Annotated in this window: 418 protein-coding genes, 13 tRNA genes, 5 pseudogenes and 1 riboswitch (1 of these 437 running past the window's edge); of the genes and pseudogenes, 175 read left to right on the forward strand and 261 right to left on the reverse strand. The window is 59.3% G+C overall.

What is annotated here, in order from left to right; translation table 11 throughout:
- Positions 1–7 precede the first annotated feature (7 nt).
- Positions 8–550, forward strand: coding sequence for an exonuclease domain-containing protein (locus ACM1ZW_RS00320; RefSeq protein ID WP_017339982.1), 543 nt, complete (start codon positions 8–10; stop codon positions 548–550).
- A gap of 69 nt (positions 551–619) precedes the next feature.
- The gene (locus ACM1ZW_RS00325; RefSeq protein ID WP_017339983.1) at positions 620–904 is read left to right on the forward strand and encodes a pyrimidine/purine nucleoside phosphorylase; all 285 of its coding nucleotides are present in this window, start codon (positions 620–622) and stop codon (positions 902–904) included.
- A 70-nt stretch (positions 905–974) separates the two neighbouring features.
- On the opposite strand, the gene ACM1ZW_RS00330 is transcribed toward ACM1ZW_RS00325, so the two are convergent.
- Together ACM1ZW_RS00330 and ACM1ZW_RS00335 are read right to left on the reverse strand one after the other, a co-directional pair.
- A complete protein-coding gene (locus ACM1ZW_RS00330) occupies positions 975–1,781 on the reverse strand; it encodes an MOSC domain-containing protein (protein WP_416739993.1) in 807 nt (268 codons plus the stop codon).
- 112 nt (positions 1,782–1,893) lie between these two features.
- Positions 1,894–2,829, reverse strand: a complete 936-nt coding sequence (locus tag ACM1ZW_RS00335; RefSeq protein ID WP_017339985.1) for a chemotaxis protein CheV — start codon at positions 2,827–2,829, stop codon at positions 1,894–1,896.
- Between the two features lie 462 nt (positions 2,830–3,291).
- Here ACM1ZW_RS00335 and ACM1ZW_RS00340 point away from each other — a divergent pair, with 462 nt between their 5' ends.
- From ACM1ZW_RS00340 to ACM1ZW_RS00350, 3 genes are all read left to right on the forward strand, one after another.
- Positions 3,292–3,759, forward strand: coding sequence for a hypothetical protein (locus ACM1ZW_RS00340; protein ID WP_017339986.1), 468 nt, complete (start codon positions 3,292–3,294; stop codon positions 3,757–3,759).
- Between the two features lie 339 nt (positions 3,760–4,098).
- A complete protein-coding gene (locus ACM1ZW_RS00345) occupies positions 4,099–4,992 on the forward strand; it encodes a sensor histidine kinase (RefSeq protein WP_017339987.1) in 894 nt (297 codons plus the stop codon).
- Positions 4,989–5,648 (forward strand): response regulator transcription factor, encoded by a 660-nt coding sequence (locus tag ACM1ZW_RS00350; protein ID WP_017339988.1) that lies wholly within the window; start codon positions 4,989–4,991, stop codon positions 5,646–5,648. The genes ACM1ZW_RS00345 and ACM1ZW_RS00350 overlap by 4 nt, the downstream gene beginning before the upstream one ends.
- On the opposite strand, the gene yegS is transcribed toward ACM1ZW_RS00350, so the two are convergent.
- Positions 5,632–6,549 (reverse strand): lipid kinase YegS, encoded by a 918-nt coding sequence (gene yegS / locus ACM1ZW_RS00355; RefSeq protein ID WP_017339989.1) that lies wholly within the window; start codon positions 6,547–6,549, stop codon positions 5,632–5,634. The genes ACM1ZW_RS00350 and yegS overlap by 17 nt on opposite strands.
- A 226-nt stretch (positions 6,550–6,775) precedes the next feature.
- Between yegS and ACM1ZW_RS00360 the strand changes: the two genes are divergently transcribed.
- Positions 6,776–7,084, forward strand: coding sequence for a hypothetical protein (locus ACM1ZW_RS00360; protein WP_414878106.1), 309 nt, complete (start codon positions 6,776–6,778; stop codon positions 7,082–7,084).
- A gap of 64 nt (positions 7,085–7,148) precedes the next feature.
- Here the strand turns inward: ACM1ZW_RS00360 and glp are convergent, their stop codons facing one another.
- Positions 7,149–8,336, reverse strand: a complete 1,188-nt coding sequence (gene glp / locus ACM1ZW_RS00365) for a gephyrin-like molybdotransferase Glp (protein WP_416739994.1) — start codon at positions 8,334–8,336, stop codon at positions 7,149–7,151.
- Positions 8,337–8,358: 22 nt separating this feature from the next.
- On the reverse strand, positions 8,359–8,898 hold the full coding sequence (gene moaB / locus ACM1ZW_RS00370; protein WP_017339992.1) for a molybdenum cofactor biosynthesis protein B: 540 nt from the start codon (positions 8,896–8,898) through the stop codon (positions 8,359–8,361).
- A gap of 81 nt (positions 8,899–8,979) precedes the next feature.
- On the opposite strand from moaB, the gene mobA reads away from it, so the two are divergent.
- Together mobA and ACM1ZW_RS00380 are read left to right on the forward strand one after the other, a co-directional pair.
- The gene (gene mobA / locus ACM1ZW_RS00375) at positions 8,980–9,582 is read left to right on the forward strand and encodes a molybdenum cofactor guanylyltransferase MobA (protein WP_416739995.1); all 603 of its coding nucleotides are present in this window, start codon (positions 8,980–8,982) and stop codon (positions 9,580–9,582) included.
- Between the two features lie 78 nt (positions 9,583–9,660).
- A complete protein-coding gene (locus ACM1ZW_RS00380; protein ID WP_017339994.1) occupies positions 9,661–9,882 on the forward strand; it encodes a YgdI/YgdR family lipoprotein in 222 nt (73 codons plus the stop codon).
- A 69-nt stretch (positions 9,883–9,951) separates the two neighbouring features.
- On the opposite strand, the gene ACM1ZW_RS00385 is transcribed toward ACM1ZW_RS00380, so the two are convergent.
- The 3 genes from ACM1ZW_RS00385 to ACM1ZW_RS00395 form a co-directional block, all read right to left on the reverse strand.
- On the reverse strand, positions 9,952–10,842 hold the full coding sequence (locus tag ACM1ZW_RS00385) for a pseudouridine synthase (RefSeq protein ID WP_416739996.1): 891 nt from the start codon (positions 10,840–10,842) through the stop codon (positions 9,952–9,954).
- Positions 10,843–10,913: 71 nt separating this feature from the next.
- Positions 10,914–11,234 (reverse strand): transcriptional regulator, encoded by a 321-nt coding sequence (locus tag ACM1ZW_RS00390; RefSeq protein ID WP_017339996.1) that lies wholly within the window; start codon positions 11,232–11,234, stop codon positions 10,914–10,916.
- Between the two features lie 164 nt (positions 11,235–11,398).
- A complete protein-coding gene (locus tag ACM1ZW_RS00395) occupies positions 11,399–11,635 on the reverse strand; it encodes a glutaredoxin family protein (protein ID WP_017339997.1) in 237 nt (78 codons plus the stop codon).
- A gap of 208 nt (positions 11,636–11,843) precedes the next feature.
- Between ACM1ZW_RS00395 and ACM1ZW_RS00400 the strand changes: the two genes are divergently transcribed.
- Positions 11,844–13,556: a cation:proton antiporter gene (locus ACM1ZW_RS00400; protein ID WP_414878089.1), complete on the forward strand. Its 1,713-nt coding sequence runs from the start codon at positions 11,844–11,846 to the stop codon at positions 13,554–13,556.
- 1 nt (position 13,557) lies between these two features.
- Here the strand turns inward: ACM1ZW_RS00400 and ACM1ZW_RS00405 are convergent, their stop codons facing one another.
- A complete protein-coding gene (locus ACM1ZW_RS00405; protein ID WP_017339999.1) occupies positions 13,558–14,766 on the reverse strand; it encodes an ammonium transporter in 1,209 nt (402 codons plus the stop codon).
- A 305-nt stretch (positions 14,767–15,071) separates the two neighbouring features.
- Between ACM1ZW_RS00405 and ACM1ZW_RS00410 the strand changes: the two genes are divergently transcribed.
- From ACM1ZW_RS00410 to ACM1ZW_RS00450, 9 genes are all read left to right on the forward strand, one after another.
- Positions 15,072–15,386, forward strand: a complete 315-nt coding sequence (locus tag ACM1ZW_RS00410) for a DUF883 family protein (protein ID WP_017340000.1) — start codon at positions 15,072–15,074, stop codon at positions 15,384–15,386.
- 2 nt (positions 15,387–15,388) lie between these two features.
- Positions 15,389–15,778, forward strand: a complete 390-nt coding sequence (locus ACM1ZW_RS00415; RefSeq protein ID WP_017340001.1) for a phage holin family protein — start codon at positions 15,389–15,391, stop codon at positions 15,776–15,778.
- Positions 15,775–16,116: a hypothetical protein gene (locus ACM1ZW_RS00420; protein ID WP_414878088.1), complete on the forward strand. Its 342-nt coding sequence runs from the start codon at positions 15,775–15,777 to the stop codon at positions 16,114–16,116. Before ACM1ZW_RS00415 ends, ACM1ZW_RS00420 begins: the two co-directional genes overlap by 4 nt.
- A gap of 123 nt (positions 16,117–16,239) precedes the next feature.
- Positions 16,240–17,403, forward strand: a complete 1,164-nt coding sequence (locus ACM1ZW_RS00425) for an EAL domain-containing protein (RefSeq protein WP_017340003.1) — start codon at positions 16,240–16,242, stop codon at positions 17,401–17,403.
- Between the two features lie 68 nt (positions 17,404–17,471).
- Positions 17,472–18,800: a deoxyguanosinetriphosphate triphosphohydrolase gene (locus ACM1ZW_RS00430; protein ID WP_017340004.1), complete on the forward strand. Its 1,329-nt coding sequence runs from the start codon at positions 17,472–17,474 to the stop codon at positions 18,798–18,800.
- Positions 18,801–18,971: 171 nt separating this feature from the next.
- Positions 18,972–19,376 carry a response regulator gene (locus tag ACM1ZW_RS00435; RefSeq protein WP_414878087.1) on the forward strand — a complete coding sequence of 135 codons (405 nt, stop codon included), beginning with the start codon at positions 18,972–18,974 and terminating at the stop codon, positions 19,374–19,376.
- Between the two features lie 239 nt (positions 19,377–19,615).
- Positions 19,616–20,242, forward strand: a complete 627-nt coding sequence (locus ACM1ZW_RS00440; RefSeq protein WP_414878086.1) for a response regulator — start codon at positions 19,616–19,618, stop codon at positions 20,240–20,242.
- Positions 20,243–20,250: 8 nt separating this feature from the next.
- The gene (locus ACM1ZW_RS00445) at positions 20,251–23,556 is read left to right on the forward strand and encodes a transporter substrate-binding domain-containing protein (protein ID WP_414878085.1); all 3,306 of its coding nucleotides are present in this window, start codon (positions 20,251–20,253) and stop codon (positions 23,554–23,556) included.
- Between the two features lie 49 nt (positions 23,557–23,605).
- Positions 23,606–26,548 (forward strand): HD domain-containing phosphohydrolase, encoded by a 2,943-nt coding sequence (locus ACM1ZW_RS00450; RefSeq protein WP_416739997.1) that lies wholly within the window; start codon positions 23,606–23,608, stop codon positions 26,546–26,548.
- On the opposite strand, the gene ACM1ZW_RS00455 is transcribed toward ACM1ZW_RS00450, so the two are convergent.
- Both ACM1ZW_RS00455 and ACM1ZW_RS00460 read right to left on the reverse strand, forming a co-directional pair.
- Positions 26,549–27,031, reverse strand: a complete 483-nt coding sequence (locus ACM1ZW_RS00455) for a GAF domain-containing protein (RefSeq protein WP_017337388.1) — start codon at positions 27,029–27,031, stop codon at positions 26,549–26,551.
- Positions 27,028–27,918: an ATP-binding protein gene (locus ACM1ZW_RS00460; RefSeq protein WP_017337387.1), complete on the reverse strand. Its 891-nt coding sequence runs from the start codon at positions 27,916–27,918 to the stop codon at positions 27,028–27,030. Before ACM1ZW_RS00460 ends, ACM1ZW_RS00455 begins: the two co-directional genes overlap by 4 nt.
- A 168-nt stretch (positions 27,919–28,086) precedes the next feature.
- Between ACM1ZW_RS00460 and ACM1ZW_RS00465 the strand changes: the two genes are divergently transcribed.
- Positions 28,087–30,414: a response regulator gene (locus ACM1ZW_RS00465; protein WP_416739998.1), complete on the forward strand. Its 2,328-nt coding sequence runs from the start codon at positions 28,087–28,089 to the stop codon at positions 30,412–30,414.
- Here the strand turns inward: ACM1ZW_RS00465 and ACM1ZW_RS00470 are convergent.
- The 3 genes from ACM1ZW_RS00470 to msrB form a co-directional block, all read right to left on the reverse strand.
- Positions 30,398–30,859 (reverse strand): MarR family winged helix-turn-helix transcriptional regulator, encoded by a 462-nt coding sequence (locus tag ACM1ZW_RS00470; RefSeq protein ID WP_017337385.1) that lies wholly within the window; start codon positions 30,857–30,859, stop codon positions 30,398–30,400. The two genes, ACM1ZW_RS00465 and ACM1ZW_RS00470, sit on opposite strands and share 17 nt — an antisense overlap.
- On the reverse strand, positions 30,856–31,341 hold the full coding sequence (locus tag ACM1ZW_RS00475) for a glutathione peroxidase (protein WP_017337384.1): 486 nt from the start codon (positions 31,339–31,341) through the stop codon (positions 30,856–30,858). Before ACM1ZW_RS00475 ends, ACM1ZW_RS00470 begins: the two co-directional genes overlap by 4 nt.
- 208 nt (positions 31,342–31,549) lie before the next feature.
- On the reverse strand, positions 31,550–31,945 hold the full coding sequence (gene msrB, locus ACM1ZW_RS00480; protein WP_031318585.1) for a peptide-methionine (R)-S-oxide reductase MsrB: 396 nt from the start codon (positions 31,943–31,945) through the stop codon (positions 31,550–31,552).
- A 225-nt stretch (positions 31,946–32,170) separates the two neighbouring features.
- On the opposite strand from msrB, the gene ACM1ZW_RS00485 reads away from it, so the two are divergent.
- The gene (locus tag ACM1ZW_RS00485) at positions 32,171–33,382 is read left to right on the forward strand and encodes a pyridoxal phosphate-dependent aminotransferase (protein ID WP_008030363.1); all 1,212 of its coding nucleotides are present in this window, start codon (positions 32,171–32,173) and stop codon (positions 33,380–33,382) included.
- A 318-nt stretch (positions 33,383–33,700) separates the two neighbouring features.
- Positions 33,701–34,588: a protease HtpX gene (htpX, locus tag ACM1ZW_RS00490; protein ID WP_017337381.1), complete on the forward strand. Its 888-nt coding sequence runs from the start codon at positions 33,701–33,703 to the stop codon at positions 34,586–34,588.
- 106 nt (positions 34,589–34,694) lie between these two features.
- Here the strand turns inward: htpX and ACM1ZW_RS00495 are convergent, their stop codons facing one another.
- Entirely contained in the window at positions 34,695–35,351 is a 657-nt protein-coding gene (locus tag ACM1ZW_RS00495) for a thiopurine S-methyltransferase (RefSeq protein WP_017337380.1), read from the reverse strand.
- Positions 35,352–35,455: 104 nt separating this feature from the next.
- Between ACM1ZW_RS00495 and ACM1ZW_RS00500 the strand changes: the two genes are divergently transcribed.
- Complete coding sequence (locus tag ACM1ZW_RS00500) at positions 35,456–36,223, forward strand: DODA-type extradiol aromatic ring-opening family dioxygenase (RefSeq protein ID WP_416739999.1); 768 nt, start codon at positions 35,456–35,458, stop codon at positions 36,221–36,223.
- Positions 36,224–36,247: 24 nt separating this feature from the next.
- Here the strand turns inward: ACM1ZW_RS00500 and ACM1ZW_RS00505 are convergent, their stop codons facing one another.
- Positions 36,248–36,961 carry a UTRA domain-containing protein gene (locus ACM1ZW_RS00505; protein WP_017337378.1) on the reverse strand — a complete coding sequence of 238 codons (714 nt, stop codon included), beginning with the start codon at positions 36,959–36,961 and terminating at the stop codon, positions 36,248–36,250.
- A 350-nt stretch (positions 36,962–37,311) separates the two neighbouring features.
- Between ACM1ZW_RS00505 and ACM1ZW_RS00510 the strand changes: the two genes are divergently transcribed.
- From ACM1ZW_RS00510 to ACM1ZW_RS00535, 6 genes are all read left to right on the forward strand, one after another.
- Positions 37,312–38,379, forward strand: coding sequence for an ABC transporter substrate-binding protein (locus ACM1ZW_RS00510; protein WP_414878081.1), 1,068 nt, complete (start codon positions 37,312–37,314; stop codon positions 38,377–38,379).
- Between the two features lie 127 nt (positions 38,380–38,506).
- Positions 38,507–39,313 carry an alkaline phosphatase family protein gene (locus ACM1ZW_RS00515; protein ID WP_017337376.1) on the forward strand — a complete coding sequence of 269 codons (807 nt, stop codon included), beginning with the start codon at positions 38,507–38,509 and terminating at the stop codon, positions 39,311–39,313.
- Between the two features lie 5 nt (positions 39,314–39,318).
- On the forward strand, positions 39,319–40,155 hold the full coding sequence (locus ACM1ZW_RS00520) for an ABC transporter permease (protein ID WP_162491084.1): 837 nt from the start codon (positions 39,319–39,321) through the stop codon (positions 40,153–40,155).
- A complete protein-coding gene (locus ACM1ZW_RS00525; RefSeq protein WP_017337374.1) occupies positions 40,142–40,942 on the forward strand; it encodes an ABC transporter permease in 801 nt (266 codons plus the stop codon). The genes ACM1ZW_RS00520 and ACM1ZW_RS00525 overlap by 14 nt, the downstream gene beginning before the upstream one ends.
- Positions 40,939–41,928 carry an ABC transporter ATP-binding protein gene (locus ACM1ZW_RS00530; RefSeq protein ID WP_416740000.1) on the forward strand — a complete coding sequence of 330 codons (990 nt, stop codon included), beginning with the start codon at positions 40,939–40,941 and terminating at the stop codon, positions 41,926–41,928. The genes ACM1ZW_RS00525 and ACM1ZW_RS00530 overlap by 4 nt, the downstream gene beginning before the upstream one ends.
- 34 nt (positions 41,929–41,962) lie before the next feature.
- Positions 41,963–42,616: an HAD family hydrolase gene (locus tag ACM1ZW_RS00535; RefSeq protein WP_017337372.1), complete on the forward strand. Its 654-nt coding sequence runs from the start codon at positions 41,963–41,965 to the stop codon at positions 42,614–42,616.
- A 98-nt stretch (positions 42,617–42,714) separates the two neighbouring features.
- On the opposite strand, the gene ACM1ZW_RS00540 is transcribed toward ACM1ZW_RS00535, so the two are convergent.
- Positions 42,715–43,677, reverse strand: coding sequence for a zinc-binding dehydrogenase (locus ACM1ZW_RS00540; protein WP_017337371.1), 963 nt, complete (start codon positions 43,675–43,677; stop codon positions 42,715–42,717).
- Between the two features lie 138 nt (positions 43,678–43,815).
- Between ACM1ZW_RS00540 and ACM1ZW_RS00545 the strand changes: the two genes are divergently transcribed.
- The 3 genes from ACM1ZW_RS00545 (at position 43,816) to ACM1ZW_RS00555 (ending at position 49,027) form a co-directional block, all read left to right on the forward strand.
- Complete coding sequence (locus tag ACM1ZW_RS00545; protein WP_162491070.1) at positions 43,816–45,897, forward strand: carboxy terminal-processing peptidase; 2,082 nt, start codon at positions 43,816–43,818, stop codon at positions 45,895–45,897.
- Positions 45,898–46,043: 146 nt separating this feature from the next.
- A complete protein-coding gene (locus tag ACM1ZW_RS00550) occupies positions 46,044–47,834 on the forward strand; it encodes a bifunctional diguanylate cyclase/phosphodiesterase (RefSeq protein ID WP_017337369.1) in 1,791 nt (596 codons plus the stop codon).
- 230 nt (positions 47,835–48,064) lie between these two features.
- On the forward strand, positions 48,065–49,027 hold the full coding sequence (locus ACM1ZW_RS00555; protein WP_017341458.1) for an IS110 family transposase: 963 nt from the start codon (positions 48,065–48,067) through the stop codon (positions 49,025–49,027).
- 116 nt (positions 49,028–49,143) lie between these two features.
- On the opposite strand, the gene ACM1ZW_RS00560 is transcribed toward ACM1ZW_RS00555, so the two are convergent.
- The 5 genes from ACM1ZW_RS00560 to ACM1ZW_RS00580 form a co-directional block, all read right to left on the reverse strand.
- Entirely contained in the window at positions 49,144–49,542 is a 399-nt protein-coding gene (locus tag ACM1ZW_RS00560; RefSeq protein WP_017337368.1) for a hypothetical protein, read from the reverse strand.
- Positions 49,543–49,914: a hypothetical protein gene (locus ACM1ZW_RS00565; RefSeq protein ID WP_003223109.1), complete on the reverse strand. Its 372-nt coding sequence runs from the start codon at positions 49,912–49,914 to the stop codon at positions 49,543–49,545. It lies immediately after the preceding gene.
- Positions 49,911–50,252, reverse strand: coding sequence for a helix-turn-helix domain-containing protein (locus tag ACM1ZW_RS00570; protein ID WP_017337367.1), 342 nt, complete (start codon positions 50,250–50,252; stop codon positions 49,911–49,913). The genes ACM1ZW_RS00565 and ACM1ZW_RS00570 overlap by 4 nt, the downstream gene beginning before the upstream one ends.
- A gap of 114 nt (positions 50,253–50,366) precedes the next feature.
- Positions 50,367–50,822, reverse strand: coding sequence for a YkvA family protein (locus ACM1ZW_RS00575; RefSeq protein ID WP_017337366.1), 456 nt, complete (start codon positions 50,820–50,822; stop codon positions 50,367–50,369).
- A 293-nt stretch (positions 50,823–51,115) separates the two neighbouring features.
- Positions 51,116–51,832: an FKBP-type peptidyl-prolyl cis-trans isomerase gene (locus ACM1ZW_RS00580; protein ID WP_017337365.1), complete on the reverse strand. Its 717-nt coding sequence runs from the start codon at positions 51,830–51,832 to the stop codon at positions 51,116–51,118.
- A 260-nt stretch (positions 51,833–52,092) separates the two neighbouring features.
- Here ACM1ZW_RS00580 and ACM1ZW_RS00585 point away from each other — a divergent pair, with 260 nt between their 5' ends.
- Together ACM1ZW_RS00585 and ACM1ZW_RS00590 are read left to right on the forward strand one after the other, a co-directional pair.
- A complete protein-coding gene (locus ACM1ZW_RS00585) occupies positions 52,093–53,910 on the forward strand; it encodes a di-heme-cytochrome C peroxidase (protein ID WP_416740001.1) in 1,818 nt (605 codons plus the stop codon).
- A gap of 29 nt (positions 53,911–53,939) precedes the next feature.
- A complete protein-coding gene (locus ACM1ZW_RS00590) occupies positions 53,940–55,076 on the forward strand; it encodes a catalase family protein (protein WP_031318580.1) in 1,137 nt (378 codons plus the stop codon).
- Between the two features lie 135 nt (positions 55,077–55,211).
- Here ACM1ZW_RS00590 and ACM1ZW_RS00595 read toward each other — a convergent pair.
- From ACM1ZW_RS00595 to ACM1ZW_RS00610, 4 genes are all read right to left on the reverse strand, one after another.
- A tRNA-Asp gene (locus ACM1ZW_RS00595) sits at positions 55,212–55,288 on the reverse strand.
- A gap of 19 nt (positions 55,289–55,307) precedes the next feature.
- Positions 55,308–55,383, reverse strand: a tRNA-Val gene (locus ACM1ZW_RS00600).
- Positions 55,384–55,571: 188 nt separating this feature from the next.
- Positions 55,572–55,648, reverse strand: a tRNA-Asp gene (locus ACM1ZW_RS00605).
- A gap of 19 nt (positions 55,649–55,667) precedes the next feature.
- Positions 55,668–55,743, reverse strand: a tRNA-Val gene (locus tag ACM1ZW_RS00610).
- Between the two features lie 160 nt (positions 55,744–55,903).
- Here ACM1ZW_RS00610 and rdgC point away from each other — a divergent pair.
- The 3 genes from rdgC to sugE all read left to right on the forward strand — a co-directional run bounded on the left by rdgC (position 55,904) and on the right by sugE (position 58,379).
- Complete coding sequence (gene rdgC / locus ACM1ZW_RS00615; RefSeq protein ID WP_017340046.1) at positions 55,904–56,824, forward strand: recombination-associated protein RdgC; 921 nt, start codon at positions 55,904–55,906, stop codon at positions 56,822–56,824.
- Between the two features lie 155 nt (positions 56,825–56,979).
- On the forward strand, positions 56,980–57,945 hold the full coding sequence (locus tag ACM1ZW_RS00620) for a bile acid:sodium symporter family protein (protein ID WP_017340047.1): 966 nt from the start codon (positions 56,980–56,982) through the stop codon (positions 57,943–57,945).
- Positions 57,946–58,064: 119 nt separating this feature from the next.
- Entirely contained in the window at positions 58,065–58,379 is a 315-nt protein-coding gene (gene sugE / locus ACM1ZW_RS00625; RefSeq protein WP_017340048.1) for a quaternary ammonium compound efflux SMR transporter SugE, read from the forward strand.
- Between the two features lie 77 nt (positions 58,380–58,456).
- Here sugE and ACM1ZW_RS00630 read toward each other — a convergent pair whose 3' ends face one another.
- Both ACM1ZW_RS00630 and ACM1ZW_RS00635 read right to left on the reverse strand, forming a co-directional pair.
- Complete coding sequence (locus ACM1ZW_RS00630; RefSeq protein ID WP_416740002.1) at positions 58,457–59,221, reverse strand: TenA family transcriptional regulator; 765 nt, start codon at positions 59,219–59,221, stop codon at positions 58,457–58,459.
- A 78-nt stretch (positions 59,222–59,299) separates the two neighbouring features.
- On the reverse strand, positions 59,300–61,759 hold the full coding sequence (locus ACM1ZW_RS00635) for an EAL domain-containing protein (RefSeq protein WP_416740003.1): 2,460 nt from the start codon (positions 61,757–61,759) through the stop codon (positions 59,300–59,302).
- Positions 61,760–62,105: 346 nt separating this feature from the next.
- Between ACM1ZW_RS00635 and ACM1ZW_RS00640 the strand changes: the two genes are divergently transcribed.
- On the forward strand, positions 62,106–66,695 hold the full coding sequence (locus ACM1ZW_RS00640) for a hypothetical protein (protein ID WP_416740004.1): 4,590 nt from the start codon (positions 62,106–62,108) through the stop codon (positions 66,693–66,695).
- A 1-nt stretch (position 66,696) separates the two neighbouring features.
- Here the strand turns inward: ACM1ZW_RS00640 and ACM1ZW_RS00645 are convergent, their stop codons facing one another.
- The 5 genes from ACM1ZW_RS00645 to ACM1ZW_RS00665 form a co-directional block, all read right to left on the reverse strand.
- On the reverse strand, positions 66,697–68,514 hold the full coding sequence (locus ACM1ZW_RS00645) for an ABC transporter ATP-binding protein (RefSeq protein WP_017340052.1): 1,818 nt from the start codon (positions 68,512–68,514) through the stop codon (positions 66,697–66,699).
- Positions 68,507–69,145, reverse strand: coding sequence for a DsbA family protein (locus tag ACM1ZW_RS00650; protein ID WP_214377598.1), 639 nt, complete (start codon positions 69,143–69,145; stop codon positions 68,507–68,509). The genes ACM1ZW_RS00645 and ACM1ZW_RS00650 overlap by 8 nt, the downstream gene beginning before the upstream one ends.
- A 3-nt stretch (positions 69,146–69,148) precedes the next feature.
- Positions 69,149–70,090 (reverse strand): rhodanese-related sulfurtransferase, encoded by a 942-nt coding sequence (locus ACM1ZW_RS00655; RefSeq protein ID WP_017340054.1) that lies wholly within the window; start codon positions 70,088–70,090, stop codon positions 69,149–69,151.
- A gap of 342 nt (positions 70,091–70,432) precedes the next feature.
- Positions 70,433–70,732 carry a BolA family protein gene (locus ACM1ZW_RS00660; RefSeq protein WP_017340055.1) on the reverse strand — a complete coding sequence of 100 codons (300 nt, stop codon included), beginning with the start codon at positions 70,730–70,732 and terminating at the stop codon, positions 70,433–70,435.
- A gap of 12 nt (positions 70,733–70,744) precedes the next feature.
- Positions 70,745–71,275 carry a DUF2059 domain-containing protein gene (locus ACM1ZW_RS00665; protein ID WP_017340056.1) on the reverse strand — a complete coding sequence of 177 codons (531 nt, stop codon included), beginning with the start codon at positions 71,273–71,275 and terminating at the stop codon, positions 70,745–70,747.
- Positions 71,276–71,467: 192 nt separating this feature from the next.
- Here ACM1ZW_RS00665 and ACM1ZW_RS00670 point away from each other — a divergent pair, with 192 nt between their 5' ends.
- Entirely contained in the window at positions 71,468–72,862 is a 1,395-nt protein-coding gene (locus ACM1ZW_RS00670; protein ID WP_031319059.1) for a class II fumarate hydratase, read from the forward strand.
- 104 nt (positions 72,863–72,966) lie between these two features.
- On the opposite strand, the gene ACM1ZW_RS00675 is transcribed toward ACM1ZW_RS00670, so the two are convergent.
- Entirely contained in the window at positions 72,967–73,926 is a 960-nt protein-coding gene (locus ACM1ZW_RS00675) for a DMT family transporter (RefSeq protein ID WP_416740005.1), read from the reverse strand.
- A gap of 201 nt (positions 73,927–74,127) precedes the next feature.
- Between ACM1ZW_RS00675 and ACM1ZW_RS00680 the strand changes: the two genes are divergently transcribed.
- Positions 74,128–74,322: a DUF6316 family protein gene (locus ACM1ZW_RS00680; RefSeq protein ID WP_017340059.1), complete on the forward strand. Its 195-nt coding sequence runs from the start codon at positions 74,128–74,130 to the stop codon at positions 74,320–74,322.
- Between the two features lie 97 nt (positions 74,323–74,419).
- Here ACM1ZW_RS00680 and ACM1ZW_RS00685 read toward each other — a convergent pair whose 3' ends face one another.
- Positions 74,420–75,604, reverse strand: coding sequence for a thiolase family protein (locus tag ACM1ZW_RS00685; RefSeq protein ID WP_416740006.1), 1,185 nt, complete (start codon positions 75,602–75,604; stop codon positions 74,420–74,422).
- A 104-nt stretch (positions 75,605–75,708) separates the two neighbouring features.
- A complete protein-coding gene (gene pap / locus ACM1ZW_RS00690) occupies positions 75,709–77,232 on the reverse strand; it encodes a polyphosphate:AMP phosphotransferase (protein WP_416740007.1) in 1,524 nt (507 codons plus the stop codon).
- Positions 77,233–77,553: 321 nt separating this feature from the next.
- Here pap and mnmC point away from each other — a divergent pair, with 321 nt between their 5' ends.
- Positions 77,554–79,536, forward strand: coding sequence for a bifunctional tRNA (5-methylaminomethyl-2-thiouridine)(34)-methyltransferase MnmD/FAD-dependent 5-carboxymethylaminomethyl-2-thiouridine(34) oxidoreductase MnmC (gene mnmC, locus ACM1ZW_RS00695; protein ID WP_017340062.1), 1,983 nt, complete (start codon positions 77,554–77,556; stop codon positions 79,534–79,536).
- A gap of 5 nt (positions 79,537–79,541) precedes the next feature.
- Here mnmC and ACM1ZW_RS00700 read toward each other — a convergent pair whose 3' ends face one another.
- On the reverse strand, positions 79,542–84,242 hold the full coding sequence (locus ACM1ZW_RS00700) for an NEL-type E3 ubiquitin ligase domain-containing protein (RefSeq protein ID WP_416740008.1): 4,701 nt from the start codon (positions 84,240–84,242) through the stop codon (positions 79,542–79,544).
- Between the two features lie 399 nt (positions 84,243–84,641).
- Between ACM1ZW_RS00700 and ACM1ZW_RS00705 the strand changes: the two genes are divergently transcribed.
- The 4 genes from ACM1ZW_RS00705 to ACM1ZW_RS00720 all read left to right on the forward strand — a co-directional run bounded on the left by ACM1ZW_RS00705 (position 84,642) and on the right by ACM1ZW_RS00720 (position 89,851).
- Entirely contained in the window at positions 84,642–86,414 is a 1,773-nt protein-coding gene (locus tag ACM1ZW_RS00705) for an N-acetylglutaminylglutamine amidotransferase (RefSeq protein ID WP_017340064.1), read from the forward strand.
- 3 nt (positions 86,415–86,417) lie between these two features.
- The gene (gene ngg / locus ACM1ZW_RS00710; protein WP_414885130.1) at positions 86,418–88,166 is read left to right on the forward strand and encodes an N-acetylglutaminylglutamine synthetase; all 1,749 of its coding nucleotides are present in this window, start codon (positions 86,418–86,420) and stop codon (positions 88,164–88,166) included.
- Between the two features lie 158 nt (positions 88,167–88,324).
- Complete coding sequence (locus ACM1ZW_RS00715; RefSeq protein WP_017340066.1) at positions 88,325–89,515, forward strand: osmoprotectant NAGGN system M42 family peptidase; 1,191 nt, start codon at positions 88,325–88,327, stop codon at positions 89,513–89,515.
- 108 nt (positions 89,516–89,623) lie between these two features.
- Entirely contained in the window at positions 89,624–89,851 is a 228-nt protein-coding gene (locus ACM1ZW_RS00720) for a YheU family protein (protein ID WP_003199186.1), read from the forward strand.
- Between the two features lie 4 nt (positions 89,852–89,855).
- Here the strand turns inward: ACM1ZW_RS00720 and csrA (ACM1ZW_RS00725) are convergent, their stop codons facing one another.
- The 3 genes from csrA (ACM1ZW_RS00725) to ACM1ZW_RS00735 form a co-directional block, all read right to left on the reverse strand.
- Positions 89,856–90,041 carry a carbon storage regulator CsrA gene (gene csrA, locus ACM1ZW_RS00725; RefSeq protein WP_017340067.1) on the reverse strand — a complete coding sequence of 62 codons (186 nt, stop codon included), beginning with the start codon at positions 90,039–90,041 and terminating at the stop codon, positions 89,856–89,858.
- A 141-nt stretch (positions 90,042–90,182) separates the two neighbouring features.
- On the reverse strand, positions 90,183–90,515 hold the full coding sequence (locus ACM1ZW_RS00730) for a YnfA family protein (protein ID WP_017340068.1): 333 nt from the start codon (positions 90,513–90,515) through the stop codon (positions 90,183–90,185).
- Positions 90,516–90,580: 65 nt separating this feature from the next.
- On the reverse strand, positions 90,581–91,396 hold the full coding sequence (locus tag ACM1ZW_RS00735) for an SDR family oxidoreductase (RefSeq protein ID WP_017340069.1): 816 nt from the start codon (positions 91,394–91,396) through the stop codon (positions 90,581–90,583).
- Positions 91,397–91,676: 280 nt separating this feature from the next.
- On the opposite strand from ACM1ZW_RS00735, the gene ACM1ZW_RS00740 reads away from it, so the two are divergent.
- Positions 91,677–91,835 (forward strand): DUF3309 family protein, encoded by a 159-nt coding sequence (locus ACM1ZW_RS00740; protein ID WP_174602692.1) that lies wholly within the window; start codon positions 91,677–91,679, stop codon positions 91,833–91,835.
- A 60-nt stretch (positions 91,836–91,895) separates the two neighbouring features.
- Here ACM1ZW_RS00740 and ACM1ZW_RS00745 read toward each other — a convergent pair whose 3' ends face one another.
- From ACM1ZW_RS00745 to ACM1ZW_RS00795, 11 genes are all read right to left on the reverse strand, one after another.
- Entirely contained in the window at positions 91,896–93,989 is a 2,094-nt protein-coding gene (locus ACM1ZW_RS00745) for an LTA synthase family protein (RefSeq protein ID WP_017340070.1), read from the reverse strand.
- Positions 93,990–94,098: 109 nt separating this feature from the next.
- Positions 94,099–94,311, reverse strand: coding sequence for a hypothetical protein (locus ACM1ZW_RS00750; RefSeq protein WP_414878071.1), 213 nt, complete (start codon positions 94,309–94,311; stop codon positions 94,099–94,101).
- A 16-nt stretch (positions 94,312–94,327) separates the two neighbouring features.
- Complete coding sequence (locus ACM1ZW_RS00755; RefSeq protein WP_416740009.1) at positions 94,328–94,933, reverse strand: START domain-containing protein; 606 nt, start codon at positions 94,931–94,933, stop codon at positions 94,328–94,330.
- Positions 94,934–94,974: 41 nt separating this feature from the next.
- Entirely contained in the window at positions 94,975–95,229 is a 255-nt protein-coding gene (locus ACM1ZW_RS00760; RefSeq protein ID WP_017340073.1) for a YkgJ family cysteine cluster protein, read from the reverse strand.
- 164 nt (positions 95,230–95,393) lie between these two features.
- Positions 95,394–95,867, reverse strand: a complete 474-nt coding sequence (locus ACM1ZW_RS00765; protein WP_017340074.1) for a hypothetical protein — start codon at positions 95,865–95,867, stop codon at positions 95,394–95,396.
- An 88-nt stretch (positions 95,868–95,955) separates the two neighbouring features.
- Positions 95,956–97,395: a PLP-dependent aminotransferase family protein gene (locus tag ACM1ZW_RS00770; RefSeq protein WP_017340075.1), complete on the reverse strand. Its 1,440-nt coding sequence runs from the start codon at positions 97,393–97,395 to the stop codon at positions 95,956–95,958.
- Positions 97,396–97,680: 285 nt separating this feature from the next.
- A complete protein-coding gene (locus tag ACM1ZW_RS00775; RefSeq protein WP_052909718.1) occupies positions 97,681–98,493 on the reverse strand; it encodes an OmpA family protein in 813 nt (270 codons plus the stop codon).
- The gene (locus ACM1ZW_RS00780) at positions 98,490–98,846 is read right to left on the reverse strand and encodes a DUF4398 domain-containing protein (RefSeq protein WP_017340077.1); all 357 of its coding nucleotides are present in this window, start codon (positions 98,844–98,846) and stop codon (positions 98,490–98,492) included. Before ACM1ZW_RS00780 ends, ACM1ZW_RS00775 begins: the two co-directional genes overlap by 4 nt.
- A gap of 9 nt (positions 98,847–98,855) precedes the next feature.
- Positions 98,856–99,680 carry a substrate-binding periplasmic protein gene (locus tag ACM1ZW_RS00785; RefSeq protein WP_416740010.1) on the reverse strand — a complete coding sequence of 275 codons (825 nt, stop codon included), beginning with the start codon at positions 99,678–99,680 and terminating at the stop codon, positions 98,856–98,858.
- Between the two features lie 80 nt (positions 99,681–99,760).
- A complete protein-coding gene (locus ACM1ZW_RS00790; RefSeq protein WP_416740011.1) occupies positions 99,761–100,690 on the reverse strand; it encodes an electron transfer flavoprotein subunit alpha/FixB family protein in 930 nt (309 codons plus the stop codon).
- A 2-nt stretch (positions 100,691–100,692) separates the two neighbouring features.
- Positions 100,693–101,442: an electron transfer flavoprotein subunit beta/FixA family protein gene (locus ACM1ZW_RS00795; RefSeq protein ID WP_017340080.1), complete on the reverse strand. Its 750-nt coding sequence runs from the start codon at positions 101,440–101,442 to the stop codon at positions 100,693–100,695.
- A 547-nt stretch (positions 101,443–101,989) separates the two neighbouring features.
- Here ACM1ZW_RS00795 and ACM1ZW_RS00800 point away from each other — a divergent pair.
- Entirely contained in the window at positions 101,990–103,654 is a 1,665-nt protein-coding gene (locus ACM1ZW_RS00800; protein ID WP_414878068.1) for an electron transfer flavoprotein-ubiquinone oxidoreductase, read from the forward strand.
- Positions 103,655–103,714: 60 nt separating this feature from the next.
- Here ACM1ZW_RS00800 and ACM1ZW_RS00805 read toward each other — a convergent pair whose 3' ends face one another.
- Positions 103,715–104,605, reverse strand: a complete 891-nt coding sequence (locus tag ACM1ZW_RS00805) for an AraC family transcriptional regulator (protein WP_017340082.1) — start codon at positions 104,603–104,605, stop codon at positions 103,715–103,717.
- Positions 104,606–104,795: 190 nt separating this feature from the next.
- Here ACM1ZW_RS00805 and ACM1ZW_RS00810 point away from each other — a divergent pair, with 190 nt between their 5' ends.
- On the forward strand, positions 104,796–105,848 hold the full coding sequence (locus ACM1ZW_RS00810) for an NAD(P)-dependent alcohol dehydrogenase (protein ID WP_416740012.1): 1,053 nt from the start codon (positions 104,796–104,798) through the stop codon (positions 105,846–105,848).
- On the opposite strand, the gene ACM1ZW_RS00815 is transcribed toward ACM1ZW_RS00810, so the two are convergent.
- The 6 genes from ACM1ZW_RS00815 to ACM1ZW_RS00840 form a co-directional block, all read right to left on the reverse strand.
- Positions 105,845–106,648: an IclR family transcriptional regulator gene (locus ACM1ZW_RS00815; RefSeq protein ID WP_008152270.1), complete on the reverse strand. Its 804-nt coding sequence runs from the start codon at positions 106,646–106,648 to the stop codon at positions 105,845–105,847. The genes ACM1ZW_RS00810 and ACM1ZW_RS00815 overlap by 4 nt on opposite strands.
- A gap of 60 nt (positions 106,649–106,708) precedes the next feature.
- Positions 106,709–108,019, reverse strand: coding sequence for an MFS transporter (locus ACM1ZW_RS00820; protein ID WP_416740013.1), 1,311 nt, complete (start codon positions 108,017–108,019; stop codon positions 106,709–106,711).
- Between the two features lie 191 nt (positions 108,020–108,210).
- Positions 108,211–109,359, reverse strand: coding sequence for a galactonate dehydratase (gene dgoD / locus ACM1ZW_RS00825; RefSeq protein ID WP_008152275.1), 1,149 nt, complete (start codon positions 109,357–109,359; stop codon positions 108,211–108,213).
- 47 nt (positions 109,360–109,406) lie between these two features.
- The gene (locus ACM1ZW_RS00830; protein WP_017340085.1) at positions 109,407–110,027 is read right to left on the reverse strand and encodes a 2-dehydro-3-deoxy-6-phosphogalactonate aldolase; all 621 of its coding nucleotides are present in this window, start codon (positions 110,025–110,027) and stop codon (positions 109,407–109,409) included.
- A gap of 19 nt (positions 110,028–110,046) precedes the next feature.
- Positions 110,047–111,039 carry a 2-dehydro-3-deoxygalactonokinase gene (locus ACM1ZW_RS00835; RefSeq protein WP_017340086.1) on the reverse strand — a complete coding sequence of 331 codons (993 nt, stop codon included), beginning with the start codon at positions 111,037–111,039 and terminating at the stop codon, positions 110,047–110,049.
- Positions 111,040–111,213: 174 nt separating this feature from the next.
- Positions 111,214–111,696 carry a GNAT family N-acetyltransferase gene (locus ACM1ZW_RS00840; protein ID WP_031319060.1) on the reverse strand — a complete coding sequence of 161 codons (483 nt, stop codon included), beginning with the start codon at positions 111,694–111,696 and terminating at the stop codon, positions 111,214–111,216.
- 320 nt (positions 111,697–112,016) lie between these two features.
- Between ACM1ZW_RS00840 and ACM1ZW_RS00845 the strand changes: the two genes are divergently transcribed.
- The 4 genes from ACM1ZW_RS00845 (at position 112,017) to ACM1ZW_RS00860 (ending at position 114,437) form a co-directional block, all read left to right on the forward strand.
- The gene (locus tag ACM1ZW_RS00845; RefSeq protein ID WP_017340088.1) at positions 112,017–113,219 is read left to right on the forward strand and encodes an MFS transporter; all 1,203 of its coding nucleotides are present in this window, start codon (positions 112,017–112,019) and stop codon (positions 113,217–113,219) included.
- An 84-nt stretch (positions 113,220–113,303) separates the two neighbouring features.
- Positions 113,304–113,642: a hypothetical protein gene (locus tag ACM1ZW_RS00850; protein WP_017340089.1), complete on the forward strand. Its 339-nt coding sequence runs from the start codon at positions 113,304–113,306 to the stop codon at positions 113,640–113,642.
- A gap of 46 nt (positions 113,643–113,688) precedes the next feature.
- Entirely contained in the window at positions 113,689–113,943 is a 255-nt protein-coding gene (locus ACM1ZW_RS00855) for a hypothetical protein (protein ID WP_017340090.1), read from the forward strand.
- Positions 113,944–114,044: 101 nt separating this feature from the next.
- Positions 114,045–114,437: a Rho termination factor N-terminal domain-containing protein gene (locus ACM1ZW_RS00860; RefSeq protein WP_416740014.1), complete on the forward strand. Its 393-nt coding sequence runs from the start codon at positions 114,045–114,047 to the stop codon at positions 114,435–114,437.
- Between the two features lie 128 nt (positions 114,438–114,565).
- On the opposite strand, the gene ACM1ZW_RS00865 is transcribed toward ACM1ZW_RS00860, so the two are convergent.
- From ACM1ZW_RS00865 to ACM1ZW_RS00995, 27 genes are all read right to left on the reverse strand, one after another.
- The gene (locus ACM1ZW_RS00865) at positions 114,566–115,495 is read right to left on the reverse strand and encodes a PfkB family carbohydrate kinase (RefSeq protein ID WP_416740015.1); all 930 of its coding nucleotides are present in this window, start codon (positions 115,493–115,495) and stop codon (positions 114,566–114,568) included.
- The gene (locus ACM1ZW_RS00870) at positions 115,488–116,954 is read right to left on the reverse strand and encodes a purine-cytosine permease family protein (protein ID WP_017340093.1); all 1,467 of its coding nucleotides are present in this window, start codon (positions 116,952–116,954) and stop codon (positions 115,488–115,490) included. The genes ACM1ZW_RS00865 and ACM1ZW_RS00870 overlap by 8 nt, the downstream gene beginning before the upstream one ends.
- A gap of 160 nt (positions 116,955–117,114) precedes the next feature.
- Positions 117,115–118,113 carry an ADP-ribosylglycohydrolase family protein gene (locus ACM1ZW_RS00875; protein ID WP_416740016.1) on the reverse strand — a complete coding sequence of 333 codons (999 nt, stop codon included), beginning with the start codon at positions 118,111–118,113 and terminating at the stop codon, positions 117,115–117,117.
- Complete coding sequence (locus ACM1ZW_RS00880) at positions 118,110–118,823, reverse strand: GntR family transcriptional regulator (protein WP_416740017.1); 714 nt, start codon at positions 118,821–118,823, stop codon at positions 118,110–118,112. The genes ACM1ZW_RS00875 and ACM1ZW_RS00880 overlap by 4 nt, the downstream gene beginning before the upstream one ends.
- Before the next feature lie 115 nt (positions 118,824–118,938).
- A complete protein-coding gene (gene araH, locus ACM1ZW_RS00885; RefSeq protein WP_031319061.1) occupies positions 118,939–119,907 on the reverse strand; it encodes an L-arabinose ABC transporter permease AraH in 969 nt (322 codons plus the stop codon).
- 12 nt (positions 119,908–119,919) lie between these two features.
- Positions 119,920–121,464: an L-arabinose ABC transporter ATP-binding protein AraG gene (gene araG / locus ACM1ZW_RS00890; RefSeq protein WP_017340097.1), complete on the reverse strand. Its 1,545-nt coding sequence runs from the start codon at positions 121,462–121,464 to the stop codon at positions 119,920–119,922.
- A gap of 64 nt (positions 121,465–121,528) precedes the next feature.
- Positions 121,529–122,533: a substrate-binding domain-containing protein gene (locus ACM1ZW_RS00895; RefSeq protein WP_017340098.1), complete on the reverse strand. Its 1,005-nt coding sequence runs from the start codon at positions 122,531–122,533 to the stop codon at positions 121,529–121,531.
- A 115-nt stretch (positions 122,534–122,648) separates the two neighbouring features.
- Positions 122,649–123,467, reverse strand: a complete 819-nt coding sequence (locus ACM1ZW_RS00900; RefSeq protein WP_416740018.1) for an SDR family oxidoreductase — start codon at positions 123,465–123,467, stop codon at positions 122,649–122,651.
- A 198-nt stretch (positions 123,468–123,665) separates the two neighbouring features.
- The gene (locus ACM1ZW_RS00905; protein ID WP_416740019.1) at positions 123,666–124,541 is read right to left on the reverse strand and encodes an SMP-30/gluconolactonase/LRE family protein; all 876 of its coding nucleotides are present in this window, start codon (positions 124,539–124,541) and stop codon (positions 123,666–123,668) included.
- Positions 124,542–124,666: 125 nt separating this feature from the next.
- Positions 124,667–125,383 (reverse strand): FadR/GntR family transcriptional regulator, encoded by a 717-nt coding sequence (locus ACM1ZW_RS00910; protein ID WP_017340101.1) that lies wholly within the window; start codon positions 125,381–125,383, stop codon positions 124,667–124,669.
- 96 nt (positions 125,384–125,479) lie between these two features.
- Positions 125,480–126,040 (reverse strand): DUF1285 domain-containing protein, encoded by a 561-nt coding sequence (locus ACM1ZW_RS00915; protein ID WP_017340102.1) that lies wholly within the window; start codon positions 126,038–126,040, stop codon positions 125,480–125,482.
- A gap of 15 nt (positions 126,041–126,055) precedes the next feature.
- Positions 126,056–126,664 (reverse strand): DUF4823 domain-containing protein, encoded by a 609-nt coding sequence (locus tag ACM1ZW_RS00920; RefSeq protein WP_017340103.1) that lies wholly within the window; start codon positions 126,662–126,664, stop codon positions 126,056–126,058.
- Between the two features lie 183 nt (positions 126,665–126,847).
- Positions 126,848–127,816 (reverse strand): GTP 3',8-cyclase MoaA, encoded by a 969-nt coding sequence (locus ACM1ZW_RS00925; RefSeq protein ID WP_017340104.1) that lies wholly within the window; start codon positions 127,814–127,816, stop codon positions 126,848–126,850.
- A 138-nt stretch (positions 127,817–127,954) separates the two neighbouring features.
- Complete coding sequence (locus ACM1ZW_RS00930; RefSeq protein ID WP_008031613.1) at positions 127,955–128,593, reverse strand: TetR/AcrR family transcriptional regulator; 639 nt, start codon at positions 128,591–128,593, stop codon at positions 127,955–127,957.
- A 395-nt stretch (positions 128,594–128,988) separates the two neighbouring features.
- Positions 128,989–129,780, reverse strand: coding sequence for a TatD family hydrolase (locus tag ACM1ZW_RS00935; RefSeq protein WP_416740020.1), 792 nt, complete (start codon positions 129,778–129,780; stop codon positions 128,989–128,991).
- A 15-nt stretch (positions 129,781–129,795) separates the two neighbouring features.
- Complete coding sequence (locus tag ACM1ZW_RS00940) at positions 129,796–130,152, reverse strand: PilZ domain-containing protein (protein ID WP_017340106.1); 357 nt, start codon at positions 130,150–130,152, stop codon at positions 129,796–129,798.
- A 42-nt stretch (positions 130,153–130,194) separates the two neighbouring features.
- Positions 130,195–131,181, reverse strand: coding sequence for a DNA polymerase III subunit delta' (locus ACM1ZW_RS00945; RefSeq protein ID WP_416740021.1), 987 nt, complete (start codon positions 131,179–131,181; stop codon positions 130,195–130,197).
- Positions 131,174–131,806, reverse strand: a complete 633-nt coding sequence (gene tmk, locus ACM1ZW_RS00950) for a dTMP kinase (RefSeq protein ID WP_416740022.1) — start codon at positions 131,804–131,806, stop codon at positions 131,174–131,176. Before tmk ends, ACM1ZW_RS00945 begins: the two co-directional genes overlap by 8 nt.
- A gap of 19 nt (positions 131,807–131,825) precedes the next feature.
- Entirely contained in the window at positions 131,826–133,058 is a 1,233-nt protein-coding gene (gene mltG, locus ACM1ZW_RS00955; protein ID WP_416740023.1) for an endolytic transglycosylase MltG, read from the reverse strand.
- 3 nt (positions 133,059–133,061) lie between these two features.
- On the reverse strand, positions 133,062–133,877 hold the full coding sequence (pabC, locus tag ACM1ZW_RS00960; protein WP_416740024.1) for an aminodeoxychorismate lyase: 816 nt from the start codon (positions 133,875–133,877) through the stop codon (positions 133,062–133,064).
- Complete coding sequence (gene fabF / locus ACM1ZW_RS00965) at positions 133,877–135,121, reverse strand: beta-ketoacyl-ACP synthase II (RefSeq protein WP_017340111.1); 1,245 nt, start codon at positions 135,119–135,121, stop codon at positions 133,877–133,879. The genes pabC and fabF overlap by 1 nt, the downstream gene beginning before the upstream one ends.
- A gap of 108 nt (positions 135,122–135,229) precedes the next feature.
- Entirely contained in the window at positions 135,230–135,466 is a 237-nt protein-coding gene (gene acpP / locus ACM1ZW_RS00970) for an acyl carrier protein (protein WP_003175607.1), read from the reverse strand.
- A 191-nt stretch (positions 135,467–135,657) separates the two neighbouring features.
- On the reverse strand, positions 135,658–136,401 hold the full coding sequence (fabG, locus tag ACM1ZW_RS00975) for a 3-oxoacyl-ACP reductase FabG (protein ID WP_007942004.1): 744 nt from the start codon (positions 136,399–136,401) through the stop codon (positions 135,658–135,660).
- A gap of 16 nt (positions 136,402–136,417) precedes the next feature.
- Positions 136,418–137,356, reverse strand: coding sequence for an ACP S-malonyltransferase (gene fabD, locus ACM1ZW_RS00980; protein ID WP_414878055.1), 939 nt, complete (start codon positions 137,354–137,356; stop codon positions 136,418–136,420).
- 126 nt (positions 137,357–137,482) lie between these two features.
- Positions 137,483–138,493 carry a phosphate acyltransferase PlsX gene (plsX, locus tag ACM1ZW_RS00985; protein WP_080995167.1) on the reverse strand — a complete coding sequence of 337 codons (1,011 nt, stop codon included), beginning with the start codon at positions 138,491–138,493 and terminating at the stop codon, positions 137,483–137,485.
- Positions 138,494–138,497: 4 nt separating this feature from the next.
- Complete coding sequence (gene rpmF, locus ACM1ZW_RS00990) at positions 138,498–138,680, reverse strand: 50S ribosomal protein L32 (RefSeq protein WP_003179396.1); 183 nt, start codon at positions 138,678–138,680, stop codon at positions 138,498–138,500.
- A 13-nt stretch (positions 138,681–138,693) separates the two neighbouring features.
- Complete coding sequence (locus ACM1ZW_RS00995) at positions 138,694–139,221, reverse strand: YceD family protein (RefSeq protein ID WP_017340114.1); 528 nt, start codon at positions 139,219–139,221, stop codon at positions 138,694–138,696.
- A 105-nt stretch (positions 139,222–139,326) separates the two neighbouring features.
- Here ACM1ZW_RS00995 and ACM1ZW_RS01000 point away from each other — a divergent pair, with 105 nt between their 5' ends.
- Positions 139,327–139,905, forward strand: a complete 579-nt coding sequence (locus ACM1ZW_RS01000) for a Maf family protein (protein ID WP_017340115.1) — start codon at positions 139,327–139,329, stop codon at positions 139,903–139,905.
- Positions 139,906–140,000: 95 nt separating this feature from the next.
- Here the strand turns inward: ACM1ZW_RS01000 and sppA are convergent, their stop codons facing one another.
- Genes sppA through rluC form a run of 3 tightly spaced genes read right to left on the reverse strand, consistent with a single transcriptional unit; the run spans position 140,001 to position 142,626 of the window.
- Positions 140,001–140,990, reverse strand: a complete 990-nt coding sequence (sppA, locus tag ACM1ZW_RS01005) for a signal peptide peptidase SppA (protein ID WP_017340116.1) — start codon at positions 140,988–140,990, stop codon at positions 140,001–140,003.
- 24 nt (positions 140,991–141,014) lie between these two features.
- Positions 141,015–141,677: an HAD-IA family hydrolase gene (locus tag ACM1ZW_RS01010; RefSeq protein ID WP_414885140.1), complete on the reverse strand. Its 663-nt coding sequence runs from the start codon at positions 141,675–141,677 to the stop codon at positions 141,015–141,017.
- Positions 141,664–142,626 (reverse strand): 23S rRNA pseudouridine(955/2504/2580) synthase RluC, encoded by a 963-nt coding sequence (rluC, locus tag ACM1ZW_RS01015; RefSeq protein ID WP_017340118.1) that lies wholly within the window; start codon positions 142,624–142,626, stop codon positions 141,664–141,666. Before rluC ends, ACM1ZW_RS01010 begins: the two co-directional genes overlap by 14 nt.
- A gap of 701 nt (positions 142,627–143,327) precedes the next feature.
- On the opposite strand from rluC, the gene rne reads away from it, so the two are divergent.
- On the forward strand, positions 143,328–146,558 hold the full coding sequence (gene rne, locus ACM1ZW_RS01020) for a ribonuclease E (protein WP_416740025.1): 3,231 nt from the start codon (positions 143,328–143,330) through the stop codon (positions 146,556–146,558).
- Between the two features lie 170 nt (positions 146,559–146,728).
- Here rne and ACM1ZW_RS01025 read toward each other — a convergent pair whose 3' ends face one another.
- From ACM1ZW_RS01025 to ACM1ZW_RS01080, 12 genes are all read right to left on the reverse strand, one after another.
- Positions 146,729–147,325 (reverse strand): nucleotidyltransferase family protein, encoded by a 597-nt coding sequence (locus ACM1ZW_RS01025; protein ID WP_416740026.1) that lies wholly within the window; start codon positions 147,323–147,325, stop codon positions 146,729–146,731.
- Positions 147,322–148,305, reverse strand: coding sequence for an XdhC family protein (locus ACM1ZW_RS01030; protein ID WP_017340121.1), 984 nt, complete (start codon positions 148,303–148,305; stop codon positions 147,322–147,324). The genes ACM1ZW_RS01025 and ACM1ZW_RS01030 overlap by 4 nt, the downstream gene beginning before the upstream one ends.
- Entirely contained in the window at positions 148,305–150,626 is a 2,322-nt protein-coding gene (locus ACM1ZW_RS01035) for a molybdopterin cofactor-binding domain-containing protein (protein WP_416740027.1), read from the reverse strand. The genes ACM1ZW_RS01030 and ACM1ZW_RS01035 overlap by 1 nt, the downstream gene beginning before the upstream one ends.
- The gene (locus ACM1ZW_RS01040; protein WP_017340123.1) at positions 150,623–151,093 is read right to left on the reverse strand and encodes a (2Fe-2S)-binding protein; all 471 of its coding nucleotides are present in this window, start codon (positions 151,091–151,093) and stop codon (positions 150,623–150,625) included. The genes ACM1ZW_RS01035 and ACM1ZW_RS01040 overlap by 4 nt, the downstream gene beginning before the upstream one ends.
- Positions 151,094–151,338: 245 nt before the next feature.
- On the reverse strand, positions 151,339–152,358 hold the full coding sequence (murB, locus tag ACM1ZW_RS01045) for a UDP-N-acetylmuramate dehydrogenase (protein WP_416740028.1): 1,020 nt from the start codon (positions 152,356–152,358) through the stop codon (positions 151,339–151,341).
- Positions 152,355–152,819 (reverse strand): low molecular weight protein-tyrosine-phosphatase, encoded by a 465-nt coding sequence (locus ACM1ZW_RS01050; protein ID WP_017340125.1) that lies wholly within the window; start codon positions 152,817–152,819, stop codon positions 152,355–152,357. The genes murB and ACM1ZW_RS01050 overlap by 4 nt, the downstream gene beginning before the upstream one ends.
- Positions 152,819–153,583 carry a 3-deoxy-manno-octulosonate cytidylyltransferase gene (gene kdsB, locus ACM1ZW_RS01055; RefSeq protein WP_416740029.1) on the reverse strand — a complete coding sequence of 255 codons (765 nt, stop codon included), beginning with the start codon at positions 153,581–153,583 and terminating at the stop codon, positions 152,819–152,821. Before kdsB ends, ACM1ZW_RS01050 begins: the two co-directional genes overlap by 1 nt.
- On the reverse strand, positions 153,580–153,765 hold the full coding sequence (locus ACM1ZW_RS01060; RefSeq protein ID WP_007945752.1) for a Trm112 family protein: 186 nt from the start codon (positions 153,763–153,765) through the stop codon (positions 153,580–153,582). The genes kdsB and ACM1ZW_RS01060 overlap by 4 nt, the downstream gene beginning before the upstream one ends.
- Before the next feature lie 24 nt (positions 153,766–153,789).
- Positions 153,790–154,800 carry a tetraacyldisaccharide 4'-kinase gene (lpxK, locus tag ACM1ZW_RS01065; RefSeq protein WP_416740030.1) on the reverse strand — a complete coding sequence of 337 codons (1,011 nt, stop codon included), beginning with the start codon at positions 154,798–154,800 and terminating at the stop codon, positions 153,790–153,792.
- On the reverse strand, positions 154,800–155,231 hold the full coding sequence (locus ACM1ZW_RS01070) for an ExbD/TolR family protein (protein ID WP_414878048.1): 432 nt from the start codon (positions 155,229–155,231) through the stop codon (positions 154,800–154,802). The genes lpxK and ACM1ZW_RS01070 overlap by 1 nt, the downstream gene beginning before the upstream one ends.
- A complete protein-coding gene (locus tag ACM1ZW_RS01075; RefSeq protein WP_017340129.1) occupies positions 155,228–155,866 on the reverse strand; it encodes a MotA/TolQ/ExbB proton channel family protein in 639 nt (212 codons plus the stop codon). Before ACM1ZW_RS01075 ends, ACM1ZW_RS01070 begins: the two co-directional genes overlap by 4 nt.
- A gap of 98 nt (positions 155,867–155,964) precedes the next feature.
- Positions 155,965–158,187 (reverse strand): DNA internalization-related competence protein ComEC/Rec2, encoded by a 2,223-nt coding sequence (locus ACM1ZW_RS01080; RefSeq protein WP_416740031.1) that lies wholly within the window; start codon positions 158,185–158,187, stop codon positions 155,965–155,967.
- Between the two features lie 136 nt (positions 158,188–158,323).
- Here ACM1ZW_RS01080 and ACM1ZW_RS01085 point away from each other — a divergent pair, with 136 nt between their 5' ends.
- Complete coding sequence (locus tag ACM1ZW_RS01085; RefSeq protein ID WP_017340131.1) at positions 158,324–158,842, forward strand: DUF2062 domain-containing protein; 519 nt, start codon at positions 158,324–158,326, stop codon at positions 158,840–158,842.
- A 184-nt stretch (positions 158,843–159,026) separates the two neighbouring features.
- On the opposite strand, the gene ACM1ZW_RS01090 is transcribed toward ACM1ZW_RS01085, so the two are convergent.
- The 4 genes from ACM1ZW_RS01090 to ACM1ZW_RS01105 form a co-directional block, all read right to left on the reverse strand.
- Positions 159,027–159,806 carry an ABC transporter permease gene (locus tag ACM1ZW_RS01090; protein WP_008152390.1) on the reverse strand — a complete coding sequence of 260 codons (780 nt, stop codon included), beginning with the start codon at positions 159,804–159,806 and terminating at the stop codon, positions 159,027–159,029.
- Positions 159,803–160,735: an ABC transporter ATP-binding protein gene (locus ACM1ZW_RS01095; protein WP_017340132.1), complete on the reverse strand. Its 933-nt coding sequence runs from the start codon at positions 160,733–160,735 to the stop codon at positions 159,803–159,805. Before ACM1ZW_RS01095 ends, ACM1ZW_RS01090 begins: the two co-directional genes overlap by 4 nt.
- Positions 160,736–160,868: 133 nt before the next feature.
- The gene (locus tag ACM1ZW_RS01100; protein ID WP_414878046.1) at positions 160,869–161,492 is read right to left on the reverse strand and encodes a glutathione S-transferase family protein; all 624 of its coding nucleotides are present in this window, start codon (positions 161,490–161,492) and stop codon (positions 160,869–160,871) included.
- 43 nt (positions 161,493–161,535) lie between these two features.
- Positions 161,536–162,195 carry a transglutaminase-like domain-containing protein gene (locus ACM1ZW_RS01105; RefSeq protein ID WP_017340134.1) on the reverse strand — a complete coding sequence of 220 codons (660 nt, stop codon included), beginning with the start codon at positions 162,193–162,195 and terminating at the stop codon, positions 161,536–161,538.
- A 244-nt stretch (positions 162,196–162,439) separates the two neighbouring features.
- Here ACM1ZW_RS01105 and ACM1ZW_RS01110 point away from each other — a divergent pair, with 244 nt between their 5' ends.
- Together ACM1ZW_RS01110 and ACM1ZW_RS01115 are read left to right on the forward strand one after the other, a co-directional pair.
- Positions 162,440–164,887, forward strand: coding sequence for an acyl-CoA dehydrogenase (locus ACM1ZW_RS01110; RefSeq protein WP_414885148.1), 2,448 nt, complete (start codon positions 162,440–162,442; stop codon positions 164,885–164,887).
- Positions 164,888–164,961: 74 nt separating this feature from the next.
- On the forward strand, positions 164,962–165,369 hold the full coding sequence (locus ACM1ZW_RS01115; protein WP_017340136.1) for a PA2817 family protein: 408 nt from the start codon (positions 164,962–164,964) through the stop codon (positions 165,367–165,369).
- An 81-nt stretch (positions 165,370–165,450) separates the two neighbouring features.
- Here ACM1ZW_RS01115 and ACM1ZW_RS01120 read toward each other — a convergent pair whose 3' ends face one another.
- The gene (locus ACM1ZW_RS01120) at positions 165,451–166,449 is read right to left on the reverse strand and encodes a LysR family transcriptional regulator (RefSeq protein ID WP_017340137.1); all 999 of its coding nucleotides are present in this window, start codon (positions 166,447–166,449) and stop codon (positions 165,451–165,453) included.
- A 91-nt stretch (positions 166,450–166,540) separates the two neighbouring features.
- Between ACM1ZW_RS01120 and ACM1ZW_RS01125 the strand changes: the two genes are divergently transcribed.
- From ACM1ZW_RS01125 to ACM1ZW_RS01135, 3 genes are all read left to right on the forward strand, one after another.
- The gene (locus ACM1ZW_RS01125) at positions 166,541–167,167 is read left to right on the forward strand and encodes an alanyl-tRNA editing protein (protein WP_416740032.1); all 627 of its coding nucleotides are present in this window, start codon (positions 166,541–166,543) and stop codon (positions 167,165–167,167) included.
- Between the two features lie 91 nt (positions 167,168–167,258).
- Complete coding sequence (locus ACM1ZW_RS01130; RefSeq protein WP_017340139.1) at positions 167,259–168,029, forward strand: 2OG-Fe(II) oxygenase; 771 nt, start codon at positions 167,259–167,261, stop codon at positions 168,027–168,029.
- Position 168,030: 1 nt separating this feature from the next.
- The gene (locus ACM1ZW_RS01135; protein WP_017340140.1) at positions 168,031–168,672 is read left to right on the forward strand and encodes a LysE family translocator; all 642 of its coding nucleotides are present in this window, start codon (positions 168,031–168,033) and stop codon (positions 168,670–168,672) included.
- A gap of 114 nt (positions 168,673–168,786) precedes the next feature.
- Here the strand turns inward: ACM1ZW_RS01135 and ACM1ZW_RS01140 are convergent.
- From ACM1ZW_RS01140 to ACM1ZW_RS01155, 4 genes are all read right to left on the reverse strand, one after another.
- Positions 168,787–168,862: transfer RNA gene (locus ACM1ZW_RS01140), tRNA-Gly, on the reverse strand.
- Between the two features lie 3 nt (positions 168,863–168,865).
- A tRNA-Glu gene (locus ACM1ZW_RS01145) sits at positions 168,866–168,941 on the reverse strand.
- A 104-nt stretch (positions 168,942–169,045) separates the two neighbouring features.
- A tRNA-Gly gene (locus ACM1ZW_RS01150) sits at positions 169,046–169,121 on the reverse strand.
- Between the two features lie 4 nt (positions 169,122–169,125).
- Positions 169,126–169,201 (reverse strand) — tRNA-Glu (locus ACM1ZW_RS01155).
- Between the two features lie 393 nt (positions 169,202–169,594).
- Between ACM1ZW_RS01155 and ACM1ZW_RS01160 the strand changes: the two genes are divergently transcribed.
- Positions 169,595–170,353 carry a hypothetical protein gene (locus ACM1ZW_RS01160; protein WP_416740033.1) on the forward strand — a complete coding sequence of 253 codons (759 nt, stop codon included), beginning with the start codon at positions 169,595–169,597 and terminating at the stop codon, positions 170,351–170,353.
- 909 nt (positions 170,354–171,262) lie between these two features.
- Here ACM1ZW_RS01160 and ACM1ZW_RS01165 read toward each other — a convergent pair.
- From ACM1ZW_RS01165 to ACM1ZW_RS01180, 4 genes and pseudogenes are all read right to left on the reverse strand, one after another.
- On the reverse strand, positions 171,263–172,144 hold the full coding sequence (locus tag ACM1ZW_RS01165) for a methyl-accepting chemotaxis protein (RefSeq protein ID WP_414885171.1): 882 nt from the start codon (positions 172,142–172,144) through the stop codon (positions 171,263–171,265).
- A 27-nt stretch (positions 172,145–172,171) separates the two neighbouring features.
- Positions 172,172–173,227, reverse strand: a pseudogene (locus ACM1ZW_RS01170) (HAMP domain-containing protein); the annotation flags it as partial.
- 108 nt (positions 173,228–173,335) lie between these two features.
- Positions 173,336–174,718 carry a PLP-dependent aminotransferase family protein gene (locus ACM1ZW_RS01175; protein ID WP_416740034.1) on the reverse strand — a complete coding sequence of 461 codons (1,383 nt, stop codon included), beginning with the start codon at positions 174,716–174,718 and terminating at the stop codon, positions 173,336–173,338.
- A 725-nt stretch (positions 174,719–175,443) separates the two neighbouring features.
- On the reverse strand, positions 175,444–176,205 hold the full coding sequence (locus ACM1ZW_RS01180; RefSeq protein ID WP_017340145.1) for an SDR family oxidoreductase: 762 nt from the start codon (positions 176,203–176,205) through the stop codon (positions 175,444–175,446).
- Positions 176,206–176,441: 236 nt separating this feature from the next.
- On the opposite strand from ACM1ZW_RS01180, the gene ACM1ZW_RS01185 reads away from it, so the two are divergent.
- Positions 176,442–177,446: an NADP-dependent oxidoreductase gene (locus tag ACM1ZW_RS01185; RefSeq protein ID WP_416740035.1), complete on the forward strand. Its 1,005-nt coding sequence runs from the start codon at positions 176,442–176,444 to the stop codon at positions 177,444–177,446.
- A gap of 139 nt (positions 177,447–177,585) precedes the next feature.
- On the opposite strand, the gene pyrF is transcribed toward ACM1ZW_RS01185, so the two are convergent.
- Complete coding sequence (gene pyrF, locus ACM1ZW_RS01190) at positions 177,586–178,284, reverse strand: orotidine-5'-phosphate decarboxylase (protein WP_416740036.1); 699 nt, start codon at positions 178,282–178,284, stop codon at positions 177,586–177,588.
- A gap of 293 nt (positions 178,285–178,577) precedes the next feature.
- Here pyrF and ACM1ZW_RS01195 point away from each other — a divergent pair, with 293 nt between their 5' ends.
- From ACM1ZW_RS01195 to xopAW, 3 genes are all read left to right on the forward strand, one after another.
- A complete protein-coding gene (locus tag ACM1ZW_RS01195) occupies positions 178,578–179,336 on the forward strand; it encodes a response regulator (RefSeq protein WP_017340148.1) in 759 nt (252 codons plus the stop codon).
- Complete coding sequence (locus tag ACM1ZW_RS01200) at positions 179,336–180,385, forward strand: sensor histidine kinase (RefSeq protein ID WP_414879095.1); 1,050 nt, start codon at positions 179,336–179,338, stop codon at positions 180,383–180,385. Before ACM1ZW_RS01195 ends, ACM1ZW_RS01200 begins: the two co-directional genes overlap by 1 nt.
- A 138-nt stretch (positions 180,386–180,523) precedes the next feature.
- The gene (gene xopAW / locus ACM1ZW_RS01205; RefSeq protein ID WP_017340150.1) at positions 180,524–181,168 is read left to right on the forward strand and encodes a XopAW family type III secretion system calcium-binding effector; all 645 of its coding nucleotides are present in this window, start codon (positions 180,524–180,526) and stop codon (positions 181,166–181,168) included.
- 120 nt (positions 181,169–181,288) lie between these two features.
- Here the strand turns inward: xopAW and ACM1ZW_RS01210 are convergent, their stop codons facing one another.
- From ACM1ZW_RS01210 to ACM1ZW_RS01230, 5 genes are all read right to left on the reverse strand, one after another.
- Positions 181,289–182,344 (reverse strand): AI-2E family transporter, encoded by a 1,056-nt coding sequence (locus tag ACM1ZW_RS01210; RefSeq protein ID WP_017340151.1) that lies wholly within the window; start codon positions 182,342–182,344, stop codon positions 181,289–181,291.
- Between the two features lie 69 nt (positions 182,345–182,413).
- Positions 182,414–183,220, reverse strand: coding sequence for a DUF4892 domain-containing protein (locus tag ACM1ZW_RS01215; protein ID WP_414879094.1), 807 nt, complete (start codon positions 183,218–183,220; stop codon positions 182,414–182,416).
- 8 nt (positions 183,221–183,228) lie between these two features.
- Positions 183,229–183,888 carry a glutathione S-transferase family protein gene (locus tag ACM1ZW_RS01220; RefSeq protein WP_416740037.1) on the reverse strand — a complete coding sequence of 220 codons (660 nt, stop codon included), beginning with the start codon at positions 183,886–183,888 and terminating at the stop codon, positions 183,229–183,231.
- A 50-nt stretch (positions 183,889–183,938) separates the two neighbouring features.
- Positions 183,939–184,793: an alpha/beta hydrolase gene (locus ACM1ZW_RS01225; RefSeq protein ID WP_414879092.1), complete on the reverse strand. Its 855-nt coding sequence runs from the start codon at positions 184,791–184,793 to the stop codon at positions 183,939–183,941.
- Complete coding sequence (locus ACM1ZW_RS01230; protein ID WP_017340155.1) at positions 184,790–185,596, reverse strand: alpha/beta fold hydrolase; 807 nt, start codon at positions 185,594–185,596, stop codon at positions 184,790–184,792. The genes ACM1ZW_RS01225 and ACM1ZW_RS01230 overlap by 4 nt, the downstream gene beginning before the upstream one ends.
- Positions 185,597–185,801: 205 nt before the next feature.
- Here ACM1ZW_RS01230 and ACM1ZW_RS01235 point away from each other — a divergent pair, with 205 nt between their 5' ends.
- Positions 185,802–188,783 (forward strand): RHS repeat-associated core domain-containing protein, encoded by a 2,982-nt coding sequence (locus ACM1ZW_RS01235; RefSeq protein WP_416740038.1) that lies wholly within the window; start codon positions 185,802–185,804, stop codon positions 188,781–188,783.
- A gap of 30 nt (positions 188,784–188,813) precedes the next feature.
- On the opposite strand, the gene ACM1ZW_RS01240 is transcribed toward ACM1ZW_RS01235, so the two are convergent.
- The 5 genes from ACM1ZW_RS01240 to ACM1ZW_RS01260 form a co-directional block, all read right to left on the reverse strand.
- Positions 188,814–189,257 carry a hotdog fold thioesterase gene (locus ACM1ZW_RS01240; protein WP_017340157.1) on the reverse strand — a complete coding sequence of 148 codons (444 nt, stop codon included), beginning with the start codon at positions 189,255–189,257 and terminating at the stop codon, positions 188,814–188,816.
- A gap of 32 nt (positions 189,258–189,289) precedes the next feature.
- Positions 189,290–190,957: an AMP-binding protein gene (locus ACM1ZW_RS01245; protein WP_017340158.1), complete on the reverse strand. Its 1,668-nt coding sequence runs from the start codon at positions 190,955–190,957 to the stop codon at positions 189,290–189,292.
- A gap of 146 nt (positions 190,958–191,103) precedes the next feature.
- Positions 191,104–191,556: a phosphohistidine phosphatase SixA gene (gene sixA, locus ACM1ZW_RS01250; protein ID WP_017340159.1), complete on the reverse strand. Its 453-nt coding sequence runs from the start codon at positions 191,554–191,556 to the stop codon at positions 191,104–191,106.
- A complete protein-coding gene (locus ACM1ZW_RS01255) occupies positions 191,553–191,900 on the reverse strand; it encodes a DUF4389 domain-containing protein (RefSeq protein WP_017340160.1) in 348 nt (115 codons plus the stop codon). The genes sixA and ACM1ZW_RS01255 overlap by 4 nt, the downstream gene beginning before the upstream one ends.
- A gap of 20 nt (positions 191,901–191,920) precedes the next feature.
- A complete protein-coding gene (locus ACM1ZW_RS01260) occupies positions 191,921–192,946 on the reverse strand; it encodes an NAD(P)H-dependent glycerol-3-phosphate dehydrogenase (RefSeq protein ID WP_414885155.1) in 1,026 nt (341 codons plus the stop codon).
- Positions 192,947–193,143: 197 nt separating this feature from the next.
- On the opposite strand from ACM1ZW_RS01260, the gene ACM1ZW_RS01265 reads away from it, so the two are divergent.
- The 6 genes from ACM1ZW_RS01265 to ACM1ZW_RS01290 all read left to right on the forward strand — a co-directional run bounded on the left by ACM1ZW_RS01265 (position 193,144) and on the right by ACM1ZW_RS01290 (position 200,682).
- A complete protein-coding gene (locus tag ACM1ZW_RS01265; RefSeq protein WP_416740039.1) occupies positions 193,144–195,267 on the forward strand; it encodes a TonB-dependent receptor plug domain-containing protein in 2,124 nt (707 codons plus the stop codon).
- On the forward strand, positions 195,268–196,200 hold the full coding sequence (locus tag ACM1ZW_RS01270; RefSeq protein WP_416740040.1) for an ABC transporter substrate-binding protein: 933 nt from the start codon (positions 195,268–195,270) through the stop codon (positions 196,198–196,200).
- Positions 196,197–198,098 carry an ATP-binding protein gene (locus ACM1ZW_RS01275; RefSeq protein WP_017340164.1) on the forward strand — a complete coding sequence of 634 codons (1,902 nt, stop codon included), beginning with the start codon at positions 196,197–196,199 and terminating at the stop codon, positions 198,096–198,098. Before ACM1ZW_RS01270 ends, ACM1ZW_RS01275 begins: the two co-directional genes overlap by 4 nt.
- Before the next feature lie 247 nt (positions 198,099–198,345).
- Entirely contained in the window at positions 198,346–198,861 is a 516-nt protein-coding gene (fabA, locus tag ACM1ZW_RS01280; protein WP_003179264.1) for a 3-hydroxyacyl-[acyl-carrier-protein] dehydratase FabA, read from the forward strand.
- 11 nt (positions 198,862–198,872) lie between these two features.
- Positions 198,873–200,093 carry a beta-ketoacyl-ACP synthase I gene (gene fabB, locus ACM1ZW_RS01285; RefSeq protein ID WP_017340165.1) on the forward strand — a complete coding sequence of 407 codons (1,221 nt, stop codon included), beginning with the start codon at positions 198,873–198,875 and terminating at the stop codon, positions 200,091–200,093.
- 400 nt (positions 200,094–200,493) lie between these two features.
- Entirely contained in the window at positions 200,494–200,682 is a 189-nt protein-coding gene (locus ACM1ZW_RS01290) for a hypothetical protein (RefSeq protein ID WP_017340166.1), read from the forward strand.
- A gap of 70 nt (positions 200,683–200,752) precedes the next feature.
- Here ACM1ZW_RS01290 and ACM1ZW_RS01295 read toward each other — a convergent pair whose 3' ends face one another.
- The 8 genes and pseudogenes from ACM1ZW_RS01295 to ACM1ZW_RS01330 all read right to left on the reverse strand — a co-directional run bounded on the left by ACM1ZW_RS01295 (position 200,753) and on the right by ACM1ZW_RS01330 (position 209,562).
- Positions 200,753–201,295 carry a DUF2058 domain-containing protein gene (locus tag ACM1ZW_RS01295; RefSeq protein WP_017340167.1) on the reverse strand — a complete coding sequence of 181 codons (543 nt, stop codon included), beginning with the start codon at positions 201,293–201,295 and terminating at the stop codon, positions 200,753–200,755.
- A gap of 28 nt (positions 201,296–201,323) precedes the next feature.
- Positions 201,324–202,157, reverse strand: coding sequence for a nucleoside triphosphate pyrophosphohydrolase (mazG, locus tag ACM1ZW_RS01300; RefSeq protein WP_414879098.1), 834 nt, complete (start codon positions 202,155–202,157; stop codon positions 201,324–201,326).
- A 121-nt stretch (positions 202,158–202,278) separates the two neighbouring features.
- Entirely contained in the window at positions 202,279–204,522 is a 2,244-nt protein-coding gene (relA, locus tag ACM1ZW_RS01305) for a GTP diphosphokinase (protein ID WP_017340169.1), read from the reverse strand.
- A 124-nt stretch (positions 204,523–204,646) separates the two neighbouring features.
- The gene (gene rlmD / locus ACM1ZW_RS01310) at positions 204,647–205,999 is read right to left on the reverse strand and encodes a 23S rRNA (uracil(1939)-C(5))-methyltransferase RlmD (RefSeq protein WP_416740041.1); all 1,353 of its coding nucleotides are present in this window, start codon (positions 205,997–205,999) and stop codon (positions 204,647–204,649) included.
- Positions 205,999–206,901 (reverse strand): cysteine synthase CysM, encoded by a 903-nt coding sequence (gene cysM, locus ACM1ZW_RS01315; RefSeq protein ID WP_017340171.1) that lies wholly within the window; start codon positions 206,899–206,901, stop codon positions 205,999–206,001. The genes rlmD and cysM overlap by 1 nt, the downstream gene beginning before the upstream one ends.
- Positions 206,902–207,028: 127 nt before the next feature.
- Positions 207,029–207,363 (reverse strand): annotated as a pseudogene (locus tag ACM1ZW_RS01320) (DUF1016 N-terminal domain-containing protein); the annotation flags it as partial.
- Between the two features lie 65 nt (positions 207,364–207,428).
- A complete protein-coding gene (locus ACM1ZW_RS01325) occupies positions 207,429–208,853 on the reverse strand; it encodes a histidine kinase sensor domain-containing protein (RefSeq protein ID WP_416740042.1) in 1,425 nt (474 codons plus the stop codon).
- Positions 208,840–209,562, reverse strand: coding sequence for a response regulator transcription factor (locus ACM1ZW_RS01330; RefSeq protein ID WP_017340173.1), 723 nt, complete (start codon positions 209,560–209,562; stop codon positions 208,840–208,842). Before ACM1ZW_RS01330 ends, ACM1ZW_RS01325 begins: the two co-directional genes overlap by 14 nt.
- Positions 209,563–209,775: 213 nt before the next feature.
- On the opposite strand from ACM1ZW_RS01330, the gene ACM1ZW_RS01335 reads away from it, so the two are divergent.
- From ACM1ZW_RS01335 to ACM1ZW_RS01350, 4 genes are all read left to right on the forward strand, one after another.
- Complete coding sequence (locus ACM1ZW_RS01335) at positions 209,776–212,529, forward strand: response regulator (RefSeq protein WP_414879084.1); 2,754 nt, start codon at positions 209,776–209,778, stop codon at positions 212,527–212,529.
- A 65-nt stretch (positions 212,530–212,594) separates the two neighbouring features.
- Positions 212,595–213,587 (forward strand): 2-hydroxyacid dehydrogenase, encoded by a 993-nt coding sequence (locus tag ACM1ZW_RS01340; protein WP_017340175.1) that lies wholly within the window; start codon positions 212,595–212,597, stop codon positions 213,585–213,587.
- 77 nt (positions 213,588–213,664) lie between these two features.
- The gene (locus ACM1ZW_RS01345; RefSeq protein ID WP_017340176.1) at positions 213,665–214,099 is read left to right on the forward strand and encodes a hypothetical protein; all 435 of its coding nucleotides are present in this window, start codon (positions 213,665–213,667) and stop codon (positions 214,097–214,099) included.
- Entirely contained in the window at positions 214,099–214,503 is a 405-nt protein-coding gene (locus ACM1ZW_RS01350; RefSeq protein ID WP_017340177.1) for an META domain-containing protein, read from the forward strand. Before ACM1ZW_RS01345 ends, ACM1ZW_RS01350 begins: the two co-directional genes overlap by 1 nt.
- A 167-nt stretch (positions 214,504–214,670) precedes the next feature.
- Here the strand turns inward: ACM1ZW_RS01350 and ACM1ZW_RS01355 are convergent, their stop codons facing one another.
- Positions 214,671–215,138, reverse strand: coding sequence for a TlpA disulfide reductase family protein (locus ACM1ZW_RS01355; RefSeq protein ID WP_017340178.1), 468 nt, complete (start codon positions 215,136–215,138; stop codon positions 214,671–214,673).
- A 114-nt stretch (positions 215,139–215,252) separates the two neighbouring features.
- On the opposite strand from ACM1ZW_RS01355, the gene arsC reads away from it, so the two are divergent.
- The 3 genes from arsC to ACM1ZW_RS01370 are packed head-to-tail and all read left to right on the forward strand — an operon-like array spanning position 215,253 to position 216,626.
- Positions 215,253–215,606 carry an arsenate reductase (glutaredoxin) gene (arsC, locus tag ACM1ZW_RS01360; RefSeq protein ID WP_414879082.1) on the forward strand — a complete coding sequence of 118 codons (354 nt, stop codon included), beginning with the start codon at positions 215,253–215,255 and terminating at the stop codon, positions 215,604–215,606.
- Positions 215,603–216,199, forward strand: coding sequence for an NAD(P)H:quinone oxidoreductase (gene wrbA / locus ACM1ZW_RS01365; RefSeq protein WP_017340180.1), 597 nt, complete (start codon positions 215,603–215,605; stop codon positions 216,197–216,199). Before arsC ends, wrbA begins: the two co-directional genes overlap by 4 nt.
- Before the next feature lies 1 nt (position 216,200).
- Entirely contained in the window at positions 216,201–216,626 is a 426-nt protein-coding gene (locus tag ACM1ZW_RS01370) for a DUF2069 domain-containing protein (RefSeq protein ID WP_416740043.1), read from the forward strand.
- Positions 216,627–216,725: 99 nt separating this feature from the next.
- Here the strand turns inward: ACM1ZW_RS01370 and ACM1ZW_RS01375 are convergent, their stop codons facing one another.
- Positions 216,726–217,400: a DNA-3-methyladenine glycosylase I gene (locus ACM1ZW_RS01375; RefSeq protein ID WP_416740044.1), complete on the reverse strand. Its 675-nt coding sequence runs from the start codon at positions 217,398–217,400 to the stop codon at positions 216,726–216,728.
- Positions 217,401–217,479: 79 nt separating this feature from the next.
- Positions 217,480–218,304 (reverse strand): tRNA 2-thiocytidine(32) synthetase TtcA, encoded by an 825-nt coding sequence (gene ttcA / locus ACM1ZW_RS01380; protein ID WP_017340183.1) that lies wholly within the window; start codon positions 218,302–218,304, stop codon positions 217,480–217,482.
- Between the two features lie 422 nt (positions 218,305–218,726).
- Here ttcA and ACM1ZW_RS01385 point away from each other — a divergent pair, with 422 nt between their 5' ends.
- Entirely contained in the window at positions 218,727–219,329 is a 603-nt protein-coding gene (locus ACM1ZW_RS01385; RefSeq protein WP_017340184.1) for a Yip1 family protein, read from the forward strand.
- Positions 219,330–219,477: 148 nt separating this feature from the next.
- The gene (locus tag ACM1ZW_RS01390; protein ID WP_017340185.1) at positions 219,478–219,972 is read left to right on the forward strand and encodes a SprT family zinc-dependent metalloprotease; all 495 of its coding nucleotides are present in this window, start codon (positions 219,478–219,480) and stop codon (positions 219,970–219,972) included.
- 120 nt (positions 219,973–220,092) lie between these two features.
- On the opposite strand, the gene ACM1ZW_RS01395 is transcribed toward ACM1ZW_RS01390, so the two are convergent.
- Positions 220,093–221,274 carry a CaiB/BaiF CoA transferase family protein gene (locus ACM1ZW_RS01395; protein WP_416740045.1) on the reverse strand — a complete coding sequence of 394 codons (1,182 nt, stop codon included), beginning with the start codon at positions 221,272–221,274 and terminating at the stop codon, positions 220,093–220,095.
- 145 nt (positions 221,275–221,419) lie between these two features.
- A complete protein-coding gene (locus ACM1ZW_RS01400; RefSeq protein WP_017340187.1) occupies positions 221,420–222,754 on the reverse strand; it encodes a dicarboxylate/amino acid:cation symporter in 1,335 nt (444 codons plus the stop codon).
- Positions 222,755–223,091: 337 nt separating this feature from the next.
- On the opposite strand from ACM1ZW_RS01400, the gene ACM1ZW_RS01405 reads away from it, so the two are divergent.
- Positions 223,092–224,090: an AraC family transcriptional regulator gene (locus ACM1ZW_RS01405; RefSeq protein WP_017340188.1), complete on the forward strand. Its 999-nt coding sequence runs from the start codon at positions 223,092–223,094 to the stop codon at positions 224,088–224,090.
- A gap of 75 nt (positions 224,091–224,165) precedes the next feature.
- Here the strand turns inward: ACM1ZW_RS01405 and ACM1ZW_RS01410 are convergent, their stop codons facing one another.
- From ACM1ZW_RS01410 to ACM1ZW_RS01420, 3 genes are all read right to left on the reverse strand, one after another.
- Positions 224,166–225,512: an ATP-binding protein gene (locus ACM1ZW_RS01410; protein ID WP_017340189.1), complete on the reverse strand. Its 1,347-nt coding sequence runs from the start codon at positions 225,510–225,512 to the stop codon at positions 224,166–224,168.
- The gene (locus tag ACM1ZW_RS01415) at positions 225,509–226,186 is read right to left on the reverse strand and encodes a response regulator (RefSeq protein ID WP_017340190.1); all 678 of its coding nucleotides are present in this window, start codon (positions 226,184–226,186) and stop codon (positions 225,509–225,511) included. Before ACM1ZW_RS01415 ends, ACM1ZW_RS01410 begins: the two co-directional genes overlap by 4 nt.
- A gap of 125 nt (positions 226,187–226,311) precedes the next feature.
- Positions 226,312–226,914 (reverse strand): hypothetical protein, encoded by a 603-nt coding sequence (locus ACM1ZW_RS01420; protein WP_414885168.1) that lies wholly within the window; start codon positions 226,912–226,914, stop codon positions 226,312–226,314.
- A gap of 145 nt (positions 226,915–227,059) precedes the next feature.
- Between ACM1ZW_RS01420 and ACM1ZW_RS01425 the strand changes: the two genes are divergently transcribed.
- Both ACM1ZW_RS01425 and ACM1ZW_RS01430 read left to right on the forward strand, forming a co-directional pair.
- Positions 227,060–227,851 carry a dienelactone hydrolase family protein gene (locus tag ACM1ZW_RS01425; RefSeq protein WP_416740046.1) on the forward strand — a complete coding sequence of 264 codons (792 nt, stop codon included), beginning with the start codon at positions 227,060–227,062 and terminating at the stop codon, positions 227,849–227,851.
- A 191-nt stretch (positions 227,852–228,042) separates the two neighbouring features.
- Positions 228,043–228,768, forward strand: coding sequence for a 4'-phosphopantetheinyl transferase family protein (locus ACM1ZW_RS01430; protein ID WP_416740047.1), 726 nt, complete (start codon positions 228,043–228,045; stop codon positions 228,766–228,768).
- Positions 228,769–228,789: 21 nt separating this feature from the next.
- Here the strand turns inward: ACM1ZW_RS01430 and ACM1ZW_RS01435 are convergent, their stop codons facing one another.
- The gene (locus tag ACM1ZW_RS01435) at positions 228,790–230,400 is read right to left on the reverse strand and encodes an ATP-binding protein (protein WP_017340194.1); all 1,611 of its coding nucleotides are present in this window, start codon (positions 230,398–230,400) and stop codon (positions 228,790–228,792) included.
- On the reverse strand, positions 230,397–231,119 hold the full coding sequence (locus ACM1ZW_RS01440) for a response regulator (protein WP_017340195.1): 723 nt from the start codon (positions 231,117–231,119) through the stop codon (positions 230,397–230,399). Before ACM1ZW_RS01440 ends, ACM1ZW_RS01435 begins: the two co-directional genes overlap by 4 nt.
- A 737-nt stretch (positions 231,120–231,856) precedes the next feature.
- Here ACM1ZW_RS01440 and ACM1ZW_RS01445 point away from each other — a divergent pair.
- On the forward strand, positions 231,857–234,751 hold the full coding sequence (locus tag ACM1ZW_RS01445; protein ID WP_017340196.1) for a ribonucleoside-diphosphate reductase subunit alpha: 2,895 nt from the start codon (positions 231,857–231,859) through the stop codon (positions 234,749–234,751).
- Between the two features lie 234 nt (positions 234,752–234,985).
- Here ACM1ZW_RS01445 and flgE read toward each other — a convergent pair whose 3' ends face one another.
- The 6 genes from flgE to ACM1ZW_RS01475 all read right to left on the reverse strand — a co-directional run bounded on the left by flgE (position 234,986) and on the right by ACM1ZW_RS01475 (position 240,111).
- Positions 234,986–236,311, reverse strand: coding sequence for a flagellar hook protein FlgE (gene flgE / locus ACM1ZW_RS01450; RefSeq protein ID WP_416740048.1), 1,326 nt, complete (start codon positions 236,309–236,311; stop codon positions 234,986–234,988).
- Positions 236,312–236,342: 31 nt separating this feature from the next.
- Positions 236,343–237,077, reverse strand: a complete 735-nt coding sequence (gene flgD, locus ACM1ZW_RS01455; RefSeq protein WP_017340198.1) for a flagellar hook assembly protein FlgD — start codon at positions 237,075–237,077, stop codon at positions 236,343–236,345.
- Between the two features lie 15 nt (positions 237,078–237,092).
- Positions 237,093–237,536, reverse strand: coding sequence for a flagellar basal body rod protein FlgC (flgC, locus tag ACM1ZW_RS01460; RefSeq protein ID WP_007937507.1), 444 nt, complete (start codon positions 237,534–237,536; stop codon positions 237,093–237,095).
- Between the two features lie 3 nt (positions 237,537–237,539).
- The gene (gene flgB / locus ACM1ZW_RS01465; protein WP_017340199.1) at positions 237,540–237,947 is read right to left on the reverse strand and encodes a flagellar basal body rod protein FlgB; all 408 of its coding nucleotides are present in this window, start codon (positions 237,945–237,947) and stop codon (positions 237,540–237,542) included.
- 357 nt (positions 237,948–238,304) lie between these two features.
- A complete protein-coding gene (cheR, locus tag ACM1ZW_RS01470; RefSeq protein ID WP_017340200.1) occupies positions 238,305–239,132 on the reverse strand; it encodes a protein-glutamate O-methyltransferase CheR in 828 nt (275 codons plus the stop codon).
- Between the two features lie 46 nt (positions 239,133–239,178).
- A complete protein-coding gene (locus ACM1ZW_RS01475) occupies positions 239,179–240,111 on the reverse strand; it encodes a chemotaxis protein CheV (RefSeq protein ID WP_010457160.1) in 933 nt (310 codons plus the stop codon).
- A gap of 81 nt (positions 240,112–240,192) precedes the next feature.
- Here ACM1ZW_RS01475 and flgA point away from each other — a divergent pair, with 81 nt between their 5' ends.
- The 4 genes from flgA (at position 240,193) to ACM1ZW_RS01495 (ending at position 242,801) form a co-directional block, all read left to right on the forward strand.
- Positions 240,193–240,954 carry a flagellar basal body P-ring formation chaperone FlgA gene (flgA, locus tag ACM1ZW_RS01480; RefSeq protein ID WP_416740049.1) on the forward strand — a complete coding sequence of 254 codons (762 nt, stop codon included), beginning with the start codon at positions 240,193–240,195 and terminating at the stop codon, positions 240,952–240,954.
- A 165-nt stretch (positions 240,955–241,119) separates the two neighbouring features.
- Entirely contained in the window at positions 241,120–241,446 is a 327-nt protein-coding gene (gene flgM, locus ACM1ZW_RS01485) for a flagellar biosynthesis anti-sigma factor FlgM (RefSeq protein WP_017340202.1), read from the forward strand.
- A 48-nt stretch (positions 241,447–241,494) separates the two neighbouring features.
- The gene (locus tag ACM1ZW_RS01490) at positions 241,495–241,962 is read left to right on the forward strand and encodes a flagella synthesis protein FlgN (RefSeq protein WP_017340203.1); all 468 of its coding nucleotides are present in this window, start codon (positions 241,495–241,497) and stop codon (positions 241,960–241,962) included.
- Between the two features lie 92 nt (positions 241,963–242,054).
- Positions 242,055–242,801: a flagellar brake protein gene (locus ACM1ZW_RS01495; protein WP_017340204.1), complete on the forward strand. Its 747-nt coding sequence runs from the start codon at positions 242,055–242,057 to the stop codon at positions 242,799–242,801.
- A 65-nt stretch (positions 242,802–242,866) separates the two neighbouring features.
- Here the strand turns inward: ACM1ZW_RS01495 and ACM1ZW_RS01500 are convergent, their stop codons facing one another.
- The 4 genes from ACM1ZW_RS01500 to ACM1ZW_RS01515 form a co-directional block, all read right to left on the reverse strand.
- Positions 242,867–244,237: an MFS transporter gene (locus ACM1ZW_RS01500; protein ID WP_416740050.1), complete on the reverse strand. Its 1,371-nt coding sequence runs from the start codon at positions 244,235–244,237 to the stop codon at positions 242,867–242,869.
- Between the two features lie 70 nt (positions 244,238–244,307).
- A complete protein-coding gene (locus ACM1ZW_RS01505; RefSeq protein WP_416740787.1) occupies positions 244,308–245,549 on the reverse strand; it encodes a glutamine synthetase family protein in 1,242 nt (413 codons plus the stop codon).
- A 211-nt stretch (positions 245,550–245,760) separates the two neighbouring features.
- The gene (locus tag ACM1ZW_RS01510) at positions 245,761–246,453 is read right to left on the reverse strand and encodes a sensor histidine kinase (protein ID WP_017340207.1); all 693 of its coding nucleotides are present in this window, start codon (positions 246,451–246,453) and stop codon (positions 245,761–245,763) included.
- On the reverse strand, positions 246,450–248,054 hold the full coding sequence (locus tag ACM1ZW_RS01515; protein WP_416740051.1) for a response regulator: 1,605 nt from the start codon (positions 248,052–248,054) through the stop codon (positions 246,450–246,452). The genes ACM1ZW_RS01510 and ACM1ZW_RS01515 overlap by 4 nt, the downstream gene beginning before the upstream one ends.
- A gap of 241 nt (positions 248,055–248,295) precedes the next feature.
- Here ACM1ZW_RS01515 and ACM1ZW_RS01520 point away from each other — a divergent pair, with 241 nt between their 5' ends.
- Entirely contained in the window at positions 248,296–252,429 is a 4,134-nt protein-coding gene (locus ACM1ZW_RS01520) for a CheR family methyltransferase (protein WP_416740052.1), read from the forward strand.
- Positions 252,430–252,436: 7 nt separating this feature from the next.
- Here the strand turns inward: ACM1ZW_RS01520 and ACM1ZW_RS01525 are convergent, their stop codons facing one another.
- Both ACM1ZW_RS01525 and ACM1ZW_RS01530 read right to left on the reverse strand, forming a co-directional pair.
- Positions 252,437–252,976 (reverse strand): hypothetical protein, encoded by a 540-nt coding sequence (locus ACM1ZW_RS01525; protein WP_414879074.1) that lies wholly within the window; start codon positions 252,974–252,976, stop codon positions 252,437–252,439.
- Positions 252,977–253,124: 148 nt separating this feature from the next.
- A tRNA-Arg gene (locus tag ACM1ZW_RS01530) sits at positions 253,125–253,201 on the reverse strand.
- A gap of 293 nt (positions 253,202–253,494) precedes the next feature.
- On the opposite strand from ACM1ZW_RS01530, the gene ACM1ZW_RS01535 reads away from it, so the two are divergent.
- The 3 genes from ACM1ZW_RS01535 to ACM1ZW_RS01545 all read left to right on the forward strand — a co-directional run bounded on the left by ACM1ZW_RS01535 (position 253,495) and on the right by ACM1ZW_RS01545 (position 254,806).
- Positions 253,495–253,728 (forward strand): hypothetical protein, encoded by a 234-nt coding sequence (locus tag ACM1ZW_RS01535; protein ID WP_017340211.1) that lies wholly within the window; start codon positions 253,495–253,497, stop codon positions 253,726–253,728.
- Positions 253,729–253,751: 23 nt separating this feature from the next.
- Positions 253,752–253,931 carry a PA3371 family protein gene (locus ACM1ZW_RS01540; protein WP_017340212.1) on the forward strand — a complete coding sequence of 60 codons (180 nt, stop codon included), beginning with the start codon at positions 253,752–253,754 and terminating at the stop codon, positions 253,929–253,931.
- Between the two features lie 548 nt (positions 253,932–254,479).
- Entirely contained in the window at positions 254,480–254,806 is a 327-nt protein-coding gene (locus ACM1ZW_RS01545; protein ID WP_003178899.1) for an Arc family DNA-binding protein, read from the forward strand.
- 99 nt (positions 254,807–254,905) lie between these two features.
- On the opposite strand, the gene mgtE is transcribed toward ACM1ZW_RS01545, so the two are convergent.
- Positions 254,906–256,348, reverse strand: coding sequence for a magnesium transporter (gene mgtE / locus ACM1ZW_RS01550; protein WP_017340213.1), 1,443 nt, complete (start codon positions 256,346–256,348; stop codon positions 254,906–254,908).
- A 320-nt stretch (positions 256,349–256,668) separates the two neighbouring features.
- Between mgtE and ACM1ZW_RS01555 the strand changes: the two genes are divergently transcribed.
- Entirely contained in the window at positions 256,669–257,187 is a 519-nt protein-coding gene (locus tag ACM1ZW_RS01555) for a cell envelope protein SmpA (RefSeq protein ID WP_416740053.1), read from the forward strand.
- Positions 257,188–257,206: 19 nt separating this feature from the next.
- On the opposite strand, the gene ACM1ZW_RS01560 is transcribed toward ACM1ZW_RS01555, so the two are convergent.
- The 7 genes from ACM1ZW_RS01560 to ltaE form a co-directional block, all read right to left on the reverse strand.
- Positions 257,207–257,283, reverse strand: a tRNA-Arg gene (locus tag ACM1ZW_RS01560).
- A 72-nt stretch (positions 257,284–257,355) separates the two neighbouring features.
- A tRNA-Arg gene (locus tag ACM1ZW_RS01565) sits at positions 257,356–257,432 on the reverse strand.
- A 107-nt stretch (positions 257,433–257,539) separates the two neighbouring features.
- Positions 257,540–257,630, reverse strand: a tRNA-Ser gene (locus ACM1ZW_RS01570).
- A 62-nt stretch (positions 257,631–257,692) separates the two neighbouring features.
- Positions 257,693–257,881: a carbon storage regulator CsrA gene (gene csrA / locus ACM1ZW_RS01575; protein ID WP_002554426.1), complete on the reverse strand. Its 189-nt coding sequence runs from the start codon at positions 257,879–257,881 to the stop codon at positions 257,693–257,695.
- Positions 257,882–258,067: 186 nt separating this feature from the next.
- Positions 258,068–259,309 carry an aspartate kinase gene (locus ACM1ZW_RS01580; RefSeq protein ID WP_031319071.1) on the reverse strand — a complete coding sequence of 414 codons (1,242 nt, stop codon included), beginning with the start codon at positions 259,307–259,309 and terminating at the stop codon, positions 258,068–258,070.
- A 91-nt stretch (positions 259,310–259,400) separates the two neighbouring features.
- A complete protein-coding gene (alaS, locus tag ACM1ZW_RS01585; RefSeq protein WP_017340216.1) occupies positions 259,401–262,025 on the reverse strand; it encodes an alanine--tRNA ligase in 2,625 nt (874 codons plus the stop codon).
- 146 nt (positions 262,026–262,171) lie between these two features.
- On the reverse strand, positions 262,172–263,176 hold the full coding sequence (ltaE, locus tag ACM1ZW_RS01590; RefSeq protein WP_416740054.1) for a low-specificity L-threonine aldolase: 1,005 nt from the start codon (positions 263,174–263,176) through the stop codon (positions 262,172–262,174).
- 197 nt (positions 263,177–263,373) lie between these two features.
- Positions 263,374–263,544, forward strand: a riboswitch (FMN riboswitch).
- 102 nt (positions 263,545–263,646) lie between these two features.
- On the opposite strand from ltaE, the gene ACM1ZW_RS01595 reads away from it, so the two are divergent.
- Positions 263,647–264,156 carry a 6,7-dimethyl-8-ribityllumazine synthase gene (locus tag ACM1ZW_RS01595; protein WP_017340218.1) on the forward strand — a complete coding sequence of 170 codons (510 nt, stop codon included), beginning with the start codon at positions 263,647–263,649 and terminating at the stop codon, positions 264,154–264,156.
- Between the two features lie 121 nt (positions 264,157–264,277).
- Here the strand turns inward: ACM1ZW_RS01595 and astE are convergent, their stop codons facing one another.
- From astE to ACM1ZW_RS01630, 7 genes are all read right to left on the reverse strand, one after another.
- Entirely contained in the window at positions 264,278–265,288 is a 1,011-nt protein-coding gene (astE, locus tag ACM1ZW_RS01600; protein WP_414879070.1) for a succinylglutamate desuccinylase, read from the reverse strand.
- A 12-nt stretch (positions 265,289–265,300) separates the two neighbouring features.
- Positions 265,301–265,588 (reverse strand): hypothetical protein, encoded by a 288-nt coding sequence (locus ACM1ZW_RS01605; RefSeq protein WP_010457234.1) that lies wholly within the window; start codon positions 265,586–265,588, stop codon positions 265,301–265,303.
- Between the two features lie 20 nt (positions 265,589–265,608).
- Positions 265,609–266,955 (reverse strand): N-succinylarginine dihydrolase, encoded by a 1,347-nt coding sequence (gene astB, locus ACM1ZW_RS01610; RefSeq protein WP_017340220.1) that lies wholly within the window; start codon positions 266,953–266,955, stop codon positions 265,609–265,611.
- Between the two features lie 161 nt (positions 266,956–267,116).
- Positions 267,117–268,586, reverse strand: a complete 1,470-nt coding sequence (gene astD / locus ACM1ZW_RS01615; protein WP_416740788.1) for a succinylglutamate-semialdehyde dehydrogenase — start codon at positions 268,584–268,586, stop codon at positions 267,117–267,119.
- On the reverse strand, positions 268,583–269,608 hold the full coding sequence (gene astA / locus ACM1ZW_RS01620) for an arginine N-succinyltransferase (RefSeq protein WP_017340222.1): 1,026 nt from the start codon (positions 269,606–269,608) through the stop codon (positions 268,583–268,585). Before astA ends, astD begins: the two co-directional genes overlap by 4 nt.
- A gap of 59 nt (positions 269,609–269,667) precedes the next feature.
- Positions 269,668–270,687, reverse strand: coding sequence for an arginine/ornithine succinyltransferase subunit alpha (gene aruF, locus ACM1ZW_RS01625; protein WP_017340223.1), 1,020 nt, complete (start codon positions 270,685–270,687; stop codon positions 269,668–269,670).
- A gap of 229 nt (positions 270,688–270,916) precedes the next feature.
- Positions 270,917–272,137 carry an aspartate aminotransferase family protein gene (locus tag ACM1ZW_RS01630; protein ID WP_416740055.1) on the reverse strand — a complete coding sequence of 407 codons (1,221 nt, stop codon included), beginning with the start codon at positions 272,135–272,137 and terminating at the stop codon, positions 270,917–270,919.
- A gap of 287 nt (positions 272,138–272,424) precedes the next feature.
- On the opposite strand from ACM1ZW_RS01630, the gene ACM1ZW_RS01635 reads away from it, so the two are divergent.
- Positions 272,425–277,140 (forward strand): dermonecrotic toxin domain-containing protein, encoded by a 4,716-nt coding sequence (locus ACM1ZW_RS01635; RefSeq protein ID WP_416740056.1) that lies wholly within the window; start codon positions 272,425–272,427, stop codon positions 277,138–277,140.
- Positions 277,141–277,148: 8 nt separating this feature from the next.
- On the opposite strand, the gene argR is transcribed toward ACM1ZW_RS01635, so the two are convergent.
- The 6 genes from argR to ACM1ZW_RS01665 form a co-directional block, all read right to left on the reverse strand.
- Positions 277,149–278,129 carry a transcriptional regulator ArgR gene (gene argR / locus ACM1ZW_RS01640; RefSeq protein ID WP_017340226.1) on the reverse strand — a complete coding sequence of 327 codons (981 nt, stop codon included), beginning with the start codon at positions 278,127–278,129 and terminating at the stop codon, positions 277,149–277,151.
- 245 nt (positions 278,130–278,374) lie between these two features.
- Positions 278,375–279,139 (reverse strand): ABC transporter ATP-binding protein, encoded by a 765-nt coding sequence (locus tag ACM1ZW_RS01645; RefSeq protein ID WP_008154324.1) that lies wholly within the window; start codon positions 279,137–279,139, stop codon positions 278,375–278,377.
- A 27-nt stretch (positions 279,140–279,166) separates the two neighbouring features.
- Positions 279,167–280,279, reverse strand: a complete 1,113-nt coding sequence (locus ACM1ZW_RS01650) for a M14 family metallopeptidase (protein WP_416740057.1) — start codon at positions 280,277–280,279, stop codon at positions 279,167–279,169.
- Between the two features lies 1 nt (position 280,280).
- A complete protein-coding gene (locus ACM1ZW_RS01655) occupies positions 280,281–280,979 on the reverse strand; it encodes an ABC transporter permease (protein WP_017340228.1) in 699 nt (232 codons plus the stop codon).
- A complete protein-coding gene (locus ACM1ZW_RS01660; protein ID WP_017340229.1) occupies positions 280,976–281,665 on the reverse strand; it encodes an ABC transporter permease in 690 nt (229 codons plus the stop codon). The genes ACM1ZW_RS01655 and ACM1ZW_RS01660 overlap by 4 nt, the downstream gene beginning before the upstream one ends.
- 91 nt (positions 281,666–281,756) lie before the next feature.
- Complete coding sequence (locus ACM1ZW_RS01665; RefSeq protein ID WP_010457256.1) at positions 281,757–282,530, reverse strand: ABC transporter substrate-binding protein; 774 nt, start codon at positions 282,528–282,530, stop codon at positions 281,757–281,759.
- 616 nt (positions 282,531–283,146) lie between these two features.
- On the opposite strand from ACM1ZW_RS01665, the gene ACM1ZW_RS01670 reads away from it, so the two are divergent.
- Entirely contained in the window at positions 283,147–284,097 is a 951-nt protein-coding gene (locus tag ACM1ZW_RS01670; protein WP_080995117.1) for an IS481 family transposase, read from the forward strand.
- A 167-nt stretch (positions 284,098–284,264) separates the two neighbouring features.
- On the opposite strand, the gene acs is transcribed toward ACM1ZW_RS01670, so the two are convergent.
- Positions 284,265–286,220 (reverse strand): acetate--CoA ligase, encoded by a 1,956-nt coding sequence (gene acs / locus ACM1ZW_RS01675; RefSeq protein WP_017340230.1) that lies wholly within the window; start codon positions 286,218–286,220, stop codon positions 284,265–284,267.
- A 455-nt stretch (positions 286,221–286,675) separates the two neighbouring features.
- Between acs and ACM1ZW_RS01680 the strand changes: the two genes are divergently transcribed.
- From ACM1ZW_RS01680 to ACM1ZW_RS01695, 4 genes are all read left to right on the forward strand, one after another.
- Positions 286,676–286,939, forward strand: coding sequence for a DUF2790 domain-containing protein (locus tag ACM1ZW_RS01680; protein ID WP_017340231.1), 264 nt, complete (start codon positions 286,676–286,678; stop codon positions 286,937–286,939).
- 187 nt (positions 286,940–287,126) lie between these two features.
- Positions 287,127–287,480, forward strand: coding sequence for a hypothetical protein (locus ACM1ZW_RS01685; protein WP_416740058.1), 354 nt, complete (start codon positions 287,127–287,129; stop codon positions 287,478–287,480).
- 515 nt (positions 287,481–287,995) lie between these two features.
- Entirely contained in the window at positions 287,996–289,246 is a 1,251-nt protein-coding gene (locus ACM1ZW_RS01690; RefSeq protein WP_416740059.1) for a ribonucleotide-diphosphate reductase subunit beta, read from the forward strand.
- A gap of 286 nt (positions 289,247–289,532) precedes the next feature.
- On the forward strand, positions 289,533–291,164 hold the full coding sequence (locus tag ACM1ZW_RS01695) for a DNA cytosine methyltransferase (RefSeq protein WP_416740060.1): 1,632 nt from the start codon (positions 289,533–289,535) through the stop codon (positions 291,162–291,164).
- A 129-nt stretch (positions 291,165–291,293) separates the two neighbouring features.
- Here ACM1ZW_RS01695 and ACM1ZW_RS01700 read toward each other — a convergent pair whose 3' ends face one another.
- From ACM1ZW_RS01700 to ACM1ZW_RS01720, 5 genes are read right to left on the reverse strand one after another with little or no spacing between them, the layout of a single operon-like run.
- Entirely contained in the window at positions 291,294–293,066 is a 1,773-nt protein-coding gene (locus ACM1ZW_RS01700; RefSeq protein ID WP_416740061.1) for an AIPR family protein, read from the reverse strand.
- Positions 293,063–294,073, reverse strand: coding sequence for a PD-(D/E)XK motif protein (locus ACM1ZW_RS01705; protein WP_416740062.1), 1,011 nt, complete (start codon positions 294,071–294,073; stop codon positions 293,063–293,065). Before ACM1ZW_RS01705 ends, ACM1ZW_RS01700 begins: the two co-directional genes overlap by 4 nt.
- On the reverse strand, positions 294,057–296,933 hold the full coding sequence (locus ACM1ZW_RS01710; protein ID WP_416740063.1) for a Z1 domain-containing protein: 2,877 nt from the start codon (positions 296,931–296,933) through the stop codon (positions 294,057–294,059). The genes ACM1ZW_RS01705 and ACM1ZW_RS01710 overlap by 17 nt, the downstream gene beginning before the upstream one ends.
- Positions 296,933–298,465, reverse strand: a complete 1,533-nt coding sequence (locus ACM1ZW_RS01715) for an ATP-binding protein (RefSeq protein WP_416740064.1) — start codon at positions 298,463–298,465, stop codon at positions 296,933–296,935. Before ACM1ZW_RS01715 ends, ACM1ZW_RS01710 begins: the two co-directional genes overlap by 1 nt.
- Positions 298,462–301,128, reverse strand: a complete 2,667-nt coding sequence (locus ACM1ZW_RS01720; RefSeq protein ID WP_416740065.1) for a sigma-70 family RNA polymerase sigma factor — start codon at positions 301,126–301,128, stop codon at positions 298,462–298,464. The genes ACM1ZW_RS01715 and ACM1ZW_RS01720 overlap by 4 nt, the downstream gene beginning before the upstream one ends.
- Before the next feature lie 516 nt (positions 301,129–301,644).
- Here ACM1ZW_RS01720 and ACM1ZW_RS01725 point away from each other — a divergent pair.
- The 3 genes from ACM1ZW_RS01725 (at position 301,645) to ACM1ZW_RS01735 (ending at position 304,196) form a co-directional block, all read left to right on the forward strand.
- The gene (locus ACM1ZW_RS01725) at positions 301,645–302,016 is read left to right on the forward strand and encodes a very short patch repair endonuclease (RefSeq protein WP_416740789.1); all 372 of its coding nucleotides are present in this window, start codon (positions 301,645–301,647) and stop codon (positions 302,014–302,016) included.
- A 389-nt stretch (positions 302,017–302,405) separates the two neighbouring features.
- Complete coding sequence (locus ACM1ZW_RS01730; RefSeq protein ID WP_416740066.1) at positions 302,406–302,915, forward strand: Bro-N domain-containing protein; 510 nt, start codon at positions 302,406–302,408, stop codon at positions 302,913–302,915.
- 291 nt (positions 302,916–303,206) lie between these two features.
- Positions 303,207–304,196: a hypothetical protein gene (locus tag ACM1ZW_RS01735; RefSeq protein ID WP_416740067.1), complete on the forward strand. Its 990-nt coding sequence runs from the start codon at positions 303,207–303,209 to the stop codon at positions 304,194–304,196.
- Positions 304,197–304,202: 6 nt separating this feature from the next.
- Here ACM1ZW_RS01735 and ACM1ZW_RS01740 read toward each other — a convergent pair whose 3' ends face one another.
- Complete coding sequence (locus ACM1ZW_RS01740) at positions 304,203–305,018, reverse strand: sulfite exporter TauE/SafE family protein (protein WP_416740068.1); 816 nt, start codon at positions 305,016–305,018, stop codon at positions 304,203–304,205.
- A gap of 112 nt (positions 305,019–305,130) precedes the next feature.
- Between ACM1ZW_RS01740 and ACM1ZW_RS01745 the strand changes: the two genes are divergently transcribed.
- The 4 genes from ACM1ZW_RS01745 (at position 305,131) to ACM1ZW_RS01760 (ending at position 307,017) form a co-directional block, all read left to right on the forward strand.
- Positions 305,131–305,898 (forward strand): AraC family transcriptional regulator, encoded by a 768-nt coding sequence (locus ACM1ZW_RS01745; RefSeq protein WP_416740069.1) that lies wholly within the window; start codon positions 305,131–305,133, stop codon positions 305,896–305,898.
- A gap of 82 nt (positions 305,899–305,980) precedes the next feature.
- Positions 305,981–306,295 (forward strand): helix-turn-helix domain-containing protein, encoded by a 315-nt coding sequence (locus tag ACM1ZW_RS01750; RefSeq protein WP_416740070.1) that lies wholly within the window; start codon positions 305,981–305,983, stop codon positions 306,293–306,295.
- Between the two features lie 103 nt (positions 306,296–306,398).
- Positions 306,399–306,704: a type II toxin-antitoxin system RelE/ParE family toxin gene (locus tag ACM1ZW_RS01755; RefSeq protein WP_416740071.1), complete on the forward strand. Its 306-nt coding sequence runs from the start codon at positions 306,399–306,401 to the stop codon at positions 306,702–306,704.
- A complete protein-coding gene (locus ACM1ZW_RS01760) occupies positions 306,697–307,017 on the forward strand; it encodes a helix-turn-helix domain-containing protein (RefSeq protein WP_416740072.1) in 321 nt (106 codons plus the stop codon). Before ACM1ZW_RS01755 ends, ACM1ZW_RS01760 begins: the two co-directional genes overlap by 8 nt.
- A 32-nt stretch (positions 307,018–307,049) precedes the next feature.
- On the opposite strand, the gene ACM1ZW_RS01765 is transcribed toward ACM1ZW_RS01760, so the two are convergent.
- Entirely contained in the window at positions 307,050–308,528 is a 1,479-nt protein-coding gene (locus tag ACM1ZW_RS01765; RefSeq protein ID WP_416740073.1) for an amidase family protein, read from the reverse strand.
- A gap of 137 nt (positions 308,529–308,665) precedes the next feature.
- Positions 308,666–309,706, reverse strand: a complete 1,041-nt coding sequence (locus ACM1ZW_RS01770; protein ID WP_416740074.1) for an MBL fold metallo-hydrolase — start codon at positions 309,704–309,706, stop codon at positions 308,666–308,668.
- A gap of 213 nt (positions 309,707–309,919) precedes the next feature.
- Between ACM1ZW_RS01770 and ACM1ZW_RS01775 the strand changes: the two genes are divergently transcribed.
- From ACM1ZW_RS01775 to ACM1ZW_RS01785, 3 genes are all read left to right on the forward strand, one after another.
- Positions 309,920–310,528, forward strand: a complete 609-nt coding sequence (locus ACM1ZW_RS01775) for a TetR/AcrR family transcriptional regulator (RefSeq protein WP_414879280.1) — start codon at positions 309,920–309,922, stop codon at positions 310,526–310,528.
- A 157-nt stretch (positions 310,529–310,685) separates the two neighbouring features.
- Positions 310,686–311,762: a diguanylate cyclase gene (locus tag ACM1ZW_RS01780; RefSeq protein ID WP_031319072.1), complete on the forward strand. Its 1,077-nt coding sequence runs from the start codon at positions 310,686–310,688 to the stop codon at positions 311,760–311,762.
- A gap of 68 nt (positions 311,763–311,830) precedes the next feature.
- A complete protein-coding gene (locus ACM1ZW_RS01785) occupies positions 311,831–312,349 on the forward strand; it encodes a DUF1003 domain-containing protein (protein WP_017340244.1) in 519 nt (172 codons plus the stop codon).
- Between the two features lie 6 nt (positions 312,350–312,355).
- On the opposite strand, the gene ACM1ZW_RS01790 is transcribed toward ACM1ZW_RS01785, so the two are convergent.
- Positions 312,356–313,297, reverse strand: a complete 942-nt coding sequence (locus tag ACM1ZW_RS01790) for a LysR family transcriptional regulator (protein ID WP_414879281.1) — start codon at positions 313,295–313,297, stop codon at positions 312,356–312,358.
- Between the two features lie 15 nt (positions 313,298–313,312).
- Here ACM1ZW_RS01790 and ACM1ZW_RS01795 point away from each other — a divergent pair, with 15 nt between their 5' ends.
- Both ACM1ZW_RS01795 and ACM1ZW_RS01800 read left to right on the forward strand, forming a co-directional pair.
- Positions 313,313–314,020, forward strand: coding sequence for a CTP synthase (locus ACM1ZW_RS01795; protein ID WP_416740075.1), 708 nt, complete (start codon positions 313,313–313,315; stop codon positions 314,018–314,020).
- The gene (locus ACM1ZW_RS01800) at positions 314,017–314,340 is read left to right on the forward strand and encodes an antibiotic biosynthesis monooxygenase family protein (protein WP_414884049.1); all 324 of its coding nucleotides are present in this window, start codon (positions 314,017–314,019) and stop codon (positions 314,338–314,340) included. The genes ACM1ZW_RS01795 and ACM1ZW_RS01800 overlap by 4 nt, the downstream gene beginning before the upstream one ends.
- A gap of 60 nt (positions 314,341–314,400) precedes the next feature.
- On the opposite strand, the gene ACM1ZW_RS01805 is transcribed toward ACM1ZW_RS01800, so the two are convergent.
- Positions 314,401–314,727, reverse strand: a complete 327-nt coding sequence (locus ACM1ZW_RS01805; RefSeq protein WP_150633922.1) for a DUF2025 family protein — start codon at positions 314,725–314,727, stop codon at positions 314,401–314,403.
- A 222-nt stretch (positions 314,728–314,949) separates the two neighbouring features.
- On the opposite strand from ACM1ZW_RS01805, the gene ACM1ZW_RS01810 reads away from it, so the two are divergent.
- Positions 314,950–316,077 carry a glycerophosphodiester phosphodiesterase gene (locus ACM1ZW_RS01810; RefSeq protein ID WP_017340249.1) on the forward strand — a complete coding sequence of 376 codons (1,128 nt, stop codon included), beginning with the start codon at positions 314,950–314,952 and terminating at the stop codon, positions 316,075–316,077.
- 195 nt (positions 316,078–316,272) lie between these two features.
- Positions 316,273–316,581, forward strand: coding sequence for a PepSY domain-containing protein (locus ACM1ZW_RS01815; protein WP_416740076.1), 309 nt, complete (start codon positions 316,273–316,275; stop codon positions 316,579–316,581).
- A 62-nt stretch (positions 316,582–316,643) separates the two neighbouring features.
- Here the strand turns inward: ACM1ZW_RS01815 and ACM1ZW_RS01820 are convergent, their stop codons facing one another.
- The gene (locus ACM1ZW_RS01820; RefSeq protein ID WP_017340384.1) at positions 316,644–318,269 is read right to left on the reverse strand and encodes a methyl-accepting chemotaxis protein; all 1,626 of its coding nucleotides are present in this window, start codon (positions 318,267–318,269) and stop codon (positions 316,644–316,646) included.
- A gap of 275 nt (positions 318,270–318,544) precedes the next feature.
- Between ACM1ZW_RS01820 and ACM1ZW_RS01825 the strand changes: the two genes are divergently transcribed.
- The 4 genes from ACM1ZW_RS01825 to ACM1ZW_RS01840 all read left to right on the forward strand — a co-directional run bounded on the left by ACM1ZW_RS01825 (position 318,545) and on the right by ACM1ZW_RS01840 (position 323,240).
- Positions 318,545–319,567 (forward strand): transporter, encoded by a 1,023-nt coding sequence (locus tag ACM1ZW_RS01825; protein WP_017340385.1) that lies wholly within the window; start codon positions 318,545–318,547, stop codon positions 319,565–319,567.
- A 298-nt stretch (positions 319,568–319,865) separates the two neighbouring features.
- Entirely contained in the window at positions 319,866–321,479 is a 1,614-nt protein-coding gene (locus tag ACM1ZW_RS01830; protein ID WP_017340386.1) for an inorganic phosphate transporter, read from the forward strand.
- Between the two features lie 175 nt (positions 321,480–321,654).
- A complete protein-coding gene (locus ACM1ZW_RS01835) occupies positions 321,655–322,521 on the forward strand; it encodes a hypothetical protein (protein ID WP_416740077.1) in 867 nt (288 codons plus the stop codon).
- Positions 322,518–323,240 (forward strand): TylF/MycF/NovP-related O-methyltransferase, encoded by a 723-nt coding sequence (locus ACM1ZW_RS01840; RefSeq protein WP_046031989.1) that lies wholly within the window; start codon positions 322,518–322,520, stop codon positions 323,238–323,240. Before ACM1ZW_RS01835 ends, ACM1ZW_RS01840 begins: the two co-directional genes overlap by 4 nt.
- A 31-nt stretch (positions 323,241–323,271) precedes the next feature.
- On the opposite strand, the gene ACM1ZW_RS01845 is transcribed toward ACM1ZW_RS01840, so the two are convergent.
- Positions 323,272–324,168, reverse strand: a complete 897-nt coding sequence (locus ACM1ZW_RS01845; protein WP_414877905.1) for a LysR family transcriptional regulator — start codon at positions 324,166–324,168, stop codon at positions 323,272–323,274.
- A gap of 121 nt (positions 324,169–324,289) precedes the next feature.
- On the opposite strand from ACM1ZW_RS01845, the gene ACM1ZW_RS01850 reads away from it, so the two are divergent.
- Positions 324,290–325,048, forward strand: coding sequence for an SDR family NAD(P)-dependent oxidoreductase (locus tag ACM1ZW_RS01850; protein WP_416740078.1), 759 nt, complete (start codon positions 324,290–324,292; stop codon positions 325,046–325,048).
- Between the two features lie 42 nt (positions 325,049–325,090).
- On the opposite strand, the gene ACM1ZW_RS01855 is transcribed toward ACM1ZW_RS01850, so the two are convergent.
- Positions 325,091–325,528: a multidrug/biocide efflux PACE transporter gene (locus tag ACM1ZW_RS01855; protein WP_416740079.1), complete on the reverse strand. Its 438-nt coding sequence runs from the start codon at positions 325,526–325,528 to the stop codon at positions 325,091–325,093.
- An 89-nt stretch (positions 325,529–325,617) separates the two neighbouring features.
- Here ACM1ZW_RS01855 and ACM1ZW_RS01860 point away from each other — a divergent pair, with 89 nt between their 5' ends.
- Entirely contained in the window at positions 325,618–326,472 is an 855-nt protein-coding gene (locus ACM1ZW_RS01860) for a LysR family transcriptional regulator (RefSeq protein WP_017340390.1), read from the forward strand.
- Between the two features lie 12 nt (positions 326,473–326,484).
- Here the strand turns inward: ACM1ZW_RS01860 and ACM1ZW_RS01865 are convergent, their stop codons facing one another.
- The 3 genes from ACM1ZW_RS01865 to ACM1ZW_RS01875 form a co-directional block, all read right to left on the reverse strand.
- Positions 326,485–327,720 carry an RNA polymerase sigma factor gene (locus tag ACM1ZW_RS01865; protein ID WP_416740080.1) on the reverse strand — a complete coding sequence of 412 codons (1,236 nt, stop codon included), beginning with the start codon at positions 327,718–327,720 and terminating at the stop codon, positions 326,485–326,487.
- Between the two features lie 48 nt (positions 327,721–327,768).
- The gene (locus tag ACM1ZW_RS01870; protein WP_017340392.1) at positions 327,769–328,113 is read right to left on the reverse strand and encodes a YciI family protein; all 345 of its coding nucleotides are present in this window, start codon (positions 328,111–328,113) and stop codon (positions 327,769–327,771) included.
- A 66-nt stretch (positions 328,114–328,179) separates the two neighbouring features.
- The gene (locus ACM1ZW_RS01875; protein ID WP_017340393.1) at positions 328,180–328,605 is read right to left on the reverse strand and encodes a YybH family protein; all 426 of its coding nucleotides are present in this window, start codon (positions 328,603–328,605) and stop codon (positions 328,180–328,182) included.
- Positions 328,606–328,746: 141 nt separating this feature from the next.
- Between ACM1ZW_RS01875 and ACM1ZW_RS01880 the strand changes: the two genes are divergently transcribed.
- Both ACM1ZW_RS01880 and ACM1ZW_RS01885 read left to right on the forward strand, forming a co-directional pair.
- Complete coding sequence (locus ACM1ZW_RS01880; protein WP_017340394.1) at positions 328,747–329,232, forward strand: GNAT family N-acetyltransferase; 486 nt, start codon at positions 328,747–328,749, stop codon at positions 329,230–329,232.
- A 7-nt stretch (positions 329,233–329,239) separates the two neighbouring features.
- Complete coding sequence (locus ACM1ZW_RS01885) at positions 329,240–329,845, forward strand: pyridoxamine 5'-phosphate oxidase family protein (protein WP_416740081.1); 606 nt, start codon at positions 329,240–329,242, stop codon at positions 329,843–329,845.
- A gap of 42 nt (positions 329,846–329,887) precedes the next feature.
- Here the strand turns inward: ACM1ZW_RS01885 and ACM1ZW_RS01890 are convergent, their stop codons facing one another.
- The 3 genes from ACM1ZW_RS01890 to ACM1ZW_RS01900 form a co-directional block, all read right to left on the reverse strand.
- Complete coding sequence (locus ACM1ZW_RS01890; protein ID WP_207285435.1) at positions 329,888–330,376, reverse strand: GNAT family N-acetyltransferase; 489 nt, start codon at positions 330,374–330,376, stop codon at positions 329,888–329,890.
- Between the two features lie 97 nt (positions 330,377–330,473).
- A complete protein-coding gene (locus ACM1ZW_RS01895; protein ID WP_414877899.1) occupies positions 330,474–330,959 on the reverse strand; it encodes a GyrI-like domain-containing protein in 486 nt (161 codons plus the stop codon).
- Positions 330,960–331,026: 67 nt separating this feature from the next.
- On the reverse strand, positions 331,027–331,689 hold the full coding sequence (locus ACM1ZW_RS01900) for a LysE family translocator (protein WP_414877898.1): 663 nt from the start codon (positions 331,687–331,689) through the stop codon (positions 331,027–331,029).
- A gap of 139 nt (positions 331,690–331,828) precedes the next feature.
- Between ACM1ZW_RS01900 and alaC the strand changes: the two genes are divergently transcribed.
- The gene (gene alaC / locus ACM1ZW_RS01905; RefSeq protein WP_017340399.1) at positions 331,829–333,040 is read left to right on the forward strand and encodes an alanine transaminase; all 1,212 of its coding nucleotides are present in this window, start codon (positions 331,829–331,831) and stop codon (positions 333,038–333,040) included.
- A gap of 126 nt (positions 333,041–333,166) precedes the next feature.
- Here alaC and ACM1ZW_RS01910 read toward each other — a convergent pair whose 3' ends face one another.
- Entirely contained in the window at positions 333,167–334,519 is a 1,353-nt protein-coding gene (locus ACM1ZW_RS01910) for a GntP family permease (RefSeq protein WP_017340400.1), read from the reverse strand.
- An 81-nt stretch (positions 334,520–334,600) separates the two neighbouring features.
- A complete protein-coding gene (locus tag ACM1ZW_RS01915; protein ID WP_017340401.1) occupies positions 334,601–335,134 on the reverse strand; it encodes a gluconokinase in 534 nt (177 codons plus the stop codon).
- Between ACM1ZW_RS01915 and ACM1ZW_RS01920 the strand changes: the two genes are divergently transcribed.
- From ACM1ZW_RS01920 to ACM1ZW_RS01940, 5 genes are all read left to right on the forward strand, one after another.
- Entirely contained in the window at positions 335,126–335,353 is a 228-nt protein-coding gene (locus ACM1ZW_RS01920; RefSeq protein WP_139273093.1) for a hypothetical protein, read from the forward strand. The genes ACM1ZW_RS01915 and ACM1ZW_RS01920 overlap by 9 nt on opposite strands.
- Positions 335,350–336,381 (forward strand): LacI family DNA-binding transcriptional regulator, encoded by a 1,032-nt coding sequence (locus ACM1ZW_RS01925; protein ID WP_414877897.1) that lies wholly within the window; start codon positions 335,350–335,352, stop codon positions 336,379–336,381. Before ACM1ZW_RS01920 ends, ACM1ZW_RS01925 begins: the two co-directional genes overlap by 4 nt.
- Before the next feature lie 120 nt (positions 336,382–336,501).
- Positions 336,502–336,990, forward strand: coding sequence for a hypothetical protein (locus tag ACM1ZW_RS01930; protein ID WP_017340403.1), 489 nt, complete (start codon positions 336,502–336,504; stop codon positions 336,988–336,990).
- Positions 336,991–337,159: 169 nt separating this feature from the next.
- Positions 337,160–337,792 carry a glutathione S-transferase family protein gene (locus tag ACM1ZW_RS01935; RefSeq protein WP_414877896.1) on the forward strand — a complete coding sequence of 211 codons (633 nt, stop codon included), beginning with the start codon at positions 337,160–337,162 and terminating at the stop codon, positions 337,790–337,792.
- Positions 337,793–337,970: 178 nt separating this feature from the next.
- Entirely contained in the window at positions 337,971–338,519 is a 549-nt protein-coding gene (locus ACM1ZW_RS01940; RefSeq protein ID WP_414884272.1) for a hypothetical protein, read from the forward strand.
- A 231-nt stretch (positions 338,520–338,750) separates the two neighbouring features.
- Here ACM1ZW_RS01940 and ACM1ZW_RS01945 read toward each other — a convergent pair whose 3' ends face one another.
- The 4 genes and pseudogenes from ACM1ZW_RS01945 to ACM1ZW_RS01960 all read right to left on the reverse strand — a co-directional run bounded on the left by ACM1ZW_RS01945 (position 338,751) and on the right by ACM1ZW_RS01960 (position 342,117).
- Complete coding sequence (locus ACM1ZW_RS01945; protein WP_416740790.1) at positions 338,751–339,290, reverse strand: methyl-accepting chemotaxis protein; 540 nt, start codon at positions 339,288–339,290, stop codon at positions 338,751–338,753.
- Positions 339,291–339,293: 3 nt separating this feature from the next.
- Positions 339,294–340,070: pseudogene (locus ACM1ZW_RS01950) on the reverse strand (PAS domain-containing protein); the annotation flags it as partial.
- A 405-nt stretch (positions 340,071–340,475) separates the two neighbouring features.
- Positions 340,476–341,126 carry a peptidase inhibitor family I36 protein gene (locus tag ACM1ZW_RS01955; protein ID WP_416740082.1) on the reverse strand — a complete coding sequence of 217 codons (651 nt, stop codon included), beginning with the start codon at positions 341,124–341,126 and terminating at the stop codon, positions 340,476–340,478.
- 118 nt (positions 341,127–341,244) lie between these two features.
- Entirely contained in the window at positions 341,245–342,117 is an 873-nt protein-coding gene (locus ACM1ZW_RS01960) for a LysR family transcriptional regulator (RefSeq protein ID WP_416740083.1), read from the reverse strand.
- Between the two features lie 99 nt (positions 342,118–342,216).
- Here ACM1ZW_RS01960 and gstA point away from each other — a divergent pair, with 99 nt between their 5' ends.
- Together gstA and ACM1ZW_RS01970 are read left to right on the forward strand one after the other, a co-directional pair.
- A complete protein-coding gene (gene gstA / locus ACM1ZW_RS01965; protein ID WP_416740084.1) occupies positions 342,217–342,819 on the forward strand; it encodes a glutathione transferase GstA in 603 nt (200 codons plus the stop codon).
- Positions 342,820–343,178: 359 nt separating this feature from the next.
- Positions 343,179–343,595, forward strand: coding sequence for a GNAT family N-acetyltransferase (locus ACM1ZW_RS01970; protein WP_414877894.1), 417 nt, complete (start codon positions 343,179–343,181; stop codon positions 343,593–343,595).
- 35 nt (positions 343,596–343,630) lie between these two features.
- On the opposite strand, the gene def is transcribed toward ACM1ZW_RS01970, so the two are convergent.
- The 3 genes from def to ACM1ZW_RS01985 form a co-directional block, all read right to left on the reverse strand.
- Positions 343,631–344,170: a peptide deformylase gene (def, locus tag ACM1ZW_RS01975; protein ID WP_017340411.1), complete on the reverse strand. Its 540-nt coding sequence runs from the start codon at positions 344,168–344,170 to the stop codon at positions 343,631–343,633.
- Positions 344,167–345,123 carry a YihY/virulence factor BrkB family protein gene (locus tag ACM1ZW_RS01980; protein ID WP_414877893.1) on the reverse strand — a complete coding sequence of 319 codons (957 nt, stop codon included), beginning with the start codon at positions 345,121–345,123 and terminating at the stop codon, positions 344,167–344,169. Before ACM1ZW_RS01980 ends, def begins: the two co-directional genes overlap by 4 nt.
- Positions 345,124–345,294: 171 nt before the next feature.
- On the reverse strand, positions 345,295–345,486 hold the full coding sequence (locus ACM1ZW_RS01985; protein ID WP_017340413.1) for a CsbD family protein: 192 nt from the start codon (positions 345,484–345,486) through the stop codon (positions 345,295–345,297).
- A gap of 200 nt (positions 345,487–345,686) precedes the next feature.
- Between ACM1ZW_RS01985 and ACM1ZW_RS01990 the strand changes: the two genes are divergently transcribed.
- Positions 345,687–346,064 carry a hypothetical protein gene (locus tag ACM1ZW_RS01990; protein WP_017340414.1) on the forward strand — a complete coding sequence of 126 codons (378 nt, stop codon included), beginning with the start codon at positions 345,687–345,689 and terminating at the stop codon, positions 346,062–346,064.
- 209 nt (positions 346,065–346,273) lie between these two features.
- Here the strand turns inward: ACM1ZW_RS01990 and fadD1 are convergent, their stop codons facing one another.
- Both fadD1 and fadD2 read right to left on the reverse strand, forming a co-directional pair.
- A complete protein-coding gene (gene fadD1 / locus ACM1ZW_RS01995) occupies positions 346,274–347,974 on the reverse strand; it encodes a long-chain-fatty-acid--CoA ligase FadD1 (RefSeq protein ID WP_017340415.1) in 1,701 nt (566 codons plus the stop codon).
- A gap of 359 nt (positions 347,975–348,333) precedes the next feature.
- Positions 348,334–350,022: a long-chain-fatty-acid--CoA ligase FadD2 gene (gene fadD2 / locus ACM1ZW_RS02000; protein WP_017340416.1), complete on the reverse strand. Its 1,689-nt coding sequence runs from the start codon at positions 350,020–350,022 to the stop codon at positions 348,334–348,336.
- A gap of 227 nt (positions 350,023–350,249) precedes the next feature.
- On the opposite strand from fadD2, the gene ACM1ZW_RS02005 reads away from it, so the two are divergent.
- Together ACM1ZW_RS02005 and ACM1ZW_RS02010 are read left to right on the forward strand one after the other, a co-directional pair.
- Positions 350,250–351,194 (forward strand): lysophospholipase, encoded by a 945-nt coding sequence (locus tag ACM1ZW_RS02005; RefSeq protein WP_416740085.1) that lies wholly within the window; start codon positions 350,250–350,252, stop codon positions 351,192–351,194.
- Between the two features lie 40 nt (positions 351,195–351,234).
- Positions 351,235–351,705: a MaoC family dehydratase gene (locus tag ACM1ZW_RS02010; RefSeq protein WP_008151121.1), complete on the forward strand. Its 471-nt coding sequence runs from the start codon at positions 351,235–351,237 to the stop codon at positions 351,703–351,705.
- Between the two features lie 153 nt (positions 351,706–351,858).
- On the opposite strand, the gene ACM1ZW_RS02015 is transcribed toward ACM1ZW_RS02010, so the two are convergent.
- The 4 genes from ACM1ZW_RS02015 to ACM1ZW_RS02030 form a co-directional block, all read right to left on the reverse strand.
- The gene (locus ACM1ZW_RS02015; protein ID WP_416740086.1) at positions 351,859–352,722 is read right to left on the reverse strand and encodes an efflux RND transporter periplasmic adaptor subunit; all 864 of its coding nucleotides are present in this window, start codon (positions 352,720–352,722) and stop codon (positions 351,859–351,861) included.
- A 10-nt stretch (positions 352,723–352,732) separates the two neighbouring features.
- Complete coding sequence (locus tag ACM1ZW_RS02020) at positions 352,733–352,939, reverse strand: DUF1656 domain-containing protein (protein ID WP_416740087.1); 207 nt, start codon at positions 352,937–352,939, stop codon at positions 352,733–352,735.
- Positions 352,926–354,914 carry an FUSC family protein gene (locus ACM1ZW_RS02025; protein WP_017340420.1) on the reverse strand — a complete coding sequence of 663 codons (1,989 nt, stop codon included), beginning with the start codon at positions 354,912–354,914 and terminating at the stop codon, positions 352,926–352,928. Before ACM1ZW_RS02025 ends, ACM1ZW_RS02020 begins: the two co-directional genes overlap by 14 nt.
- Before the next feature lie 156 nt (positions 354,915–355,070).
- Positions 355,071–355,538, reverse strand: coding sequence for a ferritin-like domain-containing protein (locus ACM1ZW_RS02030; protein WP_017340421.1), 468 nt, complete (start codon positions 355,536–355,538; stop codon positions 355,071–355,073).
- A gap of 203 nt (positions 355,539–355,741) precedes the next feature.
- Here ACM1ZW_RS02030 and ACM1ZW_RS02035 point away from each other — a divergent pair, with 203 nt between their 5' ends.
- Together ACM1ZW_RS02035 and ACM1ZW_RS02040 are read left to right on the forward strand one after the other, a co-directional pair.
- Entirely contained in the window at positions 355,742–355,978 is a 237-nt protein-coding gene (locus tag ACM1ZW_RS02035) for a DUF3820 family protein (RefSeq protein ID WP_017340422.1), read from the forward strand.
- 9 nt (positions 355,979–355,987) lie between these two features.
- The gene (locus tag ACM1ZW_RS02040; protein WP_416740088.1) at positions 355,988–357,169 is read left to right on the forward strand and encodes an aminotransferase class V-fold PLP-dependent enzyme; all 1,182 of its coding nucleotides are present in this window, start codon (positions 355,988–355,990) and stop codon (positions 357,167–357,169) included.
- A gap of 2 nt (positions 357,170–357,171) precedes the next feature.
- On the opposite strand, the gene ACM1ZW_RS02045 is transcribed toward ACM1ZW_RS02040, so the two are convergent.
- The 4 genes from ACM1ZW_RS02045 to zwf form a co-directional block, all read right to left on the reverse strand.
- On the reverse strand, positions 357,172–357,897 hold the full coding sequence (locus tag ACM1ZW_RS02045) for an intradiol ring-cleavage dioxygenase (protein WP_416740089.1): 726 nt from the start codon (positions 357,895–357,897) through the stop codon (positions 357,172–357,174).
- Positions 357,898–358,095: 198 nt separating this feature from the next.
- Complete coding sequence (locus ACM1ZW_RS02050) at positions 358,096–358,761, reverse strand: bifunctional 4-hydroxy-2-oxoglutarate aldolase/2-dehydro-3-deoxy-phosphogluconate aldolase (protein WP_017340425.1); 666 nt, start codon at positions 358,759–358,761, stop codon at positions 358,096–358,098.
- A 17-nt stretch (positions 358,762–358,778) separates the two neighbouring features.
- The gene (gene pgl, locus ACM1ZW_RS02055; protein WP_017340426.1) at positions 358,779–359,492 is read right to left on the reverse strand and encodes a 6-phosphogluconolactonase; all 714 of its coding nucleotides are present in this window, start codon (positions 359,490–359,492) and stop codon (positions 358,779–358,781) included.
- Positions 359,479–360,948: a glucose-6-phosphate dehydrogenase gene (zwf, locus tag ACM1ZW_RS02060; protein ID WP_017340427.1), complete on the reverse strand. Its 1,470-nt coding sequence runs from the start codon at positions 360,946–360,948 to the stop codon at positions 359,479–359,481. The genes pgl and zwf overlap by 14 nt, the downstream gene beginning before the upstream one ends.
- A gap of 226 nt (positions 360,949–361,174) precedes the next feature.
- On the opposite strand from zwf, the gene ACM1ZW_RS02065 reads away from it, so the two are divergent.
- Positions 361,175–362,035 carry a MurR/RpiR family transcriptional regulator gene (locus ACM1ZW_RS02065; protein WP_172825977.1) on the forward strand — a complete coding sequence of 287 codons (861 nt, stop codon included), beginning with the start codon at positions 361,175–361,177 and terminating at the stop codon, positions 362,033–362,035.
- 153 nt (positions 362,036–362,188) lie between these two features.
- Here ACM1ZW_RS02065 and ACM1ZW_RS02070 read toward each other — a convergent pair whose 3' ends face one another.
- From ACM1ZW_RS02070 to edd, 11 genes are all read right to left on the reverse strand, one after another.
- On the reverse strand, positions 362,189–363,043 hold the full coding sequence (locus tag ACM1ZW_RS02070) for a D-hexose-6-phosphate mutarotase (protein WP_017340429.1): 855 nt from the start codon (positions 363,041–363,043) through the stop codon (positions 362,189–362,191).
- Between the two features lie 114 nt (positions 363,044–363,157).
- Complete coding sequence (locus ACM1ZW_RS02075) at positions 363,158–364,504, reverse strand: carbohydrate porin (protein ID WP_017340430.1); 1,347 nt, start codon at positions 364,502–364,504, stop codon at positions 363,158–363,160.
- A gap of 219 nt (positions 364,505–364,723) precedes the next feature.
- The gene (locus tag ACM1ZW_RS02080; protein ID WP_017340431.1) at positions 364,724–365,884 is read right to left on the reverse strand and encodes an ABC transporter ATP-binding protein; all 1,161 of its coding nucleotides are present in this window, start codon (positions 365,882–365,884) and stop codon (positions 364,724–364,726) included.
- 2 nt (positions 365,885–365,886) lie between these two features.
- Positions 365,887–366,732: a carbohydrate ABC transporter permease gene (locus ACM1ZW_RS02085; RefSeq protein WP_017340432.1), complete on the reverse strand. Its 846-nt coding sequence runs from the start codon at positions 366,730–366,732 to the stop codon at positions 365,887–365,889.
- Positions 366,725–367,633 carry a carbohydrate ABC transporter permease gene (locus ACM1ZW_RS02090; RefSeq protein WP_017340433.1) on the reverse strand — a complete coding sequence of 303 codons (909 nt, stop codon included), beginning with the start codon at positions 367,631–367,633 and terminating at the stop codon, positions 366,725–366,727. The genes ACM1ZW_RS02085 and ACM1ZW_RS02090 overlap by 8 nt, the downstream gene beginning before the upstream one ends.
- Before the next feature lie 141 nt (positions 367,634–367,774).
- Complete coding sequence (locus ACM1ZW_RS02095) at positions 367,775–369,076, reverse strand: ABC transporter substrate-binding protein (protein WP_017340434.1); 1,302 nt, start codon at positions 369,074–369,076, stop codon at positions 367,775–367,777.
- A gap of 117 nt (positions 369,077–369,193) precedes the next feature.
- Positions 369,194–370,453, reverse strand: coding sequence for an AGE family epimerase/isomerase (locus ACM1ZW_RS02100; RefSeq protein WP_416740090.1), 1,260 nt, complete (start codon positions 370,451–370,453; stop codon positions 369,194–369,196).
- A 224-nt stretch (positions 370,454–370,677) separates the two neighbouring features.
- The gene (locus ACM1ZW_RS02105) at positions 370,678–372,147 is read right to left on the reverse strand and encodes an ATP-binding protein (RefSeq protein WP_017340436.1); all 1,470 of its coding nucleotides are present in this window, start codon (positions 372,145–372,147) and stop codon (positions 370,678–370,680) included.
- Positions 372,137–372,868 (reverse strand): response regulator, encoded by a 732-nt coding sequence (locus tag ACM1ZW_RS02110; RefSeq protein WP_007903365.1) that lies wholly within the window; start codon positions 372,866–372,868, stop codon positions 372,137–372,139. The genes ACM1ZW_RS02105 and ACM1ZW_RS02110 overlap by 11 nt, the downstream gene beginning before the upstream one ends.
- Positions 372,869–373,081: 213 nt before the next feature.
- The gene (locus tag ACM1ZW_RS02115; protein ID WP_416740091.1) at positions 373,082–374,041 is read right to left on the reverse strand and encodes a glucokinase; all 960 of its coding nucleotides are present in this window, start codon (positions 374,039–374,041) and stop codon (positions 373,082–373,084) included.
- Positions 374,038–375,864, reverse strand: a complete 1,827-nt coding sequence (gene edd, locus ACM1ZW_RS02120; protein ID WP_017340438.1) for a phosphogluconate dehydratase — start codon at positions 375,862–375,864, stop codon at positions 374,038–374,040. The genes ACM1ZW_RS02115 and edd overlap by 4 nt, the downstream gene beginning before the upstream one ends.
- Positions 375,865–376,084: 220 nt before the next feature.
- Here edd and gap point away from each other — a divergent pair, with 220 nt between their 5' ends.
- The 10 genes and pseudogenes from gap to ACM1ZW_RS02170 all read left to right on the forward strand — a co-directional run bounded on the left by gap (position 376,085) and on the right by ACM1ZW_RS02170 (position 387,137).
- Entirely contained in the window at positions 376,085–377,086 is a 1,002-nt protein-coding gene (gene gap, locus ACM1ZW_RS02125; RefSeq protein ID WP_017340439.1) for a type I glyceraldehyde-3-phosphate dehydrogenase, read from the forward strand.
- A 147-nt stretch (positions 377,087–377,233) separates the two neighbouring features.
- Positions 377,234–377,698 (forward strand): methylglyoxal synthase, encoded by a 465-nt coding sequence (locus ACM1ZW_RS02130; protein WP_017340440.1) that lies wholly within the window; start codon positions 377,234–377,236, stop codon positions 377,696–377,698.
- Between the two features lie 77 nt (positions 377,699–377,775).
- Positions 377,776–378,294, forward strand: a complete 519-nt coding sequence (locus tag ACM1ZW_RS02135) for an RNA polymerase sigma factor (RefSeq protein WP_414877885.1) — start codon at positions 377,776–377,778, stop codon at positions 378,292–378,294.
- Between the two features lie 81 nt (positions 378,295–378,375).
- Positions 378,376–379,341, forward strand: a complete 966-nt coding sequence (locus ACM1ZW_RS02140; protein WP_416740092.1) for a FecR family protein — start codon at positions 378,376–378,378, stop codon at positions 379,339–379,341.
- 122 nt (positions 379,342–379,463) lie between these two features.
- Positions 379,464–382,055 carry a TonB-dependent receptor gene (locus tag ACM1ZW_RS02145; RefSeq protein WP_416740093.1) on the forward strand — a complete coding sequence of 864 codons (2,592 nt, stop codon included), beginning with the start codon at positions 379,464–379,466 and terminating at the stop codon, positions 382,053–382,055.
- A gap of 114 nt (positions 382,056–382,169) precedes the next feature.
- Complete coding sequence (locus tag ACM1ZW_RS02150; protein ID WP_416740094.1) at positions 382,170–382,778, forward strand: biliverdin-producing heme oxygenase; 609 nt, start codon at positions 382,170–382,172, stop codon at positions 382,776–382,778.
- A gap of 158 nt (positions 382,779–382,936) precedes the next feature.
- Positions 382,937–383,332: a YbaN family protein gene (locus tag ACM1ZW_RS02155; protein ID WP_416740095.1), complete on the forward strand. Its 396-nt coding sequence runs from the start codon at positions 382,937–382,939 to the stop codon at positions 383,330–383,332.
- Positions 383,333–383,804: 472 nt separating this feature from the next.
- A pseudogene (locus tag ACM1ZW_RS02160) lies at positions 383,805–384,764 on the forward strand (chemotaxis protein); the annotation flags it as partial.
- Positions 384,765–385,142: 378 nt separating this feature from the next.
- Positions 385,143–385,670 (forward strand): annotated as a pseudogene (locus ACM1ZW_RS02165) (methyl-accepting chemotaxis protein); the annotation flags it as partial.
- A 135-nt stretch (positions 385,671–385,805) separates the two neighbouring features.
- Positions 385,806–387,137: a CoA transferase gene (locus ACM1ZW_RS02170; RefSeq protein ID WP_416740096.1), complete on the forward strand. Its 1,332-nt coding sequence runs from the start codon at positions 385,806–385,808 to the stop codon at positions 387,135–387,137.
- 168 nt (positions 387,138–387,305) lie between these two features.
- On the opposite strand, the gene ACM1ZW_RS02175 is transcribed toward ACM1ZW_RS02170, so the two are convergent.
- Together ACM1ZW_RS02175 and arcD (ACM1ZW_RS02180) are read right to left on the reverse strand one after the other, a co-directional pair.
- Complete coding sequence (locus tag ACM1ZW_RS02175; protein WP_416740097.1) at positions 387,306–388,169, reverse strand: DNA-3-methyladenine glycosylase family protein; 864 nt, start codon at positions 388,167–388,169, stop codon at positions 387,306–387,308.
- On the reverse strand, positions 388,166–389,593 hold the full coding sequence (gene arcD, locus ACM1ZW_RS02180) for an arginine-ornithine antiporter (RefSeq protein ID WP_017340449.1): 1,428 nt from the start codon (positions 389,591–389,593) through the stop codon (positions 388,166–388,168). Before arcD (ACM1ZW_RS02180) ends, ACM1ZW_RS02175 begins: the two co-directional genes overlap by 4 nt.
- 537 nt (positions 389,594–390,130) lie before the next feature.
- Here arcD (ACM1ZW_RS02180) and arcD (ACM1ZW_RS02185) point away from each other — a divergent pair.
- The 12 genes from arcD (ACM1ZW_RS02185) (at position 390,131) to ACM1ZW_RS02240 (ending at position 404,789) form a co-directional block, all read left to right on the forward strand.
- On the forward strand, positions 390,131–391,558 hold the full coding sequence (gene arcD / locus ACM1ZW_RS02185; RefSeq protein ID WP_414877877.1) for an arginine-ornithine antiporter: 1,428 nt from the start codon (positions 390,131–390,133) through the stop codon (positions 391,556–391,558).
- Positions 391,559–391,582: 24 nt separating this feature from the next.
- On the forward strand, positions 391,583–392,839 hold the full coding sequence (gene arcA / locus ACM1ZW_RS02190) for an arginine deiminase (RefSeq protein ID WP_017340451.1): 1,257 nt from the start codon (positions 391,583–391,585) through the stop codon (positions 392,837–392,839).
- 68 nt (positions 392,840–392,907) lie between these two features.
- The gene (locus tag ACM1ZW_RS02195) at positions 392,908–393,918 is read left to right on the forward strand and encodes an ornithine carbamoyltransferase (protein ID WP_017340452.1); all 1,011 of its coding nucleotides are present in this window, start codon (positions 392,908–392,910) and stop codon (positions 393,916–393,918) included.
- Between the two features lie 179 nt (positions 393,919–394,097).
- Complete coding sequence (gene arcC, locus ACM1ZW_RS02200) at positions 394,098–395,027, forward strand: carbamate kinase (RefSeq protein WP_017340453.1); 930 nt, start codon at positions 394,098–394,100, stop codon at positions 395,025–395,027.
- Between the two features lie 12 nt (positions 395,028–395,039).
- The gene (locus ACM1ZW_RS02205) at positions 395,040–395,402 is read left to right on the forward strand and encodes a DUF5064 family protein (protein ID WP_017340454.1); all 363 of its coding nucleotides are present in this window, start codon (positions 395,040–395,042) and stop codon (positions 395,400–395,402) included.
- Between the two features lie 242 nt (positions 395,403–395,644).
- Complete coding sequence (locus tag ACM1ZW_RS02210; RefSeq protein WP_416740098.1) at positions 395,645–397,153, forward strand: sigma-54-dependent transcriptional regulator; 1,509 nt, start codon at positions 395,645–395,647, stop codon at positions 397,151–397,153.
- 440 nt (positions 397,154–397,593) lie between these two features.
- Positions 397,594–397,977 (forward strand): glycine cleavage system protein GcvH, encoded by a 384-nt coding sequence (gcvH, locus tag ACM1ZW_RS02215; protein ID WP_007949423.1) that lies wholly within the window; start codon positions 397,594–397,596, stop codon positions 397,975–397,977.
- A gap of 11 nt (positions 397,978–397,988) precedes the next feature.
- Complete coding sequence (gene gcvP, locus ACM1ZW_RS02220; protein ID WP_416740099.1) at positions 397,989–400,841, forward strand: aminomethyl-transferring glycine dehydrogenase; 2,853 nt, start codon at positions 397,989–397,991, stop codon at positions 400,839–400,841.
- Between the two features lie 202 nt (positions 400,842–401,043).
- Positions 401,044–402,420, forward strand: a complete 1,377-nt coding sequence (locus ACM1ZW_RS02225; RefSeq protein ID WP_017340457.1) for an L-serine ammonia-lyase — start codon at positions 401,044–401,046, stop codon at positions 402,418–402,420.
- Positions 402,421–402,462: 42 nt separating this feature from the next.
- Positions 402,463–403,587 carry a glycine cleavage system aminomethyltransferase GcvT gene (gene gcvT, locus ACM1ZW_RS02230; RefSeq protein ID WP_414877874.1) on the forward strand — a complete coding sequence of 375 codons (1,125 nt, stop codon included), beginning with the start codon at positions 402,463–402,465 and terminating at the stop codon, positions 403,585–403,587.
- Positions 403,588–403,991: 404 nt separating this feature from the next.
- Positions 403,992–404,204: a cold-shock protein gene (locus ACM1ZW_RS02235; RefSeq protein WP_007977299.1), complete on the forward strand. Its 213-nt coding sequence runs from the start codon at positions 403,992–403,994 to the stop codon at positions 404,202–404,204.
- Positions 404,205–404,300: 96 nt separating this feature from the next.
- Positions 404,301–404,789, forward strand: coding sequence for an RDD family protein (locus ACM1ZW_RS02240; RefSeq protein ID WP_416740100.1), 489 nt, complete (start codon positions 404,301–404,303; stop codon positions 404,787–404,789).
- Between the two features lie 95 nt (positions 404,790–404,884).
- On the opposite strand, the gene nadA is transcribed toward ACM1ZW_RS02240, so the two are convergent.
- The 19 genes from nadA to ACM1ZW_RS02335 all read right to left on the reverse strand — a co-directional run bounded on the left by nadA (position 404,885) and on the right by ACM1ZW_RS02335 (position 420,037).
- Positions 404,885–405,943, reverse strand: coding sequence for a quinolinate synthase NadA (gene nadA, locus ACM1ZW_RS02245; protein WP_416740101.1), 1,059 nt, complete (start codon positions 405,941–405,943; stop codon positions 404,885–404,887).
- Positions 405,944–406,217: 274 nt separating this feature from the next.
- Positions 406,218–406,293: transfer RNA gene (locus ACM1ZW_RS02250), tRNA-Lys, on the reverse strand.
- Positions 406,294–406,356: 63 nt separating this feature from the next.
- On the reverse strand, positions 406,357–407,049 hold the full coding sequence (gene queC, locus ACM1ZW_RS02255) for a 7-cyano-7-deazaguanine synthase QueC (RefSeq protein WP_017340461.1): 693 nt from the start codon (positions 407,047–407,049) through the stop codon (positions 406,357–406,359).
- A 1-nt stretch (position 407,050) separates the two neighbouring features.
- Positions 407,051–407,698: a 7-carboxy-7-deazaguanine synthase QueE gene (gene queE / locus ACM1ZW_RS02260; protein WP_414877872.1), complete on the reverse strand. Its 648-nt coding sequence runs from the start codon at positions 407,696–407,698 to the stop codon at positions 407,051–407,053.
- A gap of 166 nt (positions 407,699–407,864) precedes the next feature.
- Positions 407,865–408,704: a tol-pal system protein YbgF gene (gene ybgF, locus ACM1ZW_RS02265; protein ID WP_017340463.1), complete on the reverse strand. Its 840-nt coding sequence runs from the start codon at positions 408,702–408,704 to the stop codon at positions 407,865–407,867.
- A gap of 6 nt (positions 408,705–408,710) precedes the next feature.
- Entirely contained in the window at positions 408,711–409,208 is a 498-nt protein-coding gene (gene pal / locus ACM1ZW_RS02270) for a peptidoglycan-associated lipoprotein Pal (protein ID WP_003178634.1), read from the reverse strand.
- A gap of 52 nt (positions 409,209–409,260) precedes the next feature.
- Positions 409,261–410,541 carry a Tol-Pal system beta propeller repeat protein TolB gene (gene tolB / locus ACM1ZW_RS02275; protein WP_191623732.1) on the reverse strand — a complete coding sequence of 427 codons (1,281 nt, stop codon included), beginning with the start codon at positions 410,539–410,541 and terminating at the stop codon, positions 409,261–409,263.
- A 17-nt stretch (positions 410,542–410,558) separates the two neighbouring features.
- Positions 410,559–411,638 carry a cell envelope integrity protein TolA gene (tolA, locus tag ACM1ZW_RS02280; protein ID WP_017340465.1) on the reverse strand — a complete coding sequence of 360 codons (1,080 nt, stop codon included), beginning with the start codon at positions 411,636–411,638 and terminating at the stop codon, positions 410,559–410,561.
- On the reverse strand, positions 411,638–412,090 hold the full coding sequence (gene tolR / locus ACM1ZW_RS02285) for a protein TolR (RefSeq protein ID WP_162491085.1): 453 nt from the start codon (positions 412,088–412,090) through the stop codon (positions 411,638–411,640). Before tolR ends, tolA begins: the two co-directional genes overlap by 1 nt.
- 23 nt (positions 412,091–412,113) lie before the next feature.
- Entirely contained in the window at positions 412,114–412,809 is a 696-nt protein-coding gene (tolQ, locus tag ACM1ZW_RS02290) for a protein TolQ (RefSeq protein WP_017340467.1), read from the reverse strand.
- Positions 412,799–413,266, reverse strand: coding sequence for a tol-pal system-associated acyl-CoA thioesterase (ybgC, locus tag ACM1ZW_RS02295; protein WP_017340468.1), 468 nt, complete (start codon positions 413,264–413,266; stop codon positions 412,799–412,801). Before ybgC ends, tolQ begins: the two co-directional genes overlap by 11 nt.
- A gap of 127 nt (positions 413,267–413,393) precedes the next feature.
- The gene (ruvB, locus tag ACM1ZW_RS02300; protein ID WP_416740102.1) at positions 413,394–414,455 is read right to left on the reverse strand and encodes a Holliday junction branch migration DNA helicase RuvB; all 1,062 of its coding nucleotides are present in this window, start codon (positions 414,453–414,455) and stop codon (positions 413,394–413,396) included.
- Positions 414,456–415,073 carry a Holliday junction branch migration protein RuvA gene (gene ruvA, locus ACM1ZW_RS02305; RefSeq protein WP_017340470.1) on the reverse strand — a complete coding sequence of 206 codons (618 nt, stop codon included), beginning with the start codon at positions 415,071–415,073 and terminating at the stop codon, positions 414,456–414,458. It lies immediately after the preceding gene.
- 114 nt (positions 415,074–415,187) lie between these two features.
- Positions 415,188–415,712, reverse strand: coding sequence for a crossover junction endodeoxyribonuclease RuvC (gene ruvC / locus ACM1ZW_RS02310; protein WP_017340471.1), 525 nt, complete (start codon positions 415,710–415,712; stop codon positions 415,188–415,190).
- A 157-nt stretch (positions 415,713–415,869) separates the two neighbouring features.
- Positions 415,870–416,616: a YebC/PmpR family DNA-binding transcriptional regulator gene (locus ACM1ZW_RS02315; protein ID WP_017340472.1), complete on the reverse strand. Its 747-nt coding sequence runs from the start codon at positions 416,614–416,616 to the stop codon at positions 415,870–415,872.
- Between the two features lie 120 nt (positions 416,617–416,736).
- Complete coding sequence (aspS, locus tag ACM1ZW_RS02320) at positions 416,737–418,512, reverse strand: aspartate--tRNA ligase (RefSeq protein ID WP_017340473.1); 1,776 nt, start codon at positions 418,510–418,512, stop codon at positions 416,737–416,739.
- Positions 418,513–418,612: 100 nt separating this feature from the next.
- Positions 418,613–418,834 carry an FmdB family zinc ribbon protein gene (locus tag ACM1ZW_RS02325; RefSeq protein WP_010457489.1) on the reverse strand — a complete coding sequence of 74 codons (222 nt, stop codon included), beginning with the start codon at positions 418,832–418,834 and terminating at the stop codon, positions 418,613–418,615.
- Positions 418,835–418,971: 137 nt separating this feature from the next.
- Positions 418,972–419,310: a ribbon-helix-helix domain-containing protein gene (locus ACM1ZW_RS02330; RefSeq protein ID WP_017340474.1), complete on the reverse strand. Its 339-nt coding sequence runs from the start codon at positions 419,308–419,310 to the stop codon at positions 418,972–418,974.
- A 256-nt stretch (positions 419,311–419,566) separates the two neighbouring features.
- Positions 419,567–420,037, reverse strand: coding sequence for a Dps family protein (locus ACM1ZW_RS02335; RefSeq protein WP_017340475.1), 471 nt, complete (start codon positions 420,035–420,037; stop codon positions 419,567–419,569).
- Between the two features lie 308 nt (positions 420,038–420,345).
- Here ACM1ZW_RS02335 and ACM1ZW_RS02340 point away from each other — a divergent pair, with 308 nt between their 5' ends.
- A complete protein-coding gene (locus ACM1ZW_RS02340; RefSeq protein ID WP_017340476.1) occupies positions 420,346–420,948 on the forward strand; it encodes a cold-shock protein in 603 nt (200 codons plus the stop codon).
- An 87-nt stretch (positions 420,949–421,035) separates the two neighbouring features.
- Here ACM1ZW_RS02340 and ACM1ZW_RS02345 read toward each other — a convergent pair whose 3' ends face one another.
- A complete protein-coding gene (locus ACM1ZW_RS02345; RefSeq protein ID WP_008029236.1) occupies positions 421,036–421,242 on the reverse strand; it encodes a SlyX family protein in 207 nt (68 codons plus the stop codon).
- A 3-nt stretch (positions 421,243–421,245) separates the two neighbouring features.
- A complete protein-coding gene (locus ACM1ZW_RS02350; RefSeq protein WP_017340477.1) occupies positions 421,246–421,671 on the reverse strand; it encodes an HIT domain-containing protein in 426 nt (141 codons plus the stop codon).
- 902 nt (positions 421,672–422,573) lie between these two features.
- Between ACM1ZW_RS02350 and ACM1ZW_RS02355 the strand changes: the two genes are divergently transcribed.
- Positions 422,574–423,920 (forward strand): OprD family porin, encoded by a 1,347-nt coding sequence (locus ACM1ZW_RS02355; RefSeq protein ID WP_416740103.1) that lies wholly within the window; start codon positions 422,574–422,576, stop codon positions 423,918–423,920.
- A gap of 77 nt (positions 423,921–423,997) precedes the next feature.
- Here the strand turns inward: ACM1ZW_RS02355 and ACM1ZW_RS02360 are convergent, their stop codons facing one another.
- Both ACM1ZW_RS02360 and ACM1ZW_RS02365 read right to left on the reverse strand, forming a co-directional pair.
- The gene (locus ACM1ZW_RS02360) at positions 423,998–424,840 is read right to left on the reverse strand and encodes a mechanosensitive ion channel family protein (protein WP_416740104.1); all 843 of its coding nucleotides are present in this window, start codon (positions 424,838–424,840) and stop codon (positions 423,998–424,000) included.
- Positions 424,841–424,977: 137 nt separating this feature from the next.
- Positions 424,978–425,463, reverse strand: coding sequence for a YajQ family cyclic di-GMP-binding protein (locus tag ACM1ZW_RS02365; RefSeq protein ID WP_007906601.1), 486 nt, complete (start codon positions 425,461–425,463; stop codon positions 424,978–424,980).
- Positions 425,464–425,603: 140 nt separating this feature from the next.
- Here ACM1ZW_RS02365 and ACM1ZW_RS02370 point away from each other — a divergent pair, with 140 nt between their 5' ends.
- Genes ACM1ZW_RS02370 through ACM1ZW_RS02380 form a run of 3 tightly spaced genes read left to right on the forward strand, consistent with a single transcriptional unit; the run spans position 425,604 to position 429,187 of the window.
- Positions 425,604–426,521, forward strand: coding sequence for a putative 2-dehydropantoate 2-reductase (locus ACM1ZW_RS02370; protein ID WP_017340480.1), 918 nt, complete (start codon positions 425,604–425,606; stop codon positions 426,519–426,521).
- Between the two features lie 45 nt (positions 426,522–426,566).
- A complete protein-coding gene (locus ACM1ZW_RS02375; RefSeq protein WP_414877868.1) occupies positions 426,567–428,603 on the forward strand; it encodes an ATP-binding protein in 2,037 nt (678 codons plus the stop codon).
- A gap of 2 nt (positions 428,604–428,605) precedes the next feature.
- A complete protein-coding gene (locus ACM1ZW_RS02380; protein WP_017340482.1) occupies positions 428,606–429,187 on the forward strand; it encodes a cob(I)yrinic acid a,c-diamide adenosyltransferase in 582 nt (193 codons plus the stop codon).
- Positions 429,188–429,295: 108 nt separating this feature from the next.
- Here the strand turns inward: ACM1ZW_RS02380 and ACM1ZW_RS02385 are convergent, their stop codons facing one another.
- The 4 genes from ACM1ZW_RS02385 to secA all read right to left on the reverse strand — a co-directional run bounded on the left by ACM1ZW_RS02385 (position 429,296) and on the right by secA (position 435,082).
- Complete coding sequence (locus tag ACM1ZW_RS02385) at positions 429,296–430,240, reverse strand: Nudix family hydrolase (RefSeq protein ID WP_416740105.1); 945 nt, start codon at positions 430,238–430,240, stop codon at positions 429,296–429,298.
- Positions 430,237–430,869, reverse strand: coding sequence for a glutathione S-transferase family protein (locus ACM1ZW_RS02390; protein ID WP_416740106.1), 633 nt, complete (start codon positions 430,867–430,869; stop codon positions 430,237–430,239). The genes ACM1ZW_RS02385 and ACM1ZW_RS02390 overlap by 4 nt, the downstream gene beginning before the upstream one ends.
- Positions 430,870–431,006: 137 nt before the next feature.
- A complete protein-coding gene (gene argJ / locus ACM1ZW_RS02395; RefSeq protein ID WP_017340485.1) occupies positions 431,007–432,224 on the reverse strand; it encodes a bifunctional glutamate N-acetyltransferase/amino-acid acetyltransferase ArgJ in 1,218 nt (405 codons plus the stop codon).
- A gap of 122 nt (positions 432,225–432,346) precedes the next feature.
- Positions 432,347–435,082 (reverse strand): preprotein translocase subunit SecA, encoded by a 2,736-nt coding sequence (gene secA, locus ACM1ZW_RS02400; RefSeq protein WP_031319088.1) that lies wholly within the window; start codon positions 435,080–435,082, stop codon positions 432,347–432,349.
- Between the two features lie 307 nt (positions 435,083–435,389).
- Here secA and ACM1ZW_RS02405 point away from each other — a divergent pair, with 307 nt between their 5' ends.
- The gene (locus ACM1ZW_RS02405; protein WP_017340487.1) at positions 435,390–435,845 is read left to right on the forward strand and encodes a DUF721 domain-containing protein; all 456 of its coding nucleotides are present in this window, start codon (positions 435,390–435,392) and stop codon (positions 435,843–435,845) included.
- A gap of 19 nt (positions 435,846–435,864) precedes the next feature.
- Here ACM1ZW_RS02405 and ACM1ZW_RS02410 read toward each other — a convergent pair whose 3' ends face one another.
- The gene (locus tag ACM1ZW_RS02410) at positions 435,865–437,352 is read right to left on the reverse strand and encodes a helicase HerA-like domain-containing protein (RefSeq protein WP_416740107.1); all 1,488 of its coding nucleotides are present in this window, start codon (positions 437,350–437,352) and stop codon (positions 435,865–435,867) included.
- Positions 437,353–437,526: 174 nt separating this feature from the next.
- Between ACM1ZW_RS02410 and ACM1ZW_RS02415 the strand changes: the two genes are divergently transcribed.
- The 4 genes from ACM1ZW_RS02415 to ACM1ZW_RS02430 all read left to right on the forward strand — a co-directional run bounded on the left by ACM1ZW_RS02415 (position 437,527) and on the right by ACM1ZW_RS02430 (position 442,533).
- A complete protein-coding gene (locus ACM1ZW_RS02415) occupies positions 437,527–439,416 on the forward strand; it encodes a methyl-accepting chemotaxis protein (protein WP_017340489.1) in 1,890 nt (629 codons plus the stop codon).
- Between the two features lie 234 nt (positions 439,417–439,650).
- Positions 439,651–440,772, forward strand: a complete 1,122-nt coding sequence (locus tag ACM1ZW_RS02420; RefSeq protein ID WP_017340490.1) for a glycosyltransferase family 4 protein — start codon at positions 439,651–439,653, stop codon at positions 440,770–440,772.
- The gene (locus ACM1ZW_RS02425) at positions 440,765–441,541 is read left to right on the forward strand and encodes a DUF2334 domain-containing protein (RefSeq protein WP_416740108.1); all 777 of its coding nucleotides are present in this window, start codon (positions 440,765–440,767) and stop codon (positions 441,539–441,541) included. Before ACM1ZW_RS02420 ends, ACM1ZW_RS02425 begins: the two co-directional genes overlap by 8 nt.
- A complete protein-coding gene (locus ACM1ZW_RS02430) occupies positions 441,538–442,533 on the forward strand; it encodes a lysylphosphatidylglycerol synthase transmembrane domain-containing protein (RefSeq protein ID WP_017340492.1) in 996 nt (331 codons plus the stop codon). The genes ACM1ZW_RS02425 and ACM1ZW_RS02430 overlap by 4 nt, the downstream gene beginning before the upstream one ends.
- A gap of 75 nt (positions 442,534–442,608) precedes the next feature.
- Here the strand turns inward: ACM1ZW_RS02430 and ACM1ZW_RS02435 are convergent, their stop codons facing one another.
- Complete coding sequence (locus tag ACM1ZW_RS02435) at positions 442,609–442,800, reverse strand: hypothetical protein (RefSeq protein ID WP_017340493.1); 192 nt, start codon at positions 442,798–442,800, stop codon at positions 442,609–442,611.
- Positions 442,801–442,885: 85 nt separating this feature from the next.
- Complete coding sequence (gene purU / locus ACM1ZW_RS02440) at positions 442,886–443,734, reverse strand: formyltetrahydrofolate deformylase (RefSeq protein WP_017340494.1); 849 nt, start codon at positions 443,732–443,734, stop codon at positions 442,886–442,888.
- Positions 443,735–444,073: 339 nt separating this feature from the next.
- Here purU and mvaT point away from each other — a divergent pair, with 339 nt between their 5' ends.
- Positions 444,074–444,451, forward strand: coding sequence for a histone-like nucleoid-structuring protein MvaT (gene mvaT, locus ACM1ZW_RS02445; protein WP_007933316.1), 378 nt, complete (start codon positions 444,074–444,076; stop codon positions 444,449–444,451).
- 87 nt (positions 444,452–444,538) lie between these two features.
- Here the strand turns inward: mvaT and sbcB are convergent, their stop codons facing one another.
- Positions 444,539–445,969: an exodeoxyribonuclease I gene (gene sbcB / locus ACM1ZW_RS02450; protein WP_416740109.1), complete on the reverse strand. Its 1,431-nt coding sequence runs from the start codon at positions 445,967–445,969 to the stop codon at positions 444,539–444,541.
- Positions 445,970–446,153: 184 nt separating this feature from the next.
- Between sbcB and ACM1ZW_RS02455 the strand changes: the two genes are divergently transcribed.
- The 6 genes from ACM1ZW_RS02455 to ACM1ZW_RS02480 all read left to right on the forward strand — a co-directional run bounded on the left by ACM1ZW_RS02455 (position 446,154) and on the right by ACM1ZW_RS02480 (position 453,064).
- On the forward strand, positions 446,154–446,879 hold the full coding sequence (locus ACM1ZW_RS02455; protein WP_017340496.1) for an RDD family protein: 726 nt from the start codon (positions 446,154–446,156) through the stop codon (positions 446,877–446,879).
- Positions 446,876–447,853: a stage II sporulation protein M gene (locus ACM1ZW_RS02460; RefSeq protein WP_017340497.1), complete on the forward strand. Its 978-nt coding sequence runs from the start codon at positions 446,876–446,878 to the stop codon at positions 447,851–447,853. The genes ACM1ZW_RS02455 and ACM1ZW_RS02460 overlap by 4 nt, the downstream gene beginning before the upstream one ends.
- On the forward strand, positions 447,840–449,384 hold the full coding sequence (locus ACM1ZW_RS02465) for a DUF4129 domain-containing protein (RefSeq protein WP_416740110.1): 1,545 nt from the start codon (positions 447,840–447,842) through the stop codon (positions 449,382–449,384). Before ACM1ZW_RS02460 ends, ACM1ZW_RS02465 begins: the two co-directional genes overlap by 14 nt.
- Entirely contained in the window at positions 449,381–450,544 is a 1,164-nt protein-coding gene (locus ACM1ZW_RS02470) for a DUF4350 domain-containing protein (RefSeq protein WP_031319090.1), read from the forward strand. Before ACM1ZW_RS02465 ends, ACM1ZW_RS02470 begins: the two co-directional genes overlap by 4 nt.
- Entirely contained in the window at positions 450,541–451,542 is a 1,002-nt protein-coding gene (locus ACM1ZW_RS02475) for an AAA family ATPase (RefSeq protein ID WP_017340500.1), read from the forward strand. Before ACM1ZW_RS02470 ends, ACM1ZW_RS02475 begins: the two co-directional genes overlap by 4 nt.
- 190 nt (positions 451,543–451,732) lie before the next feature.
- Positions 451,733–453,064: a DUF58 domain-containing protein gene (locus ACM1ZW_RS02480; protein WP_416740111.1), complete on the forward strand. Its 1,332-nt coding sequence runs from the start codon at positions 451,733–451,735 to the stop codon at positions 453,062–453,064.
- On the opposite strand, the gene ACM1ZW_RS02485 is transcribed toward ACM1ZW_RS02480, so the two are convergent.
- The 3 genes from ACM1ZW_RS02485 to ACM1ZW_RS02495 all read right to left on the reverse strand — a co-directional run.
- Positions 453,059–453,637 (reverse strand): hypothetical protein, encoded by a 579-nt coding sequence (locus ACM1ZW_RS02485; protein ID WP_416740112.1) that lies wholly within the window; start codon positions 453,635–453,637, stop codon positions 453,059–453,061. The genes ACM1ZW_RS02480 and ACM1ZW_RS02485 overlap by 6 nt on opposite strands.
- A gap of 41 nt (positions 453,638–453,678) precedes the next feature.
- On the reverse strand, positions 453,679–458,307 hold the full coding sequence (locus ACM1ZW_RS02490) for a neuraminidase-like domain-containing protein (RefSeq protein WP_416740113.1): 4,629 nt from the start codon (positions 458,305–458,307) through the stop codon (positions 453,679–453,681).
- Positions 458,308–458,413: 106 nt separating this feature from the next.
- Positions 458,414–461,373, reverse strand: the 3' portion of a protein-coding gene (locus ACM1ZW_RS02495; RefSeq protein ID WP_416740114.1) for a Tc toxin subunit A. The gene runs 2,269 nt beyond the window's last position; only the last 2,960 of its 5,229 coding nucleotides appear in the window; its start codon lies beyond the right edge, outside the window; the stop codon is at positions 458,414–458,416.

Genomic DNA, 461,373 nt, shown 5'->3' on the forward strand with positions numbered 1-461,373 from the left:
CCCTGCAATGCCTCACTGGCTGGTCATTGATCTGGAAGCCACCACCGATGAAGGGGGTTGGCCGGTTACGGAAATGGAAATCATCGAAATCGGTGCCACGCTGGTGGACCGCCAGGGTCGGGAGCTGGATCATTTCCAGCGTTTCGTGCGCCCGTTGCGCCGGCCCCTGCTCACGCCGTTTTGCCGCGAGCTGACCCGCATCACCCAGGCCAGTATCGACAGCGCACAACCGCTGACCGAGGTCTGGCCAGCCTTCGAGCGCTGGCTCGGCCAACATCATTCGCGCCTGGAAGGCTGGGCGAGTTGGGGCGATTACGATCGCAAGCAACTGCTGCAGGAATGGCAGACGCTGCAACTCGACAGCGAACTCAGCCGAGTACCGCACATGAACCTCAAACAGCGCTTTGCCAAGGCCCGACGCCTGGATCGTCCATTGGGGCTCAACGGCGCGCTGCAACTGGCGGGCATGCAGTTCACCGGCCAGCAGCACCGGGCGCTGGAGGATGCGCGCAATACAGCGCGTCTGTTACCGCTGATTCTGCCCCTCTAGAGAGGTGACGCCGCCAAAGGCCTTGTGCATACTGGCCGGCCCTTTTTAGCCCTTTTCGAGGAATCGCCCATGTTTAAAGTCAACGAGTACTTCGACGGCACCGTCAAGTCGATCGCCTTTGGCACCGCTGAAGGTCCTGCGACCATCGGCGTCATGGCTCCGGGCGAATACGAATTCGGCACCAGCCAGCGTGAAATCATGCACGTAGTGACCGGCGCCCTGACCGTCAAACTGCCGGATAGCACCGACTGGGAAACCTTCGAAGCCGGCAGCCAGTTCAACGTGCCAGCCAACAGCAAGTTCCAGCTGAAAGTGGCCGTCGACACCGCTTACCTGTGCGAATACCGCGGCTAACCCCCCAGGTTTTCACCGTACAAAAAAATGCCCGTGTCACTGGACACGGGCATTTTTCATTCAGGGTCGTTTATTCCAGCACGGTGACCGGCATGCCGACTTCGAGCTGGCCATTGCCATCGTTGACCAGATTCTGGCCGAACATCGCGCCCTCTTCCTGAGCACGGTATTTCTGCAAGGTCGCGAGCGGTTCCCGATCATCGCTGCGCAATCCGGTTTGCGGATCGATGGTGGTCAGAATGCAGCGTGAACACGGTTTGACGACGCGGAACTCGACATCGCCGATGCGGATACGCTTCCAGCCATCCTCGGCGTACGCCTCGCTGCCCTCGATGACCAGATTCGGTCGAAAGCGCAGCATTTCCAGGGGGCGGCCGACTTTCTGCGACAAGTCTTCCAACGATGCTTGCCCGATCAGCAACAACGGGAAACCATCGGCGAAAGCCACCTGATCGTCATCCTTGCCGTAACCCGCCTGAGTGGTGCGCGCACGATCAAGAGGGATTTGCACCAGTCGAGTATGTTTGCCAATGAATTCACTGACCCAGGCACCCGCTTCATCACCGGCATCAGGCACGCGCAAACTGTCTTTGAAGATGGTCACGCCGCGCAGTTCAGCGTCGCCGGCAGGCAAGGCGATATTGATTGGCATGTGGCCTGGGGCGCTCAGGGTCAAGCCACCTTCAGCATTCCACAACGCCGACAGCTGGCTCATCTGCCCGACGACACGCTGGGTCAGGAAGCGCCCGCTGGCCTCGTCCACCAGCATCCAGCGACGATCCCCGTCCAGTCCCAGTCTGTCGAGGCCGACCTGTTGCAAGGGCTCGGCCTTGCAGGATTTCAACGGATATCGATAAAGCGCGCTCAGACGCAGCATGGCCAGCTCCCTGGTGGGCAAAAAATGCCACCCTATACGAGCGTTCTCATTGAATCAAAGGCTGAACGTTGCCCACCCCACAGGTCGGTTGTTTGCAGCCTTTGACGCAGTATCAGGCAGGCACTTCGTCGAGCATCAGACGCTGGCGCACCACGTCGACCAGTTTGTCCGGCTGGAATTTGGAGAGGAAGTTGTCGCAGCCTACCTTCTTCACCATCGAGTCGTTGAAGCTGCCGGACAGCGACGTGTGCAGCACCACGTAGAGGCCACGCAGACGCGGGTCGTTACGGATTTCGGTGGTCAGGCGATAGCCGTCCATCTCCGGCATTTCCGCGTCGGTGAAGACCATCAGCAGTTTGTCGGTCATGTTCACGCCCGTATCGGCCCAGCCCTTGAGCATGTTCAGCGCTTTCAAGCCATCGCTGGCAATGTGCATCTTCACGCCCAACTGGCCAAGGGTGTCGCGCAATTGCGAGAGCGCCACGTTGGAGTCGTCTACCAGCAGCACTTCACGGCCACGGGCGCGTTCCAGGACCGGATCGTCGAGCTTCTCGCGGGACACCTTGGCGTTGTACGGGACGATTTCGGCGAGAACTTTCTCGACGTCAATGATTTCCACCAACTGATCGTCGACCTTGCTGATGGCGGTCAGGTAATGCTGGCGGCCGGCGCTGGTCGGTGGTGGCAGAATGGCTTCCCAGTTCATGTTGACAATGCGGTCCACGCCGCCAACCAGGAACGCCTGCACCGAGCGGTTGTACTCGGTGACGATGATCGTACTGGTCGGACTTGGCACCAGCGGACGCATACCGATGGCCTGGGACAGGTCAATCACCGGCAGCGTCTGGCCACGCAGGTTCACCACACCGCAGACAAACGGATGGCGCTGCGGCATGAGGGTCAGCTTCGGCAGCTGCAACACTTCCTGCACCTTGAAAACGTTGATCGCGAACAATTGTCGCCCAGCCAGCCGGAACATGAGAATTTCCAGGCGATTCTCACCCACCAGTTGCGTGCGTTGGTCTACCGTGTCGAGAATGCCGGCCATCAATGACTCCTGAGCTTGTTCTGATGAATTCACTAAAGAAGGTTATCGGCTGTTTTTGCCGGACCTTGACCCCCATACAAAATGCCACGCCCAGGCATTGATGTCACATTAACATCATGCTTTACTGAGCCCCTCAATTCATCTGCTTCAATCCCGGCGGCGCGACAACAGTTCGCACGTTAGGTTCCCCTGCGTAAGGGATTCCCCTAGTAACAATCAGGCCCAACCTGATATTCGCAATATCCAATAGCCATTAATGTGACGCCATTCTCATTGCATGAACGGAGTCAGGCTTTTGTGTGCGATCGCAGGTCAGTGGCCATCCACCCTCACGAATCCCCCCGCCTGCATCCGCGCCGGCCGGAGCGCGATCTCACAACGGCACTGCAACGCCGGGCCCCTGATGGTCCTGGCCGACACACACGACATTCCCTCATTTGACATGACGTTGTGGAGATAAGCATGCCGAACCGTAAAGAGTGGGCCCAACGGCTTCCGGTGTTTCTGGTCGAGGCTGAAACGCTCCTGGCCAAATCCGAGGAATGTCTGAGTCATTTGCAACTGATCAGTAATGACAAGGATGCCATCGAATGCATGATGAGCACCCTCCTCAAACTGGCCAGCAAGGCCGATGCCCTCGCGTTGGTCGCGGTTTCGGAGTTTTCGCTGCACATTCATGGCCTGCTGAATCATGCCCAGAATCATGTAGACCTGCATGACCAGGCATTGAGCGCGCTGAAAGACTGTTTCACATTGATGGCGTGGCAGCTTGAACTGATCGATCAGAAAACCGGCCAGCTCAGCCTGGATGACAGCGAACAGGCATCGCTGATCGAGGCCTTTGCCTTCCAGGTCGGACAAAGCCAGTTTCAGCCACCCGCTCATTCAAAACCGTTCACGCTCGTTTCTTTCTCGGAACGCCAGGCTTAACTCTCCCGATAACTACGCGATCACACGTATTCTTATTGTCATGCGGCCACTCTGTAACTTGCGCACGCTCATGTCGCAATTGAATACTTCATATCTGTCAACGACAGCTCATTACAAATATCCTTCCCTGCCGGCAAACTTTTTCCATTGTGGAACTCAAGTCCAGACTCTTTATTTCCTGACTGTACGGACATATATACAAACGCGACCAACGGTATCTTAAGTGGTATTATGCCGACCATTAGTTGACGTCAATTAATGGCAGAGTGACTCAGACAGAGACCCGTCAGTCAACATGACCGGTCTGCCCGCAGCGAACATCCATTGGCTCCATCCGCTATGTACGCCAGCCTCAAGTCAATCACCACGTGGCCACCCTCCCGAGAAAACGCGCGCCGGTTCACGCTATTGCTGTGTACCTGCTCGGCGCTCGGCAGTCTGGCGATCTATAGCCTGTCCACTCGCCTGCCACTCAGTCTGCTGCTACTGAATATGGCGGCGCTGGCTTGCGTCCTGGCGCAGCATTGCCTCTCGCGCAAGTCTATAAAGTTCGAACCACAAGAGCTGGCCGACCGATTATTGAAGGTTCAGGAAAACGAACGGCACCGACTCAGTCGGGAACTGCATGACGATATCGGCCAGTTACTGACTGCGGCAAAACTTCAAAGTGAATGGCTGAAACGTCGAATGCCCGAAGAGCTGCAAGATCAATGCTCAACGCTCTGCGACACGCTGGAAGAAACCCTGACCAAAGTTCGTGACGTGTCGGCCATTCTCAATCCCAGGCAGCTGACCAGCCTTGGGCTGGAAGCCAGTCTGCGTGCACATTTGCTCAAGACACTGGCTAATACGCAGGTGCACTGGAGCCTGGAATGCCACTCACGATTGACCGGCATCCCGGAAGAAATGGCCGTCGCCGCCTTTCGAATCACCCAGGAAGCGGTGACCAATATATTGCGCCACGCCGAAGCGAAAAATCTGTTGGTTCGCCTGCAACGCCAGCCTCAAGGCCTGACGCTGTTGATCAGCGATGACGGCCTGGGTTTCGCGCCGGCGACAGATCCCGGCCGTGAGGGACAACGTGGAATGGCCGGGATGTCGGAACGGATCGACCAGTTGGGCGGTACGCTGTGCGTGACCAGCGAGCCGGGCAAAGGCACTCAAATCGAAGCTCTCTTCCCGTGGGCGCCACGTGCGCTGGAACGGGCCAGTACGAATAAGGTTTTGCATTGACTTGTAACTTACTTTTGGTGGATGACCACTCGCTGATCAGAGCTGGCGTGCGCGCTCTGGTGCTGGATATTCCCGGCTACGCGGTAATCGGCGAGGCCAATGACGGCTCGCAGTTGCTCGAGATGGTCGAGCGACTGTCCCCGGACATCGTGCTGCTGGATATTTCCATGAAGGAAACCGGAGGCCTTGAAGCTTTGCAGCGACTCAAGCGAGTACACCCGCAAAGCAAAGTGTTGATCCTGTCGATGCACACTGACCCGGCGCTCATCATGCAGGCACTGGAATCTGGCGCTCACGGCTACCTGCTCAAGGACACAACGGCCACCGAACTCGAACATGCGCTGGATGCCCTGCGCAACAACGAGCGCTACCTGAGCCCGGCCATTGCCCATACCGTCATCAACCAGGCGCTGACCCGCAACCAGAAACACCAGCCGGAACCCGCCGACTCGCACAACCTGACCGCGCGCCAGCTGGAAATCCTGCGACTGATCGTTCGCGGAAAATCCACCCGGGAAATCGCCAACGGCCTGGGCCTGAGCATCAAGACGGTTGAAACCCATCGCTCGCAGATCATGAAGCGCTTGCAGATCTACGATGTGGCGGGCCTGGTCCTCTTCGCCGTGCGTGAGCAAATCATCAGCCTGGACGATTGATCGCTGCCGGGACACTCAGCAGTGGCGAATGCTCGGGCAAATGCACCCGCAGTGCCGCCGGGCGCGCCGAGAAGCGCAGGCTTTCGCCTTCCAGCGGTTCGCCATCAAGGTTGATGTAGAGGCCCTCCGAGACCTTGATCTCGACCCATGGCAAGCGCGCGCGCACAAACATGTTGTCGATACCGAAACCATCGGCAAGCAAGCTTTTCAATGTTCCGACCACTTCCTGCGGTGCAGGCAGAATGCTGATATCCAGCAGACCGTCGTCTGCCAGTGCGTGCGGGCACAGCATATGACCGCCGCCCGCCTGACGGCCATTGCCGATGCCCAACGCCAGCAACTCGCCACTCCACTGAAAATCCGGGCCATGCAGCTCACCATAGGCCGCATGCAATTCACTGAAGCGTGATAAACCGGTGAACAGATAAGCCGCGCCGCCCAGTACTTTTTTCAAGTCTTCAGAGGTGTTCGCCGTGACCTGGCTACCGAAGCCGCCCGTGGCCATGTTCAGGAACACCTGACCGCCGACCTCGCCCAAATCGATGGCACGGGGTTCAGCGTCCAGAAGTTTCAAGGCTTGATCAGGTTCCAGCGGCACACCCGCGGCGCGGGCGAAATCGTTGGCGGTTCCCAATGGCATCAGCACCAGACTGGCCTGCGTCGAATGCGCGGCCATTGCCTCGGCAATATCGCGCAACGTCCCGTCGCCACCGCCGGCGATGAGCTGCTTGTAGCCCGCCGCCAGCGCTTCGTCTACCAACCGCTGTGCGTCGCCGGCCTCCCAGGTCAGTCGGACAGCCAATTCCCAGCCTTGTGAGCGCTTTTCTTCGACGGCTGCCCGGACCTCCTCGTTGAGCGCCTGCTTGCCGTGCAGAATCAACAGTGCCTTGCGTTCGCCCATTGTGGTCACTCCCATGATTGAATTCCGTATGTGAAATGTGACCTCACTGCGCCCCATAAAAGTCGCAAAAAAATGAATTATTTCAAGTCGAACCGTATTGAGGTCCTACAAGGTGGGATTTTTTCTTACAAAACCTGAGGAATCGGCTCAATTGACCCTCAACCCTGATTGGTACAACTTGGCGGTACGGTTTATCCGTCATCAGCAGGAACTACAGGGACGTATCATGCAAAGCCATGACATCAGGATGCCGGTTACTCCGGTCACACCGCTCGCAGAAAGGCGGGCCAGCTATCAAACCGAATTCAATAAGTGCGCCAAAACCACTGGAGAAGTTGAAATGGAACCTCGAGTCGTTGAACTGGAAACACACCTCGAATACATCCGCAGAGACATGGAAGAAGTCCGGGGTGACGTCAGGTCCATCAAACACAGGCTCGCCTATTCGGCCGGCGGCACAGCCGTGGTTCTCGGGCTTCTGGGGTGGATCGCCAACAGTCGGTTCGACCAGTTGGTGGCACTTCTCGCTCGATAAGAGGACGCCATGAACGCAAAACCCGGTTCGATGAACCGGGTTTGTATGACAGATACGGCAGGTATCAGCCCAGGACTTCGCTCAGCGGAATGAAGCCTACGCTGTCACCTTCCACCAATGTGCGATCTTCTCGCACTTCGACCAGACCATCGGCCCACGCTGCGCTGCGCAACACACCCGAACTCTGATTCTTGTAAATGATTGCCCGGCCGTTCTCCAGACGTCCTCGCAAATACTCGCGTCGATTGCCTGCCTTGGGCCATACAAATCCTGCAGGCACCTGCACCTTCAAGGGGTCAACGTCTTTTACACCCTGACGGCGCAAGAGATAGGGCCTCGCCAACAAAGCAAAGGTCACCAGAGTCGACGCCGGGTTACCGGGTAGCCCGATCACCGGAACCCCACGAAAATGCCCGAACGTCAGTGGCTTGCCCGGTTTGATCGCGAGCTTCCACAACGTGAGCTCGCCCTCTTCCCGCAGGGCAATGCCCAGAAAATCGGCTTCACCTACCGATACGCCACCGGTCGACAGTATCAGGTCGACATCCTTCAACTCGCCAAGGCGAGCACGCGTCGTCTCAAGGTTATCCGCAAGAATACCGGCGTCGATCACTTCACAGCCCAAGCGCTGCAACCAGCTGCAGAGCAACACTCGGTTACTGTTGTAGATCTGGCCCGGCCCAAGCGCCTGACCCGGTTCAACCAGTTCATCGCCGGTGGAGAGTACCGCAACGCGGACCTTGCGAATCACATCCAGCTCGGCGCATCCCAGTGATGCAGCGAGCCCCTGCTCGATCGGGCCAAGGCGTGTGCCCGCGGCCAGAATCAACTCACCGACGGTGGTTTCCTGGCCTTTGGGGCGGATGTTTTGTCCTGACGTGAGGACCTCGAGGAAACGTACTCGCTCATCCGCCAGTACCTCGGCGTTTTCCTGCATCTCGACGCAGTCTGCACCCGCAGGAACAGGCGCACCGGTGAAAATTCGTGCGCAGGTGCCGGGCTTCAATGGTTCCGGAGCGTTACCTGCAAAAATCTTCTGGCTGACGGACAACGGCTCTCCCGTCCAGTCGGCCATGCGCAAGGCGTACCCGTCCATCGCACTGTTGGGCCACGGCGGCAGATCAAGTGTCGAGACCAGGTCAGCGGCCAACACACGACCTTGAACCTGCGCCAACGGCAAGCGTTCACGCGCGGCAATCGGCGTGGCTTCGGCCATTTCCAGCAAGCGCGCCAGCGCTACCTCGACAGCCATCAGGCTGCCTGTCTTGCCTGGCTTACCCGCGGGATTCACAGGGTGCCGCCTGTTTCAGATGAGCAACGAAATTGCACGGGCGGTGCCGGGAGTCCAGTTGTTCGGCAAGAATGCCATCCCAGCCGGTGCGCACGGCGTTGGTCGAGCCCGGCAAGCAGCACACCAACGTGCCGTTGGCGAGACCGGCCAGGGCACGGGATTGCACAGTGGAGGTGCCAATATCCGCCACCGATATCTGGCGGAACAGCTCACCAAAGCCGTCGACCTGCTTGTCGAGCAGGCAGCTGACCGCTTCGGGGGTGCTGTCTCGCCCCGTGAAGCCAGTGCCGCCGGTGATCAACACGACCTGCACGACATCGTCGGCAATCCAGTTGGCAACTTGCGCGCGAATTTTGTAGAGATCATCTTTGAGCAAAACCCGGAAGGCCAGGTTATGGCCGGCAGCGCTCAAGCGGTCAACAAAGACCTGGCCTGACGTGTCGGTTTCCAGGGTACGGGTGTCGCTGACCGTCAGCACCGCGATGTTGAGCGGCGCGAAAGGTACATCAGCCTTGGCTTTCATAGGCTCGTCCAGTTGTAGGAGAAACAGCCCGGTGTTATATCACAGCGCCCTCTTTTTTTACTGCCCCCATGGAGCCCTGCCATGACCTTGAATACACAGTTGCCATCCTGCTCCATTTTGCTCCTCTCAGGTGGTCGCGGCCAACGTATGGGCGGTCAGGACAAGGGCTTGATCGAGTGGCACGGTGAGCCGCTGATTGCGCATCTTCATCGCAAAACCCGCTCGCTGAGTGACGACCTGATCATCTCCTGCAACAGGAACCTGGAAAAGTACGCGCCCTACGCCGACCAGTTGGTCCATGATGACGAAGGTGATTTTCCCGGGCCCTTGGCCGGTATTCGTGCAGGCCTGAAGGCCGCCCGCCATGAATCTCTGATGGTTTTGCCGTGCGATGTACCACGCATCGATGCCGCCCTGCTCCACAGCATGCGCGAAGCGGCCAGCCAGCATCCGGACACCCCCCTGATGTTGCGTCATGGAGAGCACTGGGAACCCTTGCTGTGCATCATCCCCGTAGCCCTGGGCGAAGCATTCGAAAAGGCCTGGCAGGAAGGCGAACGCAGCCCGGGCCGCCTGATGCGAAAACTGGGCGCGATTGCTCTGCAATGCCCTGAGAACGATCCTCGCCTGGCCAACCTTAATACCCCGGAGTTGCTGAGCGCTCACAACAACGTGTCAGATTGACACTAGCCAAGGAACTTGCACGCGTTGTATACGTCTCACGCTCAGTAACTAAAAGAATTCCTATTCGGAGACACACTCATGACACAACGGACCCTCGCCACTTTCATGCTCGCCTTGGGCCTCGCGACCCTTGCTGGTTGCGCATCGCCTACTGTGATCACCTTGAATGACGGTCGCGAAATCCAGGCCGTCGACACGCCAAAGTATGACGACGAAGCAGGTTTCTACGAGTTCGAACAGTTGGACGGCAAGCAAACCCGCGTGAACAAGGATCAGGTTCGTACCGTTAAAGAGTTGTAATTCTTGCGGCGATACCGGATACAGAAAAGCCCGCTTTAAGCGGGCTTTTTCGTGGCTGAAAAACGGCTATCACCATTGCAGGGTGATGGCACTTTCAAAGTCTCTTCGCTCACCGGTAACCGGGTCCACAAACCGCAATCCCTGTGCCAGAAGCTTCAACGGGTTGGCATAGTCGTCTACGACATCCTTGAGCACGTGCGGATAGAACGGGTCATTGCAGATGCTGGCGCCCAGTGCCGTCATGTGTACCCGCAGCTGGTGCTTCTTGCCCGTCACCGGGTAAAGCCCGTAACGCCAGAGATCACCGTTCTTCTCCCTGACTTCGACAGCCGTCTCGGTGTTGCTGACGCCCGGTCCTTCCTGCATGCGGAAGAAAGGCTCGCCATCGATGAGCCGACTCTTGTGGACCAGGGGGAAGGCCTGTTCGGGCAATGCCCTGGCAATGGCTTCATAACGTTTTTCGATTTGCCGCGTGGGAAACAACGACTGGTAGGCGGAACGGCTCTGAGGATTGGCTGAAAACAGCACCAGCCCTGCCGTATGCCGGTCAATCCGATGCAAAGGCACGAGGTGCGGGTTATCGAGTCGGCGAATCAGCCTCCGTAGTAGCGTCTGCTCGACGTATTCGCCCGCCGGCGTCACCGGCAAAAAATGTGGCTTGTCTGCCACCACCAGATGCTCGTCGGCATACAGGATCGACTCGATCACAGGGATCGGCTTTTCGTCCGGTACTTCCCGGAAATAGTGAATTCGCAGACCTTCCTTGTAGGCAAGATCAACGGCGATTGGCGCACCATCCCCGTCAAGGACGCGGCCACGAGCAATTCTGTCCAGCCATTGTTCACGACCGATGGCGCTGAAGTGTTCACTCAGGCAATCGAGCACGGTCTGCCACGGCCCAGGCGGCAAGTAGAGTGTGCTGGCCTGGTTGTGTGCAGCAGAAAAAGATGAAGTGGACATACGAACGCTCTGACTCTCGATACAGGGCGGCATTATCCAGCAGTGGCCGGAACGAACCTAGAAGAGAATCCTCAGGCCGGAATCGACTGCGAGCGTGCCGCCGCTTCAGTGAACTCCTTGAGCCAGCGCAACACATCGACCGCTTCCCAGCGCCCCGGATCATAAAGTGCGTACAACAACCCCTGATAGCCGACGACATCCAGTTGGCGGTGATAACCCGCACGCTGGAAAAGTGCCTCGATTTCGGCGAAACAGGTATTGAAATGCAGCTTGTTGAACGGAGTTTTCCCTTCCGTGACCAGACCATCCAGTTGCAACTCGAGGACGGCTTCACGCACCACGTCCACCGACATCCGGTTCACGCTGTTCTTCAATTGTTCGACATTGACCACGATTCTTCCCTCTGACTTCCGGGATCACCTGCCCAATCCCCAACAGGGCAGACATGACAGGCAATCCGAGCAACTGTATGAACATACAGTAACCGAATAACCTGAATTTCGCCAATGACCGGAACGAAGACCGCGACGGATGGGGCTCGCAAAAGGTGTCCAGCTCAGCGCAGGAATGCCACAACCTGCTCGGAATCAAAGGGCCAGGCAAGTTCGGCGCCGTTATCGCAACGTCGCAGCACCGGAATGCGCAAACTGTAGGCTTCGAACCATGATTCGTCCTCAGCAATATCCACCAGTTCAACCAGCAGACCGTGCTCGACAAATGCCATCAGCATGGCTTCGGCCACTTCACAAAGATGGCACCCAATGGTGCCGAAAAGCTGACATTCAGGAGGCATGAGCACAGGACCCGGCAAAGTAGACGTACATTCTAGGCCTGCGATCAAAAGCAGTCGAGTCACTGCCCAACGCGACCGGAGAAGGTTGAATTCAAAGAATTTCGGCAAACTCCTGACTCAAATCATTCGGACTGGATGTCATTTACGCGACCCTTGCCGCTTTTTTGCCTCTACGCTTGAGTAGCCAGCGCTTGTCATTGGAGTTTTCGTGTTCGCCAACCTTCTGATTATTCTCGCCTCCTCCCTGGTGGTGATTGCACTGTTCCAGCGCCTGCGCCTGCCACCGGTGCTGGGTTACCTGTGCGTGGGGCTGATGATCGGCCCGACGGCGTTCAACTGGGTCAATGAAAGCGAAGACCTGCCCGACCTCGCCGAGCTCGGGGTGGTGTTCCTGCTGTTCTCCCTCGGGCTGGAATTTTCCCTGTCGAAAATGCTCGCCTTGCGCAAAGTCGTGTTCAGGCTCGGCAGCCAGCAAGTACTGATAACTGCGGTACTGCTGGGGGGTTTGCTGATGCTGTTCGGCATGTCGGCGACACCTGCGATGCTGCTCGGAGCCGGCCTGTCGCTGTCTTCTACGGCCATTGTCAGCAAGGAACTGGGCAGTCTGGGCGAGATTTTCAGCAGCCACGGACAAAATGCCATCGCCGTATTGCTGTTCCAGGACATCGTGGCAGTGTTGCTGCTGACTCTCGTGCCGGTGTTCGCCGGCAACAGCGATCAGGCCTGGTACTGGGCGTTACCTGTGACGCTCGGCAAGACCGTTTTGCTCTTCGTCGGCCTGCTGATGGCCAGTCGCTGGTTGTTGCCACGGCTGTTTCATGAAGTGGCGGCCGCCCGTTCCGCGGAACTGTTTGTACTGTTGGCACTGGTGATTGTTCTGCTCACGGCCTGGCTCACTCACTTGCTCGGGCTCTCCCCTGCCCTGGGCGCCTTTCTCGCCGGCATGTTGCTGGGAGAAAGCCACTACCGCCATCAGATCGAAGCCGATATCCGGCCGTTCCGCGACATTCTGCTCGGGGTGTTCTTCGTCAGCATTGGCATGCTCATCGATTTGCAGTTGTTCCTCAGCCACGGCTTGCTGATCCTCGGGCTGACCCTGGGGTTGCTGCTGATCAAGGGTTGCGTGGTCGCCTTGCTGGTCAAATGGCGCGGAAACGATGTTGAAACGGCCTGGCGCAGCGGTCTGGCACTGGCCCAGGGTGGCGAGTTCTGCTTCGCATTGATGGCTCAGATGCAACAGAACAAGATGATGCCCGCCGACCTCGGCGGGCTGTTGCTGGCCGCGACCTTCTGCTCGATGCTGCTAACGCCACTGTTGCTGCGCGCGGCGCCTCACATCGCCACACGCCTGCACCGCAAGCCCAACGAAGAAGCCAAACTCGAGGAAATAAGCACGCTTAACGCCGGATTGCACAGCCATGTGGTGATCTGTGGCTACGGTCGCGTAGGCCAGTCCATCGGGCGAGCGCTGCGTAACGCGATGCAGCCCTATATCGCGCTGGACACCGATCCGGTGCGTGTCCAGGAAGCCGCCGTGGGTGAAACCTGTGTGCACTATGGCGACTCACGGCGCGGTGAACTGCTACTGGCGGTAGGGCTGGCCCGCGCGAGGCTGCTGGTGATAGCCGTGGACCAGGCCGATATCGCGTTGCTGATTCTCAAGGAGGCGCGCCGATTAAACTCGACCGTTCCCATCCTGGTACGTACTCGCGACGACAGCCAACTGGCCGAGTTGAAAGCTGCCGGCGCCAGCGAAGTCGTACCCGAATTACTGGAGTCGAGCCTGATGCTAGCCTCCCACGCGTTGATCATGCTGGGTTTACCCGCGCATCAGGTCCAGGAGCGGGCCGACCAGATACGACATGACCGCTATCGCCTGTTGCACGGTTTGTATCCCGGCGCCAACGATGAAGAGAACTGACTCAATCCTGGCTCACGGCGCCGATCTTGTGCACCGACAGGTCTGCGCCGTAATACTCTTCTTCCTGGCTCAGACGCAGGCCATGAAGCGCCTTGATCACACCATACACCGCGAAGCCACCGGCCAGCGCCACGACCACGCCCAGCGTGGTTCCGATCAACTGGCTGATCAGGCTCACACCGCCCAGACCACCCAATGCACTTTGGCCAAAGATACCGCAAGCGACTCCACCCCAGACCCCGCACAGGCCATGCAACGGCCAGACCCCCAATACGTCATCGATGTGCCATTTGCCTTGGGCAGCAGTAAAGCACCAGACAAACAGCGCCCCGGCGATGGCGCCTGTGGCCAGCGCCCCTACCGGATGCATCAGATCGGAACCGGCGCAGATTGCCACCAGCCCGGCCAGCGGGCCGTTATGCAGAAAGCCCGGGTCATTGCGCCCGACAATCAGCGCCGCCACGGTCCCGCCGACCATGGCCATCAGCGAGTTCACCGCCACCAGCCCGCTGACCCCTTGCAAGGTTTGCGCACTCATCACGTTGAAACCGAACCAGCCAACGATCAGGATCCACGACCCCAACGCCAGGAACGGGATGCTCGAGGGTGCAAACGCCACCAGCTTTCCGTCGCGATAGCGACCTTGTCTTGGCCCGAGCAACAACACCGCCGCCAGCGCCAGCCAGCCGCCCATGGCGTGAACCACCACCGAGCCGGCGAAATCGTGGAAACCTGCGCCAAAGCGTTCCAGCAACCAGGCTTGCAGGCCAAAGTTACCGTTCCAGATCATGCCTTCGAAAAACGGATAGATGAACGCCACGATCAGCGCCGTCGCACACAACTGTGGTACGAACCGCGCGCGCTCGGCGATGCCGCCGGAAATGATCGCAGGTATCGCTGCCGCGAACGTCAGCAGAAAGAAAAACTTCACCAGGCCATAACCATGATCGGCATTGATCACTGCCGCCGGTTGCAGAAAGGTCACCCCATAGGAAATCCAATAGCCTATAAAGAAGTAGGCCAGGGTCGAAATGGCGAAGTCGCTGAGGATCTTCGACAACGCGTTGACCTGGTTCTTCTGTCGAACCGTACCGACTTCGAGAAAGGCAAAACCGGCATGCATGGCCAAAACCATGACAGCACCAATCAGGATGAACAACGTGTTGGAGCTATGGACCAGACTGTCCACAGCGCTTTGCAGATTTTCCATGATGTTGGCAGACCTGAAGGCTAAAAAAGCACCAAAGCAGTTCGCGCAGACAATTCATGCACCAAATTGCAACCTTCCAGGATCTACACATTGATCCTGATGTGCCGCTTTGGCGCATAAGGCGGGAAGCTTTGCGCGGGTTTTCATTATTTGAGATAAGGTTTTGCTCGATTCCTGCCCGGCAACAGCGCAGTCACACGGGCCGGCGCACCACGACACAGCAAAAGTTGTACCAGTGATTTGCACTGAACCTTCACCCAAGGCTCATACTCGAACGCAACAGAAGCCACTTACGGAGATCACCAATGGCCAGCATCAAGGCAAAGACTGCTCAAGAAATCCTGATGAACGACTTTCAGACACTGGTCAGCGACACTGAACGGTTGCTGGAACATACCGCGACATTGGCTGGCGATCAGGCTGACGAGCTGCGCGAGCAAATCCACGACAGTCTGCTGCGTGCACGCGAAACCTTGAAACTGACCGAAGACTCCCTGCGCGAACGCAGTAAAGCCGCCGTTACCGCCACCGAAGACTATGTTCAGGCCAACCCATGGCAATCGGTCGGGATCGCGGCCGGTGTGGGCTTCCTGATCGGCCTGCTGGCAACCCGGCGCTGATTATGACGATCGGCGAATCCGGCTCGTCCGCGACGGGCCCAAGCTCTTCACCGCGGCGCCTGGGTGCCGCATTCCTTGGATTGCTGCACAGCCATGTCGAATTGTTCGGCATCGAATTGCAGGAACAAAAAGCCCGCACCGTCAGCCTGTTGCTGTTCGCAGGCCTGGCGCTGGTGTTTGCCTTGCTGTTGCTGGTGGGGTTATCGACGCTGGTGCTGATCCTGTTCTGGGACACTTATCGCCTGCCTGCCATCATCGGGCTCTGCGTGTTCTACACCCTTGCGTGCATCTTCTGCGGGATGCGTCTGAGGGCGGCGATTTTTGATGAATCCTCACCCTTCCACGGCACCCTGGAAGAATTGGCCAATGATAGGGAGCGCCTGCTGCCATGAACCTGCCTGAACTGCCTCACAACAGCTCGCGCACGGAAATGCGCAAGGCGCTGATTCGCCTGCGTATGGAAATGCATCGCCAGGAAATTCGCCACGAATCCGCGCAACTGCTGCAACCCTTGCAGCGGGTGCGCGGATTGACGCAAAACCTGCATGACGGTTTCGGCATCAAGCATGCCCCGCTCTGGGGCGTGGCGGCCGTGACCCTGTTGGGTTTTTTGACCGGCAAGGGCACCAGGAGCGGCGGCGTGAGCAGCCTGACTCGGCTGGTACGCCTGGGCACTACGCTGGGGCCTTTGATCAAGTTGGTCATGCAAGGCTCTGCGCCTAAACACTAGGCCACTATCTGGCTGCATTCTTGCAACATCACCGGGATGAGCCTCTTTATCGAGAGGTTCAGACCTGCGTGCCTACCCAGCCATCGGGTGTCATCCAAAAACAAGACCTACTAAGGAGGCCTCGTGATCGACGGGCAACCGCTTGCCTGCTTTCAACCGTTCATCGATACCGCCACCGGCCGTATCGCCGGCGTAGAGGCATTGGGTCGACTGCGACAGACCGACGGTCAACTGGCCTCCGTGGGGCCGCTGTTTGCCGACCCGCGCACCCCGGCCATCGCACTCCGCCGCCTGGATCGCCAGATTCGTGATAACGCCCTGAGCCGTTTGCACGAAGCGCCCGCCGACTGGTTCCTCAGTCTGAACATGTCGCCTCGCTGGATCAGTCGTTTGCGCGCGGACCAGGCGCTGCCCAGCCTCAAGCAATTGAACCGGCATGGCGTCGACCCACAGCGCATCGTTTTCGAAATCACCGAACTGGGCGGCGACATCCAGCGCCTGGCAGACGTGGTTGCGCGATATCGGCAAGTCGGTGCGCGGATCGCCATCGATGATTTCGGTGCCGGTTACTCACAACTCGATCGTGTGCTCGCTCTGCAACCGGACATCCTCAAGCTGGATATGCGGTTGTTCCAGGCCGCTGCGTTGGGCGGACCCAGCAGTGATGTGGTCAAGGCCCTTGCGCAAATGGCGGAAAAAACCGGGTGCTGGATCATTGCCGAAGGCGTTGAAACCGAAGCGCAGCTGAATTTTGCCCTGGAGTGTGGTTCACGCTACGTGCAGGGTTTCCTGTTCGCTCGCGCGCAAGCCGACTTCTTTGCCACCGATGCGTTTGTGGAGCGCTTTGCCCAATTGCGTCAGCGCTATGTCCAACAAAAACTCGCTGAGCGCGGCCGACTGATGATCATGCGTCAGCAACTCTGCGAGCTGATGGCGATTCTGCAAACGTGGGCCCAGGCATGCGCGCCGCTCAGTGCCCTGCCACAGCTGGACGCCTTTCCCTGGCTGCTGCGCTTCTATCAATGCGACCGTCACGGCACGCAACTGACGCCAAACCTTGAATGGCGCAACAATGGCTGGGTAGCCGACGATCGCTACCTGGGACACAACTGGTCATGGCGTCCGTACTTCTATCATTTGTTGGCAGAGGGTTGGGATGAGCGCCGGCTGACGCTTTCCAACACCTACCGTGACGCCACCAGCAACCAGTACTGCCTCACGGCCGGACAGTTTTTCAACAACGGCGAGCGACTGCTGCTCATCGATATCGATGCCGCCGGGCTGTAGTTCCGCTTGCAGGTGTCGGTGTGAAACGGGAAGCTAGGCGCTCAGTCACCTGACGGAGAGAACCAGCCTTGGATTGGCAAACCCTGCTCACCCGCGAACGCCTCGGAAAGCCTCTGCACAGCCCGGAAGAACTCGGCCGCAGCCCTTTCCACAAAGACCACGACCGCATCATTTTCTCGGGCGCCTTTCGCCGCCTCGGGCGCAAGACCCAAGTCCATCCCGTCACGAGCAACGATCATATCCACACGCGCCTGACCCACTCACTGGAGGTCAGCTGCGTTGGCCGTTCGCTGGGTATGCGCGTCGGCGAAACCATCCGCAGCGCGCTGCCTGACTGGTGCGAACCCAGCGACCTGGGCATGGTGGTGCAATCGGCTTGCCTGGCTCACGACATTGGCAATCCACCCTTCGGTCACTCCGGTGAAGACGCGATCCGTCACTGGTTCCAGCAAGCCGCCGGCCGTGGATGGCTGGAGGCAATGAGCGAAGTCGAACGTAATGACTTCCTCAACTTCGAAGGCAATGCCCAGGGCTTCCGGGTGCTCACCCAGCTGGAATATCACCAGTTCGATGGCGGCACCCGGCTGACCTACGCGACGCTGGGCACCTACCTGAAATATCCATGGACGGCCAAGCACGCCGACTCACTGGGTTACAAGAAACACAAGTTCGGCTGTTATCAGAGCGAACTCCCGCTGCTGGAGCAGATCGCTCATAAACTCGGCCTGCCGCAACTTGAAGAACAACGCTGGGCACGCCATCCCCTGGTGTATTTGATGGAGGCCGCGGATGACATCTGCTATGCGCTGATCGACCTCGAAGATGGCCTGGAAATGGAGCTGCTGGAGTACGCCGAAGTCGAGTCCCTGTTGCTGGACCTGGTGGGCGACGATTTGCCGGAGACCTATCGTCAGCTCGGCCCGCGGGATTCACGTCGGCGCAAACTGGCAATCCTGCGGGGCAAAGCCATCGAGCATCTGACCAACGCCGCGGCCCGCGCCTTTGTCGAGCAACAGGACGCGTTGCTGGCCGGCACGCTGCCTGGCGATCTGGTGGAACACATGCACGGTCCCGCCAAACGCTGCGTATTGAATGCCAAAGACATGGCACGCAAAAAGATCTTCCAGGACAAGCGCAAGACCCTGCACGAGATCGGCGCCTATACCACGCTGGAAATCCTGCTGAACGCGTTCTGCGGCGCAGCGCTGGAACAGCACAACGGTCGGACACCGTCCTTCAAGAGCCGTCGCATCCTTGATCTGCTGGGCAACAATGCGCCCGACCCTCACGGCCCGCTACACACTTCGTTCCTGCGCATGATTGATTTCATCGCCGGCATGACCGACAGCTATGCCAGCGACATGGCGCTGGAGATGACTGGCCGTTCGAGCCACTGACGAAACCCGTCTGATCAGCCATTACGCCATCCGGAATGGCTGATCAGCCACTGAAAGCCCAAGTGCGTTCAGCATTCGCCGAATTCCCCTACACCTCACACCGAGCAAACTGATCGATTGCTCGCCCTTCTCGCGAAATAATGAAAGGCCCCTCTGTATGAGAGAGAAAGCGTGAGTAATCCCAAGTTCGAAGACGAATTGCGCATCCTGTTGGTGGAAGATCATCCCTTCCAACTAAGGGCGACTCAGTACCTGCTTGAAAGTTATGGTTTCACCCAACTGACGACCTCCGACAGTGCCCAAGATGCCTTGCAGCAAATGCTGGCGGCGGTGCGACCATTTGACATCCTGTTATGCGACCAATGTTTACCCGATCTTCCCGGGCTGGATCTGGTCAAATTCGCCAGTCATCGCGGGATGATAAAACAGGCAATACTATTAAGCAGCCTGACGCGCACAGAACTTGATGGACTTGAAAAAACCGCAAATGCACACGGACTGCCTCTACTTGGCTACTTGATAAAACCATTGAAACAATTCGAATTCAGAAACCTGTTGAGTTCAATTCAATTATAAAAAATGAATTTCGACACGATCCAGCCAGGCACTACTTGTAACTTACGCTTAAAAACCTTGAAATACCGCCCCCAACAACTCTGCCCGTCCTCATGCGAAACCTAGTTGATTCGTAGCCCCTTTCCTGTTCGTTTGTAGGACTATTCCTATATTGCTGCTTGAGGTCCGTCAGTTCATGCGTCCCATCAACTATCTGAGCTAAGGTGCGCGCTTTATCTGAGCTCGCATGGGATTTGATTATGAACTCCGTTTTTATTGTCGACGATCACCCTGTTATCCGCCTTGCCGTCCGAATGTTACTGGAGCACGAAGGTTACAAAGTTGTCGGCGAATCCGATAATGGGGTCGATGCCATGCAGATGGTGCGTGAATGCATGCCAGACCTGGTCATTCTCGATATCAGCATTCCAAAACTGGATGGCCTTGAAGTTCTCGCGCGTTTCAACGCAATGAGTACACCGCTGAAAACACTGGTATTGACTGCGCAGTGCCCAACACTGTTCGGTATTCGCTGCATGCAATCCGGCGCATCAGGTTATGTCTGCAAACAGGAGGATCTGAGTGAACTGGTCAGCGCCATAAAAGCGGTATTGTCAGGTTACAACTACTTCCCGAGTGAGGCCTTGAATCCTGTCCGTGGTGATGACGTGCGTTGCGCCGAGCTGGAACTGTTCAAGTCAGTCAATGATAGAGAATTGATGGTACTGCAACTTTTTGCACAAGGCCGTACCAACAAGGAAATTGCCAAAGGCATGTTTCTAAGCAACAAGACTGTCAGCACCTATAAAAAACGACTGATGCAGAAACTCAAAGCCAAATCCCTGGTTGAACTCATCGAGATGGCAAAACGTAACGCATTAGTGTGAGACACAGGATGCCCCGTCGCATTAAGGATTATCTGATTTCAGTGGCTGCAGGTTTATGCCTGAGCACTTCAGTACCTGCCTCGCAGATTGCCAGCGAACACTTCACCCTGCTCAGTCGATCGACCCTCCGGCATCTGGACGTCCAACTGGATCCATCGCAACGGCAATGGATAACGAGTAAGCGCGAACTTATCCTGGGTACGTCGGCCCCGGACTATCCTCCTTTCGACCTGACCGTCAGCGGCAAGGACTACGAAGGTTTCACCGCCGATTACGCTGGCATCCTCGGCAAAACCCTCGGTTTACCAGTCAAGGTCCAACGCTTTGCGTCCCGCGGAGCTGCCATCAAGGCACTTGAAAAAGGCGAGGTCGATCTGCTCGGCACAGCCAATGGGTTCGAGGCTCACAATGCCGATATCGCGCTTTCCACGCCCTACGCCGTGGACCAGCCGGTCCTGGTGACACGGGAAGGAGAAACCCGATCCCTGACCGAAGGCCTCGCCGGCTTGCGGCTAAGCATGGTGTATCACTACTTGCCACTGGAGGAAGTCAGGGCCTTGTATCCCAAGGCAACCATTACGTCCTATCCGTCTTACCAGAATGCGATCAATGCGGTGGCTTTCGATCAGGCCGACGTCTTCCTGGGCGACACCATCTCGACCCATTACATGATCAACAAGGGTTACCTGAACAACATCCGCATGGCTAACTTCGGCAAACACGAAGCCCACGGTTTCAGCTTTGCCGTGCACAGGCACAACCCGGAATTGCTCGGGATCATCAATGCCATGCTCATGGCCATCCCCGCCAGCGAACGGCAGAACATCGCCGAGCGCTGGAGTGCCGGCAGTGACATTCTTCTTACCGACCAGAAGTTACAACTCACCGACCCCGAAGAACAGTGGCTGGCGCAACATCCGATCGTGCGCGTGGTGGTCAACGAGGCGCTTGCGCCGCTGTCGTTTTTCGACAGCAATGGCAATTTTCGCGGTGTCACCGCAGACCTGCTTGAACTGATCAGATTGCGCACCGGCCTGCGTTTCGACATCCGTCGAAGCCGAAACGATGACGAGATGATCGAACAGATCAAGGACAATAAAGCCGATGTAATCGCCGCCCTGCTCCCCAGCGCCGAACGTGATACAGCACTGAATTTCACCCGCCCCTATCTGCAAAACTCCTTTGTCCTTCTGACTCGCAAAGCCGCCGACAGCCCGGCAAACCTTGAGCAGCTGGCGGGTAAACGCCTGACCATCGCCCAGGGCAGCCCACTGGTGGATTACCTGCGCCGCGAGTTCCCGCGGATCAGGTTGATTGAAACCCCGGACACGTTCAGCGCGGTGGAATTGCTCGCCGAAGGCAAGGCAGAAGGTGCGGTGAACTCACTGGTCATCGCCAACTACTTCATTTCATCACGGCTTTTCGAGCACACACTTCAGATCCGGACCACCATTGGCACCCGGCAGGCCGCATTTTCCCTGGCGACCGGACGAGAGGCCAAAGAGCTGAACGCCATCCTCAACAAAGCACTCCTGAGCATCGCCCCGGAAGAACTGGGCATCATCAACAGCCGCTGGCGTGGCTATTCGGCGTCCTCGCAAAGCACCTGGCGCAATTACCAGCGATTGTTCTATCAGATCGTGATCGGGGCCGGCGTGCTGCTCCTGCTTTCCGCTGCCTGGAATGCCTATATGCGTCGCCAGATCAAACAGCGTCAGGCGGCCGAGCGTGCGCTGAACGATCAATTGATCGAGCGGCGCCAACTGTTCGAGGAGCTGCGCTGCGCGAAGGAGCGCGCCGATGAAGCCAACCGCGCCAAAAGCACATTCCTGGCAACCATGAGCCATGAGATCCGCACGCCGATGAATGCGGTCATCGGCATGCTCGAACTGACGCTGAAGCGCATTGAGAGCAACCATCCAGATCGTCCGGCCATTGACGTGGCCTACAACTCGGCCAGGGACCTGCTGGAACTGATCGGCGACATTCTCGACATTGCCCGGATCGAGTCCGGGCGTCTGAGCCTGAGCCCGGAAAGAGTTAATCCGAGTGAAATCGTGGGGTCGGTCGTGCGGATCTTCGAGGGTCTGGCTCGTCAGAAAAACCTTGAACTGCTGCTGGAACTCAACCCGGCCAATCCGGCGATCGATGTCCTGCTGGACCCGATGCGTTTCAAACAGGTGTTGTCGAACCTGGTCAGCAACGCTATCAAATTCACGGAACAGGGCCAGGTCAGGATCACCGTCGAATTGCTTGCGACGCCTGAACCCGAGCAAGTCCGGATGCTGTTGCAGGTTGAGGACAGCGGCATCGGGATCAGCGAACAGGATCAACGGCGACTGTTCGAACCCTTCGCCCAGGCCAATGGCACTGGGCAGTCAGGCAGAGGCGGCGCCGGCCTGGGTCTGGTGATCAGTCGGAGCCTGTGCGAAATGATGGGCGGCAGCCTGCGATTGGATAGCCAACCGGGAGTCGGCACGCAGGTCCAGGTTTCTCTGCTGCTGTCCACCCTGCCACTCGAGCAGATGTCGAAAACCACCGAAACACCGATCCACACGTCCACGGCACCCTTGAACGTGCTGGTGATTGACGATCACCCGGCCAATCGCTTGTTGATGTGCCAACAGCTGGAGTTTCTGGGGCATCGATTCAGCGTTGCCGAGGATGGCGAAGCAGGGTTCGAAGCGTGGAAATCAGGGCTGTTCGATCTGGTGATCGTCGACTGCAACATGCCGGTCATGAATGGCTATGAACTCACTCACGCCATCCGCGACCATGAACAGCAATCCGATCGTTCCCCGTGCACCGTTCTGGGTTTTACCGCCAACGCACAACCGGAAGAGCGACAGCGCTGCAAACAAGCAGGAATGGATGACTGCCTGTTCAAGCCGCTGACGCTGTCCGCGTTGAGTCAATGGATCGCAGACATCGAACCGACCGATCGCTCTCCCGCTTTCAGCCTGAAAGGGCTGCACTTGTTGACGGGAGGTAACCCGGCAATGGACCTGCGACTGTTGACCGAACTGCTCAGCAGCAACCGTCTGGACCGACAGGCGCTGCAGGCGTTATCCCGGTCAAATGACCCGCAGTCGTTTCTTGATATCGCTCACAAAATCAAGGGCGCAGCCCGAATTGTCCAGGCCACCCGCTTGATCGACCGCTGCGAAGCGCTCGAACGGGTCTGCCATGAAGTTTTTCATCATGACAACGTCGCCGAATGCAGGAAGGCCGTCGAAGGCGCGATGCTCGAACTGGAGCAGGCATTACTGCAACAAATTGGTCAAAACGACAAAAGCAGAATGATGGAGCCTTAACTATGCTTTGTCGCTGAGCAGTGTGTTAAACCGCATGGAGTGACCTGCAATGCCCAGCCCACTGCGCCCGGACCAACGCCGGTTTCCGTTGCACGTGCATATCAGTGTGATGTTTACCCTGCTGTTGCTCCTGACCGGCGTGGTGCTGGGCATTTTCAACTATCGGCAAACCACGCAGATCATTCTTTCCAGCAGTGAAAAGCTCTTCGAGCGCATCGAGCAGGACGTCCGGCTGGACCTGCACGCCACCTATGAGCCCATCCATCATCTGTTGAGCCTGCTGGTATACAACCCGGCGGCGCAGGCTACGAGCCTGGAACAACGCCTGGCGCTGCTCGGCCCTTTCAGCCAGTCGCTCAAGGACAACCCTGATCTGGCCTCGCTGTACCTGGGCTACGATAACGGGGATTTCTTCATGGTTCGCCCCTTGCGAACCGCCGCCCTGAAAACCCTGCTCAACGCCCCGGGCAATGCGGTGTATCAAGTGTGGAGCATCGAGCGAAACGGCGGCCCGGTGCATTCCCAGTCACTGTTTTTCGATCAGGACCTGAACCTCGTCAGTCGGCAGGACAACCCCGACGACACCTACGATCCGCGAACACGTAACTGGTTTTCCAATGCCCGCCGCGACAGCGATCAGATCATCACCGAACCCTACCTCTTTTTCTCCACTCACAACGTCGGCACCACCCTGGCCCGCCGCAGCGGTGCTCATGCAATCCTGGGCGCGGACCTGACGCTGGCAGAACTGTCCGCGACGCTGGCCAAACATGTCGTCACCCCCAGTACCGAAATCGTCCTGTTCGATGCCGAAGGCAATGCCATCGCTTACCCCGACAGCAGCAAGCTGATCGTCGACGACCAGACCGCCCGCCTGAGCAAGGCCGCCGACCTGAGCCCCAGCCTCGGCGCACTACTGAGCAATCCGCCAACAGGCAATCGGCTGAAAGCCGCTGGCCGTCAATGGATCGTTGCCCGCAGCCGCATGCAGGAGGGTGGTCCCCAGGGATTGCAACTGGCGCTGCTGGTGCCGGAAGACGAATTGCTCGCCGATGCCTACCGCATGCGCTGGCAAGGGGCGTTGATTACATTGGCCACATTGCTGTTGTGCCTGCCGCTGGGCTGGCTGACCTCAAGAATTCTGGTCAAACCCCTGCGCAAATTGGTGCAGGAAGCCGATGCCATTCGCAGTTTCAATTTCAATTTTCCGGTCTCCCGTCGCTCGCCGGTGCTCGAAGTCGACCAACTGAGCGTGTCGATGACCCGCATGAAAGATACCCTGGCAAGTTTTTTCCAGATCACCGACAGCCTGAGCGCCGAGACCCGGTTTGCGCCCTTGCTGGAGCGGGTTTTGTTCGAAACCGTGAAAATCGGCCAGGCCCAGGCCGGTCTGATCTACCTCCGGGAAAATGACGGTGATCGCATGGAGCCTCACGGCCTGGTGATCGACGATATTTCACAGGCATTGCCGGCGTTCGACATTCGCGGCCACGAGCCTGGCGGCCCGCAAAGCCCCGCTTGGATGCTGCAACTGTCGAATGCCGACAATGTGGTGATCAATCTCGGTTTCGAACAGGCGGGGGATTTGCAGAAAGTGCTGCTGGCGATGGGGTGTCCGCGGGTGCACCTGATCGGTATCCGTCTGCACAATCGTCATAACGAAACCGTGGGCCTGTTGATCCTGTTGCTGGAGGATAGCGGCCACCAAAGCGATCTCGAGAAGCTTCGTCCGGACCGCATTGCGTTCCTTCAGGCCGTGTCCGGCGCGGCTGCCGTGAGTATCGAAAGTCAACGCCTGCAAGCCAAACAGAAACAGTTGCTGGACGCCTTCATTCAACTGCTGGCCGGCGCGATTGATGCCAAAAGCCCCTACACTGGCGGTCACTGCCAGCGCGTCCCGGCGCTGACCTTGATGCTCGCCCAGGCTGCCGCGACCAGTCAGGACCCCGCCTTCAGCGGTTATCAACCCACCGAAGACGAGTGGGAGGCGCTGCACATCGCTGCATGGCTGCATGACTGCGGCAAGGTCACGACGCCGGAATACGTCGTCGATAAAGCCACGAAGCTGGAAACCCTGAACGATCGCATTCACGAAATCCGCACCCGTTTCGAAGTGCTCAAGCGCGATGCCTGGGTCAGTTACTGGCAGGCCATTGCCCTGGGCGGTGACGAGCAGCACCTGGCTGAACTGCGCGACGCAACTCTGGCGGGGCTCGACGATGACTTCGCGTTTATAGCCCGTTGCAATCTGGGCGGCGAGGCGATGGCCGATGCCGATCTGCAACGCCTGCGCAGCCTGGCTCAACGGACCTGGACCCGAACCCTGGATGACCGATTGGGTGTTTCCTGGGAAGAGAATCGGCGCCAGGCGCAAACACCGGCACCGACGCTGCCGGTCAGCGAGCCGTTGCTGGCGGACAAACCCGAGCACCTGTTCGAACGCGCCGAGGCCGAACTGATTCCGGAAGACAATCCGTGGGGTTTCAAACTCGACGTGCCGCGCTACAAGTACAACCGGGGCGAACTCTACAACCTGAGCATTGCCCGGGGCACCTTGACTCGCGAGGAACGTTACATCATCAACCACCACATGGTGCAGACGATCCTGATGCTCAGCCACCTGCCCTTCCCCGCCCACCTCAACAACGTTGCGGAAATCGCTGGCGGCCACCACGAAAAAATGGACGGCACCGGTTATCCCAAGCAGCTGAAGCGTGAAGAAATGAGCCTGCCGGCGCGGATGATGGCGATTGCCGATATCTTCGAAGCGCTGACCGCCGCTGATCGCCCCTACAAGAAAGCCAAATCCTTGAGCGAAGCGCTGGGCATCATGGCCACCATGTGCCGGGATGCCCACATTGACCCTGAATTGTTCGGGCTGTTCATCAACGCCGGGATCTATCAGCAGTACGCCGACCGATTCCTTGATCCACAGCAGATCGACGCCGTGGATCCGGAAGGCCTGCTGGCCAAGGCAGGCCTCAAGGCATGATCAGCAATCGGTCAGGCGCAGGAAAATGGCCGCCAGTTTTTCAATGCCGGCTTGATCGTCAGCGGTAAACCGCGCGAGCTTCGGGCTGTCGAGGTCCAGCACGCCGATCAGGCGACCGTCCTTGACCAGCGGCACGACCAGCTCGCTGTTCGACGCGCTGTCGCAGGCGATATGTCCGGGGAAAGCGTGCACGTCTTCGACCAACTGCGTCTGCAATGTCGCCGCCGCCGTGCCACACACACCGCGACCGAACGGGATGCGCACACAGGCGATTTGCCCCTGGAACGGACCGAGCACCAGCTCTTCGTTGCGATTGAGGTAGAAACCGGCCCAGTTCAGGTCATCCAGTTGGTTATACAGAAACGCGGAAAATTGCGCGGCGTTGGCGATGAAGTCCCGCTCGTCCGCCAGCAAGGATTCCAGCTGTGCGTGCAGCATGCCGTAGCCTTCGAGGCCCTGGCCGCTTTGTTGTAAATCGATCATGCCTTGTGCTCCAACAGCTTGAGCCCGACCCAATAGCGGGCAAATTGATAGGCGCAACGTCCGTTGCGATTGCCCCGGCCGGTAGCCCAACGCACCGCGAGGATGTCCAGCTCTTCGTCACGTTGCCATTTCAGGCCGGCCTTGTCGGCCAACTGACCGATCCAGTGCTCGACCACATTGAGGAAGTGTTCCTGGGTAAACGGATAGAACGACAGCCACAGGCCGAAGCGGTCCGACAGGGCGATCTTGTCTTCCACGGCTTCGCTGGGATGCAGCTCGCCGTCGACCCGTTTCCAGTTCTCGTTGTCGCTTTCCTTTTCCGGCACCAGATGGCGACGGTTGGAGGTGGCGTACAACAAAACGTTATCCGGTGCCTGCTCGAGGGAACCGTCGAGCACGCTCTTGAGCACGCGATAATCACCTTCGCCCGATTCGAACGACAGGTCATCGCAGAACAGCACGAAGCGCTGGGGCAACCTGGCAATCTGTTCGACCACCCGTGGCAGGTCCGCCAGGTGGTCGCGCTCGATTTCGATCAGCCGCAAACCGGCCTTGGCATGCTCGGCCAGCAAGGCACGCACCAGCGACGATTTACCGGTGCCACGCGAGCCCCAGAGCAAGGCGTGGTTGGCCGGCATGCCGTCGATGAACTGTTGGGTATTGCGCCCCAGCTGTTCCAGTTGCCGGTCGACGCCGATCAGGTCGGACAAACGCATGTCGAGGCTGACGTGCAGCGGCAACAGAAAACCGCTGCGACCCTCGCGTTGCCAACGTGCAGCCAGGCATTGCGTCCAGTCGATGGATTGTCGAGGTGCAGGCAGCAACGGTTCGATTCGAGCCAGAACGGCATCGGCGCGTTCAAGAAAAGCATTCAATCGGGAATCCACGTCTTCTCCTCGGGCACGTTCACAGTAATGATGGCGCTACAGCGACGAAACACGGCGGTCGGTGCCCGGGTCATCCCTTGTTGCACAAGGGCTCGCGAGAACATCGGTATCCATGCATGATCGACTATGCTTGAGCAGCGAAGGGAAACGGAAGTGGTTCAACACCCCATGGATATCAAGTTCACCAACCGGCTGTCCTACAAACAAGCCCGGCTTACCGTGCTGGTCGGTTTCATTCTGGGCACGCTGCTCAGCCTGCTGCAAATAGGCATCGATTATGCCAGTGAAGACGCCTCCATCAACCGGGAAATACTGTCTTTACTGGAAATCAGCCATAACCCCGCCTCGCGCATTGCCTACAACATCGACGCCGAACTCGCCCAGGAACTGACCTTGGGCCTGCTGCGCTCACCGGCGATCATCGGCGCGCAACTGACCGACAACAACGGCACCGTGCTGGCCAGCGTCAAGCGGCCTGGCGTGCAGAGCGGCTATCGGGTGATCAGTGACTTCCTGTTCGGAGCCGACCGCGCGTTCGAAGACCGTCTGTATCTGGATCACTTGCCGAGCGAATCCCTCGGCACACTGCGTCTGGATGTCGACACCTATTCATTTGGCAACCGGTTCCTGCGCCGGGCCGAAATCACCCTGCTCAATGGGTTCGCCCGCAGCCTGCTCCTGACCGGCATCCTGCTGGCGTTGTTCTACGTGATGCTGACCAAACCGCTGGTGCGAGTCATCCGCGAACTCAGCAGCCGCGATCCGCGCAGCGTCGAACCGACCTGGCTGGAGTACCCGGCGGGCCATGAAAACGATGAGATCGGTGTGCTGGTCAAAGTTGCAAACCAGCAGTTTGAAAACATCGCTACCGAAATCCAGCAGCGACGTAACGCCGAAAACCGCCTGACCGACTACCTTGGGCAACTGGAAAACATCGTGTCTGCGCGCACCGCAGAACTCAAGGCGATCAACACCCGGCTCAGCCAGTCCAATCAGGAACTGGAAGTCGCACGCAGCACGGCCCTGGACATGGCGGAAGCACGCTCGGTGTTCCTCGCCAACATGAGCCACGAAATCCGCACGCCCCTCAATGGATTGCTGGGGATGATCGCCCTTTCCCTCGACGGCCCGCTGAATGCCGAGCAACAGCAACAACTGTCCATCGCCCATGACTCGGGCAAAGTGCTGGTGGAATTGCTCAACGATATTCTCGACCTGTCGAAATTCGATGCCGGCCAGCTCGAGCTCGAACACATTCCGTTCGACCTCGGCTCACTGATCGAGGACACCGCCAACCTGCTGTCGCAGAACGCGGCGCCCAGCGTCGAGCTGACGTGCCTGATCGATCCGGCTTTTCCGGCGCTGGTGCTCGGCGATCCGACTCGCGTGCGGCAGATCGTCAGCAATCTCTTGTCCAACGCGCTCAAGTTCACCCGGTTCGGTCGGGTCGATGTGCGCCTGTCGACCTTCGAAGAAGGCGTCAGAATCGAAGTCTGCGATACCGGCATCGGTATCGCCCAGGACGCTCAGGTCAAGATCTTCCAGCCCTTTACCCAGGCCGGCGCGGGTATTACCCGACAATTCGGCGGCACCGGGCTGGGGCTGGCGTTGACCTACAACCTTTGCGAAGCCATGGAGGGGCGCCTCACCATCAGCTCGGAAGCGGGTTTCGGCAGCCAGTTCTGCGCCGATCTGCCACTGCCCTGCCACACCCGCGCCCTGCCACCGGCGACACTGCGCGGCAAGGTCATCGCGATTACCGCTGCCAGCAGCGGCCTGGCAGAGCTGTTGAAAAGCCTGTTGCCGGGATGGGGACTCGATTACCAGCAACGCTCGATCGATGACTCAATGATTGGTCTGAAGCCCGACATGGTGATCACCGATTGTCCGGAATGCCTGTTTGGCCTGCGCCCCAACTGCACCGCGCCCATTTTGCTGGTGACCGCTTATGGCAGTTTCATGCCCAGCGAACAGGCCAGCGCCCTGGCCCCCCTGCAACAACAGGCGCGGCCGTTGGCACGTAATGCGCTTTACCAGACACTGCGGCGAATCCTGCAACCGGAAGTCAACATCCTCAACGATGCACGCCTGGAAGCCCTCTCACCTCAGCGACGCGGTCGGGTACTGCTCGTGGAGGACAATCCGGTGAATCAGTTGGTGGCCAAGGGCATGCTCGGAAAACTCGGCTGCGAGGTGATTGTCGCGGCTCACGGCGGTGAAGCGCTGGATCAACTGGAACACAGTGAGTTCGATCTGGTGCTGATGGACTGCAACATGCCGGTGATGGATGGCTACGAAGCCAGTCGGCAAATCCGTCGCAGCGGGCGCTGGCCGCAGTTGCCCATCGTCGCCCTGACCGCCAACGCCATGTCCGAAGAGCGCGAACGCTGCCGTGCGGCGGGCATGAGCGATTACCTGGCCAAACCCTTCCGGCGCGAAGAACTGGCTGCGCTACTGGATTTATGGATGCCGACTACGACTACGACAACGACCTGATCTGCCCCAGCAGGTGATCGAGACCATCGCGCAAGTCATTGAGCCGGTCCAGATCGACGCCGCTGTCGCACAGCAAGCGGGCCTTGAGCGGTCCGACCTGATCACGCAATGCCTTGCCGGTTGGCGACAGGCTCAGGTGCACCTCGCGCTCATCCCGCGCCGAACGTTGGCGCTGAACCAGTTGCAACTGCTCAAGTCGCTTGAGCAGCGGCGTCAACGTGCCGGAGTCCAGCGCCAAACGCTCGCCCAGCGCCTTTACCGTAGGTTGATCAGGTGCTGCCTCCTGCCATTCCCACAACACCAGCATCGCCAGGTATTGCGGATAGGTCAGGCCGAGCTGATCAAGCATTGGCTTGTAGGCACGGATCACCGCCCGCGAGGCGGCGTACAGTTTGAAGCAGAGTTGGCTGTCGAGCTTCAGGGAATCGACGGACAAGGTGTTCATTTGAGCAGGGCTTCGATCTCGCGGCTCAGGTCCTGCGGCTTGGTCGCCGGAGCGAAACGCTTGACCAGCTGGCCGTCCTTGCCGATCAGGAACTTGGTGAAGTTCCACTTGATGCCTTGGGAACCCAGCACACCCGGCGCACGTTTTTTCAACTGCACGAACAGTGGATGGGCGTCGGTGCCGTTAACGTCGATCTTTTTGAACAACGGGAAACTGACACCGTAGTTCAGCTCGCAGAACTCGGAGATCGCCCCTTCGTTACCCGGCTCCTGCTTGCCGAACTGGTTGCAGGGAAAACCGAGCACCACCAGGCCCTGGTCCTTGTAGGTCTGCCACAGCTCCTCGAGGCCTTTGTATTGCGGAGTAAAGCCGCATTTGCTCGCGGTGTTGACCACCAGCACCGCTTTGCCGGCGAAGTCAGCCAGGGTCTTTTGCTCACCCTTGATGGTGGTGCACGGGATGCTCAGCAGGTTGTCGCTCATGATGTGCGCTCTGATGTGAAGGAATATGAGGCAAACATAGCGAGCAATTGAATTGTGTGCAATTTAATTAATAGGTATGACGGATCACTGAACGACAGTTGGCGCAGGAGCTGCCGAAGGCTGCGATCTTTTGATCTTGATCTTCGGCAATCGCGAGAAAACCAAGATCAGGAGATCGCAGCCTTCGGCAGCTCCTACAGGGGTCGCTTTACGAGCGCGGCACCAGGTCCAGGCACACCGAGTTGATGCAATAACGCAAGCCTGTCGGCGGCGGACCGTCCGGGAATACGTGCCCCAGGTGCGCATCGCATTTGGCGCAGACCACTTCGGTGCGGATCATGCCGTGGCTGACGTCACGGATCTCGACCATGGCGCTGTCGCCGATCGGGGCATAGAAGCTCGGCCAGCCGCAACCGGAATCAAATTTGGTCTTGGAGTCGAAAAGCGGCTCGTTGCAGCAGATGCAGTGGTAAATACCGTCGATCTTGCTGTCATTGTATTTGCCGGAAAACGGGCGTTCGGTGCCCTTGAGGCGGCAAACGTTGTATTGCTCCGGATCGAGCATCGCCCGCCATTCTTCCAGGGTTTTTTCCAACTTTTCCATCATCACACCTCGGCAGCTGAAAAAGCCCGATCTGTACCTTTTCCACGGATCGGGCGGCACGTATGATTGCGCCTCGTCAAACGCCAGTCTGGCAGCCAGACCACGCGCATTCAAACGGATTTATGAGTGCTGCCTCTCAAGGCGTCAGCCTGTGTGAATACGCAGGATTCCCAGTACGGTGGTTCAGACGCCGCCTGGATCGTTCATTTTCGGGAACACATCGCCATGCAGGTCAGCAAATCGAACAAGCTCGCCAACGTCTGCTACGACATTCGCGGCCCAGTGCTCAAGCACGCCAAACGCCTGGAAGAGGAAGGCCATCGCATCCTCAAGCTGAACATCGGCAACCCGGCGCCTTTTGGTTTCGAAGCGCCGGACGAAATCCTCCAGGACGTGATCCGCAACCTGCCGACGGCCCAGGGCTACAGCGACTCCAAGGGCCTGTTCAGTGCGCGTAAAGCCGTCATGCAGTACTACCAGCAGAAGCAGGTAGAAGGCGTCGGCATTGAAGACATCTACCTGGGCAACGGCGTTTCCGAACTGATCGTGATGTCGATGCAGGCCCTGCTCAACAACGGCGACGAAGTGCTGGTGCCGGCTCCCGACTATCCGCTGTGGACTGCCGCCGTGAGCCTGTCCGGCGGCAACCCGGTGCATTACCTGTGTGACGAACAGGCCAACTGGTGGCCGGACCTGGCCGACATCAAGGCCAAGATCACCCCGAATACCAAGGCGCTGGTGATCATCAACCCGAACAACCCGACCGGCGCGGTGTATTCCAAGGAAGTGCTGCTGGGCATGCTGGAGCTGGCCCGTCAGCACAATCTGGTGGTGTTCTCCGATGAGATCTACGACAAGATCCTGTACGACGACGCCGTGCACATCTGCACCGCTTCGCTGGCGCCGGACTTGCTGTGCCTGACCTTCAACGGCCTGTCCAAGTCCTATCGCGTCGCCGGTTTCCGTTCCGGCTGGATTGCCATCTCCGGGCCGAAACACCACGCGCAAAGCTACATCGAAGGCATCGACATGCTGGCGAACATGCGTCTTTGCGCCAACGTGCCGAGCCAGCACGCGATCCAGACCGCCCTCGGCGGCTACCAGAGCATCAATGACCTGGTGCTGCCGCAAGGGCGCCTGCTGGAACAACGCAACCGAACCTGGGAATTGCTCAATGACATTCCCGGCGTGAGCTGCGTCAAGCCGATGGGTGCACTGTATGCGTTCCCGCGCATTGACCCGAAAGTCTGCCCGATCCACAACGACGAAAAATTCGTGCTCGACCTGCTGCTGTCGGAAAAGCTGCTGGTCGTACAAGGCACCGCCTTCAACTGGCCATGGCCGGACCACTTCCGCGTGGTGACCTTGCCGCGCGTCGACGACCTGGACATGGCCATCGGACGGATTGGCAACTTCCTCAAATCCTATCGCCAGTAATCGGACTGGCCGCGTGCGACTTTTTAACGAAAGTCGCACGAGGATCAATTCAGCAACATATCTTTACCCCTTGCCGGGCATCCCCGCTTCAATTGTTCACCGGCTTCATGTTTCGTGGCTGCGTCCAACAATGGCGGGGCTTGCGATGCGAATCGGCTGACAATCGCTTCCCGTATCCACGTCGGAAATGTCCTGCAAGCGGCTAGACTCTTGCTGTAGGACACAGTTTGAAATAGTCACCCGGTTGAATAGCCCGGTGCAGCACCTTATATACCCCGCAGTACGCTACATCTTTAGCAAAAGGAGATTTCTACAACCATGATGCGCATCCTGCTGTTTTTGGCCACTAACCTGGCGGTCGTGCTGATTGCCAGCATCACCCTGAGCCTTTTCGGCTTCAACGGGTTCATGGCGGCCAATGGGGTTGATCTCAACCTCAATCAGCTGCTGATTTTCTGTGCGGTCTTTGGTTTCGCCGGTTCGCTGTTCTCGCTGTTCATCTCCAAGTGGATGGCGAAAATGAGTACCAGCACCCAGATCATTACCCAGCCGCGCACACGTCATGAGCAATGGCTGCTGCAAACGGTCGAGCAACTGTCCCGCGAAGCCGGGATCAAGATGCCGGAAGTCGGGATTTTCCCGGCCTACGAGGCGAACGCCTTCGCCACTGGCTGGAACAAGAACGACGCACTGGTCGCGGTCAGCCAGGGCTTGCTCGAACGATTCTCGCCGGATGAGGTGAAAGCCGTTCTGGCCCACGAAATCGGTCACGTGGCCAACGGTGACATGGTCACCCTGGCACTGATCCAGGGCGTGGTGAACACCTTCGTCATGTTCTTCGCACGGATCATCGGCAACTTTGTCGACAAGGTGATCTTCAAGAACGAAGAAGGCCAGGGCATCGCCTACTACGTGGCGACCATTTTCGCCGAACTGGTCCTGGGCATTCTCGCCAGCGCCATCGTCATGTGGTTCTCGCGTAAACGTGAATTCCGTGCAGATGAAGCCGGTGCTCGCCTGGCGGGCACCAACGCGATGATCGGCGCGCTGCAACGCCTGCGCGCTGAACAAGGCCTGCCGGTGCATATGCCGGACACCCTGAGCGCGTTTGGTATCAACGGTGGCATCAAACAAGGGTTGGCTCGCATGTTCATGAGCCACCCGCCGCTTGAAGAGCGTATCGACGCACTGCGTCGTCGGGGCTGAGCGGTTCCGCAATAAAGAAAAGGCCCGCAGTGATGCGGGCCTTTTTTTGTCTGAATTGTGTGGTGCTGACACTGGCCTCATCGCCGGCAAGCACAATCAACACAACTTAATGACTGGAAACCCGATAAACCCGTTCCTCAAGCCGCGTCACGCCGCTCTCGATGAACTTCCAGCTCTCACCCAGGACATCCTGGTCTTCCAGAATCTTCAGCGACCACACCGCGCCGAACAACCGTTGCACTTCATCATCAGGCACGGCAAACGGCGGCCCGTCTTTTTGCGCCTGGTCGTAATCCAGCGTGATCAAAAGCCCCAAAGTGTCTTTCGGCAGAATCCGGTTCAGATGAGCCGCATATTGCTCTCGCATCTTCGGTGGCAAGGCTATCAACGCTGCGCGGTCGTACAGAGCGCTGCAATCGGCAACATCGCCGGCAGTCAGGGCGAAGAAATCACCACACCAGATCTCGATCGACCCCGCCCGATACACCGTAAAAGGCCCTTGATCGCTGACATCCGGATCAAATTGGTGCTCGTGGAAAAAGTCTTCCACCGCTTTTTCCGACAACTCGACACCCAAGACTTCGTGACCGCATTTCGCCAGCCATAGCAAATCCAGGCTTTTCCCACATAACGGCACCAGTACGCGCGTCCCGTCCTCCAGGCCCAACTGAGGCCAGTACCGTTGCAGATATGGATTCACTTCCGGCAGATGAAAGCCGATCTGATTCGACGTCCACCGCTTGTGCCAAAACTCCGGCTGCATAAATATCTCCGAAAATTCGATCAAAACACCCTAAAACTTATATTAGATTTAGATCAATGATCTGACTGAAGATGACGCCCATCTTAACTCTCAGGAGCTCATTCATGTTGCCCAGCCTGTATATATCCCATGGCTCACCCATGCTGGCCCTGGAACCCGGCGCTAGTGGGCCGGCTCTCGCGCGCCTGGCTGGCGAGTTGCCAAAACCCAGGGCCATAGTGATTGTTTCCGCCCACTGGGAAAACAATGAACTGTTGGTCAGCGGCAATCCGCACCCTGAAACCTGGCATGACTTCGGTGGCTTTCCCAAGGCATTGTTCGAGGTGCAATACCCGGCACCCGGCGATCCACAGTTGGCCGCAGAGGTTGTCCAGTTGCTGAAGCGCAGTGACTTGCCCGCCCGCATCGACACCGAACGACCTTTCGACCATGGCGTATGGGTGCCTTTGTCGTTGATGTACCCGCAAGCCGACATTCCGGTGGTGCAAGTCTCGCTGCCTACACGCGGCGGCCCTGCCCTGCAAACCCGCGTCGGGCACGCACTGGCCAGCCTGCGCGAACAGGGCGTTCTGTTGATCGGCTCCGGCAGCATCACCCATAACCTGCGCGAACTGGACTGGCATGCGGGTCCCGAAAGCGTCGAACCGTGGGCCAGGGAATTCCGCGACTGGATGATCGAAAAACTCGAAGCGAACGATGAAGCCGCGTTGCATGACTATCGTCAGCAAGCACCGAACGCTGTGCGCAACCACCCGAGTGATGAGCATTTGTTGCCGCTGTACTTCGCCCGTGGTGCTGGCGGGACTTTCAGCGTCAGCCATAAGGGGTTCACCATGGGTGCCCTGGGCATGGACATTTACCGCTTCGGATAATGAAAGAACCTGCGGCGGCCAGGCTCAGACCACATCAACGCCGACATGAATCGCATCGTGCCGCCAAAACTCCAGGTCACAATCGATCAGCCGCTCATGCTGGTCGTAATTGACCCGGGCGATGCGCAATCCAGGGCTCCCGACCGACACCCGTAGCGCCGCAGCGGCATCCGCCGACAGCGCCGTCGGCACGATCTCGAAACGCACCCGCCCGTAGTGCAAGTCGTAATGCCGCGCGTACAACTCGGTAATCGACTGATTCAAATCAAACTCCAGGATCCCCGGAAAATACTGCGGATTGAGGTAGTGCTCCACATACAGCACCAGCCGCTCATCAATCCGCCGAGCCCGGCAGACCTGAATCACACTCGACAACGCCGGCAACTGCAGCCAGGCACAGACCGCTGCCGACGCCGGTTGCAGCCGTGCCGAAATCACTTCGGTGGACGGCACCCGCCCCTGAGCGCTGACCATCGCGTGAAAGTGACTGCGCTGCATCAGGTTATAAGCCAGGCGCGGCGGCGACACGAACCAGCCCCGACGCTCCTCGCGATAAATCTGCCCTTGGGCTTCCAACTGCAACAATGCTTCGCGCACGGTTATGCGTGTGGTGCCGAATAACTCACTGAGCTTGCGCTCCGCCGGTAACTTGCTGCCGGGCGCCAGCAGCCCGTGATCGAGTTGTTCCTGAAGAACCTGCCCGATAGCTGTCACCGCTTTGGTTGTCTCGATGCGCATCAACGTTACCTATCTGGACTAGACCAGCACTGTTTCGGGGCGAAACCGTCATTGGAAACGGCTCCTTCAACTATCAGCAAGCCTAGGCACTCCAGATGACTGACAGATGACAAAGGCGCTGAACGGTGCTGTCAGGTGCCTGCAATTTCATGGCCAAGTCCTTTCATATCAGCTCTTTAGCCATGGTCTACGCTTATCCCGAAGCCTGAGCGCTGTTGCACAAAAAATGGAGGCGGACCGCTGATCGACATCAAAATGTCATCAGAGGCGCCTAAATTGGCTCAGGTATTGCTGACCTAGACCAACACCACCGCAATCGCAGCGTTGATAACGACCAAAGGAGCTTCGGAATGAAACAGCTTTTCCTGGCATCACTGTTAGGCTCGACCATTGCCCTGTGCACCGCCGCCATGGCGGCTGATACCGATCTGAAAACCCTGGAAGCCGCTGCGAAAGCGGAAGGTGAGGTCAACAGCGTCGGCATGCCCGACAACTGGGCCAACTGGAAAGGCACCTGGGATGACCTGGCCAAGAACTACGGCCTGAAACACATCGACACCGACATGAGCTCGGCCCAGGAAATCGCCAAGTTCGCCGCTGAAAAAGACAACGCCAGCGCCGACATCGGCGACGTCGGTGCAGCATTCGGCCCGATCGCAGTCAAGCAAGGCGTGGTCCAACCGTACAAGCCAAGCACATGGGCTCAGGTTCCTGACTGGGCGAAGGACAAGGATGGTAACTGGGCACTGGCCTACACCGGCACCATCGCCTTCATCATCAACAAAAAATTGTTGCACGGCTCCGATGCGCCAACCAAATGGGCTGACTTGAAAGACGGTAAGTACAAGGTCTCCATCGGCGACGTGAGCACTGCGGCCCAAGCTGCCAACGGTGTGCTGGCTGCTGCTCTGGCCAACGGCGGCGACGAGAAAAACCTCCAGCCCGCACTGTTGCTGTTCGCCGACATCGCCAAGCAAGGTCGTCTGTCCATGTCCAACCCGACCATCGCCACGATGGAAAAGGGCGAAATCGAAGTTGGTGTGGTCTGGGACTTCAACGGTCTGAGCTACAAGGCGAAGATGGCGAATCCGGATGACTACACCGTACTGATTCCATCCGACGGCTCGGTGATTTCCGGTTACACCACCATCATCAACAAATACGCCAAGCACCCGAACGCCGCCAAACTGGCCCGCGAATACATCTTCAGCGACGCCGGCCAGATCAACTTGGCGCGCGGCAACGCTCGTCCGATCCGTGCCGAACACCTGACATTGCCGGCCGATGTTCAGGCTCAGTTGCTGCCTAACGAGCAGTACAAAAAAGTGACTCCGATCAAGGACGCGGACGCGTGGGAGAAGACCTCCAAGGCCCTGCCGCAGAAGTGGAACGAAGAAGTCATCGTCGAGATGAAATAAAGCTGCAGGAGCCGGCTTGCCGGCGATTGCATCACTGCGGTGCTCCGTCAGACCGCGGCGTATGGATCGCCAGCAAGCCGGCTGCTACACATTTTATCGATCCACCTGTTTCGCGGAGTTCCGCCCTATGAAGCACAACGTCATCCTTGTCGTGCTCGACGGCCTCAATTACGAGGTTGCGCGCCACGCCATGGGGCACTTGCAGGCTTACGTTGGCGCAGGACGCGCGGCGCTCTACAAACTGGAGTGCGAACTGCCGGCCCTGTCCCGCCCACTGTATGAATGCATCCTGACCGGCGTCACGCCGATCGACAGTGGCATCGTCCACAACAACGTCTCGCGCCTGTCCAGTCAGCGCAGCATCTATCACTACGCCACCGATGCCGGTCTTAAAACTGCCGCCGCGGCCTATCACTGGGTGAGCGAGCTGTATAACCGTTCGCCGTTCGTAGCCGCCCGGGACCGTCACACCGACGATCCCGAAATGCCGATCCAGCACGGACATTTCTACTGGAACGACCATTACCCGGATTCGCACCTGTTCGCCGACGCGGAAAACCTGCGCCTGCGGCATGCACCGAATTTCCTCCTGGTACACCCCATGAACATCGACGACGCCGGGCACAAGCACGGCCTCGACACCCAGCAATACCGTAACAGTGCCCGTTCGGCGGACATCCTCCTCGCGGACTACCTGCAAGGCTGGCTCGACGCCGGTTACCAGGTGCTGGTCACCGCCGACCACGGCATGAACAACGATCGCTCCCACAACGGCCTGCTGCCCGAAGAACGCGAAGTACCGCTGTTCGTGCTCGGTGATGCATTCAGTTTCAACACCAGCGCTGCGCCCAGGCAAACCGAGATCTGCGGCACCGTCTGCGAACTGCTGGGTGTGACCCACGACAAACCTGTGTGCCGGGAGCTGCTCAAGTGAACGCCATGACTCGCGGCAAATGGCTGGCAGCCTTGTGCCTGGTGCCTTTCGCACTGTTCTTTATCGTGTTCGAGATCGCCCCGCTCGTCTGGGTGATGATCAACAGCCTTGAATCGGAAGAGTCCGGCTGGGGCCTGGCCAACTTCACCCGGATCTTCAGCTCGAAGTTCTACTTGCAGGCAATCCAGTACAGCCTCGAGATCAGCTTCTGGTCCAGCGTGTTCGGGATCATCATCGCGGTGCTTGGTGCGTATTCCCTGCGTCGGGTCGACTCGAAACTGCGCAACTTCGTCAACGCCTTCGCCAACATGACCAGTAATTTCTCCGGCGTGCCCCTGGCTTTCGCGTTCATTATCCTGCTGGGTTTCAACGGCAGCATCACCCTCATGCTCAAGCAGGCCGGGATCATTCAGGACTTCAACCTGTACTCGAAAACCGGGCTGATCATTCTTTACACCTACTTCCAGATTCCCCTGGGCGTGCTGCTGCTTTACCCGGCCTTCGACGCCCTGCGTGAAGACTGGCGCGAGTCCGCCGAACTGCTTGGCGCCAACGGCTGGCAATTCTGGCGACACATCGGTTTGCCGGTGCTGACGCCTGCGCTGCTCGGCACGTTCGTGATCCTGCTGGCGAACGCCCTCGGCGCCTACGCCACCGTGTACGCCCTCACCACCGGCAACTTCAACGTGATGACGATCCGTATTGCGGCGATGGTCTCGGGCGACATTTCCCTGGACCCGAACCTGGCCAGCGCTCTGGCCGTGGTACTGGTGGCGTTGATGACGCTGGTGACCGTCGTGCATCAGTTGCTGTTGAAGAGGAGCTACCATGTCTCGCGCTGAATTGGGCCCGGCCGGTGTTTATCACCGCGTCGTGGTGTACCTGCTGTTTGCCATTCTGTTACTGCCGCTGGTCGGCACCTTTATCTACTCGATTTCCAGCAGTTGGTCGGCAACCATTCTGCCCAGCGGTTTCAGCTTCAAATGGTACGTGCAGTTGTGGAGCGATCCGCGTTTCCTGAGTGCTTTCGGTCAATCGCTGCTGGTCTGCGTCGGTTCGCTGATCCTGGCGGTGGTGCTGATTTTGCCGCTGCTATTCGTGGTGCATTACCACTTCCCGAAACTCGACGCGTGGATGAACATCCTGATCCTGCTGCCCTTCGCGGTGCCGCCGGTGGTGTCGTCGGTGGGGTTATTGCAGCTTTACGGGTCGGGGCCGTTCGCGATGGTCGGCACGCCCTGGATTCTGATCGGCTGCTATTTCACTGTGGCGCTGCCGTTCATGTACCGGGCCATTACCAACAACCTGCAAGCCATCAACCTGCACGACCTGATGGACGCTGCCCAACTGCTCGGTGCCAGCACCTGGCAAGCAGCGTTCCTGGTCGTATTGCCGAACCTGCGCAAGGGTTTGATGGTGGCGTTGCTGCTGTCGTTCTCGTTCCTGTTCGGTGAGTTCGTGTTCGCCAACATCCTCGTCGGCACCCGCTACGAAACCCTGCAGGTCTACCTCAACAACATGCGTAACAGCAGCGGCCACTTCACCAGTGCGGTGGTGATTTCCTACTTCTTCTTTGTGCTGGTTCTGACCTGGGCGGCCAATATCTTGAACAAGGACAAAAGCGAATGAGCTATGTCAGCGTCCAACATCTGCAGAAAAACTACGCCGGCACCACGGTGTTCAGCGACATCAACTGCGAAATCCAGAAGGGTGAATTCGTCACCCTCCTCGGCCCGTCCGGTTGTGGCAAATCCACGCTTCTGCGCTGCATTGCCGGCCTGACATCGGTGGATGGCGGCAAGATCCTGCTCGATGGACACGATCTCGTACCACTGAGCCCGCAGAAGCGCGGGATCGGCATGGTATTCCAGAGCTATGCCCTGTTCCCCAACATGACCGTTGAGCAAAACGTCGCCTTCGGTTTGCGCATGCAAAAGGTCAACAGCGACGACAGCCAGAAGCGCGTTGCCGACGTGTTGAAACTGGTGGAGCTGAATGACTTTGCTGCGCGTTATCCCCATCAGTTGTCGGGGGGGCAATGCCAGCGTGTCGCCCTCGCCCGCTCATTGGTGACTCGCCCACGTCTGTTGTTGCTCGATGAACCGCTGTCAGCGCTCGATGCGCGCATTCGCAAGCACTTGCGCGAACAGATCCGTCAGATCCAGCGCGAACTCGGCCTGACCACGATCTTCGTCACACACGATCAGGAAGAAGCGCTGACCATGTCTGACCGGATTTTCCTGATGAATCAGGGAAAGATCGTACAGAGCGGCGACGCCGAAACCCTGTACACCGCCCCCGTGGATGTTTTTGCCGCCGGTTTCATCGGTAACTACAACCTGCTGGACGCCGACAGCGCCACGAAACTGCTGCAACGACCGATCGCGCATCGCATCGCGATTCGCCCGGAAGCCATCGAACTGAGCCTGAACGGCGAACTCTATGCACAAATACGCAGCCACAGCCTGCTGGGGAACGTGATCCGCTACCGGGTCGAGGCCCGTGGCGTGGAACTGGTGGTGGATGTGCTCAACCGCTCGGCGGCCGATCTGCATCCCGATGGTCAGCGTCTGGCGCTTTCCATCGATCCGACGGCCCTGTGTGAGGTAGCCTGATGCCTTTGCTGATGTTGAAGAGAGAACTGCACTGATGGCCCTGGCAATTTTTGATCTGGACGAAACCCTGATCCACGGCGACTGCGCCACCCTCTGGAGCGAGCAAATGGGCCGCCTGGGCTGGGTCGATCCCGAGTCGTTCATGCGGCAGAACAACGAATTGATGGACGCTTACAGCCACGGCAAGCTGCGCATGGAGGAATACATGACCTTCAGCCTCGAGCCGATGATCGGACGCACGCCGGAAGAGATCGACCATCTGGTGGGGCCGTGGGTGGAAGACTTCATCGAACCGATCATCTTCAGCGACGCCACCAAGGCCATCGCTGCGCACCGTAAGGCGGGTGACCGGATTCTGGTGATCTCGGCGTCGGGTACGCACCTGGTCAGGCCGATTGCCGATCGCTTGGGCATCGACGAGATTCTGGGTATCGAACTGGAGGTGCTGCATGGGGTTTACAGCGGCCACACCGTTGGCACGCTGACCTACCGCGAAGGCAAGATCACGCGCTTGCTGGAATGGCTGGATGCGGAAGAGGAAAACCTGGAAGGCGCGAGTTTCTATTCGGATTCACGCAATGATTTGCCGTTGTTGCTGAAAGTAGAATTCCCACACGTGGTGAACCCCGATCCGGTGTTGCTTGAGCACGCTGAAAAGGCTGGCTGGCCGATCCATACCTGGAAATAAAAGCAAAAGATCGCAGCCCGCAGCAGCGCCTACACTTGAATGACGAACATCCTGTAGGAGCTGCCGAAGGCAGCGATCTTTTCAAAGCATCCCCGATCTCAGGTCAGGCTTTCGTCGATCACCAGCACCAACTTCCCCGCCACCTTATTGGTCGCCAACTCGGCAAACGCCGCTTCCGCATCCTTGATCGGAAAAGTCTTCGCCAACTGCGGACTCAACCGCCCTTCGGCAAACAGCGGCCAGACATGCTGGCTCAAATCGCTGAACAGATCCGCCTTGAACTGGTCGTCACGACTGCGCAAAGTCGAACCCAGCAGCTGCACACGCTTGGCCAGCACCTGCGCCAGATCCAGCTTCGCTTCACGGCCACCCATCAAGCCGATCAGCACCCAACGGCCATCGCGGGCCAGCAGTTTCAGGTTCAGTGCGGCGTAGTTACCGCCGACCGGGTCGAGAATCACATCGAACGGACCCAGGTCGCTCAAGCTTTCAAGTTCGTCGGTGCGTACCGCGCCCCCCTGGGCACCCAGCGCTTCACAGTAAGCCAGCCGCTCGGCAGAACCGACGCTGACCCAGCACGGGCTGCCGAACGCCTTGCACAACTGAATGGCGGCTGAACCGATTCCACTTGCTCCGGCGTGCAGCAGAACTTTCTCACCGGGCTTGAGCCCCGCCAGATGAAATAAATTTAACCAAACGGTCGCATAGACTTCGGGTAGCGCTGCCGCCTCTACCAAGGACAATCCTTCGGGCACTGCCAGCACATGCCGTCCGTCGACAACCACCTCTTCGGCCATCCCACCCCCGGCCAGCAAGGCGCAGACACGATCACCCACCTGCCATGACGACCCCGGGCCGACCTCGCTGATCACCCCGGAACACTCCAGACCCAGTACCTGACTGGCCCCCGGCGGTGGCGGGTAAAGTCCCGCCTTCTGTAACAAATCGGCGCGATTGAGGCCCGCTGCCGCCACCCGAATGCGAACTTGCCCTACATCACATGTAGGACTGGGCTCATCAAGCCACTCCACTTGACCTTCCACGCCTTGCAATGCTTTCACAGTGCCTCCATAGTGAGTCTGGACTGAGCCCGAAGCTGTATCGCCGGGCTTTTTGCATTATGCGACCGGCCCTTGTGGAACCGGCGACTTCAAAGACGGCCTAATATGCGTTATCAATTGTCCCCGCGTCGAATCAGCATGAAGCATCTGTTCCCCAGCACCGCCCTCGCCCTATTTATTGGTATCGGCCTGATGCCGATGTCGAGCAATACGTTCGCAGCCAATAGTTGGGACAAGCTTCAGCCTGATCGTGACGAAGTGATCGCCAGCCTGAATGTCGTCGAGTTGCTCAAGCGCCACCACTACAGCAAGCCCCCGCTCGATGACGCACGCTCCGTGATCATCTACGACAGCTACCTCAAGCTGCTGGATCCGTCGCGCAGCTACTTCATGGCCAGCGACATTGCCGAATTCGACAAATGGAAAACCCAGTTTGACGACTTCCTCAAAAGCGGCGACCTCAATGCCGGTTTCACCATCTACAAGCGCTACCTGGACCGCGTAAAAGCGCGTCTGGACTTTGCCCTTGCAGAGCTGAACAAGGGCGTCGACAAGATCGACTTCACCGCCAAGGAAACCTTGCTGATCGACCGCAAGGACGCTCCTTGGCTCAAGTCCACCGCAGAGCTCGACGACCTGTGGCGCAAACGCGTCAAGGACGAGGTTTTGCGGCAGAAGATCGCGGGCAAGGACTCCAAGCAGATCCAGGAAACCCTGACCAAGCGCTACAAGAACCAATTGGCACGTCTGGACCAGACCCGCGCGGAAGATATCTTCCAGGCCTACATCAACACTTTCGCCATGTCCTACGACCCGCACACCAATTATCTGTCGCCGGATAACGCGGAAAACTTCGACATCAACATGAGCCTGTCCCTCGAGGGCATCGGCGCCGTGTTGCAGAGCGACAACGATCAGGTGAAAGTCGTGCGCCTGGTGCCTGCGGGCCCGGCCGACAAAACCAAGCAGGTCGCACCGGCCGACAAGATCATCGGCGTTGCCCAAGGCAACAAAGAGATGGTCGACGTGGTTGGCTGGCGCCTCGACGAAGTGGTCAAGCTGATCCGCGGTCCGAAAGGCACCGTGGTGCGACTGGAAGTCATCCCGGCCAGCAATGCGCCGAACGACCAGACCTCCAAGATCGTGCCGATCACCCGCGAAGCGGTGAAGCTTGAAGACCAGGCTGTCAAGAAGTCGGTCCTCAACCTGAAACAGGACGGCAAGGACTACAAGCTCGGCGTCATCGAGATACCGGCCTTCTACCTGGACTTCAAGGCCTTCCGTGCCGGCGATCCTGACTACAAGAGCACCACGCGCGACGTCAAGAAACTGCTGACCGAGCTGCAGAAGGACAAAGTCGACGGCGTGGTCATCGACCTGCGCAACAACGGCGGCGGTTCCCTGCAGGAAGCCACCGAGCTGACCAGCCTGTTCATCGACAAAGGTCCGACCGTTCTCGTGCGTAACGCCGACGGCCGGGTCGATGTGCTGGAAGATGAAAACCCGGGCGCGTTCTACAAAGGCCCGATGGCGTTGCTGGTCAACCGCTTGTCCGCCTCGGCTTCGGAGATTTTTGCCGGCGCCATGCAGGACTACCACCGCGCGCTGATCATTGGCGGCCAGACCTTCGGCAAAGGCACCGTGCAGACCATTCAGCCGCTGAACCATGGCGAACTGAAACTGACCCTGGCCAAGTTCTATCGGGTTTCCGGTCAGAGCACGCAGCATCAAGGCGTTCTGCCGGACATCGATTACCCGTCGATCATCGACACCAAGGAAATCGGCGAAAGCGCCCTGCCGGAAGCCATGCCGTGGGACACCATCCGCGCGGCGATCAAGCCGGCGAGCGATCCGTTCAAACCGTACATCACCCAGCTCAAATCCGAGCATGACGTGCGCACGGCCAAGGATGCGGAGTTCGTGTTCATCCGCGACAAACTCGCCCTGGCGCAGAAACTGATGGCGGAAAAGACCGTCAGCCTCAATGAAGCCGATCGTCGTGCACAACATACCGATATCGAAGCCAAGCAGCTGGTGATGGAAAATATCCGTCGCAAGGCCAAAGGCGAAGAGCCGCTCAAAGAGCTGAAGAAAGAAGACGAAGACGCACTCGCGGCCGAGCCGGACAAGACCAAACCAGAAGACGATGCCTACCTGAGCGAGACGGGTCGGATTCTGTTGGACTATCTGAAACTCAATACCGCGGTCGCCAAGCACTGAGTGGTGACAAGCAAGATGATGGCAATTTAATGCTGACGCTCCCGTAGCGTCATCAAACAGTCATCATTCTGTCGTGAAATAAAGGACTGGGAGCCTCTTTTTATCCAAGAGCGCTCCCAGTCCTTTTTTTATCGCCAGAGATCGCCATGACCACTACCGAACAGCTGGGTGCGTTGAGTTCAATACTGACTCAAAGCGGTTTGCACAGCCTGTTCCAGCCAATCATTTCGCTCTCTGAACGACGAATTATCGGCTACGAAGCCCTCAGCCGCGGCCCCTCCAACAGCCCGTTGCACTCGCCTGTCGCCTTGTTCGCCGTCGCCCGCCAGGCCGGCCGTTTGAACGAGCTGGAAATTGCCTGTCGCGAGAGCGCTTGCCGACGGTTCAATGAACAGCAACTGCCCGGCAAACTGTTTCTCAACGTATCGCCGGAATCCCTGCTCGAAGCCGCCCACCAGCCGGGTCGAACCCTGCAACTGCTACAGGATTTCGGCATACCGCCCAGCCAGGTGATTATCGAACTCACCGAACAGACCCCGATCGATGATTTCCAGCTGCTGCAAAACGCGCTGCACCACTATCGGGCAATGGGTTTCTCCATTGCACTGGATGATTTGGGGGCGGGTTATTCGAGCTTGCGCCTGTGGTCCGAGCTGCGGCCTGACTATGTGAAGATCGATCGGCACTTCATCGACGGTATTCATCAGGATGCACTCAAGCGCGAATTTGTCGGATCAATCATGCAAATCGCCAAAGCCTCCCGGGCGCAAGTGATTGCTGAAGGTATCGAACTGCCTGAGGAACTGGCCATATTGACCGATATGGGCGTCGATCTGGTCCAGGGCTATTTGCTCTGTCGGCCCCAGGAACATCCGCCCCGGGATGCTCGAAGCCTGATGCCCAAGCAGGACAGCTCCGCCGTGGCGCTGAATGACGAAGGCAGTGACCTCAGTGCCCTTTTGAAGGATCAGCCAGCGGTCGCGCGGGATACGCCGACCGCGACGGTACTGGAAGCCTTCCGTCGCCAGGCCAACCTGAACTCGCTGGCGGTGCTCGACGAACACGGCCATCCCTGCGGCATCGTTCACAGGCATTCGCTCTCGGACGCCCTGCTCAAACCCTTTGCCACCGACCTGTTCGCCCGCAAGCCCATCAGCCGCTTGATGAATGATGACTTTCTCGCCGTCGAGATGAGCCAGTCGCTGCAACAGGTCAGCCGCCTGATCACCAGCCGCGCCCGACAACGCATTGAAGAAGACTTCATCATTACCCTGAACGGCGGGTATCTGGGGTTGGGTCGGGTGATCGACGTACTGAAGCTGATTACCGAACTGAAGATCCAGCAGGCCCGCTACGCCAATCCGCTGACCCTGCTACCGGGCAACGTACCGATCCAGCAGTGCCTGACGCGCCTGCTGCAACAGCAACGGGAATCGGTGATCTGCTATGTGGACATTGACAGTTTCAAGCCCTTCAACGACATCTACGGCTACGGTCGTGGGGATGAAGTCCTGCTGTGTCTGGCGCAATGCCTGAATGATCGCGTCGACCCTTCCCGCGACTTTGTCGGCCATATCGGCGGCGATGATTTCCTGCTGGTGCTCGGCCCGGAAGACTGGCGTAAACGCTTGAACCAGTTGCTCGACGATTTCCAGAGCCAGTGCCGGCGCTTCTACCGCAGTGAACATCTGGAGGCAGGCTGCTTCATCGCCCCGAACCGCCAGGGAGTACGGCAGGAATTTGCGCTGCTGTCACTGTCGATCGGCGTGGTGCATTTACATCCACAGGCCTGTGGACAACTCGATGCGAGCCAGTTGGCGGAAATGGCGTCGCAGGCCAAGCATCACGCGAAGAATGTGCCGGGGTACAGCGTGCATGTGATTGACAGTTTGGCGCTGCCTGCGCGAGAGGATGAAGTGCTGATGGGGCAGCGATGACTGGGCGTAAGCCTTCGCGGGCAAGCTCGCTTGTATGTTTAGACTTGAAGGGGTGGGTGGGACTAAAGCTCGTCATCTGACTCTGACCAGTACAGACCGTGGGAGACTTCGTCCCACCCCTTCACCTAATGCGCCGATAAGGAATGCATCGGCTCGGACCGACGATAGAAACAAGCCAGCGCAACGGTGAACCCCGTCAAGTATCTAAACCCTAGCTCGGAGGGTGTGCCATGACAATCCTGGATTCGCAGGTGGTCGTCGGTGTGGATGTGGCGAAGGACGAGATCGTTATCTATCGATCCGACCTGGAAAAGACCCTAAATATCGCGAACAAGCGATCAACCTTGAAGCAATGGCTCAAGACGCTGCCAGCGCACAGCGCTATCGCGCTAGAAGCGACCAATATCTATCACCTTGATACAACGGAAATGGCCCATGAAATGGGCCATGACGTTTACGTCATCGATGGCAGTCGCCTCAACAAATACCGCGATGGAATAGGCATGAGGGCGAAAACAGATACGTTGGATGCCGAACTGCTGGCCCGTTACTTGAGCCGCGAATCCGACAGATTGAGGATCTGGAATCCGCCACCGAAGGCTTACACTCAAATGAAAAGCCTGCTTCGCCGTCGGGCTCAGTTGGTCCGGGCCTGTGTTGCACTCAAGCAGAGCTGGAAAAACGAATCCTTGCTGAAAGAGCACTTCAACCAGCTTCTGGCCGCCATTGCCCAGTTCGAAAAGATGATTCAGAAAACGCTCAAGGAAATTGCTGAGGAAGGTGGGATTGATGATCAGGTGAAGCGTTGCCAGGCCATCGAGGGCGTAGGGCTCCTGACGGCCACCGCAGCGGCCACTGCTTTTATGCGTGGGGAATTTGCCAACAGCGACGAGTACGTCGCTTTCCTCGGCATGGATCCGCGTGTGAGGCAGTCAGGACAAAAGGATCAAAAGCGTCGACTCTCTAAACGAGGGGACTCGGAGTTCCGGCGCTTGTTTCACAATAGCGCTATGGCTGCCAGCCGTTCGCCGACCTGGAAGCCGTACTACGAACGCTATCTGGCCAGAGGTCTAAAAGGCACTCAGGCCTTGGTTATCCTGGCACGCAAGCTGGCCAGAGTGATGTTTGCCCTGATGAAAAACCAAACCGAATACAAGCCAAATTCTATGTTTGGGTGTTCCCCCCAAACATAGAATCTCCCACAGGGTTTGGTGTCGAACGCAACATTCACCATCGACACAAGAACTGTGGGAGCGTGGCTTGCCCGCGAAGGCGTCAGACCGGCCGACTCAGATCAAGAGGTTCACCCTTAACCGCGAGACGCCAACTCTTTCAGCTTCATCTCAGCCAACGGATGCCCGGCCTTCGCGGCCATTTCCCAAAATCGCGCCGCTTCAACCGGATCCGGCGCCTTGCTCGCCGTCCCGGCCAGGCAGATCACGCCCACCTGATACGCCGCCTTGCCATCCCCCGCCAACGCCGCCAGGCGCAGCAAGCGAACGCCTTCCTCACGAGCCCCCAGGCCAACGCCGCGAAAGGCCAGGATGTGGCCATAGAAGCTTTGAGCACTGACGTCACCCAGATTGGCCATGCGTGCGAACTGGCCTTCGAGCCAGCGCCAGCCACGGGGCTGGCGCACGAACCATGTCCAATGAAACAACCTGCGGGCCAACCAGTAACCGGCTCGCGCCTTGAGCTTTAAAAACACTCAGGCTTCCGCCGATTCGGGGTATTCGTATTCGAAGACTCGCACCACTTCCGAGGCATGCCACGAGGCGGCAGCAACACCATCGGACGGCCCGGAGAAACGCCCCAGGCGCTCGACACATTCGAAGAACCCAGTGCGCGGCAGGCGACTGGCGCCCTGACTGATCACCAGCGAGCTGCGCAATGGCTGCTCGGCCTTGGCGTCCAGTGCGGCCAGGTGTTCAAGGGCGGCGGTCAGGGTTTGCATTGCCGGCGTGGGCAATTGCAAACGCTCGAGCAGCGCTCGATAGGTCAATAAATGGCGCTGGCGGCGCGCCTGATCCAGCTCGCCCAGCAACCCGTCCCAATGTTGACGACTGATGCGTACGCTCACGATTCTTCCCTCCACCCTGGCACCGTCAATTCCCAGGCCAGGCTGCGGCGAATCGCAGCGTCGGGTTGACGCTCACCACTTTCGATCAAGGCCAGATAAGACGGGCTGATGCCTACCGTGCGGGCGAGCGCCTCAATGGCGATGCCCTTCCCTTCGCGCAAACTGCGTAGTTGATCCAGACCTGGAAGAATCTGGTCTGGTGCTGCGGCGTGACGCACTGGCGCGTCAGGTGCCGGTTGTTCATTGATGCCTGCTGCTTTCAGTAGAGCCTGATACTGAGCCCACGGCAGAACCGCATATTCGGGCTCGCCTTCGCGTGTGATTATCTGAATATCCATGACTTCCCCGTAGGACAACGACACTTAGCGAGTCGGCGCTTTTCCCTAGAAGTGTAATCCTAACAGCGGCCAAGGTCGCGGGGGGTATGAATATAGGGATGATCCTGAATCGGCTCAGTTTTTTTTCGGTCCCTGAAGCTGAAGTTGCTCCGGGGTGTCGGGCAGTCGCTCGACCACCGCGAGTTTTTCCGGCAACTGGCGGTTGCGCCATGCGCGGAAAGCATTGAGCTCGTCATCGAGGACTTTCATCAGCCAGGCGAGCACGGCGATATCATCGAGCATGCCGAACACCGGGATGAAATCCGGAATCGCATCCACCGGGCTCAGGAAGTACATCAGGCCTGCCACCACCGAGATCAGCGCTTTCGGGCTGATGGCGCGGTACTCGCCACGCCAGTACGCCAGGCACAGCGCCTGCAGCAGGCGCAGGTCGTCTTTGAGCTTGCCCAATCGGTTGCCCTGGCTGGCGCCTTTGCTGGCCACCGCGAACAACAGCGTCGGCAATCGTCCGCGGGCGAGCAGGCGGCCGGCCAATGGCAGGAAACGAGCGAAATTCCAGGGTGCTTTCATCATTCCTCCCACTGAAATGTTATCCACACAAATTGTGGATAACCTTGTGAACAGACCTGCATTTCACGGCTGAAAGCCCCGTTTCATAAGGGCTTTGCTCAGATCGGGCGTTTTTTACTCACATAAAAAAACCCAAGATTTCATTGACTTGGCGCTCTGACGCGGTTAGCGCGGGCGTCCTCAATGGCTATGACTCCAGCGTACCGCGTCCGTTCGCTTTGTTTACCCTCACCAACCGCCAGATGCAACAACGCCCCGCATAAGCGAGGCGTTGTTGTCAGAGCAGACGCTGATTACTTCGCGGCGTCGTCTTGCTTGGCTGGATCCTTGATCGCCAGCAGTTCCAGGTCGAATACCAGCACCGAGTTGGCTGGAATCGCCGGGCTTGGGCTTTGGGCGCCGTAAGCCAGTTCGCTAGGGATGTACAGTTTGTACTTCTCGCCAACGTGCATCAGTTGCAGGCCTTCGACCCAACCCGGAATCACGCCGCTAACCGGCAGATCGATCGGACTGCCGCGCTCGACGGAGCTGTCGAAGACGGTGCCGTTGGTCAGGGTGCCGGTGTAGTGAACAGTCACCACGTCAGTCGGCTTAGGCTGTGGGCCATCCGCTTTTTTGATCACTTCGTATTGCAGGCCCGAAGCAGTGGTGGTGACACCGGCTTTCTTGGCGTTGTCTTCGAGGAATTTCTTGCCGGCGGCTGCCGACTCTTCACTCATTTTGGCCATGCGCTCTTCAGCGCGCTTTTGCAGCGCGGCGAAGGCTTCGACGAGTTCTTCGTCCTTCAGCTTCTGTTCTTTCTTGCCGACGGCATCTTCGATGCCCTGGGCTACGGCTTTGGAATCCAGGTCATCCATGCCTTCCTGAGCCAGGCTCTTGCCCATGTTCAGGCCAATCCCGTAGGAAGCTTTTTGCGCCGGGGTTTTCAGCTCTACGCTGGTCTGCGAATCACAACCCGCAAGTACCAGGCTAACCAGGGCCACCGCCGCCGCCAACCGATGCTGTTTCATGCTATTTCCTTGTTCATGCGCCTAAAGGGCAATCGAGTAAAGCCGCGAGCTTATCAGGCGGCCACGACCAATGGCTACCGGCATGAGAGCAGGAAACTTCTGATAAGTTCAGGTGTTTTAACGCATTTCCGGAATCAGATGATGAAGCCTCTGTCATCTTCGCCTCACAGACACAACTGAGCAGTCCCACAACATCTGGCGTAATGGCCACTTGCCGCACGCCTGTAGCTGAGGCATAAGAGAGCGACAAATCGACAAGGATGTTTATCTTGCACCTCTTTTATCGCTTGCTGGTTCTGATCGTTCTGTTGCTGGGCGTGTGCCTGGCCGTGATTCTGTATTACGTCGCCAACCCGAAATTGCCGACCTGGACGCCTGCGCAGCAGGTGCATTATCTCGAGCAGTGGAGCGCGACGGACCGCCAGACCTACTACTTCACGCCTCAAGGCACCCAAGTCAAAGGCTTGCGCTACGACTGGTTCAACGCGCTCGAACTGCCTTTTTCGCAACAGCGCTTTGCCGCTCCGGAATACCTCGCACGCTTCGGTTTTCTGGTCGATCCCGCGCAGAAAGCCACGCCCAATAACCCCGGCAACCTGCCCGTGGGCTTTGCCCGTCATCAAAACCCAGGCAGCCCGGATCAGTTTCTGGACATTACCTGTGCCGCCTGCCACACCGGCGAGTTGCGTTTCAACGGCCAGGCTATCCGCATCGATGGTGGTTCGGCACAGCACGTCTTGCCTTCCAGCGTTCCGACACTGCGCGGTGGCAGTTTCGGACAGGCACTGGTCGCCAGTCTCGCTTCGACTTACTACAACCCATGGAAATTCGAACGTTTCGCTCGCAACGTGCTGGGCCAGGACTACGACGCCCGGCATCAACAACTGCGTAAAGACTTCAAGACCTCTCTCGACACCTTCCTGAAAGTCGCCTGGAACGACACCCACCGCGGGCTCTACCCGACCGAGGAAGGCCCTGGCCGTACCGACGCGTTCGGACGCATTGCCAACGCCAGTTTCGGTGACGCGATATCACCCACCAACTATCGGGTAGCCAACGCGCCGGTCGACTATCCACAACTGTGGGACATGTGGACCTTTGACTGGGTCCAGTGGAACGGCTCGGCACAGCAGCCTATGGCGCGCAATATCGGTGAGGCCCTGGGGGTAGGCGCCACGCTGAACTTCTTCGACAGCAACGGGCAGCCCCTCAAGGGCGACAATCGCTACCCGTCCAGCGTCCGGGTGCGCGATTTACACCAGATCGAAGAAACCCTGCAGCGACTCAAGCCGCCGGCCTGGCCGGAAGCCCTGCTGGGTGCCATCGACAAACCGCTGGCGGCCAAGGGGCGTGCGCTGTTTGCAGAGAACTGCGCCGGTTGCCACGTTCCGCGGGCGACCCAGGAAGGCGAACGCTGGGTACAGCATTTGCACATGCTGCCCGTCGACGTCATCGGCACCGATCCGACTGCCGCGAACAACATCGCCAACCACCGTTTCGATCTGACGGCTCTGCAATGGGACCCGGCGGAGCTTGCGCAAATGGACGTCAAGTTGCACCCCGAACCCAAGGAACCGCTGGATCTGAGCCAGCTGTCAGTGGCCAAGGGCCTGGCCTACGTCACTGCGTTCGTAGAAAACCGCGCTTACCGTGAGGCCAAGGTCACAGCGGAGGAGAAACCCAAGCTCGACGGTTTCGGCCTGCCGATCGGCGTTCGAGAAAAAGTGGCCTACAAGGCGCGGCCACTGGCGGGCGTGTGGGCGACGGCGCCGTTTCTGCATAATGGTTCGGTGCCGAGCATTTACCAACTGCTATCGCCCCAGGATGAACGCGCGACCACTTTCTACAAAGGCACGTTCGACTACGACCCGCGACACCTGGGCTATCGCACCGAAGCCTTCACCAACGCATTCCTCTTCGACACGCGCTTGACCGGCAACCACAACAGTGGCCACGAATTCCGCGCCGGTGAGCGTGGCAACGGAGTGATCGGCCGGTTGTTGCAACCCGAGGAGCGCTGGGCGCTGTTGGAGTACCTGAAAGTGTTGGGCGGCCCGCTGGAGGCGCAACTGCCATGATCATGACCACCTTCAAAAAGGATTTGCCGATGCTCGCCCGATTCTGGTTGTGGCTGGGCCGCCTGCTCGGCAAAACCCTGCTGATTCTGCTGTGCGTCGGCCTGCTCGGATGGGCGCTGGTCACTGCCTGGTATGCCTGGCAGCACCGCGGCCCGGTCTCGGCACTGGAGCAGATTCCGGAGGGCGAAGCCGCCATGACCCGGGATGTGATTCAGACTGCCGTGCGCATTGTCGACCAGCACCGTGAAAGCACCCGCTACCTGCGCGACGCCCACGCCAAGGCCCATGGCTGCGTGAAAGCCGAGGTACAGGTGTTGCCGGAACTGGCGCAGGACCTGCGCCGCGGCGTCTTCAGCGAACCGGGCAAGCGCTGGCAGGCGACCATGCGCCTGTCCAACGGCAACGCTTATCCGCAGTTCGACAGCATTCGGGATGCCCGGGGCATGGCGATCAAATTGTTGGATGTGCCGGGCAAGCCACTGCTGGGCGATCGCCAAGGGCAACACGAGCAGGACTTTGTGATGTTCAGCCATCCGAACTTCTTTGTCAGCGATGTCGCCGAGTACCGTCAGAATGTCGCGGCTCAGGCTGACGGAAAAAAGATCATGGCGTTTTTTCCTGGCTGGGATCCGCGCACCTGGCAGGTCCGTCATTTGTTCATCGCCCTGGCGACACTGTCCCCGCCGCCGGAAAGCCCGACACGCACCACTTATTTTTCGGTATCGCCGTATAAATTCGGCGAGGCCAACGCCAAGTTCCGGGTGATGCCGGATTCGGACAACTGCCCGGCCTACACCTTGCCCAAGCAGAACCAGGATCTGCCGAACTTCCTGCGCAGCGCCCTGACTCAACAGTTGTCCACGGACCGGGTGCCGGCGTGTTTTGTCTTGCAGATCCAGCGCCAGGATGCGAACAGGTTCATGCCGATCGAAGACACCAGCATCGAGTGGCGCGAGCAGGATGCGCCGTTCGAAACCGTGGCCCGGATCACCCTGCCCCCTCAGGACTTCGACACCCCGGCGCAAAATCTGCAATGCGACAACCTGTCATTCAATCCATGGTTCGGCCTGGAGGCTCATCGTCCGATTGGCGGTATCAACCGGCTGCGCAAAGCCGTGTACGAAGCGGTCAGCGACTACCGGCACAGTCGAAACGCCGAGCAGTAAGCAGAAACGAAAAAAGCGACCCGCGGGTCGCTTTTTCAATGGAAGCCAGCAAAGCCAAACTCCAGACAGCAAAAAGCCCGCATTGAGCGGGCTTTCCGTGGTGACCTGGCGTTCAGCGTTCCAGATTACCGAATATGGCGCAGCGGACGGGACTCGAACCCGCGACCCCCGGCGTGACAGGCCGGTATTCTAACCGACTGAACTACCGCTGCGCGTAGCGTTGAAAGTAAGTGGTGGGTGATGACGGGATCGAACCGCCGACATTCTGCTTGTAAGGCAGACGCTCTCCCAGCTGAGCTAATCACCCTTTACCTTCGTTGCGGGGCGCATTGTGCCACAGATTTTCATAACGTGTTGATTTAATTGATAAATAACTCAAAAAAATCTGAAAACCGGTGAAACGACGCATCCTGCAGGAACTTCAGGCAGAAAAAAACCCGCGTTAGCGGGCTTTTCCGTGGTGACCTGGCGTTCAGCGTTCCAGGTTACCGAATATGGCGCAGCGGACGGGACTCGAACCCGCGACCCCCGGCGTGACAGGCCGGTATTCTAACCGACTGAACTACCGCTGCGCGTAACACTTGAAGCGAATGGTGGGTGATGACGGGATCGAACCGCCGACATTCTGCTTGTAAGGCAGACGCTCTCCCAGCTGAGCTAATCACCCTTCACTTTCGGTGTGGCGCGCATTCTACGGAGCGACCTCACCTCTGGCAAGCACTTTTTTAAATAATTTTTTCAGGCCTTCCAAAGGCTTAGAGAAGGGTTGGCCTATGGCGCCACGAAGAGAATAATGCCCCACTTTGTATAAAGGAGAGACTCGCCCCATGTGGTTCAAAAACCTGCTTATCTATCGCCTGACCCAAGATCTGCCTTTTGATGCCGAGGCGTTGGAAACTGCACTGGCCACCAAACTGGCGCGTCCTTGTGCAAGCCAGGAGTTGACCACCTACGGTTTCGTCGCGCCATTCGGCAAGGGCGAAGATGCACCTCTGGTGCACGTCAGCGGCGACTTCCTGCTGATCTCCGCGCGTAAAGAAGAGCGCATCCTGCCGGGCAGCGTCGTGCGCGACGCCGTGAAGGAAAAGGTCGAAGAGATCGAAGCCGAACAAATGCGCAAGGTCTACAAAAAGGAACGCGACCAGATCAAGGATGAAATCATCCAGGCCTTCCTGCCTCGCGCCTTTATCCGCCGTTCGTCGACCTTCGCAGCCATCGCACCGAAACAAGGTCTGATTCTGGTCAACTCGGCCAGCCCGAAACGCGCCGAGGACCTGCTGTCCACCCTGCGCGAAGTCATTGGCACACTGCCGGTGCGTCCACTGACCGTGAAAATGTCCCCGACCGCCACCATGACTGAATGGGTCACAACCCAGAAAGCCGCGGACGATTTCTTCGTGCTGGACGAATGCGAACTGCGCGACACCCACGAAGACGGCGGCATCGTGCGCTGCAAGCGTCAGGACCTGACCAGCGAAGAAATCCAGTTGCACTTGAGCACTGGCAAAGTGGTCACCCAGCTGTCGCTGGCGTGGCAAGACAAACTGTCTTTCGTCCTCGACGACAAGATGGTGGTCAAGCGCCTGAAGTTCGAGGATCTGCTGCAGGATCAGGCGGAACAGGACGGCGGCGAAGAAGCCCTCGGCCAACTGGATGCCAGCTTCACCTTGATGATGCTGACCTTTGGTGATTTCCTGCCGGCGCTGGTTGAGGCGTTGGGTGGGGAAGAGACACCTCAAGGCATCTGATTCTACAAATCGGCGGCGCCTGTAAAAGATCGCAGCCTGCAGCAGCGCCTACATGGGAATGCGTTTCCCTGTAGGCGCTGCTGCAGGCTGCGATCTTTTTTTGCCAGCGGCGTATGCTTAGCTCCCTAACGCTTTCTTACAATAAGGATCAGGCCATGCGTGCACTGGCTGCATTGAGTCGTTTTGTCGGCAACACCTTCGCTTACTGGGTTCTGATTTTCGCCGTCGTGGCCTTCTTGCAACCGACGTGGTTCATCGGCCTGAAAGGCGCCATCGTCCCGTTGCTGGGGCTGGTGATGTTCGGCATGGGCCTGACCCTCAAACTCGAAGACTTCGCTGAAGTCGCCCGCCATCCGTGGCGTGTGGCCCTGGGCGTCGTTGCACATTTCGTGATCATGCCCGGTGTGGCATGGTTGCTCTGCCAGGTTTTCCACTTGCCGCCGGAAATCGCCGTTGGCGTGATTCTCGTCGGCTGCTGCCCGAGCGGCACCTCGTCGAACGTGATGACCTGGCTGGCGCGTGGAGATCTGGCATTGTCGGTTGCCATCGCCGCCGTGACCACCCTCCTCGCTCCGCTGCTGACCCCTGCATTGATCTGGCTGCTGGCTTCGGCCTGGTTGCCGGTGTCGTTCATGGAGCTGTTCTGGTCGATCCTGCAAGTGGTGTTGTTGCCCATCGTGCTCGGCGTGGTCGCTCAGCGCCTGCTCGGCGCTCGGGTTCGCCACGCGGTGGAAGTGTTGCCGCTGGTTTCCGTGGTCAGCATCGTGATCATCGTCACCGCTGTCGTCGCTGCCAGCCAGGCGAAAATCGCAGAGTCCGGCCTGCTGATCATGGCCGTGGTCATGCTGCACAACAGCTTTGGTTACTTGCTCGGGTACTTCACCGGGCGTCTGTTCAAGCTGCCCTTGGCCCAGCGCAAATCCCTGGCACTGGAGGTCGGCATGCAGAACTCCGGTTTGGGCGCCGCGCTGGCCAGCGCGCATTTCTCACCGCTGGCGGCGGTGCCGAGTGCGTTGTTCAGTGTGTGGCACAACATTTCCGGAGCACTTCTCTCGACGTATTTCCGCCGGATGAGCGAGAAAGAAGATCGAGAGACAGCAGCTCGACAAGCAACCGAATAAGCGACCAGCTTGATCCCCGGTTTAATGATGGGCACTATATTGCGCAACGCGAGGACGACCTCGCGGCTCGATCGAGTCATTAATCTGGGGACGACCCCGTCAATCGATGGAGGTCTCTCATGTCCTGGGTCATTCTGTTTTTCGCCGGACTGTTCGAAGTAGGCTGGGCTGTCGGCCTGAAATACACCGATGGTTTCAGCCGCCCTCTTCCCACCGCATTGACCGTTGCCGCCATGGCCATCAGCCTTGGCCTGCTCGGCCTTGCCATGAAGGAACTGCCGCTGGGCACCGCCTATGCGATCTGGACCGGCGTGGGTGCGGTCGGCACGGTCATCGCCGGGATCATTCTGTTTGGTGAGTCCATGGCGCTGTTCCGGCTCGCCAGTGTGGCGTTGATCATTGCCGGGTTGATTGGATTGAAAGTCAGCACCTAGCCATTGCCGGCTCATACAAAGCCCGCTCCCCCGACAATACCGGGGGAGCGGGCTTTTTCACCAACATGAAAAACCGATCAGCTTTCGGCCAGCGCCCTGCGCTCACGCGCCGCGACCGGAGCCTTCTCCACAGGTTCAAGCTGCATGCAGCGTTCCAGGAACAGGAACATGTAGTCGTAGCTTTTGCACACCGCCTGACGCAACTCCGCCTGCAAGGACTTGCTCGGATTCAATCCTGCCAGCGTGCAGATGATTTCCAGCGCCTCCCATGGATGGGCGTCGTCGTACTGGGCATGCATCTTCAGCCACTTCATGGCCCGCTTGCGATCTTCCTCGGGGAACGCTGCCGCATAGACACCACTGGAGCAGACCAGCGCCGACCACTCACCTGTCGCGCCTTCAATGGCGTAGTTGGTGGCAGCAATGGCAACGATCAGCGAATCTGCCGAACTGGTGTGCCAGCACCAGTGGCTCAAGGCATGAAGTTCCGGGGCAACCTGTTGCGCCTGCAGATCTTCCAGGCTGACACCGTGAGCGCGGCTCCAGTGCACCCAGTAATCGGCGTGGTTCAATTCCACACGGATGTTGCGCATCAACCAGCGGCGCGCCATATCCTCGCCGGGGTGGCGGGCAAAACGGGTCTTGGTCAGGTTCTGGGCCATATATAACGCGAACTGTTCGACCACCGGCCAACCACCAATCAGGTAGTGACGCATGGTTTTGGCGCTGAGTTTATTGTCTCGCATGCGCCTGTACAGTTCGTGTTCGACAACCCGGCGTTTACTCTCGCTGCAATCCTGGATCAGTTGCTGAGCCCAGGCGGGGTAACTTGCAGCTTCCATGAGGGGGCCGGTTCTGTTGAATGTGTCGATCACTGTCGGGTTCCTTTTGATTGTGATTGTAAGGATCAGCAAGAGATTTCAACGGAACGTGCCAGGCGCCTTGAATAACAACGGCTGTGGCCTGGCAGGACGACTTTGCAAACTATCGCAGGTAAACAGATGCGGGCGCTCAATCACATACCCTTGAGCGTAATCCACCCCGATCTCAAGCAATGCCTGCTCGATCTGGGGTGTTTCAACAAACTCGGCAATCGTACGCTTACCCATGACATGCCCGATGTGATTGATCACTTCGACCATGGCGCGGTTAATCGGGTCGTCCAGCATATCCTTTACGAAACTCCCGTCGATCTTCAGGAAGTCTACAGGCAAATGTTTCAAGTAGGCGAATGAGGACATACCGGCGCAAAAGTCGTCCAACGAAAAGAGACAACCTAAGCCTTTGAGTTCATTAATAAATCTAATTGCACTTCCAAGATTGGAAATAGCGCTGGTTTCAGTAATTTCAAAACAAATCATTTCAGGCGGTATGGAGTAAGTAATGAACTGTTGACGCAGGAAGTCCAGGAATGCCTCATCTCCGATAGTTGTGCCTGACAGATTAATCGCACACATCGCCAACGGCCCTTTATGTTTCTCCGCTATACATTGGGCAATGATCTTGAAAACATTCTGCACAACCCAACGATCAAGCGAAGTCATCAGGCCATAACGTTCCGCCGCCGGAATAAAGCTGTCGGGCAATATCATGCGCCCGGCTTCATCATGCAGGCGCAACAGGATTTCGATATGACCGCCACCCTGTTCGACATGACCCAATGTGGCGATTTCCTGGGCATACAGACAAAAGCGGTTATCTTCCAGCGCCATGTGCAGGCGCTGCACCCAGGCCATTTCGCCAAAGCGCAGGGACAGTTCAGAGTCATCGGCGTGATAGACCTGGACCCGGTTGCGGCCCTTTTCCTTGGCCATGTAGCAGGCCATGTCGGCTGCGCGCAGCGACGTTTCGAGGGTGGTCGGGTGCTGATTGATATGCACCAGCCCGATGCTCACGGTGGTCACGAACGGCCGGCCTTTCCAGACGAAGTGCAGGTTCTGCACGGTCTGGCGCAGGCCCTCGGCGATTTTCTCTGCGGCTTCCGGCGCACAACTCTCCAGCAGGATGCCAAACTCGTCGCCGCCCAGGCGGGCCAGGGTATCGCCTTCGCGCAGCCCCGATTGCAGCAACGCGCAGATATGCCGCAACAACTCGTCTCCCGCCGCGTGGCCGCAGGTGTCGTTGACCAGTTTGAACTGATCCAGGTCGAGGAACATCAGGGCATGGCGCCCCACCTGCCGCGTCAGGTTATGCAGCACCTGCTCCAGCCGATACTCGAATTCGCGGCGGTTGGCGAGACCGGTCAGGGCATCATGGGTCGCCTGCCAGGACAGATTGGCAATGTACTGCCGCTCCTGGGTCATGTCGTGCAAGACCAGCACGGTGCCGCTGACCTTGCCGGCATTACGGATCGGCGCGCCAACCAGCGTGACCGACACTGTGCTGCCATCCAGGCGTTGAATCAGTTTGGAGTGTTCGCTGCCGCCGCTGAGCTGGCCGCTCAGGATGTGTTCGATCAGCGTAAAGCCGTCGGCCTGGGCGTTTTCGTCCAGCAGATTGAACAGCGCTGCCAAGGGCAACCCTGTCGCCTGCTCGGCCTTCCAGTGCGTCAACGCTTCGGCGGCCGGGTTCATGTAGGCAATTGCGCCGTCGACATTGGTGGTGATCACGCCATCGCCAATCGATTGCAGAGTGATCTGCGCGCGTTCTTTTTCCAGCTGCAGCGCGTCGGCGAAGGCATGGCGCTGCTTTAGCAGTTTGTGCGTGCGCATCAGGGCCAGGACAATCAAGCCCAGCGCCGTAGCAAGGTTGGTCACCAGCAACAGCCGCAGGATCATCCGCGAGCCTTCACCCAAGGCATCGCTGAAGGCCTTCGCCGCCGGTGTCACACTTTCGTTGATGACGAATATCTGATCCTTCCAGCGCTTGATATCGGCATCGGTGGCCTGGCCGGTAGTGATGCGCTGATGCATTTCCCGCGCAATGTCATCGAGTTGCACCAGATACGCGTCGCCTACCCTCCAGAGGTCAATGGCTTTCTCGTGATAACTGAAGTGCCGGAAATTGAGGTACAGCCAGATCACGCTGGACACGTCGTCCGGGTGGTTCCCACCCTTGAGAACCCCCTGGCGTGCCGCTTCGATGTCCGGAGGCTGATGGTCCAGCGCCAGACGCAACTCGTGGCCGCCCTGAGGCACGGCGATGGAGTTCTGGTATTTGAGGAATATCCTCTCGTCGCGACTGTCCGCGTAGAGGTTCAGGTAATAGATGGCGTCTTTCTGGCCCTTGGACCAGAGGCTTTCGCCAGCGACGTAGCCGCGCACCGCCGAAAGTACATAAAGGCTGACGCCGCCCAGCAAGGCTTGAAACAGCACGACGGCGATAAATGGCCAGACAATGCCCAACAACCGGGGCGTTCCGAGAGTCCGCGTTCGATTCATGAGGTCCCTTGTTTTAGCACTGCCCGATCATCATCCAACGTGATCGCTACAGCTAGACTAGGGTGCGTTTTCGATCCCGGCAAGCGGGCAGCCCTTTCTATGGGCAACTGTCAGTAAATAACTGTTTTCAGTGAGATGCAGACACACCACGCGCACCAGTTCCCCGAAAAAAAAACGCCATCACATAACTATGTACCGCTCCCCCTTGCTCATTTTCTCTTGAAATCGGACCACGTCTACATCGCTGTCGAGCGATGCACCGCCCCACTAATAATCAAGAGAAAGCCCACTAATGCCAACAGCCACTCCAAGCGCGACACATCCCTCCTCACCCTCACATGCTCAAATGCATAAAGGCCAGTTAGAAGATTACGAACTCATGCTGACGGCGATGCGTGACGTCAATCTGCACAACTCAATACCGATTCGGCGTTTTTCACCGCTACATAGAGTGAGCGAGGACGGGTACAACGCGTTGTGGCAATTACTGCGCGATAACGACTACATAGCTATGTGTATAAAGCTCAAGCTTCAGCACTCTGATCTTTACGCTAGCTTCAATGATGGCAACTTTATCTATCAAGCCTGGGATACCGATGGCAACCGAGTTGCTTTGGCATTGACGGAGTTTTCAAAATGGCAGGCGCTGAAGGTCCGGATCGAACGGGCCGCGACGTTACTGGGAGGAGCGATACACTCTAACCGCTATATCACTATGGAGAGGATATGCCAGTTTTACGGGCTTACCCCGTGGAGGCGGCTACATCCGCAGGAACATCCCGCTGCTATCGCAGCCCTTGAAGAAAAAATCGCCATCCACCGCTTGAGGCTGGAATACGATTTCGACGCGCTCGATCTAAAGCGCCCGCTCACGGTACAGGATCGGGAAAAATTTCAGCTTCTCCAGCAAGCGTCTCCTGACACTCCACTCGATGTGCAACTACTCCATAACGATCAGGTTCGCGCCGAAATAATTGACGCAGTTAATCTGTTTCTTCCTGAGAACGAACCGTTACTACTGCACTATCTAGCCAAAAGCATTCTTTCCTCGGAAACGATCGGGCAAGTCCGCGCGACACCGACTGTTTATCTGGAAAAAATCCTGCGAAGCCCTGAGGCTGAAAAGCTGGCCGACATCTTACTGAGCACAATGAAGTGGTACGGCGCAGAAGCGGACGAGCAGACCTCTCCATTCATCCGGACCAGACTGGTCGCCAACGCGCTGCAGTATTGGCTGTCTGCACAGACCCAGGACAACCCCGCTTTGATCGCCGGTTATGACCTGCAGTCCCGCGCCAATTGGGGAAAGGGATACAAGGCTATCCGCAACGAATTTGAAACCCATTTGCGCACTGCAAAATTGGCAGCCACGGTAAAAGAAACAATCGTCATGGCCCAACTTTTTTTACCCCGGTTTCCGATCGAGTTTCGCGTCAGGGATATTCCGGAAGATCTTGCATATCGGAGTTCGGCCGTCTGGGTCAATTTCGTCAATGGAGTCAATTTCGTAAACGCCGTCTCACCTGAATTACTGGACAGGCTGAGCTTCCAGCAGTTGGTCAACGTGCCCATGCACCGGACCGAAGTGGCAACGACGGAAGAATTGAATCTCATCAGTCTCACGAGGCTGCCTCCCACGCTGGATTGGGCCACCACCCTCGGTTTCATTGCGCAAAAACCCCTCAAGGACTACACGCAAGCCGACATCGAACGAGCCTGCTCCGAACTGGAAAAACACTCGAAAGAGGTCAATCAAGCGGTTCTGCGCATCAATGAGGAGCCACCCAAACGCCTGTCCATTGCCAAGGCTGAAATACAAACGCTGTTCGGAAACGAAGCCTTCACTACCGATGGACGCAAACTGGCCAGGTATGACGAGTTGGCTTCGATCGGCTTTCGCGACCCACCGCCACTCAGGGGCAAGGAATACAAATATTACTCGTTCGCCGATGTGTTGGCGTCCGGCATGTTCGACGATCGGCAACGTTGGTTTGTGACTAAGGCCGACGGCGTGACCTTAAGCAAACAATGGATCAGGATGGACGGGGACCGGTATGTAAAAACCGAGGGGCCGTGGCCGGTTCCCGGTCGCAACTGGGAAAACCGCCTTCGGCCAGTTCTGTCACCGTGGAGCAAAATTCCCGATGTTCCTGCGCTGTTTGACGAAGCCTTCAAGCAGCATCTGGAAACAATCACGGCGGCCTATCAAACATTGATTAGAACGCTGTTAACCTCACTTCCATATGCCGACCGCCTGGCCCTGGAGGTGGGCGAAGTGAAGATTTACAGCCTGCGCAAGGAAACCAGGAAAGTCGCCGCCAAGGACGAGACGCCCGAAATAACCTTGCCGCTCAGAGCGCGCAACGGCGTGATACTGCAAGCGACCCAAATAAAAGAACCCATCGGGGACGAAGCCGCGGTTGGCGCGACCACTTTTTACGAGCTTCTCCCAAAAGCCGGTGTGATACGTCGTCTCGAAAACTTTGATGCGACGTTGTTGACTCCCCGGATCGGGGCAATGGCAACCACCTCCAGTGGTGCCTATATGGATGTCATCCGCGACAGGCATTTACCCTTCGACTGGGACGCGCACTCAAACGGCACCCAGCCTAAGGCATCGGCCTTCTGCGAGGCCATAATCGATCAACTGCCACCGGCGCTCAGCGCAGTTTCCGAGGTCACCGAGAATCATCAACGCGCCCCGTTGACCCTGTCTTCCAGCCGCTCAGCGGCTATCAGCCGACATATAGCCACCGAACTCCTGTTCGTTGACCCGCAAGCGTTGCGCACGTTTGCGAAGGGTCAGACCAAGTTTGAACGGGAAGACGCTCAACGCAGAAAGATATTGATGATCGCAAAGATGTTTGTGCCGTTCTGGGGGCCAGTCGAAGACTTGATGTCAGACGATAAGAACCGCATCGCGTTGGGAATAGTCGGCCTGTTTTTCGACGTGATTTCGTTTGTGATCCCCATTGGCAAATTCGCCACGGGATCGATAAGACTGATCAGCAACGCGGGCCAGCTGGCCACTCGAGCAACGCTTCCTTCATTCACCACGCTGACAAAAACGCTGTTGGTATCGACGCTACGAGCGTTGAACCCGCTTGAGATTGTTCCCGCGCTGCTCAAAGGTTTGGGAAAAGCGGCGCAGTACACTTACAAAGGCGTCACGTTCAGATTCAACCAACTTGCGGGAAAAATCCGCTACTACGAGTACGTGCGCAGCTTGCCTCAGTTGAGCGACGCCGGACGCTGGATGCCTGCAACGCGGGTTGATCAGTTAGCCAGCATTAAAGGCCTGCACGATGTGCCAATACGCAACATCGGCGCCTCTGGCAAGACGGACATGCGCTTGGTCGATCCATTGTCCTCAAAGCCCTACGGCCCTTCGTTAAACACCCGCGCCAGTGATTTCTCGCCTGGACAATCGCACTACAGCCCCCTGGAAAGCGGCAATCAGCAATCGGTTGTGGAGCTAGCCAACACTCGCCACGTACGCGAAGTACTTGAAGTGGACGGCCGAACCACGCTGTTCATCGATGACGTACCGTATCGACTGAAAGGTGACACGCTTTATCGTGCTGACTTGATTGACCCGAGCGATTGGCTGAAATCGATCCCTTGCCGACCGCGACGCGCCCCGGGAGACGTGTGCACAACCCGTTATGTCATGCAAGACCCGGCCCCGATACCCGCGGAGGGCACGTTCGATGAAACCAGAGGCTGGGCCACCTGGTTCGGCGACAGCATTTACACACCGGGCGCTGCCGACGCGCCCCTGACAAGGGTTTCGTTGGCCACTCACACAACACTCGACGCGACGATGGAATTCCGCAAAGGCATGTACGGACGGGTCAAAGTCAACCTCACTGAAAAGGGTGTGACCGATACCTTCCACTCCGGAGCCGTCATCGCCGACTCGGTCGACGGATCGAAACAGTATGTTTTCACACGTCTCGAAGCAGGGGATTTTTATGTTGCCGAGCTGGCGAAAGGGCAAAACCTGCGTGAGGCATTGGTCTTCAAGCAGGCGTCAACCTTGTCCGCCGAACTGCGGCGCGAGTTGATGGTGGTGTACACCGGCTCGTTGAATGCCAACAACATAGCGAATATTTATGGTGTGGATCGGGTTGAGCGCGCGCTAAAAACGATGGAAGAGATCGCCATACCCATAGGCGGCCATGCCAATCCACCCGATACGCTCAGATTGATCAAGGTCGATACCAGCCCAGGCGAGGCGGTCCTGTTCGATCACTCGACGCGAATGATCGTCACCCAGCTGCCCAAAGGTGCAACAAGCTGGTCGCGCAGCAAGGTCGCATCAGAAGCCCTGCGTCAAAGAACAGTGGAAATTTTCGATACATTGTTCCTTGAGCCGAGCATCGTGCTGAAAAATGCCGACAACGCATTGAGGATCGACGGCACGATGAAAAAGCTTCACAAGCTTATCCCTCGTCACCAGCGCTCGTTCAGACCCAGAAACATCGCTTATGCCGAAGTCGTCACCGCTACCGGGACGCGGGAAGTTTATGTAAGCGTTTCGGGAGCACAGGGGACGACGGGATATCTGCCTTTGTTCAGAAGTAATCTTGGCGCCTCTCAGGTCAAGGTGGGTGCAGCGACCTACTTCAATGTTGATATGAACGAAGTTTTTCCCAGCACATCACTCCGAGTATCGGATGAAGGCAAATTACTCGCGGTGCCGGCGACAATAAAAGATATTGAAAGCTATACCCCGATACTGACTCACAAACCCACCTCACTGGACAGTGAAAGCAAGCTGATCAGCGTGATTCGCGAAAAGTACCCCGATCCCGGATCGATCGAAACGGTTAACGTCGCCACGACCATGCCACCCTGCGAATCCTGTTCGGTTGTTATCAAGGAATTCGGTTTCGACGGCGGTGAAAATGCGCTGAACGTGCTGTGGCACTGATCTAATGTTGTTGCAAATGCCCATACAGCTTGGCGTACAAACCACCCTCGGCAATCAGTTGCTGATGGTCGCCATCTTCGGCAATCTGCCCGCCGTCGAACACCAGCACCCGGTCGGCCTGCTTCACGGCTGACAAGCGGTGCGCAATGATCAGGGTGGTGCGGTGGCTGAGGAACCGCGCCAATGCCTGGTGCAGGTTGTATTCGGTGGCGGCATCCAGCGCTGAAGTGGCCTCGTCGAGGATCACCACTTTCGGTTCGGCCAGCACCATCCGTGCAATCGCCAGGCGTTGGCGCTGGCCGCCGGACAAACGCACGCCGGAACGCCCGACGATACTGTCCAGGCCGTTGGGCAATTCCCGAACCGTGTTGTGCAGTTGTGCAATTTCCAGTGCTTGCCAGCAGGCTTCGTCACTGCGCTCACGGCCCATGGTCAGGTTGGCGCGGATGGTGTCGTTGAACAGCGCCGGATGTTGCAGGACCACCGCGACATTCTCGCGAACCGTTTCCAGTCCGATCTCCTGCTGGGTCGAACCACCGAAGCGGATGGTTCCTGCCTGTGGCGTATAAAGACCCAGCAGCAACTGCACCAACGTACTTTTGCCGCCCCCGCTGGCGCCGACAATCGCGACTTTTTCACCGGGAGCGATGGACAGGTTCATCTGGTTCAGCACCAGCTCGTCGCCGTAACCGAAACTCAATCCCGTGACTTCGATACCCACGGTTTCACGACCGTTGAACGGGTCGACCCCGCCCGGGTATTCCGGCTCATCGGCACGGGCCAACAGTTCGTTGATCCGCGACAACGCGCCACCGGCGGCGTAGTAGGCGTATTGCAGATTCAACAGCTGTTCCACCGGACCGATCATGAACCACAGGTAGCTGAACACCGCGAGCATCTGGCCGATGGACAGGTCGGAAAACAACACCGTAAGCATCGCCGCGGCGCGAAAAATATCGATGCCGAACTGGAACAGCAAACCGCTGGCCCGGTTCGAGGCATCGGTTTTCCACTGCGAAGTCACCGCGTAATCACGTACTTCGCGAGCTCTCTGGCCGAGGCGCCCGAGGAAGAAGCCCTGACGGTTGCCAGCGCGCACTTCCTGGATGGAATCGAGGGTTTCGGTGAGCGCCTGGGTGAAGCGCGAGGTACTGTCGTTCTCGAGTTTCTTCAGGTGTTTGACCCGCTTGCCCAGTAGCACCGTGGCGTAGATCACCAACGGGTTGAACAGCATGATCAGCAGCGCCAGTTTCCAGTGCATCCAGATCAGGATGCTCGCCGTACCGACCAGGGTCAGCATGGCGACGAGGAAACGGCTGAGGGTTTCGCCGACGAATTTGTCCACGGTATCCAGGTCAGTGACCAGGTGCGTGGTGACCGTGCCGCTGCCCAGGCTTTCGTACTCGCCCAGCGAGATGCGCTTGAGCCGTTCGATCAGCCTTATGCGGATGCGGTAGACGATGTCTTTGGCCAGTGCCGCAAACAACTTTGCCTGCACCACGTTGAACAGCAAGGCACCACAGCGCAGCAACAAGGTCACCAGCAGCATCAGGCCGATGTACCCCGCCGCTTTCTGCCAGCCTTCGGGCAGCGCGTGGTTCATGATCTTCAGCGCAGAGTCGCCATGCCCCAGCAGCACTTCATCGACCAGCAACGGCAAGAGCAAGGGAATTGGCACGCTGCACAACGTTGCCAGTACGGCCACACCGTTGGCGATCCACAGGGCTTTCTTGTGATGCAGGGCCAGTCGGCGGATTTCCGCCCAGCTCAGACGGTCGACACGTGTAGCGGTTGCGGTGTCGTCAGGCTGGTCATGCACAGGCAGCGCGCTCCAGCCAGCGGCCGAGCAGCGGTGACAGAACGCTTAGAGGCTGATAGCCATTGGTCAACAACGCCAATTGACCATCACGCTCCGCCAGCAAGGTGGGGAAACCGGCGATGCCGAGGTCCTGCACCCAAGTGAAATCGGCCGCTGTCGCGGCATGTTGATCGGCGCGGTCGAACGCGGCCGCGAACTCGATGCGTGGCAAACCGGCCTGCTCAGCCAGCTCCACCAGTACACTGGCGTGGGTGACATCGCGGCCTTCTGCATAAAACGCATGCTGGATCAGACCGAGCAGTTTCCATGCGCAATCCGGTGCCAGGCTGCGCGCCGTCACCAACGCCCGACAGGCGGGTTCGGTGTCGTACACAAAGCCTTCGGGCAGCGCGCCTTCGGTCTTGAAGGGTTGGCCGGTGGCCTCGGTGACGGCTTGCCAGTGTTCAAGAATGTAGCGCCGGGTGGTCGGCTCCAGCGCCGAACCACTGCCAGTGCGCAAGCCACCCACCACCAAATGCACGTCCACACCCGCCGCCTGCGCCTGTTCGACCAGCGCATTGGCCACTGGCGCAAAACCCCAGCACCAGGAACACATCGGGTCCATCACATAGAGCAGGCGGCGAGCAGACATGGTTCAAGCCTCGGAAGGGGTTTGCTTGTAGTTGTAGCCGATCGGGTGCGGCATGTTGCGAGCCTTGGCCAGTTCGATCTGTTTTTGCCGATCGATGGCGCTGCGACGGGTCTTCTCGCTCAGCTTATCCCAGCAATGCGGACAGCTGATGCCAGCCACGTAGTGCTCGGACGCGCGGTCTTCGACACTCACCGGCGTACGACAGGCGTGGCACTGATCGTAGTCGCCTTCGCTCAGGTCATGGCGCACGGTCACGCGGTTATCGAAGACGAAGCAGTCGCCCTGCCACTTGGTTTCTTCCTGCGGCACCTCTTCGAGGTATTTCAGAATGCCGCCCTTGAGGTGATAGACCTCGTCGAAACCCTGGCTGAGCATGTAGCTCGAGGCCTTTTCGCAGCGAATGCCACCGGTGCAGAACATCGCGACTTTCTTGTGCACGGCCGGGTCGAAATTGGCTTTGATGTAATCGGGGAATTCACGAAAGCTGGTGGTCTTCGGATCGATGGCGCCTTCGAAAGTGCCGATCGAGACTTCGTAGTCGTTACGCGTGTCGATCAACAGCACTTCCGGATCGCTGATCAGCGCGTTCCAGTTCTCTGGATCAACGTAGGTGCCGACCTTTTTGTTCGGGTCCACGCCTTCGACGCCGAGGGTGACGATTTCTTTCTTGAGTTTGACTTTGGTGCGATAGAACGGCTGCTCGTCGCAATACGACTCTTTGTGGTCGATGTCGTCCATGCGCGGGTCGTTCTTGAGCCAGGCCATCAGCCCGTCGATGCCTTCGCGGCTGCCGGAGACGGTGCCGTTGATGCCTTCTTCGGCGATCAGCAACGTGCCTTTGATGCCGTTGTCGACCATCGCCTGCAGCAGTGGCTCGCGCAGGTCGACGTAATTTTCCAGGGTGACGAACTTATACAGTGCCGCCACGACAATCTGTTGTGTCATGGGTGATTCTCCAGGTGGCTACCCTCGTAAGGGGTGAACCGGATGCGAAAAAAAACGCGCCGGATAAGCGGCGCGTTGCGGATTCTAGCAAAAACGGTGTGGTTTTAGGACTGCAAGTTGCCTTTGTGGCGAGGGAGCTTGCTCCCGCTGGACTGCGAAGCAGTCCCAAAACCTGCAACAGGGTTCTGTCTGAAAGAGTGGAGTCGCCAGCATTACGACTGCTGCGCAGCCGAACGGGAGCAAGCTCCCTCGCCACAACAGCCCTTCTGCCCTTCTGCCCTTCTGCGCTTCTGGCCTTCAGGTTTTCAGGTTTTCAGGTTTTCAGCCCATCAACCTTTCACATCAATGTTTGCTACCGCCAGCACAGGTCGGCGAGGCCGGGGCCGCATCGATCTGTGCCCATTCCTCTGGCGTGTAGGTATGCAGCGCCAACGCATGGAACTCGCCCATCAGCTCACCGAGCGTGCCGTAGACTTTCTGGTGACGCTTGACGCGGTTGAGCCCCTCGAACTGCTGGCTGACCACCACGGCCTTGTAATGGGTTTGCAACCCACGACTGTGCATATGGCTTTCATCCAGCACTTGCAGGTGCTCGGGCTGTAACAGGCCCAGCGTCGATTCGATGCGTTGTTGCATGGTCATACCGGGCTCCGCTTAAGGCTTTTTCTTGACAGCAGGAGCAGCAGCACCGGCTTTAGGGTCCAGCTCGTTGGTCATGTCAGCCAGCAATTTGTTGACCACAGGCACCGCGCTTTCCAGCTTGGCCTGGGTCATCTGGGCCGATTGCTGGGTCAGCTGCGGCATTTTTTCCAGGACTTTCTTGCCCAGTGGCGACTGGTAGAACGCGACCAGGTCCTTGAGCTCGGATTCGCTGAAGTTGGTGGTGTAGAGCTTGACCATGTCCGGCTTCAGCTTTTTCCAGCCAATGGCTGCGTCCAGGGCGGCGTTGGCCTTGGCCTGGTAGGTTTCCAGCAAGGCTTTTTTCGATTCAGGGGCTTTGGTCTGTTCAAAGCGCTGAGCGAACATTTGCTGCACTTGCATGTACACCGGAGTGCCCAATTTGTCAGCGTGCGCCAGGGTCAGGAAAGCTTCGGCACTGGCGTTGTGGCTGGCGGTATCGGCAAAAACAGGGCCGCTGGCGCAAACCAGTGCAACCGCGGTACAGATGGCACGAAGACGAGTCATCGAGTTTCCTTTTCTAGCAGGCGAGGTCAGACCCCAAGGGCATCCATTCTGCGCCTAAAAAAGTGTGTCGCTCAACCCCAAGCCTTGTCGGGCCTGATTTAGAGGGGTTGAATGGTCATAATCCAGACCGATGGAACCACGGCCGGCGATCACGGCCTAAACTGCGCTATCAGACTGACAGGAGTGTGCATGATGAGCCGTATCGAGACCGACAGCCTTGGCGAGGTGGAAGTGCCGGATGAGGCCTACTGGGGTGCTCAGACGCAACGCTCGCTGATTAACTTCGCCATCGGCAACGAGCGTATGCCGCTGGCGGTGCTGCATGGACTGGCGTTGATCAAGAAGGCCGCGGCGCGGGTCAATGACCGCAATGGGGATCTGCCCGCCGACATCGCCCGTCTGATCGAACAGGCCGCCGACGAAGTGCTCGACGGCAGCCACGATGACCAGTTCCCGTTGGTGGTCTGGCAGACCGGCAGCGGCACCCAGAGCAACATGAACGTCAACGAAGTGATCGCCGGGCGCGCCAACGAACTGGCTGGCAACCCGCGAGGCGGCAAGTTGCCGGTGCATCCCAACGATCACGTCAACCGCTCCCAGAGCTCCAACGACTGCTTCCCCACTGCGATGCACATCGCCGCCGTGCAGGCGGTGCAGCACCATTTGCTACCGGCGATCAGCGAGCTGTCGGGAGGTTTGGCCGAGTTGTCCGCACGTCACATGAAACTGGTGAAGACCGGTCGGACGCACATGATGGATGCCACGCCGATCACCTTCGGTCAGGAACTCTCGGCGTTCATCGCGCAACTGGATTACGCCGAACGGGCGATCCGCAGCGCCCTGCCTGCCGTGTGTGAACTGGCCCAGGGCGGCACCGCGGTCGGCACCGGGCTGAATTCACCGCACGGTTTTGGCGAAGCGATCGCCTCCGAGCTGGCCGCGCTCTCCGGTCTGCCGTTTGTCACCGCCCCCAACAAGTTCGCCGCACTGGCGGGCCATGAACCACTGACCACTTTGTCCGGCGCGCTGAAAACCCTGGCCGTGACCCTGATGAAAATCGCCAACGACCTGCGCCTGCTGGGCTCCGGGCCGCGTGCCGGTTTTGCCGAAGTGAAATTGCCGGCCAACGAACCCGGCAGCTCGATCATGCCCGGCAAGGTCAACCCGACCCAGTGCGAAGCGCTGTCGATGCTGGCGTGTCAGGTGCTGGGCAACGACGTTGCCATCGGTTTCGCCGCCAGTCAGGGGCACTTGCAATTGAATGTGTTTAAACCGGTGATCATCCACAACCTGCTGCAATCAATCCGATTGCTGGCCGACGGCTGCAGCAACTTCCAGCAGCATTGCATCGCCGGACTGGAACCGGATGCCGAGAAGATGGCTGAACATCTGGAGCGTGGTTTGATGCTGGTGACGGCGCTGAACCCGCATATCGGGTATGACAAGTCGGCGGAGATTGCCAAGAAAGCCTACGCCGAGGGCCTGACGTTGCGGGAGGCGGCGTTGCAGCTGGGGTACCTGACGGATGAACAGTTTGATGCGTGGGTAAGGCCGGAGAATATGCTGGAGGCCGGGGCGAAGGGTTAAGATTTTGGGCGGCCTTTAGTCAGTCATCGCGAGCAGGCTCGCTCCCACAGTTGACCGAGTACTCCTGTGGGAGCGAGCCTGCTCGCGAAGAACGATGACGCGGATTACCCTGCCGCCATCCGAACCTTCCGGGCCTTGAGCCCCGCAATCAACGACGGCCCCAACGCCACCAGCGCCGATCCCAGCACCACCAGCACCGCCCCGCCATACCCAAGACCATTGATCGTCTCGGCATGCACATAGTCCGGCCACAACCACGCCGCCGTCGCCACCGCAGCGAACGTCACCAACGGCGTGATCGCCAGCGTCGCACTCACCCGCGAGGCTTCCCAGTGCGCCAGCGCTTCGGCAAACGCGCCATACGCAATCAGCGTGTTCATGCAGCACGCCAGCAACAGCCAGCCCTGTAGCGGAGTCAGTTGCAACGCTTCCAGTGGATGCACCCACGGCGTCAGCAACAGCCCGCAGAACAGATAGATCACCATCATCACCTGCAATGAATTCCACACCGTCAGCAGTTGTTTCTGCCCCAGGGCGTAGAACGTCCAGACCGTGGACGCCAGCAACACCAGCAGCACACCCGCCGTGTAGTCAGTCAACGAGGTGAGCAACTCGGCCAGGCGCTGATTGAAAAACAGCCCGAAACCAATCAGCAACACCACCAGGCCAATCCCCTGCCCCACGCTGAAGCGTTCCTTGAACACAAACAGGCTGGCGATCAGCAACATGATCGGGCCCATCTGCACCACCAGTTGCGCGGTGCCGGGGCTGAGCAGGTTCAGTCCCATCAAATACAACACGTAGTTGCCGACCAGGCCGAGCACCGCCATCAGCACCAGCCAGCCACCGCGCGGCCCGAGCACTTTGCGGCTCGGCAGGCGCCTGGTGGCGGCCAGGTAAATGAACAGGCATCCGCCGGACACCATCAGCCGAAACCAGGTCACCGTGACCGGGTCCATCACCAGCAGCACTTGCTTGAGTTTGATCGGCAGGATTCCCCACAACAACGCGGTCAACAAGGCCAGGAACAGACCGTAAACCCAGCGACCGGATGAAATGTGCATGCGTACCCCAAGGCCAGATGGCAAGAATCGTCATTCTAGGCTCAGCGGCGCCTGGCACACAGGGACAGTTGGCAAGCAGACGCAAATGAAACTGTGCGGGTCGCAGCAATAAATTGGCGATTTGCCGTCGATCGGTTGGCCAGGCGCGGTAAGCGGTTCATGCATAAGCTCATTGGATCCACCCACCTTCAGGAGACCGCCATGTATGGCATGCGCGCCCAGGACAACGCCCCCGCCACACACTTTCGCAGCGACCGGATGTGTCGGGTAAACGGGGAATTGTATTTCAGCACCCGGGAAAACACGCAAGAGGGGCCGTTTGAAAACCCGGAGGCGGCGGCGCGGGAGATTGAGGCTTATGTCGCGCGGATGCAGCTTTTGAGCGCCAGCCGATAGACCGAGGCGCCTGCATCGCGGGCAAGTCGGAGCGGCGGTACGACGATCCGACTTGCCCGCGATGACTATGTAACTGTCCCTACAAATACCAAGGCAATTACTGCACCGCTTCAAACAACCCCGTGGCCCCCATCCCGCCCCCAACGCACATGGTCACAACGCCGTAACGCAAGTTCCGCCGCTGCAATTCCCGCACGAGATGCCCAACCTGACGCGAGCCCGTCATGCCGAACGGGTGGCCGATGGAAATCGACCCACCATTGACGTTGTACTTCTCGTTATCGATTCCCAGCCGGTTGCGGCTGTACAGGCATTGCGACGCGAACGCTTCGTTGAGCTCCCACAGATCAATGCCGGCCACCTGCAACCCCTTGGCCTTGAGCAACTTTGGCACCGAGAACACCGGGCCGATGCCCATTTCATCCGGTTCACACCCTGCCACGGTGAAACCACGGAAGAACGCTTTCGGTTTCAGCCCCAGTTCCAGCGCTTTTTCCAGACTCATCACCAGCGTCATCGAAGCACCGTCGGACAGCTGCGACGAGTTGCCCGCCGTGACCGACCCGTCTTCGGCAAACACCGGTTTCAACCCCGCCAGGCTTTCCAGCGTAGTGTCCGGACGATTGCAGTCGTCACGATCGACGATACCGTCGAGGATCTGCACCTGCCCGGTGGCCTTGTCTTCAACGCGGTACTTCACCGCCATCGGCACAATTTCATCGTCGAACAAACCGGCGGCCTGCGCCTGAGCGGTACGCTGCTGGCTTTGCAGGGCGTACAGGTCCTGTTCTTCACGGCTGACGTTGTAACGACGGGCGACGATTTCGGCGGTCTGGCCCATGGGGAAGTAGATGCCCGGCACCTGCTCTTTCAGCAGCGGGTTGATCAGGTTGTCGGTGTTGACGCTTTTCATCGTCAGGCTGATGGACTCGACACCACCGGCGACAATGATGTCGCTGCAACCCGAAGCAATCTGGTTGGCCGCAATGGCAATCGCCTGCAAGCCCGACGAGCAGAAGCGGTTGAGGGTCATTCCGGCGGTGCCGGTGCCCAGGCGCGACAGCACCGCGACGTTACGGCCGATGTTGTAGCCCTGGGCACCTTCGTTGGAGCCGGCACCGACGATGCAATCCTCGACGCTGGCAGGGTCGATGCCCGAGCGTGTCAGCAGTGCATTGACGCAATGAGCCGCCATGTCGTCCGGACGGGTCTGGTTGAACTTGCCGCGAAAGGACTTGGCCAGGCCGGTCCGCACGCTGTCGACGATCACCACTTCACGCATGGCATACCTCATTGTTGTTATCGGTTGAGAAGAGTGGAGCGAGCATAAGTCCACCCGTGACCGGTCGCGACAATCATTCACCCCGCGTATGCGCAGCCATCGGCTCAAGTCTTCAGCTTTTTCAGCTTTTTCTCATGCTTGTCGGACTTTTCGAACGCCGCTTCCAGCGCCAGGTTGAGCGTGCGCAAAACCTTGACCCGCGCCCAGCGCTTGTCGTTGGCTTCCACCAGCGTCCAAGGTGAAATTTCAGTGCTGGTACGGTCGACCATGTCGCCGACCGCAGCCCGGTAGGCATCCCACTTTTCGCGATTGCGCCAGTCATCTTCGGTGATCTTGAAGCGTTTGAAAGGAATCTGCTCGCGCTCTTCGAAGCGCTCCATTTGCGTTTCTTTATCGATGGCCAGCCAGAACTTGACCACGATCACCCCGGCATCGGCGATCTGCTCTTCGAAGTCGTTGATCTCACTGTAGGCGCGCAGCCAGTCCGCCGGGCTGCAAAAGCCTTCAATGCGCTCCACCAGCACCCGGCCATACCAGGAACGGTCGAACACGGTGAATTTCGACCGCGCCGGAATATGCCGCCAGAAACGCCACATGTACGGGTGTGCCCGCTCCTCCTCGGTGGGAGCCGCAATCGGCACGATGCTGTATTGCCGGGGATCGAGTGCTGCGGCAACCCGGCGGATCGCCCCGCCCTTGCCGGCTGCGTCGTTGCCTTCGAATACCGCAATCAAGGCGTGGCGGCGCATGCGTTTGTCGCGCATCAATCCCGATAACCGCGCCTGCTCGGTGATCAGCTGCTCTTCGTAATCGCCCTTGTCCAGATGCAGGGACAGGTCGAGGCTGTCGAGCAGGTTGACGTGATCGACGCTGCTGGCCAGGGGCGCGGCACTGACTTTGTCCGGGTGAATCTTCGGTCTTTTCAAGGCACCTTGCAGGCTCTCGAGCAAAATCTTGCCAACCGCCAGGCTTCGATAGCGCGGGTCCATCCCGGCGATGACATGCCACGGTGCATAATCGCGACTGGTGCGGCGCAGAATGCGTTCGCCGTACTTGACGAACCTGTCGTAAGTCTCCGATTGCTGCCAGTCCAGCGGGCTGATGCGCCAGCTGTGCAGCGGGTCGTCGGCGAGGGCCTTGAGGCGGTCTTTCATTTGTTTCTTGGAGAGGTGGAACCAGAACTTGAAGATCAGCGCACCTTCATCGCACAACATCTTTTCCAGGCGTTCAGCACCGTTGATGCTTTGATCGAGCCTGGGACTCCTGATCACGCCGTGAACCCGAGCCTGCAACATCTGGCTGTACCAGTTGCCGAAAAAAACCCCCATGCGGCCCTTGGCCGGGAGCATCCGCCAGTAACGCCAGGCCGGTGGCCTCGCCAGTTCTTCGTCGGTCTGCTGATCGAAGGTACGGACCTCGATCAGCCGCGGGTCCATCCACTCATTGAGCAGTTTCACCGTCTCGCCCTTGCCGGCACCTTCGATGCCGTTGATCAGAATGATCACCGGAAAACGCTTTTGCTGCTGAAGTTCGAACTGCGCATCGAGCAGTGCCTCACGCAGAGCCGGCACTTCGGCATCATAGGTTTCTTTGTCGATAACGTGACCGATTTCAGCAGATTCGAACATGGGACGGCTCCTTCCAGGATTGAACAAGACTAGCGGATTGACCTCTGCTGCGTGGCAGAAATCCATCTTTGTTGGCCGAGATGAAAACTGTGGCGAGGGAGCTTGCTCCCGCTGGACGGCGAAGCCGTCCCGACATCAGTAAACGCACACGCAGATCCAGCTTACGGCTGCTTCGCAGCCGAGCGGGAGCAAGCTCCCTCACCACAAAGCGCCCCTCCCGGCCTGGAAGTTTCGCTGATCCAGATCGGCAAGCCTTGCCATGGATCAAGCACGTCGGCGGCGATCGGCTAGAATGGCCGCCTTGCCGTTACCGAGCCTGCCATGAAACCTGTATTGCCCCACGCCCAGCTCGACTGGGACGACCAAGGGCTCCCGCGTTCGCGGGTGTTCGATGACGTGTATTTTTCCGACCTGTCCGGGCTGGACGAAACCCGTTACGTCTTCCTCGAACAGAACGCGCTGCGTGAACGCTTTGCCGCATTGCCGGTGGGCGGGAGATTGGTGATTGGCGAGACCGGCTTTGGTACCGGGCTGAATTTCCTGTGCGCCTGGCAGTTGTTCGAGCAGCACGCGGTGGCCGGTGCGCGATTGCATTTTGTCAGTGTCGAAAAGTACCCGCTGAGCCTGCCCGATCTGCAGCGGGCGCTGGCCTTGTGGCCAGAGCTCAAACCGTTTGCCGATCAACTGTTGGCGCAATACGTGGCAATCCATCAAGGCTTTCAGCGCCTGATTCTGGACCAGGGACGCATTACCCTGACGCTGTTGATCGGCGATGCGCTGGAACAGTTACCGCAACTGGATGCGCAGATTGATGCCTGGTTTCTCGACGGTTTCGCCCCGGCGAAAAACCCCGACATGTGGACCGCCGAACTGTTTGCCGAGCTGGCCCGACTGGCGGCGCCCGGCTCGACGATCAGCACCTTCACCAGCACCGGGTGGGTGCGTCGTCTGTTGAATGCTGCAGGCTTCAAGATGAAGCGCACGCCCGGCATCGGCCACAAATGGGAAATCCTGCGCGGGGTGTTTCTCGGTTGGCCAGAGGAGGCCGCGAAGCCCGCCATGGCGAAACCGTGGTTTGCCCGTCCGGCCTCCTTGACCAGCGAACGTCGTGCCCTGGTGATCGGTGCCGGTCTCGCCGGTTGCGCGACAGCCGCCAGCCTGGCGGCCCGGGGTTGGCAGGTCAGTCTGCTGGAGCGTCATGCAGCACTGGCGCAGGAAGCCTCGGGCAATCCTCAAGGGGTTTTGTACCTCAAGCTGTCCGCACATGGCACCGCGTTGTCGCAATTGATCGTCAGCGGGTTCGGCCACACCCGACGCTTGCTTGAGCATTTGCATCGAGGTCTCGACTGGGACGATTGTGGCGTGCTGCAACTGGCCTTCAACGCCAAGGAAGCCGAGCGTCAGGCGCAATTGGCCGCGGCGTTTCCCGAGGACTTGCTGCACACGCTCGATCAAACGCAGGCCGAAATCCGTGCCGGCATCGCGCTGCAATCGGGTGGCCTGTTCTACCCCGAAGGCGGCTGGGTGCACCCGCCCGCCCTGTGCCAATGGCAAGCTGCGCACCCGAACATACAGATCCTGCCCCATCACGATGTGCTGGAGTTGCGCCGAGTGCAGGGACACTGGCAAGCCCTGGATGGCGAAACCCTGCTGGCCGAAGCCCCGGTGGTGGTACTGGCCGGCGCTGCCGAGATCAAGCGTTTCTCCTACAGCAGCGAGCTGCCACTCAAACGCATTCGCGGGCAAATCACTCGCCTGCCACAGACCTCTGAAAGCCAGGCGCTGAGCACCGTCGTCTGCGCCGAAGGTTACGTCGCGCCGGCTCGTTTGGGTGAACACACCCTCGGCGCCAGTTTTGATTTCAACTCCGACGACCTGACGCCGACCGCTGCCGAACATGCAGGCAATCTGCAGATGCTCGAAGAAATCTCCGTAGACCTGGTCGCTCGGCTCGGCGCGAATGGATTGCAGCCTGAAGCACTTGAAGGGCGCGTAGCGTTTCGCTGCACCAGCCCGGATTACTTGCCGATTGTCGGTCCATTGGCCGACGGCCAGGCGTTCGTCGACGCCTACAGCGCCTTGAGCAAGGATGCCCGGCAAACCCCGGACATCCCTTGTCCATGGCTGGACGGTTTTTACGTCAACAGCGGCCACGGTTCCCGAGGCTTGATCACCGCTCCGTTGTCAGGCGAGTTGCTGGCGGCGTGGCTGGATAACGAACCGTTGCCAGTGCCCAGAGCCGTGGCCGAGGCGTGCCATCCGAACCGGTTTGCCTTGCGCCGATTGATCCGGGGCAAGGCCTGAGGCGCTCAATCCAGCGCAAAGCAAGTCCTTGACTCGTCAGCCATCAAGGCCGCCTCGGTCAGGCGCTTCAGCAACGCAGTCTCGGCTTGCTTCAACTCATCGGCGATGCCGTCAACCTGCGGACGATAGTCCGAGCCCAGCGTCGCCTCATTTTCGAAGGCTGTTTCCATCCGCACGTGAAAGGGTGCCGTCAGGTCGGTGAACTGTTGGCCATGATGCTGTCGCAAAAAGTCGCTCCAGAACGTGCGGCCACTGATGTAAGTCGAAAGTTCAGATGAGATTTCTGCGGCAATGACCTTGTTGTAGGCAACGTCCAGATCAATAGCCTTTACGCCACTGAGCGACGCATAACGCATGTGCCGGGGCTGGCCGATCAGTTCGAGCCGGTCAGCCAGGCCGGTGCGATAAGCCAGCTCCACTTCCACCGCATCGAGCGCAGGATTGGCCTGGGCCTGTTCCCGAGCAATTCTGCCAAGATAATCCAGACGGAACAGGCTTCGCCCCAGTTTCAACAACCGAGCGGCCTGATCATGGGCATTGGCGGACTGTCGAACCACCCTGCCGATCTCGACGGCGACCTCGAGGTTACTGAAGATCGTCGCCGCATCATCAGCGCAATTGGCTTTCACTGCCATCGACAGCAATTGAGTGCATAACGCCGAGTCCGTCCGTGTCGCCTCAATGACACTCCAGACGCGCCGGGTCATGTCTTCGTTCACAAAACGGCTATCCGCCGAGCTCCCGACTTCCGCCAGCAGTTCAAAGAACTCTTTCGCCCGGGGTTCGTTCTTCAGCGCCAGCCATGCACGATTACGACTGGCATAGGTCTCTTCAACCGGTTTTGGCATCCACAGGTCTCGAGCCCTTTGATCATTGAGCACCGCCGTTTCATTCTGCAGCAACCCCATCCCGATGCCCGTACGGCTCCGGTAGGCCTCCAGCGAAGTTCGGCTCGTCTCGGATATGGGGTTATGACGCAGGTTGATCGCCAAAGCGAATCGCTGAGGAAGTTGGAACAGCCATTGCGGCAACTCCCTAATCTGATTTCCTCGCAAGTCCACGAAGTCCAGATACGGCAAGCGGGACAGCCCGACAGGCAGTTCCGTCGCGTAAGTATCGCGCAGTAGCAGTTCTTTCAGATCCCGCATTTTGCTGACATCAATCGTGGCTCCCAAGCGATTGCCGCTCAGCCCCAACGTGCGCAAAGTGCGCATATCAGCCAGTTTGCGCAGGGTGTATTCAGTCAGTTGAAGCTGATTACCCTCCAGCCTCAAGTGCTGGAGGTTGGGCATATGCGACAACGCCTCAGGCAATCGTGTGAGTTGATTGCGGTCCAGCTCCAGAGTGACCAGCCCTTTGAACGGCGCGAGGAAATACGCCAGTTCATCACCGGCCTGCATGTCTCTGATTGAAAGGCTGCGCACATGGGCGACATCCGGTTCGGTCAGCGATGGCAATGGACCGACGGGGTTGCACTCCAGCACGAGCGATGTAGAAGGCTGATTTCGCAGTTCTACCCGGCGCCAGCAGTGTTCGATGGCTTCGGCCACCTGACGACGGCCGGCGCGGATATCGTCGATCTGCCCCGGTAACTTCTTCATTTGCACTTCATCGTCACGCCAGGTGTGCAACACGCCGAGCAGTTTTTTCAGTTGCTGCTGCAGCTCCTTGATTCGATTCACCCGCTGCATCTGGGTGCTGCCGGCGTTGTCGAGAAACGACGAAACCTGGGCATCCGTGAACAGTGGATAGAGCTTTCTGACTTTACGGATCAAGCCTCTGGCATAAGTGCCCGCTGCGGGGGGATCGGCCTGGACACAGGCAAAAAGGTGCTTGGGTGTTTCACTGAGTTCCCCCCGCAACACCCGCGCGGTACGTGCCGGATCGCCGGCGGCGGCCCTCAACAGCCGAGATCGTAGCGTCGGGACATCCAGCGTATCGTCGTTGGTGAGACGGGTACGGGCGCTGTCAGGCAAGGCATCCACTATCGATGGAAGCAGCGTCTCGCTCGTCAGCGTGGAAGACACATTGCCGTTGGTTTGGGTGACCTGATACCCGGTGGATGTCTTGACAATCACCCCGCGCGACAGCGCTTCCACTTCGCCCACGCTGTCCAGCAAGGTGCCGGTCACTGAGCCCTGTCGCACTTCCAGTCGGCAGCTGTCATCCCAGCCTTGCACCCTGTCCATCAACCCGAGCGTCAGTCTGTCGGTGTCGGCATTGGCCAGGTGCGGGAGATGCAACCCGGTGAGCGCACGGTCCTGCCTGATCAGCGCCTGTGCCTCACTGACCTGCCGAGCGAGATCCATCCCAAGGATTTTGCGCTCACGCAGAAAACGGCGATCCCTGCCAGAAGCGTTATTTAGCAATTCCTGTCGCACGCGGACAGGAAGGTCCGCGGCGTGTTCGCCCAGCGTCGCAACGTCACCGGTGGCGGTGCCGTCCCACGATTTATAGAGCCACTGAAACAGCGGCTGGCGATTGCTCTTGAGCGTTGTCGCGATCTTCTTTGCCAGCAGCTGCGATTTCGATTCAGTCGTCGTGCGACCAACGATGCCCTCCACTTCTGCCGGATAGAGGCCACTGATGACGGTATCGAGCAATTTCCCCGAGTCCAGATCCGACTGAAGGATGTGCACGCTGCTCACGTCATCATCGTGAGGGGCGGTTTCGGGGAAGCGCGAGACGACCTGGTCCGCCCCGTCGTGGACTTCAATGAAGCGATCGGCCGGCCAGCCGGGCAGCCTCGGCAGTGTATGCAGTTGCTCCTGAATGAATGCCTTGTTCGCGTTCTCTCCCCGTTCCATTGCCGCGACCATCGCGGTGATGCGCCGGTCAATCCTGAAGCGCTCGACACAATCATTCAGTCGCTGCGGTAGCTTGAGGTTGCTTTCATGGAGCAGGTGCAACGTGTCAGGCGTCATGTCGGTGATGCGGGCAATCGCTTCCAGATCACTGCCGAGATCGCCGAGGCGCGGATCCGTGCGCCCCAGCGCGTAAGCACCGTCGCGCCACTCGTGCGCATGCTCATAGGCATGCCGCCAGCCACCTTCCACACTTCGCTCGACGGCAGGCGCAAAGGCGTCAGTGCGCACAGGATGATTGAGGGTCCATGCCGACCCTGCGGCGTTACGGGTGGTGCGATAGGGTGTTCCTGCCATGACGATCGACGTCCGTCCGCCATGTCGGTAAAGCCCTTGCGAATCAGGCTGCATGTCGCCTGGCAACGCTGTGGTCTGTTTATAGGGTTCGAGGTCGGGTTTCCATAACCTTGCTTTGCCATCAGCGCGAGTGATGGCTTCGAAACCGTCGAAAAATGCCTCCTGCTCCTTCGCGCCCTTGCCCATTGCTGTCGCGATGATTTTTCCGCCGACGGCAAACGCTGCCAACTGCGCGACGTTTTCCACAACACTCAGCAAATGGGACAGCGCCTGGGCCCGTTCGCCGTGCGTCCAGTCCTCCACACCTTCATAGACCTCACTGACGATGTCGACGACTGCCGCAGTCAGCATGAATTGGCCGATCACCGGGACGAAAAAAGCAGCTACGTTCAACAGCAGAAGCCCCCCATCGAGCACTGCCTGAATGGTTGTTTCCCGCTGTTGTTCATCGACATCTTCAGTCGGCACGGCAAGCACTCGTGCGTCTTTTTGCGTGGTACTGACAAAAGTACTGAAGAAAAAATCGCCAAGGCAGGTATCGGCCGGAGCGGCAGCGAGCGGGCCCAAGGTCTTGCCCTTGTCAAACTGGCTAAAAAACCCGGTTTTATCGTGTCCGTGCAGGTACTGCTCGGCGAAAGACTTCCGGTAGCGTCTGCTTTGCAAATGGAGGGTCAGGTAGACCTTGAATTCATCCAGCGAGGCGTATTCATACAGCGGTCGTCTGGGTTCGTTCGGCATATAAACCACACACCGGGCCTTCGGCTCGGTATCGATGGAGACTTTGGTAAATACCAGTGCCCCACAGATGCAGGCGTCATGAATCATCAAGCCCTGCCAATGCACCGGCCCGCCATCAAACAGCGCGCCTCTGGTTTGAGCAGCCGGGAGATCCTGATCGATCACACTCAGCAGCATCGTGTAGACCGCGGGCGTGATGTTCTTTTTCAGGGAGGCCATGTGGAGGGCGACTTGCATGTCCAACACCTTCAACCGCCGGATGTCCGCCGCGGAGGCCTGATCATCGACAGGCACACCACGTGCGAGTCTGGGCGGCAATGCCAGGACCTGCTCGATATGGCGCTGATAGCGGGCGCCAAGGTCGAGTTCACGACAGAGTGCAGCGAACTTTTCAGGGGTTGCTTCAGCGCCTGATTGCGCCTGTCTATTGATTCGTACGACCGAGTGCGGAATGCCGCCGCCCGCCGCTTCCGCAGAAGTGAAGTTTTCCATGGCCGCCTGGAGCAGGCTGCGTGAGGTGGTCGTTTCTTTATTCTTGCCGCCAAGGACCGGGAGCACACCCGTTGAGGTGTAGATTATTTTGGTGATGTCCAGCGTGTCGCGCTCGACGTCGAAATCGATCGTCCATTTGCCCTTGAGAAACCCGGTCAGTTGCTCTTTGCAGAACTCGTCCAGCGGCTTGAGTTTTTTGAGCACCTCCATGACCTTGCCTTGGGCAGCAAATGACTGTTCGAACGCAGCCTTCAGCGCCTGCACTTCATTCAGATCCGCCGTCGCCAGCCATTGTGGGATAGACGCCTGCAGCACTTGCGCCTTGTCCAGGTCGCCTGTGTGCTCCAACAACGCTTCGAGACGCTGTGCCGATGTCATGGGCACCGCCACGGGGGCGGTTTTGGAAGTCGTAGCCAGCATGAGCAATATCCTTATTGCGTTGAGAGGCCTTCAGTCTATGAAGCTCGACAGGCATTTGATAATTCGAATACCGGGTCGAATGAGCGTGCATCCCAACAGCAACTTCTATGCATCACTTCAATAATTACCACCACAGCAATGCGCATTTCTGCCAGGGCTGTCGTTCCCAGCCACAGATGCTTATTACTTATCGATCTAAAACTCCCACCATCCCAGCGGGTCAGTTTCTGAGTACCCGTCGTTTTGGCCGGGTATCGATTGACCCTCCCCAACGGAAAAACCGGTAAGGACTTTATGTGCGGATTAGCTGGCGAGTTACGCTTTGATCATCAACCTGCGGACCTTGCAGCCGTTGAACGAATCACCCATCACCTGGCACCTCGCGGCCCTGACGCGTGGGGCTTTCACAGCCAGGGGCCGATTGCCCTGGGCCATCGTCGCCTGAAAATCATGGACCTGTCGGACGGCTCGGCGCAGCCGATGGTCGACAATCAACTGGGCCTGTCCCTGGCCTTCAACGGCGCGATCTACAACTTTCCGGAACTGCGCACCGAGCTCGAAAGCCTCGGTTACGCCTTCTACTCCGGCGGCGACACCGAAGTGCTGCTCAAGGGCTATCACGCCTGGGGCGAAGCGCTGTTGCCCAAGCTCAATGGCATGTTCGCCTTCGCCATCTGGGAGCGCGACGCCAAGCGCCTGTTCATCGCCCGTGACCGTCTCGGCGTGAAGCCGCTGTACCTGTCGCGCACCGGCCAACGCCTGCGCTTCGCTTCCGCTTTGCCGGCATTGCTCAAGGGCGGCGACATCAACCCGATCCTCGATCCGGTGGCGCTCAATCATTACCTGAACTTCCACGCGGTGGTCCCGGCGCCGCGCACCTTGCTGGCCGGCATTGAAAAGCTGCCACCGGCCACCTGGATGCGCATCGAAGCGGATGGCCGTACCGAGCAGAAAACCTGGTGGACCCTGCCCTACGGCCCACGCGCCGATGAGATGAACCTGACCCTCGAAGACTGGCGCGACCGTGTCCTCGACAGCACCCGCGACGCCGTGGCGATCCGTCAACGGGCGGCGGTGGATGTCGGCGTGCTGCTGTCGGGCGGTGTCGACTCGAGCATGTTGGTCGGTCTGTTGCGTGAAGTCGGCGTGGAAAACCTCTCGACCTTCTCCATCGGTTTCCAGGATGCCGGCGGCGAACGCGGTGACGAGTTCCAGTATTCGGACCTCATCGCCAAACACTACAACACGCAGCACCATCAACTGCGCATTGACGAAAAAGAGATCATCGAGCAACTGCCGGCGGCATTCCGCGCCATGAGCGAGCCGATGGTCAGCCATGACTGCATTGCGTTTTACCTGCTGTCCCGCGAAGTGGCCAAGCACTGCAAAGTGGTGCAAAGCGGCCAGGGTGCCGACGAACTGTTTGCCGGTTATCACTGGTATCCGCAGGTCGATGGTGCGGCCGATCCGTATGCGGCATACCGCGAGGCGTTTTTCGACCGCAGCTACGAGGACTATGCCGCCACCGTACAGCCGAAATGGCTGACCGCGAATGACGCCGCCGGCGACTTTGTGAAGGAGCATTTCGCACAACCTGGCGCCGATGCGGCGGTGGATAAAGCGTTGCGTCTGGACAGCACGGTGATGCTGGTGGACGACCCGGTCAAACGTGTCGACAACATGACCATGGCCTGGGGCCTGGAGGCGCGCACGCCGTTTCTCGACTATCGCCTGGTGGAGTTGTCAGCGCGGGTGCCGGGCAAATTCAAACTGCCGGACGGCGGCAAGCAAGTGCTGAAAGAAGCCGCGCGACTGGTGATTCCAAGCGAAGTCATTGACCGCAAGAAAGGTTACTTCCCGGTGCCGGGCCTCAAGCATCTGCAAGGCGACACGCTGAACTGGGTGCGCGAATTGCTGCTGGATCCAAGCCAGGATCGCGGCCTGTTCAACCCGGCGATGCTGGACCGCCTGCTAACCGATCCACAAGGCCAGTTGACCCCTTTGCGCGGCTCCAAGCTGTGGCAATTGGCGGCACTGAACCTGTGGCTCAGTGAACAAGGAATCTGATCGATGAAACCTCACGCCACGGCGTACAGCCAACGCCTGTTGCGCGGTCAGGCGCCCTCGTACGAACGCTTGCAGGCGCGCCTGGCCGAAGACGGCAGTGAACTGGGCGCCGCACCGATTGCCGTGCATTGCGGCTGGGGCCGGTTGCTGATCGGCCATACATTCCCCGATCCGTCGAGCCTCGCCCAGGAATTGCTCAATGAGCAGCCGGGCGAGCGAGACATCGCCCTGTATGTCGCCGCCCCCCAGCAAGTGCTAGGGCTCGAGCCGGCACAGTTGTTTCTTGATCCGTCGGATACCTTGCGCTTGTGGTTCAGCGATTACCGTCAGGCAACCCGCGTGTTCCGCGGTTTTCGCATTCGTCGCGCACAAAGCGATGCGGACTGGCAGGCGATCAATCAGTTGTATCAGGCCCGCGGTATGTTGCCGATCGATGCCAGCCTGCTGACTCCGCGTCATTTGGGCGGCCCGGTGTATTGGCTTGCCGAAGACGAGGACAGCGGCGCGATCATCGGCAGCGTCATGGGCCTCAATCATCACAAGGCATTCAACGATCCGGAAAACGGCAGCAGCCTCTGGTGCCTGGCGGTCGATCCGCACTGTTCGCGACCCGGCGTCGGTGAAGTGTTGGTGCGGCATTTGATCGAACACTTCATGAGCCGTGGACTGAGTTACCTCGATCTCTCAGTGCTGCATGACAACCGCCAGGCGAAAAGTCTTTACGCCAAACTCGGCTTTCGCAACCTGTCGACCTTTGCGATCAAGCGCAAGAACGGGATCAATCAGCCTTTGTTCCTGGGCCCTGGTCCAGAAGCCGCGTTCAATCCTTATGCGCGAATCATCGTTGATGAAGCCCATCGGCGCGGCATCGAAGTCCAGGTCGATGATGCCGAATCGGGCCTGTTCACTCTGATCCATGGCAGTCGGCGGGTCCGTTGCCGTGAGTCACTGAGCGACCTGACCAGCGCAATCAGCATGACGTTGTGCCAGGACAAGAGCCTGACCCACAAGGTCTTGAAAAATGCCGGCCTGAACCTGCCGGCGCAACTGCTTGCAGGCAACGCCGACGACAACCTGGCATTTCTCGACGAGCACGAACGGGTCGTGGTCAAACCGCTGGATGGCGAGCAGGGTCAAGGGGTGGCGGTGGATTTGCGGACCATTGAAGAGGTGCAGCACGCCATCGAGTCCGCCCGCCAGTTCGACAGCCGCGTGTTGCTGGAAAGCTTCCACGAAGGCCTCGACCTGCGGATTCTGGTCATCGGTTTTGAAGTGGTCGCCGCGGCGATTCGCCGGCCGGCGGAAGTGGTGGGCGATGGGCAGCACTCCATCGGCGCGCTGATCGAAGCCCAGAGTCGCAGACGTCAGGCGGCCACCAGCGGTGAAAGCAAAATCCCGCTGGACCACGAAACCGAACGCACTGTGCAGACAGCGGGTTACGACTACACCAGCATTCTGCCGGCGGGCGAACATTTGTTTGTACGGCGTACGGCCAATCTTCATACCGGCGGTGTGCTTGAAGATGTCACGGCGATCCTGCATCCGACACTGGTGGATGCAGCCGTGCGCGCGGCGCGAGCGCTGGACATTCCGATGGTCGGGCTCGACCTGATGGTGCTCGCGGCGGATCAAGCGCAATACGTGTTTATCGAAGCCAATGAACGCGCCGGGCTGGCCAACCATGAGCCGCAGCCGACGGCCGAGCGGTTTGTGGATTTGTTGTTTCCGCACAGTCAGCCAGCCATTTCCTAATCATGTGTTATCTGGGCTGACGCTATCGCGGGCAAGCCCGCTCCCACAGGGGTACGCGGTCAAATGTGGGAGCGAGCCTGCTCGCCAAGGCGTCAGTTCAGTCGACACAAATCTTCCTCATCGAAACCATCGATGCGCTCAACTCATCAGGAGTTTCCATGACTAGCAAAATCCCCGAACCAGATCTCAATTACCTGCAAAAAGTCCTGTTGGAAATGCTCGCCATTCCCAGCCCCACCGGATTCACCGATACCATCGTGCGCTATGTCGCCGAGCGGCTTGAAGAGCTGGGTATTCCGTTCGAGATGACCCGCCGCGGCACGATCCGCGCCACGCTCAAGGGCAAGAAAAACAGCCCGGACCGCGCCGTTTCCGCCCACCTCGACACCATCGGCGCCGCCGTTCGCGCCATCAAAGACAATGGCCGCCTGACGCTGGCGCCGGTCGGCTGCTGGTCCAGCCGTTTCGCCGAGGGCAGCCGCGTCAGCCTGTTTACCGACAACGGCGTCATTCGGGGCAGTGTGTTGCCGCTGATGGCCTCCGGACACGCGTTCAACACTGCGGTGGATGAAATGCCAATCAGTTGGGATCACATCGAACTGCGCCTGGACGCCTATTGCGCCACCCGTGCCGATTGCGATTCCCTGGGGATCAGCGTCGGCGATTTCGTGGCTTTCGACCCCTTGCCGGAATTCACCGAAAGCGGCCACATCAGCGCCCGTCATCTTGACGACAAGGCCGGCGTTGCCGCCTTGCTGGCGGCCTTGAAGGCTATCATCGACAGCGGCGAAGAACTGATGATCGACTGCCATCCGCTGTTCACCATCACCGAGGAAACCGGCAGCGGCGCGGCGGCGGCGTTACCCTGGGACGTCAGCGAATTCGTCGGCATCGACATCGCGCCGGTCGCGCCCGGCCAGCATTCCAGCGAACACGCGGTCAGCGTGGCGATGCAGGATTCCGGCGGGCCTTATGACTATCACTTGTCCCGGCACTTGCTGCGACTGGCCAGCGATAACGAGTTGCCGGTGCGCCGCGATCTGTTCCGCTATTACTTCAGCGACGCGCATTCGGCGGTCACCGCCGGCCATGACATCCGCACCGCCCTGCTCGCCTTCGGCTGCGACGCGACTCACGGCTATGAACGCACGCACATCGACAGCCTCGCGGCACTCAGTCGCCTGCTCGGCGCCTACATTCTCAGCCCGCCAGTGTTCGCCAGCGATGCGCAGCCGGCCAAGGGCTCGTTGGACCGGTTCAGCCATCAAATCGAACATGACACGCAGATGGAAAGCGATACGAGGGTGCCTTCGGTGGACAGTCTGGTGGGGCAGCGGTCCGAGAGCTGATACGGATGGCAGGTCGCCTGGTGGATCGCCAGGCGACGCTATAACCACAGACTAGCCGCAACCGCCCATTCGCCGTAGCATCGCGCCCATTGTTTAGCCGAGGTGCCTATGCTGATTCCCCACGACCAACTTGAAGTCGACACCCTGACCCGCCTGATCGAGGATTTCGTGACCCGTGACGGCACCGACAACGGCGATGACACGCCGCTGGAGACCCGCGTATTGCGGGTTCGTCAGGCGTTGACCAAGGGCCAGGCGCTGATTGTCTTCGACCCGGAAAGCGAGCAGTGCCAGTTGATGCTCAAGCACGACGTGCCCAAACATCTGTTCGATTGATGTTTCATCGTCCTTTGCTTTTTTCCAGTTGGGCCTGGATGCGCTTGTAGACTTCGGCACGGTGCACATTGACGCTCTGCGGCGCTTCGACGCCAAAGCGCACCGTGTTGCCGTTGACGCCGACAATACGCACTGAAATGTCGTCACCGATGGAAATCATTTCGCCTACAACGCGGCTGAGTACAAGCATGGCATTCGTCCTTCAAGGTTATCGAACCCTGAAGATGCCCGGCGCGCCACAGGCCTTCAATGCGACGAGCGCAAAACAGTCCTGCCCTACAGCACAAGACGAACCCCCTTAAGGAAACGTCTTACACACTGTGGGTTTGCGTCAGGTTGCGGAGAAACGCGGACCGAACAGGATGACGCTCGCACCGATCACACACAGCGCCACGCCAATCCAGTCCGAACCCAGCGGACGAATCCGTTCGACCACCGCCAGCCAGCCAATCGACGCAATGATGTAGATGCCACCGTAGGCGGCATAGGCGCGTCCGGCGTAAGTCGCCTCGACACGGGTCAGCAGCAGCGCGAACAATGTCAGGCTCAGCAACGCCGGCACGACCCACCAGACGCTTTTACCCTGGCGCAACCACATCCAGAAGGCAAAGCAGCCGGCGATTTCAAACAGGGCGGCGAGAAAAAACCACAGGTAATTGAGCATGCAAAGCGTCCCGCGAGGATGACCGATGGCGGCCACCCTAGCGATCACGGTGCCAACGGGCAAGTTCAGCCTGCGGTCTGTTTGGCCTTGGCGCGCATTTTATCGGCCATGATGGTCATCTCATCGTAGAGCAGCTGCGGATTCTTCTGCTTGAGCGCCCACGCCATGCGCCCCTGTTCGTGGGGCAGGATCATGAATTCGCCGGCGGCCACATGCTGATAGATGTAGTCGGCAATGTCGGTCGCGGTGATCGGCGAGCTTTCCAGCAATTTGCCGACCTGGGCTTTCATGGCCGGCGTCGGGCCGCGGAAGGAGTCCAGCAGGTTGGTCTGGAAGAAGGACGGACACACCACGTGCACACCGATTTCCTGCTGCGCCAGTTCGATCAGCAGGCTTTCCGACAATGCCACCACGCCGGCCTTGGCCACGTTGTAGTTGCTCATGGCCGGGCCTTGCATCAACGCAGCCATCGACGCGATGTTGATGATCTTGCCTTTGCTTTTTTCCAGCAGCGGCAGGAACGCCTTGCAGCCCTTGACCACGCCCATCAGGTTGATTGCGATCTGCCAGTCCCAGTCCTCCAGGGACAGTTCGCTGAAGAACCCGCCCGAGGCAACGCCAGCGTTGTTGACGATGACATCGATGCCACCGAGCTTGACTTCACAGGCCTGGGCGAAAGCGGTGAGCTGACTGTAATCGCGCACATCGCAGCGCTGGATGAAACCGTCGCCGCCGGCTTCGCGAACCAGCTTCAGGGTTTCCTGCAGACCAGGCTCGCTGACATCCGACAAGGCCAGTTGCCAGCCTTCACGCGCCCAGCGCAGCGCGATTTCGCGACCCAGGCCCGAGCCCGCGCCAGTGATCATCATGCGATTTTGCATAGCAAACAGCCTTGTTGTTCCGGGGAAGATGCGTCGAGTGTAGCGAAGGACATCGCCCAACCCACGCTCCATCAGATTGCTGAATGGCCTGAGCAAACCGTGCAAGCGGGCGGATCAACTTAATCTCTCTCAAACGAAATAAGCCTATCTTCGAAAAACATTAAAAAAACTTGGAATTTTCTTTCATCTACGGCAGTCGGACTTTGTAAGCAGCCTGGGTTTATTGCAGTCCAGCTGAACGTTTATAGCCAGGTAATTCCAGAACACTTCCAACAAGGAAATCGACATGGGCACAATTTTAATCATTATTCTGATCCTCCTGCTGGTAGGTGGCCTGCCGGTATTCCCACACTCCAGAAGTTGGGGTTATGGCCCGTCGGGTATCATCGGCGTGGTATTGGTGGTGCTGTTGATCCTGCTGTTACTCGGCAAGATATAAAAAGTTAACAGGCAAAAAAAAGAGGCCCTTCAAGGGCCTCTTTTTTATTGCGCCGAAAACTTAGTCCGGCTTGCCGTCAACCACACCGGCGGTGTTGTCGATCAGGCTTTTGGTCGCCGTCTGGATGAACGACTCGAGTTTCTGTTTAAGGGCCGCTTCGTCAGCGGACGCCGGGATCAATTCGCCTTTCGGATTGGCGCCGAGTTCGTATTGATACAGCTTCGGCGGCATCTCTTTGGGCAGTACCAACACGCGGTCTGCGGTCAGCAACGCTACGGTCTGATCGCTACCCGACGGTTTGATCACGCCGAAACCCTTGTCGCCTTCCGGCAGGTTCAGCAAGTCACGGCCCCAGCACTGGTGGATCACGTCGCCACCGATACGGCCCATGATGGTCGGCACGATGTCGATCTGGGTGCCGACGGTGTGGTCGACCTGGCCGAACTTGTCCTGCACGCCCGGCCCGATCAGCAACATCGGCACGTTGAAACGGCCGAGGTCCATTTCCGTGATCTGCTGCTCATTGCCGAAGCCGTGGTCGCCGACGATCACGAACAGGGTTTCCTTGAAATAAGGCTCCTTGCGCGCCTTCTCGAAGAACTGACCGAGCGCCCAGTCGGAGTAACGCATGGCGGTCAAATGTTCATTGAGGCTGCCACGGTCGGTCACGCGCTCGACCGGCAACGGAGTCGGCAAAGCGTATGGCGTGTGGTTGGACAAGGTTTGCAGCAAGGCATAGAAGGGCTTTTTGTCCTTGCCGTCGCGGGCCTTCAACTCTTCCAGGCCACGGTTGAACATGTCCTGGTCGGACACGCCCCAGGTCGGGTCGGAGAACACCGGGTTAACGAAGTCGTTACGTCCGATGAAGTTGGTCATGCCCTGGTTGCTGAAAAAGCCCGACTGGTTGTCCCAGGCGAAGTCGCCGTTGTAGACATAGACGTCGTCGTAGTCACGGGCGCTGAGCAATTGCGGCAGGCCAGACAGCTTGTGGCTGCCTTCCGGCGTTTGCATCAGGTATTCGAAACCCGGCAGGTTCGGGAAGCAGGCCATGGTGGCGAACATACCCTGGTGGGTGTGCGTGCCGTTGGAGAAGAAGCGGTCGAACAACAGGCCTTCTTTCGACAGGTTGTCGAAGTATGGCGTGACGTTGCCCGGACGCCCCAGCGCGCCCACCGAGTGACCGGCGAAGCTTTCCATCAGGATCACGACGACGTTTTTGATCGGCAGGGTCTTGTCGGCATTCGGGGTGTAGTTGCGGCGGACAGCGGCCGTTTCCGGATCGACCAGTTTATCGCTGGGCGTCAGCAACATGTCACGCACAGTCTGCTGGGCCAGTGGCTGCTCCAGTGTGGCTTTCCAGATGTTGTCGCGTTCTTCGGACATCCGGCTCTTGGCTGCCGCAATCAGCGAGAGGGTGCCGTTCAGGCCCAACTGGTTGGCGAAGTTCGAGTCGGTGGTGTAGACGTCACCCCAGCGCAGTGGCGGACCCTGGCGCAGGGTGCCGCGAGCCGCGACCACGCAGACCAGCAAACACACCACAAACACTGTAATGCGCGCGTACCACGGGGCGATCTGGCGAGTGCCGATGCTGCCGCCGCTGAACGGGCCGCGAGGACGGGTTGCACGGTCGGCGCCCTTGAACGCCAGGGTCAGGATCAAGGTGCCCACGGCCCAGGCCAGCAGGTAGCGAACTACCGGAAAACCGTACCAGAGCATGCTCATCACGGTTTTCGGGTCTTCCTTCACATACTGGAAGACCAGGCCGTTGAGGCGCTGGTGGAACTCGCGGTAGAAGTCCATCTCCATCAGGCCGAGGAACAACGCGATGCTCGAAGCGATGGTCAGCCAGAAACGGAAGAACCCTCGGGCCGCCATGGCACGGGCGCTGAACAGAGCCAACAACAGCGGGATGCTGAGGTAGACCACCAGGCGCAGGTCGAAGCGCAGACCGTTGGCGAACGCTTCCAAAAAGGTCGAGGCCGGGGTGTCGAGGATCATCTCGCGGTTGTAGAGCAGCAGCGCCACGCGCAGCAGGCTGAACATGACCATCATGACCAGGGCACACAGCAACGTGTAGGCCAGATGCGATTTGACGGTCGGTTGCAGCAGGCGACTAGAAGCTCGCTGCTGACTCAGGGCGTCCGGGATTGCCATTTCGTTTTAGGACCCATTGGAAGTTGAAGTTTCAAAATAAAGCTGCGCCCTGCCCTCTGTCGGCCAGTTATCGGCCCCGGGGTTTGCGCGGTGCGCAAATGTTGCACGATCAATCGCGGCATTGCCATTGATTACTGACCAGCACGACTGGCGCGGGCGAATTGTCTTGGAGGCTTTGTGAAAATTTCGTGCAACGCATATTCGGAAACATAAAAAAGATCAGCGAGTAGCTGTCTTGGGAGGTGTTTTCTACCTTGGGCATATCCGTTTTTTTGGTGACGGCGGAACCAATAGCCGCCGCCGCAGCAATGGATATGTACACCCACCCCCCAAGGCAATTACTTCTCAGCCCGCTCCTTCAGCGCCTTCAAAGTATTGAACGGCGCATCAACCACAAACTTGTTGGCCACCATCGACGGAATGCTCCCACCCGGTTCAGTGTGAACCTGATAAGTCACTTCGACCTGATCCCCCTTGGGCACCAACTTCCAGAACCCCTCAACCTTGGTAACCCGCACAAAACCTTTCTCTTCGGGAATGTACTTCGGCACCCCTTCGAGCTTGCGCGTCAGGCTGCCATCGGGGCCTTCGGTGGTCGTGATATGCAGCACCGAATCACGCGCAGTCACCGGCCATGGGGTATTGAACTGGGTGTAGGTCCAGCTCTGGTCACCTTCGTGCTTGAGCAGCTTCTGCATTTTGCACTCGTGAATCCAGGTACAGGCGCCTGCCACGTCTTCCTGGAGTGCGCGCAGTTTGGCCATGGTGGTTTTCATCAGGGTAACGCCCTGATAAGCCTTGTAGTCGGAGCCGGCCACTTCGCTCAAGGACACCTTGATGCCGTCTTCATTCTTGGCCACCTTCCAGTCTTCGGCCTGTGCGGCGGAAGTCGCCAACACCACCGTCAAACCACACAACACAGCCATACGATACAGCGAACCCATAGTCTTATTCCTTGTTGTTGAAGTTCCGTTCGTAGAACACATCACGCAGCCGTCATCTGCTCCCACCAGCCCAGCAATCTGATCGCTTCGTCACTGCTGCTTCCGCAGACTTCGACGTCGGCTTCGAACGCCGAACACACGGCAGGACGTTCCGGTTGGCCGAAAATACTGCACAGGTTTTCGACAGAGAGTTGTACGCAACGTTCTCCGGCGGCTTTGCCGTTGGGCATGCCGGGAATCGGCGAACTGATGGAAGGGGCAATGCAACAGGCGCCACAGCCTTCACGGCATTTCATGACGACGAGCTCCTCGCGAAGGGCGATGTGTTAAAGGACGGGGCACAGAGTAACCGCTAAAACAGTTGTTTTAAATTGCCGGAGGCAGGGTTTTTACGCTTGATCGAACGTGACTGACCAGTCTCCGACAAAGCGTCTGGCGAATGGGTCACAGAGCAAAGAAATTATCGTTTGAACTCGAACTCCAGCGCGGCACCATCAACGTCACGACGTTCTTCGTTACGCAGTTGCAACTTCATTTCGTTGCTGATCAGTCGCCCGTTGAGCTGAAAGGGGGAGCTGCCGGCCTTGTCACCGAACATTTGCGGCAACACGGCGTCGTGCCGGGGCAATGGAACTGTACCGATCGGCTTTAACTCTTCGGCCATCTCTTCGGGCAGACTCAAATCCAGGTCAGCCGAAGGCAGTCGGGTTTTCACGACCTCGCTGGCAGCCTTGGACTTGGACGCAATGGGCGGACGCTTCTTCACCTTGGCCACGTTCTTTTTGGCCGGAGCAGCTTTCTTGACGGGTGCGGCTTTTTTCGAAGCCGTGCTTGTGGCGTTTTTTTCCGGAACGGAAGCCGCCATGATGCTTTCCGCTTGGAAGGTCATCAACAGGCAGATCGAAAGCCAGACGGCGGAAAAAATCGGTTTCATGGACCCAACGGAGCGAGCGGCACTATCGGCAGTGCCATATGCTCGCTTGTTGGACGCAACATGACAAGCTCGGGTGGGAAACGCACCCTCAAATGCCGCCCGCCATCTCCTGGCAAAGTTGCGTGGCGAGCATCCCCAGGGTCATCAAGGCACGCTCGGCTTCGCGGTTCCACGGCGTACCGCAATTGAGCCGGATGCAGTGATTGAACTGCTCGGTGTTACTGAAAATCAGCCCCGGCGCAATGCTGATGCCTTGCTGCAAAGCCCGTACATGCAGTTCTTGCGTGTTGACCCGGCCTGGCAGGCTCACCCACAGAATGAAACCGCCGGTCGGCCGGGTCATCTGCGTGCCTTCCGGAAAATACTGCTGCACCGCGAGCTGGAAAGCGCTGAGGTTCTTGCGATATTCCTGCCGGATGTAGCGCAGATGTCGGTCGTAACCACCATTTTCCAGATACGCCGCAATGCCCATCTGCGTGACGCTGCAAGCGGAATGCGTACTGAAGGTCTGCAGGCGCTGGATTTCCTGCTGGTACTTGCCGGCGATCATCCAGCCGATCCGCACGCCTGGCGACAGGGTCTTGGAGAAGCTTGAGCAATAGATCACCCGATCCAGCCGGTCGTAAGCCTTGAGTGACTTGGTGCGGCCCTGTTCGAACATCAGTTCGCCGTAGATATCGTCCTCGACCACCTGGATGTCGAAATCCGAGGCCAGGCGCAGCAGTTGTTTCTGCCGCTCTTCAGGCATGGTGCCGCCGAGCGGGTTGCTCAGGCGTGTGGTCAGCACCAGCGCCTTGATCGACCATTGATTGGCTGCCAGTTGCAGCGCTTCAAGGCTCATGCCAGTGGCCGGATCGCTGGGGATCTCGATGACTTTGAGGCCCAGCAGGTCAGCCAGTTGCAACAAACCGTAATAGGTCGGCGACTCGGCGGCGATCAAGTCGCCCGGCCGGGTCAGCACGCGCAGGGACATCTGCAAGGCATCGACACAGCCGTGGGTGATCACCACTTCGGACGGATCGACCACCACACCGGCGTCGCGCATGCGAATGGCCACCTGGCGGCGCAGCGGCTCGAAACCGGGGCTGAACATGTAGCTGAAAGCGCGCGGGCTATGGAAACGGGTGACCTTGGCCAGTTGCTGATGCAACGCCCGCACCGGCAGGTAATCGACGCTCGGCACGGCCGCGCCCAAGGGGAACACGCCCTCGCGGCGGGACTCGACCAATACTTGTTGAATGATGCTGCTGCGGGTGACCAGACCGGGGCGCTCTACCCGAGCGATGTCCGGGGTCGGCGCAGTCAGGGCCGGTGTCTGGTGCACGTAGTAACCCGACTGCGGCCGGGCGCGGATCAGCCCCTGATCTTCGAGATTAGCGTAGGCCTGCAACACCGTGGCATGGCTGACGTTGAGCTGCGAGCTCATCTTGCGCACCGATGGCACGCGCTCCCCCGGTTGATAGACACCACGACGGATGTCTTCGGCCAGTTGCTGAGCAATACGTTGGTAGAGCAAGAGATTGGTCATGACGCAGCACTCGATTTCACGGGCATTTTATTCTTGTGTGAAACAATACCGGAACAGTTTAGAAGTGTACGGGGACAGTTGCCACAATAGTCGACGGTACAGTGCAGTGTCAGCAAAAACTGTACTGTTTTTTACTGAAAGCGTGCGGCAATCGGCGCGCAAAAAAACCCGGCGCTGACGGGCAGGCCGGGTTGTAGGTGCTGTCGAGTGAAACGAGGCTGCGATCTTTCCAGGCCCACTTGAGTATCAAGAGCAAGATCAAAAGATCGCAGGGTCTGCCAGCGCCTACCGGGTGGCGCCGAGCTGGCCTTTTTCGTCGGAGAACACAATTTCCACCCGCCGGTTCTGCGCACGGCCCCGTTCGGAGGCGTTCACGTCCACCGGGTATTCGTCACCATACCCTTCGACCTGGATGCGTTTATCGTCGATGCCCAGGTCCATCAGCACATCGGCCACCGATTGCGCGCGGTCACGGGACAACTTGAGGTTTTCCTGCTTGCCACCGGTACTGTCGGCGTAGCCTTCGATGCGTACGACGCGCTTGGGGTTGAGCTGCAGGAACTGCACGATTTTCAACACCACGCGGTTCGCCGAGTTTTTCAACTCCGCTTCGCCGGTATCGAACAGCACGTCGCCCAGGGTCATCACCAGGCCACGGTCGGTCTGGGTCGTGGCGAGCGCGACAATCTGTTCTTCGAGCCACTTGCCCTGTTGCTGCACACTGAGCAACTTGGACTCGCGCAAGGCCAGTTGCAGGCGTTGACGCTCCAGTTCGAGCTTCGCCGCGCGCTCCTCATTGAGCACCTGATTGGTGTGCTCTCGGGCGATTTCGCTGTAGCGCCGGCTCAGGTAAGCGTAATGGACCACGTCCGAACCGCTGCCCCAGTAGCTGGACAGGCGGTCGGCGCGGGCCAGGGACTCTCCGGCGCGAATCACGTCTTTCGGCGCGATTCGCAGCACGTTGGAATCTTCCTTGACCTTCTGGAAGTCGGCACCGGCGTTTTGCAATGCGGTTTCGCTGTGCTGGCCGGCGCAGCCATACAGGCTGGCGCAACCCGCCAGGATCAATCCGCCGATGGCGCGGGACTTGAGGCTCATTGGGCATCTCCCACTTGCTTGCGCAGACGGGTGATACGGGTATTGAGCACGTTCAACTGCTCCTCGCTTTTAAGGGTCAGGACCTTGGCTTCGGCCAAACGCGCATCCAGCTCGGCCTGTTCAGCGCGCATCCGCGCATGCTTGTAGGACTCGTCCGCCATGTCGCCCTGGGCACGGCTGAACTTGTCTTCGGCCAGTTTCAGTTCCGGCACCTCGTCGGCAGTGGCACCCACGGCTTTGGCTTGTATCAAGGCCTGTTCGGTCAGGCGAATTTGTTCATTCGGCGCCGGATCGGCTGCACAACCCGCCAGAGCCAGAACGGCCAGGGCTGCGAAAAGAGGTCGAATACTCACTAAAAATCCCTACTGTTTTGGGGTACTGGCGGGTTGTTGTTGCTGCGCTTTCCAACGCTCGATGTTGCGTTGCAGCGCGGCTTCCGTCAGTCCGGACGCGGGCAATTCTGTCATCTTTTTGGCCAGCTGTCCGCGCAACCACGGATCGTTGCAGGCGGAGTTATGGGAAACCGCGAGGTACAGACCGGGTTTGTCGACCGGTTGTGGACGCGCCACCAGATCGTTGGCCATGCTCAGTGCCTGCGCGGCCGCCATGCCGGAGTAGCGTCCGGCGAGAACAAATTCCACCTCGCCCAACAGCAGTTTCTGAAGGGCTTGGGTGAGGTTTGGTGTACGGATGAGGGTCAATTGCTGCTCGGCGAACGTCCCAAATGCCGTGGTCATCCGAAACTTTTCCGACGCTGCGCCGGGATGACCGTGGAGGTCCTGGGCTTCGTTGTAGACCAGTGGCGAATCCTTTCGGGTCCAGACCAGGTAATCGTTTTCCAGCAACGGCGGATGAATGTAATCCAGGGTTTCCAGTTCGCTGACCGTCAACGGCGCATCCGCCAGCATGTCCATGCGCCCGCTGCGCACTTCATCGAGGGCCTGGGAGCGTTTGCCGGCGTACAGCAACTCGACCTTGATGCCCAACTCCCCTGCCACGTGCTGCAACAAATCGGCACTGGCGCCGATCAGGTGCTTGGGATTTTGCGGGTCTTGCCACAGGTACGGCGGCGCATCCGGGCTGCCGGTGACCACCAGGCGTTCGCACTTGCCCGCGGCGACAGACAGTGTTGGCAACACCGTCAGGCCCAACAGCAATGACCAACCGAACACTCGGCGCAAATCCATGGCGACACTCTCCCACTCAAATCCGGAACAAAAAAAAGCCCGACCAAAAGGTCGGGCTCTTTATAGGTCAAGCCGCTGGATTAGACCAGCTTCTCGAACTCAGGGATGGCTTCGAACAGGTCCGCCACCAGGCCGTAATCGGCCACCTGGAAGATCGGCGCTTCTTCATCCTTGTTGATCGCAACGATCACTTTGGAGTCTTTCATGCCGGCCAGGTGCTGGATCGCGCCGGAGATACCGACGGCGATGTACAGCTGTGGAGCAACGATTTTGCCGGTCTGACCGACCTGCATGTCGTTGGGTACGAAACCTGCGTCGACCGCGGCGCGGGAAGCACCAACGGCAGCGCCCAGCTTGTCGGCCAGGGCGTACAGGTGTTTGAAGTTGTCGCCGTTCTGCATGCCGCGACCGCCGGAAACGACGATTTTGGCAGCAGTCAGTTCCGGACGATCGGACTTGGCCAGTTCTTCACCAACGAAGCTGGAAGTGCCGGCGTTGTGCGCAGCAGCAACCGCTTCAACGGCAGCCGAACCACCTTCAGCCGCGACCGGGTCGAAACCGGTGGCGCGAACGGTGATGACTTTGACCACAGCGTTCGACTGAACGGTCGCGATGGCGTTACCGGCGTAGATCGGGCGCTTGAAGGTGTCAGCGCTTTCGACCGAGATGATCTCGGAGATCTGGTCAACGTCCAGCTGCGCGGCAACGCGCGGCAGGATGTTTTTGCCGTTGGAAGTCGCGGCAGCCAGGATGTGGCTGTAGCCAGCGCCCAATTCGGCTACCAGCGGCGCAACGTTTTCCGGCAGTTGGTGAGCGTAGGCGGCGTTGTCGGCCACCAGCACTTTTGCCACGCCAGCGATTTTCGCAGCGGCTTCAGCCACGGCGCCAGCGCCTTGACCGGCAACCAGCACGTGGATGTCGCCGCCGATTTTGGCAGCAGCGGCCACGGTGTTCAGCGTGGCCGGGGCCAGCACTTTGTTGTCGTGTTCAGCGATTACCAAGATAGTCATGATTAGATTACCTTCGCTTCGTTTTTCAGTTTCTCGACCAGTTCAGCCACCGACTTGACCTTGATGCCCGCGCTGCGTGCAGCCGGCGCTTCGACTTTCACGGTCTTGTTGGTGGAGGCGGTGGAAACGCCCAAAGCGTCCGGAGTCAGCACTTCCAGAGGCTTCTTCTTGGCTTTCATGATGTTTGGCAGGGACGCGTAGCGCGGCTCGTTCAAACGCAGGTCGGTGGTGACGATGGCCGGCAGTTTCAGGGAAACGGTCTGCGCGCCGCCGTCGATTTCCCGGGTCACGGCAACGCTGTCGCCGGACACTTCGACTTTCGAAGCGAAGGTGCCCTGACCGTAACCGCTCAGTGCAGCGAGCATCTGGCCAGTCTGGTTGTTGTCGCTGTCGATGGCCTGTTTGCCAAGGATCACCAGCTGAGGCTGTTCCTTGTCGACAACCGCTTTCAACAATTTGGCAACGGCCAGGGAAGTCAGATCTTCAGCGGATTCGACGAGGATGGCGCGGTCGGCACCCAGAGCCAGCGCGGTGCGCAGCTGCTCTTGAGCGGTGGACGGGCCGACGGAAACGACGACGATTTCAGTCGCAACACCTTTCTCTTTCAGGCGTACGGCTTCTTCCACGGCGATTTCGCAGAATGGGTTCATCGACATCTTCACGTTAGCGAGGTCGACGCCGGAATTGTCCGCCTTGACGCGAACCTTGACGTTGTAATCCACAACGCGTTTGACAGCTACAAGAACCTTCATGGATTCCTCGTTACTCTCCGGTGAAAAGAAAGTCGCCTAGGCGAACCTGGCGGTTGATGCTCATCGGGCGCAAGGGCACCTCTAAAAACGCCGGCATACGTGTCAAGTGACCATCGCTCATGAAGTTGATGACCGTTCGTCAGTGGTGACCAACAAGTCATTCAATATCGCGGCGTGTAAACTGCGCGCCAACATTGCACCGCGCATCACCTTGTACTGCCATCGCCCTGTCTTTAGAGGTGCTCTTGAAACCAACAGTCAGCCTACGGCGAGCGCAAAACCGACCGTATCTTGACCGGAACGCCTATTCCGGTCAATACGGCAAAATGGCCAGTCATAAGCCGCGTGACTTTGATTTCTCTGGCTTTGAGCCGATTCAAACAAACGTTTGTATTGGACGCTAGGAGTGGTGTAGATATAATGCGCCACCCAAAGAGAAAGGTGGTTCATCGATTGTCCTCTTCCTGCATTACGCAGGAATTCATGGATGCGACACCAAACCTCCAATTAGAAAAAAAACTGTTGAGCCTTGAGTAGGAGATAACCTGTGGAACGCGAATACATGGAATTCGACGTGGTCATCGTCGGTGCCGGCCCCGCTGGTCTTTCCGCCGCCTGCCGCTTGAAGCAGAAGGCTGCTGAAGCCGGTAAGGAAATCAGCGTCTGCGTGGTCGAAAAAGGCTCCGAAGTCGGTGCTCACATCCTGTCCGGTGCCGTGTTCGAACCACGCGCCCTGAACGAATTGTTCCCGGACTGGAAAGAACTCGGCGCCCCGCTGAACACGCCGGTGACACGCGACGACATCTTCGTTCTCAAGAACGCCGACAGTGCGCAGAAAATTCCTGACCTCTTTGTGCCCAAGACCATGCACAACGAAGGCAACTACATCATCTCCCTGGGCAACCTGTGCCGCTGGCTGGCTCAGCAGGCCGAAAACCTGGGCGTGGAAATCTACCCGGGCTTCGCCGCACAAGAAGCGCTGTTCGACGAGAACGGCGTAGTTCGCGGGATCATCACCGGCGACCTGGGCGTTGACCGCGAAGGTCATCCGAAAGAAGGCCTGTACACCCCGGGCATGGAACTGCGTGGCAAGTACACGCTGTTCGCCGAAGGTTGCCGCGGCCACATCGGCAAGCAGTTGATCAAGCGCTTCAACCTCGACAGCGAAGCCGACGCCCAGCACTACGGCATCGGCCTGAAGGAAATCTGGGAAATCGACCCGGCCAAGCATCAGCCAGGCCTGGTGGTGCACACCGCCGGCTGGCCGCTGGACATCATGGGCACCGAGAACACCGGCGGCTCCTTCCTCTATCACTTGGAAAACAACCAGGTGGTGGTCGGTCTGATCGTCGATCTTTCCTACAGCAACACCTACCTGTCGCCGTTCGACGAGTTCCAGCGCCTCAAGCATCACCCGGTGCTCAAGCAGTACCTGGAAGGCGGCAAGCGCATCAGCTACGGCGCCCGCGCCATCTGCAAAGGCGGCCTGAATTCGCTGCCGAAAATGGTCTTCAAGGGCGGCGCACTGATCGGTTGCGACCTCGGCACCCTGAACTTCGCCAAGATCAAAGGCAGCCACACCGCGATGAAGTCCGGCATGCTCGCCGCTGAATCCGTCGCCGAGGCACTGTTCGCCGAAAAAGACGGCACCGAAGAGCTGACCACTTACGTCGACGCATTCAAGAAGAGCTGGCTCTACGACGAACTGTTCGCCAGCCGCAACTTCGGCCCGGCGATCCACAAATTCGGCGCCATCGTCGGCGGTGGTTTCAACTGGCTGGACCAGAACATCTTCGGCGGCAAACTGCCGTTCACCTTGCACGACACCAAGCCTGATTACGCTTGCCTGAAGCTGGCGGCCGACTGCAAGAAGATCGACTACCCGAAACCGGACGGCAAGATCAGCTTCGACAAACTCAGCTCGGTGTTCATCTCGGGGACCAACCACGAAGAAGAACAGCCTTGCCACTTGAAGCTGACCGATCCAAGCATCCCGATCAGCAAGAACCTGCCGATGTACGATGAACCTGCCCAGCGCTACTGCCCGGCCGGCGTGTACGAAGTGGTGACCAAGGAAGACGGCGAGAAGCGCTTCCAGATCAACGCCCAGAACTGCGTTCACTGCAAGACCTGCGACATCAAGGACCCTGCACAGAACATCACGTGGGTGGCACCGGAAGGTGCTGGCGGACCGACTTACCCGAACATGTAAGTCGAATCGCTGAACAACAAGGCTCCCTAAATGGGGGCCTTTTTTGTTGCCCACGATTTATCAGGCGGCGCGCTCATCCCCGGGATTGCGCTCAAAGTAGCGCTTGTACTCGCGACTGAACTGCGACGTGCTCTGATACCCGACTCGATGCGCCACCTGCGCCACACCCAACCCTTCGGTGAGCAACAACTGTTGCGCCTTCAGCAAACGCAATCGCTTCAAATACTGCACCGGCGACAACAAGGTGCTGCGCTTGAAATGCTCATGAAAGGTCGACGCACTCATGTTCGCGCAACTGGCCAGGGTCTCGACGTTCAATGGCTCGGTGTAATGCGCGTGCAGATGACTGAGCGAAGCGGCAACCCGAGCGAATTGGCCCTGTTGTTCCACCAGCGCGCGCAACACATCCGCTTGCGGACCACGCAACGCGACGAACAACAATTCCCGCAACCGCGCCGGCCCCATGATCTGGCATTCCAGCGGATCGTGCAGGCAACGCAACAGCCGTTCCACACAACCACGCATCGCATCGTCGAGCACCGCCGAGGTCATCGACTCGGGTGTCTGCGCAGGAATATTGCGCCCCGGTGCCAGCCCCATGGCCAACACCAACTCACCGAGCAGCACCCGATCGATGGCAATCGAAACCCCAAGCATCGGCCCATCAGGCGCCGAGAAAGTCTCGCACTCAAAAGGCACCGGCAATGCCTGAATCAGGTAATGCCCGGCACCGTATTCCAGCGTACGAGCCCCCAGATACGCCAATTTGCTGCCCTGGGCGATGATGACCAGACTCGGTTCATAGATCTGCGGACCGCGTGCCACATCACAGCTGGCGCGCAAAACCTGCACGCCCGGCAATGCCGTCGGCGCAAAACCATCGCGAGTGGTCAAAGGCTGGATCAGCGAAACCAGCGTGGCATTGGCATCGAGATGACGGGTCAACAACATGGGAGCTCTTCACAAAAAAGTCGCGGAAATCGGGATGAAAACATCATCGCAGGTCTGATCGCGCATTTGATCCATCGAACGCTGATGCCGGAGGAATAGGCATGACACCCGGAGGAATCGCCATGGCCGGTGACCGGCACCGCGCCCAGAATGCGCCGCCTCACCTGTCACCGCTTTTGCGAGGTTCATCATGTACACCGCCATCGGATACGCCGCTCAATCAGCCACCACTCCCCTCGCCCCCATGAAATTCGAGCGCCGCAGCCCCCGCGCCGACGACGTTGCGATCGACATTCTCTATTGCGGCGTCTGCCATTCCGACATCCACCAGGCACGCAACGAGTGGGGCATTGCCGTTTACCCGCTGATGCCCGGTCACGAGATCGTAGGCAAAGTGACCGCCATCGGTGCGAACGTAACCCAACATAAAGTCGGCGACTTGGTCGGCGTCGGCTGCATGGTCGATTCCTGCCGCAGCTGCGAAGCTTGCCAGGCCAACCTCGAGCAATATTGCCTCGAAGGTCCGACCATGACCTACGCCACACCCGACCGAGTGGATGGCAGCAACACCATGGGCGGCTATTCCGACAGCATCGTCGTCAGTGAACACTTCGTCGTGCGCATTCCGGAAAAGCTCGATCTGGCCAGCGCCGCGCCGATTCTCTGCGCCGGCATCACCACCTACTCGCCGCTCAAACACTACGGCGTCAAGGCCGGCGACAAGGTCGGGATTCTCGGCATGGGCGGCCTCGGCCACATGGGTATCAAGTTTGCCAAGGCGATGGGCGCGGAAGTGACGCTGTTCACCCGTTCGGCAAGCAAGGCTGAAGAAGGTCGTCGCCAGGGTGCGGACCATGTGATCGTGTCCACCGACGCCGGGCAGATGAAGGCAGCAGCAGGCCATTTCGACTTCCTGCTGGACACCATTCCTGTACAGCACGACCTCAATCCCTACCTCGACACGCTGCGTTTCGACGGCGTGCACATTCTGGTCGGGCTGATCGAACCGGTCGATCCAGCGGTCCACGCCGGCAAACTGGTGATGAGCCGTCGCGTACTGGCCGGCTCGCTGATCGGCGGCATCGCCGAAACCCAAGAAGTGCTGGATTTCTGCGCCGAGCACAACATCACCTGCGACATCGAAATGCTCGACATCCGCCAGATCAACGAGGCTTACGCCCGTATGATTGCCGGTGACGTGAAGTACCGTTTCGTCATCGACATGGCGACGCTGAAGGTCTAAACCTTCGCACCCAGTTCTGCCGAGAGCCGGGCCGTGACCCCTTTGATCAGGGGAATCAGCTCGGCCATTTTTTCCAGCGGCATGTACGGCACGGTGCTGGCGATGCTGATGCCGGCAACGATGCGCTTGCTGGCATCACGAATCGGTGCCGCCACGCAGCGGATCGACGGTTCGTTGTCTTCCAGATCGAAGGCGTAGCCGCCCGCCACGTACTCGACCATGCGCTGCTGAAACTGCTCCCAGGATTGCTCCGGGTGCTGCGGCCAGAACTGATTTTTCCCACCCGCAGGCAAGCTGACTTCGTACAGCCGTTGCCATTCTTCCTGCGTGTCATCGAGCATCAGGGCCTTGCCGATCCCGGTGCGCGCCAACGGCATGCGATGGCCGACCCGCGAGCGCATTTCCGGGCCATTGCGCCCCGGATTCTTGTGCAGGTACAGGACCTCGTCGCCCTCGCGAATCGCCAGGTGGATGGTGTCGCCGGTCAACGCCGACAACTCATCCAGATATGGCCCGGCCAACGTCACCAGCGGCAATTCCTCCCGAGCCTGAAAACCCAACTCAATCAACTTCGGCCCCAACAGATACCCGACTTGCGGCACCACGCGCAGATAACGCTCGTCCACCAGGCAACTGGCCAGACGATGGGTGGTGCTGCGCGTCGTGCCGATCAGCCGGGCGATTTCCTTGAGATCGCGGGCGCCACTGGCCACGGCCTGAACCACACCCAGACCGCGAAGCAGTGTCTGGGTGCCGGTCGGGGCGGCGTCCTTGGCGATTTTTGGGGCGTCTTCCTGCATATCCAGCCTTTTCCGTTGAGCGAGGGAACGGGCGGCATTATGGTCGCCCGACGGCTGCGACTACAACTTGATACGCTCGACCTTCCCGACCAGCAGAATGTAGGAAAGCGCACCGATCAACGCCAGAACCGAGATGTAGGTGATCGCCGGGGCGAACGAATCACCGGTGGCGAGGAAACCGATGACAATCGGTGTGGTGATCGCCGACAGGTTGCCGATGAAATTAAACACGCCGCCGGTCAGCCCCAACAACCGTGCCGGTGCCAGCGTTGAGACCAGCGACCAAGTGATCGAAGCCAGACCATTGCCGAAGAAGGCCAGTGCGAGGAAGGCAATTACCAGCGGCGTCGACTCGACGAAGTTGGCGCCAATGATCGAGGTGGAAATCAGCAAGCCGCCAATGATCGGCAACTTGCGAGCGAAACCCACCGTGTACCCGCGGCGGATCAGGAAGTCGGAGAAAAACCCGGAACAGAGCACGCCGACGAAAGCCGCGAGAAACGGCAGCGACGCCAACAGGCCGGACTTGATGAAGTCCATGCCGCGGTATTTCACCAGGTAGGTCGGGAACCACGTCAGAAAAAACCACAACGTCGAGTTGAGGCAGAACGGACCGAGGTAGATGCCCCACAACTTGCGTTTGGTCAGCACGATGCCAAGGTCGGTCCAGCTGAATTTCGCTTTGGCCTTGGCCGTCTCGGCCTGGATATCCACCAGCCCGCCGCCTTCGCGGATCAGGTCGATTTCAGCGTCATTGGCACCTTTGAAATCCCGTGGTTCGCGATACACCAAGTACCAGATCACCGCCCAGAGAATGCCCACCGCGCCGGTGCTGACAAACACCATGTGCCAGCCAAACTCATGCTGCAACCACGCGAGTACCGGGGTAAGGAACGCCAGGCCAACGAACTGGCCGGAGGTGTAGAAACCAATGGCTGTGGCGCGTTCGCGTTCGGGAAACCAGGTAGTGACCACGCGGCTATTGATCGGATACGCCGGGGCTTCCAGGGCACCGACTGCCATGCGCAACACGAACAGCGCGATGAAGCTGGCGGCGAAACCGAGCATCACCGTGGCGATCGACCACAGCAGCAACGCGACGCTGTAGAGAATGCGCGGCGGGACGCGATCCACCAGCCAGCCGCCGGGGATCTGCATGGCGGCGTAGGTCCAGCCGAACGCCGAGAAAATCAGCCCGACGTGGATCGGGTCGATGCCCAGTTCGCTGGTCAGCGCCGGGGCGGCGATGGACAGGTTGCTGCGGTCCAGGTAGTTGATCACCACGGTGATGAACAGCAGGACCATGATGAAAAAACGCTTGCGGCTGGGCGCCACCAACGACGCCTGCCCGGTGAGGGTTTGCGGTTGCATGGGGATTGCCTCTTCTTATGTTTATTGAGGTCGATGTGAAACTGCAGATCTCCGTGTCCATGGAGATCAAACTGTGGGAGCCAGCCAGCCTGCTGGCGATCGCGGTGTATCAGTCACCATCCATGCCGGATGTGCTGACCGAATCGCCAGCAGGCTGGCTCCCACAGGGGTTGCGATGGGTCAGACAGAACTCACCACTCGGCAAAACTGCCATCGGCATGCCGCCAGATCGGGTTGCGCCAGCGGTGCCCGACCGCCGCGCGTTCGATCACATACTCCTCGTTGATCTCGATGCCCAGGCCCGGACCATTCGGAATCTTCACGAAGCCTTTGTCGTAATCGAACACCCGCGGGTCCTTGACGTAATCCAGCAGGTCGTTGCTCTCGTTGTAGTGAATGCCCAGGCTCTGCTCCTGGATGAACGCGTTGTAGCAAACCGCATCCAGTTGCAGGCACGCCGCGAGGGCAATCGGGCCCAGCGGGCAATGCAGCGCCAGCGCGACGTCGTAGGCTTCGGCCATGTTGGCGATCTTGCGGGTTTCGGTGATGCCGCCAGCGTGAGAAGCATCGGGCTGGATGATGTCGACGTAACCTTCGCTGAGCACGCGTTTGAAATCCCAGCGCGAGAACAGGCGCTCACCCAGGGCGATCGGCGTGCTGGTCAGCGGCGCCAGTTCTTTCAGCGCTTCGTAGTTTTCGCTGAGTACCGGTTCTTCGATGAACATCAGCTTGTACGGATCGAGCTCCTTCATCAGCACCTTGGCCATAGGCTTGTGCACCCGGCCATGGAAGTCCACGCCGATGCCGACGTTCGGCCCGACCGCGTCACGCACGGCTGCGACGTTGGCCAGGGCGAGGTCGACTTTCTCGAAGGAATCGAGGAATTGCAGCTCTTCGGTGCCGTTCATTTTCACCGCAGTGAAACCACGCTCCACCGCCTCTTTCGCTGCACGCGCGGTGTCTGCCGGACGGTCACCGCCGATCCACGAATAGACACGAATCTTGTCCCGCACCTGACCACCGAGCAGATCGCTGACCGACACACCCAACGCCTTGCCCTTGATGTCCCACAACGCCTGATCGATACCGGCCAGGGCACTCATGTGGATCGCGCCGCCCCGGTAGAAGCCGCCGCGGTACAGCACGGTCCAGATGTCTTCGATGTTGCGTGGGTCTTTGCCGATCAGGTAGTCGGATAATTCTTCAACGGCCGCTGCCACGGTGTGGGCACGGCCTTCGACCACGGGCTCGCCCCAACCGGTCACGCCCTCGTCGGTTTCGACCTTGAGGAAGCACCAGCGCGGCGGAACGATGAAAGTGGTGAGTTTGGTGATTTTCATCTCTTCTCTCTCTTGTTAGATGCAGCGCGCTCGGCGCCAAAAAAGTCTTAACGCAGAGCGTTCCATGCAGCGACGTAGGCTTTGGCGTTGGACGCCACCTGCTCCGGCGTCATGCCCGGTTTGAACAGCCCGGACCCGAGACCGAAGCCTTTGACGCCGGCGTCGATAAACACCTGCATATTCTCCGGGGTGATCCCGCCCACCGGCGCCAGAATGGTTCCGGCGGGCAACACCGCCAGCCAGGCTTTTACAACCGCCGGCCCCATTTGCTCGGCCGGAAACATCTTCAGCACATCCGCCCCTTCGGCCAGTGCGGCGAAAGCTTCGGTCGGTGTCGCAACGCCCGGCGACAGGAACAGCCCCGCCGCTTTCGCTGCACGAAGCACCTTGGGATCGCTGTGGGGCATGACGATCACCTGCCCGCCGGCGGCTTTCACTTGCTCGACCTGCTCCGGCGTCAGCACCGTGCCGGCACCGATCAGGCAATCGGCGGGCAAAGTACTGCGCAGGATGCGGATGCTTTCGTACGGTTCGGGGGAATTGAGCGGCACTTCGATGACGCGAAATCCGGCCGCGTAAAGGACTTCTCCGATAGCCGCCGCTTCCTGCGGGCGCAGGCCGCGCAGGATTGCGATCAGGCCGTTTTGCGCCAGGGCTTGCTTGAGCATGTCAGACCTCCAGTCAGGTTTAACGGGATGGATGTGGGGTGACGAGTCCGGCAGCGAGCGCCAACTGCCACAGCCCGCGTTCGGTGGCGTGTTCGGCCAGCGTCACGCGAGCAAAACCGCAGGCGTCGAGGGCCCGGCTGTAGCGGGCACACAGTTGTGAGTTACCGATGAGGATGATTGCCGGCAGATGGACGCTGTTGCGCCGACGCCGCTGAACAGTGGCCAGCGCCGACAGCTCATGACCGATCAACAGGCCGGACAGATAGTCCGGTTGCGCGCTGCCGCTCAACTCGCCGGTCAGCCCGAGGCTGCGGGCGCTGAACAGCGTCGATAACGGGCCGACCTCGCCGTCCACCGACAGGGCCACTTGCACACCCCGGTCGAACGCGTCGCCATCGAAGGATGCGCCGCGCTGCTGAGTGCGTCCCAGAATGCTGTGTTCACTGAGCACGGCGAAGACTTCACCGGTCATGAAGGTATCGAAATGCACGATGCAGCCGTCGGCCACTTCTACCCATTTCGAATGACTGCCCGGCAGGCCGATCAACAGATCACTGCCCGCCCCGCTCGGCAGGTTTTGCAGCACGCCGAGTACCTGGGTTTCTTCACCACGCATCACGTTCGGCAGCCGCGAACGTTGAATCACGCCCGGCACGATGTGCACATCGACACCGCGAAGACTGCGAATGGTTTGTAGGGAAGTTCCGAGATTGGCGACGTTCGCCGGTGTATCGCGGTAGGCCGCTTCGCGCCAGCCCTGCGCGCTGCCAACCATGCCGCAGGCAATCACCGGCAAAGCGGGTTGTTCATCGAGCCAGTCACCGCAAGCCTCGTCAAAGGCCAGTTCAAAACCGTCTGTGCATACCTGACCGTTAATGATTCGCGGCGTCCGGGGCAGCTGCATGATCCCCGATGACAGCGAACGCTGTTCGAGCACCTGGCCACCCGCGGCGAGTTTGTAAGCACGTAATGAGGTTGTCCCCCAATCGAGCGCGATCAATTGCGCCAGCATCGCTTCACCTGTTTTGTTTATTGGCAGTGAGTGAGCTGGACTATAAACCCGAAAGCGGGAAAATCTCAATATATAAATACACATCCCATATTTTGGGATTCTAGCAAAAAAGATCGCAGCCTCGATAGCGCCTACACCTGTAGGCGCTGCCGAAGGCTGCGATCTTTTAAGGATTCAATTGCCCGCGGCAAAATCCCTTAATACCGCGCCATCCATCCGGTACCGAACCCACTCTTCCTGCGGCTGCGCCCCCAGGGATTTATAGAATTCGATGGCCGGCTTGTTCCAGTCCAGCACGCTCCACTCGAACCGACCGCAATCATTGGCGCAGGCGATTTTCGCCAAGTGGCGCAGCAAGGTTTTTCCCGCGCCGCCGCCACGCTGTTCGGGGGTGATGTAGAGGTCTTCGAGGTACAGGCAGTTACTGCCGAGCCAGGTGGAGTAGCTGAAGAAGAACACCGCAAAACCAATCGGCAAACCGTCCCGCAGGCAGATCAGTCCGTGGGCCGTGGCGCCTTCGCTGAACAGACTGCGCTCGATGTCGGCGACGCTGGCGATGACTTCGTGGCGGGCACGTTCATAATCGGCCAGTTCAGTGATGAACCCGAGGATTTGCGGTGCATCGCTGGGGGTCGCCGGGCGGATTTCGATCGTCATGGACGTGCCTTCGTCAAAAGTGGAAAACGCCATACTAAGTCGGCTCGCAGTCTGTGGCGAGAGAGCTTGCTCCCGCTGGACTGCGCAGCAGTCCCTTCCCAGGTCGACCCCTGCCTGCCTGAAATACCGCGTCGCTTGTTTTAGGGCTGCTTCACAGCCCAGCGGGAGCAAGCTCCCTCGCCACAAAAGCTACAAGGCGATCATGTACAGGCATTACTCCGGCCAGCACTAACCCTGAAATCGATAACCTCGGACCTAACATCCGCGCCTCGCATGATAGACAGATGACACTCACCGTTATCGGGTCAAGGAACCGCGTCATGTCCATCGCACCACCTCAAGTCTCCAGCAAGCTGTTCGGCCTGTTTTGCCTCGCCAGCTATTTGCTGTCGCTGTCTTACGGCGCGACGTTTTTGCTGTCGTTGCTGATCGGCTCCCGTGGCGGCAACGAACACGATGCCGGCAGCGTGATTTCGGCGGCGATGCTCAGCACGTTTGCAGCGGTGATTGTCTCTGGGCATTTGTCTGATCTACTCGGGGCGGCGCGTTCGATTGCGCTGTTCGGCGTGCTGCTGGTAGCGGCCAGCCTGGGCTTTGCGCTGACGCCGGGCTTCGGCCCTCTGCTGCTCCTGTTCGGGTTGCTGCTGGGGTTGGGCTGGGGCGTTTTCTACACGCTCGGGCCGATCATCGTCGCGAGCCTGGTGACGCCCGCGCAGCGTGCCAAATATTTTGCGCTGCTGTCGGGCAGCATGATGACCGGGATCGGCAGTGGCCCTCTGCTGGGGCGCGCAGCCAGTGCGCTCGGCTATCCGGTGACGGCGGCGTTTTACCTCGCAGCACTCGCCAGCCTGATCGGCGTTGTACTGTTCTGGCGCCTGGATGCGCAACTGAAAAAGGCACCTTCGCCCACCGCCTCGGTCGCGCGTATTTCCTGGCGTGCAACGGTTCAAGTGCTGTCGTCCAGAGCGGTGTTCCCGATCATCATGGTCGGCCTTGGCGGTTGCGTGTTCGGTGGCCTGTCGAGTTTTCAAACCAGTTACGCGGCGTCTCGCTCTCTGGATTACTCGCTGTTCTTTTTCGGTTTCATGGGCGCGGCGATCAGCAGTCGGATGTTGATTGCCGGGTTGGTGGTCAAGCGCGATCCGTTCCGCACATCCTGCCTGTTGTCGGGGCTGATGACAGGCTCGATCGTGATGTTCGGTTTCGTGGTCGACAGCGGCTTCAGCTACGTGCTGGCCGCGGTGATGCTGGGCGTCGGTTACGGGCTGACGTATTCGGTGATCAACGGCCTGGCCGCGAACGAAGCGCCGAGCGGCACCACTGCGCAATCGTTGCTGTTGTTCAGCCTGTCGTACTTCATCGGCGTGTTCGGTTTTCCGTTGCTGGCCGGACAGATCATCGTTGAATACGGGATGACCACACTGTTGCTCACCGTTCTCTGCGTCGCGCTGCTGAACTGGCTGATCACCGTGGGCCGCTTGCTCTGGCGCCGCTTCAGGGTCAAGACGCCGCAGCAGGCCTGAACCGTTCGTCGTTCATCAGGCACCAACCCGATGGGGGGGCGGACCAATATCAGGTAAGGACTCTAATTAAATGGAGACGACACCATGATCATGTCCCGACTGACCGCCCTCGCTCTCGCTACCCTGCTGTCCTCTGCTGCCCTTGCCGCGAACACCGCCTCCGGTACCGGCCCGACCGACCCGGTGGAAAAACCCAAATCCCCCGCCATTCAAAGCGCACCCGGCATCAACACCAATGGTTCCGGTGTCGATAGCAGCCTGCCGCCGTCCACGGGCACCGACCCGCGGATCCAGGGAAACGACGCGGGCCGTCAAGGTGGCATGAACATGCCCGACACCCAGACACCCGATAACGCCGGCACCGGCATCGGCTCGAAAACCACCACCGGTGGCTCGGGTTCCGAAGGCGGCGCCAGCCAATAAATCGCCCACGCGAGCTGTACCTGTCCACATCCATGAAGAGGTAACCATGAACGTCGATAAAAACCTTGAGAAAGAAGTCCTGACCCGTCTGCTGCACGCCCACCCGAACGGGTTGGGCAAGGAGGTTCTGGACAATTACCGGGGGGAGAAAGTCGTGGCCAGTGCCCTTGCCACGCTGCAGGATCGCGGGTTGATTCAACATGGGCATGTGATCTGCGACGAGACCGGCGAGCACTCGTTGAATTTGCCGATCAAACTCAGCGCGGCCGGGGTTGAGGCGGCGCGCAAGCTGGACGTCTAACCGTGTAGGAGCTGCCGCAGCCTGCGATCTTTTGACGTTGATTCAAGAAGACCAAAAGCTCGCAGGCTTCGCCAGCGCCTAAGAGCAGCAGGAGAAATCCCATGCCTCGTGGAAGCAAAGACAAATACACCGCCGAACAGAAGCGCAAGGCCGAGCACATCGAAGAGACCTACGAGCACAAAGGTGTCTCGAAAGAGGAAGCGGAGGCCCGCGCCTGGGCGACGGTGAACAAGCAGTCGGGTGGTGGTGAGCGCAGCGGTGGTTCCGGGCGCAAGAAACCGGCGAGTGCGAAGGCTGAAGACCGCAAGGAATCTTCGCGGCGTGCGGTAGCCAGTCGTGAAGGTCACCCGCGTAACAGCAAGGCGTCGCGGCAGACGCAGACGCAGACGCAGACGGTGGACAGTTTGAGGAAGGAAGCCACGGCGAAGAAGATTCCGGGGCGTTCGAGTATGCGCAAGCAGGAATTGATCGAGGCGTTGCGCAAGGCTGGGTAAGGGTCAAAATTTATTCAATGTGCGGGCCCTATCGCTGGCAGGCCAGCTCCCACAGTGATTAAGGTGTTCACAGTTTTTGTTTACACCCCGAATCCTGTGGGAGCTGGCCTGCCAGCGATAGAGCCAGATCAGCCGCAGAATGTTTTGCTGATCAGTGCATCCACCTCATCCGCCCCCGGCGAAGTCGCCGGCCCCCAGCGAGTCACTGCGAGTGCCGCCGCCGCATTCGCCCGCCGCGCCGCCTCGCCCGCCGACAGCCCTTGCGCCAACCCAGCCACAAACACCCCGGCGTGCGCATCGCCCGCGCCATTGCTGTCCACCGCCTCGACCTCGAAACCCGGCACAGGCTGACGCTCGCCATGCTGACTGATCCAGCAACCTTGGGGCCCATCGCGAACCACCATCAGCACCTCGGCGGGCAGATAATCGGTCAACCGATCAAGCGCCTCCGCGATGTCCGACGCCCCGGTAAACCGCAGCGCTTCGACACTGTTGCTGGTCCAAATATCGATGCGCGGCAACAAGGCCTGCATCAACGGCGCATCCGGTGACTCCACCAACGGGCCCGGATCGAACACCACGTTAATCCCGGCCGGCAACGCCAGCACCCAATCCACCAGCGCCTGAGCCTTGCCGACATGCAGCAGGCTGTAGCCGCTGACGTAGACATAATCGCCCGCCTCGGCGGGCACACTCGCCAGGTCCTCGGCAGTCACTTCGCCTTCGGCGCCAATGTAGGAAACGAAACTGCGCTCGGCCGAGGCGTCGGTGATCGCCACGCACAATCCGGTATCGCGCTCCGCGCTGTGAGCAATGCCTATGTGGATGCCTTCAGCCTTCATCGCCTCCCGCGCCAGATCACCGAAACGGCCGGTGCCATGCCGGCCGAGGTAAACCACCGGCAAACCATTACGCTGCGCCGCAGCCATCACATTGAAGCCGCCGCCCGCTTCGAAACTGGCGGACTGCGCCAGTACATCGCCGCCGGGCTGCGGCAGTTTATCCACGGCCATGACCAGGTCGATGATGACCTGGCCGGTGTGCAACAGCTTAGGCATGAGCATTCTCGAGCAATGCGGCGCGGCGATCCCTGGCGCCACCGAGTACGAAGTAAATCCCGCCAGCGACCAGGAACGTCACGATCCAGCCGAGGCCGTTGTGGCCCAGCCACGAATCGGAGAGGAACCCGCGGAACCAGACGGTTTGTTCGGTGGTGCCGATGGTGGTGAAGCTGAAACCCAGCACGATCGCCACCGCCCACGCACCGAAGGCGCGCCACTCGACGCCGCCGCGGTACCAGTAGGCGCTGCTCGGGCTGACGTCCAGCAGATCCTTGGGGCTGTAGTAATGACGGTGGATCAGGTCGACGACGAAGATCCCGACCCACGCCGTGATCGGCACGGCCAGCAAGGAAATGAAGGTAATGAACGGGCCGTAGAAACTGTCGGCGATCAGCATGAAGTAAATCGAACCGGCGAAGATCGCAACGATGTCGACCACCACGGCGTAGACGCGCTTGACCTTGAGGCCCAGGGTCAACGTGGTCAAACCGGCGGAGTACACCGACAGGTTGTTCGACAGCAGCAAGCCGCCGAAGGCGGTGATCAGGTAAGGCACGGCCATCCAGGTCGGCAGCATGTCGCGGATCGCAATGATCGGGTCAGTGGCCGACGCCAGGTCATTGTTACCCACCGACAGCAAGCCGCCGAGGGTGATCAGCAACACCAGCGGAATCCCCGCACCGAATGCGGCCGAGGCCACCAGGCGCACGGCTTTGACGCTGCGATGCTGATAGCGCGACATGTCGGCACCGGCGTTGGCCCAACCGATCCCGGTGCCGGCGGCCATGGTGCCGACGCCGATGATCATTGCGCTAAGCGGTGCAGGCGTGGCGTTGAACACGGCACTCCAGTCGATGGTGGCGCAAAGGAAACCGCCGACCAGAATGTTCAGCGCGCCGAACACGTAGGTCGCCCACTTCTGAATCACCAGCAACGTCGCGTGCCCAAGGCCAGACACCGACAACGTCAGCAGCACGAAAATCGCGATGAACACCAGGGTCAACATCGGCGCACTTTTGGCCTCCACTGGAGAGCCGAACAGGATCGAGCACAACGACAACAACACGAAAGCGGCGGTGGTGGTATTGACGGTTTCCCAACCCAGCCGCGACATCAACGAAACCAGGGTCGGGCCGATATTGCCGCGCACACCAAAGATCGCCCGCGACAGCGTCAGGCTCGGTGCGCGACCACGGCGACCGGCGATGGAAATGATCCCGACCACCGCGAAAGAACCGGCAGCGCCGAGGATCGCGACGATGATCGCCTGCCAGATCGCCAACCCGCGAAACGCTACCAGCGTGGCGCCCAACGGCAGGCCGAGGATGGAAATGTTGGCAGCGAACCAGACCCAGAACAGTTGCAGCGGATGACCGTTGCACTCTGCTTCCGGCACCGGTTCGATGCCACGGGTTTCCAGTTGCCCGGCACTTTGCCCGGCGTTCGATGAACTCATGTGAAATGCTCCTGTTGCCTTTGTTGTGGTTATGGGCAATGACGGAAGACGAAAACAACAGCCCGGCTGTCCTGGCCAAGTCAGTGCGATCCATTGCGGGTGAAAAATTCAAACAAGCGGCGCAGCCATCGCCGGCAAGCCAGCGATGGCGCCAGTCCGGTCAGCGAAGAGCCAACAGGCCTTTTACCAACGGTTCCAGCGCCAACGAGTTAACGGCTTTGACCTTGTCGATCATCCCGACAGGCCAGCTCTCAAGCCCCAGACAGGCCCCCAGCATGGCCCCCAGAATCGCCGCGATGGTGTCTGTGTCGCCGCCAAGACTGGCCGCCATGCACACAGCTTCGAAGGCATTCATCTCACCGATGGCCACTTGTTGGGCCAGGGCAAACGAAACCACCACCGACTCCTGTGACGCCACCGAAGTGCCGATCACGTCGTACATCAAGTCCGCCAGCAGCGCCTTGTCACTGTCGACGCTGATCGTCCGCGCCCAACTGATGCGCGAGGCGATGCGTCCGCCCGCGACCCAGTGGCCGTGACTTTCCGCTTGCAGAGCGATCTGCTGGCCGAGGTTCAGCGCTTCGCCCAGGACCATGCCGTTGATGCCGGCGGACACCACCGCCGCCACCGCCGCCGCGCTGGAAATGCCCAGCGTGGTGTTGTGAGTGACCTGGCAGGCCTGCACCACGGCGCTGATGAAACGCTCGGGATCGCTGACATCCGCCGAAATCCCGACCGGCGTGATGCGCATCGCCGCGCCGTTGGTGGTGCCATAGCGCCCCGCTTCTTCCGGCGACTGGCCGGCGAGAATCATCTCGATCGCCCGTTTGGTCGACGGGCCGAGCAAATCCTGTGAGTCCTTGGCCTGCATTGCGGCTTCCCATTCGATCAACCGCTGGGCCAGCACCGACGGTTCGATCTTGCCTTTGCCGTCGATCAACAACTGACCGACCAGAATGGCCTGTTCGGTGTCGTCGGTGATCGAGCCTTTGGGCATGTTGGCCGCGATGGGTTGATCGGGACCAGCGTCTTGCAGATCGGTGATGTCGCCAAAGCGCGCCTTGATTTCAGCGCGGCTCAGGGATTGGGTCGGCATGCCCAGCGCATCGCCCAGGGCCAGTCCGTAAAACGCGCCCAGGGCACGATTGAACGCGGTCATTGCGGGTTTCCAAATTGCAGGTGCAGGCGAAAGTGCACCGGATCGAGCAGGCTTTCGACTTGCTCCATGAAGCGGTGTTGCCGGTCGTATGTGGTGCGCAAGGCTTTGAGGAAAACCGTACCGACCGGGCGGCCGAGCAGTTCGGCGTCTTCGGCGTTCAAGGGTTCGGCGCCGATCCATTGATCGCCGCGCTCGCCGATGTAGCCGTACGCGGCCAGGGTGATGGTCAGGGAATTGTCGATCAGGCCGACACGCGGCAGGCTTTCCAGGCCTCCGGTGGCGGGCATCAATGAGCGTTCGAGGGAAACCAGCTTGCCGTCGGTGGAACGACGTCGGCGGTCGAGGGTGATGAACTGGTCGGTGCCGAAACGCGGAAGCAGGTCAGGACGGGTTACCGCCTCGAGCCGCAGCACTTCGGTATTGATCAGCGCCCCGTTGTCGGCCAGGGCCTGCGCCCAGCCGCTGCGCTGATCAAGCACCACGCCGTCGAAGGTGACGATGGAACCGACACCGCTTTGCGTCGCGATGTAGTGGCGCCGTTTCAACTCGGCCAGGGCTTCACGCAGCGTGCCGCGGCTGACTTTGAATTCTTGAGCCAACTGATGCTCGCCCGGCAGTAAAAAACCGTCCTCCAAGAGGCCGCTTTCAATGCGCCGGATGAGTTCGTCGACCACCCGTTGTTTCTTGTCAAATCGTACCTGTCTAATCATGTACAAACTGATAACCGAAACGGGTTGTAGCAGGCAAGAAATATTTAGGGGAAGTGACGGAAGGAATGCATAACCGTGGCGAGGGAGCAAGCTCCCTCGCCACGAGAGACGGGTGTCAGCGTTGTTTGAGGCGGTCGATGACCACGGCCAACAACAGGATCGAACCGCGAATTACATACTGATAAAACGTATCGATGTTCTTCAGGTTCATCGCGTTCTCGATGATTGCCAGAATCAACACCCCCGCGATCACATGCCGGATCATGCCGATCCCGCCACTCAGCGACACCCCGCCGAGTACGCAAGCCGAGATCACCGTCAGCTCGAAACCCTGGCCGATCATCGGCTGTCCCGAGGTCATACGCGAAGCCAGGATCACCCCGGCCAATGCCCCGATCACGCCATGCACGGCGAAGATGATGATCTTGGTCCGGTCAACGTTGACCCCGGCCAGCAGCGCCGCTTCCTGGTTGCCGCCGATGGCCATGGTGTTGCGCCCGTAGGTGGTGTAGTTCAGCAGCCAGCCGAAAAACAGGAAGCAGACGATGGTGATCAGAATCGGCACCGGCACCCCAAACAACTGGCCGTTACCGAAGACGAAGAACGACTCTTGCGACACGCCCACTGCTTTGCCATTGGCAAAAATGTAGGCCAGACCGCGAACGATCTGCATGGTCGCCAGCGTGGTGATCAACGCATTGACCCGCAACTTGGCGATCACGATCCCGTTGATCAGCCCGACGATCAGCCCCATGAACAGCGCCGCCACCACGCCGAGAAAAACGCTGTCGGTGTCGCGCATCACCACTGCCGCCACCACGCCGGCGCAGGCAATCACCGAGCCCACCGACAAGTCGAAATGCCCGGACGCCAGGCAATACAACATGGTGCACGCTGCGATCCCGGTGGTCGAAATCGCCAGGCCCAGCCCGCGCATGTTCAGTGGTGAAAGGAAGTTGTCGATCAGCAAAGTGCAGAGCACAAAGATCCCGACAGCCGCCAGCAGCATGACCCAGTCATCGAGAAAGCGCCGCAGGTCCAGAGGTTTGCGCTGGGTGGGCAGAGCGTTGTTTTGGGTTGTCATCATAGTCACCTCTCAGTTCGCCACGCCGTCAGCGCGTTGGCGCGGCAAAGCCAGTTGCAGCAGGTTGGATTCGTTGGCCTCGTCACGGGACAGTTCGCCGCGCATCGCCCCTTCGCAGAGCACCAGGATGCGGTCGGAAATACCCATCACTTCCATCAGGTCGCTGGACACCACGATCACCGCGATACCGCTTTCAGCGAGGTTATGGATGATCTGGTAGATCTCGGCTTTCGCACCGATGTCGATGCCCCGAGTCGGTTCGTCGAGCAGCAGGATTTTCATCGGCATCGACAGCCAGCGGCCGAGAATCGCCTTCTGCTGATTGCCGCCGGACAGGTACATGATTTTCTGTTCAGCGCTCGGTGTTTTTACTTTCAGCGCCTTGATCTGCTTGTCGGCGTTGCCTTTCTCCCACAGTCCGCGCAACAGGCAACCGAAGGTGGAGTGGGCGCCGCGTGCGCTGATGTTGATATTCTCGGCGACGCTGGAGAGCGGCATGATGCCCTCCTTCTTGCGGTCTTCGGGGCACAGCAGAATCCCCGCCGCAATCGCATCCCGGGGGGAGCGCAGTTTCAGTTCATGCCCGCGCAATTCCAGGCGCCCGGCGGTGTTGCGCTCAAGGCCGCTGAGTATGCGGAACAGTTCGGTACGACCGGCACCGACCAGGCCGAACAACCCCAGAATCTCGCCTTTGTGCGCGTCGAAACTCACCGGCTCACGCAAGCCCGGCCCGAGCAGACCGTCGACCCTCAGCGCCACGGCGCCTCGCTTGCGCGGGCGATAATCGTAGATGTCCTGAATGTCGCGACCGACCATGCACGTGACCAACTGATCATGGGTCAGCTCGCTCATGTCCTCGAAGGTGCGTACGTAGCGGCCGTCCTTGAACACCGTCACCGCGTTACAGATGCGGAACACTTCTTCCATGCGATGGGAGACGTAGAGCACCACTTTGCCTTCGTCGCGCAGGCGCCCGATGATCGCCATCAAGCGATCGATCTCCCGCGCCGAAAGGCTGCTGGTCGGCTCGTCGAATGCGATCACATGCGCGCCACGGGACAACGCCTTGGCGATTTCCACCAGTTGCCGTTGCCCCAGGGACAGGCGCCCGACTTTCTCTTGCGGGTCGATTTCATCGGCCAGCCCTTTGAGGCAGGCCAACGCTTGCTGACGCAGTGCGCCGCGATTGATCAGGCCGAAACTGGCGGGCAGATGACCGAGGAACAGGTTTTCCGCCACGGTCATTTCCGGGACCAGGTGCAACTCTTGATGGATCACCGCCACCTTGTTGCCGATGCTGTCGGCGGTGGACTTGAAGACCATCGTTCGCTCGCCGATCTGCAGGTCACCGCTGCTCGGCGTATAGGCGCCGCCGAGGATCTTCAGCAACGTCGACTTACCGGCACCGTTCTCGCCCATCAAGGCATGAACCTGTCCCGGATGGGCAACGAAGCTGATGCCGTCCAGCGCCTTCACCCCGGGAAAGGTCTTGCCGATCCCGTTGAAGCGCAGGCTGCCGCCGACGCTGTCGTGTTGTGTCTGTACTTGCGCGTGCATAACCCACCTCATCAACAGATCAGGCAACCCCGTCGCCAGGGCTGCCGATGAAATCAACCGCGCCTCAGTTCCAGAGGCCGATCTTTTCCAGTTCCTGCTTGAAGTTGTCACGCGTGATCAGGGTCACGTCGTCCATGGCGGTGTATTTCGGCGGTTCTTTGCCGGTGGTGACCCACTCGTACATCATGCTCGCGGTGTTGTAGCCCTCGATGTGCGGGCTCGGCAGCATCGAACCGAAGAAGCCGCTGTTGGGCTTTTTCAGTTCGCCGATGGCGTCGGTGCCGTTGATGCCGATGCCAATCACGTTGGCGGCGGCAAAACCGGCACTCTCGGTAGCGCGCACGCCGCCCAGTACGGTGTTGTCGTTCATGCCACCGATGATCAGGTTTTTCGCCGCGCTCGGCAGTTTCACCAGCGCCGAGTTGGTGGCGTCCATGCTGCCCGGCACGTCTAGGGTTTTCAGCGCCGAAAACAGGATATGGTCTTTCGGCATGCCGGCGTCTTCCAGCGCCTTGACCGAACCGTCGGTGCGCTTCTTGCCGGTGTCGAGTTCGTTGTAGGTGTTGATGACCGCGTAGGTGTCTTTCCAGTCCCAGCCGCGTTTTTTCGCTTCAGTGGCCATCGCCGCGCCCTGCTTCTGGCCGACTTCGAACGCTGCCATGCCCAGGTACGGGACGTCTTCCATGAACTTGCCGCTGGCATCGACAAAACGGTCATCCACGGCAATCACTTTCAAACCGTTGAGCTTGGCTTTGGCCATGATCGCCGGACCGAGGGACACGTCCGGCGGGCAGATCACAAAACCCTTGGCGCCGTTGGCGGCCAGGCTGTCGATGGCGGAAAGGGTCTTCTCGCCGTCCGGTACGGCGATCTTGATGACTGTGAAGCCTTTCTCTTTGCCGGCCTTTTCGGCGAAGGCCCATTCGGTCTGGAACCAGGGCTCTTCCGCCTGCTTGACCAGAAAACCGATCTTCACTTCCTCGGCCGCCAGCAACGTACTGCTCAGGCTGACCGCGGTGACCGCCAAAGCGGCACAGCACAGGGAACGGATCCCACGACGACGATTCATAAGCTGACTCCTTGTTATTTTTTTTGAGCGTTAATTTGAAAGCCGGTGCAGCAAATAGTCATATCATATGATGATTGGATTTCAAGCGGAATTCCGCGCCTGAAATGCGTTTTGCCTAGTCGTGATACATCACCGAGCGACCTCCATCGATGGTGATGCACGATGCGTTGATAAAGGGCGCTTCGTCGCTGGCCAGGAAAACCGCAGTCATCGCCACTTCAATCGGCTGGCCGATGCGCCGCGGTGGATGCAGATCGAGAGCGCGTTGGCGCTCGGCGTGCGGGTCGGCAAAACCGTTCCAGTAATCGACGTTCAGTTGGGTTTCGATGTAGCCCGGTGCGATGGCGTTGACGCGAATGCCCTTCGGCGCATATTCGATGCCCAGCGCGCGGGTCAGGCCCAGCAGGCCGTGCTTGGCCACCGGGTACGGGAAGCAGCCCGGAATGATGTGCGTGGAATGGGTAGAGGCAATGTTGATGATGCTGCCGATGCCCTGCTCGATCATTTGCGGCAGCACCGCTTTACAGCCGAACCAGGCGCCGTCCAGGTCAATGGCGAAACAACGACGCCAGTCTTCTTCGGTCATTTCCAGCGGATCGCGGAACACGTTGACCCCGGCGCAGTTGATCAGCACGTCGATGCGGCCGTGCAGGTCGACTGCCAGTCTGGCCATGGCGTGCAAGTCTTGCTGATTGGACACGTCAGCCTTTATCGCCTGAACATCAAACCCCTTGTCTCGCCAATGCGCCGCGACGTGTTCGACTTTCTCACCCTGGATATCACTGATGATCAGCCTGGCCTGCTGGGAGGCGAAGGTCGCAACAATCGCCTCGCCAATGCCCTGCGCCGCGCCGGTCAGCAACACGACCTTGTTTTTCAGGCGCTCACCCTTCGGTGGCTCGGGCACCGCTGGCAGGGAAAGAGGTTCACCCATGAATCAGAACTCCTTTTCGCGGGCACGACAAAAACCGGGCATCTGTCGATGTCCGGCCAAAAAGCTTTGTGGAAAATAGCTGCATCACTTCACCTGTTTTGTTTTTTTAAGTGTGAGTGCGTGTAACTGATGGAGCCGACTATAAACCCGACCGCCAAATAATCTCAATATATAATTTTACATCCCATATTTTGGGATCTAACCAGCAAATCTCGTACAGGTTTTTCCGGACACATCGACCTGAAGGGACAACACCGCCCCGTCCAGCGGATGGTTGAGCGGGCTCGCAGCGCTGGTGATGTAGAGGGTTTTCAAGTCCGGACCGCCAAACACACAACTGGTGGGGCGGCTGACCGGCAGCTCGATCACGCGATCGACCTGACCATCTGGCGTCAACCTGAGCAGGCAACTGCCGTCCCAGCGAGCACTCCAAAGGCAACCCTCGGCATCCATCGCCGAGCCGTCGGGGCCGCCGCGTTCATGGGGGCCGAACCAGACTTGCGCGGGCTCGAGGCCGCCGTCGGTGCGAATGAAATGCTGATAGAGCGTGCCATCCAGGCTGTCGGCGAAATAAAGCGTGGTGGCGTCGTCACTCCATAGCAACGTGTTGGGAATGCCCAATCCGCGAAGCAGCGGCGTGACCCGGGCATCGCGGTCAATTCGAAACAAGCCGCCGGACCGTCGCACGATGGGCAGGTCTTCGCCGTTTTCGCCGATGTTGTTCTGCATGGTGCCGAGCCATAGCCGGCCCTGCGCATCGCAACGGGCTTCGTTGGCGCGATTGCCGGGTTGCGGGTCGGCGACGCAGAACAAGCTCAATCGTGGCTCAAGTCCCGGTGAATCGAGATCGAGCCGGTACACACCACTACTCAACGTCACCAGCGCATCGCCGCTTTCGCAGGGAATGAAGGCTGACACGTGCTCGGGCATCTGCCAGATTTGCACGTTGGCGCCGACCAGGCGCAACGCTTGTTTACCGGCAATATCCACCCAGTACAGCGCCTGCGTCGGCGCATCCCAGAAGGGGCCCTCGCCCAGGTGTGCACGGTGCTGGGTAACTGCAGTCCACTCCATGAAACCTCCTTCTTATTGCTTTTATGTGGGAGCGAGCCTGCTCGCGATTGCGGTGGGTCAGGCGAGATCAATATTGAATGTGCCAGCCTAATCGCGAGCTGGCTCCCACAAGGGGTCTGTGTTTTTTATCCGGCCTTTTTATCGGCCATGACTTTTGGGTAGAAACGTTTGATGGCCAGGTCGGCGTTGTCGATGAGCGTCATGCAGGCCCACACTCCGCGCGCGGCATCGCGAGCGGCGATGGCATCGGCCATGTCTTTGTGAATCGGTAATGTGCGGCGCAACTCGTCCGGGTCAGCCGCGGAGACTTCGAAAGACACCGCCAGCAACGCGCCGAGGGCCGGGACCATTTGTTCGATGAATTGATTGTGGCTGGCCGCGAGAATGCACTCGTGGAAGAACTGGTCGGCGCGGTTGTAATCGATGCCGCTGTCTACCGCTCGCTCCAGCGCGTTGTAGGCCTGAAGCACTGCTTGCACCTGTTCGACGGTCGCTCGCTCGCAGGCCCAGCGCACGGCCATCGGCTCGATGGTGCGGCGCAGGTCGAGCAGGTCGTCGACGAAATTTTCCGGCAAGCCGCTGCGGGAAAGCCAGCCGACGACCTGCGGATCGAAGAGGTTCCAACGCCGCACCGGCAATACTCGCGTGCCAACCTTGGGCCCGACTTCGAGCATGCCTTTGGCGACCAGGGTTTTGATGGCTTCGCGGATGACCGTGCGACTGACGCCGAGTTGCTCGCCCAGATCGGCTTCGACCTTGAGGGTTTCGCCGGGTTTTACCTGGCCCGTCGCAATCCAGCAACCCAGCCAATCGACCGTCGATGCGTGAAAACTGCTGGACATGGGCACCTCAAAGCCGTTCGCAATGGGTGCCCACGCTAATCATCATACGATTGGGTGTCAATTTGATTTTCAGGGAAAAGCAAAATCTTGTGTGTGTTACGGCTCCAGGCCGATGGGGAAGAAGATGCCGCCGCTCCACACGCCAAGCCAGCGCTGCCCATCGATCTCGCGGGTCACCGCCAGTTCCACCAATTGGTAAAACACATTGCGATGGATCAGCGCTTCAAGGTTGGTGCGCACATGCACATACGGCGCTGGCTCTTGTGTCACCGGATCAATCACTACACGGATCGCATGTTCCGCACCGGCCTCGGCGGTTTCATCGACGTTGGTGGTAAAGCGCAGGACTTGTGCTTCGCCCTCGCCTTCCACCTCCACGGCGATGGCCACGAACGGCGCATCGTCGACCTTGATGCCGACCTTCTCGACCGGGGTGATGAGGAAATAATCATCGCCGTCGCGGCGAATGATGGTGGAGAACAGTTTGACCATCGGCTTGCGTCCGATCGGCGTGCCCAAGTAATACCAGGTGCCGTCGCGGGCGATGCGCATGTCGATGTCGCCGCAGAAGTCGGGGTTCCACAAGTGGACCGGTGGCAAGCCTTTGGTCTTGGGGATCTGCCCCAGAAGGTCGTTGGCTTTTTGCGGGCCACTCATGGCGTTCTCCTTGGATTACTGGTCGCTGAGCCCCAGCAGGCTGCGCGCATATTGTTCCAGCGGCGGGCCCATCAGGTCTTCTGGCTTTTTGTCGTGGAACGTCAGTAAACCGCCACGACTCTTGATACGTGCAGTATCAATCAAATACTGGGTACTGGTCTCGATCAACATGATCTGAATCACGCCGGTGTCGATGCCGAGGCGATCCACGGCTTCCTGATCGAGCCATTCGTCCGAGTTGCCGATGCGGTCATCCGACTTGGCGAAACGGGTATAGAGCAGGTAATGCGCGCCGACTGCACGGGCTTCGCCCATCGCCTGATCGAGGCCTTCCGGCGCACGCGCACGGCGGACCATCGGGAAATATTCGATAAAGCCATCGAAGGCGACTTCGGCAATCACGTTAGGACGCGGGTAAACCGCGCTGCCCGGCGGAGCAAAGGCGCCCTGGGCGATATAGACGAACGAGTCCGGTTGAATGCGCAGATTGTTCACGCGGCGACTATCGCTGTGGTCAAGCAGACCCGCGTCACTCATGTGGTAGCGAGTCCCTTCAGCCAGATCGCTGACATTCATGCAGCCACCAAGCGCCAAAACGGCCAGCAGCAAAACCAGGCTACGCATCCTACCCTCCAGAGGCCGGTGACGGAAAACCGGCGAATGGCCATGGGATGCAGCTTCCGCGCCAGTCTTCAGGAGTGCGAACATTTGTGGCGAGGGGATTTATCCCCGTTGGGCAACGAAGCGGCCCAAAAAAATGGGACTGCTGCACAGTCCAACGGGATAAATCCCCTCGCCACAGCCCGATCAGCCGCCGATAATTTTCATGATGGTCGCCCCACCCGAGAACGCCACTTCCTGCTTGTCACCCAAGGCTTTCACCAAGAGACGCTGCAACGCCGGCAACGCCTGATGGCGCGGCTTGTCCAGCAGATCACCGACATAGTGACGATTGCTCGACGACAGACAGCCATGCAACCAGCCCGTCGACGACAAACGCAGTCGCGAGCAAGTACGACAGAACGGCACGCTTTCGTTGGCGATTACGCCGAAATAGCCCTGACCTGGAATTTCATAGCGCACCGCCGTCGCGTCGACGGGTGCATCGGCCTGCAGGTACTCATAACGATCACCGATCAGGCTCAGCAACTGCTGAAGGCTGACGAACTGTTGCAGAAAAGCGTTGTTGTCACTGGCCAGGTGCCCCATGCGCATCAGCTCGATGAAGCGCAGCTCGTAACCTCGCTCCAGGCAGTAATCGAGCAGCGGCATCACCTGATCGAGGTTTTGCCCGCGCAACGGCACCATGTTGACCTTGATCTTCATGCCGGCGGCACTGGCCTGATCCATGCCGTCGAGCACAGTCGCCAGATCACCGCCGCGGGCAATGCTGCGGAATGCACCGGCATCCAGGGTATCGAGGGAAACGTTGATGCGCCGGATACCGGCGTCGACCAGCAGGGGCAGTTTTTTCGCCAGCAGTTGACCATTGGTGGTCAGGCTGATGTCTTGCAGGCCCATCTGCCCGACGGCGGTCATGAAGGCTTCGAGTTTGGGGCTGACCAGCGGCTCACCGCCGGTGATGCGCAGTCGCTCGATCCCCGCCGCTTCGATGAGGTAGGCAACGCCGCGTGCCATGGCTTCGGCCGACAGTTCGTCCTGCGCAGCGACCAGCCGCTTGCCGTTGGGCACGCAGTAGGTACACGCGTAATTGCAGGCTGAGGTCAGGCTGATTCGCAGATTGCGGAAACGCCTGCCTTGACGGTCAACGATCATGGTCACTCCGGCACAAGGAAATCGGACGGCGTAAAACTTGACTTACAAATCAAGTTTTAGCAAGTCCCATGCCTGAGTATATTCCTGAGGTACTGCGCCATGTTGCGAAATAATGGCGCAATAAAGCAACTGAATGGCTTAGCTGCTTGGCGTGTCGGTGTCGCGCTTGCGCTTGTTGCCCATGCGCACGCCGATGTCCATCAGGAACTGGAAGAAACCTTCCTGATCTTCCAGCACGTTGCTCCAGAACGGCGAGTGGTACAGCGCCACGGCGCCGTGCACCAGCGCCCAGGACGCGCAGTAATGGAAGTAAGGCGGCACGTCTTCGAGCTTGCCTTCGCTGATCCGACCCTTGATCAGCAGGGTCAGGCGTTCAAAATTCGAGGCGCGGATCTTGTGCAGCTCCTCGATCATCTCCGGCACTTGGTTGCCCTTGACCACCTTTTCTTCGAGGCGATCGAACAAGCGGTAGCGTTGCGGATCGCGCATGCGGAATTCGAAGTAGGCCCGGGACAGGGCTTCCTTGTCCTTGTCGACGTCTGCCGAATGCAACAGCTCGTTCAAATCGCGCTCGTAATCGAGCATCAGGCGCAGATAGATCTCCGCTTTCGATTTGAAGTGCTTGTAGATTGTGCCTTTGCCGATACCGACGGCATCAGCAATCATCTCGACGGTGACACTGTCTTCACCTTGGTCGAGGAACAGCTTGAGCGCGGTATCGAGAATTTCTTGCTCACGGCGACGAAATTCACGGACCTTACGAGGTTCTTTATGCATAAGAAAAGGTCTGTCGGGGTCAAAATTCGAAGCCGCGTATTATGCCTAACTTGCGGCAAAATGCACGGATCATCCATCCATATCTGTGTTTCTTGATGAATTCTGGAAGCGTCGCCATTTAATGAGAACGCTTCCGAAGCGCACGTATTCCAAAATTGTTTAAAAACCTCGACCGGTAAACTGGACTCGGCGCAATACTGATCAATACTTCAACTGTCGGCGGGGCATCTCCCCCAAGTGCCGCGTCGATATTGGTACCAACGGACCGCGTACCATTGTTTTACTCCTAATGGTCTTAACCCGGATTCACCCCCCAGAACCCGGGTTTTTTTTGCCTGCAATTCAGGGGGCACCGCCCCCGCAGGAGCTGCCGAAGGCTGCGATTTTTTCCGGCGTTATGCCGATGCCCTGACGTGCGCCAACGGAAACAGCCGTTTAAAGTTCTCGGTGGTCTGCTCGGCAAATCGTTCGTAGGACTCCCCCCGCAACATCGCCAGAAACTCTGCCACTTCCCGCACATACTGCGGCAGGTTCGGCTTGCCGCGATAGGGGATCGGCGCCAGGTACGGCGAATCGGTTTCCACCAGCAAGCGGTCCGCGGGCACCTTGCTGGCCACGTCACGCAGCGCATCGGCATTGCGGAAGGTGACAATGCCGGACAAGGAGATGTAATAACCCATGTCCAGCGCCGCTTTGGCCATGTCCCAATCTTCGGTGAAGCAATGCAGGACGCCGGCCTGGGGCAGCGCGGCTTCATGCAACAGGGTCAAGGTATCGGCCCGGGCGCCACGGGTGTGAATGATCACTGGCTTGCCGGTTTGCTGCGCAGCTTGCAGGTGCAGGCGGAACGATTCCTGCTGCAGCTCTGCCGCCTCAGGCTCGTAGTGATAGTCCAGGCCGGTTTCACCGATCGCCACCACACGCGGGTGGTTGAGCTCCTGCAACAGCCAGTCCAGCGCCGGGGCAGCGCCCGGCTGCACGTCCAGCGGATGCACGCCGACGGAACAGTCGACATCGTCGTAACGTTCGGCCAGGACCTTTACGTCGGCTGCGTTGTCGACGCTGACGCCGATACACAGAAAGTGCCCTACCCCGCGCTGCCGGGCCGCATCGAGTGCGGCATCCAGAGAGCCGTCGTGGGCGGCGAGGTCGAGGCGATCAAGGTGGCAATGGGAATCTACGAGCATAAAAAGGGCTGCAACTTACATCGTATGGGTGGGACGGTCGGACTTCAGGGCTCCGGCCAGATGGGTTTCGATTCGACTGCGGGCGGTATCGTCGCCGTCGTTGAACTGCACGCCGACGCCGGCGGCGCGGTTGCCTTGAGCGCCTTTGGGCGTGATCCAGGCGACCTTGCCGGCCACCGGAATCTTCTCCGGCTCATCCATCAGGCTCAGCAGCATGAATACCTCATCGCCCAACTTGTAGCTTTTGTTGGTCGGGATAAACAGACCACCGTTCTTGATGAATGACATATAGGCCGCGTATAGCACGGACTTGTCCTTGATGGTCAGGGACAAAATACCGTTGCGCGGTCCCTGGTTGACGGCTTCATTCATACTGACCTCCACTGCAGATGCTCAGAGGATAAGCCCAGTCGATCACTTCTGGGTAGGCAATGACGCCCATTGCACCAGCAGCGCTTCGAGCAACAACACCCGATTGAGGTTGGCCTTGCTCATGACTTTCTGGCGCTGGGCGAGGATCCAGTCCTGAATGTTCAGCACTTTGTCCTGAGCGGTTTTCTGCGCCAGGTACTGAATCACCTTGCGCATATCGGCCAATCCCAGACCTTCTTCATCCTGGGTCAGCTGATAACGCAGGATCAGGCTCGACCAATCGCAGAACCAATCGAACAGCAGCAACAGCGGAGTTGCGTTCCAGCCTTCGGCCAGTTGCGTCGGCGATTGCTGTTGCTTGAGCAACTTCTTCACACCATCGACCACCAACGCTCGCTGCTCGCGCACGCCCTGAGCCTGCAAGCTGACGGCAGCCAGCGGCGAACCGGCAGCGAGGGTCAGCAACTCGATGCGCTCTTCTTCGGAACAGTCCGGCAGCGCCTTCGCCAGCCACGCCAGGCTCACGGCCTCACTCGGCAGCGGGCAGGCCTGCTGCACGCAGCGGCTCTTGATGGTCGGCAACAGACGGCTGGTCTGATGGCTGACCAGCAATAACACCGTGTCGCCGGACGGCTCTTCAAGGCTTTTGAGCAAGGCGTTGGCCGCGTTGATGTTCATCGACTCGACCGGCTCGATCAGCACCACTTTACGGCCGCCCATCTGCGAGGTCTGCACCACGAAGCTGACCAGATCCCGCACCTGATCGACCTTGATCGCCTTGTCGGCTTCTTCCGGTTCCAGGATGTAGTTGTCGGGATGGCTACCGGCCTTCAGCAACAGGCAGGATTTGCATTCACCGCAGGCGTCCTCGGCTGTCGGACGCTGGCAGAGCAAGCTGGCCATCAGCCGTTCGGCCAACGCGCGCTTACCGATCCCGGCCGGACCATGCAGCAGATAGGCGTGTGCATGTTGCTTGCGACCCGCCAGTTGCTGCCAGAGGCTGTCCTGCCACGGATAGGCTTCAGCCACGGGTCAGCTCCAGCAAGCGTGGGAGCAAGGCATCCAGCGACTGCTGAACCTGCGCCAGCGGTTGAGCGGCATCGACCAACACATAACGCGCCGGATCGGCTTCAGCACGCTTGAGGAACGCGCTGCGCACCGCATCGAAAAACGCCCGGCCTTCCAGCTCGAAGCGATCCAGGCGACCGCGAGCACTGGCGCGTGCCAGACCCACTTCCACCGGAAGATCGAAAATCAGGGTCAGGTCCGGGCGCAGATCGCCCTGGACGAACGTTTCGAGTGTCGCGATGCGCTCCAGCGACGAGCCGCGACCGCCGCCCTGATAGGCGTAGGTCGAATCGGTAAAACGATCACACAACACCACCGCCCCACGGGCCAGCGCCGGACGGATCACGCCGGCCAGGTGTTGGGCGCGCGCGGCAAACACCAGCAGCAACTCAGTGTCCGGGTCCATGGTTTCATCGACCGGCGCCAACAGCACCTCGCGAATTTTCTCGGCCAGAGGCGTGCCGCCCGGCTCGCGGGTCAACACCACTTCGATACCGGCGGCGCGCAGGCGCTCGGCCAGGTATTCACGGTTGGTGCTCTTGCCGGCGCCTTCGGGACCTTCCAGGGTAATAAACAAGCCAGTCACAGGCAGTCCTTAGTCAGAATCATTGCGGGCTTTGCGGCGCGGTTGCGTCTGGTTCGGGCGCAGGCGCAGCAGCGGGCTGTTTGACAGGTTCTTCAGCCGGTTCGTGGGAGGGCTCTTGAACCGGTTCTTGCGGCGTCACTGGCGGCAAAGCCTCGGGGGCTGTGTCGGGCGAAGCCGCCGGGATCGGCGCCTGCTCATCCGTCGCCTCGGGTGCGGTGACCGGTGCCGGGCTGGAGCGATAATCGGAGCGGCGCTTGAGCTGGAACTCGCGCACCGCGTTGTTATGGGCGTCCAGATCATCCGAGAACACATGGCTGCCATCGCCGCGTGCGACAAAATACAGGCTGTTGCCAGCCACCGGATTCAACGCTGCGTGGATCGCCTCGCGGCCGACCATCGCAATCGGCGTCGGCGGCAGGCCGGCGATCACGTAGGTATTGTAAGGGGTCGGTTCCTTGAGGTGCGCGCGGGTCAACTTGCCGTTGTAACGATCGCCCAGGCCGTAGATCACGGTCGGATCAGTCTGCAACAGCATGCCCATTTCCATGCGCCGCACAAACACGCCGGCGATCTGCCCGCGCTCTTGCGGTACGCCGGTTTCCTTTTCCACCAGCGAAGCCATGATCAGCGCTTGATAAGGTTCGGTATACGGCACGTCGGCTGCGCGCTGCCCCCACTCCTTGGCGAGGACCTCATCAAGGCGATCGTAAGCTTTTTTCAGCAGCTCGGCGTCCGTCATGCCCCGCACGAACCGGTAGGTGTCCGGAAAGAATCGCCCTTCCGGAAAGATCCCGGGGTGACCGAGCTTGTCCATCACTTCGCTATCGCTCAAGCCGTTCAACGTCTGCTCGAGCTTTTCATCCTTGGCCAGGGCCAAACGGACCTGATGGAAATTCCAGCCTTCCACCAGCGTCAGGCTGTACTGAACCATCTCGCCACGCTTCCACAGGTCGATCAGGCCTTCAACGGTCATGCCGGGCTGCATGCGGTACTCACCTTTGTGCAACGGCTGCCCGGCCAGATTGAAGCGCCAATACACGCGCAACCAGAAAGCGTCCTTGATGACGCCATCGGCTTCGAGTCGATAGAAAGTGCGAGTGGGTGTCGTACCTTTGGGCACGTCCAGCAGTTCTTCCTGGGTAATGTTCAGCGGCTGTTCCAGCGCCGAATGGATTTTCCAGGCCGCAGCGCCCAGACACAGCCCTGCCAGAACCAGGCCGGTTTCCAGCAACAGCAAGAATTTACGTCTCACGTATCAAGCATCCAGTAGCACACGAGCAATGGTTTGGAGTTTACGGGTGAGCGGCCCAATCGACCAGCTCAGTGCTGCGTAGGCGCGCACCGGCCAAACGCCATACACGCTATTGCAGACAAAGACTTCGTCAGCCCATTGCAGCTGATCGAGGCTGATGTCGGTGATTTGCGTGGGGATCCCCAGCGACTCGGCTTGAAACAATAATTCGGCACGCATCACGCCGGCAACGCCGCAGCGTTTGAGATCAGCGGTGATCAACACGCCATCACGGATCAGGAACAGATTACTGAACACGCCTTCGATCACGCGCCCGGCCTGATCAAGCATCAAGCCTTCGGCATGCTCGGTGTCTTGCCATTCGGAACGGGCGATGACTTGCTCAAGACGGTTCAGGTGTTTGAGCCCGGCGAGCAAGGGTTGTCTGGACAGTCGCGTGGTACAGGGGAAGAGGCGAACGCCGTGCTCTCCATGAACCACAGGATAAGCAGCAGGACGATTGCCTTGCAGAATGCGTCGGGCCTGGGCGGCAGGATCAGGGGCGTAACCGCGCAAGCTGTCGCCGCGAGTAAGGATGAGTTTAAGCACGCCCTCACCCAGAGCTGCGGCGTAGGCCAGCAGTTCACTGCGGATCAGCGCATGGTCGGCCGTGATCGCCAGGCGCAAACAGCCATCGGCCAGACGCGCCAGATGCCGGTCCAGCAACAGCGGCTGCCCGCCGCGCACGGCGATGGTCTCGAACAGACCATCACCGTAGGCCAGGCCGCGATCCTTCAGCGACAGAGCGTCAGCCGGCTGACCGTCGACCCAGCTGTCCATCAGTCAGCGAACCGGCGGAACACCAGCGAGCCGTTGGTACCGCCAAAACCGAAGGAGTTGGACAACACCACGTCGATATCCATGTTGCGCGCAGTGTGCGGCACGAAATCGAGGTCGCAGCCTTCGTCCGGCTCATCGAGGTTGATGGTCGGCGGCGCCACCTGGCTGTTGATCGCCAGCACACTGAAGATGGCTTCGACCGCGCCTGCCGCACCCAGCAGGTGACCGGTCATGGACTTGGTCGAACTGACGGCCAGCTTGTAGGCGTGATCGCCGAACACCGACCTGATCGCACAGGCTTCGGCGAGGTCGCCGGCAGAAGTCGATGTGCCGTGGGCGTTGATGTACTGAACCTGATCGACATTGACCTTCGCGTCGCGCAGGGCATTGGTGATGCAACGTGCAGCACCCGCACCGTCCGCCGGCGGCGAAGTCATGTGGTAAGCATCGCCACTGGTGCCGAAGCCGATCAGTTCGGCATAGATGGTCGCGCCGCGAGCCTTGGCGTGTTCCAGCTCTTCCAGCACCAGCGCACCGGCACCGTCGGACAGGACGAAGCCATCACGACCCTTGTCCCACGGACGGCTGGCGCGGGTCGGCTCGTCGTTGCGGGTCGACAGTGCACGGGAGGCGCCAAAGCCACCCATGCCCAGTCCGCAAGCGGCCATCTCGGCGCCGCCGGCGATCATCACGTCGGCTTCGTCGTACATGATATTGCGTGCCGCCATGCCAATGCAGTGCGTACCGGTGGTACACGCGGTGGCGATAGCGTAGTTAGGTCCCTGTGCACCCAGGTGGATCGACAGGAAACCGGAAATCATATTGATGATCGAGCCAGGCACGAAAAACGGAGAGATCCGCCGTGGACCGGAATCATGCAGGGTGCGGCTGGTTTCTTCGATATTGGTCAGACCGCCAATACCCGAACCCATCGCCACGCCGATGCGTTCACGGTTGGCGTCGGTGACTTCAAGCCCTGCATTACGCACAGCCTGGAAACCGGCGGCCAGACCGTACTGAATGAACAGGTCGAGCTTGCGAGCTTCCTTGACCGACAGGTATTCCTCGACATTGAAGCCCTTTACCGAGCCGCCAAAACGGGTGGAATAGGCAGAAAGGTCGGTGTGTTCGATCAGACCAATGCCACTGCGGCCAGCCAGAATGCCCTGCCAACTGCTCGGCACATCCGTGCCCAGTGGCGACAACATACCCATACCGGTGACTACGACGCGTCTACGCGACACAGCACTCTCCTTTTTCAAATGACGACTTTGCATCAGGCCTAAAGAAAAAACCGCACGCCATGATGGCAGTGCGGTTTTTCCATGACAGCAAGCAACGATTACAAACTATTACGCCTGGTGGCTAGTAACGTAGTCGATTGCAGCTTGTACAGTAGTGATCTTCTCAGCTTCTTCGTCAGGGATTTCGGTCTCGAATTCCTCTTCCAGAGCCATCACCAGCTCAACGGTGTCAAGGGAGTCGGCACCCAGGTCTTCAACGAAGGAAGCAGTGTTGACCACTTCTTCTTCTTTAACGCCCAGTTGCTCGGCAACGATTTTCTTGACGCGCTCTTCGATGGTGCTCATACCTTGTTTTCACTCCTAATGGACAAATTCAGGCAGCTGGCCAGTGGGTAAGTGTATAGAAAGACTTTTCAGTTTTTCAACTGAAAGCTTCACTCCTCAAACCCTGCGGCCCTCTGCCTATAAATAGATTGCAGCTTTATAACGGATTTTAGACAGCTCGTATGACATTTTTTTGAAGCAATCCGTCACATTTAACTCATGTACATCCCGCCGTTCACCGGGATTGTAGCCCCAGTAACGTAAGCCGCACCGTCGGACGCAAGAAAAGCGACCACAGACGCGATCTCTTGAGCTTGCCCCAGACGGCCCAGCGGAATCTGCGTCTGCAAGGCTTCACGCTGTGCCTCGGGCAGTTCGCGAGTCATATCGGTGTCGATGAACCCAGGGGCCACCGAGTTTACCGTAATCGAACGCGAACCGACTTCACGCGCCAGTGCGCGGCTGAAACCTTCCAGACCGGCCTTGGCGGCAGCGTAGTTTACTTGGCCTGCGTTGCCCATGGCACCCACTACGGAGCCAATACTGATAATTCGTCCCCAACGGGCTTTCGTCATGCCGCGCAAAACGCCCTTGGACAGGCGGAACAGACTGTTCAAGTTGGTATCGACGACGTCATGCCATTCGTCATCTTTCATGCGCATCATCAGGTTATCGCGGGTGATACCGGCATTGTTGACCAGGATCGCCGGCGCACCAAACTGCTCCTGGATGCTCGCCAGCACCGCCGCAACGGATTCGTCGCTGGTGACATTGAGTTCCAGGCCAGTGCCTTGAATACCGTTTTCCTTCAGGGTAGCGGCGATGCGTTCGGCACCCGAAGCAGATGTCGCGGTGCCCACAACGATGGCACCCTGACGACCCAGTTCCAGGGCGATGGCCTGGCCGATACCGCGGCTCGCACCGGTGACCAGTGCAACTTTACCTTGCAGACTCATGCAAGCTTCTCCTGATTCAGGCCAGCGCTGCGCGGGCGGCAGCAAAGGCGTCTGGGGTATTGAGGTTGGATGTCGACACGCCTTCGGCGCAGCGTTTGTTCAAGCCTGCCAGCACTTTGCCAGGACCGCATTCGACCAACTGGGTCGCGCCCTTGGCAGCCAGCGCCTGGACCGATTCGACCCAGCGCACAGGCTTGTAGAGCTGTTCAAGCAGATCGCGCTTGAGGGTTTCCAGATCCGCCGGTACGTCGGCGCTGACGTTTTGCACCACTGGAATCTGCGGCGCCTGCCAATTGATCGCAGCGATCGACTCGGCGAAGCGCTCGGCAGCCGGACGCATCAGCTCGCAGTGGGACGGCACGCTGACCGGCAATGGCATGGCGCGCTTGGCACCACGTGCCTTGCAGCCTTCGATGGCGCGCTCGACCGCAGCCTTGGCACCCGCGATAACCACCTGGCCCGGCGAGTTGAAATTGACCGCGCTGACCACTTCGCCTTGCGCCGCTTCGGCACAGGCCGCCAGTACGTCGGCATCGTCCAGACCGAGGATGGCAGCCATGCCGCCCTGCCCCGCTGGAACGGCTTCCTGCATCAACTGACCACGACGCTCTACCAGTTTGACGGCGTCGCCCAGGCTCAGACTGCCCGCCGCCACCAGAGCGCTGTATTCGCCCAGGCTGTGACCGGCAACATAAGCCGGACGCGCGCCGCCTTCAGCCAGCCACAGACGCCACAGGGCGATAGAGGCGGTCAGAATGGCCGGCTGGGTTTTATCGGTTTGATTGAGTTGCTCTTCCGGCCCCTGCTGGGTCAGTGCCCACAGGTCGTAACCGAGAGCGTCGGATGCTTCTTTGAATGTTTCAAGGACTACAGGATGTTGCGCGCCCAACTCGGCCAGCATGCCGAGGGACTGCGAACCCTGTCCTGGAAAGACGAATGCGAGGGAAGCAGACATGTAACAAGCCCCTAATGATCTTGTCGTCGGAGAATTGACGTCCCGCTTGGAGGACGCAAGAAACTGACAGTTTGGATGGCCAATTGAACTGAGCGGTCACATTTAAGCATTGTCCGACGAAAATGCCTAAAGCAACAAATCCTCCAGACGACCGTGAATCCGTTCCGGCAGGTTTTCCTGAATCTCGATCAAGGCTCGCGAGATGGCGCTCTGGAAACCCTGAACCCCTGCAGAACCGTGACTTTTCACCACAATCCCCTGCAAACCCAGAAAACTTGCACCGTTATGCCGCGCGGGCGCCAGGTCCGCTTGCAGTCGTTTCATCAGTGGCAGCGCCATTGCACCGATTACTTTTGAGGCCAGGTTTTTTTTGAACAGGGCTTCGATCCGAGCCGAGATCATGGTCGCCAACCCTTCGCTGGACTTGAGCAGGATATTGCCGACGAAGCCGTCGCACACCACCACATCCGCTTCGCCCCGGTACAAGCCGTCACCTTCGACAAAACCGATGTAGTTGATGCCGCGAGCACTTTGCAACAAGGTCGCCGCCAACTTGACCTGCTGATTACCCTTGATGTCTTCGGTGCCGATGTTCAGCAACGCAACACGCGGGCGAACGATACCGAGGGTTTCTGCAGCGACCGACCCCATGACCGCAAACTGCAACAGATGCTCGGCACTGCAATCGACGTTGGCCCCCAGATCGAGCAACTGGCAATAACCCTTCTGCGTCGGAATCGCCGCGACCATGGCCGGCCGATCAATGCCCGGCAAGGTCTTTAGCACAAACCGCGACAAAGCCATCAGCGCGCCGGTATTGCCGGCGCTGACGCAGGCCTGGACCTTGCCGTCACGCAACAACTCGAGCGCCACGCGCATTGACGAATCGGGCTTGCCGCGCAAGGCCTGGGCAGGCTTTTCATCCATGGTGATGACTTCGGACGCCGGTGCAATCGACAGGCGCGAGCGATCCACAGCCGATTGGCCAGCGATCAATTCTTCAAGAAGGGAGGGTTGACCGACAAGGGTCAGGTGCAGCGAGGGCGTAGCATTCAGACAAGCGAGGCTGGCCTGAACAATGCTGCGGGGACCGAAGTCCCCGCCCATTGCGTCAATCGCGATGACTTGAGCGGACAAGTGATTACTCGTCAGCGCCCTTGTCGATCACTTTACGGCCACGGTATACGCCTTCTGGCGATACGTGGTGACGCAGGTGAACTTCACCGGTGGTTTTTTCTACAGACAGGGTGCTAGCCTCGAGAGCGTCGTGCGAACGACGCATGTCACGGGCAGAGCGGGATTTTTTGTTCTGCTGAACAGCCATAATTGATTAACTCCTAAACGTTTGGGTCACGCTTTAACTGCGCCAATACACTGAACGGGTTGGACCGCGTTACCTCGTCCTCGCTCGGTTCGGCCTCTTCGAGACCCCCCGGCTGCTGGCATTCTTCCGGATGATGAGCAGGCACAATGGGCAAGGCGAGCAGAAGCTCCTCCTCGATCAGTGACTGCAGATCCAATGGATCTTCGCCCAGTTCCAGCACGTCATAACCTTTCGGCAACGACTGGGTATTCGCACCCTCCTTCACCACAGCATAACTGCATTCGCTGTGGATCGGCAGGGTGACCAGCTCAAGACAACGCTGGCAAACCATTTTGACTTCGGTGTCGATAAAACTGTGGATTACCACAGACTTACGTTCATCTCGTTCAAAAACGAATTTAGCCTGCACCGTACCGACAGTATCGGAAAGCGGGTCGCAGAGTCTCTCCAAATCGGCCAGCAGCAGTTCACCTTGAAGGGTGGTGCCACGGTCAGCCAATTTGCGCGGGTCAACGTGAGGTGGAATCGGGTCATTCAACATAGGCGCAGCATTATAGGGATGCACCCGGCCATGTCAAAGGAAATTCAGCCCTGTCCGTCACCTGGAAGCCTCGCTAGAATTCGCGCCTGTCTTCTGGAGATGCGCATGCTGCCTTTATTACTCGCTTCAAGCTCGGTGTATCGCCGGGAATTGCTGGCCCGCTTGCAGCTGCCATTCACTTGCAGCTCGCCGGATATCGATGAAAGCCATCGTCCGGGAGAGCCCGCCATCGAGCTGGTAAAACGCCTCGCCAAAGAAAAAGCCCAGGCCCTGGCCGGCGACCATTGCGCTCATCTGATCATCGGTTCCGATCAGGTTGCGGTGCTCGGCGACAGAATCATCGGCAAGCCCCACACCTTCGAAAAGGCCCGTGAACAGTTGCAGGCTTCGAGCGGCGCCAGCGTGACCTTCCTGACTGGCCTCGCCCTGCTCAATAGCCAGACCGGACACTGCCAGGTCGACTGCGTGCCATTCACCGTACACATGCGCACACTCGACACCGCGCGCATCGAACGCTACCTGCACGCCGAACAGCCCTACGATTGCGCTGGCAGCTTCAAGGCCGAAGGTTTAGGGGTGAGCCTGTTTCAAAGCACCGAAGGTCCTGACGCCACCAGCCTGATCGGGCTGCCGCTGATTCGCCTGATCGACATGCTATTGGCCGAAGGCGTGCAAATCCCCTGAAAAGCAAAAGATCGCAGCCTTCGGCAGCTCCTGCAGGTGGACGTGAATCCATGCAGGAGCTGCCGAAGGCTGCGATCTTTTACGCGAGCGGGCAGTCAGCGCAGCGACGGACCGTGAAAACCCATCCACATCGCCAACTGCTCAGCCACACTGGCGCCAAGTTTCTTCGAGAAGCGATCGAACGGCGACTCCTGAACGGTGAAGTCAACGAGCTCCTTCTCGCCAATCACGTCACGCGCCACCGAACTGGCATTGCCCAGACCATCGATCAATCCCAGAGGCAACGCCTGCTCACCAGACCAGACCAACCCGGAGAACAGCTCCGGATGCTCCTTATCCTTGAGGCGATCGCCTCGACCCTTCTTGACGCTGCTGATGAACTGCTGGTGCGTCGTATCCAGCACGCCCTGCCAGAACCGGGTCTCTTCGGGCTTTTGCGGCTGGAACGGATCGAGGAACGACTTGTGCTCGCCCGACGTGTAGGTCCGACGCTCGACACCCAGCTTCTCCATGGTGCCGACAAACCCGTAACCCGCCGCCGTCACACCAATGGAGCCCACCAGACTCGCCTTGTCGGCGTAGATCTGATCCGCCGCACTGGCGATGTAATAAGCACCGGAAGCGCCCAGATCCGAGATCACCGCGTAAACCTTGGTGTCCGGGTGCAAGCCACGCAACCGGCGGATCTCGTCATAAACGTAACCCGACTGCACCGGACTGCCGCCCGGACTGTTGATGCGCAGAATGACACCCTTGACCTTTTCATCCTCGAAGGCGGCACGCAGGCTGCCGACGATGTTGTCAGCGCTGGCGGGCTCCTTGTCGGCGATAATGCCCGTCACGTCGATCAGCGCAGTGTAATTGGCGCTGCGCGTAGCAGCTTTTTCCATGTCCATCAGCGGCGTGAACAGAATCAGCGCGCCAAACAGATACACAAAGGTCAGCAGCTTGAAGAAAATCCCCCAACGCCGCGACCGGCGCTGCTCCTGCACGCTGGCCAGCAGGGTCTTCTCCAGCAGCTTCCAGCTCTTCTCGTCACCGCTCTCTGCGCTCGCCTTGGCGGGCGCTTTCCATTCGTCGGTCATGACATCTACCCCAGCAAAAATCTATTAGGCCCGCTGACTCAGCCAGGCATGCAATTCTGAAAAACGATCGATGGCCAGTGCCGGTTCAAACAGTTTCAGCGCATCGATTGATTGCGCGCCGTAGCTGACCGCCACCGAATCCATGCCGGCATTGCGCGCCATCTGCAGGTCGAAGGACGAATCGCCGACCATCAACGCTTGCTCCGGGCGAACCTCGCAATGGGCGAGAATCTGCTCAAGCATCAGCGGATGGGGCTTGCTGGCGGTTTCGTCGGCCGCACGAGTGATGTCGAAATAATCTTCCCAACCGTGCGCCTGCAGCACGCGATCCAGCCCGCGACGCGCCTTGCCGGTCGCAACCGCCAAGTGATAACCCTCGGCGCGAAACGCCTCCATCGACTCGACGACACCTTCAAACAACGGCGAAGGCACGGCTTCCGAAGCGATGTAGTGATCGGCATAGTGCTGACGGAAAGCCACCAGCTCGCTGTCACCGATTTCCGGATACAACGTACGAATAGCCTCCGGAAGGCCCAGGCCGATGATGCCTTTGACAGCAAAATCATCGCGCAACTGGAAGCCGGAACGCTCGGACGCGACGTGCATCGCCTCGACAATCCGACCAATGGAGTCGGCGAGCGTGCCGTCCCAATCGAAAATCAGCAGCTTGTAATCAGAGGGGTGCACTCAGGCGCTCCACGGTTTTGGCCCACATCTCGTCGACAGGCGCCTGCAACTTCAGCTCGCCACCGTCCGGCAGAGGCACGGTCAGCATGTAGGCGTGCAGAAACAGGCGTTTACCGCCCAGGTCGCGGATTTCCTTGCTGAAATCGTCGTCGCCGTACTTGGTGTCGCCGGCAATGCAGTGCCCGGCGTGCAAGGTGTGAACACGGATCTGGTGAGTCCGGCCGGTGATCGGCTTGGCTTCGATCAGGGTGGCAAAGTCGCCGAATCGACGCAGGACCTTGAACACGGTCACAGACTCCTTGCCCTCCTCCTCGTCGACCTCGACCATGCGCTCGCCGGAGCGCAGATTGCTCTTGCCGAGTGATGCACGAACCTGCTTGATCGAGGCCGCCCAGTTACCACGGACCAGCGCCATGTAGCGCTTATCGACGCCATCGCCGCGCAATGCCGTGTGCAAGTGACGCAGCATGCTGCGCTTCTTGGCGATCATCAGCAGGCCGGAGGTGTCACGGTCGAGACGGTGAACCAGCTCGAGCTCCTTGCAATCGGGACGCAACTGACGAAAGGCTTCGATCACGCCGTAAGTCAGGCCGCTTCCGCCGTGAACCGCAATGCCGCAAGGCTTGTTGATCACGATCAGCCCCTTGTCCTCAAAGACAATTGAGGCTTCGAGGCGTTGCAGCAGACCCTGGGCCAGGGGCACCGGTTCGTCGCGCTCCGGCACGCGAACCGGCGGCACGCGCACGATATCGCCCGCCTGCAGCTTGTATTCGGGCTTGATCCGACCTTTGTTCACTCGCACTTCGCCCTTGCGCAAAATGCGGTAAATCAAGGTCTTGGGCACGCCTTTGAGCCGAGCGAGAAGGAAGTTATCAATACGTTGGCCGGCATATTCCGGCGAGACCTCCAGCAGTTGTACGGCTGGGGTCGAAGGGGCAGTAGTCGTCATGCCGCGGATGATATCAATTTTTTATGGAATTGAAGCACTTAATCATTACTGCTATAGTCGCGAACGCCGCCAAAAGCGGCCTGGACAGCGGACCAACGGTCAAAAACCGGCCCTGACCAATGCAATTCACCAGGACGCGAGGCCGTCCTACGGGGCTTTCGCTACGTAACGGTGGAGTTTGCAGGTGTAACGAGCGCAGGTGACATAAGGCCTGAATCACGCCGCAAAGCAGAGTTTTCACTCGCTACGCGAGCCAATATTCACGGCCAGTTCACAAAGTGCAGTCAGCTGCGAATGACCCCGAGCGATCGCTTCGGAAACACCGCCTAAATTAGCCATGATGCGTGACCTCCCCTTTCGGAGCTCACGGTAAATGCCAACCCGCTGCGGATTCTGCGCGCGGCAGCACCCGAATTATCAGGGATACGTGTAGGGTGGAGATGCACAACCGCTGGACTGTGTAGCAATAGGCTTTATCAAGACGCTTCATCTCGTCCACAGCCACTGGTTGATTCCTCCTCCTGACTGAGTGCTTAAGTAGCCACAGCAAGCAGGACGCGTACGTCGCGATGAAGGCCCACATTGGCCGGACTTCGCTGGACACGGGAATGGCCAACCACTCCCGACGCACCTGACACCGACCGTGAGAAGTCGTGTGTGCCGAACGCCGTTTCCGGCAGCCCGGAAACCGACGGTACTACATGAAAAGAATGCTGATTAACGCAACTCAACCCGAAGAGTTGCGTGTTGCACTGGTAGATGGCCAACGCCTCTACGACCTGGACATCGAATCCGGTGCACGCGAGCAGAAGAAGGCCAACATCTATAAAGGCCGGATTACTCGCATCGAACCAAGCCTTGAGGCTGCCTTTGTCGATTTCGGCTCCGAGCGCCACGGCTTCCTGCCCCTCAAAGAAATCTCCCGCGAATACTTCAAGAAAGCCCCTGAAGGCCGCGTCAACATCAAGGACGTCCTGAGCGAAGGCCAGGAAGTCATCGTTCAGGTCGAAAAAGAAGAACGTGGCAACAAGGGCGCCGCCCTGACCACCTTCATCAGCCTGGCCGGTCGTTACCTGGTGCTGATGCCGAACAACCCGCGTGCCGGCGGTATCTCCCGTCGCATCGAAGGCGAAGAGCGCAACGAACTGCGTGAAGCCCTGAACGGTCTGGTTGCCCCGGCCGACATGGGTCTGATCGTGCGCACTGCCGGCCTGGGCCGCAGCAGCGAAGAAATGCAGTGGGACCTCGATTACCTGCTGCAACTCTGGACCGCCATCAAAGAAGCCTCGCTGGATCGTTCCGCGCCATTCCTGATCTACCAGGAAAGCAACGTGATCATCCGCGCCATCCGCGATTACCTGCGCCAGGACATCGGCGAAGTACTGATCGACAGCGTTGAAGCCCAGGACGAAGCCCTGACCTTCATCCGCCAGGTGATGCCGCAGTACGCCAGCAAGATCAAGCTGTACGAAGACAGCGTTCCGCTGTTCAACCGTTTCCAGATCGAAAGCCAGATCGAGACCGCTTTCCAGCGCGTCGTTGAACTGCCTTCCGGCGGTTCCATCGTTATCGATCCGACCGAAGCCCTGGTGTCCATCGACATCAACTCGGCGCGCGCCACCAAAGGCAGCGACATCGAAGAAACCGCCCTGCAGACCAACCTTGAAGCCGCCGAAGAAATCGCCCGTCAGTTGCGCTTGCGTGACATTGGCGGCCTGATCGTCATCGACTTCATCGACATGACCCCTGCCAAGAACCAGCGCGCCGTGGAAGAGAAAGTCCGCGAATGCCTGGAAGCCGACCGCGCTCGCGTGCAAGTCGGTCGCATCTCGCGCTTCGGCCTGCTGGAAATGTCCCGTCAGCGCCTGCGTCCATCGCTCGGCGAAAGCAGCGGCATCGTCTGCCCGCGTTGCAATGGCACCGGCATCATCCGTGATGTTGAATCGCTGTCGCTGGCGATCCTGCGCCTGATCGAAGAAGAAGCACTGAAAGACCGCACCGCCGAAGTCCGCGCCCAAGTGCCGATTCCGGTTGCAGCCTTCCTGCTCAACGAAAAACGCAACTCGATCACCAAGATCGAACTGCGCACCCGCGCCCGCATCGTCATTCTGCCGAACGATCACCTCGAGACGCCGCACTTCGAAGTTCAGCGCCTGCGTGATGACAGCCCGGAAGCCGCGGTCGGCCAGTCCAGCTACGAAATCGCTGCTGCCGCAGCCGAAGTCGAAGAAGTCCAGCCAGCCGCTGCGACCCGCACCCTGGTTCGCCAGGAAGCCGCGGTCAAGACTGCTCCGGCCCGCGCCAACGCTCCGGTTCCGACCGAAGTCGTCGCCGCTCCGGTGGCTGCGCCGGCCGTCGCGCCAGAGCCAAGCCTGTTCAAGGGCCTGGTGAAGTCGCTGGTCAGCCTGTTCGCTACCAAAGAAGAGCCTGCCGCTCCGGTTGTGGTTGAAAAACCGGCGACCACCGAGCGTCCGGCCCGCAACGAAGAGCGTCGCAACGGTCGCCAGCAGAGCCGCAACCGTAACGGTCGCCGCGATGAAGAGCGCAAGCCTCGCGAGGAACGTGCACCGCGTGAAGAACGCGCACCACGTGAGCCGCGTGAAGCCCGCGAAGAAACCCCGGCAGTCGCTCGCGAAGAACGCGCTCCACGTGAAGAACGCGCACCGCGCGCCCCTCGTGAAGAACGTGCACCGCGCGCACCGCGCGAAGATCGCAAGCCACGTGGCGAGCGTGAAGAGCGGGTTCGTGAACTGCGCGAACCTCTGGATGCCACGGCTCCGGCCGCTGCGGCTACCGCTGAAGAGCGTCCAGCCCGTCAGCCACGCGAAGAACGTGCCCCACGTCCACCGCGTGAAGAGCGTCAACCACGTGCAGAGCAAGCCGCTGCCGCTGTTGCCGAAGAAGAACTGACCGGCAACGAAGAGCAACTGCAGGAAGACGGTCAGGAAGGCGCCGAAGGCGATCGTCCACGCCGCCGCTCCCGTGGCCAGCGTCGTCGCAGCAACCGTCGCGAGCGTCAACGCGATGCCAACGGCAATGTGATCGAAGGTTCGGAAGAATCGGAATCCGCTGAAGGTAGCGAAGCGGGCGAAAGCCGCGAAGCGCCAAGCGCTGCCGATCTGGCCGCCGGCCTGGCTGTAACCGCAGCCGTTGCCAGCAGCGTGATCAGCGCTCCGGCCGAAGCACAAGCCAACGAGCAAGCCGAACGCGCCACTGCTGCCACACTGGAAACTGCTCCAGAAGCGCCAGTCGTTGAAGCAACGACACCTGTAGAAGCAACTTCCGCTCCGGAAATCGAAGTGGCACCCGCTCAAGAAGCACAGCCTCAGGTTGAAGCTGCCGCGGAACCGGCCTTCGTTGCTGAAGCGCCTGCCGTGGTTGCAGAACCGGTTGCTGAAACCGTTGCTGAAACCGTGACCGAAACGGTTCGTGAAGTTCGCGAAGAGCAAACTGCGTTCAACTGGGTTGCCGAGCCAGCTGTTGCCGAAACGCCAGCTCCAGCGCCAGTCGCTGAGAGCGAAACGACTGAAGCCACGGTTTCCGAGCCAGTAGTGGCTGCTGCCGAACCCGCTCCAGTGGTTGAAGCGCCGGTTGTCGCTGAAGTGGCTGCTCCCGCCGCTGAAGCTGCTCCTGTCAGCGCCCTGACGCCAAGTGGCCGCGCGCCAAACGACCCGCGTGAAGTGCGTCGTCGCAAGCGTGAAGAAGAGCGCCTGCAGAAGGAAGCCGAACAGGCTGCCGCTGCTGCTCCGGTCGCTGTCGAAGTTGCACCTGTTGTGGCTGAAGTCGCCGAGGCTGCTCCTGCCCCGGCTGCTGAAGTCACTGCCGAGCCCGTTGACTCCGTGATCGCTGAAGCACCACGCTCCGTTCAGGAAGCGGTAGAGCAACACGAGCAAGCCCTGGAAAAAGAACACGAGCCTAAACCCCTCGCCTGATTCCATCGGCCACTAAAAAGCCCCGCCTGGTGATCCAGGCGGGGCTTTTTTATGTCTTCGAATCCACCGCCCCCTGTGGGAGCGAGCCTGCTCGCGATTGCGATTTAACATTCAACATTGATGCAAGCTGACCCACCGCCATCGCGAGCAGGCTCGCTCCCACAGGGGATTTATGCAGGTTTGAAGATCAGTGATTCAGGCACATCCACATCCCACAACACACCGGGATCATCGACTGTCACTTCCCATACTCGCCCCTGCGCAAACAGCGGCCGGGCTCCATGATCACCGGACAACGCCATCAGCCCCGGTCCGAAGTTGCGACCGAAGCCCACCGGATGCCCATACTCACCTTGATGCACCGGCACACTGACAGAGTCATCCGCAATCCCCGCCACCACCTGCGCGATACTGGAAGGCAAAATAAACGGCATATCCCCCAATACAATCAACCAGCCATCGAGCTGCGAGCACGCTGACACCCCGGCCGCAATGCTGTCGCCCATGCCGGTCGATTCGATCAGCACAACCTCGACACCATAAGCCTTGGCCAAGCGGATCACTTGCGGGCGGTCTGCGGTAGTGACCAGAACGCGCTTCTCAAGGCTGGCTGGCAAACTCACCAGCACCTGCTCGATCACCGAACGAACGGCGCCATCGCGTTCCGTACAGTCCGCCAACAGCTTATCCTTGTCGGCGCCCGCCACCTGCCGAAACCGGTCGCCCTGCCCCGCCGCCAACACGATGGCGCCGATTGCCTCACTCATACCTCCTCCCGCAGCGGCTTCTTTTGTTTCAGTTCGACGCCGTTCTTGATCGCCACGATTTCGGCCAGCAACGACAAGGCGATTTCCGCCGGGGAATGGCTGCCGATGTGGAGACCGATCGGCCCGTGCAAACGCTCGATGGCCTCTTGTGACAAGCCTAGCTGAGCCAGGTTATCCCGGCGCTTCAGGCTGTTGACCCGCGAGCCCAGCGCGCCGACATAAAAGGCCCGGGAGTCGAGGGCCGTGAGCAACGCCATGTCATCCAGGCGCGGATCGTGGGTCAGCGCAACGATGGCGGTGCGTTCATCGGTCTGGATGTTCAACACCGCTTCGTCGGGCATGCCGGGGACAAAGCGACCGTGCTGTTCTTCCCAGCCGTAGACGAATTCGGTGCGTGGGTCGCAGATCAGCACTTCGAAATCCAGCAGCCGCGCCATCTCGGCGACATAGCGGGACAGTTGCCCCGCACCGATCAGCAACAAGCGCCAGCGCGGACCGTAGATCGCACGCAACGTGTGACTGTCGAAACTCAGCACATCGCTCTTGTTCGCCGGCTGTAACACCACCTCGCCGGTCGCAATATCCAGCGAGCGCGCAACGATTTCATGGGCCTCGCAACGCGCCAGCAATTGGGCGACCCAGGCGGGGTCACCGACGCGTTCCTCGGTGAGGCGCAAGGTGCCGCCACACGGCAAACCAAAGCGTGCGGCCTCCTCGCGGGTAACGCCGTACGTGATCAGTTGCACCGGCGGCCCGTCAGCCGGAATCCGCCCATCGTGCAACCGGGCAATCAGATCATCCTCGACACACCCGCCGGACACCGAACCGATCACCACGCCATCTTCGCGCAAGGCCAGCATGGCGCCAGGTGCCCGGGGCGCGGTGCCCCAGGTCTGGACCACGCTGTACAACACCACCCGCTGACCGGCGCGGCGCCATTCCAGCACGCTGCGCAGGACGTTCAGATCGACGCTGTCCATCAGGCCTCAGCCTTCTGCCAACCCTGCAACTGATAGCGAACCGGCAGGTTGCGGATACGTTTGCCGGTGGCGGCAAAGATGGCATTGCACAGCGCGGGCGCGATCGGCGGCACGCCCGGTTCGCCGACACCGCCCAGCGGCACATTGCCCGGTGGCGTCACCAGATGCACGGCGACTTCCTTCGGCGCCAGGGACATGCGCGCCACTTCGTACATGTGGAAGTTGTCCTGCTGGACCTTGCCGTCCTTGAAGCTGATTTCGCCCAGTACCGCGTTGCCCAGGCCCATCACGCAGGCACCTTCGAACTGCGAGCGAATCCGCTCCGGGTTGATCTGCGGGCCGCAATCCACGGCAATATCGGCCTTGTGCACGATCAATGTGCCGTCGTCTTTGACTTCGACCTCGATCACCGCCGCCACATAGGTGACGAAGCTGTAATGCACCGCCAGCCCCAGGCCTCGACCCTTCGGCAACTGCCGTCCCCAGCCCGCGGCTTTGGCAGCGGTTTCCAGCACCGTGCGCATGCGCCCGGTATCGATCGGATAGCGCTCGGGCGACTCGCCGTAGTTCCACTCTTCACTCAAGGTGCGCGGATCGATCTGACGGTCCGGGCCGAGCAAGCTGATCTGGTACTTCAGCGGATCTTGGCCAGCCTTGTGCGCCAGTTCATCGACAAAGCTCTGAATCGCAAAGCCATGAGGGATGTTCGACACCGAGCGATACCAGCCAACCCGCGTATGAATCGCCGCTTCCGGATTCTCCAGGCGCACGTTGGGAATCGCGTAAGCCATGTTGGTAAAACCCATGCCCAGCTCGAAAGCGGCCTCGTGGTTCATGCCCGGTGCGAACAGCGCGGTGATGCTCGGCGCCACAGTACGATGCAGCCAGCCGGACGGCAGGCCGTCCTTGTTCAGACTGGCTTTCAGGTACTCGGCCGACACAGTGTGGAAATAGGAGCAGTGGATGTCATCTTCACGCGTCCACTGCACCCGCACCGCCTTGCCGGGGAATTCCTTGGCAAGGATCGCCGCTTCGATGATGAAGTCCGGCTTGGACTTGCGACCGAAACCACCGCCAAGCAAGGTAACGTTAAAGGTGACGTTATCGAACGGAATGCCCAGGCGCTCGCCGATTCGTTCACGGGTGACCTGCGGCGCCTGGCTCGGTGCCCAGGCTTCGCACACGCCATCTTTGAAGCGTGCGATGGCGACCATCGGTTCCATCGGCGCTTGCGTCAGGTGCGGCAGATAGTAGGAGGCTTCGAGGGTACTGTTGGCGCTGCCCATGGCCTCATCGATGTTGCCGGTATTGCGCACGACTTTGCCGGGTTTGAGCGACGCGGCTTCAATTTCCTTACGGTAGGCGATCGAGTCGTAACTGGCGTTGGGGCCGTCGTCCCATTCGATTTTAAGCGCGTCGCGGCCCTTGATTGCCGCCCAGGTGTTGCTGGCCACCACGGCCACGCCACCCAACGGCTGGAACTCCGAGGGGAGCGGACGGCCTTCGATCTGGATGACCTTGATCACCCCCGGGACTTTCAGCGCGGCGCTGTCATCCACGGATTTGACCTTGCCGCCATAGACCGACGGACGCGCGATGGTGGCGTAAAGCATGCCGTCGAAATGCACGTCGGCGCCATAGATTGCGCGACCATTCACGATGTCTGCACCGTCGATGGCTTTGGTGCCTTCCTTGCCGATGTAGCGGAACTGCGAAGGCTCCTTGAGCCGCAAACTGTCGCGCGCCGGTACCGCCAACGCACTGGCAGCCGCGGCCAGCGCGCCGTAACCCAGCTCACGCCCGGTCGGTTTGTGGATGACTTTGTGCAGTTGCGCATGGCATTCGCCAACCGGGACTTTCCACTGCTCGGCGGCGGCTTGTTCGAGCATGGTTCGCGCGGCGGCACCGCAACGGCGCATCGGTTCGTACCAGTGGCGCATGCTGCGTGAACCGTCGGTGTCCTGGTTGCCGAAACGCACTTCGTCGCCCGGCGCCTGCTGTACTTTCACCAACGCCCAGTCGGCGTCCAGCTCATCGGCCACCACCATGGTCAGACTGGTGCGCACGCCCTGGCCCATCTCCGAGCGATTGCAGACCACCGTCACCGTGCCATCAGTGGCGATGCTGACGTAAACCTTCGGATCATCGATCCAGCCGTTGGGCATGCCGTCGGCGCCGAATTTCTTTTCTTTCTCGGCAGCAAAGGCGTCCTGCCAGCCCCAACTCGCGGCGATGACCAGAGCGCTGGTGGCACCGACGCCTTTGAGAAAGCCACGGCGACTGAGGTTGCTCAGGGCGAAATCATTCGGTAACTGGCTCATGCCTTGGCCTCCTTCAGGTGGGTGGATGCCTGGCGGATGGCGGTCTTGATACGGTTGTAAGTGCCGCAGCGGCAAATATTGCCGACCATCGCCTCTTCGATCTGTTCGTCGCTTGGGTTCGGGTTGGTCTTGAGCAGTGCAGTGGCGGACATGATCTGCCCGCCCTGGCAGTAACCGCACTGGGCGACGGCAGTATCGAGCCAGGCTTGCTGGACGATTTGCCCGACCGGGTCCGCGTGCAGGTTGTCGATGGTGGTGACGTTCTGGCCGATCACCGAACCGATCGGCGTGATGCAGCTGCGCGCCGGGGCGCCTTCGATATGAATGGTGCAGGCGCCGCACAGGCCCATGCCGCAGCCGAACTTGGTGCCGTTATAACCGGCCACGTCGCGGATAGCCCAGAGCAGCGGCATGTCCTCGGTGACATCGAGTGAGTGGTCTTGACCATTGAGCTTCAGGGTAATCATGGGCACGCCCGCATATTTATAGGGTGATGGGGTCGAGCAATCTGCCGCTGGGAAATGAGCGGTTGGCATCACGCAGATCGACTCAGGCTAATGAGGCTCTCTTATGCGAACAGGAACGTCTGCATCGGGCCTTTGGTGAAGCAAATACTTGCATCGTTAGGTGGCTAAGTTAACCCAGCATTAACAAAAAAGCCCTGCACAATCGAAGATGTGCAGGGCTTTAAATGACTCTTGAAAGCTTAGCCTCAATACCGATTAGGCTCCATTTCCAGATCCACGTGGAAGCGTTCGGAAATGTCTTTTTGAATGCGTTGTGCCAGGTTCAACAACTGCAGGCCGGTCGCAGCCCCGTAGTTGACCAGCACCAGCGCCTGCAATTTATGCACGCCAGCGTCGGCCTCGCGAAAACCTTTCCACCCTGCCCGTTCGATCAGCCACCCTGCGGCCAGCTTCATTTGCCCGTCGGGTTGCGCGTAGGCCACCAGATCCGGGTATTCGCCTTTGAGCTGAGCGACCAGCGCAGCCGAGACCAAGGGGTTCTTGAAGAAGCTGCCGGCATTACCAAGCACCGCCGGATCCGGGAGTTTTTCATTGCGGATGCTGCAAATTGCGCGGCTGACGTCGGTGGCGGTCGGGTGATCGATGCCTTGCTCGGTCAAGCGCTGACGCACCGGGCCGTATTCCAGATGCAAAGGCGCGGCGCGGTCGAGGGCGAACCGGACCCGCAGGATCAACCAGCGTCCCGGCTCCTGTTTGAACAAGCTGTCGCGATAAGCGAAGTTGCACTCGGCCAGCGTGAAGTCCCGCAAATCGCCGGTCTGGCGATCCAGAGCCGTCAGACCGGCGAACACGTCCTTGATCTCCACGCCGTAGGCACCGATGTTCTGCATCGGCGCAGCGCCGACGGTGCCGGGGATCAGGCTGAGGTTTTCCAGCCCCGACAGACCCTGTGCCAGCGTGTGTTGCACGAACGGATGCCAAGGCTCGCCGGCCTCGGCTTCGATCACGACCTTGCTGCCGTCGTCGCTCAGGATACGAATCCCGCGTGTCGCCATGCGCAGCACCAGCGACTGGATATCGGCAGTCAGCAGCAGATTGCTGCCACCGCCAATCACCAGCAGCGGCACGTCATGCTCCGCCGCATAGGCCAGCGCCTCGCGCACGTCGGCATCGCTGCGGGCTTCGGCAAACAAGCGCGCCTGAACGTCCACACCAAAGGTATTGAACGGTTTGAGCGAAACCCGGGGTTTAACCTGCAGACTCATAACCGGCCCTTCAATTCGATCACCAGCAAGTCGGTCGCGCGCTCGATCAGATCCAGCACGTACTCGAACCCCTGGTCGCCGTCATGGTAGGGATCCGGCACTTCATCGACATCCGACTGGTAGCGACGCAGGAACAGATCCAGCTCGGCCTTGCCTTTGGCCGGTTGCATCGACTTGAGGTTGTGCAGGTTACTGTGGTCCATCGCCAGGATCAGATCGTACGTGGCGAAATCGGCGCGGGTCACTTGCTGGGCGCGCTGCATTGACAGGTCGTAACCGCGCAGTTTGGCCGCCGCCTGGCTGCGCTGGTCTGGCGCCCTGCCGACGTGCCAGTCGCCGGTGCCGGCGGAGGCCACTTCGACCTGATCGGCCAGCCCCGCTTCACGCAATTTATGTCGCAGCACACCTTCGGCCGTCGGTGAACGGCAGATGTTGCCCAGACAGACGAACAAAACCCGCATCAGGCCTCCAGCAGGCGACGAACGCGCTCGAGGTCTTCGACGGTGTCGACGCCGGTAGGCGGCGCGATCAATGCGTCGGCGACGTGAATTCGCACGCCGTGCCACAGAGCACGCAACTGTTCCAGGGATTCGGTATTTTCCAGCCAGCACGGACCCCAGCTGACGAAGTCATGCAGGAAACCGGCGCGGTAGGCATAAATGCCGATGTGGCGGCGATACGGCACGCCTTCCGGCAGCGCCTCGCGACTTTTCGCGAACGCGTCCCGGGCCCACGGCAACGTCGCGCGACTGAATGTCAACGCAAGGCCATCGAGGTCGCTGACGACCTTGACCACGTTGGGGTTGAACAGGGTTTCAACGTCTTCGATCGGCTCGGCCAATGTGGCCATGCGCGCTTCGCTGTGGGCGGCCAGGTTGGCGGCAACCTGATCGATCACGCTCGGCGGGATCAACGGTTCGTCGCCCTGAACGTTGACCACGATGGCGTCAGGCGCCAAGCCGAGTTTTGCGGCGACTTCGGCCAGGCGATCAGTGCCGGAGTTGTGATCTTCGCGGGTCAGCACCACTTCGGCGCCAAACGCGTTGCACGCCTCGACAATGCGCGCATCGTCGGTGGCAACCACCACGCGCTCGGCGCTGCTTTTGCTCGCCTGTTCCCAGACGTGCTGGATCATCGGCTTGCCGGCGATCAGCAACAGCGGTTTACCCGGCAAGCGGGTGGAGGCATAACGCGATGGAATGACAACGGTGAAGGCTGTGGTCATTTATCCAGACGCTCGTCAGTGGTCAGGGTGCGGGCTTCGGTTTCGAGCATCACCGGGATGCCATCGCGAATCGGGTAGGCCAGGCCGGCGCCCTTGCTGATCAGCTCGGTTTTGTCGGCGCTGAGCTTGAGCGGGCCTTTGCAGACCGGGCAAGCGAGGATGTCGAGCAATTTGGTGTCCATGAGCATTCCCTGGAAAAAAACGGTTTAAGGCAAAAGACGAGCCGGCAACAGGCGCATCAGCTGCGTATCGAACCAGGCCACGAAGGCCGGCGATGGCGCAGCATCGACCGCCAGGTACCACCAATCGGCGGCGGCGAAGGCACGGCACTTCACCGCGTCCTTTTCGGTCATCACCAACGGCAATGACGGTGTGAAATTCAAGGCCTGCACGCTGTACTCGGCGTGGTCGGCAAATGCATGCGGGACTGGCTGCCAGTGTAGCGTTTCGAGGGTCGTGAAGAAACGCTTCGGATTGCCGATCCCGGCCACGGCGTGCAGCGCCTGGCCTGCGGGAAAGTGATCGAGGGCGCACCGTTCGCCGCTGCGCAGATTGACCAGTTCGGTTGGCTGCAACTGAAAGGCAAAACCGTCCGGGCGATCATCGGAGGCGCCGTTGTACAGCAAGGCGTCAACGCTTTGCAGGCGCTCGACCGGCTCACGCAACGGTCCGGCGGGCAGGCAACGTTTGTTGCCCAGGCCACGGGCGGCGTCGATCAACACCAGTTCAAGGTCCCGCGCCAGCCGGTAATGCTGCATGCCGTCATCAGACAGAATCAGGTCCAGCGGCTCGCTCGCCAGCAGCGCTTTGACCGCGCTGCTGCGATCCGGGTCGATCATCAACGGAACGCCGGTGCGCTGGACGATCAACAGCGGTTCATCGCCTGCCACATCGGCGCTTTGTTCGGCCTCGACACGCCACGGCAGGTGCGGCGGTTTGGCGCCATAACCACGACTGACCACGCCGACCCGCAAACCGCTGCGCTGGCAATGCTGGATCATCCATAGAATCAGTGGGGTCTTGCCTGTACCGCCCACGGTGATGTTGCCGACCACGATCAACGGCACCGGCGGCTGATAAATTTCGCCCTCACCCGCCAGAAAGCGTTTGCGCTTGTTCATGACCACGCGGCGATACAGCCACTCCAATGGCTGCAACAGCTTCAGGGCCGGATGACCGGCGTACCACGCGGCGAGCAAGCGATCGGACATGGCCATCAGGGCGCGGGCGGCGCCGCCTCGACTGTGGTCATGCGCAGGTGACTGAAACCGAGTTTGCCGGCGGCGTCCATGGCGATGATGACCGATTGATGCTGGGTCTTGCCGTCCGCACTGATCGACAGTGGCAGGTTGGTGTCACCGTTGGATTCTTTCTGCAAAGCGTCCATCAGGGTCGCCAGATCATTTTTCGGCAACAACTGATTGTTCACCGAGAACACGCCTTCGGCACTGATGGCGACATCCAGGTGTTTGACCTGCTGGTCTTCGGCAGGCGAACCGCTGACCGCTTCCGGCAGATCGACGCGCAACTGGGTTTCACGGGTGAAAGTGGTGGTCACGACGAAAAACAGCAGCAGGATAAACACCACGTCGATGAGCGACGCGAGGTTGATGTCGACCGTTTCCCGCGGTTTGCGGCGGAATTTCACGCTCTTTTGCCCTCAGCCAGGTCCACGTCACGATCACCCTGCACCACCTCGACCAACTTGATCGCTTCCTGCTCCATGCCCACCACCAGCTCATCGATGCGGCGTTGCAGGAAACGGTGGAAGAATACCGCCGGGATACCGACCATCAGGCCTGCGGCCGTGGTGATCAAGGCCTTGGAAATACCACCGGCCAGCACCGCAGCGTTGGTGCCCATGCCCGTGCCCATGAACGCGCTGAAAATATCGATCATGCCCAACACCGTGCCCAACAGCCCGAGCAACGGCGCCATCGCGGCGATGGTGCCGAGGGCGTTGATGTAGCGCTCGAGCTCGTGAATCACCCGCGCGGCGGCTTCTTCGATGCACTCTTTCATGATCTCGCGACCATGTTTGGAGTTGGCCAGGCCCGCCGCCAGAATCTCGCCCAGCGGCGAGTTGGCACGCAGTTCCTTGAGTTTTTCTTTATTGAGTTGCTTGTCCTTGATCCACACCCAGACCTGCCCGAGCAGATGCTCCGGGGTCACACGGCTGGCACGCAGGGTCCACAGACGCTCGGCGACGATCGCCATGGCCGCGATGGAACTCAGAATGATCGGCAGCATCATCCAGCCGCCGGATTTGACCAATTCCCACACAGTGACAGCCCCCTCGAAAAAGTGCGCCACTCTAACATAGGGGGGTGGCGCACCGAAGACCGTGATGTCGCATCCGGTCGGGCTTTAATAACGTGCGGTTATGGCAGGGAGCGCCAGAAACGCCGTTCCTGACGCATTGTCCATGCTGGCGTGAAGCGTCCGAGGTGCAGACGAATGGCGCCTTGCTCGGCGCTGTCATGGATCGCCATGCCGCGTTTTTTATAACGGGCCATGACCGTAGGATGCGGATGACCGAAGGAATTGCCGTTGCCGCGCGAGATCAGCACCGCTTTGGGCTGCAACGCGGCAAGCAGCGCCATCGACGACGAACTGCGGCTGCCATGGTGCGGCGCCTGCAACCAGTCGGTGGGCACGGCCAGCGGACTGTCAAGCAGGGCCCGTTCGGCGGCGCTGTCGATATCCCCCGTCAGCAGCATGCGTTCGCCATTGGCTTCGATCTGCAGGACACAGGATTTTTGATTGCTGTCCGAGGCAGAAGGCCATTGCCAGAGCTGAAACCTCACGTCGTCCCACGTCCATTGCCGGCCACTCTCGCAGGCCTCGGCGTGCAATTCGACGGGCAAGGCCACGGGGTCGCCGCTGAGCACTCGCGTCACCGGCAAGCCCAGGGCAACCGCTCGCGCACCGCCGGCATGATCGGCATCGGCGTGGCTGAGCAACATCAGGTCGAGTCCGTCCACGCCCAGTTTGTGCAAGGTGGGCAGCACCACTCGCTCGCCGAGGTCGAAGTCGCCGAAGCGCGGGCCGGTGTCATACAACAGCGTGTGATGGCGAGTCCGCACCAGGATAGCCAACCCCTGACCGACATCCAGTTGCCAGACTTCGGCGATCCCCTCTGGCAACAGTGGCCGGGGTGGAAAAACCAGCAACAGCAACAGCGGCCAACCCAGCGGGCGCAGCGGTACGCCACGCGGCATCAACAACAGAAACGCGCCGAGGGAGCCCAATGCCCATGTCCCCAATGGAATCGCCACGGGCACCCACGCGGGCAATTGGCCAGCCATCAGCCCAAGGCCCTTGAACAGCCAGTCGATCAACCCGCCCGCCAGCCACAGCAACCCCTCGCCCACATAAGGCAGCGGTAACAACAGGGTCCCCAGCAACGCTGGCGGCAAGACCAGCAAACTGATCCAGGGCACTGCAAACAGATTGGCGACCGGCCCGCTGAGACTGATCGGCAGTCCCAGCACCAGCAGCAGCGGGCCCAGGCCGATTGCGATCAGCCATTGGGCACGGGTCCAGGTTTGCCACCACCGCCAAGGGCCTAGGCGCCCGCCGAAGGTGAAGATCAACACCGCCACCGCCGCGAAGGACAACCAGAAACCCGGTTGCAGACTCACCAGCGGATCCAGCAACAACACTGCGTTGAGCGCCAGCACCAACGGCCACCAGGCACCGAGGTGGCGAAATCGCAGGCGCCACAACAGCACCAGCCCGATCATTACGCAGGCTCGCCGCACCGGTACTTCGAATCCTGCCAGCAGTCCGTAACCAAGGGCAGCGACGAATGCCAGTCCGCACGCCCATGGCAGCCACGGCAAGCGATTCGGCCACATACCGTAGCGAGCCAGCCCGGCGATCAGCAGATACACCACGCCTGCCAGCAGACCGACGTGCTGCCCGGAAATCACCAGCAGATGCACGGTGCCGGTGTCTTGCAACACCTGCCAGTCCTCGCGACCAAGCCCGGCGCCATCCCCCAGCACCAGTGCCGTCAGTGCACCGGTTCGCCCCTGAGCGTCCACGGCTTGCAAGCGTTGGCGGATGCCGTCACGCCAGGCCCACCGGGCTTCGGCAAGACGCTGGCCATCCTTGACGGTCCCGGTTGCACCGATGCGTTGCGCCAGCAGCCAGGCGTCGTAATCGAAGGCATGGGGATTGAGCAGCCCGGCAGGACGCTTCAATTTCACCGCCAGCCGCCAGCGTTCGCCACTGTTGACCGGTGATCCGTCGTACCAGGCCAGGCGCATCAGTGAAGGCACTTTTGCCTGTCGCGACCGGGCGTCCACCAACTCGAAACGCACAACACCTTCATTATTCTGCGGTAATCCCGTCACCCAGCCTTCGACCCAACGGGTTTCGCCATCGAGATTCGCCGACAGTCGATCATCCAGCGCCCACTGCGCATTCGCGCCCGCCCAACTGAAGCCGAACAGGAAAAAAGCCACTGGATACGTCCGGAACGGAAGCACCATCAATCCCACTACAGGCAACACCAGCCATAACCAGACCGGCGGTAACACCGGCAAAAAACGCAGGGCCAGCAGACCCAACGCCAGCGCCATCATCCCTGTGCGCATAAGCCCGTCCTTGAGAGTCCACACCCTAGGCATAGCCGGCTCATGGCACGCGCATCGTTATTAATTGTCACAAAGTCTGAATGGGCGGCTCATAGAATCCAGACATACTTGCCGCCTTAACCGACCGAGAAGCCCTATGCCCCGGCGCTTATTCAAACGTTACATGCCAGACCCGACCAGCATCAGGGAACACAAATCCTTACGCTTTCTCGGCACTCTGCTGCATGACCCGAACCTCTGGCACCTCAACCGTCACTCGGTCGCGCGGGCCATGGCGGTGGGTTTGTTCGCGGCGTTCCTGCCCATTCCATTGCAGATGCTGGTGGCGGCCGTCCTCGCCATCGTCGTGCGGGGCAACATGCCGATTGCTGTCAGTCTGGTGTGGCTGACTAACCCGATTACCATGCCAGCGGTGTTCTTTTGTACCTATCAGACTGGGGCGTGGCTGATGGATGTGCCGGCTCGTCATTTGCCGGATGAGTTGACCTGGGAATGGATCAGCGGCGAACTCTCTACGCTCTGGCAGCCGTTTTTGCTGGGTTCGGTGGTGGTGGGCCTGGTATTGGGCGCCCTCGCCTATTGCCTGGTGATGATGTATTGGCGGTGGTGGGTGGGTCGGCAGTGGGCTCGGCGGAAGAAAAAGCGGATGCAATGAATGTTAAAAGGCCTCCGCGTTGGGAGGCCTTTGTTGGTGGACTGGCTTGGGGTACATATCCGTTTCTTCGGTAATGGCTGCTATTGGTTCCGCCTTTACGGCGGGTTACTTGGCGCTTCTCCAAGTGACTCGCCGTAAGGGCGAAACCGTAATCAGCCGTTACCGCAGCAACGGATACGTACGCTTAAGTACGCATCCCCCGCCCACTCACCAACAATCGCGCACACCCGATATACAGCACCACCGTCGCCACCAGCATGAACGTGATCGCCACACTGATCCGGATATCCGAAACCCCAAGAATCCCGTAGCGGAACGCATTGACCATATGCAGCACCGGATTCGCCAACGACACCGTCTGCCAGAACGGCGGCAACAACGAGATCGAGTAAAACACCCCGCCCAGGTATGTCAGCGGCGTCAGCACAAACGTCGGGATGATCGAAATATCATCAAAATTGCGCGCAAACACCGCATTGATGAACCCCAGGAGAGAGAAGATCGTTGCCGTCAGCACCACCACCAGAATGGTCACGCCCAGGTGATGCACCTGCAACTGAGTGAAGAACAGCGACAACAGCGTCACGATCAGCCCGACCATCAACCCGCGCAGCACGCCGCCCAGGGTGTAGCCGATCAGGATCGTGTGCGGCGACACCGGCGACACCATCAACTCCTCGATGGATCGCTGGAACTTGCTGCCGAAGAAACTCGACACCACGTTGCCATAGGAGTTGGTGATCACCGACATCATGATCAGCCCCGGCACGATGTATTCCATGTAGGTGAAACCACCCATGTCACCGATCTGCCGGCCGATCAGGTTACCGAAGATCACGAAGTACAAAACCATCGTGATCGCCGGCGGCAGCAGCGTCTGCGGCCAGATCCGGGTGAAGCGTTTGACCTCACGGTAAACGATGGTATTGAGCGCGACGAGGTTGGGTTGCAGCTCCGAACTCATACCGCCACCTTCGACAGATTTTTCTCCACCAGGGACACGAACAACTCCTCGAGGCGATTGGTTTTGTTACGCAGGCTCAACACTTCGATGTTCTGCTGCGCCAGTTGAGTGAACAGCGCGGTGATGCCCATGGACTTGTCGACCTGGACCTCAAGGGTATGAGCGTCGAGCAACCGGGTCGGGTAACCCAGCAACTGCGGCGCAACGCTCAATGTGTTTTTCGTGTCGAGCAGGAAGGTTTCCACATGCAACTGGCCGAGCAGCTGTTTCATGCTGGTGTTCTCGACGATGGTGCCGTGATCGATGATGCCGATATTGCGGCACAACTGCTCAGCCTCTTCCAGATAGTGCGTGGTGAGGATGATGGTGATGCCCTTCTGGTTCAGCTCTGTCAGGAACGTCCACATCGAACGGCGCAGTTCGATATCCACCCCCGCCGTCGGTTCGTCGAGGATCAGCAGGCGCGGTTCGTGAACCAGCGCGCGGGCGATCATCAGTCGACGCTTCATGCCACCGGACAGCGAACGCGATGGCACATCGCGCTTGTCCCACAGCCCGAGCTGGGTCAGGTACTGTTCGGCGCGTTCCTTGGCGATTTTCGGCGGGATGCCGTAGTAACCCGCCTGGGTCACGACGATGTCGAATGTTTTTTCGAACTGGTTGAAGTTGAATTCCTGGGGCACCACGCCAATGCAACGCTTGAGCGCCGCCGGCTCTTTGTCCAGGTCGTGACCGAAGACGTTCACCGTGCCGCTGGTCTTGTTCACCAGGGTCGAAAGAATGCCGATGGTCGTGGATTTGCCGGCGCCGTTCGGGCCGAGCAAAGCGAAAAAGTCACCTTCGGCGACGTCCAGATCGATACCACTCAGGGCCTGGAAACCGTTGCCGTAGGTTTTGGTTAGCTGCCGGATGGACAGAGCGGAACTCATATCGGATTTATGCACCAAGAAGGGAAGAAAGGGATCAATAAGGGCGGGCGGCGAACAATGCAACCGCGGCGCATGAGCGCAATGGTGCTTGTCACCGCCACACAAGTACAGTCAAGCGTGTCGATAGTGAGTATTAAGTCAACGCGGTCATGACGGCTTTCCTGTACGCCGGACGCTGCTTCAGTCGCGCATACCAGGCCTCCAGATGAGGCTGTGACGCACGCTCGATCGGCATCTCGAACCAGGCATAAATGAAGCTGCCGAGAGGAATGTCGCCCATGCCGATTTCATCGCCTGACAAGTACGGTTTGGCCGCCAGTGCCTGATCGGCCATCGCCAGCAAACCTTCGCACTCTTTGATAGCGGCGTTGATTGACGGCCAGTCCTGCTGGTCTTCCGGCGTGCGCAAGACACCCCAGAACACAGTACGAAACGGGCCGGCAAAACTTGAAGTGGTCCAGTCCATCCATTTGTCAGCTGTAGCGCGGGCTTGGAGATTTTCCGGGTACCAGGCAGTGCCGCTGGCGTGCAGAGCCATCAGGTAACGAACGATGGCGTTGGATTCCCACAGCACGAAACCGTCGTCCTCGATGACCGGCACACGGCCATTGGGGTTCATCGCGCGGTACTCCGGCGTGTCGACGACCCCAAAGGCGCCGCCCGCATCGATGGCCTCATAGGCCAGGCCCAGTTCCTCGGCGGCCCACAAAGGTTTTCTGACATTCGACGAATTTTTCCGACCCCAGATTTTCAGCATGACCGCCTCTTTATGGATGAATGCGCAGGCAGCATACGCCGGATCAGGCGCGACTCAAATCGCTCTGCATGTCACCCAGCAGCGGCGGCAGCTGTTCGCTGAACAGATGCGGGTAGCACTTTTCCAGGTGCTCGAAAAAGAACGTTTCCGGCACGTCGGTGAACTGGCCGTGATCGATCAGGTATTCCATCAATTGCTCGCCGTCGCGATTGAAGGGGTGGAAAACACTGTCGTTGATCCCGTCGAATTCCAGCGGCGCCACGTTGAACAGTTCGCAGAGCTTCTGGTTGAACGCCGGCGTAGCTTTGACCCAGCGATCGTTCAGGTACAACTCTGTATAACCATGCATGGCGAACACGTCGCTCTTGAGCAATTCCAGCAAACGCGGGGTCGACAAATGATTGCGCACATCTGCCAGACCGATCCGCGCGGGAATCCCGCAGTGCCGGGCCGCACCGGCCAGCAGCGTGGCTTTGGGCACGCAATAACTTTCACCGGCCTCCAGCGCATAACTGCCACGCAAGGTGTCTGGATCGCGGCTGAACGTATAGGGGTTGTAACGTACGGCCTCGCGCACCGCGTAATAAAGATTGATCGCCTGCTCGAGGGGGTCGCGGTGACTGCCACGATGTTTTTCGGCGAACTCCACCACCGACAGGTGGTCACTATCGATGAAGCGGCCGGGACGCAGATACTCGTGCATGAGAACAATCTCCTGGGGAAGCCACGAGTCTAACGACAGGTTCAGCACAGAGATAACGACGTTTCGGCCAAACATGGACGCTTAGCCGCCCGCCCAACGAACGATCCGGGCCGGTACCAACCGGTCCTGCAAAGCTCATCGAAGTTTCCCACGATTTCAATCACATCGCTCTGACCACCCTGTTTTGCGGATGCCGTCTAAGCTCTGAAGGTTGTTTTTGCCCTTGTTTCACGGAGGATTAAATATGCTGCTGTTGTGGATACTGGTTCTGGTTGTCGGGATTGCGTATTTAGCCCACCGCCGTATCGCCCCGCTGCCCGCCCTGTGCATCGTCGCCGTTTATGTGGTGGCGATGGGCGCCTTCAGCCGCGCGCCAGGCTGGTTACTGCTGGTGCTGTGGGTGTTGATCGCGGCTGTCGCGGTGCCCTTGTTGCTGCCCGACCTGCGCCGTAAATACTTCAGCGCGCCGCTGTTCAGCTGGTTCGAGAAAACCCTGCCGCCGATGTCGGAAACCGAGCGCGATGCCATCGACGCCGGCACGGTCTGGTGGGACGGCGAGCTGTTCAGCGGCCGGCCGGACTGGGACAAACTGCTGTCCTATCCAAAAGCTCAACTGACTGAAGAGGAACAGGCCTTCATCGATGGCCCGACCGATGAACTCTGCGCGATGGTCAGCGACTGGCAGATCGGGCAAGACATGGACCTGCCTGCCGAAGCCTGGGCCCACATCAAGGAAAACGGTTTCTTCGCCCTGATCATTCCCAAGGAATACGGCGGCAAGGGTTTTTCTGCCTACGCACACTCCCAGGTGGCCATGAAACTGGCCACCCGCAGCGGTGACCTTGCGTCCACCGTGATGGTCCCCAACTCCCTCGGCCCGGCCGAGCTGTTGCTGCATTACGGTACCGACGAACAACGCAACCATTACCTGCCACGTCTGGCACGCGGCGATGACATTCCGTGCTTCGCATTGACCGGGCCACTGGCCGGCTCCGATGCCGGTTCGATGCCCGACACCGGAGTGATCTGCAAAGGCGAATGGGAAGGCAAGGAAACCCTCGGTCTGCGCCTGAACTGGGAAAAGCGTTACATCACCCTCGGCCCCGTGGCCACCCTCCTCGGCCTGGCATTCAAGGCGTACGACCCGGATCACCTGCTGGGCGATGAAGAAGACCTGGGCATCAGCCTGGCGCTGGTCCCGACCGATACCGCCGGTGTTGAAATCGGCCGTCGTCACTTGCCACTGGGCGCAGCCTTCATGAACGGCCCGAATTCCGGCAAGGACGTGTTCATTCCGCTGGATTTCCTCATCGGTGGCCAGGAGATGCTTGGCAAAGGCTGGATGATGCTGATGAACTGCCTGTCGGTCGGGCGCTCGATTTCGTTGCCCGCCGTCGGCACCGGCGCGGCGAAGTTCACCAGCCTGGTGACCGGTCAGTACGCGCAGATTCGTGAGCAGTTCAATGTGCCATTATCGGCGTTCGAGGGTATTCAGGAAGCCATGGCGCGCATCGGCGGCAATGCCTGGATGATGGACGCGGCGCGGATGCTCACCGCCAATGCGGTGGACCTGGGCGAGAAACCGTCGGTGTTGTCGGCGATTCTCAAATATCACCTCACCGAGCGCGGTCGCGAATGCATCAGCCACGCCATGGACGTTCATGGCGGCAAGGCGATCATCATGGGGCCAAACAATTACCTTGGCCGCAGCTGGAATGGCGCGCCGATCTTCATCACCGTGGAAGGCGCGAACATCCTCTCGCGCAACCTGATGATCTTCGGCCAGGGCGCGATTCGTTGCCATCCCTTCGTCCTGAAAGAAATGGCCCTCGCCGGGCGTGAAGACAAGGATCAAGCCCTCATCGAGTTCGATGGCCTGCTGCTCCAGCACATCGGTTTTGCCGTGAGCAATGCGGCCAGCACGCTGGTGCTGAACCTGGGTTTCGGTCACTTCGAACATGCTCCGGGAGACAAGCTCAGCCAGGGTTACTTCCGTGCGCTCAACCGGCAGGCCGCTGCGTTTGCCATGCTCGCCGACTTGAGCATGATGTTGCTCGGCGGTGAACTCAAACGTCGCGAACGCCTGTCGGCGCGTCTGGGAGATGTGCTCAGCAACCTGTACCTCGCTTCCGCCGCACTCAAGCGCTATCACGACCTTGATTCACCCGGGCACATGGCGCCCCTGTTCACCTGGGCCATGGAAGAAAGCCTTGGTCAGTCGGAACGGGCACTGGATGAGTTGCTGACCAATTTCCCGAACAAGGTGCTGGGCTGCCTGTTGCGGGTGATCGTGTTTCCGTTCGGTCGCCGCCATAAAGGACCGTCGGACAAACTCGGCGCCGAAGTGGCCGCAGTGATTGGCCGGGCCAAGGGCGATCCGACCCTCGAAGAATTGCTCGGTGGTTGTTTCCGTCCGCAATCGGCGGATGACGCCGTGGGTGCCCTGCAACACGCCTGCGACCTGCTGGACGCGGCACAGGCCGTGCAGAAAAAACTGCATGTGGCGCTCAAAAGCGGTCAGGTCAAACCGGTTGCCGGGGAAAACGTCATCGATGCCGCGCTGGAGGCTGGCGTGTTGCAACCCGTGGAGGCGCAAAAACTGCGTGAGGCGGAAGTGGCGCGGCGCAAGGTGATCGATGTCGATGATTTCGACAAAGAGGAGCTGACGCTGGCGGCAGGAAAAGTCCGCTGATCCAGCCAGTCATGTAAAAAGGTGCGCGGGCGCTTTATACTCCCGCGCCCGTTTTGCTCTTGAGGACTTATCTCGTGTCCAACGTCGTTGCCGATCATCTCGTCTTGCTTGACCACTTGCGTAGCATCCTGGTCGCCGTGGGTGAGGCCGAACAGGTTCCCGAAGAAAGCCATGCCTTGTTCCTGGAGCGCTTCGACGAACTGCGTGCGTTGCTGCCGGTCGACCCGATCGAAAGCCAATACCTGGGCCAGGACATCCTGTGTCAGGTGATTACCCGCTACCCGCAAATCGCCCACCTCGTCCCACGCGACCTGCTGTGGTACTTCGCCGGTGACTGCCTGCATTACATGCCCGATGATGAAATCGACTTGTATCAGGCGCTGGAAGAGCGTCGCTTCGAAGCGGAACAGAACGATGAACCGTTCGACTGGAATCAGGAAAAGCAATTGCTGGCAATGTCGAACAATGACAGCAAGCACTGATTGCTGATCAGAAATGCAAAAGGCCCGCATGGTTGAACATGCGGGCCTTTTTTTAGATCACAAAAATCAAAAGATCTTGCTTTAAAGCAACCCATCACTCTCCGGCAACTCATACTCCGCTGCAACCTTACCCAGCGCACCAGGCTTGCCCGGTTTGCTCAGCGTCGGCTCCTTCTCCAGACACTCCACCAGATAATCGATCAACACCCGTAGCTTCGGCGGCAAATAACGTGTCGGCGAATGCAGCAGCCACGCACCGCCGTGGTATGACGCCAGAAACGTCCAGTCCGGCAGCACCTGCACAATCAAGCCCTGCTCCAGCGCATAACGCGCCGTGAAGTACGGCAAACTGCCAATCCCGATGTGCTGCAACACCGCGCCCAACCGCACGCCGGTGTGATTGGCGGCATAACGCCCGCGCACACCGACGGTGACAGCCTTTGTGCCTTTCTTGAATTTCCAGCGTGCATCACTCGGCGTTTCACCCAGGTAAATGCAGCTGTGGTTGAGCAAGTCGTGGGGATGAGTCGGCGTGCCGTGCTCGGCCAGGTACTGCGGCGTTGCGCAGAGCAGGTGGTCGATGGTCAGCAATTGCCGCCCCACCAGGCCAGCCGGCGGACGGTCGGTAATACGGATTGCCAGATCGACGTTGTCATCGATCAAATCCACCTGACGGTCTTCGAGCAACAGTTCCACATCCACTTTGGGATAACGCCGCAGAAACTCCGGCATATGCGGGTGAATCACGAAACGCCCTACGGCTTTGGGCACGCTGACGCGCACCAGTCCTTCCGCTTCATGGGTGAACTGACCACTGATTTCCATTACCGATTTGGCCGCGCTGACCATCTCCTGGCAGCGCTTGAAGACTTCCTCGCCACCGTCGCTGAGCCGCAGCTTACGCGTGGTGCGTTGCAACAAACGCGTGGCGAGCGCCTTTTCCAGACGCGAAATGCTGCGACTGACCGCCGACGGAGAAGAGCCCAACTGACGCGCTGCTTCGGAGAAGCTTCCGGTCTCGACAACCTTGACGAAAATCGCCATTTCACCCAGCAACGGCAGTGGAAGATTTGTGCTCACAGTGCAACAGTCCTTTGATGTTTGAACGGATTATCACGCAATTCCACGCTTCATATAATAAAAAACAGAATCTTTAATGAGGGCATGGAATATGACGCTTCGCCTCTTTTTCCATAGTGATGACCTCAAGGCCAACGTGGAAGTACTGGAATGTACGCCTCACGAGAACGAGTTCGCCGTGGAGCTGCGCGCAACACTGTTTCACCCTCAAGGCGGCGGGCAGCCGTTTGACACCGGCTGGATCGGCGACAGCCAGGTGTTGCGCGTGGTGCAGGATCCGGACCGGATCATTCACTTCGTCGACCGTCCCGCACCTCTCGGCATGATCCAGATTCGCGTTGATGAGCCACGTCGTCAGTTCAATACGCGAATGCATTCCGCCGGCCATCTTATCGGCCATTTCGTACAAGCCATGGGCTGGATGCCGATCAAGGCTCATCACTGGCCGGGGGAAGGACGTGTGCAGTTCAAACCGACGGACTCCGCACAGGAAGTCGATGCCCAAACCGTGGGGTTCGGTATTGAACAGTGGATCGCCCACGACCTGCCGCGCCTGACATCGCTGCGCGAAGGCGCCCGGGAAATCGGTTTCGGTGAATTGCCCGCCTACGGCTGTGGCGGCACCCATGTACGTAGCCTGAAGGATTTGGGCACGGTCACGATCGCTTCTGTTTCGCAGAAGAAAGGAACGCTGTCAGTCCACTACAGCGTGGATTGAGCAACAGGGCGATGCCGGACACGGCCTCGCCCGGCGCCGGGGAGCCTGCACTCGCAGGTTCCGTTGACTATCCGATAGATGGACCTGAACCATGATGCTTGACGTCGAGCGTCTCGATGAGACGTGCATAAAAAAACTGGCCAACGAAGAAGTCCTCGCCATCCGGGTCAAAGGCTTCCTGGCCCCGCCGCTGGCGATACAGATCGGCGACAAGATTCTCGCGCCCGGCTTTGAAGGCTATATCAACGCGCCGAGCATCGGTCGAATTGGCATGGCGTTTTATGAAGCGGAAAACCAGCCACTGCTGATCGAGGATTATTTCGAGCGCGCCACACGCAACATCGCGGAGTTACGCAACCGATGCGCACCCTATTCGTCGCCGGTCGACACCTTGCGTTGCATGCTCGATGAGTCCTGGCCGGCAGGTGCGCATCTGGAAAACCTCTACGGTCGCAAGATGTATGTCGGACTGTCCCGGGTGGTGAAACCCGGCGTGTGTTTTCTGGCCCACCACGACATTTTCGCCAAGGACGCCCCGGACAGTTTCCAGGCCAAAAGCCTCGAGGCGCAGTTCGCCTGCAATGTTTATCTGAACATGCCCACCGAGGGCGGCGCGCTGCAGATGTGGAACCACGACATTTCCCCGGACCAGTTCGACGAAATGCGCGGCGACAGCTACGGCATCGATCCGGCGTTACTCGGCACTCCAGCTCTGGAGGTCTGCCCCGAGCCGGGTGACTTCATCATGTTCAATTCGCGCTGCATGCACTCGGTAACGCCGGGTGTGGCCGATCCGCGCTTGAGTCTTTCATTCTTTGTCGGCTATCGCGGCAATGCTTCACCCCTTACGTTCTGGAGTTGAGATGCAGTATTCGAATTACCTGGGCGAGTTTCTGGCGCTGGCGACTATCCATTTTCTGGCTGTGGTCGCACCTGGGCCGGACTTTGCGGTCACCATCCGCCAAAGTGTACGTTTCGGTCGAGGGGTGGGGATCTGTACGGCGCTGGGCATCGGCGCGGGCATTTCCGTGCATGTGCTTTACACCCTGCTCGGCGTCGGCGCATTGATGCACACCACGCCCTGGCTGTTGACGGTGGCCAAGATCGTGGGTGGCGCCTACATCCTGTATCTCGGCGTCAGCCTGTTGCGCAGCCAACCCAAATCGGTGCTGGAGGGTGAAAAGGAAGCAGACGAACCGATGGTCGAGCAAACGCTGCTGAAGGCGTTCACCACCGGCTTCCTGACGAATGCCACCAATCCCAAGGCCACGCTGTTTTTCCTGGCGATCTTCACCACCCTCATCAGTGCCACGACACCGCTCAACATTCAAGCGCTCTACGGCGTCTGGATGTGTTTCGTGAACGCGTTGTGGTTTGTGATCGTCGCGCTGTTTTTTTCCAGCGTCCGGGTGCGCGTGCTGTTCATGCGCATGGGGCACTGGTTCGAACGGACCATGGGGGTGATTCTGATTCTGTTCGCCGGGCGCCTGATTCTGTCGATGTAAGGACCGCCCATGAAAAAGGCCCGCTCAGTCTGACTGGCGGGCCTTATTTTCTGGCTCGGATACACATCGCGCACAAACAAAAACGCCGCTCAATGAGCGGCGTTTTTGTGAATTTGGAGCGGGAAACGAGACTCGAACTCGCGACCCCGACCTTGGCAAGGTCGTGCTCTACCAACTGAGCTATTCCCGCAAATGGCGTCCCCTAGGGGACTCGAACCCCTGTTACCGCCGTGAAAGGGCGGTGTCCTAGGCCACTAGACGAAGGGGACACGCTGCCCGGAACACATGGTGTGTGTTTCGGTGCCCAGAGCCGTATCCGAAGACTTGGTTCTGGTTTCACTCAGCCCTGCCCGAAAGCAACGCTGTTTAAAATTGGAGCGGGAAACGAGACTCGAACTCGCGACCCCGACCTTGGCAAGGTCGTGCTCTACCAACTGAGCTATTCCCGCATATTGGCGTCCCCTAGGGGACTCGAACCCCTGTTACCGCCGTGAAAGGGCGGTGTCCTAGGCCACTAGACGAAGGGGACACACGTACAACATTCACTCCCTACCGCGTTTCGCTGTGTGCTTTACGCTGTAAGTGGCGCGCATTCTATGGATGGATTGAAGGGTCGTCAACCCCCAGATATAAATTTATTTAAATCAATGACTTCGCCCTGCTTTGAGCGGTGAATACGGCTTTTTGCTCGCCCGGGGTTTGACGCCTATATTCTGACACCCGCCAAGACGTTATAGTCCACCCACGTAGCAGATGATGGCAATGTGCACCTCACACGCTATTACTTATATAAGCAGCGTTGCGGTCGATACAGACTGAAGGATGTTCGATCCAACCCGTCGAGCGGCCCTATGCGCCCCCAAGCCAAGCCACTACACTCGCACGCGAATCCCATAAAGAGGTCTTACCGGTGACACCACTCATGATCACCCTGCTAGTCGTAGCCGGGATCGCACTATTGATCGCCATTGGGTACATGAACCATGTGGTGGAAAACAATAAACTGGAAAGGGCCCGCACCAAGGTTGAACTCAACGACCGCCTGCGTCGCTGCGGCGAAATCACCGAGACCTTTCCCGGCCAGCTGATGACACCGGCTCTCAAGCTGCTGCTGACCCGTCTTGAGCTGAACGTCTGCCAACGCCTGTTGAACCTCGAAAAGTCCAGTGCCAACCTCAAGGTGCGAATCAGTGAACTGACCACCTTGGTCGCCCAAGGCGAATCGATCCCGGTCAACAACCCGCCGGCACCGATCCAGACCGAAGCCAAAGCCAAGGACGTACGCTTCCTGCTCGAAGCGCTGCACGGCCAGATCACCCGCGCCGCACAGGATGGCTTCCTGCCAACCAACGAAGCCAAACGCTGGATCCGCGAAGTTCGCCACACCCTGGTGCTGCTGCACATCGAATTCTTCAACAACCTCGGCCAGCATTCCCTGCAGCAGAACCAGCCTGGCCAGGCTCGCCTGGCCTTCGAACGCGGCGTGCAGTACCTGCGTAAACAGCAGGAACCGCAGATCTACGCCGAACAGCTCGAATACCTGGAAAAACTCCTGGCCCGTGCCAACGCACAAGTCATGGACAACATTGCACCGGTTGAAGGCGAAGTGAACCAACTGACCGAAGGCCTCAAAGACGTCGAGGCGGATGCGGACTGGAAGAAGAAAGTGATTTACGACTGATCGGAACTGTTTTGAAGAAACCACCTGAAGAGGTGGTTTTTTTTGCGTTGAGTTTGATGGGTAATTACATTCGATAAAAAATGATCGGCTGTCAGGCCGCCATCGCCGGCAGGCCAGCTCCCGCAGGATTTTGGTGCATCCGCGAGAACGGGTCGGCTGTCAGGCCGCCTTCGCTGGCAGGCCAGCTCCCACAGGGATTTTGGTACATCTGCGAGAACGGGTCGGCTGTCAGGCCGCCTTCGCTGGCAGCCAGCTCCCACAGGGGTTTTGGTACATCCGCGAGAACGGGTCGGCTGGCAGGCCGCCTTCGCTGGCAGGCCAGCTCCCACAGGGATTTTGGTACATCCGCGAGAACGGGTCGGCTGGTAGGCCGCCATCGCTGGCAGGCCAGCTCCCACAGGGATTTTGGTACATCCGCGAGAACGGGTCGGCTGGCAGGCCGCCATCGCTGGCAGGCCAGCTCCCACAGGGTCGAGGAGACCCACGAAAATCAGGTCGGCTGTCAGGCCGCCTTCGCTGGCAAACTCAGCGCCTACAAGAGCAGATCGACGCACACCCACCAAACCACGAGGCCGAGCGTTAGCTCGCCTTGCGCTTTTGATCTGACCGCCCCTTCGGGAGGCTGAGCGGAGGTTCTGCGCAGTGGGCAACCCGGCATGGATGCCGGGTTAGCCGCGCACGGCCATGGATGGCCGATCGCGGCGGGCCCACGGAGCAGGACCGGAGCGAAGGAACGCCGAGCCTAAGCGAGGGGCCGGACGCCGGGGCGAAGCGTTTTGCTTACTTTTGGGCGTCTGCAAAAGTGAGTCGCCGTAAGGGCGAAACCGCCAGCCGCCGTTACCGCAGCAATGGATATGCACACCACCACCAAGAACCTGGTCGGCTACCAGGCCGCCAAGTCCTCAAGCCTCAGAGCCTGAAATGCCCGACCATCCCCTTCAACTCAACCCCCAACTGCGCCAACTCAATACTCGACGCCGCATTCCCCTGCATCGCCAAGGAAGACTGATCCGCACTGGCCCGAATACTAGTCACACTGCGGTTGATCTCCTCAGCCACCGAACTCTGCTCCTCCGCAGCCGCCGCGATCTGCTGGTTCATCTGCTGAATCAACGACACCGCCGCCGCAATACTGCCCAAGGCACTTTCGGTCTGTAGCGCATCACTGACCGCCAGCTTCACCAACTCGCCACTGCTCTGAATCTGATGCACCGACGACTGCGCTGCCGAGCGCAAGGCACTGACCAGTCGCTCGATTTCCTCGGTCGATTGCTGAGTCCGCTTCGCCAGGGCACGCACTTCATCGGCAACCACCGCAAACCCCCTGCCCTGCTCGCCGGCGCGCGCCGCCTCGATGGCCGCGTTAAGCGCCAACAGGTTGGTCTGTTCGGCCACGCTTTTGATGACACTGAGCACCGTGCCGATATTCTGGATTTCCGCACTCAGACTTTCGATGCTCGAACTGGCCGACGACGCCGAGTCCGCCAGTTGCTCGATCCGCGCCATGCTCTGACGCACCACCGCCTGGCCACTTTCGACCTTGCCGTCCGCCGTTTGCGCAGCCTGGGCAGCCTCCTCCGCGTTACGCGCAACGTCGTGCACGGTAGCGGTCATTTGATTCATCGCCGTAGCGACCTGCTCGGTTTCTTCCTTCTGGCTGCTCACTTCAAGATTGGTCTGCTCAGTCACCGCCGACAGCGACTGAGCCGAACTGGCCAACTGCTCGATGCCCGCCTGCAGACCGCTGACAATACTGCTGAGCCCCGCGCCCATCTGCTGCATGGCCTGCATCAATTGGCCGATCTCATCACGACGGGTCACTTCAACCGTCGCACTCAAATCGCCCGCGGCAATCTGCTGAGCGACGCGAATCACACTGCGCAGCGGTCCGACGATCAATCGGGTAATCACCCAAGCCGCGATCAGCCCGACCAGCAAGGCCAGGGCCGACGAACCGATAATCAGCAATGAGTTCTTTTTCAGCTCGGCCTGCATCGACTGGTCTTCGGCGACGTAGGCCTGGTCCACCCGCTCCACGACCCGCGCGGCGCGTTGATGCAACTGCTCGTAAACGGTTTTTTCCTGAGCCAGCAGGCCGGTGTATTCCGCCAGTTTTTCGCTGAAACCGTCGATATGCCCAACCACTTCATTGAGGACAGTCAGGTAGCCTTCATCCTTGACCGTGGTTTTCAATTGCTCGGCCTGAGTCAACGCCTGGTCGGCCTGCTCGATCTTGCCTTGCCCGGCGCTGTCGTCGCCCTTGCGGCTCTGGTCCAGGCGCACACGCGCTTCGTTCATGGCTTGCAGCATCAGCCGCGATACCTGGCTGACCTGATTGGCTTGCTCGATGAACTGGGAACCGTCCTTGCCTTCGGACTCCTTCAGGGCATAGGCGCCATCATCGGCGAGCCCGGCCTGCAACACGTCAAGATTATTGGCCACGCTGGAGACCGACCAACTGGCCATTTCCAGTGCAAGGTCCTTGGCCTGGCTCAGCGAGACGAATTCGTCAAACGCTTTGCGGTAAGCCCCCAATGACTGTTCGACGTCACTCATCACGGGTACGTTGGCCGGCGATTGCGCCTTCAGCTGATTCGCCAGGACGACCAGGCCATCGACACCCTCGTGCAAGGCCGTGACAATTTTCGGGTTGCCGTGCAAGGCGTACTCCTGCTCGAGCAGGCGCACCTTGAGTAAGCCACTGTTGAGCGACGACATCTGTTTGAGCCCGTCGAAGCGATGGCTAATGGTTTGCAGGGACCATACGCCGATGGCCGCCACCAGGGCTGTCAACAACAGCACCAGCACAAACCCGACACCCAGTTTTTTTGCCATACCGAGGTTGGCAAAACGTCCTTGCACGGCCGAAATCATTGCACTTAGTCCCCTGACATAGTCTGTTGACGCAGATTCGCAACCGGCCTGTGTCAACACAAGTCTCTGGCGTCGGAATAATGGCAAAAAGCTACGCCTACGTCGTTTTCAGAACGCTTGAGGTCGATCCGGAGCGGTGGCCTGAAAAAACGCCCGGGCTCGCGGATCACAGGCGCAAGCCACATTGATACGCTGCCAGTCACTGGCCTCACTGGCGGGGCTGAATGCCGTCGTGGAAGACAGTAGGACGCCGAAGCGCCGTGCCTGTGTCCGCACGTGAGCGTAGTCGGACTTGCGCGATCGCGCCCAGATGAACAAACCGCCGACGGGTTTGCCGAAAACCTCCCACTCGGCATCTTCCAGCACCTGCAATGCGGCTTCTCGGTCATGTCTCAGACGCTGCCGCAGCCGCAGCACCAACTTGCGGTAAGCACCGCTGGCCAGCAAGCGGGCCAGTACCGACTCACAAAATCCGGAAGCACCCAGACTGCTGATCCGCTTGACCTCGGCCAGTCGCGAAATAACCTCGGCACCGGCCACTACAAAGCCGACCCGCAATGAGCTGCTGAGGGTTTTGGAGAAGCTGCCGACGTAGATGACGTTGTCATCAGTATCCAGCGCGGCGAGCCGAGTACCGGGGCCACTGTGCAGGTCCGCGTAGACGTCGTCCTCAATCACCAGCACGCCGTGGTTTTTGGCCAGATGCAGAATCCGCTGCGCCACCACCGGCGTCAGGTTGCTGCCAGTAGGGTTGTGATAGAAGCTGTTGATGAACAACGCACGGGGCTTTTTCTCAAGCAGCAGTGACTCAAGCACCTCGATGTCCGGCCCGCGCGGGGTGCGCGGGACTTCGATCATCGAGACGCCATGCAGCCTGAGCATCTCGAACAGCAAGGAATAACCGGGACTTTCGACCACGACGCAATCACCCGGTTTGAGCAAGGTACGCACGATCAGGTCGAGCCCCTGACTGGCCCCTGCTGTCGTCATGATCCGGTTTTCTTCTGCGTCGATATCCAGCGGGCTCAAGCGTTTGATGATTTGTTGACGCAACGCAAGCAGCCCCAGCGGCGAGCTGTAATTGAACAGACCAGCCATGTCGGTACGGCTGACCTCCCGGATTGCATAAGTCAGATCATCCGTTTCGCGCCAGCTTTCGGGGAGCCCTCCACCCCCCAGATTCAGCCCGCCCGCAGCGTTGAATGGCTGCAACTCCGCGCCCTCGAACCAGGGTGAATCCGCAGCGGCCAACGTGGGGGCAGCGACAATGAATCCGGCGCCATGACGCGACGCCAGCACCCCTTGAGCCACCAGCCTCTCGCACGCTTCAACGACGCTGGACAGGCTGAGTAAATTGGTCCGTGCGATTTGCCGTGCAGACGGCAAACGCGTCCCCGGTTCTATGTCGCTCTGACGCAGCCAGCACGCTAACGCGTCGACGACTTGCTGTACGACCGGCACCAAGGCCTGTCGATCGATTCTCAATTCCATGAGCAAGCAAACTCCTGTTCGTTTGACGGAATCAGTTAATCACAGGCGCGCTCGATGGGCTGTGCGACAACGCCGTCAAAACTCGTGGTTCTAACCATTTGAAACACATTGCCTGGCACTTTCACGGAGCAAAAACGGGGGTTGGGGTTGGGGGTACATATCCATTGCTGCGGTAACGGCGGCTATTGGTTCCGCCCTTACGGCGGGTTACTTGGAAAAGCGCCAAGTAACCAAGCGCTCTCGCCCCTGACGTACGGTGCCTCGCTTAGGCTCGGCATGCCCTCGCTCCGGTCCTGCTCCGTGGGCCCGCCGCCATCGGCCATCCATGGCCGGGGGCGGCTAACCCGGCATCCATGCCGGGTTGCCCACTGCGCAGAACCTGCACTCGGCCTTCCGACGGGGCAGATCAAGATCAAAAACAGAGCGAGGCGGCCTGGTAGCCGACCTGAAGTCCACCAAGATCATCGGCGGTGAACACACATTTCATTTCTGCCAAAAATCACTGTGGGAGTTGGCTTGCCAGCGGAATAGGCCGTGCGGTAGCCACCCCGGCCATGGATGGCCGATGGCGTCGGGCCCACGGAGCAGGACCAGAGCGAGGCACCGAACGAAAGGCGCAAGAGCGCTGGGTTACTGGGTGCTTTTCCAAGTGACCTGCCGTAAGGGCACAACCAATAGCCGCGGTTACTGCGGAAAAGGATATATCCACCAACAACCGCCGCGAATCAGAACGCGGTAACGCCCCCATCCACTGCCAGCGAATGACCGGTCGTAAACGCAGCACCATCGCTGCACAGATACAGCACTGCACTGGCGATCTCTTCAACCTTGCCAATACGACCCACCGGATGCATGGCGCTGGCGAACTCGCCCTTCTTCGGGTCGGCTTCATAGGCGCGGCGGAACATGTCGGTGTCGATGACCGCCGGGCACACCGCATTCACGCGGATTTTTTTCTTGGCGTATTCGATGGCCGCCGATTTGGTCAGGCCGATCACCGCGTGTTTCGATGCGGCGTAAATGCTCATCTTCGGCGCAGCGCCCAGGCCGGCGACCGAAGCGGTGTTGACGATCGCGCCACCGCCTTGTGCCAGCAACAGCGGCAGCTGGTACTTCATGCACAACCAGACGCCCTTGACGTTAACGCCCATGATGGCGTCGAACTCGTCGACCGTGCCTTCGGCCAGTTTGCCTTTTTCAATCTCGATGCCGGCATTGTTGAAGGCATAGTCGAGACGACCGTAGGACCTCACCACCTCGTCCATCAGATTTTTCACATCGCTTTCCACGGTGACGTTGCAACGCACGAAGGTCGCTTCGCCGCCTGCCGTGCGAATCAGCGCCACGGTGCCCTCGCCACCAGCCGTATCCATGTCGGCCACCACCACTTTCAACCCTTCGGCGGCGAACGCCTGGGCGGTCGCGCGACCGATACCATTGGCAGCGCCCGTTACGACGGCGACCTGGCCGGAAAACGTCATGCTCATTGTTTTGTCCTCGAAGAGAAGAATGCGGGGGTTCGCTTGCGCCCAGTCTAGCCACAGGCGCTACCGCCACGGCAGCACTATCAGAAGGCCGGTTGGGCGCCCATGAGTTGCAGTGATAGAACCGCCACACTGACTATCACTGCACTGGATCGATGTGCATTCGCCGCATCAGCCAAACTTGCGGGGCGGTCCATGAAGGTCTATCAACAAGACTTCATTCATCTTGAGTGCCTGTCATGACTACCCAGACCAATCGCCAGTTCCTGCTTGCCAAACGTCCGGTGGGCGCGGCTACCCGCGAGACGTTCACCTATCAGGAAGTACCGGTCGGAGAGCCGGCCGCGGGTCAGATCCTGGTCAAAAACGAATATTTGTCCCTGGACCCGGCCATGCGTGGCTGGATGAACGAAGGCAAGTCCTACATTCCGCCGGTTGGTATCGGCGAGGTCATGCGCGCATTGGGCGTAGGCAAAGTCGTGGCGTCGAACAATCCAGGTTTTGCGGTCGGTGACTATGTCAATGGCGCCCTGGGGGTGCAGGATTATTTCCTTGGCGAGCCGCGCGGTTTCTACAAGGTTGATCCGAAACTGGCACCGCTCCCGGTTTATCTGTCCGCACTGGGCATGACCGGGATGACCGCCTACTTTGCCCTGCTCGATGTCGGTGCGCCAAAAGAAGGCGACACGGTGGTGCTGTCCGGTGCGGCCGGGGCGGTGGGCAGTATTGCCGGGCAGATTGCCAAGATCAAAGGTTGCCGTGTGATCGGCATCGCGGGCGGCGCGGACAAGTGCAAGTTCCTCATCGACGAACTGGGTTTTGACGGCGCCATCGATTACAAGAACGAAGATGTCGTCGCCGGCCTCAAGCGTGAATGCCCGAAAGGCATCGACGTTTATTTCGATAACGTCGGCGGCGATATCCTCGATGCGGTGCTGAGTCGCCTGAACATGAAGGCACGGGTGGTGATTTGCGGCGCCATCAGCCAGTACAACAACAAGGAAGCGGTCAAAGGGCCCGCCAACTACCTGTCGCTGTTGGTGAACCGCGCACGGATGGAGGGCTTTGTGGTGATGGACTATGCCGCGCAGTTCGCCGCTGCCGGACAGGAAATGGCCGGCTGGATGGCCAAGGGGCAGCTCAAGAGCAAGGAAGACATTGATGAAGGGCTGGAGACGTTCCCGGAGACGCTGATGAAATTGTTCAGCGGAGAGAACTTCGGGAAGTTGGTGCTGAAGGTTTAACGCAGTTACCGAAGTGTCCACAAAAAAATGTGGGAGCGAGACCGGCTCGGCGATAGCGGTATATCAGACAACATTGATGTCGACTGATACTCCCTCATCGCGAGCAGGCTCGCTCCCACATGGGATCTTCAGCGTTTGGTCAGGCGATTTCGGCCACTACGTCTGCCAACGCCTTGGCCGGATCCGCCGCCTGGCTGATCGGACGGCCGATCACCAGGTAGTCGGAACCGGCATCCAGCGCCTGACGCGGGGTCAGGATGCGGCGTTGATCGTCCTGGGCGCTGCCCGCCGGACGAATCCCCGGGGTCACCAGTTGCAACGACGGGTGAGCCGATTTCAAGGCCTGGGCTTCCAGTGCCGAGCACACCAGACCGTCCATCCCGGCTTTTTCCGCGAGTGCCGCCAGGCGCAGCACCTGCTCCTGCGGTTCGATGTCCAGACCAATGCCTGCCAGGTCTTCACGCTCCATGCTGGTCAGCACGGTCACGCCGATCAGCAGCGGTTTCGGGCCGCTGCGCTGGCCCAGCACTTCACGGCAGGCAGCCATCATGCGCAGACCGCCGGAGCAATGGACGTTGACCATCCACACGCCCATTTCCGCCGCCGCCTTTACCGCCATGGCGGTGGTGTTCGGGATGTCGTGGAACTTGAGGTCGAGGAACACTTCGAAACCCTTGTCGCGCAAGGTGCCGACGATTTCCGACGCGCAGCTGGTGAACAGTTCCTTGCCGACTTTGACCCGGCACAGTTTCGGGTCCAACTGATCGGCCAGCTTCAGTGCGGCGTCACGGGTGGGGAAATCCAGGGCGACGATGATAGGAGTCTGGCAGACGGACATGTGCGGGCTCTCAGGCAGGACGAAATCGGCGCGCATTGTAGCGGAACCAGCGCGGCTGCGGGACCCGATGATCGGTAAATCGTCGTCGGCGCTCAGCCAAGACTAGCCCGTTCGCCGATTGTGTCGAGACCGATACACACACGACACGCCCGCAACACCCTTGTCCGCTACCCTCGGCAGCCGCAACACGTCCTTACAGCACTTCCCGCCTCAGGGCCGGACGCCTATGCTGAAGCCACAACCTCGCAGCCTATCTTTGTGGTTGGCAGCCTACCTGGCAGATGAACGCACGCATGCACAGCACCCAAGCCCCCTTGAACGACGATCAAAAAGCGCCCGGCGACGACAAGCGCTGGAGCATTCGCGCGCTGATCGTCGACGATGACGTCCCGATCCGCGAACTGATGATCGACTACCTGGCCCGGTTCAACATCCACGCCAGCGGCGTCACCGATGGCGCCGCCATGCGTCTGGCGCTGCAAGCCGAGCATTTCGACGTGGTGGTGCTTGACCTGATGCTGCCCGGTGAAGACGGTCTGTCACTGTGCCGCTGGCTGCGCGCCGAATCGGACATCCCGATCCTGATGCTCACCGCACGCTGCGAACCCACCGACCGGATCATCGGCCTGGAACTCGGCGCCGACGACTACATGGCCAAGCCGTTCGAACCCCGAGAACTGGTCGCGCGGATTCAGACCATTCTGCGGCGAGTGCGCGACGACCGCACCGAACAGCGTGCGAATGTTCGCTTCGACAACTGGCGCCTGAACAGCGTCCTGCGCCAGTTGATCGCGGCGGATGGCCTGGTGGTTCCGCTGTCCAACGCCGAATTCCGCTTGCTGTGGGTGTTCATCGAACGGCCGCGCCGGGTGCTCAGTCGCGAACAGTTGCTGGATGCAGCGCGTGGTCGCTCGATCGAAGCCTTTGATCGCAGCATCGACCTGCTGGTCTCGCGTCTGCGCCAGAAACTCGGGGACGACCCGAAAGCCCCGCAGTTGATCAAGACCGTTCGCGGTGAGGGTTACCTGTTCGACGCCCGAGACATCGGCTGATGCGTGCGCGCTTCGATACGCTGTTCGGCCGCCTGTTTGGCGTGCTGCTGGTGGCGATTATCCTGGCGCATCTGCTCGCGTTTGCCTGGTTTCATCATTACGGCCCACCTCCGCCGCCGCCACCGCCGGAGTTCTCCCAAGGTCTTGACGGACAACGCCCGCCGATGGACCCGCGGTTCGACAAGCGACCACCGCGGCCCTGGTTCGGCGGGCCGCTGGTGCCACTTACATTCCAGCTGATTTCGCTGATCATAGCGGCCTGGTACGGCGCAAAACTGCTGAGTCGGCCGATCCAGCGCCTGAGCGACGCCGCCGAGCGCCTGAGCGAAAACCTCGACAGCCCACCGCTGGACGAGTCCGGCCCACGGGAAGCCCGGCAGGCGGCCTACACCTTCAACCTGATGCAAAAACGCATCATCGAACAGATGCAGCAGCGTTCGCGGATGCTCGGCGCGGTCTCCCATGACCTGCGCACGCCGCTGTCCCGGCTCAAGCTGCGGCTGGAACAGATCGACGACAACAAACTGCAAGGTCAGATGCGCCAGGATCTGGACGACATGATCAGCATGCTCGACGCCACCCTCACCTACCTGCACGAACAGCGCACCAGCGAGGCCCCGCAATGGATGGACGTGCAGGCGCTGGTCGAATCCCTGAGCGAAAATGCCCAGGACCAGGGTTCTGATGTCCAGGCCAACGGCCACTGCGCACCGTTGCAGGTCCAGCCGATGGCCCTGCGCTCGTGCATCAACAACTTGCTGGACAACGCCCTGCGTTATGCCGGGCAGGCGCAGATCGCGCTTGAAGACCATCGCGAACACCTGGTGATTCGGGTGATCGACCATGGACCGGGGATCGCCGCGGATAAACGCGAAGCCGTGTTTGAACCTTTCTTTCGCCTCGAAGGTTCGCGTAATCGCAACTCCGGTGGTGTCGGGCTGGGGATGACCATTGCGCGCGAGGCGGCTGAACGGCTGGGTGGGCAATTGACGCTGGAAGAAACCCGAGGTGGCGGTTTGACCGCGATTATCCGTCTGCCTCGCACCTGAGCCAGACACAGGGTCTGTGTCTGGCCGCAGACCTGTGTGTAGCACTCGGTACAAACTCCACATACCCACGACAACTTGCTCCTTGAGGCTGCATAAGCCGGTGCACCCGCCGGCTTTCCATTCCAGGGAGTGAGCCCAATGATCGGTAGCGTCAGCAACTACACGAGCTATAACAGCACCGCCAGCACCACCACCAGCAGCGCCCGCAGCCAGCAATTCCAGAAAGAACTGCTCGCCAAACTCGACACCAACAGCGATGGCTCGGTGGATCAGGACGAGCTCAAAAGCGCCCTGTCGGAGAAGTCCGATGACGGTTTGCTGGTCAGCCTGAGTAAAAACTTCGCCGACCTGGACAGTGACGACAGCGGTAGCCTGAGCAACGAAGAAATAGCCGCGATGGCGCCTCCTCCGCCACCGCCGCGTGATCAGGCACCGGCCACAGAACTGGCCGATGCGCTGGTCAGTGCTCTGGACGCCGATGGCGACGGTGCCATCAGCGGTGACGAACTGAGCAGCGCGTTGCAGGCCAGCGACAGCACCTCATCGACAAGCACCGACACCAGTGCTGCGTTGTTCAAGGTCTTGGATAGCGACAGCAGTGGCGGCGTCAGCAGCGACGAATTAAACGCTGCCTTGCAGGCCGGTCGCGAGAAGAATGGCGACAGCTCCACCGATCAGGCGAACGTGACGGAAGCGCTGAACAAAATGATCGCCAACCTGAGCAAGCAGTACTCGCTCGACAAGGTGGCGACGGTGGGCAAGTACCTGAACGTGGCGACTTAAAGTCAAAAGCTTCGCGGGCCCGCTCCCTCAGATTTCGTAGTGCTCACAGATGATGTGTTCACCTCGATCCTTGCGGAAGCGGGCTTGCCCGCGAAGGGGCCATTCGCCTCGACTCAAGGCTTAAGGACGGCGATCTTCCACCCGCGCCTGACTCTTGCTCCAGTCGGTCAACAGGCTATACGCCACGGCCAACAACGTCGGCCCGATAAACAGGCCGATGAAGCCAAAAGCGATCAACCCGCCAAACACCCCCAACAGCACGATCACCAACGGCAAATTCCCGCCGCGACTGATCAGGTAAGGCTTGAGCACATTGTCGACCCCGCTGATGATGAAGGTGCCCCAGATCCCGAGGAATACTGCCATCCCGTACTCGCCCTTCCAGGCCAGCCAGGCGGTCGCCGGTATCCACACCAACGGCGGCCCCATGGGAATCAGGCTGAGCATGAAGGTGACAATGCCAAGCACCAGCGCGCCAGGCACTCCGGCAATCAGGAAGCCGATCAACGCCAGCACCGCCTGGGCAGCCGCCGTCCCGATCACACCGTTCACCACCCGCTGCACCGTACCCGCCACCAATTCGATGTAGTAACCGGCGCGATCCCCGATCAACCGCTGCAGCAGGCTGTGGACAAACGCCGCCAGTCGCGGCCCGTCCCGGTAGAAAAAGAACACGAACACAATGCTCAGCGTCAGCTCGAGAATGCCGCCGCCAATCTGTGCACTGCGCGCCAGCAGCCAGTTACCGACCTGCCCCAGATAAGGTTTGAGCGCCACCATCATTGCCGCGCCTTGCTGATCGATGCTGTTCCAGATCGCCACCAGCCGTTCGCCTACAAGAGGAATACTGCCCAGCCAGGTCGGAGCCTCGGGCAAGCCATCCATTTGCACATCCTTGATGAACGCCGTGGCGTCTCGCACATGGTCTGCCAGGTTGAAACCCAGCCACACCAGCGGCAACGCCACCACCAACATCCAGCCCAGGGTCAGCAATGCCGCCGCCAGGGATTCGCGACCTTTGAGCCAATGGGTCAGCAAACGCATCAGCGGCCAACTGGCGAACGCCAGCACCGCGCCCCAGAACATGGCCGACCAGAACGGGGCCATCACCCAGAGGCTCGCGCCAAACAGCACCAGGAGCAGGATCTGCACCAACAGCCGATCGTTATTGATCATCCGAATCTCGAAAAATGTCAGTTCGCAAAAGAATAGGCGAACGCGGCCAGCGCGTTCGCCTGATACAACTTATCGCAACAGCTCGATGTGCAAGCCAGAGCCTTCGACGCTGCCCGTCTCCATCCGCGCCGACCGTACGCCCTGGCTCATCAATGCCTGACGCCAGGCTTCGGCATTGGGTCCGGAAACGCTGACCCGCAGGGTCGTGTCCAGGTTCAGGCCGCGCGAGAGCAAGCGCAGCCAGGTCTCGTCAGGCGCATCGGTCAATTTCGGAAAGTCGAGTTCACCAGTGCTTTTGAGCTCTCGCAACAACGTTGCGGAGGTTGGCAGCAGATCGCCCAGCGGTGCAGCCGCGTCGAACTGTTCGACGTGCAGATAGGCTTTGCGATTGCCGCGAGTGATGCTGTACAGCGCCACGAGGGTGTTGTCCTTTGGCGCGGCCAACCGCAACAGCAGATAGGCCTGCTGATCATCAGCGCCATAGAGCTTGGCATTGCCGAAGACTTCATTGGCCCACAGGCTGCTTTCACCGCAATCACGGGCCTGGCACCAGAACAGCAACTGCGCGTCCTGCTTCTGCAAGGCTTCGCGAGCGACGGTAAACGCTTCGATTGACGAATGCTCCGGTGGCAACTCGTAGGTCACCGAAGTGGTTTGCCCGCGGGCGCTGACCTGGCCGTCGAAACGCAGCTGGCCGCTGATCTTGCGGATTGAACCCAGCGGATAGATCCGCTCGAGTTCGACCGCCGGGCGATAGTCGACGATCTGCGAATCGGTCACCCGCGGCACGATCGGCAGGTCCTGACTGCCCGGCACATCGGCGGCAAACACCAGAGGACTGAAACAACACAGCGCCAGCAGACTGATTGAACGCATGGATAAACTCATCGGATCAGCATGGCCTGGGCACCCTTGATGACGCTGGCATCGTCGATGCGTTCGGGAACGAGCAAACCTCGCTGCACCGCCGGACGCGCTTCCATAGTCGCCATCCAGCCCTGCAGGGCCGTCAAGCCGTCCACGGCGACACCTGACCACTCGTGGCCGCGCACCCATGGATAAGTGGCGATGTCGGCAATGCTGTAATCACCAGCCAGAAATTCCACGTCTTGCAGGCGCGTGTCGAGCACTTCATACAGGCGACGGGTTTCATGCTGATAGCGGTCGATGGCGCCCTGGAGTTTCTCCGGAAAGTAACGGAAAAACACGTTGGCCTGCCCCTGCATCGGGCCGATTCCCCCCATCTGGAACATCAGCCACTGCATCACCACCGAACGACCCTTGGGGTCCAGAGGCAGCAGTTTGCCGGTCATTTCAGCGAGGTAGATCAGGATCGCGCCGGATTCGAACACGGCAAAATCGCCGTTGGCGCGGTCGACAATCGCCGGGATGCGCCCATTGGGGTTGATCTTGAGGAAGTCCGCGGACTTCTGTTCCTTCTTGTCGAAACTCAAGGCGTGCACCGTGTAGGGCAGGCCGAGTTCCTCGAACACGATAGAGACCTTGTGGCCATTCGGGGTCGCAGCGGTGTAGAGATCTATCATGGTTGTCTCCCATTTCAACCCGCCCAGCCTCGACAGTTGCCCGGCGCAAGTCAAGGAACGGCGAAGAACCGATTGAAACAGTCTGCGACAAGGTCGGCACCGGATTCGTCATTCAGGTGCAAATGATGACCGCCAGGCAGCTGTTCATGGCTAAAGGGTAGACGCTCCAGCAGCTCGGGATGTTTGGCGAGCATGCCGTCACCCGCGACGACCAGCAGTGCAGGACAGCTGACCCGCTGGACGAAGGCCATGGCCTGTTCAGTGGTCAGACGCAGCGGCGACGGCAGCGTCAGACGGTTGTCGGTCCGCCAGGTGTAGCCCCCCGGCACTGGCATCAAGCCACGCTGGGCCAGCAGTTCGGCGGCTTCGCGGCTGACGGCGACCAGCCCTTTCATGCGCGCTTCGATGGCGCGGTCGAGGGTGTCGTAGACCGGTTTGCGTTTTTCCCGCAGATCCAGTTGCGCTTGCAGGGCCATGCCCATGCGCTCGGCTGCATTTTCGCCTTTGTCTGTAGGAGGAATGATGCCGTCTATCAAGGCCAGATGGGTGACACGTTCCGGTAGCGAACCGGCGATGATCAACGAAGCGATCGCGCCCATGGAGTGCCCCATCAGCGCAAAACGCTTCAAGCCAAGCTGTTCGGCGACTTGCAGCACGTCGTGGGCGTAGTCCCACATTGCATAACCGGCGCCGGGCGGCCGATGCCCGGAATGACCGTGACCGGCCATGTCCAGCGCAATGATGCGCAGCCCTTTGAGCTTCGGCGCCAACCGGGCAAAGCTGTTGGCGTTGTCCAGCCAGCCGTGCAAGGCAATCACCGGCAAGCCGTCTTCGGGGCCAAACAGGTGCGCTGCCAGCTCGATGTGCGGCAGGCTCAGGCGGACTTCTTCAACGACATGACTCATGCGTGATCCTGCTGCCGGCGACCTTCCCAGCGGCTGAACAGGTTTTTCAGCAGCGTGGCGGTGTCCTGTGGGCGTTCGAGGGGAAACATGTGCCCGCCGGGCATGGTCAGGGATTCGCCCAACGGCATGCGCCCGACGGAACTGGCGTGATGGCGCATCACAACCCGACTCTTGTGGCCACGCACCACCGCCAGTGGCACTTTCAGCTGCCGTGCCCGGCCGGGGCTGGTGTGGGGCACGCCACGGTAGATGCTGATTTCCGTGGCAGGGTCGAAACGCAGGCGCAGTTTGTCGCCAACCTTGTGCAGACCGTGTTGCAGGTAAGCGTCGAAACATTCCGGGTCGAAGCTGCGAAACAGGGTTTTTCCAGCGAAATACAATCGGGCAGCTTCCAGATCGGTGAACTCTTCCCGCCGCCCCAACGTCCGACCGGCCGGGGTCAGGCGGTCGATAAAACCGAAGCGCTTGGCGGCACGGATGACCCATTGATCGGCACGGGTCAGCACCGGCGAATCGAGCATCACCACGCCACGATACAGTTCGGGGCAACGCAACGCCGCGTGCAGGTGCAGCACGCCACCAAAGGAATGGCCCACCCCCCACACCGGTTCCGGCTGCTGCTCCAGGTGATGAATCAGCTCGTCCACCAGGTTGCTCCAGTTGTCGTCCGCCGGGAAACGCGGGTCGTGGGCGTGCTGCTGCAAGTGCGCGACCTGATACTCAGGCGCCAACGCCGTGAACAACTTGCCGTAGGTTCCCGAGGGAAAGCCATTGGCGTGGGCGAAAAATATCTGCTGCGACATACCGGCCGATCCATCAACGAAAACAGAGCTCGATTGTCCGCAAGCCCGCCGGGATCCGCAATGACTGTAACTGCCAGGAATGATGACAGTCGCGCCATGCCTATAACCCCTGTTCTTGACCTGTACCTGTTATTTCTGACAGTTGACTATCGGGCCCCATGACGAGGATAAAAACGGAATCGCCAAACCTCAGACAACGCCCGCCATGACTCATGCAAACACGCCCGCCATTGAAGTGATCGACGCTCGGAGACTGGGCGTGCGCGAAGTGGCGTATCACCGGCGCGACGGTGCGCAAGCGCCGGAAAGCTGCATCACCCAGCAGATCCACAGCGTTGCCGGGCGTGCAGTACTAAGCCGCGATCCAAGGCTGTTTCTCTTGCACCTGGAAGGCCGGTCGGCAGCCAATCAACTCAATGTGGTCAGTTTGTCGGGGGCCGTGCTGCTGTCCGAAAACGGTGATGCTGGATGGCGTCTGGGATTGCTCGGCGAAGATGGGCAAGGCGTTGAGGGTTGGGATCAGAAGCTCAGTCAAAGCCAGGTGCGTTACGACGGGCAACGTCGGCCAATCGCCGCATTTGAAAGCGCCCACGGTGGACCACAACGTTGCATCGCGAGGTATGCCTATGCCGACAACAGCGCCGATGAATCACATAACCGGCGCGGTCAGTTGATTCGACAGGACGACACCGCAGGTTCTTTGCGCTTCATTGAATTCGGCCTCGCCGGCACGCCGCTGGTACACAGCCGTACGTTTGTCGACGATCCGCTATGGTCCGTGGACTGGCCCGAAACCGAGGACGAGTGCGATGTTTTTCTGGAGGATGAACCCGCTGTCACCCGCATTCACTGCAATGCGGCAGGCGAGCCGGTCAGGCAGACCGATGCGAAAGGCAATGTTCAGGCATCCAGTCAGAACTGCGCCGGCGAGCTGAAGGAAATCCGCCTCACGCTGACCGGGCAGACCAAAGAAAATACGCTGGTCAGTGACATCCAGTACAACGCCTTCGGCCTGGTCGAACACCAACGCGCAGGAAACGGTGTCATTTCGTGCGCGACGTTTCGGCACGAAGATGGCCGACTTGACCGGCTGAAAGCATACGTGGAGGGCCAGTCAGCCCTGCAACAGGTGACCTACGAGTATGACGCGGTGGGCAATATTGTTTGTCTGACGGATGCTGCCAATCTGATTCACTATCACCGCAACCAGCGAATCGAACCCACTGATCGCTACCGCTACGACAGTCTCTATCGACTGATAGAAGCCAGCGGCCGGCAGCTTCGCAACGCCCCAGGCGGGCCGCAATTACCGGCCTTCCAGCCCGTTCCGGATCCGGGGCAACTGGAAAACTACACACGCCTCTACTCCTACGACAAGGCCGGCAACCTGGAGGTCATGCAGCATCAGGCGGACAGTGGAAACCGTACCGAACGCACGGCCATCGCCCGTTCCAATAATCGCAATCTGCCGCAAAAAGCCAATGGCGAGCTGCCCGACGAGAACGAGATTGCCGCCGGTTATGACGTCAACGGCAACCGCACCAGTCTTCAACCGGGACAAGGTCTGCGTTGGGATCCGGGCAATCGGTTGCGCCAGGTAGACCAAGTGGTGCGTGAGGATGAGCCAGACGACATCGAGTTTTACCTCTACGACGGCAGCGGCCAACGCCTGCGCAAAATCCGCCAGGCCTACACCGGCACATTGACCCGTACGCACGAAACCCGCTACCTGCCGGGTCTGGAAATTCGTACGTCCCCTGACGAAATTCTCCACGTCATCACGGTCAAGGCCGGGCGCGGCACGGTGCAGGTGCTTCATTGGGAGAAACGACCAGCATCAGATATTCCCCAGCATCAGCATCGCTACAATTTCACCGATCATTTGAACTCCAGCACCGTCGAGGTGGATGGAGCCGCCAGACTGATTGCATGGGAAAGCTACTATCCCTTCGGCGGAACCTGCTGGTGGGCCGGGAGGGACAAGCTGGAAGCCAGTTATAAAACGATTCGTTATTCGGGGCAGCAACGGGATGCCACAGGGCTGTATTACTACGGGTATCGGTATTACGTGCCGTGGTGCCAGCGGTGGCTGAATGCGGATCCGAGTGGTGTCGTCGATGGGTTGAACCTGTTCGCCATGGTCCATGGCAATCCGGTGGGGCACGTCGATCTTCAAGGATTGATCACGTCAAATCAGGTGACCGGCGCAGCAGCGGCATCGTTCGGACGAGATTTTTCAGCCTCTCTTGTTGGCGGTTTTGTTCGATGGGGAACGGCAATGGGAATTGCTGAATTGGCGAGCAGTGAAACGGAGGGCTCGGATGGCCGAAGTGTCGATCCTGGTGTCAACCTCGCCATGACGGTGCTGGGCACCGGTGTAGGAGCGATGGCTTGGGGATCCATGGGGATGGGGGCAGGAAGCCAAATGGCGTCTCGTTACACAAACAATCGAACCACTCAACGGGTGGCAGCAGGCCTGGGAGGGTTGGTGGGAGCAGTGTTTGGAGGCGCTATCCCTCTTTATGCATATTGGAGTGATCCGGGCGAATTGAACACGACCGCAATCGCTTTCATTACTTCTGCATCGGGGAACCTCACGAGAGAGGCTGCCCAGAGAACGAACGCGGAACTGGGCCCGAGAGTGACGTTGCCACCCTCCGCACTTAGCGCGTTTTTCCGTGCATTGGTTTATGGATCCGCACTGTTCGGCACAGGAGCAGCTCGAGCCGAAACGTCGGCCGTGGTAGGACTGTTCATCAGTGCTACCGTCGAAGGTATCGACGCAGCTTCCACCATCACAATCAATGCGTTTTTGGGCGGAACCTATACCCGGGGAACAAATCGACTGCAAGTGCCAAGGCTTTGGGAGTTGATGTACGGACTCTTTACCCGTACAGCCGCAACGAGTGTTACAGCTTCGCTGACGTACTTATCATCACCGCTGACTGATTCTATAACGAACCCCAACCTCACTATGGGGTTGCAGAGCACCTTGAGCGCGTATACCACCGTTCGAACATTGCTAGGTCAGCATGTGCAGCGCGGCACCGCTGAACTGTTCCAAATTGGTGACGGTGACTTCACTCTGGACAACTTCACCCCGGCGATCGGTGAGAGCTACCATCCCGATCTGCCCAACGGCCATGACATTCCCATGACGATCAGACACAGAGGCTCGTCGAGTTAATGACCAGCCCATCCCGTGTGGATCCGCAGGTTATTTTCCTGGAGGCGTGTCCCCCAACGCCACCACCGCCATGGTCAACCGCGACACACAACTGGCCTTGCCCTCATCGCTGGTCAGCCGTATATCCCAGACATGCGTGGTGCGCCCGATGTGAATCGGCTTGGCCACCGCAGTCACCCGCCCGCTGCGCAGCCCACGCAAATGGTTGGCGTTGATTTCCAGGCCCACGCAGTAAAACTTGCTCGCGTCGATGCACAGATAGCTGGCCATGGAGCCGACGGTTTCAGCCAGCACCACCGAGGCCCCGCCGTGCAGCAGGCCGTAAGGCTGGTGGGTACGGTGGTCGATGACCATGCTCGCCGTCAGCGACTCTTCATCGAAGGCTTCGAAGCGGATATCCAGCACTTCGCCAATGGTGTTTTTCTGGATTGCGTTCAACTGCTCGATGTTGGGAGTGGTACGCCACAAACTCATTGCTGACATCCTTTGTTGGTTTTATTGGTGGTTCAATCCTGCCACAGCACCGCTTCGCTGCGCTCGCTCCATTCTTCGAACCGGGTACCGTAAGCCGCTTCGATCACGTTGCGCTTGATCTTCAGGGTTGGCGTCAGGAAGCCGTTTTCCACGCCCCAGCTGTCTTTGACGATCACAAGACGGTGCAGGCGCTCATGCTTGTCGAGCGCGTGGTTGACCTCCTCCAGCAGTTTTTCCAGGCTTGAATGCAGACCGGCGCGCGCGCTTCCGTCCGCGTCCTGCTGCCCCATCGCCGAGAGCACGCACAGTCCCAGCGGCGCACTCAAACCGTCGCCGACCACGCACACCTGTTCGATCCGTGAATGGACTGCCAGGCGGTTTTCAATCGGTGCCGGGGCCACGTATTTGCCTTTGCTGGTCTTGAAAATCTCCTTCAGCCGTCCAGTCAGGCGCAGGTTGCCTTCGGCGTCTTGCTCGCCCTTGTCACCGGTCCGCAGGAAGCCGTCCGCCGTAATCGTGTCGGCGGTTTTTTCCGGTTCCTTGAAATACCCGAGCATGGTCGCGCCGCTGCGCACCATGACCTCGCCCGATTCGGCGATCCGCACTTCAACCTCCGGGCAAGGCTTGCCAATCCAGCCAGGCTTGTTTTCGCCGGGCCGGCCGATGTGGGAATAACCGCAGCTTTCGGTCATGCCGTACACCTCCAGAACGTCCAGCCCGAGCTTTCGATACCACAGCAACAAGGTCTGCGGCACCGGTGCCGCGCCGGACAGCGCGACGCGCAAGGCGTCCAGCCCAAGCCCCACGAGCACTTTGTGCCCTACCCGCTTGCCGATGAGGGGCAGTCCGAGCAGGAACTCGAGGCGTTTCGCCGGGATCTTGCTGTACACGCCCATCTGGAACTTGGTCCAGATGCGTGGCACACCGAACAACGCGGTGGGCCGCGCGCGCCGCAAATCGGTCAGAAACGTATCGAGGCTCTCGGCGAAGAACACGGTTTGCCCGGTATAGATAGAGGCCAGTTCAACGAACATTCGCTCGGCCACATGGCACAGCGGCAGGTACGACAGCAGCCGGTCCGACTCATTGAGGCCGAACAACTGCGTGCCGCGGGTGGTGGCGAAGCCCAGATTGCCAAAGCTGTGCATCACGCCTTTGGGCATGCCGGTGGTGCCGGAGGTGTAAATGATGGTCGCCAACTGGTCGGCGGCAGGTGTCGGGTTGTCCTGGATCGGTGAACAGGCTTGCAGGTCGGCCCAGCTGAAATCGAAGCTGCCCGGCGGATGCAGTGGCAGGCTGATGGTCGGCAGGTCGGGGCTGACGCCGCGGGACATGCCGGGCCAGTCATCGAGTTTGCCGATAAACGCCAGCGCCGCTTCGGAGTGTTCGAGGACTTGCGCGACGGATTCGGCGGTGAGGTTCGGGTACAACGGCACCGAGACGTGCCCGGCCATCCAGATCGCCAGGTCGGCGATGATCCAGTGCGCACAGTTTTTCGAGATCAGGGCGATGTGGCTGCCTTGCGGCAATTCCCGCGCGCGCAGCCAGTGCGCGGCGCAACGGGCCTGGTGACCGACGTCTTCCCAGGTCAGGGTTTCGACCTGGCCTCCACCCACCGGTTGAACCAGAAAGCGCTGACGGGGATGACGGGCCTCACGTTCGTAAAAAACGTCCAGCGGCAAACGAAAAGCAGCAGACATGCGACTCGCTCCTGTGTTTTTTGTTCTGGAGCAAGCGTAGTCAACCAAGCGGTTGCTTGGTTGACTATTTCACACAAAGAAACAAACAAACGGCGCGACCCCGAGGGAGCTTGCTCCCTCGCCGCAGAAACCTCTTCTGCCTGCCGCTACGGGTGCTTGATGCTGTTGAGCTTCATCGCCCCGGCCTGTGGCGAATCCCCTTCCAGCTCGGCGAGACCGGCGGTGGCAACCCTTTCCGGATCCTGCACATGACCGTGTTGCAGATAGCCCAGCAAATTCCCTACCAGCGGGTTGTGACTGACCAGCAGCGCGTGATCTACAGACACCAACTGTTCAGCCACTGCTTGCGGGCGGCTATCGGGAGTCAGCCAATCGACGGTGCGAATCTCCGGCGCGAAATTCAACGCTGTACGCACGATTTCTGCAGTCTCCTGCGCTCGCAGGTATGGACTGGCATAGATCGCGGTCAGCGGCTTGCCGGCCAACTCGGCGGCCGTGCGCAACACTTCTTTACGACCGTGGTCGGTCAATGCCCGCTCGGAATCAGGACCTTTGCCATGTGGCTCGGCCTCACCATGACGCAATACCCAGAGTTTCATAGCTTGGGTTCCTCATCTCGGGCCGGATGCGGCGCAGGTGCCACGACGTGTGGCGCTTCACCCTCCGGCGTACGCGGCGTCGGCCAGTCGGCGAACGGCCAGGGTTTCTGGTCGCTGTGGAACGTGCCGAAACGACCGATCTGCGCCAGGAACTGGCTCAGGCTGTCGCCGAAATTCATCAGGCTGGCGCTCGGGGCGCCATAAAACAAACGATAGACCAGTTGCACCAGCACCACGGCGCCGAGGATGAATTGCGCCACCTGCCAGACCAGCAGGAAGACAATCATCCACAACACCCGCAGCAGGATGGATTCGTATTGGGCTTCTGTTTTCGGCTCGTTCATGTCTCGCTCTCCCTGATGAATCAGTTGAAACCACTGGTGGAAATAAAGTCGACGTCGGTTTTCGGTTCGCCGCGCATCAACAATTCAATCACCTGATTCAGCGTGCGCCCTTCGAACAGAATCGCGTGCAGCCCGGCGACCAGCGGCATGTAAACGCCCACTTCCTGGGCCTTGGCCTTGAGCACTTTCAAGGTATTCACGCCTTCCGCGACTTCGCCCAGGCGCGTTACCGCGTCTTCCAGGCTCAAACCTTGACCAAGGGCGAATCCGACCTGGTAATTGCGGCTTTTCGGCGACGAACAGGTCACGATCAAATCGCCCACGCCCGCGAGCCCCAGGAACGTCATCGGGTTGGCACCCTGATTCACGGCAAAGCGGGTCATTTCCGCCAGCGCCCGGGTAATCAGCATGCTCTTGGTGTTTTCGCCCATGCCCAGCGCCACCGCCATGCCGGCGATGATCGCGTAGACGTTTTTCAGCGCCCCGCCCAACTCCACGCCGAAGCGATCGGCGCTGGCGTAAACGCGAAAGGTGCGGCCGTGCAGCGCTTCCTGAACCCGTTGGCAGAGTTCTTCGTCTTCGCTGGCGACCACAGTGGCGGTCAGTGCGTGCTCGGCGATTTCACGGGCCAGGTTCGGCCCGGACAGCACGCCGATGCGCGCTTGCGGGGCGATCTCTTCGAGGATCTCGCTCATCAGTTTAAACGTGTGGGCTTCGATGCCCTTGGTCAGGCTGACCAGCAGCTTGCCGCTCAAGCGTTCGGCGTGCGGGGCCAGTACCGAGCGCAGTGCGCTGGACGGCAGCGCAACGAAGCACAGGTCGCAAGCGTCCAGCGTGGCTTGCAGGTCAGTGACCGCTTCCACTCCGGGGAGAATCTTGATGCCTTTGAGGTAACGCGGGTTTTCGCGATTGACCCGAATGGCTTCTGCCTGTTCAGGGTCACGCATCCACTGCCGGACCTGATGCCCGTTCTCGGCCAGCAGGTTAGCCACGGCGGTACCAAAACTTCCGCCTCCCAGGACCGCAATCGGGCGCTGTTCAGTCATATGCAATCCGTTAATCCATACCAGTGGCGATGCCGGCATTATACGGAGCGGCCCAGTGGCGGCCAGCCCCCGCGTCAATTACCGGCACTTGTCTGAAGAAGACCAATAAATCCGAGGAAAATGCCGTCATCGTGACTGGAAAAGTCGACCGGCTCGGTTAACATGCGCGCCAGTGAAATCGCTATCAAGGATGTGTTGTGTCGTTTGGCTCTGCTTCACCCCACTCGCCGCTGCTTCTGGCGCTGATCGTCAGCCCGCCATTGCTGGCCGACGACCTGTTTCTCGACAGTGAGCCACTGCCGCAGGTACTGACGGCTACGCGCCTGAAACAGTCGCCAGCCGCGGTGCCGGGGAGCATGACGGTGATCGACAGCGAACTGATCAACGCCAGCGGCGCCCGGGACATCAGCGAGTTGCTGCGCCTGGTGCCAGGAATGATGGTCGGCAACATCACCGGCAATCAGGCTGCCGTGAATTACCACGGCACCAACGCCAGCGAAGCGCGGCGCATGCAGGTGCTGATCGATGGCCGCTCGGTGTATCGCGCCGGCCTGGCCACAGTGGACTGGAGTGACATTCCGGTGGCCATGGAAGACATCGAGCGCATCGAAGTCTTCCGCGGCCCGAACACCGTCAGCTATGGCGCCAATGCGCTGATGGCGGTGGTCAATATCATCACCCGCAATCCGGCCGACAGCCACGGCACGCGGTTGAAGGTCACCCGCGGTCAGCGCGGTATCGACGATTTTTACGCCAGTCAGGGCGTGGGTTGGGACGGTGGCGACATGCGCCTTTCGTTATCCGGCCAGCAGGACGATGGCTTCGACTCAGACCGCAAAGGCGCCGATTATCGCGATAGCCGTCGCCTGAACCGCTTCAACCTCGCCGTCAGCCAGACACTCAACGAACAGCAAAGCATCGACTGGCAGCTAAATGCTAAGGACGGGAGCAATCAGCGGCCTTATACCTACCGCCCGGTGTTCTCGGGGATTACTGCCGCCGGGAACAATTCCGACGTCGTTGCCAAAGACTACGCCGGCTCCTTGCGCTGGAACCTAGACCTCAATCCCGATCACAGTCTTTTTATTCAAGGCTCGGCCCAGCACTGGGATCGTCAGCAAACCTGGCGCGCCTGCGACGCCGAAGTCTCGTTCAGCCCCGAACTGACCGAGCTCTGGCAGCTCAACCCGAATTACACCGAACGCCTGGCGCGCAACATCGAGCGCTACCTCGGCCCCGGCGCACCGACCGGCACGGCGGTGGAGCAAGCACTGGCCAATCAAGTGCTGGACCAGTGGCGAAACGGCGCCCGGCGAACCCTGTGCGGCGACATTGACCAAAGCACCCGTGAATCACGCTACGACCTCGAGCTGCAAGACACCCTCAGCCTGTCCGACAGTCTGCGACTGGTCAGCGGCCTGAACTATCGTTACGACCGGGCCGATTCCGAGACCTATTTCAATGGCACGCTCGACGACACTACGTGGCGCGCATTCGGCCAACTCGAGTGGCGAGCGACCGAACACTGGTTGTTGCAGGGCGGTGCGATGTTCGAAGACACGCAATTGACCGGCAGTTCGCTGACCCCGCGGGTGGCGGTCAACTACCTGATCACTCCGCGCCACGGTTTGCGCGCGGTGTATTCGGAAGCCATTCGTTCACCGGACATGTTCGAGAACAACGTCAACTGGAGTTACCGGGTGACCAACCTGCAACCCGCCGCCTATGGCCAGAACAGCGCCCGTTACTTCGTCAGGACCCGCGGCCCCGGCAACCTTGAGCAGGAACACATGCGCTCCAGAGAACTGGGCTACAACGGCTTCTTCGCCGAGTGGGGACTGGCGGTGGACGTGAAGGTGTTCCACGACGAGATCACCGGCATGATCAGCGAGCCGTTGCGCAACAATCAGTACATCGCCAGCAACGCCAACAGCTCGCGCTTCACCGGGGCGGAAACCCAGCTCGACTGGCACCTCGGCAGTGCCGACCGACTGCGCCTGACCTACGCCTGCGTCGATGCCCAGGCGAGCAATCCGCTGGATGCGCAACAGACCGCGCGCAACAGTGGCTCCGCCGGCTGGCTGCGCAACTGGGGCCACGGCTGGAACAGCGCACTCTTCTATTATGGTGACGACGCGCTCAATGGCTATCGCTTCGAACGGGTCGACACACGCATCGCCAAACGCATCGGCCTGGGCAAGGCCAGCCTGGAACTGGCCGGTGTGCTCCAGCAACGTCTCGACAATCAACCCACCACGTTCGTCGATAACAACTACGACCAGCGACGGGTGATGTACTTCAGCGCGGAGCTGGTGTTCTAGATGCCGCGGTGTCCGTCGCGCAAGACGCCAATCCTTGGCCGCCTGTTGGCCGGGTTGTGCCTGGTGTTTGCCGGTGGGCTGGTGAGCCTGTCGGTCAGCGCCGAGGACATTCTGCTGACCGGTGCCGACGACAGCCCCGGCATGCAGGCGTTCGCGACGGTCCTCGGGGAATTGCGCCCTGGCGACACGGTGCGCTTCCAGCCATTGGCCGGTCTGCCGGCACCGAGCAAATTGCCGACCGGCATTCGTTTGATCCTGCTGGATCTGCCCAGCCTCGACTGGCGCCTGCAAGAGCCCCAGGGTCCGGCGACGCTGGTGCTGCGCATCAGTCGTCTGCAAGCCCGTCAACGCCTGGGCACTGCCCTGCCAGCCCGTTTAAGTCTGCTCTGGAGTGATCCGCCGCCTGATCGGCAACTGCGCCTGGCCCAAATCCTGCTGCCCCAGGCCAGACGAATCGGCGTGCTGTACGACAACCGTAGCGAGTTTCTTCTGAATGAACTGCGCCAGGCGGCTCAACCGCTTGGCCTCGAAATTGTCACCGAACGCTGGGACAACACTAATGACAGCCGCCCCTTGCAAGCCTTGCTGAAAAACAGCGACGTGTTGCTGGGCCTCGATGATCCCGACCTGTATAACCCCAAAACCGCAAAAAACCTGCTGCTCAGCAGCTACGCACGGCAAACCGCGCTGATCGGCCCGAACGCCGGCTTCGTCAAGGCCGGAAGCCTGGCCAGCAGCTACAGCGACCAGAGTGACTGGCTGGCGATTCTCGACGAACTGCTCGACCAGCCACCGGCCACCTGGCCACGCACGCATTATGCCAATCGCTTCAAAGTCTTGAGTAACCCTCAAGTGGCTCGTTCATTAGGCATTGAACAGATCAATGAAGCGTTGGTCGCAACACAGTTGGCCGAAGGAGAAAGCCGCCCATGACTTTCCATCGTCGCTGGGACATCAATACCCGCACCCAGATCATCAGCCTCGGCCCTGCCCTGCTGCTGACCTTGCTGCTGATCAGCTTCTTCACCTTCGTGCGGATCCAGGATTTGCGTCAGGAGCTGAACCACACCGGTCAACTGATTGCCAACCAACTGGCGCCGGCCGCCGAATACGGGGTGATTTCGGGTAACAACGAGGTGCTCGAAAGTCTGCTCAAGGCCACCCTGGCCACGCCCAATGTGCGCTTTCTGGAAGTGCAGGACAGCGCCAACCGGATTCTGGTGTACGTCGAGCACCCGTCGGAAACCCACACCCGCTCGCAACAGGTCGAAGTGTTCCAGGCGCCGGTGCGCTTGCAACGGATCGCGCTGCACAATGACTTCTTCCAGGGCGCCAACGCCGCCAGCACGGCCCCCGCCGAGGATTATCTGGGGCGGGTGATCGTCGGTCTGTCGAATGACGCCTTCAACAAGCGCCAACAGGAAATCCTGTTCAAGGCCGGCGTCCTTGCGCTGTTCGCTCTGTTATTTACCTTCCTGATCGCCCGACGCCTGGCCGGCAGCCTGTCGCAGCCGATCCGCGATATCGGCAACGCGGTCAAGGCGATCCAGAGCGGTGACTACAAGACGCCACTGCCGATTGTCGACGACACCGAGCTGGGCGCGCTTTCGCAGCACATCAACAACCTCGCCAGCGGTCTCGAACAGGCCAGTCGTGAACAGCATCAGGCCATGGCGCAGTTGATCCAGACCCGCGAAGAAGCGGAAAAGGCCAACAACGCCAAATCCGATTTCCTGGCGATGATGAGCCACGAACTGCGCACACCGATGAATGGCGTGCTCGGTATGCTGCAATTGCTGGAAACCACCGAGATGACCGAAGAGCAGGTCGAGTACGCGGCGCTGGCTTCGGAGTCCACCGAACACCTGCTCAAAGTCATCAACGACATTCTCGACTTCTCGCGCATCGAGCGTTCGGAACTGGAGCTGGAACACATTCCGTTCAATCTGGCGGACTTGATCAGCAGTTGCGCCCAGTCGTTCCAGCACAGCGCCTTGCAACGCGGGCTCGATCTGACGTTGCTGATCCCCGAAGACATGCGTGCGTTGCAGGTTCAGGGCGACCCGACGCGGATCCGGCAAATCCTGGTGAACCTGGTGGGCAATGCGCTGAAGTTCACCGAACAGGGCCGCGTCACCATCGAACCGCAATGGCAGTCGCTGGATCACGAATTGTTGTGGTTCACCTGCACTGTGCGCGACAGCGGAATTGGCATCCCGGCCGAAAGCCTGGAATTGATGTTCAATGCGTTTCAGCAAGCCGACAGTTCTATTTCAAGGCGTTACGGCGGCACCGGACTGGGACTGCCGATTGCCCGCACCCTGGCGGAACGCATGGGCGGCACCTTGCGCGCCCAGAGCGAGGAGGGTCGCGGCTCGGCGTTCACCCTGGAAATCCCGCTGGCGCTCTATAAACAGACGCTGCCGGTGCGCACGCCACGCGCGCAGTCCGGCAGTGGCGATGGCGAAGGCCGCAATGTGCTGCTGGTCGAGGACAATCCGGTCAACCAGACCGTCGTCGAAGCCATGTTGCGCAGCCTGGGCTTTACTGTCAGCGTCGCCACCGACGGCGCTCAGGCGGTACGCAGCGCCGAAAGCCTGATCTTCGAAGCCATTCTCATGGATTGCCGACTGCCGATCATCGATGGCTACGAAGCCACCCGACAGATTCGCCAACTGCCCGGTTGCACCGACCTTCCGATCATTGCGCTGACCGCCAACGCCTTGCAGGGCGACCGTGAAGCCTGTCTATCAGCGGGAATGAACGATTACCTGGCCAAGCCGTTCAAACGCACGGATTTGCAGCAAATTCTGCAGCGATGGGTGCAGTAGTGCAGGCCTTTCGACCATCTGCGACTGGCGTGAAAGGCGAAAGTGCGGCAGTCTTAGGCACCCGAACAGGCCCGAAAAGGGGCTTGAATAAAAATTTCAGTGCACAAGTGTACATTCATGTCCTTGGTGCTGTGACTTTCACCACAACGCAATAGTCTATGAGTAGGCTGCTGACTCGAGGCATGAACGCTTCGATCGGCCGGGAAGATTTGCCCCACCTGCCGCATGGGACTATTGAGGAGCTCGCATGACCAAACAAAACGCCTTTACTCGGGAAGACCTGCTGCGCTGCAGTCGCGGTGAGCTGTTCGGCCCGGGTAACGCGCAACTGCCCGCCCCGAACATGCTGATGGTGGACCGCATCACCCTGATCAGCGAAGAAGGCGGCAAGTACGGCAAAGGTGAATTGGTCGCCGAGCTGGATATCACTCCGGATCTGTGGTTTTTCGCCTGTCACTTCGAAGGTGACCCGGTGATGCCAGGCTGCCTCGGCCTCGACGCCATGTGGCAACTGGTCGGCTTCTTCCTCGGCTGGCAAGGCCTGCCGGGCCGCGGCCGCGCCCTGGGTTCGGGCGAAGTGAAGTTCTTTGGCCAGGTTCTGCCGACCGCGAAGAAAGTGACCTATAACATTCATATCAAGCGCGTCCTCAAAGGCAAGCTGAACCTGGCCATCGCCGATGGTTCGGTGACTGTCGACGGTCGCGAGATCTACACCGCCGAAGGCCTTCGGGTCGGCGTTTTCACCTCCACTGACAACTTCTAAGGGTTATCCGCATGCGCCGCGTCGTTATCACTGGTCTGGGCATCGTTTCGTGCCTGGGCAATGACAAAGAGACCGTCTCCGCTAACCTGCGTGCAAGTCGCCCTGGCATCCGGTTCAACCCGGAATATGCCGAAATGGGTCTGCGTAGCCAGGTTTCCGGCTCCATTGACCTTCCCCTCGAGGAGCTGATCGATCGCAAGATCTATCGCTTCGTCGGCCATGCGGCGGCTTACGCCTACCTGGCCATGAAAGACGCCATCGCCGACTCCGGTCTGACCGATGAGCAAGTCTCCAACCCGCGTACCGGCCTGATCGCCGGTTCCGGTGGCGCCTCCACGCTGAACCAGATGGAAGCGCTGGACATCCTGCGCGAGAAAGGCGTGAAACGCGTTGGCCCATACCGTGTAACACGGACCATGAGCAGTACTGTTTCCGCGTGCCTGGCCACCCCGTTCAAGATCAAGGGCCTGAACTACTCCATCGCTTCTGCCTGCGCCACCAGTGCTCACTGCATCGGTACCGCCATGGAACAGATCCAGATGGGCAAGCAGGACATCGTGTTCGCCGGCGGCGGTGAAGAAGAGCATTGGAGCCAGTCGTTCCTGTTCGACGCCATGGGCGCACTGTCCAGCCAGTACAACGAAACCCCGGAAAAAGCTTCCCGTGCCTACGACGCCAAGCGTGACGGTTTTGTCATCGCCGGCGGTGGCGGCATGGTCGTGGTCGAAGAGCTGGAACACGCTCTGGCCCGCGGCGCGAAGATCTACGCGGAAATCGTTGGCTACGGCGCGACCTCCGACGGCTACGACATGGTCGCTCCAAGCGGCGAAGGCGCCATCCGCTGCATGCAGATGGCCATGTCCACCGTTGACGCACCGATCGACTACCTGAACACCCACGGCACTTCGACTCCGGTCGGCGACGTTGCGGAAATGAAAGGTGTCCGTGAAGTGTTTGGCGACAAGGCCCCGGCCATCAGCTCCACCAAGAGCCTGTCGGGTCACTCCCTGGGCGCCGCCGGCGTTCACGAAGCGATCTACTGCATGCTGATGATGGAAGGCAACTTCATGGCGGGTTCCGCCAACATCGACGAACTGGACCCGGAAGTGGCAGACATGCCGATCCTGACCAAGACTCGCGAAGACGTTGCCTTCAACACCGTGATGAGCAACAGCTTCGGTTTCGGTGGCACCAACGCGACCTTGGTACTGCAGCGCTGGCAGGGTAAATAACACCCCGCCTACGCCGCACATAAAAACGCCCCGACTGGTTCGGGGCGTTTTTTTTTGCTCAAAAATTGGCCAACACACAGAACCCTGTTGGAGCGAGCCTGCTCGCGATGACGGCATCACATTCGCCATTCCCGTATGAACAAGACCGCTATCGCGAGCAGGCTCGCTCCCACAGGTTTTGTGTGAAGCCAGGCATTTTCCTCAATGGAAACATGAAGCTTTTGTCATGAAACTCAGCGCCCTGCGACCGAATGCCGCGTATTACGCGGGCTGCAGGACTTTCTTCATTTTTGCAAAAATCCGTTACCAAACTCTGTCGTTTACTTAGCAAGCTAACCAAACATATAACAGAGTCCTGCACACGCCTTGCTGCAGATATCACAGAGATTGGAGCTAGCAGATGACTGTAAAAGTAACTGAACGCGACGATTCACATAAGTCCCACGAAGGCGTAGCCGCCGGTATCCGGATCTGGGACGTGCACCAACAAGACTTGCTGGTGGGCATGTTCCACTCCGAAACCGATGCCCACAGCTACAAGGCCGAACTGGAAAAACTGGAGCAGCAACGAGCGCTCCGATCCGCATAAGCAATGACAGCATTGAAAACGACAAACCCCGCCATGAGCGGGGTTTGTCGTTGTGGCAGCCGTTAACTGCTTACCACATCAGATCATCAGGAATCTGATAGGCCGCATATGGATCGTCTTCAGCCGCCGCTTCTTCGGTTTGCACGTTCAGCTGCACGATGCGTTGCGGATCGCGCTCCTGGATCTTCAGGGCCGCCTCACGGGGGATTACTTCGTAACCGCCAGCATGGTGCACGATCGCCAGCGAGCCGTTGCTGAGCTTGTTGCGCATCAACGTGTTGACGCAAAGGCGCTTGACCTTCTTGTCGTCGACGAAGTTGTAGTAGTCCTCGGTGGTCAGCTTCGGCAGGCGCGAGACTTCGATCAATTGCTTGACCTGCGCGGCACGGGCCTTGGCCTCGGCCTTCTCCTGCTGCTGGCGGTTCAGCTCCTGGTCGCGCTTTACCTTTTCGGCCATGGCTTCCTGGGCCGCACGCTGCTGGGAATCATCGAGTTCGATCTGGCCTTTATGGGCCAGGCGCTGTTGTTTCTGCTTCTCTTTGCCGACCTGTTTGGCCTGCTTTTGGTTGACCAGCCCTGCCTTTAGCAACTGGTCGCGAAGGGAAATGCTCATGGTGCTTATTTCTCACTTAGGCCACTGCTCATCCGCAGCTGGGCAAATTCTTTTCCTGACGTTTGGCTTCGCCCCACAAGGCGTCCAACTCTTCAAGGGTGCAATCTTCTATGGGACGGTGGGTGTCGCGCAATGCCTGTTCGATAAAACGGAAGCGTCTTTCAAATTTGCTGTTGGCGCCGCGCAAGGCGGTTTCCGGATCGACTTTAAGATGACGCGCCAGATTGACCACGGAGAACAGCAAGTCGCCGACCTCATCGGCAATCGCTGCCGAGTCATTGTCGGCCATCGCTTCGAGCACTTCATCGAGCTCTTCGCGGACCTTGTCCAGCACCGGCAAGGCGTCCGGCCAGTCGAAACCGACCTGCCCTGCGCGCTTCTGCAACTTGGCGGATCGGGATAACGCCGGCAGCGCGGCGGGTACATCATCGAGCAAGGACAACTGTTCCGGCGCCGCGGATTTCTCGGCGCGCTCTTCGGCCTTGATCTCTTCCCAGCGCTGTTTGACCTGTTCTTCACTCAGTCGCGGAACGTCCAGCGGCGCGTACAGATCGCCTGTGGGGAACACGTGGGGATGACGACGGATCAGCTTGCGGGTGATGCTGTCGATGACACCGGCGAATTCGAAGCGCCCTTCTTCCCGGGCCAGTTGGCTGTAATAAACCACCTGGAACAGCAAATCGCCCAGCTCACCCTGCAGGTGATCGAAGTCGCCGCGCTCGATGGCGTCGGCGACTTCGTAGGCTTCCTCAAGGGTGTGCGGGACGATGGTCGCGTAGGTTTGCTTGATGTCCCACGGGCAGCCGAACTGCGGATCGCGCAGTCGGTTCATCAGGTGCAGCAAATCTTCAAGGCCGTACATCATTTATCTCTCACCACAAAACCTGTGGGAGCTGGCCTGCCAGCGATGGCATCACCTCGACTCTACTGAAAGACCGAGGTGCCTGCATCGCTGGCAGGCCAGCTCCCACACGGGGGCATCTTCAAGGGGTACGGTTACGCCGGGTTTCGATGATGTTCGGCAACTGGGATATTCGCCCCAGCAACCGTCCCAATGCATCCAGCCCCGGAATCTCGATGGTCAGGGACATCAACGCCGTGTTGTCCTCTTTGTTCGAGCGGGTGTTGACCGCCAGCACGTTGATCCGTTCGTTGAGCAGCACTTGCGAGACGTCACGCAGCAAACCGGAACGGTCGTAGGCGCGAATGATGATGTCCACCGGATAGGTGAGCACCGGCACCGGGCCCCAGCTGACCTGGATGATCCGCTCTGGCTCGCGTCCGGCCAGTTGCAGCACCGAGGCGCAGTCCTGACGGTGAATGCTCACGCCACGACCCTGGGTGATGTAACCGACGATCGCATCGCCCGGCAACGGCTGGCAGCAGCCCGCCATTTGGGTCATGAGGTTGCCGACACCCTGGATCTGTATATCGCCGCGCTTGCCCGGCTTGTAGCCGGTGGCCTTGCGCGGAATCAGCTCCAGCTGTTCGTTGCCGCGTTCCGGCTCGACCAGTTGCTGCGCCAGGTTCACCAGTTGCGCCAGGCGCAAATCGCCTGCGCCCAACGCGGCGTACATGTCCTCGGCGGTTTTCATGTTGGCTTTGTCGGCCAGCTTGTCGAAATCCACCGCAGGCAAGCCAAGGCGACTGAGTTCGCGCTCGAGCAAGGTCTTGCCGGCCGCGACGTTCTGGTCGCGGGCCTGCAATTTGAACCAGTGAACGATCTTCGCCCGCGCCCGGGACGTGGTGATGTAGCCCAGGTTCGGGTTCAGCCAGTCGCGGCTCGGGGTGCCGTGCTTGCTGGTGATGATCTCGACTTGCTCACCGGTTTGCAGGCTGTAGTTGAGCGGTACGATGCGCCCGTTGATCTTCGCGCCACGGCAGTTGTGACCGATTTCGGTGTGCACGCGGTAGGCGAAGTCCAGCGGCGTCGCGCCTTTCGGCAAGTCGATGGCGTGGCCGTCCGGCGTGAAGATGTACACCCGGTCCGGTTCGATATCGACCCGCAGTTGTTCCGCCAGACCACCAATGTCGCCCAGCTCTTCATGCCACTCGAGGACCTGACGCAGCCAGGAGATTTTCTCTTCGTAGTGGTTGGAACCGGATTTGACGTCGGTGCCTTTGTAGCGCCAGTGCGCGCAAACGCCCAGCTCGGCTTCTTCGTGCATGGCGTGGGTGCGGATCTGCACTTCCAGCACCTTGCCCTCAGGCCCGATCACCGCAGTGTGCAGCGAGCGGTAGCCGTTCTCTTTCGGGTTGGCGATGTAGTCGTCGAATTCCTTCGGGATGTGCCGCCACAAGGTGTGGACGATGCCGAGCGCGGTGTAGCAGTCGCGCATTTCCGGCACCAGCACGCGCACGGCGCGCACGTCGTAGATCTGGCTGAACTCCAGACCCTTGCGCTGCATTTTGCGCCAGATCGAATAGATGTGTTTGGCCCGGCCGCTGATGTCGGCCTCGACGCCAGTGGCCTGCAATTCGACTTTCAGCTGGTTCATCACATCGGCGATGAAGCGCTCGCGATCCAGACGCCGTTCGTGCAACAACTTGGCGATCTGTTTGTACTGATCGGGCTCGAGGTAACGGAAGGACAAGTCCTCCAGTTCCCACTTGATGTGACCGATACCGAGACGGTGGGCGAGCGGCGCGTAGATGTCGAAGACTTCACGGGCGACGCGGTTGCGCTTCTCGTCGTCTGCGGTTTTCACCGCGCGGATCGCGCAGGTGCGCTCGGCCAGTTTGATCAGCGCGACGCGCACGTCGTCGACCATGGCCACGAGCATCTTGCGCAGGTTTTCGACCTGGCCTTGCGTGCCCAGCACCAACGATTGACGCGGGCTCAGGCTGGCGCTGATCGCCGCCATGCGCAACACGCCGTCGATGAGTTTGGCGACCACCGGACCGAAGCGCTGGCTCACGGCCGGCAGTTCGATCTGGCCTTCGCGCACGCCGCGGTACAGGACCGCGGCGACCAACGAATCCTGATCGAGTTTGAGGTCGGCGAGAATTTCGGCGATCTCAAGGCCCGTGCGGAAACTCGAGGTCCCTTCGGACCATAGATTCTTCGCCGCATTGGCTTGTTGTTCGGCGGTGCGAGCGAACTCGCACGCGTCCTTCAAGGCTTCGCGATCCAGTGCCAGATCGACACTGACCGCATGATCGAGCCAAGCCTCGAGGTTGATGCTGCCGTCCGTGTTGATCGGCTGGTGTGCTCTCACCTGTACCATCTTGCTTTACCTTCCCTACGACGCAGTTCAATGCGTCAAATCGCTGACCTTCGTTGCCGGGGATGCACTCGCGGGGCCAGGACGAGTGCTGCACGGGCGGGTCAGTCGGACCAGACGAGCCGTCCTAGCTCGCTTCAAATAACGCCATGGCCTCGACATGTGCCGTCTGAGGAAACATATCGAGAATCCCGGCACGTTTTAACCGGTAGCCCTGCTTGATCAATTCGACCGTGTCGCGCGCCAGAGTTGCAGGGTTGCACGACACATACACCAATCGTTCGGCGCCCAGGGCCTTGAGCTTGCGCACCACCTCGAAAGCACCGTCACGCGGTGGGTCCAAGAGTACCGCACAAAAGCCTTCCCGCGCCCATTCGGCATCGGTCACAGGCTGGGATAAATCGGCCTGAAAAAACGTCGCATTATGCAGATTGTTGCTAGCGGCGTTTGCAGCTGCCCGCTCGACCATAGCCTGCACACCTTCGACCGCCACCACTTCGCGAACGGCTTTGGCCAGCGGCAAGGCAAAGTTGCCCAACCCACAGAATAGATCGAGAACGCGTTCATCCGCTGTCGGCTTCAGCCAGTCCAGCGCCTGGGCGACCATGGCTTCATTGACCGCCGCGTTGACCTGAATGAAATCTCCCGGCCGGTACGCCAGGTTCAAATCCCACTGTTCAAGGCGATAGCCCAACGACTGATCGGCCTCGACCGGTTGCGGTTCACCTTCGCCATGCAGCCACAATTGAGCTTCATGAAACGCGCAGAAATCCTTGAGGATCGTCATATCGGCGTCGGACAACGGCGCCATGTGTCGCAGCAACACCGCCAAGGACGAACCACTGAACAATTCCACATGCCCCAGCACCTGAGGTTTGCTCAAGCGCCGCAACATCTCCGGCAAGCGGGTCATGATCGGTTGCAAGGGCTGTACCAGCACCGGGCATTCGTTGATTGCAACGATGTCCTGGCTGCCCGCCGCGCGGAAACCGACTTCGAGCTTTTTCGCTTTCATGTCCCAGCGCACCGCTACACGGGCGCGACGGCGGTAAGCGAACTCCGGACCGCTCAACGGCGCTGCCCACTCTTCAGGTTCGACACCAGCGACCTTGGACAATTGCTCGGCGAGCATGCGCTGTTTCAGGGCGAGTTGTTCGGTATGAGGCAGATGCTGAACACTGCAGCCACCACAGCGACCGGCATGCGGACACGGCGCCGGGCGACGCATTTCGCTGGCCTGGAAAACGCGCTCGGTGCGTGCCTCGACCACTTTGCCGTGGGCCCCCAACACGCGCGCCTCGACTTCTTCACCGGCCAATGCGCCGAGAACGAACCAGGTACGACCTTCGAAAAACGCGATGCCGCGACCGTCATTTGCCAGGCGCTCGATGGTCAGGCGCTGCTTTTTGCCGGTCGGAATTTGCGGGGCCTTGCTGCCGCCGGTGGGCTGGAAGCGCAGGCCTCTCTCATGCTTGGCCATCAGTTGGGCGCGTCGAAAATGCCGGTCGACAAGTAACGGTCGCCACGGTCGCAGATGATCGCGACGATCACCGCGTTTTCAACTTCTTTGGACAGGCGCAGCATGGCTGCCACGGCACCGCCCGAGGACACGCCGCAGAAGATGCCTTCTTCGCGGGCCAGGCGACGGGTCACGTCCTCGGCTTCGCTTTGCGCCATGTCGACGATGCGGTCCACGCGATCGGCCTGGTAGATCTTCGGCAGGTATTCCTGCGGCCAGCGACGGATGCCCGGAATCGCCGAGCCTTCCATCGGTTGCAGACCGACGATCTGCACGCTGTCACTCTGCTCTTTCAAGTAGCGCGACACGCCCATGATGGTGCCGGTGGTGCCCATCGAACTGACAAAGTGAGTGATGGTGCCCTCGGTCTGGCGCCAGATTTCCGGGCCGGTGGTGGTGTAGTGCGCTTCCGGGTTGTCCCCGTTGGCGAACTGGTCCAGCACCTTGCCACGGCCTTCGGCTTCCATTCGCTGAGCGAGGTCGCGAGCGCCTTCCATGCCTTCTTCCTGGGTCACCAGAATCAGCTCGGCGCCATAGGCCGTCATCGCGGCCTTGCGCTCGGCGCTGGAGTTGTCCGGCATGATCAGGATCATCTTGTAACCCTTGATCGCGGCGGCCATGGCCAGGGCGATCCCGGTGTTGCCCGAGGTCGCTTCGATCAGCGTATCGCCGACGTGGATCTGCCCGCGCAACTCGGCACGGGTGATCATCGACAGCGCCGGACGGTCCTTGACCGAACCCGCCGGGTTGTTCCCTTCGAGCTTGAGCAAAAGGGTATTGCTGGTGGCACCGGGCAAGCGCTGCAAACGGACCAGCGGAGTGTTGCCGACGCAATCGGCGATGGTTGGGTACTGCAAGGTCATGGCGTATTCGCAATCCAGACTGCGGGGGCGCCTATCATACCGGCAAACGTTGGAAGGCCATATCACGCAAAGTGCGGTGCTTATGGCTTATGGGAATAAGCGGCTGGCTCAGTACTGGGCTGCCTGCGCAACATTCGCGGCCAAGCTCGATCAGAAATTCCTTGAGGCGTGCCGGCAAGTCCTGATGCAGATCGGTTTCGACATGGGTACCGGGCATGTAGTGTCGCGGAATATCTCAAGTGCCAAGGGGTGGGTTGGTTTCAGTACGGCGGAGACTTTTGCCGGTTGGGTGACGCTTCGCTCAAACAGGGCAGCCTTGAACTGTCGCTCAAGCTCGCGCTTCGACCATTTCTCCTGTACTGCCATGCGCAGGTAGAACTCGCGTTCTTCCGGGTGTTCACTCTGGCTTAGGACAATCATGTTATGAGTCCAAGGCGATTGTCTCACCAGTGGTGAGACTTTTAAAATATCGGCGGTGGCTGGCGGGTTCTTCGCAAGCAGGCTAACTCCCACAGGAATAGCGCTACTCACACAATGTGTGGCCGCCCCACATCCACTGCGGGAGCGGGCTTGCCCGCGATGGCGTCATCACTGACAAACCCATCATCGGCCAATAGCCACATATTCAACCGCAACCCGGAACCCGCGTTCTCAGCCCAAAGCCGCCCGCCCTGCCGCTGCACTGCATTCCTGGCAATGCTCAACCCCAACCCGAACCCACCATTTCCGGGCCGCGACCCATCGAGCCGGGTGAAGGGCGAGAAAATCCGCTCCAGATCCTCTTCCGCCACCCCGCCCCCCTCGTCCTCGAGCCACAGGTGCCAGTGATCCCCCTCGCGCCGTCCATCCAAACGCACAACGCCGCCTTTGGGAGAATGACGAATGGCATTGCGCAGGATGTTTTCCAAGGCTTGCGCCAGGGTATTGAGATTGCCGCGCACCCAGCAGGAGGAATCCACCGCACACTGCAACTGGCCCAACGGGCAACAACTTTCATAGCAGGCGTTTTCCGTGAGCATTTCCCACAGCGCCTGAATCTGGATCGCTTCGTCGGGTAGCGGTGAGCGCTCGGTGTCGAGCCAGGCCAGTTGCAGCGTGTCCTCGACCAGACGCTGCATGCCATCGACTTCGCGGCCAATGCGTTCGCGCAGTTGTGTCAGGCTTTGCTCACCCTCGCTGGCCACCCGCAAACGGCTCAACGGCGTGCGCAACTCATGGGACAGGTCACGCAGCAACTGTTGTTGCAGGGCCACCGTACTTTGCAGGCGTTCGGACATGTGATCGAACGCGCGGCCCAGCTCACCCAGTTCATCTGAACGATTGGTGGTGCGATGTGACAGACGCACGCCCAGTTGATCGGCACGCCAGGCATTGGCCTGCTCGCGCAGTTGATTGAGGGGAACCACCAGCAATCGATACAACCCGACACACAGCAACAAGGTGAACAGCCCGGGAATCACGCCGTTGGTGATCACGCGCCAGAACACTCGGTAACGCCCAGGCATGAAACGCTGGGGCAATTCGATCACCAGGCTGCCGGCCGACGAGTCGCCGGGAAACGGTACGCGCAACCAAGGCAAGCGTTTTTTGTGAATAGGCCAATCGAGACCGCGCAGGAAGGTCAGGTGCTGGATTTCCGGGCCCGTCAGCGGCTGGCTGCTCAATGACTGTAAATCACCACCGATAACGCCCGCCCAACCCGCTTCACGCTGGTGCATTTCCTGTAGCCAGGCATCGACACCGGCACTCTGCCCCTGTTGCCACGCCTGCTCGGCTTCGGCGGCATAACGCGCCAGTGTGCGTCGGGCTTCGTCCGACAAAAACTGGTTGCGCTCTTCCATGTAGCGGCCCCAGGACCAGCTCAACCAGATCATCAGCAGACAGAACGCCACCAGCAGACAGGCGAGTTTCCAGAACAGCGAATGCCGGCCCGGCAGGTCAGACCATTTCATCGGCGGCACTCAAGACATACCCCTTGCCCCAGACCGTGCGCACTTCCCGCTCGGTGTAGCCGATGGCCTTGAGCTTTCTGCGGATCTGGCTGACGTGCATGTCGAGGCTGCGGTCGTGGGCCGCATAGCCCCGTTGCAGCACGTGTTGATAAAGGAAGGCCTTGCTCAACACTTCATCGCCGTTGCGGTTGAGCGTGTCCAGCAAGCGGTACTCGCTGCGGGTCAGGCCGGCGGCGTGTTCACCATAGAACACCTCGGAACATTCATCGTCGAAACGCAGGCTGTCTGCCGCCAGGGCAACAGGCGCGGGCGCGGGGCGACGATCCAGTGCGACGCGGCGCAGGATCGCTTCGATACGCACGCGCAATTCGGCCATGCTGAAGGGCTTGGGCAAGTAGTCATCGGCGCCGAGACGGAAACCGCTGATGCGATCCGCCTCGGCCCCCAGCGCCGACATCAGCACCACCGGGGTGGAATGGCTCTGGCGCAATTGGGTCAGCACGTTCAGTCCGTTCATGCCCGGGAGCAGAATGTCCATCAACACCACATCGAAGGCTTGTTTACGAGCCATCGCCAGCCCCTCCTGCCCGTTCTGGCACCAGGTCACCTGAAAACCGCTGCGGCCCAGCTGCTCGTGAACATAGGCACCGAGCACCAGATCGTCTTCGATGGAAAGAATGCGGGGATGGACGACAGAAATGGGAGTCATGAGTATCTGCAAATAATTCTCAGTTGGCGATTATTCAAGATTGCCTCGCCGGGGGCAACCCAAGGTTTTCCCACGACGCCAAAGCATTGAACGGCCCGACGAATGACGTCATCAATTTTACGAAGATTGCCCGCAAGCAAATCGCTACACTGCGCAAGTGGCGCGTGCCGGATGTACGCGCAGGTCCTAAATGGCTGGATGCAGGAGAAAGGCGTGCTCAAGAAACTGGGAATTAAAGGCCGCGTGCTGTTGCTGACCTTGCTTCCGACCAGCCTGATGGCCCTGGTGCTGGGCGGTTATTTCACCTGGATGCAGCAGTCCGACCTGCAGACCCAACTCATGCAGCGTGGCGAAATGATCGCCGAACAGCTCGCGCCTCTCGTGGCCCCGGCCATGGGTCACAAGGACACCGAACTGCTGGAACGCATCGCCACGCAATCCCTGGAAACCGCAGACGTGCGCGCGGTGACGTTCCTCGCCCCGGACCGCACGCTGCTTGCCCATGCCGGTCCGACCATGCTCAATCAGGCGCCATTGGGCAATGGCTCGCAGATGCTGCGCCGCAGTGGCAATGATGCGACGCGTTACCTGCTGCCAGTGTTCGGCAAGCATCGCAATCTGGCCGGCGACCTGATTCCCGAGGAAGCCGACCGCCTGCTGGGCTGGGTCGAACTCGAACTGTCCCATAACGGCATGCTGCTGCGCGGTTATCGCAGCCTGTTCGCCAGCCTTTTATTGATCGGCGCGGGCCTCGCCGGTGCGGCGCTGCTGGCGCTGCGCATGGGCCGGACCATCAACCGGCCGCTGAGCCAGATCAAGCAAGCGGTGGCGCAACTCAAGGACGGCCATCTGGAAACCCGCCTGCCGCCGCTCGGCAGTCAGGAGCTGGATGAGCTCGCGTCCGGCATCAACCGCATGGCCGGCACCCTGCAAAACGCCCAAGAAGAATTGCAGCACAGCATCGACCAGGCCACCGAAGACGTGCGCCAGAATCTGGAAACCATCGAAATCCAGAACATCGAGCTGGACCTGGCGCGTAAAGAGGCCCTGGAAGCGAGCCGGATCAAATCCGAGTTCCTGGCCAACATGAGCCATGAAATCCGCACGCCGCTCAACGGCATTCTCGGTTTCACCCACCTGCTGCAAAAAAGCGAGCTGACCCCGCGCCAGCTCGATTACCTGGGCACCATCGAGAAATCCGCCGACAGCCTGCTGGGGATCATCAACGAGATCCTCGACTTCTCGAAAATCGAGGCCGGCAAGCTGGTGCTCGACCATATTCCGTTCAACCTGCGCGATTTGCTCCAGGACACCCTGACCATCCTCGCCCCGGCCGCCCACGCCAAACAGCTGGAGCTGGTGAGCCTGGTGTATCGCGACACGCCGCTGTCGCTGGTCGGCGATCCGCTGCGACTCAAGCAGATCCTCACCAACCTGGTGAGCAACGCAATCAAGTTCACCCGCGAGGGCACGATCGTCGCCCGCGCCATGCTCGAAGAAGAACACGAAGACAGCGTGCAGCTGCGCATCAGCATTCAGGACACCGGCATCGGCCTGTCGAACGAGGACGTGCGGGCGCTGTTCCAGGCTTTCAGCCAGGCCGACAACTCGCTGTCCCGGCAACCCGGCGGCACCGGTTTGGGATTGGTGATTTCCAAGCGTTTGATCGAACAGATGGGCGGCGAGATCGGCGTCGACAGCACACCGGGCGAAGGCTCCGAATTCTGGATCAGCCTGAGCCTGCCGAAAACCCGTGACGATGCCGAAGACCTGCCCGGTCCGCCGCTGCTCGGGCGTCGCGTGGCCGTGCTGGAGAACCACGAACTGGCGCGCCAGGCGTTGCAGCATCAACTGGAAGACTGTGGCCTGGAAGTGACGCCGTTCAACACCCTGGAAAGCCTGACCAATGGCGTGACCGGCGCGCACCAGACCGATCAGGCGATCGATCTCGCCGTGCTCGGCATCACCAGCAACGACATGCCGCCGGAACGCCTGAACCAGCACATCTGGGACCTCGAACACCTCGGCTGCAAGGTGCTGGTGCTGTGCCCGACCACCGAGCAGACGCTGTTTCACCTTTCGGTGCCCAACCCGCACAGCCAGCTTCAAGCCAAACCGGCCTGCACCCGCAAGCTGCGCCGGGCCTTGTCCGATCTGGTCAATCCGCGCCAGCAACGCAGCGACCCCGGCGAACCGGTGTCCAGCCGTGCGCCGAAGGTGCTGTGTGTGGACGACAACCCGGCCAATCTGTTGCTGGTGCAAACCCTGCTTGAAGACCTGGGCGCCAAGGTTCTCGCAGTGGAAAGCGGTTACGCCGCGGTCAAAGCGGTGCAGACCGAGACGTTCGATCTGGTGTTGATGGACGTGCAGATGCCCGGCATGGACGGGCGCCAGAGCACCGAAACCATTCGCCAGTGGGAAAGCGAACGGCATTGCACGCCATTGCCGATCGTGGCCCTCACCGCCCACGCCATGGCCAACGAAAAACGCGCGCTGCTGCAAAGCGGCATGGACGATTACCTGACCAAGCCGATCAGCGAACGGCAACTGGCGCAGGTGGTGTTGAAGTGGACCGGCCTGGCGCTGCGCAATCAAGGGCCGGATCGTTCCAGCGACAGCCATGGCGGCAGCCACGAGTTGCAGGTGCTGGATCACGAAGAAGGGTTGCGCCTGGCTGCCGGCAAGGCGGATCTGGCAGCGGACATGCTGGCGATGTTGCTGGCGTCCCTGGAAGCCGACCGCGAAGCGATCCGCGTGGCCCGCGAGATCAACGACCACAATGCCTTGATCGAACGGGTGCATCGCCTGCATGGCGCGACCCGTTATTGCGGCGTGCCGCAACTGCGCGCGGCCTGCCAGCGCAGCGAAACCCTGCTCAAGCAACAAGACCCGAAAGCGCCCGGCGCACTGGAAGATCTCGACCGCGCCATCAATCGCCTGGCGGCTCATGCCCGTATAAATGCTTGACGCAGCGCAAGGAGGCCGGACACCACTGCGCCAGGCTCCCACAGGATCGGGACAAGGAGAAAAATATGCGTACGATTCTTTTCAGCAGCCAGACCTACGACCGCGACAGTTTTCTCGACGCCGACCTCCCCGCCGGCATCGAGCTGCACTTTCAATCCGCGCGACTGAGCCTGGACACGGCGGCGCTGGCGGAACATCACGAGGTGGTCTGCGCTTTCATCAATGATGACCTCAGTGCGCCGGTGCTCGAACGTCTTGCGGCCGGCGGCACACGCCTGATAGCCCTGCGTTCGGCCGGGTACAACCATGTCGACCTTGCGGTAGCGAAGCGTCTGGGGTTGTCGGTCGTGCGGGTTCCGGCCTACTCGCCCCATGCCGTGGCCGAGCATGCGGTGGCGTTGATCCTGGCGCTCAACCGGCGCCTGCATCGCGCCTACAACCGAACTCGCGAAGGGGATTTCAGCCTCCATGGGCTGACCGGGTTTGACCTGGTGGGCAAGACGGTCGGCGTAGTCGGCACGGGGCAGATCGGCGCGACCTTCGCGAAAATCATGAACGGTTTCGGCTGTGAGCTACTGGCTTACGACCCTTACCCCAATCCGCAGGTCGAAGCCCTAGGCGCACGTTATCTGAGCTTGCCGCAGCTGCTGGCCGAGTCGCAGATCATCAGCCTGCATTGCCCGCTCAACGCACAGAGCAAACACCTGATCAACCGCGAATCACTGGCGCACATGCAACCCGGTGCCATGTTGATCAACACCGGGCGTGGCGGTCTGGTGGACACGCCGGCGCTGATCGACGCGTTGAAGGATGGTCAACTCGGTTATCTGGGGCTGGACGTGTATGAGGAGGAAGCGCAGCTGTTCTTCGAGGACCGATCCGATTTGCCGTTGCAGGATGATGTGCTGGCACGCCTGCTGACCTTCCCGAATGTGATCGTCACCGCGCACCAGGCCTTCCTGACCCATGAAGCCCTGGGCGCCATTGCCGCGACAACGTTGCAGAACATTGCAGCCTGGGCGGCGGGCAATCTGCAAAATCAGGTCGAGGCTGGCTGAACCGGATCGAAGGTCACTTCCCTGCGCGGTGCGGCGTCGATGTCCGTGCTAGCATGCCGCGCATATTTGGAGGACCCATGGTCGAACACGATTTCCGCTATAGCCTGATGAACCCGCAACACACCCTCACCGAATGCCGCGCCCTGGTGCCGGGGCGTTATCAAGTCACCGGCAACGGCGGCTCGATACGCAACAATGACGTGCTGGTCGTGACCCTCAAAGGTGCCAAGGACTTGTCCATGCGCCTGACCGTCGAAACGGTTCGCCACCTGATCAACCCGCCCGGCCAATGGGTCGCGGTGGCCAGTGGCCCGGTGTTCGGCGAACTGGCGATCCACACCTGGAAAGTCAACTGCGACAGTTGTGCCAAAGAGCTCAGCTTCGAGTTCGCGGTGGATGCCAAGCTGGGCAACAAGGCCGAAAAACCCGCCGCTACTGCGCGGATTGCGGAGTTGGGCTGGAAGTCGGTCGGCGAGAAACACCTGTGCCCGAAATGCCAGGAGCCTGCGTGATGAAACGCCTTGCCCTGACCGCGATGGTCGGCGCCAGCCTGCTGGGCTGCGCCGCTGAACCGGTGCAATTGCAGCAGAATCGCAGCTACATTCTGGAATGGATCGGCGAACGTCCGCTGATGGATTACAGCCACCTGACCGTCACCCTCGGTGAAGACGGTCGCGCCTACGGCAATGGCGGCTGCAATCACTGGTTCGCACCGTACACGCTCGACGGCGACAAGCTGAGCTTCGGCAAGGTCGGCAGTACTCGCAAACTGTGCGCGCCAGCGCTCATGGAACAGGAAAAGCGCTTCCTCCAGGCCCTGGAAAACGTACAGCGCTGGGATGTTTCGCCAATCGACCAGATGCGCTTCTGGCCGGCTGAAGGCAAGCCGTTGCGTTGGTGGCTTGAAGAGGGGTAAATCCCCTCTGCCGAACCCAGGTGATTTACTGTGGCAGGAGCTTTTGTGGCGAGGGGATTTATCCCCGTTGGACTGCGCGGCAGTCCCTTTTTTGGGGCCGCTTCGCGACCCAACGGGGATAAATCCCCTCACCACAAAAGCCCCCTGCCCACAAATGCCCTGCGTAATCAGTTGGTCGCCTGCAACGCCTCAAGCTTCGCCATCACCCCCGCCGCCGTCTGCTCGCCCATCAGCTGTTCGCGCACCTTGCCCTTGTTATCGATGATGTACGTCACCGGCAACGCCTCGCTGCGCGGCAATTCAAACAGCTCCGCCGGATCCGACGCCAACACAGTGAACCGGATCCCCAGTTTCTCACTGGCAGTTTTCAGCTCTTCGCCCTGCACATTGTCGAAGTTGACCCCGAACACACCGATCTTCCTGTCCTTCAACTGATCGGCCAGCCCGTTCAGTTCCGGGATCTCGGTCCGGCACGGACCACACCATTCGGCCCAGTAATTGAGCACCAGCCATTGTTTGTCCAGACGTTCGGCGGCGACTTTATGGCCGTTCTGATCGATGCCATAGTCGTTGCCGCAGCCCCCCAGTATCAGCGTTCCGAAGATCGCCAGTGCCGCTGCCAGTCGCCTTGTCATGTCGTGATCCTTGTTCAAAATTGAATGCGCCTGCGACCCATCGCCTCCCAAGGTTCTGGATTACGCGCTGCACAGTTAGAATAGCCGCCACCTTACGCAAGATGCGACCCGCCCATGACCGATCTGACGCTTTATCACAACCCGCGCTGCTCGAAATCCCGCGGTGCGCTCGAACTGCTCGAAGCCCGTGGCCTGACCCCGACCGTGGTCCGCTACCTCGAGACCCCGCTGGACGCCGCGCAATTGCAGGGCCTGCTGAAAAAGCTCGGCCTCAACGCCCGGCAACTGCTGCGCACGGGTGAGGACGAGTACAAAACCCTCAACCTCGCCGACGCCAGCCTGAGCGAGGCGCAATTGATCGCCGCCATCGCTGCACACCCAAAACTCATGGAGCGGCCGATTCTCGAAGTCGGCGACAAAGCCATCATCGGCCGTCCGCCGGAGAACGTGCTGGAGTTGCTGCCGTGAGCGCGCCGTACATTCTGGTTCTGTATTACAGCCGCAGCGGCTCGACCAATGAAATGGCCCGGCAGATCGCCCGTGGTGTCGAGCAGGCCGGGATGGAAGCGCGCCTGCGCACCGTGCCGGCAATCTCCACCGAATGCGAAGCGGTGTCACCGGACATTCCGGACGAAGGCGCACTGTACGCCAGCCTCGACGACCTGAAAAACTGCGCCGGCCTGGCCCTTGGCAGTCCGACGCGTTTCGGCAACATGGCTGCACCGCTCAAGTATTTCCTCGACGGCACCAGCAACCTGTGGCTGACCGGTGCCCTGGTGGGCAAACCGGCCGGTGTGTTCACCTCCACCGCGAGCCTGCATGGCGGCCAGGAAACCACGCTGTTGTCGATGATGCTGCCGTTGCTGCACCACGGCATGCTGATCACCGGCCTGCCTTACAGCGAATCCGCGCTGCTGGAAACCCGTGGCGGCGGCACGCCGTACGGCGCCAGTCATCACGCCGGCGCCGATGGCAAACTCGGTTTGAATGAACATGAAGTGGCGCTGTGCCGGGCCTTGGGTCTGCGGCTGGCGAAGACTGCGCAAAAGTTGGTGGGCTGACATGGCCAAAAAGCCGAAGGTGCTGCCTTCCATTGAATGGCTCGAACCACGGGTTCGGGCGATGCGCGTCATCAGTCTGCTGTGCTACTTCGGCTTGGTGGGATTGCTCTGCGTCTACTACCTGATGGTCGCTGACCTGCATGGCGCGCGACCGTGGGTGATTTTGCTGATCGAACTGGTGCCGCTGCTGTTGCTGGCGCCGGGGATGATCATCGGCAGCGCGCGTGGGCATTCGTGGATGTGCTTTGTGGTGAACCTGTATTTCATCAAGGGCGCACTGGCCGCGTATGACCCGAACCGACAGCTGTTCGGCTTGCTGGAGATGGGCGCGAGCCTGGCGGTGTTTTGTTCGGCGCTGCTGTATGTGCGGTGGCGGTTTCAGTTGAACCGCAAGTTGGCGGGTGAAGGCGAGATCTCCGCCGCCTGACAGATAGCAATCGTCAGCAGGCGGGCTCCCACATTGGATCTGTGGCGTACACAAGTCCCCTGTGGGCGCCAGCCTGCTGGCGATGGCAACAACTCTGTCTCAATGATTGACGGTGTACGCCAGCATCATTGAAATCTGGCTCATCGGCCGCCCACCGCTTTCCTCATGCCACTGATTGAACACCCCCTGCACCGTCGCCAGGTCCCGCAGGCTGGTCGGTACCTTGTCGACGATCTTCTGCGCGTTCAACGCCGCCACCACATCGTAGCTCGGCACAAACGTGTCCTTGCCGACCATCCGCAAGAACCGCGGTGCCGACAACCCACCCAGTTGATGCCCGCGTTTTTTCAGGTACGTCCACAACCCGACGATATCCGTCACCGGCCAATCAGCGATCAACGCGCCAAAGCTGCCCTGCTCATGCGCCACGTCCAGCACGAACTGCGCATTGCGCGGCACGCTCTTGAGTTTGCCGAGGTGGCGGATGATTCGCGCGTCCTGCATCAGGCGTTCAAGGTGTTCGGCGCTCATCAGCACGACTTTTTCCGGGTCGAACTTGAAGAACACGTCTTCGAAGGCCGGCCACTTGGCGTCCACCAGGCTGTGCTTGAGCCCGGCGCGGAACACGCGCAGCGCCATGGTCGAGAGGTAGCGGTCGTCGCTGATCTTGCGCAATTGCGCCGCGGTCTTGGGAACGGGCAGATGGGCTTCCAGTTCAGCTGCTGAACCGAAGCGGTTCAGACAGTATTCGTGCAGCCACTTGTAATCGCGCATGCCCTCTCCTGAGGAATTGACTCAAAACCTGTGGCAGCCAGCCTGCTGGCTGGCTGGCTGGCTTCCACAGTGATGGTGTTTAGAGGTTAACAACGTTGACGAAGCGCGAAGCCGCCGTTTCATCGATCTTGAGGCTGGTGAAGTCGAACAGGTTGCGGTCCGCCAGTTGCGACGGGATCACATTCTGCAGGCTGCGGAATATGCTTTCGGTACGGCCCGGCGTCTTGCGCTCCCAGTCCTGCAGCATTTCCTTGACCACCTGACGCTGCAGGTTTTCCTGAGAACCGCAGAGGTTGCACGGGATGATCGGGAACTGCTTGAAGTCCGAGTAGGCCTGAATGTCTTTTTCGTTGCAGTAGGCCAGCGGGCGGATCACCACGTTGCGGCCGTCGTCGGCACGCAGCTTCGGCGGCATGGCCTTGAGCGAGCCGTTGAAGAACATGTTGAGGAAGAACGTCTCGACGATGTCGTCGCGATGATGACCGAGGGCCATTTTGGTCGCGCCGATTTCATCGGCAAAGGTGTAGAGCGTGCCACGACGCAGGCGTGAGCACAGCGAACAGGTGGTCTTGCCTTCCGGGATCAGCTCCTTGACCACCGAGTAAGTGTCTTTCTCGACGATGTGGTATTCGATGCCCAGGGTCTTGAGATAAGCCGGCAGCACGTCTTCAGGGAAACCCGGCTGCTTCTGGTCCATGTTCACGGCGACGATCTCGAACCTGATCGGCGCGACCTTCTGCAAATGCATCAGCACATCGAGCATGGTGTAGCTGTCCTTGCCACCGGACAGGCAGACCATGACCTTGTCGCCGTCTTCAATCATGTTGAAATCGGCAACGGCCTCACCGGCCTGACGGCGAAGGCGCTTTTGCAGTTTGTTCTGGTTGACCGTGAGAGTGCCCATGACGCGAAATCCGTGAGGTGTGACGAAAGGCCGGCATTTTACGCAAAAACCCGCTTTCGGCGAATAGCCTGAACCCAGCATACCCCTCTGTGGTGAGGGAGCTTGCTCCCGCCGGGTCGCGCAGCGGCTCCAAACCATCCACCCTCGTTGTGTCAGGTATACCGCGTCGGCAGTATTTACGACTGCTGCGCAGCCGAGCGGGAGCAAGCTCCCTCGCCACAGGAGGGTGTACAAGTCCCAGCGGCAATTAACAGCTGTGTTTACAGCGCGATTTGCTCTAACGCCTCTGCACTATTGCAAGTAACTCCTTTCTATACTGCGACATAAGGTCGCACACATATCCAGACCTTTACTTACTTGGCCACTTTGGCCTGTAGGCGCTCCGCTGGGGGGCGACGGTAAAAACAAGAGGAGTGACTGGCATGATCCATCACGTAGTGGGGCTCTTCACCCACCCCGACCAGGAATGGAAAGAAATCCGTGGCGACCAAGAGGAAAGCATCAGCCACATGTACCTGACCCACACGCTGATTCTGGCGGCGATCCCCGCCGTGTCGGCGTTTATCGGCACCACACAGGTCGGCTGGGTCATCGGCAATCGAGCGCCGGTGATGTTGACGACAGAAAGCGCGCTATGGATGACGATCATGTCGTACCTGGCGATGCTCGGCGGCGTTGCCGTGATGGGTGCGTTCATCCACTGGATGGCGCGCACCTATGACGCCAATCCGAGCCTGGCCCGTTGCGTTGCGTTTGCGACCTATACCGCGACCCCGCTGTTCATTGGCGGCCTCGCGGCGCTTTACCCACACATGTGGCTGGGGATGATCGTCGGAACGGCAGCCATCTGCTACACCGTGTACCTGCTGTATGTGGGGCTACCCACTTTCATGAACATTCCATCAGACGAGGGATTCCTGTTTTCAAGTTCGGTGCTCGCCGTAGGGCTGGTGGTGCTGGTGGCCATTATGGCGTTCACGGTGATTGTCTGGGGACTCGGCGTGGGGCCGGTCTATACGAATTAGCAACACACCACCCAAAAACAAGATCTGCCAACTCAGGCCGCCGCAAGGCGGCCTTCTAATGCGTGGGGGGAACGACCACTCGGCACCTGAGCGATTCGCAAGCCACGAAGGTTGCGGCATACTCGACGTCTCTGGAGATCCATCAAGCATGCCCGAGCAACTCAATACCCGCGTCGAAGACTGTTTCCAACAAGCCGAATCCTTTTTCAAACGAACCTTCAAACGCCCCGTGGTGAGCCTCAAGCTGCGCGGGCAGAAAGCCGGCGTCGCGCATCTGCACGAGAACCTGCTGCGCTTCAATCCGCAGTTGTACCGGGAAAACACCGAAGACTTCCTCAAACAGACCGTGGCCCATGAGGTTGCACACCTGATTGCTCATCAGCTGTTTGGCGATCGTATTCAGCCCCACGGTGAGGAATGGCAACTGATCATGCGCGGCGTGTATGAATTGCCGCCCAATCGTTGCCACACCTATGACGTCAAGCGTCGCAGCGTGACCCGCTATATCTACAGGTGCCCGTGCGCCGGCAGTGATTTTCCGTTTTCGGCGCAGCGGCACAGCCTGGTGCGACAGGGGCGGCGGTATTTGTGCCGCCGATGCCGGAACACGTTGGTGTTCAGTGGAGAGATGCGGGTCGAGTAGCTGGATTTGTGGTGTTTGGGCCGACCTCATCGCCAGCAGGCTGGCTCCCACAGGGAATCATTGATACGCCATAGATCCATTGTGGGAGCCAGCCTGCTGGCGATGGCGGCCTTACAGTCACTAAAGAATCACCTTGGCACGCCGCAACTCGGCAATCCGCTCAGCACCCAACCCCAACTCCCCCAACACCTGATCCGTATGCTGCCCCAGCGCCGCACCCATATGCCGAGGCTCGGGCAACCCGTCCGAAAATTTCAACGGACACGCCATCTGCGCCTGGCTTGTCCCGTCCCCCCGCGGCACCTCGGTCACCACGTCCCGAGCGCTCAACTGCGGATGCCGGACCGCTTCACCCAAGCTCAACACCGGCTCGACGCACGCGTCCATTTCGGAAAACAGCGCACACAACTCGGCAAAATCGTGTTTCTCGAATTCGGTCTTCAGCGCGTCCTTGAGCTTCTTTTGCTGGGCAGGTTGAGGCGACAAGCCCAGGGCCGCCAACTCCTCAAGCCCCAACGCCGTGCACAGCTGTTTCATGAAGGCCGGCTCCAGACTGCCCACCGATAACCAGCGGCCATCCCGCGACCGGTAATAATCGTAAAAGCTGCCGCCATTGAGCATCTGATCTTCCCTGCCCGGCTCCTCGCCGCAGGCCAGATAACCTGCACCGGCCATGGCGTTCAGGCTGAACGCGCAGTCGGTCATGCTCACATCCAGATGTTGCCCCAACCCGCTCTGCTGCCGGGCGATCACCGCTGCCAGCAGGCCTATCACGCCGTGCAACGAGCCACCGGCGACATCCGCCACTTGCATGCCCAAGGGTAACGGACCGTTCTCGACGCGGCCGGTGTAGCTCGCCAGCCCCGACAGCGCCAGGTAATTGATGTCGTGGCCGGCGCGGTCCTTGTAGGGGCCGGTTTGCCCGTAACCGGTGATCGACACGTAGATCAGCTTCGGATTGATCGCCTTCAGCGCTTCATAGCCCAGACCCAGGCGTTCCATGACGCCGGGGCGGAACTGTTCCAGGACAATGTCGTAGTCCTGCAACAACTGCTTGATGATCTCCAGCGCCTCGGGCTGCTTGAGGTCCAGCGCGAGGCTGCGTTTGTTGCGATTGAGGTAGGCGTGACTGGCCGACACGCCCTGGTCATGGGGTGGCAGCACACGCAGCAGGTCCATGCGGGTCGGCGATTCGATGCGCAACACCTCGGCGCCCATGTCGGCCAGTAACAGCGAGGCAAACGGCCCCGGCAGCAGTGTCGAGAAATCCAGAACCTTGAGTGATGCCAGTGGGCCGAGCATGAGCGATCTCCGTGAACGATGCTTCCAGCCTAGGCAGGCAACGCGATTGCAGCAATCACCTGATGTGTCAGCAACTGTGACCGTTACGCTCAAATCGCAGGCATGAAAAAACCCGCCGAAGCGGGTTTCTTCATGACAACGCGTGTTACTTGACGTTGCTTGGGGTTGGGCCTTCGGCCACGCCCAGGTCGTCTTCTTCACGAGTGTCGGAGATACCGCGACCACCGGAAGCCAGCTCTACTTGCAGCTTGTCTTCGTCCAGCTCGTTCACCCACTTGGCCACGACCAGGGTCGCAACAGCGTTACCAACCAGGTTGGTCAGTGCACGGGCTTCGGACATGAAGCGGTCGATACCAAGGATCAGCGCCAGGCCGGCAACCGGCAGGTGGCCAACGGCGGACAGGGTGGCGGCCAGCACGATGAAGCCGCTGCCGGTTACGCCCGCAGCACCTTTGGAGGACAGCAACAGCACCAGCAACAGGGTGATCTGGTGGGTGATGTCCATATGGGTGTCGGTCGCCTGAGCGATGAACACAGCGGCCATGGTCAGGTAGATCGAAGTACCGTCGAGGTTGAACGAATAACCCGTAGGAATCACCAGACCCACAACGGATTTCTGTGCACCCAGGCGTTCCATCTTGATCAGCATGCGTGGCAAAGCCGATTCTGAAGACGAAGTACCCAGCACGATCAGCAGTTCTTCACGGATGTAGCGAATCAATTTGATCACGCTGAAGCCGTGTGCGCGGCAGATGCCGCCCAGTACGACGAGCACGAACAGGACGCAGGTGATGTAGAAGCAGATCATCAGTTGACCAAGCTGTACCAGCGAGCCCACACCGTAAGCACCAATGGTGAAGGCCATGGCACCGAAGGCACCGACCGGCGCGAGTTTCATGATCATGTTGATGATGTTGAACATCACGTGAGCGAAGCGATCGATAAAGTCCAGGACCGGCTTGCCGTATGCACCCAGGCGATGCAGGGCGAAACCGAAGATCACCGAGAACATCAGAACTTGCAGGATATCGCCGTTGGCGAAAGCGCCGACGATGGTGTTCGGGATCACATTGAGGATAAAGGCGACGATGCTCTGGTCTTTACCGGCCGAGATGAAGCCAGCGATTTTGCTGGTGTCCAGAGTCGTTACGTCGATGTGCATGCCGGCGCCCGGTTGCACGACGTTGACCACGACCAGACCGATCAGCAAGGCGATAGTGGAAACGATTTCGAAGTACAACAGCGCATAACCGCCGGTCTTGCCGACCGATTTCATGTTCTGCATGCCGGCGATACCGCTGACGACCGTACAGAAGATGATTGGCGCGATGACCATTTTGATCAGTTTGATGAACCCGTCACCCAGCGGCTTGAGGGCCACACCGGTCTGCGGGTAGAAGTGACCAAGCAGGATGCCGATGGCGATGGCAACGATCACCTGGAAATACAGGGATTTGTACAGTGGCTGACGAGTCGTCATTGCAAAGTTCCTCAAGAGTGTCCCGCGACAACATCCATCTGTTGTCAACGAGCCCTCATTTGCGAACCCTCCTGCACTGGAGGGATTTGTTTTGTCGAGCTGCGCAACGGCAGGCTTCTGCTCGTTGTATCGCAAGTGGCGTGCCACCTTGGCCAAAACAACCGCAAGCCTTTGACATCAGGGGTTACAGGTTCAACGCGTTATAGATTCGCTAAACAACAGTGGCGGATTTCCGCCCATCCGCCCAACCTCGTCCTGCAATTTGGCGGATATCCGCCTTGTCCATTGCCGGACCTGACGACTACCATCCGTCGTTCAATAGACGGACCTGCCTTCTATGCGCGAACGCACCATTGCCAGTCACTTCGCCCGTGCCGCCCTCGGTGGCGCGCGTCGGCTGGGTCATGATTGTTCAAACCTGTTGCAACAACTCGGTATCAGCCCCGAGTTGCTGGAAGAACCGCGTGCGCGCATTGCGCCTGAGCAGTTCACCCGTTTGATCCAGGGATTGTGGCTGGCACTCGACGACGAGTACCTCGGCTTCGGGCCGGTCCCGAGTAAAACCGGCAGTTTCGCGATGATGTGCCATGCGCTGATTCACTGCCGCAATCTCGATAGGGCACTGCATCGCGGCTTACTGTTTTACAGCCTATTCCCCGGTGGTCCACGTCTGGCCCTGACCCGCGAAGACGAAATGATCCGCCTGAGCCTCGACGATTCGCAGTTTTGCGACCCGGACCATTTCCTCACCGAGAGCCAGTTGATGGTCTGGCATCGCCTCGGCAGCTGGCTGATCGGCCAGCGCATCCGGCTGGAGCAGGCGACGTTCAGTTACCCGCGACCCGCGCACGGCGCCGAATACGACTTGCTGTTCCCCTGCCCGATGGAATTTTCGGCGGCGCAGAGCAGCCTGGTATTCCACAGTCGCTACCTGCATATGCCGTTGTTGCAGGACGAGCGCACCCTCAAGCACTTCCTCGAACGCTCGCCCGCCGACCTGTTGTCGCGCCCCGACGACGGAGACAGCCTGAGCAGTCAGTTGCGCCGCTTGCTCAGCCGCGACAGCGCTCGCTGGCCGGACCTGGAAACGGTGGCCGCCCATCTGCACATCAGCCCGCAGACGCTGCGTCGGCATTTGCGTGAAGAGGGCTCGAGTTTTCAGGAGTTGAAGGATCAGTTGCGCCGGGACATCGCGATTTATCACTTGGGTCGTGCGGACCTGTCGTTGCAGCAGATCGCCGAGCAGTTGGGGTTTTCCGAGCCTTCGGCGTTTCACCGGGCGTTCAAGAAGTGGACCGGGCTGACACCGGGGGCTTATCGCGCTCAGGAGAGCTGATTTTTTGTAGTGAATTTACGGGCCTCACGCGGGCTTGCCCGCGAAGAGGCCCGAAAGAACACTAATGAATTCAGGTCAAACCACCGGAAAATGAATCCGGAACGCTGCACCGCCCATGGGTGAATCACCCAGGGTCAACTTGGCGTTGTAGCTCTCGATGATGTCCTTGACCACCGCCAACCCGATCCCCTGCCCCGGATGCTGACGGTCCAGCCGCTCGCCGCGCTGCAGAATCCGCGCACGCTGATCCGGCGGCACACCCGGCCCGTCGTCCTCGACGCACAACTCGATTCCGCTCAAGGTTTCGCGCACGCTGATGCGCACTTCGCCGAGGCACAGGCGATAGGCGTTCTCCAGCAAGTTGCCCAGCATTTCCAGCAAGGCACCCTGCTCGATCGGCACATAACAGTGTTCCGGAAGATCGAAAGCCACCCGCACGCGCTTGTCGCGGTAGACCTTGTCCAGCGTATCGCAGAGGCTTTGCAGCACCGGCCGCAGCCGCACCTGATGACGCACCAGACCGCTTTTGCGCAGGCTGGCGCGCTGCAACTGATAGCTGATCTGTTGGCTCATACGCTCGATCTGGGTTTGCAGCACCCAGGCCTGATCACGATCCTCCGGGCGCTGCGCCATGTCCTCGCTAACCCCCTGCAACACGGTCAACGGGGTTTTCAGGCTGTGGGCCAGGTCGTCGAGGGAATCGCGATAACGGCTGCGTTGTTCACGCTCGCTGTGCAGCAAGCGGTTGAGGGAGCCGGTCAGGCGCAGCAGTTCCCGCGGGTGCTGTTCGCTGAGGCTTTCGCGGGTGCCGCTTTCGATTTCGTCGAGTTCCTGGCTGAGCCGACGCAGCGCCTGCAAACCCCAGGTCAGGCCGATCCACAGCAAGGCGAGCAGCACCAGCAGCGCGGCGCCGAAGCCGAGGTAAAGATTTTCCCGCAGCCCCTCGAGGGTGACTTCGTACTCGCGCACCGGTTGCAGCGCAACGATGCTGAACGCCGCGCTTTTGCCGCCGAGCAGTTTGACTTCGACGTCATAGACGAAGAATTCCTGACCGTCGGCTTCTCTGATCCTCGCGAACTCGTTACCGCGCCCGTCATAACGCGGTTTGTAATTGATGTTCTCTTCCCGAGTACCCTTCGAGCGCCACACCAGGTGGCCTTCGCGGTCATAGATGTAGCCGAGCAAACGGTTGTCGGTGAGGTTGAAGCGCTCATCGGGCAACTGCGCCGGCATCTGCAGGTGATTGCCCTCGACCCGGGCGGCGGAAATCAGCGTGGTGACGTCCGACGCCAGGCGTTGCTCGATGGAATCCTGCAACGCGAGACTGAACGCGCCCTGCATCGCCGGCAACAACGCCAGCATGAACAACACCGCCAACAGGGTGGCGGCAAGCATCAAACGGACACGAAGAGAACGAATCAAGTGCAGCGCTCATTGAACAGGTAGCCGAGGCCTCGCACGGTGTCGATCGGCTTGAATCCGGCCGGCCCCTCGAGTTTGCGGCGCAGACGGCCGACCAGCACTTCGATCACGTTCGGATCGCGCTCGTCGTCGTCCGGGTAGAGCTGTTCCATCAAGCGGTCCTTGGCCACCACTTGCTGGTGGTGACGCATCAGGTACTCGAGAATCCGGTACTCATACGCGGTCAGCGCCAGCGGCTGTTCGTCGAGGGACGCCTGTTTGCGGTTGAGGTCAAGCAGCAACGGCCCGGCGACGATGGTCGACTGGGTGAAGCCGCTGGAGCGGCGCAACAACGCATTCAGGCGCGCATCCAGCTCTTCGAACTGGAACGGCTTGACCACGTAATCGTCGGCACCGGCGGCCAGGCCTTCGACTTTGTCCTGCCAGTTGCCGCGCGCGGTGAGGATCAGGATCGGGAAGGCCTTGCCCCGTGAACGCAATTGGCGGATCAAATCGAGCCCACCCATGCCCGGCAAACCGAGGTCGATCACCGCCAGGTCATGGTTGAACTGCTCGGTCTGGTACAGCGCCTCTTCGGCGTTGGCCACGGACTCGACCACGTGGCCACTGTCCGTCAGGCGGGTTTGCAGGTGATGGCGCAACAGCGCTTCATCTTCGACGACCAGCAGTTTCATGACGCTCTCCTACGCAAATCGATATCTCCAACAGCTGGTTTCGTCAGGCAGTTAAGCCGCGGAATATGTGGGAGCGGGCAAGCCCGCCCCCACATGGATTGCGCTTATCTGACTGGCAATGCCTCTCAGAAAGCGTAGTTGGCGGACAGGTATGTCTGGGCGCTGCTGGTCAGGTCCAGCGAGCCCTGTTTGCTGCCACCGCGCTCGCTCATCTCGGTGCTGGCATTGCTGCGCAGGTAACGGTAACCCAGTTCGACCGAGGTGTTTTGCGAAACCTGTTGCAACACACCCAATTGGCCGCCGACGGCGTAACCGATGTCGCTGTCGCGGCTGAAGCCTGGGGAATCCTGGGTCAGTTTGGTCAGACCGGCCGTGGCGCCGCCAAACAGTTGGGTGCTGCCGCCTACCGGATAGAACAGATCGTAGCTGCCCAGCAGGTTTTCCTGACGCAGTTTAATGCCATTGTGCGAGCCCGACACGTTGTCGTAAGTGGCGTAGTAGCGGCCCTGGCTGTTTTGCTGGCCCAGACGCAATCCCCAGGTATTGTCCTTGCCGATCACGCCGTCGGCGTTCGGGTTGTTGAGGTTGGTGTTCAGGGCGTTGGACTTTTTGACCTTGTCGCTGGTCTGTCCAAAAGTAAGGCTGGCAAAGTTATCGTCCGCCGCGTGGGCGGCTACGCTTGCACCCAAGACGGTGAAAGCCAGAAGCAGTTTCTTGAAGGTAGTCATCGGGAAGTTTCCTCATGCGCTTGTGCTTTTCGGGTATGGCGCAAGGTTACTCACCTGGCCCTGAACTCCCCCTGAACGCACTCTGAACCTGAGCTGAACCGAATCGCACCGGCTGTTTTAACCACTTTCTGCAGGAGATCCGACCATGCGCGTATTCCTCGCTTTGCTGTTACTGGCCTTGAGCGGGCTCAGTCAGGCCGCCATCAAGACTCAGGAGATTCCTTATCAGAGCCCCGACGGCACGAAGCTGATCGGTTATTACGCCTACGACGACGCGATCAAAGGCCCACGCCCGGGCGTGGTGGTGGTGCACGAGTGGTGGGGGCTCAACGACTACACCAAGCGTCGCGCCCGTGATCTGGCCGGTTTGGGTTACAGCGCGCTGGCCATCGACATGTACGGCGACGGCAAGAACACCGAACATCCCAAGGACGCCATGGCGTTCATGCAGGCCGCGTTGAAAGACAGCGCTGCGTCCAGCGCCCGCTTTCAGGCCGGGCTCGATCTGTTGAAGAAACAGGCGCAAACCAATCCGGACAAAGTGGCTGCCATTGGTTATTGCTTTGGCGGCGCGGTGGTACTGAATGCGGCACGTCAAGGCTTGCCACTGGCGGGCGTCGTGAGTTTCCACGGCGCGCTGGCGACAAAAGCGCCGGCGACCCCGGGCAGCGTGAAGGCAAAAATCCTGGTCGAGCACGGGGCGCTGGACAGCATGGTCACGGCGGATAACGTGGCGGCGTTCAAGGCCGAGATGGACAAGGCCGGGGCCGATTACCAATTCGTCAGCCTTGAGGGGGCCAAGCACGGGTTCAGCAACCCGGACGCGGATCGCCTGGGCCATGGCGATCATGGTGGTCCGGATATTGGTTACAACAAGGCCGCGGATGAAAAGTCGTGGGCGGACATGCAGGCGTTCTTCAAGAAGATTTTTAGCTGAACAAAAACCTCTGTGGCGAGGGAGCTTGCTTGCTGGGCTGCGTAGCAGCCCCAAACCTGCAATCGCATAACGTCAGACAGACTGTATTTGCTGGTTTACGACTGCTTCGCAGCCGAGCGGGAGCAAGCTCCCTCGCCACAAAAACACCCAACTACTACCCAGTACCCAGCCAACCCGGCAAAATGCCCGACATGAATGCCCTCCCCGCCCTGCCCGCTTGCTGCACCCCGCTCAATACGCATTGGCCGCTGCCGTTTGCGCTGCCCGATACGGTGTTGCTCAGCACGCAATTCGACACTTCGCAACTGGCCATCGATGATTTCCAGCGCAGTGCCATCGAGCCACCCGCGACTATCCAGCGCTCAGTCGCCAAGCGTCAGGCAGAATTCCTGGCCGGGCGGATTTGCGCGCGAGCCGCACTGCAACAGCTGGAAGGGCTGAATGTCGTGCCGGCCATTGGTGACGATCGGGCGCCGGTCTGGCCTGCGCACATCAGCGGCTCGATCACCCACACCACCGGCCGGGCGGCGGCGATTGTCGCGCGGAAAACCCATTGGCGCGGCTTGGGCATGGACCTGGAAAACCTGCTCACCCCTGAACGGGCGGAACGCCTGGCCGGGGAGATTCTGACGCCAGCGGAAATACGGCGCATGGCCGCCGGGCCTCGGGATCAACTGGCGATGCTGGTGACACTGACGTTTTCAGTGAAGGAAAGTCTGTTCAAGGCGCTCTACCCGATCGTGCAGCAGCGGTTTTATTTTGAGCATGCCGAAGTGCTGGAGTGGAGCGAGGGCGGTGAGGTGCGGTTGCGGTTGCTGACCGACCTGTCCAGTGAGTGGCGCGACGGTACTGAACTGAATGCGCAGTTTGGCATGATGGATGGGCAGTTGTTGAGTCTGGTCAGTATCAAGGCCTGAGGTTTTTCGGTGTTCGGGATTTCAACGCTTTTCCTGATTGCGCGGCCAACTCAGGCTAAAGCAAGCCCCGCCCAGACTCTTGCTCTTGCTGATCAACGCCCGGCCGTCATGCCAATGGATGATCCGCCGTACGATCGACAAGCCCAACCCATGCCCGCCCGACGCGCGGGTTCTGCTGTCATCCAGTCGCAGGAACGGCGTAAAGATTTTCTCCCACGCCGATTCGGGAACGCCTGGCCCATCGTCTTCTATATCCACCCGGCACCGCTGCTGCCCCACTTGATAACTCACGGTCACCCGCGATTGAGCATGGCGCATGGCGTTGCTCACCAGGTTCTGAATCGCCCGGTGCAAATAGCGAGGCTCGGCTTCGACCCAGGCGTCGTCACAATCGGCCGCCGACAGGCACAACCCGCGCTGCACCGTGACGTCGGCGCGCAGTGGCGCCAACTCTTCGATCACCTGATTGACCAGCGCATCCAGATCGATACGTTGGAAATTCAGCGCCGGCGAACCCTGTTCCAGCCGCGCGTAGGTGAGCATCTCGTCCACCAGCCGGTCGAGATCCTCGATGTCGTGGTCCATGCCTTCGCAATATTTCTCCAAAGCCTGGGGGGTAGTGGCCGAGCCGATCATCTCCAGGCCAAACCGCAGGCGCGCCACCGGCGTGCGCAACTCGTGTGACACCGCGCGCACCAGTTCCCGCTGAACCGCCAGCAACTGTTGCAGGTGCTCGGCCATGTCATTGAACGCCGACGCCAGGCGCCCGACCGAATCCGCACCACGGGCCGGCACGCGGGTTTCCAGGCTGCCTTTGGCGATGCGCGTGGCGGCCGCTTCGAGGCCACGCAAACGGCGCTCCAGTTGACGCACCAGTAAATAGACGATCAAACCGATCAGGCTCAAGCCGAGGGCCGCAATCAGCACCAGCCATTCCGGCGGGTAAGGATTCATCTGGTACAGCGGACCGATTTCCAGCACCCACGGGGTGCCGACCATGCCGGCAAACACCCGGATCGAATCACCCTCCTTGCCCAGCGCCATCACCGTATCGCCTTCGGCCACGCGGCGGCTCTGGTCTTCATCCATGTCGGCCTCCCCCACCGTGACCAGCCGCAGATCGAAACCGAAGCCTTTCTCTTCCTTTATCTGCGCCAGGCGCCTGGGCTGCTCGGCCACCGGCACCCGCACCAGCTCATCGGCGAGCAAGTAAATCGTCGCCCGGGCCAGTTGCTCGCTGATCTGCTGCACCTCGCCGGTGAGCACCAACTGTTCCTTGTCGCTGACCAGTCGATATACCTTCGCCGCATGGGGGCCGGTCTGTTCCACCAGCGCCTGGCCGCGCAGCACGCGGGTGCGCTGGGTCAGATCGAGGTCCGTCTGGGCGAAGGTTTTCAGCGCCAGGGGAATACCCAGCAGCCGCTCCCACACCAGCAAGGCACGATGACGCTGGGTTTCGTTCATGGGTTGCAGGTTGTCGGCCATCAACGAGAACGTGCCGTGGGCCAGGCGCTCTCGGTATTGCTCGCTGCGCACCTGGTTGAGCAGGTGCAAGGCCAGCACGCCGAGCACCGCCACCAGAATCAGCGCCGCGCACATGCCGCCATAGATGCGCAGGAAGATCGAATTCACAGCGAGGGATCTACGCAGGCTTCAGGCACGAACAGATAACCTTTGCTGCGAATGGTCTTGATCAGCCGGGGATGGTCCGGGTCGTCACCGATCTTCGGCCGGATGCGCGAAATGCGCACATCGATGGAGCGATCCTGGCCGTCGTAGCCGATGCCGCGCAGGGCGGTAAAAATTTCTTCGCGAGACAGGATGCGTCCGGCGTTGGCCACCAGCAGCCACAGCAGATCGAACTCGGCACTGGTCAATTCGATACCGTTGTCATGCAGCCAGGCTTCACGCAGCGCGTTGTCGACCACCAGCGGGCCGAATTGCAGACGCCGTTGTTTTTCCGTGACCGGCTCAGGTGTTTCACTGCGGCGCAGCAACGCCTGGATACGGGCCAGCAGCAAGCGCGGGCGCACCGGTTTGCACACGTAGTCGTCGGCACCCAGGTCGAGACCGAGGATCTGATCGGTGTCATCGGTGCGGGCGGTGAGCATCAGGATCGGGCCGTCGAACTTGTCGCGGACCTTGCGGCAAATGCTCAGGCCGTCTTCGCCCGGCAGCATCAGGTCGAGGATCACCAGGTCCGGTTTCTCCTTGATGATGCGGGCCGCGGCCAAGGCGCCATTGCCCTCGATCGACACGCGCAGGCCGTTGGCTTCCAGGTAATCGCGGGTCAGTTCGGCCAGACGCTGGTCGTCTTCGACAATCAATACCTGCCAGGCTTCTTGCTCCACGGTGACCTCTGCTTGCCAACAACACTTATAAGGAAGGATCCGCCCGTCTTTTTGTAATGATTGGGGAGGATAAGAATGCGTATGTACCGGCCGATTGTATAAACGTCACTCGTCCAGAACACAAGCCGGCAAATGCGTTCGGACACGCCGGTTTTTTGTGATAGGGTTCGCGCCCTTAAAAATCTGATCAGGCGTTTTCGATCATTGAAAACCGGTGAAGAAAGGTCCGATCCCGCAGCGTCGCGGCCTGCACGCCGGTTCCCTGTTTCACACACAATTTACGCACAGGTTTATCCACAGGTAGTACGTTGCAACACCCTCCAAAACGCATTATCTTGTACCCCGGCGCAAAAAAAACCCTACATGTAGGGTTTTACGCCAAAAACCAAACACAAACCGGACACCGATTTCAAGCGCTTTTATTGCCTCTGTCCGGTTGAACCAAACGTATTTTCGAAAGACCAAACCGCGCGTGCGGATGGCTACTGTTTTTGAGCCGAAAACGGCGTTAACGGTACGGGTGTTGCAGTCAATTACTGTCACCCAAAAGGATTCCGGTGTCAGGCTCAAGGCCTGGGACCAAAGACTTCGGCATGGAAGCGGCGCCCCAATAGCCCCCTTCCTGATCTGTCCCGAAGTTGGTATGCCCGGCCCCGCCGGTTGTAGTGCTTCAGGACGGAACGGTGGGCACCGTGATGGTGCCCAAACAAACATAGAGAATGTGGAGACAACCCCCCATGCAAACCGACACAACTCGCGAGAACCCGCAGGGCACCTTGCCGCAGGCCGCTGATTCGACTTCGGATCTGTCCGCCACCGCGCCTGGCCAGCTGCGCGTGATCAAGCGTAACGGCACTGTCGTTCCTTACACCGATGACAAGATCACCGTCGCGATCACCAAAGCGTTTCTCGCAGTTGAGGGCGGCACCGCTGCCGCTTCGTCGCGAATCCATGACACCGTTGCCCGCCTGACCGAACAGGTCACCGCAACCTTCAAGCGTCGCATGCCGTCGGGTGGCACCATCCACATCGAAGAAATCCAGGACCAGGTCGAACTGGCCCTGATGCGTGCCGGCGAGCAGAAAGTGGCCCGCGACTATGTGATCTACCGTGACGGTCGTTCGAAACAACGCGCTGCCCACGCCCCGGCAGAAGAAACGGTCAACGCTCATCCTTCGATCCGCATCACCCGCGCCGATGGCACCTTTGCACCTTTGGACATGGGTCGCCTGAACACCATCGTCACCGAAGCATGTGAAGGCCTGGAAGAAGTCGACGGCGACCTGATCCAGCGCGAAACCCTGAAGAACCTGTACGACGGCGTGGCCCTGACTGACGTCAACACCGCCCTGGTCATGACCGCCCGCACCCTGGTCGAGCGTGAGCCGAACTACTCGTTCGTGACCGCCCGCCTGCTGATGGACACCCTGCGTGCCGAAGGCCTGGGCTTCCTGGGCGTCGCCGACAGCGCGACCCACCATGAAATGGTCGACCTGTACGCCAAGGCGCTGCCTGCGTACATCGCCAAGGGTATCGAATTCGAATTGCTGAACCCGGTCCTGGCTACTTTCGACCTGGAAAAACTCGGCAAGGCGATCAACCACGAGCGCGACCAGCAGTTCACTTACCTGGGCCTGCAAACCCTGTACGACCGTTACTTCATCCACAAGGACGGTATCCGCTTCGAACTGCCGCAAATCTTCTTCATGCGCGTGGCCATGGGCCTGGCGATCGAAGAGAAGCAGAAAGAAGACCGTGCGATCGAGTTCTACAACCTGTTGTCGTCCTTCGACTACATGTCCTCGACCCCGACCCTGTTCAACGCCGGCACCCTGCGTCCACAGCTGTCGAGCTGCTACCTGACCACCGTGCCGGATGACCTGTCGGGCATCTACCACGCGATCCACGACAACGCCATGTTGTCGAAATTCGCCGGCGGCCTGGGCAACGACTGGACGCCGGTTCGTGCGCTGGGCTCTTACATCAAGGGCACCAACGGCAAATCCCAGGGCGTCGTGCCGTTCCTGAAAGTGGTGAACGACACCGCCGTTGCCGTCAACCAGGGTGGCAAGCGCAAAGGCGCTGTGTGTGCCTACCTGGAAACCTGGCACATGGACATCGAGGAGTTCATCGAACTCCGCAAGAACACCGGTGATGATCGTCGTCGTACCCACGACATGAACACCGCCAACTGGATCCCTGACCTGTTCATGAAGCGCGTCTTCGATGACGGCAAGTGGACCCTGTTCTCGCCGTCCGAAGTTCCGGACCTGCACGACCTGACCGGCAAGGCTTTCGAAGAGCGTTACGAGTACTACGAAGCCCTGACCGAGTACCCGGGCAAGGTCAAGCTGTTCAAGACCATCCAGGCCAAAGACCTGTGGCGCAAAATGCTCTCCATGCTGTTTGAAACCGGCCACCCATGGCTGACCTTCAAAGACCCGTGCAACCTGCGCAGCCCGCAGCAGCATGTCGGCGTGGTCCACAGCTCGAACCTGTGCACCGAGATCACCTTGAACACCAACAAGGACGAGATCGCCGTTTGCAACCTGGGCTCGATCAACCTGCCGAACCACATCGTCAACGGCAAGCTGGACACCGCCAAGCTGGAACGCACCGTGAACACCGCTGTTCGCATGCTCGATAACGTGATCGACATCAACTACTACTCGGTGCCACAAGCGAAGAATTCCAACTTCAAGCACCGTCCGGTCGGTCTGGGCATCATGGGCTTCCAGGACGCGCTGTACCTGCAGCACATTCCTTACGGTTCCGATGCGGCCGTCGAGTTCGCCGACAAGTCGATGGAAGCGGTCAGCTACTACGCGATCCAGGCGTCCTGCGACCTGGCCGATGAGCGCGGCGCCTACGAGACGTTCCAGGGTTCGCTGTGGTCCAAAGGCATCCTGCCGCTGGATTCGCAACAGATCCTGATCGAGCAGCGTGGCCAGAAGTACATCGACGTTGACCTGAACGAATCCCTGGACTGGGCACCGGTTCGCGCCCGTGTTCAGAAAGGCATTCGTAACTCCAACATCATGGCCATCGCACCGACCGCGACCATCGCCAACATCACCGGCGTATCGCAGTCGATCGAACCGACCTACCAGAACCTCTACGTGAAATCGAACCTGTCGGGCGAATTCACCGTGATCAACCCGTACCTGGTTCGCGACCTGAAGGCTCGCGGTCTGTGGGACGCGGTCATGATCAACGACCTGAAGTACTACGACGGTTCGGTGCAGCAGATCGAGCGCATCCCGCAAGAACTCAAAGAGCTCTACGCGACCGCGTTCGAAGTGGACACCAAGTGGATCGTCGACGCGGCAAGCCGTCGTCAAAAGTGGATCGACCAGGCTCAGTCGTTGAACCTGTACATCGCCGGCGCTTCGGGCAAGAAGCTGGACGTGACCTACCGCATGGCCTGGTACCGTGGTCTGAAAACCACTTACTACCTCCGTGCCCTGGCCGCGACCAGCACCGAGAAGTCGACCATCAACACCGGCAAGCTGAACGCTGTTTCCAGCGGCGGCAACCACGGTGAAGATTCGGTCCTGGCTGCTCCTGCCGGCCCGGCTCCAGTGCCGAAGGCGTGCGCCATCGACGAGCCGGATTGCGAAGCTTGCCAATAAGCCGAGCCGGTAGGCGCTGAAAGGCGCTTACTCGACAACCCCCGATCAGTCCTCTGGATTGGTCGGGGGTTTTCTTTTGCCCATGGAAATGTGGTGGTCGGTCTAACGCCATCGCGGGCAAGCCCGCGAAGAGGCCCGACCTGACAACACAAAATCCTGCACCCGAGACAAACCCCAGCCCAAAAAAAACCCCTCTTGCGAGGGGTTCTTTTTGCAGCAATCAGGCAACCCGCATCAGGTCATCTGAATGATGGTCTGCATGATGGTGCTTTGAGTCGAGATGGTCTTGGCGTTCGCCTGGTAGTTGCTCTGCGCCTTGATCAGGTCGACCAGTTCGCTGGTCAGGTTGACGTTGGACTCTTCCAGAGAGTTGGAGTGGATCTCGCCCAAGGTGCCGGTGTTCGGCGCATCGTAGCCCGGGATACCCGACGCGAAGGTTTCTTTCCAGCTGGTGCCGCCCACTGGCTGCAGACCTTGCTCGTTGGTGAAGCTGGCGAGCGAGATCTGGCCGATCGCCTTGGTCTGGCTGTTGCTGAAGTTGGCCAGCATGATACCGCTGCTGTCGATGGTCAGGTTGGTGATCTGGCCGGTGGCGTAACCGTTCTGCGCAGGAATCGAACGCGCGGTGTCGGCGTTGTACTGTGTGGTTTTGGCCATGGAGACAGTTATACCGGCCGGGTCGGCGGCGGCGCCGTTGGCTGCCCACACGCCGTTGGTCACGGTACCGGGAACCCAGCCAGTGATCTTCAGGTCAGGACTAACGATAGGCAATGGGACGGCAGGGGTAGTCACCGATACCAGGTTGCCCGAGGTGTCGAACACCATGGTCGAAGCGACCGGCGAGTTCAACGGAACGGCGGTAGGACTAGGGTCTGTACCATTGGGGTTGCGGCCATCGATCAGGGTGTAGGCTTTCCAGGTGTTCGCACCTGTCTTCACCATGAATTGATCCATGATGTGCTCGTTACCCTGAGTATCGTAAACCCGGGTGCTGAATTGCTTGGTGAAGGTCTCTTGCTTGCTCGGGTCGAACGGATTGGCAACCTCGTCGATGTTCGGCTCAGTGGATTTCAGGTTGATCGTCGACGAAACGGTGGTGGTAACTTTCGGTGCCAGGTTTGATGTATCAATGCGCAGGTCAGTCAAAACGCCATTGAGGATCTTGCCATTGGCATCCACGCCATAACCCTGCAAACGCGCAGAACCATCGCTGTTGGTGACGTAACCGTCCTTGTCGACCTTGAACGTACCGGCACGGGTATAGGACAGCGAGCCGTTGTCGCTCAGTACGAAGAAGCCGGAACCGTTGATGCCCATGTCCAGCACGTTGCCGGTGTTGTTGACGTCGCCCTGGGTGAACTGTTGGGAAACGTTGGCCAGGCGCACACCGTTACCGATGACTTTGCTGCCGGAACCCAGCTTGGTGGCCGAGTAAACGTCTTCGAATTCCGCACGGGACGATTTGAAACCGGTGGTCGCGACGTTGGCGATGTTGTTGCCGGTCACGTCCAGTTGTTTGTTGGCTGCATAGAGACCGCTAAGGCCGATATTGAAAGACATATTCCACTCCTTTGTGCCGTGTTAGTCGGCTCTACATACCAATGGTTTGTACTTTGGACAGGGCAACGCTGCCCAGGCCGGCCAGATTGAGCATCAACTCACCGCCGGTCTGGCTGATGGTCACGCTGGTGACAGTGGCCGGCAGGTAAGTGACCAGCGAAGTCGCCTTGCTGTCATAAGTCGCAGTGGCGGAGAAGGTGTACGTACCCGCCTTGGCCACTTCGCCGGCATCGTTCTTGCCGTCCCAGATGAAGCTGGCGCTGCCCGTTTTCTGGCTGCCCAGGTCGATGGTGCGGATCAACTTGCCATCGGCATCGGTGATCTTGACCTTGACCGGATCGGCGGCTGCAGGCACGGCGACTGTGCCGGTGAAGCTCTTGGTGGTGTCGACCACCGCCTTGTCGCCCGGCGCGATGACCGAACGGCCCACCAGCGACGATGCTTGCAACGCCTGGGACGAACTCAAACTGCCCGCCAGGTTGTTCGCCAGACCACCCACGGTGTCGTTGAGCGTGGTAATGCCTTCCAGGCTGCTGAACTGCGCCAACTGGGCAACGAACTCGCCGTTGTCCTGCGGCTCCAGCGGGTTCTGGTTCTTCAGCTGTGTCACCAGCAGTTGCAGGAACGCGTCCTTGCCCAAGGCCTTTTTGCCGGTCGCGCTGTTCGTCGCGGACGCCAGGCCATCGGCACTGGTGTTGGTCTTGATCGAAGAGTTGGCCAGGATGTCATTAAGGCTAAGGCCGCTGGTGGTATCGGTAACACTCATCTGAGTCGCCCCTTATCACTGACCGAGGGTCAGGACCTTCTGCATCATGGTTTTGGCGGTGTTCATCATTTCGGCATTGGTCTGGAACGAACGGCTCGCGGAAATCATGTCGGCCATTTCTTCCACCACGTTCACATTCGGGTAATAGACGTAGCCCTTGGCGTCAGCCGCCGGATGGTTCGGTTCGTAGCGGGCTTCCAGGTTGCTCTGGTCTTCGACCACGCCCAGCACTTGCACGCCCTGGCCTGCGGCGTCCTGGTTCTGGAACAGCGAATCGCTGCCGCCGCTCTGTCCGCCCTGGAACATGGTGGCGAACACCGGGTGGCGGGCGCGATAGGTCTGGTCGATGCTCGACGAGACGGTTTCGGCGTTGGCGATGTTCGAGGCCACGGTGTTCAAGCGCGTGGTTTGCGCACTCATGCCGCTACCGGCAATGTTGAAAACACTGGATAGAGACATGACTTACTCTCCGCGCAGGGCTGAGATCAGCCCTTTGAATTTGCTGTTGAGCAGGGTGAAGCTGGCCTGGAAGTTGACCGCGTTTTCCGCGTAGTTCGACTGTTCCAGTTGGGCGTCCACGGTGTTCTGGTCGATCGACGGTTGCATCGGCGTGCGATACAGCAGCGACTCGTCGCCATTGCCCAGGCCTTCGGCTTCGATATGACGGTTGTTGGTCATGTTCAAGGCGAAAGTGCCGTTCTTGGTTTTCTCGCTCTGCTCGGCGAGCACTTTCGAGAAGTCCAGATCCCGAGCCTTGTAGTTCGGGGTGTCGGCGTTGGCGATGTTGTTGGCCAGGACTTCGGCACGCTGGGCGCGGAAGCCCAGGGCTTGTTCATGGATACCGAGCGCTTTATCGAAGCTGATGCTCATGTCGGGAAACCTTCGGGTGACCTGATTTTTCGTACGATGGACATAGCAAGCGGCGTGCCAATTTAAAAAAGCCCGTAAACCGGGGCTTTGCGGGCAGGGGCAAGGCGGCAATGCCAGAAAAGCGGCAACGGGTTTCCGCCGCCTGCCGCTTTTCTGCCGCTTTGCCATGGGCAACGACTTTCTCCTGTGGGTGCGGGCTTGCTCGCGAAAGCGGTGTGTCAGCCAACGCAGATGTCGACTGACACGACGCCTTCGCGAGCAAGCCCCACATTGGGTTTGTGGTGTCTTGGGGAAGTCAGCAGGCATAAAAAAACGGGAGCCCTCTAAGGACTCCCGTTTTTTGATACTGCCAACCCATCACTTCGCCTGGTAAATGATCCCCGGACTGCACTGGACCATCTGGTAATGATCCGGCAAACCGTTCAGCGCTTCGGATGCGCCGAGGAATAGATAACCGCCCGGCTTCAGCGTGCTGTGGATGCGCAACAGGATGTCCTTCTTCACCTCGGCGGAGAAGTAGATCAACACGTTGCGGCAAAACACGATGTCGAACTTGCCGAGGCTCGCATAGCTGTCCAGCAGGTTGAACGAGCGAAACTCCACCCGGCTCTTGATCGGTGCCTTGATGGCCCAGCGCCCCGGCCCCTTCGGGTCGAAGTAACGCTGCAGGCGCTCGGGCGACAGACCGCGACCGATGGCCAGGCTGTCGTACTCGCCGGTCTTGCAGTTGGTCAGCATGGTGCTGGACAAATCAGTGGCAACGATCTGCACGCCCATCTTCAACTGGCCCATGTTGACCCGCTCGAACTCGTCGATGGACATCGACAGCGAATACGGTTCCTGCCCCGACGAGCACGCCGCGGACCAGATCCGCAGACGCTGGCCGGGAGCTGCCTTGATTGCTTCGGGCAGTACCTTGTTCTTCAAGACTTCAAACGGATAGGTGTCACGAAACCACAGGGTTTCGTTGGTCGTCATGGCATCGACCACCAGCTCGCGCAAACCGCTGCGCGGCTGAGTCTGGATGCGCTGGACCAGCTCACCCAGGGACTTGATGCCTTGCTGTTCCATCAGTTTGTTGAGACGGCTCGAGACCAGGTACTGCTTGTTTTCACCGAGCAAAATGCCACAGGCTTTTTCCAGGAAGACCCGGAACTGTTCGAAATCCAAATTACCCGTAGACAATGATGCCGCCTCTTAAATCGTGTTAACCACCAGGGGCAGAAGGCCCCTAGCTGATATCTGCTGCTTTGATCCGGTCGACTACCCGGGATGCCAGGTCATCAGGTCGGAATTTGGCCAGGAAGTCATCGGCACCGACTTTCTTGACCATCGCCTGATTGAACACACCCGACAACGAAGTATGCAGGATGATATGAAGCTTTTGCATGCGAGGGTCGTTGCGGATTTCCGCCGTCAGGGTGTACCCGTCCATTTCCGGCATCTCGATGTCGGAAATCATCATCAGGAACTCTTCTTCCGGCTTCTTGCCCTCGTCGACCAGTTTGCGCAGGTAATCCAGCGCTTGCCGTCCGTCGTTCAACGCCACCACTTCGACACCAACCGTCTGCAGGCAACGCGTGACCTGCTTGCGCGCCACCGACGAATCATCGACCGTCAGCACCCGCAGCGACAGCGCCTTGTGCTGGGTCTCGACATCGACCACACCGACAGAAATCGCTTCCGGTGTCGGCGCCACTTCCGCCAGGACCTTCTCGACGTCGATGATTTCGACTAACTGATTGTCGACCCGAGTCACAGCCGTCAGGTAATGATCGCGCCCGGTACCCTTGGGAGGCGGATGAATCTCCTCCCAGTTCATGTTGACGATGCGTTCCACCGAGCGCACCAGGAAACCCTGGGTCTTGGTGTTGTACTCCGTGATGATCACGAAGGGATTGCTTTGATCTTTCAGCGCTCCGGAACCGGTCGCCATTGCCAGATCAAGGATCGGAATGGTCGCCCCCCGGATATTTGCCACACCGCACACGACAGGACTGGACTTGGGCATCAGGGTCAGCTTGGGGCATTGCAGCACCTCGCGAACCTTGAACACGTTGATCCCGTACAGCTGCTGGCCGTCGAGACGGAACAACAACAGCTCCAGGCGATTCTGCCCTACCAGTTGCGTGCGCTGGTTTACCGAATCCATTACACCAGCCATGCCCAGACTCCTACACCAACGCTAAGTGTGTTGCGACGCACATTCATCACTAAACGGCACGGCGCTTGCTTTTTAACTCTTATGAACACAGAACCGACATTTTTCCGACGCCTGACATCACCCTTACGCAGACTGCTCTGTGCAATGTCGGCCGTTTGCCTGTTCAACGCTGGCAGCCCTGCCCTTGCTGACGCGGTTACCTTGCCTGACATGCTTATCGGCGTCACCCAGGGCTTTCTTGAATTCACCGTAGAGGACTATCTGGCAACCAGTCAAACGGAAGGTCGCTACGAAATCCAGGTCAACCAGCTCGATCCGCGACTGCGCATGCCCATGTGCGACAAGGAATTGACAGCCAGTCTCGAGAGCCCGGCCAAGCCGCTGGGCCGGGTCACGGTCAAGGTTCGCTGTGAAGGAACCTCCCCCTGGACGGTGTTCGTACCCGCTCAAGTCCGCCTGTTTCGCGATGTCGTGACCACCACCCGCCCGCTGCGCCGCGCTGACATTGTCGAGCCCGCTGACGTGCTCCTGCGTGAACGCGATATCAGCCTGATCAACCAGGGCTACCTGACGACCCTCGACCAGGCGATCGGCCAGCGACTTACCCGACCAATGGTCGCCGACCAGGTGATTACCCTCGTACACCTCGAACAGGCGGAAGTCATTCGCAAGGGCGATCAAGTGGTGATTACCGCCCGCAGTGGCACGCTCAGCGTGCGAATGCCCGGCGAAGCCCTGTCCAATGGCGGTATGAGCGAGCAGATTCGCGTGAAAAACCTCAACTCCAAGCGGGTCATCAAGGCGCAGGTCACCGCGCCGGGCCAGGTGGAAGTGTCTATGTAGGCACCCTGTTCCTGAAGAAGTGGCGTTGCCCGGGACTGTTCCCTAAACTGTGCCGCATGCAGGAGAAGTGCTGGCGCATGCAGGCTCATTGATAAATGGGTCTAAAGTTTTCGCAGGGAGAGCCGAAAACATGGCAAGCGTCCAAATACTCAGAGGTTTTTTACCATGGTCATCGATTTCAGCCGTTTGAACAGCTCCTCGTCACTTACGGGCAGTACACGTACCAGCGTTGCCAAGGAAACTGCCGAAGCCGGCAAATCCGCGCCGCTGAATACCCCGGCCGAACAGGCCAGTACCGTCAAAAGCGGGGAATCGGTACACCTCAGCAATGAGGCTCAACAGTTGCAACAGGTCACTGACAAGCTGCGCGATCAGCCTGCCGTCGACAAAGCCCGCGTGGCCGAGTTGAAAGCAGCGATTGCCGATGGCAGCTACAAAGTCGACAGCAACCGTGTAGCCAGCAAACTGCTCAACTTCGAAGCCCAGCGCTAGGCTACGGCCCGCGCCAGGCTTTTGGACGCTTAAAACCCAAGGCCAGCCATGCACGACACTAACTTACTGCAACTGATCACCGACGACTTTGCTCCAGCGCAACATTTGCTGGAGTTACTGCAAACCGAGTCCATCGCCTTGCACGGTCGTGACATGCCACTGCTCGAAGATATTCTGGCGCAGAAACAGGCATTGATCATTCTGCTCGAACAGCATGGCCGCAAGCGCAGTGAAATCCTCGCCAGCCTCAATCTTCCGCTGAATCGCAACGGTCTGGAGCAACTGGCCAGCCACTCGAGCATCGGCGAAGAGTTGCTGGCGCAGAGCGATGTGCTGACCGACCTTCTGGCTCAATGCCAGGCGGCGAACGCCAATAATGGCCAGTCGATCCTGGTCCAGCAGGCCGCCACGGCCAACCAGCTGAAAATCCTCACCGGCGGCGAACCGCCAGCCCTTTATGATGCCCGCGGATCAACCGCCAAGCTTGCGAAGCCACGCCCGCTCAGTCAGGCTTGAGCCTTCCGATGACCACGCCCTATCAAGACTCGCAACATGCTGGCAATATACTGGCCAGCCGTAGTCATATTTTGTCTGGAGATTGATGAACCGTGTCCAATGCCTTAACCGCGGAAGATGCCCCGCAGCCACCCAAGGTGCTTACCACGCCATTGGAAATCTCCGGCAACCTGCGCCAACTGCAAGAAAGCCATGATCCGCTGATCATCACGTTCCATGAGCGCACTCAGCGCTTTCAGAGCTATCTGGTGGACGTGGACCGCGAAGGTCGCACCATCGCGCTCGACGAAATGATCCCGCGTGACGGCGAACGCTTCATGCTGGCGGGCGAACCGTTCAAGGTCGAAGGCTTCCACGAAGGCGTGCGCATCGCCTGGGAAAGCAACGGTCAACTGACCATCGATGAATCCGGTGACAGTCGCTGCTATCGCGGCCCGCTGCCGGATGAAGTGGTCTATCACCAGCGCCGCAATGCCTTTCGCGCGGCATTGAAGCTGGCCCAACTGGTCAACGTCGATCTGGACGGTGAAAAGCTCAAGGCACCGATCAGCGGCAAGCTGCTGGATATCTCTGCCACCGGCTGCAAGTTGCGCTTCGACGGCGACATTACCGGCAGCCTGCAACTGGGCCAGGTCTACGACCGTTTCTCCGCCGCCCTGCCCTTTGGCAAGATGACGGCACCGGTCGAACTGCGCTACCTGCACTTCGAAGAAAAAATCTCCACCACCTTCGCCGGCATCCGCTTTCACAACATGAGCGGCCTGGTGCAGCGTCAGGTCGAGCGCTTCGTCTATCAGCTCCAGCGCGAAGCTCGACGCTTCGACAAAGACGACATGTAATTCGAAGCGGCATAAAAAACGGGCAGTCCCTTTACGGTGACTGCCCGTTTTTTTATGCCCGGGTTTTAAGGCCTGGCCTCGGTGAAGCTTTGCTCACGCCCCGTGTCAGGGTCTTCTGGAGACGGTGTGGTGGGTGTCTCAGTCTCCGGCTCAGGGCTCGGCTCAGGATTGACCGGGCTCTGCATCTGGTCCTGCACCACCTGTTCATCGACACGCGGGTCAAGGCAAGCCACCAGCGGCGAACTCGACATGCTGTCCGGCATGGCAACGTGATGCAGCGGCGCATCGTCGACCTGGTGCAGGTTGGTCACCGCTTTCGGGCGGATGCGCCACACCAGCACCAACGCGAAGAAACTGAAGAAGGCATAGAGCATCTGGCTGCCGAACAGCTTCATCAGCACCCCCGCGACCAGCGGCCCGATACTGGCACCGACACCATAGGTCACCAGCAACATCGCCGTCAGCGACACCCGGCGATCGCCCTCGACGTGGTCATTGGAGAACGCCACCGCCAATGGGTACAGGCAAAACTTCACCAATGCACAGAGGAAGCCGGCGATAAACAGCACCTCCAGCGGTACCTGCTTCATGATCGCCAGCGGCAAGGCGGCAACGGCCAGGAAAAGCGCAAAACAGCGGATCAACAGCGCCCGGTCATAACGGTCGGACAACCAGCCCAACGGCCACTGCACCAGCAGGCCGGCAAAAATGCAGCTACCCATGAACAGACCGACCTGCTCCGTGGACAGCCCTTGCTGCGAGGCATACAGCGGCGCCAGACCGTAGAACGAACCGATGATCAGTCCCGCCCCCAGCACCGTACTCAACGACTGCGGCACACGCTTGATGAAGAACCGCGGCTCCATCGGCGCCGGGTGCAGAGGCGCCGGGTGAATCCGTCGCGTCAGGGCCACCGGCACCAGGCACAGGGCAAAGCACAGGGCGACCAGCATCAACAGTTCCAGACCGAGCGCCGGGTGCATGACCAGAATCAATTGCCCCAGCACCAGCCCCAGGTAGGACGCAATCATGTAGCCGCTGAACACCGTGCCGCGTTGCGAGGCTTCGGCCTGCTCATTGAGCCAGCTTTCGATGACCATGTACTGGCACATCATGCCGAGGCCGACGATGACCCGCAAAAAGATCCAGGCAGGCAGCCAGTCCACCAGGCCATGGCCCAGCACCGCCGCCCCGACAATCCCGGCACAGGCCGAATAGGCGCGGATATGCCCGACCCGGGCAATCAACCGGTGACCGATCTTGCCCCCCAGCACCAGACCAAAATAGTTGGCCGCCATCAACGCACCGACCCACAGGCTGTCGACATGGTCGGCCGCCAGGCGCAAGCCCAGGTAAGTACTCAGCAGGCCCGAGCCGATCAACATCATCAGCGAGGCAAAATACAGCGCTCGAAAGGGTTTCCAGATTTGGCGCATCGGCGTTCCGAGCGGCTCCTTGCGGTGAGAAACGGGCTATCCGAGAAGATAGCCCGAAGACGAAGGTTCGTCAGGCCTGGGCGGCCAGGACACGGCGCTCCCAGGGCGTAATTTCATCAAAGAAGCTGGTCAACTCCAGGGTCTTCGAAGCGACGTAGCCTTCGATGAACTCCTTGCCAAACAGTTCCTTCGCCAATTGGCTACGTTTCAGACGTTCGAGAGCGGCATGCAAGGTACACGGCAACGAAAGATTATCCGGCACCTCGAACTCGCCCTGGATCGCTGCGCTTGGCTCCAGCTCGTTTTCAATGCCGTACAACCCCGCGGCCAGGCTCGCGGCGATCGCCAGATACGGATTTGCATCCGCCCCCGGCAAGCGGTTTTCAACCCGACGAGCGGCCGCCGAGCTGGCCGGAATACGCAAACCAGCCGCGCGATTGTCGTGGGACCAGCAGGCATTGTTGGGTGATGCGAACGGATGACACAAGCGCTGATAGGAATTGACGTTCGGCGCAAACAACGCGGTGAAATCCGCCATGCCGGCCTGCTGGCCGCCGATGAAGTGACGGAAGGTCGCGGTCGGTTCACCGGCCTCGTCGCTGAACACGTTACGTCCGCTGCCGATCTCGACGATGCTCTGGTGAATGTGCATCGAACTGCCCGGCGTGTGCGCCAGCGGCTTGGCCATGCAGACCACGGTCAGGCCGTGCTTGAGCGCAACTTCCTTGAGCAGATGCTTGAACAGGAACGTCTGGTCGGCCAGCAGCAGCGGATCGCCGTGCAGCAGATTGATCTCGAACTGGCTGACGCCCATCTCGTGCATGAACGTATCGCGCGGCAAACCGAGCGCAGCCATGCATTCGTAGACTTCACTGAAGAACGGTCGCAAGCCGTTATTGGAACTGACGCTGAACGCCGAACAACCGTCCTCGCGCCGACCGTCCAGGCCCAGCGGTGGCTGGAAGGGTTGCGTCGGGTCGGTATTGGGCGCGAAGACAAAGAATTCCAGTTCGGTCGCGACCACGGGCGCCAGACCAAGTGCCGCGTAACGGGCGATCACCGCCTTGAGTTGGCCACGGGTCGACAGGCTCGAGCTTTCGCCCGTCAGTTCGTCGGCGTCGCAAATGGCGAGGGCTCGTGGTTGCTGGCTCCACGGCAAGCGGTGAATCTGCGCAGGATCAGGCACCAGCGCCAGGTCGCCATCATCGCTGCCGTAGAAACGTGCTGGCGGATATCCGCCCATGATGCATTGCAGCAGCACACCCCGCGCCATCTGCAACCGCCGTCCTTCGAGAAAACCCTCGGCTGTCATGACCTTGCCACGGGGCACGCCGTTCAGGTCCGGCGTAACACATTCAATCTCATCAATGCCCGTCAGTCGCTGTGCGAGTGAGCGCTGGCCATCGGTTGTCATGACGCAATCCTTTGTTGTTGTGCAAGCCGCGAACGGCGACCGTACAAAATAGGCTCCGCCTGTTCGGAATATCAAGCACCGTACACAAAAATGCCTGCAGGGCGTGCATTCAGGGGAGATAAAGGCTGAACACGCCGCCGCCCAACGGGCCGCCATTGCTGATTTCGGTGCGCCCGCCGATGCCGTTGCGCTGATGCAACGCGGCAATCCGCCCGGCGAAATACAGACCCAGCCCGGTGCTGCCACTGCTGTGGTTGATGCCCTGCACGTAGTCGGCCTGACGCTCGATCATCTGGGCCGGGTAGCCTTCGCCGTCGTCGTTGATCGTCAGCACCAGTTGCCCGGCCTCATCACTGACGCTGATCAACACCGCATGGCGGGCATAACGGATGGCGTTGGTGATGCAATTGCCCAGCACCGACGCAATCAGTTCCCGGTCGAAGAAACCCAGCGGGCTCAGCGGGTCCACTTCGTAAGTCGCCATGATGCCGCGACTGGCGAAAACGTCCTGGTGGCAGGCCAGTTGCGCTTCGATAAAGTCATCGAGCTCGTGATAGGCCGGTTGCAACGGCATCTGATTGACGCCGAGTTTGTATAGCCCCAGCAACTGCACGAGCATGCCGTTGAGGTGGGCGAACTCGAATTCGATCACGCCCTGTTCCGGGGTGTGCCGCGCCGGGTCGGGCAAGCGCGCCAGCCATTGGCTGTGGGCCTGCATCAACATCGCCAGCGAGTTCTTCATGTCGTGCACGGTGGAAGCGATCACCGTGGAGAAATCCAGTGCAGGGTTGTCTTGGTTCATCCGCTGAACGCCTTGATTTTCAGTTTCTGATAACGCGCATACCGCGCGTCAGTGTCGGGCATCAGGCCGACCGTTTTCAGGCAGGCCCGACACTCTTCAAGCTCCGCCGACGGAACGCTGGTGTCGGTGCCGTGCAGCAGCGACTGCGCCATGTTCAGCGCGATACTGATGTTTTTCGGTTGCATCGCCAGGGCTTTGCGGAACGCCGCCCGCGCCTCCACCAGGTTGCCGGTCTTGTACACCCGCACGCCTTGACGGTTGAGCTCCGCCGCATCGTTGCCGGAGTTGAGGATGGTCGGGTCGTCGGTCAGTTTGGCGATGCTTTTCATCACGGTCGGATCGTCGCCGTAGATTTCCACGCAGTTTTTCAGCATCGAGGCGCCGGCATCGGCCTGCCCGAGCATTTGCAACTGCTTGGCCACCAACAGTGCGGCTTCGGCACTCATGAACTGCTCCATGCCATCGAGGCGCAACATCGCTTGCTCGGTGAGCTTTTCCGCGGTTTCGGCGTCGTTGAGCAAGAGACTGGTGGCCTTCATCAACCGCGCACGAATCTGCAGGCCCGGGTCGGAAGGGTTTTCCTTGGCCACGGCGGTCAGCGTGGTGTTGATCTCCAGCCGCGTGCGGGTATCCAGGCCTTTTTCGCTGCCCTTGCTGATCAAGGCGTGTGCCAGGCCGAGGTTGCTTTCAGCGTCCTTGAAGCGTGACTGCGCACCTTGGCTGACAGCCTGTCGATAAGCCTTGGACGCCGTGTCGAAATCTTCGTTGGTCATTGCCAACTTGCCCAGCAACGCCTGGCGACGCACGGCCAGCGGCGATAAGCGAATCGCCTCCTCCAATACTTGCTGCGCGGCCTTGGTGTCGCCTTCGGCGACCAGCACATCCGCCATACCGTCGTACAGCGCCGGCATCATCGGGAACACTTTCAGGGCTTTTTCGTAGACGCCCTTGGCCTGACTGACCTGACCGCGCTTGAACAGCAACTGGCCCAACCCGGCAAACGCCCACGGCAAAGGCCGATCAGCAATGATGCTGTCGTAGAGACGCTCCAGCGCCTCATTCTGATTCAAGTCACGCAGGGCATCGGCGCGGTAGCGCAGGCACAGCGGCGAATAGCGGATGTCCTGTTTGCACAGCGCGATACAGGCATTGAGCACTTCAACCGGCTTGCCGCGATCCAGCGCCTGCAGGATCGGCTTGAGCAGGGTCTTGCGCTGTTCCAGACGCTCAAGGCGCTGGGCCAGGCCCGAGCGGTTGAACGGTTTGGTCAGGTAGGCATCGGGCTCATGCTCCAGGGCGCTGAGCACCATCGCCTGGCTGGTCTCGGCGGTGACCATGACAAACACGGCTTCATGGCTGATCAGCTTCTCGACCATCAGGTCTTCGAGTACCTGCTGACCATTCTTCTTGCCGTCGCCGAGGTGGAAATCCTGCAGGATGAAATCGTAGGACTTCTGCGAACACATGCGCAGCGCCTGCTCGCCGGTGTCGGCGGTATCCACGTCCTTGACGCCCAGCTCACGCAGCATGGAACGGACCGAACTGCGGAAATCGGAGAAATCATCGACGATCAGAAAACGCTTTTGGTGATACGACAGCATCGAAGATTTCCAGGCAATTTTAAGAAGAAGATTATGACTGTCCGGGTTATCGGCCAGCAGGGCCATTCACTTGAAGAAAAGGGAATGCTATTACGCGCCCGGAGTCCAAATCTCAAAGGCTTATGCAGGCGCGCTAAATAATTGAAGGCGATATCGAGAAACGGGATTATCCTGATTTATTGCATAGCGTCAGCCTCCGCTTCGGATCAGGACGCTCCCGTCGTTGGTACAGGCAGAAGTTATGACCACCACCCCCAATCGCCCGGCATCTCATAAAGAGCAAAAGGCCTCGCGTCCCAGCACCCTGGACTTTCCGGTGGTGGGCATTGGCGCGTCGGCGGGCGGTCTGCAAGCTATCAAGTTGTTCTTCGAAAACATGCCGCAGGACAACGGCATGGCGTTCGTGATCATTCTGCATCTGTCCCCCGATCACCAGAGCATCGCCGACCGGATCATCCAGGAATCGACGCGGATGCCAGTCCTGCAGATCAGCAAAACGGTGTCCATCGAGAAAAACCACGTATACGTCATTTCACCGGCGCAACGCCTGTCGATGAACGACGGTTTACTGGAAGTCAGTGCGTGCGAGACCCGGGAATCGCGTCATGCCTCGATTGACCTGTTCTTCCGCGACCTGGCGAATGTGCACCGGGAACGGGCTTTCTGCGTGGTGCTGTCGGGCACCGGTTCCGACGGTGCTGTCGGCCTGTCGCGGATCAAGGAACAGGGCGGCGTCACGCTGGCCCAGGCGCCGCAAGACGCCGAGTTCGACGGCATGCCCCGCGCCGCCATCGACACTGGGATGGTGGACTTGGTCTTGCCGGTCGTTGAAATGCCGCAAAAGCTGCTGGAGCTGTGGCGCAACTCCCAGGAAATCAGCTTGCCCACCGCCAACGACCCCGAACTTCAGACCATTGCCGCCGTTTCCGAACGTGAAGCGCTGATAGCCGAACAATTGCTGCACGACGTTCTCATCCAGTTGCGCACCGGCACCGGCCATGATTTCAAGCACTACAAACGCGCCACGGTGTTGCGCCGGATCGAGCGGCGGATGCAGGTCACGGCCCAGCCGGACCTGGCGGCCTACTACCGTTACCTGCAAGACAACCCGGAAGAAACCAAGGCCTTGCTCGGCGACATGCTGATCGGCGTGACCAACTTTTTCCGCGACCGGGAAGCCTTCGAAGCGCTAGAGCGCGATGTCGTGCCGCAACTGGTCAGCGCCGCCGTGTCAGCGCACCCCGAAAAAGAAGAAATTCGAGTCTGGTCCGCCGGCTGTTCCACCGGTGAAGAAGCCTACAGCCTGGCCATGTTGCTCAGTGATCAGCTGCAACTCGATGCCAGCGCGGCGTCGATGCAGCTGTTTGCCACCGACATCGATGAACGCGCCATCAGCGTCGGTCGGGCCGGCCTGTACCCGCAAGCGATCGTGACCGACGTGCCGCCAACGCGACTGCGGCATTACTTCCTCAAGGAAGATGACCACTATCGGATCCGCAAGGAAATCCGCGAAAAAGTCCTGTTCGCCAAACACAGCCTCCTGTCCGATCCGCCGTTCTCGCAGATCGACCTGATCGTGTGCCGCAACCTGTTGATCTACCTGGATCGCGAAGTGCAGCGTGAAATCCTGCAGATGTTCCACTTTGCCCTGCGCCCTGGCGGCTTCCTGTTTCTCGGCTCCTCCGAGAGCGCAGATGCCTGCCACGAACTGTTCGCCCCGGTGGACAAGCGTAACCGGATCTTCCGTGCCAAGACTGGCACGGCCAACAGCCGTCGCACCCCGACCATGCCCCGCGGCGGCTACGTGCGAACCAACATTTCCCAACAGCCTGCGCAAAACAGCGTGCAGCGCAAATTGTCTTTCGCTGATATCCATCAACGCGCCTTAGAGCAGTCTGCGCCACCGAGTGTGATCGTCGATGCCAACGCCGACATTCTGCACATGAGCGAAAGTGCCGGGCGTTTCCTGCGGCATGTCGGTGGCGAGCTGTCGCGCAACCTGCTGACGCTGATCCTGCCGGACCTGCGTCTGGAGCTGCGCACCACGCTGTTCCAGGTCCAGCAAAGCGCGCTGCCGGTCAAATCCCGTGAGGTGCCGATCAAGCGTGATGACCGGCGTTACCTGATCAATCTGGTCGCTCATCCCTACAAGGATGAAGGTTCGGACAGCGAGTACGTGCTGGTGATTTTCGAGGAGGTCGAAGTCGACCCTTCCGAGCTGGCAGCGACCACCGTGCTGCAGAACGAAAACCAGGTGCTGTCCAACCTTGAGCGCGAACTGCAGCGCACCAAGCTGCACCTGCAGGACACCATCGAACAGTCGGAAGTCTCCAGCGAAGAGCTCAAGGCGTCCAACGAGGAAATGCAGGCGATCAACGAAGAACTGCGCTCGGCCACCGAAGAACTGGAAACCAGCAAGGAAGAGCTGCAATCGATCAACGAAGAGTTGCTGACGGTCAATTTCGAGCTGAAAACCAAAGTCGAAGAAACCGACAAGATCAACGACTACCTGACCAACCTGATCGCCTCCACCGACATTGCCACGGTGTTTGTCGACCGCGCCATGCGCATCAAGTGGTTCACCCCGCGCGCCACCGACATCTTCAGCATGTTGCCGGTAGACACCGGGCGCTCCCTGCTCGACATCACCCATCGCCTGGATTACGACAACCTGGCCAGTGACGCGACGCAGGTGTTCGAATCGCTAAAAATGATCGAACGCGAAGTCAGCAGTACCGACAACCGCTGGTACATCGCCCGTCTGTTGCCCTACCGCTCCAGCGAAGACCACATCGACGGCACCGTGCTGACCTTCATCGACATCACCAAACGTCGAGCGGCCGAGGAAGAGTTGCGCCAGGGCGAAGAGCGCATGCGCCTGGTCGCCGAAAGCACCCGCGACTACGCGATTATTACCCTCGATGAACAGGGCGTGATCACCAGCTGGAACAAAGGCGCCGAGTTGATTTTCGGCTACAGCAAGGCCGAGGCCGAGGGCGCTTACTACGACTTCATCTTCTCCCCCGAGGACCGCGCGGCGGGCGTGCCGGAAAACGAATTGCTGGCCGTGCGCACCCATGGCCGCAGCGAAGATGAACGTTGGCATCAACACAAGGATGGCAGCCGCTTCTTTTGTAGCGGCGAAGTGACCCTGCTCAGGGGCGACAACCTTCAGGGCTATGTGAAAATTGCCCGTGACCTGACCGGTCACAAACGCCAGCACGAAGCACAAAGCCAGGAATTGGCGGAAACCCGCAACACCAATTACCTCAAGGATGAGTTCTTCGCGGTCATGTCCCACGAACTCAAGCATCCGCTGAACCTGATCCAGCTCAACGCCGAGCTGCTGCGGCGCTTGCCGGTGACCAAGTCACTGGCTCCGGCGGCCAAGGCGGTGAACACCATTTGCGACGCGGTCACCAGCCAGGCGCGGATCATCGACGATCTGCTGGATGTCGCCCGGGTCCGGACCGGCAAGCTCAAGCTGCAACCGGTCGCCGTCGACCTCGCCAGTGTGCTGCGCGATGTCCATACCGTCGTGCTGAATGACCAGCATGACGTCACTGTTGAACTGCTGGTGCCGTCCGACGCGTTAATGGTCCAGGCCGACCCGACGCGCCTTGAGCAAATCATCTGGAACCTGGTGAACAACGCCCTGAAATTCACTCCACCCAAGGGCCGCGTGCAACTGATCGCCAGCCAGTCCGGGGACATGGCGCGGCTCGATATCAAAGACAACGGCGCCGGCATCGCCCCGGAAAACCTCGAACATGTGTTTGACCTGTTCAGCCAGGCTGAAAAACAACACATCACTCACAACCGTGAAGGGCTGGGAATTGGCCTGTCGCTGGTGCGTCAGTTGACCGAGGCGCAACACGGCTCGGTCGAGGTGAGCTCTGGCGGGAGCGGCACAGGCTGTACGTTCACCGTCTACTTGCCCTTGGCCAGAGCCCATGGCGAAGTACAGCCCGCTGCGTGCGCGGAGGATGTTTCCGGAAGACTCAGCGGCTTGACGATCCTGTTGGTGGACGACTCCGCAGACGTGCTGGAAACCCTGAAAATGCTGCTGGAGATGGAAGATGCGCAGGTGATTGCCTTTGACCGGCCGGTGGCAGCGCTGGACGCGGCGAAAAGCACGCGGTTCGACCTGATCATCTCTGACCTAGGCATGCCGGTCATGAACGGGCACGAGCTGATGAGTGCACTGCGTCAGTTGCCGCTCGCGAAGGATGTACCGGCCATTGCCCTGACCGGCTATGGCGCCAACAGCGACATTCAGAAATCTCGGCAATCAGGCTTTGACCAGCACATCGGCAAACCGGTGTCCTACGATGACCTGATCAGCACCATCGAGACGCTCCGACGCCAGCGCTGAGTCGCGTTCAGTTCAGATAGGCGCGCTGCACACAGGCGCGCCGGTCGATCGCCTGCCTGAGCCGTTCCTTGTGATCGGCCCAGACCCCGGGATCGACCTTGTTGGAGCGCATCAATGCGAGCATGGCCTCCTTGGCGGCCAGGTACTCTGACCAGGCATCATCAGACCTGAGCTTCAAGCGCTCACGCTCGGTCATCTCCATCCGGCGCAATGCGATGACCGACTCATCGGTAATCACCGGACTCAACGTCAGCTGCACACGGTGCGGCGCAACGAACGCCTGAGTGTCCGCCACAACCTCCCTCGCCCGCTGGGTGCCCCACTTCAATGCTGCGCAGTAATGCTCACCGACGCTGCGTTCATGATGCTCCTCGCAGATCGGCCAGCCATCAGCGCCATAGATACCTAGAAAAACCTGGGTAACCCCTTCAACACTGACCCGCGCATGCACCTCGATTTGCACGCCATTGCCCAGCACCTCTTCGTGGGTGTGCAGAGGGAGTCTCGTGTTGGTCCATAACCAGAACTGGGCGCCTCTGCGTCGCATCGATTTCGCTCCTTGAGTGGTCTCTGGAGTAAGGCACAGCAACGCGCGCCTTTCCAATGTCGATCGTCGGGTGATCGCCCATGAAAAAGCCCCGCCGGATGCAAGATCCTGGCGGGGCTTTTTTGACAGCCGAAGGGCTGGAATAGGATGGTGTCCCAGGGCAGGTTCGAACTGCCAACCTTCCCCTTAGGAGGGGGATGCTCTATCCAATTGAGCTACTGAGACACAAGTCGTCCGCGAGAAAACGCGGCGCGATGGACGGCGTGCATGTTAACGGGCAGGTCTGCGTTTGTCATGTCGTCCTTAGCGCTTTTTAAGTGTAGGCAGGCGCCCCTTGAACGCGAGGGATTTGTTTACCGTGCAAATTGCATCACCGCAAAAAGCCATCATTGCAAATTGCAATGAAGGAGTCCCTGGCAGATATCCTAATTTATTGTTTTTAAAGGATTTAATAGACGTTAGACTCTTGGCACGTCGGCTGCTTTAGCTGTTCTCAAAGAACAACGGAGGCCAGCCTCATGAACCGTGCCCTTTTACTCTCGAATGCGATCGCTCTGGCGGTCTTGCTGGGTTTTCACTTTTTCCCCGAGAGCAGCGCCGAGATGGTCGCCCAACGCATGCCCCATTACCTTCAAGTGCAAAGGGCGCCGCAATTGGCGGTGCTGAGTGATCAGCATGGCTTTGTCGGTCAGGAAGTGAGCCAGGAGAATATCCTGCTGCCGGCGCAGTCTTCCGAACGCCTGGTATTTTGAACAACCCCCATCAGGAGCACAGCATGTCCAAATCAGCCGCAGGATTTTTCGTCCTTGCCCTACTGAGTGGCATTCTTCATTTGTCACTGGTCCAGGACTCGGTGGTCACCCTGCCCCTGATCGCCTGCGGCGTTTTCAGCACGCTGTTCCTGCTGGCGCTGGTCGCTGGCCGCAAGATCAAGTTTGACCCGGTCTTGCGCTGACTCTCAGCAGATTCAACACAAAGGCCGGCCAGCGCGAAGCCGTCCTTCTTCATCATCCGCCCCCCCTTCGCAACATTAAGCGTGCAGACGCCTTCGAGCTACCTCAATGAGACTGTCCCGGCCGGACCCGTACGGCCCACCAGGTAAATCAGTTTGCCATCCATCCTGAAATAGCCCTCCATGCAGTGGATGCCACTAGTAAATCGGCCATTTGCCACTATCCTGTACAAGGTAAGGAATCGTGATCGACTCCGCATGACATGTACCTTCAGGTGTCTTCGATATTACCTGTCGGGTAACAGGACGCGGCCAGCGATACGGACGGGGCAGACTTTTCAAACCAGTCCGCATTTCTGATAATTGGTGCTGGCATAACGCCGGCATCCAGTTCAATATTTGTCACAGAATTGACGCCAATGAACTGGCTACTTTGAGGCATGATGCGAGCCTCTATCAATTCAGGTTGAACATTTGGCCAGAGTCCTTGTCCTATCAGACATCTGCGGCCAATCCCGAGAACCGCTCCCCTGAACTAACCGGTTAAATATATGCGCCCATTGAAACAGGCAATTTATTCCAGCCGTACGGCTGACAAGTTCGTCGTACGTCTGCCAGACGGAATGCGTGAACGCATTGCCGAGGTGGCTCGCAATCATCATCGCAGCATGAACTCCGAAATCATTGCGCGCCTTGAGCAGAGTCTTATTCAGGAAGGCGCACTGGGCGAAGAGTTGAGCATGCGCCTGGACAGCCCTGAGCTGTCACTGCACGAACGCGAACTGCTGCAACGCTTCCGCCAACTTTCCCATCGCCAGCAAAACGCACTCGTTTCGCTGATTGCCCATGACGCCGAAATGGCCGCAGACGCCTCCTGATTCATCCGAAAGCTCAAGCCAGCTGATTGCTGGCTTTTTTTTGCCTGAAATTCAGGCAAAAAAAAACCCGCCGATGGCGGGTTTTTTTACGTCTGGAAATCAGAGCAGGAAGATGGTCGCCAGCCCCAGGAAGATGAAGAAGCCGCCACTGTCGGTCATGGCGGTGATCATCACGCTGGCGCCCATCGCCGGATCGCGCCCCATCTTCGCAAGGGTCATGGGGATCAACACTCCCATCAACGCCGCCAGCAACAGGTTAAGCGTCATGGCGGCGGTCATCACCACACCAAGCGACCAGCTGCCATACAGCATGTAGGCGACAACACCGATCACCCCGCCCCACACCAGGCCATTGATCAGGCCGACGGCCAACTCTTTGCGCATCAGGCGTGACGTGTTGCCGGTGCTCACCTGGTCCAGCGCCATGGCGCGAACGATCATGGTGATGGTCTGGTTACCCGAGTTACCACCGATGCCCGCCACGATCGGCATCAAAGCCGCCAGCGCCACCAGCTTCTCGATCGAGCCTTCGAACAAACCGATCACGCGGGAGGCAATGAACGCGGTGATCAGGTTCACCGCCAGCCAGGCCCAGCGGTTACGCAGGGATTTCCAGACCGACGCGAAAATATCTTCTTCTTCGCGCAGACCCGCCATGTTGAGAACTTCGTTTTCGCTCTCTTCACGAATCAGGTCGACCATTTCATCGATGGTCAGACGGCCGATCAGCTTGCCGTTCTTGTCGACCACGGGCGCCGAGATCAAGTCGTAACGTTCGAACGCCTGTGCGGCATCGTAGGCATCTTCGTCCGGGTGAAAACTCACCGGATCACTGGCCATGACTTCCGAAACCTGTTTTTCCGGGTCGTTGACCAACAGTCGCTTGATTGGCAATACGCCCTTGAGCACGCCGTCGTAATCGACCACAAACAGTTTGTCAGTGTGGCCTGGCAGCTCTTTGAGGCGGCGCAGGTAGCGCAAGACCACTTCGAGACTGACATCCTCACGGATCGTCACCATCTCGAAGTCCATCAGCGCACCGACCTGCTCCTCGTCATAGGACAACGCGGAGCGAACGCGCTCACGCTGCTGACCATCGAGGGTTTCCATCAGCTCGTGGACGACGTCTCGCGGCAGCTCGGAGGCCAGGTCAGCGAGTTCGTCGGCATCCATGTCCCTGGCGGCAGCCAGGAGTTCGTGATCGTCCATGTCGGCGATCAGGGTTTCACGCACCGAGTCGGAAACTTCGAGCAGGATGTCGCCGTCGCGGTCAGCCTTGACCAATTGCCAGAGCGTCAGACGGTCGTCCAGCGGCAAGGCTTCAAGGATGTAGGCGACGTCGGCGGAGTGCAGGTCATCGAGCTTGCGTTGCAGCTCGACGAGGTTTTGCCGGTGGACCAGGTTCTCGACCCGGTCATGATGCGGGCCTTCCTGGCGATGAGTCAGGTCTTCGACCACCCGCTGACGCTGCAACAGCTCAACGACTTGAGCGAGGCGGTCCTGCAGGCTTTCTTGCGTTTTCTTTACTTCAACTTCGGACATAGGCGAACTCCACTCCCAGCAGCGGGGCACGCCGGAAGGATCAATCAGTCAATTCATGATTGGAAAAACGGTTTACTGAGTTACTACTGGGTAAGTCCATGGAGGTATTCCACAAGCCCCGGCGGGGCTGACGGGCGCAATGATACACCGCCCGACGGTTTTAAACGTTAAAAAATCTCGGCTGAAACAAGCGCTTGCGAGACAAACCTGAGCGCCATCCTGATCCATGAAAATGCGACGACTCATTCCGAAAAGAAAACACACCACCACTGAAAAATGTAGCGGCTACCCTTGAGTCAGACCGTCATGGAGGACGTTTGATGCTATTGAGTACACAGTATTTTTTGCTGATCGCCCTGCTCTGCCTGCCGCTCGAGGCATTTGCTGTAACCGTTCACCGATGTGAAGCAGCCAATGGCCGCATTACCTTCACCACATTGGGCTGTGCGACGGATGACAGCCTTTCGCTCCAGGATGTGCGCACCTTTACTCCTGGCAGCACGGTGGCCCTTATGCCGGAAGCGGACGCGCGCGAAACATCAGGTATGAAAATCAAAAGGAGGGAGCCAACGGTCGTCGGCCAGACCGAGGATAAATGCGGGAACGTGATTAACGCACGGGAGCGACGGGAAGCGATCATCAATCAACGGGTGGTTGCCGGCATGAGCCAGCAGGATGTCGAAAGCGCACTCGGCAAACCTGACAAGATCACGGTTCGCAATTCGACCACAAGCTACCGTTACGACACCAAGCGGGGCCGCAGTGCTCAGGTCGAGTTCGATGAGAAAGGATGCACCAAGGGAAAAGCCAAATCCCGGACGGCAAAAAGCCCGCGTTAAACGCGGGCTTTTTGGTGTTTGGTGCACTCGACAGGATTCGAACCTGTGACCGCTCGGTTCGTAGCCGAGTACTCTATCCAGCTGAGCTACGAGTGCAATTTGTGTTTTTAGACCAGATCACAACTGGTTGAAGCAGAGTAGCTCACATTACTGCAAACAACTCTTAAATGGTGCACTCGACAGGATTCGAACCTGTGACCGCTCGGTTCGTAGCCGAGTACTCTATCCAGCTGAGCTACGAGTGCATTTGTTGCCGCGCATTATAGGCCGTTGAATCTTTTTGTAAAGCGCTTTTTCTAGTAATTTCAACAACTTACCGAAGAAGCCAGATTACAACGTACTACGCAAATAATGGCGGAGAACGGGGGATTCGAACCCCCGACACCCTTTTGAGGTGTACTCCCTTAGCAGGGGAGCGCCTTCGGCCACTCGGCCAGCTCTCCGCAACACGGGGCGTATATTAACCAGCTTCTTCCCCGTTTGCAAACATAAAAAACGATAAAAATTAATGGCTTGGTTCTTCGTCCTTCTCTTTCTTTATACGCAGGTAAATTTCCTCACGGTGGACCGCAACCTCTTTCGGGGCGTTGACACCGATACGCACTTGATTTCCTTTAACGCCGAGCACGGTCACGGTGATTTCGCCATCACCAATAATCAGGCTTTCTGCGCACCGACGAGTCAGAATCAGCATACCTTTCTCCTCACGCATTTCATTTCAGGGACAACAGTCTGCAAAAAAAAGGCACTCGACCTACAACCTGAGCGGTCGCAGCCCTACATGCCTGAGTATTGACTAGCGCGGGCAAAAGAACAGTTTCGAGCCGCACCATTCAAAAAACAAAAGGGCGCGGTCAGACCGCGCCCTTCAGCAAACGCATCACTCGCCCTGACGGGCCGGCGCGTCCAGTTCGAAAGCCGTGTGCAGAGCGCGCACAGCCAGTTCCAGGTACTTCTCTTCGATCACCACGGAGACTTTGATTTCCGAGGTCGAGATCATCTGGATGTTGATGCTTTCTTTCGCCAGGGATTCGAACATGCGGCTGGCCACGCCTGCGTGGGAGCGCATGCCGACACCGACGATCGAGACCTTGGCGATCTTGATGTCGCCAACCACTTCACGGGCACCGATCTCGCGAGCAGTGTTTTCCAGCACGGTTTGCGCGGCCTGGAAGTCATTGCGGTGGACGGTGAAGGTGAAGTCGGTGGTGTTATCGTGCGCAACGTTCTGCACGATCATGTCGACTTCGATGTTCGCGGCGCTGATCGGGCCGAGAATCTTGAATGCAACGCCCGGGGTGTCTGGCACGCCACGGATGGTCAGCTTGGCTTCATCGCGGTTGAAAGCGATGCCGGAAATGATCGGCTGTTCCATGGTTTCCTCTTCATCAATAGTAATGAGGGTGCCCGGACCCTCCTTGAAGCTGTGCAGTACGCGCAGCGGAACGTTGTACTTGCCGGCGAACTCGACCGCACGGATCTGCAACACCTTGGAACCGAGACTGGCCATTTCCAGCATCTCTTCGAAGGTGATCTTGTCCAGGCGCTGAGCCACGGACACCACACGCGGGTCGGTGGTGTAGACGCCGTCGACATCGGTGTAGATCTGGCATTCGTCAGCCTTCAAGGCCGCCGCCAGCGCCACGCCGGTGGTGTCGGAACCGCCACGACCGAGGGTGGTGATGTTGCCGTGCTCGTCGACGCCCTGGAAACCGGCGACAACCACCACGCGACCTGCTTTCAGATCACCGCGAATCTTCTGGTCATCAATCTGCAAGATACGCGCTTTATTGTGTGCGCTGTCCGTCAGAATCCGCACCTGGTTGCCGGTGTAGGACACCGCTGGCACACCGCGCTTGATCAGCGCCATGGCCAACAGGGCAATCGTCACCTGCTCACCGGTGGAAACGATCACGTCCAGTTCACGCGGAACCGGTTGGCCGTCGCCACTGATTTGCTTGGCCAGATCGATCAGACGGTTGGTTTCGCCGCTCATTGCAGACAGCACAACCACCAGGTCATCGCCGGCATCGCGGAATTTCTTAACCTTGTCGGCGACCTGCTCGATTCTCTCGACAGTGCCGACCGAGGTGCCTCCAAATTTCTGTACGATCAAAGCCATTTCAAAGCCGCCTCTGCCCATGAAGGGCGCCCAAATAATCACTCAAACAGCGTTCCGGCCCACCACTAGACTGCGGGCCGGAGACGCTGCCTTATAGACCCTGCTCTACAAATGGAACGGTCAGGGCCAATGCGGCATCCAGTGCGCCAGCGTCAGTACCACCGCCCTGCGCCATGTCTGGACGACCACCGCCCTTCCCGCCCACTGCCGCAGCGGCTTGCTTCATCAAATCACCGGCTTTGAGTTGGCCAGTCAGGTCTTTGGTTACGCCTGCAACCAGAACGACCTTTTCCTCATGGACACTGCCGAGCAGGATCACTGCGCGACCGAGTTTGTTTTTCAGTTGATCGACCAGCGCCAGCAGCGCCTTGGCATCCTGACCGTCCAGACGCACGGCCAGCACTTTCACACCCTTGACGTCCAGGGCAGAGGCCGACAGATCGTCGCCCGCCGCGCTGGCAGCCTTGGCCTGCAACTGCTCGAGTTGCTTCTCCAGCAGACGGTTGCGCTCCAGCACAGCCGACAGCTTGTCGATCAGGTTGTCGCGGCTGCCCTTGACCAGGTTGGCCGCTTCCTTGAGTTGTTCTTCGGCAGCGTTCAAGTATGCCAGCGCTGCTGCGCCGGTGACCGCTTCGATACGACGCACGCCAGAAGCCACGCCGCCTTCGCTGATGATTTTCAGCAGGCCGATGTCGCCGGTACGGTTGGCGTGGATGCCGCCACACAGCTCAACGGAGAAATCGCCGCCCATGCTCAGCACGCGCACGTTGTCGCCGTATTTCTCGCCGAACAGCGCCATGGCGCCTTTCTTCTTGGCGGTTTCGATGTCGGTTTCTTCGGTTTCAACGGCGGAGTTCTTGCGAATCTCGGCGTTGACGATGTCTTCCAGGGCCTTCAATTGCTCAGGCTTGATGGCTTCGAAGTGGCTGAAGTCGAAGCGCAGGCGCTGACTGTCGACCAACGAGCCTTTCTGCTGAACGTGATCGCCCAGCACTTTACGCAAAGCGGCGTGCAGCAAGTGCGTTGCCGAGTGGTTCAGCGATGTGGCGTGACGCACGTCGGCTTCAACGTGGGTTTCAACCGGAGCACCAATCAACAGGCTGCCCGAGGCCAGTACGCCGTGGTGCAGGAACGCGCCGCCGGTTTTGGTGGTGTCGCGCACGTCGAAACGGCCGTTGCTCGATTGCAGGTAACCGCAATCGCCGATCTGACCACCGGATTCCGCGTAGAAAGGGGTCTGATCGAGAACGACCACGCCCTCTTCGCCTTCGCTCAGAACGTCGACCGACTGCCCGTCTTTATAGAGAGCAACGACTTTCGCCGAACCGCTGGTGGCTTTGTAACCGGTGAATTCGGTGGCCACGTCAACCTTGACCAGGCTGTTGTAGTCCATGCCGAACGAGCTGGCGGAACGCGCACGGACGCGCTGGGCTTCCATTTCGCGCTCGAAGCCTTCTTCGTCGATGGTCAGGCTGCGCTCGCGAGCGATGTCGCCGGTCAGGTCCATCGGGAAACCGTAGGTGTCGTAGAGTTTGAACACCACGTCGCCCGGCACCACGTCGCCTTTGAGTTCGGCCAGATCCTGCTCGAGGATTTTCAGGCCATGTTCCAGGGTCTTGGAGAACTGCTCTTCTTCGGCTTTCAGCACGCGCTCGATGTGAGCCTGCTGGGATTTCAGCTCAGGGAACGCTTCGCCCATTTCGGCGACCAGGGCCGCAACGATCTGGTAGAAGAAGCTGCCCTTGGCGCCCAGCTTGTTGCCGTGACGGCAGGCGCGACGGATGATCCGGCGCAGCACGTAGCCGCGGCCTTCGTTGGACGGCAGCACGCCGTCGGCAATCAGGAAACCGCAGGAACGAATGTGGTCGGCCACGACTTTCAGGGAAGCCTGTGCGTCGTTGGTGCAACCGATGGCCTTGGCCGATGCGTTCAGCAGGCTCTGGAACAGGTCGATTTCATAGTTCGAGTGAACGTGCTGCAGCACGGCACTGATCCGTTCCAGGCCCATGCCGGTGTCGACCGACGGTGCTGGCAGCGGGTGCAACACGCCATCGGCGGTGCGGTTGAACTGCATGAACACGTTGTTCCAGATTTCGATGTAGCGGTCGCCGTCTTCTTCCGGCGAGCCCGGCGGGCCACCCCAGATGTCGGCGCCGTGATCGTAGAAAATCTCGGTGCAAGGGCCGCACGGGCCGGTATCGCCCATGGTCCAGAAGTTGTCGGACGCGTATGGCGCGCCTTTGTTGTCGCCGATGCGAACCATGCGCTCGGCGGGAACACCGATTTCCTTGGTCCAGATGTCGTAGGCCTCGTCATCGCTGGCGTAGACGGTGACCCAGAGCTTTTCTTTCGGCAGGTTCAGCCACTTGTCGGAGGTCAGGAAGTTCCAGGCGTAGGTGATCGCATCGCGCTTGAAGTAATCACCGAAACTGAAGTTACCCAGCATTTCGAAGAAGGTGTGGTGACGGGCGGTATAACCGACGTTTTCCAGGTCGTTGTGCTTGCCGCCGGCGCGCACGCATTTCTGGCTGGAGACGGCGCGGGTGTACGCGCGCTTTTCCTGGCCCAGGAAGCAGTCCTTGAACTGGTTCATCCCCGCGTTAGTGAACAGCAGGGTTGGGTCGTTGCCCGGAATCAAAGAGCTGGAGGCTACACGGGTGTGGCCTTGCTCTTCGAAGAAGCGAAGGAAGGCTTCACGGATTTCTGCGCTTTTCATTAGGTTCTTCCACGGAGGCTGCGGCCAAAGGCCTGTGCGAAACGTCAACAGACGAAGCGACGGCAAAGGGCCGCATTATATCGGCCCTGCGCGCGGGGTACAGCGTGTTTATACGATAGAAACGGTCAATTGGACGGCTAACGCGGTCAGTTGCGCGAAAACTCGACGAATGTCGCGATGACTTGCTCGATTTGCGCACGGCTGACGTCCATGTGCGTGACCATTCTAAGACGACCGGCGGCGCTGAGCTTGATCCCGCGCTCAGCGGCAAAGGCCTTGATCGCTTCGGCCTTGTCGCCCATTTGCACGTAAACCATGTTGGTCTGCACGGGTTCGACGTTGTAACCGGCGTCACGGAGTCCGTCCGCCAGGAATTGCGCGTTGGCATGGTCGTCGGCCAGACGCTGGACATTGTTATCCAGCGCGTACAAACCCGCCGCGGCCAGAAGACCCGCCTGACGCATCCCGCCGCCGACCATCTTGCGCAGGCGGCGCGCCTTGCCGATCAACTCGACCGAGCCGCACAACACCGAGCCGATCGGCGCGCCCAGGCCTTTGGACAAGCAGACCGACACTGAATCGAAATGCCGGGTGATCTCGCGGGCATCAACGCCCAGTTTCACCGCTGCGTTGTACAGCCGGGCGCCGTCCAGGTGCAGGGCCAGACCGTGTTCACGGGTGAAGCTGCGAGCCCGGGCCAGATACTCCAGCGGCAAGACCTTGCCCTGCATGGTGTTTTCCAGCGCCAGCAAGCGGGTACGAGCGAAATGGAAGTCGTCCGGCTTGATCGCTGCGGCGACCTGTTCCAGATCCAGCGAGCCATCGGCCTGCACTTCCAGCGGCTGAGGCTGGATCGAACCGAGCACTGCCGCACCGCCCCCTTCGTACTTATAGGTGTGAGCCTGTTGGCCGACGATGTATTCGTCCCCGCGCTCACAGTGCGCCATCAAGCCCAGCAAGTTGCTCATGGTGCCCGTCGGCACGAACAGCGCCGCGGCAAAACCCAACCGATCGGCAAGCTCGGCTTCCAGTCGATTGACCGTCGGATCTTCGCCGTAGACGTCGTCACCGGTGGCCGCCCTGGCCATCGCGTCGAGCATCCCTGGAGTCGGCTGGGTGACGGTGTCGCTGCGAAGATCGATAACGCTCATGAATCTGGCCTCGGTAAGCAGGGGAAAATCCCGTTCAGGGGGGAATTACTGCGGCCTTGACGACGAATAATCAACCCTTGGGCGAGGAAAAGGCCGCTCAAGCGAGTGAAAAAGTCGATAACAATCATCAGATAGCCGCAATGCACAGGGGCGAAATATGTGTTAAAAACGCTGCGCCGCCAGACAATCTGACGGCAAAACGTTCTCAGGGCGGGGTGCAACTCCCCACCGGCGGTAATTGCGCGCAATGCGCATAGCCCGCGAGCGCTTGGCGACAGCACGGCTTTGGCGGTGACTGGCGACAAGGTCAGCAGACCCGGTGTGATCCCGGGGCCGACGGTCATAGTCCGGATGAAGAGAGAACGGGATTGGCGCCAAAGGGCCGTCCGCCGGCATTCGTGCGAGCGTGCGTACCCTTAAATCCCATTCGATTCATATGCCCTGTTTTTTACATAAACAGGAGTCAGAACATGCAACCCACCGCAATCGACAGCAAAAGCAAAAACCATCAGGGCGAGCGCGTTGCGTTCATCCAGGCCTGCTGGCACAAGGAAATCGTCGACCAGAGCCGTAAGGGCTTCGTCGCCGAAATGATTGCCCAGGGTTATCAGGAGTCGGAGATCGATTTCTTCGAAGTCGGCGGCGCCTTTGAAATTCCTTTGCACGCCAAACTGCTGGCCAAATCTGGTCGCTATGCCGGCATTGTTGCCGCTGGCCTGGTGGTCGATGGCGGGATCTACCGTCACGAATTCGTCGCCCAGTCGGTCATCAGCGGGCTGATGCAGGTTCAGCTGGAAACTGAAGTGCCGGTGTTCTCGGTGGTGTTGACCCCGCATCACTTCCACGCCGGTGAAGAACACCAGAAGTTCTTCTTCGATCACTTTGTGCACAAGGGTCAGGAAGCGGCGAAGACGTGTGCGGATACGCTGCAGAAGATGCGAGCCTTGCGTCGCAGTGAACACCGCGCAGTAGCGGTCTAAACACCGGACACAACTGTGGGAGCCAGCCTGCTGGCGATAGCGGTGTATCAGTCGACAACCAGAGTGACTGACACACTGCAATCGCTAGCAGGCTAGCTCCCACATTGGTTCTGCGGTGAATTCAGGCGAGGTTTTCGTCGGTAGTCGGCACGATCAGGATGCCGGCGCGCAGGCCATTTTTCACCTTGGGGTTCGGGAAGATGATCCGGGCGCCCTCTTCCTCGATGATCCAGCGCGTCTGGGCGATGTCTTCGGCCAGCAGATAGCCCACTTCCAGTTCCGAAAAGTTTTCAATGTCCGCTGGCAGGTTCAAGCGGAAGCTGTCGCTGTGCTTGATGATTTCCCGCGCCACACTGAATAACTGCAACCCATCCAGCGCCGCATCGTTCGGTTCCGGCTCGGAGCCTTCGATGATCTGTTTGAGGCGGGTTTCCAGCAATGAGACGTTGACGCCATCGTTCTGCCCGAACGGCCGCGCCTTGCCCAACTCCAGGGTGAAAGACTCGGCGCCGAGCTTGTCGTAGGTGTAGGAACTGAAAACGATGGACGGCTTGTTTTGCAGCAGCACCGCTTCCATACCGGCGGCGCGCAGGCGTGCCAGCTCCTGACGGGAATGCTGGCGACCTTCTTTCCATGGATACAGGGCGAACTGCTCGATTTTCGAGCCACGAATCGCCGTGTGCAGGTCGTAGTGCAGTCGCTCACGATCCGGCAGGCTGAAGAAACTGGCCGCCAGCCGCTCGAGTTCACAGGCGCGCAAAGCCTCGGAGCCACTGGTTTGTTCGTGACGGCCGTTGAACAGCCGGTTGACGTCCTGCTCGATAAAACGCTCGCCTCTGCGAATCGCGTCCGGGTTGCCGAACAGGAACAGAATGCGTGCACGCGGCTTCAAGTCGCCGCGGGCGATGTCATGCAACAGGCGATCAAGCAACTCGATCGGCGCTGTTTCGTTGCCATGGATCCCGGCTGACAGCAGCAGGTCCAGGCCGTTGTCCCGAGCTTCAGGTGGCCGGACTTCCAGCGCACCTTCGCTCAACCAGCGCATCCGCACGCCTTCGACAGTCAGTTGAGTCTTCTCCGCCGGTTCGCGGCCGGCGAGGGTCAGTTCAAGCAGTTTGCCGAGGGCGAGCATAGAGCGGTTTCCTTAGTGGTCGTGTGCGCAATCCGGGCCGTGCACGTGGTCTTCGTCACCGACTTCAGCCGGTTCCATTTCCAGTTGCAGACTTACCAGATTAGTCGCCAATGGGCGCAGCAGCAGGTTGGCGTATTCAGCGTCGCCTTCTTCGACGTCCACGCCGATCAGCAGTTGGCCGCGGCCATCTTGCTGAATCCACAGCTCTTTGCCTTGCCACAGGACCGCGACGCGGGTGCAGGAAGTTTCCAGTTGCGTGCCGTCGGTGTCTTCAAGGATCAGCTGCAGGGTATCGCTCATGTGTTTTACGCTCTCGGCTTTCAATTGATCTGGAATGGATAAACCGCGCCCAGTTTAAGGATTTGCGTCAGTTCATCCAGTGCCGTCCGGCACTCAAGCAGCAATTGCGGGTCCGCGAGATCGTTTTCGGTCATGCGGTCGCGGTAGTGCTTGTCGACCCATTCGGTCAACGTGCCGTACAACGGTGCCGTCATGATAACCCCTGGGTTGACGGCCGCCAGTTCGGTTTCATTCAATGCGACGCGCAGGCGCAGGCACGCGGGGCCACCGCCGTTCTGCATGCTTTGCTTCAAATCAAAAACTTTGACTTCGCGGATCAGGCCGCCAGAGCTGGTCAGGCCTTGCAGGTACTGCCAGACGCGCTCGTTGCCACGGCACTCTTCCGGCACGATCAACAGCATCGAGCCATCAGGACGCGACAGCAGCTGGCTGTTGAACAGGTAGGAACGCACCGCGTCTTCCACGGTGACCGCAGAGCGCGGAACGCAGATCGACTGGAAATTCCCGCCGACCTTGGCCAGTTTGCCTTGCAGCTCGGCCAGCATCTGGTCGGTGTCGAGGAACGCGTCCTCGTGATAGAACAGCACTTCGCCGTTACCCACCGCGATCACGTCGTTGTGGAACACGCCCTGATCGATCACCAAAGGGTTCTGCTGACCGTAGACCACGCCGTCGTCGCTCAAGCCGTGCAGACGGGCAACCGCTTGCGACGCTTCGAGCGTCTGGCGCGCCGGGTACTTCTGCGGCGCTGGATAGCGGGTATCGAACGCACTGCGACCGAACACAAAGAACTCGACGCCGGCTTCACCGTATTCACGGCAGAAACGGGTGTGGTTGGCCGCGCCTTCATCACCGAACTGCGCCACGGCCGGCAACGCGGCGTGGTGAGCGAAGTGTTTCTGGTCCGCGAACATCGCGCCCAGCACGCGGCTGGTGGTCGGGTGTTCGATGCTGCGGTGGTATTTGCAGTTGAGGTTGGCGGCGGTGAAATGCACGCGACCGTCAGCGGTATCAGCGCTTGGGCTGACGGTGGCGGCGTTGGCCACCCACATGCTCGAGGCCGAGCAACTGGCGACCAGCAACGGCATTGCGTCTTTGGCAGCTCGCTCGATCACTTGCGCGTCGGTGCCGCTGAAGCCCAGGCGACGCAGGGCGGCCACGTCAGGACGCTCTTGTGGCGCCAGCACGCCTTGCTGAAAGCCCATTTCCATCAGCGCTTTCATTTTCGCCAGGCCTTGCAGCGCGGCTTCCTTCGGGTTCGAAGACTGCTGGCTGTTGCTCTGGGACGCTACGTTGCCGTAGGACAGGCCGCCGTAGTTATGGGTCGGCCCCACTAGACCGTCAAAATTGACTTCATAGGATTTCATCAGCGAGGCTCCACGAGAATCTGTTGTTATAGGCTTCAGTAACTAAATTTGAGACCGAGGCGCAGCCATCGCCAGCAGGCTGGCTCCCACAGGTTCGGGGGTGTCCACACATTTGGTGTACGACCCAATCACTGTGGGAGCCAGCCTGCTGGCGATGGGCATCACGCCATCTTCACGCCGGGCGTAAGAGCGGCCGGCAACGTCAGGCTCGGCGTTTCCAGCGAAGCCACCGGGTACGCGCAGTAATCTGCCGCGTAATAGGCGCTGGCGCGATGGTTGCCCGAGGCGCCGATGCCGCCGAACGGAGCGCTGCTCGCAGCACCGGTCAGCTGTTTGTTCCAGTTGACGATACCGGCACGGCTTTCCAGCCAGAACTGCTGATAACGCGCTTCGGAATCCGACAGCAGACCGGCGGCCAGACCGTATTCGGTGTCGTTGGCTTCAGCGATCGCCGCTTCAAAATCAGCGTAGCGGATCACTTGCAGCAGCGGGCCGAACAGCTCTTCGTCAGGACGATCGGCCACGGCCGATACATCCAGAATGCCAGGGGTCAACAACGCGGCTTGCGCCTGAGGCTGAGTCATTTCCAGCAGCGCCACGGCGCCATTGGCCAGCAGATGCTCTTGGGCATCCATCAGCGCTTTCGCCGCACCGAGAGAAATCACCGAGCCCATGAACGGCGCCGGTTGCTGATCGAAGGCACCGACCTCAATGGTCGAGCAGACCGCCACCAGACGCGCCAGCAGTGTGTCGCCCCAGGCGCCCTGCGGCACCAGCAAGCGGCGCGCACAGGTGCAACGCTGACCGGCGGAGATGAACGCCGACTGGATGATGGTGTAAACGGCAGCATCGAGATCAGCGACCTCATCGACCACCAGCGGGTTATTACCGCCCATCTCCAATGCCAGAATCTTGTCCGGACGACCGGCGAACTGCTGGTGCAGGTGATTGCCGGTGCGGCTCGAACCGGTGAAGAACAGACCGTCGATGCCCGGGTTCGCCGCCAGGGCGATACCGGTTTCGCGAGCGCCTTGCAGCAGGTTCAACACGCCTGCCGGCAGGCCGGCTTCGATCCAGCACTTGACCGTCAATTCGGCGACTTTCGGGGTCAGTTCACTTGGCTTGAACAGCACACTGTTACCGGCCAGCAGCGCCGGTACGATGTGACCGTTGGGCAAGTGACCGGGGAAGTTGTAAGGACCGAACACCGCGACCACGCCATGCGGCTTGTGGCGCAATACGGCGGTGGCGTCGCCCAGCGGGCCGCTCTTCTCGCCGGTGCGTTCACGGTAGCTCTGCACCGAGATCGCGATCTTGTTGATCATGCTGGTCACTTCAGTCGCCGATTCCCACAGCGGTTTACCGGTTTCTTCACCGATGCAGCGCGCCAGTTCGTCAGCGTTGTTTTTCAGCGCGGCGGCAAAAGCCTCCAGCACGGCGATGCGTTCATCCAGGGTGCGACGGGCCCAACCCGGAAACGCCTGACGCGCGGCTTGCACGGCGGACTCAACCTGAGCAGCGGTAGCGCCCTCGCCGGCCCACAGCACTTGCTGGGTCACCGGGTCCAGCGACTGGAAGGCTTCGCCCTGACCGGCCAGCCATTCACCTGCGATGTATAGCGAATTCATTATTTCGACTCCCGAGCAGCAGACAACGGAACGGCGCGAACCTGATCGCCGGCGTTGAGTTGAAGACGTTTGGCGGTCAGCGGATCGACGACCAGCGTGCCGGCGGCGAAGCGTGCTGGCGCGGCAGTGATCCGGCAGTCTTCGCGCTTGCGGTTGTGAATCAGGAACGGCGTGGCGTCGTCACCCGGCGTGCCAATGGCCAACACCAGCGCCTGACTGTCGCGCACCGCGCGGATCTTGCCGGTTTCGCATTCCACCGCCGGGCCGGCGTCGAAGATGTCGACGTAGCCCTGGTAGCTGAAACCTTCGCTCTTGAGCATCGACAGCGCCGGCTCGGTGTCGGGGTGAACCTGACCGATCACGTTGCGCGCATCCGGCGACAGGAAGCAGGTGTACAGCGGGAACTTCGGCATCAGTTCGGCGATGAACGCCTTGTTGCCCACGCCGGTCAGGTAATCGGCCTGGCTGAATTCCATCTTGAAGAAGTGGCGGCCCAGGCTTTCCCAGAACGGCGAACGCCCGGCTTCGTCGGACACGCCGCGCATCTCGGCGATGATCTTGTTGCCGAACAGCTGCGGGAACTCGGCGATGAACAGCATCCGCGCCTTGGCCAACATGCGACCGTTGAGGCCCGTGCGGTAGTCGGCGTGCAGGAACAACGAGCACAGTTCGGAGTTGCCGGTCAGGTCGTTGGCCAGGAACAGCGTCGGGATTTCGCGATAGATGTTCAGCTCTTGGGACGCGCTGACCGTCAGGCCCACCCGGAAGTTGTACCAGGGCTCACGCAGACCGACGGCGCCGGCAATCGCGGAAATCCCCACCACACGACCGTTGTCATCTTCGAGCACGAACAGGTAGTCCGCATCGCCGCGCCCGGCTTCGCCGCGGAAGGTCTTCTCGGCCCAGCCGACCCGATGGGCCAGACGCTCTTCGTTGGCCGGCAAGGTGGTCAGGCCGGTGCCGGTGCTGCGGGCCAGGTCGATCAGAGCGGGTAAATCGCTGCTGCGTACGGGACGAACGATCATGCTATCTCCTCAAACGGGCCGCCAACGCCACCCGCGAAACTTCGCTGCTTTCTAGGCAATCAAACCGCTACAAGGCGCACGCTGGCACCTTCACCGACGCCCAGGGCTTCGGCTGCTTCCAGGTCCAGGGTCACCGGTTTGCCCGGCGCGTAATCGAGCTCGAGCAACACGGCGCGGTAATCCTGCAACTGGGCATTGGCCACCAGATATTGACGACCGGCGCCTTTGACCGGCTCACCGATTTTCACCGGGACCACACGGCTCTGGGCGATCGAACGGATCCCCGAGACACGTGCATGCAGGGTCGGGCCGCCGTCGAAAATGTCGATGTAGTGATCGGTCTCGAAGCCTTCGCGCATCAGGATGTCGAAAGTGATCTGCGCCCGTGGATGCACCTGGCCCATCGCTTCTTGCGCGGAGTCCGGCAGCAACGGCACGTAGATCGGGTAATGCGGCATCAGCTCGGCGAGGAAGGTGCGGCTCTTCAGACCGCACAGACGCTCGGCTTCAGCGTAGTTGAGGTCGAAGAAGTTACGGCCGATGGCATCCCAGAACGGTGAGTCGCCGTTTTCGTCGCTGTAACCGACGATCTCGGTCACCACGGAATCGGCAAAGCGCTCCGGATGGCTGGCCACGAACAGCAAGCGACCACGGGAGTTGAGCTCGGCCCACGGCGAACCCACCAACTCGCGCTGCACGTAGAAACTGGTCAGCAAACTGTTGCCGGTCAGGTCGTGGCACTGGGAGAGCACGTGGATCTTGTTATGAATCTTCAGCTCGCGGGAAGCGTGTACGAAGGTTTCATTGCGGAAACTGTAGAACGGCTCCGAATAACCGGCCGACGCCACGATGGCCGAACAGCCCACCAGCTTGCCGGTGACGGAGTCTTCGAGGACGAAGAAATAGCTCTCTTCACCGTTGAAGCTGACTTCGGCGGAGAACGAAGCTTCGCTCGCGGCGATCTTGTCGCTCAGGCGTTCAACGTCATCCGGCAAGGAAGTGACACCAATCGGGCTGTCCGCAGCCAGACGCTGTACCTCGCCCAGATCAGCCATTTGCGCGGGGCGCATCACCAGCATGGTGTCACTCCTTAATCTCAGAACTTACAGAAGAAAAAATCCCGGGCTGCCCCTGAAACAACTCAGAGTCAACTGTGGGAGCTAGCCTGCTGGCGATATCGTCCTGTCAGGCAACAATGATGTTGGCTATCAGGCCCTCATCGCTAGCAGGCTAGCTCCCACACGTTTGATCCAGCCCGAAACAAAAATTTGGTTCGACGCCTGAAAATGTCAGGCGTCGAAGGGTCTATCAGGCTTGCGTCAGTTTCGCCGCAGCGCGCTCGAAACGGTCCAGACCTTCATCGATGTCAGCATCTTCCACCACCAGGCTTGGCGCGAAACGCACCACGTCCGGGCCGGCTTGCAGGACCATCAGGCCTTCGCGCTCGGCAGCGTTGAAGATGTCCTTGGCCTTGCCTTTCCAGGCATCGCTCAGCACACAACCGATCAACAGGCCCATGCCGCGGACCTTGGTGAACAGGCCGTATTTCTCGCCGATCTGTTCCAGGCGCGCCTTGAATTTCTTGTGCTTGGCGTTGACGCCGGCCAGCACTTCAGGGGTGTTGATCACGTCAATCACCGCTTCGGCCACTGCGCACGCCAGCGGGTTGCCGCCGTAGGTGGTGCCGTGGGTGCCGACGACCAGATGTTTGGCCAGGTCTTCGGTGGTAAGCATCGCCGCGATCGGGAAACCGCCGCCCAGGCTCTTGGCGCTGGTCAGGATGTCCGGGATCACGCCGTATTGCTGGTAGGCGAACAACTTGCCGGTACGGCCCATGCCGGTCTGCACTTCGTCGAAGATCAGCAGCGCGTTGTGCGCAGTGCAGAGGTCACGGGCGCCTTGCAGGTATTCGAGTTCGGCCGGGATGACACCGCTCTCGCCCTGGATCGGCTCCAGGACCACGGCGCAGGTCTTGTCGGAAATGGCGGCTTTCAGCGCAGCCAGATCGTTGTAAGGCACGTGGGTGATGCCGGTGATTTTCGGACCGAAACCGTCGGAGTACTTCGACTGACCACCGACGTTCACCGTGAACAGGGTGCGGCCGTGGAAGCTGTTGAGCGCGGCGATGATTTCGTACTTCTCGCTGCCGAACCGGTCGAAACCGACACGACGGGCCAGCTTGAACGCGGCCTCGTTGGCTTCGGCGCCGGAGTTGCAGAAGAACGCACGCTCGGCAAAGGTCGCGTTGATCAGCTTATGCGCCAGGCGCAGGGCCGGCTCATTGGTGAACACGTTGGACACGTGCCACAGCTTGTTCGCCTGCTCGGTCAAGGCACTGACCAGCGCCGGGTGCGCATGGCCCAATACGTTAACGGCGATCCCGCCAGCGAAGTCGATCAGCTCGCGGCCAGACTGGTCCCACACGCGGGAACCGGCGCCACGCACAGGAATGAAGGCGGCAGGCGCATAGTTGGGAACCATTACCTGGTCGAAATCGGCGCGTTCTACCGCAGCGTGCTCAACGGACATCGGAGTCTCCTGAAAAGGAACACTCGCCTGAAACTGGCGAGCGATGGGGGGATTGTAAGGACAGTTTTCAGCCCGGCCTTGCCGCCAAGCGACAACTTCTTATAGCGCAAACCCCGGTTTTAGCCGGGTTTACGGCAATGCGACATATAGCGTCGCAAAGGCGCAGTTTAAACCGGCGGCACAGGTTATAGGCAGGCTTGTGAAGCGGTGCGGTAATTATGTACCGCACGCCATGCGTCATCGTCTGTTTTGCTGCGCGTCCATCCAAACGCTAAGGGATTAGCGCAATGACCCAGCATCACCCCGAGCTCACGGCTCAGCCAGACACGCATTTTCAGCATGTATTCCACAATCTGCCCGATTGGGTAATAACAGCATCGCCCGCCACCCGGCGCGCGCTCAAGAGCGCACCGCTGGATATTCCTGGCTGGCACACCACAGCAACCCGCCAGCAGCATCAGGCACTGAAAGCAGCCAACACGCACTACCTGACCCAGCGCAACCACCTGGAATCCATGCTGGATAAATTGCAGAACGCCCGGGACTTTGCCGAACCGCTTCTGCAAGACGCATTGAGAACCCGGTACGGACTGGAACTGGACGTCAAGACGACCTTCCTGCGCCTGTACATCCCGCAGACCATTCCATGGTTCCCGATCAAGACCGGTGCAGCGCGCACCTGGACGGTATCGCTGCTCGACGCCGCCCTGCACAACTTTCAGGAGTCGGAAACTGAAGCCGAGGCCTACGAATCAGCCTCGACATTCATCACCGAACCCTCGCCAACGGGGCAATTCGAGACGTTACCGGCGATCAAGCGCCAACTCTCCATTCAGCACTTCACCCGGTTATGCAGGGAGCTGGATATCGGTGCTCGATACGAGACATACCTCAAGGAAAACCTGGGATTTACCAACCCGGTGGCGGCTGCCGTGTTGAAGTCGAGCGTGATCAAGACACACAAGGCCGCCCTGCTTTCAGCCCTGCAACTGGCCCAGCTCCGGGCCGACCTGCCGCAGGACGCCTGCCAGTCGATTCTCGACATTCTCGAGGGCCGGGAAAACGTGGGGCTGGACAACTGGCGACTGCACTGCCACGACCTGAAAATCATGTCTTCATTGCTGACGGGCATCGTCATTTTCGCGCCGAGGCTTGAGCTCACCGCCCAGCGCTCGCGGATCATCGCCTACATCCCCGACGACCCGGAACATCCGCTCAAACAGTACCCCGACACCCTGGCGTTCATGACCGAGCTGACCCGCAAACTGCGCGCCCCGGCTTATCAGGCGTTCTTCAGCCGGTTCATCGATCATCAGGAACGAGGACACTTTTTCGCCGACCTCAACAGCCGTCTCAGCGCGGTCACCTGGCATGAACACCAGCGCGGTGATCCGCTGCCGAGCTGGCGCGATACCCCCATCGACACGCCCAACCTGCAGTTCTCGGTCAGTCAGATCAGTCACGACCTGGGGACACACCTCTACCAGCAGCAACTGAACAAGATCCTCAATGACGGGCGCACGCTTGCGGTCTCTACCGCCAGTGCCGACCGAGCGGCACGGTGGGCGGCATGGGACGCCTTCAGCAATGTCGCCAAAAAGATCCTTGAAGTGGCGTCGTTCGCTGCCCTGCCTTTTGTTCCGTTTCTGGGCGAGATAATGCTGGGCTACATGGCCTACCAAGTGCTCGACGACGCCTTCGAAGGCATCATTGACTGGGCCGAAGGCCTGAAAACCGAAGCGTTCGGGCACTTGATGACGATCGTTGAGACGGTGGTGGAACTCGGCACGTTCGTGGTGGGCGGCGCCATGGCAGCCAATGCGTTCAATGGCCTCATGTCTCGCGAGGCGGTGACGCTGATTTCCCCGCTCAAACCGGTCGAAACAGCCCCAGGCAAAACCCGATACTGGAAACAGGACCTGACCCCTTACGAACAATCCGTTGATTTGCCGGACCCTGCCCCACGCGATCATCTCGGTTTATATCAGCACGAGGGCAAAACCCTGGCTCGCGTTGAAGACAAGCTCTACTCGGTCAAGCTGGACAGCAAGACTGGCCGCTTTCAGATTCAACATCCGAACCGGGCCGATGCCTATCAGCCCGCTCTGCGCCACAACCATCATGGCGCCTGGCAGACCCTGCTGGAGCGACCGCTGACATGGGACCGGGAAACCGTACTGCGCCGACTTGGCCAGAGCGTCGAGTCGTTCAACACTGCCGAGCGCGAGCAAATCCTGCAGATCAGCGGTTTTCACGACAACGTGTTGCGCGAGATGCATGTCGAGAATCAGCGCCCGCCTTCGCTTCTGACCGACACGATCAAGCGCCTCAACATCGACCGCGACATTCAGGCACTGGTCGATCAGACCGGAAGCGAACATCCCGATCGCTATCAGGCGTTGAATCAGCGCTCATCCTTGTTCCAGTCTCGCTACCGCGAACTCGAAAAAACCGACGACCGCCATGTTCAACTGCTGCAAGGCGAAGTGCGCGGACTGCCCACGGATATCGCGCAAGAACTGGTGAGCAACGCAACCGGCACCGAGCTGAAACAAATGCACAGCGGGCGCTTGCCGCAACGGCTCAAGGATGTAGCACTGAAAGCCCTGGTCGCGGTGCGTGTCGCCAGAGCCTACGAGGGGTTTTATCTGGAGGGCATGGAAACGGCGGATACCCATCGTCTGGCCCTGCACACGCTTGAGTCACTGCCCGGCTGGCCCGCTCGCCTGCGCATCGAGGTCAGGGAGTTTTCCCATGAAGGGACGTTGCGCGACAGCATCGGCGAACCCGACGCGCCCCTCCTCAGGACATTGGTGTACGCCGAGGACGGCACTTACAAGGTCCATGACAACACTGAACTGCCGGGCGACTTTTATCAGGCCATCCTTCAGGCATTGCCTGAAACGGAGCGCAACGCGATGGGCCTTTCTGTCGACGACGGGCCGATACTCAAACAACGCATTGTCCGGCAAGCACAGCACAAACCGGAGTTGCGCGCGCTTCTGGCCAAGCACCCCAACCGAAAACCCTTCTATGACCCGACGACCATGCGCCTGCCCGGAGGAACGGCGGGTTACCAACGCATCGGTCGCCCGACACCGACACTCAATGACAGGGTTCGCGAGGTGTATCCAGGCCTGCCCCAGGATGAACTCAGCGCCATCGTTGCCCGCTTGCAACGCCACCCCGATGGTGCTCGCGTGGAGCTTTCGCGCCTGCGCAATGAAATGGAACGGCTGCACGAGGATCTGGGCCGCTGGATAAACGAAGCGCCCACCGTCCACCCCGAAACCAGGCTTCCACTGAGCGAGCTGGAACAACAGGCACAGCAGCACAACCGACGGTTGCTGGCCCAGGAAATCCAGCGTAGCTGGCGCAGACTGTCAGACCGGGACCTGGGCGCTGCGGACAGCAGTGACCGATACATACTGCGGTTCGCGGAACCGATTCTGGGTGATCTGCCGGTTCTGACGGCGGACTTCAGCCACGTTTCCCTGCTGGCCCTTGAAGGCAGTCGTGCAGAGCAAGGCATTCACGGGTTTCTGCAACGTTTCAATGACCTTCGTCGCCTCGATTTGCGCCAGTTTTCGATGACCACCCTGCCCGAGGCGATTCCACGGATGGCCAACCTCGATGCATTGCTGCTCAACGACTGTGCAATCACGTTCGACGCCGCCACCTGGACAAGGCTGACGTCATTGAAAAAACTGGTGATGCTGGACCTGTTCCGGAACCCATTCACCACGACACCCAGCATCGAGTTCATGCCGGAACTGGTGCACCTGGACCTGAGCGAAACAGGTCTGACGGAATTCCCCGCCAGCGCCATCACGCACCCCAGGCTCGACACGCTCATGCTGATCAACAACCGAATCACCGAGCTGCCTGCCGGGTTGTTCGAGAGCAAGGTCTACGACAAGCGTGGCATCCACCTCGCGGACAATCCGCTCGTCGACAGCGATCGACATCTCATCAAGCTGCATTACCTCGAAACCTCATACGATCTGGGTGTCTATGCCCCCGAGGCAGATATCGTGCGTGTCAGGGCGCTATACCCGAACATGGAGATCGAGCAGGCCAGCGATTTCGTCTACGAATTGCCGGGAACCCTGGAGGATGGCCGGGTAGAACTGACCAGGCTGGAAACAGAGCTCGCTCAATTGAGCAGCGACCTGGCGGCATGGACCACCGACCTGCCGCCGCTTCACCCACGCACGGGCGAACCGTTCAACGAGCGCCAGGTATCTGTCGAGCACACCAACCGCAATGAATTCATGCAAACGCTGCAGCAATGCTGGCGGCATCAGAGCGAACTGGACGACTTCAATGAAGCGCTCGAGCCCACGTTTGATCTGATCATCAGTTCCCGGATAACGGGAGAGCTGCCCACCCTCAGCGCCGACTTCAGCCATGTCTCGACGCTGGAACTGCAAAGTGTCGATGGCGTGACCCGGATCGGCCACTTTCTCGACGCCTTCCCCAATCTCAAAAGCCTGAGACTGCGTGAGTGTGACCTCGGCACCCTTCCCGAGGCCGTGTTCAAGATGGGTCGACTGCGGTCACTGTCACTGTCTGACTGCCGCATCACTTTGTCAGCGGAATCGGCAAACGCATTGGCGGGAATGGAGCAGCTGGACTATCTGGACCTGAGCCTCAACCCTTTGGGTCGAGCGCCCGATCTGAGTCAAATGAAGGAGCTCTCCACCGTCCTCCTTGCCGAGACCGGCATCACCGAATTGCCCCGTGGCCTGCTGCAGCTGGAGGAACTGGATTGGGCCGACCTGAGCGATAACGCCATCACCGAGATCCCGAGCGACATCATGGAAGTGCCCGTGGAAGTGGCAGAGAACATCAGTCTTCGAGGCAATCCTTTTTCCGAGGAAAGCGTGTTACGGCTGATCGACTACTACCAGAGCACAGGCACGGATTTCGGTGTGGAAGAAGTGATCAATCGAGGTGAGATTCAGGTTTCATCAACGGAGGGGTCCGAAGTCGACGAGTAAGGCCGCCGTCAGCCTCGTTCCGATGGCACCGACGACAACTCGAACGGACTGCTGCTGCGCCGCTGGTTGCGATCTTCCCGCGGCGTGGCGCCGAAGAAGTTGCGGTAGGCACTGGAGAAATGCGGCCCCGAAGAGAAGCCACACGACAGGCCGATCTGAATGATCGACTTGCTGGTTTGCATCAACATCTGCCGGGCCTTGTTCAAACGCAGTTCCAGGTAGTACTGGCTCGGCACCCGGTTGAGGTATTGCTTGAAGATGCGCTCCAGCTGCCGACGGGACACGCACACATGCTGGGCGATTTCGTCGGTGGTCAGCGGTTCTTCGATGTTGGCTTCCATCAGCAACACCGCTTGGGTGAGCTTCGGGTGGCTGGAACCGAGGCGGTTCTGCAGCGGAATGCGTTGGCGCTCGCCGCCTTCGCGAATGCGCTCGACCACCAGCTCCTCGGACACGGCGCCAGCGAGTTCGGCGCCGTGATCACGGGCCAGCACGGCCAGCAACAGATCGAGAACCGACAGACCGCCGCACGCGGTCAGGCGATCGCGATCCCAGTCGAACAGGTGACTGGTGGCGATGACTTTCGGGAAACGCTCGGCGAAATCGTCCTGCCAGCGCCAGTGCACGGCAGCGCGATAACCGTCGAGCAAACCGAGTTGCGCCAATGGGTAGACACCGGCCGACAGACCGCCAATCACGCACCCGGCACGCACCAGTTGTTTCAGCGAACTGCTGAGCGCCGGCGCAAGTGCGGTCGGCGGCTCATCGGCGAGCAGGAACAGTTTCTGGAAATGTTCGAGCTTGCCGGCCCAGGGTTCCCCCGGCAATTGCCAGGCGCCCTCGGTCGGCGGTTCGGCCTGCAAGAACGACAGTTCGTAGACCACGTCCGGATGCACACGCTGGGCAACACGCAAGGCCTCCTCAGCCAGCGCAAGCGTCAGTGCTTTAGTGCTGGGCCAAATCAGGAAACCAATTCGATGGGCAGTCATGGCGGGCAATCCGAAACGAAAACAGTGATGAAGGCATGGGCCAATGCTAGCCCGTAAATGAACGCATATCTCAAAACCAGCACAGATCAAACTGTGGGAGCTGGCCTGCCAGCGATGGCCGCGTGTCGGTGCCAGATATGTAAACTGTCCCACCGCTATCGCTGGCAGGCCAGCTCCCACAGGGATCGGAGCCGGCCTTCAGGTTGCGAAGCATGCACTATCCCGGTGCGCAACGGGAGTTCGGTTTACTTCAGGCTGCCCGAGAGGAATTGTTGCAAGCGTTCGGACTGTGGATTGACCAGCACCTCACGCGGGTTGCCGCTTTCTTCGACGACACCTTTGTGCAGGAACACCAGTTGGTTCGACACTTCACGGGCGAAGCCCATTTCGTGCGTGACCACCACCATGGTCCGGCCTTCCAGCGCCAGGGCCTGCATGACCTTCAGCACGTCGCCGACCAGTTCCGGGTCGAGGGCCGAGGTCGGTTCGTCGAACAGCATCACCTCGGGTTCCATCGCCAGGGCACGGGCAATCGCCACGCGCTGTTGCTCGCCGCCGGACATGTGGCCCGGGTAGGCATCCTTACGATGCGCCACGCCAACCTTGTTCAGGTAGTGCTCGGCTTTCTCGCGGGCTTCGGCCTTGGACATGCCGAGCACGTGGACCGGCGCTTCCATGATGTTTTCCAGCGCGGTCATGTGCGACCACAGGTTGAAATGCTGGAACACCATCGACAGGCGCGAACGCATGCGTTGCAGCTGTTTCGGGTCGGCGGCCTTCAGCGCGCCGTCCTTGTTGGCCACCAGTTTCAGCTCTTCGTTGTTGAGCAGAATTTTGCCCGCGTGCGGCTGCTCCAGCAGGTTGATGCAGCGCAGGAAAGTACTTTTGCCGGAGCCACTGGAGCCGATGATGCTGATCACATCACCAGCCGCCGCTTTCAGGGACACGCCCTTGAGCACTTCGTGACTGCCATAGCGTTTATGCAGGTCTTGGACTTCAAGTTTGTACATGCGGTCGGTTCTCACAAAAACAGTCAGTCAGTCGTTGAGCAAGCGCCCGTGACGCAGCGCTTCGCGCCCCGCCACCTTGGCCAGCCAGAAACCGGGTTGGGCATAACGCAGCCGTTCAATGGCAAACAGCACCCCGGACGTACCAGCACACACCGTGCTGACCCGATCCGATAACGGATCGATCACTTCGAAAATCTCGTCGCCGGCTTCGATCCACTCACCGGGTTTACGCAAGAAACTGATCACGCCCGGATGCGGCGCGAACAGCAATTCGGTGCCTTCGAACGGCATGCCTTCGCAAGCTTCTTGCGCCGGTTTCGGCCATTCGCCGCTGATCAAGCCTTGCTCGGCGAGGAACGCCAGAATGCCTTCGGCGTAAGCCTCGGCATCGGCGCGACCGGTGTCGGCCTGACCACCCAGTTCAATGGTGGTCGCCAGGCAGGCCAACGGAATCTGCGCGTCCGGGAACTGACGCGACAGACGCAGCCACGGCAACGAGCAGGCTTCGTCGAAGGAACTGCCGCCGGAATCTTCCGCCAGCAGGCCCACTTTCACATTCAGGTGCGCGGCGAGCGAACGCCATTGCGGCCAGTGTTGCGGCAAGGCGTACATATGCAGCGCAGCTTCGGCGTCGCAATGCAGATCCAGCACGACGTCGGCGGTGCAGGCGTGGCTGAGCAGCACGCGCTGCATGCCTTGCAACTGGCTGCTCGCCTCAGGCAATGCGGCCAGATGATCGCTCATGGCCTGACGGATCAAGCGGATATTGGCGTGCGGATCATCGCCCAGGTGCCCGTCCAGCTCAGCGACCACTGGCGCGCTCAGCTCGACGAAATCCCGGTTGAAATTCTTGCCGCTGCCCGCTTCGAAACGCCCCTGATGATTGCCCTGAAGCAGTTGACCGAGGCCCAGTGGATTGGCCACCGGCACCAGTTCGATCACACCGTTGAGCAAGCCCTTAGCTTCGAGTTCGGTCAGGCGCTTTTTCAGCTCCCAGGCGGTGCGCATGCCCGGCAGTTCATCGGCGTGCAGGCTGGCCTGGATGTAAGCCTTGCGCTCGCCGCTGCCGAAGCGGAACACCGAAATCTGGCGTTCGCTTCCCAGGTGGCTCCACGGCAATGGATGATCGATGCGTTCCATATCAGTGCTTCCGCGGGGCCAGATAGCCCAGCCAGCGGCGCTCGGCCAGTTTGAACAGCTTCACCAGAATGAACGTCAGGCACAGGTAGAACACGCCAGCGGTGATGTAAGCCTCGAACGGCAGGTAGAACTGAGCGTTGACCGTGCGCGCGGCACCAGTGATGTCGATCAGGGTCACGATGGAGGCCAGACTGGTGGTCTGCAGCATCATGATCACTTCGTTGCTGTACTGCGGCAGCGCACGGCGCAGGGCCGACGGCAGCAGGATGCGTTTGTACATCTTGAAGCGCGACATGCCCATGGCCTTGGCCGCTTCGATTTCACCGTTCGGCGTAGCGCGCAGGCTGCCGGCGATGATTTCCGCGGTGTAGGCGCTGGTGTTGATCGCGAAGGCCAGGCACGCACAGAACGTCGCGCTGGACAGCCACGGCCATAGGAAGCTTTCACGTACCGCTTCGAATTGCGCCAGCCCGTAGTAGATCAAAAATAGCTGCACCAGCATCGGCGTGCCGCGGATCACGTAGGTGAAGAGCCAGGCCGTCATGTTGACGGCTGCGTTCTTCGAGACGCGCATCAGGCCCAGCGGCAAGGCCGCCAGCAGACCGAAAAACAGCGACAGTGCGAGCAATTTGAGGGTGGTCACCAGGCCGCCGAAGTACAGCGGCAAGGCCTCCCAAATGACGTTGTAGTCGAAGATCATAGATCAGCCGCCCTTACGCCTACCGAGTAGCGCTTCTCAAGGTGACGCAATGCCAGCAACGAGACACTGGTGATCACCAGGTACATCGCCGCCACTGCGAGGAAGAAGGTGAAAGGCTCGCGGGTGGCATCTGCCGCCTGCTTGGCCTTGAACATCATGTCTTGCAGACCCACCACCGAAATCAGCGCGGTGGCCTTGGTCAACACCAGCCAGTTGTTGGTGAAACCCGGAATCGCCAGACGAATCATCTGCGGCACCAACACCCGGAAGAACACCTGAAAACTGCTCATGCCGTACGCCATGCCGGCTTCTGCCTGACCCTTCGGGATCGCCATGAACGCGCCACGGAAGGTTTCCGACAGGTACGCACCGAAGATGAAGCCCAGGGTGCCGATACCGGCGGCCAACGGGTTCAGGTCGATGTAATCGTCATAGCCCAGCATCGGCGCGACGCGATTGAGCAGGTCCTGACCACCGTAGAAAATCAGCAGGATCAGCACCAGGTCGGGAATCCCGCGGATGACCGTGGAATACAGATCGCCCAGCCAGGCCAGCCAGCGCACCGGGGAAAGACGCAGCGCAACGCCGATCAGCCCCAGAAGGATGGCCAGGGCCATGGACGACAAGGCGAGCTGAAGCGTCAGCCATGCGCCATCGAGGATGACAGCCCCGTAGCCTTTCAACATGATTCAGGTCCTCGAAAGTTGGGATGAAAAAATGGCGCAAACCTCAGAGATCCTGCTGCTTGCGCCATTTCGGACTTGTCGCCTGGACGTGTTACTTGCCGTAGATATCGAAGGCGAAGTATTTGTCCTGGATCTGCTTGTACTTGCCGTTCTCGCGAATGGCGGCGATCGCAGTGTTGATCTTGTCTTTCAGCGCGTCACCCTTGCGAACCGCGATACCTACGCCGTCGCCGAAGTATTTGACGTCGGTGAAGGCCGGGCCAACGAAGGCGAAACCTTTGCCGGCGTCGGTTTTCAGGAAACCGTCATCCAGCAGCGTAGCGTCTGCCACGGTGCCGTCGAGGCGACCGGCAGCCACGTCGAGGTAGATTTCGTTCTGCGAACCGTACGGCTTGATCTCGGCACCCAGCGGGGCCAGGACTTCGCGGGCGAAACGCTCGTGGATCGAACCACGTTGCACGCCGATGTTCTTGCCCTTGAGCTCGGTCAGGCCTTCGCTGACTTGAGTGCCGGCCTTCATGACCAGGCGAGCCGGGGTGTTGTAGTACTTGTTGGTGAAGTCCACGGACTTCTTGCGGTCTTCAGTGATCGACATGGACGACAGGATCGCGTCGATCTTGCGCACTTTGAGTGCCGGGATCAGACCGTCGAACTCTTGCTCGACCCAGGTGCACTTGACCTTCATCTCTTCGCAAAGGGCGTTGCCGATGTCGTAGTCGAAACCAACGATGCTGCCGTCCGGCGCCTTGGAAGCGAACGGAGGGTAAGCCGCTTCGATACCGATTTTCAGAGGCTTTTCATCGGCGAAGGTTGGCAGGGACAGCACGGACAGTGCCAGGGCGCCAAGCAGCACGAGTTTCTTCATCTTGGGACTCCATCGGTAAAGGGCTAAAACGGCAGAGTGAGCGACAGCCCAATATGCGGATGAGTGGAACCGGAAAGCGTTGCTGCGTCCTACAGTGCCTGTGCGAATTTTCAACACAGGCAACGACGAGCGAGTGATCGGCATTCTAACGACAGGCCCGAAGCCGATATTTCTTCAATGCGACAACAAATTACAGAAGCACCGAGAAAGCCGTTTGGGCACGTTGACAGCCTTGCAATTTCATGCAAGAGCAAAAGACAGTTAACCGATCTATATTGCAAATTGCGGGCCTATTATTGGCAAAGCCTTCTAATCCGGCAAGCGTAGCGTGGGTTCTTATTTTTTTGCCGAGCGAAAATGCACCGTTGCAGGCTGATGGCGTTTCTCAATGCCCCGTATCGGCGCGAGCGGTTACACATTCAGTTACTTGAAGGGTGGCGGGTAACAGTGGGAAATGGCCTACGGGTGAAGCCGATAATTATTGGTTGATGTTGATTGGGCGCCTGACAGATCGCCATCGCTAGCAGGCTAGCTGTGATCTCTCTGTAGGTTGTTCACTCGGGGCTTTTCCGGGAAATTGGAGGTGCGAACCAAACCAAGCACCCGGAGGCCCCGAGTGAACGCTCATAAAAATGCCCGATTAACCGTTTCCGGTCGAGCCCTTCTTGTTCAACGAATCCTTAAGGAAGGCCTGAGACCTGTTGAGGTAGCTCAGTCTCAAGGAGTCAGTGTTCGCACTGCCTACAAGTGGCTTAATCGCTATCGAGCTGAAGGCGAGGAAGGACTGCAGGATCGTTCGTCCCGCCCCAAGTTCTGTCCGCACGCGCTTCCTGAGATGCGCCAGGAACAAGTGCTTGAGCTACGTCGCCAGCGAAAAACCTATCGCCAAATCAGCCAGGACTTGAAGGTGGGACACAGCACTGTGGGCAGGTTATTGAGCCGTAACGGCCTCAACCGTTTGGCATACCTGGAGCCGCCACCGCCAGTGATTCGCTACGAATATTCTCAGCCCGGAGGTCTGCTTCACCTGGACATCAAGAAGCTGGGGCGTTTTAACAAACCAGGTCATCGAGTGACACGAGACCGCCTAAAAGGCCGCTCTTACCATGTCGGTTGGGAATACGCCCATGTTGCCATCGACGATAACAGTCGAGTGGCACACAGCGGTTTGTACGCAGACCAAAGTGGGCGTAGCGCCTGCCTCGCGCTGATCCGGGCCCTGCGCTACTACGCAAGCCTTGGCGTTTGCTTCGAGCGGGTAATGACCGATAACGGCCCTTGCTACAAGTCCGGACGTTTCAAGCGTCTATGTCGACGGCTGGGGCTTAAACACATCTATACCAAACCTTACACACCACGAACGAATGGCAAGGCAGAGCGATTTATCCAAACCGCTCTGCGCGAATGGGCCTACGCCAGAAGTTACGAAAGCTCAGACCAACGTGCGACCTACCTGACGTCGTGGTTGCACGAGTACAACTGGCATCGCCCGCATGCCAGCCTGAGTTATTTGCCACCAATTAGCCGAATAGCATCCGTGAACAACGTGGTGGGTTTACACAGCTAGCTCCCACAGAGGGAGCTGCGCTCGATGCACATTGTGAATCCACCGGAGATCCCTGTGGGAGCTAGCCTGCTAGCGATGAGGCCCGGTCAGGCAATACAAAATCCGCAGACAAAAAAAACCCCACCAGGCTCAACACCTGGCAGGGCTTCGATGACTCGGAACGTTACTTACGCAACATTCATCGTCTTGTGTGTATCAATCAAATGCTGCACCACACCTGGGTCCGCCAGGGTGGAGATATCCCCCAACCCATCGTATTCGGCCGTCGCAATCTTGCGCAGGATCCGGCGCATGATCTTGCCCGAACGCGTTTTCGGCAGCCCCGGCGCCCACTGAATCACATCCGGCGAAGCAATCGGGCCGATCTCTTTACGCACCCAGTTCTTCAGTTCCAGACGCAATTGCTCGCTCGTCTCTTCGCCAGCGTTCAGCGTCACGTAGACATAAATGCCCTGCCCCTTGATGTCGTGCGGCACGCCGACCACGGCAGCCTCGGCGACTTTCGGGTGAGCGACCATCGCGCTTTCGATTTCGGCGGTGCCCATACGGTGGCCGGACACGTTGAGCACGTCGTCCACGCGACCGGTGATCCAGTAGTAACCATCTTCGTCACGACGCGCACCGTCACCGGTGAAGTACATGCCACGGAAGGTCTTGAAGTAGGTATCGACGAAGCGGTCATGGTCGCCGTACAGCGTGCGCGCCTGACCCGGCCACGAATCGAGAATCACCAGGTTGCCCTCGGCCACGCCTTCGATGATGTTGCCCAGGTTGTCGACCAACGCCGGCACCACACCGAAGAACGGACGCGCCGCAGAACCCGGCTTGAGGGCGTGAGCGCCCGGCAGCGGGCTCATCATGTTGCCGCCGGTTTCGGTCTGCCACCAGGTATCGACGATCGGGCAACGGGACTTGCCCACATTCTTGTAGTACCAGTCCCATGCTTCCGGGTTGATCGGCTCACCCACCGAACCGAGCAGGCGCAAACTGCTGCCATCAGCACCTTCGACAGCGGCCTGACCCGACGCCATCATCGCGCGAATGGCGGTTGGCGCCGTGTAGAGAATGTTGACCTTGTGCTTGTCGACGATCTTCGCCACCCGAGTGATGTCCGGGTAGTTCGGCACGCCTTCGAACAGCAGCGTGGTCGCGCCGTTGGCCAATGGGCCGTAGACGATATAGCTGTGGCCGGTGACCCAGCCGACGTCGGCGGTGCACCAGTAGATTTCGCCCGGGCGGTAGTCGAACACGCGCTCATGGGTCATGGCCGCGTAAAGCAGGTAGCCGCCGGTGGTGTGCTGCACGCCTTTAGGCTTGCCGGTGGAGCCGGAGGTGTAAAGGATGAACAGCGCTTCTTCGGCGCCCATCTCTTTCGGCGCGCAGACACTGCCCGCCACTTTCATCAGGTCTTCAAACCAGATGTCGCGATGCTGGTTCCACTTGATGTCGCCACCGGTGCGCTTGCACACGATGACTTTCTGGATGCTGCTGGTTTCCGGGTTGGTCAGCGCGTCGTCGACGTTGGACTTGAGCGGGATCTTCTTGCCGGCACGGATGCCTTCGTCAGCGGTGATCACCACTTTGGATTTGCAGTCGATGATGCGACCGGCCAGGGCTTCCGGCGAGAAACCACCGAATACCACCGAGTGAATCGCGCCGATCCGGGTGCAGGCCAGCATGGCGACCACGGCTTCGGGGATCATCGGCATATAGATAGTCACCACGTCGCCGCGGTGCACATCCTGGCCGCGCAAGGCGTTGGCGAACTTGCAGACTTGTTCGTGCAGCTCGCGGTAGGTGATGTTGCGGCTTTCGGCAGGGTCATCCCCTTCCCAAATGATCGCCACTTGATCGCCGCGCTCGGCCAGATGACGGTCGAGGCAGTTGTAGGAAACGTTCAGGGTGCCGTCGGCGAACCATTTGATATCGACATGGTGGTCGTCGAAGGACGTCTGCTTCACCGTGGTGAAAGGCTTGATCCAGTCGAGGCGCTTGGCTTGTTCGCGCCAGAAGCCGTCCGGGTTGACGACGGACTGCTGGTACATCGCCTTGTAGGTCGCCTCGTCAGTCAGCGTATTGGCCAGAACCTCGGGACGAACGGGATACAGGGAAGCCGCACTCATCTTTCTTACCTCGGTGGAATAGTTGTTTTTGTATGACCCCAGTTGTAGCCGGGCCGGGGCTATAGAACCATTCGACGATGGTAGTAACAAGCCCCTACAAATTATCGTGATAAGCCTCTCGAACACACCGCACCCCCTGTGGGGGCGTGGCTTGCCCGGGAAGAACGATCACGCGGTCTACCTGAAAAACCCCGTCGAACGATCACCAATAAGCCGGCCATTACGAATGCTATTCCGCGATTGTTACGAAATCTGTCAAAGGTGTTTATCAAAACCCCACCTATATGAACGCCGCCCCCACGCCTAAAATCAGCCTCGCCAACAAGGCAAACCCTGATTAACCAAGTTGCAGCCCCCACGAAGGCAGTTAATCAAAAAACACCGGCAATCAAGTTCCACACGCAACCCCAAAAAGGTTGCGTGACCCCACTCGACCTCTAAAAGGTAAAACCGAAATGAAAGCTTTATTAGTTCTGGCCCTCTCCAGCCTGTGCGCAACCGCCATGGCAGACGAGGTCCCGACTGATGTCGCACAGCAACAACCGGCCATCGAGGAATACACTTACTCCACTCACCTGGACATCGCCAAAGTTATCTCCATGAGTGAAATCCCCAATGTGTGCGAAGTGGTCCCCATGAAAATGGAATACGACGACTCCAAAGGCCAACGCCACATTCTGCGCTACAGCATCATGGGTAACGGCTGCTCCAACGGCTAATCACCCGCACTCCCCTTTAACGGTTCGACCCACCCGCCCGCTGTACAAGGCAGATGAAGCGCCGAACCGTAAAGATCGATTATATCGATAGCTTCAAGCGTTTATTTGCGCTTTTTAATCAAATTAGTCGGCGTAGTATGAATTCCACACCAAGGCACACAACGCCAACGAACCTGGAGCCACTACCATGAAAGCCAAACTGATCATCGCCCTGACCCTGTCCGTGCTGGCCGCCAACACCTTCGCCGCTGACGGTTACGACCGCACCGGTTCGGCAGCATTCACCACTGCAGCGGCTGTCGCTTCTGACGGTTACGACCACACCGGCTCGGCTAAAGTCGCCGCCGATGGTGCCGATCACGTCGGTGCAGGCAAACTCGCTTCCGACGGCGCAGACCACGTCGGTGCAAGCAAACTCGCTTCCGACGGTGCAGACCACGTCGGTGCAAGCAAACTCGCTTCCGACGGTGCCGACCACGTCGGCGCAGGCAAACTCGCTTCCGATGGTGCAGACCACGTCGGTGCCGCTCGCCTGAGCTGATCATCGAGCGTGACTGACAGCCCGACTTCGGTCGGGCTTAGTTGTGTCTGCAGCCACCGAAAACCGACTCAAAACACAAGATGTAGTGAAAAACCCGTTTTTCTGGCTATTTTTTGAACAAAAAAGTAGTGCGTCAAAATTTAAGAAAAAAAATCTTCACCCGCGATATCCAGCCAAAGCCCTGTAAACCCTCGCTCCGACCGAAAAACCCTCCTTCTCGACCGCTCCATGCGCGGATTCGCCCCACCACGGCCGTAAAAATTTCCCTATAATGCCGGCTTAAACGGGCCTGCAATATTCCCTTACAGGGGTCAAAAGCCAGTCTGAAGCCCACGCAGAACTGTTCACGCTATCTGCGCCCATCAGCGGCTTCGGAACACCCGTACAAAATTCTGTTTGATGCCTGCGTATAGCTGTTGCAAAAAACGATATTTCTATAGATCCAACGCGGTCAGACCGACCGTGTGAAAAACCATCACACGGGCATCTGGCCCTCACGCAGGAGACGACACGTCATGCTGAGCTGGGACGAATTCGACAAAGAAGACAGCGGCGAGACCGTGGTAAAAGGCGCCAACGCCGGCCACGCGACTGAAGCCAACATGGACCGACTCGACACCGCTGGTGGTGTCGCCGCTCAAGAAGCTCGCGCCGTTACCGCGAACGACTCTGCCGCTATCGCCCGTGCCAAAGCAGCCCTGGACAACCTCGACATCGCTGAAGGCCTCGCCGAACTCGAAGGCGCCTCCGCCCGTGTCGCCGTTGACGAAAAGCGCATGATCAACTGCCGCGCCGACCTCAACCAACTCGTGCCTTTCAAGTACGACTGGGCCTGGCAGAAGTATCTGGACGGTTGCGCAAACCACTGGATGCCGCAAGAAGTCAACATGACCGCCGACATCGCCCTCTGGAAAGACCCGGAAGGCCTGACCGACGACGAGCGCCGCATCGTGATGCGCAACCTCGGCTTCTTCTCCACCGCCGACTCCCTGGTTGCCAACAACCTGGTCCTGGCCGTGTACCGCCTGATCACCAACCCGGAATGCCGCCAGTACATCCTGCGCCAGGCTTTCGAAGAGGCGATCCACACCCACGCCTACCAGTACTGCATCGAATCGTTGGCCATGGATGAAGGCGAGATCTTCAACATGTACCACGAGATCCCATCGGTCGCGAAAAAAGCCACTTGGGGCCTCAAATACACCCGCTCGATCTCCGATCCGAAGTTCGAAACCGGCACCATCGAAACCGACAAAGAACTGCTGCGTAACCTGATCGCCTACTACTGCGTTCTGGAAGGCATCTTCTTCTATTGCGGCTTTACCCAGATCCTCTCCATGGGCCGCCGCAACAAAATGACCGGCGTCGCCGAGCAGTTCCAGTACATCCTGCGCGACGAATCCATGCACCTGAACTTCGGCATCGACGTGATCAACCAGATCAAAATCGAAAACCCGCACTTGTGGGATGCTGAGATGAAGGAAGAAGCTTCGCAGATGATTCTGCAAGGCACTCAGCTGGAGATCGAATACGCTCGCGACACCATGCCTCGCGGCGTGTTGGGCATGAATGCGGCGATGATGGAGGACTACCTGAAGTTCATCGCTAACCGTCGTTTGTCGCAGATCGGGTTGAAGGAAGAGTATCCAGGGACGACTAACCCGTTCCCTTGGATGAGCGAGATTATGGACTTGAAGAAAGAGAAGAATTTCTTTGAGACTCGGGTTATTGAGTATCAGACTGGTGGTGCGTTGAGCTGGGATTGATTCCAAAGCCACAATTTGACGATTGCGATCTAAATCGACAAATCAAAATAGCAAAAGCCCCGATCTGATCGGGGTTTTTCTATTTCGGAATGGAGGTTCACCTCCTTACGCTCAGATTTGTAAACTCGGTGGAACTCGGCAGCTTGCTCAAGGTTCATTTCTTGCTCGCTACCCAGTGAACCGTTACCATTTATCGCACATACTGCGTGTCTCTTTGAGACCGCAACTCACATGAGCGCAACGGTGCGCTTTTTTTATTTCTGTCTTGGGCGCATCGACTAACTCAATGAAATATAAGGAATCTATCCCGGTCATCGACCTCTTTGCGGGCCCGGGCGGACTTGGGGAGGGATTCTCTTCAATCGGCGGCCATGAGAAGGGAGTGCGTAAGTTCCAACTGCGTGTCTCGATCGAGAAAGATCCCGTCGCTCACGCGACCTTATCCCTCCGCGCATTGTTTCGCGCCTTTCCGAAAGGTGAAGCCCCAGAGGCTTACTACCAATACATCCGGGGCGAAATTACTCGTGAAGAGCTTTTCAAGCATCCGGACGTCCCCGCGGAAGCCGTGGAAGCCGCGCAAGAAGCTAAGCTTGCAGAGCTTGGTAAAATTTCGCCCGATGAGGTCGATAGCTGGATAAAGGAAGCCCTGGTTGGCGCAGATGAATGGGTTCTCATTGGCGGCCCGCCGTGCCAAGCCTACTCTGTAGCAGGACGTGCTCGTCGAACACGCGAAAGCCAAGAGGAATTTGAAAGCGACGAAAAACACTTTCTCTACAAAGAGTACCTGCGGATTATTCGTGAGTTCAAACCAACTATCTTCGTGATGGAGAACGTTAAAGGCATACTTTCCTCGAAGCACAGTGGCTCGCACATCTTCCAACAAATTCTCGACGACCTCTCGGCTCCTGCGGGAGACCTCTCATACAACATTCGCTCCTTAGTTATCCCTAAAGACGCGGAAAAACCAGACCCACATGACTTTGTCATCCAAGCTGAACGTCACGGCCTTCCGCAGGCTCGACACAGGGTTATCCTGCTTGGCATTCGCTCTGACGTCGCTTCGGATTGTCCTGCTTTGTTGGAGCGCCCGCACAAGCTTGTAATGGAACCCAGCAAAACGGTTTTTACAGTCGGGCAGGCTTTATCAGGACTACCGCCCGTACGGAGCAAAATTTCAAGGGGGGGAGACTCCCTCGAAGCTTGGCTCTCCGCCTTGGATGACGCCAGCTCTATGCTTTTACGGCCCTATGTGGCCGGGCGGGGAGAATTGATAGATGCCATAAAAAAGGCGGCCCTCAATGCAAAGAGACTGAATTCCAGTGGCAGCGAGTTTATACCTTGGCAAGTAGAGCCAGAAATGAGTGCCAAGCAGCGTCAGTGGTTCCTCGACCCAAGACTTAAAGGGGTGCTACAGCACGAGGCGAGGAGTCATATGCGCTCTGACCTGCAGAGATATATTTTTGCAGCAAGCTATGCGAAGTTGTACGGCACCTCTCCAAAAATACATCAGTTCCCTGCGCAGCTGCTGCCAGCTCATGAAAACGTGTCTTCCGACTCCGTCCCCTTTAGTGACCGCTTCAGGGTTCAAATGGAGGATGGACCTTCTACCACCGTCGTCGCTCACATAGCGAAAGACGGGCACTACTACATACATCCGGATCCAAGCCAGTGTCGCAGTTTGACTGTTCGCGAAGCCGCCCGGCTTCAGACCTTTCCTGACAACTACTTTTTTGAGGGTAATAGAACCCAGCAGTACACACAGATCGGAAACGCGGTCCCACCGCTACTTGCTAGAAAAATTGCAGCTGTTGTTGCAGCAGTCATCGACTCCTATCGATCTGGAAAAAAAAGCCCAAGCAACACCGCGCAACTAATCGAACTAGACAGACTATCGAGCAACGTAATCAGCGCCGGATAGTTTGGGGGGGGGCAGCCCCCCCCCCCCGCCGACGACGAATTTTCAGCCAGCCTCTGCCAATGAAAATTCACGACTTACTAATTAACCCTGCGCCCATGGTTTTGGCCTTTCTCTCTAGCTCATGGGATGTCAGAGCGTCTCAGGAATATCTGCCAAGGGAGGGGAGAACGGTCGAGAGAACATAGCCTCTCGACACTCCGGACGCTTTGCCCATTCAGAAATCATCCTGCCATTTGCCGTCTCATGAAGACGATCATTGACTTCCCTAGCCCAAATTTCGATCTGTTTGACTAGCTGAGGAGAAATACCTTGTCTGCTCCAGACACGCTCATGGTTAAAGGAATTGCCGTAAGCTTGAGAAATTAATGCAACAGTGTAAGCAGCAACGTTCGCGAGGAAGGCAGGCACCAACGGCCGAGCAGTCTTGTGAACTGCCTTGAACAGCAAAGCTTTCGAGACAATAGCCTTAAAATAAGACACATCCGGAGTAAAAACCGTACCTTTAGCCTCAACGTCAGCCATGCCAGACATGAACCGATCAAAGCACTTCTGTGCGCCGAGACTGACAACATCAGCTTGCCCATCCCACGCAGTGGAGTACTTCGCCAACTCAGTTTTTGTTATTTTCCTCGAAGTTGGTACAGAGTCTCTCAGGGCGCGAAGCTTAGCTGGAGTGACACCTTCACGTGAAAGTAGAGTGTTGTAACTGCCCGCGGCCCTTTCGTAGAACCATCGGCCCATACCATCAGGGCAGTATACGGAAAGCGATAACCGCTCAATCTCAACATGGAACGGCTTGTTGGCTGATAGATCTGATTGCCGAACAGCATTTTGACTGTTGGCATAACGCGAGATGTCGGAGACCAGCGCCTCTTCCTTTGCAGGATCCTGCTCTTTCATAACGATAATTTTGGCTGGGACGCGAACCTTGCTCAAATCCGTATCTGCGTATTTTTTCTTGGCAAAGAAAATTGAAGCTGTGGTTTGGCCGCCATTTACAATTTGCATGCCACGTAACCAAGCAATGCCCGGCGATCCATCTACGGCGCGACCCAACCGCATCTCATCAGCGACTAACACAATCCCATTGTTGTAAGCCATGAATCTTTCAGGGGCATTCCGTAAAGTATTCTGTAGTCCTGCGTTCACACCTTTCGCCTTCACGCTTAAGAATGAGCGCACGTTGGCCTCAAGCAGGCGAGGTCCAAATTTCTCATAGATAAATCGCAGCGCCTCACCTGGAATTGCGGTAAGAGCATAGTCATAATCTCCTGTTTCACCTGGGACGAAAACGCAGGGTAGTGGAGAACCTGACACATCTTTGAAATCAACGACAAGTTCATCACGAGGCTTGCCTTCAGAACGATGGCGATAAAGTCGCTCAATATCCATCACCTCAAGTTTCACAAGTTTTTCGCCAACTTCTCGAGATTGGAAGCTTTTGGACTTGGCTATACCGTCCGTAAGTACATAAACACGAACCTGTTCAAGCCCGTCGTAAATTTCTCGAATCGTCAGCGCTAGGGAATGGACGTCGCTTGATGGATCGAGCTTTTCGGCAATGCGCCCGGCTGCACAGAGTTCCAAGAAACGAACGCATTGGGCCGCTGCAGTCTTGATATCTTGATCGGAAACCGGACTCAGGCTTTCAAAGCCTTCATACAAACTTACGAACAGGTCAAGCTGGTCAGCGTCTTCAGACATTGCATAGCCGCTTAAGCGTAAATTCGCATTGCCAACTTTCCCCTGAAAGTGGCACACAACTGGATCGAAAGTCATTCCGGCTTCAGCAAGGTGTTGCATCACCACTTCAGAGAAAATGAGTTCACCAAAAGGGGCGCCGTCAGACATCTGGTTCGCTATTTCGCCCTTGGTCTCTGCGAAAAAATCATCAAGCGTCATCCAGTTACTCCTAGAAGTTTCAGAGCCGAGTCGAGGTCCAAGAGGTACTCTCCGGCGTGGTCCAGATTGATTTCGTAAAGGGCTCGCGTGATACCAACAGGAACGATTCCCGTGGTCAGTCGAGGGAAGCCCTCGGATACCGCAAAAATTCTCGTCTCCTTCGGTTCGAACCTGCGTGTGTAATTGCTCGAGTGAATTTCGGAATATCCGGCAACCATAAGCCTATCTTTAAGGAAGTTGATCGCTTCTGGCACTTCGCGAAGAAGACGCGAGGCCTGCTCGACCATTTCAGGAAGGGTGAGCCCGCCATCCTCAGAAGCAAACCGTACGGCAGCGAGAAAGAGGGGCGACGCCACCGAGTCATCCAACTGCTCAAGGGAGCTTATCTTCACAGGGAAGCCAGATGAGGACATTGTTGCCTTTACCTCAACCGCTCCGTCACCCAATAGGAAATCCTGCAGAGCATCGTCGGGCCCAACCCAGCCTCTGAGCACTTCCTCAGCACAAACTCCAGAGTTTATAAGAGTAACCATAAAGGCGAGTTCTCCCATTAGGCCAAGCTCAGCCTCAGGACTGAGTGGAACAGGTCCGCGAGACATAAACTGTTGCCACATTCGAACCCTGCGCAACATCGTCCGCAAAACAGCATCCTCGCCCTCTGCAACGCAAGCATCCATGGCTCCGGCGACGTCACCGACCATCTCTGAGAACAGTTCGGTGCTGCCGGCTTCCTTGCGTGACAGCGCTATCCACGTCTTGCCGTCGCCACGAGGATCCGCCCGGACGACCTCGAAGCCTCTGCCCTCAGGCAGGCGCTCGGACGATCCGAGTCGGGCCGTCGGGAAGCGAGCAAGAAGAGACTCTTCGTTGCCAGGGCAACGCCGGGCAGCCATGAGCTCGCAAGTCCCGACGGAAGCCACCGGAATACCAAGCCAGCCACCCTCCTCTCCTTTACTACCGGACAGTGCGCCCCAAGCTGCGATGAACTCGTCAATAGGCCGGCGCATACTCAGTCTCCCAGAGCAGGTGATCCACTTCGTACTTGACAGTTGTCGACGAGCGGCTCGCAGGGAAGCTCACACCGAAGCCGATGACGGGAACAGCGTCCTCAGGGAGTCCTGCACCGCTCGGGTCAATGGGGTATATAAGTAAAAGTCCTCGCTCGGGATGACCGAGGACTCCTTTTGCACCCAACCCTCGAACCTGTCGCACGAAGACACCGCTCGGTGCTTTAGGTGGCTCCTTGCCTGTCTCCTCGGTTCTTCGCGCAGGATCCATCATCCTATCGTCGACGGTGAGGTTTAGAGCAGCCATCCAAGCATCCTCATCGAGATCAATCGATTCGTCTCTGGGCGAAAGAAGTCGCCCAATGGAGTAGTGCTCCCCTTTCGAACTTGGGTTTTGGTTTCGTACGATCATGTTTTCCAGAGCGTATTTTTCGCAAAATATGCGATCCTTTCCGTCGCTGCCGCCTACAAGAGCAATGGTCCAGGACGTAAGCTCCCCCTTCGCTGCCATCACCTTAACGAAGTCAGCCAAGACGGCGCTGTTCACCTTCCGCGCGGCAGGATGAGTCAGATATCCGGAGAAGAACTCGATAACGTGCTCTGCTGGGACGTTATCCCAGAGGAACCCTTTCCACTCCTGAGCGCTATCGCCTCTTTTGCGTATGATTTCATCTTTTTCTGCGGGAACTCCGGCAGCTTCGAGGAGCCTCTCCATGACTACTAGATTTCTCTCGATGACAGACGAATCACGATGGAACGCGACTGTCTCAAGAACCGATCCACAAAAGGACACCTGCAAACTTTTTGCGCTACGCATCTTGATCGGCGAGGTAACCATGAGAACGGGGTGCGACTGAACCTTCATGCCGTAATTCTCTGGGGTGGCATGTACCTTAGCCATGATGTCGAACTCTTGGCGAAGCTCCTCTGCTGCATCGGCAATGTGCCCGAACCACTCGACGAGATCGGAGGTTGTGTAGAGACGGCAGAGATCGAGGTATCCAGGCCGGTAGCCGAACCAGCGACCCATTTGCATTAAGGTGTCGTACATCTTCGTGGTTCTCACGAAATAGCTGACGCAGAGCCCTTCGAGAGTCAGGCCTCGGGCGAGTTTGTCTCCGCCTACGGCGATTACCTTGAGGCCGGTCTCTTCGCGTTCAGCGTAATCAAGTACGTCCCCGGCCGAACCGTTGATCGCCCTGACGCTGTTGGCCAAATCCCCCAGAACATCAGCAAGAACAGCTTCCACCTCCTCCCACCCGGGGAGGTTGAACTCTTCGCTAGTCTCCCCCATGGCCGTCGCCACAGCGGCCGACGTCGGAGCGAAGTCGGACTCCCAGAGATCCCGCCACTCCGCCATCAGCTTGTCTTTCTCGAAGCCGCGCTCCACCCGCTGGCGATAGCTCTTCACAAGATCCTCAACTTGACGGCGAACCTCCTCCTGAACGGCGGTGTAACGAGTTACGTGAATTAACATCGAGCAGTGTTGGCGGCCCTGTCCGCGCAGAACACGGACGGCGCACGCCAGAACGAAAACCGATACCGCTTCCCTGAGGGATGGGGGTACCTCGTCACGCCCTTCAAACAGGGGAACATGGTTCTTGTCGTGCCTAGGAGGCATCCAGCCGTCTTCACCTGTGCCGGCTGCCTGATCGTCAATCTCGCGAGTAAGCGGCAGACCGCCGACCCGCCCCTCTGGTGCGCGCAGACCGAAGACACGGGCAGGGCCGATGTAATTCGAGGGTGCAGAGATGTTGATGATGAATGACTGCGGGAACACGTCGGGCCCCTCCTCCTTCGTCGCCTTCCTCCGATCAATGAAAATGTTTGCGAACGGTGTTGCGGTGTACCCCACGTAAGCTTTTCGGGAGAAGGAATGGAGGATCTTTCGGATGCGGCTATTGATCGCCTTCGGCTGGTATTCATCGTCCACTGAGCCGTCTTTGCTTACGACTTGGTCCCCGGTATCGACGGAGGCGTGATCAGCCTCGTCATCAATCAGAAGCAGAGGAAAGCCTGAGACTAGCGGGCGACCTTCAGCGTCCTTGGAGTCCGCGACATGGTTGCGAATCCATTTCAGGAGACGATCAAGCACCGTCTTGTTCTTTTTGACGACGAATAGCCAAGGCCTCTGCTCAGGGGAGATAGCTAGGTGTTTCGCGATTTTTGTATTGAAGTCGCCGTTGTCCGAGCGGTTGGTCGCGCAGTTTGGGCGAATTTCGGCGTCACGTCCGTTCTCGCCTACTCCGATGTAGCGGACGACATCATTCTTCGCCGAGGTCTCATAGCCGAGAAAGCCTTCTTCAAGGCGAATTTGGGTTTGCGAGCGCAGATTGTTGTGCAGGCCGGCAAGCACAATGATGATCTTGTATCCCGCGTCAGCCGCTTTGCATATCAGGCCAGTGTAGTTGCCCGTCTTGCCGGACTGGACATGTCCAACGACAAGCCCGCGCCTATCCCAGCCTTCCTCACGAAGAGGATCCTCAAGCAGTTCGAGAATTTTATTCGTCGCATCATCTAGAGCATCCACGGCCTTGACAGACATCTTACTCTCAAGGAAATCGCGGTAGCGCTGCCAGTAACGCCAGTCCCTTTTGCGAGCGGCATTAAGCCAGTCCTTATGGCCAGTCTTGTCTGACAGAGTGGACGCTCCACCGATCCATAGGCTGAATCGACGAATGAGTTCTGCCACGGCCTCCTTCCGGTCGACATTTTCGCCTGGGGCCATATGCGTCGCGACAAAGTCGACTTTTTCGGCGATGAGGGTCGGCGTGACCGAGCCATTCTCCATAGCCTCGACCAAGAAAGTTTGAGCGACACTAACGACGCGCTGAAATACCTTGTTCTGCTCTTCCGTCATTATGCAGTCCCTTCTAGGGGTATTGCCGCGAGGCTCGGAAGGGACGCGACGAGATTAGGGTAGTTCTGAAAAGGCTCCGTCAAGGACAAGGCTTTGACGGCCGCTTCGGGATTCATTCCACGTCGCCCCACCATGTCCTTAAAAAGCGTCAGGAGGACAGTTCGGACGCCGTCAGGAGCCGTTTCGGACTCTCCTGAGAAGCCGGTTATAGGGGTATCTTTGTTTTCGGCGGTGTCGAGCCATATTCTTTGGACAGGCACTGTTTCCTCTACAACCCGTAGCATGGCCCGAACGAGGTCAGCATTAACGCCAACAGCCTCAATCACCGCCGCCACTGCTGGATGTCTCTCGTCGATGCGGTAGCGCACACCATCCTTAAGCCTCTCGACACGCCATGCCTGTTGCTCAACCTTGAGACCTCCCGGCCCAAGCATTGGCGTACCCCGAAAAGCAAAGACTCTTCTAGCTCTTTCTCTCGTATCCTCAGCCAATTTCGTAAGCCATGGACGCACTGTCACGGGAGGCCGGGCAGTGGACTTTTTGACGTCTATCTTCCAAGCAGAATCGGCAGTATTAGGGATGTCCAACCTGATCCTGGCAAGCCGGTGAGGCTCCTCTCGATTCCATGCGCGTCCCTGGCCAATCCCAAGCCACCCGCCTGCTAGAAGCAAACGACGGTTCCGATATACGTAAAATCCTTGTTGAGACGTCCACCCCTCTGCCCCCCCCGCCTTACGGAACTCATCTTCGGAAAGCCGATCTTTGTGTGGTAAAACGTGGCATTGAGCCTCCACTAGGCCTGATGGCGTGAGGATTCGGGCGACTGGCGAATGCCACGGCTTCGCAGGGTGCCCCGTCATAAAGGGATCCCATGGACTGACCAACTTGTCATTGAGGAAAAGCCGGATAACCGGGCTCGCTCCTTCTAAAAGGCGATGAAAAACCATTGCCAGACGAAGTTCAACATCGTCTACCAAGTCGGCAAAGTGATCGAGGGAATAGCCAGGAGTTACAATTCGGTCCAACTGCTCCCAGAGTACTATTGTCCCGGAGTGGAGTGCATCGACCGGCTCAACGAAAGCTTCGGAGCCACGAGCTGCTCCTTCAAACATCCTCCACCCAACGTCCGTCGATGCCGCAATGGCATCGAGATCCCAACGCAGGCAAGAAACTGGGCCGCTCATCCGTCTAGACGCAACAGTGAGACAGCGGCACTGAGAAAAGGATGCGGTTTTTAAGCCCATCCCAAAACGACCAAGATCATTAGGTGCACGGTCATCGAGAGGATTCTTAGCGCCAAGCGTCATTGCGGCCTCTAACTCGGCGTCGTCCATGCCTCGTCCGTTGTCCAAGATGGAAATTCGACTTCTATCGCCATCCCAGTCGAACGTAACATGAACTTCTGACGCTCCGGCGGAAACACCGTTATCGATCACATCAGCTAAAGCTGCGGCAGTCGAGTATCCGAGACCACGTAAAGCTTCTAGCATTGCGCCGGCTCGCGGCGGGGCATACCTGGTGCGTTCGTTCATTTGACGTAGGTAGTTCCAGAAAGAAGCGAGAAACCAATATCAACCATTCGGCGAGCTACTTTACGAACTTGCGCATCCTGCTGTGCTGGCAGTAATACGTGAATTCGGCCATCACCAGAAGGCTGCTCTTCAACGCTGAGGCCAAGGGCCCTAGCTTCATTTAGAAGATCGAATAAACGTCCTTCCTGAGGAATGACACTTGTCTCCTCCTGAGACTCGGACAAAGCAGGCTCATCTAAGATCTGATGGATAATCTCCAAACTCTCAGCTACCGAATGAGGAGGCTCATTTGCACCAAAGTTTTTGGCACGGCCAGTTATGACTTCCCCTGACTGGTCCCCGGAGGAGAGGGACTGTTTTACCTCGAAGTAGTCGCCCACATACAGGATTAACTTTTCCATTCTTATCGGATGGCATAGTTTTTTAAGTGCCTTGGACTCGATTTGTCGAATACGTTCACGAGTAACATCAAATAATAAACCAATCTCTTCCAAGGTCATGGCGTCATCTTGGCACAAGCCAAAACGGAGAGTAATGACCTTGGCCGAACGCTCGTCAAGTTCTCCAATCATGTCTAACAAAATTGCCCGTAAAGAAGCGTTTTCTGCAGCAATCGCCGGGTCTGATGGCTCCTCCTCCATAAGGATATCGAGCAGGGAGGTTGTGGAGCCTTCAAAGCGTTCATCCAAACTGCTGACCTTCTCGAATACCGTCAAAAGAAGCTTGAGCTTATCGAGGGCTATCCCCGTCCGATGGGATGTCTCGCGCTCGCTTTCAGCTCCTCCCCTCTGAAATTCGAACTTATCCCGTTCACGTAAAATACTCCTCGCCAGGTCTTGCATGTGAACGGGAACACGGACCGCTCGCTCCTGATTAGCAATTGCACGCGTAATTTGCTGGCGAATCCACCAGGTCGCGTAAGTGGAAAACCTGAATCCTTTGCGCCAGTCGAAGCGTTCGACCGCCCTCATTAGACCTATATTGCCTTCCTGCACAAGATCATCAAAAGGAAGCTCAGACCACCGATACTTATTGGCTATAGAAAGCACCAAACGAAGGTTGGAAAGAATCATCCTTTCCCGCGCCGCTTCTTGGCGTTGAATTGCAGCAGAGAAGCTTGCACCTGCCAAATCACAATCTGCCTTTCTCGAAATCTCGATGAAAAAAACTCGGGAAAGATTGGCGGCAGCAAGTGCATCACGGACTTTCAAGGAGTCATTGCCGGCAGAACGTGCAGCTGAAACTGCAGAGACAAAGGTTGCTGCAACCGAATCAAGTCCGAATTCATCGTCCTCGTGCTCAACATCCTCACCGGAAGATGTCTCACTAGCGCTCTCGCTACCCTCACCTTCGCCAACAAGATCATCTCGAGAGATGAACGCCTCTTGACTTGCTTCGCCGCGAGCTACCTTGTCGGCAGCTTCAAAAACGACGCTAAGGCCCAAGGGCCAATTCGAGAGCGCATCCAGCGCCTGCCTCTTTGCGTCCTCCATTTCCCGGCCTAACGCTAATTCCTCTGCTGCCAGGAGTAGGTCTTTTTTCAACCCCTTTGCGTAGAATCTTAGCGGCTCATTGCGACCTGATGCGAGGTTTTCAACGAACTCCAAAGCCTCTGATAGCCCAAGTTCTTCGTCAGCAGTCGGTTCAAGAAGATCCGACTGCTCGGCCGACCCCGTCCACTCATCGATCACAATGCCGAGATCGCCCAAAACGAAAGTCAGAAGACGTTCAGTATCTTCATTGCGAGAAGTGTCAACTTCTCGACATACATCGATAAGAGCTGTCTCGGATACAGTACCTTCGCGCAATCCCCGGAAGAGCAAGCCACGAATACCCTCGCCATCATCATTCGCTAACGGAAGCGCCCTTTCTGGAAGAAACAGATCGACATCGTCCCACTCCACATCGGTGTCGATCGCCTTGTGATGACCTATCGTTCCTTGAAGCGTGCCGATTTCTTCGGCTACGGTCATGTCCCCATTTGGGGCAATCGCTTCGGGCTCCGCTACCCAATCATCTTCGAATCCAAAATCGAGAGGCTCATCGTCTAGGTCAATTAGATTTGAACGTGTCTCTGCTTCGCCATTCACGACGACATGCTCGCCTGCTCGGAGGCAAGGCCGCTCCTCGCATATAGCGGACCCAGCTACTGGGAAAGCGTCAGACACAACGACTTCATCGACCTGAGACGCCACATCAGTCCTTGCATCCTCTGCATTGTGATACGACGATTCACTCGAAAAGGAGAGATGAAAGGACTCCGTCGCCTGCACGTCGGTCTGAGGCGAATCCTCATCAGTTACGTCGTTTTCATTTACCTGGACAGAAGAGTCAAGAGCCTCTCTCAACAGAGCGATACATTGGGCACACTTCCCCATCTCCGCGTGTTGGAGAGCGTTCCGGCCTTCGGGGTCGAGAAGCTCCGGCTTCGCGCCAGCAGCGAGAAGCAGCTGCACAATGCCTTTTTTCCTTCGAGCGCAGGCCAGCATCAGAGGAGTAGCGCCTCCTCCGTCGCGTGCGTTGAGGTCGTCACCCCGCGCTATGTGGAGTTTGACTGCGACCTCGACACCGGCGATGGTCGCCATGCGCAACAGAGGGTTGAGCTTAACCACGGAGCGACCGACATACCCATGAACTCGCCTCATAAGTCGCTTCCGCAACATTGACTAGAGAGATGAGTTGGATGCAGATATCAATTTTCAGGGGCGAATCCTTGTCCATGTTGCACTCCTCTAAGACTCGCGACTCATAGCCAACCTCAAAGCTGGCATGACCTCAAGGACAAAGTAATTGAATGTAAGGCCTTCAGAAATCAATTATGTGGATATGGCATTAAGAGGCTTGAAATGGCCCAATGCCATTCACAATATCCACTTGTCATAAGCGCGTAAAGGAAGAGCGGAGCCGCCGCCGGAGCCCGGAACAAAAAAACCAACGGTGATTGAAAAATCTTGAGTCCAAGCGGAGCGTATCGGTACCGTCCCCGTAGGAGAGGTTGCTGCATTGTGCAAATGAATCCAGTCACTATAGGGATCAACCTGCGCGAACTTCAGCAAAGAGAAAGCTAAATTAACTAAGGCGATACAGATCAAGAAGTTGAGTCAATGGACAAGCCCGGACGCATAATTTGAATGAGTGCAGATACAGTCACCCCAGAGCACCGCTCCAAGATCATGTCGATGATCAAAGGCAAAAACACGAAACCTGAAATACTCGTGCGATCGGTGTGTCATGAGTTGGGGCTTCGCTATCGTCTGCATCGAAAGGATCTGCCAGGTAAGCCGGACTTGGTTTTCCCCAAGCACCGGCTATGCCTATTCGTCCACGGCTGCTTTTGGCATAGGCACCCCGGATGCAAGTATGCGTATACGCCTAAGAGCAGGTTGGATTTTTGGCTACCAAAATTGGCAAAGAACGTCGAGCGAGATCTTGATGCACAGCAGGCACTAATCGCACGTGGCTGGAAAGTGGTGATCATTTGGGAATGCCACACCAAAAACAGAGAAGTCCTACGTACCGAGATACAGAAAACGTTTGGTTTGAATGCCTAAGCCCTACACATTCTCGGCGGAAAAATGATGAACGATTTTGAAGGGTTGACCGTCCGGCATTGACCCCCTAGGCTCTCAATTCGGCGCCTAAGAAACGCCTCAACCAGAGCGGTCATCCGCACCCGAGAGTCAGCGGCTTTTTTTCGCCTGCGGTTTTGCTACGCCTGCGAGAAAATCCCCGTTATGTCGGGAGTGGGCGAATACAAGACCCGAAAGGGGAATATGTCCGGCCCGTCTCTGGTGGGTTTCTTAGCTCCCGACACCCATAACGAATGCCCTAAGAAAGCAGCCAGAGGTAAAGGAAATGCCTGACCTTCCGACCTTCACGATGAAGGTGACTTGCCGTATCCGTATGCCCAATCGCGCGCTTCCGTTTCAGGAGGTTCGCCATGTCTGAACCGCTCGTTTCAACCCTCTTCCTTCGTCACGGCACCTGTCTTCGAGCCCTCCTCCTGGAGAATCAGGTGTGGTTCTGTGCTCACGACCTGGGACGATTGATGGGCAAACATCTGGACGAACGCATGTCACGCAAGCTGGATGCAGATCAGCGGCGGATGATGCTCGTGGAGGCTCAGGGTATTGCCGAAGAACGACTGATGATCAGCGAGTCCGGCGTTTATGCGTTACTGGTTTATCACTATTGCCCGGAGTACCGACTTCTAAGGGAATGGCTGACTCACCAGGTTGTTCCGGCGCTACGTGATGCGCGTCCATCGCGGTCAGTAGAACGGCCAACGTTGAGTGTCCTGGACTGGCCTAAGATGTCGCTCTGCATGTTGCACTGGCAGGATGAACCGTGGATTCGGTTGCGGGACATGCCTTGTGTGTTGGCGGATGATCCTTTCAATCAGCGCGGATCGTGGTGGCGGAAGGTGTCGCGAGTTTTGCGAGGGTTCTGATCGTTTACGCAATGAAGTGAATATCCGCTGCTTGAGTTTTGGGCAGCGGATTTGGTTGATGTGTCATGTTCAAATTTTTGGGGCCGCTTCGCGACCCAACGGGGGTAAACCCCCTCGCCACAGGTTCGTGCCTGACTTGGTTGCTGTGGTGATGTTGGGAATCGCGAGGAGGCTCGCTCCCACAGGGTTTGTGTGTCGCCGCGGGTTTTGCGGTGTTTTGAAAACATTCAGTGCAACCCGCCCCGCCTCCCGCTATTAATACCCTTCCCCACTCAAGGACCCGAGCCCGCCATGAAATTCGACCTCGCCTACTGCCTCAGCCTCGACGACAAGTTGTCGATCTATGACGTGCGGGATCTGAATTTCGACGAAACCATGGAGTTCGATTCCGCCAAGGAACACTTCCAGTGTCCCAACGACGCTTGCCGCTTGGCCTTCGATGCGGCGAATGTGTTGACGACCTTCAACGCCAAAAACGTGAATTACGTTCGCACCCCGCACTTCAAGAACATGCCCAGCACGCGACATGTGGCGGATTGTCCTTATGTCAGTCTCAAGGCGTCGGCGTCAGGTGTGGACGCGGACGGTGCGGAAACGGATGACAGCCGTGAGGAGCATTTTCCGTCGGAGTTGTTGCTGACTCGGCGTCAGTATGTGCGTAAGCCCTCGAACCCGGCGGTCGCGACAGATGTGATGCGAGCGGACCTGCAACCGCCGACAAAGGCCAGTGACGTCGAGCACCCAAGCCACGAATCAGCACCGGACAAGACCAGCATCTTCGCTCACCCGGTGGAGTGCTTCGTGTCGAACTTCGAGGACAAGGACCTGCTCAAGCGCATGCCGCTGAAGATTGGCGAGCACACGGCGCCTTATGGGTCGTTCTTCAAGAAGATTGAATACCTGACGGACAACAAGGGGCTGATTTACTGGGGCAAGATCAAGGAGATCAAGGATTACACCCAGAGCTTTCGCATCGATTTTGAGCAGAAGGTCTGGTTCAAGCAGGCGGATGAGGCGAAGAAGAAGCCGTATTCGGTCAACGTTTACCTGAGCAAGAAGCTGATCGAGAATTACCGCAAGCGCAAAGCGTTTCTGGAGGAGATCAAGCATGCCATCGACAGTGAAGCGCAGTTGTTTTGTTTCTTTTATGGCGTGACGCCGGAGTTGAAGCAGGTGCCGAGCAAGAAAAACCCCGAGCAGACGTTCGGGGTGTTCAGTGCGAATATCGAGAACCTGGATCACTTCATTATTCGGGAAGCGCCGGGGTTGGAGGCGAAGTAACCGTGATCAACTCAGGCACATGCTGACCATGACCAACACCAGCAAACCAATGTAAACCCGCGCATGGATTCGATCCGGAATCCGCCCGATCCACGGCGTGGCCAGTCGAATGCCCACCAACGACCCCATCGTCAAAACCGCAAACGCCAGCACATCCACATAACCGACAAACCACGCGCCCAGATCAAACTCAGTGAACCCCGCCATCGCCATGTAAGTCACCGTCCCGGCCAGCGCCACGGGCAGGCTTAGTGGATTGGCCATGGACGTTGCCTGAGACATGCTCAACCCGCAACGCCGCAACAACGGCACGGTCATGACGCTGCCGCCCACGCCGAGGAATGTGGCGATGGCGCCGATTCCTACACCGCCACCGGATACTTCCGCCCTCCCCAATCGCCGTGGGAGTGCGTTATCGGTGTGCGTCAGAAATCCACGTCTGAACAGGCAATCCACAATGGTTACGCCAAGGTAGGCAATAAAGGCATACCGAATCACCTCGCCACTGACCCATATCGCCGCCACTGCGCCGACCACCGCGCCCACTCCGATAAACCCACCCAGCGGCCACAGGTAATGGCGAATCAGATTACCGGCACGGTGATGTTTTACGGTGGCGACCATGGCGTTGACGATCATCACGCAGGTCGAAGTAGCCACGGCGATGTGCATTGCCGATTGACCAATCGGGTCGTCGGCACCGTGGCTGGCCATGAGCATGCGGTACAGCAATGGCACGACGACAAACCCGCCACCGAAGCCGAACAGCACGGCGGTGACGCCGGTCATGCAGCCGAAGAGTGTCAGCAAGAGATAGAACATTGCGCGTCGTCCATTGGTTGGGAGCGGTCGACGATAGAGCGATGCGGCTTGGCCTGCTTCAGCAAGTCAGCCAATAATGTTTGCGTTTACGCCAACTGCTGGAAGCCGCTTGATGCGCAATGTTTCGATTAATGGGCTGGATGACACGCCACGGTCGGTGGTGGCGATCGGTACGGATTATTCCTACGGTCAGGTGTTGCCTCTTCATACACACAGGCGGGCACAGTTGTTGTACGGCGCGACCGGGGTGATGCAGGTCAGCACGCATGACGGCAATTGGGTGGTGCCGCCACAGCGGGCGGTGTGGATTCCGCCGGGGGTGGCGCATGAGGTGTTGATGCTGGGGGTGAGCACGCGGAGTTTGTACATCGAGCCGGGGGCGGTTGATCTGGGGAGTCGTTGTCAGGTGATCAGCGTTTCGCCGTTGATGCGGCATTTGTTGATGGAGGCGGTGGAGATTGCGCTGGCGTATGACGAGGCCGGGCGCGACGGGGCGCTGATTGATTTGCTGCTGCATGAACTGGCGCGCAGTGCTCACTTGCCGTTGCACATTCCGCTGCCTGTCGATGCGCGGTTGCTTGCGTTGTGCCAGGGCTTTTTGCAGCGGCCCGATGCCCATCAGTCGCCGCAACAATGGGCGGATCAGTTGCACATCAGTTTGCGCACGTTCAATCGCCTGTTTCGCCAGCAGACCGACCTGAGTTTCAGCCAGTGGCGGCAGCGCGCCTGTGTGGTGTTGGCCCTCGCGCGGTTGGCGGTGGGTGAGCCGGTGACGCGGATTGCTTTGGATTTTGGCTATGACAGCCCGGCGGCGTTCTCGACGATGTTTCGCCGGGTGTTGGGGCAGGCGCCGTCCGTCTGGTTGGAGGGTGCGAAATAAAAATGAGTTTGATCCGGGCGCAAAACAACTGTACAAAATCACAGTACTTTTTGAATAAGCACTCTTGAGCCCGGAGAACACCATGGCCTCTTATGCGATGAAAATCACCCTGGAACGTATCGCCCTCTTCCAATTCACCCCTGCACATTGCGCCCAGGCCCGGGCGATGCTGGGCTGGAGTGTTGATGAGTTGTCGCGGGAGTCTGGCGTTTCGGTCGACGCGATTGAGCGATTCGAGGCCCGCCGTGATGTGCCGGAGGCTGATCGACTGGCGCTGGCTTATCGGTTTGAGTCGGAAGGGTTGGTGTTCTTTCCGGGGTTTGCGCCGGGGCGGGGGATGAATATGAAAGGGTCGGCAGCACCGGTTGGGCGAACGGATTTAGCGATGGTTGAGTGAAAGAAATCATCGATTGACGATTATTCCCATATAGGTATATTTTTGCATGAGTACAAGGAAGTCACTCTGGTGGATTTGTAGCAGTAAAAAAGATCTCAAACAGATGCCCGCCGATGTACAGGACGTTTTTGGTTATGCACTCGATTTGGCACAAAGCGGTGCAAAACACCCTGACGCGAAGCCTCTAAAGGGTTTTGGTAGCGCTGCTGTCCTTGAGGTGGTCGAGGACTTCGATACGAACAGCTATCGCGCCGTTTATACCGTCCGTTTTGGTAATGCCATTTATGTTCTGCACTGCTTTCAGAAGAAGTCGACTTCGGGTATCAGAACCACGCAGTCCGACATCGATTTGATCAAGGAGAGACTTCAGGCGGCGCAAGACCATGCAAAAGGATCAGATCATGATTGAAATCGAAGAAAGCAGCGGCAACGTCTACGAAGACCTCTCAACGCCCAATGCCAATGAAATGCGCATCAAATCCCAACTGGCCGCAAAAATTGGCGAAATCATAAAGGCTCGCCATTTGACTCAGGTTCAAGCGTCTGAAATTTTGGGTCTGTCCCAACCCAAGCTCTCTGAAATGTTGCGCGGGAAGTTTCGCGGCATTAGTGAAGCAAAGATGATGGAATGCTTATCCCTGCTTGGGCGAGACGTGCAGATCGTGGTCAAGTCAGCCCCTCGATCGAGAAAAGAGGGGCGAATTGAGGTGGTTTTCACCTGAAGTAAAAATCCCAGTGTTTGCGTTAGAAGCCTTTACGGCTTGAACGCAGGCGTTGGCCTTGCGTTGGAAGCTTGTTCATACCCATAAGCAATAGCCAGCAGATGGGCCTCGCTCCACTGAGTCCCGAAGAAGAACACCGAGGTCGGCACTCCGTAATCGTCTGCCCCGGAAGGCACCATGATGCCGGGATAACCAGCCAACGCAGTGACGTTCAACCCTGGGGAGCCCACGTCCCACACTACGGCATCCAGCTGATGCTCAAGCATCACGTTGTCGATGGCAGCCGCATTTTCGCTTTGAATTTTTTGCCACAACTCGTTGTACGCGTACTCGTCAAAATCAACGTTGTTGGCCGCGTTCAACGTGGCTTGCCCAAAACCCTCGGCGCCGGTGGCGTGCTCGTTGTGTTGCAATAGATCCTTCAGGTTTTGGATTGCAAGACCGCTTCGTTTAGCGAGGTATCGAGGAAGATCACGCTTGATACCCATCTGGAATCCGTTTTCCACCTCCTCCGGCGACAGGGATTGAGGATCATCAAACACCACCGGAATCAATGTCGCCCCTGCGGCTTGCATGACTTCCAGCGCACGGGAAAACTGAGGGTCGCTTTGTACGGCCTCGCCGCTGGTCTCGAACTTGACGGGATACCCTATGCGCCGTCCCACCAAGGCATTCGGGACCAGCAAAGCCGTATAGTCCACGCCGCTGATGGCGTGCGGCTTTTTGACCGGTTCGGCGTCATCGTTGCTGGATATGGCATTCAACAGCAGTGCCGCCTCCCGAACGGTGCGCGCCATGGGCCCGGGCGTATCGACTTTTTGACTCACCGGGACGATGCCGCTGCGGCTGAGCAAGCCCACGGTAGGCTTGAGGCCGACCACGCCGTTGACGGACGCCGGGGCGATAATCGAGCCGACGGTTTCCGTTCCGAGTGCCAGCGGCGCGAAACCTGCGGCAACCGCCGCGCCGGAACCTGAGCTTGAGCCGTAAGGCGATTCGCTCAACACGTGCGGGTTTTTGGTTTGCCCACCTCGGCTGCTCCACCCATCGGGGATGGCAGGATCGCGGAAATTCGCCCATTCACTGAGGTTGGTTTTCCCGAGAATCACCGCCCCTGCTGTTCTGAGCTGTTGCACGATGAAAGCATCTTGAGCGGCCGGCTGACCGACCATGGCCAATGAACCGGCGCTGGTCTGCATCTGATCGGACGTGTCGATATTGTCTTTGAGCAATACGGGAATGCCATGCAAAGGACCCCGTACGTGCCCTCGTTGTCGCTCTTGATCGAGCACTTCGGCAATGGCCAATGCATCAGGGTTGAGTTCGATGATCGCGTTGATCGCCGGTCCCTGTTTATCCAGCGCCTCGATCCGGTGCAGCAGGTGCTGCACGAGCGCTACAGCACTCAGCTGATTACGCTCCATTCTTTGGCCGAGTTCGTCGACACTTGAATATTCCAGCCCCGACTGGGGTGTCAGCCTTTGCGTAGCGTCGTTTCGCGTTACATCCATGTGATAAAGATCCTCGTGATGACTGATAGCGAGTGAATAAGCTCACTCGCTTTTCAAGCCTACAGACGCCGCTGGAAATGTCCGTCATCTCCTGGCACTGCATCACGTATGAATATTCGCGCCCATCTGTAGCCCGCTCAGCCAACACTCTCCTGATACACCTGCTGCTCGACCTCGGACCACCAAACACTCCCCCGCTGCGGATACATCACGTTGAATGCCTCACCCATCTGCGGCGTGGTAATCGACACGCTGCGCTCCCAGGCCAGTGCCAGGATCCGGTCAAACGGTTCGAACCAGGCGTGCATCGACAGATCGAAGGTGCCGTTGTGAATCGGCAGTAACCAGCGGCCTTTGAGATCGATGTGTGCTTGCAGGGTTTGCTCAGGCTGCATGTGCACATGCGGCCACTCAACGTTGTACGCACCGGTTTCCATCAGCGTCAGGTCGAACGGGCCGTACTGTTCGCCGATGCGTTTGAAGCCGTCGAAGTAGCCGCTGTCGCCGCTGAAGAAGATCCGCGTGTGGGCGTCGATCATCACCCACGAGGCCCACAGTGTGCTGTTGCCATCGAACAGGCCACGGCCGGAAAAATGTTGCGACGGGGTGGCGATAAACTGGATGCCGTCGACTTCGGTGCCCTGCCACCAGTCGAGCTGGCGCACTTTGCTGGGTTCGATGCCCCACTTGATCAGGGTGTCGCCGACGCCCAGCGGCGTGAGGAAGTACTTGGCCTTGTCCGCCAGTTTGAGCACGGCCTCATAATCGAGATGGTCATAGTGATCGTGGGACAGGATCACCGCTTCGATCGGTGGCAATTCTTCGAGGCTGATGGGCGGTTGGTGAAAGCGTTTCGGACCGGCCCATTGCACGGGTGAAGCGCGGTCGGCAAAGACCGGGTCGGTGATCCAGAATTTATCCCGCAGCTTGAGCATGACGGTGGAGTGGCCGAGGCGATAGACGCTGTGATTAGGCGCGGCGATCAACGCATCGTGGGTCAGGCGTTGCACCGGGACAGCCGTGGCTGGGCGGGTGTTGCGCGGTTTGTGGAAGATCATGCTCCACATGATGCGTACCATTTTGCGAAAGCCTTCTCGCTGCACGGGCGCATGGTTTTTGAAGGCCCCGTCGACCTGACGGGAAGCTTCAGGCGCAGAGGCGTTGGTGGAATTGGCCATGACGGAATGACTCCAGGAAACCGCACAGTCGGCAGTTTCTGCGGTGGGACGATAAATGGCCAAGGCACGCACGCATCAGCCGAACACTCTATTTTTGGCTGTGCAGGATTAACCAAACATTACACTGCACAGTGTAGTTTCTAGGTTGCATCAAAGCCGATCACAAGTAAACTGCTGAGTGTAATTCCTGAATTCTTCTGCCGAAGCGTACTTATGACAGCTCCACAGCGCCTGACCGACCGAAAACGCGAAGCGATCATCCAAGCGGCGATTGCCGAATTCCGTGCCAACGGTTTCGACATCACCAGCATGGACAAGATTGCCGCCACCGCTGGCGTGTCGAAGCGCACGGTGTACAACCACTTCCCCAGCAAGGAAGAGTTGTTCGCCGAAATCCTCAATCAGTTATGGGCGCGGGTGACGGCCGAACAAGAAACGTCCTACCGCCCTGACCTGCCGCTGCGCGATCAGATGCGCCTGATCCTGATGGCGAAATTGCAGATGATGGGCGATGACAATTTTCTCGACCTGGCGCGGGTCGCGATCGCGGCCACCATCCATTCCCCGGAGCGTGCGCAGAACATGGTTGCGCGAATGGGCGAGCGTGAAGAAGGTTTGACCGTGTGGATTCGTGCCGCTCAGGCCGATGGACGCTTGAAGCCGGTCGACCCGGGGTTTGCCGGCCAACAGATTCAGGGAATGCTTAAATCCTTTGCCTTCTGGCCGCAGATTTCCATGGGGCTGCCCGGCCTTTCGCCCGAGATGCAGAGCACCGTCGTGGACTCTGCGCTGGACATGTTCCTCGCCTGCTATCAGCTCTGAATCAAGCGTTCACTGCGCCCTGGCCCCTATTAAATGGCTTGGAAGGACACTGATTATTCCCGCTGGAATAAATGACAATGTCCGCGATTGACCGATGAACGGTAGCTCTGAATAAAACACGGCAATGTGTTTCAGAATGAATCTGGCGCAGGACACTATGGAAAACCAACGCGGCAAGGGCTTGTCATTTGCCAGACGCATTTACCTGCCCCGAACCATTGGCCTTGGCGTCGGTTGCATCAGCGTGGCCGCTGCGTTGTCTCCATTGAACATGCCGTTTTGGGTGTGGGCGTGGATGCTGGTGAACGCCTTTGTCTGGCCCCACGTTGCCTATCAACTGTCGATCCGCGCGAACTTTCCCTACAAGACCGAACGCCGCAACCTGCTTTTCGACTCGCTGTGTGGCGGTTTCTGGGCGGCGACGGTTCAGTTCAACCCGCTCACGACAGTGACCATCCTGGCGATGATGGCGATGAACAACGTCGCCACGGGAGGCCTGCGGTTGTTCATGCTCGGCACCTTGACCCAAGCGACGGGCGTCATGATTGCCTGGCTGTTGTTCGGCGCGATGTTCAACCCAACGACCACCAATGTACAGATTTGGGCGTGCCTGCCGATCCTCACGCTCTACCCGTGGGCGGTGGGCATGGTCTGCTATCGGTTGGCGATCAAACTGTCCGAACACAAACGCGCCTTGAGTGCCTTGAGCCGCACTGACAGTCTGACCGGCCTGCTCAACCACGGCGCCTGGAAAGACCTGCTGCAACTGCAATTCCACCACTGTCGCGAACACCAACAACCCGCCGCGATTGCCTTGATCGACATCGATCACTTCAAACCCATCAACGACACTTACGGGCACATCGTCGGTGACTCGGTGCTGCGCCAGTTGAGCGCCGAGCTCAAGCGCAACCTGCGCGAATGCGATCTGGCCGGGCGCTATGGCGGTGACGAATTCTGCGTGATCCTGCCCGGCATGCCGTTGCATCAGGCGCGGGATGTCATGGAACGCCTACGTGAGGTGCTGCATGACTACCGGCATCAGGAGATTCCCGGACTGCGGGTCAGCCTGAGCATCGGCCTGGCCGCTTTTCACCCGTCCTTCACCGATGCCATCGCCTGGCTCGATGACGCGGACAAAGCCCTCTATACCGCCAAAAACACCGGCCGCAATAAAATCTGTGTAGCCACCCGCGATACCGAGCGCAACACGGCGGTCACGCTGGCGATTTAGCCAAAGCTGCGCGGCTTGCCGGGCAGTGGCGCTATAGTGGACCTCAGTCCAGCGCTGCAGAGAGCATCATGACCACCGAAACCAAAACCACCGCGACCGTCGATCACTTGCGTTTCCAGCGTCCTCACGCTCACCTGGCGCCGACCTTCGGCACTGACAAGTTTGCCCTGCGCGCCGAGGCCTTTGCGCGGTTCTTCGGCACGCCGATGTTTCTCGGGGCGCAGACGCTGATCGTCGCAATATGGATTTTTCTCAACGTGGCGGGCATCACCCACTTCGATGCCTACCCCTTCATCCTGCTCAACCTGGCGTTCAGCCTGCAAGCGGCGTACGCCGCACCGTTGATTCTGCTGGCCCAGACCCGCCAGGCAGCACGGGACAAAGCCCAGTCCGAGGCCGATGCGCGGCACCGCGAAGACCTGGCCGTCGCCAACAGCGAACGTCAGGCCCAGGCGGCGCAGAACACGGCGCAATTGCTCGAGTTGCTCGAGCAAAACACCCGCCTCACCGAGATGACCAAAACCCTCACGGAACGCATCGAAGTCCTGACGTCGGAAATGCACCAGCATTTCGTGCGCAAGGCCTGACACTGTTCAAGGCAGTTTCAACGCCAGCCCCAACTCATCAAACAACGTCACCACCGAACGCAAGGCGCGACAATCCGGACGGGTCAGCAACCACAACGCGGTGTCGTAACCGTGCAGCGGCTCGCTCAACGGCTGCAGCCCGTCACCGATCAGAAAGTCCGGCAATGCCGCAACGCCCAACCCGGCCCGCACCAGTTCGGTGACCGACAACATGCTGTTGCAGCGATAACCCGGTGTGACGCCAGGCAAGTGCTGACGCCGCCAGGCGACCGTGGGGTGATCGGGGAGGAAGTCGTCCGGGGCGATCCACGTGAGCGCAGCCAGGTCTTGGGCATCGACCGATTTCAGATACGCCGTACTCGCACACACACGGTAAGACACCTGCGCCAGGCGTCGTCCTACCAAATGCTCGGGTGGCGCCTGGGTCAGGCGCAAGGCGATGTCCGCATCCCGGCGGCTGAGGTTGGCGAAGTCATTGGAGGTGCTCAGCTCGAGCGTCAGCGCCGGGTAACCGGGCATGAATTGCGCCAGCGCCGGCAACAGCAAACCTTGCAGGACCGAATCGGTACAGGTCAGGCGCACGGTGCCGCTGATGACTTCACCGCCCTGCTCCACGCCGATGCGCGCGGCCTCCAGCGCCTGTTCGGCGCGCTCGGCCTGTTCGGCCAAGGTCTGCGCCAGGCTGGTGGGCAAGTAGCCGGCGCGGCTCTTTTCGAACAATTGCTGACCCAATGCCGCTTCCAGTCGGCGCACGGCGCGGAACACGGTCGAGACGTCGACTTTCAACAACGCCGAAGCCCGGGCCAACGAGCCGCCACGCACCAGGGCGAGGATCAGAGACAGGTCGGGGTACTCCAGTCGATAGTGCGTAGCTGCATTGATCACTTGGGATAACGCCAATATTGAGTGCGTGAACGCCAATCTATAGTGGGTTCCAGGAATCAACAAGCGTCGAGAGCACTCATGGAAAACAGCGTCATCCGCATCGCCCTGATCGGCGATTACGACCCGCAAGTCACCGCCCACCAGGCGATTCCCGTCGCCCTCGGCATGGCAGCCGAACACGCAGGCCTGGACGTACAGTTCCAGTGGTTGGCCACCGATCGCATCGACAACGACACACCGCTGGAAGACTTCGATGGCTTCTGGTGCGTGCCAGCCAGTCCCTACCGTAATGAGGGTGGTGCGTTGCGAGCGATCCGCTTTGCCCGCGAACAACAGCGACCTTTCCTCGGCACGTGTGGCGGTTTTCAGCACGCCGTACTCGAATACGCCCGCAACGTTCTGGGGTGGAAAGATGCCGAGCACGGCGAGACAGCACCCGATGCGACGCGAGCGCTGCTCACGCCACTGACCTGTTCGTTGGTGGAAGCCGTCGACAGCATTCAGCTGGTTGAAGGTTCGTTGATCGCCAAGGCGTATGAACATTCCGAGATTCGCGAAGGCTATCGCTGCCGTTACGGTGTGAATCCTGAATTCGAGCGGGCGTTACTGAGCGAACGGTTGTGCGCCACAGGACATGATTCGACGGGGGAATTGCGGGCAGTGGAATTGCGTGGGCATCCGTTTTTTGTGGCCACGTTGTTTCAACCGGAACGTGCCGCACTCAAAGGTCTGTTGCCGCCGCTGGTCAGTGCGTTGATCGAAGCGTGCGTGAGGCAGACATCATGATGGCCCGGACGCCGGAACCGCCTTACTACGCGGTCATTTTTACTTCGCGGCGAACCGACGGTGACCAGGGTTACGCCGAAGCCGCCGAGCGCATGGTAGAACTGGCACGCGAGCAGCCGGGCTTTCTCGGCGTGGAATCAGCGCGGGGTGAAGACGGGCTCGGGATTACGGTGTCCTATTGGGCCAGTGAGGCAGCGATTCTGGCGTGGAAACTTCATCCCGAGCACAGTGCGATTCGTGAGCGTGGGCGCTCGACCTGGTATTCGGCGTGCAATACGCGGGTGTGCAGGGTTGAGCGGGCTTATGGGTTTAAGCAGTAGATGAAGCGGTGTTCCTTAGGCTGCCATCGCGCGATGGGGCCCGCACAAACACTGCCAATCTCAGCTCTGCACCAAACTCCGCACCGCCGAAATCTCCGGCACTTCCCGCCGATTCATGTACACCCGCAACGGCTCGGTGATGTTGATCCGGTCATCGATGTTCTGATCCAGCAACAACTGGATCAGCTCGCGCTTCAGCGTCATGGCCTGCTCCGGCCCCGGCGCCCAGACGAATTCACTCGCAGGAATGATGCCGTCATCCGCCACGTCCATGCCGAAGGAATCTTCGCTGAAACGCACGATGTACTGGCCGGTCTTGCGGTTGAGGCCGACGAAGCCTTTGAGTTGTTCGGCGGCCTGGCAGATGAGCTGGGAAGTGATGCGCATGATAAACCTCACACAAGTGATCGATGGTTTACACGCAGGGCAATTGAACGGCTTTTCCCTCTGCCGGGGAAACTGCCGGGGCCAAGAGTACTGCAAAGAGCCGCACAAATGTGCCGAAAAAATGGCCTTTAAACACGTTTATGTCGGTCTCGCGATAGCGCTGGCGGCGCTCAGTTGTTAAAAGAGACGTCTTTGAAAACTCTCTGCGAAAGGATCTCGACCATGCCCGTTACTTTCACCAAGAGCGCCCTGCTGCTGAGCGTGCTGCTGGGCCTCGGCCAGGCACAGGCCGCCAGCGAACCAAGCCCGACCTCACTGGCAGCCCGTTCGGGCATTCCGCATCCGGCGGTCATCGCTCACCGCGGCGCGTCTTTCGATGCACCGGAATCCACCGCCGCCGCTTATAAACTGGCGCGCGACCTGGGCGCCGACTACCTCGAACTGGACCTGCAACGCAGCAAGGACGGCGTGCTGTTTGCCCTGCACGACAACAATCTGCAACGCACCACCGACGTCGCCAGCAAATTCCCTGAGCGCAAGGACAGCCCGGCCAACGCGTTCACCATCGCCGAACTGAAAACCCTCGATGCCGGCAGCTGGTTCAACAGCGCTTACCCGGATCGTGCCCGTCCCTCCTACGCAGGCCTGAAAATCCTGACCCTCGACGAGATCATCGACATTGCCCAAGGCAATCCGCTGCACAAGCCCGGCTTGTACATCGAAACCAAAGAACCCAAGCAATTCCCCGGCATCGAAAGCGACCTCAAGGATAAATTGCAGGATCGCGGCTGGCTGAGTCCGGCGGGTTCCAAACTGGCGAAAAGCAATCTGGCGGTTGGCCAGGGCAAAGGCAAGGTGGTGCTGCAAACCTTCGAGAAGAGCAGCCTCGAACTGCTGGAAAAGGAAATGCCGCAGGTGCCGAAGATTCTGTTGCTGTGGGTGGGTGAAGGCAGCATCGAGCCCAAGTCCAAGGTGACGTTCGCCGAGTCCGGCGACAAGGATAAAGCGACTTACTACGCCAAGCAGGAGCCGAAGGACAAAGCCGAATTCCAGCAATGGGTCGAATACGCCAAGGCCCAGGGCGCGATCGGCACCGGACCTTCCGCTGCACTGACCAAGGGTGGCGATCAGAGCTATTCGGACCTGGTGAAACCGTGGATGAACCAGTACACCCATGATCAGGGTTTGTTGGTGCACGTCTACACCGTTGATGATGCGGTGGATTACCAGAAAGTCATGGACGCCGGGGTCGACGGTATTTTCACCAACCGCGCCAGCGAGCTGTTGAAGTTCTATAAACGTCCGGCGGCGGCGAGTGTTGCGCAGTTGCTGACAAACAACGGGTATTGATCCGGGACCGAGGCACCCGTATCGCTAGCAGGCTAGCTCCCACAAGGGATCGTTGGCGTACACAAAATGTTTGGCCAACCGAGATCAACTGTGGGAGCTAGCCTGCTAGCGAACGTGACCAAGGAATTAAGCCTGAATTAAGTTGCCACAGTTAATCTGGACTCACTTAAACGGCTCACCCAAGGAAAGAACCTCATGAAGACTTTGACTGCCCTGTTCACCGCTGCTGCCCTGACCCTCACCGCTGGCCTGGCGCAAGCTGCTGACGTTCTCGTTGATCAGATCCCTCAACTGGTCAAGGACGGCAAGATCAAGCCGCAGGAAGAGCTGAACCAGATCGTTCTGAAGTTGCATCCGGGTGCCACGATTACCGACAGCGACCTGGACAAGCATTCCAACATCTACGAGTACGAAGTCGAACTGCGTGACGCCAAGAATGTTGAATGGGACGTGGACTTGAACGCCGCCACCGGCGAAGTCCTGAAGAACAAACAAGACGACTGATCCCCCCCAAAAAAGCCGCACGATTTTCGGATCGTGCGGCTTTTTTGCGTTTCGCTGGAACCTTACGCGCTTAAACGTGCCGTCACTTCATTCAGCTGTCCCGACAACCCATGCAGGTTGTGGCTGGCCGCTTCGGTGCGTTGCACGTTGTCCAGGTTGGTGCTGGCAATGCTGGTGATCTCGGTGAGGTTGCGCGAGATGTCTTCGGCGACCGAGGTCTGCTCTTCGGCAGCGGTGGCGATCTGGCGGTTCATGTCGCGGATGGCTTCCACGGCGTGGGTGATGCGCTCGAGCATGGCACCGGCCTGCGTCACTTGCTCGACGCTTTCTTCACTGCGCGACTGACCGCTTTCTATCGCCTGGGCCGCGTCTACCGCACCGGTTTGCACCGTCTGGATAATCTGGTTGATCTCAATGATCGACGCCGCCGTGCGCTGGGCCAGGCTGCGCACTTCATCGGCCACCACCGCAAAACCGCGCCCGGCTTCACCGGCTCGGGCGGCTTCGATGGCCGCGTTGAGCGCCAGCAAGTTGGTCTGTTCGGCGATGCCGCGAATCACTTCCAGCACCTTGCCGATGCGGCCGCTGTCGGTTTCCAGTTGTCGAATGACCGTCGCGGTGTTGGCGATTTCACCGCGCATGCGGGTGATGGTGTGGATGGTGCCCTGCATCACTTTTCCGCCTTGTTGGGCGGACTGGTCGGCGTCATCCGCCGCACGCGCGGCATCGGCGGCATGCCGTGCGACTTCTTGCGCCGTGGCGGACATTTCGTTCATCGCCGTGGCCACCTGATCGGTGCGGTTGAACTGTTCGTTGGTGCCGCTGGCCATGAGGCCGGCGATCGCTTTCAACTCATTGCTGGCGCCGTCCAGATCCTTGGTACTGGCCTGCAAACGACTGAAGGTTTCGGCGAGAAAATCGCGCAACGTGTTGGCCGCCATCGCCAATTTGCCCAGCTCATCCTGACGGGTGCTGGCCACGCGTTCGGCAAACTTGCCCTGGCTGAGTTGCGCCACGTAATCGATCAGCTTGCGGATCGGCTCGACCAGGTTGCGGTTGACCAGCCACAGGCTCAACAGGCCGATCAACAGACCCGAAGCGAGCATCACGATGATCCCCAGCAACACGGTGCGATCGGCACTGGCGCTGATCCGCTTCGACTGTTCAGTGCCCTGCTTGCGCAGCTCGCTGACCAGTTCGCTCATCTGATCACTGGTCGCCCGGTCCACGCCCTTCACCGCGGTGTCGCCCGCCGTTGGATCGGCACCGGCCGCCACGTAGGCATCGCGGCCCTTCTGGTACGCCGCACCTAACACGCGGTGTTCGTCACGCAGGCGTTCGATGCGGGTCTTGAGTTGCGGCTCGATACCCTTCTGCCCTGCCAGCTCGCCGAGGATGCCCTGCACATCGCGCTGACGGTCTTCGAATTGCTTCCAGTACTTGTTCAGATCCGCCGGTTGCTTGCCGCGCAGCAGAACGTTTTTCCATTCCTGGACCTGCACCTTGAACTGCAGGTTGGCTTCATCGATCAATTGTGAGGTGTGCAGCGGGCCGTCGATCAAGTTCGCATAGCTTTGAACGCCGCTGGACAGAAAGTGAAAGCAGGCCAGCGCGATCAACAGCATCGCAAACAGGCTACCACTCAGCAAAGCGAGAATTTGCGCTCTCAAGGACTTTTGCAGAAACATCGGAAGGTACTCATGACAGGAATGAGGCACGCCCTGGGTGAGGCGTGAAAGTAGATCGGACATCCCTGTCTGCCGCGTCGGCGGGTGGCCGACGGCGCGCAACTTAACCTAAGCGTGATCGGCGTGCCAGAGCGCTTCTTTAAGCGAATCCGACCATCGGCAGCGCAATCGTTTGCGTTATTTATCCGTCACAAAAACGTCATCACGGCTTGCGATGATGCGGCTCAAGTGAACCTGTGAAACCCGCGACAGGCGCCTCCTCACAACGAGACCTCATGAACCACAGCATCGACCAAAGCCATCGCGACCCGGACCTGTTCGGTCTGCTGTACGGTTTCAGCTTTCGCCCCGGCGAACGCGGCCGGGAGATCGATTCGGCCATGGCGTTGCGGTGTCTGCAGCAACCGGGCGACAGCGATGAGTTTCTCTGGCTGCACCTGAACCTCGCCCATGCCGCGTGCGAGCGCTGGATGAAAAGTCATCTGGAGTTGCCCGACGAATTTTTCGAAGCCTTGCATGAAGGCTCGCGTTCGACGCGCATCGAGCATGTCGATTCGGCGTTGCTGGCGGTGGTCAACGACGTGGTGTTCAACCTCAGCAGCATGGTCTCCTCGGATGTGTCGACGTTGTGGGTATGCGCCCGCAGCCGGCTGATCATCAGCGCGCGCCTGCAACCGCTGCACTCGGTGGACAAGTTGCGTTCGTCGGTGAAGGCCGGTGAATGCTTTCGTTCGCCGCTGGAATTGCTGGTGCATTTGCTGCGCGACCAGGGCGAGGTGCTGACGCAGATCGTGCGCAAGACCAGCCTCAGTGTCGATCAGATCGAAGATGAATTGCTGTCCTCGCGGCTGTCGACCAACCGCGCGGAACTGGGTGCCAATCGCCGGGTGCTGGTACGCCTGCAACGGCTGCTGGCGCTGGAGCCGGGTTCGTTGCTGCGCCTGCTCAATCGTCCGCCGCAATGGTTGCAGAAGGAAGACGTGAAAGAGCTGCGCAAGTCCACCGAGGAATTTGCGCTGATCATCAACGACCTGACGGCGTTGGGTGAGCGGATCAAGCTGTTGCAGGAAGAGATTGCCGCCAACCTGAATGAACAGAGCAACCGTACGCTGTTCACCCTGACCGTGGTGACGGTGCTGGCCTTGCCGATCAACATCATTGCCGGTTTCTTTGGCATGAACGTGGGGGGCGTGCCGCTCTCCCAGGATCCGGAGGGGTTCTGGATTCTGGTGGCATTGGTCGCGACGTTTACCGTGATCGCGGGGCGATGGGCGTTTCGCAAGCGGCAGGATTACTAATCCCGAAGCGCATCGAACCCCTGTGGCGAGGGAGCTTGCTCCCGCTGGGTCGCGAAGCGGACCCACATCCTGCCAAACAGTTTTTCTGACACACCGCGAGTACCGGGTTTACGGTTGCTTCGCAGCCGAGCGGGAGCAAGCTCCCTCGCCACAGGGGATTGCGTAGCCCTTGGATGTTGGTGCGGGGTTCTGATCAACGGATCAGCAAAAGCGCCAAACACTGACCCAGCGCAGCGTCTCTGTAACATTTGGCAATGATCATGACTGGCATTCCTTTCTCTCCTCAGGATTGTCCGTGATGGCTACTCCTTCCTACACCGCCGCCCAGGCGCCCGCCCGCAGCGCGAAGCCGCAGTTCGATAAAAAACCCGGCCTGCTGACCATCGTGATTTTCTTCGCCGTGCTGGCGATCGGGCTGTTGTTTACCGCGTACAGCCTGATGCACGACATGAACGAACTCGGCACGGTGGTCACCACCTGGACGCCGTTTCTGCTGCTGGGCGTGGCGTTGCTGATCGCGCTGGGGTTCGAGTTCGTCAACGGTTTCCACGACACCGCCAACGCGGTGGCCACGGTGATTTACACCAACTCCTTGCCGCCGAACGTTGCGGTGGTCTGGTCCGGGTTGTTCAACTTCCTCGGCGTGCTGCTGTCGAGCGGCGCGGTGGCGTTCGGCATCATCGCGTTGCTGCCGGTGGAGTTGATTCTGCAAGTCGGGTCGTCCGCCGGTTTCGCGATGATTTTCGCCCTGTTGATCGCGGCGATTCTGTGGAACCTCGGCACCTGGTGGCTGGGCTTGCCGGCGTCGTCGTCGCACACGCTGATCGGTTCGATCATCGGTGTCGGCGTCGCCAATGCCTTGATGCACGGGCGCGACGGCACCAGCGGCGTGGATTGGGCGCAAGCGACCAAAGTCGGTTATGCGTTGCTGCTCTCGCCCCTGGTCGGCTTCGCCGCCGCCGCGTTGCTGCTGCTGGCCCTGCGCGCCTTCGTCAAGAATCGCGCGCTGTACAAGGAGCCCAAAGGCAACACCCCGCCACCGTGGTGGATTCGCGGCCTGTTGATCCTGACCTGCACCGGCGTGTCCTTCGCCCACGGTTCCAACGACGGCCAGAAAGGCATGGGCCTGATCATGCTGATCCTGGTGGGCACCCTGCCGATGGCGTATGCGCTGAACCGCACCATGCCGGCGGATCAGGCGCTGCAATTCGCCGCCGTGGCCGAGGTTACCCAGCAAGCCCTGATGAAGCACACCTCGCTGCCCGCACCCGCCGATCCGCGTCCGGTGCTCTCCGATTACATGCGCACCAAGGACGCTACGCCGCAACTGATCCCCGCCCTCGCGACGCTGGCCGGCAACATCGGCAACGAAGTGAAGGGTTACGGTTCGCTGTCGAAAGTCCCGGCCGAGGCCATGGGCAACGTGCGTAACGACATGTACCTGACCAGCGAAACCATTCGCCTGATGGAAAAAAACAAGGTCGGTAACTTCGACGCCGACACCACCGACAAGCTGCAGCTGTTCAAGCAGCAGATCGACAATGCCACACGGTTCATTCCGCTGTGGGTGAAGATCGCGGTGGCGATCGCGCTGGGCCTGGGCACCATGGTCGGCTGGAAGCGCATCGTGGTGACGGTCGGCGAGAAGATCGGCAAGAGCCACCTGACTTACGCCCAAGGTGCCTCGGCGGAAACCGTGGCCATGCTGACCATCGGCGCGGCGGACATGTTCGGGCTGCCGGTGTCGACCACCCACGTATTGTCATCGGGGGTGGCCGGGACCATGGTCGCCAACGGCGGTGGCTTGCAGATGAAGACCATTCGCAACCTGCTGATGGCTTGGGTGTTGACCTTGCCGGCGGCGATTCTGTTGTCGGGCAGTTTGTATTGGTTGTTCACCCGAATCTTCTAGCCCCCCCTTGCAGGAGCAAGCTCGTTCCTGCAGGGGATTTTTTTGCCTGGAGAATGCTTTTCGTCGCAAATTCAGGGGATTGCGTTTTTATTGACCCACCACCCGCCGAGTTGCACTTCAGTTTGCTAACGTGTGGCCGACTCTTAAGAGACTCGATGCATTCAGGAGTGGGATCGTGAATCTGTACATCAATCAGCTTCAACACAAAGCTGACTTCAAAGAAGCCATCTATGCCGGCGACATCTTCCTGAACACTCAGCTGCGCGCTGCCAAAGAGCTATGTGCGTTCGCCCAGGAAAGCATCACTGCTGCCTTCGACGGCGAGCCCCATCACCAGGCGCTGCACACGCTGATGCCGGTGGAAGAATTCGTGGTTCGGGTGACGCGCCTCAAGGGCCAGTTCACTAACAGCCTGCGCGTCAAGGAATTGATCCTGTCGTTCATCGACGAGATCGGCGTCGACCCGCGTGAGTACATTTTCGACGTGCCGCGCATTCGCGTGGTGCCGAATTATGACTATCTGCACGCCGGTGTCAGCTATGCCTACAAACCGCATCGCGATACCTGGTACGGCAGCGTCGATTGCCAGATCAACACCTGGATGCCGGTGCACACCATCCGCCCCGACCAGACCATGATGATCAACGCTGGCTACTTCGACGTGCCGGTGAAGAACACCTCCAGCGAATGGAGCCTCAACGACTGGATCAACAACCAGCGGCACAAGGCCAAGGACAACCTCAAGGAGGAGGTCCGGGTGCACCCGGTGCCACTGGAGGCGATCAACACGGAGTCTGAAGTGCGCATTGCCGGCAACACCGGCGAGATGCTGATTTTCTCCGGCTCGCACCTGCACGGCACGGTCGCCAACCACACCGAACAAACCCGCTTCAGCGTGGATTTCCGCCTGATGCACCTCGACGACCTCAAACACAAGCGTGGCGCGATCAACGTCGACAGCGCCTGCCCTGATGTTGGCGCAGGCTTCAAAGACTATTTCCACGCCCACGACTTTTCTAATTTCCAAGGAATCGAAGCATGACCAAGCGTCGCATCACGCCCGCCGAGGCCCAGTACAACGAAACCCGTGCCAACGTTCTGAAACGGGTCGATGCCGAGTACGTGGCCGACGCACCGTTCGTCTTCGCCAACCGCATCGGCGTGACCGCTGCCCTGTCGCGTATGGAACTGTTCAAGAAAGTCGCTGAAGTACCGGGCGCGATCATCGAGTGCGGCGTGTACAAAGGCAACTCGCTGATGCTGTACATGCATTTGTCGATGATTCTCGAACCGTACGCGATCAACCGTTCGATCGTCGGCTTCGATACCTTCGAAGGCTTCCAGAGCATCGACAAGAAAGAAGACCCGGCCGACGTCAACGAGACCATGTTCTCCGACACCGACCAGTCGCTGATCCAGGACATGATCGACGCCAACGACCTGCTGCGCCCGGTCAACCGCATCCCGCGTTGCGAGTTGGTCAAGGGCGACATCGTCAAGACCGTGCCGGAGTGGGTCAAGACCCGCCCTGACCTGGTCGTGGCCATGCTGATTCTCGACACCGACCTGTACGAATCGACCAAAGTCGCGCTGGAAACCTTCCTGCCGTACATGCCAAAAGGCGCCATCGTGGTGCTGGACGAAGTCGCTTACCGCAACTTCCCGGGCGAAACCAAGGCCCTCCGTGAAGTGCTCGACCTGAACAAGATCGAACTCAAGCGTCTGCCGTTTGATAGCTGCGTAGGCTATTTCCACGTCTGACGCATAACACTGTGGGAGCGCGGGTTGTTTTTCAGGTTGTTGACTGAATGACGTTTGCCAGCCAGTCCATGAACACGCTGACCCGCAACGGCAAACGCCGTTGCGGGGCATAGAGGAGCGACACCTCCATCGACGGCGCGTTCAACTGCGGTAACACCGCCACCAGTTCACCGCTGAGCAAGCGCGACTGCATGCCCTTCAGCGGTGCCTGAATCAACCCGAATCCCCCCACGCACGCTGCTTCATAAGCGTCGGTGCTGTTCACCGTGACGCTGCCCGCCATCGGTAATCGATGCAGCTTGCCATCGACCTCATACAGAAACCCCTCCGAACGCGAACCCAGTACGCCGACGTAATGGACCAGCCGATGCTGTGCCAGATCTTCGAGTGTTTCGGGAATGCCATAACGCTGCAGATAAGCGGGACTGGCGCAATTGACCATCGCAAAATCACACACATGACGCGCGACCACCGATTGATCCGGTTGTACGCCAACCCGCACGACGCAGTCAAAACCCTCCCTTTGCACATCAACCCGGCGATCGGTGGTGCTGATTTCCAGTTCCAGATTGGGGTGCAGCGCGATGAATTCCGGCAACCGCGGCAACACCACCTGGCGCGCCAGGAAGTTCGGCATGTCGAAGCGAATGCGCCCGGTGAGCGACGCCGCATCCTGGCGAAACAGCCCTTCGATTTCGTCCATGTACGACAGCAAATCCTTGCTGCGTTCGTACAACACCAGGCCGTCCTGCGTCGCCTGAACCCTGCGCGTGGTGCGTTGCAGCAACCGCGTTCCCAGCAGCGCTTCGAGCGCCTGAACATGTTCCGACACGGTGGAACGGGGCAAGCCCAGGCTTTCGCCGGCCAGGGTAAAACTCGACACCTCGCTGACGCGAACGAAGGTGCGCAGCAGTTCCAGTTTGTTCATGGTTCGACCTTCGATTGTCCGGATTAACCGATCAGTGATTCCAATTTCAGCCTGTTTATCACCCTATGGCGGATAAATAAACTTCCTTCACACCGTTACTCCCCCCCCTTGAGGAAGCCCCATGAATCGCAAAATCGCACTGATCACCGGCGCCAGCCGCGGCCTTGGCAAAAACGCAGCGCTGCATCTGGCCGCCCAGGGTGTCGACGTCATCGGCACCTATAACAGCAAAGCCGATGAGGCGCAGGCACTGGTCGCGGAAATCGAAAGCCTCGGTGGTCGCGCCGCCATGTTGCAACTGGACGTGGGCCAGAGCGAGCGCTTCGCAGATTTCGCCACGCAGGTCGCCGAGGTATTGCGCAGCCGTTTCGATCGCCAGCACTTCGACTTTTTGCTCAACAACGCCGGCATCGGGGTGTATGCGAACTTAGTCGACACCACCGTCGAGCAGTTCGACTTGCTGATGAACATCCATTTGAAAGGGCCATTTTTCCTGACTCAGAAGTTGCTGCCGTTGATGACGGATGGTGGCCGCATCCTCAACGTGTCCAGCGGACTGACCCGCTTCAGCCTGCCGGGTTACGGCACTTACGCGGCGATGAAAGGCGCGATGGAAGTACTGACGCGTTATCAAGCGAAGGAGCTCGGTGCACGGGGCATCTCGGTAAATACCTTGGCGCCTGGCGCGATCGAAACCGATTTCGGCGGCGGGACCGTGCGCGACAATGCGCAGGTGAACCAGATGATCGCCGACAATACCGCGCTGGGTCGTGCCGGTCTGCCGGACGATATCGGCGCCGCGATTGCGCTGCTGCTGGCACCGGGCAGCCAGTGGATCAACGGCCAGCGCGTCGAGGCGTCGGGCGGGATGTTTTTGTAAACAGCACGCGTTAAGCGGGCTGACTATCAACCCGCTTAACGATCATCCTTGGCAAGAAGTGCGCATTACCCATCGCTCGCGCACCACGTCATACGCCCAGTGGTAAACGTAGGTGTACGGCAGGAAAAACAGCAACACACCGATATCCAGCAGGAACGCCTGCCACAGGCTGACATTGAGCCACCAGGCAATCAGTGGCACGCCAACCGCCACCAGCCCCCCTTCAAACAACAGCGCATGGACGACTCGCGTCCAAGCGTTGTGCACGATGTCGAAACGCTGCAGCACACGATCAAATATCCCGTTGAACACCACGTTCCACGCCAGTGCCAGCGCCGCGATCACGACGGTGACGACGCCCATGTCGAGCATCGGTTTGTCCATTATCCAGGCCAGCAACGGGGTGCAGATCACGATGGCCAACAGCTCGAAGCCGATGGCCTGGAAAATACGTTCGGTGATGGATTTTTGCATGTTCATGAGCAGAGCCCCTGAGTGACTGTGGTTGTCATGATCCACTCCCGCACCGATACTTCATAACCAATAACCATCGATCAAGGCGATAGTTCATGGCATCCCAGGAAGTGTTGCAGGCGTTTGTGCAAGCGGCGACCCAAGGCTCGTTTTCCGCCGCGGCGCGCAAGCTCGGGCGCAGTCAGTCGACCATCAGCGCCGCAGTGGCGAGCCTGGAGATTGATCTGGATCTGATCCTGTTCGACCGCAGTAGCCGCAAGCCGACCCTGACACCGGCCGGGCATGTGATGTTGCAGCGGGCCGAGGAGATTCTGGCGGCCACCAGCCGTCTGGAAATGACCGCCAGCCAGTTGGCTCAAGGGGTTGAGCCGAAGCTGACCGTGGCGATTTCCGACACCTATCAGTCCGACCGTTTCGAAGCGGCGCTCAGTGCGTTCGAACAGCGATACCCGGACCTTGAGCTCGAATGCCTGATCGCCGAATGCGATGACCTGGTGGCGCTGGTACAAAGCGGACGGGCGCATGTGGCGTTCGCCGAGCAACAGGAAAGTTACCCACCGGATCTGGTCAGCTCGACGGTGGCAGAGCGCACCGAAATCGCCCTGTTCGTGTCCCGCGAGCATCCGTTGGCAACGCTGGCTGTCATCGATCAGGACATCTTGCAACAGCACCGGGAGTTGCGTCTGGCGACGATCGTCAATCCGTATGAAAGCCGCGCCAAGGGGCGCGTCTGGTCGGCACCGAGTTATTTGATGCTGCTGGAAATGGCCCAGGGCGGATTCGGTTGGGCGCCGTTGCCGCGGTGGCTGGTGGGACGGTTTGGCGCCGGGACGTTGCAGGAGTTGAACGTGCGCGGATGGCCGAAACCGCTGTTCGTCGATGCGCTGTGGTCGCGGCTGCATCCGCCGGGGCCGGCGGGGAGCTGGTTGTTGGGCAAGATGCTGGAATGAAGGTCCGGCACGTTATTTCAAAGCCTTGATCCGGGCCTCGATAAACCGCCGCTCCGGCACCTGCTGCGTCAACTCCAGCGCCCGCTCATACGCCGCCCGTGCCTCCTCCACCCGTCCCAACTGCCGACAAAACTCGGCCCGCGCCGAATGTGCCAGGTGGTAATCCAGCAAATCCCCGCGTCCCAGAATCCCCTCAATCAGCGTCAACCCCGCCAACGGCCCATCCCGCCTGGAGATCGCCGCCGCACGGTTCAATTCGATCACCGGCGAAGGCACGGCCGCCAACAGCACGTCATACAGCCCCACAATTTGCAGCCAATCGGTCTCCCCCGCCGTCGGCGCTTCGGCATGTACCGCCGCGATGGCCGCTTGCAAACAGTAAGGACCGAATCGCCGGGTACTCAGCGCCCGCTCGATCAGCGCGCAGCCTTCGGCAATCAACCCGGCGTCCCACAGCGAACGGTCCTGCTCATCCAGCAGGATCAGCTCGCCACTCGATGAAGTCCGCGCCGGACGCCGTGATTCATGCAACAGCATCAGCGCCAGCAGGCCCATCACCTCGGGTTCGGGCAGCAGTTCCATCAGCAAACGCCCGAGGCGGATCGCCTCGCGGGTGAGGTCTTCACGGATGAGCTCGGTGCCGACGGACGCCGAGTAGCCTTCGTTGAACACCAGGTAAATCACCCGCAGCACGCTGTTGAGTCGCTCGGGCAATTCCGCCAGGGTCGGCACTTGATAGGGAATTTTCGCGTCGCGGATTTTCGCTTTGGCCCGCACGATGCGCTGGGCAATGGTGGCCGGTGCGGAAAGAAACGCCCGGGCGATTTCTTCGGTGGTCAGGTCGCAGACTTCGCGCAATGTCAGCGGCACTTGAGCATCCGCCGCGAGTGCCGGGTGACAGCAGGTGAAGATCAGGCGCAAGCGATCGTCTTCCACGTCGTCGTCACTCCAGTCAGCCTGCTCCAGCGCCTCCAGTTGAGCGATCAGCATTGGCCGGGACGCGGCAAACCGCGCGCGGCGACGCAACACATCGATGGCCTTGAAACGCCCGGTGGAAACCAGCCACGCCCGTGGATTGTCCGGCACACCGTCACGCTGCCAGCGCTCGACCGCGATAAAGAACGCCTCGTGCAAAGCCTCTTCGGCAAGGTCGAAATCGCCAAGCAGACGGATCAGGGTCGCCAGGATCCGCCGCGACTCCTCGCGGTAAACCTGTTCGACCCGAGCCTTGACCGACACCCCGGGCATCAGTCCTGCATGCCTTGCGTCACCATGGAATCTCCTTGCCTGTGACCGTTAAGGATTCAACTCTCGAACCGGCCGTACCTCGACACACCCGACCCGCGCCGCCGGAATGTTGCCGGCAACCTGAAGGGCTTCATTGAGGTCTTTGGCGTCGATCAGGTAGAAGCCGGCCAATTGCTCCTTGGTTTCGGCGAACGGGCCGTCGGTGATCGACATTTTGCCGTTGCGCATGCGCACGGTAGTGGCGGTCTGCACCGACTCCAGCGCCTCGGCGGCGAGCATGCGGCCGCTGCCCTGGATCGATTCGGCGTAGGCCATGCACTCGGCGTCCTTGGGGCTTTCGGGCAGTGAGTGCAATTCCTGTTCGTTGCTGTAGACCAGGCATAAGTACTTCATGGGGCTCTCCGATCGAACTGATCAACTATGGCTGCAGTTTGATGTTTTGGCGCTGATTCCCGACGATCAGGGTTCAAGGTTGAACAGCGCAGTGCCGCTCGTCATGTCGAACGGGGCCGACCAGTGTTCGTGGACGATGCGCCATTGGCCGGCCTCGCGACGATAGCAGGCGGTCACGCGCATCCAGCAGGCCTGGGTTTCGCCCTTGTCGTTGGTGCCGCCGCAATGGGCCAGCCAATGGGCGAAGGCGATGTGCTCGTCCGCCACGACGTTCATCTGATCGAAGTCGAACTTATGCGCGCCCTGGCACATTTCCATGCATTCCAGCCAATGCTTGCGGTAGGCAGTCTTGCCGCGAAACTGCAGGGCCTTGACCGCGTCGTAGGAGACGATGTCATCGCCATACAACGCCATGATTTTCTCGACATCCTTGGCGATGACCGCCTGGCGATAGGTGTCGATCAGAGTCTCGATTTCGTGAGTTGCGTTCATGGTGGTTCTCCGTGTTTTTTGTTGTGAAGACACCCTTAGTCGTTCGGCGAAATGCCGAATCGACAGTCGAAATAAAAATAATCCATGGGCGCAAACTCGCTAGAATCCGAGGCTCATTTCTGATGGAAAAAGGACACTCCAGTGACAACCCGACTCGTGCCTTACGAAACCCTGAACGCGCGCCAGCGCCAGCAGGTCGAGGCCATCGAAGTTCGCAAAGAACAAATCAGATTCTCCGGCGACATTCATGGTGCGCTGCACACCTTGTTGTCCAAACCCGGCCCCGGCGTCAAAGGATTTGCCCTGTTGGCCGATGACATTCCGGTTGCCTTCCTGCTGCTCAAACGTCCGCCGGTGCTGCCTGCCTGGGCCGATGAACACAGCGCCACGCTGCATGCACTGCAAGTCGGCCAGCGTCATCAAGGCAAAGGGTATGGCAAGGCCTGCCTGCAAGCCCTGCCCGACGTGGCGCGCCAGGCATTTCCTGAAATCAGGGCGCTGGAGTTGTCGGTGGATGCGGACAACGAGGCCGCCATCGCGCTGTACGCCAGTTTCGGCTGGGTCGACAGCGGCGAAGCCTACAAGGGCCGGATCGGTTACGAACGGCGCATGGGACTGATTTTCTGAGGTGGTTATGCTCGACAGTATCGAAGCACTGGAAGCGATCTACGGCCAACCCCACGACCGCGCCATGCGCAAGCAAATCGCCTTTCTGAACGAGGACTATCAAGCGATGGTCCGCGCCTCGCCACTGGTGATCATCAGCTCGGTCGGCCCCGACGGCCTGGACGGCTCGCCGCGCGGTGACACGCCGGGTTTCGTGCGAATCATCGATGAGCGCACCCTGGCGATACCGGACCGCCCGGGCAACAACCGCATCGACACACTGCGCAATGTGGTGCTCGATTCACGGGTGTCGCTGCTGTTCATCATTCCGGGGATCGGCGAGACGTTGCGGGTCAACGGCACAGCGCAGATCAGCAATGAACCGGGGCTACTGGAAAGCTTCGCGGTCAACGGCAAACCGGCGCGCACGGTGATGCTGGTGAGGGTAGAGGCGGCATTTTTTCACTGCTCGAAAGCGATCGTGCGGTCGGATTTGTGGAACCCCGAGAAGCACCTGGATCGCTCGGCGCTGCCGACGGCGGGGGCGTTTCACAAGCGCTTGAATGATGGGGCGTTTGATGCCGAGACGTATGACCGGGAAGCGCCGGCGCGGGTGCGGGATAGTCTCTACTGATATTGCTCCCACACTCGATCTTCGGTGTTCGATGGGATCTGGTTACAACGCCAACACCATCTCATGCCAAGCCATCCCGCCATGATCCGACGCGGAGGGCTTGATATAGGCGAAGCCAAACCCGGCATACAGCGGAATATGCCGCTCCTTGCACATCAGGTTGATGCTGGCCTTGCCCAACGCACGCATCCGCTCGATGAATTCGCCCATCAAGCGTTTCGCCAGACCCTGCCCCTGATAATCCGGGTGCACCACCACCGACATGATCACCACGTGCGGGCCGGCCGGGTCGTGGCCGATCAGTTCCTTGAACGCTTCGTCCGACATCTCGACCTGAAACGCCGCCCCGGAGTTGATGAAACCGGCGACCACGCCGTCCACTTCGGCGACGATAAACCCCTCGGGCCAGGTGGCGATGCGGGTGGCGATTTTCTCCCGGGTGGCGGCTTCGTCGCCTTCGTAGGCAACGGTTTCGATGGCGTAGCAGCGGTCCAGGTCAGCGGGGGTGACGTGGCGGATGACGGTGTTCATGGCAGCTCGGAATCAGCGGGGGAAAGGCTGGGGATCATAAATCAGCGTCGGCACGACATCGAGAGGCGAATCGCTGATCCGCCTCTCGATACCGACGTTACGCCTTGAGCGGCAGCCAGATTTCCAGCTTGCCGGTTTTGAGCTTCGGGTTGAAGTCTTCGCTGTAGCGTTCGAATTCCGGGGCGTCCGCGGCCTCTTTACCGGACTGCGGCAACCAGGTTTTCCAGATGTACTGAAACGTCTCGGGCAACTGGTCCAGCGAGCCTTTGTGCTCGAACACCGCGTAATGCTGGGGTTGAACCTCGACCCAGCGGTACTTTTCGGGCAGGTCGTCGAGTTTTTCGATCTCGACGCCCGCGATGTATTCGAAGCCGCCCTTGCCATCCGGATTGCAGCAGATGCCGTAGGTCACTTCGCTTTTTTGACCGGGAATTTTGCCAATCTCGGGAACGAATTTCTCCCAGAGTTCGGGAATGCCTTGCGTGGTCTGTTGGGTAAATCGTCCACCAAGCCCCGCAATGAGCAGAAAGTGCCCGTGTTCAAAACGTGGCTCGGCCGGTTTTACGTCTGGTTGTTCATCCATGACTCGACTCCTGGATCAAAAAAGTGGGTTCGGCTGGGAGTATAGAAGCCAAACCCGATTAGCCCAGTCAGAGGCTGTGCAACGCCTCGACAGCAGCCACGCCTACAAACTCGTTGTAGCCCGATAGAATCACGTACACGGCGAAATAGCAGAAGATCGCTGCCGATGCCATGTAGGAGTAACGCAGCAGCTTGTCGCCGAGCAACTTGCCGCCATGGCTCGCGGCGAAACACAGGCCGGCGGACCACAGCAATCCCGCGCAGAGAAAACCGCCGAGAAAGAGTGCCGAGCTGAGTGCCCCGCCACCGCCGGACCGCGCAATCAGCGTGCCACCCACCGCGGCGAACCAGAGAATGGCGCTGGGTGACGACATGGCGAGAAAGATCCCGCGGAAAAACTCTTTACGGTGCGAGTTGTGACCGACTTCAGCGGTCTGTGCCAATACGGCTTCGTGGTGAATTGCCGAATAGATCATCTTCGCCGCGAAGTACACCAGCAACACCGAACCGCCGATCCACAGCACCCAGCGCACGGTTTCGTATTGCAGCAAAACAGTCATGCCGGCCAGTGCCAGCACCGCGTAAATCAGGTCGCCGACGCAGGTCCCCAACCCCAGCGCAAAGCCTTGAAAATAGCCGCGCTGCATGGCCAGGGTGATCATCGCGATATTGGCCACGCCGATGTCCAGGCACAAAGAAAGGCTCAGCAAGAAGCCGCTGCTAAATTCCATCAACCGTTATCCTTCGGAAAAATTTGTTTACACACTGGCTGGACAGTGTGCCATGCCACCCCTTATCTTCCGCAACAGGTCACCGCAGTGACCAGCGTCGCTCGGACGGTTCCGGGCGCTCACGTTATCCGAGGCAACAATGGCTAACCCAGGTTCGCCGCGCCGCTTTGCGCGCATAGATCGACTCCCCCCTTACGTTTTCAACATCACTGCCGAGCTGAAGATGGCCGCCCGTCGTCGTGGCGAAGACATCATCGATTTCAGCATGGGCAACCCCGACGGTCCGACGCCGCCGCACATTGTCGAAAAACTCGTCACCGTCGCCCAACGCGAAGACACCCACGGTTACTCGACGTCCAAGGGTATTCCGCGTCTGCGCCGGGCGATTTCCAACTGGTACAAGGATCGCTACGAGGTCGACATCGACCCGGAAACCGAAGCCATCGTGACCATCGGCTCCAAGGAAGGCCTGGCGCATTTGATGCTGGCCACCCTCGATCAGGGCGACACGGTGCTGGTGCCGAACCCGAGCTACCCGATTCACATCTACGGCGCGGTGATTGCCGGCGCCCAGGTGCGTTCGGTGCCATTGATTCCGGGCGTGGACTTCTTCGCCGAACTGGAGCGGGCGATTCGCGGCTCGATTCCGAAACCGAAAATGATGATCCTCGGCTTCCCGTCCAACCCGACCGCACAGTGCGTTGAGCTGGACTTCTTCGAGCGTGTGATCGCCCTCGCCAAGCAGTACGACGTACTGGTGGTGCATGACCTGGCCTACGCCGACATCGTCTACGACGGCTGGAAAGCCCCGTCGATCATGCAAGTGCCGGGCGCCAAGGACATCGCGGTGGAGTTTTTCACCCTGTCCAAGAGCTACAACATGGCGGGCTGGCGCATCGGCTTCATGGTCGGCAACCCGGAACTGGTCAACGCCCTGGCGCGGATCAAGAGTTACCACGACTACGGCACGTTCACCCCGCTGCAAGTCGCGGCCATTGCGGCGCTGGAAGGCGATCAGCAGTGCGTGAAAGACATCGCCGAGCAGTACCGGCAGCGCCGCAACGTGTTGGTCAAAGGCCTGCACGAGCTGGGCTGGATGGTCGAGAATCCGAAGGCATCGATGTATGTCTGGGCGAAGATTCCCGAAGCCTACGCGCACCTTGGCTCTTTGGAGTTCGCCAAGAAAATGCTCGCCGAGGCCAAGGTCTGCGTCTCGCCGGGTGTCGGGTTTGGTGAGTATGGGGATGATCATGTGCGCTTCGCGCTGATCGAAAACCAGGACCGGATTCGCCAGGCCGTGCGCGGGATTCGCGCAATGTTCAGGGCGGATGGGCTGGTCAGCAAATCCTGAGGCCTGGACACATAACACTGTGGGAGCGAGCCTGCTCGCGATAGCGGACTTACATTCAACATCTTCGCTGAATGTTAAGCCCTCATCGCGAGCAGGCTCGCTCCCACATTTGGTTTTGCGGTGTGCTTAAACGAACAACGACAGCAGCAGGATAAAGCCCAGGGCCACCACAGACAGGATGGTTTCCATCGCCGTCCAGGTCTTGAAGGTCTCCGCCACGGTCATGTTGAAGTATTGCTTCACCAGCCAGAAACCGGCGTCGTTGACGTGAGACAGGATCAACGAACCGGCACCGGTGGCCAGCACCAGCAACTCACGGTTCACACCCGGAATCATCCCCACCACCGGCACCACGATGCCGGCGCCAGTAATGGTCGCCACGGTCGCCGAACCGGTCGCGATACGGATCACCGCCGCCACCAGCCATGCCAGAAGGATCGGCGAGATTTCCGCAGCCACCGCCATGTTGCCGATGACATTACCCACGCCGCTGGTCACCAGCATCTGCTTGAAGCCACCACCGGCACCGATGATCAGGATGATTGCGGCGGTTGGCGCGAGGCTCGCGTCCAGCCATTTGAGCATCTGGTTGGAACCAATGCCCTGCTTGTAGCCGAAGGTGTACAGCGACAGCAGCAACGCCAGCAGCAGTGCCGAGATCGGGTGACCGATCAGGTCCATGAAGGTGCGGAAAAAGTTGCCGTCCGGCAGCACCACATCGGCAAAGGTCTTGAGCAGCATCAGGAACACCGGCGACAGCACGGTGATCAAGGTGATTGAGAAGCTCGGCAGATCGGCAGAATCGTTCTCGCGCGCCAGTTGATCCACCAGTTCCTGATTGGGATGACCGGGAATGTACTTGGCAATGAAGGTGCCGTAGATCGGGCCGGCGATGATGGCCGTCGGCAGCGCAACGATCAGGCCGTAGAGAATGGTTTTACCGATGTCGGCACCGAACACGCCGATGGCCAGCAACGGACCCGGGTGCGGGGGCACCAGACCGTGCACGGCGGACAGGCCGGCCAGCAGCGGGATACCGATCTTGATGATCGACACGCCGGTACGCCGGGCGACGATGAACACCAGCGGGATCAGCAGCACGAAGCCGATCTCGAAGAACAGCGGAATGCCGACCAGGAACGCGGCGAACATCATCGCCCACTGCACCTTGTCCTTGCCGAACGCGCGAATCAGCGTCTGGGCAATCTGATCCGCCCCGCCCGACTCGGCCATCATTTTGCCAAGCATGGTGCCCAGCGCGAGGATGATCCCGACGAAACCGAGCACCCCACCGAAGCCGTCCTGGAACGCTTTGATGATGGTGCCGATCGGCATGCCGGAGGTCAGCCCGAGAAAGGCTGCGGCAATGATCAGGGCAATGAACGGGTGGAACTTGAACTTGGTGATCAGGACGATAAGCCCGATCACCGTGACCACTGCATCGAGCAGCAGGAACGTCTCGTGGGACATGCCAAACATTAGGGGTGTCTCCTGGTTGTTGTTGTTATTGAAGCGGGTAATTCGAAAGCCATAAGGACAGCGCTATCTCTTCGAGCAAAATCAACCGGCGCGTTTCAAGCCGTGTTCCAGCCACCAGGCATGCGCCTGTTTCGCCAATTGGTCGACGCTGTGGGTCGACGCATCGAGGGCCAGGGTCAGCGGTTCGCCAACGGGGGACTCAAGGGTGGCGAACTGGCTGTCGATCAACGTCGACGGCATGAAGTGCCCTGGCCGATGGGAGACACGATCGGCCGCCACTTCAGGCGTGAGTTCGAGGAACACGAAGCCCAGGCCCGGCAAGGCGCTGCGCAGACGTTCGCGGTAAATGTGTTTGAGGGCCGAGCAGGTCAGCACCGGGCGAGCGCCCGTGGCGTCGACGCGGCGCAGTTCGTCGCACAGGCTGTCGAGCCAGCCGGCACGGTCGTCGTCGTTCAGGGGAATGCCTGCGCTCATCTTTTCGATATTGGCGGCAGGGTGAAAAGTGTCGCCTTCAATGGCAGTCGCGCCGCTGAGCTCGCACAAGGCTTCGCTGACGCACGTCTTGCCGCAACCGGCAACGCCCATGATGACCAGGGCGGTGATGGGATGATTCATGTAACACCTCAGCGCGCAGACAGCGCTACCTTTGAAAGCTATGACACTCGTTCAAAAGCAGAAGTTGCCGACGCCTTCTTGTCATTTTTGTGGGTTGCAGCGTGTTCGTTCCCGACGCCGAAAAGCGAGGTTCAGGCAAAACTCGCTTACGCATTTGCAGCTGCTTCGGGACAGCGCTACCTTAGTGCCTTGAATTTTGTTTGGCAAGCCGCCCGATGACCTCCCCTAAAAACGATAAAAATACGCGAACCACTGGCCGTCCTACTCTGAATGAAGTCGCCCGACTGGCCGGCGTCAGCCCGATTACCGCGTCCCGCGCCTTGCGTGGCGTGAGCACGGTGGCCACCGACCTGGTGGAAAAAGTCCAGAAAGCGGCGCTTGAGCTCAACTACGTGGTCAACCCCGCCGCCCGCGCGTTAGCCTCGGCCCAGAGCCATTCCGTCGTGGTGCTGGTGCCGTCGCTGTCCAACTTGCTGTTCATCGACACGCTGGAAGCCATTCATCAGGTTTTGCGACCGAAGGGCTTCGAAGTGCTGATCGGCAACTTCCATTACTCGCGCGATGAAGAAGAAAACCTGCTGCGCAATTACATGGCGTATCAGCCGCGTGGTTTGCTGCTGACCGGGTTTGATCGCACCGAAAGCTCGCGACGGATGATTGAGGCGAGCAACATTCCCTGCGTGTACATGATGGAACTGGACAGTGCGGCGGGCCTGAATTGCGTAGGTTTCTCGCAGCTCGCCGCCGGCGAAACGGCGGCCGAGCATTTGCTGTCACGCGGTCGCAAACGCCTGGCCTACATCGGCGCGCAACTGGATCAGCGCACATTGCTGCGCGGCGAAGGGTTCCGCAAAGCCCTGCAGAAGGCCGGTCGGTATGACCCGGACCTGGAAGTGCTGACCCCCCGCGCCTCCTCCGTAGGTCTGGGTGGCGAACTGTTCCTGCAACTGATCGCCAGTCATCCGGATGTCGATGCAATCTTCTTCGGCAACGACGACCTGGCGCAGGGCGCTTTGCTGGAGGCGATGCGCTGCGGGATCAAAATCCCTGAACAAGTGGCAATCCTCGGTTTCAACGACCTGCCGATGTCGGCCCACATGGTCCCGCGCCTGAGCAGCATCAACACCCCGCGCGAGGCCATCGGCCGACGTGCCGCCGAACAGATGCTGACCTTGATGGCGGGCAACACGGTGGCGAAACCGGTGCAGGACATGGGGTTTGAGTTGAAAGTGCGCGAAAGTACGTAGTTCAGGACTGATCGTTGCCACGCTCTGCGGGCTGAACGGGAACGATCAGTTACACCTTTACCCTCCACCCCATGAGGGCCTCGTGCAAAATCCGCCCACTCCATCCCGGCGGACACGTATATGCGCAAGATAATCATCATGGCCCTCCTGCTCGCCGTCTCGCTTGGACAGGCGCTACAGGTGCAGGCCTCTGAGCCAGATGACTGGACTCGTTTCCTGAACGACCCACGTTTCATGCCGGCGATCAAACGCTGTCTCGCCGCCCACCCGCAAGGTCAGGGGCCTGCCGTCGTAATGGGTGTTGGGCATGCCAGTCTTGAAGAGGCATACGTCATGACCACCGACCTCACCGGGCGTAAAAATGTGTGTTTTTCCAGTAAGGATACGGGACTGGAAGTGCGCTCCCAGACCGTTTTCGATCTGCCAGGCCCGCTGTTTGTTTCAGTGGATCAAGTCAAGGTGGCCCCCAAGGGCGAGTGCATCGAGCCCACCCCTGTATTCATCGATCAACAGCTTCAAGGCTGGATCCTCAGGCAACCCATCCTCAATCAGCACATGCCCAGTGCCTGCTCGACTCCGGTCTGGACTGATCTGATACCGCTCGATTAGGTCTCACGACCCTTTTTTCAACGGTCGGTATCTGCACCATCAAGCCGCGCATCATCCATGCCGCAGGTTTTCAACTAATCTTGTGGGTGCTCCCTGTCCCGATTACCGCCTGCCAGGGCGGGCATACTGTTAGAGTCCCGAAGCGTCGAATCGCTAACGGAGTAGCTCCATGGAACATGCACTGAAGATCCTCGGTAAAGCGTCGTCCATCAACGTCAGAAAAGTCCTGTGGACCTGCGACGAGCTGGACCTTTCCTACGAGCGAGAAGACTGGGGCAGCGGCTATGCGTCGACCCACAGTCCCGAGTTTGTCCGACTCAACCCGAATGCACAGGTACCGGTGATCATCGACGATGCTGGCGTGCTGTGGGAGTCCAACACCATCTGCCGTTACCTGGCCGGCAAACATTCACACGCTGAATTGCTGCCGCACGAACCCGCGGCGCGCGCGCGGGTGGAGCAATGGATGGATTGGCAGGCCACTGATCTCAACTCGTCCTGGAGCTACGCGTTTACAGCGCTGGTACGCAAAGACCCGGAGTTCCAGGACGCGCACCGGATTGCCACTGGCTTACGCGGCTGGAACCAGAAGATGAGCATCCTCGAACATCAGCTCGCGGCCACCAAAGCTTATGTTGCCGGCCCCCGGTTCTCACTGGCCGACATTGTCATCGGGCTGTCGGTCAACCGCTGGCTGATGACCCCGATGGACCGTCCAGATTTTCCTGCCATCGACGAGTATTTCCAACGGTTGGCGCAGCGCCCCGGATTCCTGAAACATGGATGCAACGGCCTGCCTTGAAACCATGCCGGCTTCTCGGCGGTCGACGACTGCCGCCGGGCGGCAAAGGTTAACCGCGAGATTCGCGCCATTCGCCGGCCAAATAAAACCTAACCGACTGAAAAATATGTAATTTTTAATGCAGGCATAGTATTTGCTGAAGGCACTGCACCACAAACACCTACAAGGTCTACTCATCATGTTGGTCAGTGCAAACAAACAGTCGCTAATGACGCCAATCCTCAAGAAGCCCGGCGAAGATCCGACCGCCGAAGCCGCTGCCGGTCTTCAGAGTGTGATGCTGCAACGACAAGGCAACGTTCAGCCGCTCTCCGCGCAGGTGCAGAATTCCGCCACCCAAAACGCCACCCGGCAAGTCAGTGAGGCGAGCAAAATCAGCGACAACGTTGATGAAGCGTTCGCGAAAACACGCGTGGGACTGCAATTGACTAACGCGCCGCTTCCGACCGATGCGCAAGGCAAACTCAGTGGCGGTACGGCCACAGACGCGTTCAAGGAATACATGAGCAAAACCCCGGAAGAGCGCATGCAAGACGCCATTCTGGAAGAGATGGGCCTGACAAAAGAAGAAGTGTCACAAATGTCGCCGGAACAACAACAGGCGGTCGCTAAAGAAATGGCCGAACGCATGCAGGACAAGGTAAAACTGGCGCAGGCCGAGAAAGAAAACGGTGTGAGCGAGAAAGGCAGCCCGCAAGTGGTGGACAAGTTTCTCGCGTCGCTTTAACAACACCGGGTAATGCTGTTCACTTGAGCGCGCTCTTGGGTCATGCATACCTTTGTGGCGAGGGAACTCGCTCCCGCTTGAGTGCGTAGCACTCACAAAATCGGTAATGGTTGTCAGATTTTTGGGGCCGCTACGCAGCCCAGCGGGAGCAAGCTCCCTCGCCACAGATGTCTTGCTTGCCTGAAGACTTTCTTGAGTGCCCTCTACCAGCCCCTTGTCAGTTTGCCGCCATCAACTTATCTGCAAGGTCGAGTTGAACTGGCTGATCGCATCCACGACATGCCGCGACCCCTGTTGAATCTCCAGAATCACCTCCCCCGCCTCGTTCGCCAATTCCACCCCAAGACCGGTCCGGCTCAGACTCGACTGCATGCTCGACACCGCGCTCAATGACAAGTCGTGGTTCTTGCGCACCACGTCGACGATCTCCAGCGTCGCCTGACTGGTGCGTGCGGCGAGGCTGCGAACCTCATCGGCGACGACGGCGAACCCACGCCCGTGCTCCCCGGCCCGGGCCGCTTCAATCGCCGCGTTAAGCGCCAGCAGGTTGGTCTGATCGGCAATGCCGCGAATGGTCTGGACGATGGTGCCGATGATGTCGGACTGCTTGCTGACCGCGTCGATGCTCAACGCCGCCTCGTTCAAGTTTTTGGAAATGTCCTGGATGATCTGCACCGTTTGCTGCACCACCTGCGACCCTTTCTGCGCGCAGGCGTCGTTCTGGACCGAGGTGCTGTGGGCCGATTCGGCAGCGGTTTGCAGGGTGGTCACCTGATTCGTGATGTCGCTGGCAAACTTGACCACTTTGTACAGCCGGCCCTTGGTGTCGAACAACGGGTTGTAGGACGCTTCAAGGAAAATGGTATGGCCGTGTTTATCTTTGCGTTCAAAACGGTGCGAGTGATATTCGCCGCGATTCAATGAGGCCCAGAACGCTTTGTAGGCCTGGGATTCGGCTTCGGCGCGGTGGCAGAACAGGCTGTGATGCTGACCGACGACTTCGTTGAGCGAGTAATGGGTGGTCTTCAGGAAGTTCTCATTGGCGGTAATCACATGGCCTTCGGGAGTGAATTCAATCACCGCCATGGAACGACCGATCGCCGCGAGCCTGCTTTCGTTTTCGTGTTCTTTGGAAATCCTGGCGGAGACGTCCGTGGCCACTTTGATCACACTTTTTACCTGGCGGTCGGGACCGAAAACCGGCATGTAACTGGCTTCCAGCCAGATCTCCTTTCCCTTCTTGTTCAAGCGCAGGAAAGTGCCGCTGACCGGTTCGCCACGGGCCAGGTCACGCCACAATCTGGCGTAGTCTTCGCTTCGGTAAAACGCTTCTTCGCAAAAGATCCGGTGATGTTTGCCACGCACTTCCTCGACGCTGTAACCCATGGCGGCGCAAAAGTTTTCGTTGGCATCAAGGACGATGCCTTCAGGGGTGAACTCAATCATCGCCATCGAACGGCTGACGGCGGCCAGCCTGGCGTTGGCCTCGCTCAGTGCACAGCTGTAGCGCTCGATTTCCTGCAAGTCAGCTTTGTGATGTCGGTTAAACATGGTCGTATCACCCTAAGTGCGGTCCTTTGATTGATGAAAGTTCTTCAGTCTTTCAACGTATCCACCACAACGTTCCATGGCACAGGCGCACACATTCCTCCACAGGAGGAACGGTCAGGTGATCGATGATGTTGAATCGGAGAGTCCATGTGGCAACGCTCTTATCAAGACATCCGTCTCTTGATAGCCCGGGACCGGGCCAGCCCTGATGTTTTCAAAAGTAATTCCCTTTGTCGAAAGCTCCCTGTTGCTCGCGTCGGTGCCTTGGGTTGCGCACTCTTGAGGAGTGCATGACGGCCTTCATATCGCGACCTTCATGGTTTGGAATGAGCATAGTCAGGCGCAATCGGCTTGCAAGGCCACTAGTCGGCCAGTATTGAGGACAAAATCGGTTCAGCTTCGAGTCTATTTGCTAAACATCGGGCGAAAAACCACACTGATCATCGTGTCGTTTTTCGGGATAAGGCGGGACTCGGAATAAATCTCTATCCACCCACCGACAGGTTCTGTTTTTTCGGGAATGCCCAACGGACAGCACTCATTCTCATAATGGAAATCCTTGAGGGTACATGTCATGACCTTCCCCTGCCCGCCAGGTCCTTCCACACCGTAAACGATCACTGAGTACCGCTGATTGTTGTACTTCCAGGAAGATACTTGCTGGCTCATGTTGTAGTCGGAAAGGTTTACCGGACTATTCGAAGGCGTACTCTGCAGTGCTAATTTGGTGCCGCCAAAGTCCCAAGCCGTCCAGACGCAAAAATAACCATAGGCGCAGTTGGTATCTTTTTGTTCAGCGCCTGAAACCGGAAACGTCATCACAACGGCTCCTTTTTCGTAAGCCACCTGAGTGGAGCTGACTTGTTGTCCTCCCGTTTTTCTCCTGAGCTGTTGATCAATCTGCTGTTGAACATCTGCCTTCTGTTCGGCCGTCATCTCGGGATTGAACAATGCATATTTGCCAAGCTCCTCAGCATCCGGTTTCGCATAGAAAAAAAATGCCAAACCGACACAGGCACACAGTGCTGCGCAAACTCCCAGCCACTTGATGTTCATATTGAACCCCACACGTTAAGCGCCGAGAAAACCCCGGCGACCTGAAGCGCAGAATCCAAACATTACACGCGGCCGTCTACTGTCATAACTGACAGTCAAGACAATCGGTGCGGATGAATTATTGCTCGGAGAGCATCCCCATTAGCGCCTGCACCGCTGCCGAGGGTGGCTTGTTCGCCGCGACCACCAAGGCGAACTCGCGATCGATTCGCGGTTTCAGCGGCACCACACGCAGGCCCTGGAGCTGGCTCGGCAGGGTCATTTCCGGCACCAGGGTCACACCGATGTTCTCCCGCACCAGGGTAAACGCACTGCTCCACTCGCGAACCTCGACCCGGACGTCATGCAACTGCAAACCGGCCTCGATGGCCAGGCTGCGGGCATTGGTCGAACAGCCGCCCGTGGCCAGCACAAAGGGTTGCTCCGCCAACTCGGCGAGGGCGACACCCTCTTCAACCGAGCGCCGCGCCAAAGGATGGCCGCCCGGCAGAACCGCCACCCAGGCATCGCGCCCCAAACGGCCGGCATTGCGTTCCGGTGCCGGGTTCAACACCACCCCCACGTCCACCAGACCGGCGCCGAGCAGCGTTTCCACTTCATCGTCGCTGACTTCCAGGGCAGTCACCTGAATACCGGGATACAGCCGATTGAACTGGCGCAGCAGCGGCGGCAGGAACGTCGCCAGCACCATGGGGAAACTCGCCAGGCGAATCGTCCCGCGCTCGATGCCTTTCGCGGCATCGACGGTACTGCGGATGGTTTCCAGGGCGCCGAGCATGGTGCGCGCCTGCTCGATGACCGGCAGACCAATGGCGGTTGGCAGGGTCTGGCGGTTTTCCCGGCTGAACAGTTGAACGCCGAGGGTTTCCTCGATCAACGCCAGGGCCTGGCTGGCGCCGGACTGGGTCATGCCGACGCGCTCGGCTGCGCGGGTGATGTTGCCTGTGTCTGCCACGGCCACCACCATTCGCCAGTGCATCAGATTCATCATGGCAGTAGCTTTCCTTATGGCAGTTTTCTGAAGAATTAATTTTACCGAAGGCGCCGCGCACTATGACACTGGCGAAAACCCCGAACCAGAGGCCTGCCGATGCAGTTGTATTACGCCCCACACGCTTGCTCGCTCGCACCACACATTGTGCTGCGCGAGCTGGACCTGCCCTTCGCATTGATTCGCGTCGATAACCGCACCAAACAGACCGCGAGCGGAGCCGACTTCCTCGTCATCAACCCGAAGGGTTACGTCGCGGCGCTGCAACTGGACAACGGTGAAGTGCTGACCGAAGGCCCGGCGATCCTGCAGTACCTGGCGGACCTGTGCCCCGAGGCGAACCTGGCGCCAGCCCATGGGACGTTCGAGCGGGTGCGGTTGCAGGAGTGGTTGAACTTTGTTTCGACGGAGATTCATGGCGCGTTGGGTTGGTTGTTCAATGCGCAGTTCCCGGAGCAGGTGAAGGCGCAGATCAAGGAGAAGTTGTACAAGCGGTTTGCGGTGGTGTGCCAGACGCTGGAGCGTCAGGATTATTTGCTGGCGGGTGGGTTCAGCATTGCCGATGCGTATTTGTTTACGGTGTTGCGGTGGGCGCCGTTGTTTGCGATTGATTTGGATGAGTGGCCGGCGTTGGCGGCGTTTCAAGCCAGAATTGATCAGCGGTCGGCGGTGAAAGCGGCGTTGGCCGCAGAATCCGCGTAAGCCTTGAGGCCATCGCGGGCTTGCCCGCTTCCATAAATGCGTGTGGCGAGGACGCTTGCTCCCGTTGGGTCACGAAGTGGCCCCAAAAAAGGGACTGCTGCGCAGTCCAGCGGGAGCAAGCGCCCTCGCCACAGGTTCACGGGAATCAATGACCGAACACATCCACCTTCTTGGCCTTCTTGTCTGCGCGCTTTTCATCGGCGGTTTTCGCCGGTTTTTTCTTTGCCGCTTTTTTTGAATCCATGCCTTTGGCCATGATACGTACTCCACTCATACGGGATGTGAGATCAGGTATACACCTATCGCCGGGCGCGCGTTCTTTTATAATCGCCCGCTTTGCGCACCGACAGATCACCTCCATGCCCGACACCCAGTACACCTTGCTCGCCGAGCCGTTATGGCCGCTGATGAACAAGTTTTATCGTGCCCACCAATCGTCGATGAAAGCGGTGCGCGACGCTCGATTGTGGGTCGCCAGGCGCGACGAGATCATTGGCGCGCTGTGTTTGCGTCCGGTCTCGGGCGGGCATTGGCTGACCGGTTTGTTCGTCGATCCGGCCTGCCGCGAACAAGGAATTGCGGCGGCGCTGATCGCCGAAGCGGTGAAAGGTCTCGAACAACCGGTGTGGCTGTTCTGCCATCCGGATTTGCGCGGATTTTATGAACGACGCGGTTTTACCTTCGATCCGGCCATGCCTTACGCCATGGTCGAACGCTTGAGCCGCTATGCGCGCAGCAAGCCGATGATTGCGATGGGGCTGGAACCGGTCAGGTAGAGGCATGGAGATCTAATGTGGGAGCGGCGGTGAAATCAATCGTCGGCGTTGGGATCGAGATCCGGGAACATGACTTCGGTGAACCCGAACTTGCTGAAGTCGGTAATCCGCGACGGATATAACCGGCCGATCAGGTGATCGCATTCGTGCTGCACCACACGGGCATGAAAGCCTTCGGCAATGCGCACGACCGGCTCGCCCTTCGGGTCGAAACCTTCGTAGCGAATCTGCTGATAACGATTTACCGCGCCACGCAGGCCAGGCACCGACAGGCAGCCTTCGAAGCCCTCTTCCATCACCGGGCTCAACGGCGTGATCAGCGGATTGATCAGAATGGTCTGCGGCACCGCTTCGGCATCCGGGTAGCGTTCGCTGTGCTCGAAACCGAAGATCACCAGCTGCAGGTCGACCCCGATCTGCGGCGCCGCCAGGCCAACGCCACCGACGCTTTCCATGGTCTGGAACATGTCGTCGATCAGTTGCCACAGCTCCGGGCTGTCGAACATTTCGGCGGGGACCGGAGGAGCGACACGCAGCAGGCGCTCGTCGCCCATTTTCAGGATTTCACGGATCATTTGATGACTTCGTCAGTGTTCGGCTTGATCGAGTGATCCCGACCCAGTCCCGAAACGTGGTGTTTATGTGCAGGGTCGAGCTCGCCGGGGACCTTTTCGCCAGGGCCCTTGCCTTCGTTCGACATGTGTTCGATCACCGCATTCATCTCCGCACCGAGCAACAGCACCGCCGCGGAAATATAGAAGTACAGCAACAGCACTATGATCGCGCCGATACTGCCATACATGGCGTTGTAGTCGGCGAAAGTCTTGACGTAGAACGCGAACCCCAGGGAAGCGACGATCCACACCGCCACCGCCAGCACCGAGCCGGGGGTGATGAAACGAAACTCTTGCTTGACGTCGGGCATGACGTAATAGATCAACGCCACCGCAATCATCATCAGGACAACGATGACTGGCCAGCGAGCAATCGTCCAGACCGTGACAATGAAGTCTTCCAGCCCGACCTGCGCAGCAATCCAGCCCATCACCTGCGGCCCGAGCACCATTAACGCGGCGGCGACCAGCAACATGCCGGCAATGCCGATGGTGTAGATAATCGACAGCGGAAAACGCTTCCACGCAGGACGGCCCTCCACCACATCGTAGGCGGCGTTCATCGCGCTCATCATCAGGCGCACGCCGGCCGAAGCCGTATACAGCGCGATGACGATACCGACCGACAGCAGGCCACCCTTGGATTGCTGGAGCTGGTCGATCACCGGGTTCACCTGCTCCAGCGCCTGGGGCGGCAGGACCAGTTCCGATTGCAGGCGCAGCCAGGAGAAGAAGTCCGGCAGGTGCAGGAAACCGATCAGGGCGATCAGGAACAGGATGAAGGGAAACAGCGAAAACAGCATTTGATAGGCCAGTGCCGAGGCATAGGTCGACATCTCGTCGTCGACGAACTCGGTCACCGTGCGCACCATGACACGGTGCAGGCGCAGGCCTTTCATGTGTGGGAAAAACATTAGCGTCTCCTTTCGCCGCAGATTGGGTTGAAGTCGTGGCGACTCAGGGGCCGTTTTCTACATCAAAGTAGCCTACTTGGCGACTTTGAAACAATTTCAGTGTGCAAGTTCAGGCTGACACAAAAACGGCCATCCGTGGATGGCCGCCTCTGATATTCATCCAAGGCCGAATCAAGCCTTGTCGATGCCTTTTTTGATCGCGTCCTTGGCTTTGCCCACTGCTTGCTGAGCTTCGCCTTTCCTTTCCTGCACCACGCCTTCGGCGCGCATTTTGTCGTTACCGGTGGCCTTGCCGACGCCTTGCTTGACGTTGCCGGCGGCTTCGTTGGCCATGCCTTTTACTTTATCGCCAGTGCTGCTCATGGTGTTTCTCCTGTGAACAATTGAACGAGAAAAGTCGTTACACAAGAATTGACCGGAGCCGTTTGCGCGGAGTTTCATTTATTTTCCCGGCGACATTTCATCGTTCCGTGCAGGTTGGGCTTTATGTTTGCCGAGCAACCCCCGAGAATGCGCAACGTATTCAGGCCGTGGCGCTGAAGATCCAATCCCGTAGGAATGTTATGAAACTCGATAAAAAGCAGGCCATTGCCCGCAGAAACCAGGAACTCGGCGGTGCTGTGCTTGGCGTCAACAACTGCCATTTCACCGAATTGAACCGTAACCGCAACATCTGGTGGTTCGACATCCCGGTGGCACGCCTGGCCGTTGGTCAGTACGAATGGATCCACCTGCTGATGCACACACCGGACACCGATGAACTGCTGCACCTGAAAGTGCCGACGGTGTTCCTGCGCGAGAAGCTCGAAGGGCTGGTCGTGCGTAACCAGGGCAAGCGCAAGGCTGCGTTAAGCCTGGAACTGAGTGCGGACAAGGATTCGTACTTGCAGGACATGCGCCCGGCGGGCACCCACGTCAATTTCGCGCCGTTCCGCCTGTAACACCGATCGCAGACAAACTGTGGCGAGGGAGCTTGCTCCCGCTGGGCTGCGAAGCGGCCCCAAATCAGGCGCCGCGATACTCCTGATGTATCTCCATCGCAGTGATCGCGGCTGCTGCGCAGCCGAGCGGGAGCAAGCTCCCTCGCCACAGAAGCCCGCCCCTATCGCTATAAACAAAAAGCCCCGCATCTGCGGGGCTTTTTGCTGGATTACGCGGTGGCTTTCTTCGCGTTGATCTTCTTCAGCTCTTCATCACGCAATTCCCGCCGCAGGATCTTGCCAACGTTGGTGGTCGGCAACGCATCGCGGAACTCCACCGCTTTCGGCACCTTGTAGCCGGTGACGTTGGCGCGCATATGCTCCATCACCTGCTCCTTGGTCAGCGTCACGCCCGGTTTGGCGACGATGAAAATCTTGATCGCTTCGCCCGACTTCTCGTCCGGCACGCCGATGGCTGCGCATTGCAGTACGCCCGGCAGGGTCGCGAGCACGTCTTCGAGCTCATTCGGGTACACGTTGAAACCGGACACCAGAATCATGTCTTTCTTGCGATCGACGATGCGCATGTAGCCATCCGGCTGGATCAGCGCGATGTCACCAGTCTTCAACCAGCCTTCGCTGTCGAGGATTTCATCGGTGGCTTCCTGGCGCTGCCAGTAGCCTTTCATCACCTGCGGACCTTTCACACACAACTCGCCGATTTCGCCCATCGGCTGTTCAACGCCGGCATCGTCAATGATTTTGCACAGGGTCGACGGAACCGGAATACCGATGGTGCCGATCTGGATGTTCTGGATCGGGTTCACCGTCGCCACCGGGCTGGTTTCGGTCATGCCGTAACCTTCGCAGATGGCGCAGCCGGTGACCGCTTTCCAGCGCTCGGCCGCCGCCAGTTGCAGGGCCATGCCGCCGGACAGGGTGACTTTCAGCGCAGAGAAATCCAGTTTGCGGAAACCTTCGTTGTTGCACAGGGCAACGAACAGCGTGTTCAGGCCGACGAAACCGCTGAACTTCCACTTCGACAGTTCCTTGACCATCGCCGGCAGGTCGCGCGGGTTGCTGATCAGGATGTTGTGGTTGCCGATCAGCATCATCGCCATGCAATGAAAGGTGAACGCGTAGATGTGGTACAGCGGCAGCGGCGTGATCAGGATCTCGCAGCCTTCGTTGAGGTTGGAACCCATCAGCGCCTTGCACTGCAGCATGTTGGCGACGAGGTTGCGATGGGTCAGCATGGCGCCCTTCGCCACGCCAGTGGTGCCGCCGGTGTATTGCAGCACCGCCACGTCACTGCTGGCCGGGTTGGCTTCAGCCACTGGCTGGCCATGGCCCTTGCTCAACACGTCGTTGAACTTGACGGCCTTGGGCAAGTGATACCCCGGGACCATCTTCTTCACGTACTTGATGACGCTATTGATCAGCAGGCGCTTGAGCGGCGGCAACAGGTCCGCCACTTCAGTGACGATGACATGCTTGACGCCGGTTTTCGGCACGACGGTCTCGGCCAGGTGCGCCATGTTGGCCAGGCAAACCAGGGCTTTGGCGCCGGAGTCGTTGAACTGGTGTTCCATTTCCCGCGCGGTGTACAGCGGGTTGGTATTGACCACGATCAGCCCGGCGCGAATGGCACCGAACACAGCGACCGGGTACTGCAAGACATTGGGCAGCTGCACGGCGATTCGATCGCCCGGTTGCAAGTCGGTATGCTGTTGCAGGTAAGCGGCAAAGGCACCGGACAATTCGTACAGTTCACCGTAGGTAATTGTCTTGCCCAGGTTGCTGAATGCCGGTTTGTCGGCGAAGCGTTGGCAGGACTGTTTCAGCACTGCCTGAATATTCGGATACTCGTCCGGATTGATGTCGGCAGCAATCCCGGCAGGGTACTTATCCTTCCAGAAGTCTTCGATCATGGAAGCCCACTCCTCAGCAACGCGAATTCAAATACCGCATTTTGATGCGGTTATTATTGGTGTTTGATTATGGGTGAGTCTGGCTGTTAAAGCCGCCGAGAGGTCCCAAAGCGCGCCGAGAGTAGCAGCTTTGCAAAGGGCCGACTAGAGCCAAAAGCGGCCTCTACAGTCACTTTTGTGACTCGAGAATAACAAGCGGTCATTTTAGAGCAATAATTCTATAAATCCCTGAAAGCCTTTAAAACCGGGCCATAAAAGCAAAAGATCGCAGCCTTCGGCAGCGCCTACGGAGGAATACGATTCCCTGCAGGCGCTGCCGAAGGCTGCGATCTTTTGGGACCGCCCGGATCTATGACCGATCAGGCGATATCCCGCAACTCCCGCCGCAGAATCTTGCCCACCGGCGTCATCGGCAACGACTCACGCAACACAATGTGCTTGGGGACTTTGTACGCCGTGAAGTTTTCCTTGCAGTAGGCCTTCAGCTCTTCAAGGCTGACCCCCGACTCTCGCGCCACCACAAACAACTTCACCGCTTCGCCCGAACGTTCGTCCGGCACACCAATGACCGCGCAGTTGGCGACTTTCGGGTGAGCCATCACCACGTCTTCGATCTCGTTCGGGTACACGTTGAAACCCGAGACGATGATCATGTCTTTCTTGCGATCGACGATGCGCACAAAACCGTCCGGATCGATCACGGCGATGTCGCCGGACTTGAACCAGCCTTCGGCATCCAGCACTTCGGCAGTGGCCTCGGGTTTCTGCCAGTAGCCCTTCATGATCTGCGGGCCCTTGATGCACAGTTCGCCGCGCTCACCCATCGGCTGCTCGACACCTTCATCGTTGATGACTTTCAGCGTAGTGCCCGGCACCGGCAGGCCGACCGTGCCGATCCGCGATTTGTCGCCGTACGGGTTGGTGCACGCCACCGGCGAGGTTTCGGTCAGGCCATAGCCTTCGGTGATGCGGCACCCGGTCAGTTGCTCCCAGCGCTCCGCGGTGGCCTTGACCAGCGCAGTGCCGCCGGAGTTGGTCAGTTTCAGGCTGGAGAAATCCAGGGTCTTGAAATCCGGATGGTCCATCAACGCAACGAACAGCGTGTTGAGCCCCAGCAATGCCGAAAACCGCCAGTTCTTCAGTTCCTTGATGAAGCCCTTGATGTCCCGTGGATTGGTGATCAGCACGTTATGGTTGCCGGTCACCATCATGCACATGCAATTCGCGGTGAAGGCATAGATGTGATACAGCGGCAGCGGCGCGATCATCACTTCCTGGCCTTCGCGCAGCAGCGGCTGGCCATCGTTGCCGAACTGCCCCAGGCACGCCCGCGCCTGCTGCATGTTCGCCACCAGGTTGCCGTGGGTCAGCATCGCGCCCTTGGCCAGGCCGGTGGTGCCGCCGGTGTATTGCAGCACGGCGATATCGCTGAGGCCGGCGTCCAGCGGCTTGATGCCCAGGCCCCGGCCCATGCGCAACGCGCTCTTGAAGGAAACGGCCTGCGGCAAGGAATAGTCGGGGACCATTTTCTTGACCTTGCTCACCAGGGTGTTGACCAGCCAGCCTTTGGCGGTGGGCATCATGTCGCCCATCTTCGCTTCGATCAGGTACTGGATGTCGGTGTCGGCCAGCACTTCCTGGACCTTCTGCCCGAACATGTTCAGGTAGACCAGCGCCCGGGCACCGGAATCCTTGAATTGATGACGCATTTCCCGTGCGGTGTACAGCGGGTTGGTGTTGACCACGATCAGCCCGGCGCGCAACGCACCGAACACGGCAATCGGGTAGTGCAGGACGTTGGGCATCTGCACCGCGATGCGATCCCCCGGCACCAGGTCGGTGTGGGCTTGCAGGTAACCGGCGAACGCGGCGCTGTAGCGTTCCAGTTCGGCGTAGGTCAGGGTCACGCCCATGTTGCTGAAGGCCGGGCGGTCCGCAAATTTTTTGCAGGAACGCTCGAACACCTCGATCACCGACTTGTAAGCCCCTTGATCAATGTCCAGGGGTACGCCGGCCGGGCGTTTGTCATTCCAGAAATCAGGTTGCATTGTTCTTGTCCTCTTTACCTGAACCGATCCGGGGCCACTCTCTGCACTGTCAGAAAAACAAAAAGCAAAAAGCGGAGCTTCACGGACACTAGCAGCTATGACGAATCAGGCAAATATGCCAACGTCCGTCATTGATCGTGTGAATCTTGGTGCCGTGGCGTGGCCTGATCAGACGCCCGGTGAAGGATGCGCTATACAATGCACCGAGCCCATGCAAAGGAATCGCCATGATCCACGACACCTTCTGGTTGACCGCGAGTGACCGCAGCCGCCTCTTCGTCAACCAGTGGCTGCCCGACGCACCATTGAAAGCGGTGATCCTGGTGGCCCACGGCATGGCCGAACACAGTGCTCGCTATGCCCGTCTGGCGGAAAAATGCTGTGAACAGGGCTATGGCGTTTACGCACCTGACTTGCGTGGACATGGCAAAACTGCCGAAAACGGGACTCTCGGACATTTCTCCGATGACGATGGCTGGTGCAAGGTCGTCGGTGACCTCGCCAGCCTCAATCAGCACATCGGCCAGCAGCATCCCGGCGTGCCGATCGTGCTGCTCGGCCACAGCATGGGCAGTTACATCGCCCAGGCCTATCTGCTGCATCACAGCGCCAGCCTGTATGGGGCGGTGCTCAGTGGTTCGAACTTTCAACCGGTGGCGCTTTATCGCGCCGCCCGACAAATCGCCCGCCTCGAACGCTTGCGCCAGGGGCCGAAGGGGCGCAGCGCGCTGATCGAATGGCTGTCGTTCGGCTCGTTCAACAAGAAGTTCAAACCGGTGCGCACCGCGTTCGACTGGCTCAGCCGCGACCCGGCCGAAGTCGACAAATACGCCAACGACCCGCTCTGCGGCTTTCGTTGCACCAATCAGTTCTGGATCGATTTGCTCGGCGGCTTGCAGCAAATCAGCAAAGCGTCCAATCTCGCCCAGATCGATCCGGGCCTGCCGCTGCTGGTGATTGGCGGTGAATGTGATCCGGTGAGTGAAGGCAAGCGTCTGAAAGATCTGGCCGATGCACTGCGTGCCGCTGGCAGCCAGAGCCTGCAACTGAAGATTTACCCGCAGGCACGGCACGAACTGTTCAACGAGAGCAATCGCGATGAAGTGACAGCCGATGTGCTGAGCTGGATCGCGCACGCCCTGAGCCACCGCCGCCCACCCCGATCCGAATAGTTTTTTGTGGTTTTTTTATTTGTCACAGGAATTAAAACCGATGACCCAGGTTACCAACACCCCTTACGAAGCCCTTGAAGTCGGGCAGACCGCCAGCTACAGCAAGACGGTCGAAGAGCGCGACATTCAACTGTTCGCCGCGATGTCCGGTGATCACAACCCGGTGCACCTGGACGCTGAATTCGCCGCTGGCACCATGTTCAAGGAGCGTATCGCTCACGGCATGTTCAGCGGTGCACTGATCAGCGCCGCCGTTGCCTGCGAGTTGCCTGGGCCGGGCACCATTTATATTGGTCAGCAGATGAGCTTTCAGAAGCCGGTGAAAATTGGCGACACGCTGACGGTGCGTCTGGAGATCCTGGAAAAGCTGCCGAAGTTTCGTGTGCGCATTGCGACGCGGGTGTTCAACCAGCGTGATGAGTTGGTAGTGGATGGCGAAGCGGAAATTCTGGCACCGCGCAAACAGCAAACCGTGACGTTGCCAACGTTGCCGGCGATCAGCATCGGCTGATTCACCGCTCCCCTGTGGCGAGGGAGCTTGCTCTCGCTCGGCTGCGAAGCAGTCGCAATAAACGTCACCTCGGTTCACCAGATTAAACGCGGTGCCTGATTTTGGGGGTGCTTCGCACCCCAGCGGGAGCAAGCGCCCTCGTCACAGGGACTGCTACCGGTCGCCTTCCTGCACCTGCACACTCGCCGTCATCCCCGAACTCAAATTGATCCCCTCGGGCACTTCGTCCAGTTTGATCCGCACCGGAATCCGCTGCGCCAGTCTCACCCAGTTGAACGTCGGCTCCACTTCCGCCAGCAACTGCCCATCCGGCGTGGTGTTACGATCGGTGATCCCGCGGCTGACGCTTTCCACATGCCCTTGCAGCGCCTCGCCCGCACTCATCAACCAGACCTTTACCGGATCGCCAACGCGAATCCTCGGCAGTTTGGTTTCTTCGAAATACGCCTGCACATAGAACGTTGAATCGTCGATCAGCGCCATCACCGCTTGCCCGGCATTCACGTAATTGCCTTGGGCCAGACGCAAGTTGGTGATGTGGCCGCTGCGCGGCGCGTGGACCTCGCTTCGGGCGAGGTTGAGTTCAGCGACCTTGGCTTCGGCCTGGGCTTCGCGCAGTTCACCACGGGCGATGCCGGCGTTGATTTGCGCGTTCTCGCGCAGCTCGGCACTGATGGCTTGCGGGCCGAGGGCAGCACGGCGACTGGCTTCGCGCTCACGCAGATTGAGTTGCTGCTGACGGGTTTGCACCACCGCTTGCGCCTTCTCCAGCGCGGCTTCGAACCGGTCGCGGTCGATGCTCAGCAACAGGTCGCCCGCCTTCACCGACTGGTTGTCGAAGGCCTTGAGCTCACGCACCCAGCCTGACACATCCGGAGCGATCACCACCACATCGGCGCGAATCCGCGCATCCCGGGTCCACGGCGTGAGCATGTAGTACTGCCACAAATGAAAACCGGCAAAAATCGCCACCGCCACCAGGCACAGGGTAACCGCGACACGTACGGATGTACGCATGTTCAACTCCTTATAAAGGTCCGAGGACGACGGTGATCAGGGTCAATACACAGACGTACAAGGCGCAATCGAATAACGCTTCGTGCCAGATCCAGCGGCCGGCCGGGGTCAGGCGCAACAGCAGGCGCAAGGCCCCGGTGACGAGCAGCGCCAGCAGCACATAAATCAGAAACGGGCTGAGCAGCACGCCCCCCGCCGACCACTCACGCAAGCCCATGGCTTTGCTCCTGTTGACGGCACCACGCGCGCCAGCTGTTCTGCAATTGCAGCACCGCGCCCTGTGCCAGTTTCACGGCATCGCTGGGCGGCAACGCGTACAAGGTGTTCAAGAATGCTTCGCTGGGCTGTTCCAGGGCATCGGCATAACGACCGCTCGGGCCCTGTTCGAGGACTTTTTCCAGTGCCTCGAGATAGCGGCGCTGCGGCGCACTGACCGGCACCTGCGCCACGGCCAGGCTCAAGCGCAAATGCAGCAGTTCGTCGCCGATGTCCAGACCGAGCAAGCCGTCATCCCAGCGACTGCGCGCCGGCTCCGGCAACTCCGGATGGTGCCGCGCCAGTTGCAGCAAACGGTCGGCCATGCGCCCGCCGAACCAGCTTTCAGCGCCAGGCAAATTGCGCCGGGTCAAGCGCACGAGATCGTCGAGGGTCGCTGCCAGCAGACGTCGCCCATGCCAGGCCGGGTTGCGCAGGATCAGCAAGTGAAACGCCAACACTGCCGCGCCGACGCCGACCACCATGGCTTGAGCGCTGTTGAAGAACGTCGCGACGTCGAACTTCATCGCGTTGAGCGGTGACACCAGCACGATGAAATGCAGGCAAAACGAAGTGGCCGTGGCGCCGATCTGCGGCTTGGCCATGCCCAGCGCGCCCAGAAACAACGGCACGCCCATGCCCATGCAAAGCAACGCAAAACCACTCCATTGCGGCAGCAGAATCTGCCCGACAATAAACGCCGCCGGGATCGCCAGAAAAATCCCGCGCATGAAACTCATGCCGATCTGCGCGCCGTTCTCGCGACTGGCGAACAGGCTGCACACCACGCAGGTCAGCACCAATGCGCCCGAGGCGGCGGGCCAGGCCGTCGCCAGCCAGAAACACGACACCACCAGAAACGCCAAGGCACTGCGCGCCCCGAAGACCAGCGCCAATGACAGGTCGCGGTGCGGCGTCAGGGTGCGCGGCGGTTCAACGGTTTCCTTGCCCTCCTCCACCGCCTTCAACGCCGCGTTGGCCGCCATCGCGGTATCCATCAACAATGTGAAACGGACCAGGCAATAACTCTGCGCAGAGCTGATCCGTGGATCATGGGAGGCATCGAGCAAACGCGGTCGCAAGGCTTGCAACGTCGCTGTATCCGGGCTGGCGAGCGCTTCCTGAACCTCAGTCATCCACGGCGCCAACTGTACGGCTTCCTGCGGTTCCAACTGCTTCCACTGACGCCGTACTGAACGGGCGATGCGCAGCAGCATCAACAGTTTCTGGCTCAGTCCGCTGATGGCCCGCGCACGTTGCCGGCCGAGTCCGCCTTCGAACCAGGCGTGCTCGCGCTGGGCATCCACCGCGACAATTCGACCGAGGATTTCCAGCAGGCCCTTGCGCGCCTGACCGTCGCCGGCCAACGTCGCGCGCGCGGCATTCATGCCACTCTGCCACGCGGCTCGCGCCTGATCCGCCAGTTGCCGTTCAACCCGCATTGGCCACAGCAAGGCACTGGCGGCGGTGGCGCAGAGAATGCCCAGACAGATTTCCGTGCAGCGCGCCACCGCTTGATCGAACACCGTCAGCGGGTGAGTGATGGCGGGCAAGGCGATGATTGCGACCGTATAACCGGCCAACACAAACGAATAGGACCAGGCACTGCGCAGCAAGGTCGAACTCGCCGTACACAGCCCGAGCCACAACGCCAATGCCAGAAGAAACAACCACGGCGTCTGTGCGAACAGGCTCATGAACACCACCGACATGATCGTTCCGATCAGCGTCCCCAACAGCCGCGCCAAGCCCTTCTGCACCACCATCCCGGACAGCGGCTGGGCGACGATGAACGCCGTCATCAACGCCCAGGCCGGTTGCTCCAGCCCCCAGCGCAATGCCAGCCACAACGCGAGACCGCCGCCGAGCAGGGTCTTGATCGCGAACTGCAGGGCACGGCGGTCGGGCGCAAACAAAGCCTGCAAAGTGATAGGCACGTAAAGCACTCTTCAAAGGACGATTTAACGATAGTCGGGTTCACCGAAGTGACTTGAAATCAAATTATTAGCTGGCTATCTATCTATCGTCCAGCGCTAAAAGCCGGGCACAAAAAAACGCCAGACTGGCTGGCGTTTCTGACAGGCTTTGCGCGCTTACGAGCGTGCGCGAGCCTGGTTACGCAGGGCTTTCACCTGATCGTGATTGCGCTGCACGCCGTGGTACTGACGTTCAACCAGATCACGAATGCCCACCAGGTTGTGCTTGTTGATTTTTTCGATGGCTTCTTTGTAAGCCTTCAGCGCATGGTCTTCACCGCGTTCGGCTTCGTTCAGCACGGCTTCTTCATCCTTGCCGGTGAACATGGCTTTCACGTCGACCCAGCGACGGTGCAGATCACCGCTGACGCTGGTGGAAGTTTCCGGATCGCCGCCCATCGAACGCACAGCCGCTTGCAGCTCCGAAGCGGCCGTAGCGCAGTCGGCGGAGCGCTGGATGAACAGCGTTTTCAGTTCTGGGTGCTTGATGTCTTCAGCGCAAGTCTTGAACCCTTCCTGACCGTCTTTGCTGGTTTCAATCAGGTCATTGAGTACAGAGATCGCTTCTTTATTCATGTCGGTCATTTTCAATTCCTCGCGGGTTGATGAAAGATGCAATAGCTATTGCACCCTGCATGCCAGCTTTGAATTGATAATTTATTGCTTATATTTCAATAACTTAACTTTTACCCAGAAATCTGTATCCGCGTTATTTGCATGATCTGTCAATTGGCCTGCATGCAGAATGCCTGTATTTTCCAGCCTGACCGATTCAAGACGACTGATTGATGAACCCTGAAAAACTCGAACTGCTGATTACCCGTCAAATGCCCTTCGGCAAGTACAAGGGCCGCATCATTGCCGACCTGCCCGGCCAATACCTGAACTGGTTCGCCCGGGAAGGTTTCCCCCATGGCGAACTGGGCGGACTGCTGGCCTTGATGCAGGAAATCGATCACAACGGCCTGTCGGAGTTGCTTGAACCGCTGCGCGCCAAACACGGCAAACCCGCCCCTCGCCATTGAGCCATCCCCATGCCCGATAACACCCGCCGCGCCCGTGATGAAATGTTTTGGCAGACCTTTGCCGACCGCTATGCCGTCGAACCCGGCCCGATAAACCTCGAGAACGGCTATTTCGGACGCATGTCGCGCACGGTGATTGAGGAATACCAACGCAACATCGAACTCATCAACCGTAGCAACTCGGTCCATGTACGCCAGCGCTTCGAACGGGACGAAAACCTTGCGATCCTGGCCCAGCTCGCCGACCTGATTGGCGTGGCCGCAGAATCCGTTGCCCTCACCCGCAACGCGTCGGACGGTCTGCAATCGCTGATCCGCAATTACAACCGACTGCAGCCGGGCGATCAGGTGCTGATCTGCGATCTGGAGTACGACACGGTCAAAGGCGCCATGCGCTGGCTCGCGCGGCATCGCGGTGTTGAAGTCATCGAGATCGATCACGCGCACCCCGCCAGTTTCGACAGTTTGCTGGCCACTTATCGCGATGCATTCGCGCGTTATCCGAAGCTCAAGCTGATGGCGCTGACCCACGTCACTCACCGCACCGGGCTGGTGATGCCGGTGAAGGCGATTGTCGCTGCCGCCAGGGAACACGGGATCGACGTGATCCTCGATGGCGCTCATGCACTGGGCCAGATCGAATTCAAACTCGATGACCTCGGCGTCGCATTCGCCGGTTTCAACCTGCACAAGTGGATCGGTGCGCCGCTGACCCTGGGCTTCATGTATATCGCTCCCGAGCGCCTGGCCGACATCGACCCGGACATGGGCGAGATGCATTTCCCGGTCACTGACATTCGCGCCCGCACGCCATACAGCACCCCCAACATCCCGGCGTTGCTGACCCTGCCGCTGGTGTTCGAGGAGCATCGGGCCATGGGCGGTTCGGCCGCCAAGGGTGCACGGCTCAATTACCTGCGCAACCGCTGGGTCAATGCGGTACGCGATCTGGCGGGCATCGACGTCATGACCCCGGACGACCCTCGACTGTATTGCGGCATCACGGCGATGCGCTTTACCCGGCACGCCGATCAGCAGGCAATGGCCGAGCGGCTGCTCAAGGACTACAACCTGTTCACCGTGACGCGCAGCGGTGCAGCGAGTGGCCCGTGCATCCGCATCACACCGGGGCTGACCACCACCGCTGCGCATATGGACGTGTTGACCCAGGCACTGCACGAGCTGCGCTGACGTCAGACCGTGTATTTGTCGAAGTCCTCCGGTTTGATCTGCGATGACGCCGCGAACGTGTCGATGCCAATGGTCATTTGGCCGAAAAACCCGTCTTCTTTCGAGTCTCGACTGAGGGTGTGAACGGTCAGGGTCGAGGCTTCGCCGCCCATGGTTTCATAGAGAACATCCTGATCGTTGGTCAGTGGCGCGACGCTTCGGCCACTGTATTGCCGGGTGTTGAGCACCGAACGCGAAGCCGCTTCAGGGAAGTACAGCTGGCCGACCCAGGCGACATGCCGTTCTTCGAGATAGTTGTTGCCTGCGGTGACTCGGACTGCGACGTGGATGTGCAACGCGCGTCCGGCATAGAAACCCGGATAGATCGTGGTAAAGCGCACGATGCCTTTCTGATCCGTGAACTGCCCGCCGCGCAGGTAGGTATCGTCATCGGTACGCGGGATCGCGCCGATATCGCCGTTGTCGACTTCCTTGTCCGGGTCGATCCTGCTCCAGCCCGAATACGCACCACGCGCATTGCAATGCCAGATATCGACGATGGCGCCGGTGACCGGCTGGCAGGTCATCGCATCGACGATCGTCAGTTTCAGCACCAGAGGAAGGCCGTCCATGCCTTCGCTGATGTTTCGCCTGATCAGTTTAGGGTTTCGAAAATACGGGCCGGCGATCTGTTCGGGTGACAGCAGGCAAGCCGGTTGTGCGGATATCACTGAGGTGTTGTCGTCCATGACGTTCTCTCTTCCATAAGATGAACGCAGGTTAACGCCGGATGAGCGGCGAGATGCGGTAACTATGTATCGCGTGATGTCCTGTCTCGAATGCCACCACAGGTTCAGTGGTTTTCATTGGGCAAAAAAAAACGGTGCACCGACCAAGCGCACCGTTAAAGCCGTAGAACACACAACGAAGTGTCAGGTAAAAGCAGATCAGTCCAGCAGCGCCAAGGCCTCGGCGGTGCATTCCTGAATGCGGGCCCAGTCACCGTTCTTGATCCACTCCGGATCAAGCATCCAGCTACCGCCCACGCACATCACGTTTTTCAACGCCATGTAGCTCTTGATGTTGGCCGGGCTGACGCCGCCGGTCGGGCAGAATTTCACTTCGCCGAACGGGCCGCCCAGGGCTTTGATCGCCGCGACGCCGCCGCTGACTTCCGCCGGGAACAGTTTGAAGCGGCGATAGCCCAGACCGTAGCCTTCCATGATGCCCGAGGCATTGCTGATGCCCGGCAACAGCGGGATCGGGCTGTCGACGCTGGCTTCGAGCAAGTCACGGGTGATGCCCGGCGTGACGATGAACTGCGACCCGGCAGCTTCTGCGGCGGCCAGCATGTGGCGATCGAGCACGGTGCCGGCGCCGGTCACCAGTTCCGGACGCTGCTCGCGCAGGATCTGGATCGCCTTGAGGCCGAACTGCGAACGCAAGGTCACTTCCAGGGCTGTCAGGCCACCGGCCGCGAGGGCGTCGGCCAGCGGCAGCACGTCCTGTTCGCGAGCAATGGTGATTACCGGCAGGATCCGCGCCTTGGCGCAGAGGCTGTCGATCAGGGCAACTTTGTCCGCCATGGAAACGGTCGGGGATGGGGTTGTCATAGCGGCTGTTCCTTGGCTCATGGGCACCAGTAAATCTCTAACGTAGGTTGCAGAAACGCGCGAATCGGCATGGCGGCGACATCGTCACCGGCCAATGCGGCACTCAGGGTGGTCAGCTTGGACTGACCGGAAATCGATAGAACGGTGTGTTTGGCCGAAGCCAGCAGCGCGCGACTCATGGTCAGGCGCTGATGCGGCACGGTCGGCGCCAGCATCGGGTAGCAACGACGTGTGCCGTCGACTTTCAAGGCGTCGGCCAGGTTCGGACTGTTCGGGAACAACGACGCGGTGTGGCCGTCGTCGCCCATGCCCAGTACCAGCACGTCGATGGCAGGCAACTCGGCGAGCAAACGGTCGGCTTGCTCGGCCGCTTGTTCAAGGTTGGCGCTGGCGCTGTACAGACTCAGGAACTGAGCCTTCGCCGCCAGACCCTGCAACAGGTAACGCTTGAGCAGACCGGCGTTGCTGTCGGCGTGTTCCACCGGCACCCAACGCTCATCAGCCAGGGTCACGACGACCTTGGACCAATCCAGTTTCTGTTTCGCCAGGTTCTGGAAAAACGCCACCGGGCTGCGTCCACCGGACACCACCAGCGTCGCGGTCCCGCGAGCGTCGATAGCGTCACTCAGTTGCTTGGCCACCTTCAGCGCCAAACCATCGGCGAGCAACACCGGGCTCTTGAACTCATGGGCGCTGACGCCCTGAGGCAGTTTCAAATTAGATATCGCCATACCACGACCTCCCGTCCCGCGTGATCAGAGCAATGGAGCTCATCGGTCCCCAGGACCCGGCCGCGTACGGCTTGGGCGCATCACCGGATTTCTTCCACCCGGCGATCAACTGGTCACACCACTTCCACGCGGCTTCGATTTCATCTTTACGGACAAACAGGTTCTGATTGCCGCGCATCACTTCCAGCAACAACCGCTCGTAGGCATCGGGAATCCGTGCGCTGCGCCAGGTGTCGGAAAAATTCAGCTGCAACGGACCGCTGCGCAGCTGCATGCCCTTGTCCAGGCCTTGTTCTTTGGTCATCACACGCAAGGAAATGCCTTCGTCCGGTTGCAGGCGGATAATCAGTTTGTTGCTGATTTGCAGGCGCTGCTCGGGGGCGAAGATGTAGTGCGACGGTTCCTTGAAGTGGATAACGATCTGCGACAGTTTCTGCGGCATGCGCTTGCCGGTGCGCAGGTAAAACGGCACGCCGGCCCAACGCCAATTGCGGATGTCGGCACGCAGGGCGACGAAAGTTTCCGTGTCGCTCTGGGTGTTGGAATTCGGCTCTTCCAGGTAGCCGGGAACCGGTTTGCCTTCGCTGTAACCGGCGATGTACTGGCCGCGCACCACTTGGGTGGTCAGGCCTTCCGGGCTGATGGGCGCCAGCGCCTTGAGCACTTTGACTTTCTCGTCGCGGATGCTGTCGGCGGACAGGTCGGCCGGAGGGTCCATGGCGATCAGGCAAAGCAGTTGCAACAGGTGATTCTGGATCATGTCCCGCAGCTGACCGGCCTTGTCGAAGTAGCCCCAGCGGCCTTCGATCCCGACCTTTTCAGCCACGGTGATTTCCACGTGGGAGATGTAATTCTGGTTCCACTGGGTTTCGAACAGGCTGTTGGCAAAACGCAGGGCGATGAGGTTTTGAACGGTCTCTTTGCCCAGGTAGTGGTCGATGCGGTAGGTGCGGTTCTCCGGAAAGAACTGCGCCACGGCGTCGTTGACCTTGCGCGAGGATTCCAGGTCGGAACCGATGGGTTTTTCCAGCACCACACGGGTGTTCTCGGCCAGACCGACCTTCGCCAGGTTTTCGCAGATCGCGCCGTAGACAGCGGCCGGCGTGGCGAAGTAGGCGATCACTCGCTGGGCGCTGCCGGCCATTTCGGCCAGGGCCACATAGTCTTCGGACTTGAGGAAATCGACGTGCAGATAGGTCAGGCGGGCCAGAAAACGTTCGACCACCGCTTCGTCCAGCTCTTTGGCGCCGACGTAGCGGCGCAGCTCGGAAGCGATGAACGCCAGATGCTCCTGCTCGCTGCCCGGCTCACGGGCCAGCGCGATGATGCGCGTGTCCTCGTGCAACAGGCCTGCGCCATCGAGTTGATAGAGGGCAGGAAACAGCTTGCGCAAGGCCAGATCGCCAAGCGCGCCGAACAAGGCAAAGGTGCACGGTTCAACCGTAATCGAAGGCATGATGTTTGTTCTTTTATCAAGTTAAGCTACAAATACCTTTTTTCAAGGCATCGCTCAAGCAAAAATGTAGTAATAACCACAACATTTTCGCAAAATACAGATTCCGAGTGGTGGTCAGTCGGAGCCATCAGTAGGATAGGCCACCGCTTGGGGTCGCATCAAAGGCCCAATTTGCATAGCCGAGCCCTTATTTGCATTGCAGAACCTAGGAAATCATATGGACCGCGTGCGAAATCTGCTGGAACAGATCCAGAATCGCCTTGAAGACCTGAACAAGGCCGAACGCAAAGTCGCCGAAGTGATCCTGCTCAACCCAGAGCAGGCCACCCGGTTCAGCATCGCCGCCCTCGCCCAGGCCTCCAAGGTCAGCGAGCCGACGGTCAACCGCTTCTGCCGTTCATTCGGCGTCAGCGGCTACCCGGAACTCAAACTTCAGCTGGCCCAGAGCCTGGCCAGCGGCGCGGCGTATGTCAGCCGTGCGGTCGAGGCCGACGATAATCCGGAAGCCTATACCAAGAAGATTTTCGGCAGCGCCATCGCGTCGCTGGACAGTGCCTTGCAGGCCCTGGACCCGAATCTGATCAGCCGCGCCGTCGACCTGTTGATCCAGGCCCGGCAGATCCACTTCTTCGGCCTCGGCGCCTCGGCCCCGGTGGCGCTGGACGCGCAGCACAAATTCTTCCGCTTCAACCTCGCCGTCACCGCCCATGCGGATGTGCTGATGCAGCGCATGATTGCGTCGGTGGCCCACACCGGCGAGTTGTTCGTGATCATTTCCTACACCGGCCGCACTCGCGAACTGGTGGAAGTGGCGCGTATCGCCCGGGAAAACGGCGCTTCGGTGCTTGGGCTGACAGCCGAAGGTTCGCCGTTGGCCAAGGCCAGTACGCTGAGCCTGAACATCCCGCTGCCGGAAGACACCGACATTTATATGCCGATGACGTCGCGGATCATTCAATTGACGGTGCTGGATGTGCTCGCCACCGGCATGACGTTGCGCCGTGGTGTGGATTTCCAGCCGCATTTGCGCAAGATCAAAGAGAGTTTGAATGCGAGCAGGTATCCGGTGGGGGATGAGTTCAACTGATCCGAAATCTCTACTGACCGGTTCGGCCTCATCGCGAGCAGGCTCGCTCCCACATTGGATCTTCGGTGAACACAGCATTTGTGTTCAAAACCAACCCCCTGTGGGAGCGAGCCTGCTCGCGATGGCGGTAGTCCAGACACTGCCGCACCTGAACTAAACTCCCACCCGCGCCTGCAAACTCAAATGAGCCTTCTGCCCCGGCGCCAGGCTCAGGCTATCGGTCCCACCGCTTGCCGCTTCCACACAGACAAACTCGGAAATCTCGTTCCAACTGACGCCCAATAGCGGACGCGAACCGGGATGCCAGACCACCGTGTCCGCATCCTCCCCGGTATCAATGCACAATTCCCGCTGCCAGGCGTGATCCCTGAGCTGCAATTCGCCGTCATGCTGGAACACGCGTTGACAGCCACCCTCCACCCGCAACTCGCCTTCCTGCTGGCAAGCCTGGCGGTTCAACTGGTCATAACCTTGCGCACCGTCGAGCCCAGACAGCGCTATCTCGCCAACATCGCCAATACGCCAGTAAGCATGCAACGCCTGACTCAATTGGCACGGCAGGCTGTCCTGATGCTCGGTACTCAGGCGCAACGCCATGCGTTCGCCAAGGTGGGCATGCAGGTCTACTTGCCAGTCACACAACTGCAGTTGCCAGTGCAGGTGCACGCCGTCGTCGTCATGGCTACTGTCGAGCAGTTTCCAGTCGAGCAACCGCGCCCAGCCATGGGATGGCCATGCGTTTTCACTCGGATGCCGTCCGTACCATGGCCAACACACCGGCACGCCGCCACGAATCGCACCCACGTGGGGCCACTTCGCCGCGCACCAGAGCCACGGTTTCTGCCCTTTGGGCTGGAAGTGCAGCAATTGCGCGCCCTGCCGACTGAACACCGCCTGACACAGCGGATGATCGATCACCAGCACATCGCGCATCTGATAGCGCTCCCACGCAAACATCGGACGTTCGCGCAAGGATTTGAAGAAGCGTTGTAGCGGATGCTCATGCATGTGCCACTGTCCTGAAAATCATCTGTCACCGGGGTGCGCCGCCCCCAAAAAAAAGCGGACAGCCTGGGCTGTCCGCAAAAATGCGCACATAGAGAGGAGCTTATCGCAACAGCGTTAGAACACCGACTGAATTTTCAGGCCGGCCACCAGCGCGTTGTCGACTTCATCCACACCGCCCGGGTGAGTGATGTATTGCAGGTTGGGACGCACGGTCAGCCAGTTGGTAACGTGGAAGCCGTAGTTGATCTCGTAGTTGTATTCAGTGTCACGCAGTGGCGCAAACCGCGGATCTTCGTACTGGGTGACACCATTGTCGGCGTTGACCAGCTCGGCGTTTTTCTTCACGTCATCGTTGACATGGATACGGGCGAAACCGATACCGACGTCATCTTTCGGACGTGCATCGAACGGGCCCTTGTACACAAACATCAACGACTGATAGTTGTCGACGATGTTGGTGTCCTTGTCGTGGAACGTGGCGTTGGCCGATACGGTCAGACCACGGCTTTTGTCACCGTTGTGGTCGGTCAGCTGTTGCTGCGCCACGAACCAGTAGCCGGACTTGCTGCTGTGGCTGCGGTAAGCGTTGCCGCTGGTGGCCGCATCATTGCCGTTGTCGTCTTCACGAACGTCATCGGCGCTGGCCGTGCTTTTGTAGTAACCGACACGGTATTCGCCCGGCAGGTTGTTCAGGTTAGGCAACCAGACCAGTTCGACCGGCAACACGGTGCCCTTGGTACCACTGCCGCTAAGCTTGAAGCCGTTGCCGTGTTCCAGTTGCGACGGGTTCTGGTTGTACGCGCCGATCTGCGCATAGAACTCGGGCGAGATGTTGTACTTCACGCGGATTGCGGCCTGGCTGACGGGCCAGTTGTACCAGATGTTGGTCGCCCAGTTACCCACCTGGGAACCGCAGAATGCCAGGTTCTGGAACTCGCAAGGGAAGGTGTTGAAGTCTTCGCCTTCGCCGAAGTAACCGGCCTTGACGTCCAGTTTACCGTCGAGGAACTGGTGCTTGATCCACAACTGGGTCAAACGAACCATATGGCCGCGACCGTAGACTTCCTGGGAGGAACTCAAGGTGCCGGCACGCGGGTCGCCAACACGGTCATTGGAGATGTTTTCACCATTACGGTTGGTCAGCTGGATCTTCGCCTGGGTGTTATCCCAGCCCCACAGCTTTTGCAGGTCGAGCGCCACGCCCAGGCCGAACTGGTCGGCGTAACGCGCCGTCTTGTCGTTGTTGTAGCCGCCGTGGAGGTTGCTGCCCACTTCACCGACGTAGTCCATCTTGATGTCGATGCCCTGCTCGATCAGCTTGGTCCGCTCACCACCCCAATCGCCGGTCATCCATTCGGAATCGGCGCTGAACGCGTCAGCCGCGTGCACACTGCCAGCCAGCATCATTGCCGCAATCGCCGACAACTGGCAGATAAGCTGAGCGTTTTTGTTCTTCTTCATCCCTACATCCTCGTTTTATTGTTATTAACTGTTTTTATCTAACGCGGTTACATCAGTTGCGAAGAGCGACAGGCCGCTCACCGCATATGCCCCTGTGAGACCGGGCTTTTGTAGGAGCTGGCCTGCCGGCGATGCAAACGACTCGGTTTAATGTCGAACCGATTTGATGCCATCGCTGGCAGGCCAGCTCCCACACAACCCCATTCCCACATTTGATCTTCAGCGGCCTTTGAATTGAGTCACGTTGGCGCTGTGCACTTCGGTCTTTGGCAGACCGGCCACCCCCAGGCGCTCCCCGGTCTTGGCATCGAACAGCAGCACTTTCGATGGATCGAATTGCAGGGTCAGGGTCTCGCCCACGGCCGGTGCAACGTCCGGCGCCAGGCGGCAGCAGACTTTGGTGTCGTTGAGATTGACGAAAACCAGTGTGTCGGGACCGGTCGGTTCGGTGACCTGGACTTCGGCGCGAATGGTCGGCAAACCGTTCGGCTCGCTACCCGCCAGCACGATCTGTTCCGGACGCATGCCGAGGATCACTTCGCGGTCTTCGAGCCCTGCGTCCTGCATGCCCAATGGCAATTCGCAACGCGCCTGACCGCTGTCGAGCAGCGCCACCAGACGACCGTCCTTGCGCTGCAAACGCAGGGGGATGAAGTTCATCGGCGGCGAACCGATGAAGCTCGCCACGAACAGGTTGGCCGGGTTGTTGTAGATGTCTTTCGGCGTGCCGAACTGCTGGATGATCCCGTCCTTCATCACCGCCACTTTATCGCCCAGCGTCATCGCTTCGATCTGGTCGTGGGTCACGTAGACCGTGGTGGTTTTCAGGCGCTGGTGCATCAGTTTCATTTCGGTGCGCATCTCGACGCGCAGCTTGGCGTCGAGGTTGGACAGCGGTTCGTCGAACAGGTAAATCTTCGGCCGCCGCGCCAGCGCACGGCCCATCGCCACGCGCTGTTGCTGGCCACCGGAGAGCTGGCCCGGCTTGCGATTGAGCAAGTGTTCGATCTGCAACAGCTTGGCGACCCGCGCCACTTCCGCTTCGATGTCGGCGGCAGGCATTTTGCGGATTTTCAAGCCGAAGGCGATGTTCTCGCGAACGCTCATGGTCGGGTACAGCGCGTAGGACTGGAACACCATGGCGATGTCACGGTCTTTGGGGCTCATGCCGCTGACGTCCTGATCACCGATCATGATCGCGCCGCCGGTGATGGTTTCAAGGCCGGCGATGCAATTCATCAGGGTCGATTTGCCGCAGCCCGAAGGACCGACCAGGATCAGGAACTCACCGTCCTTGATCGACAGTTCGATGTTCTTGAGGGTGTCCGGCAGGCCGGGGCCATAAGTCTTGTTTACGTTGCGAAGTTCGAGCGTTGCCATGATTACCCCTTGACTGCGCCGGCCGTGAGACCGCGCACGAAATACTTGCCTGCGACCACATAGACCAGCAGGGTCGGCAGCCCGGCGATCATCGCCGCCGCCATATCAACGTTGTATTCCTTGGCCCCGGTACTGGTGTTGACCAAGTTGTTCAGCGCCACCGTGATCGGTTGCGAATCACCGCTGGAGAACACCACGCCGAACAGGAAGTCGTTCCAGATCTGGGTGAACTGCCAGATCAGGCAGACCATGATGATCGGGGTGGACATCGGCAGGATGATCAGCCGGAAGATGGTGAAGAAACCCGCGCCATCCAGCCGTGCGGCCTTCACCAGCGCATCGGGAACGCTGACGTAGTAGTTGCGGAAAAACAGCGTGGTGAACGCCAGCCCGTAGACCACGTGCACGAACACCAGGCCCGTGGTGGTGCTGGCCAGGCCCATTTTGCCGAGCGTGAACGAGGCCGGCAGCAGGACGGTCTGGAACGGCAGGAAGCAACCGAACAGCAGCAGGCCGAAGAACAACTGCGAACCGCGGAAGCGCCACATCGACAGCACATAGCCGTTCAGCGCGCCGATGGCGGTGGAGATCAGCACCGCCGGGACGGTGATCTTGATCGAGTTCCAGAAATACCCGTCGACGGTGCCCCAGGCCTTGACCCAGCCAATGCCGCTGACCACGGTCGGCCAGCTCAGCAGGTTGCCGGTGTTGATGTCTTCCGGTGTCTTGAAACTGGTCAACAGCATGACCACCAGCGGTATCAGGTAAAGCAATACCGCCAGGATCAGCACGCCGTAGATCGCGATGCGACTCAGGCTGATGGAAGGTTTGGCAGCGAAACTAGTCATGACGCTTGGTCCTCAGCTCGGAGTACAGGTAAGGCACGATGATTGCGAGAATCGCACCGAGCATCAGAATCGCACTGGCCGAGCCCATGCCCATCTGGCCGCGACTGAACGTGAAGGAGTACATGAACATCGCAGGCAGGTCGGAGGAGTAACCCGGGCCACCGGCCGTCATCGCCGCCACCAGGTCGAAACTCTTGATCGCGATGTGAGCGAGGATCATCACGGCGCTGAAGAACACCGGACGCAGGCTCGGCAACACCACTTTGAGGTAGATGCGCGGCATGCTCGCACCATCGATCTGGGCGGCACGGATGATCGATTGATCAACCCCACGCAGGCCGGCGAGGAACATCGCCATGATGAAGCCCGAGGCTTGCCATACCGCAGCGATCACCAGGCAATACACCACGCGATCGGGATCGATCAGCCAGTCCAGGCGAAAGCCTTCCCAGCCCCAGTCACGCAACAATTTGTCCAGGCCCATGCCCGGGTTGAGCAGCCATTTCCAGGCCGTGCCGGTGACGATCATCGAGAGCGCCATCGGGTACAGGTAGATGGTGCGAATGAAGCCTTCACGGCGAATACGCTGGTCAAGAAACACCGCCAGCAGCACACCGATCACCAGGGTGATGCCGATGAACATGCCGCCGAACACCGCGAGGTTCTTGCTCGCCACCCACCAACGGTCGTTGTCGAACAGCCGCTGGTACTGCGCCAGACCCGCCCACTTGTAAGTCGGCAGAAAGGTCGAACTGGTGAACGACAGCACGAACGTCCACAGGATGTAGCCATAAAAGCCCACAAGAACGATGAACATGCTGGGCGCCAGCACCAGTTTGGGGAGCCAGCGCTGCAATGCATCGAACGGCGAGGCCTTGCTGAACACAGCAACAGAACTCATGGGAAAATCCAGTATGTAGAGAAAGGATTACAAGCGCATTCCCTGTGGGAGCCAGCCTGCTGGCGATTGCGCTGTGTCAGTCGCACATTGAGTACCTGACACTCCGCTATCGCGAGCAGGCTCGCGCCTACAGGCCAAGCATTACTTGGCAGCCTTGATGGCCGTGCCCAGTTGCTTGGCGGCCGTGGCCGGATCGGCTTTCGGGTCGTTGATGAAGTTGGTCACGACATCAAAGAACGCACCCTGTACCGCCAGCGTGGTCGCCATATTGTGCGCCATGCTCGGCTGCAGGCCGCCGGACTTGGCGTCTGCCAGGAAGTCCTTGGCCGCGGTCTGGGCGCAGGCGTCGAAACCGTACTTGCCCATGTCGCTCAGCATGTCGTTTCGAACCGGGATCGAGCCCTTGTTGATGCTGAAGACTTTCTGGAAGTTTTCACCCAGCACGATTTTCGCAATGTCCTGCTGAGCGGCAGCAGTACCCTGGTCTTTCTGCTTGAACACGGCCAGGGAGTCGATGTTGTAGGTGAACGCTTTTTCGGTGCCCGGGAAAGCTACGCACTCGTAGTCCTTGCCGGCGACTTTCTTGGCCGCTGTCCACTCGCTCTTGGCCCAGTCACCCATGATCTGCATGCCGGCCTTGCCGTTGATGACCTTGGCCGCTTCCAGGTTCCAGTCCTGGCCTTTGCCATCGACGTCCATGTAGGTCGCGACTTTCTTCAGCTCGGTCAGCGCCTTGACCATGTCAGGGCCGGTCAGCGCAGCGTTGTCCAGGTCCACCAGGGCTTTCTTGTAGCCGTCGACGCCCATGACCGAAAGCACCACCGCTTCGAACACGGTGCTGTCCTGCCAAGGCTGGCCGCCGTGGGCAAGGGCGATGAAGCCCGCTTTCTTGAGTTTGTCGCCAGCGGCGTAGAACTCTTCAAGGGTGGTCGGGGCTTTTTCGATCCCGGCTTTCTTGAAGACTTCCGGGTTGATCCACAGCCAGTTGACCCGGTGAATGTTCACCGGCACGGCCACGTAGTCACCCTCGTATTTCACGGTATCGGAGACTTTCTTGTCGAGCAGGCTGTCCCACTTCTCGGATTTAGCGGTGTCTTTCAAGACGTCGGTATCGAGCAAGCCGGTGGACGCCCATTCCTGGATGTCCGGACCTTTGATCTGCGCTACGCCCGGCGGGTTACCGGCAACGGCGCGGCTTTTGAGCACGGTCATGGCCGTCGCACCGCCACCACCGGCAACAGCGCCGTCCTTCCAGGTGAAGCCGTCTTTTTCGACTTGGGCCTTGAGCACATCGACCGCAGCCTTTTCGCCGCCGGAGGTCCACCAGTGAACGACTTCTACCGAACCCTTGGAATCGGCGGCAAGTGCACTGAGGGGGAATGCAGAGATTGGAAGCAATGAGGCAAGAGAAATGACAGTAGCGAGGCGAGAAATCGCATTCATCTAGAATTACCTTTCTTGTTGTTATGCATGCAAGTCTGGTGCTTGCGCTGCATAGGATTTTAAACAGGAGTCATCCCCTCGCAGGTAACGAAGGGACGCGTGAATGTCACCGCATGGTTACATAGAACCGCTCTGGGACAACCTCGCCAAGGCACTGGCCATGCTCGGCGCCAGTGGCAGGCGCGGAATCAGCACGGCTTGCCAGGCGTGATAGAGATCGGGTTTACCGGCCCATATATCCGCACTCGGACGGTTCTGCGGATCGAGTTCATGGTGCCAACTGCCATCGCATCGATCGATGAAATGACTGTCACAAAAGTCCCAGAACAGTCGGTACCAGGTTTCGTAGTGCGCCTCGCCCGTGCGTTTGAGCAACGCGCTGGCGGCGGCGCTGGCTTCGCAATGGGTCCAGTGCAGGCGATGGCGAACCACCGCGCGATTGTCCCAGTCGAGGGTGTAGACAATCCCCGGCAGACCATCGATTTCCCAGCCGTGACGGCAGTTGTGTTCGAAGAGTTTTTGCGCGTCGGTGGCGAGCCAGCCCGGCGCCAGCATCCCCGCCTGCACCCGCGCTGCTTCGAGGTGCAGCAATAGCCGCGCCCATTCGAAACCGTGGCCCGGCGTGGTGCCGTAAGGACGAAAACCGTCGGCCGGGTTGTCATGGTTGTACTCGCGCAGCGGCTGCCAGTCGTGGTCGAAATGCTCGACCACCAGGTAATCGTTGGCGGCGGCGTGACCATGGATCACGCGCTCGACGATCCGTTGCGCGCGGCACAACCAGCGGTTGTCTTCAGTGACATCGGCCAGTGCGAGGAAGGCTTCGGTGGCGTGCATGTTGCTGTTGGCACCGCGGTAGCGTTCTTCTTCACTCCAGTCGCGGTTGAAGGATTCACGCATCGCGCCCTCCTCCTCGCTCCAGAAATGCGCGTCGATGATGTTGATCGCGTCATCGAGCAAGGCTTGCGCGCCGGGGCGTTGCGCGACTACCGCAGAACTGGCAGCGAGGGCGACAAACGCGTGCAGGTACGCCGCTTTGCCGCTGTTGCCGTCGCGGTGTTCGGGGGTGGCGAACCAGCCGCCGTGTTCGACATCCTTCAACGGGCCGCTGAGTGCCTGGACGCCGTGATCCACCAGCTCGGCGAAACCCGGCAGGCCCTGGATATGCGCCATGGCAAAGCTGTGGGTCATGCGCGCGGTGTTCATGGTTTCGGCGTGGGCGTTGGCCGGGAGGCGGCCTTTTTCATCGAGATTGCCGAAGCCTTCGGGGAGCTTCGAGGCCTTGGCAAACGCCAGCATGCGCAGGCCTTCGGTAGCGAGCCATTGCTGATGGGCCGGTGCGTTCAGCCAACTGCTGAAGGCGGGTTGGAAGGTGTCCATGGGGTGCCTTTTTTGTTGTTATGACTGCGGGCAGTCTAAACAACGGGCGGGGACGGGCTTGTAACGAAGGGGGCGAGTTATGTCACCGGGTGGTGACATTCACTGCAGCGAGTGATCACCTGTGGCGAGAGAGCTTGCTCCCGCTGGGGTGCGAAGCGCCCACAAAAAAATAGGGACTGCTGCGCAGTCCAGCGGGAGCAAGCTCCCTCGCCACAGGGTCGGTGTCAATCGACTGAGCGCGGCAACTGCAAGGTCACCCGCAATCCACCTTCACGCAAATTCTGCAGGCTGACTTCCCCGCCATGGCTATGGGCAATGTTGCGCGCAATCCCCAACCCCAACCCATAACCCTGCTGCTGCCCGGCCAGGCGAAAGTGCGGCTCGAACACCTGCTCCAGACGCTGCTCCGGCACACCCGGACCTTCGTCATCGACATGCAGGACAAATGCGTTCTCGTCGTCATCGATATGCAAGTGCGCGTTCTGTCCGTACTTCAGGGCATTGTCGATCAGGTTGCCGATGCAACGCTTGAGCGCCAGCGGCTTGCCCGGATACGCCGCCAGCGCCCGCCCCTGCTGGGTCACGCGACCATTGCCGTTGGGCGCCAGGTACGGCTCCACCAGGCAATCGAGCACATGGTTGAGGTCTACCGGTTCGATGTTTTCGTGGATGTCGGTGTCTTTCACGCATTGCAACGCGCCTTTGACCAGCAGCTCCAGCTCATCCAGATCGCGCCCGAACTTGGCTTGCAGCTTTTCGTCTTCGAGCAATTCAACCCTTAGCCGCAAGCGGGTAATCGGTGTGCGCAAATCATGGGAGATCGCGCTGAACAACTGGCTGCGTTCAGTCAAGTAACGGCTGATGCGCTCGCGCATGGCATTGAAAGCGCGGCCCACTTCAACCACTTCACTGCCGCCGCCCTCGGGCACCGGTTCGACCTCGGCACCGAGGGACATGTCTCGCGCTGCCCGCGCCAGGCGTTTGAGCGGACGACTTTGCCAATGCACCAGCAGGCCGATGAACAACAGCAAGAAACCGCTCGTGAGGACGATGAACCAGACTTGTTGCGCTGGCAGACCTTGCTCCTCAAGGCTGGTGTACGGCTCGGGCAACAGCGAAGCGATGTACAGCCATTCCCCCGGCGCCATCTGGATTTGCGTGACCAGCACCGGCGGGTTCACTGGCTCCAGGGTCAGTGCGTAATGCGCCCAGGAACGCGGCAGCTCATCGAGTTTCAGGCCGCTATTGAAGATCCGCAGATCCTCGGGGCTGACGAAGGTCACCGAGATATCCGTGTCGTGGCCGAGGGAATCGCGCAACACCTGATCCACCGCCTTGAGCACCGCTTCTTTGCGCGGGGTGACCGGCAGCACATCCATGCCCAAGGGTTTGTCGTTGAGGGTCACGACAAAACGGGTGCCGCCCATGCTGCGTAACTGGTCAAGCACCAGCGGCCTGAAGGCAACCGGCAACGAGCGGAAATAACTGACACTGGCGGTCATCGAATGGGCGAGGCTGCGGGCGCTGGTGACCAGGCCTTCGAGCTGCGTAGCGCGCAGTTGCGAAACCCAGATCACACTCGACAACGCCTGGGCGAACAGCACCGCCAGCAACGTCAGCAACAACATCCGCCCGAGCAGCGAACGTGGCACGGGCACCTTGGCCGCAAGCTTGCGGAAAAACTCAGTGACCATTGCTGGCAACCACATTGGCTGCCAGTTGGTAGCCGCTACCACGCACCGTGCGGATCAGCCGCGGCGGTTTTTCGGTATCGCGCAGGCGCTGGCGCAAACGGCTGACCGCCATGTCGACGATCCGGTCCAACGGCATCAGGTCGCGGCCACGGGTGGCGTTGCCGATGGTGTCGCGGTCGAGGATTTCCTGGGGGTGATCGAGGAACAGTTTCAGCAGGGCGAAATCGGCGCCGGACAGAATCACTTCCTCGCCATCGATGTGGAACAGCCGATGGCTGACCATGTCCAGCCGCCAGTCATCGAACGCCAGTACTTCACTGCCGGAACGCTCCTGACCGAACTGCGCACGACGTAACAAGGCTTTGATGCGCGCCTGCAATTCACGGGGGCTGAAGGGCTTGCCGAGGTAGTCGTCGGCGCCCAGTTCCAGGCCGATGACGCGGTCGGCTTCGTCGGAGCTGGCGGTGAGCATGATGATTGGCACCTGCGCCTGCCGCGGGTGCTGGCGGATCCAGCGGCAGAGGCTGAAGCCGTCTTCGTCGGGCAGCATCACGTCGAGGATCACCAGATCGCTCGGCGCCTCGTTCAGCGCCTGGCGGAAACCGGCGCCGTCGGGCGTGGTGCGCACCTGAAAACCCGCGCGGGTCAGGTAGGTGTCCAGCAACTCGCGTATCTCTTGATCGTCATCGACCAACAAAATCGACTTGTTGACTGAGCTCACGGGGCGGCGTCCTTGTTATTTGAATTGGGCGGATTATGCCTGATGAAGATCTGAAAACGAGTACGCATTTGTGGCGAGGGAGCTTGCTCCCGCTGGAGTGCGAAGCGCTCCCAAACCTGATGATTACAGCCTGACTGACGACGCCTGGTGTCAGGTTTTGCGGCTGCTGCGCACCCGAACGGGAGCGAGCTCCCTTGCCACACGTTATTTTTTTCAGGCGAGGCTGGATTGTTCCAGCGCCACACCCGCGCCCACCAGCCCGGAATACGGCGCTGTCACCAGCCACACCGGAATCCCCTTGAAGTAATCGCTCATGCAGCCTTTGTCAGCAAAACACCGGGCAAAACCGCTTTCAATGAAAAAATCGGCAAACCGTGGAATCACCCCGCCAACGATGTAAACACCGCCTCGTGCACCCGTGGTCAGCACGTTGTTGCCGGCCACTCGACCGAGCCAGCAGCAGAACTGCTCCAGCACTTCCAGCGCAATCGGATCACCTGCCAGACCGGCAGCGGTAATCGCTTCCGGCGTTTCGAGCACAGGCGTGTGCCCGTCCACCGCACAAATCGCCCGATAGACGCGCGGCAAGCCGCCGCCGCTCAACGCCGTTTCAGCGCTGACATGCCCAATCTCATTGAAGATGTGCTGCCACAATTGCGTTTCACGCAGGCTGCTCAACGGCAAATCGACGTGACCACCCTCGCCCGGTAACGCAGCAAAGCGACCCTCGCCCAGGTCGAGCAAGGTGCCAACGCCCAGGCCCGTGCCGGGACCAATCACCACCGCCGGCCGCAACGGCTCCGGCGTACCTTCGCACACCACGCGGAATTCGCCCGGTTGCAACCGGGTCATGCCCAGCGCCATCGCCGAGAAGTCATTGACCAGCAGCAGTTGATCGACCTGCAAGGTCTGGCAAAACGCCTTGCGGCTGAGGCGCCAGTGATTGTTGGTGAACTTGAATTCATCACCGCTCACCGGTCCCGCCACCGACAGGCACACCGAACCGATCGAACCCGGCGCCAGACCGAGCCCGCCCAGGTAGATCGCAATCGCCTCTTCCGGGCTGGCGTGATCGGCCGTCGCCAGCACCTGGACCGATTCCAGTTGCTGGTTTTTCCACAACGCGAATCGCGCGTTGGTCCCACCGATGTCACCGACCAAAGCCAGTTTCAATTAAGCGTCTCCAGGGCAGAAGTAAAGGCGCTGGCGCCCTGCTCTGCGGAGCTGAAGGCCATGCGCATGAAACCAAACAGCTCACGACCGCTGCCAATGTTGTTGCCCAGCAGGCCCTTGGCAGGTTCGCGCGCCGCGAATTCGTCGGCGTCCACCTTAAGCTCCAGGGTGCCTTTGACGCCATCGACGCGAATGATATCGCCCTCTTGCACCCGCGCCAAAGCACCGCCCACATGAGCTTCAGGGCTGACGTGTATCGCCGCCGGGATTTTCCCCGACGCACCGGACATGCGCCCGTCGGTGACCAGCGCGACTTTGAAGCCGCGATCCTGCAGCACGCCAAGGAACGGCGTCATCTTGTGCAGTTCCGGCATGCCGTTGGAGCGCGGGCCCTGGAAGCGCATCACCGCGACAAAATCTTTCTCCAGCAAACCGGCCTTGAACGCATCGGCCAGGTCCTGCTGATCCTGGAACACCATTGCCGGTGCTTCGACGATCTGGTTTTCCAGTGCCACCGCCGAGACTTTCATCACGCCGCGACCGAGGTTGCCTTCCATCACCCGCAAACCGCCCTCAGGCGAGAACGCTCGAGCGACTGGACGCAGGATGGTTTCGTCGAGGCTTTCGGTCACGCCTTCGCGCCAGACCAACTCACCGTTATCGAGGAACGGTTCCTGGGTGTAGCGGCTCAGGCCATGGCCCAGGACCGTGTTGACGTTTTCGTGGAGCAGACCGGCGTCCAGCAGCTCGCGGATCAGGAACGACATGCCGCCCGCGGCTTGGAAGTGGTTGATGTCGGCTTTGCCGTTCGGGTAGACGTGGCTCAGGGTCGGCACGACTTCGGAGAGGTCGGCCATGTCCTGCCAGGTCAATTGAATACCGGCGGCCATGGCGATGGCCGGCATGTGCAAGGTGTGGTTGGTCGAACCGCCAGTGGCATTCAGTGCCACGATGGAGTTGACCAGTGAACGCTCATCGACGATTTCGCCGATCGGCATGAAGTTGCCATTCTGCTTGGTCAGGCGCGTCACTTGATGCGCCGCTTCGCGGGTCAGGGCATCGCGCAGTGGCGTGTTCGGGTTGACGAAAGACGAGCCCGGCAAGTGCAGACCCATGACTTCCATCAGCAGCTGGTTGGTATTCGCGGTGCCGTAAAAAGTGCAGGTGCCGGGGCTGTGATAGGAATTCATTTCCGATTCCAGCAGCTCTTCGCGAGTGGCCTTGCCTTCGGCATAGCGCTGGCGCACATCGGCTTTCTGCTTGTTGGAGATGCCCGAGACCATCGGCCCGCCCGGCACGAAGATCATCGGCAGATGACCGAAACGCAGCGCACCCATCATCAGGCCCGGGACGATCTTGTCGCAGATGCCGAGCATCAGCGCGCCGTCGAACATGTTGTGGGAAAGGGCAACAGCGGTGGACAGCGCGATCACTTCACGACTCGGCAGGCTCAGTTCCATGCCCGGCTCGCCCTGGGTCACGCCATCGCACATGGCCGGGGTGCCACCGGCGAACTGGCCGACAGAGCCAATCTCGCGCAGGGCTTTCTTGATCTGTTCAGGGAAGACTTCGTACGGCTGGTGCGCCGAAAGCATGTCGTTATATGACGAAACAATCGCAATGTTTGCGGAGTTCATCATCCGCAGGCTGTGCTTGTCTTCAGTGCCGCAGCCGGCCACGCCATGGGCGAAGTTGGCGCATTGCAGCTTGCCGCGCATCGGACCGTCGCTGGCTGCACCGCGAATGAGCGCAAGGTAAGCCTCGCGGGTTGCGCGGCTGCGGGCGATAAGCCGTTCGGTGACCTCAAGGACGCGGGGATGCATGTGTAGAACTCCAGGCTAACGGATGTGGCGACCTGATTGTCTATGCTGAGCAAGAGCCGTTGTTGTCGGGATGACAGACGGTTTTCTTGATCGGTCGGACCAGTTGATTCAGGTCACTCGTTGTAGATTGAACAAAATATTGCCATTAAAAAGGCTTGTTTTCTATTTTTATGCGAATAATCTTGTAATTCCAACAACAAAACGACGGCGGCCCTGTTAAATGACTCTTCGAATCGCAATCAATGGTTTTGGCCGAATTGGCCGCAACGTCCTGCGCGCACTGTATACCCAAGGCTATCGCCAGGATCTGCAGATCGTGGCCATCAACGATCTGGGCGACAGCGCAATCAATGCCCATCTGCTCAAGTACGACACCGTTCACGGCACGTTCGATGCCGATGTCCAGCACGATCAGGAAAGCCTGACCGTCAACGGCGACCGTATTGCTGTCAGTGCCATTCGCAACCCGGCCGAGCTGCCCTGGGCCGCTGAAAAGATTGACGTCGTGTTCGAATGCACCGGTTTGTTCACCGATCGGGCCAAAGCCGCTGCGCATATTACGGCCGGCGCACGCAAAGTAATCATCTCGGCCCCGGCCAAAGGCGCCGACGCCACCGTGGTTTATGGGGTTAACCACGACATATTGCGCCAATCCCACCAGATTATTTCCAACGCGTCGTGCACCACCAACTGTCTGGCGCCAGTGGCTCAGGTCCTGCACCGCGAGCTGGGCATTGAAAGCGGCCTGATGACCACGATTCACGCCTACACCAACGATCAGAACCTGACCGACGTCTATCACACCGACCCGTACCGCGCCCGTTCGGCCACTCAGAACATGATCCCGAGCAAGACCGGCGCCGCTGAAGCGGTCGGCCTGGTGCTGCCGGAACTGGCGGGCAAACTGACCGGCATGGCCGTGCGCGTTCCGGTGATCAACGTCTCGCTGGTGGACCTGACCGTGCAACTGAAACGCGAAGCGTCGGCCGATGAAGTGAACGCGCTGCTCAAGGAAGCCAGCCAGCATTCGAAAATTCTGGGCTACAACACCCTGCCGCTGGTCTCCAGCGACTTCAACCACAACCCGCTGTCGTCGATTTTCGACGCCAACCACACCAAGTCCAGCGGCAAGCTGCTCAAGGTACTGGCCTGGTACGACAACGAATGGGGCTTCTCCAACCGCATGCTCGATAACTGCCTGGCGCTGTGCAACGCCGAGTAAGCAAAGCTTACGAGTAGGCGCTGCCGCAGGCTGCGATCTCTTGATCTTGATCTTTTCGGGATTGCTGAAAATCAAGATCAGAAGATCGCAGCCTGCGGCAGCTCCTACGGGTATTTGCGTCGTTCATTACGTCCTGGAGCAGCACCCATGATCGGAATCAGCTTTACGCAAAAGACCGTGGCGGCGCGCAAGCGTATCGCCCTGGTCGCCCATGACCACTGCAAGGTGTTTTTGCTGGACTGGGCCGAGCGGCACAAAGACAAGCTCGCTCAACATGAGCTGGTCGCCACTGGCACCACAGGGCTGTTGTTGCAACAACGCCTCGACCTGCCGGTGGAGAGCATGATCAGCGGTCCATTGGGCGGCGACCAGCAACTCGGCGCGCGAATCGCCGAACAGCGGGTCGACATGCTGGTGTTCTTCTGGGACCCGTTCGAACCGCAACCCCACGACCCGGACATCAAGGCGTTGCTACGGGTTGCTGCGGTCTGGAACATTCCGGTGGCCTGCAACGAATGCAGCGCCGACTACCTGCTCAGCAGTCCACTGATGGAGCAGGCGCACTCACAACGCATCCCCGATTACGCGACTTATTTGCTGGGCCGAGCTTAAACCTTCACAAATGAATACTTGACCACTCGAGCGGATGATAAGCATTATCATTTGCTCGAAATGGATCAGGTCCCCCCGTGAGTCAATCGCGCTTCAATCACGTCTTCATCGCCCAGCGGGTTTCCTTGCTGCGCACATTGGAGCGGATGGTCAACAATCACAGCACCGCCGAAGACCTGCTGCAGGAAACCTACCTGCGCGTGACCCGAGCGCTCGGCGAGCGATCCATCGATCACCTTGAACCCTTCGTTTTCCAGACCGCCCGCAACCTGGCGCTGGACCATTTGCGTGCGCGGCGCATTCAGTCCCGCACGATGCTCGACGACGTGCCGGCGGACGTGGTGGAAAGTATCGCCGCCCCCGCCAGCAGTGCCGAGGACGCCGCCCATGCCGAACAATTGCTGGAGCGTTTGAACGTGAGCCTCGGTGAACTCAGTGCCCGCCAGCAACAGATCTTCATCCTCAGTCGCCTGCACGGGCACAGTTATCTGGAGATCTCCGAGAAGCTCGGTGTGTCGTTGAGCACCGTGCAAAAGGAGTTGAAGCTGATCATGGCCATCTGCATCGGTGTCGCCGAGCGGTTAAACGGCGACTGAGCACGCCAGGCTTTGCTACCCTTGCCCGTTTTCAGGCTTCACTAAAAAACAGCCGTGCACAGACACCGCCGAGGAAACACCGTGACGGACACCCACCGCTCCCCTCCGCCCTCCCCGGCGCGGGACGCCGCAAGCGCGATGGACCAGGCTTTGGACTGGTTGATCGTCATGGGCAGTCCGAGCGAAGAACAGGCTCGCCAGTTCAACGAATGGCTGGACGCCGCCCCCTTGCATGCCGAGGCGTTCGCCAAGGCCCAGGCAATCTGGGATGGCCCGCAAGTCGTGCACTGTGCGCAAAACCTGGCCACCCTGCCACCCAAGGTGACCGTGCTGTCGCGCCTGCGCCCGCATTGGAAACCGTTGGCCACCGCTGCCGTGCTGATCCTCGGTTTGTTCAGCTTCAGCAGTTTGCCGATGCGCCTTCAGGCCGATCACTTGACCGTGATCGGTGAACGTCAGCGCCTGCAACTGGAAGACGGCTCGAAGGTCCTGCTCAATACCAATTCGGCGTTCTCCAGCACTATCAATGATCAAAGGCGTGTCGCCCGCTTGTATCAGGGCGAAGCGTTTTTCGACGTGCCGGCCCGTCTCGGCCAGCCATTGGAAATCGATGCCGGCCCGGTGAAGGCCAGCGTGCACGACACGGCGTTCGCCGTGCGTTACCTCGATGGCGTGACCCAGGTTCGCGTGCAGCGCGGCGATGTCGATTTGCGCGCGACTCGCGACGACGCGCGAATCCGCTTGTCCGCCGGCGAAAGCATCCGCATCGGCCCCAACGGTTTCGACCGGCCCGCCAAGCTCGATGCCGCGACGGACCTGGCCTGGGTCCAGGGCCGACTGGTGTTCGAGAATTGCCCGCTGAGCCAGGTGCTGGCGGAGCTGCGGCGCTACTACCCGGGCTGGATCATCAACACCAACGAACAGCTGGCGGACGTCGCCGTAACAGGCAATTACCGTCTCGACCAGCCGCTGGACGTGGTCCGCTCGCTGGCGCACATCACCTCGGCGAGGCTCCAGGAATTCCCGGCGCTGGTGATCCTGAACTAAATGAGAATTATTTTTACTCGATAGTCGACGCCCGTACGTCTCGTTATAGCCAATGCAATTGATTCGCATCTTCGGATGCCAGTCAGCACCTATAAAGATTCGTGCGACACGGAGCGCTATCGATGTCCTCTCGCCTTACCCGCCACTCCTCTTCACCGTCCCGCGTGCTCTCGCTGTTGACCGCCGCGATCCTCATGGCCGGCAGCGCGCCGCTCATGGCCGCCACCGCCCCCGAGCAGCCGACACGCAACATGGGCGATTACGCGTTCGCCATCCCGCAACAGTCGCTGGTCTCGGCACTCAATGCCTTTACTGCCGTGACGGGCTGGCAGGTCGGCTTGCCGGCGGAGCTGGGGCAAGGCGTGGCATCGCCGGGCGTGCGCGGGTCCCTGTCGCCGGAGAAAGCCCTGGATCGCCTGTTGGTGGGGACCCAACTGAGCTATCGCAAACTGGGCAACAACAACATCGTCCTGGAGAAGCGCCAGAGCAGCGGCGCCCTCAACCTGCAACAGGTGACCATCAGCGCCACTCGCCAGGAACAAAGCGTCGAAAGCGTGCCAGGCACCGTCACTGTTCACACCCGCGAAGAGCTGGACCGCAACAACGTCAACACCATCAAGAATCTGGTGCGCTACGAACCCGGTGTTTCGGTGGGTGGCGCCGGTCAGCGCGGCGGGATCAGTGGCTACAACATCCGTGGCATCGACGGTGACCGGATCCTGACCCAGGTCGATGGCGTCGAAGTGCCGAACGATTTCTTCAACGGCCCCTACGCCAAGACCCAGCGCAACTACGTCGACCCGGAGATCATCAAGCGCGTCGAAATCCTGCGTGGTCCGGCCTCGGTGCTCTATGGCAGCAACGCCATCGGTGGCGCGGTCAGCTATTTCACCCTCGACCCGGACGACATCATCAAGCCCGGCAAGGACGTCGGCGCCCGCCTGAAAACCGGCTACAGCTCCGCCGACGACAGCTGGCTGAAGTCTGCCACCGTGGCCGGTCGCGCCGACCAGTTCGATGGCTTGCTGCATTACAGCCAACGCGACGGTCACGAAACCGAATCCTACGGCAGCCACAACGGCACCGGCCTGGCGCGCACCGCCGCCAACCCGGAAGACGTGCGCACCAGCAACGTGCTGGCCAAGATCGGCTGGAACTACAACGAAGATTCGCGTTTGGGCCTGACCTACGAAAAGTACAAGGACGATCGTGACACCGATCAGAAAAGTGCCTACGGCGGTCCTTACTTCCAAGGCGCACCGACCGTTCCGAACAGTACGCTGCCCGGCGGCATGTACCAGTGGCGCACCGGCAATGACACCGTCACCCGCGAGCGTTTCGGCCTGGAACACAGCTTCGCCCTCGACAGCCTGCTGGTCGACAACGTCAAGTGGAGCCTGAACCATCAGGTCGCCAAAACGAACCAGAGCACCGAAGAGTTCTACTTCCCGTTCTCGCGCAAAGTGTTGCGCACCCGGGAAACCCTCTACGAAGAAAAGCAGTGGGTGTTTGACGCACAACTGGACAAGGCTTTCAGCATTGCCGACACCGAGCACCTGCTGACCTACGGCACCACGATCAAGCAACAGAAAGTCACCGGTTCGCGCAGCGGCAACGGCACCTGCTACCAGTCCTTTGGTACCTGCCGCGTCGTCGGTGCCGTCAGCCCACTGGATGACCTGAAAAAATCCAGCGACTTCCCGGACCCGACCGTCAATACCTACAGCCTGTTTGCCCAGGATCAGATCAGCTGGGACAAATGGACCTTCCTGCCGGGCTTGCGCTACGACTACACCCAGCTCAAGCCGCACATCACCCAGGAATTCATGAATACGGTGGCGGCTACCCCTGGCGGTACTGTCAGTGACGACACCAAGACCTGGCACCGCGTGTCGCCGAAATTCGGTCTGACCTACGCCCTGACCGACCACTACACCTTGTACGGCCAGTACGCCGAAGGCTTCCGCACGCCGACGGCCAAGGCACTGTTCGGGCGCTTCGAGAACACCACCACCGGGTATCGCGTGGAGCCGAACCCGAACCTCGAGCCGGAAACCAGCAAAGGCTTCGAGACCGGCCTGCGCGGTCAATTCGAATCCGGCTCCTTTGATGTCGCCGTGTTCTACAACAAGTACCGCGATTTCATCGAAGAGGACGCCATCACTCCCGGTTACAGCGAGCTGACTTTCCAGAGCGCCAACATCAAGCACGCCACCATCAAGGGCGCAGAGGTCAAGGGCCGTCTGAACCTCGACGTATTCGGCGCGCCACAAGGGCTGTATACCCAAGGCTCGGTGGCCTATGCCTACGGTCGCAACAACGACAACGGTGAACCGATCAACAGCGTCAACCCGCTGACCGGTGTGTTCGGCCTCGGTTACGACCAGGACAACTACGGTGGCTTGCTCAGCTGGACGCTGGTGAAAAAGAAGGATCGTGTCGACGACAGCACATTCAAGTCGCCGGACGGCGTCAGCAGCCAGTTCAAATCGCCGGGTTTCGGCGTGCTGGACCTGACCGGTTTCTACAAGGTGACCGACGACGTGACTGTCAGCGCCGGGGTCTACAACCTGACCGACAAGAAGTACTGGCTGTGGGATGACGTGCGCGGTTACGACGGCGTCGGCGAGGCGTCGGTCATCAGCCCGGCCAACCTGGATCGCCTGACTCAGCCGGGGCGCAACTTTGCCGTCAACGTGGTCTGGGACATCTGATCCTGCCCTCTCGCTGCGCGGCATTTTATAGAGCCGCACAGTGAGTTTTTTTTACGCTCAGGCGCCTTCCTGTTCGTCTCGTTACCAGGCGCCTCTTTTCTTCAAGGATTTCTCATGACGACTCAGGACACTGCTCAACGCCCGGCTTTGCGTTCGCAACGTTTGAACCAGATCACCAACGAACCCCACACCAGACTCGATGCGCTGGTCAAAGCCCACGCGCCGTTCGAAACCCAGGCCAATTTCGCCCGTTTCGTGGTGGCGCAGTATTGGTTCCAGTCGGAACTGGTGGGGCTGTACAACGATGCCGAACTGATCGCCATCGTTCCTGATCTGGCGGCACGCTGCCGTGCCGAAGCGGCCAAGGCTGACCTGGCCGATCTGGAAACCGAAGTGCCGGCGCCCGTCGCGGGCGCAGTGAAGAATCCGGGCAAGGCCGAAGCATTGGGGTGGTTGTTTGTTTCCGAAGGCTCGAAGCTTGGCGCAGCGTTCCTGATCAAACGTGCGGTCGGCCTGGGCCTGAGCGAAACCTTCGGCGCCCGTCACCTCGGCGAACCGGCCGGTGGCCGCGCCGAAGGCTGGAAAAGCTTCGTCAAGACCCTGGATGGCCTGGAGTTCACCGAGCAGGAAGAGGCCGAGCTGGATAAAGGCGCCATCGCTGCGTTCAACCGGTTCACGGTGTTGCTTGAACAGGCTTACGCCACCACCCCCGAACTCGCCTGACTGAATGCACGCCCTTGTGGGGGCTTGCCCGCGAAAGCGATATAACATTCAGCCTCTGTGTTGAATGTTAAGCCGCCATCGCGGGCAAGCCCACTCCCACAGAAACTGAGCAACTCGCAAGATTCTCCATCAAGCCTGACACGCGTTCGCCCGAGCCCATGCCTCTACCCGTTCCCAACAAACTCGCCCGCCTTCTCTTCGGTCTACTGGCTTACATCAGTCTGGGTATCGGCCTGGTCGCCATCGTCGTCCCCGGCCTGCCCACCACCGAGTTCATCCTGCTGGCCGCCTGGGCCGCGACCAGGAGTTCGCCGCGCCTGAGCGCCTGGCTGGAAAACCACCGATTGTTCGGTCCTATCCTCTGCAACTGGCGCAACGGCAAGATCGTCGCACGTCGCGCCAAGGTCAGCGCCACCCTCAGCATGCTGCTGTGCGCCGCTGTGATGTGGCTCATGCTCGATCACGGCTGGCCGGTTTACCTCGCCATCGCCGGCATGAGCCTGGGCAATCTGTGGATCTGGTCACGCCCGGAATCAATGCCGTCACCCTCCTGACAACACCGCGATTTTCCTCCGTTTTACGCCGCTTTTCGGCACATTTTTCCGCGCAAACGTTAAACCATGACCGTTCGTCGGAGCCACCATCATGCATCCCCGCCCCTCGCCGATTGCAATGAATGGCGCTGAATGGATTTGGCGAACCGGGTCGACCTCGACTCACAGTCAACACCTCATTCATTTGCGAGCTCGTCCTATGTTCGACTCTCTGTCCATCCGCCTGAAAATCGTTCTGCTCTCCGGACTCTGCCTCCTGGGCGTGATCGTCCTGATCGTCAGCATGAACTTCTACGAGACCAACCAGAACGATGAACTGGTCAGCACCTCCAGCAGCAAAATGCTCACCGACAGCGTGCAGGACCTGCTTCAGGCCAAGGCCGCCGAGCAGGCGGTGCGGGTGCAGAAAACGTTCGGCGAAAGCCTGCTGGTGGTGACCGCCCTGGCGGACCAGATCAAGGACATGCGCAACATGGCGGCCAAGCGTTCGCTTGAAGCCGGTGCCCTGCGTGAAGAGTTGAACCAGAGCCTGAAAACCGCGTTCGAGCGCAACAGCAAAGTGCTGGGGATCTGGCTGGCGTTCGAGCCCAACGGCCTGGACGGCAAGGACAGCGAGTTCGCCAATGACGCCGCTCGCCAGTCCAACGAAGCCGGTCGTTTCGCCAGTTACTGGAGCCGCGCCGGCGGTGCCGCACTCAACACGATCATGGTCGAAGACGACATGACCAAAACCACCTTGAGCCTCAGCGGCACGCCTTACAACAGCTGGTACACCTGCCCTCGCGACAGCAAGCGTACCTGCCTGCTGGACCCGTACGCCGACACCGTCGGCGGCAAGGAAATGCTGATGACCACCATTTCCGTCCCGTTGCTGGTGGACGGCAAATCCATCGGCGTGGTCGGTGTGGACATCGCCCTCGACGCGCTGCAGGCCGCGGCTGTCGATTCCCAGCGTGACCTGTTCAACAACGCCGGGCACATGCTGATTGTCTCCGGCAGCGGCGTGCTCGCCGGTTACAGCATCGACGCGAGCAAGGTCGGCAAAAGTATCGGCGACACCCTGGGTGCAGAGGGCAAGGATGTCCTGCAATTGCTCAGCGGTGGCGCACCGAAAATTCTCGAACAAGGTGATTTGATTCGTGCGGTGTACCCGGTCAGCCCGATCAGTGACTCCAGAGCCTGGGGCGTGGTGATCGACCTGCCGAAACAAGTGCTGCTGGCCGATTCGGTGAAGCTGCAAGCGGTCCTCGATGACGCCCAGCAAAGCGGCACGATCAAAGCGGTGCTGGTGGCCGTCGCTGCCGGCCTCGTCGGTCTGTTGCTGATCTGGCTCACCGCATCGGGCGTGACCCGGCCGATCAACAGCGTGGCCGAGATGCTCAAGGCAATTGCCAGTGGCGACGGCGACCTGACGCAGCGTCTGCACTACAGCAAGAAAGATGAACTGGGGGAACTGGTCAGTTGGTTCAACCGTTTCCTCGACAAGTTGCAACCGACCATCGCCCAGATCAAACAGAGCATCACCGACGCCCGTGGCACCGCCGACCAGTCTTCTGAAATCGCCCGCCAGACCAGCGAAGGCATGCAGGTGCAGTTCCGCGAAATCGACCAGGTGGCCACGGCCTCCAACGAAATGAGCGCCACCGCCCACGATGTCGCCAACAGCGCCTCGAGCGCGGCAAACGCGGCCAAAGGTGCGGATCAATCAGCCCGCGATGGCATGTCGATCATCGAACGCAGCACTCGCGATATCAATCAACTCGCCGACGAAGTCAGCAAGGCGGTCACCGAAGTCGAAGCCTTGGCGGTCAACAGCGAGCAGATCGGTTCGGTGCTCGAAGTCATCCGCAGCATCGCCGAACAGACCAACTTGCTGGCGCTGAACGCCGCCATCGAAGCGGCCCGTGCCGGGGAAAGCGGTCGCGGCTTTGCGGTGGTGGCCGACGAAGTGCGCAACCTCGCCAAACGCACCCAGGATTCGGTGGAAGAAATCCGCCTCGTCATCGAACGCATCCAATCGGGCACCCGCGGCGTGGTCGCCACCATGCATTCGAGCCAGACCCAGGCCCACAGCAACGCCGGGCAGATCCAGCAAGCCGTGCAAGCCTTGAGCAAAATCAGCGACGCGGTCACCGTGATCAGCGACATGAACCTGCAAATCGCCAGCGCCGCCGAACAGCAAAGCGCCGTGGCCGAAGAGGTCAACCGCAACGTCTCGGCGATCCGCACCGTCACTGAAACCCTCACCGGCCAGGCCACCGAATCGGCGCAGATCAGCAGCCAGCTCAACGCCCTGACCAACCACCAGATGAAATTGATGGATCAGTTCCGGGTGTAGAGAACCCGCACACAATACGGTGGGAGCAGGCAAGCCAGCTCCCACGGGTTCAGATGTTCGGTCGACACTTGGGGATTTCATCCGGCCGGGCATTTTTTTGATCTATGATCGGGCTCTCGTTCCGGAGGGCCTTCGATGACTGGTTTACTCACGTCCATTCAAGCCGCACTCGGCTTGCCCCGCACCCCGATTCCGTTCACCTCGAGTGGCGCCCTGCCCTCGGCGTTCGCCGTCACCGACCTCGCCTGCGCCAGCATCGCCGCCGCCGGCCAGGCTGCCAGCGCATTACTGCAGCAGCAGACCGGTCGCTTGCCCAACCTTGAAGTCGACCGGCGCCTGGCCTCCTTCTGGTTCGCAACGTCGATCCGCCCCGTCGGCTGGAGCGTTCCACCACTGTGGGACCCGGTTGCCGGCGACTATGCGACCAAGGATGGCTGGATCCGCCTGCACACCAACGCTCCTCATCATCGCGCCGCCGCCGAAAGCGTGCTTGGCGCGTGTGCCGACCGCGCAGACGTGGCGAGCAAGGTTGCGCAATGGTCGAAAACCGATCTGGAACAGGCCGTGGTCGACGCCGGTGGCTGCGCCGCTGAAATGCGTACCTGGGCGCAATGGCAAGCGCACCCCCAGGGCTTGGCCGTAAACGCCGGGCCGTTGATTCAGTTCAGCGCCGGTAACCCGCAACCACCGAAATCCTGGAAAGGCTCGGTGGCGCAACCGCTGGCCGGGATCAAAGTGCTGGACCTTACGCGCGTGCTCGCGGGGCCCATTGCCAGTCGTTTTCTCGCGGGCCTCGGCGCCGATGTCTTGCGCATCGACCCTCCGACCTGGAACGAACCGGGCGTGGTGCCGGAAGTCACGCTGGGCAAGCGCTGCGCAAGGCTGGACCTGCACAACCCTGACGATCGAGCCGTGTTCGACAGCCTGCTCAAGGACGCCGACATTTTGCTCCACGGCTACCGCGCCGACGCACTGGAAAGGTTGGGTTACGGTGTCGCCGAGCGGCAAAAACTGGCGCCCGGCCTGGTTGATGTGTGCCTCAACGCCTATGGCTGGAGCGGTCCGTGGCAGAACCGTCGCGGATTCGACAGCCTGGTGCAGATGAGCAGCGGGATCGCCGAGGCGGGGATGCGGTGGAAGAACGCGGACAAGCCGATGCCCTTGCCGGTACAGGCGCTGGATCATGCGACCGGGTACTTGATGGCGGCGGCGGCGATTACTTTATTGGGACGTGCTGGGTCAGCCAGATTGTCGTTGGCGCGCACGGCGAAGTTGTTGATTGAAAACGGTGCAGGAACGGATGAAACGCTGCGTGCTGAGGACGACAAGGATCAAGGCCTGTTGGTTGAGCAAACGCCCTGGGGGCCAGCACATCGGCTGCATGTGCCGCTAAAAATCACCGGAACGCCGTTGCAGTGGGCCCTTCCAGCAGCTGAACTGGGTTCCCATCGCGCACAGTGGTGGTGACCGCTCTGGCCCCATCGCCAGCAGGCTGGCTCCCACAGTGAATCTGCATCATTCACAAAACCTGTGGGAGCCAGCCAAGCCAAATCATCACAATCAAGACAGTTGATTTATGTCGATCACAAAACCTGTGGGAGCCAGCCTGCTGGCGATGAGGCCGGAACAAACAACTCAATCCATCCGGCTCAGCGATGTCCAAAGAAGCTGCGCCGCATACCCTCGAAAAGGTCGCCAGTCCTGAGCCCGCGCCGACAACTCCCTAGCCGTCACCCGCTCACCTTCAAGCGCCACCAGCGCCTTGATCAACCCCACATCCCCCGATGGAAATGCATCCATCTCCCGCAACTGCCGCAACGCAATGTACTGCGCCGTCCAGTCGCCAATCCCGTTCAACGCCAGCAACCGTGCCACGCCGCCCTCACGCCCCGGCTCAAACAACAGCGGATCATCGAGCAACGCCTGAGCCACACCCGACAACGTCCGGCCACGAGTTTTCGGCATGCCCAGCGTCGCCAGATCCGCCACTGCCAAAACGGCCGTTTCAGGAAACACTGACGTGACGCCGGGCAAAACAGACGCCAGGGGCTGCCCATACTGTGCAACCAGTTTCCCCGCCAACCGGATCGCCGCGCTCACCGTAATCTGCTGACCCAGCACCGCACGAATCGCCAGTTCCAGGCCGTCCCACGCCCCCGGCACCCGCAACCCCGGCCGTTCGGCAATCAACCGCGCCATCAACGGATCAGTCTTCAAAGGGCGATGGATCGTCGGCAGGTCCGCATCCAGATCAAACATTCGCCGCAACCGTGCAACGATCTCCGGCACCGCCGCCGCGTCAGGAAAATCCAGCGTCACTTGCAACGCATCGCCCGCCACCGGCTTGATCGAAAACGTACCGTGAACACCGTTCAACCCGATGCTGCGCGAGTACACGCCATCGACAATCGCTTCCATCCCGACCACGGCCCGCGCCGACAAAAAACCCAGCATCGCCGGCCAGTCATAGGGCGGCTGATACGCCAGCAACAACCTCACAGCGACAACAAGCCGCTGTACAACCCATACGCCGCCAGCCCGGCGCCACTGATGACAGCGGTAAAAATACCTGTCTCGATTGGCGTAAACAGCGGTTCACCCTGCTCATGTTTGGCCTTGGCGAACAAGATCACCCCCGGTGCGTACAGCAACGCCGACAGCAGCAAATACTTCACCCCGCCGGCGTACAACAGCCACACCGCATAACTCAGCGCGATGCCGCCAATCAGCAAGTCTTTGGTGCGCTCCGCCGAAGCGTGTTCGTAGGTTTCCCCCCGCCCGCTCAACAGCACCGCATACGCCGCCGACCACAGATACGGCACCAGGATCATCGACGACGCGAGGTAGATCAGGCTGGTGTAGGTACCGGCGGAAAACAGCGTGATCAGCAGGAAAATCTGGATCATCACGTTGGTCAGCCACAGCGCGTTGACCGGCACATGATTGGCGTTTTCCTTTTTCAGGAAGGCCGGCATGGTGTTGTCTTTCGCCGTGGCGAACAGGATCTCGGCGCAGAGCAGCGCCCAGGACAGCAGTGCACCCAGCAGCGAAATCGCCAGGCCAATGCTGATCAACAAAGCGCCCCAAGGCCCTACGACATGCTCCAGCACGGCCGCCAGCGACGGGTTCTGCAGGTTGGCCAGTTCCGGCTGACTCATGATCCCCAGCGACAACACATTCACCAGCACCAACAGCGCCAGCACGCCAAGAAAACCGATGACCGTCGCCCGCCCGACATCCGAACGTTTCTCCGCCCGCGCTGAATAGACGCTCGCGCCTTCGATGCCGATAAACACGAACACGGTGACCAGCATCATGTTGCGCACCTGATCCATGATGCCGCCAAAATTCGGGTTGCTGCGGCCCCAGACGTCACGGGTGAAGATGTCGGCCTTGAACGCCACGGCGGCGATCACGATGAACATGATCAGCGGCACGATCTTGGCCACGGTGGTCAGCTGATTGATGAACGTCGCTTCCTTGATCCCGCGCATCACCAGAAAGTGCACAGCCCACAGCAGCACCGACGCGCAGCCAATGGCAACGGGCGTGTTGCCCTGGCCAAACACCGGAAAGAAATAACCGAGGGTGCTGAACAGCAACACAAAGTAGCCGACGTTGCCCAGCCAGGCGCTGATCCAGTAACCCCAGGCGGACGAGAACCCCATGTAGTCACCGAACCCCGCCTTGGCGTAGGCATACACCCCGGAATCCAGCTCGGGCTTGCGATTGGCTAGCGTCTGGAACACGAAGGCCAGCGTCAGCATGCCCACGGCGGTGATCGCCCAACCGATCAAGATCGCCCCGGCGTCGGCTCGGGCGGCCATGTTCTGTGGCAAGGAAAAAATCCCGCCGCCAATCATCGATCCCACCACCAGCGCGATCAGCGCACTCAGAGGAAGTTTTTGCGTCGGTTGCGACATCCCAGCGTCTCCCTTTTCTTGCACTGAACCTGTGGCGGGGTGCTTGTCGAAACGCCGCACCGTCCCGCCGGGTTGCGGAACGACCTCAACAAAAGGAACTGCTTCGCAGTCCAACGGAAGCAAGCTCCCTCGCTACAAGTGGATAACTTTAACTAAATAGGTAAACGGTAATAACGTTAGTTAATTAATGGCAGCTCACGTCTTTTATTTATAGCCGATACTTCTATGCCCATAGCCGGCAATAGCAGTCTTGTCTGTAGATCCTAATAAATCAATTCGACACTGCAACAACCGTCCAAAAATTTGCGGAAACCGTAAAACCAACTAGCGTAAAAACTCCAAGCAATACCCGTTATTCCCGCCTGACTTATCCGAGGCCTCTGGAATGGGCTTTTCCGGCGATACCTTTATGCCCGGGAAAGATTCATAAGTCTTTCATTAACAATGGAATGTGAGCATGCACTGATCTATGTCAGATGATCGAATGGCTAACGGAATTAATCTGTCGTCTCTTTTCTCCTGCATTGGAGTCATGCAATGTCTGAATCCCCCGGAAAACTGAAACTCGGTGCACTGGTTGCGTTGGTTGTCGGCTCAATGATTGGTGGCGGGATCTTCTCTTTGCCGCAGAACATGGCCGCCAGTGCCGACGTCGGCGCCGTGCTGATCGGTTGGGCCATCACCGCCGTCGGCATGTTGACGCTGGCCTTCGTGTTCCAGACGCTGGCCAATCGAAAGCCTGATCTGGACGGCGGTGTCTACGCCTACGCCAAGGCCGGTTTCGGCGACTACATGGGCTTCTCGTCCGCGTGGGGTTACTGGATCAGCGCCTGGCTGGGAAACGTCGGTTACTTCGTTCTGCTGTTCAGCACCCTCGGTTACTTTTTTCCGATCTTCGGCGAAGGCAACACAGTTGCTGCGGTGATCGGCGCTTCGGTGCTGCTCTGGGCCGTGCATTTCCTGGTGCTGCGCGGGATCAAGGAAGCAGCGTTCATCAACCTGGTGACCACCGTCGCCAAGGTCGTGCCGCTGCTGCTGTTTGTGTTGATCGCAGTTTTCGCATTCAAACTGGACATCTTCACGGCCGACATCTGGGGCCTGAAAAACCCGGACCTGGGCAGCGTGATGAACCAGGTGCGCAACATGATGCTGGTCACCGTGTGGGTGTTCATCGGCATCGAAGGCGCGAGCATTTTCTCGGCCCGCGCGGAAAAACGCAGCGACGTCGGTAAAGCCACCGTGATCGGTTTCATCACCGTGCTGCTGTTCCTGGTGCTGGTGAACGTGCTGTCGCTGGGCATCATGACCCAACCGGAACTGGCCAAGCTGCAGAACCCGTCAATGGCAGCCGTGCTGGAACATGTGGTCGGTCCGTGGGGCGCGGTGCTGATCAGCGTCGGCCTGGTCATCTCGTTACTGGGAGCACTGCTGTCATGGGTGCTGTTGTGCGCCGAAATCATGTTCGCCGCCGCCAAGGACCACACCATGCCAGCGTTCCTGCGCAAGGAAAATGCCAAGCAAGTGCCGGTCAATGCCTTGTGGCTGACCAACGCGATGGTGCAGCTGTTTCTGGTCATCACCCTGTTTTCGGCCAGCACTTACCTGTCACTGATCTACCTCGCCACCTCAATGATCCTGGTGCCGTACTTGTGGTCGGCGGCATACGCGCTGCTGCTGGCGGTGCGTGGCGAGAGCTATGAAAACGCCGCGGCCGAACGCCGCAAAGACCTGTTCATCGGTGCCGTCGCGTTGATTTACGCGGTCTGGCTGATCTATGCCGGCGGCGTCAAATACCTGCTGCTCTCCGCCCTGCTCTATGCCCCCGGCGCGATCCTGTTCGCCAAGGCCAAGATGGAACTCAACAAACCGGTTTTCACCAACGTCGAGAAGCTGATTTTCGCCGCAGTGATCGTCGGCGCCCTGGTGGCGGCCTACGGCCTGTATGACGGCTTCCTGACCCTGTAATTTGTTATCTGGAGGATCACGGTAATGACCACCGAAAAAGTTAAGTACGGCGTCCATTCCGAAGCCGGCAAACTGCGTAAAGTCATGGTTTGCTCCCCCGGCCTGGCCCATCAGCGGCTGACCCCGAACAACTGCGACGAACTGCTGTTCGATGATGTGCTGTGGGTGGCCCAGGCCAAGCGCGACCATTTCGACTTCGTCACCAAAATGCGTGAACGCAACGTCGATGTGCTGGAAATGCACAACCTGCTGACCGACATCGTCGCCATCCCCGAAGCCCTCGACTGGATTCTGGAACGCAAGGTCACCGCCAACTCGGTCGGCCTCGGCCTGATCAACGAAGTGGGTTCGTGGCTGCGCAGCCTGGAGCCCCGCCATATCGCCGAGTTCCTGATCGGCGGCGTCTCCGCCGATGACTTGCCGGACAGCTTCGGCGGCAAGACCATCCAGATGTTCCGCGATTTTCTGGGCCACTCAAGCTTCATTCTGCCGCCGTTGCCCAACACTCAGTTCACCCGCGACACCACCTGCTGGATCTACGGTGGCGTGACGCTGAACCCGATGTACTGGCCGGCGCGCCGCCAGGAAACCCTGCTGGCCACCGCCATCTACAAATTCCACCCGCAGTTCACCAACGCCGATTTTGAAATCTGGTATGGCGACCCGGACCAGGATCACGGCAGCGCCACCCTGGAAGGCGGCGACGTGATGCCAATCGGCAACGGTGTGGTGTTGATCGGCATGGGCGAGCGGTCGTCCCGTCAGGCCATCGGCCAATTGGCGGTGAACCTGTTCAAGAACAAAGCCGTGGAGAAAGTCATCGTCGCCGGCCTGCCGAAGTCCCGCGCAGCAATGCACCTGGACACGGTGTTCAGTTTCTGCGACCGCGACCTCGTCACGATCTTCCCGGAAGTGGTGAACCAGATCGTCGCCTTCACCCTGCGCCCTGACGAAAGCAAGCCGGGCGGCGTCGACATCCGCCGCGAAGAAACCAACTTCCTCGACACCGTCGCCAAGGCCCTCAACCTCAAAGCGCTGCGCGTGGTGGAAACCGGCGGCAACAGCTTCGCCGCCGAACGCGAGCAATGGGACGACGGCAACAACGTGGTGGCCGTGGAGCCCGGCGTGGTGATCGGTTATGACCGCAACACCTACACCAACACCCTGCTGCGCAAGGCCGGTGTGGAAGTCATCACCATCAGCGCCGGCGAACTGGGACGCGGCCGTGGCGGTGGCCACTGCATGACCTGCCCGATCATTCGCGACCCTATCGACTATTAATGCTTATCCCTGCTTCGCGCCCATAAAGCGTGAAGCAGGCGGATAACCGAAACCCAAGGAGATCCAAAATGGCTTTCAATATGCGCAACCGCAGCCTGCTCTCGCTGATGCACCACACCACTCGCGAGCTCAACTACCTGCTGGACCTGTCCCGCGACCTCAAACGCGCCAAGTACACCGGCACCGAGCGTCCGCACCTGCAAGGCAAGAACATCGCGCTGATCTTCGAAAAAACCTCGACCCGCACCCGTTGCGCCTTCGAAGTGGCGGCCCATGACCAGGGCGCCCACGTCACCTACATCGACCCGGTGTCGTCGCAGATCGGCCACAAGGAAAGCATGAAAGACACCGCTCGCGTGCTCGGGCGGATGTTCGATGCCATCGAGTACCGTGGCTTCGAACAGGAAATCGTCGAGGAGCTGGCCAAATTCGCCGGCGTGCCGGTGTTCAACGGCCTGACCGCTGAATTCCACCCGACGCAGATGATCGCCGACACCCTGACCATGCGCGAACACAGCGACAAACCGCTGCATGACATCAGCTACGCCTACCTCGGCGACGCTCGCTACAACATGGGCAATTCGCTGTTGATGATCGGCGCCAAACTGGGCATGGACGTGCGCATCGCCGCGCCGAAAGCGCTCTGGCCACACGCTGATTTCATCGCCCAGTGCAAAGCCTTCGCCGAAGAAAGCGGCGCGCGCATCACCATCACCGAAGACCCGAAAGCAGCGGTCAAGGGCGTGGACTTCATCCACACCGACATCTGGGTGTCGATGGGTGAGCCGGTTGAGGCGTGGGACGAGCGTATCGAGCAACTGCTGCCGTACCAGGTCAACGCCGCGATGATGAAAGCCTCCGGCAACCCGCGGGTGAAATTCATGCACTGCCTGCCGGCGTTCCACAACAGCGAAACCAAGGTCGGCAAGGACATCGCCGCGCGGTATCCGCACTTGGCCAATGGCGTCGAAGTGACCGAGGAAGTCTTCGAATCCCCGGCCAACATCGCCTTCGAGCAAGCGGAAAACCGCATGCACACCATCAAGGCGATTCTGGTGTCGGCGTTGGCGGATATCTAACGGCCCACCCGGCTCTCCCGGCTGGAACAAAGCCCCTGAGGGAGCGAGCCTGCTCGCGAAAGTGGAGTAACAGTCAACGTCTCTGTTGAGTGTTAAATAGTCATCGCGAGCACGCTCACTCCCACACTGATCGGGTTTCACCAGGGAGACCGAGTCACCTCATTTAGAAGGACTGCATTATGCGTATCGTCGTTGCCCTGGGCGGTAACGCCCTGCTCCGCCGTGGTGAGCCCATGACCGCGGACAATCAGCGCGCCAACATCCGCGTCGCCACCGAACAGATCGCCAAGATTCATGCCGGCAATGAACTGGTCATCGCCCACGGCAATGGCCCGCAAGTCGGCCTGCTGTCGCTGCAAGCGGCGGCCTACACCTCGGTTTCGCCGTACCCGCTGGACGTGCTCGGTGCCGAAACCGAAGGCATGATCGGCTACATCATCGAACAGGAACTGGGCAACCTGCTGGACTTCGAAGTGCCCTTCGCCACCCTCCTGACCCAGGTCGAAGTCGACGCCAATGACCCGGCCTTCCAGAACCCGACCAAACCCATCGGCCCGGTCTACGCCAAGGCCGAAGCGGAAAAACTCGCCGCCGAAAAAGGTTGGGCGATTGCCCCGGACGGCGACAAATACCGTCGTGTGGTGGCCAGCCCGAGACCGAAACGCATCTTCGAAATCCGCCCGATCAAATGGTTGCTGGAAAAAGGCAGCATCGTGATCTGCGCGGGCGGTGGCGGCATCCCGACGATGTACGGCGCCAGCGGCAAACTGCAAGGTGTGGAAGCAGTGATCGACAAAGATCTGTGCTCGGCGCTGCTGGCCGAACAGCTGGAAAGCGATCTGCTGGTGATCGCCACCGACGTCAACGCCGCCTGCATCGACTTCGGCAAACCGACCCAGAAAGCCATCGCCCAGGCCCACCCCGACGAAATGGAAAAACTCGGCTTCGCCGCCGGCTCCATGGGACCGAAGGTGCAGGCCGCCTGCGAGTTCGCCCGCCATACTGGAAAAACCGCGGTGATCGGTTCACTCTCGGACATCGAAGCGATCGTCCAGGGCACGGCCGGCACGCGCATCAGTACGGCGACACCTGGCATTACTTATTTATAAGGAGAAACGTCAATGGCAACGTTCGCCCCCGGTCACTTGCACATCGAGCGCCACGCGCTGACCTCGGATGATGTCAGCTACAACCTGCACTTCGACTATGAGGTCAGCAATAACGACAAAGGGGAAAAAGGCATCCAGTTCACCATGCATGGCAGCATTCTGGGAAAGGATATGAGCGAAACCTTCTTTCTTCCCAAGGTTGAGGCCTACAACTTCGCCAACAACATAACGAATATCGCCGAGAAGTACGGTATTCCAAGGACCCACAGCCAAATCGGCTCGGCTCACAAAAATTACGACCAGGTGTTTGAAGACATTCGGAAGAAGCTGGATATGAAATCCGGCGACCCGGTAGACCTCAAAAACTTTGAGTAGCCTGCGTCCCCTTGTGGGAGCGGGCCTGCTCGCGATGACGGACTTTCATTCGCTATGGATGCCGACTGAAAGACTGCGACCCCACGACCTGTAGGAGCGAGGCTTGCCCGCGAAGCTTTTAGCCGTCTTGATGGCCTCTTCGCGGGCAAGCCTCGCTCCTGCAGGTTGAACACGTGCATTTCACCTGAGACCCGCCCCAAGGCATACTTGCCCCCTCCGCTTGCCAGATTGAAAACCGCCCCATGCGTATCCACGTCAGCTTCATCGACCGCGTCGGCATTACCCAGGAAGTCCTGGCCCTGCTCGGTGGGCGTAATCTCAATCTGGATGCGGTGGAAATGGTCCCGCCCAACGTCTACATCGACGCCCCGACCTTGAGTCCGGAGGTGCTCGACGAACTGCGCGATGCGTTGCTCAGCGTGCGCGGCGTGCAAGCGATGACGGTGGTCGACATCCTTCCGGGGCAACGGCGGCACTTGCAACTCGATGCATTGCTCGCCGCCATGACCGACCCGGTGCTGGCCCTGGACAGTGACGGCAAGGTGCTGCTGGCCAACCCGGCGCTGATCGCGTTGTATGGTCGCGAACCGGCCGGTGAAAGCATCGCGGATCTGTTTGCCGATCCCGCCCTGCTCGATACCCTGCTGGAACAAGGCTTTCGCCTGCCGCTGCGCGAGATCACCGTCAACGGCCAGACCCTGCTGCTGGACGCGACACCGATCACCGATGCCGGCGCGTTGCTGACGCTGTATCAACCGAACCGCATCGGCGAACGCCTCTCGGCGCTGCACCACGACCATGCCGAAGGGTTTGACGCGCTGCTGGGCGAATCCCCGGCCATTCGCACCCTCAAGGCCCGCGCCCAACGCGTGGCAGCCCTTGATGCGCCGCTGTTGATCCAGGGCGAAACCGGCACCGGCAAAGAACTCGTCGCCCGCGCCTGTCACGCCATCAGTGCGCGGCACAGTTCACCCTTCCTGGCGCTGAACTGCGCGGCATTGCCGGAGAACCTCGCCGAAAGCGAACTGTTCGGCTACGCCCCCGGCGCTTTTACCGGTGCGCAACGGGGCGGTAAACCGGGACTGATGGAACTGGCGAACCAGGGCACGGTATTTCTCGATGAAATCGGCGAAATGTCACCGTACCTGCAGGCGAAACTGCTGCGGTTTTTGAACGACGGCAGCTTCCGCCGCGTGGGCGGCGATCGTGAGGTGAAGGTCAACGTGCGGATCCTCAGCGCCACGCACCGTGACCTGGAAAAAATGGTCAGCGAAGGCACGTTCCGTGAAGACCTGTTTTACCGCCTCAACGTCCTCAACGTCGAAGTCCCGCCGCTGCGCGAGCGTGGCCAGGACATCCTGCTGCTGGCCCGTTATTTCATGCAGCAGGCCTGTGCGCAAATCCAGCGACCGGTGTGTCGCCTCGCGCCCGGTACCTACCCGGCGCTGCTGGGCAACCGTTGGCCAGGCAACGTGCGGCAATTGCAGAACGTAATCTTCCGCGCTGCCGCGATTTGTGAGAGCAGCCTGGTGGACATCGGCGACCTCGACATTGCCGGCACCTCCGTGGCACGCCAGAGCGACAGCGAAGTCGACAGCCTGGAGCAGGCAATGGAAGAGTTCGAAAAGACCCTGCTGGAAAAACTCTACGTCAGCTACCCCTCGACCCGGCAACTGGCCAGCCGCCTGCAAACTTCCCACACCGCGATTGCTCATCGGTTGCGCAAGTACGGCATTCCAAACAAACCCTGAAGTCCCCAAAACACCGCAGCCCCCCTGTGGGAGCCAGCCTGCTGGCGATTGCGGTGTAACAGGCAAAAAGGTGTCGACTGTCATGGCCTCATCGCCAGCAGGCTGGCTCCCACAGGTTTTCTGTTGTCACAGAAAATCCCTCTCCAAATACGACCTCCACCTGTACTGAAAGCGCTACAGCGGAACGATATCGATACAGCTCTTTCTAATCAGCGCTGTACAAGGCTTTGATCCCATTACGCTTTTTTCTTCGCTTCCGGCTGTAGCGATTTCGCTACAGTCATTCCATTCGCTCGCACTTCATAAATACTCAAGACACTGATTTATAAGGACTTATTAACATTGGCCGCGATCTTGCTTAGTAGCCACGTATAAAGAAGGGCTGTTGCCCAAGCATTCAATCGCGTCCACCAGACGAGTCTGGCCCCCTAGGAGTTTCCATGAGCGAGTTGCGTTTTACTGAAGATCACGAATGGCTGCGCACCGAAGCTGACGGCACTGTCACCGTCGGCATCACGGCTTTCGCGCAGAATGCCCTGGGCGACGTGGTTTTCGTACAACTGCCTGAGCTGCAGTCCTACGACAAAGGCGCAGAAGCCGCCACCGTGGAATCGGTAAAAGCCGCCAGCGGCGTGTACATGCCACTGGACGGTGAAGTGTTGGAAGTGAACCCGGCGCTGGACAGCAGCCCTGAACTGGTCAACGAAGATCCGCTGGGCGAAGGCTGGTTCTTCCGCTTCCAGCCAACCGACGCATCGGCTGTCGCCAAACTGCTGGATCAGGACGCCTACGACCGTCTGATCAAAGCCAACGCCGAAGCCTGAGGAGCGCTGACATGACTCAAGTAAACCTTACGACCGCCAACGAATTCATCGCGCGCCACATCGGCCCGCGTTCCGGCGATGAGCAAGCCATGCTCAACAGCCTCGGCTTCGATTCGCTGGAAGCCCTGAGCGCCAGCGTCATTCCGGAAAGCATCAAAGGCACCAGCGTCCTCGGCATGGACGACGGCCTGAGCGAAGCCGACGCCCTGGCGTTGATCAAAGGCATCGCCGCCAAAAACCAACTGTTCAAGACTTACATCGGCCAGGGCTACTACGGCACGCACACGCCGTCGCCGATCCTGCGCAACCTGCTGGAAAACCCGGCCTGGTACACCGCGTACACCCCGTACCAGCCAGAAATCTCCCAGGGCCGTCTCGAAGCGCTGCTGAACTTCCAGACCCTGATCAGCGACCTGACCGGCCTGCCGATCGCCAACGCCTCGCTGCTGGATGAAGCCACCGCCGCTGCCGAAGCCATGACCTTCTGCAAACGCCTGAGCAAGAACAAAGGCAGCCACGCGTTCTTCGCATCGGTTCATTGCCACCCGCAAACCCTCGACGTGCTGCGCACCCGTGCCGAGCCGCTGGGCATCGACGTCGTCGTCGGCGACGAGCTTGAACTGGCAGACGTAACGCCGTTCTTCGGCGCGCTGCTGCAATACCCGGCGAGCAACGGTGACGTGTTTGATTACCGTGAACTGACCGAACGCTTCCACGCCGCCAATGCTCTGGTAGCGGTGGCTGCTGACCTGCTGGCCCTGACCGTGTTGACCCCACCGGGCGAATTCGGCGCTGACGTGGCCATCGGCAGCGCACAACGCTTCGGCGTGCCGCTGGGCTTCGGTGGCCCGCACGCCGCTTACTTCTCCACCAAGGATGCGTTCAAGCGTGACATGCCGGGCCGTCTGGTCGGTGTCTCCGTGGACCGTTTCGGCAAGCCGGCCCTGCGTCTGGCGATGCAGACCCGCGAGCAACATATCCGCCGCGAGAAGGCCACCTCGAACATCTGCACCGCCCAAGTCCTGCTGGCCAACATCGCCAGCATGTACGCCGTGTATCACGGCCCGAAAGGCCTGACGCAGATTGCCAACCGCATTCATCACCTGACCGCGATCCTCGCCAAAGGCTTGGGCGCACTGGGCCTGACCGTCGAACAAGCCAGCTTCTTCGACACCCTGACCCTGAACACCGGCGCCAACACCGCCAAACTGCACGACAAGGCACGTGCGCAGCAGATCAACCTGCGCGTAGTCGATGGCGAGCGTCTGGGCCTGTCCCTCGACGAGACCACTTCGCAAGCTGACGTCGAAACGTTGTGGGCCTTGTTCGCCGACGGCAAGGCACTGCCGGACTTCGCCGCCCTCGCCGCTGCAGTGGTCAGCACCCTCCCGGCCGCTCTGGTTCGCCAATCGCCAATCCTCAGCCACCCGGTGTTCAACCGTTATCACTCGGAAACCGAGCTGATGCGCTACCTGCGCAAGCTCGCCGACAAGGACCTGGCCCTGGATCGCACCATGATCCCGCTGGGTTCGTGCACCATGAAACTCAACGCCGCCAGCGAAATGATCCCGGTGACCTGGGCTGAGTTCGGTGCCCTGCACCCGTTCGCCCCGGCCGAGCAAAGTGCCGGTTACCAGCAACTGACCGATGAACTGGAAGCGATGCTCTGCGCCGCCACCGGTTACGACTCGATCTCCCTGCAACCGAACGCCGGTTCGCAAGGTGAGTACGCCGGTCTGCTGGCGATTCGCGCCTACCACCAGAGCCGTGGCGAAGACCGCCGCGACATCTGCCTGATCCCGTCGTCCGCCCACGGCACCAACCCGGCCACCGCCAACATGGCTGGCATGCGTGTGGTCGTGACCGCGTGCGATGCCCGCGGCAACGTCGACATCGAAGACCTGCGCGCCAAGGCCATCGAGCACCGCGAACACCTCGCCGCGCTGATGATCACCTACCCGTCGACCCACGGCGTGTTCGAAGAAGGCATCCGCGAAATCTGCGGCATCATTCATGACAACGGCGGCCAGGTGTACATCGACGGCGCCAACATGAACGCGATGGTCGGCCTCTGCGCACCGGGCAAGTTCGGCGGCGACGTGTCCCACCTGAACCTGCACAAAACCTTCTGCATCCCTCACGGCGGTGGCGGCCCTGGCGTTGGCCCGATCGGCGTCAAGTCGCACCTGACGCCGTTCCTGCCGGGCCACGCCCAGATGGAGCGCAAGGTAGGCGCGGTCTGCGCGGCACCGTTCGGCAGCGCGAGCATTTTGCCGATCACCTGGATGTACATTCGGATGATGGGCGGCGCGGGTCTCAAGCGCGCTTCGCAACTGGCGATCCTGAATGCCAACTACATTTCCCGTCGCCTCGAAGAGCACTACCCAGTGCTGTACACCGGCAGCAACGGCCTGGTGGCGCACGAATGCATCCTCGACCTGCGTCCGCTGAAAGACAGCAGCGGCATCAGCGTCGATGACGTCGCCAAGCGTCTGATCGACTTCGGCTTCCACGCCCCGACCATGTCGTTCCCGGTGGCTGGCACACTGATGATCGAGCCGACCGAAAGCGAATCCAAGGAAGAACTGGACCGCTTCTGCGACGCCATGATCCGTATCCGCGAAGAAATCCGCGCAGTGGAAAACGGCACGCTGGACAAGGATGACAACCCGCTGAAAAACGCTCCGCACACCGCGGCGGAAATCGTTGGCGAGTGGACGCACCCGTACAGCCGCGAGCAAGCGGTGTATCCGGTCGCATCGCTGATCGAAGGCAAGTACTGGCCGCCGGTCGGTCGCGTCGACAACGTCTTCGGCGATCGCAACCTGGTTTGCGCTTGCCCGTCGATCGAAAGCTACGCTTAAACGAATGAGGGGGCGGGTTCGCTCGCCCCCACCTTCGAGAACACTGCAAGACTCTGTGGGAGCTGGCCTGCCAGCGATAGCGGTGGGTCAGTCGACATTTTCGCTGTCTGACACTCCGTCATCGCTGGCAGGCCTGCTCCCACAGAATCGTGCCTAGCCTGAAATTCCGTGAATTCCTATAACAAGAAACCGGAGAACAACCATGTCGTTAAGCGTGTTCGACCTGTTCAAGATTGGCATCGGCCCCTCCAGCTCCCACACCGTCGGCCCGATGCGCGCCGCTGCGCGTTTCGCCGAAGGTCTGCGCCGTGAAGGGCTGCTGACCGCCACCACCTGCGTCAAAGTCGAGCTCTACGGCTCGCTCGGCGCTACCGGCAAAGGACACGGCAGCGACAAGGCTGTGTTGCTGGGCCTGGAAGGTGAACACCCGGACACCGTGAACACCGAGACCGTCGCCGCCCGTCTGCAAGAGATTCGCGGCAACGGTCGCTTGAACCTGCTCGGCGAACACAGCATTGCGTTCAACGAGAAAGAACACCTGGCGATGATCCGTAAACCATTGCCCTATCACCCCAACGGCATGATCTTTCGCGCCTTCGACACAGCGGGCCTGCAGATCCGCAGCCGCGAGTACTACTCGGTTGGCGGCGGTTTCGTGGTCGATGAAGACGCCGCCGGCGCCGACCGCATCGTCGAAGACGCCACGCCGCTGACCTTCCCGTTCAAAAGCGCCAAGGACCTGCTCGGTCATTGCACCACCTATGGCTTGTCGATCAGCCAGGTGATGCTGACCAACGAAAGCGCCTGGCGTCCGGAAGCGGAAACCCGCGCCGGCCTGCTGAAAATCTGGCAAGTGATGCAGGATTGCGTCGACGCCGGTTGCAGGAACGAAGGCATCCTGCCGGGCGGTTTGAAGGTTAAACGTCGAGCGGCAGCACTGCATCGGCAACTGTGCAAGAACCCGGAATCGTCGTTGCGCGATCCACTGTCGGTGCTGGACTGGGTCAACCTGTACGCCCTGGCGGTCAACGAAGAAAACGCCAACGGCGGGCGTGTGGTCACCGCGCCCACCAACGGCGCAGCGGGTATCGTCCCGGCCGTTTTGCATTACTACATGCGCTTCATCCCCGGCGCCAACGAAGATGGCGTCGTCCGTTTTCTGCTGACGGCCGCGGCCATCGGCATTCTCTACAAAGAGAACGCCTCGATCTCCGGCGCCGAAGTCGGCTGTCAGGGTGAAGTCGGCGTGGCCTGTTCGATGGCCGCCGGCGCCTTGTGCGAAGTGCTTGGTGGCACCGTGCAACAAGTGGAAAACGCCGCCGAAATCGGCATGGAACACAACCTCGGCTTGACCTGCGATCCAATTGGCGGGCTGGTACAAGTGCCTTGCATCGAGCGCAACGCCATGGGTTCGGTGAAGGCGATCAATGCGGTGCGCATGGCCCTGCGCGGCGACGGTCAACATTTCGTCTCCCTCGACAAAGTCATCCGCACCATGCGCCAGACCGGCGCCGACATGAAAAGCAAATACAAGGAAACCGCCCGTGGCGGTTTGGCGGTCAACATTATCGAGTGCTGATGCGCGCTCATTCGCATCTGCACACATTTTCAGGAGCTGGATATGTCCACCGAACAACTGTTGAAAACCCCGTTGCACGCACTGCACATCGAACTCGGCGCCCGCATGGTGCCATTTGCCGGCTACGACATGCCGGTGCAATACCCGCTGGGCGTGATGAAAGAGCACCAGCACACCCGTGATCAGGCCGGGCTGTTCGATGTCTCCCACATGGGTCAGATCCGCCTGACCGGCGCCAATGCCGCCAAGGCTCTGGAAACCCTGGTGCCAGTGGACATTATCGACCTGCCGGTGGGCATGCAGCGCTACGCCATGTTCACCAATGAAACCGGCGGCATCCTCGACGACCTGATGGTCGCCAACCTCGGAAACGACGAACTGTTCCTGGTGGTCAACGCCGCCTGCAAGGATCAGGACCTGGCGCATCTGCGTCAGCACATCGGTGATCAGTGCACCATCGAGCCGCTGTTCGAAGAGCGCGCCTTACTGGCGTTGCAAGGTCCGGCAGCAGTCACCGTGCTCGCACGCCTGGCGCCTGAAGTGGCGAAGATGACCTTCATGCAGTTCACCCGTGTGAAATTGCTGGGTGTGGACTGCTTTGTCAGCCGCTCCGGCTACACCGGTGAAGACGGTTTCGAAATCTCGGTGCCGGCCGCCAACGCCGAAGCCCTGGCTCGCGCTCTGCTGGCCGAACCGGAAGTCGCAGCCATCGGCCTCGGCGCCCGTGATTCACTGCGCCTGGAAGCGGGCCTGTGCCTCTATGGCCACGACATGAACACCGAGACCAGCCCAATCGAAGCCAGCCTGTTGTGGGCCATCTCCAAGCCTCGTCGTGCCGATGGCGCACGGGCTGGCGGCTTCCCTGGCGCTGAAACCGTGTTTACCCAGCAACAAGCCGGTGTCAGCCGCAAGCGCGTAGGCCTGCTGCCTCAGGAACGCACGCCCGTGCGCGAGGGTGCAGAGATCGTCAATGACGCGGGCGAGATCATCGGCACCGTGTGCAGTGGCGGGTTCGGTCCGACCTTGGGCGGCCCCTTGGCCATGGGTTACCTCGACAGCGCCTACATCGCCATCGATACACCTGTGTTCGCGATCGTTCGTGGGAAAAAGGTGCCTCTGCTTGTAAGCAAAATGCCATTTGTTCCACAACGCTACTATCGTGGCTGATTGACTGTTTCTATAAGTAACGAGGTTGCGTTAACAGTGCACTAATGTGTAACGCAACCGCCATAAAACAGTGCATTCCTTTAGCTCTAAGCTTCGTTTATGAACTTTGCTTATAACGATCGAAAACAATTGAACACCTCCTTCGCATAAGCCAGCGCTAGTTGGCGCTCGAAGGCCACCAACGCGAGCAAAACCGGGCCTTTCACAGGGCTTGTTTTTTCTCCCGTAGTTGGCGTAGAGTTTGTTCACTGTGTTTGCATGGGTCGCTTGGAATCGTGACCTGGGCAGTAGCCTACAAGTTAGCTACATCCCGTTCGACGTCTTCTTACTCTCCTGCAACCAGCACCAGTACTCTTTCATGAGAAGGAGACTGTCATTAATTTTTGCGTCAAAGGAAATAAGAAATGTCCCAACGTCAGAGCGGTACCGTCAAGTGGTTTAACGACGAGAAAGGTTTTGGTTTTATCACTCCAGAAAGCGGTCCGGATCTGTTCGTGCATTTCCGCGCTATTCAGGGCAACGGCTTCAAGAGCCTGAAAGAAGGCCAGAAAGTGACCTTCATCGCCGTGCAAGGCCAAAAAGGCATGCAGGCTGACGAAGTACAAGCAGAAGCCTAACCTTCTGTTACGAAAAAGCCCCTGATGCTGACATCAGGGGCTTTTTTGTGCGCGTAAATCCGTAAAATGGCTTCTTTTTTCGTCGAGAGCCCTGCCATGTCGAAACACTTGCTCAACCCTCAGGGCGACTTTCCCGCCGCAACCCTGGGTCGTCGCCTGGCAGCGATGTTCTATGACTTCCTGCTGTGCACCGCCCTGCTGATCGTCACCAGCGGCGTTTACAAGATGATCCAGATGGCGATCATCGGCGAAGACAAAATGCGCACCCTGACCGAAGCCGGCGCGCTGGACGGCGATCCGTTGTTGTCGACGGTGCTGTTGTTCGTGCTGTTCGGCTTCTTCGCCAAGTTCTGGACCTGGTCCGGCCAGACCCTGGGCATGCAAGTGTGGTGCATCCGCGTACAGAACGCCGACGGCTCATCCATCAGCCTGTGGCAGGCACTGCTGCGGTTTTTGGTGTCGATCGCGTCGCTGCTATGCGTTGGGCTGGGGTTCATCTGGTCACTGTTTGATAAACAGAAACGCAGCTGGCATGACATGTACTCCAACACCCAGCTGGTGCGCATCCCGAAGAAAACCAAATAACGGCCACAAAAAAGATCGCAACCTGCGGCAGCTCCTACACGGTTTTTTGTTCACCTGTAGGAGCTGCCGAAGGCTGCGATCTTTTGATCTTGCCCTTAAGCGTTACCGGCCAGCTTCATCCGCGCTGCTTGCGTGAAGTCGAGCATCCGCTTCAACGGCCGAATTGCCTGAGGAATCAACGCCGGATCAACAAAGATCTCGTTCGTCCCTTCTTTCAAGCTCTTCAGCACGCGCTCAAGCGTATTCATCGCCATCCACGGGCAATGTGCGCAACTGCGGCACGCCGCGCCGTTACCCGCCGTTGGCGCCTCGATGAAGACCTTGTCCGGGCACAACTGCTGCATCTTGTAGAAGATGCCACGGTCGGTGGCGACGATCAGCGTCTTGTTCGGCAGGCTTTGTGCCGCAGCAATCAGCTGACTGGTGGAACCGACGGCATCCGCCAATTCGATCACCGAGGTCGGCGATTCCGGATGCACCAGAATCGCCGCGTCCGGATACAGGGCCTTCATGTCTTCAAGCTGCTTGGACTTGAACTCTTCGTGAACGATGCAGGCACCGTCCCATAGCAACATGTCCGCGCCAGTCTTGCGCTGGATGTAGGTGCCGAGGTGTTTGTCCGGCCCCCAGATAATCGTTTCGCCGTTGTCCATCAGGCTTTCGACGATTTCCAGCGCACAGCTAGACGTCACCACCCAGTCCGCCCGGGCTTTGACTGCTGCCGAGGTATTGGCATACACCACGACGGTACGTTCCGGGTGCTGATCGCAGAACGCCGAAAACTCGTCTACCGGGCAACCCAGGTCGAGCGAACAGGTCGCTTCCAGGGTCGGCATGAGCACGCGTTTTTCAGGGTTGAGGATTTTCGCGGTTTCGCCCATGAACTTCACGCCGGCGACCACCACGGTCTTGGCCGGGTGAGCATTGCCGAAGCGGGCCATTTCCAGCGAGTCGGAGACACAGCCACCGGTTTCTTCAGCCAAGGCTTGAATAACCGGATCACAATAAAAGTGGGCAACCAGCACCGCGTCCTGAGCCTTGAGCTCGGCGGCAATGGTAGCACGGTAATAGGCCTCTTCCTCGGCTGTCAGCGGCTTGGGCTGCTTGGCGTCGAGGTGGGCTTGAACCAGAAGGCGTTCGGAAATCTGCGTCATGTTCGCAAGACCTGCAAGCGCTTACGCGCGAAAGTCGAGTATACACCCGGCTCCGGCCCCTTCAGGGGTACCGCCGGGAGAGTGGGTAATCATCAGGCACGGATAGCGTTGAAGCTGCGCAAGGCTACAGAATATCCAGTGGATGCAAAAGATGATTCTGACCTGTGTCACGCAGTGCAGCCCCGAACGGGGTCGACCTTAAATCGCGAACAAAAAAAAATCCGGAAATCCTCACTTGCGTGGGCCTTCCAGACTTTTAAAACTGCTACAAAAATGGTGGGTCGTGTGGGATTCGAACCTACGACCAATTGGTTAAAAGCCAACTGCTCTACCAACTGAGCTAACGACCCGCTGTGTGGTGGCGCGTATAATACTGATTTTTAAGGACTATTCAACACCTAATTTGAAATAAATCAAAAATAAGGTGTTGGATCGCTGATTCCGGCCGCTGCGAAGCCTTCAGCACGCAGCCTGCAGCTGTCGCATTTACCGCATGCACGGCCATTATCGTCGGCTTGATAGCAGGAAACAGTCAGCCCGTAATTGACGCCCAGTTTAACGCCCGCCTGGACGATCTGCGCCTTACTGAGGTTTTGCAGTGGCGCCTGGATACGGAAACCATTGCCCTCTACACCGGCCTTGGTCGCCAGATTGGCCATGCGCTCGAAGGACTCGATGAATTCCGGACGGCAGTCTGGGTAGCCGGAATAATCGACGGCGTTGACACCGATAAAGATGTCACGCGCACCGAGCACTTCAGCCCAACCCAACGCCAGCGACAGGAACACCGTGTTGCGCGCCGGTACATAAGTGACGGGTATGCCCTCCCCCAACTCCTCGGGGATGTCGATGCTTCTGTCGGTGAGTGCCGAGCCGCCCATACCGTTCAGATTCAGGCCGATCACCTTGTGTTCGACCACACCCAAATCCCGGGCAACACGCTCGGCGGCGTGCAATTCGGCATGCGACCGCTGACCGTAGTCGAAACTCATGGTGTAGCAGCTGTAGCCTTCGGCCCGGGCCATAGCCACGACAGTGGCCGAATCCAGGCCGCCGGACAGCAAAATGACCGCACGTTTTTCAGTGGTGTTCAATTGTTCAGTCATATCAGCGCCCCGGCTCGTCATTCCAAAGATATTTATGCAGCTGCAATTGCAGGCGCACTGGCAGGTTGTCCGCCACCACCCAATCCGCCAGGTCCCGAGCATTCAGGTCGTGGTGGCTTGGCGAGAACAGCACTTCGCCGGCACGCCGGTCCAGACCGTACTGAATCAGCTTCGATACGGCCCAGTCGTAGTCTTCCCGCGAACAGATGACAAATTTCACCTGATCGTTGGGCGTGAGCAGCTCGATGTTCTCGTAAAGGTTGCGATGCGCTTCCTTCGAACCCGGGGTTTTCAGGTCGACAACACGACTGACCCGTGAATCTACCGCCGAGATATCCAGCGCACCACTGGTTTCCAGTGACACTTCGTAACCGGCGTCGCACAACTGCTGGAGCAATGGGATGGCGTTAGGTTGCGCCAGCGGCTCGCCGCCGGTGACACACACATAACGCGGGCGGAACCCGGCCACTTGCTCGAGGATATCGTCGAGCGTGCGGACAGTGCCGCCAGAGAACGCATAGGCGCTGTCGCAGTATTGGCAACGCAATGGGCAACCGGTCAGGCGCACAAAAACAGTGGGCAGCCCGGCAGTCCGCGTTTCACCCTGCAACGAGTAGAAAACTTCGGTGATTCTCAATGTGTCTTGCATAGTCGCCACGGGCGTAACAGCTAAACAGGCTGTCCGCCTCCGTCAGGCACTTCAAGGAACCCCGCCAATGCGCAGATCCCAAAAAGCGTGTTTCATAAAAAGGGCATGAATTCTAACGAAAAAACCCGCGACAAGCGCGGGTTTCTTCGAAATGGGTCAAGCGGGCTTACATGCGTTGCAGATCGCGCTGGGCCAGCTGAGCGGCGGAAGTGCCCGGATATTGGGACACCACCTGCTGCAGAATGCCTTTGACCTTGTCGGGATGACCGAGGCGGCGCTCTACATCAGCCAGCTTGTACAGCGAGTCAGGCACTTTGTTGTGCTTGGGGTACAACTGCGACACCTTGGCAAAGGCTTGACCTGCACCTTGCAGATCGCCTTTGGCCAGGTTCACTTCGCCCAACCAGTACTGGGCGTTACCCGCGTACTGGCTGTTCGGGTATTTGCGCAGGAAAGCGGCAAAAGCCTGGCTGGCCTTGTCGAAATCCTTGGCCTTGATCAGGTCGAAGGCTGCATCGTAATACAGTTTTTCCTTCGCCGGATCCGCCGGTTCGCTACCCGCGGCAGGCGCTTGAGCGGCAGCCGCCCCTGCACCTGCACCCGCTGCAGCACCGGGGGCGTTCAAATTGCCACCGGAGGAAGAATTCTCAGGAGTCGCGGCTGGTGCAACGCCGGTTCCTATGCGCCGATCAAGATCCTGATATCGCTCCAGGTTTTCCTGCTTCATGCGCGCTACATCATTTTGCAGAACTTCGATGATGCCTTGTTGGCGCGAGATCTGCTCCTGCATCGATTGCAGTTGGTTGAACAGCTCGCCCTGTGCCGAGACAGGGGCCGAAACCCCTCCCCCGGCATAGGCGCCGTTCGTACCGTAACCCGCAGGCGGATAACTGCTCCCGCTATTGTTATAGCCGGAGTTGTCCTCGACCACAGGAACCGCAGCCCACACCGCAAGCGGTGCGAGGCTGAGAGCCAAAACAGTTACAGCACGACGGCACGTTCGCATGACGAATTACTTACGCAGTTCGACGCGACGGTTTTGAGCCCAGGACTGCTCGTCGTTGCCGGTAGCAACTGGACGCTCTTCGCCGTAGGAAACCAGTTCCAGCTGAGCTGGGGAAACACCTTGCAGTACCAGGTAGCGTTGAACGGCTTTCGCACGACGCTCGCCCAGTGCCATGTTGTACTCACGAGTACCACGTTCGTCGGTGTTGCCTTCCAGAACAACGCGAGCGCCGTTTGCTTTCAGGTCTTTGGCGTGAACGTCCAGAGCGCGCATGGCTTCTGGCTTCAGGTCCGAGCTGTCGTATTCGAAGTAGAAGGTGGTGATTGCGCGCAGAGCAGCTTCTTCGCTCAGGGAGCCATCAACGGCACCAGTGTTAGCGCCGTAACCAGCGTTTGGATCAACAGCGCCTTCACCGGCGTTGTCGCCGCCTTTGGACGAGCAACCTACAGCTACAGCCATGGCCAGAGCCAGCGCAGCAAATTTACCAAACTTCAGCATTTCCATCGTGAAACTCCTAATGAACCCCAGTGTGTTAAGTAAAACGTGTAGCGCCGCGTCAGTTCAGGTAAGGGGACCAGGAAGGTTCTCTGACTTCGCCTTGTGCGGTAGGAAGCGGGAGCCTTACGCGTCCATTAATGGACACGAGCATCAAGACTCCCCGGCCCTGCTGGCGGGTGGCGTAGATTACCATGGTGCCGTTGGGCGCAACAGTAGGCGACTCGTCCAGAGTGCTATCAGTGAGGATTTTTACGCTTCCGCGCTGCAAATCCTGGGCCGCCACCTTGAAATTAGTGAAACCATCCTGGCGATGGATCATCACCAGGGTCTTTTCATCAGCCGAAAGCTTCGGGTTGGCGTTGTAGTTACCGATAAAGGTCACACGCTCCGCACCGCCGCCGCTAACGCTGGACTTGTAGATCTGTGGCTTGCCGCCACGGTCTGACGTGAAGTACAGGGTCGAACCATCCTTGCCCCAGAACGGTTCGGTGTTGATGCCGGGACCGTTGGTGACGCGAGTGATCTGACGCGAACCCAGGTTCATCACATAGATGTCCGGGTTACCGTCTTTCGACAGCACGAACGCCAGGCGATTGCCATCCGGCGACCAGGCTGGTGCGCCATTCAGGCCTTCGAAGTTGGTGATCTGCTCACGGCGACCGGTGTCGATGTTCTGCATGAAAATACGTGGACGCTTCTGCTCGAACGACACATAAGCGATGCGCTTGCCATCCGGTGCGAAACGCGGCGACAGGATCGGCTCGCGCGACTGCAGCAGGGTCACGGCGCGGGCACCGTCATAATCCGAACGTTGCAGCGTGTAGCGCGTGTTCTTCTCGGAGAAACGCTCCGCAGTCACGTACAGCAGACGAGTCGAGAACGCACCTTTGATACCGGTGAGTTTTTCGAACGACTGGTCCGCAATGTAGTGCGACATGTCGCGCAGTTGATCAACGCTGCCCGACACGCTTCCGGTCAGCACTTGCTGTTCGGTGGCGACGTTGAACAGAGCATATTGAACCTGCAGGCGACCGCCCGCTGGAGCAATGCTGCCGACCATGACGTACTGGGCGCCCAGCGCCTTGAAGTCACGGTAGATGATTTCGCTGGCCTGGCTCGGCTGGCTGATCATGTTCTGCTTTGGAATCGGCGAGTAGTAACCCGAGTTGCGCAGGTCGTTACCGATGATTTCGGCCATGTCGTCCGGCAGCACGCTGCCGCCCTGGTTGCCGAACGGTACAACGGCGATCGGAGTTGCCCGATCGCTGCCGCTCGTGACCAGAATGTTTTTTTCATCTGCCGCCGCTATCCCTGCCATGCAGCAGATCACGACAAGCATTCCTCGAAGAAGGTTTCTCACAAGGCTAGATCCTCAGGTGTGAATGTCATCTTGAATGAACGATACGGGGCGAAATCGCCCGGCTTCATTCCCTGCATTTCTGTCAAACGTCCAATATTCTTCACCGCCGCTACAGCCGAAGCGTCAAACGGACCATCACCACTGGACTTGGACACAGTGACCGAAGTCACCGTACCGTCCGGCAACATGCCGATTTGCAGAACGACCGTCATGCCTTTGCGTGCCGAAGGAGGACGAGCCCAGCCTTCCGCTGCACGAGCACGAATCAAATCATCGAAACTGCCGGCGACTTCGTCACCCTGCTCATCCGCCAAGGCCTGCTGGCGCTGCGGCGTGTCGGAAAGCAAATCTGCCAGGGCCTGAGCCTTTTTCTCTTCGGCGGATTTACGTGCCGCTTCCTGCGATTTCTTCTTCGCAGCATCGGCAGCAGCTTTCTTCTTCGCGTCTTCGGCGACTTTCTTTTTCGCCTCTTCAGCTTCAGATTTCTTCTTGGCGTCTTCCGCGGCTTTCTTCTTCGCGTCTTCGACAATCTTCTTCTTGGCTTCTTCCGCGGCCGCTTTCTTGGCCTCTTCTTCAGCCGCTTTCTTGGCTTCTTCTTCAGACTTCTTCTTGGCTATATCAGCCAATTGTTTCTCTTCGGCCTTTTTGGCTTCCGCGGTCTTCTTCGCTTCATCGGCTTTTTTGGCTTCGTCAGCCTTTTTAGCCTCTTCCGCTTTCTTGGTCTCGTCGGCCTTCTTGGATTCTTCGGCTTTTTGAGCCGCGTCTTCCTTCTTTTGTTCCGCGGCTTTGATCGCTTCCTGCTCGATCAACTTCTGCTCCATCTGTTCGACTTCGGTCTGGCGCGCGGCGGATTTCTTCGCCTCACCCGCAATCTTCTGATTGGTCTGGGTGGTCGCCTGACTTTTCGACTTCAGCTGGTACAGGGTTGCCTGGACAATCGGCTTGGCCGGCGGGAGCTCCGGTGTGAAGGCGAAACTGACGAACAGCATGCCGAAAACCAGCACGTGCAAGACAATCGCCCAGACACTAGGCCAGAAGTAGCTTTCCGAGGCTGTTGGCTCTCGCTGTTGCTGCATCAGGGCGCCTCGGTAATCAGGCCAACGTTACCGACTCCGGCTTTCTGCAACCCGCCCATCGCCCCCATGACGGAACCGTAATCAACGGTCTTGTCGCCGCGGATGAACACTTGGGTACGCTTGCCGCCTTCAGTACCGGCGCGAATGATCTTGGTCACAGCGTCAGTCATTTGCGGCAAGGTCATTGCCTTGTCCTGCTGCTTTTGCGTGTCGACTTCGCTGCCAAGGTTCCAGTAATAGGTCTTGTCAGCCTTGATCGAAATGGTCAGGACCTGGGTGTTGTTGTCCTGCGGCAAGGCTTCGCTGGAAACCTTGGGCAGATCAACTTTCACGCCCTGATTGAGCATCGGCGCGGTCACCATGAAGATGACCAGCAGTACCAGCATCACGTCGATGTAAGGCACCACGTTCATCTCGGCGACCGGCTTGCGCTTTTTGCGAGCTCGAGCGATTAAAGCCATTGGAAATTACCTGCTTATTCTTCGCTGGTGTGCACTTTGCGGTGCAGGATCGCCTGGAATTCATCGGCGAAGGTGTAGTAACGGCTGATCAGCGTTTCGCTGCGAGCGGCAAAACGGTTGTAAGCGATAACGGCCGGGATGGCTGCGAACAGACCGATCGCGGTGGCAATCAGCGCCTCGGCAATACCTGGAGCCACGGTGGCCAGGGTCGCTTGCTGGGCAGTCGCCAGACCACGGAAGGAGTTCATGATGCCCCAGACCGTACCGAACAGACCGATGTACGGGCTGACGGAACCGACGGTGGCAAGGAACGGCAGGCTCTGCTCGAGCTTTTCTTCTTCGCGGGAAATGGCTACGCGCATGGCACGGGCCACGCCTTCCATGACCGCTTCCGGGTCAACGCCTGGCTGCTGGCGCAGACGGGAGAATTCCTTGAAGCCGGCACGGAAGATCTGCTCTACGCCCGAATCCGGATCAGGGTTGCTGCCGGCCTGACGGTAGAGCTTGGACAGGTCGATGCCCGACCAGAAGCGCTCTTCAAAGCTCTCCAGGGCACGTCGACCCGCGCGCAGCAAGTTGCTGCGCTGAAAGATCATGATCCATGAGGTCACCGATGCGGCTACCAGGATCAGCATTACCAGTTGCACCACGATACTGGCATTGCTGACCAGGCTCCACATGGAGGAATGGTCGACGACGTTAGCTTCCACGCTTTATCTCCTGCTTTGAGTGAGTACCCGCGCCGCTCACGTCGGCAAAGGCCGCACGTAGAGCTTCGGGAATGGCCCGGGGTTTTAAACTTTCAGTGCGCACACAGGCCACCAGAAACTGCCCTTCGCAGAGCAGCACATTATCCGTGGCTCGCCTGACCTGCTGCTTGAAGCGCAGGCTGACACGGTTCAATTCGATTACTTCAGCGCTTACCAGGAGTTCGTCGTCCAGTCGCGCCGGCGCGTGATAACGCGCTTCGCTGGAATGCACGACAAACAACAGGTCCTCTCCTGCCAGCTGGGATTGGGCAAAGCCCAGCTCCCGGAGCCGCTCGGTTCGAGCCCGTTCCATAAACTTGAGGTAATTAACGTAATACACGATGCCGCCCGCATCGGTGTCCTCGTAATAAACGCGACAACGAAGTGCGAAAGGCTCAAGCCCGTTTTGCGCGCGCATACTCTAGTGCTTACTCCTCAGGTTGCCAATCCGGCCAGGCAACTGTTTTTCATTGATTCACGGCTTTCTCGCGAAAGTACGGTCCTAGGACAGCACAATGCCCGAAAATTCTGCCCGCAAATGTTAATTAATCGTCCACGGCATCAAGGAACTCGTCTACCACGGGCATCTCGCCCAATCGTGACGGAATATTTAAACCGAAATGCAGATAGGCATGCCGGGTGACCACCCGCCCCCGCGGTGTGCGCATGATGTAGCCCTGCTGGATCAGGTACGGTTCCAGCACGTCTTCGATGGTGTGACGTTCTTCGCTGATCGCAGCAGCCAGGCTGTCGACGCCGACCGGCCCACCGTCGAACTTCTCGATCATGGTCAGCAGCAGACGTCGGTCCTGGTGGTCGAAGCCACGCTCATCGACATCCAGCAGATTCAAGGCCAGATCGGCAATCGGTTTGGTGATGTGGCCCTGGGCGCGAACTTCAGCGAAATCGCGCACCCGACGCAACAAACGGTTGGCAATCCGCGGCGTTCCACGGGCACGACGGGCGATTTCGAAGGCGCCTTCCGGGTCCAGCGGCAAGCAGAGGATGTTCGCCGAACGACTGACAATCGTCGCCAGATCAGCCGTGCTGTAAAACTCGAGGCGCTGGACGATCCCGAAGCGGTCGCGCAGCGGGTTGGTCAGCATGCCGGCGCGAGTCGTCGCCCCTACCAGCGTAAACGGCGGCAAATCCAGTTTGATCGAACGCGCAGCCGGCCCTTCGCCAATCATGATGTCGAGCTGGAAATCCTCCATGGCCGGGTACAGCACTTCTTCGACAATCGGCGACAGCCGATGGATTTCGTCGATGAACAGCACGTCGTGAGGCTCAAGGTTGGTCAGCAGTGCGGCCAGGTCACCGGGACGCTCAAGGACCGGGCCCGAGGTGCTTTTGATCGACACACCCATTTCCTGGGCGATGATGTTGGCCAGGGTAGTTTTACCCAGGCCTGGCGGGCCGAAGATCAGCGTGTGGTCGAGGGATTCATTACGTCCACGGGCAGCCTGGATGAACAGCTCCATTTGCTCGCGAACGGTCGGCTGACCAATGTATTCGGCCAGACTGACAGGACGAATCGCCCGGTCCTGGACTTCCTCACGGTCGCGAGGGCCAGGCGTGGCGGCTATCAGACGATCAGCTTCAATCACTTAGATCATTCCCTTAAGGGCACGACGAATCATGTCTTCACTGCTCAAACCTTTCTCCTTGATCGCGGAAATCGCCTTGCTGGCTTCCTGCGGCTTGTAGCCCAGGGAGATCAGCGCGCTGACCGCGTCATTTTCGGCGGTAGCAACCGGATGCGGCGCATCTGGCCCGCCCGGCTGATTGGGCACCAACGCGAACATCGCCGGTACGGTTTCCCAGGCTTTGAAGCGATCCTTGAGTTCCACCAGCAGACGCTCGGCCGTCTTCTTGCCCACGCCCGGCACCTTGGTCAGCGCCGAGGTGTCCTGGGATTGCACGCAACGTACCAGTTCGTCGACTTCCAGGCTCGACATCAAGGCCAGCGCCAGTTTCGGCCCCACACCATTGAGACGGATCAACTCGCGAAAAAAGTCTCGCTCACGCTTGCTGGCGAAGCCATAGAGTAACTGCGCGTCTTCGCGTACGACCAAATGGGTGTGCAGCGTCAGCGGTTCACCGACCGACGGCAAGCGATACAGCGTAGTCATGGGCACTTCAAGCTCATACCCCAGACCGTTTACATCCAGAATCAGGTGCGGCGGCTGTTTCTCAGCCAGTGTGCCGCGCAAGCGTCCAATCACGTTTCAGATCCTTGAGCGTTGGCCAGACCGGTGCTGGCGACTGACAGAACAAGGGTTTTGCGCCGACAACACAGGCGCAAAACCCTCATTCCGTAAAAATGACTGCTGATGCTATCAGAGACGCAGGCGCCCGCCACGACTGCGTGCCGTGCCCAAGCCATGTGGCAGAAGGCTGGAACGGGTATGAGCATGGCATATGGCAATCGCCAGGGCGTCCGAAGCATCGATTTGCGGCTTGCTGATCAGTTTCAGCATGTGCATGACCATCATCTGCACCTGCTCTTTATTGGCCGCGCCGGTCCCGGTCACGGCTTGCTTGACCTGGGTCGCGGTGTATTCGGCGATTTCGAGGTTTTCTTCGGCGCCGGCAACGATTGCCGCACCGCGCGCCTGGCCGAGTTTCAACGCAGAGTCGGCGTTACGCGCCATGAACACCTTTTCGATGCCCATGGTCACCGGGCCGTAGGTCTGGATGACTTCTCGCACGCCGCGATAGACGATTTGCAAACGCTCATGCAGCTCGCCCGAGCCGGTGCGAATGCAACCCGACGCGACGTACACGCAGCCACGCCCGGTATCGCGTACCACGCCGTAACCGGTGATGCGCGAACCGGGGTCGATACCAAGAATTAAAGTCATAACGCCTGCGGGTTAGGTAAAAGCACGATATCCAATATACGAATAACAAGTGTGGGAGCGAGCCTGCTCGCGAAAGCGGTTTTATATTCAGCAACGATACTGCCTGAATATCCGCATTCGCGAGCAGGCTCGCTCCCACATTGGATCTTAGTCGCCCTTAACCGAGCTGCGCAGCCACCGATTCGGGGATGTCGGCATTGGAATAGACGTTCTGCACATCATCCAGGTCTTCAAGCATGTCGATCAGCTTGAGGACTTTCTCGGCGCCTTCCAGGTCCAGTTCGGCGCTGGTGGTCGGCAACATGACGATTTCCGCATCATCACCTTTGAAACCCGCCGCTTCCAGCGCGTTGCGCACGGAGTAGAACCCGGCGAACGAGGTGAACACGTCGATGGAACCGTCTTCGTTAGTCACCACGTCATCGGCGTCCGCGTCCATGGCCGCTTCGATCAAGGCATCCTCATCAACGCCCGGCGCGAAGGAAATCTGTCCCTTGCGCTCGAACAGATAGGCCACGGAACCGTCGGTACCCAGGTTACCGCCGCACTTGCTGAACGCATGGCGAACAGCTGCTGCGGTGCGGTTACGGTTGTCGGTCATGCACTCGACCATCACCGCCACGCCACCCGGGCCGTAGCCTTCGTAGCTCAGTTCGACCATGTCGTCGGTATCGGCGGCGCCGGCACCGCGGGCCACCGCCCGATCGATGATGTCGCGGCTCATGTTTGCGCCCAGCGCCTTGTCCAGGGCCAGGCGCAGACGCGGATTGGAGCCCGGATCACCGCCGCCCTGACGGGCCGCAACGGTCAGCTCACGAATCCACTTGGTGAAAATCTTGCCCTTCTTGGCATCCTGACGTTCTTTGCGGTGCTTGATGTTCGCCCACTTGGAATGACCCGCCATAACTCGCTCCGAATTCTCTTTGAAACGTTGCCCGCTGTGCACGATGCGCCAGCCAGCAATACAAAAATCCTGACCTAAAGAAAAGGCGCATCCGGGAAGGATGCGCCTTTGCGGTCAGCCTTACTCAGCTTTTGGCGTTTCGCGCAGACGAATATGAAGCTCGCGCAGCGCCTTGGCATCCACCACGCCCGGCGCTTGCGTCATCACGTCCGCAGCACTCTGGGTTTTCGGGAAGGCAATCACTTCACGGATCGACTGGGCGCCGGTCATCAGCATCACCAGACGGTCCAGGCCGAACGCCAGGCCACCGTGTGGCGGCGCGCCGTATTTCAGGGCGTCGAGCAGGAAGCCGAATTTCTCTTCCTGTTCCGCTTCATTGATACCCAGCAGACGGAACACCGACTGTTGCATTTCCTTGCGATGGATACGGATCGAACCGCCACCCAGCTCAGTACCGTTGAGCACCATGTCGTAGGCACGGGACAAAGCGGTCGCCGGGCTGGCTTCCAGTTCTTCCGGGGTGCACTTCGGTGCGGTGAACGGGTGGTGCAAGGCGCTGAAGCTGCCGTCGTCGTTCTCTTCGAACATCGGGAAGTCAACGACCCACATTGGCGCCCACTTGCAGGTCAGCAGCTCCAGGTCGTGGCCGAGCTTGATCCGCAGCGCGCCCAGGGCCTCGCTGACGATCTTGGCTTTGTCGGCACCGAAGAACACGATGTCGCCATCAACCGCGCCAACGCGATCAAGGATCACATTGAGGTTGGCTTCAGGGATGTTCTTGACGATCGGCGATTGCAGACCCTCGACACCCTTGGCGCGCTCGTTGACCTTGATGTACGCCAGGCCCTTGGCACCGTAGATGCCGACGAACTTGGTGTAGTCGTCGATCTGCTTGCGCGGCATGCTCGCCGCGCCTGGAACGCGCAAGGCGGCAACACGGCATTTCGGATCGTTGGCAGGACCGCTGAAGACTTTGAAGTCGACTTCTTTCAGCTGGTCGGCAACGTCCACCAGCTCCAGCGGGTTACGCAGGTCCGGCTTGTCGGAACCGTAACGACGCATGGCTTCTTCGAAGGTCATGTGCGGGAATTCGCCGAACTCCAGATCCAGCACTTCCTTGAACAGGGTGCGGATCATGCCTTCGGTGAGGCCCATGATGTCTTTTTCATCGAGGAAGCTGGTTTCGATGTCGATCTGGGTGAATTCAGGCTGACGGTCGGCACGCAGGTCTTCGTCGCGGAAGCATTTGGCGATCTGGTAGTAACGGTCGAAGCCGGCGACCATCAGCAATTGCTTGAACAGCTGAGGCGATTGCGGCAGGGCGAAGAACGAACCGGCGTGAGTACGGCTTGGCACCAGGTAGTCACGTGCGCCCTCAGGTGTGGCACGGGTCAGGATCGGCGTCTCGACGTCGAGGAAGCCGTTCTCGTCCAGGTAACGACGGATGCTGGTGGTCATGCGCGAACGCAGACGCAGTTTCTCGGCCATTTCCGGACGACGCAGATCAAGGAAACGATAACGCAGGCGGGTTTCTTCACCGACGTCGGAGAACTCGTTCAGTGGGAACGGCGGGGTTTCCGATTCGTTCAGCACTTCAAGTTCGTAACCCAGGACTTCGATCATGCCCGAGGCCATGTTGGCGTTCGTGGCACCGGCCGGACGCAGGCGCACCTTGCCGGTGATCTTCACGACGTACTCGCTGCGCACGCGATCGGCGGCGGCGAAGCTCTCGGCGCGGTCCGGGTCGAACACCACCTGGGCCAGACCGTCACGATCACGGATATCGAGGAAAATCACCCCACCGTGGTCACGGCGACGGTGAACCCATCCGCAAAGGGTAATTTCCTGGCCTTCCAGGCTTTCGTTCAGTTGGCCGCAATAATGGCTGCGCATCATGGTAGTGGTTTCACTTCTCGTAATTCGAAATTCGGTTGGAGGCCTTGCATTCAGGATGATGCAAGAGCTCGCACGTGTCGTTCAACTCAGGTTCCAGACCCTAGTCGGCTTTGTCGCCGCCGGCCAGATTCTTCTTGGAACCGGTCTTGAAATCGGTTTCGTACCAGCCGGTGCCACTGAGGCGGAAGCCCGGCATGGACAGCATCTTCTTTAGCTCTGGCGCCTGGCAGGCAGGGCAGTCGACCAGCGGTGCTGCGCTGATCTTTTGAATGGCTTCCAACTGATGACCACAGGAAGCACATTGATAGTCGTACATCGGCATGGGGGTTGTCTCGGCGATCAGATTGCTACCGCGCACGCTGGGTTTTGCGGCAAAGAGCGGGATTATATCCATTAAATGCAGCCTGTGCAGCCGTAAGACTGCACAGACCGACACTCGACGCATTGCGCTGCCACGGGTTACGCCATGACGACGCAATTCCCTTCCTTGAGGCTGTGCACCACGCAGACAACCCGCACCAGCCCGCTGAAGTTCTTTACCCCGCCGTGGCGCAAATGCACTTCGCGATCCACGTGGGACAGCAGGGCACTGACCGAGCAGCAATTGATCCTGGCCATTTCCCCCAAAATATCCCAATACACCTGCTCCAGTCGCAAGCAGGTGGCAAAGCCATTCAAACGTATCGACCGGGATAATGGCCGAGCCAGGCCCATGTCGAATTCACTGATAAACGGATCGATCCTTACTTCCTTGAACGGCCCCACCCTTGCGTCGTTTAACCTGCTTTCATAAACCATCCGTTGACACTCCTTTGCCATCCCTGGTTTCGATAAGAGCCATGTTGCGGGTCTTATAAAAGCGCAGGCGCAAAGTTATATCCAGATGACTTTATGACCATCGACGTAGGATAAGCCAACAACTGAAGGCAGATCATGGAGACCGTCCTAGTCGGGACAAAGTCCTACACAATCGGGGGCAAGATCGCTCAACTAACTGCCCCCCAAGACAGGGCGCGAACAACACAGCAATAGCGTGATCCGCGCTCTGGCAGCGTTACTGGTCCAGCAATGAACGCAACATCCACGCGGTTTTCTCGTGAACCTGCATGCGCTGGGTCAGCAAGTCCGCCGTTGGCTCGTCACTGACTTTGTCGAGCAGGGGAAAGATCCCGCGCGCAGTCCGCGTGACAGCTTCCTGCCCTTCGACAAGTTGCTTGATCATGTCTTCCGCAGTGGGCACACCCTCCTCTTCCTTAATGGAAGACAGGCGCGCATAAATCGAATAGGCACCCGGAGCAGGAAAGCCAAGCGCACGAATTCGTTCGGCAATCGAATCGACCGCCAGGGCCAACTCGTTATATTGCTCCTCGAACATCAGATGCAGAGTCCGAAACATGGGACCGGTGACGTTCCAGTGAAAGTTATGGGTTTTCAAATAAAGTACATAAGTGTCCGACAGCAGACGCGAGAGTCCTTCGACGATGGACTTGCGGTCCTCTTCACTGATACCGATATCGATTGCCATGTTTTTCCCCTAAAGGTGATGAATTTCATCCGACAGGTGCAGGACCACTCTAGCAAGCCTGCCGCGCAACCGCAGCCCGGATTGCCCTCCAGGCCTGCGACAAATCGCCCCCGATGCACCGCTGGACTCCCTGATTTGAGTAGCTGCAAGCTTTGCTGTTAAATAGGCAGTGTGTCGCAGGTGCCTATTTTTTCGGGCGCTGCGCATAGGCTGATACCGGGTGCGTGCCCAACGCCTCTTATAGTTCTGAAGCGAACCGCGCCCCATCAGCTCTTCCTTGCGATCCGTCTTAACGTGAGTTAATCAAAATGTTGAAAATCGTCCACCTGCTAATGGGCGCAGCAGCCCTGCTCCTGTCCTTCATCCCTAGCCTGCGTTCCGAGGCTGTTCCTTACCTGCAACAACCCGATGCGCTGTACCTGGCCTTTTTCGGCCTGCTCAACCTCACCCTCGCACCTGTCATCCCATACTGGAACAAAGGTCCGCGTCATCAACTGCAAAACCTGGTCAGCGCCCTGCTGGTTCTGACTGTTGTTCTGCAAACCCTGACGCTGCTCGCGCCGATGCCTGTCATCGCCGGTCAACCTGCCGTTCTGTTCAGCCTGGTGGCTGCCCTGATCGCCGTTCTTCTGCACCTGGCCATCAGCTTCTACAAATCCTCACCGGCCACCGCCTCGCCAAGCTATGACATGAGCAACCGCGATACCGGCACCGTCAAGTGGTTCAACACATCCAAGGGCTTCGGCTTCATTTCCCGTGATTCCGGCGATGATATTTTCGTGCATTTCCGGGCCATCCGTGGCGAAGGCCATCGCGTTCTGGTCGAAGGCCAGCGCGTGGAATTCTCCGTCATGAATCGTGACAAGGGCCTGCAAGCCGAAGACGTGATCGCCGCGCTGCCGCGACGCTGACTCAAGGCTAAAAAAAACCGCGAGCAGCCTGGCTGTTCGCGGTTTTTTATTGCCTTTTGTTCAAACGAAAGAGCCTTGAAACAAAAGCTAGTAATGCGGCGGTGGCGCTTCTTCTTCAAAAGTCTCGAACTGGCCAGCCATTTCCTCCTGCCGCTTAAGCAGGGCGGCCATTTGCAGTTGCAAGCGTTCCACGGCGCGCTGCTGCGTCGCCAGCACATCGCTCAATGCCTGGATGGTGTCATCCTGAAACGCCAGCTGGCTCTCCAGATCGGTAACGCGTTCTTCCAGGCTCATGATTCAACCCTCCAGAAACGTGAAGTCTTCAGTCAACACAAGACGCAGCCGCTCGCGAATGACCGCGATCTGCTCCGCCGTGTACGGTTTGGCCGGGTGTTTGCCCCACACCGGCGCGGGCCAGGCAGCATCCTCGCGCTTGCGCACAATCACATGCATGTGCAACTGACTGACAACGTTACCCAGGGCCGCAACATTCAACTTGTCCGCGTCGAACGAGTCCTTGAGCATTTCCGCCAGCGCGGTCGTTTCCTGCCACAGCTGCCGCTGATCGGCGACATCCAACTGAAATATCTCGCTGATATCGTCGCGACGCGGCACCAGGATGAACCACGGGTAGTTCGAATCATTGGACAACAGCAACCGGCTGAGCGGGAAATCCCCGATCTGTAACGTGTCTTGTTGAAGTCGTGGATCTAAAGCGAACACTGCGCGCACTCCCGGTAGCTCATCATTTTCAGCTTAGCGCCCATCCCGTGAGATGGCGCACCAAGCGACAGGACGGCAGCATACCTGCGAACGTCGCTGGCTTCACGACGTACGACTGCCGAAGCGCAGGCATCGCCGCCGAGAGCGCTCCGACATGAGACATTTTTTGCGCGAGCGCACCATTACAGAACCGTCAGCCACGCAAAAAACACTCAAGTGACCAACAAACCAAGGCCTGTTCACGTTTCACAACAGCCAACACTGTATGAATTCAGGACGACGATTAAAAATTTTTGCACCAAAACCGCACAGTGCGTCTACGCTCTGTGCGTCGGGCATCCGCCAAGTACTCACCGCGGGGTGAACCGGTAACGTTTTTGGTTGTCGCGCAGTCGGCCAGGGAGGTGCAACACCATGCAAACCATGGCGTCAAGCCCCATCAAAAAGTGCTTGTAACCCCCGGTTTTATGAGGTTTTTACGGTAACAGGCAGACGTTCAGAAAAAAAAACAGCGAATTGCTGATTTGTGCACGCTTGTTGCATTCACACTCACATCGCCTTCAAGGCGTCCGCTGGAAGTGGACGTCTTGAAGGCAATAAAAACAGTGGCAGGGTTGCCCGATGGAGATTCACACGTTTCACCAAGGACTCTTTTTACCGATGCTCAAGCCCCGGAAAACAGCGCTGAAGTTGTCATTCCTATTGCATTGGGGCTGTAAATTTGCGACATCTACCAAGCCGTTTGCGACAGGGTCGTAAAGAAGCTGAAAGGTTAGATGCGCAAGTATCGCCAACATGGTCGGCGTGATATAAGTTTGCGCCGACACAAAAAGAAAGAGCCGCCCAGATAATAAAACAGGTGGGACGGCAGTACTCTTCTAAAACCAAAGGAGCAAATCACGATGCGCGTGATGAAGTGGAGCATGATCGCACTGGCAGTTGCAGCAGCAGCCAGTACTCAAGTGGCTATGGCCGCACCTTTCGTAAGTGACCAGGCTGAAGCCAAAGGTTTTGTTGAAGACAGCACGCTGAACTTGCTGGTTCGCAACTACTACTTCAACCGTGACAACAAAGATGGCGGCCGCGACCAGAAAGACTGGACACAAGGTCTTTGGGGCACCTACAACTCCGGTTACACTCAGGGTACTGTAGGCGTTGGCGTTGATGCATTCGGTTACCTGGCCATCAAACTGGATGGCGGCGATGGCACTTCCGGTTCGGGCAACATGAGCCGTAGCGACACTGTCAACGCCAACGGTGGCCGCGACGTTAACGACAGCCAGGGTAAAGCCGGCGCTGCCGTTAAATTCCGCGTTTCCAAAACCGAGCTGAAAGTCGGCGACATGTCGCCAAGCACTGCTCCAGTATTTGCTGTTGGCGGCTCCCGTATCCTTCCGCAAGTTGCCAGCGGTTTCCAACTGCAAAGCAGCGAAGTCAAAGACCTTGACCTCGAAGCCGGTCACTTCTACTCGGGTTCCAGCCAGGACAAAAACGCCCGTGACGGCGGCCTGTATGCAACCTACGCTGGCGTTGAAGCCAACACCATCGACTATTTCGGTGGCAAGTACGGCATTACCGATAACCTTTCCGCATCGCTGTATGGCGCCAAGCTGGAAGACATCTGGAACCAGTACTACGCCAACGTGAACCTCACCACTCCGTTTGGTGGTGACACTTCGCTGAACACCGATTTCAACATCTATCGCACCACCGATACCGGTGACGCGAAAGCTGGCGACATCAGCAACACCGCGTTCTCGCTGGCAACCGCTCTGTCGTTCCTGAAAGCGCACACCATCACCCTGGCCTTCCAAAAGGTTAATGGCGATACCCCGTTCGACTACATCGGTATCGGCAAGAACAACCGCGGCGGCGACTCGATCTTCCTCGCCAACTCCATCCAGTACTCTGACTTCAACGCCCCTGGCGAGAAGTCTGCCCAGATCCGTTACGATCTGAAAATGGCTGAGTACGGCGTTCCTGGTCTGAGCTTCATGACCCGTTACGTTAAAGGTTGGGACATCGACGGCACCAACACTCCAGCTGGCAGCGCTTACGCCGGCCTGTACGGTGAAGATGGCAAGCACAACGAAACCGACTTCGAAGCCAAGTACGTTGTTCAGTCTGGCCCGGCAAAAGATCTTTCCTTCCGTATTCGTCAAGCATGGCACTTCGCTAACGCTGACGAAGGTGAAGGCGATATCAAAGAGTTCCGCCTGATCGTCGACTACCCACTGTCGATCTTGTAATCGCATCCAGTTAGTTTGCGATAACAAAATAAAAGGCCCATCTTCGGATGGGCCTTTTTTGTTGCCTGGTTTTTTGCTTACTGCACCGCAGATTCCTGAACCACTCGAATCACCCGCTGTGGAAACGGGATATCGATGCCAGCCGCTTTCAACCGGTCCCGGGATTGTTCGTTGAACATGAACATCACATCCCAGTAATCCGCCGTCTTCACCCATACGCGCAAGGAAACAGTGATCGAACTGTCGCCCAGGGTAGAAATGACAGCCTGCGGTGCCGGTTCGGCCAGGATGCGCTCATCCTTGGCCAGATCCAGCAACACTTCGCGAGCCTTCTGCAAATCCGCCTCGTAATCAACGCCCACATCAAACACAACCTTGCGGGTCGGCTGGCGGTTAGTGTTGGTGATGATGCCGTTCGACAAGTTGCCGTTAGGCATGATGATGGTTTTGTTATCGCCTGTACGCAGCACTGTGTGGAAGATCTGAATGCTGTCGACTGTACCGGCAACACCCTGAGCTTCGATCCAGTCACCAATACGGAACGGACGGAACAACAGAATCAGTACGCCACCCGCGAAATTCGCCAGGCTGCCCTGCAACGCCAGACCAATGGCCAGGCCCGCCGCACCGATCGCCGCGACGAAGGAGGTGGTCTCCACGCCGATCATCGAGGCTACGCTGACGATCAGCAAAACCTTGAGAATAATGTTCGCCAGACTGCTGATGAACCCTTGCAGCGCCAGGTCGGCGTTTCGCAGCGCGAGCAAACCGCCCAGTTTCTGCGTCACTTTATTGATCAGCCACCAGCCGATGGCCAGGGTGATGATCGCCAGCAGTACGCGGCTGCCGTATTCCATGATCATCGGAATCCAGGCTTGGGACGCCTTGACCAGGTTGTCCACTTCAGCATTCAAATCCATCTACGTTCTCCTGATTTCCGGCTACCCGGCACGCGAAAAATGAGCGGCAGAAAGACCGGCCCCTTGCGGACCCGATCGTTTCTGCCGTTACTTGGGCCTCGGACGCCGAAAACGCCGAGAGGTTCCCGCTTGAACTATCAGTCGCGGAAGTTGTTGAACTGCAGCGGCATGTCGAATGTCTTGGCTCGCAGAGCCGCGATGGCTTCCTGCAAATCGTCACGCTTCTTGCCGGTGATGCGCACCTGCTCGCCCTGAATGGCCGCTTGAACCTTGAGCTTGGCGTCCTTGACGTGAGCGACGATTTTCTTCGCCAGCTCTTTGTCGATGCCTTCCTTGAGGACGGCTTCCTGCTTCATCAGCTTGCCCGACGCGTAGGCATCCTTGACTTCAAGGCACTGCACGTCGATTTTGCGCTTGACCAACGCCAGCTTGAGGATCTCAATCATCGCTTCGAGCTGGAAATCGGCTTCAGCGGTCAGGTTGACGGTCAGGTCCTTTTCCTTGAACTCGAAGGTGCCCTTGCCTTTCAGGTCATAACGACGATCGAGTTCCTTGACGGCGTTTTCGACCGCGTTGGTGACTTCGTGTTTGTCCAGTTCGGATACCACGTCGAACGACGGCATGTAATCTCTCCAATAAAGGGCGCGCTCGATCAAGATCGAGCACGCCTGGCTTGCGGTTAAAATCCGCGCTGATTATAACGGGTCTTTCCCATCATTCACTGCGAGCCTCCGATGCACGCCTTAAACAGAGCAAAAAGCTGATGTCCACCACCTGGCATGTCCTGGGCGCCGGCAGTCTCGGCACCTTATGGGCCACGCGTCTGGCGCGGGCCGGGGTGCCGGTCAGGCTGATTGTGCGGGATGCGGCGCGTTTACAGGCTTATCAGGCGGCGGGCGGCCTGACGCTGGTGGAGCATGGCGAAGCAACCACCTGGGACATACCCGGCGAAACCGCCGACAGCGACGAGCCGATAAACCGCCTGCTGGTGGCCTGCAAAGCCTACGACGCCGAGCAGGCCGTGGCCCGACTGGCGCCGCGCCTGGCGCCCGACGCCGAATTGATTTTGCTCCAGAACGGCCTCGGCAGTCAGGACGCCGTTGCCGCACAGGTTCCGCAGGCACGCTGTATTTATGCTTCGAGCACCGAAGGCGCGTTTCGCGACGGTGACTGGCGTGTGGTGTTCGCGGGTCACGGCTACACCTGGCTGGGGGATGCCGGACATCCGGTGGCGCCGATCTGGCTGGATGATGTCAGCGCAGCAGGCATTCCCCACGAATGGAGCACCGACATTCTCACCCGGCTGTGGCGCAAACTCGCGCTTAACTGTGCGATCAATCCGCTGACCGTGCTGCACGATTGCCGTAACGGCGGCTTGCAAGACCACCACTGCGAAGTCGCCACCCTCTGCGGTGAATTGACCGAAGTGCTTGAACGCTGTGGCCAGCCGGCAGCGGCCGAGGACCTCCAGCAGGAAGTCGAGCGGGTGATTCACGCCACCGCGGCCAATTTCTCCTCGATGTACCAGGACGTCGCGAATCGGCGCCGAACCGAAATCAGCTACCTGCTGGGCTATGTCTGCAAAGTTGCCTCGCGGCATCAGTTGAACCTTCCGCACCTCAACCAGTTGCAACAGCGGCTGATCACCCATCTGCACAGCCTTGGATTGCCCAGCGACTGAGCAGCGGCTACGCTGGCCACTTGTTCCTTTTCTGCGATAAAACTGATGCCATTGCGCCAGCGCCTCGAAAACCTTCCGGTCGGCCAGAAACTACTGGCCGCCCTGCTGGTGCTGTTGACCACCGTTTTACTGGTCGCCAACCTGACCTTCATCAGCGCCGCGTACTACATTTCCCAGGAAAGCATGGCGCCCCAGGCCTTGCAGACCATCGGCCGGCTGGTGTCCAACCCGAGCCTGGTGGCTGATGCGCTGCAATCGCCACAAAATGCCGAACGACTGCTGAATGAGCTCAACAGTTATTCACCGCTGCGCGCGGCAGCCCTGTATGACGGCAAAGGCGAAAGACTGGCGCAGTTGCAGCGCGGCGATCATTTGGGCCTGCCGGAGCGTTACCGCCACATCGAAGCCTGGCAGGCCACCGAATTTCGCAGCAATCAAGTGATCACCCTGCCCCGCCCCGGCACCGCGCCCGGCCACCTGCTGTTGGTCGCCAGCAGCGAACTGCCGATGGCCTTCTACACCGGGACCCTGACCGCCAGCCTCGGGATCCTGATCTTCAGTGTGCTGTTGTGGCTGGTGATCGCCCGGCAGATCAAACGCCTGATTACCCGGCCGATCCATCAACTCGAAGAACTGTCCCGGCAAGTGACCCGGGAAGAGAACTACGCCCTGCGCGCCTCCCGGGGCAATCACGACGAAATCGGCAGCCTGGCCGAGGCCTTCAACACCATGCTCTCGCGAATCGAAGCGCGGGAGCAGCAACTCAAACGCGCGCGTGACGATTCCCAGGCGGCCTACGACCAGGCCCAGGGGCTGGCCGAGGAAACCCGTCACACCAACCGCAAACTGGAACTCGAAGTCCAGGTGCGCAGCAAGATCGAGAAGAAACTTACCGGGTTCCAGAACTACCTCAACAGCATCATCGACTCCATGCCATCGGCGCTGATCGCCCTCGACGAGCAGCTCTACGTAACGCAATGGAATCAGGAGGCCAGCGCCCTCTCCGGCACGCGACTGGACGAGGCGCTGAACCAGCCGATCTTCCTCGCCTTCGAACCGCTCAAGCCGTTTCTGCCACAGCTCAAACAGACCGTCGAGCAACACACCGTGGCAAAGATCGAGCGCGTGACCTGGTTCAAGGATGACGAACCCAAGCATTACGCCCTGACCTTTTACCCGCTGATGGGCGGCGCGGGGCGCGGTGTGGTGATCCGGATCGACGACATCACCCAGCGCCTGTCCCTGGAAGAAATGATGGTTCAGTCGGAAAAAATGCTCTCGGTCGGCGGCCTCGCCGCCGGCATGGCCCACGAGATCAACAACCCGTTGGGTGCGATCCTGCATAACGTGCAGAACATTCGCCGACGCCTGTCCCCCGATCTACCGAAAAACCTCGAGCAAGCCGAGCAAATCGGCATCGAGCTGGACACCGTTAACGAGTACCTGAAAGCACGGGAAGTGCCGCAGTTACTCGACGGTATTCAGCAGGCCGGCGCCCGGGCGGCGAAGATCGTGACCCACATGCTCAGTTTCAGCCGTCGCAGCACCCGGCAAATGGCCCCGTGCGATCTGCCGGCACTGATCGATCAGGCCGTGGAAATTGCTGGCAACGATTTCGACCTGGCGATCGGCTTCGACTTCAAGGGCCAGGCGATCATTCGCCAGTTCGATCCGGCGCTGGGCCCGGTGCCCGGCACCGCCAACGAACTCGAACAAGTGCTGCTCAACCTGCTGAAAAACGCCGCGCAAGCCATTCACCAACGTGAAGATGACCGTGAGCCCGGGCGGATCATCCTGCGTACCAAGCTGAATCCGCCGTGGGCGGAAATCCAGGTCGAAGACAACGGCATCGGCATGAGCGAGAGTGTGCGCAAACGCACCTTCGAGCCGTTTTTCACCACCAAGGAAATCGGTCAGGGCACCGGGCTTGGGCTGTCGGTCTCGTATTTCATCATCACCAACAACCACAAGGGGCAGATGGAAGTGCAATCGACACCGGGCCAGGGCACGTGTTTCACCTTGCGCCTGCCGTTGGCGAGCACCCCGCTCGTCTCTCAAGAATTCAATCAGCTATCGAGGTAACCATGGGCTTTCGCTTGTCGAAGATTTACACCCGCACTGGCGACAAAGGCGAAACCGGATTGGGCGACGGCCGCCGCGTGACCAAGGACCATCCCCGGATCGAGGCCATTGGTGAAGTCGATACGCTGAACAGTCAGGTAGGCGTGCTGTTGGCCGGGCTGGAAGCGCAACGTGGCCAGTTTCCAGGATTGAACGAAGTGATCGAGGTGTTGGCGCCTTGTCAGCATCGGCTGTTCGATCTCGGTGGAGAGCTGGCGATGCCGGTGTATCAGGCACTGAACGCGGCAGAAATTGAACGCCTGGAAGCGGCGATCGATGTGTGGAATGAAGAGCTGGGACCGCTGGAGAATTTCATTCTGCCGGGCGGTTCGGCGCTGATTGCCCAGGCCCATGTGTGCCGGAGCCTGGCGCGGAGTGCCGAGCGCAGGTGTCAGCATTTGAATGCGATTGAACCGTTGGCCGGGGTTGGGTTGGCATACATCAATCGACTGTCGGACTTGTTGTTTGTGGCGGCGCGGTTGATTGCCAAGCGCCAGGGGATTGCAGAGATTCTTTGGCAGGCGGCGGCGAAACCTCAGGTTTGACCGGCGCCTGTCTGGGCCACATCGCCAGCAGGCTGGCTCCCACGGGAGACTGCGTTTATCTGTGGGAGCCAGCCTGCTGGCGATGAGGTCATCCGCTTCAACGCAAAATCATGCGTCAGGCCAGAACGCTCGAATCCCCGCGACACCTTGGGCGCCCGCCTCCCAAGCCTTTTGTTGCTCAGCTGGCCCAACACCACCCAGCAAGAACACCGGTTTGCTGAAGCCTTCGATCAGGATCGACGCCTGCTCCCAACCCAACGGCTGAGCCCCCGGGTGAGTCAGGGTCGGCTCTACAGGTGACAGCGTCACGAAGTCCACGCCCATCTGCTCGGCCAATGCCAACTCTTCAGGGTTATGGCAGGACGCCGCCAACCAGCGCGACGCCGGCAACGGACGACCTGCCGCCGCGTATTTGCGCAGTTGTGCCGAGGTGATGTGCCAACCGGCGGACGGAAAATCGCCCAGCCACTCGAACGGCCCCTTGATCATCAACTGTGCCTTGCCGGCACACAGCCCCGCCGCATCCACCGCCAGATCGCGGTATTTCGGGTCGTAGCCGTTGGGCGCCCGCAGCTGGATCAGCTTGATCCCGCCGGCGATGGCTTTCTGGATACCGCGCAGCAGCGCCGGGGTTTCCAGGTCTTCAGGCGTGATCAGGTACTGCGCAGGCAAGCGTGCGGCCGCAACGATCGGCTGGTTGGCCGCCGGGAATTCGTAATTCAACAGATCACGGGGCGCAACCCATTCCAAAGGCTGGCCTTCGGCACCGTGGGGTTCACCGGTGAAATTCGAGACTTCCCAGACATCGAGCAACACTTGCTTGTCCGGGTAGTCATGGCGGACCTTGATCAACGGACGCGCCGCGCTGACCACAATGCCCAACTCTTCGTGAAGCTCGCGGGCCAGGGCGGTTTCGACGGATTCGTCGGCCTCGACCTTGCCACCGGGAAACTCCCACAAACCGCCTTGGTGCTGTGTGTCGGCACGGCGGGCGATGAGGATCTTGCCGCTGTTATCGCGGATGACGGCGGCCGCTACGTGTACTCGTTTCACTGCCCGATCTCCTCCAGACCTGCCTTTTGCCACGCCTTGAAGGCTGGCCATTGGTAGATCGTTTCGACGTAGGCCTCATCCGCCGCCGGCAATTTCACCTGATAGGTGCGCAGGCGTACGGCAATGGGGGCAAAGAAGGCATCGGCGAGTGTCGCGCGGCCAAACAGGAACGGACCGGTTTCGGTCGCGGCTGCGCGGCATTCAGCCCACAAGGCCAGCATGCGTTCGATGTCCGCCTGGACGTCGGCCGGGGCCGGCGACAACGGTGCGTCGCGACTCAGGTCGAACGGCATGTTGCCGCGCATGGCGAAGAACCCTGCGTGCATCTGCGCGCACGCCGAACGCGCCTGGGCGCGGGCGGCGACATCTTTGGGCCAGAGGCCAGCATCCGGGAATTGTTCGGCCAGGTACTCGGCAATCGCCAGGGAATCAGCAATGGTGCCGTGTGCAGTTTTCAGCAGCGGGACTTTACCGGTGGGCGAATGCTTGAGCAGACGTTCACGGGTGTCCGGCTGGTTCAGCTTGATGAGCTCTTCGGTGTACGGAGCGCCGGCCAGATCGAGGGCCAGGGCGCCGCGCAGGGACCAGGAGGAAAGCAGTTTGTCGCCGATGATCAGGTGGAGGCTCATGTTCGGGACCTTTTGATGAGGGGTACAGACCAGCCTCTTGAGTGTCTGGTCTGTCGTCATCGCGGGCAATCCCGCTCCCACAGGATTTGCGCTAACCCTGAGGGAGCAGGCTTGCCCGCGAAGGGGTCGACTCGGTATTAAGTACGGTACTCGGCGTTGATCTTCACGTATTCGTGGGACAGGTCGGTGGTCCAGATGGTTTCGCTGCAATCGCCGCGACCCAGCTCTATACGGATGGTGATCTCTTCCTGCTGCATCACCGCTGCGCCCTGGGCTTCGGTGTAGGTCGATGCGCGGGCGCCACGGCTGGCGATGCACACGTCGCCGAGGAACACGTCGATCTTGCTCACGTCCAGGTTCGGTACGCCGGCACGACCAACGGCAGCCAGAATGCGCCCCCAGTTCGGGTCGGATGCGAACAGCGCGGTCTTGATCAGCGGCGAGTGCGCCACGGTGTAACCGACGTCCAGGCATTCCTGGTGATTGCCGCCGCCGTTGACTTCAACGGTGACGAACTTGGTCGCGCCTTCGCCGTCGCGAACGATGGCCTGGGCCACGTCCATGCACACTTCGAACACGGCCTGTTTCAGCTTGGCGAACAACTCACCGCTTGCGGAGGTGATTTCCGGCAAGGCCGCCTGACCAGTGGCGATCAACATGCAGCAGTCGTTGGTCGAGGTGTCGCCGTCGATGGTGATGCGGTTGAACGACTTGTTGGCGCCGTCCAGCAACAGGTTTTGCAATACGTCGCGGGAGACTTTGGCGTCGGTGGCGATGTAGCCGAGCATGGTGGCCATGTTCGGACGGATCATCCCCGCACCTTTGCTGATGCCGGTGACGGTGATGGTCACGCCGTCATGCTGGAACTGGCGGCTGGCACCCTTCGGCAGGGTGTCGGTGGTCATGATGCCGGTGGCGGCAGCTTCCCAGTTGTTCACCGACAGATCGTCGAGCGCGGCTTGCAACGCGCCTTCGATCTTCTCGACCGGCAGCGGCTCGCCGATCACGCCGGTGGAATACGGCAGCACCAGGCTGGCGTCGACGCCGGTCAATTCAGCCAGTTTGGCGCAGGTGCGTTCGGCGGCAGCCAGGCCAGGTTCGCCAGTGCCGGCGTTGGCATTGCCGGTGTTGGTCAGCAGGTAACGTACCGGACCTTGCACGCGCTGCTTGGCCAGGATCACCGGCGCTGCGCAAAAGGCGTTCAGGGTGAACACGCCTGCGACGGTGGAACCTTCGGCGCAGCGCATGACCACGACATCCTTGCGCCCGGGGCGCTTGATGCCGGCCGAGGCGATACCGAGTTCAAAACCGGCAACCGGGTGCAACGTTGGCAAAGGACCAAGACCAACAGCCATGAATGCGCTCCTTAATAAATGATGTCAGCACCGCTTTCAGGAAGAACGGTGGTGTAAATGGCAAAACGCCGCGACGGCTGATGCCGGTCGCGGCGCGGGTATTTCAGCGTATGAAACGGGTTTTACTGGATCTGCCCGTGGCAATGCTTGAATTTCTTGCCCGAACCGCAGTAGCACAGCTCGTTACGGCCCAGCTTCTGTTCGTTGCGAACCGGTGCGGTGGCGAGGGCTACATCGACCTCTTCACCGAGCAGGTCCGGCTGCTCGAGACCCGGTGCTTCGTCGTGCTGGAACTGCATGCGCGCCGCCAGTGCTTCGGCTTCCTGACGCAGGCGTTGCTCTTCTTCGATCGGGTCTTCGCGGCGAACCTGGACGTGCGACAGCACACGGATCGAATCGCGCTTGATCGAATCCAGCAGCTCGGAGAACAGCGTGAACGACTCGCGCTTGTACTCTTGCTTCGGGTTCTTCTGAGCGTAGCCACGCAAGTGGATGCCATGACGCAGGTGGTCCATGGTCGACAGGTGATCTTTCCACAAGTCGTCCAGCACGCGCAGAACGATTTGCTTCTCGAAGGTGCGCAGCGCATCGGCGCCGGCCTGGTCTTCTTTCTCGTTGTACGCCGCAATCAGCTCTTGCATCAGCTTCTCGCGCAGGGTTTCTTCGTACAGGTGATCGTCTTCGTCGAGCCATTGCTGGATCGGCAGCGAAACACCGAAGTCGCTCTGCAATGCCGCTTCCAGACCGGCCACGTCCCACTGCTCGGGCAGCGATTGCGGTGGAATGTGTGCACTGACAGTCGCGTTGAGTACGTCCTGACGGAAGTCGGCGATGGTTTCACCGATGTTGTCGGCGGCCAGCAACGTGTTACGCATGTGATAGATCACTTTACGCTGTTCGTTGTTGACGTCATCGAACTCGAGCAGTTGCTTGCGGATGTCGAAGTTGCGGCCTTCAACCTTGCGCTGGGCCTTCTCGATGGCGTTGGTCACCATGCGGTGCTCGATCGCTTCACCGGACTGCATGCCCAATGCTTTCATGAAGTTCTTCACCCGGTCAGAGGCGAAGATGCGCATCAGGCTGTCTTCCAGCGACAGGTAGAAACGGCTGGAACCGGCGTCACCCTGACGACCGGCACGACCACGCAGCTGGTTGTCGATACGGCGCGATTCGTGACGTTCGGACGCAATCACCTGCAAACCGCCCGACTCGAGCACTTGCTGGTGACGTTTCTGCCAGTCGGCCTTGATCTGGGCAATCTGCTCCGGCGTCGGGTCTTCGAGAGACGCGACTTCCACTTCCCAGTTACCGCCCAACAGGATGTCGGTACCACGACCGGCCATGTTGGTGGCGATGGTCAGTGCGCCTGGGCGACCGGCCTGGGCAATGATCTCGGCTTCTTTTTCGTGGAACTTGGCGTTCAGGACCTTGTGTTCGATACCTTCTTTCTGCAGCAGCGCAGACATGTGCTCGGACGTTTCGATGGTCGCAGTACCCACCAGCACCGGACGGCCCTGGGTCATGCATTCCTTGATGTCGTTGATGATCGCCGCGTATTTCTCGTCGGCGGTCAGGAACACCAGGTCGTTGTAGTCTTTACGCGCCAAAGGCTTGTTCGGCGGGATGACCATGACCTGCAGGCCGTAGATCTGGTGGAATTCGAACGCTTCGGTGTCCGCGGTACCGGTCATGCCGGACAGCTTGTTGTACAGACGGAAGTAGTTCTGGAACGTGGTCGACGCCAGTGTCTGGCTTTCGGCCTGGATGTTCAGGTTTTCCTTGGCTTCGATGGCCTGGTGCAGGCCTTCGGACAAACGACGACCCGGCATGGTACGACCGGTGTGTTCGTCGACCAGGACGACCTGACCGTCCTGCACGATGTATTCGACGTTGCGGTTGAACAGCTTGTGAGCGCGCAGGCCGGCATAAACGTGGGTCAGCAGGCCCAGGTTGTGCGCCGAATACAGGCTCTCGCCTTCAGCCAGCAGGCCGACACGGGTCAGCATGTCTTCGATGAACTGGTGACCGGCTTCGTTGAGTTCGACCTGACGGGTCTTTTCGTCAACGGTGTAGTGGCCGGCCTTGGTGACTTCGCCTTCGACCTCTTCGACATGCAATTCAAGCTGCGGGATCAGTTTGTTGATCTCGATGTACAACTTGGAGCTGTCCTCGGCCTGACCGGAAATGATCAGCGGGGTACGGGCTTCGTCGATGAGGATGGAGTCGACTTCGTCGATCACGGCAAAGTTGAGTTCGCGCTGGAATTTTTCTTCCATGCTGAACGCCATGTTGTCGCGCAGGTAGTCGAAACCGAATTCGTTGTTGGTGCCGTAGGTAATGTCGGCGGCGTAGGCCTGACGTTTCTCTTCCGGCGGCTGGAATGGCGTGACCACACCGACCGTCATGCCGAGGAATTCGTAGAGCGGACGCATCCAGTTGGCGTCACGGCGGGCCAGGTAGTCGTTCACGGTCACAACGTGCACGCCCTTGCCGGACAGCGCGTTGAGGTAAACGCCCAGTGTGGCCACCAGGGTCTTGCCTTCACCGGTACGCATTTCCGCGATCATGCCTTCATGCAAGGTCATGCCGCCGATCAGCTGGACATCGAAGTGGCGCATACCCATGACGCGCTTGCCGGCTTCGCGGGCGACCGCAAAGGCTTCTGGCAGCAGCTTGTCGAGGGTTTCCCCTTTGGCGATGCGGGCCTTGAACTCATCTGTCTTGGCACGCAATTGATCGTCCGAAAGGGCCACCATTTGCTCTTCGAAGGCATTGACGAGTTGCACCGTCTTGAGCATGCGTTTGACTTCACGCTCGTTCTTGCTTCCAAAAAGTTTCTTTAACAAAGGCGCAAACATATCGGCAGGATCTTCCACACTAAAGGGATGGAGGGCGGCCCCGTGAGTCGCCCGTGCAGCCCTCATGGCCGCATGCGAACGAGCATTCTACCCGGAAACGATGGTGAGGAAAGTGGCGTTGTTCCACGATGCATGCACTGCGCTGTAACGGGGCTCACTTAAAATAAGGGCGTTTTGCTGAACTTCAAGCCAGTTACGGCAGAAGTTACTTGTTGATTTAATGGGTAAAGCGCGCGCAAAGCAATGGGTCGGGTGCATCCGGTGCTTTCTGCTACCATGGCGCCTCTGTTACTTCAGGTGTCTGATCATGGCATTTCGCCCTCTTACGGCCAGAGCACCCGCCGTTCTGCTTCGCGAAGCCAAACCGCTGAAAGCCATTTTTGGCCATGCTCAACGCCTGGGTCATTTACAACGTCTGCTGGAAAGCCAATTGCAGCCTGCCGCCCGCGAGCATTGCCACGTGGCATCGTGGCGCGAAGGCAGTTTGTTGCTGATTGTCACCGATGGTCATTGGGCAACTCGTCTGCGTTATCAACAGAAGCGTCTGCAACGGCAGTTACAGATGTTTGATGAATTCGCCAGCCTGACCCGGATTCTGTTCAAGGTGCAGCCACCGACCGTTCAGCAAGGGGCGGCGGGGCATACCATCAGTTTGTCCAGCGATGCGGGCGCGACCATTCAGGCCACGGCGGAGGGGATCAGTGATCCGAATCTGCGAGCGGCGCTGGAGCGATTGGCGGCGCACGCCAAACCCAAGGATTAAAGGCTGCGATCTTTTGCTTTCAGCGGCGTTTACTGCCACCGAGCAGCGAGCCCATCAACCCGCGCACCAACTGCCGCCCCAACTGATTGGCCGCCTGTCGCATTGCCGATTTCAGTGCCTGCCCTGCCGCCGTGCCGAGGAACTCCCCAGCCTTGTCGGTGAAGCTCGGTTCCTCCGCCGCAGGTTCGCCCGGCGCCGCTTCGGGCTCTGGTGCCAATCCTTTACGCCCCATCAACACTTCATACGCCGATTCCCGATCAACCGGTTTGTCGTACCGCCCCTTGAACGGCGAGCCGGCGATCAGCAGCGTGCGTTCCGTCTCGGTTAGCGGCCCGATCCGCGATTGCGGCGGCGCGACCAATACGCGCTGGACCATCTCCGGCGTGCCCTTGTCCTGCAACGTGCCGACCAGCGCTTCGCCAATCCCCAGTTCAGTCAACACCGACAAGGCGTCGAATGCGGGGTTCGGACGGAAGCCTTCGGCCACGGCCCGAAGGGATTTCTGTTCCTTGGCCGTGAACGCGCGCAAGCCATGCTGGACGCGCAGGCCAAGTTGAGCCAACACGTCATCCGGCAAGTCGCCCGGCGACTGGGTGACGAAATACACGCCGACGCCTTTCGAGCGAATCAGCCGCACCACTTGCTCCAGACGCTCCTGCAATGCCTTGGGTGTATCGGCAAACAGTAAATGGGCTTCATCGAAAAACAGCGCCAGCAACGGTTTATCAGCATCGCCGCGTTCCGGCAGTTGTTCGAACAGTTCGGCCAGTAGCCACAAAAGGAACGTCGCGTAGACCTTGGGCGCCTCGTGCACCAGGCGACTGGCATCCAGCAAATGAATGCGCCCCCGCCCCTCGGCGGTCGGCTGCAAAATGTCTTCGAGTTGCAACGCCGGCTCGCCGAACAGTGCTTCGGCGCCCTGTTGTTCCAGAATCGCCAGGCGCCGCAACAGGGCCTGACTCGATCCCGTGGTCATCAGCGCGGCGTCGTCCCCCAGCGATTCGGGGTGGTCGCGCAGGTGATTGAGCAGTGCCTTGAGGTCCTTCAAATCCAACAGCAGCAAGCCTTCACGGTCCGCGACCTTGAACGCGGCGTACAACGCCGACTGCTGACTGTCAGTCAGTTCCAGCAGGGCGCCGATCAATAACGGTCCCATTTCGCTCAAGGTTGTGCGCAATGGATGACCGGACTGGCCGTGAATGTCCCACAGGGTGACCGGATAGGCCTGAGGCGTGTGGTTCAGCCAGGGCATCCCGGCGATGCGCTCGGCAACTTTGCCTTGAGGGTTGCCGGCCGCGCCAAGACCGCACAGGTCACCCTTGATATCCGCGGCAAACACGGCCACGCCAGCATCGCTGAACGCCTCGGCCAGTTTTTGCAAGGTGACGGTCTTGCCGGTCCCGGTAGCGCCCGCGACCAGACCGTGACGGTTCGCCAGGCGCATGGCCTGGGCGATCGGCTTCCCCGCGAGATCGGCACCGATAACGAGTTGCGATGAATCAGGCATTTGGTCACCCATGGTTAATCTTTAATGCTGCACGGCCGATATAAAAGACTGAAAAGCGTCGGTAATCCCCCTAAGGAGAGGACGGAAATATCAGCTTGTTTTCATGATCGCCCACTGCGCTTTTTCCTATAAAAGCACGCCTTGGGCCTTAAGACCTTAGCGGAACCCCGAGCCATGAACAAAAATCTGCGCTTCAGCCATAAAATCCTGCTCGCCGCGGCACTCATCGTCATTGCCGCGTTCGCCTCGTTCACACTGTACAACGACTATCTGCAGCGCAACGCCATTCGCAAGGACCTGGACAACTATCTGCAAGAAATGGGCAGTGTGGCTGCCAACAATATCCAGACCTGGCTGAGCGGACGCAGCTTGCTGATCGAAAACCTCTCACAAAGCATCGCGCTGAACGCCGACATCGACAACGTCGCCAAGCTGCTGGAGCAGAAAGCAGTGACGTCGACCTTCATGGGTGCCTATCTGGGCAACAAGGATGGCACCTTCATCATCCGGCCGGACAGCAAAATGCCGGAGGGCTATGACCCCCGCGCCCGTCCCTGGTACAAAAGCGCCCAAAGCACCAGCGGCCCGGCACTGACTGAACCCTACATCGATCTGGCCTCCGGCCAGCTGGTCATCTCCATCGTCAATAGTGTCCTCAAGGACGGTCAGAACATCGGCGTGGCCGGCGGCGACCTGAGCCTGCAAGTGATCGCCGACAGCCTGAATGCGATGGACTTCAACGGTATGGGTTATGCGTTCCTGATCAGCGCCGACGGCAAGATTCTGGTGCACCCGGACAAAGCGCTGGTGATGAAATCACTGGCCGAGGCGTACCCGAAAGATACACCGCGCATCAGCAGCGATTTCAGTGAAGTTGAAGTCGATGGCAAAACCCGCATCGTCACGTTCACGCCGATCAAAGGCCTGAATTCCGTCAACTGGTACATCGGTCTGTCGGCGGATAAAGGCAAAGCCTTTGCGAAGCTCAGCGAATTCCGCGCCTCGGCGGTCGTGGCGACCATCATCGCGGTCGCCATCATCATCGCCCTGCTGGGCATGTTGATCCGCCTCCTGATCCAGCCGCTGCACGTCATGACGCGCGCCATGGCCGATATCGCCGATGGTGAGGGCGACCTGACCAAACGCCTGACTATCCAGAACAACGATGAATTCGGCGTGCTCGGCACCGCGTTCAACCGTTTCGTGGAGCGCATTCACGGTTCGATCCGCGAAGTGTCGTCGGCGACCGGCCAGGTCAACGAAGTCGCCCTGCGCGTGGTCGCGGCCTCCAACTCGTCGATGTACAACTCCGACCAGCAAGCTTCGCGCACCAGCAGCGTCGCCGCCGCCATCAATCAGCTCGGTGCCGCGGCCCAGGAAATTGCGCGCAACGCCGCCCAGGCCTCGAGTCAGGCCAGCGACGCCCGCAGCCTCGCCGAAGACGGCCAGCAAGTGGTGGATCGCAGCATTGTCGCGATGAACCAGCTGTCGAGCATGCTCAGCGCCTCCAGCACCAACATCGAATCGCTGAACAGCAAAACCGTGAACATCGGGCAGATTCTCGAAGTGATCACCAGCATTTCCCAGCAAACCAACCTGCTGGCGCTCAATGCTGCGATCGAGGCCGCCCGTGCCGGTGAAGCCGGGCGTGGTTTCGCCGTGGTGGCCGATGAGGTGCGCAACCTGGCGCACCGCACGCAGGAATCGGCGCAACAGGTGCAGACCATGATCGAGGAGCTGCAAGTCGGCGCCCGCGAATCCGTCAGCACCATGAGCGACAGCCAGCGTCACAGCCAGGACAGCGTGGAAATCGCCAACCTGGCGGGAGAGCGCCTGAACAGCGTGACCTTGCGCATTGGCGAGATCGACGGGATGAACCAGTCGGTGGCCACGGCAACCGAGGAACAGACGGCGGTGGTCGAGTCGATCAATGTCGACATCACCGAGATCAACACGCTGAACCAGGAAGGCGTGGAAAACCTGCAATCGACCTTGCGGGCGTGTTCGGACCTGGAGCAGCAGGCGGCGCGCCTCAAGCAATTGGTGGGCAGTTTCCGTATTTAGTGTTTCCCGGACCTGTGGTGAGGGAGCTTGCTCCCGCTGGGTCGCGAAGCGAGCCCAACATTCTGTGGGTGTGTCAGATCTGACGCACCGTCTGAATGACGACGGCTTCGCAGCCGAGCGGGAGCAAGCTCCCTCGCCACATAACGGTCCAAAGTTCCAGCCCCCGTCACAAAACCCCAACCGAACATCTATCCTTCATAAAGGTCAACCAACGGAGAACAACGGATCGGAGGAATGCTCATCGTGCATATCGCTGACATCACCATGTTCTACGCCCCTGCCAGCGGTGGCGTGCGCACGTATCTGGATGCTAAACACCGTCGCTTGGGTATCAAGCCCGGCATTCGTCACAGCCTGCTGATCCCCGGCGCACATCTGGGTGAACAGGATGGCATTTACACGGTTCCAGCCCCCGCCCTGCCCTTCGGCAAGGGTTACCGTTTCCCTCTGCGCCTCGCGCCCTGGCGCAATGTCCTTCAGGATTTGCAACCCGATCTGATCGAAGTCGGCGACCCGTACCTCACGGCCTGGGCGGCGCTCGACGCCCGGCGACAACTCGATGTGCCAGTGATCGGCTTTTATCACTCGGACCTGCCGCTGCTGGTCAGTAACCGCATGGGCAACTGGGTCACCACCAATGTCGAGGCCTACGTCAGCAAGCTATACGGTAATTTCGACCGGGTGCTGGCGCCGAGCCGGATCATGGCCGACAAATTGATTACCTTGGGGGTGAAGAACGTTTTCGTCCAACCCCTGGGTGTCGACCTGCACACCTTCCATCCCGATGCACGAGACCCGGGCCTGCGCGCAGAACTGGGCATCGATGAAAATACCCATCTGCTGATTTTCGCCGGACGCGGTTCCAAGGAAAAGAACCTGCCAGTGTTGCTCGACTGCATGAGGCGCCTGGGCCGCCGCTATCACTTGTTGTTGGTGGGTTCGTCGATGCCGGCGGTGGTGCCGGACAACGTGACGGTGGTCGATGAGTTCTGCCCGGCGACGCAAGTGGCACGGCTGATGGCCAGTGCCGACGCGCTGCTGCATGCCGGCGATCAGGAAACCTTCGGCCTGGTGATTCTCGAAGCCATGGCTTGCGGCATTCCAGTGGTGGCCGTGGCAGCCGGGGCCTTTCAGGAAATCATCAACTCAGACTGCGGCCTGCTTTGCGCGCCGAACAACTCAATGGCGATGGCCAACGCCGTTCGGGAGTTGTTCGGTTCGGGCAGTGCCGTTCTGGGCCAACAGGCTCGCAGTCATGTCGAGCGCCATTATTCCTGGGACACGGTGGTCAACAGTCTGCTGGGCCATTATTACGCCGTCCTCGGCAGCCAATGGCCGCGGATCGCCAATGGCTGAGCCCATGAACGCGCCCAGCCTGCTATTGGTGTTGCACGACGTCGCCCCACAAACCTGGGCCGACTACCAACCCTTTGTCGAAGCCGTCGACGCCTTGGGCGCAGTGCCGATGACCTGGCTGGTGGTGCCGGACTTTCACAAACACAACGATCTTGAGGGCCATCCGGGATTTCGACGGATGCTCACCCGCCGTGTCGCCCGAGGTGACGAACTGGCGCTGCACGGCTATTTTCATTGCGATGAAAGCCCGCCCCCCCACACACCGCGAGACTGGTTCATGCGTCGCATCTACACCCACGAGGGCGAGTTTTACAGCCTGTCTCAGGAAGCCGCCCTCGCACGTCTGCATGCCGGCATTGAAGTGTTCCATCGCTACCACTGGCCGCTGGAGGGTTTTGTCGCCCCGGCCTGGCTGATGAGCGAAGGAACGCGCCAGGCCTTGCGCCAGTTACCCTTGAGTTACACCAGCGATCCGCAGCACCTGTATCGCCTGCCGGATTTCACCCCGGTCGATGCGCCGGGGTTGGTGTGGAGTGCACGCAGTGCCTGGCGTCGGGGTGTATCGAAGCTGGTCAGCGATCAGCGTGAACACCGCTGGCGTCGCGCTGCGGTGATTCGCCTGGGGTTGCACCCGGTGGACATGCGTCACCCTTTCTCACGCAATTATTGGCTGCAAACCCTCAAGCGCCTGCTCGACGAGGGCCGTGTGCCGATGACCAAGGCGCGGTGGCTGACGCTGCACACCGACCGCGTCGGTCGCGCCGCATGAGCCGCGCAATTGTGTTGTTTGTCGCGCTGCTCGTTGCGGTGCTGATTCCTCTGTTACTGGGCGGTAACCAGACCTGGTCGCGACTGCAGAGTTTTCCATTGAACTGGCTGTTGATCATGTTCGGCATGATCCTGCTGTGCTGGGTGGTGAACACGATGCGCTTGCGTCTGTTGCTGGGTGATCAGCGCGACAAGGTCAGTCCGGTCAAAAGCCTTGGCGTGGTGATGGCGGCCGAGTTCGCCTACTGCGCCACGCCGGGCGGCAGCGGCGGACCGCTGACGATCATGGCGCTGCTGGCACGCAACGGCGTGCGCCCGGCACGGGGTAGCGCCGTCTTCGCCATGGATCAACTGAGCGATCTGCTGTTCTTTCTCTGCGCGTTAATCGGGATTCTGATTTATGCGCTGTTCCAGCACCTCAGCGAACGCATGGAATGGTTGCTGACGGTCAGTGCCATTTCGATGTTTGGCGGGCTGCTCAGTTGCGTGGTGATCGCGCGCTATCATCGGCTGCTGATTCGCCTGAGTGGACGCTTGCTCGTGCGCCTGAATGTCAAAGGCAGCACGCGAATGCGTTGGGCACGAAAACTCCTGCATTTTCTGGCGGCATTCACTGACACGCTGAAGTTGCCCGCTCAGACGTTGATCAAGGTGTTTGTCCTGACCTGTGTGCATTGGGTCCTGCGCTATAGCGTGTTGTACCTGGCGTTGCGCGGGCTCGGTGCGGATTTGCAGTGGGCCTGGAGTTTTCTGATCCAGATGCTTTCGCTGAGCGCGGGGCAATTCAGCCTGTTGCCGGGTGGCGCAGGGGCTGCGGAATTGACCTCGGCCGCGCTGCTGGCACCCATGGTGGGGAAATCCACGGCGGCGGCGGCGATTCTGATTTGGCGGGCAGTGACTTATTACTTTTATCTGGTGGTTGGGGGACCGGTGTTTTTGTTGATGCTTGGGCGGCCGTTGTTGAAGAAGTTGATGAGGTTTAGGCAGGCTTAGGGGGGGTGTTTTTTGTGTGCATATCCGTTGCTGCAGCAACGGATATGCACACAAAAAGCGACCGCACGCCAAACCTCAAGACCGCTTCACCGGCAATCCAGCTCCTTCAGGGCCAGAATCCGGATTCAACGCCTCCCACAACTCCGCCGCCCCCGGAAACTCCGTCCCGTCTTCAGGGCTCAAGTCATCCGGGTCGTAGCGGCTCAAACACCCCTCCCCCAATGTCGCGGGGGCCTTGGAAGTAGCTTTGTCCAGTGGATCGGCCATGGTCATGTCCTCAGTGCAGAAACGGCGAAGGGCCTGAGCGATTGAACGCCCAGGCCCTTCGAATTTCAACCGTGTCGTGCGGGGATCAGAACACCACGGTCTTGTTGCCATGCACCAGCACCCGGTCTTCCAGGTGATAACGCAGACCACGAGCCAACACCATCTTCTCGACATCACGCCCGAAACGCACCATGTCTTCGATGCTGTCGCTGTGGCTGACACGCACCACGTCCTGCTCGATGATCGGGCCGGCATCCAGCTCTTCAGTGACATAGTGGCACGTCGCACCGATCAGCTTTACCCCACGCAGGGAAGCCTGGTGATAAGGCTTGGCGCCGACGAACGACGGCAGGAAGCTGTGGTGAATGTTGATGACCTTGTGCGCATATTCACTGCACAACTCGGGCGGCAGGATTTGCATGTAACGGGCAAGTACCACCACTTCGGCTTCGTGCTGTTTGACCAGGCGCGAGACTTCGGCGAACGCCGGTTCTTTATCCTGTGGATTGACCGGCACGTGGTAGTAAGGAATACCGTGCCACTCGACCATGCTACGCAAATCGTCATGGTTGGAAATCACGCAGGAGATTTCGCAGTCCAGTTCATCGCTGTGCCAGCGGTGCAGCAAGTCTGCCAGGCAATGAGACTCGCGGCTGGCCATCAACACCACGCGCTTTTTCTGCGCGGTATCAGTAATGCGCCAGTTCATCGAGAACTCTTCGGCAATCGGCGCGAACGCTTCGCGGAAGGCCTCGATACCAAAAGGCAGCGAATCGGCCCGAATTTCGTGACGCATGAAGAACCAGCCACTGAGATTATCCGAGTGATGGCTCGCTTCAGTGATCCAGCCGTTATGTGACGCCAGAAAGTTACTGACTTTAGCAACGATGCCGACGCGGTCCGGGCAAGCAATCACCAGCCGAAAAGTGCGCATGGGGGGGAAACTCCAGAACTTCGCAAAGGCCGCATTCTAGCGATTGCGCGGAAAAACTGCAGTATAGATGACACCTTGCGTTGTGCGGGGATGGCAGGCACACGCGTTGAAAGCACTCGCTCACCCGCGCAATGGTGCTCTTGTTGCCAATCTTCAAGTGCTCAATTGTGAATATCTGTGATACCTGGGTCACACTATTTAACTGCGCATCCAGCGTGCGCCCTATTCACGACAACTAATTCAAATAAACTCCGGTTTAATTGTTTACTTGATGAAACACCCTGACTATTATTGCCGCACTGTCACCTGCCATCCAGCGCTTAACATAAGGTAGTCCCCATGTCCTTGATCAACGAATATCGCGCCACCGAAGAAGCTATCAAAGAGCTGCAAGCCCGTTTGAAGAACCTGTCCCAAGACGACAAACTGCAAACCGAGCTGGAATTCGAAGGCAAACTGCGCACCCTGATGGGCGAATACTCCAAGTCCCTGCGTGACATCATCGCGTTGCTGGATCCAGAATCCAAAACCAAGGCACCACGCGGCGGCGCAGTAAAAACTACTGGCACCAAGCGTGCTCGCAAAGTTAAACAATACAAAAACCCGCACAACGGTGAAGTCATCGAAACCAAAGGTGGCAACCACAAGACTCTGAAAGAGTGGAAAGCCAAGTGGGGCGGTGACGTGGTTGAAGGCTGGGCTACCCTGCTGGGCTAAGCCACAACGCTTTTCGCTGCAAAAAAAGAACGCCAGCAAACGCTGGCGTTTTTTTATGCCCGGCATTCAGTGCCGGGCATTTCAGTTTCAAAGATTCAAACGTTTGCGCAATGCCTGGACATAATTGCTCCACTCGTTGAGCACCTCTTGCTGGAATGGCGTCGCCGTAATGTTCAAGTGGGCTGCGGCCTCTGCAAAAGTTTCCAGCGTATTGGGCGCTCCCCACTCAGGATCTGACAAACGTTGCTGACAGAATATTCGCCAACGTTCTTGCTCTTCGAAACTCAACGTGTCGGGAAAGTTACGTGCTCGATATCGAAACAATAATTCGGGTAAACGTTCATCATCGAAAGGCCATTGTACCTTTGCTAATTGCGCCGGGTCAGCTGCCCGGACTTGCTCACAAAGGCGCCGATCCCGATCACCAATAAAACCATCGTATAACTGTTGCTCGGGGTCCTTGCTCTGGGTGAAATCCTCGCTGGCATAAATGGCCTGAACTTTATCTCGCCAAACTTGCTGTGCGTCACTTAGCCGCAGCGTGCGCTCCTGATATAACGCCATGTCCAGCCCCAGGCGTTGCTGATCAACGGGACGAAGTACCGACAGGGGCGCGACCACCGGGCATTTGTTGATGTGGATAAGCTTGAGCGGCACCGACAACTCGCCCTCGGCCAGATCATCGCGACGGGTATACAGGCGCTGGCGCAAGGCGTCAGCATCCAGATCAAGCAAGCCCTGGGGATCCAGGTGCAAGTCGCAGACAATCAACGCGTTCTTGTTGCGCGGGTGCCAGGCCAGCGGCAGCACCACGCCGACATAACTGCGTGCGGCCGAAAAGCGCCCGGAAATGTGCACCATCGGCTGCAACAGCCGAATCTGATCCATCACTTTTTGTTTACCGCGCAACTGAAACAGCCAGTCGTACAGCTTCGGTTGTTTTTCTCGAATCAGACGCGCCAGCGCAATGGTCGCTCGAACGTCCGACAGCGCTTCGTGAGCATTGCCGTGATCGATGCCATTGGCGGCGGTCAGGCGTTCGAGTTTGAGCGTTACCCGCCCCTCGTCATCCTTGGGCCAGACGAGGCCATCCGGACGCAAGGCATAGGCGGCGCGCACCACGTCGATCAAATCCCAACGACTGTTACCGCCCTGCCACTCGCGCGCGTACGGGTCGAAAAAATTGCGATACAGGCTGTAACGAGTCATCTCGTCGTCGAAGCGCAAGGTGTTGTAACCCGCGCCACACGTGCCCGGCGCCGCCAGTTGGGCATGCACCCGGGTCATGAAATCCGCTTCGCTCAAACCGTGCCCGGCCAATTGGCCCGGTGTGATGCCAGTGATCGCGCAAGCCGCCGGATGCGGCAGGATGTCCTCGCTGGGCTGGCAGTAAAGATTGACCGGCTCGTCGATGACATTGAGATCGAAGTCAGTGCGAAGCCCCGCCACTTGCAGCGGACGGTCGCAACGGGGGTTGATGCCGGTGGTTTCATAGTCGTACCAGAAGATCGAGGTCACGGGCTATTCCTGAACTGAAGATCGGCGAAGTCTAGGCGTTTGCATCCCGCCCCGGCCAGTGATCTTGCATTCAATCACCTCTCGCCACGCACCGTGCAATACATAGTTATGTCGTTTTCCCCCAAGAGGCTGCTAGCATCGGCCGGACAGAGAATCCCGATCAGGCCACATCATCAGGTTGCCCATGCTCGAGACCGCAGCACTGCCAAGGAAAGCGACGCTGTCCCCGCCACTGGATACGCGGTATCAGGTTGAAACGCCGGAAGGCATCGACTTGCCACTGCGCCCGGCCGGGTTGATGGTGCGTGCGCTGGCGTTCTCCATCGATCTCGGACTGCGCGGCTTGATCCTGGGCCTGCTGTTCATTGTCCTCGCGTTCCTGGGAAAACTTGGCGCCGGGCTGGGCTCGATCCTGCTGTTCGGGGTGAGCTGGTGGTACATGGTGCTGTTCGAGGTGCTCAATCACGGGCGCTCGCCGGGCAAGCAATGGATGGGCCTGCGGGTGGTGCAGGACGATGGCACGCCGATCGGCTGGTCCGCATCGTTGTTGCGCAACCTGCTGCGCTTTGTCGACCTGTTGCCGTTCGGCTATTTCCTCGGCGCCATCAGTTGCCTGCAACACCCCAGCTTCAAACGCCTCGGCGACCTGGCCGCCGGTACGCTGGTGATCTACCGCGAGCAGCCGCTCACCCGACCGCAACTGCCGGACGCCGAGCCGCGGCGTCCGCCGTTTGCCCTGACGCTGCCCGAGCAACGCGCCATCCTCGGGTTTGCCGAACGCCAGGGCGAACTCTCCGAAGCGCGGGTCACGGAACTCGCTTCCATCCTCGCGCAACCGTTGAAGGTTTCAGCACCACGCGCCGTGGCGGAACTCAACGGCATCGCCCGCGGCTTGTTGGGCCCCGCATGAAGCAAAGTCTTTTCGAGAATCGCCACAAGGCTGAATGGGCGCAATTTTCCCTCCTGCTCGACAGGCTGGAGCGGAACAAGGACACCACACGGATCGCCAGTTTTCCGAAAGACTATCGGAGGCTCTGCCAGCATCTGGCTCTGGCCCAGGAACGCGGCTACAGCAGTTTTCTGATCGACTCGTTGCAGCAACAGGTGCTGCGCGGGCACCAACAGCTTTATCAGCATCGCAGCCGACTGGGTGCCAACGCGCTGGGTTTCATCCTGGCGGATTTCCCGCGACTGGTACGTGAGCAGTGGCGTTTCGTGCTCGCCGCCAGCCTGATGTTTTTTGGCAGCCTGATCGGCTTTGCCGTGCTGGTGTATCTGTTCCCGGACCTGGTCTACAACCTGATCCCGGCCGAACAGGTCAGTGAAATGCAAGGCATGTACGACCCTGTCGCCGGCCACCTTGGACGCTCGGCGGAACGGGCGGCCAGTGAAGACTGGGTGATGTTCGGTTTCTACATCATGCACAACATCGGCATTGCCTTTCAGACCTTCGCCAGCGGTTTGCTGTTTGGCCTGGGCAGCGCGTTTTTCCTGTTCTTCAACGGTTTGATGATCGGCGCGGTGGCCGGGCATCTGACTCAGATCGGCTACGGACAAACCTTCTGGTCCTTCGTGATCGGCCACGGTGCCTTCGAACTCAGCGCCATTGCCCTGGCAGGTGCCGCCGGCCTGCAACTGGGCTGGGCCTTGATTGCACCGGGACGACTGCCGCGCGCCGAAGCCCTGCGCGTGGCGGCGCGCAAAAGTGTGCTGCTGATCTGCGGGGTCATGCTGTTTCTGTTGATCGCGGCCTTTATCGAAGCCTACTGGTCGTCGATGACCGGGCCAGCACCGATGACCAAATATCTGGTCGGCGCGTCGCTGTGGTTTTTGGTAGCGATGTACCTGCTGTTTGCCGGACGGACCCGCCATGCGCCTGAGTGACGCGACCGTGGTGATCCGCCCTCGAACCACCTGGGAAGCCATGGACCTGGGCGTGCTGCTGAGCCAGCGGCACCGACGCCTGCTGATGGCCAGCTGGGCCATCATGACCCTGCCGGTTTTCGCCCTGCTCACCTTGCTGCTGTGGGATTCTCCCTCACTCGTCGCGTTTATCTTCTGGTGGCTGAAACCGGCGTTTGAACGTCTGCCGCTGCACATACTCTCCAAAGCGATGTTCGGTGAAACGCCCACGCTGAAACAGGCGTTGCGCCAGTGGCCACGCCTGCTCAAGCCGCAACTGCTGGCCAGCCTGACCTGGCGACGCTTGAGCCTGAGTCGCAGTTTCCTGTTGCCGGTGGTGCAACTCGAAGGCCTGAGTGGCCAAGCGCGGCAACAGCGCTTGCAAGTGCTGTTGCAACGCGACGGCGGTGCAGCGCGGTGGCTGACGATCATCGGCGTACATCTGGAAAGTGCGCTGTGGATCGGCCTGATGGTGCTGTTCTACCTGCTCCTGCCGCCACAAGTCGAACTCGACTGGAGCTGGCAGACCTTGCTGTCCGCCGCCACACAGGACTGGCGCTGGCTGGAGCACCTGACGAATGCGTTTTACGTGATGGTGCTGGTGGTGTGGGAACCGATCTACGTGGCCTGCGGGTTCAGTCTTTACCTAAACCGGCGCACGGTGCTGGAGGCCTGGGACATCGAGCTTGTATTCCGCCGCCTGCGCCAACGGGTGAGCGGTGCCGCCCTCACGCTACTGCTGGCAGCATTTCTATTGATGCCAACCGGGCAAAACCTCTGGGCCGCCGAACCGGCCATTGCTCCCGACAGTCCGCGTCTGCTGGGCCAGCCACTGACCAGCCAGGCGTCCCGGGACAGCATCAAGGCGATCCTCGATCAGCCACCGTTCAAGAACAAGGAAACCGTCACGCGCTATCGTTTTGGCGAGGACAAGCCATCCGCCGAAAACTCTGACGATGGCAAAGCCCCTGAATGGCTGAAGACCCTGTTCAAGTTGCTGGACAACCAGCGCTTCGGCGCGTTGGCGACCTTGATTGAAGTGCTGCTCTGGGGCGCCGTCATCGGCGCGATCGGTTTATTGATCTGGCGTTACCGGGCATGGTTGCAGGCCTTCGTCAGTCGCCGACCGGCGTTGAAGGGCAAAGTCACGCGGCCGGTACCGCAGCAGGCATTCGGCCTGGACCTGAGCCGCGAAACCCTGCCCGCAGACATTGCTGCCAGCGCCGAAAGCCTCTGGCAATCCAGCCCTCGCGAGGCGCTCGGCTTGCTGTATCGCGCGCTGCTCAGTCATTTGCTGCACGATTACAACATGGCGCTGAAACCTGCCGACACCGAGGGCCAGGTGCTGGAGCGTGTCGAACAACTGCAACAGCCCGCCCTGTTGGCCTTTAGCAAAAACCTGACCGGGCACTGGCAAAACATGGCCTATGGGCATCGCCTGCCACCGGCACATTTACAACAGGAACTGTGTGACGGCTGGCGGACCTTGTTCGGTCCGGGGGCTACGCATTGAACCGCCGATTGTGGCTCGCCGCCGGCGTATTCATCGCCGTGCTGCTGGGCGCGTTGAGTCTTTATCTGTACGCCAGGGCGACGCCCTATCAGGCAGATATCGATCACGGCCCTTCACCCGAAGCCCAGGCCAACCCTTATCTGGCCGCCGAACATTTCCTGCGCAAACAGGGCCTGACCGTCAGCCACGCCAACAGCCTCGATCTCCTGCCCACGCTGGAGCCTCGGCAACGCAGCCTGTTGTTGCTCGGCGACCGCTCCGGCATGACCCCGCGCCAGATCGATCAAGTGCTGAACTGGACCCGCGCCGGTGGCCGTCTTCTATTCATCGCCGAGTCGTTGTGGGATGAAAAACTGGGCCAGAGCAATGACCTGTTGCTCGACCGGGTCCAGCTGCACCAGTCATTGAGCAAAGACCTGAAGGACCCGCCGCCCGACACCGGCAAGGACCCCTACCCCAAACTGACCAAGCTGTACCTCGAGGACGAAGACGCGCCAGCCTATGCCACCTTCGATACCGCGTTCCATCTCGAAGACCCGAAAAATCTCGCCCAAGCCTGGGCCAACAGCGGCAAGGCCACGCACATGATGCAGCTGAACCACGGGCTCGGTTCGATCATCGTGGTCACCGATGCCGACCTGTGGAAAACCCCGGCCATCGACCGGTACGACAACGCCTGGCTGCTCTGGTACCTGACCGCGGACACGAAGGTGACCCTGCTGTTCAACACCGATCACGACAGCCTGCTGGCGTTGTTGTTGCGTTACTTCCCCCAGGCGCTGGTGGCCCTCATCGCCCTGATCGGCCTGTGTCTGTGGCATGTCGGCGTGCGCCACGGCCCGTTGATCGAACCCGCCCCGAGCGCTCGCCGGCAACTCCACGAACACTTGCGAGCCAGCGCCTATTTCATGTGGCGCCGCACCGGCCAAGCCAGCCTGTTGCAAGCCTTGCAGCAGGACATCCTGCGCCGGATGCGGCGCCGTCATCCCGGTTTTGAACAACTCGGCGTCGCCGAACAATGGCTGGTGCTCGCACGCCTGACCGGTCAACCCACACGCGCTATCAGCCAGGCCATGAGCCCGCGACCGAAGCAACGGCTGTCCAGCGTTGAATTCAGCCGTCAGGTCGCCCACCTGCAAACCTTGAGGAACGCCTTATGAGTGAACAGATCGAGCCCGGCGCACCGAGCCATGCCGCGCAGCAACGCCAGCGCGCCAGTCAGTTGGCCCAAGCGGTAAGAGCGGAGCTGCAAAAAGCCGTCATCGGCCAGAACACGGTGATCGACGATGTACTCACCGCGCTGATTGCCGGCGGCCACGTGCTGCTCGAAGGTGTGCCGGGGTTGGGCAAGACCTTGTTGGTGCGCGCCCTCGCCCGCTGCTTCGGCGGCGAATTCGCGCGTATCCAGTTCACCCCGGACCTGATGCCCAGCGACGTCACCGGGCACGCGGTGTACGACCTGCAGACCGAGCAATTCAAACTGCGCAAAGGTCCGTTGTTTACCAACCTGCTGCTCGCCGACGAGATCAACCGCGCCCCGGCGAAAACCCAGGCCGCATTGCTCGAAGCCATGCAGGAACGGCAAGTCACCCTCGAAGGCCGGGCCCTGCCCATCGTGCAGCCGTTCATGGTGCTCGCCACGCAAAACCCCATCGAACAGGAAGGCACGTATCCCCTGCCGGAAGCCGAGCTGGACCGCTTCATGCTCAAAGTGCGCATGGACTACCCCGACGCCGATCAGGAGTTGGACATGGTGCGCCAGGTCAGCCGCTCGACCCGGGCCGACATGCTCGACGTGCAACCGCTGCGCACTGTGTTGCAAGCCAAGGACGTGCTGGCCCTGCAGCGCATCGCCAGCGATCTGCCGCTGGACGACCAGGTTCTCGATTACGCCGTACGCCTCGCGCGCACGACCCGCAGTTGGCCCGGCCTGACCTTCGGCGCCGGGCCTCGGGCCTCCATTGCGCTGGTGCGCTGCGCTCGGGCGCGCGCCTTGCTGCGTGGCGGCGAATTCGTGATTCCGGACGACATCAAGGGCTGCGCGCTGGCGGTGCTGCGCCATCGCGTACGCATCGCACCGGAGCTGGATATCGAAGGGCTGGAGGTCGATCACGTGCTACAGCAATTGCTCGATCAAGTACCGGCGCCGCGCTTGTGATCACATCTCTGTCACACACACACCCTGTGGCGAGGGAGCTCGCTCCCGCTCGTCTGCGCAGCAGTCGTAAACCCGGCGGTTACGATGTGCCTGACAAACCACGTCGACTGATTTTGGGGCTGCTGCGCAACCCAGCGGGAGCAAGCTCCCTCGCCACAAAAAGAACTCCGGCGACAAAAGGTGTGCGCAGATGAAACCCTCGCGTCTGCTGCTGATCTGGCTGGCATTGCTGCTGGCCATTGGCATCGTGCTCGGTACATTGCGGGCGCTGGACATCGCCGTTTCATCCACGCTGTTGTCGATCAACTGGGGGTTGCTGCTGGCGCTGCTGGCCCTGGCAATACTCGATGCTGTACGCCTCAAACGCCTGCCCTCGCCACGGATAACAAGACAAATGCCCGGCAGCCTGGCACTCGGCCGCTGGAGGGAAGTGCGACTGGAGGTTGAACACGACTTTCCCCAGCCACTGACTATCCGGATTTTTGACCACGTACCCGACGGCCTGAGCTTCGAAAACCTGCCCTTGTCGCTCGAACTTCAACCCGGCCAGCACAGCCAGGCCGGCTATCGCCTGCGTCCGCGCAAACGCGGCCACTTCACCTTTGAACACTGCGAAATCAACCTGCCGAGCCCCTTGGGCCTATGGTCCGGCAAACGTTTGCCAAAGGTGTCCGACCACACCCGCGTGTACCCCGACTTCGCCCGCCTTTACGGCGGCCAACTGTTGGCTGTGGACAACTGGCTCAGCCAGCTCGGCGTGCGCCAGCGGCAGCGACGCGGCCTGGGCCTGGAGTTTCATCAGCTACGGGAATTTCGCGAAGGCGACAGCTTGCGCCAGATCGACTGGAAAGCCACCGCTCGCCAACGCACACCGATTGCCCGGGAGTATCAGGACGAACGCGATCAGCAAATCATTTTCATGCTCGACTGCGGTCGACGCATGCGCAGCCACGATGGTGAATTGGCGCATTTCGATCACGCGCTTAACGCGTGCCTGTTGCTTAGTTACGTGGCGTTGCGTCAGGGGGATGCGGTGGGGCTCTGCACCTTCGCCAGCGATCAGCCACGTTATCTTGCGCCGGTGAAAGGCACTGGCCAACTCAACGTATTGCTCAACACGGTCTACGACCTGAACAGCACTCAACGCAGTGCGGACTATCAAGCGGCTGCAACTCAACTGCTGGCCCGACAAAAACGCCGGGCATTGGTGATTCTGGTCACAAATCTACGCGACGAAGATGATGAAGAACTCCTCACCGCCGTGAATCGGCTGAACAAGCAACATCGGGTACTTGTCGCCAGCCTGAGAGAAGACGTACTCGACAGCCTGCGCGAGTCCCCCGTGCAAACGTTGAACGAAGCGCTGACGTATTGCGGGACCGTGGATTATTTAAATGCGCGGGCCGAATGCCATGAGCGGTTGAACGCTCATGGCGTGCCGGTGGTGGATACACGTTCCAACACGCTAGGCGCACAACTGGTAACGCACTATCTGAGCTGGAAGCGGGCCGGAAAACTATGACACCGCCGACGTGGAAAAAACGGCAGGTAGAATCTCTCGGCCATCCAATAACATCGACCTCAACTCCAAAGGAGCCAGTCGAAGATCAAACTTGAAGTCCGTGACGTTGATACCTTCACGACTCCCTCCCGTGGCAGCGGTCACCACCAGATCGATCTTTTTATCCGTGGGTAATAGTCCTTCAAGTTCTATTGGCGGATAAGGTCTAAGTTCAGCCAATGGTGCAGGATCTGCCGTCCCTGAGTTGTCTTGTGATTTTCTGCTCATGAAAGCCTCGTCAAAAATGACGTCTCCGCTCTCGTTTTGTATCGTGACGTTGCTGGGTCTGGCGCCCAACCCCTCATAGCTGAACGAAAACCAATAGAGAGCCTTCTTATCGGGAGCTGGAGCTATCGGCAGATCAACACTGCAACGGACAGTCGCCCCGTTGTTGAGTTGTAGATAAAACTTGCCCGTCACACTGTCCTCACGCACCAGATGTGAACCCTCGACAGTCCAGGTATCTTGCCACCCGGAGGAGAAGCCGCCGTGCTCAATCAAATTCCTTCCTTCGACCAACTCATTACTAGTCATGATGACCTCTCCTCTGTTGTCGTTAGTAACAGCTTCCACGTTCAAACATTTATCGACGATGAAACGGGTTGGTTTTGCGGTGGCAGCAATCGCACATTCGCACGGCTGCCTTTGAGCTTCTCGATCACGGCCTGGGTGTACGCTGTGTTACCGGCAAGCGCCAGGTAGCGGACACGAATGATGATGTCCGTCAGGCTGCTAGTGAGTGCCTGCTGCGTATGGTCTTTGCCCATCGGCAACTCGAGCTTCCATTTCGATACCGCGCCGGTACCTTCATAAGGCAGGTAACGTTCATCCTGCTGCATGTTCCCGCCGAGATCGTCCACGCCGCTGGACACGGCTATTTGTTGGCTGTTACGCAGATTGAGCTTGATGTCCAAAGGCGTGCGCGCGGCATCCGGGGCATACAAGTAATCCAGCGAACTCTCGACCGGCTTTACCGCCGTGGTACTGGAAAGTTGGGTAAGAATGGCGCGAGTATCCTGATAGGGACCCAACACTGCGGGGAACGTCACCTCAACGGTCATGATCTGCCGGCAGTAGTGACCGGGATAATCCAGGTCAAACATCTTCTGGGTAAATTCAAAGTCGACTACCCCGTCGTCGCCAAATTTTTTCAGAACTTTTTCCCAATTATCTTCACTCCCTTCTTCCGCTGCCTTGGCATCGAACAACTGACGCAAGGAAATGGTTTTAGTCATTTCCAGACGCCGCTCGTGCCGGTGGAGAAACGCGGATTCCATGCGCAACAGATCAAGGGCAATCGATTCGCCAGCCATCAACCCGTGATGTTTGTCCATCCAGACATTGGGGCGAACGAAGGTGGTGTCGTAGTCGCCCATTTCATACTGCCAGGAAGCCTGGGTGCTCAGGCACATGCCGACCACGGCATCGTGGGCCTGGTAGTAATGGGTCGCCATCTGGCTCACCAGCCAGCGATACAACTCGACGTTGGTGGTTCGGGTCTTGTGGAACGAGTAAATGGCCTGGGCTTGTTCGGCGCTTTTCTTGGCATGGCGCAGACTGGCTTCGGCACCATGAATCGCAGATTCCTGTGCGATGATTTGCTGATCAATTACTTCAATTTCTGCTTGGGCTTGTTGCTCCTGAAAACGCCATTCAGCAGACCGGCGATCATTGAAAGCCGTGATTCGTAAGCTTTCAGAAACCCCATAACTAATAGCCCCTGATCCGGCTAGAATTGAAGCCATGTGCGCAGGAGGCGCCCCTTTATCCCCAGTTTCACTTGTGGCAGAAATGAACGGCACGCCGAAAATCAACCCAGCCATTCCACCAACCTTCTGAAAAATCCTGCCGACCCCGGCGACGACCTCAGGAATAAAGGCTCCCGCACTTGTTACCCGACTAGCGACAGCCAAGCCGTCCGCAGCCTTTTCCCTTTCTATCAGCCCATCCTTTTGCAAGTCCTTGTAGTAGTTTTCCCGTTGCTCGATAACCGCTTTACTCTTGCTCAACCCTTCCTTCGCCGCTTTCAACTGATCAATCGTCGCCTGTTGAATTTTCGTGGCGAATTTACTCAATTCCATCACATGAACCTGGTGCAATTCCTCCAGTTGCCTGCTGTCACGCTGCTCCATGAACTGCAGCACCTGCTGGCCGAAACGCATCAAGGTCTGCACCGCATTCTGTGTCGAGGACAGCATCGGGCGAAAACGGTAATGCGGAATGTTCAACCAGCCACCAGCGCTGCGCGATGCTCCGGAAGATCCCCCTGCCTGAGCCCGTAACAAATCCAATGGGTTGGTTGGTGGCGCGAACAAGGGCAGAAACATGGGCTTGCCATCGATGGTCAAGTTGTTTGCCATGTTGCTCAGGCATTGCTCGATATGCAGCCACAAACCCAGCAGCATCTCGTTTATCGGCGGACGGAACTCATCCAGTTCAAGGCCGGCCAGCTGCGGCGTGCCAACAACCCGTTCGGGCAATGTTGCGACATTGACCTCGATCTGTTGCGCAAACAGTTCCAGCTTCGAAGGCCCGCGAGGCGTGGAGGGCGTGAGAATATCCTTGACCGATTTCGGCACCCAGTGACTCATGGGGGCAGCATCAGGTTTGGGCCCGAGCAGCGCCAGAGCTCGCTCATAGAGCAACTTCGCGGCCACCAGATCATCGCGTGTCAAGCGGCGGTAAAGTTCATCGGCGTTGGTCAGGATGCAGCGCACATAGTTCATGAAGATGGTTTTGCGATAGATGACAGGGCAGGCGTAGGCCATGGCATCCGGGTCTACCAGATTGTTCGCTTCGGCACCGGCATAACCGGGCTCCAGCAACGGACGGCAGTACCAGTGCAGATCAATGTTGGTCGACTCTTCTTCACGCTTGTTCTGCGGGTCGAACAGGTAGTGATACCAGCGTTGGGACTCAAGATAATTGCGTTCTTCACACAATCGATGGGCGATCAGAAATGGCAGGTGGAAGAACAGTTCCCAGTAAAAAACCCCATGAGCGCTTTTGAAATCCATGGGTACAGAAGCATAACCACCAGCAACGGCAGTTGGCGCAGGCTCTGGAGAGTGCTGGGTTTCCCAAGACAATAACTCATCAATCGACACGGCCACTTTCGATTTCAGGACCGGACCAAACAGCGAGTTGAGGCGAACCCAGCGCAGTTTACTCAAACCCAGCGCCTGCAAATCCAGAAACTGTGCACCCGAGGCCTGCGTGTCGAGCAGCGGCAGGCTGCTGGCCGTGGGCGCCTGGTTGATGGTCACCTCATACTTGTCACGGCCGCGCGCGCCCTTGTCATCACCCCAGGTTACATTCAGTATTTTGCCAGCCGGGTCTCCGGACCATTTGTATTCAATCCAGCCAGAGGCATACCAGTTCACCAGATCGAACGTGAACTCCTGCCCCTTGACCTTGTTTGCTCCATCGAACAGGCTCAAACCGAATGTCAACTTTTGAGGCTGTGCATTGACGCTGATTTTATTAACCGAATCGCTGAATCTGGCCGCACCCTGTGGCGTGCGAATTGACAATCCAGCGCCAGTGAACGCTTCGTCTGGTCGTTTGAGGGCCAGTTGCTCCAGCGTTTGCTGCGACAACTGAATCTCCTTCGTCGCGCGCCACCACCTTCCCTCTACCGCAGTGAACTCCGCGGCCGGGATACTACCCAGGACACTTTCCTGCCCGGCGATATTGTTGAACAGCAACTCGATGTGCATCGCAGCAGGTGTCAGAAGATGACATGTCAACAGAACAGACCAGGGCCCGGCGTATGAAATTTCGAAGAAAGCCGGTTCCCCTTCAAATCTGTGCTGAGAAAGCAGCACGATTTCCTTCAAATCGAAATCGAGCCGCGACGCCTGACACCCCCCCTGGACCTGCAGTGTGTTCTGAATGACGTTCTGCGCATCCAGTCGACTGTCGAAATTAAGGCTGATCCCCAGCGTGCCACTTAGATCACCCTCGACAGTTCCTCCACTGGCCGGTGCCGCGAGGACCCGATCAAGTGCCGCGTATTCATCACGAATGACTTTGTGCTGCAACAAACGCTGATCTTTGAACCGCCCACTGGACCAGCTCTGCAACGTCGCAACCTTGATTGCCTGTGGCTGGAACAAAGCATCGACACAGGCAAACAGCCAACCCGGAGCGGTATCATCACGCCAGGCTTGCACACCCGGGGCTGCATCGAGGGAGGTAAAACTGACGGCCAGCCAGTCCTCGACATCTTTGCGCGAGCCCGCGACCGTGACGGCCACCAAACGCATGGTTTCTTTTTTCAGAATGGCGAATTGCTCTTTGCGCAAGCTGACCGGCGTGGACCAGATGTCGTTCAACCCCAGCCAGGCAAGCTTGGCCTCTACCGTCCATGCGCCAGGCTTGGTGACAATGCCGTCCTTATCCTTCTCATCCGGGGCTTGTTCACCTTCGATATACACCACGCTCAAACGACCACCGAACACTACCAGGCGAACCGCCAGCACCTCTAAACCTGAGGGCAACTGCAACTCTTCCCATTCTGTCCAGTCTGCCGGATTGAGGTATTCCGTGTCCTGGTTCGCCTGATTAATGTGCACTCGAACCTTGCGCCAGTAGTAAGCGTAAGGTTGCTCGGTCTGCCGGCCGATCATGTAATAGAAGGTGTTCCGGAAAGTGGGCTCATCAGGTTTATCGACTGGGGCTGGTTTGTCGGTGCTGTCGATGTACCCGGAAATCAACTGCAAGTTGCACACTTTTTCAAATTTGCCCAAGTGCTCATACAAAGCAGTTTGCACCGACGCGTCACTGATACGGGCTTGTGACAAGTTGTTTTCAAGGTCGATAAATGACTTGGTTTTTTTCAGCCGAAGACCGGGTGAAATGTAATTATGCGGGTCATTCTGCAGCATCTTGTAACCCGACCAATCGCTGATATTGCACAAGCGCTTGTACCAGTACTCCAGGTCATCGTCAGAAAACTTCTTGTCGTAGCCGGGCTCCATCCGGTTATAGATTCTTCCCAGGTAACGCTGCAGGCAGGCAATCGCCTCCGCCAAGGGTGACGTGTCGACTTTGTCGGTCATCTGGGTGTCCATCAGCAGATACTGTTCGATTTCGGCAATGGTTTTCAGCCCCAACACCGGGTTAGCGACGTGTCCACGATAGTAATCCACCAGCGCATCACGACGGCGCTCTTCCAATGCCCCGATAACGGACTTTTTCATTATCAATTCTCCATTCCAGCCGTAATGTCTGTGAGTTACGTCGCAGGGCGCTATGCCTGTTGTACGGTCAATGCAAACTCAATAGATCGATGATCTCATCGAAGCATCAGGGGGCTTTTTCATTGGATGCAGTGGCGACGACTTCGACGCTGTATGCATCTGGCAACCAGGCTGAATCGCCGATACCGGCAACAGACAATTTCGCATTGAGACTGTAACTTCCCGGCTGCTCCATATCTTTTGATTGCAACTCCCAACCTCCGCTTGGCATAACGGTGGCGGTGCCATAAATAATTGTCTGCTCCCACCCCTTGACCAGTGTCACGGTGGCTCCAGGACGGCCGAATCCGGAAAATACGGGATTGGCAGCAACTTTGGCGCCGCTGCGGGGTGACTGGATATGGGGCGGTTTAAAGGAATTCTCTTTAACGGTAACCATGACATCCGGTGCCCAATACTCGGCACCCGCGGCAGACAACTGCTTGACGGACAGCGTGCACGGACCCGCCGCTTGGGGTTGCGGTAGCTGGACACACCATCGACCCTGATCATCGACTTGAGTCCGTGCCCGATAAGGCAAATCCTTGCCGATAAAAACCTCAACAATGCTGCCTTTCGCGCCCGTACCTCCCACCACCATTCGTTGCTCCACCTCCGAACCGGGCAGCGGATGCTGGACCACGGCCGCGCCGGACCACAAATGCCCCTTCAATACCAGCGTCTGATCAATCCGGTTGCACAACCAGGTCAATTCGAAGCTGCCATCGCGCAAGTCGGCGCAATCGATGGACCAACTCATGGTCTCGCCCGAAACGATGGTGTATTCCCCCGTGAGTGGTGCAAACGTCATCCCCATGGCTTTCGCGGAGAAAGGCGCACTCCAGCCCAGCGCAGCACGTGCCCCATTGAGGTCATGCGTGGTTTCAGGAGTAAGATCGAGTCGATACTTGCGATTGCGGGTAAGGTTCAGGAGGTCACCCGGTTCGATGACTTGCTCGACGGGGGCTGTTGCGTCAGTCAGGTCGATGAGCTTGATGCGCCACTGCAGCGGCTCAACCACTTCAAGGTCGAATACCCGCTTGTCAGTGCGCCCCTGCATGCGGGCCGTGACTTTATAGCGCCCCGCTTTGGCAGCAAGGAACGGGAACATCGAACGACCGTCGCTATCGGTAGGCACCAAAGCTTCTTCAGGTAGCTCGGGTTGCTCCCCCTCTTCCGGTGGATCCAGAAACTCAACAACCCACTCAATCGGATAACGGGCGATCGGCGAAGCGTCGTTGTCCGCCAGCTCCCGGACTTCAATCCACAATTGGCTGGCGCGGTCAGAACCTGCAACCGGCAAGAGATAATCGGCCGATTGACCATGCATCACAGCGCCGCTGGCCACCTCGAGCTCAAGGGATTTACTGCCGTGGGTTACAGAGGCCTTCACTGTCAGCGGCCCAGCTGTAACGGATGACACGGTGAACGTCGCTTCACCGTTCTCGTCGCTGTCGTCGCTGCCAAGCAGGGTTTCGCCCCGGTAGAAAGTGACTCTCGCACCCTGATAAGGCCTGCCATCCAGTCCAATCACTAGACAGCTCAACTCCAGCGACAGTCCCGCCACAGCAGGTGACAACACCTTAAGCACCGTAATGCGAGGCCGATCAACAAAACTGATTTTTTCGAATCTCACAGGGTCCTTGTCTTCGTACCGCGCGGTGACTGTGAGATCGGCCACCGCTTCCCGGCTGCGCAAACGGGTTCGGGCAAAGCCGTCCTTGTCGGTATAAGACACCACCGGGTCCAGAGTTCCACCTGTACATGCCCATTGAATAGGGCGATCTGCAGCAAAATTATAAAACCTGTCATCCAGCCTTACCTGAAGCTCAAGGTATTCGAGGTTCCCGGCCAGTTTCGGCTCGAAAGGCCCAGTGCTGGTGTCCTCTTTTACGAAGTCGATAGTACTTTCGTCACAGTCAATCAAAATAGGTTCGGCATACACCCGCTGCCCCAGGCCATAGCGGGCAACGACTTTGGCCAGGCCCATCCAGTTTCCCGCCTTGAAGCGCACGCTCGCTCTCCCTGCGTGATCGGTGACCGACGTCACCTCTTGCAAGCCGCTGCGTTCACACTCCCAGGTCACTGTAATGTTGGCCAGAGGCTCGCCCTGGAAGTCTCGCAGCATGACTTCGATCCGCGCGTACTCGCCGGGTGCGTTAGCGATCAGTCGGTTAGTCGAGACCGTCGTAGTGCCCGTTACACTTTGTCCAACCTCACCAAACTCCTGTGCTTTGCTCTGGATAGCCGACTCAGACAAACACTGCACGGCGTGCTCTGCCGCCTGGCGACAGCTCTGCACATCGCTTTCCGGACTCAGCATGCCCAATTCCAAAATGGCCTTGGCGTCCAGGCCTGTGGTCGCGGCACAGCCTCGCGCACGGATCACAAAGTCAATCTGCGACAACTCACGAATCAGTGGCAGATCGGGCGCCAGATAATTCGCACACTCCAATACTTCCTTGATGCCCCATTTGACTGCCTGTGCCAGTGAGCTCGCTGCACCATCGCGAATAAGCCGAATGTCCTCCGGGGTCAGTTGGGGCGGAAGCTCATTGACCAGTTTCAAATACGCCAGCAGTTTCTCGGCCGGCTCCTCGGTGTGAATGACTGCGCGACCGTAGATGGTCAACAAGTAGAAGGTATCGAGGGTCAGTTCCTCGATTTGCCGAAGCCCGAACCAGCGCCAATGCTCTTGGGTCGTCAGCGTGGCCAGCATCGCGGAACTCAATGCCAGTTTTTTCACCACGGCGGTACGGCGAACCAGATGCGCCAGCATCTTGAGAATATCGTCACCGACGGCGATGGTTTGTTCCGCTTGTGTCGCATCGCCCAACACCCGCATCGTTTCATTGAGCAGCAGGAAGACCCCGTCCGACTCTACCCACCGCAGCACGGCCAGGGCCTGGTCCTGTTCGACATTGAGATAAACCGCCAGACTCTCTTGCACGACGGCACTCTGCGCCGCCCGGGTCTGCAACACGACCGCCAGAACGGTCGCCCGTACTCGCTCAGCCTGTGTTTCAT

This window comes from Pseudomonas sp. NFX71 (assembly GCF_048079215.1).
Lineage (GTDB): Bacteria > Pseudomonadota > Gammaproteobacteria > Pseudomonadales > Pseudomonadaceae > Aquipseudomonas > Aquipseudomonas fluorescens_B.

Coding starts and splice junctions, on each gene's coding strand:
- ACM1ZW_RS01705 (WP_416740062.1), bottom strand. CDS start 294,073: ATGCGCCGGCCTATTGACGAGTTCATCGCAGCTTGGGGCGCACTGTCC.
- ACM1ZW_RS00835 (WP_017340086.1), bottom strand. CDS start 111,039: ATGCTGGCGCAATTGATCGCGCTCGATTGGGGGACAACCTCATTACGT.
- ACM1ZW_RS01270 (WP_416740040.1), top strand. CDS start 195,268: ATGCCGCGGTGTCCGTCGCGCAAGACGCCAATCCTTGGCCGCCTGTTG.
- ACM1ZW_RS01240 (WP_017340157.1), bottom strand. CDS start 189,257: ATGAGTTTGTGGCGTACCACTCCCAACATCGAGCAGTTGAACGCAATC.
- ACM1ZW_RS01630 (WP_416740055.1), bottom strand. CDS start 272,137: ATGTCCGTTGAGCACGCTGCGGTAGAACGCGCCGATTTCGACCAGGTA.
- ACM1ZW_RS00580 (WP_017337365.1), bottom strand. CDS start 51,832: ATGAAACAGCATCGGTTGGCGGCGGCGGTGGCCCTGGTTAGCCTGGTA.
- ACM1ZW_RS02205 (WP_017340454.1), top strand. CDS start 395,040: ATGGCAACGTTCGCCCCCGGTCACTTGCACATCGAGCGCCACGCGCTG.
- ACM1ZW_RS01685 (WP_416740058.1), top strand. CDS start 287,127: ATGAAAGCCAAACTGATCATCGCCCTGACCCTGTCCGTGCTGGCCGCC.
- ACM1ZW_RS02145 (WP_416740093.1), top strand. CDS start 379,464: ATGTCCTCTCGCCTTACCCGCCACTCCTCTTCACCGTCCCGCGTGCTC.
- nadA (WP_416740101.1), bottom strand. CDS start 405,943: ATGACGCAGATTTCCGAACGCCTTCTGGTTCAAGCCCACCTCGACGCC.
- ACM1ZW_RS01175 (WP_416740034.1), bottom strand. CDS start 174,718: ATGGAATTGAGAATCGATCGACAGGCCTTGGTGCCGGTCGTACAGCAA.
- ACM1ZW_RS02005 (WP_416740085.1), top strand. CDS start 350,250: ATGATCCACGACACCTTCTGGTTGACCGCGAGTGACCGCAGCCGCCTC.
- ACM1ZW_RS01840 (WP_046031989.1), top strand. CDS start 322,518: ATGACCAAGCGTCGCATCACGCCCGCCGAGGCCCAGTACAACGAAACC.
- ACM1ZW_RS02070 (WP_017340429.1), bottom strand. CDS start 363,043: ATGCATGAGCATCCGCTACAACGCTTCTTCAAATCCTTGCGCGAACGT.
- ACM1ZW_RS01235 (WP_416740038.1), top strand. CDS start 185,802: ATGACTCATGCAAACACGCCCGCCATTGAAGTGATCGACGCTCGGAGA.
- ACM1ZW_RS01160 (WP_416740033.1), top strand. CDS start 169,595: ATGATCACCCTGCTAGTCGTAGCCGGGATCGCACTATTGATCGCCATT.
- ACM1ZW_RS01475 (WP_010457160.1), bottom strand. CDS start 240,111: ATGGCTGGTGTAATGGATTCGGTAAACCAGCGCACGCAACTGGTAGGG.
- ACM1ZW_RS01740 (WP_416740068.1), bottom strand. CDS start 305,018: ATGTTCTATCTCTTGCTGACACTCTTCGGCTGCATGACCGGCGTCACC.
- gcvT (WP_414877874.1), top strand. CDS start 402,463: ATGTCCACCGAACAACTGTTGAAAACCCCGTTGCACGCACTGCACATC.
- ACM1ZW_RS01925 (WP_414877897.1), top strand. CDS start 335,350: ATGACCTCCCCTAAAAACGATAAAAATACGCGAACCACTGGCCGTCCT.
- ACM1ZW_RS00550 (WP_017337369.1), top strand. CDS start 46,044: ATGACCACTACCGAACAGCTGGGTGCGTTGAGTTCAATACTGACTCAA.
- gstA (WP_416740084.1), top strand. CDS start 342,217: ATGCAGTTGTATTACGCCCCACACGCTTGCTCGCTCGCACCACACATT.
- murB (WP_416740028.1), bottom strand. CDS start 152,358: ATGAGTCTGCAGGTTAAACCCCGGGTTTCGCTCAAACCGTTCAATACC.
- sugE (WP_017340048.1), top strand. CDS start 58,065: ATGTCCTGGGTCATTCTGTTTTTCGCCGGACTGTTCGAAGTAGGCTGG.
- ACM1ZW_RS01805 (WP_150633922.1), bottom strand. CDS start 314,727: ATGCGCATCACTTCCCAGCTCATCTGCCAGGCCGCCGAACAACTCAAA.
- ACM1ZW_RS00900 (WP_416740018.1), bottom strand. CDS start 123,467: ATGGGTGAACCTCTTTCCCTGCCAGCGGTGCCCGAGCCACCGAAGGGT.
- ACM1ZW_RS00820 (WP_416740013.1), bottom strand. CDS start 108,019: ATGCAACCGCAAACCCTCACCGGGCAGGCGTCGTTGGTGGCGCCCAGC.
- ACM1ZW_RS02090 (WP_017340433.1), bottom strand. CDS start 367,633: ATGAGTTCTGTTGCTGTGTTCAGCAAGGCCTCGCCGTTCGATGCATTG.
- ACM1ZW_RS01825 (WP_017340385.1), top strand. CDS start 318,545: ATGAACCACAGCATCGACCAAAGCCATCGCGACCCGGACCTGTTCGGT.
- ACM1ZW_RS00915 (WP_017340102.1), bottom strand. CDS start 126,040: ATGAGTGGCCCGCAAAAAGCCAACGACCTTCTGGGGCAGATCCCCAAG.
- ACM1ZW_RS01095 (WP_017340132.1), bottom strand. CDS start 160,735: ATGAGTTCCGCTCTGTCCATCCGGCAGCTAACCAAAACCTACGGCAAC.
- ACM1ZW_RS00630 (WP_416740002.1), bottom strand. CDS start 59,221: ATGGAAGCTGCAAGTTACCCCGCCTGGGCTCAGCAACTGATCCAGGAT.
- ACM1ZW_RS00415 (WP_017340001.1), top strand. CDS start 15,389: ATGACGATCGGCGAATCCGGCTCGTCCGCGACGGGCCCAAGCTCTTCA.
- ACM1ZW_RS01130 (WP_017340139.1), top strand. CDS start 167,259: ATGATGCTTGACGTCGAGCGTCTCGATGAGACGTGCATAAAAAAACTG.
- ACM1ZW_RS00525 (WP_017337374.1), top strand. CDS start 40,142: ATGTCTCGCGCTGAATTGGGCCCGGCCGGTGTTTATCACCGCGTCGTG.
- sixA (WP_017340159.1), bottom strand. CDS start 191,556: ATGAAACTCTGGGTATTGCGTCATGGTGAGGCCGAGCCACATGGCAAA.
- queC (WP_017340461.1), bottom strand. CDS start 407,049: ATGACTGAACAATTGAACACCACTGAAAAACGTGCGGTCATTTTGCTG.
- ACM1ZW_RS00320 (WP_017339982.1), top strand. CDS start 8: ATGCCTCACTGGCTGGTCATTGATCTGGAAGCCACCACCGATGAAGGG.
- pabC (WP_416740024.1), bottom strand. CDS start 133,877: ATGGACAGCTGGGTCGACGGTCAGCCGGCTGACGCTCTGTCGCTGAAG.
- ACM1ZW_RS01085 (WP_017340131.1), top strand. CDS start 158,324: ATGCCCCGGCGCTTATTCAAACGTTACATGCCAGACCCGACCAGCATC.
- ACM1ZW_RS01555 (WP_416740053.1), top strand. CDS start 256,669: ATGCTATTGAGTACACAGTATTTTTTGCTGATCGCCCTGCTCTGCCTG.
- ACM1ZW_RS02375 (WP_414877868.1), top strand. CDS start 426,567: ATGCCATTGCGCCAGCGCCTCGAAAACCTTCCGGTCGGCCAGAAACTA.
- ACM1ZW_RS01910 (WP_017340400.1), bottom strand. CDS start 334,519: ATGTTTGGCATGTCCCACGAGACGTTCCTGCTGCTCGATGCAGTGGTC.
- ACM1ZW_RS01105 (WP_017340134.1), bottom strand. CDS start 162,195: ATGCACGAGTATCTGCGTCCCGGCCGCTTCATCGATAGTGACCACCTG.
- ACM1ZW_RS01050 (WP_017340125.1), bottom strand. CDS start 152,819: ATGCGGGTTTTGTTCGTCTGTCTGGGCAACATCTGCCGTTCACCGACG.
- ACM1ZW_RS01395 (WP_416740045.1), bottom strand. CDS start 221,274: ATGCTCGGCCCACTGGCATCACTCAAGGTTCTGGATTTCTCGACACTG.
- purU (WP_017340494.1), bottom strand. CDS start 443,734: ATGCGCACTTTTCGGCTGGTGATTGCTTGCCCGGACCGCGTCGGCATC.
- ACM1ZW_RS01405 (WP_017340188.1), top strand. CDS start 223,092: ATGCGCGAACGCACCATTGCCAGTCACTTCGCCCGTGCCGCCCTCGGT.
- ACM1ZW_RS01525 (WP_414879074.1), bottom strand. CDS start 252,976: ATGCGACGCAGAGGCGCCCAGTTCTGGTTATGGACCAACACGAGACTC.
- ACM1ZW_RS01730 (WP_416740066.1), top strand. CDS start 302,406: ATGTCTGAACCGCTCGTTTCAACCCTCTTCCTTCGTCACGGCACCTGT.
- mgtE (WP_017340213.1), bottom strand. CDS start 256,348: ATGTCCGAAGTTGAAGTAAAGAAAACGCAAGAAAGCCTGCAGGACCGC.
- ACM1ZW_RS00930 (WP_008031613.1), bottom strand. CDS start 128,593: ATGCATAAAGAACCTCGTAAGGTCCGTGAATTTCGTCGCCGTGAGCAA.
- ACM1ZW_RS00845 (WP_017340088.1), top strand. CDS start 112,017: ATGTCCATCGCACCACCTCAAGTCTCCAGCAAGCTGTTCGGCCTGTTT.
- ACM1ZW_RS00810 (WP_416740012.1), top strand. CDS start 104,796: ATGTACACCGCCATCGGATACGCCGCTCAATCAGCCACCACTCCCCTC.
- ACM1ZW_RS02490 (WP_416740113.1), bottom strand. CDS start 458,307: ATGAAAAAGTCCGTTATCGGGGCATTGGAAGAGCGCCGTCGTGATGCG.
- ACM1ZW_RS01660 (WP_017340229.1), bottom strand. CDS start 281,665: ATGTTGAAAGGCTACGGGGCTGTCATCCTCGATGGCGCATGGCTGACG.
- ACM1ZW_RS02210 (WP_416740098.1), top strand. CDS start 395,645: ATGCGTATCCACGTCAGCTTCATCGACCGCGTCGGCATTACCCAGGAA.
- ACM1ZW_RS00405 (WP_017339999.1), bottom strand. CDS start 14,766: ATGGAAAATCTGCAAAGCGCTGTGGACAGTCTGGTCCATAGCTCCAAC.
- argJ (WP_017340485.1), bottom strand. CDS start 432,224: ATGGCTGTTGGTCTTGGTCCTTTGCCAACGTTGCACCCGGTTGCCGGT.
- fadD2 (WP_017340416.1), bottom strand. CDS start 350,022: ATGCAACCTGATTTCTGGAATGACAAACGCCCGGCCGGCGTACCCCTG.
- ACM1ZW_RS00675 (WP_416740005.1), bottom strand. CDS start 73,926: ATGCACATTTCATCCGGTCGCTGGGTTTACGGTCTGTTCCTGGCCTTG.
- ACM1ZW_RS01875 (WP_017340393.1), bottom strand. CDS start 328,605: ATGAACGCAACTCACGAAATCGAGACTCTGATCGACACCTATCGCCAG.
- ACM1ZW_RS01000 (WP_017340115.1), top strand. CDS start 139,327: ATGCTGCCTTTATTACTCGCTTCAAGCTCGGTGTATCGCCGGGAATTG.
- ACM1ZW_RS00445 (WP_414878085.1), top strand. CDS start 20,251: ATGCCCCGTCGCATTAAGGATTATCTGATTTCAGTGGCTGCAGGTTTA.
- acs (WP_017340230.1), bottom strand. CDS start 286,220: ATGAGTGCGGCTTCCCTGTATCCCGTTCGTCCCGAGGTTCTGGCCAAT.
- ACM1ZW_RS01680 (WP_017340231.1), top strand. CDS start 286,676: ATGAAAGCTTTATTAGTTCTGGCCCTCTCCAGCCTGTGCGCAACCGCC.
- ACM1ZW_RS00935 (WP_416740020.1), bottom strand. CDS start 129,780: ATGCTCGTAGATTCCCATTGCCACCTTGATCGCCTCGACCTCGCCGCC.
- ACM1ZW_RS01275 (WP_017340164.1), top strand. CDS start 196,197: ATGACTTTCCATCGTCGCTGGGACATCAATACCCGCACCCAGATCATC.
- ACM1ZW_RS01325 (WP_416740042.1), bottom strand. CDS start 208,853: ATGAAATGGTCTGACCTGCCGGGCCGGCATTCGCTGTTCTGGAAACTC.
- ACM1ZW_RS01520 (WP_416740052.1), top strand. CDS start 248,296: ATGACCACCACCCCCAATCGCCCGGCATCTCATAAAGAGCAAAAGGCC.
- ACM1ZW_RS01985 (WP_017340413.1), bottom strand. CDS start 345,486: ATGAGCAGCACTGGCGATAAAGTAAAAGGCATGGCCAACGAAGCCGCC.
- xopAW (WP_017340150.1), top strand. CDS start 180,524: ATGATCGGTAGCGTCAGCAACTACACGAGCTATAACAGCACCGCCAGC.
- ACM1ZW_RS00870 (WP_017340093.1), bottom strand. CDS start 116,954: ATGAGTTCATCGAACGCCGGGCAAAGTGCCGGGCAACTGGAAACCCGT.
- ACM1ZW_RS00585 (WP_416740001.1), top strand. CDS start 52,093: ATGTTTATCTTGCACCTCTTTTATCGCTTGCTGGTTCTGATCGTTCTG.
- ACM1ZW_RS02425 (WP_416740108.1), top strand. CDS start 440,765: ATGGCTGAGCCCATGAACGCGCCCAGCCTGCTATTGGTGTTGCACGAC.
- ACM1ZW_RS00505 (WP_017337378.1), bottom strand. CDS start 36,961: ATGCGCATCGAGACAACCAAAGCGGTGACAGCTATCGGGCAGGTTCTT.
- ACM1ZW_RS01920 (WP_139273093.1), top strand. CDS start 335,126: ATGATTCATGTAACACCTCAGCGCGCAGACAGCGCTACCTTTGAAAGC.
- aruF (WP_017340223.1), bottom strand. CDS start 270,687: ATGCTGGTGATGCGCCCCGCGCAAATGGCTGATCTGGGCGAGGTACAG.
- ACM1ZW_RS00545 (WP_162491070.1), top strand. CDS start 43,816: ATGAAGCATCTGTTCCCCAGCACCGCCCTCGCCCTATTTATTGGTATC.
- ACM1ZW_RS01345 (WP_017340176.1), top strand. CDS start 213,665: ATGGTCGAACACGATTTCCGCTATAGCCTGATGAACCCGCAACACACC.
- ACM1ZW_RS01700 (WP_416740061.1), bottom strand. CDS start 293,066: ATGACGCTTGATGATTTTTTCGCAGAGACCAAGGGCGAAATAGCGAAC.
- ACM1ZW_RS00715 (WP_017340066.1), top strand. CDS start 88,325: ATGACTAGCAAAATCCCCGAACCAGATCTCAATTACCTGCAAAAAGTC.
- ACM1ZW_RS01990 (WP_017340414.1), top strand. CDS start 345,687: ATGAAACTCGATAAAAAGCAGGCCATTGCCCGCAGAAACCAGGAACTC.
- ACM1ZW_RS00875 (WP_416740016.1), bottom strand. CDS start 118,113: ATGACCGCGTTCAATCGTGCCCTGGGCGCGTTTTACGGACTGGCCCTG.
- arcD (WP_017340449.1), bottom strand. CDS start 389,593: ATGTCGCAACCGACGCAAAAACTTCCTCTGAGTGCGCTGATCGCGCTG.
- ttcA (WP_017340183.1), bottom strand. CDS start 218,304: ATGGGCACTCTCACGGTCAACCAGAACAAACTGCAAAAGCGCCTTCGC.
- ACM1ZW_RS01420 (WP_414885168.1), bottom strand. CDS start 226,914: ATGACTACCTTCAAGAAACTGCTTCTGGCTTTCACCGTCTTGGGTGCA.
- moaB (WP_017339992.1), bottom strand. CDS start 8,898: ATGAAAGCCAAGGCTGATGTACCTTTCGCGCCGCTCAACATCGCGGTG.
- ACM1ZW_RS01720 (WP_416740065.1), bottom strand. CDS start 301,128: ATGTTGCGGAAGCGACTTATGAGGCGAGTTCATGGGTATGTCGGTCGC.
- ACM1ZW_RS01415 (WP_017340190.1), bottom strand. CDS start 226,186: ATGAAACTGCTGGTCGTCGAAGATGAAGCGCTGTTGCGCCATCACCTG.
- aspS (WP_017340473.1), bottom strand. CDS start 418,512: ATGATGCGCAGCCATTATTGCGGCCAACTGAACGAAAGCCTGGAAGGC.
- sppA (WP_017340116.1), bottom strand. CDS start 140,990: ATGACCGACGAATGGAAAGCGCCCGCCAAGGCGAGCGCAGAGAGCGGT.
- ACM1ZW_RS00925 (WP_017340104.1), bottom strand. CDS start 127,816: ATGATCGTTGACCGTCAAGGCAGGCGTTTCCGCAATCTGCGAATCAGC.
- ACM1ZW_RS00920 (WP_017340103.1), bottom strand. CDS start 126,664: ATGCGTAGCCTGGTTTTGCTGCTGGCCGTTTTGGCGCTTGGTGGCTGC.
- ACM1ZW_RS01845 (WP_414877905.1), bottom strand. CDS start 324,168: ATGAACAAACTGGAACTGCTGCGCACCTTCGTTCGCGTCAGCGAGGTG.
- astE (WP_414879070.1), bottom strand. CDS start 265,288: ATGCTCGCCCTCGGCAAACTGCTTGAACTGACCCTCGCCGGCCGCGAA.
- ACM1ZW_RS01215 (WP_414879094.1), bottom strand. CDS start 183,220: ATGCGTTCAATCAGTCTGCTGGCGCTGTGTTGTTTCAGTCCTCTGGTG.
- ACM1ZW_RS01755 (WP_416740071.1), top strand. CDS start 306,399: ATGCCCGCCGATGTACAGGACGTTTTTGGTTATGCACTCGATTTGGCA.
- ybgC (WP_017340468.1), bottom strand. CDS start 413,266: ATGCGCGCGCAAAACGGGCTTGAGCCTTTCGCACTTCGTTGTCGCGTT.
- ACM1ZW_RS02345 (WP_008029236.1), bottom strand. CDS start 421,242: ATGAGCCTGGAAGAACGCGTTACCGATCTGGAGAGCCAGCTGGCGTTT.
- ACM1ZW_RS01695 (WP_416740060.1), top strand. CDS start 289,533: ATGAAATATAAGGAATCTATCCCGGTCATCGACCTCTTTGCGGGCCCG.
- ACM1ZW_RS01645 (WP_008154324.1), bottom strand. CDS start 279,139: ATGTACAAACTTGAAGTCCAAGACCTGCATAAACGCTATGGCAGTCAC.
- ACM1ZW_RS02225 (WP_017340457.1), top strand. CDS start 401,044: ATGTCGTTAAGCGTGTTCGACCTGTTCAAGATTGGCATCGGCCCCTCC.
- ACM1ZW_RS01595 (WP_017340218.1), top strand. CDS start 263,647: ATGCAACCCACCGCAATCGACAGCAAAAGCAAAAACCATCAGGGCGAG.
- csrA (WP_002554426.1), bottom strand. CDS start 257,881: ATGCTGATTCTGACTCGTCGGTGCGCAGAAAGCCTGATTATTGGTGAT.
- ACM1ZW_RS00660 (WP_017340055.1), bottom strand. CDS start 70,732: ATGACCATGCAACAACGCATCGAATCGACGCTGGGCCTGTTACAGCCC.
- fabG (WP_007942004.1), bottom strand. CDS start 136,401: ATGAGTCTGCAAGGTAAAGTTGCACTGGTCACCGGTGCGAGCCGCGGT.
- pal (WP_003178634.1), bottom strand. CDS start 409,208: ATGGAAATGCTGAAGTTTGGTAAATTTGCTGCGCTGGCTCTGGCCATG.
- ACM1ZW_RS01210 (WP_017340151.1), bottom strand. CDS start 182,344: ATGATCAATAACGATCGGCTGTTGGTGCAGATCCTGCTCCTGGTGCTG.
- ACM1ZW_RS00500 (WP_416739999.1), top strand. CDS start 35,456: ATGTTGCCCAGCCTGTATATATCCCATGGCTCACCCATGCTGGCCCTG.
- cysM (WP_017340171.1), bottom strand. CDS start 206,901: ATGACCTTGCAGTACCCAACCATCGCCGATTGCGTCGGCAACACTCCG.
- ACM1ZW_RS01255 (WP_017340160.1), bottom strand. CDS start 191,900: ATGAACGAGCCGAAAACAGAAGCCCAATACGAATCCATCCTGCTGCGG.
- ACM1ZW_RS00840 (WP_031319060.1), bottom strand. CDS start 111,696: ATGACGATCGAAATCCGCCCGGCGACCCCCAGCGATGCACCGCAAATC.
- ACM1ZW_RS02235 (WP_007977299.1), top strand. CDS start 403,992: ATGTCCCAACGTCAGAGCGGTACCGTCAAGTGGTTTAACGACGAGAAA.
- ACM1ZW_RS00620 (WP_017340047.1), top strand. CDS start 56,980: ATGCGTGCACTGGCTGCATTGAGTCGTTTTGTCGGCAACACCTTCGCT.
- ACM1ZW_RS02150 (WP_416740094.1), top strand. CDS start 382,170: ATGACGACTCAGGACACTGCTCAACGCCCGGCTTTGCGTTCGCAACGT.
- htpX (WP_017337381.1), top strand. CDS start 33,701: ATGATGCGCATCCTGCTGTTTTTGGCCACTAACCTGGCGGTCGTGCTG.
- astB (WP_017340220.1), bottom strand. CDS start 266,955: ATGAAATCCTATGAAGTCAATTTTGACGGTCTAGTGGGGCCGACCCAT.
- flgC (WP_007937507.1), bottom strand. CDS start 237,536: ATGTCTCTATCCAGTGTTTTCAACATTGCCGGTAGCGGCATGAGTGCG.
- ACM1ZW_RS01655 (WP_017340228.1), bottom strand. CDS start 280,979: ATGATCTTCGACTACAACGTCATTTGGGAGGCCTTGCCGCTGTACTTC.
- ACM1ZW_RS00450 (WP_416739997.1), top strand. CDS start 23,606: ATGCCCAGCCCACTGCGCCCGGACCAACGCCGGTTTCCGTTGCACGTG.
- ACM1ZW_RS01030 (WP_017340121.1), bottom strand. CDS start 148,305: ATGGACAGCGTCGATCTGAACGTCCTGCGCAGCGTGCTGGAATGGCGC.
- ACM1ZW_RS02155 (WP_416740095.1), top strand. CDS start 382,937: ATGCCTCTACCCGTTCCCAACAAACTCGCCCGCCTTCTCTTCGGTCTA.
- ACM1ZW_RS00465 (WP_416739998.1), top strand. CDS start 28,087: ATGGATATCAAGTTCACCAACCGGCTGTCCTACAAACAAGCCCGGCTT.
- ACM1ZW_RS02340 (WP_017340476.1), top strand. CDS start 420,346: ATGTTGAAAATCGTCCACCTGCTAATGGGCGCAGCAGCCCTGCTCCTG.
- ACM1ZW_RS00850 (WP_017340089.1), top strand. CDS start 113,304: ATGATCATGTCCCGACTGACCGCCCTCGCTCTCGCTACCCTGCTGTCC.
- ACM1ZW_RS02095 (WP_017340434.1), bottom strand. CDS start 369,076: ATGAATGCGATTTCTCGCCTCGCTACTGTCATTTCTCTTGCCTCATTG.
- ACM1ZW_RS01580 (WP_031319071.1), bottom strand. CDS start 259,309: ATGGCTTTGATCGTACAGAAATTTGGAGGCACCTCGGTCGGCACTGTC.
- ACM1ZW_RS01970 (WP_414877894.1), top strand. CDS start 343,179: ATGCCCGACACCCAGTACACCTTGCTCGCCGAGCCGTTATGGCCGCTG.
- ACM1ZW_RS02040 (WP_416740088.1), top strand. CDS start 355,988: ATGCCCGATAACACCCGCCGCGCCCGTGATGAAATGTTTTGGCAGACC.
- ACM1ZW_RS02420 (WP_017340490.1), top strand. CDS start 439,651: ATGCTCATCGTGCATATCGCTGACATCACCATGTTCTACGCCCCTGCC.
- ACM1ZW_RS00420 (WP_414878088.1), top strand. CDS start 15,775: ATGAACCTGCCTGAACTGCCTCACAACAGCTCGCGCACGGAAATGCGC.
- pgl (WP_017340426.1), bottom strand. CDS start 359,492: ATGGCGATATCTAATTTGAAACTGCCTCAGGGCGTCAGCGCCCATGAG.
- ACM1ZW_RS01535 (WP_017340211.1), top strand. CDS start 253,495: ATGAACCGTGCCCTTTTACTCTCGAATGCGATCGCTCTGGCGGTCTTG.
- ACM1ZW_RS02390 (WP_416740106.1), bottom strand. CDS start 430,869: ATGAGCCTCCACCTGATCATCGGCGACAAACTGCTTTCCTCCTGGTCC.
- zwf (WP_017340427.1), bottom strand. CDS start 360,948: ATGCCTTCGATTACGGTTGAACCGTGCACCTTTGCCTTGTTCGGCGCG.
- tolB (WP_191623732.1), bottom strand. CDS start 410,541: ATGCTTGTCGTGATCTGCTGCATGGCAGGGATAGCGGCGGCAGATGAA.
- pap (WP_416740007.1), bottom strand. CDS start 77,232: ATGTTCGAATCTGCTGAAATCGGTCACGTTATCGACAAAGAAACCTAT.
- ACM1ZW_RS00470 (WP_017337385.1), bottom strand. CDS start 30,859: ATGAACACCTTGTCCGTCGATTCCCTGAAGCTCGACAGCCAACTCTGC.
- ngg (WP_414885130.1), top strand. CDS start 86,418: ATGAAACCTCACGCCACGGCGTACAGCCAACGCCTGTTGCGCGGTCAG.
- ACM1ZW_RS01800 (WP_414884049.1), top strand. CDS start 314,017: ATGATGGCCCGGACGCCGGAACCGCCTTACTACGCGGTCATTTTTACT.
- flgM (WP_017340202.1), top strand. CDS start 241,120: ATGGTCATCGATTTCAGCCGTTTGAACAGCTCCTCGTCACTTACGGGC.
- ACM1ZW_RS02085 (WP_017340432.1), bottom strand. CDS start 366,732: ATGACTAGTTTCGCTGCCAAACCTTCCATCAGCCTGAGTCGCATCGCG.
- astA (WP_017340222.1), bottom strand. CDS start 269,608: ATGATCGTTCGTCCCGTACGCAGCAGCGATTTACCCGCTCTGATCGAC.
- rpmF (WP_003179396.1), bottom strand. CDS start 138,680: ATGGCTGTTCAGCAGAACAAAAAATCCCGCTCTGCCCGTGACATGCGT.
- ACM1ZW_RS00640 (WP_416740004.1), top strand. CDS start 62,106: ATGCATAAAGGCCAGTTAGAAGATTACGAACTCATGCTGACGGCGATG.
- yegS (WP_017339989.1), bottom strand. CDS start 6,549: ATGGGCGAACGCAAGGCACTGTTGATTCTGCACGGCAAGCAGGCGCTC.
- ACM1ZW_RS01390 (WP_017340185.1), top strand. CDS start 219,478: ATGCCCGAGCAACTCAATACCCGCGTCGAAGACTGTTTCCAACAAGCC.
- ACM1ZW_RS01185 (WP_416740035.1), top strand. CDS start 176,442: ATGACTACCCAGACCAATCGCCAGTTCCTGCTTGCCAAACGTCCGGTG.
- ACM1ZW_RS01110 (WP_414885148.1), top strand. CDS start 162,440: ATGCTGCTGTTGTGGATACTGGTTCTGGTTGTCGGGATTGCGTATTTA.
- gap (WP_017340439.1), top strand. CDS start 376,085: ATGACTCTTCGAATCGCAATCAATGGTTTTGGCCGAATTGGCCGCAAC.
- ACM1ZW_RS01490 (WP_017340203.1), top strand. CDS start 241,495: ATGCACGACACTAACTTACTGCAACTGATCACCGACGACTTTGCTCCA.
- ACM1ZW_RS02045 (WP_416740089.1), bottom strand. CDS start 357,897: ATGGACGACAACACCTCAGTGATATCCGCACAACCGGCTTGCCTGCTG.
- ACM1ZW_RS01665 (WP_010457256.1), bottom strand. CDS start 282,530: ATGAAGAAACTCGTGCTGCTTGGCGCCCTGGCACTGTCCGTGCTGTCC.
- ACM1ZW_RS01735 (WP_416740067.1), top strand. CDS start 303,207: ATGAAATTCGACCTCGCCTACTGCCTCAGCCTCGACGACAAGTTGTCG.
- ACM1ZW_RS00340 (WP_017339986.1), top strand. CDS start 3,292: ATGCCGAACCGTAAAGAGTGGGCCCAACGGCTTCCGGTGTTTCTGGTC.
- ACM1ZW_RS02380 (WP_017340482.1), top strand. CDS start 428,606: ATGGGCTTTCGCTTGTCGAAGATTTACACCCGCACTGGCGACAAAGGC.
- ACM1ZW_RS00475 (WP_017337384.1), bottom strand. CDS start 31,341: ATGAGCGACAACCTGCTGAGCATCCCGTGCACCACCATCAAGGGTGAG.
- fadD1 (WP_017340415.1), bottom strand. CDS start 347,974: ATGATCGAAGACTTCTGGAAGGATAAGTACCCTGCCGGGATTGCTGCC.
- ACM1ZW_RS01125 (WP_416740032.1), top strand. CDS start 166,541: ATGACGCTTCGCCTCTTTTTCCATAGTGATGACCTCAAGGCCAACGTG.
- ACM1ZW_RS01135 (WP_017340140.1), top strand. CDS start 168,031: ATGCAGTATTCGAATTACCTGGGCGAGTTTCTGGCGCTGGCGACTATC.
- ACM1ZW_RS00905 (WP_416740019.1), bottom strand. CDS start 124,541: ATGGAGTGGACTGCAGTTACCCAGCACCGTGCACACCTGGGCGAGGGC.
- ACM1ZW_RS00485 (WP_008030363.1), top strand. CDS start 32,171: ATGCAGGTCAGCAAATCGAACAAGCTCGCCAACGTCTGCTACGACATT.
- ACM1ZW_RS01245 (WP_017340158.1), bottom strand. CDS start 190,957: ATGTCTGCTGCTTTTCGTTTGCCGCTGGACGTTTTTTACGAACGTGAG.
- ACM1ZW_RS01035 (WP_416740027.1), bottom strand. CDS start 150,626: ATGAGCCAGTTACCGAATGATTTCGCCCTGAGCAACCTCAGTCGCCGT.
- ACM1ZW_RS02010 (WP_008151121.1), top strand. CDS start 351,235: ATGACCCAGGTTACCAACACCCCTTACGAAGCCCTTGAAGTCGGGCAG.
- ltaE (WP_416740054.1), bottom strand. CDS start 263,176: ATGAGCGTTATCGATCTTCGCAGCGACACCGTCACCCAGCCGACTCCA.
- ACM1ZW_RS00380 (WP_017339994.1), top strand. CDS start 9,661: ATGACACAACGGACCCTCGCCACTTTCATGCTCGCCTTGGGCCTCGCG.
- ACM1ZW_RS01980 (WP_414877893.1), bottom strand. CDS start 345,123: ATGTTTTTCCCACACATGAAAGGCCTGCGCCTGCACCGTGTCATGGTG.
- araH (WP_031319061.1), bottom strand. CDS start 119,907: ATGACAACCCAAAACAACGCTCTGCCCACCCAGCGCAAACCTCTGGAC.
- ACM1ZW_RS00755 (WP_416740009.1), bottom strand. CDS start 94,933: ATGGGTTCGCTGTATCGTATGGCTGTGTTGTGTGGTTTGACGGTGGTG.
- ACM1ZW_RS01860 (WP_017340390.1), top strand. CDS start 325,618: ATGGCATCCCAGGAAGTGTTGCAGGCGTTTGTGCAAGCGGCGACCCAA.
- ACM1ZW_RS01500 (WP_416740050.1), bottom strand. CDS start 244,237: ATGCGCCAAATCTGGAAACCCTTTCGAGCGCTGTATTTTGCCTCGCTG.
- ACM1ZW_RS01375 (WP_416740044.1), bottom strand. CDS start 217,400: ATGCGCGATTACAAGTGGCTGCACGAATACTGTCTGAACCGCTTCGGT.
- argR (WP_017340226.1), bottom strand. CDS start 278,129: ATGACTGCCCATCGAATTGGTTTCCTGATTTGGCCCAGCACTAAAGCA.
- ACM1ZW_RS00790 (WP_416740011.1), bottom strand. CDS start 100,690: ATGACTATCTTGGTAATCGCTGAACACGACAACAAAGTGCTGGCCCCG.
- fabD (WP_414878055.1), bottom strand. CDS start 137,356: ATGTCTGCTTCCCTCGCATTCGTCTTTCCAGGACAGGGTTCGCAGTCC.
- ACM1ZW_RS01900 (WP_414877898.1), bottom strand. CDS start 331,689: ATGGAATTTAGCAGCGGCTTCTTGCTGAGCCTTTCTTTGTGCCTGGAC.
- ACM1ZW_RS02015 (WP_416740086.1), bottom strand. CDS start 352,722: ATGCGTACATCCGTACGTGTCGCGGTTACCCTGTGCCTGGTGGCGGTG.
- ACM1ZW_RS01690 (WP_416740059.1), top strand. CDS start 287,996: ATGCTGAGCTGGGACGAATTCGACAAAGAAGACAGCGGCGAGACCGTG.
- ACM1ZW_RS00785 (WP_416740010.1), bottom strand. CDS start 99,680: ATGGATTTGCGCCGAGTGTTCGGTTGGTCATTGCTGTTGGGCCTGACG.
- mobA (WP_416739995.1), top strand. CDS start 8,980: ATGACCTTGAATACACAGTTGCCATCCTGCTCCATTTTGCTCCTCTCA.
- rne (WP_416740025.1), top strand. CDS start 143,328: ATGAAAAGAATGCTGATTAACGCAACTCAACCCGAAGAGTTGCGTGTT.
- ACM1ZW_RS00760 (WP_017340073.1), bottom strand. CDS start 95,229: ATGAAATGCCGTGAAGGCTGTGGCGCCTGTTGCATTGCCCCTTCCATC.
- ACM1ZW_RS00635 (WP_416740003.1), bottom strand. CDS start 61,759: ATGAATCGAACGCGGACTCTCGGAACGCCCCGGTTGTTGGGCATTGTC.
- ACM1ZW_RS02170 (WP_416740096.1), top strand. CDS start 385,806: ATGACTGGTTTACTCACGTCCATTCAAGCCGCACTCGGCTTGCCCCGC.
- ACM1ZW_RS01935 (WP_414877896.1), top strand. CDS start 337,160: ATGGAACATGCACTGAAGATCCTCGGTAAAGCGTCGTCCATCAACGTC.
- queE (WP_414877872.1), bottom strand. CDS start 407,698: ATGCAAGACACATTGAGAATCACCGAAGTTTTCTACTCGTTGCAGGGT.
- ACM1ZW_RS00575 (WP_017337366.1), bottom strand. CDS start 50,822: ATGAAAGCACCCTGGAATTTCGCTCGTTTCCTGCCATTGGCCGGCCGC.
- secA (WP_031319088.1), bottom strand. CDS start 435,082: ATGTTTGCGCCTTTGTTAAAGAAACTTTTTGGAAGCAAGAACGAGCGT.
- gcvP (WP_416740099.1), top strand. CDS start 397,989: ATGACTCAAGTAAACCTTACGACCGCCAACGAATTCATCGCGCGCCAC.
- ACM1ZW_RS00590 (WP_031318580.1), top strand. CDS start 53,940: ATGCTCGCCCGATTCTGGTTGTGGCTGGGCCGCCTGCTCGGCAAAACC.
- flgE (WP_416740048.1), bottom strand. CDS start 236,311: ATGTCTTTCAATATCGGCCTTAGCGGTCTCTATGCAGCCAACAAACAA.
- ACM1ZW_RS02020 (WP_416740087.1), bottom strand. CDS start 352,939: ATGGGCTTGCGTGAGTGGTCGGCGGGGGGCGTGCTGCTCAGCCCGTTT.
- ACM1ZW_RS00805 (WP_017340082.1), bottom strand. CDS start 104,605: ATGTTGTTGACCCGTCATCTCGATGCCAATGCCACGCTGGTTTCGCTG.
- ACM1ZW_RS00910 (WP_017340101.1), bottom strand. CDS start 125,383: ATGTCCAGCAGTTTTCACGCATCGACGGTCGATTGGCTGGGTTGCTGG.
- ACM1ZW_RS02105 (WP_017340436.1), bottom strand. CDS start 372,147: ATGGTCACTGAGTTTTTCCGCAAGCTTGCGGCCAAGGTGCCCGTGCCA.
- ACM1ZW_RS00345 (WP_017339987.1), top strand. CDS start 4,099: ATGTACGCCAGCCTCAAGTCAATCACCACGTGGCCACCCTCCCGAGAA.
- ACM1ZW_RS01200 (WP_414879095.1), top strand. CDS start 179,336: ATGCGTGCGCGCTTCGATACGCTGTTCGGCCGCCTGTTTGGCGTGCTG.
- ACM1ZW_RS01510 (WP_017340207.1), bottom strand. CDS start 246,453: ATGAACCAAGACAACCCTGCACTGGATTTCTCCACGGTGATCGCTTCC.
- ACM1ZW_RS02335 (WP_017340475.1), bottom strand. CDS start 420,037: ATGGCAATCGATATCGGTATCAGTGAAGAGGACCGCAAGTCCATCGTC.
- ACM1ZW_RS01090 (WP_008152390.1), bottom strand. CDS start 159,806: ATGAGTTCGGAGCTGCAACCCAACCTCGTCGCGCTCAATACCATCGTT.
- fabB (WP_017340165.1), top strand. CDS start 198,873: ATGCGCCGCGTCGTTATCACTGGTCTGGGCATCGTTTCGTGCCTGGGC.
- ACM1ZW_RS00410 (WP_017340000.1), top strand. CDS start 15,072: ATGGCCAGCATCAAGGCAAAGACTGCTCAAGAAATCCTGATGAACGAC.
- ACM1ZW_RS00765 (WP_017340074.1), bottom strand. CDS start 95,867: ATGAAACCGATTTTTTCCGCCGTCTGGCTTTCGATCTGCCTGTTGATG.
- ACM1ZW_RS01425 (WP_416740046.1), top strand. CDS start 227,060: ATGCGCGTATTCCTCGCTTTGCTGTTACTGGCCTTGAGCGGGCTCAGT.
- ACM1ZW_RS00335 (WP_017339985.1), bottom strand. CDS start 2,829: ATGGCCGGCATTCTCGACACGGTAGACCAACGCACGCAACTGGTGGGT.
- ACM1ZW_RS01915 (WP_017340401.1), bottom strand. CDS start 335,134: ATGAATCATCCCATCACCGCCCTGGTCATCATGGGCGTTGCCGGTTGC.
- ACM1ZW_RS00530 (WP_416740000.1), top strand. CDS start 40,939: ATGAGCTATGTCAGCGTCCAACATCTGCAGAAAAACTACGCCGGCACC.
- ACM1ZW_RS00555 (WP_017341458.1), top strand. CDS start 48,065: ATGACAATCCTGGATTCGCAGGTGGTCGTCGGTGTGGATGTGGCGAAG.
- ACM1ZW_RS00360 (WP_414878106.1), top strand. CDS start 6,776: ATGCAAAGCCATGACATCAGGATGCCGGTTACTCCGGTCACACCGCTC.
- ACM1ZW_RS01870 (WP_017340392.1), bottom strand. CDS start 328,113: ATGAAGTACTTATGCCTGGTCTACAGCAACGAACAGGAATTGCACTCA.
- lpxK (WP_416740030.1), bottom strand. CDS start 154,800: ATGGCCATGTCCGATCGCTTGCTCGCCGCGTGGTACGCCGGTCATCCG.
- ACM1ZW_RS00720 (WP_003199186.1), top strand. CDS start 89,624: ATGCTGATTCCCCACGACCAACTTGAAGTCGACACCCTGACCCGCCTG.
- ACM1ZW_RS02315 (WP_017340472.1), bottom strand. CDS start 416,616: ATGGCGGGTCATTCCAAGTGGGCGAACATCAAGCACCGCAAAGAACGT.
- rlmD (WP_416740041.1), bottom strand. CDS start 205,999: ATGGCCAAGCATGAGAGAGGCCTGCGCTTCCAGCCCACCGGCGGCAGC.
- ACM1ZW_RS00705 (WP_017340064.1), top strand. CDS start 84,642: ATGTGCGGATTAGCTGGCGAGTTACGCTTTGATCATCAACCTGCGGAC.
- ACM1ZW_RS01795 (WP_416740075.1), top strand. CDS start 313,313: ATGGAAAACAGCGTCATCCGCATCGCCCTGATCGGCGATTACGACCCG.
- ACM1ZW_RS02080 (WP_017340431.1), bottom strand. CDS start 365,884: ATGGCAACGCTCGAACTTCGCAACGTAAACAAGACTTATGGCCCCGGC.
- ACM1ZW_RS02365 (WP_007906601.1), bottom strand. CDS start 425,463: ATGCCGTCGTTCGACGTGGTATCCGAACTGGACAAACACGAAGTCACC.
- ACM1ZW_RS00570 (WP_017337367.1), bottom strand. CDS start 50,252: ATGGATATTCAGATAATCACACGCGAAGGCGAGCCCGAATATGCGGTT.
- ACM1ZW_RS02435 (WP_017340493.1), bottom strand. CDS start 442,800: ATGGCCGATCCACTGGACAAAGCTACTTCCAAGGCCCCCGCGACATTG.
- ACM1ZW_RS00385 (WP_416739996.1), bottom strand. CDS start 10,842: ATGTCCACTTCATCTTTTTCTGCTGCACACAACCAGGCCAGCACACTC.
- ACM1ZW_RS02130 (WP_017340440.1), top strand. CDS start 377,234: ATGATCGGAATCAGCTTTACGCAAAAGACCGTGGCGGCGCGCAAGCGT.
- ACM1ZW_RS00815 (WP_008152270.1), bottom strand. CDS start 106,648: ATGCAGGAAGACGCCCCAAAAATCGCCAAGGACGCCGCCCCGACCGGC.
- ACM1ZW_RS02355 (WP_416740103.1), top strand. CDS start 422,574: ATGCGCGTGATGAAGTGGAGCATGATCGCACTGGCAGTTGCAGCAGCA.
- ACM1ZW_RS02465 (WP_416740110.1), top strand. CDS start 447,840: ATGCGCCTGAGTGACGCGACCGTGGTGATCCGCCCTCGAACCACCTGG.
- ACM1ZW_RS01180 (WP_017340145.1), bottom strand. CDS start 176,205: ATGAGCATGACGTTTTCCGGCCAGGTCGCCGTCGTAACGGGCGCTGCC.
- fabA (WP_003179264.1), top strand. CDS start 198,346: ATGACCAAACAAAACGCCTTTACTCGGGAAGACCTGCTGCGCTGCAGT.
- ACM1ZW_RS00650 (WP_214377598.1), bottom strand. CDS start 69,145: ATGTCTGCTCGCCGCCTGCTCTATGTGATGGACCCGATGTGTTCCTGG.
- ACM1ZW_RS01650 (WP_416740057.1), bottom strand. CDS start 280,279: ATGGAACGCATCGATCATCCATTGCCGTGGAGCCACCTGGGAAGCGAA.
- ACM1ZW_RS00830 (WP_017340085.1), bottom strand. CDS start 110,027: ATGCTCAAGCAAGCCCTGGCGCAAAACGGCCTGATCGCAATCCTGCGC.
- ACM1ZW_RS01725 (WP_416740789.1), top strand. CDS start 301,645: ATGATCAAAGGCAAAAACACGAAACCTGAAATACTCGTGCGATCGGTG.
- ACM1ZW_RS00770 (WP_017340075.1), bottom strand. CDS start 97,395: ATGACCAATCTCTTGCTCTACCAACGTATTGCTCAGCAACTGGCCGAA.
- ACM1ZW_RS01785 (WP_017340244.1), top strand. CDS start 311,831: ATGACCACCGAAACCAAAACCACCGCGACCGTCGATCACTTGCGTTTC.
- ACM1ZW_RS01165 (WP_414885171.1), bottom strand. CDS start 172,144: ATGCAGGCCATGCAGCAGATGGGCGCGGGGCTCAGCAGTATTGTCAGC.
- acpP (WP_003175607.1), bottom strand. CDS start 135,466: ATGAGCACCATCGAAGAGCGCGTCAAGAAAATCGTTGCCGAGCAACTG.
- ACM1ZW_RS01220 (WP_416740037.1), bottom strand. CDS start 183,888: ATGATAGATCTCTACACCGCTGCGACCCCGAATGGCCACAAGGTCTCT.
- ACM1ZW_RS02405 (WP_017340487.1), top strand. CDS start 435,390: ATGGCATTTCGCCCTCTTACGGCCAGAGCACCCGCCGTTCTGCTTCGC.
- ACM1ZW_RS01290 (WP_017340166.1), top strand. CDS start 200,494: ATGACTGTAAAAGTAACTGAACGCGACGATTCACATAAGTCCCACGAA.
- def (WP_017340411.1), bottom strand. CDS start 344,170: ATGATCCGTGAAATCCTGAAAATGGGCGACGAGCGCCTGCTGCGTGTC.
- ACM1ZW_RS01350 (WP_017340177.1), top strand. CDS start 214,099: ATGAAACGCCTTGCCCTGACCGCGATGGTCGGCGCCAGCCTGCTGGGC.
- ACM1ZW_RS01710 (WP_416740063.1), bottom strand. CDS start 296,933: ATGACGGAAGAGCAGAACAAGGTATTTCAGCGCGTCGTTAGTGTCGCT.
- ACM1ZW_RS01445 (WP_017340196.1), top strand. CDS start 231,857: ATGCAAACCGACACAACTCGCGAGAACCCGCAGGGCACCTTGCCGCAG.
- edd (WP_017340438.1), bottom strand. CDS start 375,864: ATGCATCCCCGCGTCCTTGAGGTCACCGAACGGCTTATCGCCCGCAGC.
- mnmC (WP_017340062.1), top strand. CDS start 77,554: ATGAAACCTGTATTGCCCCACGCCCAGCTCGACTGGGACGACCAAGGG.
- ACM1ZW_RS01770 (WP_416740074.1), bottom strand. CDS start 309,706: ATGGCCAATTCCACCAACGCCTCTGCGCCTGAAGCTTCCCGTCAGGTC.
- ACM1ZW_RS01885 (WP_416740081.1), top strand. CDS start 329,240: ATGCTCGACAGTATCGAAGCACTGGAAGCGATCTACGGCCAACCCCAC.
- ACM1ZW_RS01930 (WP_017340403.1), top strand. CDS start 336,502: ATGCGCAAGATAATCATCATGGCCCTCCTGCTCGCCGTCTCGCTTGGA.
- ACM1ZW_RS01430 (WP_416740047.1), top strand. CDS start 228,043: ATGAATGCCCTCCCCGCCCTGCCCGCTTGCTGCACCCCGCTCAATACG.
- ACM1ZW_RS02035 (WP_017340422.1), top strand. CDS start 355,742: ATGAACCCTGAAAAACTCGAACTGCTGATTACCCGTCAAATGCCCTTC.
- araG (WP_017340097.1), bottom strand. CDS start 121,464: ATGCACGCGCAAGTACAGACACAACACGACAGCGTCGGCGGCAGCCTG.
- flgD (WP_017340198.1), bottom strand. CDS start 237,077: ATGAGTGTTACCGATACCACCAGCGGCCTTAGCCTTAATGACATCCTG.
- ACM1ZW_RS01605 (WP_010457234.1), bottom strand. CDS start 265,588: ATGAGCGATACCCTGCAGCTGATCCTTGAAGACACCGACGGCACGCAA.
- arcD (WP_414877877.1), top strand. CDS start 390,131: ATGTCTGAATCCCCCGGAAAACTGAAACTCGGTGCACTGGTTGCGTTG.
- kdsB (WP_416740029.1), bottom strand. CDS start 153,583: ATGACCACAGCCTTCACCGTTGTCATTCCATCGCGTTATGCCTCCACC.
- mvaT (WP_007933316.1), top strand. CDS start 444,074: ATGTCCTTGATCAACGAATATCGCGCCACCGAAGAAGCTATCAAAGAG.
- ACM1ZW_RS00510 (WP_414878081.1), top strand. CDS start 37,312: ATGAAACAGCTTTTCCTGGCATCACTGTTAGGCTCGACCATTGCCCTG.
- ACM1ZW_RS01810 (WP_017340249.1), top strand. CDS start 314,950: ATGCCCGTTACTTTCACCAAGAGCGCCCTGCTGCTGAGCGTGCTGCTG.
- ACM1ZW_RS01780 (WP_031319072.1), top strand. CDS start 310,686: ATGGAAAACCAACGCGGCAAGGGCTTGTCATTTGCCAGACGCATTTAC.
- ACM1ZW_RS01025 (WP_416740026.1), bottom strand. CDS start 147,325: ATGAGTGAGGCAATCGGCGCCATCGTGTTGGCGGCGGGGCAGGGCGAC.
- ACM1ZW_RS02460 (WP_017340497.1), top strand. CDS start 446,876: ATGAAGCAAAGTCTTTTCGAGAATCGCCACAAGGCTGAATGGGCGCAA.
- ACM1ZW_RS01830 (WP_017340386.1), top strand. CDS start 319,866: ATGGCTACTCCTTCCTACACCGCCGCCCAGGCGCCCGCCCGCAGCGCG.
- ACM1ZW_RS00940 (WP_017340106.1), bottom strand. CDS start 130,152: ATGAATGAAGCCGTCAACCAGGGACCGCGCAACGGTATTTTGTCCCTG.
- ACM1ZW_RS00775 (WP_052909718.1), bottom strand. CDS start 98,493: ATGAGCCTCAAGTCCCGCGCCATCGGCGGATTGATCCTGGCGGGTTGC.
- ruvC (WP_017340471.1), bottom strand. CDS start 415,712: ATGACTTTAATTCTTGGTATCGACCCCGGTTCGCGCATCACCGGTTAC.
- ACM1ZW_RS01230 (WP_017340155.1), bottom strand. CDS start 185,596: ATGTCGCAGCAGATATTTTTCGCCCACGCCAATGGCTTTCCCTCGGGA.
- tolA (WP_017340465.1), bottom strand. CDS start 411,638: ATGCAGCAACAGCGAGAGCCAACAGCCTCGGAAAGCTACTTCTGGCCT.
- ACM1ZW_RS00685 (WP_416740006.1), bottom strand. CDS start 75,604: ATGCGTGAAGTGGTGATCGTCGACAGCGTGCGGACCGGCCTGGCCAAG.
- glp (WP_416739994.1), bottom strand. CDS start 8,336: ATGGCTGTCGAGGTAGCGCTGGCGCGCTTGCTGGAAATGGCCGAAGCC.
- ACM1ZW_RS00880 (WP_416740017.1), bottom strand. CDS start 118,823: ATGATTAGACAGGTACGATTTGACAAGAAACAACGGGTGGTCGACGAA.
- ACM1ZW_RS01100 (WP_414878046.1), bottom strand. CDS start 161,492: ATGCTGAAAATCTGGGGTCGGAAAAATTCGTCGAATGTCAGAAAACCT.
- ACM1ZW_RS01195 (WP_017340148.1), top strand. CDS start 178,578: ATGCACAGCACCCAAGCCCCCTTGAACGACGATCAAAAAGCGCCCGGC.
- ACM1ZW_RS01765 (WP_416740073.1), bottom strand. CDS start 308,528: ATGGATGTAACGCGAAACGACGCTACGCAAAGGCTGACACCCCAGTCG.
- ACM1ZW_RS02415 (WP_017340489.1), top strand. CDS start 437,527: ATGAACAAAAATCTGCGCTTCAGCCATAAAATCCTGCTCGCCGCGGCA.
- ACM1ZW_RS01400 (WP_017340187.1), bottom strand. CDS start 222,754: ATGACGACTCGTCAGCCACTGTACAAATCCCTGTATTTCCAGGTGATC.
- ACM1ZW_RS01760 (WP_416740072.1), top strand. CDS start 306,697: ATGATTGAAATCGAAGAAAGCAGCGGCAACGTCTACGAAGACCTCTCA.
- ACM1ZW_RS01750 (WP_416740070.1), top strand. CDS start 305,981: ATGGCCTCTTATGCGATGAAAATCACCCTGGAACGTATCGCCCTCTTC.
- relA (WP_017340169.1), bottom strand. CDS start 204,522: ATGGTACAGGTGAGAGCACACCAGCCGATCAACACGGACGGCAGCATC.
- csrA (WP_017340067.1), bottom strand. CDS start 90,041: ATGCTTGTACTCAGCCGCGTTGTAGGCGAAATGATTTCCATCGGTGAC.
- ACM1ZW_RS01545 (WP_003178899.1), top strand. CDS start 254,480: ATGCGCCCATTGAAACAGGCAATTTATTCCAGCCGTACGGCTGACAAG.
- arcC (WP_017340453.1), top strand. CDS start 394,098: ATGCGTATCGTCGTTGCCCTGGGCGGTAACGCCCTGCTCCGCCGTGGT.
- ACM1ZW_RS01515 (WP_416740051.1), bottom strand. CDS start 248,054: ATGCTGTCGTATCACCAAAAGCGTTTTCTGATCGTCGATGATTTCTCC.
- ACM1ZW_RS02480 (WP_416740111.1), top strand. CDS start 451,733: ATGAAACCCTCGCGTCTGCTGCTGATCTGGCTGGCATTGCTGCTGGCC.
- ACM1ZW_RS00395 (WP_017339997.1), bottom strand. CDS start 11,635: ATGCCTCCTGAATGTCAGCTTTTCGGCACCATTGGGTGCCATCTTTGT.
- ACM1ZW_RS02075 (WP_017340430.1), bottom strand. CDS start 364,504: ATGAAGAAGAACAAAAACGCTCAGCTTATCTGCCAGTTGTCGGCGATT.
- ACM1ZW_RS00535 (WP_017337372.1), top strand. CDS start 41,963: ATGGCCCTGGCAATTTTTGATCTGGACGAAACCCTGATCCACGGCGAC.
- ACM1ZW_RS00515 (WP_017337376.1), top strand. CDS start 38,507: ATGAAGCACAACGTCATCCTTGTCGTGCTCGACGGCCTCAATTACGAG.
- ACM1ZW_RS00670 (WP_031319059.1), top strand. CDS start 71,468: ATGAGCCGTATCGAGACCGACAGCCTTGGCGAGGTGGAAGTGCCGGAT.
- ACM1ZW_RS01505 (WP_416740787.1), bottom strand. CDS start 245,549: ATGACAGCCGAGGGTTTTCTCGAAGGACGGCGGTTGCAGATGGCGCGG.
- mazG (WP_414879098.1), bottom strand. CDS start 202,157: ATGTACGGCCTTGAAGATTTGCTGCACCTGATGAACCGACTGCGCGAT.
- ybgF (WP_017340463.1), bottom strand. CDS start 408,704: ATGCGAACGTGCCGTCGTGCTGTAACTGTTTTGGCTCTCAGCCTCGCA.
- ACM1ZW_RS02370 (WP_017340480.1), top strand. CDS start 425,604: ATGTCCACCACCTGGCATGTCCTGGGCGCCGGCAGTCTCGGCACCTTA.
- ACM1ZW_RS01635 (WP_416740056.1), top strand. CDS start 272,425: ATGACCCAGCATCACCCCGAGCTCACGGCTCAGCCAGACACGCATTTT.
- ACM1ZW_RS00895 (WP_017340098.1), bottom strand. CDS start 122,533: ATGAATCGTCGTCGTGGGATCCGTTCCCTGTGCTGTGCCGCTTTGGCG.
- ACM1ZW_RS02430 (WP_017340492.1), top strand. CDS start 441,538: ATGAGCCGCGCAATTGTGTTGTTTGTCGCGCTGCTCGTTGCGGTGCTG.
- ACM1ZW_RS01540 (WP_017340212.1), top strand. CDS start 253,752: ATGTCCAAATCAGCCGCAGGATTTTTCGTCCTTGCCCTACTGAGTGGC.
- ACM1ZW_RS01370 (WP_416740043.1), top strand. CDS start 216,201: ATGGCCAAAAAGCCGAAGGTGCTGCCTTCCATTGAATGGCTCGAACCA.
- ACM1ZW_RS00520 (WP_162491084.1), top strand. CDS start 39,319: ATGACTCGCGGCAAATGGCTGGCAGCCTTGTGCCTGGTGCCTTTCGCA.
- ACM1ZW_RS01820 (WP_017340384.1), bottom strand. CDS start 318,269: ATGTTTCTGCAAAAGTCCTTGAGAGCGCAAATTCTCGCTTTGCTGAGT.
- ACM1ZW_RS02330 (WP_017340474.1), bottom strand. CDS start 419,310: ATGGTTTATGAAAGCAGGTTAAACGACGCAAGGGTGGGGCCGTTCAAG.
- ACM1ZW_RS00855 (WP_017340090.1), top strand. CDS start 113,689: ATGAACGTCGATAAAAACCTTGAGAAAGAAGTCCTGACCCGTCTGCTG.
- ACM1ZW_RS01890 (WP_207285435.1), bottom strand. CDS start 330,376: ATGAACACCGTCATCCGCCACGTCACCCCCGCTGACCTGGACCGCTGC.
- ACM1ZW_RS01775 (WP_414879280.1), top strand. CDS start 309,920: ATGACAGCTCCACAGCGCCTGACCGACCGAAAACGCGAAGCGATCATC.
- ACM1ZW_RS00865 (WP_416740015.1), bottom strand. CDS start 115,495: ATGCCTAAGCTGTTGCACACCGGCCAGGTCATCATCGACCTGGTCATG.
- ACM1ZW_RS02195 (WP_017340452.1), top strand. CDS start 392,908: ATGGCTTTCAATATGCGCAACCGCAGCCTGCTCTCGCTGATGCACCAC.
- ACM1ZW_RS00325 (WP_017339983.1), top strand. CDS start 620: ATGTTTAAAGTCAACGAGTACTTCGACGGCACCGTCAAGTCGATCGCC.
- alaC (WP_017340399.1), top strand. CDS start 331,829: ATGGCTAACCCAGGTTCGCCGCGCCGCTTTGCGCGCATAGATCGACTC.
- ACM1ZW_RS01715 (WP_416740064.1), bottom strand. CDS start 298,465: ATGAACGAACGCACCAGGTATGCCCCGCCGCGAGCCGGCGCAATGCTA.
- ACM1ZW_RS01940 (WP_414884272.1), top strand. CDS start 337,971: ATGTTGGTCAGTGCAAACAAACAGTCGCTAATGACGCCAATCCTCAAG.
- rluC (WP_017340118.1), bottom strand. CDS start 142,626: ATGACGACTACTGCCCCTTCGACCCCAGCCGTACAACTGCTGGAGGTC.
- msrB (WP_031318585.1), bottom strand. CDS start 31,945: ATGGAAAAGTTGGAAAAAACCCTGGAAGAATGGCGGGCGATGCTCGAT.
- gcvH (WP_007949423.1), top strand. CDS start 397,594: ATGAGCGAGTTGCGTTTTACTGAAGATCACGAATGGCTGCGCACCGAA.
- pyrF (WP_416740036.1), bottom strand. CDS start 178,284: ATGTCCGTCTGCCAGACTCCTATCATCGTCGCCCTGGATTTCCCCACC.
- ACM1ZW_RS01330 (WP_017340173.1), bottom strand. CDS start 209,562: ATGACTCCCATTTCTGTCGTCCATCCCCGCATTCTTTCCATCGAAGAC.
- ACM1ZW_RS01955 (WP_416740082.1), bottom strand. CDS start 341,126: ATGAACATCAAGTGGCTGGGAGTTTGCGCAGCACTGTGTGCCTGTGTC.
- ACM1ZW_RS01895 (WP_414877899.1), bottom strand. CDS start 330,959: ATGGATGAACAACCAGACGTAAAACCGGCCGAGCCACGTTTTGAACAC.
- ACM1ZW_RS01745 (WP_416740069.1), top strand. CDS start 305,131: ATGCGCAATGTTTCGATTAATGGGCTGGATGACACGCCACGGTCGGTG.
- ACM1ZW_RS00455 (WP_017337388.1), bottom strand. CDS start 27,031: ATGATCGATTTACAACAAAGCGGCCAGGGCCTCGAAGGCTACGGCATG.
- ACM1ZW_RS02240 (WP_416740100.1), top strand. CDS start 404,301: ATGTCGAAACACTTGCTCAACCCTCAGGGCGACTTTCCCGCCGCAACC.
- alaS (WP_017340216.1), bottom strand. CDS start 262,025: ATGAAAAGCGCAGAAATCCGTGAAGCCTTCCTTCGCTTCTTCGAAGAG.
- ACM1ZW_RS01815 (WP_416740076.1), top strand. CDS start 316,273: ATGAAGACTTTGACTGCCCTGTTCACCGCTGCTGCCCTGACCCTCACC.
- ACM1ZW_RS01340 (WP_017340175.1), top strand. CDS start 212,595: ATGCGTACGATTCTTTTCAGCAGCCAGACCTACGACCGCGACAGTTTT.
- ACM1ZW_RS02325 (WP_010457489.1), bottom strand. CDS start 418,834: ATGCCGATGTACGACTATCAATGTGCTTCCTGTGGTCATCAGTTGGAA.
- ACM1ZW_RS01060 (WP_007945752.1), bottom strand. CDS start 153,765: ATGGACACCAAATTGCTCGACATCCTCGCTTGCCCGGTCTGCAAAGGC.
- arcA (WP_017340451.1), top strand. CDS start 391,583: ATGACCACCGAAAAAGTTAAGTACGGCGTCCATTCCGAAGCCGGCAAA.
- ACM1ZW_RS01865 (WP_416740080.1), bottom strand. CDS start 327,720: ATGCCCGGGGTGTCGGTCAAGGCTCGGGTCGAACAGGTTTACCGCGAG.
- ACM1ZW_RS02030 (WP_017340421.1), bottom strand. CDS start 355,538: ATGACCGACATGAATAAAGAAGCGATCTCTGTACTCAATGACCTGATT.
- ACM1ZW_RS00440 (WP_414878086.1), top strand. CDS start 19,616: ATGAACTCCGTTTTTATTGTCGACGATCACCCTGTTATCCGCCTTGCC.
- ACM1ZW_RS01295 (WP_017340167.1), bottom strand. CDS start 201,295: ATGAGCATTTCCCTTCGCGACCAGTTGCTAAAGGCAGGGCTGGTCAAC.
- ACM1ZW_RS00665 (WP_017340056.1), bottom strand. CDS start 71,275: ATGACTCGTCTTCGTGCCATCTGTACCGCGGTTGCACTGGTTTGCGCC.
- ACM1ZW_RS01960 (WP_416740083.1), bottom strand. CDS start 342,117: ATGATGAATCTGATGCACTGGCGAATGGTGGTGGCCGTGGCAGACACA.
- ACM1ZW_RS00680 (WP_017340059.1), top strand. CDS start 74,128: ATGTATGGCATGCGCGCCCAGGACAACGCCCCCGCCACACACTTTCGC.
- ACM1ZW_RS00995 (WP_017340114.1), bottom strand. CDS start 139,221: ATGTTGAATGACCCGATTCCACCTCACGTTGACCCGCGCAAATTGGCT.
- ACM1ZW_RS00330 (WP_416739993.1), bottom strand. CDS start 1,781: ATGCTGCGTCTGAGCGCGCTTTATCGATATCCGTTGAAATCCTGCAAG.
- ACM1ZW_RS02475 (WP_017340500.1), top strand. CDS start 450,541: ATGAGTGAACAGATCGAGCCCGGCGCACCGAGCCATGCCGCGCAGCAA.
- ACM1ZW_RS02100 (WP_416740090.1), bottom strand. CDS start 370,453: ATGGACACCTTCCAACCCGCCTTCAGCAGTTGGCTGAACGCACCGGCC.
- ACM1ZW_RS00735 (WP_017340069.1), bottom strand. CDS start 91,396: ATGCAAAATCGCATGATGATCACTGGCGCGGGCTCGGGCCTGGGTCGC.
- ACM1ZW_RS00745 (WP_017340070.1), bottom strand. CDS start 93,989: ATGGCAATCCCGGACGCCCTGAGTCAGCAGCGAGCTTCTAGTCGCCTG.
- ACM1ZW_RS01385 (WP_017340184.1), top strand. CDS start 218,727: ATGATCCATCACGTAGTGGGGCTCTTCACCCACCCCGACCAGGAATGG.
- ACM1ZW_RS02410 (WP_416740107.1), bottom strand. CDS start 437,352: ATGCCTGATTCATCGCAACTCGTTATCGGTGCCGATCTCGCGGGGAAG.
- ACM1ZW_RS02050 (WP_017340425.1), bottom strand. CDS start 358,761: ATGACAACCCCATCCCCGACCGTTTCCATGGCGGACAAAGTTGCCCTG.
- ACM1ZW_RS01260 (WP_414885155.1), bottom strand. CDS start 192,946: ATGACTGAACAGCGCCCGATTGCGGTCCTGGGAGGCGGAAGTTTTGGT.
- ACM1ZW_RS01225 (WP_414879092.1), bottom strand. CDS start 184,793: ATGAGTCATGTCGTTGAAGAAGTCCGCCTGAGCCTGCCGCACATCGAG.
- ACM1ZW_RS00655 (WP_017340054.1), bottom strand. CDS start 70,090: ATGACACAACAGATTGTCGTGGCGGCACTGTATAAGTTCGTCACCCTG.
- flgA (WP_416740049.1), top strand. CDS start 240,193: ATGAACACAGAACCGACATTTTTCCGACGCCTGACATCACCCTTACGC.
- ACM1ZW_RS01855 (WP_416740079.1), bottom strand. CDS start 325,528: ATGAACATGCAAAAATCCATCACCGAACGTATTTTCCAGGCCATCGGC.
- flgB (WP_017340199.1), bottom strand. CDS start 237,947: ATGAGCATCAGCTTCGATAAAGCGCTCGGTATCCATGAACAAGCCCTG.
- arsC (WP_414879082.1), top strand. CDS start 215,253: ATGACCGATCTGACGCTTTATCACAACCCGCGCTGCTCGAAATCCCGC.
- ACM1ZW_RS01850 (WP_416740078.1), top strand. CDS start 324,290: ATGAATCGCAAAATCGCACTGATCACCGGCGCCAGCCGCGGCCTTGGC.
- ACM1ZW_RS01355 (WP_017340178.1), bottom strand. CDS start 215,138: ATGACAAGGCGACTGGCAGCGGCACTGGCGATCTTCGGAACGCTGATA.
- ACM1ZW_RS02455 (WP_017340496.1), top strand. CDS start 446,154: ATGCTCGAGACCGCAGCACTGCCAAGGAAAGCGACGCTGTCCCCGCCA.
- rdgC (WP_017340046.1), top strand. CDS start 55,904: ATGTGGTTCAAAAACCTGCTTATCTATCGCCTGACCCAAGATCTGCCT.
- ACM1ZW_RS01080 (WP_416740031.1), bottom strand. CDS start 158,187: ATGCGCACAGGGATGATGGCGCTGGCGTTGGGTCTGCTGGCCCTGCGT.
- dgoD (WP_008152275.1), bottom strand. CDS start 109,359: ATGAAAATCACCAAACTCACCACTTTCATCGTTCCGCCGCGCTGGTGC.
- ACM1ZW_RS01040 (WP_017340123.1), bottom strand. CDS start 151,093: ATGATTACCCTGAAGCTCAATGGTCAAGACCACTCACTCGATGTCACC.
- ACM1ZW_RS02360 (WP_416740104.1), bottom strand. CDS start 424,840: ATGGATTTGAATGCTGAAGTGGACAACCTGGTCAAGGCGTCCCAAGCC.
- ACM1ZW_RS00495 (WP_017337380.1), bottom strand. CDS start 35,351: ATGCAGCCGGAGTTTTGGCACAAGCGGTGGACGTCGAATCAGATCGGC.
- ACM1ZW_RS00730 (WP_017340068.1), bottom strand. CDS start 90,515: ATGCTCAATTACCTGTGGTTTTTTCTCGCCGCCCTGTTTGAAATCGCC.
- ACM1ZW_RS00860 (WP_416740014.1), top strand. CDS start 114,045: ATGCCTCGTGGAAGCAAAGACAAATACACCGCCGAACAGAAGCGCAAG.
- ACM1ZW_RS02485 (WP_416740112.1), bottom strand. CDS start 453,637: ATGACTAGTAATGAGTTGGTCGAAGGAAGGAATTTGATTGAGCACGGC.
- ACM1ZW_RS00795 (WP_017340080.1), bottom strand. CDS start 101,442: ATGAAGGTTCTTGTAGCTGTCAAACGCGTTGTGGATTACAACGTCAAG.